Source organism: Streptomyces sp. NPDC101194 (assembly GCF_044767885.1).
In the GTDB taxonomy this organism is placed as follows: Bacteria; Actinomycetota; Actinomycetes; order Streptomycetales; family Streptomycetaceae; genus Streptomyces.
Genome location: NZ_JBIWOS010000004.1, coordinates 57,672 through 514,861, shown reverse-complemented (window position 1 = coordinate 514,861; position 457,190 = coordinate 57,672). Strand labels below are relative to the sequence as shown.

Genomic DNA, 457,190 nt, shown 5'->3' with positions numbered 1-457,190 from the left:
CGCCGGCGCGGCGGGGTGTTTCTGCGTGTTTTTCCTGAGCGTGGCGGCCGAAAAACCACCAACAACCCAACCCCCCCCCCCCCCCCCCGGGGGGGCCCCCCCCCCCCCCGCGCCCCCCCCCCCCCACGGCCGCGCTTCGTACCGGTGGCTACTTCAGCCGGGTGCCGGTGGACCGCAGGTTGGCGCAGGCCTCCGTGACGCGCTTGGCCATGCCCGCCTCGGCGGACTTGCCCCAGCTGCGCGGGTCGTAGACCTTCTTGTTGCCGACCTCGCCGTCGACCTTCAGCACACCGTCGTAGTTGCGGAACACGTGGTCCACGATCGGGCGGGTGAAGGCGTACTGGGTGTCGGTGTCGAGGTTCATCTTCACGACGCCGTTCTCCAGCGCGGTGACGATCTCCTGCTCGGTGGAGCCGGAGCCGCCGTGGAAGACGAAGTCGAAGGGCTGGCTGCCGGCCGCCTTGCCGTACTTGGCGGCGACGCCCTCCTGGAGGTCCTTCAGCAGCTCGGGACGGAGCACGACGTTGCCCGGCTTGTAGACGCCGTGGACGTTGCCGAAGGAGGCGGCCAGCAGGTAGCGGCCCTTCTCGCCCAGACCGAGCGCCTCGGCGGTGCGCAGCGCGTCGTCGACGGTCGTGTACAGCTCGTCGTTGATCTCGTGCGTGACGCCGTCCTCCTCACCGCCGGTCGGGGTGATCTCGACCTCAAGAATGATCTTGGCGGCGGCGGCCTTGGCGAGCAGCTCCTGGCCGATGGCCAGGTTGTCGGCGAGGGTCTCGGCCGAACCGTCCCACATGTGCGACTGGAACAGCGGGTTCTGGCCCTTGGCGACGCGCTCGGCGGAGATGTCGAGCAGCGGACGCACGTAACCGTCCAGCTTGTCCTTGGGGCAGTGGTCGGTGTGCAGCGCGACCGAGATGCCGTACTTGGCGGCGACGATGTGCGCGAACTCGGCGAGGGCGACGGCGCCCGTGACCATGTCCTTGCTGTACTGGCCGCCGAGGAACTCCGCCCCACCGGTGGAGATCTGGACGATGCCGTCGCTCTCCGCCTCCGCGAAGCCGCGCAGTGCAGCGTGCAGGGTCTGGGTCGACGTCACATTGATGGCCGGGTAGGCGAACTTGCCTGCCTTCGCCCGGTCGAGCATCTCGGCGTAGACCTCGGGGGTTGCGATGGGCATCTGACCGCTCCTTGGGATGTGCGGGTGTGCGTGCTGGTTCCCTGACCTGGGGGCGACGTCATCGTCGCCCCCATCTTCCCAGACTCTCGTTCCGGCTCCACCCTGCCCTTTCCCCCGGTACACGGACGAGCGATCGGCGGGCATGCGTCGAGGGCGGACCGTTTCACGTGAAACAGCGCGCCCTCGAAAGAAACCGCAGGTCAATCCCTACATCAGGCCAGATCGAGGTCCGCCACCGTGTATGCGTGCAGGTACGGGAGCCCGGCCTCGGCGATGGCCGGGGCCGCACCCCGCTCCACGATCGTGGCGACGGCGACGACCTCGCCACCGGCCTCGCGCACCGCCTCGACCGCCGTCAGCGGCGACCCCCCGGTCGTCGAGGTGTCCTCGACGACCAGGCAGCGGCGGCCCTTCACATCCGTGCCCTCGATGCGGCGCTGCATCCCGTGGGCCTTCTGCGCCTTGCGGACGACGAACGCGTCCAGCTCCTGCCCGCGCGCGGCGGAGGCGTGCAGCATCGAGGTGGCGACCGGGTCGGCACCCAGCGTCAGCCCGCCCACGCAGTCGTAGTCCAGTTCGGCGGTGATGTCGAGCATGACCTGACCGACCATCGGAGCGGCCTTGCCGTCCAGCGTGATGCGGCGCAGGTCGATGTACCAGTCGGCCTCAAGACCCGAGGAGAGGGTCACCTTGCCGTGTACCACGGCCTTGTCCTTGATCTGCTGGAGCAGCTCAGCACGTACGTCAGTCATGGCTACGAGCTTAAGGCGCGGGCCCCGGGGCCCGCGCCGGAGCCGGGGCCCGCGCCGGGTCAGAGCCTGCGCCAGCTCCAGGTCGACGCGATCTCCAGCGGTTCGATCGGGGTGACGTACCGGGGGTCGGTGTTCAGCCCGTTCGGCGGGCCGGACTGCGGCTCCACGCAGACCGCCTCGGCCTGCTCGTCGTAGATCACGACCCACTCGGCCCGGCTCTTCACGGTCAGCTCCAGCTGTTTTGGCCAGACGAGCGTCACGTCGACGCCGTCCGGCATCCCGAAGCAGTCGTCCCACGGACCGGGCAGCGGCGGGATGCGGCGGCCGGTCGGCAGATGGTTCTCGCCCCGCTCCTCCTGCCAGGCCGCGTCGAAGGCGATCTCCACGTTCTTCCCGCCGCCGATGTCCCGCAGGAACCAGGGGTGCCAGCCGGCCTGTGCCGGGAACGAGTCCCCGTACGTCTCGATGCCGAACGCGAGCGTCAGCGAGTCCTCCGCCAGCTCGAAGGTCTGGGTCACCCGGCCCGGATACGGCCACGGGTCGGCGAGATCGTAGTAGAAGGAGGCCTCCCGCTCGCCCACCCGGGCGGTGCTCCAGACGGTGTCCCTGCCGGTGCCGTGAATGGCGTGCGGCGGGGAGTTCAGCGGCAACCGGTGCTGGACGTCGCCGTTGTGGAAGAGCCCGTTCTCGGTGCGCCCGCACCACGGGACCATCGGGAAGCAGCCGTACCGCTCCCCCTGCCGCAGCAGTTCGGTACCACCGATGCGCAGACTGCTGATGCGACAGCCGTTGGCGGGGTTCACGGTCAACTCTGCGTCGCCGACGGACAGCCGGACGTCCTTCTCGCTGCTACTCACCGGAACGACATTACTGGCGACACTACCTGCGCCGCCGCAATGCGCGGCTCACCACGACGGCTGACGCGAGCGCGAGCGCGGCGGCGGGGGCGACCCAGCGCAGTGTGACGCCCGCGGTGGTCGAATCGGGTGACGGAACCGGCGCGTACCTGCCGCGCGGCGGCGCGTGGTCGACCTCCTCGGCGCTGCGGCCGATCATGGTGCGCCGGGCGTGCGCCGCCTCGGCCGGGGGGCCGTCGGGGACGCTGAACTCCGCGTCCGCCATGGGGTCGAGCGACGACGGAGGCACGGGGGCCTCGAAGACGGAGCCCGTGCCCGGGGGCTTCTCGGCGGAGGGTGACTCGTCCGCGGCGGCGTCGCGCTCGGGCGGGGTGTCGTCCGTGTCGTCGGCGGCCTCCGGCCCGGAGCTCCGGGCGGTGGCCGCGCCGGTCGCGTCGGCCTCCTCGGCCGCCTCCTCGATCGCCTGCTCCACCGCTTCCCCGACGGACCGCTCGGCGTCGCCGAGTGCCTTGTTGCCCGCGGCAGCGCCTTCCGCCAGCGTCTCCGTCACCAGTTGCTGCGCGAAGCGGTCCAGCAGTCGGTGGGCCGCCGCCAGCGCCGCCGCCGGGTCCAGCTCCAGGAGGCGGCCGTCACCGCTCGCCGTACCCGCGAAGCCGATCGCCGTGCCGCCGTCCTTCTCTGTCAGGGTGACCGTCAGCGTCAGTTTCGCCGAGCCGGTTCCCCTGGCCTCGACGCCCTCGCCCGCCACCAGGATCCCGCCCCCGTCCGGACCGTCCTGCGCGGAGGCGGTGAGCCGCAGCACGCCCCGGTACGTGATCGTGTGGCCGTCGACCCGGATCCTGAGCCGACCGGACAGCGGACCGGCGGACTCGTCGGCGTCCCGCTGAAGCCCCGGTACGCAGCGCGCGACGCGGGCGGGATCGCCCAGCGTCCGCCGCAGGGACGGGGCCGGAACCGGAACGAACACCTCATGCTCCATGGAAACCGAGCCTACTCAGCCCCGGCCGTCCCGTCAGCGGTTCCACGTCATGCCGGGGGTCCGAGGCCCCTCGGCGCTTTCGCCGGCCTTCGGTGGTTCCGCGTCACGGCCGCGCTTTCGCATGACATCGGCGTTTCCCGGGCCCGTCAGCCGTTCGGCTCCGCGGCGCCGCCGGGCGGCCGGCTCACCGGTCCTCCCAGTACCGCGGATGCACCAGCGTCGACGGCAGCAGCCCGCCCGGCCGGGCGCTCTCCGCCTCCCGGCCCGCGCGCACCAGCGAGGACCGCGTGAGCGACCGGAGCGTCGGCGCCCGCGGGGAGAGCCGGAGCGCGGGCTTCTGGGCCGTGCCGGCGAGGACGAAACCCCAGCCGTCCTCGGCCTGCGCCCGGTGCGTGGCCCGGTCGGGGCCGGCCGCGAAGTCGGAGAGCCGGCCGCTGATCCGGTACGGACGGGTGTGCAGGCCCGCCGCCCTCATCGACGCCTCCACCGTCCAGTACGTATGCGGCCGGGTGACCGGCGGACCCCCGTGCACGACCAGTCGGCCGCCCGGGGCGAGGGCCTCGGCCACCAGGCCGTAGAACTCCGCCGAATAGAGCTTCGTGCTGGTGGAGATACCGGGGTCGGGCAGATCGGAGATCACCACGTCGTAGCCGCCGTGCGCGGCCCGCAGCCAGTTGAAGGCGTCCGCGTTGACGACGGTCAGCCGGGGATCGCTGAACGCGTGGCCGTTCAGCGCCGAGAGCGCGCGGTCGGTACGGGCCAACCGGGTGACGCCGGGATCCAGCTCGACGAGGGTGACGCGGCGTACGTCCCGATAGCGCAGCACCTCCCGCGCGGCAAGGCCGTCGCCGCCGCCCAGGATCAGCACGCGGGCGCGCGGCCCGTTCATCGCCGGGTGCACCAGCGCCTCGTGGTAGCGGTACTCGTCGCGCGCGCTGACCCGCAGCCGCCCGTCCAGATACAGATCCAGCGAGCTGCGGCCCGCCCCCGTCAGCACGATCTCCTGGACCCCGGTCTGCAGCGCGACCCGCACCCCGTCCCCGTACACCGCGCGCCGTGCCGCCCGCTCGAAGTCGTCGACCAGCGCGGTGGCGACGGCGAGCACGGCGATCACGGCCACGTTGACGAGGACCAGCAGCCACCGGGAGCGCGGGGTGAGGTCCCGCCGGAACACCCACAGCACCAGCGCCCCGCCCGCCGCCGCGTTGACCGCGCCGGTGAACAGCGCCCCGGTGAGCTGTCCGAGCATCGGCAGCAGCAGGAAGGGGAATGCCAGTCCGCCGACCAGCGCACCCACGTAGTCGGCGGCGAAGAGGTCCGCGACGGCCCCGCCCGCGTCCTGCCGGTCGACACGCTGGATCAGCGTCATCAGCAACGGGATCTCCGCTCCGATCAGGACGCCGATCGCGAGCGAGAACCCCACCAGTGCGTACCGCGACTCCCCGATCCACGCGAACGTCGCGTACAGCACGAGCGCCGAGGAGCCGCCGACGAGCGCGAGCACCGCCTCGATCAGCCCGAACCCGACTGCGGCTCGGCTGCGTAAACGTTTCGCGAGGAGCGAGCCGACGCCCATCGCGAACACCATCACGGAGAGCACGACGGACGCCTGGGTGACGGAATCACCGATCAAGTAGGAAGCGAGCGCCACCAGTTCGAGCTCGTACACCAGACCGCAGGCGGCACAGACGAAGACAGCCGCCAGTACGAGACACCGGCCGGTCCTCGGTCGTACGGGAAGGCATGCCGCGCTCCCCCGCAGCGACACCTGCTGGTCGATCATGAGGCGAACGCTACGTCACGACGGAGTTGCCGCCTGTCACCCACAAGGGTGCAAGTGGCGTGCTCACACCGGAGTTGGTCCCGCGTCAGAGTGCTGCCGCCGGCATCCGCACGCCCACCCGGGTGCGCGTCACCACCAGCTGCCCCTCCTGCGGGTATGCGTGCCAGGTGCGCCACCGCACCTGCCCCTCCGTCCGCTGGGCGAGCATGGCGGTGAAGGCGTGCGGGCTGCCGGGAAACGTTCCGGCGAGGCCTTGGGGATGGTCGGTCACGAGCGCGAGGAGCTCCTGGGCGCGCCCCGCGAACGAGCCCGCCGAGAGTGTCTCGACGCGCGCCGCGAATTCGTACTCCCACTCGCCGAGCCGCTTGGCGACACCCAGCGGCAGCGGTGTGCTGCTGCCGGGGATGCACGCCACGGTTTCGGAACAGGTGCCGCGGTTCTCTTCGAGCAGCACCTGATGGGAGGCGCCGAGCAGACGCATCTGAAGTCGGGCACCGGCGAGATCGAGGTCGAGCACGGCCAGGGCGGGGAGGGGTTCGCGCCCCAGCGCCCAGGCCAAATCGGCAGCACGGGTGTCGGAATAGGCAGTCTGGAGGGTCGTGAGCATGAGTCGGCTCCGCAAACAAGCATGGACGCATGGACAGGGGACGCCTCCGACGTGCTGCACGTGGGAGGTGGTGAGGCGCCCGATCAGGTCCAACTCAGGTCCGAGGGCTGGAAGTTCTCTCCACCGAGGGAATCACGAAGTAAGCCGCGTCCACAGTGTTTTTACCCAACTTGACGTGGTTTCCATCCCCTCGGGGGCCCCTCGGTTCATCTGTTCACCGGACTCTCGCGGAAAGCCCCAACAAAAAGGTGCCCGGCGGGAGTTCACCCGCCGGGCACCTGTGGGGCACCGGACCGCCCGGGTCCGGCACCGGGCATGTGGCCCTGCCCGGTCACGGATCAGCTGCCCCGTGTCAGCTGCCTCCGCCGCATCCGCCCCCGCCGCACGAGGAACCGCCACCGCACGAGGAGTGTCCACCGCCGCACGAGTGCCCCCCGGAGTGACCGCCGCACGAGTGGCCTCCGGAGTGACCGCCCGAGCCACCGCCGGAGTGGCTGCCCGAGCTGCCGCCGGAGTGACTTCCGGAGTGGCTGCCCGAGCTGCCGCCGACGCTTCCGCAGGACGAGCCACCGCCGCCGTCACCGCCACCGGCCCACCAGCTGCCACCCGCGGCGCTGCCGCCGGCACCCCGCCGCGCACCGCGTGCGCGCGCCTTCTTCTTGTTCCCGGCCCTCGTCACGAGCGAGACGACCAGTCCGATCACGGCCACCGCGATCACCACTGCGACAAAAGTCCTCACGGCCTCAGGTCCTTCCGTTCCCCCGAAGCGGGATCCCCCCGCTTCCATGCGCTTCCCGCGTGAATGGGGGATGCCCCCGGCTCCGTTCGGCCAAAGCAGACTTGAGCAACTCCAGAGCTTCCGCGCAGGATGGCGGCCATGACCCAGGGACGACCGCTGCTCAACCCCCGCCTCGCCGAGTTCGGCACGACGATCTTCGCGGAGATGTCGGCGCTTGCCGTACGGACCGGCTCCATCAACCTCGGCCAGGGCTTCCCCGACACCGACGGCCCCGAAGAGATCCGCGAGGCCGCCGTACAGGCCCTGCGGGACGGGAAGGGCAACCAGTACCCGCCCGGCCCGGGGGTTCCGGAACTGCGCGCCGCGATCTCCGACCACCAGCGGCGCTTCTACGACCTCCTCTTCGACCCCGACACGGACGTCCTGGTCACCGCGGGGGCGACGGAAGCGATCGCCGCGACCATGCTCGCGTTGTTGGAGCCCGGCGACGAGGTGATCGCCTTCGAGCCCTTCTACGACTCCTACGCCGCCTGCGTCGCGATGGCCGGAGCGAAGCGGGTGCCCCTGACCCTGCGCGCCCCGTCCTTCCGCCCGGACCTGGACGAACTGCGGTCCAGGATCACGCCGCGCACCCGCCTCCTGCTCCTCAACACGCCGCACAACCCGACCGGCACGGTCCTCACCGCCGAAGAGCAGAGCGCCATCGCCGCACTCGCCGTCGAACACGACCTGCTCGTCGTCACCGACGAGGTGTACGAGCACCTGGTCTACGAGGGCGCGCACCGCCCCCTCGCGGCCCTGCCCGGCATGCGCGAGCGCACCGTCTCCATCTCGTCCGCCGGCAAGACCTTCTCGTACACCGGATGGAAGGTCGGCTGGGTCACGGCGGACGCCCCGCTCGTCGCCGCCGTCCGGACGGCCAAGCAGTACCTGACCTATGTCAGCGCGGGCCCCTTCCAGTACGCGATCGCCGAAGCGCTGCGCCTGCCGGACACATACTTCGACGGCTTCCGCGCCGACCTGCGGCGCAAGCGCGACCTGCTCGGCGACGGGCTGCGCGGGGCCGGGTTCGAGGTCTACGAACCCCAGGGCACGTACTTCATCACCACGGACATCTCCCCCTTCGGCGAGAAGGACGCCTACGTCTTCTGCCGCGCCCTCCCCGAACGCTGCGGCGTCGTCGCCGTCCCCAATTCCGTCTTCTACGACACCCCCGACGCGGGCCGCAGCCAGGTCCGCTTCACCTTCTGCAAGGGCGACGACGTCCTTCACGAGGCGGTCGGCCGCCTGCGGCGACTGGCGTCCTGAACCCGCGCGGCGATGCGCCCATGCCGCCCGAACCTCACAACTCACCACATTCCACTGCCCCGGAGGCATCGCCGCATCTCCCGACGCACGGGCGCGCATTCAGGGGCGGACAGGTCCGTGTCCCACAGGCCTGTCACAACTTGACGGTACTCAGAACCACTTCCGGATCCGACGCGTGATCACCAGTGACACACCTATGCCGCACCTCCTGAGGACATTCATGACGCGCAGATGGCTGCTCATCACCACGATCGCCGCATTGACCGTCGCGCTGGCCTTCGTCGTCGTCCAACTGGTGCGCGGCCAGGACTCCGGGAAGGAACAGGCCGAGGCGAAACCGGGCAAGGCGAAACCGGCCGCGTCGAGCCCGACCGACGAGAAGAGGAACAGCGACGGCCCCGTCCCGGCCGGCTACCTCGGCACCTGGTCCGGCTCCATCGACAACGCCGCGGGCCGCTCCACCCGGCAACTCGTCATCAAGCAGGGCACGGTCGGCCGGCCCGTACTCACCCTCACCGCGGACGGCCCGCTCGACAACGGCGGCTCCTACCACTGCGTCTTCACGGCGGGCCTGGCCTCGGAACCGACCCCGAACGGACCCGTCGAGATCGGACCCTCCGCCGTCGCCGTCGGCGAACCCATGTCGTCCTGCACCCCGGGAAAGGCCACCACACTGACCTTGCTCCCGAACGGAACCCTGAGCCGGGAAACACCGGAAACCGGCGAAAAGCTCACCTACACCAAGACCGACTGATCAACCCAGCAACACGAATACCGTACTCAGCAACAACAAAACATGGACGAACCCGCCGGACCCCGCCGGCGGAAAGCGCCACACCGGCCGCCAGGTCCGGCCCGTCAGGGCCGGGACCGGCATGTAACCGATCCGGTCCGCACGCGCGTTCAGCACGGCCACCTCACCGGGCCGGGACGTGCGGGCCGCGCTCCCGGCCGGGGAAGGACGCGGACGCCGGCGACCGCGTCGTGAACATTCGGGAACGGTTGGCGGACGATGCGCCCACATCGCCGGAACGTCAGAACTCCCCATGTTCCACTGCCCCCGGACAAGGCGTCACCGCACCTCCCGGCGCACGGGCGCACTTCCAGGGACCAACAGGTCCGCTGCCTCACAGACCTGTCACAACTTGACGGCACACCGAACCACTTCCGGATCCGACGCGTGATCACCAGTGACATATTTATGCCGCACCTCCTGAGGACATTCATGACGCGCAGATGGGCGCTTATCACCACGATCACCGCATTGACCGTCGCGCTGGCCTTCGTCGTCGTCCAACTGGTGCGCGGCCAGGACTCCGGGAAGGTACAAACCGAGGCGAAACCGGCCGCGCCGAGCCCATCCGCGTCGCAACCGGCCACGCCGAAACCGTCCGCGTCGAAACCGGCCACGCCGAAACCGTCCGCGTCGAGCCCGTCCGCGCCCAACCCGCCCGCGCCCAATCCGCCCGCACCCAACCCGCCCGCGGCGAAATCGGGTGGTGACGCCGAGTCGCTGCAGGGCCTCGGCTGGTGGCCCCTGCACCGGTCCGGCACCGCGAAGGCCGGCGAGCAGGACGCCGTGGTCAGCGGCGGCACGCAGTGGACCGACGGCCCCGAGGGCGGCGCCTTGCATCTGGACGGCACCAGCGGATACGCGGACTCCAACACCCGGCTCGACACCGTGGGCAAGGACTACTCGGTCGCCGCGCGGGTGCGCCTCACCCCCCAGGGCATGACCGGCATGCGCACCGCTGTGTCCCAGGACGGCGACGGGGTCAGCACCTTCTTCCTCCAGCACTCCGACCAGGACGGAAACTTCGCATTCAGTTTCTTCGGTACCCGTACGGTCGCGGAGACGCCCGAGAAGCCGCAGCCCGGCCGCTGGTACCACCTGACCGGCACGTACAGTCAGAAGGACCACCGGATGCAGCTCTACGTGGACGGCCGGCTCGCGGGAACCAGGGTGGCCTCCAACGGCGTGAAGCCCACTGGCACTGTGGTGATCGGACGAGCCAGGTTCAATGGGAAGGCGTCCGACTACTGGAACGGTGACATCGCCGACGTGCATCTCTACAACCGGGAGTTGACGTCCCGTGAGGTGGCGTCGCTTTCCTCTCGCGAACCGGGCTGACCGGCGTTGACGGGGGCAAGTTCACCGCCGCCGCAGGCTGACGGGCGCCGCACGGGCGCACGGCGGCTCGCGGCGGCGCCTGCCGGTTGTCCCGCAGCCGGCCGAACCCGCCTTCCCCACAGACGACCGGAGAGGAAAAGGCCCTTGTCGGCCAGTGCTTCGACCGAAGACCGAACACCCTTCCCCCGCACCACGGAACCCAGCCCCGACGAGTTCCTCAGAGCGCTCTACCACTTCCACGGCAGCGCCTTGCTGCAGTTCGCCGCACGGCGGCTGGAAGGCGACTGGCACCGCGCCGAGGACGTCCTCCAGGAAGTCGCGATACGCGCCTGGCGGCACGCCGGGGAACTCGACCCGACCGCGGATTCGGTGCGGCCCTGGCTGTTCACCGTGCTGCGCAATCTCGTCATCGACGGCCACCGGGCCCGCCAGGCCAGGCCACTGGAGACCGGTGACCCCGAACTCGCCCACCTGCCGATCTCCGACGGTGTGGACCACATACTCACCTCCGAGGTGCTCATCGACGCGTTGCGGGACCTGCGGCCGGCACAGCGCGAGGTCCTGCTGCACGTGCACTACCTGGGACGCAGCGTCAACCAGACGGCCGAGGTCCTCGGCGTGCCGCCGGGCACGGTCAAGTCGCGGACGTACTACGCCGCCCGCGCCCTGCGCGAGGCGCTGAACAGCCGCGGGCTGTACCCGGGCGGCCTGGACCGCGAGGCCGGATGAGACCTACGACCTCCCCCGCGATCGTTGTGCCAGACGTCCCGCGTGTCGGTTGATCTCCAAACCGAGCGGCCCCGTGTCGAGCGATCCGCCCGCATCGACACTCCAGCGCCACCCCGTGGGTGCCTCGCCGACCACCAGCAGCGCGTCCCCGCGCCGCAGACCGGCCAGTGCCCCCTCCCGTCGCGGGAGCTGCGAGGCGTCCACGACGAACAGGTGCGGCGCCTCGCCCTGGACGGCGATCCGGCTGCTGCCCTCGATCAGCCGGAAGATCTGGGTGACGTCGGGTGAGCCGGGCTCCGGCGCTCCCGTACCCGCCGACGCTGCCACCGTGGCGAACGCCTCCTCCAGGCTGGCCGCGCTGTGCAGACGCGAGGTCCGCGGCTCGTCGCCGGAAAGGAGCCGGCCGTCGGCCAGGGATCCCACCAGCGTGACCTCGGCGAGCGCCCCCACCGGGCCGGCGAGCGCCTCGGTGACGACGGCCCGCACCAGGCTGTGCACCTCCTTGTCCGGACCCGTCACCGAGACGGGCCCCGCCGCCCGGGAGAGGTCGACCAGCACGCGGTCGGGTCCGTCCACGCCCACCGTCACCGTCAGCGCGTACGGCAGGGCCGGTTCGCCCTCCGGGCCGGGGCGGTGCAGATCGTCGGGCGAGATCGTCCAGCGCTCGCCGTCCGCCTCGACGGTCCAGGGCGCGGGGGCGGCCTCCTCGGCCCCGGCCAGCAGCAGTGCGAGCCGCTTCTCGGAGTAGACGACGGCGTACAGGTCGGGCAGCGACCGGCCGGAGCGCAGGCATTCGCCCGTCAGCCGGCGCAGGCCCGCATTGACCACGTCCAGCGACTCCCGGCCCACGACGGCCGCCGAGGCGGCGACGGGCTTCGGCGGGCGGGGCCGGCGGGGCCGACGTCGCTCGGTGACGATCAGCGCGGCCACCGCCCCGATCAGCGCCAGCCCCAGCACCACGGCCAGGACGTACCAGATCATCTTCTGACTCCTTGTCGGGACGCCCCGGCGGCGGAGCCGGGACGGTCGAGAACGAGGGCGGCACAGTCGCTGCGCCGTGCACCCGATGGCCACTACGGCGCCCGTCGGCAGATGGTTCACCGGTGCGCCGGGTGAACCATCCGCGGACGGGGGCCGTAGGTCCCGTCAGTGGCACGGGAGTCGCCGAGTGCGGCTGCCGAGGCCCCCATTCACGTCGGCTGGAGGACGTTCTCGTGTCGTTGATGTTGACCGTGGTCGAGGAGGGCGGTGACGCGTTCGACGTCCACCTCGACGCCGACCCCGACACGCCCGTGCGCGCTGTCGCGGAGGCGCTGGCCGGGGCAGGAGGCGTCGAACAGCCCCCGGAGGGCCTCGGCCTGTACGCCGACGACCGGCTGCTGCCCGCCGATATGCGGCTGCGCGACGCGCCGCTGCACCACGCGGCCATCGTGGGCCTGGGCCGCCCGGCGGGCACCGCGTCGGCCGAACCGCACGGGCTGGTGGAGGTCCGTGCGGTCGGCGGGACCGGCGCGGGCGCCGTGCACCGGCTCGACATGGGCGAGTACCGGATCGGGCTGGCCCACGACGGGACCGCCCAGGTGCTGCGCGCCGTACCGGACCGTCCGTTCGCCGTCCTGGCGGTGGGCCCCCAAGGACGCTGCCGTATCACGCCCGACGCCTCCGCGAAGGACGGCGGCACCCTGCAGCTGGACCGCGAGGACCTCGCCGAGGCGACCGCCTGGCCGGCCGGCGCACAGCTCCTCGTCGGAGACAGCCTGCTCGAACTCGCCCTCCCGCAGAAGCCGGACGCGGCCGTGCAGCCCTCGGAGGACGGCACCGGCTGGGACTACAACCGGCCGCCGCGGCTGCGGCCGGCCGAGACCGCCACCCGCTTCACCCTGCCCTCCCCGCCCGCCCCGCCCGCCCCCCGGCCGCTCCCGTGGATCACCGCGGCGGCCCCGCTGGTGATGGCGGGGGCCGGGGCGCTGATTTTCGGCCGCATGTCGATGCTGCTGTTCGGGCTGCTCTCCCCGGTCGCGATCCTCGGCAACTACCTGATGAGCCGGCGCACCGGGCGCCAGTCCCACTCCGACAGCGTCGCCGCCTACGAGGAGAAGAAGGCACGCATCGAGGGCGACGCGGCGAAGGCCCTGGCGGACGAACGCACCGCCCGGCGCCGCGGCTTCCCGGACCCGGCCGAGGTCGTCCTGACCGCCGTCGGCCCCCGGCGCCGCCTGTGGGAACGCCGTACCTCGGACGCCGACTTCCTCGAACTGCGCATCGGAACCGCCGATCTGGCGTCCGACGTGGTGCTCCAGGACCCGACGAAGGACGAACACCGCCGCGAGGACCCGCGGATCGCGTACGACGTCCCGGTGACCGTTCCGCTGCGCGAGCACGACGTCCTGGGCATCGCCGGCGAGGGCCCGGCCGCGCGCGCCGTGGCGCGCTGGGCGGTCGCCCAGGCCGCCGTCCTGCACAGCCCCCGCGACCTCCAGATCCATCTGCTGACGACCGGCGAACGGGGCCGGGACGGCTGGTCCTGGCTGCGCTGGCTGCCGCACGTGCGCAAGAAGTCCGGCGACACGCCGGCCAACATCGGCTACGGCACGGAGACCTGCGCCCGACGGGTCGCCGAACTCACCGCACTGATCGTCGAGCGCGCCGGACGGGCGGACCGGCGGAACCGGCCCGCCGGGCCCGACGTGCTCGTCATCCTCGACGGAGCCCGCAGGCTGCGTTCGCTGCCCGGTGTGGCGCAGATCCTGCGCGACGGACCGGCCGTCGGCGTCCGCGCGGTCTGCCTGGACGCCGAGGAGCGGCTGCTGCCCGAGGAATGCCACGCCGTCGTCGCCGAGGAGCCCGGCGGAACCGTACGGGTGGGACGCTCCGGCAGGGGCACCGTCGGGGGCATCCGGCCCGACGCGGTGTCCCTGGACTGGTGCCGTTCGCTGGCCCGCGCGATGGGCCCGCTGCGGGACCCGGGCGGGGCCGACGAGGAGGCCGCGGTGCTTCCCGGCTCCGCGCGGCTGCTCGACGTCCTCGCGCTCGACCCGCCGCAGGCCGCCGGCATCCGGGCGCGCTGGACGGCCGGCGGCCGCTCGACCCGGGCGGCCGTCGGCGTCTCCCTGGACGGCCCGTTCCACCTGGACCTGCGGCGCGACGGCCCGCACGGGCTGGTCGCCGGCACCACCGGCTCCGGCAAGTCCGAACTCCTCCAGACACTGGTCGCCTCGCTGGCGGTGGCGAACCGTCCGGACGCGATGACGTTCGTCCTGGTCGACTACAAGGGCGGCTCCGCGTTCAAGGACTGCGTGGACCTGCCGCACACCGTCGGCATGGTCACCGACCTCGACGCCCACCTCGTCGAGCGGGCCCTGGTGTCGCTGACGGCGGAACTCACCCGGCGCGAGCACATCCTCGCCGCGGCCGGCGCCAAGGACATCGAGGACTACGTCGAGCTGCTGGAGCGCAACCCGGCGGGCCGCGCGCCGATGCCCCGGCTGCTCATCGTCATCGACGAGTTCGCCTCGATGGTGCGCGACCTGCCGGACTTCGTGAAGGGTCTGGTCAACATCGCCCAGCGGGGCCGCAGCCTCGGCATCCACCTGATCCTGGCGACGCAGCGTCCCAGCGGCGTCGTCTCCTCGGAGATCCGCGCCAACACCAACCTGCGCATCGCGCTCCGGGTGACGGACGCCGGCGAGAGCCAGGACGTCCTCAACTCCCCCGAGGCCGCCGGGATCTCGCAGGGCACCCCCGGTCGCGCCTATGTGCGCCTGGGCCAGAACTCCCTCGTGCCGTTCCAGTCCGGACGGGTCGGCGGCCGTCGGCCCGGTGCCGCGGCGACCTCGCTGCCGACCCCCTGGGTGGTGCCGGTCGGCTGGGAACGGCTCGGCGAGCCGCTCCCGGCGCGGCCCCGGGGCGCGGCCGTACCCGCCGAGGTGGAGACCGACCTCACCGGGCTCGTCGCGGCGATCCGCGAGGCGGACCGGGAGATGGGCATCCCCGCGCAGCACAGCCCCTGGCTCCCGCCGCTGCCCGAGGTGCTGGTCACCGGCGAACTGCCGGCGCCCCCGCCCTCGGACTACGACCTCGCGCCCGTCGCGTACGGCGTGGTGGACCTGCCCGCACAACAGGCCCGGCTGCCCCTGGTGATCGACCCGGCGACGCTCGGGCACCTGCACATCATCGGCTCGCCCCGGCAGGGCAGGTCGCAGACGCTGCGCACCATCGCCGGCACGCTGGCCTTCGCCCATTCGCCGGACCGGCTGCACATGTACGGCATCGACTGCGGCAACGGCGCGCTGCTGCCCATCGAGGGACTGCCGCACTGCGGAGCGATCACCCAGCGCACCCAGCCCGACCGGGTGGCCCGGCTGCTCGCCCGGCTGACCGGGGAGCTGAGCCGGCGCCAGGAGATGCTCGCCGCCCGCGGCAGCGCCGACCTGCCGGAGCTTCGCCGCGCCCTGCCGGAGGCCGAACGGCCGCCGCACATCCTGCTGTTCATCGACCGGTGGGAGGTCTTCGACAAGCAGCTCGGCGAGTACGACTCCGGGAACCTGCTGAACTCCGTGCTGACCCTGCTCCGGGACGGCGCGAGCGTCGGCATCCACCTGGTGATGACCGGGGACCGGGCGCTGTTCTCCAGCCGGGTCAACGGCTCCACCGAGGACAAGCTCGTGCTGAAGCTGAACGAGAAGTCCGAGTACGGGATGATCGGCATCACCCAGCGCAACGTGCCCGACGAGATCCCGCCGGGCCGCGCGTTCCGTGCCGCCGACAAGGCCGAGGTGCAGATCGCGCTCCTCACGGACAACCCGGAGGGCCAGGCGCAGGCCGCGGCGCTCCAGCAGATCGCCGAGTACTGCCGCGAGCGCGCGGCCCAACTGCCGGACTCCACCCGGCCGTTCCGCGTCGACACCCTGCCGGACCGGCTCACCTGGGAGGAGGCGACCCGGTACGTGCCGCAGCCGCTGCCGTCCGCGCGGTGGGCCCTGTCCGGTGTCGGCGGCGACGAACTCAGCGCGTTCGGACCGGACTTCGCCATCACGCCGACCTTCCTCGTCGCCGGACCCGCCCGCTCCGGCCGCAGCACCGTCCTGGCGACGCTGGCACTGTCGCTGCTGTCGAACGGGACGCCCGTCGTCGTCGGCGCGCCCGCCAGGTCACCGTTGCGCGAACTCGCCGGACGGGCCGGGGTTCTCGCGGTCTTCGACGAGGCCGACATCGACCCCACCGCGCTGGAGGAGGCGCTGGCGTCCTCGCAGCAGGGGGCCGTGGTGATCCTGGACGACGCCGACCTGCTGCTGAAGACGAAGGCCGAGCCCGTCCTCACCCAGATCGCCAAGTCCGGTGCCGAGAACGGCCGGGGCCTGGTGATCTCCGGGCAGACCGACCGGCTCTCCTCCGGCTTCTCCGGCTGGCACACCGAGGCCCGCCGCAACCGGTGCGGTCTGCTGCTGAAGCCGCAGAACATGAGCGACGGCGAACTGATCGGCGTCAAGGTGCCTCGCAGCCGCCTCGGCGCGACCCGCCCGGGGCGGGCGATCCTGCATCTGGGCGACGGCGTGCTGCGCACCGTCCAGGTCCCGGAGACGGTGCTTCCGCCGGCCGGGGGCTGAGCGCCTGTGCGGGGGTTCCCACACCTGCTCTGAGGTCCCACGGAAGAGGGCTCCCGCCCCGGCGACGGCCGGTGCGGGAGCCCTCACGCATGACGGGACGCGGCCCGGATCAGGTCGATCCCTCCACATAGCTGGGGTCGTGCACGATCGTGCTCTGCGTCCCGTTGGGGACGGCGCCGTTGATCGCCCAGGCGAGGCCGCCCAGCCCGATGAGGTTCGAGCTCTGGTCGATCCACCCCGCCGTCTTCGTCCAGATGTTGGTGAGGCCCGGCAGCTGCTTCAGGACGTCCGGTGTCTTCAACACCCCACCGGGGATGTTCTTCAGCAGGTTCGCGACCAGGTCGCCCGGGTTCTTGAACCCGGTGAACGCCTTGATGGTGGGGATCACGCTCTTGATGTTGATCTGGATCGCCTTGAGATCGCTCGTGACGGTCTTGAGGGTGTTCGCGATCCCGCCCAGATTGGCGATCTTGATCAGGCCGACACCGCCGAGCACCAGCCCCAGGCCGCTGAGGACCATGTCGAGCACGTCCCACTCGCCCGATTGAATACTGTCGACGATGTTCATGATGAAGGGGATGGCAGCGGTGACCAGACTGGCGATCGTCAGGATGAGTCCCAGGCCCTGCAATCCGGGGATGAGCATGGCGATGATGCCCAGGGCGGCGCTGATGAAGCCGAGCACCTTCTTGAAGATGTCCTTGATCTTCTCCCACAGGCTCTTGCCCGGGACCGCCTCGCTCGTCGCCTCGTCCAGGGCGCGGGCCGCCGTCGAGGCGTCCGTCTCGCGCAACTCCCGCGCGTCCTCGGCGAGCATGCGGGCGGCGTCGAGGTCCCGCTGGGCGGTGTCGACGTCCCCCTGCGCCACGGACTGGTCGTGCCGGGCATTCTCCATCGCCTGCCGCGCACTGCGCCGGGCCGCCTCGTCGTCCGGCGGGGGCGGGTCCGCCGTGTCCAGGCCGCTGATCACGGACCCCGCCGCGGCGGCGGCATCGGTGGCCCGCTGCAGCCGCTCCTTGGCGTCCCGCCCTTCGACCAGGGCGTTGTCGGCCTTGCGCTGATGGTCCCCCAGCTGGTCGGAGTACGTGTCCAGGGCGCGGGCCGCCTTGTCGTACGAACTCTGCAGCTTCTCCACCTGATTGGCCAGGTCCCCGAGTTTGTTCCGGAGTTTGTCCATGGCCTTGCCCTCGCCGAGCTGGCTGTTCTTCAGACCCCTGACGATGGGGAGCGCCTGGTCCGCGTCGTCGGCGACGGACCGGTACTGGCCCGCGAGCTTCGCGAGCATCTCCGCATCGCCCGGAGTCGGGTCGTCCGAGAACCCGAAGACCGTCTCCCAGTCGGACACCGCTGGCCGCGCCATTGCCGCGCCCTCACTTTCCGTTCTCGTCCGTGCCCTGCGGGCTCTGTGCGGCCGGCACAGCCGTGCCCTTGCTCTCGACTTCCACGAAGCGCAGCGTCCCCGCGATGGCGTCGAACACCTCGAAGAACTGGTCCTTGAGGTCCACATTGGGCGTGGAGCTGGAGACCAGCAGGTATTCCCGGCGGTTCGGGATCGGGAACAGCGTGTGCAGCAGCGCCGTACGGATCGGCGTTCCCTTGTAGTCGATGTCCTCGATCGAGGCGATCCGCCCGACCGGTCCGACGCCCGGAAGCTCCAGCAGATCCACCTCGCGCGGCGGGTACCCGCTGCTCTGCGGGTCCCCGGCCTGCATGCTCGCCCCGAACAGCACCTCGGCCAGATCCGCCGACTGGTCCTCCGGCACGGGCATCCGCAGCACGACGGAGGTGGCGCTGAGCATCGCGTCCCCGCCGGGGAACCTGACCATCCCCGCCGCCTCGAGCGCCCCCCGGGCGTAGGCCTCGCGGGCGGTCCGGCGGGTGTCGCGGATCAGGCCGTCGAGCCGCTCGCGGGAGAGCTGCGGAACTCCCTTCGCCTGGTGCTCGATACGGCGGCGGATGGACGCGTCCCGGGTGCTCGGGTCGAGGTCCAGATACCACCAGGAGCCGGGGTAGCGCAGCTTGTAGTGCGCGGGCGCCCCCGTGGCCCGGTCCGTGACCGGATGCGTCATGACGCATGTCCCTTCTGCCAGCAGGCTTTCGTCAGGTCTTCTTGGAGTCGTCCAGCGTCTTGACGGTCTCGTCGTCCGTCTGCGTGAAGGCATCGGAGATCTTCTTCGTGTTCTCGGAGAAGACCTTCACGTTGTCCTGCACCTTTTCGTGGCCCTTGCCCCATGCGTGGTCGAAGTCGGCGAGGGAGTCGGCGAGCCTCGAATCGCCCACATCGCTCTTCGATCCGACATCGCTGAGCCGCGCGGTGTTGTTGATCCGCTCCCCGATGTCCTCAAGTGACTTGACCGTCTCGTTCAGGTCCTCAAGGGGGACGTCGATGCGGGTCATCGGTTCCTCCTCTCTCCGGCCGCCGCCGCCCGGTCCCGCCGCAGAAGGGCGGGACCGGGCACGAGGGCACGTCAGCCGATGGCGCCGGACGTCTGGTCGTCGGTGTCGACGAACGCGTCGGCGACCTGCTTGATGAACTCGCTGACGCCCTGCAGGCCCTCGATCGCCTTCTCGGTGCCGTTCTTGTACTCCTCCCAGAACGGACGGAACTTGGTCTCGGAACCCGGCGTCGAGTAGGCCGCCTCGACCATCTCGTCCATCTTGGTGTTGGCCTCGTGGAGGCTCTGCTGCATCAGTTCCTTCTGGTGCTGCAGCCAGGTCGACGCCTCCCGCATCTCTTCCGGGCTGATCTTGATGTTGCCGCCGGCCATGTCGGTTCCTTCTCTCGTTTCGGGTCGCCGCGGTCGCTGAGCCGCGCACACCGGGCTGTACGGGGCACCCGGCGGAGCGGTTCATGCCTGTTGCTGAACGGTGACGAAAGTGGCGGGCCGACGCCCTGATCAGGCCTGCGACCGGCCCCCATGACATGCAACGGCGCACCTCCGGGGCCGGGGTGACGCTCCCTCACCGAACCGGACGGCAGCGCGACGGGGGGTGCGGCCCGCCGGACGCCGGACGCCGGACGCCGGACGCCGGACGCCGAAGAGGCTCACCCTCATGTCCCGTGGCAAGGTGCCGGAAGCCGCGATTCCGGACGTCCCCCGGCAGGCGGTCCCGGCCGGGCCGCTTCCGTGTGCGGCTCCACGGTTTCCGGCGGGCCCGCGACGCCGCGCCGGCCTTTCTCCTGTCGTGGTCGGCGGTCGGGCCGGGCCGTGGGCGGAACGCGGCCCGGCCCGGGGCGGCGGTCGTGGAGACCGTCGCCCCGGGCCGGGGTGTCGCTGCTGTGCCGGACTCAGGCGTCCGGAGCGGCCGGCTCGTCGCCGTCCGTCTTCTCCTCGGCGGGCGTCAGGCCCAGACGCTCCTGCAGCCACTTGTCGAACTCGATCGAGGCGCGGACCCAGCTGACCGTCGACGAGACGAAGTGCTCCAGGCTGACACCCGTACCGATGAGCATCTGCGCCTCACCGATCAGACGGACCGAGACCTCGGTCTCCTCCGAGCCCTCCTCGGGCTCGTGGGTGTGCGTGTAGACCTTCGGCCACAGGGTGCGGCGGTTCCAGTCGTCGATCGCGTCGAGGAGGACCGGACGCTGGTCCGCGGTGTGCGGGCGGTCGTAGAACGTACGGACCGAGAAGACCTGCTGCTCGTCCTCGCCGCGGAACATGAAGTACGTGCGGAAGTCCTCCCACGGCGCCGCGAGGTCGCCCTCGTCGTCGACGACGTACTTCAGCTCCATCTGTTCGAGGAGCTGCTTGACGAGGTCCTGGTCAGGGACAACGGGGCCCTCGGGTCCTGCCGCCTGCGGTTCGGGCTGGCCCCCGAAATTGGGAATCGAGGACGGATCGATAGACATCGCTGGGTACTCCTGTGGATCGCACGTGGTTTCCTGCCGACGACCCTAGCCGCGTTTCGCCGCCAGAGGGTCTACGCCCTCCGGGGAATCGTTCCCGCATCGGCTTCGCGCGCCCGTGACCAGGCGACGGCGACCGGGATCGCGCACAGCACTCCGAGGAGTCCGGACGCGCCGATGGTGTTCGCCGACGACCCGGACAGCTCCGCTGCCAGGCCCCCCAGGGCGACGCCGACCCCCTGCATGGCGATGAGTCCCGACCTCGCGAGCCCCAGCGCCTGACCACGCCGGTCGGCCGGGGTCAGGAGCACGAAGGTGGCCCCGGCGGTGATCTGATAGGCGGAGCACACCCCCGACACCAGCAGCAGGAGCACGGCCCCGCCTACGCCGGGACCGAGCCAGTAGACGAGCAGCGGCAGATTCGCGGCGATCGCCAACGGCCCGAGCAGGCGGCGGCGCCGCTCGTCCCCGACCTGGGCCCGCCCCAGCAGGGCTGCCCCCAACACCATTCCCGCCGGATGCGCGGCAAGCAGGAGTCCCACCGAGGAGGCGCCGCCGCCGGCCTCGTCCGCGAAGGGGGCGGCCAGCCCTTCCGGCAGGACGACGAACCCCGCCAGCCACCCCAGCGCGAGCAGCGACCGCAGCCTGCGGTCCGACCAGATCAGCACGGCCGCACCGCCGACCTGAGCGCCGAGCCGCGTCTTCTTGTCGTCGGCACTCGCCGCGGGGCGGGCCTGCACGCCGAACCTGACCAGGATCGCCGAGAGAAGGAACGTCACCGCGTTCACACCCAGCGAGAGATGGCTGCCCAGCCACGCGGCCAGCACCCCTCCACCGGCGAAGCCGACCAGCTGTCCGACCTGGTGAGTGATCTGCATGACCCGCTGGCCGCGCTCGTAGCGCTGCTCGCCGAGCACGGTCGGCAGCAGTGCGCCCTGTGCGGCGCCGAAGGGTGCCTCGGCCAGTTGCGCCAGCACCAGCAGCCCGGCCAGCAGCGGCAACGGCGTCCCGGGCAGGGCCATCAGCCCGACCAGCACCATCCGCACCAGGTCGCATCCGATCATGACCGTACGCCGGGGGAAACGGTCCGCCAGACCGGACAGAAGGACACCGGACAGCAGAGCGGGCAAGGTGGTCAGCGCGTACGTCGCCGCGGTCCATCCTGGCGAGTCGGTGCGTTCGAACACGAGCAACGACAGGGCCACGCGCGCCAACTGGTCGCCCAGGATCGACTGAGCGTAAGCAGCCCAAAGGGTACGGAATTCGCCAAGGTGAAAGAGATTGTCAGATCTGGGCTTTTTGGGCCCCGGTTTTATCTCATCGCCTATCTGCTCGTTCATGCCGGCACGCTACCGGCTGCCGAATTCGGCCTCTAATCCTCCTTGTAGGCAGGTCACGACCGGCACCCCGAGGTGTCCTGATTGTTCGCGTGCCCCTGGGCGGGCGCTTCGGGCGCCCGCGCGGATGCCCCTTGTCAGAGGCGGGCGGTACGGCCCGGGACGGAGCAGGACGACCCGATCCCGCACCCTGACGCGAAGCGATGCGTTTGGCTCGATATCGATGTTGAACAATGGATCACCGATGGCGGCGACCAATTTTCCGTTCTCCCGAAATCACCGCAATTCTTCGTCGATCGCACCGCGGCGCAGACGAAGAGTCCCCGGCCGGGACACGCGGTCCTCCGGCCGGGGACACGACATCGAACAGGCCGTGCGCCGTCTACAAGGTCTTCCCCGAGGTCGCGGGCCCGACGAGCAGGCCGTCGCCGACCCGGTCCACCCGAACGGTGTCCCCGTCCTTGACCTCGCCCGCGAGGATCTCCTTCGCGAGCCGGTCGCCGATCGACGTCTGGATGAGCCGGCGCAGCGGCCGGGCTCCGTACGCCGGGTCGTTGCCCTCCTCGGCCAGCCAGGCCAGGGCGGCCGGGGTGACGTCGAGGGTGAGCCGACGTTCGGCCAGGCGCCCGGCGAGCCGGTCGATCTGGAGCCTCGCGATGTGCGAGAGCTCGTCGCCGGACAGCGCGGAGAAGACCACCAGGTCGTCGAGCCGGTTGAGGAACTCCGGCTTGAACGAGGCCCGTACGACCTCCAGGACCTGCTGCTTCTTCACCTCGGGCTCGGCCAGGGGGTCCATCAGGAACTGGCTGCCGAGGTTGGAGGTCAGGATCAGGATGGTGTTGCGGAAGTCGACCGTCCGCCCCTGTCCGTCGGTGAGCCGGCCGTCGTCCAGGACCTGGAGCAGGATGTCGAAGACCTCGGGGTGGGCCTTCTCGACCTCGTCCAGCAGCACCACGCTGTACGGGCGGCGGCGGACCGCCTCCGTGAGCTGGCCGCCCTCCTCGTAGCCGACGTATCCGGGCGGAGCGCCGACGAGCCGCGCGACGCTGTGCTTCTCTCCGTACTCACTCATGTCGATGCGGACCATGGCCCGCTCGTCGTCGAACAGGAAGTCCGCGAGCGCCTTCGCGAGCTCCGTCTTGCCGACACCGGTCGGACCGAGGAAGAGGAACGATCCGGTGGGCCGGTCGGGGTCGGCGATTCCGGCGCGGGTTCGGCGCACCGCGTCCGACACCGCGCGCACGGCCTCGGTCTGCCCGATGAGGCGCTTGCCCAGCTCGCCCTCCATGCGGAGCAGCTTCTGGGTCTCGCCCTCCAGCAGGCGCCCGGCCGGGATGCCGGTCCAGGAGCCGACGACATCGGCGATGTCGTCCGGGCCGACCTCCTCCTTCACCATCGTGTCCTTGGCGGCCTCCTGCTCGGCCTCGGACGCCTCCGCCAGCTCCCGTTCCAGGCCGGGGATCTCCCCGTACAGCAGCTTGGAGGCGGTGTCGAAGTCGCCGTCGCGCTGGGCGCGTTCGGCCTGGCCGTGCAGTTCGTCGAGGCGTTCCTTCAGCTCACCGACGCGGTTGAGGCCCTGCTTCTCCTTCTCCCAGCGGGCGGTGAGACCGCGCAGCTCCTCCTCCTTGTCGGCGAGGTCGCGGCGGAGCTTCTCCAGGCGCTGCCTGGAGCCGGGGTCGGTCTCGTTCTTGAGGGCCAGCTCCTCCATGTGGAGGCGGTCGACGGCGCGCTGGAGCTCGTCGATCTCGACGGGCGAGGAGTCGATCTCCATGCGCAGCCTGGACGCCGCCTCGTCGACCAGGTCGATGGCCTTGTCGGGGAGGAAGCGGGAGGTGATGTAGCGGTCGGACAGGGTCGCGGCGGCCACCAGGGCGGAGTCCGCGATGGAGACCTTGTGGTGGGCCTCGTAACGGCCCTTGAGGCCGCGCAGGATCGCGATGGTGTCCTCGACGCTCGGCTCCGCCACCAGCACCTGCTGGAAGCGGCGCTCCAGGGCGGGGTCCTTCTCGATCCGCTCGCGGTACTCGTCGAGCGTCGTCGCGCCGACCATGCGGAGCTCGCCGCGGGCCAGCATCGGCTTGAGCATGTTGCCGGCGTCCATGGCGGAGTCGCCGCCGGCGCCCGCGCCGACGACGGTGTGCAGCTCGTCGATGAAGGTGATGATCTGCCCGTCGCTCTCCTTGATCTCGGAGAGGACGGTCTTCAGCCGTTCCTCGAACTCGCCGCGGTACTTCGCGCCCGCGACCATCGCGCCGAGGTCGAGCGAGACGAGCCGCTTGTTCCGCAGGGACTCGGGGACGTCGCCCTTGACGATGCGCTGGGCGAGCCCCTCCACGACGGCCGTCTTGCCGACGCCGGGCTCGCCGATGAGCACGGGGTTGTTCTTGGTCCGGCGGGACAGGACCTGGACGACGCGGCGGATCTCCTGGTCGCGTCCGATGACCGGGTCGAGCTTGCCCTCGCGCGCGGCCGCCGTGAAGTCCGTACCGAATTTCTCCAGGGCCTTGTACTGACCCTCCGGGTCGGGTGTGGTCACCCGGCGCCCTCCCCTGTTCTTCTCGAACGCGTCCAGCAGCCTCTTCGCACTGGCCCCCTGATCACTCAGGATCTCACCGGCCCGGCCGCCCACGGCGGCGATGCCGATCAGCAGGTGCTCGGTGGAGATGTAGTCGTCGCCGAGCTCCTTCGCGCGCTGCGCGGCGTCCGCGATGACGGCGAGCAGCTCGCGGTTGGGCTGCGGCGGGGCGACGGTCGACCCGGTGACGCTGGGCTGCGCGCCCAGGAGCCGCTCGGTCTCGCTGCGTACGACGAGCTGGTCGGCCTCGACGGAGGCGAGCAGGTCGATGATGTTCTCGTTGTCCTCGCCCGCGAGCAGCGCGAGGAGCAGATGCCCGGGGGTCAGGTCGGGGTGCCCGTCCTTCACGGCCCTGTTGGTGGCCGCGTTGATGGCGTCACGGCTCTTGTTGGTCAGCTCTGCGTCCACGTGCGCTCTCTCCTCCTTGCGATGACCGGTCTCTCCACAACAGTGACTAGGTCAACGTGCACAAAGTTGAGTCTATTCCACTCAACCTCACTTCACACCTGTCCGTCACCCCTGTCGCGGCCGCCCCCGCCCTGCCCGGGGCCCGTGCCCCGGGCCCTCGGCCCTCCGCGGCCCACCTCCGTCCCGAGTCAACCGGCCGGACCGGACCCACGCCACCGCAGGGGTCGGCGCGCTGCCTACGCTGCCTCCATGGCAGTCGACGTGACGAACCCCGATCCCGAGTACCTCGCGTTCTGGCGCGAGCACCACCTGTGCACCCTGACCACTCCCCGCCCCGACGGCACACCGCACGTGGTGCCGGTGGGCGTGACGTACGACCCCGACGCGGGGCTCGCCCGGATCATCGCCAACAAGAACAGCAACAAGGTCGCCAACATCCTGGCCGCGGGCCCGGACGGCGCCAGGGTCGCGGTCTGCCAGGTCGACCGGCGCCGCTGGGCGACGCTGGAGGGCCGGGCGACGGTGCGCACGGAGGCGGACGCGGTCGCCGACGCGGTACGCCGCTACGCGGAACGCTACAAGCGCACGCCGACGCCCAAGCCGGACCGCGTCGTCATAGAGATCGCCCTGGACCGGGCGCTCGGCAGGGCGTGAGGGGAACCGCCGGAACTCCGGGCAGCGCAGGACCCCGGGCGGCGCAGGACCCCGGGCAGCACAACGGCGCCACCGTGTTCAGGTCACGATGGCGCCGTTGTGTGGGGGAGTGACTGAGCGACGTGTAACGACGGGGGATCGCTCAGGCACTGCGGGGGGTGGCGGAGATAGTCTCTGGCTCGAACAGCTGGTGGTCCCGCCGGTCGAGGTTGACGAAGATCATGTCGTACCGGATCGCGCAGCGGACGGGCTGCGGGGCTCCCCGCGGCTTGCGGAGGCACCGGTAGGCACGTACTTCGTCGTCTTCTTCACGTGCGACAACGATGGGGTCGCCGAACAGAGTGACCATCAGCGAGTCGCCACAGCGGGGGAGGGCCGTGACGAGATCGATGAAATGCCAGCCTGATCGGTAGGCCGTGGCCATCTCGCGCCGGAAGGTTCGGTCGTCCGGCGGGATGGTCATGCGCCCGTTTGAGTCGGTACGGACCAGGCGATGTCACCGGGCACGGCCGCCGCCTCGACGTTCCACGCGATGTCGCCCGGGGCGATCCAGGCGATGTCGTCCGGCGCGGAGGCCGGTACGGACCAGGCGATGTCACCCGGCACGGAGGCCGGTGTGCCCCAGGCGATGTCACCCGGCGCGGGTGCCGCCTCGACGCTCCACGCGATGTCACCCGGCACGGATGCCGCCTCGACGCTCCACGCAATGTCGCCGGCACCCACCGCTCCAAGGCCCAAAGCCGCGACGAACGAGGCGGCAAGCACCGAGCGAAGCACTCGCTTATACATAGTCAGCTTCGTCCTCACTTGTGGATTCTTCTCCCCCGCACCTAAGACGATGTCTCACCTGGGCGCGCTAACACCACCGAGTCAATGCATCATGTTCTTGCATGTTCAGGAACCTGGGGGGTGAAGGTATGACCACAAGAGACACAAAACAGGCACATCCTCATGCGATCACCGAACTGTGCGACGCCGGAAAACACCTCTACGCCAGCGCACTTCGCTCCGGTCGCATCGCTCGCAGCGAAGTCGACTCCGCACCCTGCCTGATGGACTTCACTCTCCTGCACCCGGACCCCGACGACTCCGACTGGCTCCGTCCGGTCCCGCCGTCCGCCGCCCTGGCGCAGCGCCTTCACCCCATAGAGCGCGAGATCCAGGAACACCGCCGGCACTCCGTCGAACTGGCCGAGGCCTTCGAACCGTTCATGGACATCAGCGCCCAGGACCCGACGACGACCCACGCCATCACGGTCCTGGAAGGGGTCAACCGGATCAACGCGGCCCTGGATCTCGCCACTGCCGAGTGCCGCACCGAAGTCCTCACCGTCCAACCCGGGGGCGGGCGGAGCGAGGACCGCCTCAGCGAGGCCCTGGAACGCGGCCTCTCGGTGGTGGACCGCGGTGTCAGCATCCGCACGCTCTACCAGCACACGGCCCGGCACAGCCCCGGAACCCTTGCCTACGCGGAACGTCTGGCCGAAGGCAAGGTCGAGATCCGGACCCTCGAAGAACTCATAGAGCGTCTCATCATCTTCGACCGGACGGTCGCCTTCATCCCGGCTCAGGACGACCGCCAAGTCGCCCTGGAACTGCGCCACCCCGGGCTGGTCGAGTATCTGGTGAAGGTCTTCGAGCAGCTGTGGACCCGCGCGCAGCCACTCCTCGAGGAGATCAAGTACGAACAGGCGCCCAAGGGCATCAGCGGAGTCCAGCGCTCCATCGCCCAGCTCCTCGTCGAGGGGAACGTCGACGACTCCATCGCCCGTCGCCTCGGGATGAACGTACGCACCTGCCGCGCGCACATCGCCAAACTGAACGCCGCACTCGGCAGCGGCAGCCGCACCCAACTCGGTTACCTCATCGCGCAGTCCGGAATCCTGGACCAGGGCACCGATCGCGACGCGCTCTGACGCCTTCCGCGAGCCGGCGGCAGTCGTGAGAAGTGGGGGCCCGAAGGGGCGGGGACGAGGAGAGACCCGGGGGCCGGGCCGACCCCTGAAGCGCCTCGCTGCCTCCCGTGAGCGTCAGGGCGAGGCCGAAGACACCGACGGCACATGCGACGAGGGTGAGAGCCGGCCGCGCGTTTCGTCCCTGCGCCCCGCCCGGACCGCCCTGGCCGCCGAGGAAGCGGAAAGAACGAGGCCGGTCACCCGTGAAGCACACGGGTGACCGGCCTCGTCCGTCGTCCGGGCGCGCCCGGACCCGCTCAGTCCTTCGGCCGCTTCGGCCGCCAGACCACCAACGCGCCGGTCTGCTGCACGTCCTGATACGGCACCAGGTCGCGGCGGTACGAGGCGTGCACCTGGGCCTCGCGCTGCTGCATGGCCACCGCCGCTCCGTCCACGGCCGCCGAGAGTTCGGCGACGCGCTGCTGGAGGGCCGCGACCTGATTCTCCAGTTCGATGATGCGCTTGATGCCGGCGAGGTTGATGCCCTCGTCCTGCGACAGCTGCTGCACGGTGCGCAGCAGCTCGATGTCACGGGCCGAGTAGCGCCTGCCGCGCCCGGCCGTCCGGTCGGGCGAGACCAGGCCGAGGCGGTCGTACTGGCGCAGTGTCTGCGGATGGAGGCCCGAGAGCTGGGCCGCGATCGAGATCACGTACACCGGTGATTCATCGGTCAGTTCGTACGGATTGCGTCGTCGGCCGTCCACCTCAAGCTCCCTTCGCTGCCTGGAACAACTCCGCCCGCGGGTCGTGGCCCGCGGTCGCCTTGCGGTAGGCCTCCAGTGCGTCCCTGGCCTCGGTGTTGAGGTCCCTGGGCACCGTCACCTCGACGGTGACCAGCAGGTCGCCCCTGGTGCCGTCCTTGCGTACGGCGCCCTTGCCGCGGGCGCGCATGGTGCGCCCGTTGGGGGTGCCGGCCGGTAGTTTCAGAGTGACCGGCGGACCGCCGAGCGTGGGCACCTTCACCTCGCCGCCGAGCGCCGCCTCCGTGAAGTCGACGGGCACGGTGACCGTGAGGTTGTCGCCCTTGCGGCCGAAGACCGGGTGGGCGTCGACATGGACCACGACGTACAGGTCGCCGGCCGGTCCACCGCGCTCGCCCGGACCGCCCTTTCCGCGCAGCCGGATCCGCTGGCCGTCCGAGACGCCCGCCGGAATCCTGACCTGCATGGTCCGGGAGGACTTCGCCCGCCCGCTGCCCTTGCAGACGTCACAGGGGTCCTGGGCGATGAGGCCCCGGCCCTTGCAGTCCACACAGGGATCGGTGAGCGAGAAACCGCCGCCGGTGCCGCGCGACACCTGGCCGGTACCGAGACAGGTCGGGCAGACCCTGGGGGTGCCGTTCTTGTCGCCGGTGCCGGAGCACGCCTTGCAGGGCGCCTGGCTGGACATCCGCAACGGGACCGTGGCCCCGTCGACCGCCTCGGTGAAGCTGAGCGTCACCTCGGACTCGATGTCCTGGCCGCGGCGCGGCTGCACCCGCGTCCCCGTACCGCCCCGGTTGAACAGGCCGCCGAAGACATCGCCCAGACCGCCGCCGCCGAAGCCACCGGCGCCGCCACCCGAGCCCCCGCCCTGGGTTCCTCCGAAGAGGTCGCCCAGGTCGAAGTTGAAGTTGCCGCCGGCGCCTCCGGGTCCGGCCCTGAAGCCGCCGTTGCCGAAGAGGGCGCGCGCCTCGTCGTACTCCTTGCGCTTCTTGGTGTCGCCGAGGATGTCGTTCGCCTCGGAGATCTCCTTGAAGCGTTCCTCCGCCTTGTCGTCACCCTTGTTGGCGTCCGGGTGGAACTCGCGGGCGAGCTTCCGGTACGCCTTCTTGATCTCGGCGTCGGTGGCGTCCTTGGGGACGCCGAGGACCTTGTAGTAGTCCTTCTCGACGAAGTCCTTCGTGCTCATCGACGTCCCTCCTTCCGGACGATCGGCCATGCGACCGGCCCGGTGGGCGGTCGCATGGCCGGGCGGTGGGCAGCGAGGTGGTCAGACGGGATGTCAGACCTCCTCGGTGCCACCGCTCTCCTCGTCGGTTGCCTTCTCTTCCTTGGTGGCCGTGCCCGGCTGGGGTTCGGCCACCGCCACCCGCGCGGGGCGGATGGTGCGCTCGCCGATCCGATACCCCGGCTGCAGGATCGCCACGCAGGTCGTCTCGGTGACGTCCGGCGCGTACGAGTGCATCAGGGCCTCGTGGATCGTCGGGTCGAAGGGCTCGCCCTCCTTGCCGAACTGCTGCAGGCCCAGCTTGGCGACGACCGTCTCCAGCGATTCGGCCACCGACTTGAACCCGCCCACGAGCTCGCCGTGATCGCGGGCCCGGCCGACGTCGTCGAGCACGGGAAGGATCTCGGAAAGGAGACCCGCTACGGCGATCTCCTTGACCGTGGCCCGGTCCCGCTCGACGCGGCGGCGGTAGTTCTGGTACTCGGCCTGGAGCCGCTGGAGGTCGCCCGTGCGCTCGTTGAGCGCGGTGCGGACCTGGTCCAGCTGGGCCGTCAGGCCGACCGTCTGTGCTGCGTCCCCGGCCGGGGACACCTCCTCCTCCGGAGAGGAAGCGGCGTCCTTCGGCTCAGCTCCGCCGGGGGTGGCGCCGGAGGGGACGTCGGGCTTCTCCTCGAAACCCGGAGTCTCCTCGGTCACACCGCACCGCCCTTCGCGTCCTTCTCGTCGTCCACGATCTCGGCGTCGACGACATCGTCATCGGCCTTGGCCTGCTGGGCGCCCGGCTGCTGGTCGCCCTGCGGGCCGCCGTCGGCCTGGGCGTTGGCGTACATCGCCTGGCCCAGCTTCTGGGAGACGGCCGCGACCTTCTCGGTGGCGGTACGGATCTCGGCGGTGTCCTCGCCCTTGAGCTTCTCCTTCAGCTCGGTGAGCGCGGTCTCCACCTCCGTCTTCACGTCACCGGGGACCTTGTCCTCGTTGTCCTTGAGGAACTTCTCCGTCTGGTAGACGAGCTGCTCGCCCTGGTTGCGGGACTCGGCGGCCTCGCGACGGCGGTGGTCCTCCTCCGCGTACTGCTCGGCCTCTTCGCGCATCCGGTTGACCTCGTCCTTCGGCAGCGAGGAGCCACCGGTGACGGTCATCTTCTGCTCCTTGCCGGTGCCGAGGTCCTTGGCGGCGACGTGCATGATGCCGTTCGCGTCGATGTCGAACGCGACCTCGATCTGCGGGACGCCACGCGGGGCCGGCGGCAGGCCGGTCAGCTCGAACATCCCGAGCTTCTTGTTGTACGCCGCGATCTCGCGCTCGCCCTGGTACACCTGGATCTGCACGGACGGCTGGTTGTCCTCGGCCGTCGTGAAGATCTCGGAGCGCTTCGTCGGGATCGTGGTGTTGCGCTCGATGAGCTTCGTCATGATGCCGCCCTTGGTCTCGATACCGAGGGACAGCGGGGTGACGTCGAGCAGCAGGACGTCCTTGACCTCGCCCTTGAGAACACCGGCCTGGAGCGAGGCGCCGATGGCGACGACCTCGTCCGGGTTCACACCCTTGTTGGCCTCCTGGCCACCGGTCAGCTCCTTGACGAGCTCGGCGACGGCCGGCATACGGGTCGAGCCACCGACGAGAACGACGTGGTCGATCTCGGTGAGCTGGATGCCCGCGTCCTTGATGACGTTGTGGAACGGGGTCTTGCAGCGGTCCAGGAGGTCAGCGGTGAGCTGCTGGAACTGCGAGCGCGTGAGCTTCTCGTCCAGGTGCAGCGGGCCCTCGGCGGACGCCGTGATGTAGGGCAGGTTGATCGTGGTCTCGGTCGAGGACGAGAGCTCGATCTTCGCCTTCTCCGCGGCCTCGCGCAGACGCTGGAGAGCCATCTTGTCCTTGGACAGGTCCACGCCGTGGCCGTTGGCGAACTGCTTCACCAGGTAGTCGACGACGCGCTGGTCCCAGTCGTCACCACCGAGGTGGTTGTCACCGTTGGTGGCCTTCACCTCGACGACGCCGTCACCGATCTCCAGCAGCGACACGTCGAAGGTGCCGCCACCGAGGTCGAAGACGAGGATCGTCTGGTCGTCCTTGTCGAGCCCGTACGCCAGCGCGGCGGCGGTCGGCTCGTTGACGATGCGCAGGACGTTCAGGCCCGCGATCTCGCCGGCCTCCTTCGTCGCCTGACGCTCGGAGTCGTTGAAGTACGCGGGGACGGTGATGACCGCGTCGGTCACCTTCTCGCCCAGGTAGGACTCGGCGTCCCGCTTCAGCTTCTGCAGCACGAAGGCGCTCATCTGCTGCGGGTTGAAGCTCTTGCCGTCCAGGTCGATCTTCCAGTCAGTGCCCATGTGGCGCTTGACGGAGCGGATGGTCCTGTCGACGTTGGTCACTGCCTGGCGCTTGGCGACCTCGCCGACCAGCACCTCGCCGTTCTTCGCGAAGGCGACGACGGACGGCGTGGTCCTGGCGCCCTCTGCGTTGGTGATGACGGTGGGCTCGCCGCCTTCGAGAACGCTGACGACGGAGTTAGTCGTGCCCAGGTCGATGCCGACCGCACGTGCCATTTCAATTCCTCCAGCTTGACTACTTGAGTGGAACTGACTCAAGGATGCATGAGCCGCGTCCCGGTGTCAACAGACTTGAGTCGAGCAGACTCAACTATCGTGCACGCACCTCGCGCGCGGCGGACAACCCGGGGCGACACCGACTCCTTCGCGGGCCGGGCAACCCGCCCCCATCATCGCGTCATGGGATCGTTCTGTCACAAATTGCCGTGAGCCACACAAAACCGGCACTCGACCCACCCCACCCCGGGCAGGTGCGAACGATGCAGAGACAGAGACGGGGCCGGCCGACGGACCGGCCCATGGGCCGCGTCCCGGCGCGCGCCTCGGCACGCATGCCGGGCCGCCTGTCCGACCGTGTGCCGGGTCGCGCACCGACACACAGGTGGGTCCACGCGTCCGCCCGTACCCCGGCGGGCACACCGACCCTCCCGCCGGGCCTTCTGTCGGCCCTCTCCTCGGCCCGCATGCGCGTGCGACAGCAGGAGTGGCCGTCGGCCAAGCGCGTACTGGACCTGGTCCTCGGCTCGATCCTGCTGGCCCTCGCCGCCCCCCTGCTCGCCACGGCCGCCCTCGCCCTCGCCACACGACGCCCCTTCGGCGGGGTACTGACCCGCTCACCCCGGATCGGCCTGGGCGGCCACCTCTTCGTCCTGCGTTCGCTGCGCACCCGCCGGCTGCGACTGGACGTGCTCTCCCGGCTGCCGCACGTCGTACGGGGAGAGCTGTCCCTGGTCGGCCCGGAACCCCTGACACCAGACGAGGCCAGAGCCGCGGCAGCCGCCCCCTCCGGGCCCACCGGATGCACGGCCACCGCCACCACGGGACCCTCGGAATCCACCACCGCCCCCGCCGCGAGAGACTGGCGGCAGGAACTGAGACCGGGCCTCACCGGCCTGGCACAGGTACGCTCCCGCTCCGGCATGCCGTGGGACGAACCCGCCCTGCTCGACCAGCACTACGCCGAGCACCACTGGGTGGGACTCGACCTCGCCATCCTGGCGAGAGCCGTACACACTCCGCTGCACCGGGCGGTCCACGGGCTCGCCCGACGCGGCAAGGCGCACCTGAGCGACACAGATCACCGCCGGTCCGGCTACAGCGCGGCGGAATAAGTGGATAGTGTCAGCACAGACTGATTAAGTTACTGCTTAGTAGTCACAGTTTTCGTAGATGCCGGATCCCACCCTCGCAGGCCCGAGGAGCCCCCAAATGCAACTCGCCGCGATCATCGTGTCGCTGGTGCTGACTGTGGTCGGCGTTGCGCTCATCGCCCGAGCCGTCGCGCAGATCTACCGGTTCGTCACACTCGGACAGCCGGTCCCGGCAGGCAGCCGCACCGACAACCCGAAGCAGCGCACGATCACTCTGGTCAAGGAGTTCCTCGGCCACACCCGGATGAACCGGTGGGGGATCGTCGGCTTCGCGCACTGGTTCGTCGCCATCGGCTTCCTGACCCTGCCGCCGACGCTGCTCCAGGCGTACGGGCAGCTCTTCAAGGCCGACTGGGTCCTGCCGATCATCGGCAACTGGCTGCCGTTCGAGATGTACACCGAGTTCATCGGCCTGATGACGACGGTCGGCATCCTCGTGCTGATCGCCATCCGGCTGCTGAACCTGCCCTCCCGGGCCGGCCGCAAGTCCCGCTTCGCGGGTTCCAAGGCGTGGCAGGCGTACTTCGTCGAGTACGTCATCCTCATCATCGGCCTGGCGATCCTGACCCTGCGCGGCCTTGAGGGCGCGATCCACCACGTCGGGAGCTACGAGGCCGCGTACTTCATCTCGTACCCGCTGGTCCTCGCCTTCAAGGGCCTCGCGCTCGGCACGCTGCAGAACCTCATCTACTTCGTCGCGATGATCAAGATCGGCACTTCGCTGATCTGGATGATCACCGTCTCGCTCAACACCAACATGGGTGTCGCCTGGCACCGCTTCCTCGGCTTCCCGAACATCTGGTTCAAGCGGAACGCGGACGGCGCGGTCGCGCTCGGCGCGCTCCAGCCCATGACCTCCGGCGGCAAGGAGATCGACTTCGAGGACCCGGGCGAGGACGACGTCTTCGGTGTCTCCCAGGTCGAGCAGTTCTCCTGGAAGGGCATCCTCGACTTCTCCACGTGCACGGAGTGCGGTCGCTGCCAGTCGCAGTGCCCGGCCTGGAACACGGGCAAGCCGCTCTCCCCGAAGCTCCTGATCATGTCGCTGCGCGACCACGCGCACGCCAAGGCCCCGTATCTGCTGGCCGGCGGCGGCAAGGACATGGAGGGCAACGAGAAGGCCTCCGAGGAGCAGCTGAAGGACGTACCGGCCGCGGCCCTGGCGGAGGCCGAGCGCCCGCTGATCGGCACGGTCGAGGAGAACGGCGTCATCGACCCGGACGTGCTGTGGTCCTGCACCACCTGCGGTGCGTGTGTCGAGCAGTGCCCCGTCGACATCGAGCACATCGACCACATCGTCGACATGCGCCGCTACCAGGTGATGATCGAGTCCGCGTTCCCGTCCGAGGCGGGCACCATGCTCAAGAACCTGGAGAAGAAGGGCAACCCCTGGGGGCTGGCCAAGAAGCAGCGCGTCGAGTGGACCAAGGAGGTCGACTTCGAGGTCCCGATCGTCGGCAAGGACGTCGAGGACCTGTCCGAGATCGACTACCTGTACTGGGTCGGCTGCGCGGGCGCCCTCGAGGACCGGGCCAAGAAGACCACGAAGGCCTTCGCGGAGCTCCTCCACATCGCGGGCGTCAAGTTCGCGATCATGGGCGGTGACGAGAAGTGCACCGGTGACTCGGCCCGCCGCCTGGGCAACGAGCCGCTGTTCCAGCAGCTCGGCCAGGAGAACGTGGCCATGCTGAACATGGCGTTCGGCGAGGACGACGAGGACGACTCGACGAAGAAGGCGAAGGCCGCGAAGAAGATCGTCGCGACCTGCCCGCACTGCTTCAACACGATCGCCAACGAGTACCCGCAGCTCGGCGGCGAGTACGAGGTCATCCACCACACCCAGCTGCTCCAGCACCTCATCGACGAGGGCAGGCTGACCCCGGTGACCCCGGTCGAGGGCCTGATCACGTACCACGACCCCTGCTACCTGGGCCGCCACAACAAGATCTACACCCCGCCGCGCGAGATCATCGCGAAGGTCCCGGGCCTCAGGAACGAGGAGATGCACCGCCACAAGGAGCGCGGCTTCTGCTGCGGTGCCGGTGGTGCCCGGATGTGGATGGAGGAGCGGATCGGCAAGCGCATCAACAACGAGCGTGTCGACGAGGCTCTGTCTCTGAACCCCGACATCGTCTCCACCGCCTGCCCGTTCTGCCTGGTCATGCTGACCGACTCGGTCAACGGCAAGAAGAACGACGGCAAGGCGAAGGAGTCGGTCCAGGTGGTCGACGTGTCGCAGCTGCTGCTGGACTCCGTGAAGACTCCGGCCGACCCGGCCGGCGAGACGGAGTCGGCGGACGCACCGGAGCCGGAGCCGGTGAAGTAGCTCGGGCCGACGTGCGACAGAAGCGGCCGGACCTGCCTCGGGGGCAGGACCGGCCGCTTCTGCCTTGCGTACCGTCGCACGTGGGACAACCCCTGGGGACTACGGGACAGCCCTTAGGGGATGTCACAGCTCGGCCGCAATGGCGGGCAGGTTCCCCAGGCCCTCTCACCGCACCCACGCGGACCAGGTACGTTCGATGACGTGGCTGGATTCAGGATCGGACGCGGCCGGGACAACCGCACCCCGCAGCAAGGGCAACAGCAACCGCGGCAGCAGCCGTACGGCACACAGGCACCACCGCCGTACGGCCAGCAACCCTGGCCGCCGACGGGAGGCAGCGGCGCCCCGCCCCCGTACGACAACGGTGGGCGCCAAGGCGGCCACAACGGCGGCTACGGGCACGCCGACGGCTACAACGGTGGCGGCTACAACGGTGGCGGCCACGGGGAGCCGGAGTACTTCGGAGACCCGTACCAACAGCCCCACCACCCCCACGGGTCCCCCCAGCAGGGCGACCCGTACGCCAACTCTCCCGGCCACACCCAGGCGTTCAGCATCGGCGAGGACCCGTACGGCGACGCCAACACCTACCGCGCCGGCCAGGCCCCCGCCCAGCCCTCAGGTCCGCGGCTGCCGTGGAAGGAACTGCTCAGCGGCATCGTGCTGCGCCCGGGACCGACGTTCTGGCAGATGCGCGACTACCCGGTCTGGGGCCCGGCCCTCATCGTCACGTTCCTGTACGGCCTGCTCGCCCTCTTCGGCTTCGACCAGGCCCGGGACGACGCGATCAACGCGACGATCTCCACCGCGGTCCCCTACGTCGTCATCACGGGCATCGGCTTCGTCATCGGCGGCCTGGTCCTCGGCGCGGTCACGCACACCCTCGCCCGCCAGCTCGGGGGCGACGGCTCCTGGCAGCCGACCGTGGGCCTCTCCATGCTGATCATGTCGATCACGGACGCGCCCCGCCTGATATTCGCCCTCTTCCTCGGCGGCGAGAACTCCCTGGTCCAGATCCTCGGATGGATCACCTGGCTGGCCTCGGCCGCGCTCTTCACCTCGATGGTGAGCAAATCGCACGACCTGCCGTGGCCGAAGGCACTGGGCGCCTCGGCGATCCAGCTGATCGCACTGCTGTCGATCATCAAGCTCGGCACGATCTGACGGTCCCGCCCGCGGGAAAACGATCCCGGCTGCGGACGGACAGAACCCGGACAGGAAGAAAACCCCCGGCGCTCAAGCGCCGGGGGTTTTCAGTACGTCCGTCCGCCCTGACGACCGACACCGTCCCGCACCGGCCGGAGAGGCATCACGCACCCCGACCGTCGGGCCACGGTCCCTCGGCATCACGCACGCGCGGAGTTTCGCGCGTCAGGCGTCGAGAACCTGCCCGCTGCGTCGCACGACGGGCTTCTCCACGCTCCACGGAAAATTGATCCAGCGATCGGTCTTCTTCCACACGTACTCGCACTTCACGAGCGAATGCGACTTCTCGTAGATGACCGCGCTGCGCACCTCCGCAACATGATCGATGCAGAAATCACGCACCAGCTTCAGCGTCTTCCCGGTGTCGGCGACATCGTCGGCGATCAGGACCTTCTTGTCCGAGAAGTCGATGACGTTCGGCACGGGCGCCAGCATGACCGGCATTTCCAGGGTGGTGCCCACACCGGTGTAGAACTCCACATTCACCAGATGAATGTTCTTGCAGTCCAGGGCGTAGGCGAGCCCGCCCGCGACGAACACTCCGCCCCGCGCGATGCTCAGCACGACATCGGGCTCGAACCCGTCGTCGGCCACGGCCTGCGCCAGCTCACGCACGGCATGGCCGAAGCCGTCGTACGTCAGATTCTCCCGTACCTCATCACTCATCGGGCATCACACCTGCGTCCGGTGGAAATTCATGAACGACCGCGACGCGGTCGGCCCGCGCTGGCCCTGATAACGCGATCCGTACCGCTCGGAACCGTAAGGGAACTCCGAGGGCGAGCTCAGCCGGAACATGCACAGCTGCCCGATCTTCATCCCCGGCCACAGCTTGATGGGCAGCGTCGCGAGATTCGACAGCTCCAGGGTCACGTGACCGGAGAAACCGGGGTCGATGAACCCGGCGGTCGAATGCGTCACCAGACCGAGCCGGCCCAGCGAGCTCTTCCCCTCCAACCGCGACGCAAGATCGTCGGGAAGCGAAATGACCTCGTACGTCGAAGCGAGCACGAACTCACCGGGGTGCAGAATGAACGCCTCGTCCCCGTCCGGCTCGACCATGCGCGTCAGATCGGCCTGCTCGACGGCCGGGTCGATATGCGGATAGCGGTGGTTCTCGAACACCCGGAAGTAGCGGTCGAGCCGCACATCGATGCTCGAGGGCTGCACCATCGACGCGTCGAACGGATCAATGCGAACACGTCCGGCGTCGATCTCGGCCCGGATGTCCTTGTCTGAGAGAAGCACGCCCCGAGGATACGCAGAACGCGCGGGCCCGCCCCAATCCGGGACCGCCCCGCGCGCCCGACACCGCCGCTACCGCTCCTCGAACACCACGGGCACGGCATGCCGCAGCCGCGCACAACGAGGACAGCGAATGAGCCGCCCGGGACCGAGCCGCCCGGACCCGAGCTGCTGCATCGGGAACGAAGCGATAGCGAAAACGTGCCCTTCGGCACAGCGGACGACGGTGCGCTCCATGGAGTCCATCAAGTCCCTTCCCCAACAAGCCTTGGACGAGAACGCCACATTAGGGGATGAACAGGACGCCACTCCAGGCGGCACTCCGACCACCCACGCTACGCCCCCAACTCCCGCCCACAGCAACCGCATCCCTCCTCCCCGACAACAAAAAGGCCCCACGGCTCGAACGCCGGGGACCTGGCATGGGGTACAGTGTGTGACGATACGCAGCGGATCGATCGATGCGTTACGCGGGTGTAGTTTAATGGTAGAACATGAGCTTCCCAAGCTCAGAGCGCGAGTTCGATTCTCGTCACCCGCTCCATGAAAAAGCCCCAGGCCGTCGGCCGGGGGCTTCTTTGTTGTCCGGACCGGTTCAAGCATCCTTCGAGAGCGTCGTCCCGGGCTCGGAACGGCTCTCACCATGGATCGCGCAGGACCGTGAATTCCTTGCGATACTAAAGGCGCTTCATGGCACCGGAGCCGATCAGTCGAGGAGCGGAAGGGCTTCTGCCGCGGCCGCGAACTCGGGGTCGGGCACGCCTGAAGGCGCCGCGGTCCTTCTGCCCGCGTCCCGGAACGCCGAGGACGGGCCGCGCCGGCCCGCGGACACCGGCTCCCGGCCCCCATCGGTCCGCCGGGGGCGATACTGGAGTCATGGCCCCATGAACGGCGAACCGAGTTTTGAGGTGGCCCATGAGCACTCTCGAAGAACAGATCGACGTTGCTGTTCCGATCGCTGTGGCCTGGGAACACCTCCACGAGGTGGAGACCTATCCGCGATTCGTCGAAGGAGTACGCGAGGCTCGTTCGGAGGACGGGCACCGGGCGCGCCTGGACGTCGACGCAGGCGGCCGGTCTCAGGAGTTCGAAGCCGAGATCACCGACCGCGGCAAGGAACACATGCTGGAGTGGCAGACCACGAGCGGTCCGGACCTGGCGGGGACCTTCTCACTGCTGCCCATCGACCGGGAACACACCCGGGTCCAGGCCCGGATCGAGTACGACCCGGGCACCGTCAAGGAGGCGTTCGGCGGGCCGAAGGGATTCGCCCAGGCGACCGCGATCGAACGGCTTGTACGGGACGACCTCGAGCACTTCAAGAAGTTGGTGGAACGGGAACGGTGAGGCACCCCCACCGATCGGGGTCGGCCTCACGCTTCGCGAGGGCGTAGGACGGCCGTGCGGTCCACGGCCGTCGGGCCCGTCCGTGCCCTTCACCGCGGCACACAGCGGCCGGCCAGGAGTGCCGTGCACCCCCGCACGGGACTCCTGGCCGACGTCCGACCTGGTCAGCCTTCTCGCGGACGTCCCGCACGACGTCGGCCAGTCCCGCTCGCGTCCTCCTGCCGCGTCCTTCGTGGCGGGCGCCGGGGCCCCCGTCCCGCACACCATCGGCCCGGGGACAGCCGAGCGGGCGCGGAGCGGTGGTGGGCATGCCACCAGCCGCTGATCGGCTCTCGCCCCGGAACGGCGCACCAGGAGAGACTACGGATCTCACGCCGTACTCGAAGGAGTCGTGATGCAGGTAGCCGTGGTCACCTTCGACGGGTTCAACGAGCTCGACAGCTTCATCGCTTCCGCGCTGATCAACCGATGCCGTAAGAACGCCTTGGAGGCCTTCATCACGACGCCGACGCCGGTGGTCACGTCGATGAACGGCGTCGAGGTGACCGGACAACGCCCGATGGAGTTCGTGACCGAAGCCGACGTCGTGCTGATCGGTAGTGGCGTGAAGGCGCGCGAGGTGGTCGCCGACGACCGGCTGATCTCCAGGCTGCTGCTCGACCCTTCGCGACAGCTGATCGGTGCGCAGTGCTCCGGCGCGCTGGTGCTCGCCCGGCTGGGGTTGCTGGATGGCATGCCGGCGTGCACCGACGTGAAGAGCCGGCCCTTCGTCGAAGCCTGCGACGTCACCGTGCTGGACGCGCCGTTCCACGCCGAGGGGAACATCGCCACGGCGGGCGGTTGCCTCTCGTCGCAGTATCTCGCCACGTGGGTGATCACCCGCATGCTCGGGGAGGATGCCGCGCGCGACGTCATCGACTACGTGGCTCCGGTCGGCGAGAACCAGGAGACTGTCGAGCGCGCACTGCGTGCCGTGCACGCGGGCGAGGTCGCGTTGCGCTGACGCCTCGCGATCAGCCGCGACGCCGTTCGAGACCGTCCCGGGCCGAGGGCCGTGACGGCAGTCCGACGGCACGGCAACGAATGATCTCCCAAGGACTCGCGAGGGGCAGCGGCGCCACAGGCGCTCCGGCACGGGTCGGAGACTCGCCATGTCGGCCGCCGCTCCCCTCAGGCCGCCACCTCGGAGGAGAGCACCGCTTCCATGAATTCAGCCGGCGGCAGGTAGTCGTGCGCCTCGACATAATGGGCGATCAGTTCAGGGGCGGCGTACGCGACACCACGGCCGATCACTCGTATCTCGGCGCTCCCCTCAGGACGGCCGGGGCGCCTGGAGGACCGTCGCGAAGCGCACCAGGGGCAGAGGTGAAAGCCACGGGTCTGCTGCGCTCGGTGGGTGCGGGTCATACGCTTCAGCGTCTCCACCAGACCCGGCGGCGGCGAGCCCTGCGGGTAACTCCTGCCGCGGTCGAGCCAGCCCGCGTTCAGCACTGCGACGCCCCGCCGGGGGCCCGGTGCCCCCGGATCCCAGTTGTCGCTGTCGTACGTGTACGGAGTCAGATCTGCGTAGTACGTCATGACGGCTGTCTACCAGCCGCGGCAAGCGCCATGGAATGCCAGGCGCATCCGGTGAGCGCCGGGAGCAGCGGGGAACCACGGGCAACTCCGGCGTTCATCACGAGAGTCGGCGACCGGCGGATGCGATCGGCTCCACGGCGCGAGGCGAGCCTCACTCACCTCACGGGGAAGCCGAAGGAGTACCCCTGCTGCTTCAGCCAGGGCAGGACCTCGCGCAGAGCGGCCACGGTCTGGGAGCGGTCCCCTCCCGCGTCGTGGAAGAGGACGGTCGGCCCGTTGGAGATCTCCCTCTTGACGGTGGCGACCATGGTGTCCGCACCGGGACGCTCGAAGTCCTTGGAGTCGACGTTCCAGCCCAACGGTCGCATCCCGCGGGACGCGGCGAGCTGCCGGCTGTACGGGGTGAAGGCACCGCCCGGCGCACGGTAGTACTGCGGCCGTACGCCTCCGGACGCCTTGGTGATCATGCGCTCGGCATCCAGGATCTGCTGGGACTGGTACGCCTCGGACTTGGTGTCCATGGTGGTGTCGTGCGAGACCGTGTGGTTGCACAGCCGGTGCCCGGCCGCCACGACCTCCTTGACCAGGTCCGGGTGCGCCTGGGCCTGCGTGCCCACCATGCAGAACGTGGCCTTCACACCGTTGTCCTTCAGCAGCTGCAGCACCTGCGGCGTCCAGACCGGGTCCGGTCCGTCGTCGATGGTGATGTTGACGCCCCGGGCGCCGCGGTCCGAGGCGTGCGCGATGTCCGCCGCCACCTTGGCCCGGTCCTGAGACCGGGCGTCCGGCTCCGAGACACGCGCTTGCGGCTGCCGCCCTCCGGTGGTGTCGGCCTGCGCGGTCCACACCGAGGTGGCAGCGGCCACCGCCGTCACCCCGAGTGCCGCCGCGAAAAGCCGGCCGTGCCATCCCCTTCCCTTGTGCTTTGCCATGTCCGCCCGCCCCTTTGCTGTCTCCGCCGATGCCCTGCCCCCATGAAGACATACGAACGCCCCTGCACGACCTCTCTGTTACCGATCGCGGACGAACCCGCAGGGGACCGGCGACAAACGCAGGAGCCCCGCGACAGACGAGAGGGCGCGACGACCTCGAAGGGATGCCGACGAGGGCGGCGGCACGGCGCGGCACGGAACCGGACCTGACGGGAGACAGCCCTCAGCACTCGACCTGCCGGCCCGGAGGCCGATGCTCGTCCTGACCGCCCGGCTCCGGGCCCCGACAGAACGAAGAAGAGCCCGTCAGCAAGCTGACGGGCTCACGCGAAAGATCGAGGCTAACCTGCCATCAGGTCAGATCGTCGGCGTGTCATCGACGATCTCCTTATGCGGTTCGACAATGAACCTCCAGCCATCGCTGGGCTCCAGGAACCGCACTCGGGTCGGGTAGATGTCCAGGGCACGACGGTCGCGGTTCTGGCTGTTCGTGTTCTTCCGCCCCCGGGCCGGCTCCTCGTACAGGTCGACCTTGACGTCCGGCACCGCGACAGCTTCCTCGCTCCAGCGCTGAACGATCCCCGCGCCGAACGCGTCCCGTGCGGCGGAGTAGAGCGAATCCAGGGATTCCTTGTTCCCATCGGGCACGAAGAGGGCGAGGTTCAGAAGGACGCCGGCACTCTGGAGAACCTCGATTTCTTCCCCTGCCTTGTCGGCAATCCAGATCCCGCGCTCTTCGGCATTGTCCGGGAGGACGTGAATTTCCTCGCCGAAGATCGTCCTCGCAGCGAAGGACCCTCCCTCGAAATTCTTACCCGGCTTCATGAGGAAAGCCGGGGCGTAGCAGTCGAGAGGAAGGCCATCCATCTGCGCCGAGACGAAGATGCCGTCCTGGAGGCCCAATTCAGAAACCTCTTCGGCCGTAAGACGTCGAGCCGTAACCTTCTCGGTATTCACGCCATTCCCCTTTTTTCGTGGCGTCCTGTAAATCCATCAGAACTATATCATAAAGGCGAACAGCCAACCTCTTTACGCACCCCTTCGCGCTCACGACAGCACAGTCAATCCTCCAAGTAATTTCTTCCGACAGAACAGCAGGCAAATCCTCTCGAATCGCCCGGCGAAACGCGGCCTTACCAAGAAATACGGTGAGCCCAAGAGGTGACTCACCGCTTCGGCGGGGTTTTCGGAACCGAGTCGGCCGCCAAGTGAAAGGCGGGCGGCCTTGACCGAAGGGCGGCCACGGTTCGCTGCTCGGTCGGCGGGCCGAGGGATCGCGGCCCGGCACGAATCCCGCGCCGCCGCAGATGCGTGCGGATCACGCGGGGCGCCGCCCCGGTGAGGACGGCGGCCCTACCGGACATCCGCCGGGACTCGACCGCCGCGGTGTGACGGTCACCCGTGGTGGTCGAATCGGCGGTCTGCCGGGCGAGTTCTCAGAAACGCTCTCCGCGTGTGGTCATCGGACGTCGACGAAGTCGCCGGCCGCGTTGACCGCCGGAGTCGTCGCCGTGCCCGCGAAGCTGTAGCGGAAGTAGCCGTCGGTGGAGGCGGTGACGGTCGTCTTGAGGTTGCCCGTCGAGTTGGTCCTGATCGTCTTCACCGTGGTGTAGGTGCTGCTGCCCTTCTTGCGGAACTGCAGCTTCACCGACTGGTTCGCGTAGCCGTGGTACTTGTTGTCCTCCCAGTTGGCCCGGGAGAGCTTGCCGGTGACCGTGATGGTCTTGCCCTTCTTCACCGGCTCCGGCGAGGCGTCGACCGTCAGCTTCGAGTAGCGCTGCACCTTGAATGTGGTGGCCGCGTCCCGGTGGATGTAGTCGTAGTCATTGGCGGAGACCAGCGTGCCGAGTTTCCAGGTGGCCGCCGCGTTGTTGCCGACGAAGCCGGTCGACGCCTGCGGGTCGAACGTCAGCGTGCCCGTGCAGGTCGACGTGGTGGCGCTCGCCTTGACGCATGTGATCTCGTCGTCCCAGATCTGCGCGTAGTTCGGCTTCGGACCGAAGGCGCTGATGTAGGTGGTCTTGGCGATGCCCGAGTCGTCGGACGCGGTCACGGAGACCTTGGCGGACACCACCTTGGTGGTACCGACCACGACCGGCTTGCCGCCGTTGACGACGACCTTGTCGATCGTGATGTTGCCGCTGCCGCCGTCCTCCGCCTGGGCGGCGCCGGCACCGATCGCGGTGACGACCAGCGCGGCGCTGGAGCCGAGCAGGGTAAGTCGCGTGGTTGTGCGCATGAATGTCCCCCCACGAAGTCCTTGATTGACCAGAGGGAGCGTACGGCGCCGGCCAACGGTCCACCACGTTGTTGTTTCAACATCTCTGGGGCCCCAAGGACTGCCGTATCGGCAGCCTCGACGGCGACGGGAGTGTTGACCGCTGGAGCCGCCCGCACGGACTTCCACGAGGCCCTGCGAGGTCTGTGGCCCCGGAGACCGGCCGCTCGGCGCAGCGCCGTTTCCAACCTGCGCCGTCGGGTTGCCCATTGACCCGCCGCATCGCCGGGGCCGTCGGCCTGCCGGTCGCCCTCGCTCCCCTGGCCGAGACGGTTCTGATCGCCCCGGCGGGTACGGGGGTGGCGGGCACGGTCCGTATCCCCTGCTGGGGCCGGTGAAGACTCTCTCCACCGGCCTGCGGTCAGCCGGTCCCACGCGAGGATCCGGGCTCTCGTCGAACAGGCCGTCGTCGCTCAGAAGTCCTGGTGGATCGAGCCCGCGCGCCCGTACCGTCGGCCCGCCGCGGCCCGCGTGGGGCCGGTCAGTCCGTCCGTTCGATCCACTCGCCGCCGCCCAACGGGTAGTCGTAGCCGGGCCGGCCGGTGCCGGCGCTCGTGCGGAACGGGGTACCGCTGCTGTCGATGTGCATCGTGCCGCGGCGGCTGCCGCTGGACCAGTCCAGGGTGAGATCCCAGCGGACGTCGTGCGCCTTGGTGTGCGCGTTGATGTAGAAGACCTCCGGGTCCGACTCGCTGACCTTGTACGGGAAGTCGCGTTGGCCGTTCTTGACGGTGACCATGGGGCTGCCGTTGTCGAGATCGATGTCGAAGGACTTGGTGCCGACGCCACCCCCGCAGCCGACGCCCATCGAGTAGTCGTTCCAGGCGAGCGGCGCTCCCTTGCCGACGACGCGTACGTGCAGTGCCTCCAGGACGACCGTGTCCCGCCCGGTGCCCTGAACGGTCAGGGCGACCCGCTGCTCCCCCGAGGAGACAGCGCCGTAGGCGGCGGCCCAGCGCGGCGCGTCCTGTTCGCTCGCGGGCGGGCCGACCTGCTCGGGTTCGCTGTCGACCAGGAAGTGCTGGCTGCACGGGCTTTCGTAGACGTAGGGGCGGGTGGCGACGTTCAGCGGTACGGCGGTGCTGCCACCGGTGCGCCCGCCCGCGCCCTGCGCGCCACCGCGCTTCGAGGTGCCAGGGGTGGATCCGGCGCCGGAGGCGGAGGCGGACGGTGTGCGGCTCCCGCCGGTCGGGGAAGGCGTCGCGGCGTGCGTCGGCGATGGCTCCTTGCCGTCCGCCGGGTCGAGGGGCGCGACGGTGGTACCGGCGGCACGCCGGTCCCCCGCGTCGTCCCCGCCCCCGCCCCCGCCGAAGGGCACATTGACGGCGAGCACCACGGCTCCCAGCACGGCGGCCACCGCGGCGGAGGCGATCAGGGCGTTGCGGCGACGCCGTGGCGGCGTGGGATCGCGCGGCACGTCGACGACAACCGGCTCATCGTCTCCGCCCGGTCCGTGCGTCGACGCCGCGTCGGCCGGATCCGCAGGCGATCCGGTGGCCGCCGTCTCCGGCGAACCGGTTCCACCGGCCACCCCGGCCGGACCGGCCTCCTGGGCCGAGCCCGTCGCCGGAGTCGGGTCCGCGGCGGTGTCACCCGCGTTCCTCGCCCCGTCCTCCGTGATCTGGTCCGGCCTGGCCCTTCGTGCCGCGTCCGCCAGGATCCACTGCCGGTGCAGCTCCACCAGCTCCTGCGGCGTCGCCCGGCACACTCGCGCGAAGCGCTCCGCCGGTGCGTACTCCGTGGGCAGCGCGGTGCCGTTGCAGTAGCGGTGCAGCGTCGACGTGCTCATGTGGAGACGCTTGGCCAGCGCCCCGTAGCTCAGCCCCGAACGGTCCTTCAGCTCCCGCAGCAGCGCCGCGAACTCGCCCGTCCCCCCGGCCCCTTTCGTCTCCGACACTCGTTCCACGATCCCCCCATGTCCCGTTCACGCGTTCCAGGGGCACTGCGTCTTCCCTGCTCAGAGCCCATTCCAGTGTTCCAGCGTTCCTAACCCCCCGCTGCCCATGGCGGCCGGGACGGATCACCCCACAAGCTCCAGTCATCCAAGCACCACACCCACCCGAACACCGAAGGGGCACGTCCACATGTCGAGCATCCGGAACTCCCGCACCCGCCTTCTGACCGCCGCCGCGACCGTCGCGCTCGCCGCCCTCTCCCTGACCGCGTGCAGCGACGGAACGGGGGCGCGGGACGAGGGCGCCTCTACGGATTCCTCCACGAGCTCCTCGTCCTCCGCTTCCACGCCCGCGCCGTCGGCCCCCGCCTCCGCCTCCGGATCCTCCGACCGCGGCCCCTCCTCCGGCGACGCCAAGACGGCCACCCTCGCCTCGAAGCCGGCCGCGCACGCCCCCGCCGCGAAGGCCCCCACTTCCTCCGGCAAGATCGTCACCTGCGAGGGCTCCAACACCAAGACCGTCGCAGCCCCGCTGAACCGCCCCGTCAACCACATGCTCCTCACCGTCACCAACACCGGCAGCAACACCTGCTACCTGTACCGCTACCCGGCCGTACGCTTCGGCGAGGCCCAGTCGGTGCCGCCGGTCATCGAGGACTCCAAGCCGCAGGCCGTCGTCACGCTGCAGCCGGGCGAATCCGGCTATGCCTCCGTGAGTCTGTCCGCCACCGACGGCAGCGGCGCCCACGGCCACACGGAGAAGTCCCTGGTCGTCTACTTCCACGGCCGCTCCGGCAATGAGAGCGTCGGTGCGGGCGCCCACCCCTCGCTGCCCGCCAAGGGCGTCTACGTCGACGACTCGCTCAAGGTCACGTACTGGCAGCAGTCGATGGACGACGCCATCAACTGGTGACGTCCCGAACGCCCGTTGCTCCGGTCTCGCGGCCGGAGCCGCAGCCCCGGCCCCAGCCGCCACGAGCCCGGCGGCGCCGATCAGGCCGGGCGGGACAGCTCGGGAGTGAGCAGTTCCAGCGCCTCCTCCCAGCGGAAGCGGTCGGCCGCGCCGTCGGACTTGGCCTCGTGCGGTTCGTGCGAGCCGATCAGGACGCCCATCCCACGCAGCCGGTCCAGGCTCGCCCGGTACGCCGGATGGGCGGCCTGAGCCGAGTTCAGGTACGGGAGGACGGCGGTCGGGATGCCGAAGCCGTACGCCTCGCACAGGATGCCGAGGGCCAGGGTGTCGGAACTGCCCGCCGCCCACTTGTTGATCGTGTTGAAGGTGCCCGGGGCGACGGCGATCGCATCGGGGGGCGGCAGCGGGCGAGGGTCGCCCGGTGAGCGCCAGGCCGAGCGAATCGGGTAGCCGGTCCGGGCCTCGACGGCCTTCGCGTCGATGAAGCCGAGGCCCTGCGGGGTGGCGACGACACCGACGTCCCAGTTCGCCTCCTGGGCTGCCGTGATCAACCTTCCGACGTCCCCGGCGATTCCGGCCGCGCACACGACGACGTAGAGGAAGGGCTTCTCGGTCTGCTGGTCGGGCTGATCGCTCACGCGGGGCTCCCGGTCGACGGCTGAAGTGATGCGGTTCAGGCAGCGTACGGGGGCGGTCGCGGGCAGTCGTCTCAGAGCGTGCCGTCGGCCGGGGCGCGGCCGGACGCCGCGGTCGCCACCGCTGCGACCGCGAGCGCGGCGCCCAGCCACATGACCGCCGTGATGCCGATCCCGTCGGCCACCAGGCCGCCGAGCAGCGCACCCAGCGCGATGGCGCCGTTGAACACCCCCACGAACAGCGAGGAAGCGCCCTCACGTGCCTCGGGGGCCGAGGCCAGGATCCACGTCTGCGTGCTCACCGAGACACCGCCGTAGCCGAGGCCCCACACGGCCATCAGTACGCCCGCGACGAGCAACGACCCACCCACCACCGGAAGCAGCCCGACGGTGACCGCCATGACCGCGCTGATCACCACCAGCGTCCTGCGTGGCGAGCGGGCCGCCCCGGCGCCCGAGACGAAGTTCCCCGCGACGCCCGCGACTCCGTACACCAGGAGCAGGGTGCCGATCATTCCGGCACCGGCGCCGGAGACGTCCTCCAGCACCGGCCGGACGTAGGTGTACGCGGCGAAGTGGCCGGTGACCACGAATGCGACGACGAACAGGCCGGTGCGTACGCGGGCGTCGCCGAAGAGCCGCATCACACCGCCCAGCGAAACGGCCTGCTCCGCGGGGAGCCGCGGCAGGAGGACGGCGAGCGCGATCAGCACGACGAGCGCGAGGCCGGCGGCTCCCAGGAAGGCGGCGCGCCAGCCCGCCAGAGCGCCGGCGTACGTCCCGGCCGGGACGCCCAGCACGGAGGCCACGGCGACGCCGCTGAAGACCAGCGAGGTCGCGGTGCCGACCGACTTCGTCGGCACCAGACGTACCGCGAGACCTGCCGCCATGGCCCAGAACCCGCCCATCCCGATTCCGACCAGCACGCGTGCCCCGACCATGACGCCGATGCCCGGGGCCCAGGCCGCGGCGGCGTTCCCGATCGCCAGCACGATCACCAGCGCACAGAGCGCCACGCGCCGGTCGAACCGCCCCGCCACCGGGATCAGCAGGGGTGACGAGACCGCCGCGACCAGACCTGTGATGGTCAGCGTGAGACCGGCCACGCCCTCCGAGACGTCGAGGGAGTCGCCCATCGGCGTCAGCAGCCCCACGGGCAGCATCTCGGAAGTGACCACGGTGAACGTACCGAGCGCCAGCGCCACCACACCCGACCAGGCCCGTGCCGCGGACCGTTCCGGCATGAGCGGCGTACCCGCGGATTCCTCGACCTGTGTCATGCCGTCAGACAACAGCCCGCAGATCGCCCGAACAACAGCGAATCCCTCATCCGTCCATGAGCTGGGCTCATGGATAGATTGGCAGCCTGCGAGGCCCGGCTCGCACCTGTCGGGAGGAAGCCTGTGAGCAGTCTGGAGAGCCGCGAGCTGGAGGCCTTCCTCGCACTGGCCGAAGAGCTGCACTTCGGACGGGCCGGAGAGCGTCTCTACGTGTCGCAGAGCCGCGTGAGCCAGTTGCTGCGCGCCCTGGAGAGCAGGGTCGGTGCGCGGCTCGTCGAGCGCACGAGTCGCCGCGTACGGCTCACCCCCCTCGGCGAGCAGTTGTACGAGGGTCTGCGACCCGCCTTCGACGCGATACTGACCACTCTCGACGACGTCCGCGCTGTGGCCAGGGGCGTCGGAGGACTTCTGCGCATAGGCTTCCAGGGCACCGCCGACGATCACGTCATGAACGCGGTGGCGCTCTTCCAGAAGAGGCACCCCGACTGTTCCACCGAGATCGTGGAGATCCCTCTCTCCGACCCCTTCGGCCCGCTCCACCGTCACGAAGTCGACACGGCGGTGGTGCTCATGCCGGTCGAGGAGAGCGGACTCGTCGTCGGACAGGTCTTCTCCGAGCAGCCGCAGTCCCTCGCGGTCTCGACCCGGCACCCCTTCGCGGAACGCGAGAGTCTGAGCGTCGAGGATCTCGCCGCCTGCCCGCTCATCGGCGTCCGTGGACCGGCGCCGGAGTACTGGCGCCGGGCGCAGGCTCCGAGTACCGGCCCCGGGGGTCTCGCCATCCCCGCCGGGCCCGTGGTGACCACTCTTCAGGAGGGCCTCGCCCTCGTGCAGGCGGACCGTGGCGCCATGCTCCTGTGCCGCCCCACTGCCGACTACCACGGCCGTCGCGCGATCACCTTCGTGCCCGTCACCGGGCTCCCGGACTCCCGCCTCGCTCTCGTGTGGCACAGAAGTCACGAAACGGCGCGCGTCCGCGCCTTCTCACAGGCGCTCGCCACCGCCGCGAACGGCGTCGAAGGACGGCGCTGACAGCGGGCCGGCCTCGCGGGGATCGGCCTCGCCGGAGTGCGGGCCGCTTTCCGATCCGTCGACCGGACGCTCCGTTCCGCCGCCGGGCCGAACGGACGCTGCCACGATGTCGGGACCGCGCCGGTCAGGCCAGGACGACGGGCTTGCCGCTCAGCGCGACACCTGCCCGGCGCATCTCGGTGAGCGCGGTGCCGGTGGTGTCGGCCGCGACGCCTGCGGTGTAGTCGAGGAGCACCTGGACCTCGAAGCCCGCTCGCACACCGTCCAGCGCGGTGGCCTTCACACAGTGGTCGGTGGCGATGCCGACGACGTCGAGGGCGGTGACATCGCGGGCGCGCAGCCAGTCCGACAGTGACGTGCCGTCCTCGGTCGCCCCCTCGAAGCCGCTCTTCGAGGCGGAGTGCGCACCTTTGTAGAAGACCTCTTCCACGGCGCCGGAGGTGACGGCGGGCGCGAAGTTCGGATGGAACTCGCCTCCCTCGCCGCCGACGACGCAGTGCACGGGGAAGGAGTTCTGGAAGTCCGGGTGTTCGGAGAAGTGGGCGCCCGGGTCGATGTGGTGGTCGCGGGTGGCGACGACGTGCGCGTACTGCCCGTCGGCTCGTCGGATCAGGTCGGCGATGGCCACGGCCCGGTCCGCACCGCCTTTCACGGGGACACTGCCACCTTCACAGAAGTCCTTCTGCACATCGACGACGATCAGAGCACGGCGCACGGGAAAGTCCTTTCCTCGGAGGGGGAACCATCGCCTGCGTATGGTCGCGCCTCCGGCGGCCGATGGCCGTGGCACGCGCCGCCGTTCGCCCGATCGGTATCCCCTGGCCCGGCGGGCAGGACCGTGGGGCCGGGCGGCGTCGGAGAGCCACCGCGTCCCGGATCGGTGATCCCGCTCCGGGGCCCTGTCACCGGGCCCCGAGGGGAAGGGGCGCACCTCGTCCGTGATCTCCGGGTGGCCGGACGCGGCCGCGGTGGCCGGGGTGTCGTCGACGGCGCTAGCCTGGGGGGAGCAGCGGCCGGTGACGGCTGCTGTACGGCGGTGGGGCCCGCCGTACCCGAACCGCGGGGCGCGTGCGCGCGTGCCGCCAACGGTCCCTGCTTGCGATGGAGTGCGCCCGTACGCGGGCGCCCGGCAGGTGGGAGACGTATGCCCAGGCAGGCCCAGTCACGCCGCGTGCCCCCGGCAGCGGTGACGGAGCGCGGCGATCCGGACGCCGGGCGGAGTGCGCCCGGCTGGCGCGTCGGGCTCTCCCAACAACCGTGGTCGGTCCTCGCCGTGGTTTCCCTCGGCGGCACGATCGGGGCGTCGGCCCGGTACGGGGCGTCCCTCCTGTGGCCCACCGCGCCGGACGGTTTCCCGTGGACGACGCTGGTCGTGAACGTCGTCGGTTGCGCGGTGATCGGCGTGTTCATGGTGGTGATCAGCGACGTATGGGCGGCACACCGGCTGGTGAGACCGTTCTTCGGTACGGGGGTGCTGGGCGGATTCACCACGTTCTCCACCTACGCGGTGGACATCCAACGCCTCGTCGCCCACGGCCGGCCCGGCCCGGGCCTGGCGTATCTGGGACTGACCCTGTTCGCCGCCCTGACGGCGGTGTGGAGCGCGGTGTGGGCCACCCGCCGCGTACTGGCGTGGAGGCAACCATGACAGGACGGACGAACACGGTCCCGGCCCTGCGACTGACGGTGCTCGTCAGCGAGACCGACGGCTGGCACCACAGGCCCGTGTACACGGAGATCGTGCACCGGGCGCACCGGGCGGGGCTCTCCGGCGCGAGCGTGTTCCGTGGGATCGAGGGGTTCGGCACCTCGTCGATGATCCACACCCAACGGCTGCTCTCGCTCAGCGAGGACCTGCCGGTGGCGGTCGTGATCATCGATGCCGAGGAGAAGATCCGCGCGTTCCTGCCACGCGTCGAGGAACTGCTCACCGACGGTGGCCTGGCCGTCCTGGACCACTGCGAGACGGTCCACCACGACGACGAACGGGAGCGGAACCCGTGAACTGGCTCCTGGTGATCGTCGGGGCCTCGGTCGGCGCCCCGCTGCGCTATCTCACCGACCGCGCCGTCCAGTCCCGGCACGACACCGTCTTCCCCTGGGGCACCCTCGCCGTCAACGTGACCGGATCACTCGTCCTCGGGCTGCTGACCGGCGCCGCCACCGCCGGGGCCGCCACCTCCCACCTGCAGCTCCTGCTCGGCACCGGGCTGTGCGGAGCGCTCAGCACCTACTCCACCTTCAGCTACGAGACGCTGCGGCTGGCCGAGGACGGCGCCCGGTTCTACGCCGCCGCCAACATCCTGGCGAGCGTCGTGGCCGCACTCGGCGCCGCGTTCGCCGGAGTCGCCCTCGCCCAGGCCCTGTGGGCGTAGCGGAGCGGCGGCCGACGATGCGCCCCTGGCGATTCGTGGTCTGGTTCGGAACCGTCAGCCTGCTCGCCGACCTCGTCTACGAAGGGGCCCGTTCGATCACGGGTCCGCTGCTGGCCTCGCTGGGGGCCTCGGCCCTGGTGGTCGGTGTCGTCACGGGTGCGGGTGAGGCGGCGGCGCTGATCCTGCGACTGGTCTCGGGGCCGTTGGCGGACCGGACGGGCCGGTTCTGGGGCTGGACGATCGCCGGTTACGCGCTGACGGTGGTCAGCGTGCCGGTGCTGGGCCTGACGGGGGTGCTCTGGGCCGCCTGCTCCCTGGTCGTCGCCGAACGGGTCGGCAAGGCCGTCCGCTCCCCCGCCAAGGACACGCTCCTGTCGTACGCCACCGCGCTGACGGGCCGGGGACGGGGCTTCGCCGTGCACCAGGCGATGGACCAGATCGGCGCGCTGATCGGCCCGCTGACCGTCGCCGGTGTGCTGGCCCTGACGGGCGGCGACTACGCACCGGCGCTCGGCGTCCTGGCCCTGCCGGGCGTGGCGGTGCTGGCCCTGCTGGTCCGGCTCAGGCACCGCGTCCCGCAGCCCGCGGTGTACGAAGGCGCGGCAGGGGCGGCGGCGGCCGGCACGGAGACCGGCTCCGGGCGGTTGCCGGCCGCGTTCTGGCGGTACGCCGCGTTCACGGCCGTCACGACCTCGGGGTTCGCCACGTACGGCGTGCTGTCCTTCCACCTCGTCGCGCACGGGATGCTCGCCACGGCCTGGGTGCCGGTGCTGTACGCCGGTGCCATGGCCATGGACGCGCTGGCGGCACTGGCCACCGGATGGGCCTACGACCGGATCGGGCCCCGGGTGCTGGCCGTGCTGCCGCTGCTGGCGGCTTCGGTGCCCGTGCTGGCCTTCGGTGGCAGCCTCGCCGTCGCGGTGATCGGCTCACTGGTGTGGGGTGCTGCGACGGGCATCCAGGAGTCCACGCTGCAGGCCACCGTCGCCGACCTCGTCCCGCCGGGGCGGCGGGCGACCGCGTACGGGGTCTTCGCGGGGGTCGTCGGCGCCGCGACCCTGGCCGGTGGCGCACTCGTCGGCGGTCTCTACGGCTACTCGGTCCCGGTGCTCGTCGTGGTGGTCGCGGCGATCCAGGCCGTCGCCCTGGCCTTGCTGACCGGCACCCGTACGCACCGCGGCTGAACCCGCCCGGCCGCGGAACACGGCGAACATCCGGCTTTGTCACCGGCCGAGGCTCCGGTTGCCGACCACGGGTACGGGTGGTTGACCATGTGCACCACAGGCAGAGGCGCGACGGAGGCCTCGCCCGGGAACAACCCGCGAACCCTTCCCGCGGAAGCGGCAGATGCGCCGTCCACCGACGCGTATGCCGCGGCGGCGGTCAGGAGGGTCACACCTTCATATACGCACCGCGTACGCATTCTTGATCGTTCGTCACCTATGTCCACCGAAAAGACCCAGGTCAGCCCGGCGATGGACGGCCGACTCCGACCCCGGATGTGAACATTCCGAGTCAAGAGTGCAACTGGCGTGTCGGTCTTGACATTTACCCGCGAGGCCGATGCTAAGATCATCTTACTTCCAGTGGGCTGATGGCGTATGGGGGCATTCCGGGAGGGATGAATTCCTCGGCCCCGCTTTCGGAGGGGCCTTCCCTGCGCAGCACAAGTCGCGACTCGACCAGTCCGGCCGGTGCAGCTCATGAGGGAGCGTCAAGCCGTTTCCATAGCCATGGCACTTGAAGTGAGTCTCATGACATTTGCACAGGGCCCTCTCTTCTGGGCGCTGGTTGTCGTAGCACTGGTCGCTGTCGGTGCCGTCCTGCGGGCTCGCAAGACCAACATCGGGCTGCGCAGACAGAACACCGATCTCCGGGGCGAGCGTGACGCGCTGCAACGGCAGCGGGACGAACTCCACGTCGCCCACACCGGTCTGCTGCACCGTCAGGCCGCCGAGATGAACGAGGTCCGCAAGGACGCCGAGGAGGAGACCAAGGCCGTCCTCAAGGCGGCCGTGCGTACCCTCCAGGGGCTCGCGGACGAGCAGCAGGTGGTCGTCGAGAACGCCCAGAAGAAGTACGGCGACGACCCCAACATGCTCGCCGACCTGATGGCCATCGACCACGCCAACAGCCAGTTCGGCCGCCGCGCGCAGGGCATCGCGGTGCTGTGCGGCGGCTGGCTCGGGCGCAGGGAGACCGTCGCCTCGGTCTTCGACGTGGCCCGCAGCGCGCAGGGCCGTATCCGCCAGTTCGACCGGGTCCGGGTGAACGGACAGGTCAACTTCTCGGTCGTCAGCAAGGCCGTGGAGCCGGTCGCGGTGGTCCTCGCCGAGCTGCTGGCCAACGCCACCAACTACTCGGCCCCCGGCACGCCGGTGGAGATCAACATCCAGGCCGTCCCGAAGGGCGTCTGCCTCATCATCGACGACGCGGGCCTCGGCATGGGCCAGGAGGAGAAGGACCGCGCGGCGGCCCTCCTCGCGCCCCAGGCCGCGATCAGCGTGTCCAGCCTGGGCATTCCCCCGCAGTTCGGATTCGCCGTCTCCGGTGTGCTGGCCGCCCGCTACGGGTTCAAGGTCTCGGTGGACTCGGTATCCCCTTATGGAGGCGTACGCGCGGTGGTTCTCCTGCCCGACGAGCTTCTCACCGGCGATGCGCCCACGCCCCCGGTGGCCGCTGCGGCGCCCGTCGACCACGACGCGGAGGTGTCGGCGCTCCCCCGCCGCCAGGTGAGCGCGCCGCCTCCGACCCCGCTGTTCCCGCCGGCCGCACAGCCGGTTTCCGCCCCACAGCCCACGGGGTCCTTCACCACCGCCGGTGGCCTGCCCAAGCGTCGTCGCAAGAGCCCGGTGTCAGTGGTGCCGTCGACCGACCCCGGGCCGGTGCGCAGCAACGAGGAGACCGCCTCCCGCCTGGGCGCGTTCCAGCGCGGAACACGGTCCGGACGTGACATGACGACGATGGAAGGACCCGAGATCCAGTGAACCCCGATCTGACCTGGGTGCTCAACGATGTGCTCCAGGTACCCGGCGCGCGGCACGCGATCCTCGTCTCCGCCGACGGCCTGCTGCTGGCCAACTCCAGTGAGATCGGCCGGGACGACGCGGAGACCGTGGCGGCGGCGATGAGCTCCATGCAGTCGCTGAGCCGGGCCGTCGCGCCCTTCATCGGGGCCCAGGCCCCGGGTCGGTGGCGTCAGACGCTCCTTGAGTACGAGCACGGCTGGATCTTCCTGATCGCCGCGGGCACCGGCGCCTATCTGGCGGCGGCCGCCGCGGCCGACGTGGACATGGAGGCCATGTCCTTCCGTATGCAGCAGCAGGTCACCGCGCTGGGTAAGGCGATGACCACGCCTCCCCGCCTCGACGTCGGAAGCGACGCATGACGGCGCCGGGCGACGAGCAGTCCGTCAGCAGCGGGTTCGTCCGGTCGTACGTCATCACCGGCGGACGCGGGCTGCCCGACGCGGAGGGTCTGTCCCTCGTCACTCTGGTCACCATCGCACCCGGCCGGCAGCAGCCCCCGAACCCGAGCCCCGAGGTCCGGGCGATCTGGAAGCTGTGTTCCGGCGGCTATCTGTCGGTGGCCGAGGTCGCGGGCCATCTGGAACTGCCCGTCGGAGTGGCACGGCTGCTGCTGAACGATTTAGCGGAACAGGGTCATCTGATGCGCCGCAAGGCGCCACCGCCGGCTCAGCTCGTTGACAGGAAGATCCTCGAAGAGGTGTTGCATGGACTCCATGTCCGGTTCGGCTGAGAGCATCTATGTGCCGGACGCGGTACAGCGTGCGGCGAAGATCCTCGTCGTCGGACACTTCGCCGTGGGCAAGACGACGCTCATCGGCACTCTCTCCGAGATCACACCGCTGCGCACCGAGGAGAGGATGACGCAGGCCAGTGCCCACGTCGACGATCTGCGGGGCGCACCCGACAAGGTCACCACGACGGTCGCGCTGGACTTCGGCCGTCTGACGCTGAGCGACGAGCTGGTGCTGTACCTGTTCGGTACGCCGGGCCAGCAGCGGTTCGTCGAGCTGTGGGAGGACATGGCCCGCGGTTCGCTCGGCGCGCTGCTCCTCGTCGACCCGGCACGTCTCGCCGACACCTTCCCGGTGATCGACCTGGTCGAGACGTACGGGCTGGAGTACGCCGTCGCGGTCAACAGCTTCGACCCGTACTCCCAGCATGCCGAGGACGAGTTGCGAGAGGCCCTCGACCTGCTGCCGGACACCCCGGTCGTGTACTGCGACGCCCGGGACGAGAACTCGTCCGCGCAGGCCCTGATCACCCTGGTCCAGCACCTTCTCGCCCGGGTGGCCTGATCTCAGCTCAGTACGCCGTCCGTCGGAACGGGTGACCCGAGCCCCGTTTTCCGTCCACCGTCCGGGCCCACGAGGCCCGCGATCACACCTAGGAATCACACATGGACTCTCAGCCGGGAGCCACCCCGTACAGCGCCCCCTCCGGGTGCCCGATGCACGGCGAGCGGCAGAAGTCGCTCTACGGGCCGGAGTTCGCGTCCGATCCGCAGCGTGTGTACGACGAGTTCCGGGCGCACGGGCTCGCCGCTCCGATCGAGCTGGCCCCCGGGGTGGACGCCACTTTGATCGTGCAGCACGAGGCCGCGCTCCGGGTCCTGCAGAACCCCTCCTTCTTCGCCCGTGACTCCAGGCGGTGGGCGGCGCTGCGGGAGGGCCGCGTACCGCTCGACAGCCCGGTGCTGCCGATGATGGCGTACCGGCCCAACTGCCTGTTCACGGACGGCACCGAGCATCTGCGGCTGCGCAAGGCGGTCACCGAGAGCCTCGGCCGGCTCAACACCAACCGGCTCAGCCGGGACGTCGAGCGCATCGCCGACTACCTCATCGACCAGTTCATCGAGCGCGGCAGCGCCGACCTGCTGGGCGACTACGCCAAGCTCCTGCCGCTGCTGCTGTTCAACCAGCTCTTCGGTTGCCCCGGTGACATCGGTGACCGGCTGACGCGCTCGATGTCCGCGATCTTCGACGGCGAGGACGTGCTGCGGGCCAACGCCGAGCTGACGGAGTGCCTGATGGAGCTCGTCGCGCTCAAGCGGCGTCAGCCCGGTGAGGACATCACCTCCTGGCTCATCCAGCACCCGGCCGGGCTGCGGGACGAGGAGCTCAAGGACCAGCTCGTCATGCTGATGGGCGCGGGCATCGAGCCGGAACGCAACCTCATCGCCAACGCACTGCTCCTCCTGTTGTCCGACGACTCGGGGAACCCGCACCGGCGGGGTACGGGAATGCTGGTCGAGGACGCCCTCGACGACGTGCTGTGGAACAACCCGCCGATCGCCAACTACGCCACGCACTATCCGGTCCAGGACGTCGACCTGGGCGGTGTGACGCTGAAGGCGGAGACCCCCGTACTGATCAGCTTCGCCGCCGCGAACAGCGACCCCGCGCTCACCGACGCCCGCCAGACCCTGAGCAAGGGCGCCCACCTCGCCTGGGGCGCGGGCCCGCACGTCTGCCCGGCGAAGTCCCCCGCCCAGCTCATCGCGCTCACCGCGATCGAGAAGATCCTCAACTCGGTGCCGGACCTCACCCTCGCCATCCCGTCCTCGGCGGTCGAGTGGCGGCCGGGTCCGTTCCACCGGGCCATGGTGTCCCTGCCGGTCCGGTTCAGCCCGAGTGCGCCGCGCCATGCCGCGAAGGCTGCGACGCAGTCGCCCGTTCCGTCCCGGATCACCACCCCTGAAGAGGTTCCGCCGGCGCGCTACGACCACTTGGAGCCGCCGAAGAAGACGAAGGGCTGGTGGAGTTCCTTCCTGGACGTCTTCCGCGTATGACGTCTCCCCCACGCGAAGACGTCCGCTCACGACAGCCGTCACGCAGGGGCGCGGCCATGCGTGACGGCGTCCGCCGGCGTCGTCGCGCATGAGCGGCCAGGGGCATGGTTTCGGCCGTATTGACCGTCCGACAGGGCTGCCCCAGCAGGCCGTTCGGGCCGGGCAGGCACAGGGCAAGAGGCCGGTAGGACATTTCTCTGTGACACGGGCAACAGAGATGGACGCTTGGCGGATATATGCGGAGGGGTAGGTTCTGGCCGTAACCATGAGCCCAGGGCAAGGAACTCTGCGTGAGCGCTACATGTGGCACAGACCGGCCCGCCGTCGACCGTCGTGCCCTCATCTCCCTCCTACGACGCCTCAAATCGCCGGAGGGGCAGGCTGATCCCTACGGCCTCCTAGGTGAGATGAGAGCCATGGGGGACGTCGTGCGCGCTCCCTGGGACGCGTACTTCGTCACCGGGTTCGAGGCGTGCAGCGAAGTGCTCCGCGGTCGCAACTGGCTGGCGCCGGACTTCGCCTGGCAGGAGCGCCAGGAGGACGCCGAGCGCTGGGAAGCGGTCGCCACCCAGGAGATGACCAAGACGCTCTCCCGCCTCAACGCGCCCGAGCACACCTGCCAGCGCCGCAGCCTCGGCAACCTCTTCGACCGTTCGACCATCGAGCGGCTGACCCCGCAGGTCGAGGAGCACGTCACCCGCCTCCTCGACGATCTGGCCGGCAAACTGCGCGGGGGCGAGGCCGACTTCGTCGATACGGTCAGCGAACAGCTCCCGATCTGCACCATCGGCTCCTGGCTGGGGATCCCGCCCGAGGACTACGCACACATCCTGGAGATCACCCACAACCAGGTGCACGCCCAGGAGCTGCTGCCCACCAAGAGCCAGCTCGCCGTGTCCGCCGAGGCGACCGTGCATCTGCGCGCGTACTTCACCGAACTCGTGAAGCAGCGCCGCGCGAACCCCGGCAACGATGTCCTGACCGGCTGGATCCACACCTGGGACGCGAAGGAACCCGACCGCGAGGCGGCGGACGAGATCCTCTACCGTCTCACCATGTTCGTCACCATCGCCTCGCTGGAGACCACCGCGACGCTGCTGTCGACCATGGTGGATCTCCTGCAGAGGGAACCCGGCCGGTGGGCGTGGCTCGCGAAGAACCCGGGGTACATCGACGCCGCCGTCGACGAGGTCCTCCGGTACGACCCGCCCATCGGGATCAACACCCGGATCGCGGCCGACGACACGGTCCTGGCGGGCGTGCCGATCGCGAAGGACAGCATGGTCCACGTCATGTACGGAGCCGCCAACCACGACCCGCGGCGCAACGAGAACCCGGACGCCTTCGACATCGAGCGCACCGGCACCCACCTCACCTTCGGCGGCGGAGTGCACTACTGCCTGGGCGCGGCCCTCGCCCGCCTGGAGGCCCGTACGCTCCTCACCCAACTCCTGAAACGTTTCCCCACCCTGCGCACCGTCACACCGGCCGGCTACGCGTCCCGTCTGGTCTTCAGGCGCGTGACCTCGATGAACGTGGCGATATGAAGCTCTCCCTCCCCGACCTCCTCTCCCCCTACCGGCGACCGGGCACGGTGCGCACCGAACGCGAGGGCCCCGTCCTGCGGGTGGAACTGAACTGCCCCGCCACCGGCAACGCGGTCACCGAGGCGATGCTGGACGACCTGCTGGCGGTCCTGGCCGTCCCGGACCCCGATGTCCGGGTGCTGGTGCTCAGCGGTGCCGGCGACGACTTCTGCCTGGGCGGCGACCGCAACGAGTTCGCCGACTGGCTCGACGACGACCCCACCGGGCGGGGCATCCGGATCGCGGGCGACAAGGCCCGCCGCGTCTGTGAGGCCATCTCCACCAGCCACGCCGTCACCATCGCCAGGATCCAGGGCAAGGCGATCGGCGCGGGACTGGCGCTGGCACTCGCCTGCGATCTGCGCGTCGGCGCGGACACCGCCGGATTCCGGCTGCCGGAGCTGGCGCTCGGGCTGCCCACCGCATGGGGCGGTGTGCTCCCCCGTCTGATCCATGAGGTCGGTGCCGCCCGTGCGCGCGAGCTCATCCTGACCGGACGTGCCTTCGACGCCGCGGAGGCGTACGAACTGTCCATCCTCCAGCGCATCGTGCCCGAGGACTCCCTCGACGCGGCGGTCACGGCGTGGGCCAAGCCCGTCGTGCGCCGCCCGGAGGCCGCCCTGCGCGTCACGAAGGCGCTGCTCAACTCGTACGCCGCCCCGACCCGGCTGGCCGACCCGTCCGTCCTGGACGCGGAGCTGATGGCCACCGTCGCGGCCGCGACCCGCCGCGGCCGCGACGCCCGGGGCACCGGGGCAGTGCGTTAGCTCCTTCCGTTCCGATCAGGGCTCGATCCGGACGTACGGCTCCGGGACGGGTCCACGGAACCCGGGCGGGCGGGGCTCCACAAAGCCCCGCCGCTCACTGCGTTCACCAGCGCCGTCATGCAGCGGGCCGTCGTCGACGACATGAAGCAGCTGCCGTCCGAGGCCGGCTGACACCGATTCAGGAATCCGGCGCCTCGGCAACACGGTCGAGGCGCGTTGCTCCACTGGTGTCACGTTGTCGCACGGCGGGTGTGGACGAGCGGCTCGGCTTCCTCGGGCGAAATAGTCTGCCGGGCGGGGGGCCTCGGCGGTCGACCGTCCCGCGTGCGTTCGTCAACGGGATCCACTCGATCCGGTCGGACTCGTTCTCAAGTGCGGGACCGCCGGAGGCGGGAAGGGGTCCAAAGGCGGAGTGCGCGGGAGGCGTCGACGGGTCCGACGCTTCCCGCAGCACACTCCTGCAGCCGTTCGCAGGCGAACACCGACTGTCGGGTTCCGCATACCGAGTGAGGTCACACACATGAGGAAGCACCGCGGTAAGACGTCCCACCGACGGATGGCCGTTGCTGTCGTCGCTCTCGGAACCGTGGGAGCCGTGGGGACCACGGGACTCGCGGCGACCGCGGAAGCCGCAGATGTGCCGGCCGCCGCCACCACGACCCTCTTCGGCCCGCAACGCAAGGAGACCGCCCGCCTGCTGACGCTGGTCAACAGCGTGCGCCGCGCGGTCGGTTGCCCGTCCCTGACGACGAACACGAAACTCACGAAGTCCGCCCGGAAGCACAGCGCGGACATGGCTTCCCACCGGAACATGTCCCACACCGGCTCCGACGGCTCCGCCCCGAGCGACCGGATCGCGGACGCCGGATACGAGCGGAGCGCGTACGGCGAGAACGTCGCCCACGGCTACACCACCCCGGAGAGCGTCATGGCCGGCTGGATGAGCAGCCCCGGCCACCGGCGCAACATCCTCGACTGCTCGTTCAAGGAGATCGGCCTGGGGCTCGCACAGCCCGGCAACTACTGGACACAGGACTTCGGACGGCCCCGCACTCGAGCGGAGGACAGAAGGTAGGGCGCAGGGGCGGCAGTCGCGCGTGGGCGCGCACCGGAAGAGTGCCTGCGGCCGGGTGCCTGGCGGGGGCAGGACTCGGTCGGCAGCGCTGTCGGTCTGCTGTTGATTCGCGCGATGCGTTCGCGCCAGGGCAGGCGTTCGGGTTCGGCGGCGACACGGATGCACACGGAGGGCGATGCTTTCGTCACCGTGCCGCACCGCCGCCATGTCCCGCCGTGCGAAGGGAACTTCGCACGCCGTCCCGCGTCGCGCGGCTCCCGCGACGCGGGACGGCCGTCCTGTTCCAGAGGTACGGCGGAGAGCCTGCGTACGGCAGCGGTAGTACGTGCGACTCCATGCAGGCGGACGACGACGATGACGCCCCTGTTCACGAAGGATTGAGGCATTCCTCCGGCCCCGCCGTGCCCCGGCACGGCCGGAGCGCGGCATTCACGCCGCCGACCCGTTGCCCGATCCAGACAGACTGGAGCGCCTCTTCGTGGCTACCTTCCTCTACCGGCTGGGCCGCTTCTCCTTCCGGAGACGCCGGCTCGTCGCCCTGCTCTGGGTGGTGGTCCTGGCCGCCTGCGCGTTCGCGGCGGCCAAGGCGCCGACCGCCCCCGAGGACGGGTTCTCGATGCCCGGCACGGAGTCGCAGAAGGCGTTCGACCTGCTGGACCAGCGCTTCCCCGGCGGCAACTCCAACGCCGCCGACGCCCGTATCGTCTTCGTCGCGCCCGAGGGCCAGAGGATCACCGCGGGCCCGAACAAGGCCGCCGTCGAGAAGATCGTCGCGGACGTGGCGGCCGGCTCTCAGGTCAAGGGCGCGCTCAACCCGTTCGACATGGCCGGGGCCGTCAGCAAGGACGGCACGACCGCGTACTCCACCGTCTCGTACGACGTACGGAACACCGACCTCACCGACGCCACCACCAAGGCGCTGGAGGACGCCGCCGAGAACGGGCGGGACGCGGGCCTGACCGTGGAGCTCGGCGGTTCGGCCCTGGTGCCGGAGGGGGAACTCGGCGGCACGACCGAACTGGTCGGTGTCGCCGCCGCCGCGGTCGTCCTGCTCATCACCTTCGGATCGCTCGCCGCTGCGGGCCTCCCGCTGCTCACCGCGATCGTCGGCATCGGCGTGGGCGTGGCCTCGATCGTCGCCATCGGGATGTCCACGACCACGACCACGCTCGCCCTGATGCTGGGGCTCGCGGTCGGCATCGACTACGCCCTGTTCATCGTCTCGCGCTACCGGACCGAACGCGCGGAGGGCCACGGCGCCGAGGAGGCCGCGGCGCGAGCCGTGGGAACGGCGGGCTCCGCCGTCGTCTTCGCCGGGCTCACCGTCGTCATCGCCCTGGCCGGCCTGTCCGTGGTCGGCATTCCCGTCCTGACCAGGATGGGTCTCGCCGCGGCGAGCACCGTCGTGATCGCCGTCCTGGTCGCGATGACCCTGCTGCCCGCGCTGCTCGGCTTCTTCCGGAAGGCCGTCCTGCCGCGTGCCCAGCGGCGGGGCGGGCAGCGCGCCAAGGACGGCCGGCCCAACATGGGCACCCGCTGGGCCCGCTTCGTGATCCGTCGGCCGCTCGCGGTCCTGGTGCTCAGCGTCCTCGGCCTCGGCCTGATCTCCATACCGGCGCTCGATCTCCGGCTCGGCATGCCGGGCGACGAGTCGAAGTCCACCTCGACCACCCAGCGCCGCGCCTACGACGCCCTGGCCCACGGCTTCGGCCCCGGCTTCAACGGACCGCTCACCGTCGTCGTGGACGCCAAGGGCTCGGACGACCCGAAGGCCGCCGCGGCGCGGGCCGCCGAACAGCTCACCGCCACCGACGGCATCGTCGCCGCGACACCCCCCGCCTTCAACGAGGCCGGTGACACCGCGGTGCTCACCGCCGTACCCGCCGGCGGACCGAGCTCCACGGACACCACGGACCTCGTCCACACCATCCGCGACGAGGCTCGTGACCTGCGGACCGAGACCGGCGCGACCATGCTCGTCACCGGTACGACCGCGGTGAACATCGACGTGTCGCAGAAGGTCACCGACGCGCTGGTCCCCTATCTCACGCTCGTCGTCGGTCTGGCCTTCCTGCTCCTGATGGTCGTCTTCCGCTCGCTGCTGGTCCCGCTCAAGGCGGCCCTCGGCTTCCTGCTGTCCGTGACGGCGGCCTTCGGCACGATCGTCGCGGTCTTCCAGTGGGGCTGGCTCGCCGACACCCTCGGCATCGAGCAGACCGGACCCGTGATGAGCATGATGCCGATCTTCCTGATCGGGGTGGTCTTCGGTCTGGCGATGGACTACGAGGTCTTCCTCGTGACCCGGATGCGGGAGGCGTACGTCCACGGGGAGCGGCCCGGCGAGGCAATCGTCACCGGGTTCCGGCACAGTGCCCGGGTCGTCGGAGCCGCGGCCGTCATCATGATCGCGGTGTTCGCAGGGTTCATCGGGATGAGCGAGTCGATGATCAAGATGATGGGCGTCGGTCTCGCCTCGGCCGTCTTCTTCGACGCGTTCGTCGTCCGGATGACGGTCGTCCCGGCGGTGCTCGCCCTGCTCGGCGACCGGGCGTGGTGGCTGCCCCGGTGGCTGGGGAAGATCCTGCCCCAGGTGGACGTCGAGGGCGAGAAGCTGAACCGCGGCGGGCCCGCGGCGCCCGCGGCGCCCGCGCCGACGGCGGAACCCGGCCCCGATCCCGTACGCGTATGAGTCGCGGTGGAGTGACGTGAGGCGGCCGGAGGCCCGTCCGTCGTGCGCGGGACGGACGGGCCTTTGACCGCCCTGCGCGGGCGGACGGCCGAGTCGACGACCATGGATGGTCGGACAGACCCTGCGGAAGAGGAAGCGAGACTGCGTGTTCACCGACTGGTGGCAATGGGCCCGACGCCACCCCCGGGCCGTCGACGTGGCGGTGGCCGTGGTGCTGTGGGTCTTCGCGGTCTTCTCCAGCACCCTGACCGACGCCCGGATCGTCCGCGCCCCGACGCTCGCCTTCTCCCTCGCCGCCCTCGTGCCCTCCGCCGTTCTGCTGCTGGGGCAGCGCGGATTCCCGCGCACGGTGGTGGCGGTGACGACGGTGTGCGGTGGCGTCCTGGGCGTCATGGGAGGCCACATCGGGTTCGACCCCAGCCCCAGCGTCGCCGGCGCCGCCCTGGTCGCCCTCTATCTCCTGGCCGTGCGTACGGACCTCCGCACGACCACGGTGTACACGGCCGGGGTGGCCGTCGCCCTCGTCGTCGTCTCCGTCGGCTGGGGCAGGGGCGCGCTGCTGCGGCCCGACCAGATCGGCACCCTCTCGTGCGTCCTGCTGGCGGGCGCCGTCGGTGAGTCGGTACGGACCCGGCGCGACCATGTCGCCGCCGTGGAGGCACGGGCCGAACTGGCGGAACGCACCCGCGAGGAGGAGGCGCGCCGCCGGGTGAGCGAGGAGCGGACCCGGATCGCCCGCGAGCTCCACGACATCGTCGCGCATCACATCGCCCTCGCCCACGCACAGGCGGCCACCGCCGCCTACCTGCTGCGCAGCCGGCCCGAGCAGGCGCAGGACATGATGGACCAGCTCGCCGGAACCACCTCTTCCGCACTGCGCGAACTCAAGGCGACCGTGGGGCTGCTGCGCCGCGAGGGCGATCCGGAGACGCCGCTGGAACCCTCCCCCGGGCTGGCCCAGCTCCCGGAGCTGATCGCCTCGTTCGAGCGGACGGGCCTCGCCGTCTCGGTGTCGGTGGAGGGTGAGAAGCGGGCGCTGTCGTCGGGCACGGACCTGACCGCGTACCGGATCGTGCAGGAAGCTCTGACCAACGTCACCAAGCACGCGGGCTCCGCGACGGCCTCGGTCCGGCTCCGCTACACGCGTCGTCTGCTCACCCTCACCATCACCGACGACGGACACGAGCCGCAGACGGCGGGCGCGCCCGGGTACGGCCTCATCGGCATGCGGGAACGGGCCCTGTCCGTCGGCGGCCGCCTGGCCGCCGGGCACCGGGCGAGCGGCGGTTTCGAAGTGACCACGGAGCTTCCCCTGGAGACGGCGGAACCCGAACCCCACCAGGACGACGAGAGGACGGCGCGGTGACCATCCGGGTACTGCTGGCCGATGACCAGGCGCTGCTGGCCGGAACCTTCCGGCTGCTGATCGACTCGAACGACGACATGGAGGTCGTCGGCGTCGCGGCGGACGGCCGGGAGGCGGTGGATCAGGCCCGTGCCACCGCACCGGACGTGGTCGTGATGGACATCCGCATGCCGGGCCTCGACGGGCTGGCGGCGACCGAGGAGATCTGCCGCGACGAGGCGCTGCGGGAGACCCGCATCCTCATCCTCACCACCTTCGAGATCGACGAGTACGTGGCGCGGGCCCTGCGCGCGGGAGCCAGCGGTTTCCTCGGCAAGGACGTCGGCCCCGAGGAACTCCTGGACGCGATCCGCACGGTGGCCTCGGGCGACACGCTCCTGTCGCCCACCGCGACCCGGGCCCTCATCACCCGCTATCTCGCCCGCCCGGAGGGCGGCACCGCCGCGCCCGGGGCACTGGACGTACTGACCGCCCGCGAGCGCGAGGTGATGGCGCAGGCCGCCGAGGGGCTGTCGAACGACGAGATCGCCGAGCGGATGCATGTCAGCCCGCTGACCGTACGCACCCATGTCGGGCGGGCGATGAGCAAGCTGGGAGCCCGGCACCGGGCCCAACTGGTGGCCATGGCCTACCAGTCGGGCCTGGTGCGGGTGGACCCGCCGCAGCCGGACGACGGGCGCTGAGCGGGCGGGGCGCGGTGCCCGAGGGCTTGGTCGCGGTGGCCCGCCCCCCTTCGGCGAAGCGTGCGCCCGTCCCTGTCCGGCCCGTGCCAGGAACGTGTCAAGGCATCCGGCCGAGGGGGCCGTACGGGGTGGTCCGGGAGGCATGCTGGAGTGGCCGGCCGGACCGGCCGGCATTCCGGAGCACCTCTGGACCACAGCGAGGTGGATCATGGGACTCCCGCTTCGTGACCGCATCGCACTGGCCGCGGCCCTGGTCGGCCCCCTGCTCGCCGCGCTGGTGCTGACGCCCTTCCGTACCAGCCTGTCGGGCACCAATCTGGCCCTGATCCTGGTCGTCGTGGTGGTGGCCGTCTCGGCCATCGGGAACCGCTGGGCCGGGGCCGTCGCGGCACTGTCGTCCGCCGCGTGGTTCGACTTCTTCCTCACGCCGCCGTACGAGCGTTTCAGCATCGCGGGCACGGGCGACGTGGAGACGGCGGTCCTGCTCCTGGCCGTCGGTCTCGTGGTGTCGCAACTGGCCGCGCACGCCCGTCGTCTGCGGGTGATCGCCGTGACCGACGCCGACCATCTCGCCCGGATCCACGACATCGCCCTGCTCGTCCAGTCCGCCGCCTCTCCCGACCTGGTGGTGGAGCGGGTGCGTCAGCAGCTCGTGGGCATCCTGCGGCTGCGGGAATGCCGTTTCGAGTACGGAAGCCTTCTGGGGCATCCGCCACGGCTGGAGCAGGACGGCTCCGTGGTCGTGGGGCACCGGCGCCGCGACGTCGACCGCGACGGCTGGCCGGAGGGCGAGATCGAGCTCCGCGCCTCGGCGAGCGGCCACTACTCCGGCCGGTTCATGCTCCGGCCCATCCCCGGAACCGTCCCCTCGTTGCAGGCGCGTCTCGTGGCGGTGACGCTCGCCGATCACGCCGGTGCCGCGCTCGACACCGCCGGTCCGGTGCTGGACCGCTGACGGCCCGGCCGCCACCGCCGCACGGGCCGGGCCCGCCTTACGGAACGGGCTCCCCGGCCCCCACGAGTTCCCCCTCGGCCGCGCCCCGGCAGCCGCACGGTTGCCGGGGCGACGCGAGGTTGGCCTCGATGCCGTCCAGGGCCCGGCGGGCGGCGTCGAGCTGCGCCCGCAGGGACTCGGTGCCGTCATCGGCGGGCAACGGCCGTCCGGACGGCACCTCGCTCTCCTCCAGCTCCCGCTCCTTCTCCAACTCCCGTGCCTCCTCAAGGGAGTTGATGACGACACCGATGAGGAGATTGACGAGCAGGAAGGAACCGAGCAGGACGAACGAGGCGAAGTAGAGGATCGTCCAGCGCGAGATCTCCAACGCGGCGCGAACCGCGTCCCCGAGGCCGTCGAGGGTGATGAGGAGGAAGAGCGTGAGCGCCGCGCGACCGAGCGAGCCGAAGTGCTCGGGGTTGTCGTCGGAGAAGAAGACCCAGCCGACCATGGCGTACACGTAGAGCAGGAGCGCGCCGACGAGCAGAAAGCTCAGCGTGCCGGGCAGGCTCTTGCCGACCGCCACGATCACGATGCGCAGCTGGGGCAGGAACCGTGCCGCACGCAGCACCCGGGCCAGCCGCAGCAGTCGGAGCACCGTGGCGTTCTCGCGGGCGAACGGCAGGAAGGCCAGGGCGACGACGAGCACGTCGAACACGTTCCAGGGGTCGCGGAAGAAGTCCCTGGGACGGTCGGCGTGCGCTGCGGCCCGCAGCAGGATCTCGGCGGTGAACGCGGCGAGAAAGACATGTTCCGTCGCCTTGAGCGCACCGTGCCACTCCTGCACGACGCCGCTGTACGTCTCGATCCCCAGCAGGGCCGCATTGGCCACGATGACGCAGAACACGGTGCCGGCGAAGGCCGAGGAGTCCACCACACGGCGGCTGTGCACGGCGATGGCGCGCCGTAACTCCGCGGCGACCTGTTCGGACATGGTGTGATTCGTTTCCTCGAAGACTTCGTTTCGCCGCAGGCCGGCTCCCGCTCACCAACAGGAGTGGATCTTAGAGGGCGTTGCCCCGGGTCGGCATCCGGACTCGGGCCGTGGACCGCACCCCGGAATCCACGTACCGGGGGCCGTCAGCCGCGTGTCCGCCTCCGGTTCGTCCTCCCCGGGGCCGGACTCCGGCATGGCCACCCGGCGGTCGGCTCACGGCAGAGCGCCTCGTGAACCACGTGCACCGCACGGTCGCCGTACGGCGTACGCACCGTCGAGCGTCGTGCGGTCCCGGTTCACCGGCCCCGCTCCCGGCTCCCGGTCGGCCGACCGGGAGCCGTCCCGTGATCCCCGGTGGATCGGCGCGCGGCGTCGGATGCGGCGCATCGCAGGGCGGATGAATGTCCGCATACTGGATGTATGCGGATGTTCCGGCAACGCGGCGAGGTGCGGTAGCTGTCGTCACGCGCCCGCCAGGGATCACGGGACAGCCCTTGGCGTGAAAACACCGAGCAACCCGTCGAGCGCGAAGGAGTCGACGTCATGGCTGTACAACCGGAGGGCACGCCGTGCTGGGCCGACGCGATGTTCCCCGACCTCGACGGCGCGAAGCGCTTCTACGGTGATGTGCTGGGCTGGACGTTCGGCGAGTCCTCGTCCGAGTTCGGCGACTACACGCAGGCGTACGCCGACGGCAGGGCGGTCGCCGCCGTCGTACCTCCGATGCCCGGCCAGGAGGGCCCGTCGGCCTGGTGCCTGTACCTCGCCTCACCGGACGCCGCGGCCACCGCGGCGAAGATCCGCGAGAACGGTGGCGAGACGCTGATGGACCCCATGCAGGTGGGCGAGTTCGGCACGATGCTGCTGGCCCGCGACCCGAGCGGTGTCCTCTTCGGCGTGTGGCAGGCGGGCACGCATGAGGGCTTCGAGGCCCAGGACGTGCCCGGCGCGTTCTGCTGGGCCGAGGTGTTCACCCGGGAGCCGGAGAAGTCCGATGCCTTCTTCCCCGCCGTCTTCCCGTACAGCATGGTGAAGATCGCGGACGAGCAGATCGACTTCAGGATGTTCAACCTGGGCGACAGGACGGTCATGGGGCGGATGAGGATGGGCGACGAGTTCCCGCCCGAGGTACCGCCGCACATGAACGTGTACTTCACCGTCGCGGACTGCGACGCCGCCGTGGCGAGGGCGACCGAGCGCGGCGCGATCCTGCGGTTCGGCCCGATGACCATCCCGTTCGGCCGTTTCGCCGCGCTGACGGACCCGCAGGGCGCGGCGTTCTCCGTGATCGACGTCCACACGACCGAGGGCGAGGTGCCCAGTACCTCCCTGGTGTCCTGACGGTCCGCCGCCACGCCTGCCCGCCCCCGGCTTCCTCACGTCCCCGGTCGCTCCAGCAGGGCCGGGAGATCGGCGAAGGAGTCGATCACGTGGTCCGGAGTGCCGTCGGCCGCCCGGTGCGTCTCGGGGAGGTACTTGCCGGTCCTGACGAGTACACCGGTCAGCCCGGCACGCTGGGCCGCCAGGACGTCGGACTCGACGTCGTCGCCGATCATCAGGGCGTGGGACGCGGTGACGCCGAGGTGTGCCAGGGCCGCGGCGAAGAACGACCCGGCGGGCTTGCCGGTGATCTCCGCCTCGACGCGGGCGGCCCGCTCCAGCCCCAGGAGGAAGGCCCCGGTATCGAGGTCGAGCCCGGCGGCCGTGCGCCAGTACATGTTCCGGTGCATGGCGACGAGCCGGGCACCGCGCCGCACGTGGCGGAAGGCGCGGTTGAGTGCCGCGTAGCTGAAGGCGTCCCCGGCCCCGCCGAGGATCACCACATCCGGGGCCCCGCGATCAGTGGCGTCCTCCCCGTCCTCGTCCGTGTCCCCTTCCACGAGTGTCACGCCCGTCAGATCGTCCCGGACGTCACCGGTGTTGATCAGCAGGCAGCGGGCCCCGGGGTGGTGTTCTCGCAGATGGGCGGCGGTGACGGCGGGGGCGGTGAGGATGTCGTCGGCCGAGACGGGGAAGCCCTCGCTCACCAGCTTCCCGGCGATCGAGGCGCGGGTGCGGGAGGTGGTGTTGGTGACCAGCGCCAGCGGGATGCCCGCCTCACGCAGCCGTTCCATGGCCGCCACGGTGCCGGGCAGGGGCTTCCAGGACACCGTGAGCACACCGTCGATGTCGATCAGGACCGCTCCGATTCCTTCCATACGATCGACCCTGCCCGACTTGCGCAGCCACCGCACATGGGGTTGTTTCGAAGTAGGGAACAGGTGGGGCGTGAACCCGTGCGGCCCCGTCTCCCCCGGTTGGGGGTGAAACCGTCGTGCTGTTCGCCGACCGCGTGGACGCGGGAGCGCAACTGGCCGAGGCGCTACGGCATCTGGAGCGGGAGAACCCCGTCGTGCTGGGTCTGCCCCGCGGCGGCGTCCCGGTGGCGTTCCAGGTGGCGCAGGTGCTCGGCGCCCGACTCGATGTGATCGTGGTCCGCAAGCTCGGTGTGCCGCATCACGAGGAGGTGGCGTTCGGCGCCATCGGCGAGGGCGGGGTACGGGTCATCAACGAGGACGTCGTCGGTCATCTCCGGATCGGGAAGCAGGACCTCGCGGCGATCGAGCGGGTCGAGGCGGCGGAGCTCGCACGACGGGCGCAGGCCTACCGCGCGGGCCGGCCGCGGACTCCGCTCGAAGGCCGGACGGTGATCGTCGTGGACGACGGCGTCGCGACCGGTGCGACGGCCGCGGCGGCCTGTCGGGTCGTACGGGCCCAGCATCCGGCGCGCCTGCTGGCGGCGGTACCGGTGGCGCCGCCCGACGCGGTCGCCCGGCTGCGGGAGACCGCGGACGAGGTGGTGTGTCTGTCGACGCCGCCCCTGTTCTACGCCGTCGGCGAGTGGTACCGCGACTTCTCGCAGACCTCCGACGAGGAGGTCGTCTCCCTGCTGGCCCAGGCCGAGTACAGCGGACACGCGACGCCGGGCACCGACTGAGCGGCCGACGCACGGCATCGCTCCCGCTCCGTGCGCACGCGCGGCTCTCGGACCGCCGCGGACCGCCCCCGGGACCCGGCGTCGGAGATCGGCGTCGGGCGGATGTCACGCGCCCCGGCGGACCAGCTCCGGAGGCGTCCACGCCGCATGGCGCAGGATCGTGCGGACCGTCGCGCCGGACGGCGCCAGCCGGAGCGCGGTGTTGCGCACGGCGACCGCGACCGGATGGGTCAGCTGCTGGCCCATCCGTCCGGCCCGGCGCGCGGCGCGGGCGACCGACTGACTGCGGGGCCGGCGCTCGGCGTCGTAGCGCAGCAGCGCGGCCTCGACGGTGTCCTCCGCCGAGAGCGCGGCGGCCAGTGTCACCGCGTCCTCCAGCGCCTGGCAGGCCCCCTGGCCGAGATGGGGCGTCATGGCATGGGCCGCGTCGCCCAGGAGAACGACGCGGCCGGCGGTGTACGAGGGCAGCGGGGTCACCAGTTCGTTCACGTCGTGGTGCAGGACGGCGTCGGGCCGCGTCGCCTCCAGCAGGGCGGGGACGGGGGCGTGCCAGTCGCCGAACCGACGGCGCACCTCGGCGAGGGGATCCGGGTGGCGCACACCGGCGGGCGCGTTGAGCACCGCGTGCCACTCGGCCCGGCCGTCGGCGAAGGCGATGTGGCCGAACTCGGCGCCCCGGCCCCAGGTCAGTTCGAAGTCGCTCCGCAGATCGATGGGGCGCTCGGTGATGGCGCGCAGGACGGTCGCCCCGCTGTGGACGGGGCCGGGGTGGCCGGGGAAGAGCCGACCGCGCAGCCGGCTGGACACGCCGTCGGCGGCCACGACCAGATCCGCGTCGAGCGCGGCCTCTGCGAGGCACGCCCGCACCCGTTCGGGCCCGGTCCCCTCGACGCTCCCCACCTCGGCCCCGACGACCAGGGACCCGGGCGGCAGGGCCTCGCGCAACAGGCGGTGCAGTGTGGCGCGGGGGATGCCGACGATGGGGGTTCCCAGCGCGCGCTCCAGTGCGGCCCCGTCCATCCCCGCGAGCCGGCGGCCGTCCGGGGTGCGGGTGCCCCCGGTGTACTGGGGCCGCGCGGCCGCGCGCACCGCCTCGCCCACGCCGAGCACGTCCAGGGCCCGGATGCCGTTCGCGTGCAGGGAGATGCCCGCACCCGCGTCGTCGAGGACCCGGGACCGTTCGACGACCGTCACGTCCCAACCGATGAGGCGCAGCCCGATCGCGGCCGAGAGACCGCCGATTCCGCCGCCGACGACCACCGCGCTCCTGCCCATGTCAGGTCCCCCAGTCCGCACCACGTATTTCTACATCTGTAGAAGGAGGATACCGCCCGCTCTCTACAGGTGTAGAAAGGGGTGGTGACCACAGATCGACGAACCGTCCTCGCCGACGCGGCCATCGGCGTGCTGGCCGACTCCGGGATGCGGGGCCTGACCCATCGGGCCGTGGACCGGGCGGCGGGCCTGCCGCCCGGGACGACCTCGGCGTACTTCCGCACGCGCCAGGCGCTGCTCACCGCGCTCGTCCGCCGGCTCGTCGCCCGCGACCAGGCGGAGCTCCGCACGGCCGGGGAGGACGCACCGGTGCCGCGAGACGCCGACGAACTGACCGACGGGCTCGCCGCGTTCGTCGAGCGGCGGCTCTCGGGGGAGGGGCGGCGGCGGACGATCGCGCGCCACGCCTGCGCCGTCGAGAGCGTGCGCCATCCGGAGCTGCGCGAGATCCTCGTGCCACGTGAGAACGCGGCCCGGGACCGTGTGCGGGAGTTCCTGGCCGCACAGGGTGTCGCCGACGTCGAGGGCCGCAGCCTCACCCTGCTGGCATGTGTGGACGGACTGGTCTTCGACCGGTTGGTCGGCGGCGGGGGCGTGCCCCGCGAGGAGATCCGGGGGCTGGTCACGGCGGCCCTGAGGGAGTCCGCCGGGTGACAGCCGGCCGGGGAGCGGGCCACGGGGCAGCGGGCCGGGGCCGCGCCGCCCCGGCCCGCTCGGCCCCTCGGGGCCGCGCCTCCCGCTCAGCCCGCGCAGTACGTGTCCCGCTCCGGCCGCACCCCCGTCGTGAGGAACGTGGTGACCGCGCTGTCGCCACAGGCGTTGCCGTTGCCCAGGTAGACGGCGTGTCCTCCGTGGTCGACGGCGACGAGGCGGGCCCGGTCGCCGAAGGCCTCGCGCATCTTCAGGGCGCCGGAGTACGGGGTCGCCGGGTCGCGCAGGCCCTGGATCATCAGGATGTTGGACGGTCCCTCGTCCGTGATCCTGGTCGGCCGGCCCACGGGGGCGTCCTTCCAGAAGGCGCACGGTGTGATGTTCGCCGTCATTCCGGCGGTGAGCGGGTGCTTCAGGCGGTCGGCGGCGACGGCGCGCCGGTACGACGGGATGCTGCTCGGCCAGCGCACGTCGTTGCAGATCACGCCCACCGTGACCGCCGCGTCCGGGTCCGGCATCGGCCCGGCCAGCTCGGCGGGCAGGACGGGCTTCACCGACGCGTCCCGGGCATCCTGGACGAGCCCGGCCAACCCGGCGAAGGCACTGTCCCTGTACAGGGCGAGCTGGACCGCCTGCCGCAGCCGATTGCCGGTCAGCGGGACGCCCGCCGTGGTGGACTCCTTCGGCTCACGGTCCAGTCGCGCCGCCAGTTCCAGGACCAACGGCCGCACGTCCTCGGCGCGTTCGGCCAGCCGCAGCCCCTCCGCCTCCCGGGCCGGATCCGCGGCCCATCGCGCGAAATCGGGGAAGCGGTCGTCCGCGCCCACGGCCATGTTCGCCAGCCAGCCCACCTCGACGCGGGACGGGTCGGGGTCGCCGCTGCTGTCCAGCACCCACCGGTCCGTGTGCTGCCCGTACTTCTGGGCGTACACGGCACCCACATAGGTGCCGTACGAGGTCCCCCAGGCCGACAGCTTCTCCTCGCCCAGCGCCTGCCGGAAGCGTTCGATGTCCCGCACCTCGTTGGCCGAGGTCAAACTCCGCAGCACCGCTCCCCCGTTGCGGGCGCACGCCTCGGCGATCCGCCGCGACCGCTCCACGTTCTCGGTGATCGAACCGTCGGCGGCGGGCCAGGACCGCAGATTCACCATCTCCCGGTCCTCCGGGGCGAGCCCGCAGCTCGCCTTCGTGCTGCCGCCGACGCCGCGCGGGTCGAGGCTCACGATGTCGTACTGCCCGGCCGTCTCCCGCCGCAGTTCCTCCCCCTTCTGCGTCACCCGCTGCACCCCGGACGAGCCGGGGCCGCCGGGGATCACCAGCAGCGTGCCGCGCCGGGCCGAGGGGCGGTCGCTGCGCAGCCGGGTCACGGCGAGGGTGAGCTGCGGGCCGTCCGGGGTCCGGTAGTCGAGCGGTACGGGCAGCTCGGCGCACTCCTGCGCGGCGGGGCCGCCGGACTCGGCGCAGGGCCGCCAGTCGAGTGCGGGTAAGGCGCTGCCCGCGTGGGCCGTCGGGGCCGCGGCCCCGGTGAGAGCGGTGGCGGCAACGGTGACGGACAGGGCGATGAACGCGGCGGATCTGCGGTGAGTCGTCATGCCGCAAGCCTCGTCGAACCGAGGGCCCCGGCCCATCCGGGAGGCATGACGGCACGGGGTGGGGTTGTCCCCCGAACTCCCGTCCGGAAATCAGTGGTTGTCCCTGCCGAAAAGCAGCTTCCACGGCGCCAGCGCGGACTCGATCTGCACGCTCAGGCCGAGCTTCGATTCGCCCTCGACCCGCTCCTCGAATCGGATCGGCACCTCGACGATCCTCAAATGGCGCCGGACGGTGCGGTAGTTCATCTCCACCTGGAACGAATAGCCGTTGCTTCGGACCGAGGACACATCGATCGCCTTCAGCGTCGATGCCCGCCAGGCCTTGAAACCGGCGGTGGCGTCCTTCACCCGCAGCCGCAGGATCGCGTTCACATAGAAATTCGCCCATGCGGAGAGGGCCTTGCGGTGCCAGGGCCACTCCGTGGCGAGCGAACCGCCCGCCACATAACGGGAGCCGATCACCACGGCGGCGTCCTCGGCGAACAATTTCTCGATCATGACCGGGAGTCTCGACGCCGGATGGGAGAGGTCGGCGTCCATCTGCACCACCACGTCCGCGCCCTCGGCGAGCGCCCGTGTCATGCCCGCCACATAGGCGCGCCCCAGCCCGTCCTTCTCCTTGCGATGCAGCACACCGACCATTCCCGAGGTGTCGCCCGCGAGCTTGTCGGCCACCTCGCCGGTCCCGTCCGGCGAATTGTCGTCCACCACGAGAACATTCAGATCGGGCAGGCCCAGTTCCGCCAGCAGATTCACGAGGACGGGCAGGTTCGCCCGCTCGTTGTAGGTGGGCACGACCACCACGATCTTCGGCGAGGTCTTCTCCACGGCCATTTCCCTCGTGCCCCCTTGAGATTTTTTCGCGTCCCCCGGCGCGATCCCCCGGTCCTCCCCGCGCGGGATCGCGCGAGCCTAACATCCGGACATCCTGGCCCGACAAAAACGGAATGCCTCATTCTGTTCTGGATCCGCCGATCGAGGCCCTGTGAATTCACCGCGGAAACAGCGGGAACAGCGGGATGCACGGCACTCGGGGCCGCTCGTCGGATGCTTCGGCCACGGTCCTCCCGACCGGGCCGGCGGACCGACGGACCGACGGGCGGGGAGGGGCGGGCTCGCTCGGGAGCCCTACGGGACCGACGGCCGCGGCCCGGCGGCCCCGCGGCCGGACGCCGGCGAAGACCGTCGGCGTCCCCTGCCACCGCGATGCGAGGCGGTGGCAGGGGAACGCCGTTCGGGAGGAGCCGTCACCGGACGTCGGGCGATTCAACCCGGTCCACGTCGGCAGCGGCCCGTCAGCCGCCGACCCTAGGCACTCCGTCCGCCCCGTGCCGCACACCACGCCAACGGCCCGTCCGGCACCACTCCAACGGCGGACGCCGGGGTGCGCACGGGCCCGGCCGTCCCCGCCGGGGGCCCTCGCCGCAGAGGCTCCCCCGCAGGCGCTCTCCGTACAATCCGCCTACGGCGTGACAGGCACGACCCGAGCGAGAGGTTCCTCCAGTGGCAGTCGACAGCACCGCTCCGCCCTCGCGACCCGTCACCGTCGTCACCGGTGGCAGCCGCGGCATCGGCGCCGCGACCTGCGTCCGCCTCGCGTCCGAGGGGCACGACCTCGCCCTGGGCTTCGTGAGCGACGCCGAGGCCGCCGAGCGGACCGCGGCGGCGGTGCGGGCCGCGGGGGCACGCTGCGTCACGGTGCGGGTGGACACCTCCGTGGAGGCCGACGTGGAACGGCTCTTCGACACCGCCGCCGCGCAGCTCGGCCCCGTCACCGGACTGGTCAACAACGCGGGAGTGACGGGACCTCTGGGGCGGCTCGTCGACACCTCCACCCGGACGCTGCGTCAGGTCCTCGACGTGAACGTCCTCGGCTATCTGCTGTGCTGCCGCCGGGCGGCACAGGACATGGCGACCAACGGGTCCGGAGCGATCGTCAACGTCTCCTCGGCCGCCGCCACCCTCGGCAGCCCCGGGGACTTCGTCCACTACGCCGCCACGAAGGGGGCGACGGACACCCTGACGGTCGGGCTGTCCAAGGAACTGGGGGCCGACGGCATCCGGGTCAACGCGGTCGCCCCGGGAATGATCGACACCGACATGCACGCCACGGCGGGCGACCCCGGCCGTGCGCAGGCGGCCGTGCCCGGCATCCCGCTCGGCCGCCCCGGGGCCGCGCCGGAGATCGCGGCCGCCATCGCCTGGCTGCTGTCCGCCGAGGCGTCCTACGTGACCGGAGCGGTGCTCCGGGTCGCGGGCGGACGCTGACAGGAGGGTCATGGGCCGCCGTCGGGGCGGCACGCGCGACACACGTCACGCACACTGACCCATCGGTCAGTTGATGACGACCTGACCAGCGGTCATAATGCAGGTGTAGCCCTTCACGCATCCCCCGTCGTGAAGGGCTACACCACTATGCGCAGCATGCCCCTTTTACTCATGACGACTTCACGGGCAGGGGACTCCCCTCGTGGTTCCCTGCCCGTGTTTTTTCGAGTTAACAGTGACGTAGAGTGTTTGCGCAAGCCCGCTCCCGTACCGCCCACCGCGCTGAGGACGTCCCGTCAAGGTTCGTTACAGTACGAGCCCGTTGACCGAATCGGAGACCGTGCGGCGCCGGTCGGACGGGGCGGATACGTGGGAGACCGGATGAACGGCGGCAAGGAACGCGTGCCGGAGCTGCGGACGTTGCAGCAGAAGGTCGAGTACATGGTGGAGAAGACGTTCCCCGGCCAGAAGGTCTCGGGACGGGTCTTCGCCGACCTGGTCAAGGAACGCGGCGGCTCCCTCTCGCACAGTTATTTCTCCAACATCCTCGCCGGAAAGGTCACTCAGCCCTCCGAGGACATCCTCAAGGCACTCGGCCTGGGCTTCGGCGTGGACTGGCGGTTCTTCAAGGAGGAGTCCGAGGTCGTCGACGACGTCGTCGCCGGACTCCAGTTCCTCGCGAAGCGGCGTACGGGAGAGATCAGCGGACTGGCCGGACGCGGCCTCGACGAGGACGGACTCCCTCCGGAGCTGCTGCAGTTCGCGCTCTCCCTGCTGGAGGACGCCAAGGTGCGGCGGAACACCGTCGACGGTGACGGCGCCGTCCCCTTCGGCGAGCCGGAGAAGTAGGTCCTCATGTCGCTGCGCCAACTGCGCAAGGAGTGCGAGGCCGGGCTGGCCGACCTGCCCATCCCCGCCCCCTTCTCCATCGACGCACTGGTGGCGAACATGGAGACGGCCCGCGGCCGCGCCATCGTGCTGCACGAGATGCCCGACCGGCTGGCCCGCGTCAACGCCGCCTGCGGTCTGCGGCTGAAGACCGGCGGGACCAGCTTCGTGCTCTACCGGCGCCGCCCGACCGCGTACCAGACCCAGCACGTCATCCTGCACGAGCTGTGCCACGAGTGGTTCGACCACGGCACCTCCCTCGATCCGGAACAGCTCCGGCGGCTGCTGCCGGTCTTCGACACCTCGCTGATCACCCGGGTCCTCGGAACCGAGGCCCCGTCGCGGCCGCCCGCGGCCGCCGGTGGTCCGCAGCCGGTGGCCGCCACGATCGCCGACGCGCTCCGCTCGGGCGACGGCACCGTGCAGGCCCGCGCGCAGTACGACACCCACGACGAACGCATGGCCGAGTTCGGCGCCTCGCTCATTCCCCGCATGGCCAGGGACGTGACGAGCGACGACATGGTGGGACGCCTGGCGAACTCCCTCGCCCGGCCCGTCGCCAACCGTCGCCGCGGCCTGTTCCGCCGCACCTGACACCGAACGTTCCCCCATTCCCCCACTTCCGAGGAATCCGCCGTGACCCCGCTCGACCTCGCCGGCTATCTCGTAGCGGCCCTGATGACGGCCGTCGCCCTCTGGCGCATGCCGGCCGCCCTGTGGGGCGACGAAGAAGACAAGCGCCGCCGGGCCCTGTGGGGCTGCTACGCGGGGTTCGCCGTCGCGCTGTGGACCAAGACCCGGGCCGTACGCATCGCCCTCAACGACAGCGCCGTCACCGACCTCGCCGTCCTCATCAAGCACTACACGGCGACGATCGCGATCCTGGCGATCCTCAGCTACATCGTCGCGATATACGGCCATTACCCCGACGCCGGAACCGTTCCGCGCCATGTGCGCTTCGCCCGCGCCATCCAGCAGGTGGCGACCAAGGCGTCGATCGCCACGCTGATCCTGCTGACCGTGCTGTTCTTCACCGTCGTCGACCGTTCCGTGCCCTCGGACCGCTTCGTCGCCGATCACGCGGGGCAGTGGGGCGCCACCCTGTACATGAGCGTGTTCTACCTCTACCTGGGCACCGCGTCCGCCGTCTGCGCCTACCAGTGGGCGCTGGCCACCGCCGGTGCCGGACTGCGCCATCTGCGCGTGGGCCTCGGGATGATGACCTTCGCCATGTTCATCGGGGTCGGGTACACCGTCAGCCGGACCCTGTTCCTGTGGATCGGCGTCGTCGACACCCCGAGCGAGGACTTCGCCCTGAAGTTCGACGAGATCACCGAGGCGGCCCAGGTGGTGCTGTTCGCCTTCTTCGCGGTGGGCGCCTCCGTTCCCGCCCTCGGCAAGGGACAGCGGCGCGCCAGACTGTGGCGGGCCCAGGTCAAACTGCACGGCCTCTGGTACGAGTTGATGACGGCCTTCCCCGAGCAGCCCTTCGACCCCCCGGCCTCGCTGGCCCGCGAGCTGACCCGTTTCGACACCCCCGCCGACCTGCGTGTCGACCGTTGGGCCGCCGATATCGCGGACGCCGTCGAGAAGCTGCGCCACTACGTCCCGGACACCCTGCTCCCGGCCGCCAGGGCCGCCGCCGCGGACGACAGCGGCGACGCCCCGGACGGCGGGAAGGCCGGACCGCTCGCCGAGGCGTACTGGATCAAGGCGGCGCTGCGGGCCAGGAGCACCGGAGCGCCCGCCTCGGGCGCCGCGACGGTCGCGGCCCGGCACGCCACCGACCAGGACGGCGAGGTGGCCTGGCTGGTCCGGGTGGCCACCGCCTGTCGGACGGTCACTCAGGACCGGGCGGAGCAGGTGCTGGCCCGCGCCGTGTCCGCCGCGTCCGCAGAGTCCGCGCCGGCCACCGGAACCACCGCACCGGCCCGCACCCCGTCCCTGGAGGAGACAGCATGACGTCCACCGACACCACCGGAACGACCGGCCCCACCGGTGCGGCCGACGCCGCCGCATCGCCGCGCACCGACGCCGCGCGCACCGTCACCGACGTCTTCCAGCCGCGCAACCTGCTGCTGGTCGGCATGCTCGGCATCGGCCTGGCCGCCGCCGGTCACTGGACCGGACTCCTCTGGGGTCTCCTCGGCGCCCTGTGCGCCGGGATCGTTCCCGCCGGGTACATCGAATGGGAGCGGGGGCGCGGCACCTGGGGCGACCGCCATGTCGTCGACCGCACCAAACGGGCCCCGATCTTCTTCGTCATCCTCGGCTCCATAGGCGCCGGTTCACTGGTGATGGTCCTGGGCCACGCCCCCACCGGCATCCTCGTGGCGATGCTCGCCCTCTGGGCGATGACGGTGATCCTGCTGGCCGTCAACACCGTCTGGAAGATCTCGGTGGACGCCGCCGTCGCCTCGGCCGTCGTCGCGCTGCCCGCCGTGGTCCACTCCCCGTGGTGGCTGCTCGCGTACACGATGACCGTCGCCGTGTGCTGGTCGCGTGTCGCGCTCGGGTACCACTCGGTGGCGCAGACGGTCGCCGGGGCGTCGCTGGGGGCCGCGACCGCGGGCACGTTCCTGTTCGTCTGAGCGCTGTTCGACGGCACGGCCCGCCCGCCGGGTGATGACGCGAGGACCACCGTTGAACCGATCGCCCCCGGGGTACAGGTGCCCCGTGCCGAACTTCGAGATCACCACCGCAAGCGCCGACGACCTCACGATGCTGGCCGAATGGGCCCACGAGGAGAGCTGGAATCCCGGGCTGACCGACCGTCATGCCTTCTTCGCCGCGGACCCGCGCGGCTTCCTGATCGGCCGGCTCGACGGCGTGCCGGTCTCCTGCGTCTCCGTGGTCCGCTACGGCCGCGACTTCGGGTTCCTGGGCTTCTACCTCACCCGCCCCGAACTGCGCGGCCAGGGATACGGCATCCAGCTGTGGCAGGCCGGCATGGCCCGGCTGGACGGGCGCAACGTCGGGCTGGACGGTGTCGTGGCCCAGCAGCCCAACTACCGCAAATCGGGCTTCCGTTCCGTCTGGACGAACATGCGCTACGAGGGCCGGCCGCTCGCCGGTCCGCCCGTCCCGTCCGGCACCGCCCTGGTCGACGCCCGCTCCGTCCCGTTCGACCTGCTGGCCGCCTACGACCGCCGCTTCTTCCCCGCCGACCGCGACAGCTTCCTCGCCCCGTGGATCGCCGGTCCCGGGCGCACCTCGCTCGCCGCCGTCCGCGACGGGGAGCTGCGGGGCCTCGCCGTGACGCGCCCCTGCCGTACGTCGTCCCGCATCGGTCCCGTGTACGCGGAATCGCCCGAGGTGGCCGGCGCCCTCGTCGGCGCACTCGCGGCCACCGCCCCGGACACCCCGGTGGCGATCGACGTACCCGACGTCAATCCGGCGGCCGTGCGCCTCGCGGAACGGCTGGGGCTCACCCCCTCGTTCGAGACCGCCCGGATGTACACGGGCCCGTCACCGGATGTGGATCATTCCGGCCTGTTCGGCATCACCAGCCTGGAGCTGGGCTGACCGGCCCCGGGGTGCCGGACGGTTTCCCGGGTCAGGGGGCGGTGCGGGGCCGGGTGCGCGAGGCCAGTACGGCTATGTCGTCCTCCGCGCCCGGCCCGAACCGCCGCAGGACGTCGTCCAGCAGCTCGTCGAGGCTTCCGCCCGCGGGCAGCGTCAGTTCCCTGAGGCGGGCGACGGAGACGTCGATGTCCTCCCCGCGCCGCTCCACCAGGCCGTCGGTGTACAGGAACAGCACCGTGCCCGGCCCGAACTCCAGGGACGTCGTCCGGTACCCGCCGTACCCGGTGCCGAGCGGCGGTCCCACCGGCATCTCGTCGCACACCCTGGTTCCCGCCGTTCCCGGATCGATGAGCACCGGCGGCAGATGGCCGGCGCTCGCCACCTGGCACGTCCCGCCCTCCCGGTCGACGACGGCCAGCAGACAGGTCGCCGCCCGGTCCAGTCCGGACCGTTCGACCATCCGGTCCAGCTGTTCCAGGATGCGGTGCGGCGGCAGCTCGTCGTCGGCGAACATCCGCAGCAGCGAGCGGTAGTGGCTCATGGCCACCGCCGCCTCCACCCCGTGGCCCATCACGTCGCCCATCGCCTTCAGGTGTCTTCCGTCCCGCAGCGGTATCACGTCGAACCAGTCGCCGCCGACCATCACGCTCCGGTCGGCCGGGAGATAGCGGGTGGCGATCTCGATGTGCGGGTGCGGCGGGCGCGGCTCGGACAGCAGGGCGCGCTGCAGTTCCAGGGCGATGCTGTGCTCGTGGCCGTACCGGCGGGCGTGGTCGAGATCGACGGCGGCGCGGCCGGCGAGTTCCCGGGCGACCACCACGTCCTCGTCCGTGAAGTCCGGTGAGTCCCCCGCCCGGACCAGGCCGAGGATGCCGAGCGGACGGCTGCGGACGGTGAGGGGCACGATGACCGCCGAATGCATCCCGAGGGCGCGGTAGGCGGCGACCTGTTCCGGAGCAGGGGCGGAGCGCCTGAGCTGGTCGTCGGTGGTGTGGTTCTCCACGACCGGCTGGTTGGTCGCCAGACACCGCTGCACGGCCGCGCCTTCCTGGTAGTCGACGTACTCGCCGGTCAGTCCGAACTCCGCCAGTTCGGCGCGCAGCCCGGTCACCGCGGTCAGCGCCGCCCTGCGCAGCCGCAGCACACCGGCGGGCGCGGGGCGTACCGGAGCGGCGACGGGCGGGAACACCTCGACCGTGGCGAGGTCCGCCAGGCCCGGTACGACGAGGTCGACGAGTTCCGCGCAGGTGGTGTCCATGTCGAGCGTGGTGCCGATCCGGGTGGCCGCCATGTCGAGCAGGGTCAGGTGCCGCCGGGCCTGCGCCAGCTCCTGCCGTCCCCGGTCCGCGTTCATGATCTCCAGCACGATCCCGGCCAGACCCACGACCCGCCCGCCGACCTCCAGCCGGTGGTACACCCCGCGCCAGTACCGTCGGCCGGTGCCCGCCGCGGCGGTGAATCCGCTGGAGGTGATCTCACGGGGTTTCCCGTCGGCGAGCACGGCCCGCATCATGTCCTCGCCCGCGTCGACCCCGGGGAGGACCTCGGAGACGGTGCGTCCCAGGTGCTCGGCGGCCGGAACCCCGTTGAGCCGTTCGAGGGCCGGATTGACGTACAGATATCTCAGCCCCACGTCGAGGACGCCCACCCCGGCCGTGGTGCCCTCGATCAGGGCCACCAGGTTCGCGGGGTCGAACGGCACGGCGCCGTGGGCGTACGCATCGGCCTGCACGTCAACCTCCTGGGGCGGGGCACGGACCTCCCGCAGCCCGGCCCTCAATCGTCGGCCGCCCACCCGCGCGGCGCATCCGCAGCCGGGTCCCGCCGCCCCCTCGTCCGCCGGGCGGGTCCGGCCGCCCCTTTCGCGCGCACGCGGCGCCTCCCGCGGGGGAACGGCCCGCACATGGCCGCCGGGCCCCGGACGTGTGAACGCCCGGAACTCCGGCGGCGGGGATTCCGGCAGTCGCGGCTCAGGTGAGCGGGTGCGATGTCCGGCCGGACGCCTCGTCTATCTCGTCGTGCGCCTTCGTCAGCATCTTCATCGCCAGTTCATTGAGCGCTCTGGCTCCCGCGATCTCCTCACCGACCCGCGGCTGATCCTTGTCGGAGGGGTGACGGCTCGCATACCCGTGGGCCCGCACCTCGTTCCCGTCCGGAAGCCGGACCAGGGCGGCCGCGCGCGTGCGGTGGGTGTCCTCCTCGAATTCCAGATCCACATGCCACCCGACAGTTGTCTGCACCATGACGATCACCTCCCTACCAGGGTGCTCCCGTTCCCCCGCCCCTGCACCACGGCACCGGCCCCGGAGACGGGCGTGACCCCGGCACCGCGAGCCGTCACGTCCTCGCGCGACCTTTGGCCCCCGGCCGCCCGCGTCCGGACAGGGCGTGGTCCCGCCGGCCGAGACCGAGCCGGTCCAGGTCGAGGGTCCCGTCCGTCGCCGGGGCGGCCAGGGGCAGTCGGAGCGCCGCCGTGACCGCGTCGGGCAGCGGGCCCAGGCCCAGCAGGCCGGTGACGACACACGTCGTCAGCTCGTGCCAGGCTGCGGCGCGCCGCAGCATCGCGTGGTCGCTGCCCCGGATCGCGATCAGACAGGCGTGGGCACCGGCCCGGCGGGCGCGGACGGTGAAGGACTGGGACTCCCGGGGGCTCGTGACCCGGTCGCGGGTGCTGTGCAGCAGAACGACGTCGCGGCCGGCGAGCTGGGCGACCGGATCGTCGGCCGGGCACCACGGGGCGAGACCCACCACGCCGCGCACCAGCGGATGACCGGCGGCGCGCAGGGCGGCGCGGGCACCCATCGAGTGGCCGACCAGTACCACCGGAATCTCACCGGCCTCGCGGCGCAGGGCGTCGAGCGCGCGTACGGCGTCGTGGTACGGGTCCTCGCGGGGGCCGTTCCAGCCTCGGTGGGTGTAGCGGGCGGGGCGTACGAGGACGTCCGCCGCGCCGTCGCCCGTCGCCCCGGCGAGGGCCCGGGCGAAGGGGCGCATCCGCGCGGCCGGCAGGTTCATCGGGCCGGGCGGGGGCGGGCCCAGGCCCGTCTCACGGCCGCCGTGCAGCAGGAGCACGGCGGCGGAGGGTGGTCGTCGGTCTGGCATGGGTACCTCCTGGTGCGGGGGGCCGGTCCCGTGACGAGCATGCTGTACGGAGCACCACCCGGAAGACTTCCGCAGCACCGAACCTCGGAGGAACCGACATGGGATCGTCACCGCAAATCGGCCGGACCGCACCGGACTTCACGCTGCCGGGCGGTGTGCTCACCGGCGAGACGTTCGAACGCCGCGACCACACCCTCTCCGCCGCACGGGGGCGCGCCGTGGTCCTCGCGTTCTACCCGGGCGACAACACGGCCGTGTGCACCAAGCAGCTCTGCTCGTACTCCTCGGGCATGGAGACCTTCGACGGACTCGACGCGGAGGTGTGGGGAATCAGTCCACAGGGTGTGGACAGCCATGAGTCCTTCGCCCGCGCCCACGGACTGCGGATGCCGCTGCTCGCGGACGCCGGGCGGGAGACCGCCCGCGCGTACGGCGTCGCGGCGCCCGGGATCGGGGTGCGCCGCGCGGTCTTCCTCATCGGGCCGGACGGCGTGCTGCGCTGGAAGCACGTGGCGCTCCTCGGCGCCACGTTCCAGTCCCTGGACACGTTGGCCGAACAACTGTCCGGCATCAAATCTGCATAAAGATTGCCGGAACCCGGCAGTGTCCGTTGCCGGGCTCGTATGGGAGCATGCAGCCAGTTCGACGGAAACGCTCGGGGGAGACATGCGTCGGGGATTGCGAAGGTCGGGGAGGGTGTTCACGTGACGTTGTTTCTCGGTCTCGGAATCGCGGGAATCGTCCTGCTCGTCCTGTCGCTGATCTTCGACGGGATCCTCGAAGGCCTTTTCGGAGGCGTACTGGACGGCCTCTTCGACGGCCTCCTGTCCCTCCCCGTCATCGCCGGATTCCTCTCCATGCTCGGCTTCGGCGGCGCGATCGTGCTCGGCACCACCGGCGCCAGCACGGTCGTCGCCACCGCCGCCGGAGTTCTGGCGGGGGTCGTCGCGGCCTGGCTGACCTGGAAGTTCAGCAAGGCCCTGATGAGGGACCAGACCAGCACCACACCCCGCGGCGAGGATCTCGTCGGCACGTCCGGGTCGGTCGTCACGGCCATCCCGGCCGACGGCTACGGCGAGGTCCTGCTGCGGCTCGCGGGCCAGCCCGTGAAGCTGGCGGCGAAGAGCCCGGTGCCGGTCGCACGCGGCACCGAGATCTGGGTGGAGGCGGCGCTGTCGACCACCTCGGTCGCGGTGCGCCCCGTCGAGCGCTGAGCACCGTCAGCCGTTGCACCGTCCGAAAACAAGCTGCCGTCCCCACAGGGAGGCAGGGGGGACACCCTTATGAGCCCAGTCGTGACCGCAGTCGTCGGAGTCGTCGTACTCCTGATCCTGCTCGCCCTCGTCGTCATCACCCGCTACAAGGTCGCCGGGCCCAGCGAGGCGTTCATCATCACCGGACGCCGCGGCAAGAAGTCGACCGACCCGGTGACCGGCCGCACCAGCATCGACAACAGCGGCCAGAAGGTCGTCGTCGGCGGCGGCGTCTTCGTCGTCCCGTTCGTCCAGCAGAAGTTCACCCTGGACCTGTCCAGCCGGCACATTCCGATCGCGGTGCGCGGTGCCGTCACCCTGCGCGGTGTGAAGTCCAACCTCGAAGGCGTCGCGATCGTCAAGGTCGGCGGCAGCGAGGAAGCGATCCGGGCCGCCGCCCAGCGATTCCTCCAGCAGCAGGACGGCATCGTCGGCTTCACCCAGGAAGTGCTCTCCGGCGCCCTGCGCGCGATCGTCGGCCGGATGTCGGTCGAGGACATCATCCGCGACCGTGCCGCGTTCGCCGGTCAGGTCGCGGAGGAGGCCGAGGCCAGCCTCTCCGGCCAGGGCCTGATCCTGGACGCCTTCCAGATCCAGGACATCACCACCGAGGGCTCCTACCTCGAAGACCTCGGTCGCCCCGAGGCCGCCCGCGCCAAGCAGGAGGCGGACATCGCCGAGGCGATCGCCAAGCGCGCCTCCGAGCAGGCCCGGCTCAAGGCGGCCGAGGAGATCGCCATCGCCGAGCGGACCTTCTACCTCAAGCAGGCCGAGATCAAGGCCGAGACGGAAGCCGCCGCGGCCAAGGCCAACGCGGCGGGCCCGCTCGCCGAGGCCGCCCGTCGGCAGGAAGTCCTTCAGGAGCAGGAGAAGGTCGCCGAGCGCCAGGCCGCACTGACCGACCGCGAACTCGACACCAAGGTCCGCAAGCCCGCCGACGCCGCCCGCTACCAGGCCGAGCAGGAGGCCGAGGCCCGCCGGATCGCCCAGGTCAAGGAGGCCGAGGCGGACGCCGAGCGCTCCCGGCTGACCGGTCAGGGCGAGAAGCTGCACCGTTCGGCACTCGCCGACGCCGTACGCATCGAGGGCGAGGCGGAGGCCGCGGCCATCGCGGCCAAGGGTGCGGCCGAGGCCGAGGCCATGCAGAAGAAGGCGGACGCGTTCGACCGGTACGGCGACGCGGCCGTGCTCCAGATGCTGGTCGAGGTGCTGCCGCAGGTCGTCGCCAAGGCGTCCGAACCGCTGGGCGCCATCGACAAGATGACCGTGATCTCGACGGACGGCGCGAGCCGGGTGTCCCGTACCGTCACGGACAACGTCGCGCAGGGCATGGAACTCCTCAGCTCCGCCACGGGAGTCGACCTGGCCGCGCTGCTGAAGAACCTCAAGGGCGGCACCGGCGAAGCGACTTCGGCCGGCCTTCCCGGCCGGGACGCGGACGCGACCGCCGCGGCCGCCAACGGGAAGATCGAGATCACCGACTGACCCGGACCGCACCCCCGCCCGTGCCCGGCCGGCACCGCACCGGCCGGGCACGCGCACGTCCGGACCGGTGGGGGCCGGCCTCAGTCCGCCAGATCCACCCGCACCGTCAGCAGGTCCGTCCCCAGTGCCCGCACCGCGGCGCTGTTGTACCGCGGCAGCTTCTTGAGCCGTGCACGGGCGTCGTCCTCGGGCAGGAGGTGGGCGGTACCGGTGTGCCACCGTCCCCCGATCCTCACCCGGACCCGGGGGTCGGCCTGGATGTTGCGGATGTAGTGCGACTTCTCGCCGTACTCCGACACCAGCCAGAACTCCCGGCCCACCCGTCGGCCGCCCACCGGGGTGGGGCGCGGGAGGCCCGAGGTGCGACCCGTCGTCTCCAGGAGGGTCTGCGACCGCAACCGTCTGGTGAGCGGGTTGGCGACATGCCGCTGGAACGCCGTGACCGCCCGGAACTTCAGATCCCGAAAGTCCGCCATCGCGTGTCCCTTCCGCCCGTCGGCGCCCATGGGCGACCCGACCGGTCCCTGACGACTGTGCCCGCGAGCCTACGACCATGTCGCCGTATCACGGACGCTTCCGCAAGCCCGCGTGGCGGCGAGAACGCGGACGGACCCGCCTCCTGCCCTCGCTCCCGCCCCTGCTCGCCCTCGTTGACCGCCGCGATCCGCTCCTTCGGTCGTCAGGCTCCCTGCCGTACGGCCGGCACCCCGAACCAGGCAGGTGGATGCCGATCGGCGGGCACGGGCCGGCCGAGACCCCGCCGGTGCTGCGCGCGCCTGCCGAATCCCTCTCCGCAGAGGGAGGGAAACCCCTGAACAGGCCGATCTTGGCTGATATACGCTGCGCCTGATTTGATCGAACAGTTCGGCGAATCCGCGCCCGTCGGATACGCCCGCCCGGGGGGGCATTCCCATGACTTCGCAGTCCCGCGTGGTGCTCGGCATCGCGCTCACTCCCGTCCTCGCTCTGGCGGCCGCGGCCCCGGCCGCCGCCCGTCCCACCGCCACGATCGCGGCCCCGGCCGCCGGCACCACCGCCACGGCCGCCGTCGAGACGCGTGCGCCGGGCCCGTGGGGCACCCGCACCCTGCACGCCCCGAGCCCCGACCCCGCCTCCGCCTCCGGCGGGCTGAACGCCCTGGAGTCGGCCGGGAACGGCGCCCTCGTCTCCCTCACCGGCGACGGGCTCTCCCGTTCCACCCGGATCCGGCCCGCCGGCAGCACCCGTTGGCTCGCCCCGCAGACCTGGCCGGACGCCGGCGGGTACAACACCGAGCTCGTCTCGCTCGGCGACGGCTCGGTGCGCCTGGTCTGGCGGGCCGCGCGCGCCGACGACCACAACAACCACTGGCTGAAGGTGGCCACCCTCGCGCCCGGCGCGACCGCCTTCTCCGAGCCCGAGTACGTGGCCGCGGTCCCCGAGAAGGGCTACCACCACCTGGCGGCGGCCCCCGATGGCCGGCTGATCGCCGTGTGGTCGGTCTCCGGCGTGGTGAAGGCCGCCGAGAAGGCCGGCCCGCAGGCCGCGTGGACCGCTCCGGCCGACCTCAACGAGCAGCCGCCGTCCGGCAGCCGGGACATTTCCGCCATGGATCTGGCGGTGGCCCGGGACGGCACCGCCCTGCTGGTGTGGCAGTGGCAGGCGAGCAAGGCCGTCGTCGCCCTGGAGAAGGCCCCCGGCGCGTCCGCCTGGACCGCGGTCAAGGGCTTCCCGGTCCCGGGCGTGGACCTGGCGCGCCCGAAGGTGTTCGCCCATCCCCAGGGCGGCTTCGACGTGTTCTACGACGACACCGCGCACCTCATGCACACGCGCCGGACCGCCGGCGCCACACAGTGGAGCACCCCGCGGTCCGCCGCGGGCTCCGGCAGCACGTACGGGATGACGGCACCCGTCCACCTGCCCAACGGCGACCTCTTCGTCGCCGGCGCGCCCGGCTACTCGACCGGCCCCTGGTACGCGGTGCGCTCGGCGGCCACCGGCGCCTGGCAGCCGTACACGCAGCGCTTCTCCACGCACAAGAAGGTGCGCGCGGTCGGCGCGGCCGCCACCTCGGGCGGCACGGTCACGGTGACGTGGCGGGAGGGCTACTCGGGCGAGGAGTACGCGATGGCCGCCGTCTTCAAAGGCGGCACCTGGTCCGCCCCGCGGCGGCTGAGCGCGACGAGTGCCCGGTCCACCGGGGTGCCCCGGGTGGCCACCGATGCGCTCGGCCGACCCGTCGTGCTGTGGGACGAGTACAAGCCGACCGCGACGAACGGCATCGTCCTGGGCGGCGTCCACCAGGCCACCACCACCGCCCGCACGCTGCCCAAGTGGCGTGACCACACGGACGACGGCACGTCCGACCTGTTCGGCCGGAACAGCACCGGGCTGAGGGTGTACGCGGGCGACGCGACGAAACTGTCCGCGGGGCAGCGCGCGAGCAGCTGGCCGACGGGCACGCTCGTGCTGCCGTTCGGCGACCTCGACGGCGACCGCTGCAACGACGTGTTCGTCCGCTACCCGAAGGGCGAGGCCCGCGTCTACCCGACGATCTGCGGCGGGCTGCCCGACCAGCAGTCGTTCCACGTCAAGGTCTCCTCGGACTGGAGCGGGTACGACGCGGTCGTCTCGCCCGGCGACGTGACGGGCGACGGCCGGGCCGACCTGCTCACCCGGTCCGCCTCGACCGGGAAGCTGTACGTGTACGCGAGCAACGGCGCGGGCGGCTTCAAGGCCCGCTCGCTCGCCGGGTCCGGCTTCGGCGGCTACAAGAGGCTGATCGCCGCCGGGGACCTCGACGGCGACGGCAAGAACGACCTGCTGGCGCTCGACGCGTCGAACGAACTGTGGCGGTTCCGAGGGACCGGCGCCGGCACCTTCAAGCCCCGGTCGCTGGTCTTCAAGGACTGGGGCACCTCGTACAAGGACGTGGTCGGCGGGCTCGACCTGTCCGGGGACGGCCGGGCCGACCTGATCTCTCTCGACAAGAACGGTCGCGCCTGGCTGAACCGGGGCGACGGCCGCGGCGGCTTCGCCGGCCGGTCGCAGGTCGGCAAGGCCACGAACTGGTCGGGCATCCGCATCTCCTGACGGCGCGGATGCGCGGGCCGCTCGGGACCACGGGGTCCCGGGGGCCGGCTTCGCGTCGGGTTCCGACGGGCCCGGCCGGTCCACCTGCCCCTTCCCGGGCGAGGTGGGCCGGCCGGGCCCGTTCCACGTGCGCCGCCGCAGCCGCCGCGTCCACGACGGCCGGTCGGAGGACGTCGTGGAACAGGTGCGTCGGTGTCGATGTCGAGGCCATGACATGTGCCGCAGGCGAATCCGGCAGTCCCGCGCCCGGAAGGCGGCGGAACCCTCCGGATAAAGTAATGGGGACCTAAAGAGATCACCAAGTGCATCGCCGCACCGCCGCGCCCCTCGGGAGGACGTCATGGGAACCCACCGCACCACGCTGCCCGGAGTCGGTGTGCAGTACGACTACACGACCGAGTCGGGACAGCACATCTCCGTCGTCGTCCACCACGACGGGCGGCGGTTCATCGGCTTCTACGACCAGGACGACCCTGATTCGTGCCGCCTCTCGGTACCCCTGACACCGCAGGAGGCCACCGGCCTCGCCCACCTCATCGACTCCGCTCCCATCGACGCGGTGCGCACCGAGGGCATCGACCTCGTCACCGAGCACATACCGCTCGGATCCCGCTCCCCGTACGGCGGACGACTGCTCGGGGACACGAAGGCGCGGACGCGGACGGGGGCCTCGATCGTGGCCGTGCTGCGGACGCACAGCGCGCATCCGTCTCCCGGACCGGACTTCCGGCTGGCCATCGGGGACACGCTCGTCGTCGTGGGTACGAGGGAGGGCGTCGACACGCTCTCCGAGATCATTTCGGAGGGCTGACCGTGCACGACACGACCGCGCTGCTGGTGGAGCTCGGCTCCGTCATTCTGGGACTCGGCATCATCGGACGCTTCGCCGGGCGGATAGGGCTCTCGCCGATCCCGCTGTATCTGCTGGCGGGACTCGCCTTCGGGGACGGCGGGCTGCTGCCGCTGGGGGCCAGTGAGGAATTCACCGCCGTCGGCGCCGAGATCGGCGTCATCCTCCTGCTGCTCCTGCTCGGCCTCGAATACAGCGCCTCGGAGCTGGTGACCAGTCTCAAGACGCAATATCCGTCCGGAGCCGTGGACTTCGTGCTCAACGCGACCCCCGGGGCGGTGGCGGCGCTGCTGCTCGGCTGGGGGCCCGTGGGGGCCGTGGCGCTGGCCGGCGTCACCTGGATCTCGTCGTCCGGGGTGATCGCGAAGGTGCTCACCGATCTGGGGCGGCTGGGAAACCGGGAGACACCCGTCATCCTGGGCGTCCTGGTCATCGAGGACCTGTCGATGGCCGTGTATCTGCCGCTGCTCACCGCGATGCTCGCGGGAGTGGGACTCGCCGGGGGCAGCATCGCGCTGCTCATCGCGCTCGGCACCGTCGGGTTCGTGCTCTATCTGGCGCTGCGGCACGGACGGCTGATCAGCCGGGCCGTGTCCTCCGACAATCCGGAGATGCTGCTCCTGGTCGTGCTCGGCCTGACCGTCCTGGTGGCCGGTGTGGCGCAGGAGTTGCAGGTCTCCGCGGCCGTCGGGGCGTTCCTGGTCGGGATCGCGCTGTCGGGCGAGGTCGCCGAGGGGGCGCGCAAGCTGCTGACCCCGCTGCGGGATCTGTTCGCCGCCGTCTTCTTCGTTTTCTTCGGACTCTCCACCGACCCCTCCGCGATTCCTCCGGTGCTGCTTCCGGCGGCGCTGCTGGCCATCGTCACCGTCTTCACCAAGATCGGCACCGGCTGGTACGCGGCCCGGCGGGCCGGTATCGGTTCGCGCGGACGGTGGCGGGCCGGCGGAACGCTCGTCGCCCGCGGTGAGTTCTCCATCGTCATCGCCGGCCTGGCCGTGGCGACCGAGCCCCGTATCGGGCCCATCGCCACCGCGTACGTCCTCATCCTCGTCATCGTCGGACCGCTCACCGCCCGCTGGACCCAGCCGGTCGTGGCCCGGGTCCAGGCGTGGCGCGGCCGGGACGGCGGGGACACCACGGGCGGCGCCCGGATTCCCGCGGCCCGCCCGGCGCCCGCCGCGCAGGAGGAGTTCGCCTCGTCCGCCGACTGAGAGCCGGTCGAGCGACCTTCGACCGGACAGGCTCCGAGGCCGGACGAAGCGACCGGGACGACGTTCCGGCCCGGGTCCCCGGACAGCGCGCGGGCCCACCGCGCCCGCGGCATCGCACCACCACTGTTTCCGGACACAGCGGGCACCCGCCCTGCTAACTTCTACACGTCTGTAGAGTTGGATTCCGTTCCGGCAACACAACGCAACGCAACGTATGGAGACGACATGGCACTGTGGGATCGGATCAAGGAATCCGCTTCGTCGATGCAGTCGCAGCTGGAAGCGAAGAAGAACGACCTGAAGAGCGGTGCGTTCCGCGACGCGAGCATGGCGATGTGCGCCCTGGTCGCCGCCGCCGACGGTTCCATCGATCCGTCCGAACGCCAGCGTGTCGCCTCACTGATCGCCACCAACGAGGTTCTGCAGAACTTCCCGGCGGACGATCTGCAGCGCCGCTTCAACGAGTATGTGAACAAGCTCACCGCCGACTTCGCCTTCGGCAAGGTCAGCGTGCTGCAGGAGATCGGCAAGGCGAAGAAGAAGCCCGCCGAGGCGCGTGCCGTCATCCAGATCGGCATCGTCATCGGCGGCGCCGACGGCGACTTCGACAAGACGGAGCAGGCCGTCGTGCGGGAGGCGTGCTTCGCGCTCGACCTTCCGCCGCACGAGTTCGACCTGTAGGGCCTCCCGTTCGGATCACGCCGGGCCCGTGTGCCCCGGTGGCCGATCCGGACGAAGGACCCGAGGTACCCCGCGCGGACCGGTCTCCCGGCCCGCCCTCCGTACCGCCGGAACGACCGCGGACCGACCTACCACCGGTCCGCGCCCGGCAGGCCGGGGGTGCGCTACTCCCCCGATGCGCATCCCCGGCCACCTTCTTCCGAGACCCCGCCGCCGTTACGCGTCAGCATCGCGTAACGGCGGCGGGGTTTCGCGTCACGTGCGCGTCAAGGCCCTCCCGGCGTCCCTCCCCCGCAGGCATAACGTTGAGGACGCAGCAGCCCCGCTCAACCCGCCGCGTCGAGGAGGCACACCATGTCCGAGCGCAACGGAACGGACGATCCCGAACCTCTTGAACCCGGCCCGGCCGGACCGCTCTTCGTCCCCGCCCGGCCGGGACCGGTCGGCCTCGCCACCGGGTGGACGGCCCGCTTCTTCCGTACGCCGCTCGGCGACCGCACGGCCGTCGGCTTCACCTCCGCGCACCGGCTGGCCGCCACCCTGGGCGACGGTCAGCCCTGGATCAGGCTCTCCGAGCCGGCCCTGCGCGCGCTCGGCACACCGCTCGGGGTCACGGTGCTCACCGTCGATCCCCAACTGACCGCGCAGTCCCCCGGACGGGCCGTCCCCGCCGCCACGGCCAGGGTGCACCGGCCCGCCCCGTACCCGAGGTCGGGCCCCACCGCCGCCACCCGTTGCGGACGTTGACGACCGGTCGCGCAGAACCCGGCGCCCGCACGGGGGCGGCGCGGTCGGTGCGGGGCGGGTCACAGATCCTTGGCCGGCCAGTCCAGCAGCCGGGCGCCGATGACCGCCGTCTGGAGCGTGTAGCGGTGCATCGGGTCGGAAGGGTCGGCACCGGTCAGCTGATGGATCCGCTCCAGCCGGTAGGTCAGCGCCCGCACGCTCAGCGACAGCCGGCGCGCCGTCTCGGCGGCCACACAGCCCGAGTCGAAGTAGACGGTGAGCGTGCTCAGCAGGGGTTCGGCGCCGCCGCGCGCCTGCCGGAGCGGGCCCAATTGACTGCGCACCAGATCGGCCATCGCCTGCCGGTCACGGGTCAGCACCGGATAGACCAGCAGGTCGGCCGCGTACAGCACCGGATCGTCCAGATCCACCCGCTCCGCGAGATCGAGCGCGTCGAGCGCCTCGTCGTAGGACTGGACCACGCCGCCGGGGCCCCGGTGCGGGCGTCCGACGGCGACCCGGCCGCCGTCCGTCGCCGCGTGCGCCTGCTTGGCGAAGTACCGCAGGACATCGGGCTGGCTGCCGGGAGCGATGCAGACCAGCCGCCCGTCCTTCGTCGTGATCAGGATCTTCCGGCCGCTGAACCGCGTGAGCAGCGCCGCCTCCACGGTGCGCGGCACGGAGTCCGTCTCGGTGTACGCCTCCGGGCCCGTCGCCACCGCGACCGCGTGGGCGCGCGAGAGACGCAGCCCGAACCGGGTGGCGCGCTCGGCGAGCCGGCCCAAGTCGCTGCGCCCGTACAGCAGATCGTCGATGAATTCGCGGCGGGCCGCCTCCTCGCGCCGCACGGTGAGCCGCTGGGCCCGCTCGAAGCCCTCGGCGAAGGCGTCGACCGCCTGCTCGACCGCGGCCAGCACGGAGACGGTGGACGCGTCATCGGCCGACGCGGCGCGCGGCCAGTCGGTGCGGGTCGCCGCGAGATGGAGGCCGACCAGGGCTCGCAGCTGGCATCCGGCCTCGGCGGCCTCCCGGCCCAGGAGACGGCGGGTGTCCAGCTCGTCCCGGGTCAGTCGGCGCCCGGTGGCGGCGACATCGGCCAGGATGCTGACGTAGTCCCCCAGATACTCGTCGGAAACCTCCGGCACCGCCACGCGTACTCCTCCCGTCCTGAACCGACCTCGACACCTACTTCAACGCACACCGGCCGTTGCCGGTGCCCGGCATTGAGAGCGTACAAAGATTGCCGGACTCCGGCAGTGCCATGCCATGGCCCTGAATGACACGATCAGGTCAGCACCAACCGGGGGAACACGGGGGAACACGGGGGAACACGGGGGAAGATCCGGATGCTGCGGCGCCGCTGTCCGCGGGCCGCAGCACCGGAATCGCCCCCGAAGTCACCACCGGAACCACCACCGAAACCGCCCCCGACGACAGGGAGGGGGTGGACGATGCGGGAGTTCCTGAGCGCGGCAACCGCCTTCCCGGCCGTCCTGTTCGCCGCCGCGCTGGTCGTGGTCGTCTTCTTCTGGCTCCTCGTGCTGGCCGGTGCGGCCGATCACCATTCCTTCGACGGGGACCTCGACACCGGCATGGCCGGGATCGGCGGAGTGCCGGTCACCGTCTCGGTGTCCGTGATGGTCGTCGTCGGCTGGTTCACGAGCCTGGCCGGTACGGTCCTGCTGCACCGCAGCGGTGTCACCGGCCTCACCCGCGCCGGGCTGGCCTGTGCCGTGCTCGCCGGCGCGCTGCTGACCGCCTGGGCCGTGATGCGCATGCTGGTGCACTGGGTGCGCCGGCGGTTCCCGGACGAACCCCCTCCGTCGCGGCAGGACTTCCTCGGCCGGGTCTGCACGATCCGTACCGGTTCCGTCAGTGCCGACTTCGGCCAGGCCGAGGTCGCCGCGGCCGACGGCTCCACCGCGATCGTCCAGGTCAGGCTGTTGCGTCCGGCCGACGGCCCAAAGACCGTGGACGGAGCGCACGACACGTGTGCCACGGACGGCGCGGTTCTCGTCTCGGGCAGTGCGGGGCTTCTCTACGCGTACGACGCCGAGGGCGAGTTCTTCTGGGTCTCGCCCTACGACAAGGCGCTGGACCCGGGACCGCCGAAACCACGCACGGGCCCGCGCCCGGACACCGGTCCCGGTGCGCGCCGGACGCCGCGTCGCGCCGGCTGACCGTCCCGCCCGTACCCGCCGTCGGCCGCGGCCGACGACCGCCCGTCAGGGCCCCTCTCTCCTCACCACCTTCCTCACCAGCCGTCAAGGACTGTCATGGATGCCATCACCCTGGGCTTCGGTGTGCTCGTAGCCGTTGTCCTGCTCATCGCCGTCGCCCTGCTTCTCGTCATCAGCCGGCTCTTCCGCAAGGTGGAACAGGGCAAGGCGCTGATCATCTCCAAGACCAAGAAGGTCGATGTCACCTTCACCGGGGCCGTCGTCCTGCCGGTGCTGCACAAGGCCGAGTACATGGACATCTCGGTGAAGACCATCGAGATCCGCCGCACCGGGCGCGAGGGCCTGATCTGCCAGGACAACATCCGCGCCGACATCCACATCAACTTCTTCGTGCGCGTCAACAAGACCGTCGAGGACGTCATCAAGGTCGCCCAGTCCATCGGAACGGAGCGGGCCAGCGACAAGGTGGCGATCCAGGAGTTCTTCGCCGCGAAGTTCGCCGAGGCGCTCAAGACCGTCGGCAAGCAGCTGGACTTCGTCGATCTGTACACCAAGCGCGAGGAGTTCCGGGACCGGATCATCCGGGTCATCGGCACGGACCTGAACGGCTACCACCTCGACGACGCGGCGATCGACTTCCTGGAGCAGACGCCCATGGCGCAGCTCGACGGAGCCAACATCCTCGACGCCCAGGGCATCCGCAAGATCACCGAGCTGACGGCGATCGAGCACGTGCGCACCAACGAGTACCAGCGCACCGAGCAGAAGGAGATCACCCGGCAGAACGTCGACGCCCGCGAGACCATCCTGGAGCTGGAGCGCCGGCAGGCCGAGGCCGAGATCAAGCAGCGCCGCGAGGTCGAGACGCTGCGGGCCCGCGAGGAGGCCGCGACCGCCAAGGTCCAGGAGGAGGAACGGCTCGGCGCCCAGGGCGCGTTCATCCGTACCGAGGAGCAGCTCGGCATCCAGCGCGAGAACCAGGCGCGGGAGATCGCCGTCGCGCAGAAGAACCGCGAGCGGGTCATCGCCGTGGAGAACGAGCGCATCGAGAAGGACCGGCTGATCGAGGTCATCGGGCGCGAGCGGCAGACCGAACTCGACCGGATCGCCGCGACGAAGGAGGTCGAGGCGGAGCGCCGCGAGGTCGCCGATGTGATCCGGGAGCGGATCGCCGTGGACCGCACGGTCGCCGAGCAGGAGGAGTCCATCAAGACCCTGCGGGCCGTCGAGGAGTCGGAGCGCACCCGCAAGTCGGTCATCATCGCCGCCGAGGCGGAGGCCCAGGAGAAGCTGGTCAAGGACATCAAGGCCGCGGAGGCGGCGGAGGCGGCGGCCGGCCACCTGGCGGCCGAGCAGCTGACGCTCGCCGAGGCCCGGCTGAAGACCGCGGACCTGGACGCCCAGGCGAAGCTGCGGCTGGCCGAGGGCATCCAGGCGGAGTCCGCGGCGCCCGGCCTCGCGGAGGTCCAGGTGCGCGACGCGGAGGCCGACGTCATCGAGAAGACGGGGCTCGCCGAGGCCGAGGCCGCGTCCGCCCGGCTCAAGGCCGAGGCGGAGGGGGCCAGGCTCAAGGCGCTGGCCACCGCGGAGGGCACCCAGGCCCAGGCCACCGCCGACGCGGCGATGATCGGCGAGAAGCTGAAGGCCGAGGCCGCGGGCCTCACCGAGAAGGCGGCCGCGATGGCGGCGCTGGACGACGCCTCGCGCGGCCACGAGGAGTACCGGCTGCGGCTCGCCGCGGAGAAGGAGATCCGGCTGGCCGGGCTCGATGTGCAGCGGCAGGTCGCCGAGGCGCAGGCGACGGTGCTGGCCACGGGGCTGGAGAACGCCGACATCGACATCGTCGGCGGGGAGTCGGTCTTCTTCGACCGCCTCGTCTCGTCCATCTCGATGGGCAAGAGCTTCGACGGGTTCGTGGAGAACTCGGACACGGCGAAGGCGCTCGCGGGTCCGTGGCTGAACGGCACCTCGTCGTTCACGGACGATCTGACCCGGGTGCTGAGCTCGGTGTCGACGGGGGACGTGCAGAACCTCACGGTGTCGGCCCTGCTGATGCGGATGATGCGGACGCCGGGCGCGGGGCTCGCGCCGGGACAGGCGCAGAAGCTGCTGACGACGGTCCAGGAACTGGGCCTGGCCGATGTGCCGGTGTCCGCGGTGACCGGGGCGGCGGGCGGCGCCGCGGTGAGCGGTCCGGCCGCCACGGCGGGTGGCTCGGACGTACCCGCCGCACGGAACGGGTCGCCGGTCGCGTAGCGGCATCCGGGGCCGGGCGGCAGGGCCCGGCCCCGGGCGACCCCGGGCCCGTCCGGTGACCGCTCCCGTCCCCAGCACCGGGCGGGCCCGCACCACCCGCACCACAGACCTCGTAGGAAAGGCCGTACGTATGGAAACCGACACCACGACCGCACCGCCCGCCGGCGGCCCCGTGGACGCGGGGACGTACGACGTGCTGCGCCGCCGGCTGGCCGACCGGGCCGCCGAACTCGCGAGCCGCGCCGAGGCGCTCAACGCGCGGCGCACCGAGGAGTTCGGCTCGACCGAGCTGCGGCTCACCGGCTCCGAGCGGATCCGTACCGAGCAGGCGTCCGTACCCCGCGACCTGGTGGCCGTCGGCGGTCGGCTGCTGTTCGGCTTCGAGCGGGGTCCGGGGGCGGCACAGCCGCCCGAGGTCGCGGACGTACTCGCGCTGTACGACCCGGAGCTGACCGCCCCGGACCGGGGCGGCCTGCTCGGCGACGAGGCCTTCGTACGCGAGTTCACCGCACTGCACCGCTACTACCGCGACGCCCGCCTGCTGCGGCTGCGCCGCGTGGACGGCAGGCTGCTCGCCGTCTTCCGCACCGGCGAGAGCGCCGACGGCATCCGCGTGCTGCGCTGGGCGCTCGCCCCGGACGGTTCGCCCGGCGCCTTCCTCGACGCGCGCGGCGACCGGGACCACGTCTTCCCGCCGTCGCACGACTTCACCTGGACCGTCGCGGGCCGCGAGTCCCACGTCCTGGGCCGCCACCCGCACATCGCCGTGGGCGGGGACGCGGACGGCACGGGCGCCGCCCTGTTCGTCGACACGCTCGGCGGCACCCTCACCGTCAAGACGGTCGACGACACCGACACCCCGGACGGCATCTACGAGGAGCCGGTCACCGAACCCCTCCAGTCCCTCGCCGACGCGGATGTCGAACATGCCACGATCGGACCGCTGGTCCTGCTCCGCGTCCGCCCGTACAACGAGGAGTCGTGGCGGTACCTGGTCTTCAACACGCTGCTCGGCACGGTCCTGCGCCTGGACGGCATCGGGCCCGCATGCCACCGGCTGCCGGAGGACCAGGGGATCATCTTCCCCGGCGGGTACTACCTCACCACCGGCACCGTGAAGACCTTCGACATCGCCGAACCGCTCACCGACCCGGTCTTCGAGGGCGCGGTCCGCTCCCCGAACGGTGAGGACGTCCTGTACGTCTTCCGCTCCCCCGACGACGGCCGCGGCCTGCTCCTGCCCTACAACCTGATCCGGCAGGAGGTCGCCACTCCGCTCCAGGGCCGCGGCCACGCCCTGCTCGACGACGGCACGCTGGTCCTGCTGCGCTCCACCGCCACGGGTGACGAACCGGCCCGGGTCCACCCGGTGCAGCGCTGGCTGACCCCCTACGTCTCCGACACCCACGCCGCCTCCCGTCCCGCCGGGTCCGGTCCGCTCGCCCGGGTCGGCAACGCCGATCTGGTGCGCGGCATCTCCGACTGCCTGGCGCTCGCGCACAGCGCCGCCGAGACGACCCCGACCGCCGCCGTGTACGCCCAGCTGGTCGCGGACTGCACCCGCGCCACCGACCGCTACCACTGGCTCACCGACCCCGACCTCGGCGCCCTCGCCGCCCCGCTGGCGGAGCTGCGGGACACCGCCCAGCAGGTCCTCGCCGAGTTCGAGACGGTGCGGGAGCTGACCCGGCAGGCCGCCGACGCCCTCACCGAGACGGCGGACCGGCTCACCGCGCTCGTCCGCCGCATCCGCGGCGAGGCCCCGCGCACGGCCGCCGACTGGGTGGCCCAGCTCACCGAACTGCGCAGGGCACACGGCCGTTTGGCCACCCTCGCCGAGATGCGGTACGCGGACACCGAGCGGATCACCGAGCTGACCACCGCCACGGCCGCCGACATCGACGCGGCCGGCCGGCGCGCCGTGGAGTTCCTCGGCCGGGACGACGCGTTCGCCGGCCACCACGAGGACATCGCCCGCCTGACCGCCGAGGCCGCCGCGCTCGCCACCGTCGTGGACGCCTCGGCGCTCGGCGACCGGCTGACGGAGATGACGGAGGGCCTGGGCACCGTCACCGACGTGGTCGCCGGGCTCGACATCGGTGACGCGACGGTCCGTACGTCGATCCTGGAACGGATCGCCGAGGTCCTCGGCGGGGTCAACCGGGCCCGCGCCGTCCTCGACGCGCGACGCCGCGAACTCCTCGACCACGAGGGCCGCGCCGAGTTCGCCGCCGAGTTCGCGCTGCTCGGGCAGGCCGTCACCGGGGCACTGGCCGCCGCGGACACCCCGGATGCCTGTGACGACCAACTGGCCCGACTGCTGCTGCAGTTGGAGAACCTGGAGTCGCGGTTCGCGGAGTTCGACGACTTCCTCGCCGAGCTGGCCGAGCGGCGCACGGAGGTGTACGAGGCATTCTCGGCGCGCAAGCAGACCCTGCAGGACGCCCGTGCCCGGCGGGCCGAGCGGCTGGCGGACTCGGCGGCACGGGTACTGGAGACGGTCTCCCGGCGGCTGGCCGCGCTGCCCGACCTGGACGCCGTCCACACGTACTTCGGCTCCGACCCGATGGTCGCGAAGATCCGCCGCACCGCGGACGAACTGCGCGAGCTCGGCGACCCGGTGCGTGCCGAGGAACTCGACGGACAGCTGCTGGCCGCCCGGCAGGAGGCCGGGCGGGCCCTGCGCGACCGCGGGGAGCTGTACGCGGACGGCGGCGCCACGATCCGGCTCGGCCGGCACCGGTTCGCGGTGAACACCCAGCCCTTCGACCTGACGCTCGTCCCGCACGGGGACCGGCTCGCGTTCGCGCTCACCGGCACGGACTACCGGGCGCCGGTCACCGACCCGGAGTTCGAGGCCACCCGCCCGTACTGGGACCAGACGCTGCCCTCGGAGTCGCGCCACGTCTACCGCGCCGAGCACCTGGCGGCCCGGCTCCTGGACGAGCACGGCGCCGACGCCCTCTCCGCCCTGGACGCCGCGGAACTCGCCTCCCTGGTGAGGGAGTCGGCCGCCGCCGCGTACGACGAGGGCCACCAGCGCGGTGTCCACGACGAGGATGCCGCCGCGATCCTCACCGCCCTGCTCGGGCTGCACGCCGGGGCCGGACTGCTGCGGCGTCCGCCCGCCGTACGAGCGGCGGCGCAGCTGTTCTGGGCGTACGGGACGGACGAGGCCCGGCGCACCTCGTGGACCCGGCGGGCCCTCTCGCTGGCCCGCGCCCGTGAGACGTTCGGCCTCGCCCCGGCCGTCCAGGCGCTCCAGGAGGAGTGGGCGGACGCCGTCCGGGCCGGGGACTTCGGGGGCTCCGGCGTCCGGGGCGCGGACTCCGGGGCCGTCGCCGCGTACCTCTTCGAGGAGCTGACGAGCGGACCGGCCGGCTTCGTCACGAGCGCCACCGTGCGCACGTTCCTGGACAAGTTCCGTCGTGCGACCGGCTCTTCGGCGTACGACGAGGATCTCGCCGCCCTCCACGACGACCTCCGTGCCCGGCGTCAGCTGGTCGAGGGCTGGCTCGTCCCGTACGCCGCCGCGAGCGGCAACGAGATCGACGCGGGCGATCTGGCGGAGGCCGTCGCCGTCGAGCTGTGCCCGGAGCCGGTGCTCGACCGGTACGAGTGCGAGGCGCCGCTCACCGCGACCGTGGACGGCCTGCTCGGCACCCATCCACGTATCGACCGGGGCCGGCTGACCGTCCGCATCGACGAACTCCTCGCCCGTACCGCCGAGTTCCGCACCGCCACCGTTCCCGGGTTCCGGGCCTACCAGCGCCGGCGCACCGCGCTCGTGGCCGCCGAACGCGCCCGGCTGCGGCTGGACGACCACCGGCCGCGCGTCATGTCGGCGTTCGTCCGCAACCGCCTCCTGGACGAGGTGTATCTGCCGCTGATCGGCGACAGCCTCGCCAAGCAGCTCGGCACCGCCGACGCCGACCGGCGCACCGACTCGCAGGGTCTGCTGCTGCTGGTGTCGCCGCCCGGCTACGGCAAGACGACGCTCATGGAGTACGTGGCCGACCGGCTCGGACTGGTCCTCGTCAAGATCAGCGGGCCGAACCTCGGCCACGACGTGACCTCCCTCGACCCGGCGCAGGCGCGCACCGCGACCGCCCGCCAGGAGATCGAGAAGATCAACTTCGCCCTGGAGACGGGCAACAACACGCTGCTCTACCTCGACGACATCCAGCACACCTCGCCCGAACTGCTCCAGAAGTTCATTCCGCTCTGCGACGCCACCCGCCGGATCGAGGGCGTGCGGGACGGTGAACCGCGCAGCTACGACCTGCGGGGCAAGAGGTTCGCGGTGTGCATGGCGGGCAATCCGTACACCGAGTCGGGAGCGCGGTTCCGGATCCCCGACATGCTCGCCAACCGGGCCGACGTGTGGAATCTCGGCGAGGTGCTGAGCGGCCGGGAGGACGTCTTCGCGCTGAGCTTCGTCGAGAACGCGCTGACCGCCAACCCGGTGCTGGCGCCGCTCGCCGGGCGTTCCCGCGAGGATCTCGCCCGCTTCCTGCGGCTCGCCTCCGGCACGGCGCCCGCGGTCGGCGCGGACCGGTTCGACCATCCGTACGCGCCCGCCGAGGTGGAGCGGATCGTCTCGGTCCTGCGCCATCTGCTGACCGCGCGGGACACGGTGCTGGCCGTCAACGCCGCGTACATCGCCTCGGCCGCGCGGACGGACGCGACGCGCACCGAACCGCCGTTCCGGCTGCAGGGCTCGTACCGCAACATGAACAAGATCGCCGAACGGATCGTGCCGGTGATGAACGACGCCGAACTCCTCGCCGTCGTCGACGACCACTACGCGGGCGAGGCCCAGACGCTGACCACCGGCGCCGAGTCCAACCTGCTGAAGCTCGCGGCGCTGCGCGGCCGGCTCACCGCCGAACAGTCCGCGCGCTGGTCGGCGATCACCGCCTCCTACGTCCGCACGCAGACGCTCGGCGGCCCGGACGGCGACCCCGTGACCCGGGCGGTCGCCGCGCTGGGGCTGCTCGCGGACCGGATCGCGGCGGTGGAGTCGGCGATCGTGCGGGCCACCGACCCCCGCCATCTGCTCGCGGGCCCGCCGCCCCGGCACGCGGCGCCACCCCCAGATCTTCCACAGGAAGATCACTGACGGGCCGGGTACGACGGAGAGGAGCAAGGCATGCTGGGTCACGTGCCCCCATTCCCCCAGCAACCCCAACGCTCCCCGTTCAGCGGACACATGGTCGTCTGCGGTGACGACGCACTGGCCCAGCGGCTCGCCGTGGAGCTGCGCTATGTGTACGGGGAGCGAGTCACCCTCGTCCTGCCGCCCCGACACGACGCACGCCGGCCCGAACTGCCGCTGACCGGGCGGGGCCGGGCGGCGGCGCTGTTCGGCCGGATGTCGCAGGCGATGAACCGCAACGGCGGGAACGGAGCCGCGGGTGGTCCCGGGGACGGCGACACCAACGCCGGGGTCGAGGCGGTACGCATCCTGGAGGCGCCGGAGCCCTCCGACGAGATCTTCGAGGAGGCGGGCGTCGAATCGGCCGCCGCGCTGGCCCTGGTCTACGACGACGACGAGCGCAACATCCGCGCCGCGCTGACCGCCCGTCGCCTCAACCCCCGGGTCCGGCTGGTCATCCGGCTCTACAACCGGAAGCTGGGCCAGCATCTGGAGACGCTGCTCGACCAGGCCGCCGCCGTCTCCGCTCCCGGCCTCGACCCGGCCGCGCTGGACGCCTCGACCACCGTCCTGTCCGACGCGGACACCGCCGCGCCCGCCCTCGCGGCGACCGCCCTCACCGGCTCCAGCAAGGTCATCCAGGCGGAGGGCCTGCTGCTGCGCGCCGCCGAACGCACCCCGCCCGGGGACGGCCGGATCGCCGACCCGGGCCTGTGCACCCTCGCGCTGCTCTCCTCCACCACCCATGACCCGGCGGGCACCGAGGGATCCGACAGCAGCGGCGACGAGGGTCCTCAACTCCTGCCCGACGAGAGCCAGGTGGCCGCGGCGACAGGCCGCGGCACGGTCGTGCTGGAAGCGGTCAGCCAGTCGGGCCCGGCCGGTCCGCCACCCCGGATGGGCGGCCGGGGCGCACCGCTCGGCCAGGTCTTCTCCCGGCGGCTGCGCTGGTCGGCACTGGGGGTCGGGCTGGCCGTCGTGGGCCTCGCCGTCGCCTCCTGGCTCACCACCGGCGACCATCCGGCGCACGCCGCGTATCTGACGCTGCTGGACCTGTTCGCGATGGGCGACCCGGCGATCGGCGATCCGACCGCCCGTCAGATCCTGCAACTCCTGTCCGGCGTGGCCGGTCTGATGCTGCTCCCGCTGCTCGTGGCGGCCGTGCTGGAGGCCTTCGGCTCACTCCGTACGGCGTCTTCGCTGCGCCGCCCCCCGCGCGGCCTCTCCGGCCATGTGGTGCTGCTCGGTCTCGGCAAGATCGGCACACGGGTCCTGGTCCGGCTGCGCGAGCTCGGCATTCCCGTGGTGTGCGTGGAGGACGACCCGGACGCGCGCGGCATCGCCGTGGCCAGGCGGCTGCACGTTCCGGTGGTGCTCGGCGATGTCACCCAGGAGGGCGTGCTGGAGGCGGCGAAGATCCAACGCGCCCGCGCGCTCCTCGCCCTGACCAGCGTCGACACCACCAACCTGGAGGCCGCGCTGTACGCCCGCTCGGTCAAGCCGGACCTGCGCGTCTCCCTGCGCCTGTTCGACGACGAGTTCGCCACGGCCGTCTACCGCACCCTGCGCACCGCCCACCCGCAGGCCCTCACCCGCTCCCGGTCCGTCTCCCACCTGGCCGCCCCGTCCTTCGCGGTCGCCATGATGGGGCGGCAGATCCTGGGCGCGATCCCGGTCGAGCGGAAGGTGATGCTGTTCGCCGCGGTCGAGGTCGCGGGGCACCCGCAGTTGGAGGGCCGCACGGTGGAGCAGGCGTTCCGGGCGGGCGCCTGGCGGGTGCTGGCCCTGGACGCCACCCCGCCCGAGGACCGCCGCCCGGATCTGGCCGTGCCCGCACCCGCCTCCACGGACCGCCCGTCGGGCCTGGTCTGGGACCTGCACCCGGGATACGTACTGCGCCCCCAGGACCGGGTGGTGATCGCCGCGACCCGTCGCGGTCTGGCCGAACTGCTGCGCCGACGGAGCACGATGGTCCCGAGGCCGTAGGCCGTGTCCGGCGCGGGCCGGTGGGCGCCGAAATCCGGACGCCCGGCACGCGGCCGACGGGGTCTCCCCTGCTCGAACGGAGCCGAGAGCTCGGGGAGGCTCGCCCGCCACCGGATCCTGGTCCGGCCCGCCCGGTCCACGGTCAGCGCCCTCCGCGCTCCGCCCCGTACACCGTGTCCAGGAGGCCGTTGACGAACCCGTCGAGGTCGTCGAGCCCGGCCGCCGCCAGCGTTGCGGGGCCGTCGCCCACCAGTTGGGGGAGTGCGGCGTGCAGGGCCAGCGTGACGGCGGCGGCGCGCTGCGGGGTCACGGACAGGCCCGCGCTGCGCTGGACGTGCTCGAAGTACACGAAATCGGCGGCCGCGAAAGCGTCGAGCGGCGCCGCCAGCCACGGGGTCCGTGTCGCCTCGCGCTGCAGCTCCAGGAGAGCGAGCACCCGCACACGGCCGGGCCCCTCGACGTGCTCCAGGAGCGTGCGCAGCAGGACGGCCAGGCCCGCCCGGTCCACGGGCGCGGGTCTGGGGATCGCCGCGTACAGCTCGATGATGCGCTCCGTACTCGCCCGCAACAGCGCTTCCCTGGTGGGGAAGTAGTTCTTGGTCGTGCCCAGTGGCACATCCGCTGCGGCGTCGACGGCCCGGTGCGTCAGGCCCCGGCTGCCGGCTTCCGCCAGTACGACGATGGCCGCATCGCCCAGGCGATCCCGTCTTTCCTGATTCACGTACCCAAAGTACCCCATCTGTGGTACCACAGATGGGGTACTCGGGATCGAGAGTCGAACGGGAGTGATTCGGGTGGCTGTGGGCTATCTGGTGACCGTGCTGTTGGCCGCGCTGATCGTGGTGTTCTGCCTGGTTCGCATCCGCGGGCCGAAACCGCTCTTCTACGTCAGTTACCGGCTCGGCCTGGTCTTCAACGAGATACCGTTCCTCGCCCTCTACGCGCTGGTGGCATCGACGGCACTGGCCTTCGCGGAGGGCGACATCGCCACGGCCGCCGACCGGGTGTCCGTCGGCCTGGCCGCGGCCTCGGCCGCCGGGCTCGTGGTGGTCGCCCGGCGCGGGATGCGGGCGGCGCCCGCGGTCAGGCTCGCTCTGGACGAGGCGCTCGGCGCCGGTACGGGTACGCGCCGCCGGCCGCCACTGGCGCGCATTCTGCTCAGGCCCATCTTCCGCCGCCGCGGTGACGTCAAACGGGTGGCCAACCTCAGCTACGGGGACGCGGGCCGCCGCAACCTCCTCGACGTCTACCACCACCGCTCGCGTCCCGAGGGTGGCTCCGTGCTGATCCACTTCCACGGCGGCCACTACGACCAGGGCCGCAAGAACACCCAGTCGCTGCCCCTGCTCTACCGGCTCGCGAGCCAGGGCTGGGTCTGCATCAGCGCCAACTACCGGCTGCGGCCCGCCTTTTCACACCCCGACCATGTGATCGACGCGAAGAAGGTCATCGCCTGGGCGCGCGAACACGCCGAGGAGTACGGCGCGAGCCCCGAGGCGGCCGTGTTCGTGTCGGGAAGTTCCGCGGGCGGGCACATGGCGGCGCTCGCCGCCCTCACCCCCGACGAACCCTCCTATCAGCCCGGGTTCGAGGAGGCGGACACCTCCGTGACCGCCGCCATCGCGCTGAACGGCTATCTCGGGGAGTACTTCGACGGGGATCCGGCGACCTCGCCGGTGAACCTCGTCCGGTCGGACGCGCCACCGTTCCTCATCGCGCACGGCGACCTGGACGAGCTGGTGGAGACCGAGAACCCCAAGGCCCTCGTCACCGCCCTGCGCTCCGTCTCCACCTCGCCGGTCGTGTACGTCGAACTCCCGGGCGGGCACCACGCCTTCGACCTCTTCCACTCCTTCCGTTTCGAGGCGCTCATCGACGGCATCGAGGAGTTCGCCGCGTGGGTGGTGTCGGGGGCGTCGCGACCCCACGACGCCACCTGAAAAAGCGCTACCGGAGCCCGCCGCCCATCACCCCCCGCACCTCCTCCAGCGTCGCCGCCGCGATCTCGTTGGCGCGCTCGTTCCCGACCCGGAGCACCGACCGTACGTACCCCATGTCCCGCGCGTACTCCGCCCGCCGGGCCCGGATCGGCGCCATCCGGCTGTTGACGGCCTCGGTCACGGCCCGCTTGAGGGCGGCCGCACCGCCCCCGCCGATCTCCTCGGCCACGGCGTGCGGCTCCCGGTCCAGACAGAGCGCCGCCAGCAGCACCAGCGAGGACACCCCGGGCCGGTTCTCGGGGTCGTACGTGATGTGCCGCTCGGCATCCGTCTTCGCGCCCCTGATCAGGCGGGCGGTCTCGTCCGCGTCGGCGCCCAGCGCGATGGAGTTGCCCCGGCTCTTGCTCATCTTCGTGCCGTCCGTGCCGAGGAGGAGCGGCGCGGCGGAGAGCAGCGCGTCAGGCTCCGGAAAGACCGCCCCGTACCGCTCGTTGAAGCGGCGGGCGACGGTCCGCGTGACTTCGAGGTGCGGCAGCTGGTCCTGCCCGACGGGGACGAGGTTGCCCTTGCAGAACAGGATGTCGGCCGCCTGGTGCACGGGATAGGTGAACATCAGCCCGCTGACGGTGGACTGCCTGGAGTGCGCGATCTCGTCCTTGACGGTGGGGTTGCGGTTCAGCTCGGCGACGGTTACGAGGCTGAGGAAGGGCAGCATCAGCTGGTTGAGCGCGGGCACGGCGCTGTGGTTGAAGATCGTCGAGCGTTCCGGGTCGATCCCGATGGCCAGGTAGTCCAGCAGCAGCCCCTCCGTGATCTCGGTGAGCCGTTCGGCCACGTCCCGGTCGGTCAGCACCTGGTAGTCGGCGATGATCACGAAGACGTCCACCCCGAGCTCCTGGAGCCGGACACGGTTGTGGAGGGTGCCGAAGTAGTGCCCGAGGTGGAGCGCTCCGGTGGGCCGGTCCCCGGTCATCACCCGGAACCGTCCGGGTTCCTGCTGGATCAGCCGCTCCAGCTCGGCACTGCGGCGCCGGGCGGGCGCGGTGGCGATGGGTGCGACGGTGGCGGTGGCTGTGTTCATGGGGCTCTCTCCTCGCGAATGCTGGTTGCGTGGAGGACGGCCCGCCGTGATCACCGGCTTCCGTACCCGTACGAGGGCAGAGAAAAGGGCCGTCCATGTCGAACGGCCCTGGTTCCGTGCAGATGAGGCGGCCGCTCCTAGGAGGAGCGCCACCAGTTCCGGCACAGTACGGAGGTCATGGTGCGAGCTTAACGGAGCCGGACTCCGCCCGCGCGACCTTCCGGGCCCATCCATGCATCCGGGGCCCGGGCCAGGAGCAGGTCGAAGACACGTCGGTCGCGCCCCGTCCACGGGCGAGCCCTGGACGCAGGAGCCGCAGGCACCTCGACCGGTCGCGGACCCGTCAGGAGTTGGACCAGCCGCGTCGGCAGAGCACGAGGCGGTATCCGTCCGGGTCCTCGACGGTGACGCCCCACTCGTTCCAGTACGGATTCGGCGACGCGACCCGCCTGCCACCGTGTTCCTCCAGGCGGTCCACCGTCTCCTTCGGCACCGGACCGTCGAAGTAGAGGACGAGCAGGTCCTCGTCGGTGGGGCGGGGTTCGACGGGGTGGTCACCGCCGTGGACGAGTTCGAGGTGCCAGGAGGCGTCCGGACGGCCCACCATCAGCAGGTCGTGCGTGCCGGGCTCCCGGCCCGCTTCGGCGCGGAACAGGACGTCCAGCCCGAGGCCGTCCACCCAGAACCTCTCGGCTGCGGCGAGGTCCCGGGACGGGCGGGCGATGCGGACATGGGTCTGACCGGTGAACGGCACGGCGGGGCCCCTCCCTGACGTCGGCACGCTCGGCTGCGCGCCGGGGACCGCAGCGTAGGCGTCCGGCCCCCTCGTCCGCATCGGCGAATGGTCCTGGCCCCAAGGGCCCGGTTCCTACGGCCGCGGGTCTGCCCCCTGCAACTGCCCCAGCACCTCGGCGAACGCCGCGCTCCACCCCTCTTCCGGGCCCCGGTTGTCCTCCGCCCGCGCCAGCAGCACGACCCTCGCGGGTACGCCGGCCGTCGCGTAGGCGGCGAGTTTGTGGTGGCCGTCCAGGACCGCGGCCACCAGGAAGCGCTCGGGGTACTCGGCCTCTACGTAGCTGTCCTCGACCCAGGCGAGGGCCAGCGCCGCGGGGCGGCGGCCTGCCGCGACGGCCGAGGCGTACCGGGTCACCGTGTCCGCGTCGAGCGCGTCCAGGGGCTGGGACGGGAGCAGCACGCCGTACGTCGGGGTCTCACCGGGTATGCGGTCGCGCAGCTGGAAGTGGTCGGTGCCCGGCCAGTCGTCGAGGGGGTCTGCGGTGTACGGCTCGGCGTCCGCGCGCAGCGCGCGGCGCCGGAACCACCACGACGTCCCCGGGTCGGTCACCCGCTCCAGGTCGAGGTCGAGCAGGTGGGCGCGGTAGTGGCCGGCCGGGAACTCCTCGATGAGAGGGACGGCCGCGTCGAGTGCACCGGCGCCCAGGTCGTCGACATCGGCCAGTGCGGTGCGCAGGCGGTCCGCACCCTGTCGGGCCACCGCGGGAGGCCAGCCGAGGAGGTGCATCGTCGTCTCGCAGGTGCCGCAGTCCGAACCGACGTGGTAGACCGGCTCCCCGTCGATCCGCAGGGACTTGCCCCAGCGGGGCCAGGAGGAACCCGGTACGGGCGGGTCGTAGTCGATCCGGATGCGGCCCCGGCCGTCCTCGACGGTGAAACGCGCCCGGCGCGGGGAGTCGGGCACGAGGGCATCGACCGACGGGGTGCGCCGCCCTCCCGACCGGTGCCCCGACCAGACGCGGTGCAGGAACGCGCCGTAGTCGCCGTTCGGGGGCGTCAGCGGCAGCAGCGGATCCCGGCCCGTCAGCGTGACCAGTGCGTGGTGCACATCGCCCGCCGGCCCCCGCCCCTGCGCCAGCTCTCTCAGGAGGTGGGGTATCGCCGCGGGATCGCCCATCAGTTCCAGGGCCACGACGAGAGCGGCATGCTCCAGTCCGGTCGCGCCGCGCAGACGTTCGGCGACCGGGACCGTCCACTCCCGTGCGCCGAGCCGCCCCAGCGCCATGGCCGCCCGCCCGCGCAGGTGCTCGTGGTCCAGCAGCCCGCCGAGGAACGGCGCGAAGCCGGGGTCGTGCGACAGGCCCAGGGCGTCCACGAGCGGGCCGACCGGGCCGAGGTCCGCCGACAGCCTGCGCAGCTCGGCGGCGGGGAGCCGCAACCGCCGCTGCACGGCCCTGTCGAGCAGGTCCGCCGCGTCGTCGCCCCGGCTCGTGCCCAGCAGGCGCAGGAGCGCCGGATCGGCCTGTTCACCGAGCGCCCCGAGCAGCCGGGAGAGGTGACTGCGCTCACCCTTCGGCGCCCGTCCGTAGCGCTCCTCGACGGCGGCAGCCAGGCCGTCCGGCGCCTCCTCGGCCAGTGCGAACAGGGCGCTCCAGATGTCGTCCGCCGCGAGCGCCGCCTCCAGGCGCGCCGGTGTGGCGCCGTCCATGTCCCCCACCCCGCTCACTTCACTTCTTGGCGTGCTCGCCCACGTAGAACAGGATCCAGACGAAGCCCGCGAAGAGATGCGTGGCGAAGACGTAGACGAAGACGCGCAGGGCCACGCCGCGCTCCTTCCACCGCTCGCTCTCGCCGCCGCTCCCGCTCACTGCCCTGCCTCCGTCGAAGGTGCGGCCCATGGCCGGTCCGCGCATCCCGTCCAGGGTACGCACCGCCCCGGCCCGGCTCACCGGGGCGGAATAGGTGACGGGGGTGTTCCGTTGTAGGGTGTGTTCACATAGTTCAACATTCAACCAACTTGTTTCTGGAGGCGGGCGCCATGGAGTTCGGGATCTTCACCGTCGGAGACGTGACCACGGACCCGACGACCGGCAGGACACCGAGCGAGCACGAGCGGATCAAGGCCACCGTCGCCATCGCTCAGAAGGCGGAGGAGGTCGGTCTGGACGTCTTCGCGACCGGCGAGCACCACAACCCGCCGTTCGTCCCGTCCTCGCCGACGACCACGCTCGGCTACCTCGCCGCCCGCACCGACCGGATCACCCTGTCCACGTCCACGACGCTGATCACCACCAACGACCCGGTGAAGATCGCCGAGGACTACGCGACGCTCCAGCACCTCGCGGACGGCCGCGTCGACCTGATGATGGGGCGCGGCAACACCGGGCCGGTCTACCCCTGGTTCGGCAAGGACATCCGCCAGGGCATCCCGCTCGCCATCGAGAACTACGCCCTGCTGCACAAGCTGTGGCGCGAGGACGTCGTGGACTGGGAGGGCAAGTTCCGCACGCCGCTGCAGTCCTTCACCGCGACCCCCCGACCGCTCGACGGTGTCCCGCCGTTCGTGTGGCACGGCTCGATCCGCTCCCCGGAGATCGCCGAGCAGGCCGCGTACTACGGCGACGGCTTCTTCCACAACAACATCTTCTGGCCCATCGAGCACACCAAGAAGATGGTGAACCTCTACCGGCAGCGGTACGCGCACTACGGGCACGGCACCGCCGAGCAGGCCATCGTCGGACTCGGCGGCCAGGTGTTCATGCGGAGGAACTCGCAGGACGCGGTACGGGAGTTCCGCCCGTACTTCGACAACGCGCCGGTCTACGGGCACGGTCCTTCCCTGGAGGACTTCTCCCGGCAGACCCCGCTGACCGTCGGCTCCCCGCAGGAGGTCATCGAGCGGACCCTGTCCTTCCGGGACGCCGTCGGTGACTACCAGCGCCAGCTGTTCCTGATGGACCACGCGGGACTGCCGCTGAAGACGGTCCTGGAGCAGCTCGACATCCTCGGCGAGGAGGTCGTCCCGGTGCTGCGCAAGGAGTTCGCCAACCTGCGGCCGGCCGGAGTCCCGGACTCCGCCCCTGTCCACCCGGCCGTCGCCGCCCGCACCACCACGAAGGAGAGCTGACCACCGTGTCCACCACGCCCGGCGTGTTCGCCACCGAACCCCTGAGGATCGTCGCCGTCTCGGCCGGACTCAGCCAGCCGTCCTCGACCCGGCTGCTGGCCGAGCGACTGGCCGGCGCCGCGCGCGAGCGCCTGCTGGCCGTGCAGGACCGCACGGTCGAGGTGCGGGTGATCGATCTGCGTGACCTGGCCGTCGACATCGCCCATCACCTGGTGACCGGATTCCCGCCGAGCACGCTGGACGAGGCGATCAAGGAGGTGACGGAGGCGGACGGACTGATCGCCGTCTCGCCCGTCTTCACCGCCTCCTACAGCGGACTGTTCAAGTCGTTCTTCGACCTGATCGACAACACGGCACTGACCGGCAAGCCCGTCGTCATCGCGGCGACGGGCGGCACCGCCCGCCACTCGCTGGTCCTGGAACACGCGATGCGTCCGCTCTTCGCCTACCTGCGGGCCACGGTCGTACCGACCTCCGTGTACGCGGCGTCGGAGGACTGGGGCTCGTCCGGCGACGAGTACACCGAGGGCCTGCCGTCCCGGATCCGGCGCGCGGGCGGCGAGCTCGCGGCCATGGTCGCGGGCGGCCGGGCGGCCTCCGGGGCGCCGAGGACCCTCGGGCTCGACGACGAGGTCGTGCCGTTCGAGCAGCAGCTCGCCGACCTCCGACTGGACTGACCGCCGGGCGGACCCCGGGGCCCCACCGCTCGAAGGTCCGCCCGATTTGACTAGAGTTGGAGTGAAAGATGCGTCGTGCGAGGTTTCTCGTACGACGCCTCTGCACACTGAGCCGAACCGAGCTGGAGGCAGGGATGGGCAGGATCGTGGTGGGCGTTGACGGCTCCGATTCGTCGGTCAAGGCGCTGCACTGGGCCGTGCGCCAGGCGGAGCTGACCGGTGACACCGTGGAGGCCGTCAACAGCTGGGAGTACCCCGCGACCAGCTGGGCGTCCATGATGCCGGGCATGCCGGAGGACTTCGACCCGCAGGCGGTCGCGACCGTGGCCCTCACCGAGACGCTGGAGGAGGCCCTGGGAGCCGAGGGCGCGGCCGCGGTCAGCAAGATCGTGGTGATCGGCAACCCGGCCCAGTCCCTGCTGGAGCGTGCCAAGGGCGCGAACCTGCTGGTCGTCGGGGCACGCGGCTACAGCGGCTTCAAGGCGACCCTGCTCGGCTCGGTCAGCCTCCATGTCACCCAGCACGCACCGTGCCCGGTGACGGTCGTGCGCGACTGAACACGGCCGCGTGCAGCTCAGGACATGAGGACGGGCCCGCGTCGAGCGCGGGCCCGTCCCCCTGTCCGATGCGCCGGGGCTACGCCCTCTGCCGCTTCGGGGCGCCCACGTCTTCCCGTGTGTAGAAGATGTAGAACGTCGTGATGAACATCCCGAGGCCGACCGACAGTCCCAGTGCCGAGGACCGCAGCACACTGGAATCGGTCAGTCCGACCAGCAGGCCGATCGCCGCGGCCGTCAGCGCGCCGTACGCCACCGCCCGGACCAGGGGCAGCATGGTGTGCTGGATGCGGCCCAGCCCGAAGCACAGGGCGGCGAGCACCACCGCGCCGATCAGTCCGTACCAGAACTGCCGGCCGCCGCTCGCGCCGTTGTTGCGGAGGATGAACGAGGCGTAGAGGCCGTACGCCGCGCCGAGCGTGGCGGGAATGGCCCAGGCGCGCGCGCTGTGCCGACGCGACCGTGCCCCGGACCGGGTCCGTCGGTGGGTCCGCATCGCTGCATGAGTGGCCATGGCGGAGAACTCCTTCCGTCGCCCCTTTTCCCTCCAGAGCACACCCGGCCGTGCCGCCCGGCAACTCGGATGGCGTACGGCCCGGGGCGTGCCGCTTCCGTACGGGATTCCCTGGAGGGGTGCGGACGTATCTCTCGACGGCTCTGGCGGTGGTGGTGCTGGTGCTGCTCGCCGTGCTCGTCCCGCTGAGCGCCCTCGCCGCCTGGGTGGATCTGGAGATCGACAACACGGACCGTTACGTCGCCGCGGTGGCCCCGCTCGCCTCCGACCCCCAGGTGCGGAACACCGTCGCCGACCTCATCACCGACGCGACGATGAAGCAGATCGAGGCGGGGCCGCTCCAGAACACCGTGCGTGACTTCCTCCACCAGGCGGTCATGTCCTTCACCACCACCGACGCCTTCCAGAACGCGTGGAACGCCGCCAACCGCACCGCCCACCAGGCCGTCACCGCAGCGCTGAACGGGAACACCGGCGAGGCCGTGACCATCGATCTGGGCCCCGTGACCGAGCAGGTCAAACGGAACCTGGAGGAGAACGGGGTGCCGTTCGCCGACCGGATTCCGGTTCAGCACACCGACATCACGCTCATCTCCGCCGACCGCGCCGACCAACTGCGCCAGAGCTTCCGGTTGCTGCGGGCCGGCAGCGTCTGGCCCGCCGTGGGCACGGTCGTTCTCGCCGCCCTGGCCGTGGTGGTGGCCTGGCTGCGCGGCGGACCGGGGCGCGGGCGCTCCGGGCTCGCCGCGCTCTCGGCCACGGTGGTGACCGGGCTCGGCTTCGCGCTCGGGGCGCTCGTCCTGCGCGCGGTGGTCGCGATCGCCCGCGCCCGGGTGCTCGCCGAGGTGCCGGACAGCGAGACGGGCGGTGCGGCGGCGGTGTACGACGCGCTGACGAGCTCACTGCGCACGACCGCGTGGATCGTGTTCGGCACGGGGCTGGCGGTCGCGCTGGGCGCGCTGCTCGGGCGGTTGTGGGCGGTACGGCGGCGCACGGGCCCGTGACGGCACGGGCCGGGGCGGCACGGGCCGTACGGGCGGGCCGGGGTTCGACGTGCGGTGGGGGACCGGCCGGGGAAGAGTGGTTCTCGTGACCGCCGGACCGAGGACGACTGAGAGGTCTTCCGTATGCGAGCGATAGCCGTCGGCGCGTTCCAGGCCGACCCCGAACTGGTCGAGATGCCCAAGCCCGAGCCGGAAGCCGGTGAGGTGCGGGTCCGGATCGAGTACGCCGCACTCAACCCGTGCGACTGGCAGGCCGCCCGCGGCTCCCTGGACGACGAACTCGCCCCGCAGGCGTTCCCGCTGGTGGTCGGCGTGGACTTCGCGGGCCGGGTCGACATGATCGGCAGCGGCGGCAACCGGTTCCGGGTCGGTGACCAGGTCTTCGGCCGGGTCCCCGGGTCGGCGGCCGGCACCGGTACGTACTGCGACTACGTGTCCGTGCCGCAGGACTCCGCCATCACCCTCGTCCCGCCCGGCCTCTCCCTGCGCACCGCCGCGGCGCTGCCGTCCGCCGGGATGGCGGCCGCCCAGATCCTGGAGATCGCGGTGCTCCGCGGCCACGAGAGCCTGCTGGTCATCGGGGCCGCGGGCGGCGTCGGCAGCTGTCTGACCCAGCTCGCGGCGGCCCGCGACGTACGTGTCATCGCGGCCGTGCGCGGCGACGAGCACAGGCGGATGGAGGCCCTGGGCGCCACCGCCACGATCGACACCACGGACCACCCCCTCGGAGCGGCGGTACGGGAAAGCTGCCCGGACGGCGTCGACGCTCTGGTCGACCTGGTCTCCACCACCCCGGACGACTTCGCCGCCCACGCCGCGCTCGTACGGGACCGCGGGATCGCCCTCAGCACCCGGGGCGTCGCCGCCGGCGCCGCTCTCCCCCCGGGCGTGACCGGCATCGACTTCCGGCTCGACCCCTCCCCGGTACTGCTGGACGTCCTGGCCGCGGGCGCCGCCGAGGGCGTACTGCGCGTGCCCATCGACATCGAGGTCCCGCTGGAGAAGGCCCCCCAGGCCCTCGACCGCAACCGGACGGGCGGCGCACGCGGCAAGACCGTCATCGCGCTCTGAAGCCCACGCCGCGCGCACGACCGAAGGAGGCGTCATGGACGACCGGGAACGCGAGATCGAGCGCGAGATCGAGCGCGACATCATCGACAACATCGGCGGACTCATCTCCGAGGAACGGGACCTGCGCAACCGCTCCGACCGGGAATCGGGCCTCACCGCGGACGAACGGATCCGCCTGCGTACGGTGGAGGTGCGGCTCGACCAGTGCTGGGACCTGCTGCGACAGCGCCGCGCCCTCAGCGAGTTCGGCGAGGACCCGTCCGCGGCGAAGGTCCGGCCGGCCGCCGAGGTCGAGGGCTACCAGGGCTGACCGAACGACACAGGGGGACGCGTTGACCGACACGGAGGCCGGTTCCGGACGCAGGCGTACCGCCCCACCTCCCTGGCTCCTCAGCGGACTTCGCCCCCAGCCGTCCACCCCCATCGCCCGGGCCGCGGTCGTCCGCGCCTCCATCGCCCTGGCCGCACCGCTGGCCGTCGGCTTCGCGCTGGACCGGCCCGCGTACGGCGCGCTCGTCTCCATGGGCGCGCTCTCCGGCGTCATCGGCGACACCGCCGACGCGTACCGGATGCGCATCCTCAACATCGCCGTGCCGCAGCTCTTCGGCGCGCTCGGCATCATGCTCGGCACGCTGGTGTACGGGGCCGGCTGGGTGGCCGTCGCCGCGCTGTCCCTCGTCGGTCTGGTCTCCGGAATGATGTCGACGATCGGCGCCGTCGCCTCCGTGTCCGGGCTGCTGCTCCTGCTCAACGCGGTCGTCGGTGCCGGACTCCCGATGCCGAACCCCTGGTGGGTGGCACCGCTGCTGCTGACGGTCGGCGGACTGTTCGTCCTCACCATGACTCTGCTGGCGTGGCCGCTGCGGGGGAAACTGCCGGAACGGGTCGCGGTCGCGGGCACCTACCTCGCGGTCGCCGACATGCTCGCCGCCGCGGGCACCGACGCGTACGAGGAGCAGCGGCAGGCCGTCACCCAGTCCCTCAACACCTCGTACGACCTGATCCTGGCCCGCCGGGCCCGGTACCACGGCCGCAGCAACGCCGGGGTACGGCTGCTCGCGCAGCTCAATGCCGTCATCCCGCTCGTCGAGGCGGCGTCCGCGGTACATGTCCGGCGGCGCCCGCTCCCGGACGAGATCCCGGCGGCGGTACATGAACTGGCAGCCGCCGTCGAGGAGAGCCGCACCGGCGGTGCCGAACTCGCCCTGCCCGCCCCGGACTCGCCCGCGACCAGGGCGGTCGACGGCGCACTGCGGCACGCGGCGGTCGTCGTGCACAAGGCCGACCCCGATCCCTACAACGTCGACGACCGGCTCGGCCGCCCCGCCGCGCTCGGGGTGCGGATCCGGCGGACGACCCGCGACGTGCTGCTCTCCGGGGCCTCCTGGCGGTACGGGCTGCGCCTCGCCCTCTGCATCGGTCTGGCGCAGGCACTGACCTCGCTGATCCCGGTGCCGCGCTCCTACTGGGTGGCGCTGACCGTCACGTTCGTCCTCAAACCGGACTTCGGCTCGGTGTTCTCGCGCGCCGTGCTGCGCTCGGTGGGCACGGCGGCCGGTCTCGTGATCGCCGCACCGGTGCTCGCCGCGGTGCCGATCGGCTGGTGGGACGTGCCGGTGATGGTGGTGCTCGCGGCGCTGATCCCTACGCTCACGGCGAAGGGGTACGCCTTCCAGACTGCGGCCATCACCCCGGTCATCCTGCTCCTGTCCGACCTGCTGAACCACCAGGGCTTCCACCTGGTCTGGCCGCGCTTCCTGGACAGTCTGATCGGCTGCGCCATCGTGCTGGTGGCGGGATATCTGCTGTGGCCGGAGAGCTGGCACGTCCGGGTCGGGCACCGGCTGGCGGACGCGGTCACGGACATCGCCGACTACGTGGCGTGCGCGTTCGGACCCGGTGGCTCGGGCGACCGGGCGGAACGGGTGCGGGCCAGGCGTCGTATCTATCGCGATCTGTCGGTCGTGCGTTCCGAATTCCAACGTGCCCTGACGGAGCCGCCCCCGGTCGGCACCCGGGCCGCCGCGTGGTGGCCCCTGGTCGTCGCGGTCGAACGCATCGTGGACGCGACGACGGCCGCCCGGGTCCGCGTCGACCACGGAGCACCGGAGCCACCCGCCGCGGAGGTCGCCGAGGTCCAGCGGCAGTTGCGGGAGCTCGCGGACGGCATACGTGCGAGCGAGGTCCTGATCGGCGTGCGCGCCGAACTGCGCGGCGACGAGGAGGGGGTACTGGCTCCGCTGCGCCGGGAGGTCGCGGCGGCACGCGCCATCGCGTCACCGCAGCCGTAGCCGTAGCCGCGGTCGCCGACGTCGCGAGCCCCTCGTGCCCTCGCGGTGCCGGCCGTCAAGCCGTCGGGCCCGATCCCCGCAGCCGTTCCATCTCCCGTCGGTCCCGCTTCGTCGGCCGCCCCGCGCCCCGGTCCCGTACCGGAACCTGGATCGCCGCCTCGCGCGGCGGCGGGGGCGGGCTGTTGTCCACGAAGCACTCCGCCGCCACCGGAGGGCCGACCCTCTTCTTGACGAGCTTCGACACGACGACGATCCGGTCCCGGCCCGCGTGCCGGAGCCGCACCTCGTCGCCGACACGCAGTGTCTGGGCGGGCTTGGCGCGCTCGCCGCCGACCTTCACATGACCCGCACGGCAGGCGGCAGCGGCCTGCGAACGGGTCTTCGTCAGCCGGACCGACCAGATCCAGACGTCGACCCGAACGCTTCCCTCCGCCTGCGGCGCCTCACCGGAAACCATGCAACCGACTCTAGTGCGACGCACGCGTCGGGTCAGGCCGGACCGGGCCGGGTCGGGACCGGGCCGGGCCGGGTCGGGTCGGGATCAGGCCGGGTCGGGATCGGTCGAAGTCGCCGATGTCCTCACCCGAGTTACGGCTGCCCGTCTCACGCTCGCACGCCCCCGAGCACGTACGCGAGGCGGAACAACGATGTGACTGACCGCTTGTCAGACACATCGGCCACTCGCACCAACAAGGCGACCCTGGACCGAACAGGCCCATGCGATCGCAGTACGTCAGGTCTGCAAGGCATGCGCAGGACTTGGCCCGAGCTCGGTTGCGGCACAGTTGTCCCACGGGCGGGCCGCGCCACCGAACGGCCGGATCCGGCCGCTAACCTTACGTATCCGTCCTGGCCAGGGATGAATCCCGCAGGTCGGACATTCATCGCACCCAACTCACGCGAAAGGCCTCGCCCATGGGCATTCGGAGCTTGCTGCGCAAGGTGTTCGGCCGCGACCGCGCGGAGCAGGACGCGTCGGCGCCGGCGCCGACGGCCACGGTCCCGCCCCAGACCGAACGCACCGCGTCCGCGGAGTCGGAGCCGGTCGCGGCCACGGTGGACGAGCCGGCTGCGGAGACCGCCTCGGTGCGCGAAACCGCCCCGGTCACCAAGGCTTCGGTACCGGCCCCCGCTTCCCCCCGGTCCACCATCGGCGACAGCGGCCTGGCGTCGGACCTGGTGGCGGCGGCCTTCGACAAGGCGTCCCTCCCCACGGTCCCGGCACAGGGCTCCGCCCCGAAGTCGAAGCCGGTGGAGCCGGCGGAGACCACGGTCACCGAACCGGAGGTCGTCGAGGCCGAGGTCACGGCACCGGAGACCGCCGCGGAACCGGAGGCCGCCGCGGCCGAATCGGTGGACGCGAAGGCCGACGAGACCGAAGCCGCACAGCCGGTCACCGAGGAATCGGAGAAGCCGAAGACCGAGGTCACGGCACCGGAGGCCGCCGCCGAACCGGAGGCCGTCGAGGCCGGGGTCACGGAGCCGGAGACCGCCGCGGAACCGGAGCCCGCCGCGGCCGAATCGGCGGACGCGAAGGCCGACGAGACCGAAGCCGCACAGCCGGTCACCGAGGAATCGGAGAAGCCGAAGACCGAGGTCACGGCACCGGAGGCCGTCGAGGCCGAGGTCACGGCACCGGAGACCGCCGCGGCCGAGGTCACGGAACCGGAGGCCACGCCCTCCGTCGCGGAGGCCGAGACGACGCCCGGGCGCGAAGCCGAGCCGAAGCCTGAGCCCGTAGCCGCTGACGCCACGCCCGAGCCCGTCGCCGCCGGGGCCCCGGCCGAGTCCGCCCCGATCACCATCGAGATGGACCCGGAGCCCGAGGAGGAGCCGGAGCCCGCGCCCGCAGCCGACACCACGCCCGAACCGGAGCCCGAAACGGAACCGGAGCCCGCGCCCGCCCCCGCAGCCGACACAACCTCCGAAGCAGCACCGGAAGCGGCATCCGAGGCGGCCCCCGAATCGGCACCGGCACCGGCCACCGAAGCCGCACCGGCCACCGAGAGCGCACCGGACGCCGCCGGCAAGCCCGCCCTCCCGCTCGCGCGGGTCAAGTCCCGTGCCCCCGGGCTCGTCGACTCGTACAAGGCCGCCCAGGGCGGGCTGAAGGAGCACGGGCTGACCGGGCTGCGTGCCACCGTCTACCTGGTCCTCGACCGCTCCGGCTCCATGCGGCCGTTCTACAAGGACGGCAGCGCCCAGCACCTGGGCGACCGCACCGTGGCCCTGGCCGCGCACCTGGACGAGAGCGGCACCGTCCCCGTCGTCTTCTTCTCGACGGACATCGACGGCACCGGCACGGTCGACCTCGCCGCCCACGAGGGCCGGATCGACGAAATGAACGCGGGCCTGGGCCGCCTGGGCCGTACGAACTACCACCGCGCCGTCGAAGAGGTGGTCGCGCACTACGAGAAGTCGGAAGCGACCGGTCCGGCTCTGGTGATCTTCCAGACGGACGGCCCGCCGGACGCCAAGCAGGCCGCCAAGCAGGCGCTCGCCGATGCCGCGCGGCTGCCGCTGTTCTTCCAGTTCGTCGCGTTCGGCGAGGAGGACGCGAAGGGCTTCGACTTCCTGCGGAAGCTGGACGTCCCGAACGCCGGGTTCTTCCACGCGGGTCCCGCACCCCGCGAGATCGCGGACACCACGTTCTACCGCGAGGTCCTCGCCGCCCTCCCCGCCTGGATCGCGGACCGCGAAGCGGCCACCGAGAGCTGATCCGCCGGCAGGCGTACGGTCACGGCGAGCCCGCCCTCGGGGCCCGGCACCGCCGTGACCGTACCGCCGTGGGCCACCGCGATAGAACGTACGATCGAAAGACCGAGGCCCGAGCCCGGCCCCATCCGGTCCTTGCCCTCACCCCGCCGGAACGGCTCGAACAGCCCGGGGATGTCGGCCGCGTCCACCACCGGCCCGGTGTTGCGCACCTCCAGCAGCGCCCCGTCCCCGGCCGTCACCAGGGACACCTCCACCGCCCCGTCCGGCACGTTGTACGTGACGGCGTTGGCCAGCAGATTCGCCACCAGCTGGGCGAGCAGCATCCGGTTCCCCCGCACCGCGCAGGGCCCGGCGTCGGCCTTCACCCCCGGGTGCCGGGCCGTCTCCTCCACCACCACCTGAGCGAAATCCACCGCCTCCCGCTCGCCCGTCGCCAGCCCGCGCTCGCTGCGCGCCAGGACCAGCAGCCCCTCGATGAGCCGTTCGCTGCGCCGGTTGTTGTCCAGGAGCGTCTGCCGGGTCCGCACGAGATCGTCGGGGGACGGGTCGTCCAGGCCGATCTGGATCGCCGCCCTCTGGGTGGCGAGCGGTGTCCGCAGTTCGTGGGAGGCGTTGGCGATGAACCGGCGCTGGCTGTCGAACGCCTTCTCCAGCCGGGCCAGCAGCGCGTCGAGCGTGTCGCCGAGCTCCTTCAGCTCGTCGTCGGGGCCACTGGACGCGATCCGTTCGTGCAGGGTGTGCTCGGACAGCCGGCGCGCCTTGGCGGTCATGGCGTGGACGGGCCGCAGCACCCGGCCCGCCGTCCACCACCCCACGCCGACCGCGCAGGCCGTCATGACCAGCAGCGAGGCCGCGGACCAGATGAGCAGTTGGTGACCGGCCGCGTCGCTGACGTGGTCCGTGAGGTCGTAGACGGTGGGCGGTCCGAGTCTGCGCCGGGTGATGAGGGGGCCGTTCACCGCGTATCCGGGCTGGACGACCGCGGCCGTGCGGGCGATGGCGCGCGCCTGGGAGTCCGTGCCCGCGCGCGAGGCGAGGTTGACGGTGGCGAGCAGTGCCGTCCCGAGCACCAGGAACACCCCGCCGTACACGAGCGCGATCCGGGTCCGGATCGTCGAGTGCTGGACGTGCGGGACGCGAGCGGCGCGCAGGACGCGCGGGAGGCGTGACGGGCGCTTCACAGGGCGTACCCCACGCCCTGCACCGTACGGATCAGGGCCGGTTCCCCGAGCTTGCCGCGCAGCTTGCTCATGCAGACGCGGACGGCACCGGTGAACGGATCGGCGTTGGCGTCCCAGGCCCGCTCCAGCAACTCCTCCGCGCTGACGGTCCCGCCGTCGGCCTCCAGCAGCAGCTGGAGCACCGAGAACTCCTTCGGCGAGAGGTCCAGCTCCCGCCCCTCCCGGGAAGCGGTGCGCCGTACGGTGTCGAGCCGGATGCCGTGCCGCTCCAGCTGCGGCGGTACGGGGCGGGCGCTGCGCCGCCGCAGCGCCCGTACCCGCGACACCAGCTCGGGGAACTCGAACGGCTTGCCCAGATAGTCGTCCGCGCCGAGATCGAGCCCCGCGACCCGGTCCTCCATGGACACGGCGGCGGTGAGCATCAGAATCCTGGTCCGGGACCCGGAGGCGACCAGCCCACGTGCCACGTCGTCGCCGTGCACCCGTGGCAGGTCGCGGTCGAGAACGACGACATCGTAGTCGTGCAGTCCCAGGTAGGCGAGGGCGGCGTCACCGCTGTACACCGTGTCGACGGCGAACCCCGCCCGCCGCAGCCCGGTGGCGACCAGCTCCGCCAGGATCTCCTCGTCCTCGGCGACCAGTACCCGCATCGTGATGTCCCTTGCCTCGTGCATGCGTGTCCACTCCCTCCCAGGATGCGTCTTTGCTACGGGAAGGGATGTTTCGCAAAGGTCTCCGCACACCCCGTCACCGGGCTCCCGGAACCAACTCTGGCCTCAACCGCGTTACGTACTTAAGGTGTTGAACCCATGTATGAACGGGGGCGTACGGTGACCGGTTCCACAGACGGCGACGACTGGCTCGACCTGGCGGACGCCCTCGATCTGTTGCGCTCCCAGGTGGCCGAGTCGCAGCGCAGGGCCCGGCGTTCAGAGGTCCGTTTCGGTGTGGAGCAGATCACCGTCGACTTCGAACTGGAGCTGATGCGGACCCGGGAGGGCGGTGGCGGTCTCAGGTTCGGGATCGCCGACGCGAAGGCCCGTCAGGAGAGCGGCCGAAGGTCGGTGCAGCGGGTGAGCCTGACGCTGAAGCCGGAGCGGCCCGGCGGCGGGGACGTACAGATCGGCGACTGGGAGTAGGCGGCCCGGATTCCGGGCGGGCCGCGCCGGGCATGCCGGACGAGACGTACGGGGGGGTGCCGTGGACGAACACCGTGTGGTCCGCATCCATGTCCGCCATCGTGACGGACGTACCCGCACCGGCTCGGGCTATCTGGTGGCACCCCGGCTGGTGCTGACAGCCGCACACCTGCTGGCCGAGGACGCCGACCCCCTGGTCGCCGTCCCCTCGGCCCACGCCGCTCGGGCGGACACCCCCGGCCCGCCGCCCTTCACCGAGTGGCCCGCGCCACCCGTCTGGTCCCGGCTCGACGACACGGTCGACGCAGCGCTGCTCCACATCACCGCGGGCGACTGGCGGCCGCCCGCCTGCTCGCACGGGTCGGGGGACTTCCGCATCCAGCGCTGGGGACGGCTGGTCACCGACACCGCCGGCCACACCGTCTCCTGCGTCGGCTACCCCCGGATGCAGCGCGACGCCTCCGGCAGCGCCGTCGAGCAGCTGTCGGCCACCGTCAACCCGCTGACGGGCAGGGCCAAGGGTCGCTACGAGCTGCTGGGAACGGCCTCCGCGTTCGGCGGCCCCGGCGGCGGCCCGCCGCCCGACGGCCCGTCCCCGTGGTCCGGGATGTCGGGCGCCGCGGTGTTCAGCGGCCCGCTGCTGCTGGGAGTGGTACGGCACGACCGGGGAGCCCGCACCGGCGCCCGGCTGTCCGCCACCCGTAGCCATGAGCTGCTGCGGGACGGCGCCTTCGTCCGTACGCTCACCGCCCACACCGGCCTGCGCCCCGAGACCGAGGCCGCGGACCTGGCCGCCCTGCTCTCGCCCGCACCCCCGCAACGCGCCCTCGTCTCCCCCGCGACGCTGCTGCGCGCCGATGTCGAGGCCGTGTCGTTCCGCGGCCGGACGGACCAGCGCGAGGAGCTCCGTGCCTGGTGCGAGGCGCCGGGCCGGCAGCTCGCCGTGCAGGTCCTGGTGGCACCCGGCGGCCAGGGCAAGACCCGGCTCGCCCGGTGGCTGGTGACCACGATGCGCTCGCACGGCTGGGCCGCCGGTTTCGTCCGGAGCGAGCTGCCGGACACCGCCGCGGCACTGCTCCCGCACCTCGGCGGGTTCGCCCGGCTCCAGCACTCCGCCGTGCTCGTCGTCGACTATGCCGAGTCCCGGCCGAATCTCATACGGGAGCTGCTCCGCCAGTCGCTGGAGTGCGTCCATCCCGTGCGGATCCTGCTGCTGTCCCGTTCGATCGGTACCTGGAAGACGGAGGCGCGGGACGCCCCCGCCGCGGTGCACGAACTCCTGGACCTCGCCCCGTTCACCCTGCTGCCGGCCCTGGACGACTCGCTCGTCGACCGTGACTCCGCGTTCGTGCAGGCGGCGAAGGATCTGGCGGAACTGCTGGGGCAGGTACCGGACCACCACGGCGTGGACTGGCCGTCGGTGGCCCGATCGGTGATCCCGCCGCCCGCGACGGACCGGCCCGTCTTCGAGGCGGCGCTCACCATCCAGATGAGCGCCCTGCTGGCCCTGCTGCGGCACGACCACGCACGGTCCGCCCCCGTCACCGAGCCCCTGCCGATGGCGCTCCTGAGACACGAGAAGCGCTACTGGGTACGGTCCGCCGCCGCCGTGGGCATCCCGCTCGGCGAGGCGGAGCTGTCCCGGGCCGTCACCGCCGCGACCCTGTGCGGCGCGTCCGGCCCGGCGGAGGCGGCGGCCACGGTCGGCCGGATCCCGGGCATACCGCCCGCTCTGCACACGCGCGCCGCCGAGTGGCTGCGCTCCCTGTACCCGTCCCCGCAGAGCACCCTCTACTGGGGCCAGCTGCACCCGGACCGGATCGCCGAGTACCACGCGAGCCGCACCCTCGTCGAAACGGACGGCCTGCTGACCGCACTGTTCCGGGACGGTTCCCCGGAACAGCAGATCCGCACCCTGGACCTGCTCACCCGGGCGGTGGTCGGCCATGCCAACGCGGGCCGCTCCACCATGGCGGAGCAGCTCCTGGCCCAGCTCAACAGCACCCTGGACGAGGTACGGGTCGGCGCGCCGGTGCTCCGGGCGTGCGCCGCCGCGCTGCCCGACCGCTCCCAGGTGCTGGCCCCGCTGGCCCTGCGGATCGCGCGGACGCTCATGGACCGGTACGCCACCGAGCCCGGCACGCCCGCGACGGTGCTGGCGTGGGCGTACCGCAATCTGGCCACACGCAGCCTCGGCATGGCGGACGAGCGGACCGCTTTGGCGGCCGGCAGCAAGGCCGTGGAACTGTGCCTCGGCCCGGTCACCGCCGAGCCGGGCGACCACGAGGCCGAGCTGGCCCACGCGCTCTACCTGTACGCGACCGCCCTGACCGACGACGACCTGGAGGGCCAGTCCCGGGCCGCCCACCAGGCGCTCCACCTGCGGCAGCGGCTCACCGCCCAGGACCCGGCGCCGCATCGGCGCGACCTCATCCAGTCGGAACGCCAGGTGGCCTCCGTCCTGTGGCGCATGGACCGGCGGGAGGAGTCGGACGAGCACAGCCGCAGGGCGGGCGAGGAGAGCGAGCGGCTGAACGAGGAGCAGCCGGGAAGGCATCAGGACCTGCTGGCCTACAGCCTGGGCGATCTGGGCGTCGGGCACTGGCACGACAAGGAGTACGACCGGGCCATCGCCGCCGACGAACAGTCGGTGGCCCTGCTGCGGCAGCTGGCCGCGACCAACCATGACGGCTACGCGACACGCCTGGCGCACTCGCTGCACTCCCTCTTCGTCACCTACACCGCGGCGGGCCGGCCGGCCGAGGCCATGGCCATGGCGGACGAGGCCGTGGGCATCCTCGAACCGCTGGTGGCCGAGCGCCCCGCCGTCCACAAAGCAGGGTTCGCGGAGGTCCTGCACAATCTCAGCTTCCTGCACGAGGACCTGGGCGACCGGAGCGCGGCGCTGGAGACCGCCCGCAGGGCCGCCGCCCTGCGCGAGGAACTGCTCGCCGCGGCACCGCGGCGGAACCGGCGCTCCGCACTGGCCGACACCTTGGTCCGCATCTCGTACCTGCTGCGGGCCGAGGGGCGATGGACCGAAGCCCTGGACCACACGTCACGCGCCCTGGCCCTGCTCCGCCTCATCCCGAACCCCCTCGGCCCGGAACGGGTACGCACCGCGCACACCCTGTCCGATCTGGGCTGGACCCTGTCACGCCTCGGCAGATACCCGGAGGCGATCACGGCGCTGTGCGAATGCGTCGCCCTGCGGCGGGTGCTCGTCCGGGAGGCCACCGGTGTGCCGAAGAAGCACGACGCACGCGAACAGGAACTGATCCACGCCCTCACGGAACTCGCCCACACCTACGACCGGCACGGCGGGTGCAGGGCTCAGCGCATCCTGCTGCGGGAGACACTGCTCCTGCTGCGCCCCAGGTACCGGACGGACCCCGGCACCTGGGCCGAGCCGCTCGCCCGGTGCCTGAGCGACCTCGGTGAGGATCCGCCGGCCGTGCGTCGGGCGATCCCCCTCCTCGAAGAGGCCGTCGCGTTGTACGACGGCATCCTCCGCGACCGGGGCGACGAGACGGCGCGCGACGCGCTTCTCCTCGCGCTCGCCCGCCTCCGCAAAGCCCAGAGCGGCGCGGGCCGCCATCGGGCAGCGGTGCGCACCGGGCTGCGGCTCCTGGAAACGGCCGCGCGGGCCGACGCCCGACCGGCCGCCCACCGTGCCACCGACCACACCGCTCTCGCTTCGGCATACGCGCGGACGGGGGCGTACACCGAGGCGCTGGCCCACTCCCGACGCGCGGTCGCCCTCAGCCGGGCCGCCCTCGCGGAGGGTGCCGGCGAACTCGGCGATCTGGCCTGGCACCTCCTGGAACAGGCCCGGATCCTGGACCGCGGCACGCTCCGGGGCGGCTGGCACGCCACTACCGAGGTTCTCGCTCCGGCCCGCGAGTCGCTCGCGCTGTACCGGCACCTGGCCCGCGACGCCCCGGACCTTTACGTCACGTCGCAGCGGGAGGCGAGCAGTCTGGTGGCCGGGCTCCTGCTGCGACTGGGCCGCGTCGCGGAGTCCGAAGCCGTCCGCCGCCGCCACGCCGCATGAGCCACCCCCGCCGAGAAGCGCCGCGCAGGACGGGACGTGCCGCACAGAACAAGACATGCCGTTGAGAAACGGCCTCCGCGAACGGCCTCGGGAGACACCCTCGGGGGAACAACCGCCGAGCAGCGGCCGGCGAAGAAGTGACCGACGAGGAGCGAGCGACGATGACCACCGAGAACCCTTACGACTCCTTCGACGCCGACGACGTCACCCGTCAGGAACAGCAGGCCGCACTGGTCTTCCCGACCCTGGAGGCGTTCGTCGCCGAATACCTCGCGCCGGTCCTCCTGGACCGCGACGTCACCGCGGTGGGTGCCTGGTGCCCTTCCTGGTGGAAGCATCCGGAAGTCGTCGCCAGACTCAGCGTGCTGTGGCGCGCCTTCGAGTACCTACGGCACGACTCGGGGCTCGGCCTGTCGCACTGGTGGCTGCACCACCTGGACCCTCACATGGCCGTGCTGCTGCACCCGGTGACCGGCCCCTTCAGGAGCTGCCGCACCGGCCATGTCGACGGCACCGCCTTCCCGCTCGCCCCCGTCCCGGCCGGAGTGATGGATCTCCCCGCCTTCTCGGCCTTCGTCGAGGACCCCTTCCTTCCCTGGTCCGGGGGCGGCCGGCCGTAATCGGTGTGAGTCGATCTTCCGCTGGCCGTTAGGATTTCGACCATGGCGGCCACTGGATCCGAGAAGCAGGGGGCGACGGCGTACTACGTCTCGACCCCCATTTACTACGTCAACGACGCTCCTCACCTGGGCCACGCCTACACGACCGTCGCAGGCGACGTGCTCACGCGCTGGCACCGCCAGCGCGGCGAGAAGGTGTGGTACCTCACCGGCACGGACGAGCACGGTCAGAAGATCATGCGCACGGCCGAGGCGAACAACGTCACCCCGCAGGCCTGGTGCGACAAGCTCGTCGAGGAGGCGTGGAAGCCCCTCTGGGAGCACCTGAACATCGCGAACGACGACTTCATCCGTACGACGGAGAAGCGCCACACCGACCGGGTGCAGGAGTTCGTGCAGGACCTGTACGACAAGGGCGAGATCTACAAGGGCGGGTACGAGGGCCCGTACTGCGTGGGCTGCGAGGAGTACAAGCTCCCCGGCGACCTCATCGAGGACGAGAACGGCGTCAAGCTGTGCCCGATCCACAAGAAGCCGGTGGAGATCCTCAAGGAGGAGAACTACTTCTTCAAGCTGAGCGCCTACGGCCCGAAGCTGATGGAGTTCTACGCCGACAACCCCGGCTTCATCCAGCCCGAGTCGGCCCGCAACGAGGTCGTGAACTTCGTCAAGCAGGGCCTGCAGGACCTCTCCATCTCCCGCTCGACGTTCGACTGGGGCGTCCCGGTGCCGTGGGACGAGAAGCACGTCATCTACGTGTGGGTCGACGCCCTGCTGAACTACGCCACGGCGGTCGGCTACGGCGCCAACCAGGAGAAGTTCGACGGGACCTTCCCCGCCGACGTCCACCTGGTCGGCAAGGACATCCTCCGCTTCCACGCGGTGATCTGGCCCGCGATGCTGATGGCGCAGGGGCTGCCGCTCCCGGGCCGGGTCGCGGCCAACGGCTGGCTGATGGTCGGCGGCGAGAAGATGTCGAAGTCGAACCTGACCGGCATCAAGCCGCAGGACCTGACCTCGCACTTCGGCGTGGACGCGTACCGCTGGTACTTCCTGCGCGCCATCGCGTTCGGCAGCGACGGCTCGTTCTCCTGGGAGGACTTCTCCGCCCGCTACACCTCCGAGCTCGCCAACGACTACGGCAACCTCGCCTCGCGCGTCGCCGCCATGGTCGGCAAGTACTTCGGCGGGGCGCTCCCCGAAGCCACTGCCGCGGGTGATGCCGAGAAGGCTGTCCAGGAGGGGCTGGCGAAGGCCGTCGCCACGGCCGACGAGAAGATCGGCGAGGAGCTGGACTTCCAGGCCGGCATCCTGGCGATCTTCGACTTCGTGAAGCAGGTCAACGGCTACATCACGGAGCAGGAGCCCTGGAAGGTCGCCAAGGACACCTCCCCCGAGGGCCAGGCCCGCCTCGCGACGATCCTCTACACGGCCGCCGAGTCGCTGCGCGGTGTCGCGGTCCTGCTGAACGCCGTGATGCCGGAGACCTCGCAGAAGCTGTGGGACTCCCTCGGCGCCGAGGCGTCCCTGGGCGCGCTGTCCGACCAGCGCGTACAGGACGCGGGCAGCTGGGGCCGGCTCCCGGCGGGTTCGACGGTGACGAAGGGCGCGGTGCTGTTCCCCCGCCTGGAGGAGAAGCCGGCGTAACCGGACGTACGCACGGGGAAGGGCCGGAACCGCACGACTCGGGTTCCGGCCCTTTCCGCTGCTCCGCCGCTTCCGGGTCAGCGGACCCAGTTCTTCAGCGGCTCGGTGTCCAGTGCGATGCCCACGGGGTCCGGGAGTTCCACGGACTTCCCGTACGGCACCGTCACCACGTGCTCGTACCGCACGCCGTCGGGCTGCGAGTGCACCTTGACCTCGCAGGTGTCGCGGTCGATGAGCAGATAGACGGGAATGCCGGTCTCGGCGTACGCACGCGGCTTCTCGACACGGTCCCGGCGGTCGGTGTCCTCGTCGTACGAGGTGACCTCGACGACCATCAGCACGCCGTCGGGACTGGCCCACTCTCCCTGGCCGACGAACGCACCGCTGTGGGTGAGCACACCGTCCGGGCGTGCATTGCCCTTACGGTACGTCTCGATCCGGAGCCCCTGCTCGGCATAGAGCCAACGCCCCGGATCGGCCTGCATGCAGAGCCGCGTCAGCCACTCGATGATCCGCCCGTGGTCCCCGTCCGGCACCGCCTTGACCCCCAGTTTCCCGTTCACGAACTCCAGACGCAGCGCTTCGTCGGCACGTATGGCGTGACGGGCGAGGTCCTCGAAGACCTCCTGGGTCAGCACACTCTCCTCAACCACACTCATCACTGCCTCCTGAAGGAAACCCGGGCTGCGTCCAGCGTACGGGCGCCCCACCCGGCCCGTACCCGGTTCACTGCTCCAGCGCCTCCACGTCCCCCATCACGACGACCGGCTTCTTCTGGGGGTCGAGAAGGCGGAGCAGTTCCCTCATCCGGTTCTCGGGGAGGGAGACGCAGCCCTGGGTCGGGCCGCCGTGGTCCGCATGGATCCAGATGCCGCCGCCCCGTTCCTTGCCCAGCGGACGCTCCGGGTCCAGGGGGGAGGTGCCCGGGGTCCGGTTGTAGTCGACGGCGACGACATAGTTGAAGGAGCCTTCGAGGGACTCCCCGTCGAACCCCTCGCCGCTCACGGCGAACGACGGGCTCTGGTTGTACGGGAACATGGTGCCCGGGGGTTCGAGCAGGCCGCCCGCGGCCGTCAGCCCGTAGACCCCGACCGGGGTGCGGAGGTCGTCCTCCCAGTGCTCGTCCGTCCAGCCGTTCAGGGCGTTGCGGGCCGGCCAGCGGTCCGTGGCCGCGCGCCAGCCCCCGGCGGGATCGTCACGGGTGTAGAGGACCGCGGTGGACAGGCTGGAATTGTAGAAATCGCCGGTGACGACGAGCGCCTGCCGGGAGTCCTCCGGGATCTCGGCCCGCGTCTGCGGCCCCAGGGCGGGAATCTCCCGGGGACGGAGGCGCGGGGCCGCCGGAGCGGGGGCGGCCTTTCGCCGCGTCCCGTCGGCCTGCGGCCCTCCGACACCGGCGGAAGCCGTGGCGGACGCCCGGACCTTGCGGGTGGCGATGTCGGTCTCGGAGGTGTTGTCGCAGGCGGTGAGCAGCAGCAGGGTCGCGGCGACGCAGGTCCCGGCGCGGACGGCGTACGGGGGACGCCGGGCGGCCGACGGACGGTACACGGACACGGGTACTCCTCAGCGGTCGTGGGCGCAGGCTGTTCGGGCGGGCTCCCCGTCACGCTTCGTCCCGCCGCATCCAGTTAACGCCGCCACCCGCGAGCGCGAATCCGCACGAGGGCCATACGGCGGTACCGCTCGCAGGACGCGCCCCTGCGAAGGACCCGGAACCGCTGGTCGCCCGCGCGGGTTCCGGGCCCTTCGTCTCCGTGGGGGGAGAGCAGGCTGCTGAGGTCCCGTCAGAGGTCCGTGCCGTCGTGCGTCTCGTCCGGGTCGACGCCCATCGTGATCGAACCGACGACGCCGCGCGCCATGTGGCGCTTGCGGTAAGAGAGCTTCAGCAGCCCGCCGGTGACCCCGCTCCCGTCGTAGATGGTGTCCTCGGTGAGGGTGGTACGGGCGGTGGTGCTGGTCGAGTACGGCTCGATCTTCGCCGAGTCGAGGACCGCCGACTCCGCGAAGAAGAACTGCCCCGTGTGGCAGGTGTGCCCGCCCTCGTACCCGCCGTCGGTCATCTTCCCGCCGACGTGCACCTTGGTGTGGATGTGCACGCAGCGCCCCTGGTACCAGCCCGGGAAGATCGTCTTGAACTCCACGTACCCGTGCTTGTCGGTGAGCTGGGTGCCTCTCAGGTACCGCTCGTCGTCGGTGGGCTCACTGTGTCCGCCGCCCCCGCCGCCGGGGCCGCCGGACGGCGGCGGGCCGGTGGGGGCATCGGTCGGAGGGGTGCCCCCGTCGCCGGGACCGCCGGGTCCCCCCGGTCCGCCGGAGCTCATCGCCTCGTAGCCCGAGTAGATGCCGAGCGCGTCGCAGTGCCAGATGTCGACGGCCGCGTGCGCGACCGGCTTGCAGGTGTCGGAGTCGATGACCTTGAGCCGGAGGGTGAGCGGGATGCCCTCCTTGTCCTCGGTGATGTCCTTCCGGAACTTGTCGGCGTCGATGTAGTACGGCCCCTCGGTGGTCTCCGAAGTGAGCCGGTAACACGCCTCGCCGTGTCCGCCCCCGGACTTCGCGGCACCGGCCGTGTCCTCGTCGGCCGAGGCACTGGCAACGGCGCCCGCCCCGATCCCGGCGGCCACGATCACCGCACCTCCGGCGAGCACCACTCGACGGCGGGACATGTCCTTCTTGTGTGCGGGCCCTTGAGTCTCTGTCATGAACGCCGAGGCTAGGCAGGGAAGTTGGGAATCAGGTGGGTATGAGCTGTGTGTTGCTGTGAGGTCCGGACGTCACGCCCCGCCGAGCCGCCCGCCCTTCACACCCCTCAGGAACCGGCCCAGCTGGGCCGGGGTGACCGCCAGCTCCGTGCCGGGGTCGTCACTCTCACGGAGCCGTATGAGGCCGTCGGTGGCGGCGAGTTCGACGCAGCTGTTTCCGTCTCCGCCGCCGGAGAACGAGGACTTCTGCCAGGTCATCGAGTTGGACATGCTCCGCCTCACAGTTCCTTGGCCATCCGGTGAATGAAATCGCGCGACGTGCCGGGATCGAGTGACGCCGCTTCCACCTTGCGGAAGAGCGCACGAAACCGGTCGAGCTGAGACTCGCCGTCGAGGAACGCGGTGCCGTGAGGCGCGTCCCGCACCACCGTGTCCAATCGAGGCACCGGCCCACCGGCGTACACCATCGCGCTCCCGGCACCCGCGAAGCCATCAGTATCGAAGGGAACAACCCTCACCGTCACGCCCGTTCCTTCGGACAGGGCGAGGATCTGGTCGAGCTGGGCACGAGAGGCCCTGCGGTCACCGACCCGGATGCGCAGCGCCGCCTCATGGATCACCGCCTCGTACTTCACTGGAGCAGCCCTCTCGAAGATGGCCCTCCGCCCCATCCTGTGGGCCACCCTGGCTTCGAGCGCACCTTCGGGAAGCTCCGGGGACATGTACGAGAAGACCGCACGGGCGTAGTCCTCGGTCTGCAGCGGGCCCGGCACATGGATGATCTCCACATCGCGCCGGAACGAGGCATGGTGCTCCAGCTCCGACAGATCCAGGAACGTGGGCGGGAGCACGCCCTGGTACTCCTCCCACCAGCCACGAGTACGGTCGGTCACCATCATCGCGAGCGCGTCGATCAACTCTTCGTCGGCGCAGGCACAGTGGGCCGCGAGCCTTCTCAGTCGCTCCTCACTGACACCGGCGTTCCCAGCCTCGATCTGGCTCATCTGAGCAGAGTTCGTTCCGAGAAGCCCTGCCAATTCCCGAGCCGTCATGCCCGCCGCATCTCGCAGCTTGCGCAACTCCGCGCCCAGGCGCACCTGGCGTGCGGTCGGCTGACTCCTCGCCGGCATGCAAACCCCTCCCCAACCGCATTGCCTGTGGGCCTCGTTGGAGCAACCCGTTCGGGTGCCAGATTACGCAACGGCTTGCACGGGCGAAAACTTTCGCCCTACCTTCGGTGACGTGTCGCACACGCTGCGAAACGCCGGGACCCCGGAAGCGCACCGCCCCGCCCTGCCATGACGGGTACGACATGCCACCGCCCGCAGAACGCCGCGCCCCACAACCACTCACGCACCAAACGGAGTTCTCGTATGCCGAGCTCGCCTGTGCGCACCGACGCGCCCTGGGAGTACACCCTCCACATCCCCCACGACCCCCGCGCGGTCACGGTCTCCCGCCGCACTCTGCGCCTGATCCTCACCCTGCACGACCTGCTGCCCCTCTCCGAGACCGCCGAACTCGTCGCCGGCGAACTGGTCGGCAACGCGGTACGCCACACCAAGGGCCCGGCCGCCTTACGTCTGCGCTGGGCGCGCCGCGTACTGCGCATCGGGGTCTGGGACGCGGACCCGAACCCACCGATGCCGCCGCTCCACCCCTCCGCGGAAGCCGAAGGCGGACGCGGCCTCGACCTCATCCGCAATTGCACGGACGGGTGGGGCTGGTATCCACTCGGCAGCGGCGGCGACTCGGGCAAGTTCGTCTGGTGCGAACTACTCGCCGCCTAGAGCGTCCCTTTCGAATCGCGCTCGGCCGTCATCCCACTTTGCTTGCAGCCCGACGAGTCGGGCCTCGCCGAGCGGAGACTCGCATCCTGCCGGGCGCGGGCGCGCCCAGCGAACAGCCCCCGGCCGGGCGGCCAGGGGCTGTTTCACGTGGAACCGGGACAAGCGGCGCGTGGCTACTTCTCCGCCTTGTCCTTCGCCGTCGCGGCCGGCTTGCGGAGCTGGATGTTCAGCTCGCGCAGGCGGGACTCGTCCAGCTCGGTCGGGGCGCCCATCATCAGGTCCTGGGCGTTGCCGTTGAGCGGGAAGGCGATCGTCTCGCGGATGTTGGGCTCGTCGGCCAGCAGCATCACGATGCGGTCGACGCCCGGGGCGATACCGCCGTGCGGCGGGGCACCGAGGCGGAAGGCGCGGAGCATGCCCGCGAACTCGTGCTCGACGGTCTCGCGGTCGTAACCGGCGATCTCGAAGGCCTTGAGCATCACCTCGGGCTCGTGGTTACGGATGGCGCCGGAGGACAGCTCGATGCCGTTGCAGACGATGTCGTACTGCCAGGCGAGGATGTCGAGGGGGTCCTTCTCCTCCAGGTCCTTCATGCCGCCCTGGGGCATCGAGAAGGGGTTGTGGGAGAAGTCGATCTTTCCGGTGTCCTCGTCCTTCTCGTACATCGGGAAGTCGACGACCCAGCAGAACCGGAAGACACCCTCCTCGAAGTGGCCGGCGCGCTTGGCGGCCTCGACGCGGACGGCGGACATGATCTTGGAGACCTCGTCGAACTCGCCCGCGCCGAAGAAGACCGCGTGGCCGGGGACGAGGGACAGACGCTCGGTGAGGGTCTTGACGTCGGTCTCGGTGAGGAACTTGGCGATCGGGCCGGTCAGGCCGCCGTCCTCGCCGACACGGACCCAGGCCAGGCCCTTGGCGCCGTGCTGGACGGCGTAGTCGCCGAGACCGTCGAAGAACTTCCGGGACTGGCCCGCGGTGTCCGGGACCGGGAGGGCGCGGACGTGCTTGCCGGCGAACGCCTTGAACTCCGAGTCGGCGAAGATGTCGGAGATGTCGACCAGTTCCAGCTGGGCGCGCAGGTCCGGCTTGTCGTTGCCGTACTTCAGCATCGACTCGCGGAACGGGATGCGCGGGAACGGCGAGGTGACGTGGCGGCCGTTGCCGAACTCCTCGAAGAGCTCGGTCATCAGCTTCTCGATCGGCTGGAAGACGTCCTCCTGCTCGACGAACGACATCTCGACGTCGAGCTGGTAGAACTCGCCGGGCGAGCGGTCGGCGCGGGCGTCCTCGTCGCGGAAGCAGGGCGCGATCTGGAAGTAGCGGTCGAAGCCGGAGATCATCAGCAGCTGCTTGAACTGCTGCGGGGCCTGGGGCAGGGCGTAGAACTTGCCCGGGTTCAGGCGGGACGGGACGACGAAGTCACGGGCGCCCTCGGGAGAGGTCGCGGTGAGGATCGGGGTCGCCATCTCGTTGAAGCCGAGGGCCACCATCTTGGCGCGGATGGAGGCGATGACGGCCGAGCGCAGCATGATGTTGCGGTGCATGCGCTCACGACGCAGGTCGAGGAAGCGGTACTCCAGGCGCCGCTCCTCGTTGACCCCGTCCTCGGCGTTGATCGTGAAGGGCAGCGGGGCGGCCTCGCCCAGCACCTCGACCTCGGTGACCTCGATCTCGATCTCGCCGGTCGGCAGCTCCGGGTTCACGTTGTCGGCGCCGCGCGCGGAGACCTTGCCGTCGATCCGTACGACGGTCTCCTTGGTGAGCTTCGCCAGGGCCTCGTTGCCGGGGGTGCCGGGACGGGCGACGAGCTGCACCAGACCGTAGTGGTCGCGCAGATCGATGAAGAGGATGCCGCCCAGGTCTCGGCGATTGTGCAGCCAGCCGCTCAGCCGGACGTCGGTGCCGACGTCAGAGGCGCGGAGCTCGCCGCAGGTGTGTGACCTGTACCGATGCATTCTCGTTCATCCAGTCTTCGCGATTCGGGGTGGATTCAGCCTCCCCAGGCTACCGCTCGCACCCGCACCGATTCATTGACATTGACATTTCAAGATCATCGAGGGGTGCGGCAGGCGGCCGGGACCGTGCCCCGGCGGGCCCCGGCCGTCCGTCCTCGGTGGCGTTTGCCGAGCAGATCTTCTTAAAGTGGGGCAATGCGCACCGAGGACGTCCTGGCCGCGACCGCGACAGGCCTGTGGCGCTGGGACAACGCAGCCGGGACCGTCACGCTCGATGCCGAGGCGGCCCGGCTGCTCGAGCTGCCCGCCGCAGCCGGTGTCTTCCGCGAGTCCGCGGTGCGTTCCCGTTTCCATCCGGTCGACTGGAACGAGATCCACGGAGTGGTGAATCTCGCGGTCGCCGAGGGCACCCTCGCCGAGGCCCGGCTGCGGATCGTGGACGAGCACGGCCGGGTGCTGCGTACCGTGCGCAGCCGTTCCAAGCCGTTCCCGCCCGAGACCCCCGGCAGCACGTCCTATGTGCTGGTCGGCACGCTCCAGGAGGTCGCCGAGCCGCAGCCAGGCACCACCGGGGCGCACACCCCCATCACCGGGGACTGGCGACGCTCCCGCGAGGCGTTCCTGCTGGACGCGGGCCGGGCGCTGGCCGAGGCCCGGTCGACCGCGGAGGTGCTGCGGGTCGCCGCCTCACTGTCCATGCCCGGGTTCTCGCCGGACGGCCTGGCGGTCTTCGGCAGCTCGGGCGACCGGCTGACGATCATCGGGCACCACGGGCACAGCGTGGGCGACGAAGGCCCGTTCAACGAGATGCCGCTGGAGACGGACTATCCGGCCGCCGAGGTCGTACGGACGGGACGGGCGATCTACCTGCCCTCTCCCGAGGAGTACCGCCGCCGCTACCCGTCCACCTGGCCGCTCGCCGGCCGCTTCGGACGCCGCTCCTGGGCCTTTCTGCCGCTGATAGTGGCAGGGCGGACCATGGGCGCCTGGATGGCCGGCTTCCGGCACCCGGTGTCGTTCTCGCCGGACGAGCGCGCCGTACTGACGACCGTGGCCCGGATGCTCGCCCAGGCCCTGACCCGTGCCGGGGTCGCCGAGACGGAGCGCGAGCTGTCGCTGGGGCTGCAGCGCTCGATGATGCCGTCGCTCGGCCCCGAGATCCCGGGGATGACGGTCGCCGCCCGCTATGTGCCGACCGGTGGCGGGCTCCAGGTCGGCGGCGACTGGTACGACCTGATCCCCCTCCCCAACGGCCGCGTCGCACTCGTCATCGGTGACGTCCAGGGCCACGACGTGCGTGCCGCGGGCCTGATGGGTCAGTTGCGGATCGCCCTGCGCGCGTACGCCTCCGAGGGGCATCGCCCGGACGCGGTGCTCTCCCGCGCGTCCCGGTTCCTCTCCGGCCTCACCGACGCGTACGACGACGGGGCGGGGACGGGGCCGCGCTTCGCGACCTGTCTGTACGCGGAGGCCGACCCGGAGACCGGCGTTCTCGACATCGCGCGGGCCGGTCATCCCGATCCGGTGGTGATGACCGCCGACGGGACCGCGATGATCCGCCAGACCGAGGGCGGGCTGCCGCTCGGCATCGAGGCGGACACCGACTATCCGACGAACCGGATCACCCTGGAGGCCGGAGAAACGATCATGCTCTGCACCGACGGGCTGATCGAGACCGGCGGCCACGATCTGGCGACCGGCTGGATCCGGCTGCGGCCGATCCTGGAACAGCACACGGACGACCTGGAGAAGCTCGCCGACGCCCTCGTGCAGGCCGTGCACGGGCCGACATCGCACTACACGACGGGGCCGCTGGCGGACCGCCGGGAGGACGACGTCGCGGTGCTGCTGCTGCGACGCGACGGGGGATCGCCGAGGGAGACCGCGCGGCGCACGGCGCTGACCATCGCGCAGGCGGAGCCGCAGCGGATCGCGGCGGCCCGGCGTCATCTGCGGGAACTGCTCCGCGACTGGGCCGATCCGGAGCAGGTCGACGCGGCGGTGCTGATGATCTCCGAGATGGCCACCAATGTGCTCGTCCACACGGACGGGGACGCGCTGATGGTCGCCGAGGCGACGGGGGAGCCGGGGGAGCGGCGGCTGCGGGTGGAGGTGGCCGACGCCAGCGACGAGCTGCCGCACCGTCGGCGGCCCGGGGAGATGGCCTCCAGCGGGCGGGGGCTGGTGCTGATGGAGATGCTCGCCGACGCCTGGGGGGTGGATCCGCAGGGGGTGGGCAAGTCGATCTGGTTCGAGCTGTACGAGTCGGGGCCGGACGGGGAGGGCTGAGCCGGACCCGTCGCGTCCGGGCTCGCGCGAGGACGGACACGCCCCCGGTCACGCGTCGGGCGGGGGCGGGGAGGGGGCCGGGCCACCGGGCTCACCGCCCTCGCCCTCCGCTCCCCTCTCCCCCCGCAGTTCACCGACGATGCCGAAGGCGGCCGCGCAGACCGGCACCGCGAGCAACATGCCCAGCAGTCCCGCCACACTGGCGCCCGCGGTGATCGCGATCATGATGGTGGCGGGGTGCATCTGGACCGTACGGCTCTGGATCATCGGCTGCAGGACGTGGCCCTCCAGCACCTGCACGGCGAGCACCACCCCCAGCGCCCAGAGCGCGATCACGAACCCCCGGTCGGCGAGCGCGACCAGTACCGCGACCGTGCCGGAGATGAAGGCCCCCAGATAGGGGATGTAGGCACCGACGAAGACCAGTGCGCCGAGCCCCACCGCACCGGGGACGCTCAGGATCAGCAGGCCGACGGTGATGCAGATCGCGTCGATCAGCGCGATGAACGTGGTGCCGCGCATGAAGCCCTGGACGGCCTCGAAGGCCCGCCGTCCCATCGCCTCGACCAGTTCCCCGGTGCCGCGCGGGGCGACCGCGTGGGCGAGGTCCGCGGCCCGGTCGGAGTCGCGCAGGAAGAAGAAGGTCAGCAGGAGCGCGAGGACGCTGGTGGCGATCAGCGAGCCGACCAGACTGATCCCGGAGAGGAGTCCGCCCGCCGCGCTCGCGCCGAACCTCTGGAAGAGTTTCCCGGCGTTGGCGACGAGGTCGTCCACATTGGTGGTCCTGCCGATCCCGAAGTGGTCGACGACCCACTGCCCGGCGTCCTTCAGCGAGCGGACGATCTGTTCGCCGGAGTCGACGAGCGCGGTGACGACGATGTATCCGGCGCCGCCGACCACCGCGACGAGCAGGGCGCAGGTGAGCCCCGCGGCCAGTGAGCGGTTCAGCCCGCGGCCGGTCAGCCGGCGATGGACCGGCCCGAGCAGCGCCGTGCCGAGCAGCGCGAGCAGCACGGGGGTGACCGCCGTCTTGAAGATGACGCACAGCCAGACGGCGACCGCGGCGACCCCGGTGACGAGGAGGACGACACCGCACCAGGCGGCGGTACGCCGCGCGCCGTCGGGCAGGAGGGGCTTGGGGGTCTGCACCCTCCCACCCGATCACGGCGTGGGTGTGATGTCCCGCTTGCGAGGCCGTACGGGTGACGGACTGTCACACGTCGGACCCGCGGATCACATTCCGTGGACGGCGGGCACCGTGCCGAGGCGGCCGGCCTGGAAGTCCTCGAAGGCCTGCTTCAGTTCGGCCTGGCTGTTCATCACGAACGGCCCGTAGTGCGCCATGGGCTCGCGGATCGGACGACCGCCGAGCAGCACGACCTCCAGGTCGGGGGTGTTGCCGTCCTGCCGCTCGTCCGCACGGACGGTCAGCGAGGAGCCGGCGCCGAAGACCGCGGTCTGCCCCATCCGGACGGGGCGGCGCTCCGCACCGACGGTGCCGCGCCCTGCGAGCACGTACGCGAGTCCGTTGAAGTCCTCGCGCCACGGCAGGGTCACCTCGGCGCCGGGACGGACGGTGGCGTGGATCATCGTGATCGGGGTGTGGGTGACGCCGGGACCCTCGTGCCCGTCGAGCTCACCGGCGATGACGCGCAGGAGCGCGCCGCCGTCCGGGGAGGCGAGGAGCTGGACCTGGCCGCCGCGGATGTCCTGGTAGCGGGGGGCCATCATCTTGTCGGCCTTGGGCAGGTTCACCCAGAGCTGGAGGCCGTGGAAGAGGCCGCCCGACATCACCAGGGACTCCGGCGGGGCCTCGATGTGGAGGAGGCCGGACCCGGCGGTCATCCACTGGGTGTCGCCGTTCTGGATGGTGCCGCCGCCACCGTTGGAGTCCTGGTGGACGAAGGTTCCGTCGATCAGGTACGTGACGGTCTCGAAGCCGCGGTGCGGGTGCCAGGGAGTGCCCTTCGGCTCTCCGGCCGCGTACTCCACCTCGCCCATCTGGTCCATCATGATGAACGGGTCGAGGTGCTTGTAGTTGATCCCGGCGAACGCACGGCGAACCGGGAAGCCCTCCCCCTCGAATCCGCTCGGCGCCGTGGTGACGGCGAGCACGGGACGGGCCGTGGCGTCGCCCGAGGCGGCGACCTTGGGCAGGGTCAGCGGGTTTTCGACGGTCACTGCGGGCATGGGAGCCACCTCCGGGGTTGTCCTGGGTTCAATTTAGTTGAATGGTGAACATCCTGCAAGGCGTCATCCATTCCCGGAGCGTCGCGGCAGGGAGAAGGAGCCCGCACCGACAACACGAAGGGGCCCGTACCAGGCGGTACGGGCCCCTTCGTGAAGAGCGGATCTCAGCCGTACATACGGCGCATCGCGAAGTCGACCATCTGCTCCACGGCCTTGGCGTCGAAGACCATGCGGTGCTCACCCTCCATGTCGAGGACGAAGCCGTAGCCGGTCGGCAGCAGGTCGATCACCTCGGCCCCGGTGATCACGAAGTACTTGGACTCCTTGCCCGCGTACAGCCGGAGCTCCTTGAGCGTGGTGAACATCGGGATCACCGGCTGCTGGGTGTTGTGCAGCGCGAGGAAGCCGGGGTTGTCGCCGCGCGGGCAGTAGACCTTCGACGTCGCGAAGATCTGCTGGAAGTCCTCGGCGGACAGCGAGCCGGTGGTGAAGGCACGTACCGCGTCCCCCAGGGAGGGCGGCGAGGGCTCGGGATACAGCGGCTGCTCGCCGTAGCCGCCGCCCATCTGCTGCTGTGCACCCGGGTTCTGGTCGTAGCCGTACATGCCGCAAAGAGTAATCGGCCACATCGGGCCCTTGAGGGGTTGCGCCTTATTACTGGCGGGTAGCATCATCGTAGAGGTCAGCTGATATACCCACGCCAGCTCGTCGCCCGCCCGGCCCACACCCCCCTCCCGGGGCGCTGCGCGCCACTGCTATTGATTACGGAGCCTTCCATGGGGCACTACAAGTCGAATCTCCGCGACATCGAGTTCAACCTCTTCGAGGTCCTCGGGCGCGACAAGACGTACGGCACCGGCCCGTTCGCCGAGATGGACGTCGAGACGGCGAAGAGCATCCTCGACGAGGTCGCCCGTCTCGCGGAGAACGAGCTGGCCGAATCCTTCGCCGACGCCGACCGCAACCCGCCGGTCTTCGACCCGGAGACCAACACCGCACCGGTCCCGGAGACCTTCAAGAAGTCGTACCAGGCCTTCATGGACTCCGAGTACTGGCGTCTGGGCCTGCCCGAGGAGATCGGCGGCACCACCTCGCCGCGCTCCCTGATCTGGTCCTACGCGGAGCTGCTGCTCGGCTCGAACCCGGCCGTGTGGATGTACTCCTCCGGCCCGGCGTTCGCCGGCATCCTCTTCGAGGAGGGCAACGACGCGCAGAAGAAGATCGCCGAGATCGCCGTCGAGAAGCAGTGGGGCTCGACGATGGTGCTGACCGAGCCGGACGCCGGTTCGGACGTCGGCGCGGGCCGCACGAAGGCCGTCGAGCAGGAGGACGGCTCCTGGCACATCGAGGGCGTGAAGCGCTTCATCACCTCGGGCGAGCACGACATGTCCGAGAACATCATCCACTACGTGCTGGCCCGCCCCGAGGGCGCCGGTCCGGGCACGAAGGGCCTCTCCCTCTTCATGGTCCCGAAGTTCCACTTCGACTGGACCACCGGCGAGCTGGGCGAGCGCAACGGCGTGTACGCGACGAACGTCGAGCACAAGATGGGCCTCAAGGCGTCCAACACCTGCGAGATGACCTTCGGCGACCAGCACCCGGCCAAGGGCTGGCTGATCGGTGACAAGCACGACGGCATCCGCCAGATGTTCCGCATCATCGAGTTCGCCCGCATGATGGTCGGCACGAAGGCCATCGCGACCCTGTCCACCGGCTACCTGAACGCGCTGGAGTACGCCAAGGAGCGCGTCCAGGGCACCGACCTCTCGCAGTTCATGGACAAGGCCGCCCCGAAGGTCACCATCACGCACCACCCCGACGTACGCCGCGCGCTCATGACGCAGAAGGCGTACGCGGAGGGCATGCGCTCCCTCGTGCTGTACACCGCCACCGTCCAGGACGCGATCCAGGAGAAGGAGGCCGCGGGCGAGGACGCCAAGGCGCTGCACGGCCTCAACGACCTGCTGCTCCCGATCGTGAAGGGCTACGGCTCCGAGAAGTCGTACGAGCAGCTGGCGCAGTCGCTCCAGACGTTCGGCGGCTCCGGGTACCTCCAGGAGTACCCGATCGAGCAGTACATCCGTGACGCCAAGATCGACACGCTGTACGAGGGCACGACGGCGATCCAGGGCCAGGACTTCTTCTTCCGGAAGATCGTCCGCGACCAGGGTGCCTCGCTGAACGCTCTCTCCGAGGAGATCAAGAAGTTCCTCGCCGGCGCCCAGGGCAACGAGGAGCTGTCCGGCGCGCTGGACTCGCTCGCCAAGGCCGCCGTGGACCTGGAGGCGATCGTCGGCACGATGATCACCGACCTGACCGCGACCGGCGAGGACATCAAGAACATCTACAAGGTGGGCCTCAACACCACCCGCCTGCTGATGGCCTCCGGCGATGTCGTCGTCGGCTACCTGCTGCTCAAGGGCGCGGCCGTCGCGTCCGAGAAGCTGCCGACCGCCACGGCGAAGGACGTCGCCTTCTACCAGGGCAAGATCGCCGCCGCGAAGTTCTTCGCCGCGAACGTCCTGCCGGGCGTCTCCGCCGAGCGCGCGCTCGCGGAGTCCGTCGACAACTCGCTGATGGAGCTGGACGAGGCCGCGTTCTAGTGCCGTGACCGGCAGGACCCGCCCTGTGGGAAGCGTCGTCCGGTGCGTGCCGGGCGACGCGACGGGGCGGACCTCGCCCGGAGCGGCACCGGCCTCAGGCCCCGCTCGTGATCCTCGACACGCACCGTCACCCGGACACGCTTTCGGGTGGCGGTGCTGTCGTATCAGCTGGGTACGCTGAGCGCACGGCCGAGAATCGCGTCCATGGCAGGAACCATGACCGCTGAGGCCCTGCCCCAGGCGTCGCAGCCGCGGCGCTGACCCCGGGGCGACGGTGAATCCGGCAGGTCCGGCCTCGTTACAGTGAAGAACATGAGTTCCTCCCTCCGCTTCGACCGCGGCCACACCGACGATCTGATGGCCTTCCTGATGGCCTCCCCCTCCCCGTACCACGCCGTGGCCACTGCGGCCGAGCGGCTGGAGAAGGCCGGGTTCCGCCAGGTCGAGGAAACCGCGGCCTGGGACGGCACCACCGGGGGGAAGTACGTCCTGCGCGGCGGTGCGATCGTGGCCTGGTACGTGCCCGAGGGCGCTACGGCCCACACCCCGTACCGCATCGTCGGGGCGCACACCGACTCGCCGAACCTGCGGGTCAAGCCGCTGCCCGACACCGGCGCGTACGGCTGGCGCCAGGTCGCCGTGGAGATCTACGGCGGGACGCTCCTCAACACCTGGCTGGACCGGGACCTCGGCCTCGCCGGCCGGATCTCGCTGCGCGACGGCACGCACCGGCTGGTGAACATCGCCCGGCCGCTCCTGCGCGTACCGCAGCTGGCCGTGCATCTGGACCGGTCGGCCAACCCCGACGGCCTGAAGCTCGACCGGCAGAAGCACATGCAGCCGATCTGGGGTCTCGGGGAGGTCGAGGAGGGCGACCTGATCCGGTTCGTCGCCGAGGAGGCGGGCGTCGACGCCGAGGACGTGACCGGCTGGGACCTGATGCCGCACCCCGTCGAGCCGCCCGCCTACCTGGGCCGGGACCGCGAGCTGCTGGCCGGGCCCAGGATGGACAACCTGCTCTCCGTGCACGCGGCCACCGCCGCACTCGCCGCCGTCTCCGGACAGCCGGACGCCGAACTGCCGTACATCCCGGTCATGGCCGCCTTCGACCACGAGGAGAACGGCTCGCAGTCCGACACGGGCGCCGACGGACCGCTGCTCGGCACGGTCCTGGAGCGTTCCGTCTTCGCCCGCGGCGGTACGTACGAGGACCGCGCCCGCGCCTTCGCCGGGACCGTCTGTCTGTCCTCCGACACCGGCCACGCGATCCACCCCAACTACGCCGAGCGCCACGATCCGACCCACCACCCGGTGGTCAACGGCGGACCGATCCTGAAGGTCAACGTCAACATGCGGTACGCGACCGACGGCAGCGGCCGGGCCGTGTTCGCGGAGGCGTGCCGGAAGGCCGACGTGCCGTGGCAGACGTTCGTCTCCAACAACTCGATGCCGTGCGGCACCACGATCGGCCCGATCACCGCCGCCCGGCACGGCATCCAGACCGTGGACATCGGTGTCGCGATCCTCTCGATGCACAGCGCCCGTGAGCTGTGCGGCGCGGACGACCCGTATCTGCTGGCCGACGCGCTGGCGGCGTTCCTGGCGGGCTGAGTCCCCCACCGCCCCGACCACAGGCCGTCACCGGGCCGGGTACGCGATCCGTACACCGGCCCGGAGCCGCCGCCGCTGCCCCACGACGACTCCCGGACCGTGGCTCGCCGACCCGGCGGTGACCCCTCGCCGACTCCGCGGCACCCCCGATATCCTGGGACTTTGCCTGTGCCCCCACCACGGGTGCACCCGCCCGGAAGGGGAGCCGTACGTGGAGTTCCGGCTGCTCGGCACCGTCTCCGTCGACACGCGCACCGGGCCGCTGCCCCTCGGCCCCGCCAAACGCCGCAGCCTGCTGGCCGCGTTGCTGCTGTCCGCCAACACGCCTGTGTCCATCGCCCGGCTGACGGACTCCCTGTGGGACGACGAACCGCCGCTGCACGCCCGCAGTGTCATCCAGGGTCATGTCTCCCGGCTGCGCGCCCTCCTGGTGGGCGCGGACGCGGAGGCGTACGGGGTGGAACTGATCACGCTCGGCGACGCGTACGTGCTGCGGGTGCCGGAGACCCTGCTGGACTCGCAGCGGTTCGAGGAACTGCTGGTACTGGCGCGGGAGCAGCGCAGCCCCGCCGACTCCGTGCTGATGCTCAAGGAGGCCCTGTCCCTGTGGCAGGGCCCGGCGCTCACCGGCGCGTTCGCGGGCCCGCCGCTGCAGGCCGCCGCGCACTCGCTGGAGGAGTCGCGGCTGGCGGCGGTCGAGCAACTGGCGCACTCCTACACGGCGCTGGGGGAACACAGCCGTGCCGCGGCGGTGCTGCGGGCGGAAGCGGTCGCGCATCCGATGCGGGAGTCGCTGGCGGCGGCGCTCGTGACGGCGCTGTACCGGGCGGGGCGTCAGTCGGAGGCCCTGGACTGGTTCCACCGCACGAGGCGGCTGCTCGCCGACGAGCTCGGGATCGACCCGGGACACGAACTCGCCGACGCGTACGCGCTGATCCTGCGCGGCGACCCAGGACCGGATGCGCCGGCCGCCCCGACCGGTGGCACGGAGGCCGGGGCGGCCGGCACCCCCGGCCCGCCGCTTCCCCGCCCCCCGGTCCCGCAGCCGTTCGTCGCCGAAGCGCACCCCACCGACCTGCTGCCCCGCGCGCCCCGCGGCTTCCACGGCCGGGGCGCCGAACTGGCCGCGCTCAGCCGGGCCGCGGCGGGCGAGGCACCCGTCTGTCTGGTCACCGGACCGGCCGGCGTGGGAAAGACCGCGCTGGCCCTCCAGTGGGCGCACCGCAACTCCGCCGCCTTCCCGGACGGCCGGCTCTTCGCCGATCTGCGCGGGTTCGGCGACACCGGTGAGCCGACGCTCATCGAGGTCCTGCGCGAGTTCCTGCTGGCGCTCGGCGTCGCGCCGCGCCGCGTCCCGGAGTCCGCCTCCGCCGCGGCGGCGCTCTTCCGGTCCCTGACCGACCGGCGCCGACTGCTCGTCGTCCTCGACAACGCCCGTGACTCGGCCCTGGTCAGGCAGCTGCTCCCGGGCGGCACGGACTGCGTCACACTGGTCACCAGTCGGCACCGGCTGGAAGGCCTCATCGCCTCGGACGCGGCCCGTCCCGTTCCGCTCGACGTACTCGAACCGCAGGACAGCACGGCCCTGTTGGCCGGTGTGCTCGGCGAGGAACGGGTCCTCGCCGAACCCGTGGCCGCCCGCCGGCTCGCCGGACTCTGCGGAGGACTGCCGCTCGCCCTGCGCGTCACCGCGGCCCGGCTGGCCGGACGCCCGCAACGGACCCTGGCCGGTCTGGCCGACGAACTCGCCGACGAACGCAGCCGGCTGACGTACCTCGACGTGGACGACACCGGCGTCTCCGCCGCGCTCCGGCTGACCGTGCAGCAGCTGCCGCCGGACGCCGTCCACCAGTTCACCCGGCTCGGTCACCACCCCGGCAGCCACTTCGACCCGTACACGGCCGCCGCGCTCGCCGGTACGGACCCGGTCGTCGCGGCGGCCGCACTGGACCGGCTCTCCACCGCGCACCTCGTCACCGAGACGGCGCCGGGCCGCTGGGTCCTGCACGACCTGGTACGCCTCTACGCGCACGGCCTGGACCCCGCGTCGGGACCCGAAGCCCTCATCGGTGTCCTCGACCACTACATAGCGACGGCGCTCGCCGCCGCCGACACGGCCGAACCCGGCGGTGAGCCCTGTTTCGTCCTGCCGGACGACTTCCGCCGCCCCGCCGCCGTCAGGGACTTCAGCGACCGGGCGGCGGCGATGCGCTGGCTGGCCGGCGAGCGCGACGACCTGGCCCTGGCCGCCCTGGCGGCCCGCAACGCCGGGCTCGACGACCGGACCTGGCGGATCATCCTGCTCCAGTGGCCGCAGGTGGTGTGGCGGGTACGGGACAGCTGGGCCCCGCTGCTGGAGCTGGCGCTGGAATCGGCCCGTACCCAGCACGATCCCTACGCCGAGTCACGGGTGCTCAATCTGCTGGGCTGGGTGCTGACCGAGGAGGGCAGGACCTCCGAGGCCGTCACCCTGCTGGAGCGCTCGCCCGCCCTCGCCCGACAGGCCGGTGACCGGCTCGGCGAGGCGACCGCGCTGGTCAACCTGGCCCTCGTGCAGGCCGAACAGGGCGGGCTCGACGTGGCGCTGGAGGGCTGCGAACAGGCCGTCGGCCTGGCCCGCGAGGAGGCCGACGCACACACCGAGATGCTCGCCCTGCAGCACCTCGCCCGGATGCAGCTCACCGCCAATCGCCCCCAGGAGGCACTTCACTCCGCCCGCACGGCGCTCGACCTCGGCCCCGAGCACGAGGAGACCGCGCGCCGGGTGCTGCTGCTGACCGTCAGCGGCGAGGCCCGGCTGGCGCTCGGCGAGGAGGACGAGGCCATCCGGCTGCTGGACCTGGCGGCCCGAGAGGCGGAGGACGCGGGTTACGACACGGGCGCGGTCCGGGCCCTCGAAGCGCTGCTGCGGGTCACGGCACACACGGAGTACCGCAAACGGTACGAAGAGGCGGTCCGGCGGCTCGCCGACGACGGGTGAGCCACGCGCCCGCACGTTGATACGGGAGTGCGGGCAGCGAGCGTCAGCGGGACGTCAGCGGGACGGCAGCAGAACATGAGCGGGGCGCCCGAGACTCATACATGTCAGCAGGTCAGGGGCGCGTTCGCCACATGACCAGGCGTCCGCCGCACCGTCACACTCGGGGGAATTTCCATGAGTACGCTCCGCCACCGCACCACCGTCCTCGCCGCCGCGACCACCGCCGTGCTCGCCCTGGCCCTCACCGCCTGCGGTGGCAACGACGGCACCGGCACGAAGTCCGCCGGCCCGGCGAACGACGCCGCGGCGGCTGCCGCTTCGACGGACGCCACCCAGCCCACCACCGACGCGACGACCACGGGCGCCTCGAAGACCGGCGCCGGGCAGAACACCGGAGCCACGAAGACGGGCACCTCGAAGACCGGCGCGTCCAACGGTGGCACCAAGGCGGGCGGCAGCACCAGCGACAGCTACGCCTACACGCACCCGTGCAAGAGCGGGGACCTTTCGGTACGCGTGTACCCCCGCGAGGGCTCGGCCACCCAGCAGGTGATCGAGGTCAACAACGTCGGAGCGAACTCCTGCGGCCTGAGCTACTTCCCGCGGGTCAGCCTGGGTGCCGCGAAGGCCTCGGACCACAGCTCCGACATCAGGCCGACCGTTCCGGGCGGCCTGGGCGGCGCACCCGCGTACCCGGTCAAGCCCAAGACGGCCGCCATCGCGGTGATCGACCTCAACCCGAGCGGTGCGAACGGTCTGACCTGGATCAACGAGATGAACGTGCTCGCCGACGACGACCACATGCCCAACGCGGAGACGCAGAACTTCGAGCTCGGCCCCGATGTGAAGGTGCGCGACCCGAAGCTCGGCCTGTACCGGAGCACGGTCGCCGAGGCGGTCAGCTCCATGAAGCAGGCGGGCACCTCCTGACCCGCTGAGCCGGGCCGCACGACGAGCCCCGCGGAACGCGACCCCTGCCCCGCCGCGCACACCGCACCCGGCGCAGGGGCCCGCCGTGTCCGGGGCTCCTCGCGCCGTCAGGCCTGCTCGTCCATCCCTGCCAGCACCAGCGGCAGCCGGGGCGTTCCCTCCGCACTCACGCGGACGGGGACGCCCCAGTCCTGTTGGTGGACATGGCAGGCCGGGTACTCGTTCGCCGGGTCGTCGTCGCAGGACGCCGCCATGGCGGACACATGCAGGACGCCCTCGGTGACGCCGTCGGCCAGGACCAGGTCACGGAAGAGGTCGGTACCGGGACCGGAACCCTCCGCGAGCAGCTCGGGCGGGGTCGCCGAGACCAGCAGCCGGGTCGAGGGACCGTACCGGGTGTCCAGCTTCTGCCCGGCGGGCGCCTGGAAGACCACATCGAGCCGGAGCGTGCCCGGAGCGATCTCGGTGGCCGCGCGCTGTGTGTGATGTGCCTGACCGGCGACGCGTACAGCCTCCTCCGGGAGCCGCAGCCGGGTCAGCCGGTGCCGGGCGGACTCGACGACGACGAGATCGCCCTCGACCAGCACCGCGTCGCTGGGCTCACGCAGATCCGTGGCCAGGGTGGTGACCTCGCCGCTCACGGGGTCGTAGCGGCGCAGCGCGTGGTTGTACGTGTCGCAGACGGCGACGGACCCGTCGGGCAGCGCGGTCACGCCCAGCGGGTGCTGGAAGAGTGCCTGATCCGCTCGGCCGTCGCGGTGTCCGAAGTCGAAGAGGCCGGTGCCCACGGCCGTGCGGACGGCGAAGCCGGTGCCGTCGCGCTCGACGTACCGCAGGGCGGACGTCTCCGAGTCGGCGACCCACAGCCGCTCCCCGTCGGCCGACACGGCGAGCCCCGACGGCTGGGCGAACCATGCCTCGTCGGCCGGCCCGTCGACCAGGCCCTCGTTGGTCGTGCCCGCCGCGACGCCCACGGTCCCCGTCCCTGGGTCGTACGTCCACAGCTGGTGCACGCCCGCCATGGCGATCCACAACCGGTCCGCGAACCAGGCGACGTCCCAAGGTGAGGAGAGGTCGACCTCGCGGGCCGGTCCGGCCGTCGGCGAACCCTGCCACCACTGGCGGCCGGTGCCGGCAAGGGTCGTCGTGGTCCCGGTGGCGAGGTCGAGGGCGCGTACGGCGTGATTGACCGTGTCGGCGACCGCGATCCGGCCGTCGGGCAGCACGGCGAGTCCCTGGGGCTCGGAGAACCGGGCCTCGTCGGGCCCTCCGTCGGCGAATCCCCTCTCGCCCGTTCCGACGTGGCGGCGGACCGTTTCACCGTCGCCTTCGAGCTCGACCAGGCGGTGCCGGGTGGTGTCGGAGACCAGGAAACCGCCGTCGGGCAGGAGCAGGGCCTTGCCGGGGAAGCGCAGATGCGTGGCGACCGGCTCGGGCGCGACATAGGGGCCGTCGCCACGGCGCAGCGTGCCCTTCGCCTCGTGCTCGGCCTCCAGCTCCTCGACCAGCTTCTCGATGGCGTGCGCATGTCCCTCGCCCGCGTGCTGGGCGACGACATAGCCCTCGGGGTCGACGACGACGAGCGTGGGCCAGGCCCGTACGGCGTACTGCTTCCAGGTCGCCAGCTCCGGGTCGTCGAGGACCGGGTGGTGGACCTCGTACCGCTCGACGGCGTCGACGACCGCCTGGTGCTCGGCCTCGTGCACGAACTTCGGCGAGTGCACGCCGATGATCACGACGGTGTCGCGGTGCTTCTCCTCCAGCTCGCGCAGCTCATCGAGGACATGCAGACAGTTCACACAGCAGAAGGTCCAAAAATCCAGGATCACAATGCGTCCTCGCAGGTCAGCGAGGGTGTACTGCTGGTCGCCTGTATTGAGCCAGCCGCCCTTGCCGATCAGCTCGGGGGCCCTGACGCGCGCACGTGTTGCCATGTGAACAGTCAACATCACCGTGGCCCGCGCGCATTCCTGAGGGTCCACGCATTCCGGGGAGTCCTGGGGGAACCTGTCAGCCATGAGATTCCTGGTACGTGAACGGCTCTTCGCCGTCGGTGACGACTACTGGATCGAGGACGCGGACGGCCGGAAGGTCTTCCTCGTCGACGGCAAGGCCCTGCGGGTGCGTGACACCTTCGAGCTGAAGGACGCGCAGGGCCGGATCCTGGTCGAGATCCGGCAGAAGCTGCTCAGTCTGCGCGACACGATGCTCATCGAGCGCGATGGCGAGGAGCTCGCCAAGGTCAAGCGCAAACGGCTGTCGCTGCTGCGCAACCACTACCGGGTCACGCTGGTGGACGGCACCGAGCTCGATGTCAGCGGCAAGATCCTGGACCGCGAGTTCGCCATCGACTACGACGGGGAACTGCTGGCGCAGATCTCGCGACGGTGGCTGACCGTCCGGGACACGTACGGCATCGAGGTCGTACGGGAGGACGCCGACGTGGCGCTGCTGATCGCCGTGTCCGTGTGCGTCATCGTGCTCGCGGACAAGGAGCACGACAACGACTGACGGGCGCGGAGCCCGTCGGGCGGCCGTGGGCCCGCGGACGGAGGTCGGAACCGTCGAAGACCCGCGGGCCGTGGACAGAATCACCGGCGGGCGGGCCCGACGACGGCGTCGGGCCCGGTTTCACGTGAAACGGGACTACTTGACCGTCTCGGGCGGGGTCAGCCCCAGCCGCCGGTCCTTGAGCGCCGGGAACTGCTCGCGCGTGGCGGCGACCTTCGACGGGTCGAACTCCACGCTCAGCACCTCCTCGTCCGCGCCCGCCTCGGCGAGCACCTCGCCCCATGGGTCGACGACGATGCTGTGTCCGGCCTGCTGGATTCCGGCGTGGGTGCCCGCGGTGGCGACGGCCAGCACGTACGACTGGTTCTCGACGGCGCGGGCCCGGGCCAGCAGCGTCCAGTGGGAGCGGCGGCGCTCGGGCCAGCCCGCCGCGACGATCAGCGTCTCGGCGCCCGCGTCGACCAGGCCGCGGAACATCTCCGGGAAGCGCAGGTCGTAGCAGGTCGCAAGGCCCAGCGTGGTCTCCGGCAGAGCGACCGTGACCAGTTCCTCGCCGGCGCCCATCATGACCGCCTCGCCCTGGTCGAAGCCGAAGCGATGGATCTTGCGGTACGCGGCGGCCCGCTCGCCCTCGGGCGTGAAGACGAGCGCGGTGTTGTAGAGAGTGCCGTCGGTGGCGCGCTCGACGAAGGAGCCCGCGTGCAGCCAGACCCCGGCATCGGCCGCGGCCTTCGCCATGCTGTCGTGGGTGGGCCCCTGGAAGGGTTCGGCCTCGTCCTCGAAGGCCGTGTAGGCGAACGCGCCCACGGGCCAGAGCTCAGGAAGAATCACCAGATCCGCACCGCGCTGGGCCGCGATCAGCGAAGCCGCACGCTCCCTGCGGGAATCGGCGGATTCGTCCGGGTCTACCTCGATCTGGATGAGAGAGGCGCGCACACTACCACCGTCCTGGCATTCGAGCCGTCAACACGGGCCTACGATCGTCACACGAAAGCACTGCCGGGGTGCCTGCTCGCAGCGTAACTTAGAGCGTCCGGCGACTGGGGGGTGGAAGAAGGCGCGGGGCCGGGTGCGTGCAGCTGCGGGGCGGAGGAGGAAGTCGACGCGGAGCGTTGGTGACCGACGACAACGCCGCAGATGTGCGCACCCAGCCCCCGTGACGCCACCCCCCGGTCACCGGACGCCCTGAGCGACTGAACCTCCCACGCAGCCCGCCGCCCGCGCCCAGCAGTCCAGCCCATGCACCGCAGAACCGCACGAGGGGTCCCGTGACCGTCCATCCCAGCCTCCAGACCTACGCCGATGCCTGGACCCACTCCATCGAGTCGATTGCCGAGCTGGTGAAGCCGCTCGCCGAGGGAGAGTGGAACGCCCGTACGCCGTGCCCCAACTGGTCGGTGCGCGACATCGTCTCGCACATCATCGGCATGGAGAGCGAGCAGCTCGGCGATCCGCGTCCGATCCACACACTGCCGCGCGATCTCTTCCATGTGCAGAGCGACATCGCCCGCTACATGGAGATGCAGGTCGATGTGCGGCGTCACCACACCGCGCCGGAGATGACCTCCGAGCTGGAGTACACGATCATTCGCCGCGCACGTCAGCTGCGCAACGAGACGCGTGCCCCCGAGACCATGGTCCGGGCGCCGCTGGGTGCCGAGCAAACCCTCGAACTCGCGCTGCGGATGAGGGCCTTCGACGTCTGGGTGCATGAGCAGGACCTGCGGACGACGCTGGGGCGGCCCGGCAACCTGGACTCTCCCGGCGCCCCTGTCGTCCGGGACACCCTGCTCGCCGCGCTGCCGAAGGTGGTCGCCAAGGACGCGGGCGCGCCGAACAACTCGGCGGTCGTGATCGATGTGCACGGGCCGATGGAGTTCCTGCGCACGGTCAGGGTCGACGCGGAGGGACGCGGTTCGGTGGACGGCTCGCCGTCGCTGGGTCCCGCGGTGACGCTCGCGATGGACTGGGAGACGTACTTCCGCCTCGCCTGCGGGCGGGTGCGCGTCGGCGCGGTCGCGGACCGCGTCAAGATCGAGGGCGACCAGGAACTGGCGGCGGCGATCCTGCAGAACTTCGCCGTGACGCCGTAACGCTGCGAGGCCCTGAGGCCGTAGCGCCCCGGCGCCCTGCCACCGTGGGTCGGCGGCGCCCGTCGTGCGAGGACGGGCGCGCCGCCGATCCGGCGCGACAGGCGCGTCACGCGGGTACGTGCACGGCTTCCACGCGGCTGATCACATGGTGGTCCCGCTCGCGGTGCGTGGCCCGGGAGTGCAGCCGCAGGATCTGCACGACGCCGAGCGTCTCCAGCACGAAGACCGAGGCGAACGCGATCCGGTAGTTGTCGCCGGTCGCGTCCAGCAGCACACCGACGGCGAACAGTGTGGTCATCGAGGCGACGAAGCCGCCCATGTTGACGATGCCCGACGCGGTGCCCTGGCGCTCCGGCGGGTTGGCGGGCCGCGCGAAGTCGAAGCCGATCATCGAGGCGGGACCGCACGCGCCGAGCACCACGCACAGGACGATCAGCAGCCACACCGGCGCGTGGTCGCCCGGGTAGAAGATGGTCGACGCCCAGAGCAGGGCCGTCACCGTGACCGTCCCGAGGGCCAGCGGGGCGCGGGCCGCGTGGTGGCGGGCGATGATCTGCCCGTAGACCAGCCCGAACGCCATGTTGGAGAGCACCACCAGGGTGAGCAGCTCACCGGCCGCGGACCGGCTCAGCCCCTGTGCCTCCACCAGGAACGGCAGACCCCACAGCAGCAGGAAGACCATGGCCGGGAACTGCGTGGTGAAGTGCACCCACATGCCGAGCCGGGTGCCGGGCTCCCTCCAGGCGGCGGCGATCTGCTTGCGCACATAGGCGGCGCCCGCGTGCTCGACGGGCGGCGGCTCGTGGCCCTCGGGGTGATCCTTCAGGAACAGCAGAAGCAGGACGAGAACGAGAACCCCGGCGGCGGAGCTGCCGGCGAACGTGGTGGTCCAGCCGAATCCGTGCAGGGCCCGCGCGATGAAGAGCGTCGAGACGAGGTTGCCCGCCATCCCGAAGAGGGCGGCGACCTGACCGATCAGCGGACCGCGCCGCGCCGGGAACCAGCGCGCGCCGAGCCTCAGCACGCTGATGAACGTCATCGCGTCGCCGCAGCCGAGCAGCGCCCTGGACGCCAGCGCCATGCCGTACGAGGGGGAGAGCGCGAAACCGAGCTGCCCGAGTGTGAACAGCACGGCCCCGAGGGTGAGGACCTTCTTGGTGCCGAGCCGGTCGACCATCAGGCCGACGGGTATCTGCATGCCCGCGTAGACCAGCAGCTGAAGGATGGAGAACGTGGAGAGCGCCGAGGCGTTGACATGGAACCGGTCGGCGGCGTCGAGTCCGGCGACACCCAGGCTGGTACGGAAGATGATCGCGACGAAGTAGACGGCGACACCGATGCCCCACACCCACACGGCACGCCGGCCGCCGGGTGGATCACCGGGCAGGGAGAGGCTGGGAGCGGCGGCAGAACTCACCGGTCCTCACCCCTGACCAGCACCTTGACCCGGCTGACATGACGCCGCACGACCTGCGCGGCACCGTCGGCGTCACCGGACCGGATGGCCTCCAGCAGCTCGCCGTGCTCGGTGATGTTCGCGGCGATCCTCCCCGGGTGCGCCTCCATCACGGCGACCCCCATCCGCAACTGCCGGTCGCGCAGCTGGTCGTAGAGACGCGAGAGAATGTCGTTGCCCGCGTTGCGCACGATCTCGGCATGGAAGCAGCGGTCCTTCACGGACACCGCGGCCAGATCCCCGGCCTGAGCCAACTGGCGCTGCTCCTCCAAGAGTTCTTCGAGCCGTCCGATCAACTGCGCGGAGGCGGGCACGGCCTTGCGGGCCGCGAACTCCTCGACCAGCAGCCGGGTCTCCACCACGTCCGCGATCTCCTGCGCGGAGACGGCGAGCACGAGAGCGCCCTTCTTGGGATACAGCTTGATCAGCCCCTCGACCTCCAGCCGCAGCAGCGCCTCCCGCACGGGCGTACGGGAGACACCGACGGCCTCCGCGAGATCGCCTTCGGTGAGGAGCGTGCCGCCCTCGTAGCGACGGTCCAGAACCGCTTCCTTGATGTGGGCATAGACGCGCTCGGCGGCGGGGGGCTGCTTGACGGTCGGCTTCGTCGGCTTCACGGCGGACTTCACGGGGGGCTTCACGGCTGGGGGTGCGGCAGGCATGTACACAGCATAGATACAAGATGCGTGCATGACGGCATCCGTCCGGGATCCGGACAGGCCCCCGCCTGCTTTCCGGACAGACCCGCGACCCGCCGCGAAGAAGGATCCATGCCGCGCTTCGGGGGAGACCCGTGCCGCGGACCACAGGAGGCCCGCGCCGAACCTTCCGGGAACACCTGCCGGACCTCCACGGAGGAGCCCCTCGAACCGAACCCCGCGTTGCTCCGAAATTGCCCCAGGAATCAGCACATCCTTCCGCCCGTCTCATGAGTCTCACCACCGAGCGGCACCCTCTTGTGGCCGCATTCCAGGGGCATTTGGAGCGTTCAAGTTGAAAATCGGCATTAAGGGCATAAACCGCGTTTCCGCCACTGCCACCGTGGCTCTCACCGCGGGTGCCGTCATCGCGGGCAGCGTGTTCGCCTCCACGGCGCAGGCCGCCACGCCGCCCACCCCCTCGATCACCGCCAAGGGCGGGTTCGTGATGAACAACGGCACCGCGAAGACCCTGTTCAGCAAGGCCGCGGACACCCGTCGCTCCACCGGTTCCACCACCAAGATCATGACCGCCAAGGTCGTCCTGGAGCAGAAGAATCTGAACCTGGACTCCAAGGTCACGATCCAGAAGGCGTACAGCGACTACATCGTCTCCAAGGGCGCCTCCTCGGCCCACCTGATCGTGGGCGACAAGGTCACGGTCCGTCAGCTGCTGTACGGCCTGATGCTGCCGTCCGGCTGCGACGCCGCGTACGCGCTGGCCGACAAGTACGGCTCCGGCACCACCCGTGCGGCCCGCGTGAAGTCGTTCATCGGCAAGATGAACGCCTCCGCGAAGTCCCTCGGCCTGAAGAACACGCACTTCGACTCGTTCGACGGCATAGGGAACGGCTCGAACTACTCGACGCCGCGCGACCTGACGAAGATCGCCAGCAGCGCGATGAAGAACTCCACGTTCCGCACGGTCGTGAAGACCAAGTCGACGAAGCAGAAGGTCACCACGAAGTCCGGTGGCTACCGCTACATGTCGTGGTCCAACACCAACGCCATGCTCAGCAGCTACAGCGGGGCGATCGGTGTGAAGACCGGTTCCGGCCCGACGGCCAAGTACTGCCTGGTCTTCGCCGCGACCCGCAACGGCAAGACGGTCATCGGCACGGTGCTCGCCTCCACGAGCGCGACCACCCGCACCGCGGACATGAAGAAGATCATGGACTACAGCTTCAAGAAGTAGTCCCGGCCGGCGGTCGGCCCGGCCGAACCGGCCGGGCCACGGACAACGGCACGAAGGAGGGGCCCCGCGGTGCGCGGGGCCCCTCCTTCATTACGGTCGGGCCGTCAGGCCCAGGTGATCAGCCGCTTCGGCTGTTCCAGGATCGCGGCGACATCCGCCAGAACCTTGGAGCCGAGCTCGCCGTCGACCAGACGGTGGTCGAACGACAGGGCCAGCGTGGTGACCTGCCGCGGCTTCACCTTGCCCTTGTGCACCCACGGCTGGAGCTTGATCGCACCGACGGCGAGGATCGCCGACTCGCCCGGGTTCAGGATCGGCGTACCCGTGTCGACGCCGAAGACACCGACGTTGGTGATGGTCACCGTGCCACCCGCCATGGCCGCGGGGGACGTCCTGCCCTCACGTGCCGTGGAGACCAGCTCGCCCAGTGCCGCGGCGAGTTCCGGCAGGGTCTTGTCGTGCGCGTCCTTGATGTTCGGCACGATCAGACCGCGCGGGGTGGCGGCGGCGATGCCCAGGTTGACGTAGTGCTTGCGCACGATCTCCTGGTTCGCCTCGTCCCAGGCGGAGTTGACGTCCGGATTGCGCCTGATCGCGACCAGGAGCGCCTTGGCGATGATCAGGAGCGGGTTGACCCGGACCCCCGCCATCTCCTTGTCCTCCTTGAGCTCCGCCACCAGCTTCATCGTGCGCGTCACGTCGACGGTCACGAACTCCGTGACGTGCGGCGCGGTGAAGGCGCTGTCGACCATCGCCTGGGCGATGGCCTTCCGTACGCCCTTGACCGGGACACGGGTCTCCCGCGCACCCGCGACGACGGGAGCCGGCGCCTCGGGGGCCGAGGGCACGGTGGGCTCCGCCTCGACCGGGGCCACGGCCTGGGCCTGGGCCTGGGCCGGTACGGGCGTGGCCGCCGCGTGCACGTCCGCGCGGGTGATGATGCCGCCCTCACCGGTCGGCACGACCGTCGCCAGGTCGATGCCCAGGTCCTTGGCCAGCTTGCGCACCGGCGGCTTCGCCAGCGGCCGGCTCCTCTGAACGGCCACGGGTCCGTGCCCGTTCAGCTCTCCCTGGACGGCCGCCGCCGCGGCCGGAACCGCCGCCCCGGTGCCCTTGCGGGCGCGCCGCTTCGTGGAGGTCTCGGCCACGCCGTATCCCACCAGGACGGGCTGACGGCCCTTGGGAGCCTCCGGTTCCGGCTCCGCGGCCGGGGCGGGCACGGCGGCCGGAGCGGCGTCACCGCTGCCCGGTGCCACGTCCACCGCGATGATCACCTGGCCGACGTCCACGGTCGTGCCCTCGGGGAAGCGCAGCTCGTGCACCACCCCGTCGAACGGGATCGGCAGCTCCACGGCCGCCTTGGCCGTCTCGACCTCGCACACGACCTGGCCGTCGGTGACGGTGTCGCCGGGCTGGACGTACCACTTGAGGATCTCGGCCTCGGTCAGTCCCTCGCCCACGTCGGGCATCTTGAACTCACGGAAGCGAGCAGCGTTGGAAGTGTCGGTCATCGTTGTCACGCCCCAGTCCTCAGTACGCCAGCGCGCGGTCGACGGCGTCGAGCACACGGTCGAGACCCGGCAGGTACTCGTCCTCCAGCCGCGCCGGCGGGTACGGGGCGTGGTAGCCGCCGACCCTCAGCACCGGTGCTTCCAGGTGGTAGAAGCAGCGCTCGGTGATCCGGGCGGCGATCTCGGCCCCGGAGCCGTAGAACACCGGTGCCTCGTGGACCACCACGAGCCGGCCGGTCTTCTCGACCGAGGTCTGGATGGTGTCGAAGTCGATCGGGGACATGGACCGCAGGTCCAGCACCTCGATCGACTTGCCCTCCTCCTGGGCGGCCGCGGCCGCTTCCAGGCAGACCTTCACCATCGGGCCGTAGGCGACGAGCGTGAGGTCGGAGCCGGTACGCGCCACCGTGGCCCTGTGCAGCGGGCCGGGAATGGAGTCGGTCTCGACCTCTCCCTTGTCCCAGTAGCGGCGCTTCGGCTCGAAGAAGATGACCGGGTCGTCGCTCTGGACGGCCTGCTGCATCATCCAGTAGGCGTCGCTCGCGTTCGAGGGCGAGACCACCTTCAGGCCCGCGACGTGCGCGAACAGGGCTTCGGGGGACTCGCTGTGGTGCTCGACGGCGCCGATGCCGCCGCCGTACGGGATCCGCACGACGACCGGCAGCTTGATCTTGCCGAGCGCCCGCGCGTGCATCTTGGCGAGCTGCGTGACGATCTGGTCGTACGCGGGGAAGACGAAGCCGTCGAACTGGATCTCCACGACGGGCCGGTAGCCGCGCAGGGCCAGGCCGATCGCGGTGCCGACGATGCCGGACTCGGCGAGCGGGGTGTCGATCACCCGGTCCTCGCCGAAGTCCTTCTGGAGTCCGTCGGTGATCCGGAAGACACCGCCCAGCTTGCCGACGTCCTCACCCATGATGAGGACCTTGGGGTCGGTGTCGAGGGCCTTGCGCAACGACTCGTTGAGCGCCTTCGCAATGGACATCTTTTCCATGGCCATGGCTACTTGCCTTCCTCGGCGGAGTCCGCGAACGATGCCTGGTACGCGGCGAACTGGGCGCGCTCCTCGTCGACGAGCGGATTCCCGTCGGCGTAGACGTGGTCGAAGATCGCCATCCGGTCCGGATCGGGCATCGCCCGCACCGCCTCACGCACCCGCTTGCCGAGGGCCTCGCTCTCCTCCTCCAGCGCGGTGAAGAACGCCTCGTCGGCGGCGCCCTGCTTCTCCAGGTACGTACGCAGCCGCAGGATCGGGTCCTTGGCCTCCCATGCTGCGCGCTCCTCGTCCGCCCGGTACTTCGTGGGGTCGTCGGAGGTGGTGTGCGCGCCCATGCGGTAGGTGAAGGCCTCGACGAGCGTGGGCCCTTCCCCCCGGCGGGCCCGCTCCAGCGCCGACCTGGTGACGGCCAGGCAGGCGAGCACGTCGTTGCCGTCGACCCGTACACCGGGGAAGCCGAAGCCCTGCGCGCGCTGGTAGAGCGGGACGCGGGTCTGCTTCTCGGTCGGCTCGGAGATCGCCCACTGGTTGTTCTGGCAGAAGAAGACGACCGGGGCGTTGTAGACCGCGGAGAAGGTGAAGGACTCGGCGACGTCTCCCTGGCTGGAGGCACCGTCGCCGAAGTACGCGATCACGGCCGAGTCCGCGCCGTCCTTGGCGACGCCCATGGCGTAGCCGGTGGCGTGCAGGGTCTGCGAGCCGATGACGATCGTGTACAGGTGGAAGTTGTTGCTGTTGGGGTCCCATCCACCGTGGTTCACACCGCGGAACATTCCGAGCAGATTGGTCGGATCGACCCCGCGGCACCAGGCGACGCCGTGCTCGCGGTACGTCGGGAAGACGTAGTCGTCGTCACGCAGGGCCCGGCCGGAGCCGATCTGGGCGGCCTCCTGGCCGAGCAGCGAGGCCCACAGGCCCAGCTCGCCCTGGCGCTGCAGGGCGGTGGCCTCGGCGTCGAAGCGGCGGGTCAGGACCATGTCCCGGTACAGACCGCGCAGCTCCTCGTCGGTCAGGTCGATCCGGTAGTCCGGGTGCTCCACGCGCTCGCCCTCGGGCGTCAGCAGCTGTACGAGCTCGGGCTCGGAACTCTGTGGCGTCCTGGCGGACGTCTTCGCGGACGTCCTGGCCGGCGTCTTGGCGGACGTCTTAGCGGCTGTCTTAACGGCGCTGGTCCGCTTACTGCTGCGTCGCGGTTTGCTCGCGGCAGTGCTCTCCACGGTCACGTGCGTGCTCCTCCGTCGGTCCGGCCCCCGGGGTCTGCCGGGAAGCCAGTGCGGCTCGCCTGTGGCCGTACCCGTGCACGGGGTGGGTGCCGCTCGGTCCGGAAACAGGCGTGACAGGTGCCCCGGCGAGCGCCCTGCCAAAAGCACGTTACCCAGTACGCCGCTTAACTGCGAAACCCTATCTGACCTGCGATTTTGCTTGGATTTCCAAGTAAATCGAAAAAGTCGGGAACTCTCGCTGGTCACAGCACTGGGAACAGCCTCGCAGGCCGCCGGAACAACGGCACGTTATCCCGCCGTTCGGCGGCAGGGAAGAGGCGAGTGTGTGAGACTGCGTTTTGTGCGCGAACAAGGAAAAATCACTGTTTTTCTGCTGGACGACCACGAAGTCGTCCGACGCGGGGTCCATGAATTGCTCTCGGTGGAGCCCGACATCGAAGTCGTCGGCGAGGCCGGCACGGCGGCCGACGCGCTGGTCCGCATTCCCGCGACCCGGCCCGATGTGGCGGTGCTCGACGTACGGCTGCCGGACGGGAGCGGGGTGGAGGTCTGCCGGGAGATCCGTTCCCAGGACGACAGCATCAAATGCCTGATGCTGACCTCGTACGCCGATGACGAGGCGCTCTTCGACGCGATCATGGCGGGCGCCTCGGGGTATGTGCTGAAGGCGATCCGCGGCAACGAACTGCTGAACGCGGTACGGGACGTGGCGGCCGGGAAGTCCCTGCTGGACCCGGTCGCGACCGCCCGGGTGCTGGAACGGCTGCGCGACGGCAAGAAGGGCCGCGGCGACGACAAGCTCGCGAGCCTCACCGATCAGGAGCGCAAGATCCTCGATCTGATCGGCGAGGGGCTGACGAACCGGGTGATCGGCGAGCGGCTGCATCTCGCCGAGAAGACGATCAAGAATTATGTCTCCAGCCTGCTCTCCAAGCTGGGCATGGAACGGCGCTCGCAGGCCGCCGCGTACGTCGCCAGGCTGCAGGCGGAGAAGCGCTGAGCCGCGCACGACGGTCGGACCTGTCCGGCCCGGACGCCACCGGTGACCGGGCCGGAGACCGCGCACCCCGGCAAGTCGGGAAGGGCCCCGGCGGGGACCGGACGTCGCGAACCGGGCGGGCCCGGACGTGGGCGGGGCAGCCGCGCTCCGCGGTGAGTGACCTTCGGGACTTTGGTCCCGTACCGCCTGGGGCCGCGGCCTCTTTCTACAGCCCCTCCGGTGACGGAGAGTGGACGGCATGCCCTCTGAGCAACTCCACGCGCTCGAACTGCTCGGCCGTGTCCCCTACGGCCGGCTGGCGACGAGCATGCGGGCCCTCCCGATACTGGCGGTGGCCCGCCACATCGTGGTCGACGGCCGTGTCGTCCTGCGGATGCACGGCGGCCTCGGTTACCACGACGCCTGCGACGGCACGGTCGTGGCGTACGGGGCGGACAACTTCAACGCCGCACCCTCGGGGGACGACGGCGAACTGTGGTCCGTACAGTTCACCGGCCCCGCCGAGATCGTGCACCCGACCGCCGAACAGCAAGGCCGCTTCGGCATCGCCCCCACCAGGGTCAACGGGGAGCCCTTCACCCCCGCGTTCCTCGGGGTCGACCCGCACTTCGTCTCCGTGCACACTCTGGGCTTCCACGCAAGTCAGCCGATCGGCAACGCAGCGTGATCTAACATCTGGCGAGTGCCGCGCTCATCTGTAACCCTTCCGTCTGCTCCACCGGCCGGCGAGGTGCTGTGCCCGCCCGTGCCCCGCTCCTCCGTGCCCCGGCCGCCCGTTCCTCCGGTGGACGAGGTGCTGCGCCGCTATCCGGACGCCGGTACGCCCCTCACCTGCAAGCCCGTGACCCAGGGATTGCTCAACCACGGCTACCGCGTCTCCACCACCCGCGGCTCCTACTTCCTCAAGCACCACCTCGACGACTCCACCGGCGACCGCGCCACGATCGTCCGCCAGCACCGCGCCACCCAGCGGCTGCAGTCACTCGGCGTGCCCGTCGCCCCGCCGCTGGAGGACACCGAGGGCGGCACGGTCACGGAGATCGGTGGCCGGTGCTACGCCCTGCACCCCTGGGTGGACGGGCTGCACCGGGTCGGCGCCCAGCTCACCACCGCCCAGTCGCAGCGGCTCGGAGCACTGCTCGGCGCCGTGCACACCGGTCTCGAACAGGTCATGGAGACGGGCTCGGGGCCTGCCGGGCGGCCCGGCGGACACCGGAGCGCCGACCCCGTCGACACCTTCGCGCTGATCGAGGACCTGCTGGCGGCCGCGCGCGGGCGCCGCCCCCGGGACTCCTTCGACGAACTGGCCGAACACCGCCTCCTGGAACGGCGCACCCTGCTGGAACAGCACGCCGACCGCAGGCCTCCCACCCCCGACGTCCCGGCCACCGGCTGGGTGCACGGCGACTTCCACCCGCTGAACGTCCTCTACCGGGGCACGGACCCGGTCGCGATCCTCGACTGGGACCGGCTCGGCGTCCAACCGCGGGCGGAGGAGGCGGTGCGGGCAGCGGCGATCTTCTTCGTCCAGCCGGCCGGGAAGCTGGAGCTGGAGAAGGTACGGGCGTACGCGGGGGCCTACCGGCGGGTGGCCGGGGCGGGGGCGGCGGAACTCGCCGCGGCGGTGCACCGGGTGTGGTGGGAACGGCTCAACGACTTCTGGATACTGCGCTGGCGGTACTGCCTGGACGACCGAAGGGCCGACCCGCAGTTCCCTGCGGTGTCGGCCCTGGCGGTCTGGTGGACGCGCGAGTACCAGGCGGTGTGCGAGGCGTTCACGGGGTGAGCCCGCCCCGTGCGGTCCGCCGCACGGGGCACGGAACACCGGTTACGGGGTGGTGCCCATCACGGTGCCGGTCCCCGAGGACGTACCGGTGGTGGTCCCGGCGGCCTCGCCACCGGGGCTGCCCTCGGTCGTGCCCGTGCCGCCGGGGGTCCCGGTGCCGCCGTCGGTCGTACCGGTGCCTCCGTCGGTCGTGCCCGTCCCGCCGTCGGTCGTACCGGTACCTCCGTCGGTCGTGCCCGTACCCCCGTCGGACGTGCCGCCCGTGGCCGGTGTCGACGGCTCGGTCGGCGGCGGCTCGGCCGGCTGGCTCGGGGTGTGCGACGGGGAGTAGGAGTGCCGCGGCGGCGTGTTCTGCTGGTTGCCGGTGGAGTTCTCCGGCTGCTGGCTCTGCTCGGTCTCCTCGTCGCTCGGCGAGGGGGAACTCTCCGGCGACGACGAGCTGGACGTCTCCGCGGGCTTCTTCTCGTGCCGGTTGCTGTCGCTGCCCGCCGCGTTGACGGCGATGGCGACGCCGGCCCCGATCGCGATCAGCGCGAGCACGACGAAGAGCCACATCTTGCCCCGGCCGCCGCCCTGCTGTCCGCCCTCGTAACCACCGTCGTCCGGGTTCATCGGCGGCAGGATCGGGCCCTGCGAGGTGTCCCCGTGCGGCGGGTGCCCCATCGCCATCGTGGCTCCGCCGACGCCCATGGGCGGGGTGTGTCCGCCTTCGTGCATCGCCACCGGGCCGGTGTTCCACGTCCCGGTGTGGCCACCCTGCACCTGAAGCATCTGCAGGCTGTACTGGACGAGCCCGCGCATCTCCTCGGCACTCTGGAACCGGTCGTCCGCGTCCTTCGCGAGCGAGCGCATGACCAGCCCGTCCAGCTCCGGCGGAGCCGCCTCCAGCACGTCGGACGGCGGAACCGGAATGTCCTGTACGTGCTGGTACACGACGGAGAGCGGTGTCTCACCCGTGAACGGGGGCCGCAGCGCGAGAAGTTCGTACAGCAGACAGCCGGTGGCGTAGAGGTCGGAGCGATGGTCGACGGCCTTGCCCAGCGCCTGCTCCGGGGAGAGGTACTGCGGCGTGCCCATGACCATGCCGGTCTGCGTCATCGTCGACTGCGCGCCGTGCAGCGCACGGGCGATGCCGAAGTCCATCACCTTGACCGCACCCGAGTTCGTGATGATCACGTTGGCGGGCTTGATGTCACGGTGCACGATGCCGTGCTGGTGCGAGTACGCGAGGGCTTCCAGGACGCCCGAGACGATGATCAGCGCCTGCTCGGGCGGCGGGGCCTCGGCATTGAGGAGCAGATCGCGGATGGTATGGCCCTCGACGAGCTCCATCACGATGTAGGGGACGGTCTGGCCGCCCACGACGTCCTCGCCGGAGTCGTACACGGCGACGATCGCGTGGTGGTTGAGGCCGGCGACCGACTGTGCCTCGCGCGTGAACCGGGCCTTGGAGACCGGGTCCTCGGCGAGATCGGAACGCAGGAGCTTGACCGCGACCGTCCGTCCCAGCCTGACGTCCTCGGCCGCGAAGACCTCCGCCATGCCGCCCCGGCCGAGCCGGTGGGTCATCCGGTAGCGCCCGTCACCGACGACGCCGCCGATGCCCCAGGAGTCGGTGCCATCCGAAACTCCGCCGCCGTTTGCTTCGGAATCGGGTGCCATCAGTCCTCGCCGTCGTATCTGTCCGCGCGTCCGCGGGTTCTCACGGTGTCTAGCTGCATTGCCACGTCACGCTACAGCCTCCGCCGGACACACCGTTTCCGAGAGGGACGGGCCATCCAATCGGCCGGCGTGCCGCGCGCGCAAATTCCATGCGCTTCCTGTAACGCTTCCGAGACGCTTCTTGTGCGTAGGGTCACGGAACGGGCACCTGGCTTGACGTGTCGTACCCCTCGGGCAGACTTGGCGCGTAATAGGGATCACCGCGTCAGTCGCGCGCCGAGGGGGAAGCAAGTCATGAGCCAGGACGGCGCACACGGCGCTCAGGGGCGCTATGCCGGCGGTTCGGTCGCCGGCGGCCGGTACCAGCTGCGCGACCTGCTCGGCGAAGGCGGGATGGCATCCGTATACCTGGCATACGACTCCGCACTGGACCGCCAGGTCGCGATCAAGACACTGCACACGGAGCTGGGACGCGAGCAGTCCTTCCGCGAGCGGTTCCGGCGCGAGGCGCAGGCCGTCGCCAAGCTGCAGCACACCAACATCGTCTCGGTCTTCGACACCGGTGAGGACGAGCTCGGCGGCGCGCTGATGCCGTACATCGTCATGGAGTACGTGGAGGGGCAGCCGCTCGGCTCGGTGCTCCAGGCGGACATCCAGAGCTACGGCGCGATGCCGGCCGACAAGGCGCTCAAGGTGACGGCCGACGTGCTGGCCGCCCTGGACACCAGCCACGAGATGGGGCTGGTCCACCGCGACATCAAGCCCGGCAACGTGATGGTGACCAAGCGCGGCGTCGTGAAGGTCATGGACTTCGGCATCGCCCGTGCCATGCAGTCGGGCGTCACGTCGATGACGCAGACCGGCATGGTCGTCGGCACCCCGCAGTACCTCTCCCCCGAGCAGGCCCTGGGCCGCGGGGTGGACGCGCGCTCCGACCTGTACTCGGTCGGCATCATGCTGTTCCAGCTGCTGACCGGGCGCATCCCGTTCGACGCGGACTCGCCGCTCGCCATCGCGTACGCGCATGTCCAGGAGGAGCCGGTCGCGCCCTCCACCATCAACCGGTCGATCACCCCGGCGATGGACGCGCTCGTGGCCCGCGCGCTGAGGAAGAACCCGAACGAGCGCTTCCCCAGCGCCGCGGCGATGCAGGACGAGATCGCGCGCGTGCTGGGCGCGGGCGGCCAGACCGGTGCCCCGGTGATCGTCGCCGGTGGCGGCGCGCCGTCGAACAGCGGTTCGGGCGTCGGCTCGGCGGTCTTCCCGCCGGTCGACCAGTCCGCCCCGGCGCCGCAGAACGTCCAGACGCCGTACCAGCCGGGCCCGTACCAGTCGGGACCGTACGGTGCGCCGACCCCGGCCCCCGCACCGGCTCCGTCGTACGGATATCCGCAGTCGGCTCCGGCGTACCAGGGCCAGACCCCGATGTCGCCGATGCAGCACCAGACCCCACCGCCGTACACGGTCGCGCCCGGAACACAGACCCATGGCGGCTCGGGCGGTGGCGACTCCAAGCGGAACATGCCGGTGATCGTCGGCTCGATCGTGGTCGCGCTGATCGCGATCGGGGGCCTGATCACGGTCCTCTCGCTGAAGGAGGACTCGCCCTCGGGCGGCTCCTCCGCGAACGAGTCGCCGGCCGCGAGCGAGCACAAGGATCCTGAGCGGAACCGGACGATGAGGACCGAGGACTGCACGGACCCGTTGGAGGACGCGAGCGACCCGGAGAAGGTGGACGCGCCGAAGTTCCTGTACAAGGACTTCCTCTCCGCGAAGGCCTGCGCGGATGCGGCGGGCTGGAGTGTCAAGAAGATCAAGGTGCCGGGGAACGCGTACGCGGAGGACCAGGTCATCGACCAGTTCCCGACCTCCGGAACGGCCGTCGACAAGACGGGCGCCCATTTCGAGCTGCGTGTGGCGACGGGCGACCCCGCCTGAGCGGGCGCACGCACGGAGGTACGGGCACGCGGGCGGCGGCCCTGCGGGATCGACGCGAGCCGTGATCGGGGCGAGCCCAAGGAATGCGCCGCGAGCCCAGGAGGGCGCCTTACACCCGAGATGCCGGACATATCGTCACATGTGACGCTGCCGTCATGGCTCCAGGACTTCTCCCTTCTCGGCCCACGAGGTGCGTGGTCGGTCTCATATTCTCGGCGGGCGCCGCACTGGGGGCCGCCCCGGGTGAGGCGCACGCCCAACAGCGCTCGCCCGGCAGGGCACCGGGACCGGTCAGCGCCTCGATGACGCCGCCGCCCCCGGCCGCGCCGGACATATCTTCCGCCCGCCCCACACCCTCCGGTGTCGAGCCGTCAGCCGATGCTCCGGCCGCCCCCTCCGCCACTCCCTCCGCCACCCCTTCGGCCGAACCCTCGGCGATATCCACGGGCGGCATTTCGGCCGCCCCCGCACCCCCGGCGCCCTCCCCGTCCGCTTCTCGGCCCCCTTCTCCTTCCCCGTCCGCCTCCGCCGATCCGTCCACCCCTGCCTCCTCCGCCTCCTCCGCCCCCTCCGCCTCCTCCGCCCCCTCCGGCGCGTCCGCCTCCCCCGGTGCCTCGGCTGCCGAAGGGTCGGCGCCCCCCGACGCCCAGCCTCCGCTCGCCGGGCGCGAGGCCGCCGAAGGAAGACCGCGCCCCGGACGGCCGCTCGCGCCGCAGGACCTCGCACACGTGGACAGTTCCACCGACGAGCCCGACGCACGGCCCGCGGCGAGCGATCCCGGGCCGGAGCCCGCCGTGACACCGGCGGCGAACACATCCCCCGCAGCCGGCCGGCTCGCACCCCAGGCCCTCGACCGCCCCGTCGCACGACAGGTCCAGCACGTATCGCTGGGCGCCGGAATCGCACTGATAGGACTGGGGCTCGGCTTCCTGGCGCTCCGCCTGCGTCGCACGAACTGAGACCCCTCACCCCCTCCCCAGCAGCGCGCACACGCTCCGGAAGGAACTTGCGTCCACCAACATACTCGGTATACATACTCAGTATGTCGATCCGCCACGGGCTGCTGGCCCTGATGGAGCGGGGACCCAGATACGGCTCCCAGCTCCGTACCGAATTCGAGTCGCGCACCGGCTCCACCTGGCCGCTCAACGTCGGCCAGGTGTACACGACACTGAGTCGGCTGGAGCGCGACGGCCTGGTCGTCCAGGACGACGAGGACGACCAGGGGCACGCCCTCTACGCCATCACCGAGGACGGCCGTACCGAACTGCGGAGCTGGTTCGAGACGCCCGTCGACCGCAACAGTCCGCCGCGCGACGAGCTGGCCATCAAGCTCGCCATGGCGGTCGGCGCCCCCGGCGTGGACATCCGCGCCGTCATCCAGTCCCAGCGCCGCCACACCGTGAAGGCGATGCAGGACTACACACGCCTGAAGGCACAGGCGCTCACCGATGCGCCCGCCAACCGCGACGAGGTCGCCTGGCTGCTCGTGCTCGAACAGCTGATCTTCCAGGCGGAGGCCGAGGCCCGCTGGCTGGACCACTGCGAGTCCCGGCTGATCCGCCTCGCCGAGGCCGCCGCCACGGAGCCGGAGCCCGAGGTACGCGCGACCGGGCGCACCCCGGGCGCCCGCACTCCTGCCCGCGCCGCCCGCCCGCGCGGCCGACGCTGACCACACACCACCGCGCGTACGCACCCCGGCTTCCGCCACCACGACGGACCACTGCGTACGTGCCCCGTCCGACGTCGGACCGCCCCGGTGCCCCGGCGTCGGCCCCACAACCCGTTCCAAGGGGGGAACCACCACCATGTCCTCGCGCGCCCCGTCCCGATCCGCGTCCGGCCCACCGCCGGCCGCGGGCACACCGGTGCTCGAACTCCGGGCACTCACCCGCACCCACGGCACCGGCATCGCCGAGGTGCACGCCCTGCGCGGCATCGACCTCTCCGTGCACACCGGTGAGCTGGTCGCCGTGATGGGCCCTTCCGGCTCCGGCAAGTCCACCCTGCTGACCATCGCGGGCGGTCTCGACACCGCGACCAGCGGCCAGGTCGTCATCGAGGGCCAGGACATCTCCGGCCTCGGCCGCAAGGGCGTCGCCGCCCTGCGCCGCCGCAGCATCGGCTACGTCTTCCAGGACTACAACCTGATCCCGGCACTCACCGCCGCCGAGAACATCGCCCTGCCGCGCGAACTCGACGGCGTCTCCGTGCGCACGGCCCGCAAGGAGGCGCGGGCGGCGCTGGAGGAGATGAGGCTCCTGGAGATCGCCGACCGGTTCCCGGACGAGATGTCCGGCGGCCAGCAGCAACGCGTCGCCATCGCCCGCGCGCTGGTGGGGGACCGGCGCCTCGTGCTCGCCGACGAGCCGACCGGGGCGCTCGACTCGGAGACCGGCGAGGCCGTGCTCGCGCTGCTGCGCAAGCGCTGCGACCAGGGTGCGGCCGGTGTCATGGTGACGCACGAGCCGCGGTACGCGGCCTGGGCGGACCGGGTCGTCTTCCTCCGGGACGGATCACTCGTCGACCAGACTCTCCTCGCCGACGCCGACTCGTTGCTGGCCGCCGAGGGCGCCGAGTGAGCGTCTTCACGGGCTGGCGCGCCTCCCTCCGCATGGCCAGGCGCGACGCGATGCGCGCCAAGGGCCGCAGCGCACTGGTGGTCGCGATGATCGCGATACCGGTACTCGGCGTCACAGCCCTCGATGTGACGTACCGCAGCGAGAATCCGTCCGTCGCCGAGAAGCTGACCAGCGAAATGGGATCCGCCGACGCGCTGTTCAGCGACGAGACGATGGGGCCCATCGAGCAACTCCCCGATGGGGCGGTGAGCAACATCTACATGGGCGTGGACGACGCACCGTCCGTGGAGAACCGCGAACCGCTCGACATCAGCACGACATTCCCCAAGGGTTCGCGGGCGATCAGCATCCAGTCCGTCCCGGCGAGTGTCACCACCCGGTACGGCGTCACGAACACCGACATCGTCGAGTTCCGGACGTCGGACGCGATGGCGCGCGGCAAGATCGACCTCGTGCGCGGCGCCTACCCGCACGGCAAGGGCGAGATGGCCGCCACCGAGCCGTTCCTGGAGGCGACCGGGCTGCACGTCGGCTCGACCACCACCGTGCGCAACTCCGGCCGGACGTACACCATCACCGGCGCTGTCGAGCTGCCCGGCGAGCTGAAGACCGAGGCGCTCTACGCGGACCCCGGTGCGGTCATAGCTCCGTGGAAGGCGAGGGCCGAGCACGACAAGAAGGCGCTTCCGCCGAACGCCGGGTCCACGGACTGGCTGGTCAAAGGCCCCGCAGGGGTGGGTGTGACCTGGCCGCACGTCATGGAGGCCAACAAGTCGGGCGTGCTCGTCACGTCCCGGCAGGTCGCCCTCGACCCGCCGCCGGACTCCGAGGTCCCGCTGATGTCCAGGAACCCGCAGATCGCCGACGGGGGCTCCGGAGAGCTCAGCACGGCACTCATCACCGTGATCGCCATGGCGGTCCTGGAGATCGTGCTGCTCGCCGGGCCGGCCTTCGCCGTCGGTGCGCGCCGTTCCCGCCGCCAGCTCGGTCTCCTCGGCACCTGCGGCGGAGACCGGCGCCATGTCAGGGCCGTGGTGCTCGGTGGCGGTCTGGTGCTCGGCGGCATCGGAGCGGTGACGGGTGTCGTGCTCGGCCTCGGGCTCACCGCGGCTTTCCAGCCCGTGATCGAGAACTGGGCCGGACACCGGTTCGGCTCCCTGACGATTGCGCCGCTGGAGTTGCTGGTCATCGCCGCGATCGGCCTGATCACCGGCTTGTTGGCGGCGTTCGCCCCGGCGATCGTGGCGAGTCGGCAGTCGGTACTGGAATCGCTGACCGGCCGCAGAGGTGTCCGCCGTTCCTCGCGCGTGCTGCCCGTCCTGGGCGCCTGCGTGCTGGCGCTCGGTGCCGCGATCGCCCTCTACGGCGGCACCAGCGGGAACTCGACACTGGTCGCCGGGGGCTCGATGGTCGCCGAACTCGGACTGCTCGGCTGCATCCCGGTGATCGTCGGCCTCCTCGGGAGGCTCGGCAGGAGGCTGCCCCTCACGCCCCGGATGGCGCTGCGCGACGCGGCCCGCAACCGCGGCCGCACCGCTCCCGCCGTCGCCGCGGTCATGGCGGCCGTCGCGGGTTCGGTGGGCATCGCCACGTACATGGCCAGCTCCACGGCCGAGCACGCGTTCAACTACACCCCCTCCCTGAACGAGGGAACCGTCCTCCTCTCCTCGTCCTCCGCCGAGTCCTCCGCCCGGCTCCCCCAGGCACGGGCCGCCGTCGAACAGAACATGGCCGTCACCGGCGGGCGCGCCGACTTCCGACGGGTCTGGGCGGGCAGCGACTGCAGCCTCTACAGCGAGGAGGAGAACAACTGCGGCTCGCTCGAAATGGTCAGGCCCACCGGCAAGGCCCACGTCTGCCCACTCACCGGTGAGGGCGCCAAGGCGCTCGCCGCGCGACTCACCGCCGACGAGCACAAGAAACTGATGCGTTCCCCCGCCTGCCTCACCGAGCACATGTCCTCGGGCATCTTCAACACCGACATGAGCAGCATCGTCGTGGCGGACGAGGCCATGCTCGGCACCTATGTGAAGCTCCACGACCCTGCGGCCGCCAAGGCACTGGCGGCGGGCACACCGGTACTGCTCAACAAGGTGTTCGCGAAGAACGGCGAGGTCACCATCAAGGCGGTCCACCGCTACAGCAAGGAGGACAAGCAGAACGGGAAGCCGCACCCGGAGAGGGCACGGACCACCACGGACAGGCTGAAGGTGTACGTGGCACCCGCGAAGTACGCCGCCACCCCCGGGATCAACATGATCCTGCCGCGACAGACCGCGGAACGGCTCGGCCTGCACACCGAGGCGGGCGGAAGCGTGTACGCCGTCGCCCACACGCCGACGAATGCCGAGGCACAGCGGACCGACGGAGCGATCGAGCAGGCAGGTGGCGGCCTCTGGGTGAAGTCCGAGAACGGCTTCGGTCGCCAGGACAACACCGCACTGCTGATCCTGACCCTGTTCGCCGGCGTGGTGACGCTCGGCGCGGCCGCGATCACGACGGGCCTCGCCAAGGCGGACGCGGAGGCCGATCTGAACACCCTCAGCGCGGTGGGCGCGCCTGCGGGCGTGCGACGGAAGCTGTCCGGCTTCCAGTGCCTGGTGGTGGCGCTCACAGGTGTGGTGCTCGGCACACTGGCCGGCCTGGTGCCGGCGGTGGCGCTGCGCCTCGTCGACCTGCGGGAAGCCCTGAAGGCGATGCGGATAGATCCCACACAGTCGGCGTACACGCCGATCGTGCTGCCCTGGGCGACCATCGGTCTGCTCGTTCTGGGCATTCCGCTGCTGGCCGGGGTGCTCGCGGCGGCGTTCACACGGTCACGCCTGGTGCTCGCGCGGCGGGCCGGATGAGCGCGAGGGCGGTGCGGTGAACGGCCTGATCGGCTGATTCGGTGCCCCTGCGAACGGTGGATCAACCGTTTGCGGGGGCACCACCGTGTCGTACAGCAGGTGTGCGAGACAATGACGCCATGGAGATGCCGAGGAATGAACGGTCGCAGGAGCACCCCCAAGTCCTCGTGGTGGGGCAGGACGGCATGGCGATCGGCGGCGGTGGCACTGACGACGAATCGCGTGAGGTCCCGGTGACGGAGATGGTCGAACAGCCCGCGAAGGTCATGCGCATCGGCAGCATGATCAAGCAGCTCCTGGAGGAGGTCAGGGCGGCTCCTCTCGACGAGGCGAGCCGGGTCAGGCTCAAGGAGATCCACGCGAGTTCCGTGAAGGAGCTGGAGGACGGCCTCGCGCCGGAGCTGGTGGAGGAGTTGGAGCGGCTCTCCCTGCCGTTCACCGAGGAGTCGGTGCCGTCCGAGGCGGAACTCAGGATCGCGCAGGCCCAGTTGGTGGGCTGGCTGGAGGGCCTCTTCCACGGCATCCAGACGGCGTTGTTCGCCCAGCAGATGGCGGCGCGGGCACAGCTGGAGCAGATGCGGCGCGCCCTTCCGCCGGGGAGCGGCCACGAGGACGAGGACGGCAGCGGGGACCAGCACGGGGCCATCAGGACCGGCCCGTATCTCTAGTCCGTACGTCGCCATCGGTACGTACATCTCGATCACATGGCGACACCGAGGGCCTTTCGTTCGGCACGCGAGCCCGGCGTGACCCGAACGAGAGGCTCCAGGGCCCGGCACACATGGTCGACGACCTGTGTGCCGGGCCCGTTACGTGTGTTCGGCGAGGCGCGCGTCAGCCCGCGGGCCTGCGCAGCAGCACCTTTCCGACGTGCGCGCTGGACTCCAGCACCCGGTGGGCCTCGGCGGCGTCGGCCATCGGCAGCGTACGGTCCACGATCGGCCGGACCACGCCGTCGGCGATCAATGGCCAGACGTGCTCGCGTACGGCGGCCACGATGGCGGCCTTCTCGACGAGCGGGCGCCCCCGCAGCGAGGTCGCGGTGATGGCGGCCCGCTTGTTCAGCAGAGCACTCAGGTTCAGCTCGCCCTTGACTCCGCCCTGGAGGCCGATGATGGCCAGCCGGCCATTGACGGCGAGCGACTTCACATTCCGGTCCAGGTACTTCGCGCCGACGATGTCGAGGATGACATCCGCACCGGCCCCGTCCGTCGCCTTGCGCACCTCCTCGACGAAGTCCTGTTCCCGGTAGTCGATCAGGACGTCGGCCCCGAGTTCCGCACAGCGCGCGAGCTTCTCCGGCCCACCTGCGGTCACCGCGACGGTTGCGCCCACAGCCTTGGCGAGCTGGATCGCCATGGTGCCGATGCCGCTGGACCCCCCGTGCACCAACAGCGTCTCGCCGGGCCGGAGATGAGCCACCATGAACACGTTCGACCAGACGGTGGCCGTCACCTCGGGCAGCGCGGCGGCCGAGGTCAGGTCGACACCGGCAGGTACGGGCAACAGCTGTCCGGCGGGTACGGCGACCTTCTCCGCGTAACCGCCGCCGGCGAGCAGCGCACACACCTCGTCGCCGACCGACCAGCCGGTGACACCGGGCCCGACCGCGGAGATGTGGCCCGCGCACTCCAGGCCCGGGTACGGGGACGCGCCGGGCGGCGGGTTGTAGAACCCCTGCCGCTGCAGCACGTCGGCGCGGTTGACCGCGCTGGACACGACATCGATGAGGACCTCGCCCTCGCCGGCTACCGGATCGGGCACCTCGGCCCATACGAGCGCCTCGGGGCCGCCGGGTTCGGGGATCGTGATCGCATACATGGCGGCGAGGCTACTCCGTGACGCGGGCCGGACGACGGTGTCACGGCGGTCGGCCGGAGGTCCGTGGGGGCCGGCGGCAGGCCGGGAGGCCGCGGCGCCGGAACGCCATGCCCGGGACGCCGGAACGCCGTGAGTCCACTCCAAGGAGCGAAGGGTCGTGCCGACGGAGGCGAACCGAGCCGGAGCGACACCGCTACGGGAGCGGGCCCCCCATAACCGGGTTGCTCGGCGGTGACTCGTTCGAGGCGCGCACGATGGTGATCAAACGGTCCGTCAACTGCAGTGGGCTGGCAGCCGGGTCGTCGTAGCCGAGCAGCCGATGTCCGCGCAGCACGCTGACCACGAGATCGTCGGTCTCCCGGACGCTCTTGCCCACCTCGGCCTTTATCACCGGCCGTTCGACGAGATCGAGACCGCTGCCCTGCTGAATCAGGTCCTCCATCACCGTCCCCGCGCTGGGGCTGAGAACGGAGAGGCCGAGCAGTCGGCCCGCCGCGCTGGCGCTGGTGATCACGGCGTCGGCTCCGGACTGCCGCAGCAACGGAGCGTTCTCCTCCTCGCGCACCGCGGCGACGATCTTCGCGCCGCGGTTGAGCTGTCGCGCTGTCAGAGCCACCAGCACCGCCGTGTCATCGCGCTGAGTGGCGATGATGATCTGCCGTGCCTTCTGGAGCTCGGCCCGCAGCAGCACCTCGCTGCGGGTCGCGTCGCCGACCACTCCCACGAACCCCTCGGCATTGGCGATCTCGATCACCTTGGTCGCCGGGTCGACGATGACGATCTGTTCCTTCCTCAGGCCGGTGGCGCGCAGAGTCTGGATCGCCGAACGTCCCTTCGTGCCGAAGCCGACGACAACGGTGTGGTCACGCAAGTTGGTTCTCCAACGCTTCAGCCGAAAGTCCTCGCGGGTCCGCTCCGTAAGGACCTCAAGAGTGGTGCCGACGAGGATGATCAGGAAGAGCACCCGCAGCGGTGTAATGAGCACCACATTGGTGAGCCTGGCGACGTCCCCGTACGGAGTGATGTCGCCGTAGCCGGTGGTGGAGAGGGTGACCGTCGCGTAGTACACCGCGTCCAGCAGATCGACGTTGCCGTCTGCGGCGTCGTGATATCCGCCACGGTCGAGCCAGACGATCAGCACGGTGACGGCAAGCACCATCAGGGCCATCAACAGTCGCTTGGCCACCTGCCGCGCCGGTCCCTGGACGACCCTGCGCGGGAGCTGCACCCGCGTGGGCGCGACATACTCGTCGGCACGCCTGGCCATCGCGTCGTGACCGGGAAGTTTCACGTGAAACACCCTTCCGTCCACGGCGTCGCCGAGGCCCACGGTAGGTCGAGGATCTCCACCTCGGTGCCGGACCGTACCCCGCCAGGTGGTACGACGGCCAGCCCGTCCGCCGCCGCGACCCCTCGGAGCATCGCCGGACCGTTGTAATGCAGCGGTACGACATGCTCGGCGCCGCTGTCGGTTCCCGTGCTGCCGAAGCCATCGGCGCCGGCAGTCGCCCTGCCCGCTCGGTGGACGACGGGCACCAGACGGGTGTCGTGCGGGTGTCCGTGCACCTCGTCGCGCACGACGACCCGGTGCGACGTCTCCAGTGCCCGTCCGGTCAGCCCGCGGAGTAGCGGTTCGGCAAGTGTGAGGAGCCCGGACACGGCGGCCAGGGGGTTGCCGGGCAGCCCGACGAGATACGGGCCCGCGTCGGAGTCCTTCGTCTTGAGCCGGGCCAGCAGCATCGGATGGCCGGGGCGGACCGCAACTCCGTCGACCAGCAACTCGGCTCCGATCTCGGCAAGGACCGGGTGGACGTGGTCGACAGGTCCCGATGCCGTGCCGCCGGTGGTGACGACCAGATCGGCGCCGGACGTGGTGAGAGCCCGCCGGAGGGCGTTCACGTCGTCACCGAGGCGCTGCGGCGCGGAGACCTCGGCGCCCAGCGCACACAGCCAGGGACCGATCATCGGGCCGAGCGCGTCACGGATCAGCCCTTCGTGCGGCAGACCGCTGGTCAGCAGTTCGTCACCGAGTACGAGGACCTCGACGCGAGGGCGGGGGACAGCGAGCAACTCGTCGTACCCGGCAGCGGCGGCCAGACCGAGGACAGCGGGCGTCACCAGGGTTCCGGCGGGCAGAAGTTGATCTCCGGAACGGCATTCCTGACCACGCGGCCTGATGTCCTGCCCGGGGAGCACCTGATGTTTCGCGTGGAGCAGCCCTTTGGCCCCGTCCACGTGAGCGTGTTCGCTGCGGATCACGGCATTGGCGTCCGCCGGGATGCGCGCGCCGGTGGCGATCCGTACGGCATCCCCGTCGGGGAGCACGGCGGGGGCACCATGTCCGGCGAGGATGCCGAGACCTTGACCGGGGCGCGAACCGGCCCCCGCATCGCGGACTCCCTCCTTGCCCCGGACTTCCGCCCCGTCACCGGCTCCCTCGCTGTTCCCGGCTCCCTCTTCACCCCTGGGCTCGTCGAACTCGCGGATGGTCCACGGCCCCGGCCCGGTGACGACCCAGCCGTCCATGGCGGAGGTGTCGAAGGACGGCAGGTCGGTGAGTGCCATGAGCGGCTCGGCCAGTACGCGTCCGATTGCCTGATCGAGGGGGATCCGCCGGGCGCGGACGGGGACGTCGCGGCCCGAACGTGCGGCCAGGACGCGGGCCGCTTGCCAGGGCGTCGCCCGGCTGTGCCGCTCACGTCCGCGGGGCCGGTCGGCCCCCTGGTTCGGAGGCGGGACCGCGGCTGCGCCCGCACCCTCCTCCGCGGGCCGGGTCGGGTCCATGGAATGCGGCCGCCCCGGTGCGCGGGATCGCCCCGAAGAACACGGCTGCTCCGACGACCGGGAGTCCGCGCAGTGGGACTCGTCCGCCGGCCGAGGCCGGCCGGCGAGGTGGGACTGATCCGCAGGGTGAGATCGCCCTGTGGAACAGGAATCGCCCGGCGCCCGGCGCCCGACCAGGGCGAGCGCCTGTTCGACGGCCCGTTCCTCCTCGGCAGCCCGCAGTTCCTCCGGGGTCGGTCCCCGATCCGCCGACGGAGAGCGCCCGCCTCCTGAGGGCGAGCCGCCCGCCGAGGACGAACCGCCCGCCGAAGACGTAGCTGCGGCCGGAAACCGGTCGCTCCCCGAAGACACCCCACCCTCCGAAGGCACCCCACCCGCCGAAAAGAGAGCGGCCTGCGCGAACGGACCGCCCGTCGAGAAGGGATCGGCCGCCAAGGAACTGTCGCCGGGCTCCGACTCGCGATCGGCCGAAGCCGCACGGTCACGGGCAGAGGGCCCGACCCCCGCCGAGGGAGCGGAGCCCGTCGAGGGACCGGCACCCTCTGAGGGACTGGCGCTCACCGAGGGGCCGACGCCCATCGATGCGACGTCGGCGGCAGGAGGCGGGTCGGATCTGCTGTCGTGGGCCGTCATTGCGTCTCGTTCTCGTCCGCCCACCGGAGGGCGAGCGCGGCGGCCTTGCGAGCGGCCTCGGCAACCGCCGCCGGGCCGTCGCCTTCCCTGCTCGCCTTCGCCGCCGCGTAGCCGACCAGGAAGGTCGTCAGGGGCGCGGCGGGCCGGGCGACGCCGTGAGCGGCGTCACGGGCCAGATCGAGCAGGACGTCGGTGTCGACGTCGAGTTCGATGCCCAGCTCGTTCTTGACTGCAGTGATCCATTCGTCCAGCACCGCCCCATGCTCTCTGATACGGGCACGGGCCGACGCAATGTCCTCCCAGGTGTCGCAGTCGAAGGAGGCGAGCGGACCGGCCTCCACCCGGGCGAGGTCGAGTTCATTCGTCAGCAACCGCAGGGGAAGCCCGGACAGACTGCCGTGCTCGGTGGCGAGCAGGGCGAGCTCGCGGCGCAGCGGTTCGGCACCGTAGACGGCGACGAGCGGCTGATCACGACCGTCCTGATCGATGCACAGGGCCCCGTCGCGCTGTCCTTCACCGGCGGCGGCCAGCAGAGCTCCGACGGTGCCCTTCCCCAGGAACGGCAGATCGGCCGAGAGGACGAGGACCCACTCCGCGGAGGTCCGCCGAACCCCGGCGTCGAGCGCGGCCAATGGGCCGGCGCCCTGCGGTTCCTCGCGCGTCCAGGTCACTGTGCGCACGGTGGGCCGCCGCCCGCCCACCACCACGGTGGCCGAGGCATCGGCGCAGGCCGCGAGGACCCGGTCGAGCAGCGCACGGCCACCGACCAGGATCCCCGGCTTGTCGGCGCCGCCGAGCCGCTTGGCGGCTCCTCCGGCCAGAACGATGGCGTCATACGCGGTCATGCATCCGAGTATGCGGGCCGCGGCCTCCCGTCGATCCGCCCCGTCCGCGATCCGGCGGATCGACGAGGGGGAGAACGAGAGCCCGCGGCCGATTTCGCCTACAACGTGCGCAGCAGCAAGGCCGGTTGCTCCACGCAGTCGGCCACATAGCGCAGGAAACCGCCCGCCGTCCCGCCGTCGCACACCCGATGGTCGAAGGTCAGCGAGAGCTGGACGACCTGGCGTACGGCCAGCTCGCCCCCGTGCACCCACGGCTTGGGAACGATCCGGCCGACGCCCAGCATGGCCGCCTCCGGGTGGTTGATGATCGGGGTCGAACCGTCGACCCCGAACACCCCGTAGTTGTTCAGCGTGAACGTGCCGCCGGTCAGCTCCGCCGGGGTCAGCCTGCCGTTCCGGGCCGCCTCGGTGAGCCGGGCGATCTCGGAACCGATCGAGTCGACGTTCCCGGTGTGCGCGTCCCGGACGACCGGGACGACCAGGCCCCTCTCGGTCTGGGCCGCGAACCCGAGATGGACCTCCGGCAGCCGCACGATCTCCCGCGCCTCCGCGTCCACCATGGAGTTGAGCTCGGGAAAGCGGGCCAGCGCGGCGACGCAGATACGCGCCAGCAGGGCAAGCACCGACACCTTGGGGCCGGCGGCCGGACCACCGGCGCTGTTCATCGCGGACCTGGCGGCCATCAGCTCGGTGGCGTCGGCGTCGACCCAGCACGTGGCATCGGGAATCTCCCGCCGACTGCGCGCCAACTTGTCGGCCACCGCGCCGCGCACCCCACGCAACGGGATCCGCTCCACGGCCGGGCTCCCCGCCCCCCGCGCCACCGGGGGCCGCGACGACGGTTCAGAAACCTCTCCCGGCATCGTTCCCGGCTCCGGCACCGGAACCGAGACCGGGACCGCGGTCGGCAGAGGAGCCGCCTTCTGTTCGGCCTTTGCCCTGATCGCGGACTCGACATCGGCTCGCAGGATCAGCCCGTCGGGCCCGGACCCCGCCAGTTGCCGCAGGTCGAGGTCGTGCTGCCGCGCCAGCTTCCGTACCAGCGGGGAGACCACGGCCACCGGCCCCCGCACCGGGTCCGGCACAGATGCGGTACTCGCTGCCACAGCCGTCGCATGTGGGGCAGCGGGCGCCCCCATCGCCTCGGGACGAACCCGCCGACGGCGCGCCAACGGTGCGCCCGTCCCGTACCCGACCAGCACATTTCCTGACGACTCGGCCCCAGCCGACGCCACCACCGCAGCCCCGGCCTCCGCGACCGAGCCCGAGCCCTCGTCCGTCCCCGCGCCCGCCGATCTCCGAGGCCCCGAGGCTTCCTCGGCCCCCAAAACTCCCTCGGTCCCCACCGCCACCGTCAGCAGCGGCGCCCCGACCGGAAGCTCCGCGCCCTCCTCGCCGAACCGGGCGGTCACCACGCCCCCGTACGGGCACGGCACTTCCACCATCGCCTTGGCCGTCTCCACCTCGACGACCGGCTGGTCGATGGCGACGACATCGCCGACCTCCACCAGCCAGCGCACGATCTCCGCCTCGGTCAGCCCCTCGCCGAGGTCCGGCAGCTTGAATTCGAGAACCTGAGGCATCAGCTCTCCGCCTCCCACTGCAAGCGGGCAACCGCGTCGAGCACCCGGTCCACGCCCGGCAGATGGTGCCGCTCCTGCATCGGCGGCGGATACGGAATGTCGAACCCGGTGACCCGTAGCACCGGCGCCTCCAGATGGTGGAAGCAACGCTCGGTGATCCGGGCCGCGATCTCGCCGCCCGGACCGCCGAAACCGGAGGACTCATGGACGACCACCGCGCGCCCCGTACGCCGCACGGAAGCGGCGACGGTCTCGTCGTCGAACGGCACCAGTGAGCGCAGATCGACCACTTCGAGATCCCAGCCCTCTTCGACGGCTGCTTCCGCGGCCTCCATACAGACCGGCAGCGACGGCCCGTACGTGATCAGCGTCGCGCTGCGCCCGGACCGACGGACGACGGCGCGTCCGATCGGTTCCACCGTCACCGGAGCATCGGGCGACCAGTCGGCCTTCGACCAGTAGAGCCGTTTCGGCTCCAGGAAGACCACCGGGTCGTCGGAGGCGATCGAGGCCCTCAGCAGCCCGTACGCGTCCTCGACGGTGGCGGGCGCGACGACCTGGAGGCCGGGCGTCGCCATGTAGTACGCCTCCGAGGAGTCGCTGTGGTGCTCGACCCCGCCGATCCCGCCGCCGTACGGCACCCGCACCGTGATCGGCAACGGCATGGCACCGGCCGTCCGGTTCCGCATCTTGGCCACATGACTCATGAGCTGCTCGAACGCGGGATAGGCGAAGGCGTCGAACTGCATCTCCACCACGGGCCTCAGCCCGTACATCGCCATGCCGACAGCCGTACCGAGAATGCCCGCCTCGGCAAGCGGGGTGTCCGTGCAACGGTCCTCGCCGAATTCCTTCGCCAGGCCGTCGGTGATCCGGAAGACGCCACCGAGTGTGCCCACATCCTCGCCGAGGACGTGCACCGTCGGGTCCTCGGCCATCGCGTCGCGCAGCGCTCGCCCGAGCGCCTGCGCCATGGTGGCGGGTTTGGCCTTCGCCGTACGCTCTCCGGTCGGCGCCGCTGCGGTGGTCATCGCCCTTCCTCCACGTCGTTGTGGCCGTGCTGGTCCTGCTCGGCGTCCAGCTCCACACGCAACCGCGCTGCCTGCTCCCGGAGTTGTGTGGTCTGTTCCGCGTAGACATGGGCGAAGAGATCCATCGGGTCGAGCACCGGATCGGCGTTCATCCGCTCGCGCAGAGCCGCCGCCATCCGCTCCGCGGCCGCGCGCGCCTCCTCGATCCCTTCGTCGCCGAGCAGCCCCCGCCCGGTCAGCTCCCGCTCCAGGAGCTGGATCGGATCGTGCGCACGCCATGCCTCCACTTCGCTCTCGACGCGGTATCGAGTGGCGTCGTCGGCGTTCGTATGGGCGTCCATGCGGTACGTCACCGCCTCGACGAGCGTCGGACCGCCACCGCTCCGGGCCCGCGCGACCGCCTCGCCGAGGACCTGGTGCACGGCGGCCGCGTCGTTGCCGTCCACCAGCCGGCCCGGCATCCCGTACCCCACGGCCTTGTGCGCGAGGGAGGGCGCGGCGGTCTGCTTCGCCAGCGGTACGGAGATCGCGAAGCCGTTGTTCTGTACGAGGAAGACGACCGGGGCCCGCCAGACGGCCGCGAAATTCAGCGCCTCGTGGAAGTCGCCCTCACTGGTTCCGCCGTCCCCGACCATGGCCAGCGCCACCACGTCGTCGCCCTTCAGACGCGCCGCGTGTGCCAGGCCCACGGCGTGCGGCAGCTGGGTGGCGAGGGGCGTGCACAGTGGTGCGATGCGGTGCTCGCGCGGGTCGTAGCCGGTGTGCCGGTCTCCGCGCAGCAAGGTCAGTGCCTCGACCGGGTCCAGGCCTCGCGCCACGGCCGCGAGCGTGTCGCGATAGCTGGGAAAGAGCCAGTCCCGCTCCTCCAGCACCAGGGCGGCAGCTATCTCGCAGGCCTCCTGCCCCGTGCTCGACGGGTAGACGGCGAGTCGGCCCTGCTTGGTGAGAGCGGTCGCCTGCGCGTTGTACCGCCGGCCGCGGACCAGCTCCGCGTAGAGCCGCAGCAGCAGCTCGGGGTCGGCATCGGCAGCGGCGTCGGTGCCGAGCACGCGGTACGGCTCGGGGTCCGGGAGCAGCGGCGCGGGATCCGTGAGCGGCTTCCAGGCCGGGGGCGGCGTGGGCCGGTAAGCAGCCGCGCCGGGCAGCTCTTGGACCGTCATGACAAGCACCTCCTGGCATCGAGGGTTTCGAGCGGCGTCTGGCGGCATCGGGGATCGTCCGATGCCGAGGGTGTCGAAAAGCATCGAAATGTCGAGCGCTGTCCGAGGCACGGGTGTGGTGCGCCTCACCTACCGATTGTTCGGTCGCGAGCGCATTTTGGCTACAGGCGCCTTCAGCCTGTGGACAAACGGTTCTCCACAGCCTGGGATAGGGGCAGGTCGTCCAGGACAGGGAGGCGCGGGCACATGTCAGCTGAACAAATGGCCGTCGGGGGCGACGGCTCCGGCCAGGTTCCGCCCGCGCGCCCGCTCGACGCCATCGACCGCGACATCCTGCGACTGCTCCAGACGGACGGCCGCGCCTCGATACGCTCGGTGGCCGATCGCGTCCACGTGTCCCGGGCCAACGCGTACGCCCGGATCAACCGGCTCGTCGAGGACGGCGTGATCCGCGGCTTCAGCGCGCGGGTGAACCATGAACGGGCGGGGCAGGGCGCCTCCGCGTACATCACGCTCAAGATCGTCCAGAATTCCTGGCGCACTGTTCGCGAGCAGCTCCAAGCGCTGCCGGGGGCCACTCACATCGCACTCGTCAGCGGCGACTTCGACGTCCTGCTGCTGGTGCACACCCCGGACAACCGGTCACTGCGCGAGCTGGTCCTGACCAGGATCCAGGCCATCCCGGAGGTGCTCTCCACCCGCACACTTCTGGTGTTCGAGGAGACGGACCTCGCACCGGGCCCGGACCGGCCCACCGAGCTCACGTGACGGAGACCGGAATCCGAACCGGGAACACGACTCGCTCCGCCACGGGACCCGCGCACGCGCGCGACCCGCGCACGCACGCAATCCCTTCAGAAGCCGTGCGGGCGGACAGGAACCCGGGCGAACGCAAGGCATCCGTCGCACCGCAGGACGGTGCTCCGGTCCTCTCCCGGCCTGACCGGTTCAGCGGTCGGACCGCATCCCGTCGAAGGCGACCCGGACGAGCGTGTCGGCCAGCCGCTCCCCGTCGACACCACCGTCCGGTTGCGGGCGGTACCACTCCACCAGCGAGTTGACCATTCCGAAGAGCAGTCGTGTCACCAGCCGTATGTCCACGTCGGAGCGGAGATCGCCGTCCGCGACCGCCGCTCTCAGCAGATCGGTCACCCGATGGTCGAACTCGCGGCGGCGCTCCATGGCCCAGCGCTCGGTCTTCGTGTTTCCCCGTACGCGCAGCAGCAGCGTGACGTAGGGCAGTTCGGCTATGAGCACATCGACGGTACGCCGGGTGACGTACTCGACCTGCTCGATCGCACGTCCCCGCGTCGCCCCCGGCTCGTCGAGAATCCCGAAGAGCCCGTCCAGCGCCCGGCTCACCGCCCGGCGGAGCAGCTCCTCCTTGCCCGCGACGTGGTGGTAGATGGACGACTTGGAGATGCCCGCCGCCTTGGAGAGATGCTCCATGGACGTGCCGTCGTAGCCGCGCTCGTTGAAGACACGGACGGCGACGGTGAGCAGAGTCTCCGGGGTGTACGTGTCCCGCTTGGCCGTGGTCATGTCCGCGATCCTCCCCTACGAGTTGTCCACAGGTTTGGCGGGCCCCCTTGTCCCGACCGATCGTTCGGTTACTCTAACTCTGTCCGCCCGTCCCTGCCCAGCTCGATGAGGAGTTGGTCCGTCATGGCCGCCGAGCTCTCCCCGCACCTGCTGTCCGAGAAGCACCGCCCCACGCTCGACCAGGCCCTCGACGCGATCCGTACGCGCGCCTACTGGTCCCCGCACCCCGAGCATCCGAAGGCGTACGGCGAGGGTGGTGCCGCCGGCAGCCTGAGCGCCGCCGAGGGCAAGGCCGCCTTCGACGCCGTGCTGCGCACCCGGCTCGACCTCGGCCAGCCGGGCACCGACGGCTGGACGGGCGGAGAGATCTCTCCCTACGGGCCCGAGCTGGGCGTCGAGTACCCGCACGCCGACCTGGACGTCCTGCTTCCCGCGATGCGTACGGGCATGGCCGCCTGGCGCGCGGCGGGCCCCGAGACCAGGGCCCTGGTCTGCCTGGAGATCCTCGCGCGCATCAGCGCCCGGACCCATGAGTTCGGCCACGCGGTGATGCACACCAGCGGCCAGGCCTTCATGATGGCGTTCCAGGCGGGCGGCCCGCACGCCCAGGACCGCGGCCTGGAAGCGGTGGCGTACGCGTACGAGGAGCAGATCCGCACCCCGCGGAGCGCCGACTGGTCCAAGCCCCAGGGCAAGCGCGATCCGCTCCGACTGCACAAGTCGTTCGTCGCGGCACCCCGTGGCATCTCGCTCCTGATCGGCTGCAACACGTTCCCCACGTGGAACGGCTATCCCGGGCTCTTCGCCTCCCTGGCCACCGGCAATCCCGTCCTGGTCAAGCCGCATCCGCGCGCCGTGCTCCCGCTGGCGCTCACGGTGCAGCTGGCACGCGAGGTGCTCGCCGAGGCGGGCTTCGACGCCAACCTGGTCGCTCTGGCCACCGAACGACCGGGTGAGGGCATCGCGAAGACCCTGGCGGTCCGCCCCGAGATCAAGATCATCGACTACACCGGATCCACCGCCTTCGGCGACTGGCTGGAGGCCAACGCCCGCCAGGCCCAGGTCTACACGGAGAAGGCCGGAGTCAACACGATCGTCCTCGACTCCACCGACAACTACCAGGGGATGCTCGCCAACCTGGCGTTCTCCCTCTCTCTGTACAGCGGGCAGATGTGTACGACCCCACAGAATCTGCTGATCCCCCGGGACGGCATCACCACCGATGCCGGCGACAAGACGTACGACGAGGTCGTCGACGACATCGCGGCCGCTGTCGGCGGACTGCTGGGCGACGACTCCCGGGCGAACGCGCTGCTCGGCGCCCTGGTCAACCCCGATGTGAAGGCCCGTCTGGACGCGGCCGCGGAGGTGGGAGAGGTGGCCCTGCCCTCCCGGGAGGTGGCCAACCCGGAATTCCCCGACGCCGTGGTCCGCACCCCTGTCCTCGTCAAACTGGACGGCACCAAGCCGGACGACGAGGAGCACTACCTGTCGGAGTGCTTCGGGCCGGTCTCCTTCGCGGTGGCGGTCGACTCGACCGCCGACGCCGTGGAACTGCTCCGCCGCACGATTCGTGACAAGGGCGCGATGACGGTGGGCGCGTACACCACCTCACCGGAGGTGGAGCGCGCGGTGGAGGACGTCTGCCTGGACGAGTCGGCCCAGCTCTCGCTGAATCTGACCGGTGGGGTGTACGTCAACCAGACTGCGGCGTTCTCCGACTTCCACGGCTCGGGGGGCAACCCGGCTGCGAACGCGGCCCTGTGCGACGGGGCCTTCGTATCAAACCGCTTCCGCATGGTGGAAGTCCGTCGCCAGGCGTAACCCGCGTTCCGAGCCGTCGGCCCGCCCCTCCCCGTCCGCCCGGACTTCCGCGCCCCCCGGACCTCTCCCGGGCCTCCGGAGGTTCGCCCGCACCGCCCCTCCTTGTCCCTCCCCGCCGGCGATGCCCGTGGGCCGTCCGATCTCTCCGGAGTTCGAGGAGAGGGGACCGGTGGGGACGGGGCCGGGACGGGGCCCCGGCCGGAGGAGGGCCCTCCGCCCCTGTGAAGAGGCGGGTGGAGGGGCCGCGGCCCGCAACCACGCGTCCTGTCCGTGCACGTACCTGTACCTCGCCCTCGTACCTCGCCACGTCCCCTGCGTCAGACCCCGGGTTTCCGTACGTCCCCCGGAATCTCCGCATACCTCTGCACCCACGCGTGCATGGCGATCGCGGCCGCCGCGCCCGCGTTGATCGACCGCGTCGACCCGAACTGAGCGATGGAGCACACCATGGCCGCGTGCTTGCGGGCCTCGTCGGTCAGTCCGGGCCCTTCCTGCCCGAAGAGCAGCACGCACCGCTGCGGCAACTCGGTCCGCTCCAGCGGCACCGACCCCGGCAGATTGTCGATCCCGATGATCGGCAGCCCCTCCGCCGCCGCCCACGTCGTCAGCGACTCCGTGTCGGGGTGGTGCCGCACATGCTGGTACCGGTCGGTGACCATCGCACCGCGCCGGTTCCAGCGCCGCCGCCCCACGATGTGGATCTCCTTGGCGAGGAAGGCGTTCGCGGTGCGCACGACGGAGCCGATATTGAAGTCATGGCCCCAGTTCTCGACCGCCACGTGGAAGTCATGCCGCCGTAGGTCCAGATCGGCGACGATCGCCTCCCGCGTCCAGTACCGGTAGGCGTCACCCACATTGCGCCGGTCGCCGTGGGCAAGCAGCTCGGGGTCGTACCGCTCGTCCACGGGCCAGGGAAGCGGGTGCGGCCCGACGCCGATCTCCGTCCCGAACCCGTCGTCGTACTGCATCGGTTCCGCGGCCTGACCAGGATCTGCCGTCGGAACGGACTCGCCGGACGGTTCCGACCCCGCGGACTCCCCGGTCGGGGATTTCCCGCCGGGGCCGACGGTGCCACCAGTGCTGCTGCCGCTCTCACTACTCACCCGACGAGCGTATGGCCCCCGTCGCCGCTGTGCTGCGGCGCCTCCTCGTCATCGACGGCCCGCCGCGGCCCGGGAACCTTGTCCTGGCGCGAGAACAGCAGCTCCCGCCCGAGCGTCACCCGGCCGCCGAGCCACACGAGGAAGACGGTCGGCAGGAAGACGGAGTCGGCGGCGATCATCGCCATCGAGAAGAAGGGCAGCCCGAGCAGCAGGGCGATTCCGGCGTGCTCGCACATCATGACGACGAGCAGGACGTTCTTGACCCGCCGGTTGAACAGCGTGAAGGGGAAGGCGACCTGCACGACGACCGTGCCGTACGTCAGCAGCATCACCATCACACCGTTGGAAGCGAGGATGTCCGACAGCGCGGGCCAGGGCGTGAAGTAGTCGAGCTTGAGCGGGTAGTACAGCGCCGTGCCGTCCTGCCACCGCGACCCCTGGATCTTGTACCAACCCGCCGTCGCATAGATCACACAGACCTCGGCCATGATCACGACGAGGGTCGCGTTGTGGGCGAGGTTGGCGATGACGTCGAGCAGAGTGCGCGCCTCGCTGTGCGGCGCGCGGCGATTCAGGGCCCACCAGACGCCCTGGCCGACCCAGAGGACCCAGAGGAGAACCGGAAGCCACCAGGTACCGCCGAGGCCGTCCGTCAGGGTGGCCACGATCAGGACCAGGCCCAGCAGTCCCCAGAGAACCGGACCGGCCACGTCACCCCGCACCGGGCGCCGAGGATCACCGGCATCCGCCGCCGCTTCCGCGCCCTCACCCGCTTCTGCTCCGCCATCCGTCTCCGCCGCACGGGCTGCACGAGCCACGCGCCGGGCGTCCAACGACCAGACCTGTGCGCAGCGCGTCAGCACGAGGTAGATCGCCATCAGATGGATGACGTTGTCGCCGCCGTCACCCATGAAGATGCTGCGGTTCTGAAGGGAGAGCACACCGACCATGAACAGGACCGACGTGGCACGGGTGTGCCAGCCGACCATCAGCAGCGCGGCGGAGAGCAGCGCCACCGCGTACACGATCTCGAACCAGACCGCACTGTCCGACCACATGAGCACGGTGAAAGCTTGATTGCCCGATATGAGCTGCTTCGCCATGTCCCAGCCCCATGGGCTGTCGGGGCCGTACATCGCGTGGCGATGCGGCAGTTCGCGCAGCAGGAACAGCAGATAGGTGGCGGAGAATCCGATCCGGATGACGGCGCTCTGGTACGGGCCGAGAGCCGAGGAGGTGATGCGCTGGATGCCGCGGGCGAGCTTGCGGTCGAAGGTGAACGTACTCACTTGTCCGCCCCCTCGGTGTTCTCGGGAAGGTCGGCGGGGGTCACGGTCCACCAGGGCAGCACTCGGTAGGACGGCTTCGTACTGATCTTCTCCTCGCTCCAGTCGGGCGCCCCGACCGACCGCGTCTCGGAACGGATCTGGATGCGCTCGATGGTGCCGCCGTAGTCGTGCTCGCTCAGGCGTGCCATCGCTATTCGGCGGAGGTAGCGCTCGGACAGCTCACCGCGCAGGCCGTTCGCCCGGTCCTCGTTGTCGTGGGAGCCGATGTAGAAGTCCCAGCCGCGACGCAGTTCGTTCTGGTGGATGTGGCTGGGGAGCAGATTGCCGCGTATCGCGCGGCCGTCCTCGGCGGAAAGGCTCATCCAGGGTGTGGTGCGGCGGCTGTCGGCGCCGACTATCTCGGCCCGCACATGAACGGCCACGTTCTGCTGAAGCGGATTCGGGGCGAAGAGCTTCCAGTTCTGTTCGAACTCGGGGTAGATCCACTCGTCGACCGCTTTCCCATGCTGTTTCGTCAGCGTGTTGGGGGGTGCGACATGGAGGAACACCATGGCCAGCTGGGCGCAGGCGACCAGCCCGATGACGGACAGCGCGATCGCGGCGACGATCTGGTACGGAAGCGACAGGGCGGCCATGCCGGCACGGGCTCCCGGCCCCGGCCGCTGAACGACGTCGGACACCGTGCTCTCGGCCCGCCCCGCCCCCGGCCCGGTGCTCCCGTTCCCGCCTTCGGCGCCCCTGTCGTCGTACGAATCCATCCCGCCCCGATCCCCGTCGATCCCCGGTCCGTCATCCACAGGGTTGACACCCTACGGGCCGCCGACTCACCATTGAAGACATTGAACCGAACGATCGGTCGGTCGGTAGGGAGCCCGGGATGACGGCAGTGACTGCGAGCCAGGCGGCGCAGGCGGGAGCAGGCGGACCCGAAGGGACGGTCGAGGCTCTGGAGGCGGGCTTCGACGCCGCGGTCGCGGCGGAAGAGCGCATCGAGCCCCGTGACTGGATGCCGGATGCCTACCGCGCCTCGCTGGTCAGGCAAATGGCCCAGCACGCCCACTCCGAAATCATCGGAATGCAGCCGGAGGCCAACTGGATCTCGCGGGCGCCCTCGCTGCGCCGCAAGGCGATCCTCATGGCCAAGGTCCAGGACGAGGCCGGGCACGGGCTCTATCTGTACAGCGCCGCGGAAACGCTCGGCACCAGCCGTGAGGAACTGCTCGACAAACTCCACGCGGGCCGTCAGAGATATTCGTCGATCTTCAATTACCCCACGCTGACCTGGGCGGACGTCGGAGCGATCGGCTGGCTGGTGGACGGCGCCGCGATCACCAATCAGGTACCGCTCTGCCGTTGCTCCTACGGCCCGTACGCCCGGGCGATGGTGCGCATCTGCAAGGAGGAGTCCTTTCACCAGCGCCAGGGGTACGAGCTGCTGCTCACCCTCAGCCGCGGCACCCCGGCCCAGCACGAAATGGCGCAGGACGCGGTGAACCGCTGGTGGTGGCCGTCCCTGATGATGTTCGGCCCACCGGACGACGCATCGGCGCACTCGGCGCAGTCGATGACCTGGAAGATCAAGCGGCACTCCAACGACGAGCTGCGGCAGCGCTTCGTGGACATCTGTGTCCCACAGGCCGAGGCACTGGGGCTCACCCTTCCGGACCCGGATCTCCGGTGGAACGAGGAGCGCGCACAGCACGACTTCGGAGCCATCGACTGGACGGAGTTCCAGGAAGTCCTCAAGGGCAACGGCCCGTGCAACGAGCAGCGCCTCACCCAGCGCCGCCGGGCGCACGAGGAGGGGGCCTGGGTACGGGACGCGGCGATCGCGTACGCCGAGAAGCACACAGCACCGAGGAACGGGGAGGCGACGGCATGAACAGCTCGACCGAATGGCCGCTGTGGGAGGTGTTCGTGCGTTCGCGCCGCGGGCTGTCCCACACCCACGCGGGCAGCCTGCACGCCCCGGACGCGGAAATGGCCCTGCGCAACGCGCGCGATCTCTACACGCGCCGCTCCGAGGGCGTCTCCATCTGGGTGGTCCCGTCCGCACAGGTCACGGCCTCCTCGCCGGACGAGAAGGATTCCTTCTTCGAGCCGGCCGGCGACAAGCCCTACCGGCACCCGACGTTCTACGAGATCCCGGAAGGGGTGAAGCACCTGTGACCGCGGCTCTCGCCCTGGGCGACGACGCGCTGGTGCTCTCGCACCGGCTGGGGGAGTGGGCGGGCCACGCCCCGGTGCTGGAAGAGGAAGTGGCCCTCGCCAACATCGCCCTGGACCTGCTGGGGCAGGCCCGATTGCTGCTCTCCCTCGTCGGGGACGAGGACGAACTGGCGTATCTGCGAGAGGAACGCGCCTTTCGCAACGTCCAGCTGGTCGAGCAGCCGAACGGCGACTTCGCCCACACCATCGCCCGCCAGCTCTACTTCTCCGGCTACCAGCGACTGCTGTACGAGCAGTTGTCGGCCGGTGACGGCCCGTTCGCCGCGCTGGCGGCGAAGGCGGTCAAGGAGGTCGCGTACCACCAGGACCATGCGGAGCACTGGACACTGCGGCTCGGCGACGGCACGACCGAGAGCCACGAGCGGATGCAGCGCGCGGTGGACGCGCTGTGGCGGTTCACCGGCGAATTGTTCCAGCCCGTCGAGGGCCTGGAGATCGACTGGCAGTCGCTGCGCAGCGACTGGCTGGAGTCCGTCACCACGGTGCTGGAGCAGGCCACGCTGACCGTGCCGGACGGTCCGCAGTCCGGAGCGTGGACGGCGGGCGCGGGCCGTCAGGGCATCCACACCGAACCCTTCGGCCGGATGATCGCCGAGATGCAGCATCTGCATCGCAGCCACCCGGGGGCGTCATGGTGACCGAGACACTCCTGGAGGAGGAGCTGCACCGGATCGCGGGCTCCGTGCCCGATCCGGAACTGCCGGTGCTGACTCTGGACGAGCTGGGCGTGCTCCGCGGCGTGGACGTGCTCGCACCCGGCAGGGTGACCGTGCGTCTCACCCCGACCTACACCGGCTGTCCGGCGATCGAGGCCATGTCCGCCGACATCGAGCGGGTGCTGCATGACCACGGCATACCGGAGGTCTCCGTGGTCACGGTGCTCTCGCCGGCCTGGTCCACGGACGACATCAGCGCGGAGGGGCGGCGCAAGCTCGCCGAATTCGGCATCGCACCCCCGCGCCCTCGCGGCGTCGAAGTCCCCGCGGGCGGCCCGGTGCCGCTCACGCTCTCGGTGCGTTGCCCGCACTGCGGCTCGACCGATACGGAGCTGCTGAGCCGGTTCTCCTCCACCGCCTGCAAGGCACTGCGCCGGTGCGTGACGTGCCGCGAACCGTTCGACCATTTCAAGGAGTTGTAGATGTTCCATCCGCTCCGGGTCCGCGCTGTCGAACGGCTCACGGACGATTCGGTGGCCGTCACCCTCGCCGTGCCGCCCGAGCTTCGCGAGACCTTCCGGCACAAGCCGGGACAGCACCTCAATGTGCGCTACTCCGTCGACGGCGAGGAGATCCGCCGCTCGTACTCGATCTGTTCCCCGGCCGTCGAGCAACCGGCCGATCCGGTACTACGTGTCGGGATTCGGCTCGTCGACGGCGGCGTGTTCTCCACCTACGCACTGAAGGAACTCGCTGTCGGTGACCTGGTGGAGGCAATGCCTCCGATGGGCCGCTTCGTGCTCGCACCGCGCGCCGGATATTTCGCGGCGATCGTCGGAGGCAGCGGGATCACACCGGTGCTGTCGATCGCGGCGACACTGCTGGCACGGGAGCCCGACGCCGGTTTCTGTCTGATCCGCAGCGACCGGACCGCGGTCTCGACGATGTTCCTGGACGAGGTCGCCGACCTCAAGGACCGCTACCCCGACCGGTTCCAGCTGGTGACGGCGCTCTCCCGGGAGGAGCAGCAGGCAGGTCTTCCGTCCGGCCGACTGGACCGGGACCGGCTCACCGGGCTGCTGCCCTCGCTGCTTCCGGTGACAGAGGTGGACGGCTGGTATCTGTGCGGGCCGTTCGGGCTGGTCCAGGCGGCCGAAAGCGCACTGCACGGCCTGGGCGTGGACCGGACCCGTATCCACCAGGAGATCTTCCATGTGGACGACGGCGCGAACGCGCCTGCCCGCACCCGGGCCGAGACACCGGCTCACAGCAGACTCACCGCGACCCTGGACGGCCGCTCCGGCACATGGCCGGTGCAGGACGGCGAATCACTGCTGGAAACCGTGTTGCGCAGCCGCTCCGACGCACCGTACGCCTGCAAGGGTGGTGTGTGCGGGACCTGCCGGGCGTTCCTGGTCTCGGGCGAAGTGCGGATGGACCGCAACTTCGCGCTGGAACCCGAGGAGACAGGTGCCGGCTATGTGCTGGCGTGCCAGTCCCATCCGGTCACTCCGGAGGTGGAGCTCGACTTCGACCGCTGACAGCACCCCCGGCGCTCCTTCCCCTCCCTGCCCACGGCCCGTGCCCCTGTCTGTTCCCTTCTCATAGAACCTGTTCTATCTTGACGAACCGTCAGATCGGTTCACGAGGGCAGCGGTTGGCGGGAGGCCAGGGCAGTGGACTTCACCTTCACCGAGGAACAGCAGGCAGCCACGGAGGCGGCGAGAGCGGTCTTCTCGGGCGTTGCGCCGGACGGGGTGCCCAGCCCCGCTCTCGTACCGGGCGCGGTGTCCGAGGACATCGACCGGCCTCTGTGGGCCGGGCTCGCGGCGGGCGACCTGCTGAGCCTGACACTGTCGCCACAACACGGCGGGGCCGGACTCGATCTCGTCGCGCTCTGTCTGGTGCTGCGCGAATCCGCCAGGGTGCTCGCACGGGTGCCGCTGCTGGAGACGTGTGCGGTCGCCATGGCGCTCCAACGCTACGGCGACCGCGGGCTGGCCGCCGAGCTGCTTCCACGGGTCGGCCGGGGCGAATTGATCCTCACCGTCGGGGCCAACGGCCGCTCCGGTCACGATCCGGCCGAACTCGCGGTCACCGCCGGCCGCGTCGCTCCCGCGACGAACGATCCGTCCGGCGAGGCCCCCACGGATGCCGCCGATGGCGCTGCGGACTGGGTGCTCGACGGCCTGCAGTCAGGGGTGCCCTGGGCACAGGCCGCGGACTGGATCGCGGTTCCCGCCCACACGGACGAGGGCCGAGCCGTTGTCGCCCTGGTCCGGCCCACCCACGAAGGCGTCACCCTGGCCGAGCAGGTCTCCACGAATGGAGAGCTGTTCGCCGAGGTCCGGCTGGACTCGGTGCGGATCGACAACCGTGCGCTGATGGACGCCGCCGGGGCCTGGGACTGGCTGCGCGCCCTGCTCACCACGGGGACCTGCGCGCTGGCTCTCGGGCTGGGTGAGGCCGTACTCGCCATGACGAGCGATTACACCGGCAAGCGCGAACAGTTCGGCTTTCCGGTCGCGACCTTCCAGTCCGTCGCCGTACAAGCCGCGGACCGTTACATCGACCTGCGTGCCATGGAAGTGACGCTGTGGCAGGCGGCCTGGCGCATCTCCACCCGCGCCGACGGCGCGCTTCCCGCCGAGGGCGACATCGCCGTGGCGAAGATCTGGGCCTCGGACGGTGTCCGCCGGGTCGTACAGACCGCGCAGCACCTGCACGGGGGCTTCGGTGCGGACACGGACTGTCCGCTGCACCGCTTCCATGCCTGGGCGAAGCAGATCGAGCTCTCCCTCGGTCCGGCAGCGGCGCACGAGGAAGCGCTGGGCGACCTGCTGGCCGCGCACCTCCTCGGCTGAACCCGACCAGGACCTCGAACGTCCGCCACGACCTCGGCACCGGCCGTGAGCACCCGGTGCCCCGGCGGCCGGGCAGCCACCCGGGCTCAGAGGACGAAGGCAGCGGAGCCGTTGTCGGTGACCATCGGCCGTCCGGCGCCGTCCCAGGCGAGCATCCCTCCGTCGATGTTCACGGCGTCGATGCCCTGCTGCACCAGGTACTGGGTGACCTGGGCGGACCGGCCACCGACCCGGCACATCACATGTACGCGCCGACCGTCCTCGGCGGCCTCGGTCAGCTCACCGAAGCGCCCCACGAAGTCGCTCATCGGGATGTGCAGGGCGCCCTCGACGTGCCCGGCCGCCCATTCGTCGTCCTCCCGGACGTCCAGCACGAAGCCGTCCGACGGAACCGCCGCGACGTCCAGCGAGGGCAGCGGGGCGAAATTCATGGGTCATGCCTTCTCTCGTACGTACGCTCCAAAGTCACCAGGAACGCTACTGCACCAGACCTGCCAGCTCCGCCTCTCGCTGAGCGACCTCGCCCAGCAGCTGATCGGCGATCTCGTCGAGCAGCCGGTCCGGATCATCGGGTGCCATCCGCAGCATGGACCCGATGGCACTCTCCTCGAGCTCCTGGGCGAGCACCGTGAGGAGTTCCTTGCGCTGGGTCAGCCAGTTCAGCCGGGCGTAGAGCTCCTCGCTCTCGCTCAGCTCGGTCTCCGGCACCACCGGCCCTGCCGCCCACTCCTGCGCCAGCTCCGTCAGAAGCGCCTCGTCCCCGCGCCCATAGGCGGCGTTGACGCGGGTGATGAACTCCTCCCGGCGCGCCCGCTCCGTCTCGTCCTGTGCCAGGTCCGGGTGGGCCTTGCGCGCCAGCTCGCGGTAGAGCTTGCGCGCCTCTTCGGTCGGCCGGACCCGCTTGGGCGGCCGGACCGGCTGCTCGGTCAGCATCGCCGCCGCCTCGGGGGACAGCCCGTCCGAGTCGATCCAGTCGTGGAACAGCTCGTCGACGCCCGGCATCGGCATCACGATCGCCCGGGCCTCCTGTGCCTTGCGGAGGTCCTCGGGGTCACCGGTCCGGGCGGCGCGGGCCTCCGCGATCTGGGCATCGAGCTCATCGAGGCGGGCGTACATCGGCCCGAGCTTCTGATGGTGCAGCCGGGAGAAATTCTCGACCTCGACCCGGAAGGTCTCCACCGCGATCTCGAATTCGATCAGCGCCTGCTCCGCCGCCCGCACGGCCTTGGCGAGTCGAGCCTCGGGCCGGGCCCCCTCGGCGGTCCCGCCGGTCTCCTCGGGGGTCCCGCCGACAGCCCCGCCCGTCTCCTCGGCAGTTCCAGCGGAAGCGTCCGCTTCGGAACCGGCACCAGCACCGCCCGGCCGGACATGACGCGCGTCCTGCTCATGATGCTCGTGCTGCCGGTCGTTGTCCTGCCGGTCTTCGTCGTTCCGGGTGGTCGGCACCCCGGCGGCTTCGTGGGTCACCCGTCCAGCGTATGGCCACCACCCGCGCCCCGAGGACGCACGGTCGGCCCGATGTCCCTCACACGCCCCGTTCAGCGGCTATTCGCCCTGCTCCGACGGCCCGCACCAACTCCGCGTGGTCCGCCTCGGTACGGTCCGCGTACATCACCGCGAACGCCGCCACCGCTTCGTCCAGCTCCTCGTTCCTGCCGCAGTAGCCCGCTATCAGGCGTGGATCCGCGCTGTGCGCATGGGCCCGCGCGAGCAGCGCGCCGGTCATCCGGCCGTAGTCGTCGACCTGGTCGGCCGCCAGAGCCGCCGGATCCACACTGCCCTTCCGGTTCCTGAACTGCCGCACCTGGAAGTGCCGTCCGCCGACGGTGGCCCACCCCAGCAGGATGTCGCTGACGACCTGCATCCGCTTCTGCCCGAGCACCACCCGGCGTCCCTCGTGCGCCACCTCCGGCACATCGAACCCGACAGCCGGCAGGTGAGGAGCCAGCACGGAGGGCCGTGCCTCCTTCACCTGCAGGACCAAGGGCTCACCCCGGTGATCGAGCAGGAGCACCACGTACGACCGGGTGCCGACGCTCCCCGTGCCGACCACCCGGAACGCCACATCGTGGATCGCGTACCTGGCGAGGAGCGGCACCCGGTCCTCGGAGATCGTGCCCAGGTAGTCGCCGAGCCCCGCCGCCACCGCCGCGGCCTCCTCGTCCGGCACGCGCCGCAGCACCGGCGGCGCATCGACGAAGCGGCGTCCGCCGTCCCCGGAGTTCTCGGTGGACTTGGCCGCGAAACGGGCGCTGGTGTTCTTGCGCGCCTTCTCCGAGACCCGCTCCAGGGTGCCGAGCAGATCCCGCGCGTCCGTGTGTGAGACCAACTCCTCGTCCGCGATGGCGTTCCAGGCGTCGAGCGTGGGCAGTCCGGCCAGCAGTCGCATCGTCCGTCGATACGCGCCCACCGTGTCGTACGCGCCCCGGCGGCAGGTGTCCTCGTCCGCCCCGGCCTCCCGGCCGGCAAGCACCAGCGAGACCGCGAGCCGCTTGAGGTCCCATTCCCAGGGGCCGAAGACGGTCTCGTCGAAGTCGTTCAGATCGATGACCAGGCTGCCCCGCGCATCGCCGTACAGCCCGAAATTCGCCGCGTGCGCATCGCCGCAGAGCTGCGCACCCACCCCGCTGACCGGTGTGCCCGTCAGGTCATGGGCCATCAGCCCGGCCGAGCCGCGCAGAAAGGCGAACGGTGTGGCCGCCATCCGCCCCACTCGGATCGGGGCGAGTGCGGGCACCCTGCCCCGGCTCGACTCCTCGACCGCCCGCACGGCATCGGGCCGGCCTGCCGGAAGGACCAGGGAGGAGTGAGAGGCCCGTGGCACCCTCTCCCGCAGCGCCTTGCCCGCCTTCTTGGGCGACTGCGAGGCGCTTCCGCCCGCCACAGCCGCTTGCGGCGCGAATCCGGGCACGACCGGAATGCGCGGACCACCTGTGACACCCCGCTGAACAGGCACTGTCGCTTCGATTTCGCCCATGGCGCGGCCTCCCCCGTCCTCGTCCTGCGCTCCTGGCCCGACGCCCTGTCGCAGATCAATTGCGACGAAGCTACCGCCGTCCACCGAAAGCCGTCCGCCCCTGTGGAGAACTCACCGACCGACCTGTGGACAACATGGTTCGGACGACTCTCTGCCCTGGTCAGACGGCAACGGCTTCTTCCAGCTCTTCCTCCAGCTCTTCCGAGCCGTCCGCCCCGGTCGGGACTTCGGCCCTGACGTGCCGCCCCCGTCCCTGTGCTCCCCCGCCCTCGACGGATCCGGCGACGGCCGGAGCCGTCTTTGTCGCGACCTTCCGCCGCTTCGCCTCGGCCGCCCCCGCCAGGCCCATCACTGCCAGACCCACCACGAACCAGAGCGCCAGCACCAGCACCTGCCGGCCGAGCGCGTGTCCGCCGAAGTACACATGGCTGCGTACCCCCTCGACGAAGCCCGCGCCGTTCCAGAACGAGTGCAGCGCACCGAAGAACCCGGGCTGCAGCTCGGGCCGGAAGATGCCGCCCGAGCTCGTGAAGTTGAGCATCACGAAGAGCACCATCACGCCGAGCGTCGTCCATCGCTTGAGGAAGGTGTGCAGCCCGACGCCTATCAGCAGAATGCCCGCCGAGTAGAGCCAGGCCATCGCCCACAGACCGCCGAGCCCGTGATCCACGAGGCCGAACATCGGGCCGGCGAACACCGCCCCGATCACGCTCACCACCAGGGATGCGGCGACCGCCAGTGCGGCCCTGATCCGCAGCCCCAGCACCGCGCCCGCGCCGCCGATCACCGCGACCGACGCGTAGGAGCCGATGCTCACCGCGACCAACAGGAAGAAGATGCCCTGACCTGTCGGATCGCCCGCGGCCGTCGGTGCGGTGTCGGTCACCTTCAGCGGGTGCCCCTGTTCGGCCGCGACCTTGGTGAAGACCTTCTCGACGACCGTGGCGCTGGTGTCGGAGGATGCGCTCGCCACCAGCAGCTCGGGGTGTTTCCCCGGCAGATAGGCGCCGTAACTCGCCTGGTCCCTCAGGTTGTTCTCGGCGGCCGCGCGATCGGGGACCGTGCGCACGCTCAGCGCCCCGTCGCCCTTGTCCTGCAGTGTCTGCGCGAGCACCCGTGCGCTCGGCCCGGATCCGACCACGTCCACCCGCAGATCATGCGGCTCGGGGGCGTGGAACGCCCCGAGGTAGGCGAGCCCCATGCCGATGCACATCAGCAGTGGTGTGACGAGATGGCTCAGCACATGACGCAGGGCGGCGGCGGTGGAGCCGGCGGCGGCACTCGGGCCTGAGGACATGCGGAACACTCCATTAGTTGGCTTTTACAACTCCTAATCCGTTGTACTATACAACTGAAATCCCGAGGAAGGCGAAGGAAGGCGGATCGGTGCCAGGCACTCCCGGAGAACGCGAAGAGTCGCTGGACGTCATCCAGCGCGAACTCACCGCCTTCGCACGCCGCGCGCGGGCCGCGGCGGCACGCCTCCACCCGGAGCTGCCCCTGGTCTCCTACACGCTGCTGGCCCACATCGACGACCGGCAAGGCTGCCGCGCAACGGATCTGGCCGCGCACTACATGCTGGACAAATCAACAGTCAGCCGACAGATCGGCGCCCTGGAGAAATGGGGGCTGGTCGAGCGCCACCCCGACCCGGACGACCACCGCATCCAGGTACTGCACCCCACCGAGGCCGGAACCCAGGCGCTCGCCTCGACACAGGCCAGCCGCCGGGCCGCCTACCAGGAGCGCCTCGCGGACTGGACGGCGGACGATCTCGCCAGGTTCGCGGAGTATCTGCTCCGCTACAACTCGGCAGGCGACACGAGCACAACCACCCCGCAGGCACCGAGGACCTGATCCGCCGGAGCAGCGCACGAACCACTCGGCCCGGGCACACGCGCACCCTCGAAGCCGCCCCACGACCCTTCATTCGGATCAGGCCGGATCGCCGGGGCACGCGGGCCCGGCAAGACTTGAAGAAGAGGGCCTTGCCGTCCAGGTGCGCCTCAACAGAGGCCGTCGGAGGACAGAGCCTCAACAGGGGCCATCGGAGGACAGATATGTCCTGGACCAGTGAGCAAGCTCCTTGAGCGCCGGTTCCATCGCGGCACCCGCCCGGGTCAGGCGGTACGAGACCCGCAGCGGTGGCCCCTCGTCGACCTCTCGGACCACGAGTCCGGCCGCGCCCAGCTCCGAAAGCCGGTCCGAGAGCATGCGCTCGCTGATGCCCGGAATCGCTCGCCGCAGGTCCGCGAAGTGCACCGGCTGCTGCATCAGCACGGAGACGATCGGCCCCGTCCAACGCTTGCCGAACAGCTCGAACACGCGGGTGATGCCCACATCGACCCGCCGACACGCCTGCTCGCTGTGCTCCGCCATACACCCAGGGTACTGCGCCGCCGTGAGCGGCTTACAAATAGTAAGTCCCTGTGTTATTACTAGGTACGCACAAAAGAGAGGCACACCTCATCGGTGCGCCGCCATTCCCAGAAATCCGTGGAGACTCCCCGTGGCCACACTCCTGCATCTCGATTCCGCCGTCTTCCCCGAGGGCTCCGCGTCACGCGACGTCAGCGCCGCCTTCGTGCAGGCCTGGCGCGAGCAGCACCCCGACGGGCAGGTCGTCTACCGCGATCTCGCCGCCGCCCCGCTGCCTCATCTGGACGCCGCGGCCGTCGCCGCCGGCGCCGAGGACCCGTTGCGCCGCGAGCTCGCAGACGAGCTCGCGGCGGCGGACGCCGTCCTGATCGGCGCCCCGATGTACAACTTCAGCATTCCGTCCACGCTGAAGGCCTGGCTCGACCAGGTGATCATCGTCGGCCACAACGCGGGCCCGGACGGCCCCGTGGCGGGCACCCCGATCACCGTTGTCGCCAGCCGTGGCGGCTCGTACGCCGTCGGCACCCCGCGCGAGGATGCCGAGTTCGTCCAGAACTACCTGGAGAAGCTGCTGACGAGCATGTTCGGTGCCGAGGTCGACTTCATCGTTCCGGAACTGACGCTGGCCCGGTCCAAGCCCGAGATGGCCGACCTCATTCCGCTCGCCGACGCCTCCCGCGACAAGGCGTTCGCCGCCGCTGCGGAGAAGGCCAAGGCTCTTGCCACCCGCCTCGTTGCCTGAACCGTGCGAGGCGGGCCGGGGCCCGGCAGCCAACCACTCCGTCCGCCCCGGCCCTCCTCGCGCATATGGGAACGCTTCCAATCGGGCGTTTCACGTGAAACACGACCCGACCCCCCGAGCCCGCCCCGCAGCCTTCTAGAGCCCCGCATCCCTCGCCAGCAACGCGGCCTGCACCCGGTTCTCGCACCTCAGCTTCGCCAGGATCCGGCTCACATAGGTCTTCACCGTCGCCTCGCTCATGTGCAGCCGCCGTCCCGCATCCGCATTGGAGAGCCCCTCCCCGAGCAGCGCCAGCACCTCGCACTCGCGGCCGCTCAGCGCCGCCACCCGCTGCCGCGCCTCTTCACCCCGGACCGCCGCCCGTCCCAGGGTCAGCTGATCCACCACATGCCGGGTGGCACCGGGCGAAAGATAGGCGTCTCCGGCAGCCGCCGCCCGCACCGCCTGGATCAGCTCGGTCGGGGCGGTGTCCTTGAGCAGGAATCCGGCACCTCCCTGTTCCAGGGTCCGCAGCACGTTCTCCCGCTCGCCGAACGTTGTGAGCACGATCACTCGCGCTGTCGGCGCCGCCGTTCGCAGTTCCGCCAGCGCCGTGAGCCCGTCCATCACCGGCATCTGGATGTCGAGCAGCACCACGTCCGCCGCATGGGCACGGACCAGCTCGATGGCTTCCCGCCCGTTCGTCGCTTCCGCGACGACCTCGATGGAACGGTCCGAGGTGAGGATCATGCGTATCCCGGCCCTGATGAGAGGCTCGTCGTCCGCGATGACGACTCTGATCGGCCGACCCGTCACTCGTACCCCCACGCTCCTCCCGGACGCCTCACCTACTGGCGATCTCGTAGGACCTCTTCTCGATCAACTTGCCGTCCCGGAAACAGAACCGGAACACCGGCTCGGTGTTGATGTTCCTGCCCGTCTCCGAGGACATGAGAACCAGGCACCGTGACCCGGCCGGCTTCTCCGGCCCCTCACCGTCCAACCCGGACGCGATGAATGTATCCCCGGTGGGCAACTCTTCCCGCACCTCGTCCTCCGCCGTGCCGATCCTGATCGACCGGTACCGACTCGGGTCGATCATCGCCTTGTCCATCTCCTTCACCAAGAAGTACAGGCCGAAGCCACCGGCCAGCACCAGGAGCACCAGGGCTCCCACCCCTATCCCGCAGCCCAGCGCGACCCCGCCGCCCGTCTTCCTTCCGCTGCCGCTCATCGCCAACTCCCGTTCGGAAACCGTCCCGTCCATGACCGGACCACCGTTCCCCCACAGGACCCTCTGGGACTGCTGCCGGAAGTCGTCCTCCGCGTCAACCATCGGCGTGACCGGCATCCCGCCGGGCATGCCCTCGGCGCCGTACGGAAGCACACCGGCCACCCGAAAGCCGCCGCCCTCGATCCGGCCGGTGTGCACCATGCCGCCGACCAGCCGGGCCCGCTCGTGCAGGCCGGGCAACCCCTGGCCGCCACTGACCACCTCGCCCATCGGCCGCTCCTGCCGCTGTGGACCGTTGACGATCTCGACGACGAAGGAATCGGGCTCGTAGCGCAGCTCGACCTTGATCTCCGCACCCGGCGCGTGCTTGTACGCGTTGGTCAAGGCCTCCTGGACGATCCGGTACGCCGCATGGTCCGAGGCCGCCGCAAGCGTCCGGACCGTTCCTGTACGGCGAAGCTCCACATGGCTGCCGGCGGCCCGCGCCGTCGCTGTCAGCTCCTCGATGCCCGCCGTGCCCCGCGCCGCAGGCTGCCCGCCCTCGTCGCCCTGCGGCCCCTCGACACCGTCGCGGAGAATGCCGACGACCTCGCGCAGCTCGTGCATCGCGTGGACCGAGGCGTCCCGCAGCACTCCGACCACTTCCCGCTGCCGTTCCGTCAGCTCGCGGTCGACCTCCAGCGCCCCCGTATGGACAGAGATGAGGGCCAGCCGGTGGCCGAGGCTGTCGTGCATGTCCTGAGCGATCCGCTGGCGCTCCATGAGCCGCGCCTGCCCGACGATCATGACCCGCTCCCGGACCAGCTGGGCATTGCGTTCCTGCAGGGCGTGCAGCAGGGTCCGGCGCTGCGTCCAGTAGCGGCTGGCGAGGCCGGGCACGAGTGTCGTGGCCAGGAAGTAGAGGGTGGTGAACAGCACGTAGGTCAGCGGCCGCAATCCGGCCCAGTTCACCACCACGGTCAGACCGACGTACACCGTGTAGGCAGCGGTGAAGGCCCCCAGAGCCCGCCCGGCTCCGGCGATCCGGCGCCCGGAACTCCACGCCACCACCATCAGCAGCGGAGCGAAGCCGTCGGAGAGCCCGGCCAGGGCTGCCGTGGCCACCAGCACGGTCACCGGCAGCCGTCGCCTCATCAAGGACAGCACCGCGACCAGGGTCGAGACCGTCCACAGTCTCAGCTCACCGCTGCGCAGCAGCTCTTCCGTCCCGGCGGCGAGCAACCCCAGCACCACGGCCAGCACGGCCTCTCCGGCCGTCCTGCGCCGGGACCACAGTTCGGGTGCCGCACACCACTGCCACCCGGCCCGGAGCTTCGATATCGCGTACACGCCCCGCACCCTAGACAGCCCCGCAGGCTCACGACGCCCCCCTTTCGTCGCGTCCGCCCACGACGAAAGTAGCCGCATCCCGCTGAGCCCCTACCCGCCGCACAGAAGCCCCGGAACATCCAGGAGCACTGCCGAGCACCACCAAGCATCGACGAACGCCCCGGCACCGACGGACGTGGCCGACCACCGACGAAATATCGGCACCCACCGGGGAACGAAGAAGCCCCACAGGCCGTTGGGCCTGTGGGGCTTCTCTCTTGTGCGCGAGGGGGGATTTGAACCCCCACGTCCCTAAGGACACTGGCACCTGAAGCCAGCGCGTCTGCCGTTCCGCCACTCGCGCAAGAGTGGTGTTTCCAGACTCTCTCACCGTTTGGTGCGAGCGCCTGGCGACATCCGGAAGATTAGCACGCTGGACAGGGTGGATTCACATCCGTTGTTTCACCGAACGCCTGGCGGGAACCGGGAACGCCGTACGGCCGCCCCCACTCCTCCTCAGTGCACCCCTGGTGCGGGACACTGTCAGGAGGCCGCCTCTACGATCCGTGTGAGAGGTGACACTCATCCACAGGGCAGACAAGGGGAACCAGCCGATTTCCCGACGCGTGGATACGATCAGTAAGCAGTACAGGGACGACTACAACGGAGGAGGTGCCCCATGGGAGTCATGAAGCGTTTCGAGCAGCGTCTCGAAGGTCTGGTCAACGGCACCTTCGCCAAGGTCTTCAAGTCCGAGGTCCAGCCGGTCGAGATCGCGGGAGCCCTCCAGCGCGAGTGCGACAACAACGCAACGATCTGGAACCGCGAGCGGACCGTCGTCCCCAACGACTTCATCGTCGAGCTCAGCACCCCCGACTACGAGCGACTCAGCCCGTACTCCGGCCAGTTGGGCGACGAACTCTCCGGCCTGGTCCGCGACTACGCCAAGCAGCAGCGGTACACCTTCATGGGCCCCATCAAGGTCCATCTGGAAAAGGCCGACGACCTCGACACCGGGCTCTACCGGGTGCGCAGCCGCACCCTGGCGTCGAGTTCGTCACAGCAGCAGGAGCCCCAGGGCCGGCCGGGACAGCAGGGCCAGCCCCCTCACCCGGGCCCGGGACGGACCCCGCAGCCCACCGGCGGCTACGGCTACCCGCCCAGCTCGGCCCCGCCCATGCCCGCGGCCCCGCCGCCGGGCGCAGGCAGGCCCGGAGCGCCCGGCTCCGACCGGCACCCGCCGGCCGGACCCAGCCCCCTGCCGAACGCGCAGGTGCGGCGCTGGATCGAGATCAACGGCACCCGCCATCAGATCTCCCGCCCGACGCTGGTGCTGGGACGCAGCACCGAAGCCGACGTGCGGATCGACGACCCCGGCGTATCGCGTCGGCACTGTGAGATCCGGACCGGAACGCCCTCGACGATCCAGGATCTCGGGTCCACCAACGGCATCGTGGTGGACGGGCAGCACACCACCCGCGCTACGCTCCGCGACGGCTCGCGGATCGTCGTGGGCAGCACCACCATCGTTTACCGGCAAGCCGAAGGGTGAAGCGGGGGCAATGTCAGAGCTGACCCTGACGGTCATGCGGCTAGGTTTCCTGGCTGTTCTGTGGCTGTTCGTGATCGTGGCCGTCCAGGTCATTCGCAGCGACCTGTTCGGAACGCGCGTCACGCAGCGCGGCTCACGCCGCAACGCGACCGACGCGCGACCGCCACAGGCGCGCCAGAATGCCGCGGCACCGCCGCAGCAGCGCCAACAGCCCGGCCGCCAGCGCCGGGGGGCACCCACAAAGCTGGTCGTCTCCGAGGGCACCCTCACCGGCACCACGGTGGCGCTCCAGGGGCAGACCATCACGCTGGGCCGGGCCCACGACTCAACGATCGTCCTGGACGACGACTACGCGTCCAGCAGGCATGCCAGGATCTACCCCGACCGTGACGGCCAGTGGATCGTCGAGGATCTCGGGTCCACCAACGGCACGTATCTCGACCGGACCCGACTCACCACCCCGACACCTGTTCCGCTGGGCGCGCCGATCCGGATCGGCAAGACCGTCATCGAGCTGCGGAAGTAGTACGACAATGAGCGAGCGGAGCGAGCGAGTCGCGGCGGCCCGGGCAACGGACCCGGCCCGGCTCCCGACCGGAGGGTGGGCAGTGTGGCTCGAGACCGGCTGTACCCCGAGCCGACGGGTGAGGTGCGCATGAGTCTTTCCCTGCGCTTCGCCGCCGGATCGCACAAGGGCATGATCCGGGAAGGCAACGAGGACTCCGGCTACGCCGGTCCGCGCCTTCTCGCCATCGCCGACGGCATGGGCGGCCAGGCAGCCGGCGAGGTCGCCAGCTCCGAGGTGATCTCCACGCTCGTCCAGCTCGACGACGACGTCCCGGGCTCGGACATCCTCACCTCCCTCGGTACGGCGGTCCAGCGTGCCAACGACCAGCTGCGCATGATGGTCGAGGAGGACCCCCAGCTCGAAGGCATGGGCACCACGCTCACCGCCCTGCTCTGGACCGGCCAGCGCCTGGGCCTCGTCCATGTCGGCGACTCCCGCGCGTACTTGCTGCGCGACGGCGTACTCACCCAGATCACGCAGGACCACACCTGGGTGCAGCGGTTGGTGGACGAGGGCCGGATCACCGAGGAAGAGGCGACCACGCACCCGCAGCGCGCCCTGCTGATGCGTGCGCTGGGCAGTGGCGACCATGTCGAACCCGATCTCTCCATCCGTGAGGTCCGGGTCGGCGACCGCTACCTGATCTGCTCCGACGGGCTCTCCGGCGTCGTCTCCCACCAGACGATGGAAGAGACCCTCGCCAGCTACCAGGGCCCCCAGGAGACCATCCAGGAGCTGATCCAGCTCGCCCTGCGCGGCGGCGGCCCGGACAACATCACCTGCATCGTCGCCGACGTCCTCGACGTCGACAGCAACGACGCCCTGGCCGGACAGCTCAACGACACCCCGGTCATCGTCGGCGCGGTCGCCGAGAACCAGGCCGCCCAGCTGAACGACGGCGGCGCCATGCAGACCCCCGCCGGACGGGCGGCCGGTCTCGGCCGCCCCGTCCAGCCGCCCGCGGGTGGCTTCGGCCCGCCCGGAAGCGGCGACGGCGTCGGCTACGACGGGATGCCGGACGGCTCCTTCGACGCCTACACCGACGACGACTTCGTCAAGCCCGGCGGCGGCCGCAAGTGGCTCAAGAGGTCCTTCTACACCGTGCTCGCGCTCGCCGTCGTCGGCGGTGGTCTCTACGGCGGGTACCGCTGGACGCAGAATCAGTTCTACGTCGGCGCGAAGAACGAACACGTGGCGCTGTTCCGCGGCATCAGCCAGGACCTGGCGTGGGTCTCGCTCTCGGAGGTCGAGAAGGACCACCCCGAGATCGAACTCAAGTACCTCCCGCCCTACCAGCGCAAGCAGGTCAAGGCGACCATCGCCGAGGGCGACATCGCCTCCGCGCGCGAGAAGATCAGCGAACTCGCCGTCCAGGCATCCGCCTGCAAGAAGGACGCCGAGCGACGCGCGGCCGAGAAGGCCGGCCCCGACGAGACCCAAGCCCGGGGCACCGGCTCGGACGTCACCAGGACGTCCGGTGCCACCAAGACCAAGCCGACCGCAACTCCCACTCCTGGTCCCAGCCTCTCGGAGGAAGAGAAAAAGCTGGTCCCGCAGTGCGGTAAGCAGTAAAGCCGTAGGGGGCCTTCAGCACCATGAGCGTTGTCACCAACACGACCACGATCGGCGCGATCGACGCACCGAGCCGCCGCAACACCGAACTGGGACTGATGGTCTTCGCCATCGCCATCTCGGTGTTCGCGTACGCCAATGTCGGACTCGCCATGGACGGCAAGCTCCCGTCCGGCATGTTCGGCTACGGAGGCGGGCTCATCCTGCTCGGCGGCGTCAGCCACCTGGTGGTACGCAAGTTCGCGCCGTACGCCGATCCGCTGCTGCTGCCGTTGGCGACCCTGCTCAACGGCCTGGGCCTGGTGCTGATCTGGCGGCTGGACCAGTCGGATCGACTGATCTCGCTGGCCAAGTACCAGTACGGCGTCTTCACCCCTTCCGCGCCCAGGCAGCTGATGTACTCCGCAATCGGTGTCGCGCTGTTCGTCGCCGTGTTGCTCATGCTCAAGGACCACCGCATCCTGCAGCGCTACACGTACATCTCCATGGTCGTGGCACTGATCCTGTTGATCCTGCCGATGTTCTTCCCCGGCAAGTTCGGCGCCAAGATCTGGATCACGATCGCCGGTTTCTCGATCCAGCCGGGAGAGTTCGCCAAGATCATCATTGCGATCTTCTTCGCCGGATATCTCATGGTGAAACGCGATGCGCTGGCTCTCGCCAGTCGTCGCTTCATGGGCATGTACCTGCCGCGTGGCCGTGACCTCGGACCGATTCTGGTCATCTGGGCACTGTCGATCCTGATCCTGGTCTTCGAGACCGACCTCGGCACGTCGCTGCTGTTCTTCGGCCTTTTCGTCATCATGCTGTACGTCGCGACGGAACGGACCAGCTGGATCGTCTTCGGTCTGCTGATGTCCGCGGCCGGAGCGGTCGGTGTCGCCACGTTCGAGCATCACGTCCAGTCCCGGGTGAACGCCTGGAAGGACCCGTTCGGTTGCTTCAAGACCGACGGCGCCTGTGAACAGATCTCCAACGCGATCATGTCCTTCGGTTCCGGAGGCACTCTCGGCACCGGCTGGGGCCAGGGCCACTCGGACCTGATCGGCTTCGCCGCCAACGCCGACTTCATCCTCGCCACCGTCGGTGAGGAAATCGGGCTCGCCGGAATGATGGCCGTCCTTCTGATCTACGGTCTCATCATCGAACGCGGCGTACGCACCGCTCTGGCCGCCCGGGACCCGTTCGGCAAGCTCCTCGCGATCGGCCTCTCCGGCGCCTTTGCCATCCAGGTCTTCGTCGTCGCCGGCGGTGTCATGGGACTCATCCCGCTGACCGGTATGACCATGCCGTTCCTCGCGGCCGGCGGCTCGTCCGTGCTGGCCAACTGGGCGCTGATCGCCATTCTGATCCGGATCAGCGACACCGCCCGTCGACCGGCCCCGGCCCCCGCCCCGTCCTCCGATGCCGAGATGACCCAGGTGGTCCGACCTTGAACAAGCCCCTCCGCCGGATCGCGATCTTCTGCGGCGTCCTCATCCTCGCCCTGCTCGTGCGGACCAACTACCTGCAGTACGTCCGCGCCGACGAACTGAACAGCCGCGACGAGAACCGCCGCGTGCGCATCGAGCGTTACGCACACGAGCGCGGCAACATCATCGTCGACGGCAACCCCGTCACGGGTTCCGTCGCGACCGAGGGCAGCGACTTCAAGTACAAGCGGGTCTGGAAGAACGGCCCCATGTGGGCCCCTGTCACCGGTTACTCCTCGCAGGCCTTCGACGCGACACAGCTCGAGAGCATTGAGGACGGCATCCTCACCGGCAACGACGACCAGCTCTTCTTCGACCGCACGCTGTCGATGTTCACCGGCGAGAAGAAGCAGGGCGGCAACGTCGTCACCACTCTCAACGGCGACGCCCAGAAAGCCGCCTTCAAGGGGCTCGGCAACAAGAAGGGAGCGGTGGTCGCCCTCGATCCGCGGACCGGCGCGATCCTCGCCCTCGCCAGCACCCCCTCGTACGACCCCTCGGTCTTCGCGGGCAACTCCAACAAGGACAGCAAGGCGCGGCAGGAGCTCCTGAACGACAAGGACAAGCCGATGCTCAACCGGGCATTGCGCGAGACCTACCCGCCCGGTTCGACCTTCAAGGTCGTGACGGCCGCCGCAGCCCTGGAGAACGGCCTCCACTCCGACATCGACGCCAAGACGGACTCCCCGCTGCCCTGGCGGCTGCCGCTGTCCACCGACAACCTCGCCAACGAGGGCAACATCCCGTGCGAGAACGCTTCGCTCCGCGAGGCGCTTCGGATCTCCTGCAACACCGTCTTCGGCAAGATGAGCGACGACCTCGGCAACGAGAAGATGATCGAGGAAGCGAACAAGTTCGGCTTCAACAAGGAGATCTTCACTCCGGTCCGCGCCGAGGCAAGCATCTACCCGAAGGACAACCGGCCGCAGAACGCCATGGCGGGCATCGGCCAGGCCTCCAACCGTGCCACCCCGCTCCAGATGGCCATGGTCGCCGCCGCGGTCGCCAATGACGGCAAGCTGATGCAGCCGTACATGGTCGCCCAGCGCCAGGCACCCAATCTGGACGTGATCTACACCCACGAGAAGGAGCAGTTCAGCCAGCCGCTCTCGGCCGAGAATGCTCAGAAGCTCCAGCAGATGATGGAGACCGTGGTCCAGAACGGCACCGGCCGCAACGCTCAGATTCCCAACGTCACGGTCGGCGGCAAGACCGGTACCGCCCAGCACGGCCTCAACAACAGCGAGAAGCCGTACGCCTGGTTCATCAGCTACGCCAAGACCAAGGCGGGATCTCCTGTCGCCGTGGCCGTCGTGGTGGAGGACGGTGCCGCGGTCAGCGACGACATCTCGGGTGGCGGCCTGGCCGCGCCGATCGCCCGGGACGTGATGAAGGCGGTCCTGGCACGCAGCAGGTAGGCCTTCCGCACCCCGCCAACTCGCACCCGGTCGTCGTACGCGTACGGCCGGGTGCGAGTGCGTTCACGCATGATCTCCGTCACACCGAGTGCGGACTCCTTACCCTGCGAGGTCGGCGCTGGCTACGCTCCCAAGATCAACCAGTTGAGATGGACACAGCAAAGAATTCCGTTCACAAAACGGTCGGCGCTTTCCATCGACACTGGCCGATCCAGGGAGGGGTACCCACATGAAGAAGGCATTTTCCCTGCTCATAGCAGGCGTTTCCGCGGCTGCGGCCGTCACCATCACGACGGCCACTCCGGCCGCTGCCGACACCTGCATGTCCGGAGCGGACAAGGGCGGCTACGAGCTCTACTTCAACTCGAACCAGAGCAGCGCATGGCAGGGGTGGGCCTGGAACGACCCCAGCTTCGGTGACGACTACTTCATGTGCCGGGGCAACGGCAGTGGCTACACCCAGATCGTGAAGAACAACGCGGCGTACGTCGTGAACTGGAACAACTCCAGCAGCGTCCGCATTTACTACAACTCGAACTACCAGGGTGCTTACCAGACGTTCGGCAAGGTGTTCAGCAGCTCCTACGCCGGCCCGCTCAACAGCACGCTGAAGAACAACAACGCGTCCGCACAGTACGTTTCGTAATGCCCGTCGGCGAGTTGCCGCCGACCTCGGCGGCAACTCGTCGTTCCCACCCAGCGACCGGGACACGAATCAGAAATGCCACGCTCAGCTCCAGCAGGATGGTCCACCGCGCGTCCGGCCGTCACCCGGCGGATCGCCACGGCCCTCGTTCTCATGGCCGGTGCGGCGGCCTGCGGCAGCGGCGGCGACGCCGAAGGCCCTGCCCAGCCCACGCGAAGGGCCTCATCGGTCGTCGAAGAGGCGGATCCCGCGCCGGTACGGACCATCCCCAAGAATCCTGTGGCACGGGACCTGAAACTTCCTCTCGACGCCTACATGATCGACGCTGCCCGGTCCCGGCAGATCTTCCTGGCAACCGAAGAGCTGAAGCAGAAATGCATGCGGGAGCAGGGGTTCGACTACGTTCCCGAAAAGCCCATCCCCGCAGCCGGGCCACTCGGAAACGAGCTCCGCTACGGGAGCGCCGACGTGGAGATCGCCGCCACGTACGGGTACCGGTTGCCTCCGGAACGCGATCCCAGCGCCCAGAAGAAGCCACCGACCCAGAACGAGGGGCTCTCGGACAAGGCATTCAAGGCACTCACCGGACTCAAGCCGGGAGAACGTCCGAAGGCGACCAATCTCGGAAACTCCGACCGCGGTTGTGTGGGCACGGCGGAACGAGAGCTGGCGGAGGGTGCCCCGGACATCGGCGATGGAATGGCCGCGCAGATCCTCTCCCAGGAAAGCTTCATACGGTCCATGGACGACCGGCGTGCCAAAAAGGTCTTCGCTTCGTGGTCCGGGTGCATGAAGGAAAAGGGCTTCGACTTCAAGACGCCCATGGACCCCGCGAAGGAATTCACTGCCGCGGGACCGCCGACCGCTGCCGAGAAGTCCACCGCGACGGCGGATGTGGCGTGCAAGCAGAAGTTCAATGTCGTGGGTGTCTGGTACGCAACGGAGACGGCATACCAGAACGGCGCAATCCGTGAGAATGCCGACCAATTGAACAAACTGCACACATACAACGAGACCGTAGTGAAAGCCGCATCATCTCTGCACTGACGTGATCAACGGCGCTGCACGGCCCGTGCGGATGTCACACGACCCGCACCGGCCATCACCCGCCGAGACCGTTTGTACCGGTCGCGTATCGGCTCCGGGCAGCGCCGGGTTTGATTTGCCTCGACGGGTACCGTATTCCAGGCACCCGTACGTGGACGGTTCAGGGAGAGGTCTACCGCTATGGAAGAGCCGCGTCGCCTCGGCGGCCGGTACGAGCTGGGCTCGGTGCTCGGTCGTGGTGGCATGGCCGAGGTCTACCTCGCACACGACACCCGGCTCGGCCGCACCGTAGCCGTGAAGACGCTGCGGGCCGATCTGGCCCGCGATCCGTCCTTCCAGGCCCGGTTCCGCCGTGAGGCCCAGTCCGCCGCTTCGCTCAACCACCCGGCGATCGTCGCGGTCTACGACACCGGCGAGGACTACGTCGACGGGGTCTCCATCCCGTACATCGTGATGGAGTACGTCGACGGGTCGACGCTCAGGGAACTTCTGCACTCCGGCCGCAAGCTGCTGCCCGAGCGCACCCTGGAGATGACCGTCGGCATCCTCCAGGCGCTGGAGTACTCGCACCGCGCGGGCATCGTCCACCGTGACATCAAGCCGGCGAACGTCATGCTGACGCGCACCGGCCAGGTCAAGGTCATGGACTTCGGTATCGCCCGCGCCATGGGCGACTCCGGTATGACGATGACCCAGACCGCGGCAGTCATCGGCACCGCCCAGTACCTCTCCCCGGAGCAGGCCAAGGGCGAGCAGGTCGACGCGCGCTCGGACCTGTACTCCACCGGCTGTCTGCTCTACGAGCTGTTGGCGGTCCGGCCGCCGTTCGTCGGTGATTCACCGGTCGCGGTGGCCTACCAGCACGTACGGGAGGAGCCTCAGCCGCCGAGCAACTTCGACCCCGAGATCACGCCCGAGATGGACGCGATCGTGCTGAAGGCCCTCACCAAGGACCCCGACTACCGCTACCAGTCGGCCGACGAGATGCGCGCCGACATCGAGGCGTACCTCGACGGCCGGCCGGTCGCCGCCACCGCGGCGATGGGCACGCCCGGTTACGGCGGCTACGAGGGGTACGGCAACGACCAGCCCACCACCGCGCTGCACGCTGCGGACCAGAACGGCGCGCCCACGTCCATGCTGCCCCCGGTCAACCCGGACGACGGCGGCTACGGCTACGACGACCGCCCGGACCGGCGCCGCCAGAAGAAGAACAACACCTCGACGATCCTGCTGATCGTCGCCGGCGTCCTGGTGCTGATCGGCGCGATCCTGATCGGCCGGGCGGTGTTCAGTGGCAACAATGGCGACAGCGGCAAGGTCGATGTGCCGAACGTGGTCGGTTCGACCCTGAAGGAGGCACAGAAGCTCGCGGACACCTCCGACGTCGTCCTCGAAGTCAGCTCGCGCGAGCCCTGCGAGGATCAGCCCAAGGGCAGGATCTGCAGCCAGACACCGACCCCGAACAACAAGATGGCGGAGAAGGGCACCGTCAGGGTCGTCGTCTCCACCGGTGCCCCCAAGGTCGAGGTCCCGGACGTCGTGGAGAAGACGGAGGACACCGCCCGCAAGGACCTTGAGGCCAAGGGCTTCACTGTGAACGTCGCCACGGTCGAGTCCGACAAGACCGCGGGTACGGTTGTCAAGCAGGACCCCGGCGGTGGCACGAAGGCCGAGAAGAACTCCGAGGTCACGATCACGGTCGCCAAGCAGGCCACCCAGAAGATGCCGAACGTGGCCGACCGGGACTACGACGCCGCGGTGGCTCAGCTCAACGGCGTGGGCTTCAAGAACGTCTCCAGGACCGACGTCGATTCGGATAAGCCGGCAGGCCAGGTGATCAGCCAGAACCCGCCCGCGGACTCGATGCAGCCGCTGACCGCCCAGATCGTGTTGACGGTCTCGAAGGGCCCGCAGCAGCCGGAGAAGGCCACCGTTCCCGACCTGCAGGGCAAGACCCTCGGGGAGGCGAAGGCCCTGCTTGCTCAGGCAGGTCTGCAGCTCGGTCAGGTACAGGGACCGGGCGACGACAATGCCAGGGTCATCGCCTTCCAGCCCAACGCGAACGAACAGGTCGACAAGAACAGCGCCGTCAACGTCCAGACCATGCCGGGTGGTGGAGACGGCAACATCTTCGGCGGCCCGTCCGGCCGACGGCACTGACCCCGAACCGCACCGACCGCCATCGGGCCCCGGCACCTCAACGGTGACCGGGGCCCTTTGCCGTGCACACAGGCCACGACAGCCCGGAGCGCCCGAAGGATCGATGCTTCGACTTCCCGGTCGGCGAGCCGGACTCCGCTGTCACCGAGGCGGTCGCCCTGGGAGCCACCGTGGCGGAGTTCCAGCCGCAGAAGAACGTCCGGGTGATGTCCGCCTACGCCGGACACCCCTTCTGCCTGTGCTTCGACCAAGCATGACCGGCCGGGTCGGGTCGCAACGGAACCCGGCCCGACTCGTCCCGGAACATGCGAACGGTCCTGCGATCCAAAGCTCTTGACGCTCATTCATCTCGAAGTCACAAGTAATGATCGCGACTTCGGGCTCGATTCGTCGTGCCGTCTCGTTCGGATCGAGCGGGGCGTGATCCGGACGAGAGGTCCTAACGCAGCTCCGCCGGCTTCGTGCGGTCCTTGTCCACCTTCTCCGTACGCACCAGCTCGCCCCACACGATGTAGCGGTACTTCGACGTGTAGACCGGCGTACAGGTCGTCAACGTGATGTAGCGGCCGGGCTTCTTCGCTCCCGAGCCCTTCGGCACCGCCTGCAACACGTCGACGTTGTACTTCGACGTCTCGGGAAGTTCCTTGAAGACCTTGTAGACGTACCAGGTGTCCCGGGTCTCGAAGACGACGGCGTCCCCCGTCTTCACCTTGTCGATGTTGTGGAACTTGGCACCGTGCCCGTCGCGGTGTGCCGCGAGGGTGAAGTTGCCCTTCTTGTCCCAGGGGAGAGCCGACTTCACCGGGTTCGTGTAGTAGCCCGCGATGCCGTCGTTGAGGTTCTCCGTGTCGGTGCCCTTCTTGACCAGCACCTCGCCGTTCCGCATCGACGGGACATGCAGGAAGCCGATGCCGTCCTTGGTGTCCAGCGCGCCCGGTCCACCGGCCCAGCGGTCACGGACCGTGTGCCCCTGTTTGGTGGCCTCGCGGTCGGCGAGCACGTTCGTCCACCAGAGGGAGTAGACGACGAAGAGACCCAGCACCAGGCCCGCGGTGATCAGCAGTTCGCCGAAAAAGCTGACCGCGGTCGCGAGGGGATGGCGGTCGCTGCGCCGTGGTGGGGGCCCGGATTCACCGATTCGCTCTTCGTGCTCGGTCCTCGCTGTCACCGCACCCGTCCCTGTCGTGATGATGTTTCAGCCGACGAGCGCGTCGGGCTTTCCCTTGCTGCGCGGTCGTTCGTCGACCATCTTGCCCCAGACGATCAATCGGTACGTACTCGTGAATTCCGGCGTACAGGTCGTCAGCGTGATGTACCGGCCCGGCCCGGTGAACCCCGAACCGGGCGGGACCGGTCCGATCACCGAGACATTGGAAGGAGATGTCTGCGGAAGGGTCCTCGTCGCCTCGTACGTGTAGTACGCGTCCTGCGTCTCGACCACGATCAGGTCACCGGGGCGCAGCCTGTTGATGTAGCGGAACGGCTCGCCGTGCGTGTTGCGGTGGCCCGCCAGCGCGAAGTTGCCCTGCTTGGCCGACGGCATCGCGGTGCGCAGCGTGCCCTCGCTGTAGTGGCCGACCATGCCACGGTCGAGGACCTTCTCCTTGCTGATGCCCTCGGCGATCGGAGCGACCACGTCCAGTTTGGGGATGTGGATGATGGCGAATCCCTGTCCCGGTTCGAACACACCGGGATTGCGGTCGCCCTTCGCCCAGTCGTCCTGAATCTTGTGCGTCTCCTTGCCGGCGTACTGGTCGGCACGCACATTCGTCCACCACAGCTGGTACGTGACGAACAGCAGCATCAGTACACCGAGAGTGATGAACAGCTCCCCGGTGACCCGGCTGGCGACCACGGCCGGGCTGTCCTTGGCGGCGCGCGCCGCCCGCCGCGCCTCGACGCGCGACATCGGCCTTCCGGTCGGCGCGGTGGTCGGCCCCGTGGTCCCCGGGCGCGGTTCGGCACGCTGGCGACCGCGCCCCTTCGCGGCACGTCGGCGCTCGGCGCGGCCTCCGGTACCTGGTTCCGGATCGGTCCCCCCGCGCCCGGCACCCGGCTCCGGGAAGCTCTCCGCGCCGCTCGCCGCCCCCGGCTCCGGCTCCGGCTCCGGCTCGGGTCCGAACCCGGAATCCGGCCCGGTGACCGACCGCTGGGGCGCCACCGGCCGACGGGCCGGGCTCCGGGGGGCCGCCGCCCGCGGACCGACCGTCGCGTCGTGCATCGGGAGCGGCGGAGAGACGGGCTCCGCCACGGGTTCGGGAGAGGCTGCCGGGGAGGGCGTCCGCTGCCCGTACCAGTCCCGTTCGAACCCCTCGGGGTCGTACCACTCCCGCGGGGTCTGCTCGGGGCTCCGCGCGCCCTGAGGAGCCGCTGCCGGTGCCGGTCTCTGTGCCTGCGTCTGCGCCGGTGGCTGCCGATCCGGGGCCCGGTGCTGCCCTCGGCCCCGTCCCGCGCCCTGCCCCGCCCCCTCCGGCGGGATGTTGCCCGACCGGAACCACGGCGAGGCATGCTGCCCCGGCAGCGGATCGTTCAGCGGATCCGCCAGCCGGTCGACCGCCGCCTCGAACGCGCCTGCGGCCTCGTACGCTCCTTGCTCGTACGGGCCGTCCTGTCCGGCGTCGTGCTCGGGGCGGAGTGCGGTCACGCGGCGGCCTTGCCCACCACCGGCGCGAGCCCCGTCGATCTCGCCACGGCCTCTGTGTCGCCGCACCGCGCCAGCCAGTTGGCCAGCATCAGATGGCCGTGCTCGGTCAACACCGACTCCGGGTGGAACTGCACGCCCTCCACAGCCAGTTCACGGTGGCGCAGCCCCATGATGATGCCGTCGGCTGTGCGCGCCGTCACCTCCAGCTCCGGCGGAACCGTGTCGGGTTCGGCTGCGAGCGAGTGATAGCGGGTCGCGGTGAAGGGGGACGGCAGGCCGGTGAAGACCCCGGTGCCCTCGTGGGTCACCAGCGAGGTCTTGCCGTGCAGCAGCTCGGGGGCCCGGTCGACCACCCCGCCGTACGCCACCGCCATCGACTGCATCCCGAGGCAGACCCCGAAGACCGGGACGCCCGTGGCCGCGCAGTGGCGGACCATCTCGACGCAGACACCCGCCTGCTCGGGGGTCCCCGGGCCGGGCGACAGCAGGACACCGTCGAAGCCGTCCTGGGCGTGTGCCGTGGTCACCTCGTCGTTGCGCAGCACTTCGCACTCGGCGCCGAGCTGGTAGAGGTACTGGACGAGGTTGAAGACAAAGCTGTCGTAGTTGTCCACGACAAGGATGCGGGCACTCACTGGCCGGCCCCCGTCCCGGTCGAGCCGTCGACCGTCACATCTCCGAACGGGAGCAGCGGCTCCGCCCACGGGAAGACGTACTGGAAAAGCGCGTAGACGACAGCCAGCACCAGCACGAGCGAGATGAGCGCACGCACCCATGCGTTGCCCGGCAGATGCCGCCAGATCCAGCCGTACATGCTGTCCCCTCCATTCGGTACGGGAACCAGACTAAAGGGCCGGGGCGCAGGCGTGGGTCAGCTGTGGAAAGCCGCCGGCTTGCCGTCGGTCACAGGCTGGGTCGCGTCGAGGTGCGCCCAGGCGATCAGCCGGTGGCTGCTGCCCCATTCGGGGTCGCAGGTGGTCAGCGTCAGATAGCGGCCGGGCCCGTCGAAGCCGGACCTGCGGGGTACGGGATCGATGACCCCGATGTCGCTCGGCACCGTCCGGTAGGGCTTCTTGTCGATGCGGTACGTGAACCACGTCGTCCCGTCCGTCAGCACCACCGGGTCGCCCGGTCGCAGCTTCGGGAAGTCCTTGAACGGGTCCCCGTACGTACGGCGGTGCCCGGCCACCGCGAAATTGCCCTGCGCGCCGAGACGGGCGGTCCCGGTGTAGTGGCCGAGCCCCTTCTGCAGGGTCCGGACCTCGGTGTTCTCCAGAACGGGCCACTCCCATCCCTTGCCGAAGCGCGGAATGTAGAGCATCGCGAACGGCTTGCCGTCCCGGTACGCCGCCGGGGCGGGCGGCGCCGTCGGCTTCGGAGATCTGTCCGGCGCGGGAGCGGTCACCGGCCCCTGGGACCACTGGCTGCGCAGGGTGTCGATCTGTCCCTCGGTCGCGTCGGCGGCCTTCACCCCGGTCCAGAACAGCACGTACACCACGAAGAGCACGATCAGGGCACCGACGGTGATACAGAGTTCACTGAACGTCCTCACGACCAGTCGCACCGACACCCCGTCGGCCTCCCCACTGCTGCTCGCTACCGCACCGGCTCCGCATGGTGGAGATCCACTGTGCCCGAGTAGCCGGGAAGAGTCACCGCCTCGTTCTCGTCGACTTTCCAGCCGAGCCCGTACGCCTTCACATAGAGCAGGTAGTTGCTGATCGCCGGGGAGTCGTTGAGCGCCTGCTTGAGCTTGCCCGGGTCGCCGACCGCGGTGATCTTGTACGGCGGGGAGTACACCCGGCCCTGGAGGATCAGCGTGTTGCCGACGCAACGGACCGCGCTGGTGGAGATCAGCCGCTGATCCATGACCTGGATGCCCTGTGCGCCGCCCTGCCAGAGGGCGTTGACGACCGCCTGAAGGTCCTGCTGGTGGATGACCAGGTCATTGGGCTGCGGGTCGGGGTAGCCGGGGTTGGCGGTGGCGTTGGGCGGGGCGTCGTCGAGGGTGACGGACACGGACCGCCCGGAGAGCTTCGCCGTGCCCGTGGCGCGCTCCAGCGCCTTGAGCCGCGCGTCCTCGGCCTCGGTGCTGCCGTCGTCGCGCCGGACGAGGGAGTCGATGTCCTCGCGGACGGACGCGGTGGTCTCGTCGAGCTCCGCGTTCTTGCCGCTGCGCTGCTGGATGAGGTCGGAGAGCTTCAGCAGCGAGGAGTCGGTGCGGATGTTGGTGCCCTTGGCCGTGTTGGCGCTGGTGACGAAGATCAGTCCGGCCAGGGCGAAGACGGCAGCCGTGAGCACCCGGGCCGGGTGCCGGAAGGTGCGCCGGACCGGTCCTTCGGGAGAGTCGGCAGAATTGCTCAACGTACCCTTATCTCCTTCGGAGCCACAGAAGCACTACGCTAACGGACGCCCGGGGGAGGCAGCATTCCCCCTCGCGTCCCCTGCCCCGGCGCCAGCCACAGTTCCCTGCGCGGTCACGCAGCGCATCGACAGGAGAGTTCCTCGTGCCGAAGTCACGTATCCGCAAGAAGGCCGACTTCACGCCTCCTCCGGCGAAGCAGGCAACCAACATAAAGCTGACCAGCCGCAGCTGGGTGGCGCCGGTGATGCTGGCGCTCTTCCTGATCGGTCTGGCCTGGATCGTCGTCTTCTATGTGACCGACGGCGATCTGCCGGTCAAGTCGCTGGGCAACTGGAACATCGTCGTCGGCTTCGGCTTCATCGCCGGCGGCTTCGGAGTCTCCACGCAGTGGAAGTAGTGCCGCGGAGCGGGTGACCTCGCGGCGGGCCCGGTCCGGCAAGCCTTGCCCCGAGTTACCCACAGCGTTATCCACAGGCAGGGGAAAAGGTCAGACGATCTGTGGATAACTCCCTGGCTGTTGACGCCGATGTGACTGCAGCCCGCCTCGTCCAGAGGCGGAACGCCCCTTGTCCCTGCTGGAAAAAACCCAGCTCAGCGACAAGGGGCACAGTTGTTCCCACAGAATGCACAAGATCCGGTACACGCTGTGGACAACTGGTGCTGTGGACAACTGACCGAGGGAACAACCGGGCATCGGCACCCCCGGCCATGTCCGTACCGGCTTCCGCAGCCATGCCCGCACCGGCGCCCGCAGCCGTGACCGGTCCGGTGTCCACAGCCGCCGCGTCCCGCAGGATCGGGGCCTGCGGCCCCGTTCGCTCAGGTCAGGTCAGCGCTGCTGTTCTGGCGAGGACGATGACGACCACGGCCGCCAGGACCAAGGCGCAGGTGCCGTACTGCACCAGTGCGCGCCGCTCTCGGGGTGCGTGCACCATGCCGATCGCGATCAGCGTGCCCGCGATCAGCCCGCCCACATGCGCCTGCCAGGCGATTCCGCCCCAGGGGTTGAAGGTGATGACCAGGTTCACCGCGAGAAGCACGAAGACCGGGCGCATGTCGTAGTTGAGCCGGCGCATCAGCACGGCGGTGGCACCCAGCAGACCGAAGATCGCCCCGGAGGCACCGAGCGAGCCCTGTACGGGTGCGGAGAGCCAGTAGGTGAGGGCGCCGCCCGCCAGGCCGGAGAGCATGTAGAGCGCGAGGTAGCGGGCGCGGCCGAGCGCCGCCTCCAGCGGGCCGCCGAGCCACCACAGCCCCAGCATGTTGAAGACGATGTGCCACATCTCCTGATGCAGGAACATCGACGTCACCAGCCGGTACCACTGGCCCTCGGCGACGCCCTCCAGTGGGCCGCCGAAGTGGGTCGTGGCACGGCCGAGCAGCACCAGCTCGTTGACCAGCGCGTCGCCCTTCGCCAGCACGGCGATGTACACGGCGACATTGATACCGAGAAGGATCTTGGTGATGAGCCGGGGGTCGGCCGTGATGCTGCCGCCCGCGACGGTGCGCGGCACGTTCGCGGCCGGGCCGTGTCCCGTACCGGACCCCTGACGGACGCAGTCCGGGCACTGGAAGCCGACCGAGGCGTTGACCATGCACTCGGGGCAGATCGGCCGGTCGCAGCGGGTGCAACGGATGTGTGTCCCGCGGCCGGGGTGGCGGTAGCAGCTGAGCGAGCCGTCCGTGGCGGCGGTCCGGTCCCGGTCTCCCGGCGGCTGCTGGTCCATCGGTCCCCTCACTTCCCGGCCCCTTCGGTCCTCGTCGTGGCGGCAGCACGCACAACGCAGCCCTGCTCGTCCGCTATGTAACAAGTACGGACGAGCAGGGCTGTTGGTTCCCCGAAAGGACAATCAGGGAGTGATCATGTGACGACCACCGGTGATCAACGGTTCTCGATCACGACCGACTCGATCACGACGTCCTGCAGCGGGCGGTCGGTGCGGGCATTGGTCTGGGTGGCGGCGATGGCGTCCACGACCTTCTGGCTGGCGGGGTCGACGACCTCACCGAAGATCGTGTGCTTGCCGGTCAGCCAGGCGGTCGGGGAAACGGTCACGAAGAACTGCGAGCCGTTGGTGCCCGGGCCGGCGTTGGCCATGGCCAGCAGGTACGGCTTGTTGAAGCTGAGGTCGGGGTGGAACTCGTCACCGAACTCGTACCCCGGGCCGCCGGTGCCGTTGCCCAGCGGGTCGCCGCCCTGGATCATGAAGCCGCTGATGACGCGGTGGAAGACGGTGCCGTCGTACAGCGGTTCCGTGGACTTCTTGCCGGTCTCGGGATGCGTCCACTCGCGCTCGCCCTTGGCGAGCTCGACGAAGTTCTTGACCGTCTTGGGCGCGTGGTTCGGCAGAAGCCGGATCTCGATGTCGCCCTGGTTGGTCTTCAAGGTGGCGTAAAGCTGCTCAGCCACGATCTGCCTTCCGTAAGTCTTCGGTGACGTTAAGTCTTCGATGCCGTCCACCGATACTCGCACGGCCCGTCCGCTCCGGCGCCCGGCCGCCACCCCGAACGCGCCGCGCTCACCTTCTTGCCCGATACCGCGCCCCCTGCGCCGAGGCCAGCTCCGCCCCGCTCGCCTGCGACGTGACCGAAACCCTTCTGTCCGCTTGCTGCAGGAACAAATGCGGCCAAGCGCGTGACGCCCCGGCGCGGGCTGAGCCGAACCGTGGCATTGTCATCGACAAGCTCCCCTTGCACCGCATTGCCCCAAGGCATCACTCATGGGCTGAATGACCCGGATGCCCGCCCCGCATGCCGTACGGGTCTCCGGCGGGCATGATCTCGAAATGGGTGGAAAGGCGGAGTGCCAACCCGCCACCAAGGAGGAGGATCCCGTGACCCGCATCGACAGCGTGCGCGCCGCAACCGACTCGGCCAAGGACAGCGTGCAGCACGCCGCGGAAGTGGTGGCGCCCTACGCCGACACGGCCAAGGACCAGGCCGCGCATCTCGCGTGCGAGGCCCGCGCGCGGCTCGCGCCGAAGATGTCGAAGGCAGCCCGGCAGGCCCGCGTCCGATACGACGCGCATCTCGCGCCACGTCTCGAACTGGCCCGTGCCCATGTGCCCCCCAAGGTCGACGAGGCGGCCCAGCGTGCCGCGGTCCGTACCCGCCGGGCCGCCCGTACCGCCGCCGACTACACCGTCCCGCGCGTCGAGCACGCGATGTCCGTCGCCCAGCCCATGGCCGAGGAGGCCTCGGCGCGCAGCGCAGCCGCGCTGGCCGCGCTGCGCAGTCAAGTGACTGCGAAGGAGATCAGGCAGCTGGCCAGAAAGCACGAGCGGCGGGCGAAGGCCGGTCGGCTGTTCAAGGGCCTCCTCGTGGTCGGCGTCGTGGCGGGCGGCGCCTACGCCGCGTGGCGGTGGTGGGACAGGCAGGCCAACCCGGACTGGCTGGTCGAGCCCCCCGCTCCCACGGAGGTGTCCGACCGCGCGCCGCTGTCCTCGGTGGACGGCAGCGGTCCGGCCTCGCTCGACCCCGACGCCCAGGCCGGGCAGACCGACAGGGAAGCCAGGGGGACGGACGGTCCGGGAGGTGTGGACGGCACCGATCTCGACGACGGCCGCTGAACCGACCCGTACGAGAAAGCGGGCGCCGGAAGACCTCGAGTCCTCCGGCGCCCGCTTCTTGTTCTGTGGAGCCTAGGAGATTCGAACTCCTGACATCTGCCTTGCAAAGGCAGCGCTCTACCAACTGAGCTAAGGCCCCGAAAAGGGGACAGCACCGGACGCTTCGACGTCTCGGCAACCGTCGCAGACCAGAGTACCGGGTACCCCCCGGAATCCTGCAAAAAGATAGGGGCTCCCGGTGGACGACCACTCTCCGTAAGATGCTCGTCGAGGTTCGCAGCAGCGAAGCCGCAGCGAAGGGGAGACGCCATGGACGCAGCTCAGCAAGAGGCAACGGCAAGAGCCAGGGAGCTTCAGCGCAGTTGGTACGGAGAACCTCTCGGGGCGCTCTTCCGCCGGCTGATCGATGATCTCGGCCTGAACCAGGCTCGGCTCGCCGCGGTCCTCGGGCTGTCCGCCCCCATGCTCTCCCAGCTGATGAGCGGCCAGCGGGCGAAGATCGGCAATCCCGCGGTCGTCCAGCGTGTCCAGGCGCTCCAGGAACTGGCCGGTCAGGTCGCCGACGGCAGCGTCAGCGCGGGGGAGGCCACCGATCGCATGGAAGAGATCAAGAAGTCTCAGGGCGGCTCCGTCCTGACCGGCACCAGCCAGACCTCCACCACCGGTGGCGCCCCCACCGTCCGGCGCGTGGTGCGTGAGATCCAGTCGCTGCTGCGGTCGGTCGCGGCCGCCGGCGACATCATCGATGCCGCCGACTCCCTCGCCCCGACCCACCCGGAACTGGCAGAGTTCCTCAAGGTGTACGGCGCGGGGCGCACCGCGGACGCGGTCGCGCACTACGAAGGACACCAGAGCTAGGCCCTCTCGTTCGGATCAGGCCGGATCGGCGAGCGGGCCCGGTGCCGTGGATCGCGCGGCGGAGGAGGGGGGCATGGCGGAGTCATGGCAACCCGACGACGACGCGGCGAGGCGCGCTGCCGGAACACGCGAGCCCGGCATGATCCGAACGAGAGGCCCTGGGGCACTACCTCCGAGAGCCGGGCACGAGCCGAAACAGGAACTGGAGCGGGCGCAGCGCAATGGGTGAGGTCTTCGCCGGTCGGTACGAACTGATCGATCCGATCGGACGTGGTGGAGTCGGCGCCGTCTGGCGCGCCTGGGACCACCGACGCCGCCGTTATGTGGCGGCCAAGGTCCTCCAGCAGAGCGACGCGCACACGCTGCTGCGCTTCGTCCGCGAACAGGCGCTGCGGATCGAGCATCCGCATGTGCTCGCCCCGGCCAGCTGGGCCGCGGACGACGACAAGGTCCTGTTCACCATGGATCTGGTGAGCGGAGGCTCCCTGGCCCATGTCATCGGCGACTACGGGCCGCTGCCGCCCCGGTTCGTCTGCACCCTGCTCGACCAGCTGCTGTCCGGGCTGTCGACGGTGCACGCGGAGGGCGTCGTGCACCGGGACATCAAACCCGCGAACATCCTGATGGAGGCCACCGGCACCGGGCGGCCGCATCTGCGCCTGTCCGACTTCGGTATCTCCATGCGCAAGGGGGAGCCGCGTCTCACCGAGACCAACTACGTGGTGGGGACGCCGGGTTACTTCGCGCCCGAGCAGATGATGGGCGCGGAACCGGATTTCCCCGCGGACCTGTTCGCGGTCGGTCTCGTCGCGCTCTATCTGCTGCAGGGGAGGAAGCCGGACGCGCAGGCCCTCGTCGAGCACTTCGCCTCGTACGGAACTCCCGGCGCCCCTGAGGGGATTCCCGAACCGCTGTGGCAGGTCCTCGCGGGGCTGCTGCAGCCGGATCCCCAGGCCCGGTTCCGTACGGCGACGGGCGCGCGCAAGGCGCTGACCGCCGCGGTCGACATGCTGCCCGAGCCCGGTATCGACGACGAGCCGGTGGAGGTCTTCGACCAACTCGGCCCGCTGCCCGACGGCTTCGGCCCCGCCGGGCCGCTCACGGCCCCCCGGACGGCCGTGCAGGACTCACGCTCGGCTCACACGGACCAGGCGGCCCAGCAGCCCGTGGAGCAGCCGCACGCCCAGCCGCCGATGCCGATGTCGGAGACGGGCAGTTTCCATCTCCCGCCGCCTCCGCAGCAGCCCACACCGCTGCCCCGGCCGACGCAGCCGTCCACACCTGCCACTCCCCTCCCTACGACCACCCCCTTCCACGCGCCCGCGCCGGACCTCTCGCAGGCCCCCACGGCCGCGGTGCGGCACGAATCGGCCCTCACCCGGGCCTACACCGCCGGGCAGCCGCAGATCCCCGCCCCCGGACCAGGGGGTTCCGCGCATCTCTCGGCCGCTGTCCCGGCACAGGCGCAGGCGCACGCTCCGGCTCCGGCTCCGCAGAGGCGTCCGGGACCGTCCATGAAGGTGGCGGTCCCGGTCCTGCTGCTGGCGCTGATCTGTTTCGCCGTGGGCATCTGGGCACTGACCCAGAGCTGAGCCGGCGGGCGGCAGCCCGCGTCGTTGCCCTGGGCCGAGCGTGGTGGGCCGGAGCCGCCGCCGTGTGCGGCAACGGCTCCGGCCCGTTCACCAGGTCCGTGTCCCGCCTCCGTACGGCGGTTGCCCGCCCCCGGCCGGGCCTCCCGCGACGGGGTCGTTGGAACCGACCGGACCCGCCGTACCCACCGGGCCGTTCGAACCGGCCGGAACCGCCGGCGCGGTCAGGGCGCGGCGCCGCGCCAGCAGCGTCCACACGCCCAGCCCGAGCACCAGCACCGCTCCCGCACCGATCCCGGCCACACCGACCATCCTCATGGTGTCGCTCCTGGCCGCCTCGGGGTCGCTCTTTCCGCTCCTCGCCATGTCCTTGTCGTTCTGCGTGACCGAGAAGATGCCGGTGTCGCCCGTGTACGGCGACTTCGCCGCCGTACCGTCCACCTTGACCTTGAGGATCAGCGGAATCCCCTTGTCGCCGTACGACTTCGCGACTTCCGGGCTGAGCGCGACCGACAGGTAGTACCAGCCGGCGAATCGCATGGCGCTGACGCTGCCGGTGGAGTCGTACCGGTTCTCGTACGCCACCGGCGGCAGCGGGTCCAGCGATACGGACGCGGGCTTTCCGGAGTACGACAGCGGCGTCGCGCTGTCGACATGACCGTGTGCCGGATTGTCGAGGGAGAGCGCGAGCGCGCTTCCGATGAACTTGTCCGAGGCGTTGTTGTTGCCCAGGTCGGCGGTGGCGAAGATCTGCTGACCCCAGTCCACCGGCACCCGGTAGAAGCGGGTCTGCCCCGGTGCGATGGTGTCGTGCCACTCGCCGGTCTGCAGGCTGGTCGCGTCGTAGTAGCTGGTGCCGCCCGACCGCTTCTGCGGGGCGTCGGTGGGCGGCGCGGGCACCACCGACGGCCAGTTGTCCGGCGCCTCGGTCGGCGTCGAACCGCCCTGCTTCAGCTGCGGCTCCGACTCGTAGCGCAGTTCCAGATCCCACGCGTCGGGCGTCGAGGTGGCCTTGTCCTCCCGCTCGATCAGGACGTTGTACGTACCGGCTTCCTGGCAGGTACTGCTGTCCTTGTCCGCGATCCGGTAGGCGTACGCCGCGATCGGACGCGGGAACTCCGCCGACTCGAACCGCGCGTACTCCGAACTGCACTGCAGGTCGGTGCTGTCCCTGATGCTGACCTTGATGCCGTCCCCGTAGGCGACCTGTCCGCCGCCCCTGGGCACGACCACCGCCGAGACGTACGCGTTGGTCTTCGCGTCCAGGTTCAGGCGGTAGTAGAGCTTGCCGCCCGGCTCGATCGAGCTCTTGTAGACCGATCCGGGCGTGAGCGCCGTCGCCTCGGTGCTGACCTCCGCGCCGTCGACCGGCTTCGCCCCGGGGTCGAAGGTGTACACGGTGGGCTCCCCGGCCGCGTACGCCTGCCCCGGCAGCGCCGCCGCCACGCAGATCACCGCGGCCGCGGCCAGCGCCACCCGGCCCCTGTTGCGCTGCCTCATCACGCGCTTCCCCTCGTCGTCTGTGCGGCCCGCCCGCGACGCCCGCGTAGGAACACGAGTCCCGCGATCACCACCACCACGGCGCCCGCCCCGGCAGCGGCCGCGATGCCGGTCCATCCTGCCCCGCCCGTACCGCCGCTGTCTGCGGAGCTGGTCGAATTGCCTTCCTTGTCCACCTTCTTGGCTGCGACAGGAGCGTTGTGCTCGGGTCCGGCCAGTTCGTCGCCGAGCACCGACACCCGCAGCACCACGCCGATCTGCGGGTTCTCCGCGATGTCGGCGGCGCCCGCCCCCAGCGTCACCGAGACGTAGAAGTCGCCCGCGGAGTGCACGGGCCGGACGTGGGAGCGGTACTCGTAGCGATTGGTCCAGGCGACCGGCACGCCACCCATCCTGATCGCCGACGGGCGGCCGCTGTACACCGTCGTCGGGGTGAACTCGCCGCCACCGGTGAGCGGGGAACGAGCCGGGGTGAACAGCTGGGTCGCGCCGTACGAGTACGTGGAGCCGACGCGTTCCACCGTGGGCTCGTTCGCGAACTCCACGTCGTAGCGCACCTGCTGGCCCCATCCGGCCGGAACCTTGTACCAGAGGGTCTGCCCCGGAAGGATCCGGTCGCGCCACACGCCCGGTCCGATGCCCTCGGCGTCGTTGAAGCCGGTGCCGCCCCGCACGTCCCGGGGGTCGCCGGCGGGCGGCACCGCGTCCTTGCCGCCGTCGCCGTACCGCGGCCGCGACCCGGCGGGCGTGACACCCCCGTCCAGCGGCGCCTCCACCCCGTAAAGAAGTTCCAGCGGCCAACGCGCGGCGTCGGAGCCCTTCTTGCTCTCCCGCTCCACCACCAGCAGATACCGGCCCGCCCGGTCGCAGAGGCGGGTGCCGCGCTCACTGGGGATACGGGCCAGGGCCGAAGTCAAGGGCGTCGCGCCCTCCCTCTGGAGGAAGTGCGCGGTGTCCGTCCCGCAGGAGCTGCCGGAGCCGTACGTGATGCTGGTGCGCAGCGCGTCGAACGTGTCGACGGCCGCCCCCGGCTGCGGCACCGCCGTCGCGGAGAAGTCCACCGTCGAAACGGCGTCCAGGTCGACGGCGTAGTACCGCTTCTCACCGGGCCCGATGGTGTCCAGGTACTGCCCGGGTGCGAGCACCGGCGCGCCCGCGTCCGTCGCCGCGCCCTCGACCGGCTCGCCCCGGAACCGGTAGCCGTCCGCGGAGAGCCGCGACGCCCGTTGCAGCTGCCGGACCAGCGACCTGGCGTCCGGCGCGTCGTAGTAGCGGCCGTTGCCCGCCGCGGCCACGCATTCGAGCTGCCGGCGCGCCTCGCCCCGCACCTGGAAGCCGACGGTGTCGATCCGCAGCCCGACCCCCTTCCGGCCGAGCTCCGCGGCTACCTCGCAGGGCCGCGGCGTACCGCAGTTGTCCTCGCCGTCGGAGATCAGCAGGATCGTGCGCGTGCCGATGGCACCGCCCGCGGGCCGGGGAAGGTCCTCGGCGGCCTTGCGCAGCGACAACCCGATGGGAGTGTCGCCCCTGGGTTCCGCGGCCGCCACGGCCCGCTTCACGGCCGCCCGGTCGAGCCTGTGCACCGGCTGTACGAGCCTGGTGTCCGCGCAGCCCCGGGGACGATCGGCGCCGTACACCCGCAGCCCGGTCGGATACCCGTCGGGAAGACCGTCGACGACGGTGCCGACGGCCGTACGGGCGCTCTCCATCCGGGTACGTCCCGTGCCGTCGTCGTCCGCCATGGAGCCGGACGAGTCGAGCACCATGACCAGGCTGCCGCCCGGCGTGCGGCCGGGCGCCTCCGAAGCGGCGGGCGCACCGCCCGGTGCCACCGCCGCGGCCGGCATCGCGCCCGCCACCAGGGCGAGCAGCGCCCCGCCGATCCATGCCCCCGCAGCAGCGGTGCGCCGATGGTGGTCCCGTGCCTTCACTCGTGCCCCCTCGACCGAATAACCCGGTGTTTTGCTCCCGCAACCTATTGATTTGCTTAGGTGAACTCAAGAGCACAGGTGTCACGGTCCCGCAACAGCACGAAGCCCCGGCCGCTCAGCGACCGGGGCCCGCAATCAGGCTGTTCTGTCTCACACACCCGAACCTGCGGGCACGGAGTCGGTCGCCTCCGTCCACAGATCCTGCTCGGCGCGATCCGCCTGGATCTGGCGGTACACGAGGAGCCCGCCGATGGCGGCCAGTGCGACCAGGAGAAGCTTCTTCACCGCGCGACCTCGTCTTTCCTTGACGTAGGGGACTTCTGCCGCCCGACTATACACACCGACCGATATCGATCGGTGACCTGCCCGCGACCCAACTGGCGCCCGGAGAAGAGCGATCTCCCGGATTCGTCACGAGCGTCGCTCCGGCCGGCGGACACGCTCACGCCGTTGGCCCCGGGCAGGACAAGTCCGTCAAGCCCGGTTGAACCATACGAGTGGTGTTCATCTGAAGATCGACCGATCTACGGCGTCGGTCCATGACATCGCGAGCGACATCCACATCATCGGAAAGGTAAGCAAACCGGACCACCCGAAAGCGAAAATCCATGAGCACCTTCAAGCCCAAGAGCATCTGGACCGCCTTCGTCACCGCCTTCTTCGCCCTCCTCGCCGCACTGGGGCTCATGAGCAGCCCGGCGACGGCCACGGAGCAGAGCGCCCCGGAGCCGACGACCACGAACCGGAAGCACACGGGTGCGACCGCGGCAACCGCGACCGCTCCGTCGGTGCGATGGACCCTTCCGCGTGACCGGGCGCTGCCACCCACGACGAAGCAGCGCATCCGGGCCGAGGCACACGGCTCCTCGCCCGCCGCCGCCCGGCAACCGTCCACGGACACGACGAACGCCATGGGCGCCAGAAGCGCCGCCCGCGCCACCCACGGGGCCCCGGCGGGGGACGTGTCCCTCCTGCCACCGTGAGAGCGGCGCAATCGGCGCACAGAGCCCCCGCTGGCCGGTTCACACCGGACGGGGGCTTCTTCGTGCGCTCCGGCCCCGCCCTGCCCCCGCTCGTCCCGGCACGGGAGCCGGGCGCACTCGCGCTCCGGTTCCCCACGGAGATCTCCCGCACGCGCACCCCGGCCCGGCCACCGATGCGCTGCCGTTGCCCGAACTCTGCGCCCGCGCCCCGGAGGAGCGCCGGTAGCTGCCGGACCCGGAACGGAGGATGGCCACCGCGCTCCGACGATGGAAGCCGGCGCCCACGTGGTGCGTGACGGGGAGCGGGGAGCGGGGAGCCGCGACGATGCTGGTGAAGCTTCCGGAAGATCCGCGCTCCGGCCGATGTCAGCCGGGCACGTCAGAGGCCCCCGACCGTTTCCGGTCGGGGGCCTCTGCACTGGTGGGGCTAACAGGATTTGAACCTGTGGCCTCATCCTTATCAGGGATGCGCTCTAACCAACTGAGCTATAGCCCCGCCGCGCTGCGCGCTGACTTCTGAAGATTAGCGCACGTCGGGGCCAGTCCCAAAATCGATACTCCGAGCCCTACTCGTCCTCGGCCAGGGTGAGCTCGACGCCACCCACGAAACCCGCCGACAAGTTGTAGATGAAGGAGCCCAGCGTCGCCAGCGCGGTCGCCAGCACCACGTCGATCACCGCAATGACCGAGGTGAAGATGAGGACCCGCGGAAGCGACAGGAACGACTGAAGGTCGAAGCCGTTGTTCTCGTTCGAGCCGGTGGCCTCGCTGATCGTGCCGCCCACGGTGGTGAAGACGCCCATCGCGTCCATCACCATCCACAGCACGGCGGCCGCCACCACCGTGCAGATGCCGAGCGCGATGGAGAGCAGGAAGCTCACCTTCATCACCGACCACGGATCGGCCTTGGCCACCCGCAGACGCGCCTTGCGGGTACGCGGAGTCGTCCGCGCACCCGTCCTGGGCCGCCGGGCCGCCTGCGCGGCGCCGGCGCCCTGCGCGGCGTCCGGCCGGCCGCCCTGGGTCCCGCCCGTGGGCGAGGGATACGCCTGCGGCGGGTGGTACGGCCCGCTCGCCTGCCCCGGTGCGGGCTCGCGCTCACCGGGCAACGGCCCGGTCGCGTAACCCTCGTACTGGGGCTGAGGCCCCCGGGTGTCCGTCACAGTGCCCCCTTGGGAGTCCGTGGCAGGGCCACGGGCACCGTTCGCTCCAGCTCCGGAAGCGGCCGAACCGGCGCCCGTGGCTCCACTCACGCTCTACTCCTCGTGCTCCCCGGCCGAAGGCGACGTGCCTTCGACATTGCCCTCGACCGTGCTCTCGGCAGCCTCCGCCGTCGCGGCCTCGGCGTCCTCGGACCCCTCGACCTCTTCGGCCTCACGGCCGGCTTCGGCGTTGCGGGCGATGCCGACGACGGCATCGCGCTTGCCCAGATTGATCAGTTGGACGCCCATGGTGTCACGGCCCGTCTCCCTGACTTCATTGACTCGCGTACGAATCACACCGCCGCCGAGCGTGATGGCGAGGATCTCGTCCGACTCCTCGACCACCAGCGCGCCGACCAGCGAGCCCCGGTCCTCCACGATCTTGGCGGCCTTGATGCCCAGGCCGCCGCGACCCTGAACGCGGTACTCGTCGACGGCGGTCCGCTTCGCGTAACCACCGTCGGTGGCAGTGAACACGAACGTACCCGGCCGGACAACATTCATCGAGAGCAGTTCGTCGCCTTCGCGGAAACTCATGCCCTTCACGCCCGAAGTGGCACGGCCCATCGGACGCAGCGCATCGTCCGTCGCAGTGAACCTGATCGACTGGGCCTTCTTGCTGATGAGCAGCAGATCGTCCTCGGCCGACACCAGCTCCGCACCGATCAGCTCGTCGGCCGTGCCCTCGGCGCCGTGGTCCATCTCCCGGAGGTTGATGGCGATGACGCCACCGGACCGAGGCGAGTCGTAGTCCTTCAGCGCGGTCTTCTTCACCAGACCGCCCTTCGTGGCCAGGATCAGATACGGCGCTGCCTCGTAGTCACGGATCGCCAGGATCTGCGCGATCCGCTCGTCCGGCTGGAAGGCCAGCAGGTTGGCGACGTGCTGGCCGCGGGCGTCACGGCCGGCATCCGGGAGCTCGTAGGCCTTCGCCCGGTACACCCGGCCCTTGTTCGTGAAGAACAGCAGCCAGTGGTGCGTCGTCGACACGAAGAAGTGGTCGACGATGTCGTCTTCCTTGAGCTTCGTGCCCCGCACGCCCTTGCCGCCGCGCTTCTGCGAGCGGTAGTCGTCCGTCTTCGTACGCTTCACATAGCCGCCGCGCGAGATCGTGACGACGATGTCCTCCTCGGCGATCAGGTCCTCGATGGACATGTCACCGTCGAAGGGCACCAGCTTGGAACGCCGGTCGTCGCCGAACTTCTCGACGATCGCACCCAGTTCCTCGCTGACGATCTGCCGCTGGCGCTCCGGAGACACCAGGATCGCGTTGTACTCGTTGATCTTCGCCTGGAGCTCGTCGTGCTCGGCCGTGATCTTCTGGTGCTCCAGCGCGGCCAGTCGGCGCAGCTGCATCTCCAGGATCGCGTTCGCCTGGATCTCGTCGATCTCCAGCAGGCCCATCAGGCCCTCACGCGCCACCTCGACCGTCTGGCTGCGCCGGATGAGGGCGATGACCTCGTCGATCGCGTCCAGCGCCTTGAGCAGACCACGCAGGATGTGGGCCCGCTCCTCCGCCTTGCGCAGACGGAACCTCGTACGGCGGACGATGACCTCGATCTGGTGCGTCACCCAGTGGCGGATGAACGCGTCGATCGAGAGGGTGCGCGGCACACCGTCGACCAGCGCCAGCATGTTGGCGCCGAAGTTGGTCTGCAGGTCGGTGTGCTTGTACAGGTTGTTCAGCACGACCTTGGCGACCGCGTCCCGCTTCAGCACGACGACCAGACGCTGCCCCGTCCGCGACGAGGTCTCGTCACGGACGTCCGCGATCCCGCCGATCTTGCCGTCCTTCACCAGGTCGGCGATCTTCTGCGCGAGGTTGTCCGGGTTGGTCTGGTACGGAAGTTCCGTCACGACCAGGCACTGCCGGTTCTGGATCTCCTCGACCGCGACGACCGCGCGCATCGTGATCGAGCCGCGGCCGGTGCGGTACGCCTCCTCGATGCCCTTGCGGCCCACGACGAGCGCGCCCGTCGGGAAGTCCGGCCCCTTGATCCGCTCGATCAGCGCGTCCAGGAGCTCCTCCTGCGAGGCCTCCGGGTGCTCCAGGTACCACTGGGCACCGGCCGCGACCTCACGCAGATTGTGCGGCGGGATGTTGGTCGCCATGCCGACCGCGATCCCCGCGGAACCGTTGACCAGCAGGTTCGGGAAGCGCGCCGGCAGAACCGTCGGCTCCTGGTTGCGGCCGTCGTAGTTGTCCTGGAAGTCGACGGTCTCCTCGTCGATGTCCCGGACCATCTCCATGGACAGCGGCATCATCTTGCACTCGGTGTACCGCATGGCCGCGGCCGGGTCGTTGCCCGGAGAACCGAAGTTGCCGTTGGAGTCCACCAGCGGCATGCGCATCGACCACGGCTGCGCCAGTCGCACCAGTGCGTCGTAGATCGACGAGTCGCCGTGCGGGTGGTACGTACCCATGACGTCCCCGACGACACGGGCGCACTTGTAGAAGCCCTTCTCGGGCCGGTAGCCGCCGTCGTACATCGCGTACAGCACCCGGCGGTGCACGGGCTTGAGACCGTCCCGTACGTCCGGCAGGGCACGCGAGACGATCACGGACATCGCGTAGTCGAGGTAGGAGCGCTGCATCTCCGTCTCGAGCCCCACGGGCTCGACACGCATGCCCACACCGGCGGTGGTGGGCTCCTCTTCAGGTGTCACAGGGGTGTTCTCGTCGGCCATTGCTGGTCAAAGTCCTTTCGAGCTGCGGCTTGCTGGTGCGGCCGACTCAGATGTCGAGGAAGCGGACGTCCTTGGCGTTGCGCTGGATGAACGAGCGCCGCGCCTCGACGTCCTCGCCCATCAGCACCGAGAAGAGGTCGTCGGCCTGCGCCGCGTCGTCCAGCGTGACCTGGCCGAGGACCCGGTGGTCGACGTCCATCGTGGTGACGCGCAGCTCCTCGGCGTTCATCTCGCCGAGGCCCTTGAAGCGCTGGATCGAGTCTTCCTTGATGCGCTTGCCGTTCTGCTTGCCCAGCTCGACCAGAGCGTCGCGCTCACGGTCCGAGTACGCGTACTCGAAGTCGTCCCGGCCCCACTTGATCTTGTAGAGCGGCGGGCGGGAGAGGTAGACGTGCCCGGCCTCGACCAGCGGACGCATGAAGCGGAAGAGGAACGTCAGCAGCAGGGTGTTGATGTGCTGACCGTCGACATCGGCGTCCGCCATCAGAATGATCTTGTGATAGCGGAGCTTCTCGATGTCGAAGTCCTCGTGGACCCCGGTGCCGAAGGCCGAGATCAGCGCCTGGACCTCGGTGTTCTGCAGGATCTTGTCGACCCGGGCCTTCTCGACGTTCAGGATCTTGCCGCGGATCGGCAGGATCGCCTGGTACATCGGGTTGCGGCCGGACTTCGCCGAACCACCGGCGGAGTCACCCTCGACGATGAAGATCTCGCACTTCGTCGGGTCGTTGGACTGGCAGTCGCTCAGCTTGCCCGGCAGCGAGGCGCTCTCCAGGAGCCCCTTGCGACGGGTCAGATCGCGCGCCTTGCGGGCCGCGACACGGGCCGTGGCCGCCGCGATCCCCTTGCGGATGATGTCGGCCGCTTCATTGGGATTGCGGTCGAACCAGTCCGTGAGCTGCTCGTGGACGACCTTCTGGACGAAGGTCTTCGCCTCCGTGTTGCCCAGCTTGGTCTTCGTCTGACCCTCGAACTGCGGCTCGCCCAGCTTCACCGAGATGATCGCCGTCAGACCCTCACGGATGTCGTCACCCGTGAGGTTGTCGTCCTTCTCGCGCAGCAGCTTCTTCTCACGGGCGTACTTGTTGACCAGCGTGGTCAGCGCCGCGCGGAAGCCTTCCTCGTGCGTACCGCCCTCGTGCGTGTGGATCGTGTTCGCGAAGGAGTACACACCCTCGCTGTACTGCGTGTTCCACTGCATCGCGATCTCGGCCGAGAGGAGGCGCTCCTTGTCCTCGGCCTCGATGTCGATCACCGACTGGTGGATGACATCGCCCTTGCGGGAGTTCAGGTACTTCACGAAGTCGACGATGCCGCCCTCGTAGTGGTACGTGACCGTACGGGCCTGCTGCTCCTCGGCGACCTCGGCCACCTCGGCGACATCCGCGCCCGCGGTCGCCTTCGCCGACTCGCGCTCGTCGGTGAGCTTGATCGTCAGGCCCTTGTTGAGGAACGCCATCTCCTGGAAGCGGCGCGACAGGGTCTCGAAGGAGTACTCGGTGGTCTCGAAGATGTCCCCGTCGGCCCAGAAGGTGACGGACGTCCCCGTCTCGTCGGTGGCCTCGTTGCGGGCCAGCGGAGCGGTGGGCACACCGAGCTTGTAGTCCTGGGTCCAGCGGTAACCGTCCGTCCGGACCTCGACAGAGAGCCGCGACGACAGCGCGTTGACCACGGAGACACCGACGCCGTGCAGACCGCCGGAGACGGCGTAGCCGCCGCCGCCGAACTTGCCGCCGGCGTGCAGCACCGTCAGCACCACCTCGACCGCGGGCTTCTTCTCCGACGGCACGATGCCGACCGGGATGCCTCGGCCGTTGTCGATCACACGGACCCCGCCGTCGGCGAGGATCGTGACGTCGATCGTGTCCGCGTGCCCTGCCATCGCCTCGTCGACCGAGTTGTCGACAACCTCTTGTACGAGGTGGTGGAGGCCGCGCTCACCGGTCGAGCCGATGTACATGCCAGGTCGCTTACGGACCGCGTCCAGGCCCTCAAGGACGGTGATCGCGCTGGCGTCGTACGAGGCGGATGCCTCGCCCGAGGCGATGACCTCGCCGCTCTCACCGGGGGTGGACGGAATGTTCTCGTTGGGGTTGCCGGAATCGGCCACGAAGCGCCCTTTCTGGCACAGCACAGGCCGTTCTCCGGGCAAACGGGAGCGGCTGCGTCGTTCGGCTTGTATCGACGACTCCCGCAGGTATGCGGGATTGTCCACCAGTCTACCGGTAGCACTGACACGAATGGGGGTTTGCGGGTACCTGAGTACGCATGTGCCGCCCTGAACCAGCGCCTGACGACTCCCCATATTCAGGAAGGGCCCCCAAGACGTTCAAGCGGGCATTGAGCGCTTCGGCCTGTCAACCTCCCGCTACCGTGAGGGACACCCCACTCTTCCCGCCCGGCTGCAACCACCACATACCGTCACGACTCGGATGCGACGGACAGCACCGCCGGGAACCCCGGACAGGGCCGGCGCCCCACCCGGAACACCGCCCCACCACGCTCAGAAACGGGAAGAAGCCCAGCTCACACGCTCAGCCGTAGGTATCGCCGGGCCCCGTGCTCCCCGGCGCCCGCAAGGGACCGAACCGACGCTGCGGGCCCCCCGGCCCCAACACCTTGATCAACCTGACCGTGCCCTGCCCCAGATCCGCGTTCAGCCGGGCCACCAGCTGAGGCGCCAGCAACCGCAGCTGCGTCGCCCACGCCGTCGAATCGCACTGCACCGTCAGTACCCGCTCGTCCGGATCCTCGTCGTACCGCAACGGCACACAGTGATTGGCCAGATCCGCACCGACGATCTGTGGCCAGCGCCCCATCACCCCACCCACCGCCGCAGGCGTCTCCCAGCCACGCTCGGTGATCAGACGATTGATCGCCGCACCCAGCGGCAGCGGATCACGCCCATCCGCCCGCGCCCCCGAACGCAGCCCACCGCCCCGTCTGGCCTGCTTCTTCTGCTGCGCAGCGGCTCCACGCGCCCGTGCCTGCTCCTTCGCCGCCCGCAGTGCCACCCGCGCCAGATCGACACCCGACGGCTCCGGCTGCCTGACTTCCTCCGGCCGAGCCTGAGCCGGCTCCCCGGACGCCTCACCACGACCGCTCACAGCCGCTCCACCTCACCTGCGGACACCGCATACCGCGCCCCCGCCAGAACCCCCGGAACGTCGTCGTCCACCGCTGCGGTCACCAGCACCTGCTCACCCGGAGCCACCAACTCCGCCAACCGCTCACGACGACGCGCGTCCAGCTCGGCGAAGACATCGTCCAGCACCAGCACCGGCTCGTTTCCCTCGCCGCGCAACAGCTCGTACGAGGCCAGCCGCAGCGCCAGCGCGTACGACCAGGACTCACCATGGCTCGCGTAACCCTTGGCGGGCATGCCGCGCAGCCCCAGCAACAGATCGTCGCGGTGCGGGCCGACCAGCGTCACACCCCGCTCGATCTCCTGCTTCCGGACCTCCGCCAGGGCCGCGATCAGCTGCTCGAACAGTTCCTCACGGGTACGCGCCGAATCCACCCCCGTGCCGACCGAACTCCGGTACTCCAAGGCCACCGGACCACCGCCCGGCGCCACATCCGCGTACGCCTTGTCGGCCAGCGGCTGCAGGGTCGCGATCAGATCCAGGCGCTGCGCCAGCAGCTCCGCACCGACCCGGCCCAGATGTTGATCCCACACGTCGAGCGTGGACAGATCCATCGACCGGCCGCCGTGCCTGCGCGCCATCGCCGCCGACTTCAGCAAGGTGTTGCGCTGCTTCAGCACCCGCTCGTAGTCCGAACGCACACCCGCCATCCGCGGCGAACGCGCCGTGATCAGCTCGTCGAGAAAGCGCCGACGCTCCCCGGGGTCCCCCTTGACGAGCGCCAGGTCCTCCGGAGCGAACAGCACCGTACGCACGATCCCCAGCACGTCACGCGGCCTGACCTGCGACGATCTATTGATCCGGGCTCGATTGGCCTTGCCCGGGTTGAGCTCCAGCTCGACCAGTTGCGAACGCTCGCCCTGGGTGACAGCGGCTCGTACGACCGCCCGGTCCGCGCCCATCCGCACCAGCGGCGCGTCGGAGGAAACCCGATGGCTGCCGAGCGTCGCGAGATAACCGACGGCCTCCACCAGATTCGTCTTGCCCTGGCCGTTGGCCCCCACGAAAGCGGTGACGCCCGGGTCGAGAGGTACCTCGACCCGGGCGTACGAGCGGAAGTCGGCCAGCGAGAGATGCGTGACATGCATGGGGTGTACGCCGACCTTCCCGGCTTCCTGCTCCGTGCTCCGTAGTACGGGTCGGACACCTCGGCCCGGCCCGCTCCTCGTTGCGGCTACTTCTTGTTCTCGACCGCGTGGCCACCGAACTGGTTGCGCAGCGCGGCGATCATCTTCATCTGCGGGGAGTCGTCCTGGCGCGAGGCGAAACGCGCGAAGAGCGACGCCGTGATCGCGGGCAGCGGCACCGCGTTGTCGATCGCGGCCTCCACCGTCCAGCGGCCCTCACCGGAGTCGGCGGCGAAACCACGGAGCTTGTCCAGGTGCTCGTCGTCGTCCAGCGCGTTGACCGCCAGGTCGAGCAGCCAGGAACGGATGACCGTGCCCTCCTGCCAGGAGCGGAAGACCTCGCGCACATCGGTGACGGAGTCGACCTTCTCCAGGAGCTCCCAGCCCTCGGCGTAGGCCTGCATCATGGCGTACTCGATGCCGTTGTGGACCATCTTCGCGAAGTGACCGGCGCCGACCTTGCCCGCGTGGACGGAACCGAAGTCGCCCTCGGGCTTCAGCGCGTCGAAGATCGGCTGGACCTTCGCCACGTTCTCGGCGTCGCCGCCGTACATCAGCGCGTAGCCGTTCTCCAGACCCCACACACCCCCGGAGACTCCGCAGTCCACGAAGCCGATGCCCTTGATGCCGAGCTCGACCGCGTGCTTCTCGTCGTCCGTCCAGCGGGAGTTCCCACCGTCCACGACGATGTCACCGGGCGAGAGGAGCCCGGCCAGCTCGTCGATGGTCGCCTGGGTCGGGGCACCGGCCGGAACCATCACCCAGACGACCCGGGGGCCCTTCAGCTTGCCCACGAGCTCTTCGAGGCTCTGGACATCCGAGACGTCCGGGTTGCGGTCGTAACCGATGACGGTGTGGCCTGCGCGGCGGATGCGCTCGCGCATGTTGCCGCCCATCTTGCCGAGGCCGACGAGACCGAGCTCCATCAGAGATTCCTTAAGCGTTGTGCCGATTCGTACCCAAGGTCGAGCCTACGCCCGGCCGGGGACAGACCGACGGGCATGCTCGACGCCGAGCGTGCCCGTCGGGACCTGCCGTTGCGGGACCGGTGGCCGGATCAGCCGGAGAGACGCACCGGCATGATCAGGTACTTGTACGTCTCGTCCGCCTCGGCATCCACGGCCGGACGGCCGCTGAGCAGCGCGGGCTTGGTGGATGTCGTGAACGAGAGCTGGGCGACCGGGGAGTCGATCGCGCTCAGCCCGTCCAGCAGGAAGGTCGGGTTGAAGGCGATCGAGATGTCGTCGCCCTCCAGCACCGCGTCGACCCGCTCCACAGCCTGTGCGTCGTCGCTGGAACCCGCCTCCAGGATCAGCACGCCCTGCTCGAAGCTGAGCCGCACCGGGGTGTTCCGCTCGGCCACGAGGGCCACACGCTTGACGGCCTCGACGAAGGGAGCGGTCTCGATGACCGCGACCGAGTTGAACTCGGTGGGGAACAGCGTGCGGTACTTCGGCAGATCGCCTTCCAGCAGTCGCGTGGTCGTACGCCGACCCGCACCCTCGAAACCGATCAGCCCCTCACCGGCGCCCGAGCCGGAAAGCGCCAGAGTCACCGTGTCACCGCTGGTCAGCGCCTTGGCGGTGTCCAGCAGCGTCTTGGCGGGCACCAGGGCGACGGCCGAGGCATCCGGGTTCTCCGGCTTCCAGAGGAACTCGCGGACCGCGAAGCGGTAGCGGTCGGTGGAGGCCAGGGTGACGGTCTCGCCCTCGATCTCGATCCGCACACCGGTCAGGACCGGCAGGGTGTCGTCACGGCCCGCGGCGATGGCGACCTGGGCGGCGGCCGAGGCGAAGACCTCACCGGGGACCGTGCCGGTCGCGGTCGGCATCTCCGGCAGCGCCGGGTACTCCTCCACAGGAAGGGTGTGGAGTGTGAATCGCGAGGAGCCGCAGACCACGGTCGCCCGTACACCGTCTGTGGAAATCTCCACCGGGCGGTTGGGAAGGGCGCGGCAGATGTCGGCGAGCAGCCGGCCGGAGACCAGCACCGTGCCGTCCTCCTCGACCTCGGCGTCCACCGAGACCCGGGCCGAGACCTCGTAGTCGAAGCTGGAGAAGCTGAGGGCGCCGTCCTCAGCCTTCAGCAGAAGGCCCGCGAGAACGGGCGCCGGCGGACGGGCCGGGAGGCTACGGGCCACCCAGGCCACAGCCTCCGCGAGTACATCGCGCTCCACCCGGATCTTCACCGGAACCGCCTCCTGCTGTTGCTCGCTCGCCCTGCTGGCCTTCGTCGTCTGATCGGGTCGTCCCGCCGATGAGAGCGGGAGGACGCCGGGGACCAGTCTGACGTACGGCACCGACACTCGGTGCTGCTCGGGGTCAAGTCGCGACAAGAGCTTCGGAGCGCTCCGGCGCCGAGTTGTGCACAGGCCCCACTTCGAAGCGGATTCCGGGCTAACTCTAGGTGGCAGTAGTAGTAGGGCCTGTGGAAACCGTGGATAACGTCGTTTTCCCAGGTCACACCCAGTTTTTTGTCCACCGACCCTGTGGGTGGCACCGGTGGACAACCCGGCGCTTCTGTGGACGCGCGAAAGTTCTGCACACCCGGTGCACAGGGCAGGGGGGTTTCTCCCCAGGGCTGTCCCCAGCTTTACCCAGGTTCCCCACAGCCCAACCGACCTTCTCGGTGTGACGCCTTTCACTCTGCGCGGTGAAAGGCGGCGTTGCGTTGCCGAACAGTGGACAGAGGTGTGGAGAAGCTCAAACGAGCTGGGGACAACAGGGGCCGGGCTGTGGGCAGCCGGTGGACAACATCATCGGCGCCCTGTGGACGAAGATGTTGTCCACAGCCTGTGGATCGTTGTTGGCCACAAATCCCCAAGCCCTTGACCTGGCCTGATGGAGTATCGACAGTCGCCCCTGTGGAAGCAATATGGACAACTTACGAATCCCCAGGCTGTGGAGAGGGGATTCTCCCCAGATCTGTGGAGAACGGACGGTCGGCGGCAGGTATTCGAACACCGCGGCCGCGACGGAGGCCCGGGAACAGGCTTCGGAGGGGTTCAGGGGGCGAGGTTCGGGGCTCGGGAGGGGGTTTCCGGGGCTCGGGGAAGCATCAGGAAGCGGCCCGAGGTGCCGAGGAGGCCTTCACGCGGGTTCCGCGGAGGTGTCCGATGGTCCCCGGGCGGACTCGGGCGGCTCGGGGAAAGCCCGGGGAGGCCCCGGAGCCGCCTCGGGGAGTTCCAGGAAGGTTCCGGGCAGGAGCCGGACAACGCGGAAGGGCGCCCGGAAAGCCCTGTGAGGGATCTCCGGGCGCCCCTGTGGCGCGTACAGAGCGTGTACCGCCGGCCGTCAGCCGTTCTTGATGCGGTTGGTGAGCTCGGTGACCTGGTTGTAGATGGAGCGTCGCTCCGCCATCAGCGCACGGATCTTCCGGTCCGCGTGCATCACCGTCGTATGGTCACGACCGCCGAACTGCGCCCCGATCTTGGGCAGTGAGAGATCGGTCAGCTCCCGGCAGAGGTACATGGCGATCTGGCGGGCCGTCACCAGCACGCGACTGCGCGAGGTTCCGCAGAGGTCGTCCACCGTCAGACCGAAGTAGTCCGCGGTCGCCGCCATGATGGCCGTCGCCGTGATTTCCGGAGCCGAGTCCTCGCCCCCCGGAATCAGATCTTTCAGCACATGCTCCGTCAGCCCGAGGTCCACCGGCTGACGGTTGAGGCTGGCGAAGGCCGTGACCCGGATCAGCGCCCCCTCCAACTCCCTGATGTTCCGGGAGATTCGGGACGCGATGAACTCCAGGACCTCCGGCGGGGCATTGAGCTGCTCCTGTACCGCCTTCTTGCGGAGGATCGCGATCCGCGTCTCCAGCTCCGGCGGCTGCACATCGGTGGTCAGACCCCACTCGAAACGGTTCCGCAACCGGTCCTCCAGGGTCACCAGTTGCTTGGGCGGCCGGTCGGAGGACAGCACGATCTGCTTGTTCGCGTTGTGGAGCGTATTGAAGGTGTGGAAGAACTCCTCCTGCGTCGACTCCTTGCTCGCCAGGAACTGGATGTCGTCGACGAGCAGGATGTCCACGTCGCGGTAGCGCTTGCGGAAGGTGTCGCCCTTGCCGTCGCGGATCGAGTTGATGAACTCGTTGGTGAACTCCTCGGAGCTCACGTACCGCACCCGGGTGCCCGGGTAGAGGCTGCGTGCGTAGTGCCCGATGGCGTGCAGCAGATGGGTCTTGCCGAGCCCGGACTCCCCGTAGATGAAGAGCGGGTTGTACGCCTTGGCGGGTGCCTCGGCCACCGCGACCGCCGCGGCGTGCGCGAACCGGTTGGACGCACCGATGACGAAGGTGTCGAAGAGGTACTTCGGATTCAGCCGTGCCGCCGGCTCACCGGGGCCGGGTGCGGGGGCGGGCTGTGCTCCCATCGGCCCGGTGCCGCCGCCGGGCCGGCCGGTGCCCGCGCCGCCCTGCCGGTGCTGGGGCTCCTGCAGATCGTGGTGCTCGGGGCGCTGCTGTTCGTAGCCCTGGCGCTCGGGCGGCTGCGGCCGGTAGTCGTGCTGCGGCTGCTGGGGGCGGCCGCCGGCGTACGGCTCGCGCCACTGTTCCGCGGAGGTGTCGCGGTCCTGGAATCCACCGAGCCGCGGCTGCTGCCAGGAGAGGTCCTCCTGGGTGCGCGGCCACGCACCGGGGTCGGGACGCTGCTGCTGGTAGTCGGGGTAGGCGGGACGCACGGTCGGCATGCCGTCGTCCGAGGGCCGGTGCCCGTATCCGTCGTACGCGTCGTTGTGCTGACGTTCGTCGTGCTGCGGACCCGGATAGCGGTGCTGCTGGGGCTGCTGGGGCTGGTGCATCGGAGGCGCGGGCGGGCTCGGAGGCTCGCCCGCGGAGTCGTCGACGGTGATCGCGATGCGGATCGGGCGGCCGCACTCCCGGCTCAGCGTCTCGCTGATGAGCGGCGCGAGCCGGCCCTCCAGGACGCGCTTGCCCCATTCATTGGGTACGGCGAGCAGCGCCGTGTCGGCGACCAGTGCGAGCGGCTGGCAGCGCTCGATCCACTGTTTGTCCTTCGGCTCGATGCCCTGCTGGCCCTCTCCGAGGAGTTGCTCCAGCACTCGTGGCCACACTGCGGCAAGATCGGCAGGTACATCAGCCACAAGGCACGCTCTCTCGCTGGTCCCACGAATGTGTGGTTCTCGGGACGGGATGGGTCGGGATGGGTGAGGACCGGCAGGCAGGAAGAAAAAGAACCGGAGTTCAGCCACGGTAGTCAGGCCGACCCGCGTGGTTCAAGTCGTTGTCCACAGGCTGTGCACAGTGCGGGGTGTCGCGGAGCCGGTTTGACCGGATGGCGTAGCCGCGCGTACCGTGACCAGGTCGAGTTGTCGATGGCTGCTGCCGCCTGCCTCCGATGGGCAAAGATCACGATCTGTGATTGTGAAGCGGTGCACTAGAGCGTTTACGCGAGTTCCTCGTGGGCGCACGGTGACAGCCAGGCGATGTCCCGCCAACACACGAGTCATTTCTGGAGCCCCCGAGTGAGCAAGCGCACCTTCCAGCCGAACAACCGTCGTCGCGCGAAGACCCACGGCTTCCGGCTGCGTATGCGTACCCGAGCCGGCCGCGCGATCCTTGCGTCCCGCCGTGGCAAGGGTCGCGCCAACCTGTCCGCCTGATCGCTTACAGGTCATGACGTGCTGCCTACCGAGAATCGGCTGAGGCGGCGCGAGGACTTCGCGACCGCAGTACGTCGAGGACGCCGGGCCGGCCGCCCGCTACTCGTCGTTCATCTACGCAGCGGTGCAACGGACCCGCACGTGACTGGGGAGAACGCTCCCCCGCCGCGTGCGGGTTTCGTTGTCAGCAAATCCGTGGGTGGAGCGGTTGTGCGCACAGCGGTGAAGCGAAGGCTTCGCCATCTGGTCCGCGAACGGCTGGCCCTGCTGCCCCCCGGTAGCCTGGTTGTCGTACGAGCGTTGCCCGGAGCGGGTGACGCCGACCATGAACAGCTGGCCCGAGACCTGGACGCCGCTCTGCAGCGGCTACTGGGAGGTGGCGCGCGATGAAGTACCCGCTGCTGGCTCTTATCAAGCTGTACCAGTGGACGATCAGCCCACTCCTCGGGCCTGTCTGCCGTTATTACCCGTCGTGTTCCCACTATGGATATACGGCGATCGACCGGCACGGAGCGATCAAGGGAACCGCGCTGACGGCTTGGCGCATCCTTCGGTGCAATCCGTGGTCACCCGGTGGCGTGGACCACGTTCCACCGCGCAAACGTCCGCGTTGGCACGAACTGCTGCGTAATGCCATGCGCGGTGGCAAGGGCGGGGACTCCGCCGCTGATGTGCCTCCCCGGGGGGCGGATTCCGACCCCCCGAGCCCGGCCGCAGAGACTTCGCCCAATGCTCAAGGAGCTTGATTAGTGGACACGATTGCCAGTCTGTTCAGCTTTATCACCTGGCCCGTTTCATGGGTCATCGTCCAGTTCCACAAGTTGTACGGAGCGATCTTCGGCGATGACACGGGTTGGGCCTGGGGCCTGTCCATCGTGTCCCTGGTGGTGCTGATCCGGATCTGCCTGATCCCGCTTTTCGTGAAGCAGATCAAGTCGACCCGGAACATGCAGGTGCTCCAGCCGAAGATGAAGGCGATCCAGGAGCGCTACAAGAACGACAAGCAGCGACAGTCCGAAGAGATGATGAAGCTGTACAAGGAGACGGGTACCAACCCGCTCTCCTCGTGCCTTCCCATCCTGGCGCAGTCGCCGTTCTTCTTCGCCCTGTATCACGTGCTGTCGGCCATCGCCTCGGGCAAGACGATCGGTGTCATCGACCAGCCGCTGCTCGACAGCGCCCGTAAGGCACACATCTTCGGTGCTCCGCTCGCTGCCAAGTTCATGGACAGCACGGCGGACGTCACCGCTCTCGGTGCCTCTCTGACCGATGTCCGGGTCGTCACCGCGATCATGATCGTGATGATGTCGGCGTCGCAGTTCTTCACCCAGCGCCAGCTGATGACGAAGAACGTCGACCTGACGGTCAAGACGCCGTACATGCAGCAGCAGAAGATGCTGATGTACATCTTCCCCGTGATCTTCGCCGTCATGGGCATCAACTTCCCCGTCGGTGTCCTCGTCTACTGGCTGACCACCAACGTCTGGACCATGGGTCAGCAGATGTACGTGATCAACCAGAACCCGACGCCGGGCAGCAAGGCGCAGGACCAGTACCTGGGACGCCTACTGAAGAGCGTCACCGCTCACGGTGAGGTCCGTGGCAGGACGAAGCGCAATACGGTCAAGCGGATCGTTTCCAAGGGCCCGGACCGCAACGACATCGAGCGGAAGTTCATCACGGGGCTGGCCAAGCTGGGCCTCGCCGCCCAGGAGGACGGCACGGTGATCAAGAGCGACACGGCTCTTGCCGACGCCGAGGGCGGAGCCGCGCAGCGGCGTCAGCAGCCCAAGCGCCAGACCAAGGCCCAGCGTCAGACCGGTGGCGCCAAGGACGCCGGCTCCACCGAGTCGGGATCCAAGACCTCCCTGCAGAAGCAGGACGGATCGCAGGACGACAAGTCGAAGCCGGAGGGCAAGTCCGCGTCCGGCTCCTCACGCCAAGCCAAGTCCGGGCAGCGCAAGGGTCCGCAGCGGCCCAAGCACCCGTCCAAGAAGTAAGAAGGAGTCCATCCGTGACGGAAGGCACCACCTCCACGGCCGCTGAGGGCAGCGACACCTTGACCCGCCTTGAGCAGGAGGGCGAGATCGCGGCGGACTATCTCGAGGGCCTGCTCGACATCGCCGATCTCGACGGCGACATCGACATGGACGTCGAGGCGGACCGGGCCGCGGTTTCGATCATCAGCGATTCGGCACGTGATCTGCAGAAGCTCGTGGGCCGCGACGGTGAGGTGCTGGAGGCGCTCCAGGAGCTGACGCGGCTTGCTGTGCACCGGGAGACCGGTGACCGCAGTCGGCTGATGCTGGACATCGCGGGCTTCCGGGCCAAGAAGCGGGCCGAGCTTGCCGAGCTGGGCGCCAAGGCCGCCGACGAGGTCAAGAGCACCGGTGAGCCGGTGAAGCTGGACCCGATGACGCCGTTCGAGCGCAAGGTCGTGCACGATGCAGTCGCGGCCGCCGGTCTGCGCAGTGAGTCCGAGGGCGAGGAGCCGCAGCGCTTCGTCGTCGTTCTCCCGGCCTGACCGGACCCTTGTTCTGTCGGCCCCGTCTGTTCGCAGGCGGGGCCGATCTTTGTCAGCCTGATAGTCAGCCACCCACAGTGCGGTAGTGCGGTATGGAAGGACGGATCCCGTGACGGCGGAAGTAGAGCTTCCCCAGGCGCCCGAAGGGGCACGGGCGGTTTTCGGCGAGTTCTTCCCGGAGGCCGTCCGGTACGCGGAACTGCTGGCGGATGCCGGGGTGAAGCGCGGGCTGATCGGCCCACGTGAGGTGCCGCGCCTGTGGGAGCGGCACCTGCTGAACTGCGCGGTGCTTTCCGAGGTCGTGCCCGAAGGGGTCACGGTCTGCGATGTGGGCTCGGGGGCGGGTCTGCCGGGTATCCCCTTGGCGCTGGTGCGTCCGGATCTCAAGATCACTTTGTTGGAACCCCTGCTCCGCCGGACGAACTTCCTCCAGGAAGTCGTCGAACTGTTGGGGCTGGACCATGTGACGGTCGTGCGCGGCCGGGCCGAGGAGGTCCTGGGAACGCTGCAGCCGGTTCACGTGGTGACTGCTCGCGCCGTGGCGCCCCTCGACCGACTGGCCGGCTGGGGTGTTCCGCTGCTGCGTCCGTACGGAGAGATGCTGGCGCTCAAAGGGGATACCGCCGAGGAGGAGATCGCCGGTGCGCGTGCGGCCCTGAGTAAGCTCGGTGTGGTGGAGACCGAGGTGCTGCATGTCGGAGAGGGCATTGTCGATCCGATGTCCACAGTGGTGCGCGTGGTGGTCGGGGAGAGCCCGGGCGGTGTGAGGTTCGCCGCAAAGAGGGCCAAGGCCGCGAGGACGAGCCGTACGAGACGCCGCCGCTGACCCGCTGGTCACGCTGTGGACTCAGCCACTACGTACGGTTTGTGTCGCCTGTTGGCAATGATCCCGGCAAGCGGCCATACATACCCCCTGCGGAGTGTCGTGCCCCTGTAGCTACGCTGCAGGGGCATCGTGTTTCACGTGAAACGTCGCTCTCTGCTGCATGGGATCATCAGCCGCGGTCGTGCGGCCGCCGCGCCGCGGCATCGCGGGCCCGATAGGGCTACGGAGTTGTCCACAGAAGTGGATTCATCCACAGAAGAGCGGGCCTCGCTGGTTCACGACCCCGAAAGCATGGCAGGCTCTGTTCATTGCGAGCCTGAAGTCGAGGAGAGTGAATCCTTGCGGTCCGACGCCAACATCGCGGGACCGATGACCGATCCGGTCCCCGGTCCCCGAACCGAATCGGCGGGGGAGGGTGTTTCACGTGAAACACCGCCGCCGATGGACGACACACCCATCGGTCGCGCGGCCCAGCTGGCGGTTGAGGCCCTTGGCCGCGCCGGCGAGGGCCTGCCTCGTCCTGACCGGACGCGCGTCATGGTGGTGGCCAATCAGAAGGGTGGGGTGGGCAAGACGACCACGACGGTCAACCTTGCCGCCTCGCTCGCGCTCCACGGTGCACGCGTTCTGGTGGTCGATCTTGACCCGCAGGGCAATGCCTCTACGGCTCTGGGTATCGATCACCATGCCGAAGTTCCCTCCATCTATGACGTCCTGGTGGAGAGCAGGCCGCTCTCCGAGGTGGTCCAGCCCGTCCCGGACGTCGAAGGCCTCTTCTGTGCCCCCGCCACCATCGATCTCGCCGGTGCGGAGATCGAGCTGGTGTCGCTGGTGGCGCGGGAGAGTCGACTGCAGCGGGCGATCCAGGCGTACGAGCAGCCGCTGGACTACATCCTGATCGACTGCCCGCCCTCGCTCGGTCTGCTGACGGTCAATGCCCTGGTCGCCGGTGCCGAGGTGCTGATTCCCATCCAGTGCGAGTACTACGCCCTGGAAGGGCTGGGGCAGCTACTGCGCAATGTGGACCTGGTGCGGGGCCATCTCAACCCCGCTCTGCATGTGTCGACGATTCTGCTCACCATGTATGACGGCCGGACCAGGCTCGCCTCGCAGGTCGCGGAGGAGGTGCGCAGCCACTTCGGCAAGGAGGTGCTGCGGACGAACATTCCGCGGTCGGTGCGGATCTCGGAGGCACCGAGCTATGGGCAGACCGTGCTGACCTATGACCCGGGTTCGAGCGGGTCGCTCTCGTACCTCGAAGCGGCGCGTGAGATCGCCCTGCGGGGTGTCGGAGTGCAGTACGAGGCCCAGCATGCCCACACGGGCACTGGGAACAGCCAGCAGCAGAGCATTTCGGAGGGGATTCAGTGAGCGAGCGTCGAAGAGGGTTGGGGCGTGGGCTGGGTGCCCTGATCCCCGCCGCTCCCCAGGAGAAGCAGGTGCCGTCCACGGGGGCGGGTGCAGCGTCTCCTGGGGCGGGTCCTGTCTTGACGGCAGAGCGCGGGGTGGCCGCTGCGAAGGTGACCACTCTCGCGCCCGCGCCGGTTGTTCCGGAGCCGAGTGCGTCGGTTACGGCACCCGAAGCCGGCATGGAGTCGTCAGGAGCTGCCGGTGCGTACTTTGCCGAGGTTCCGCTCGGCTCCATCACTCCGAACCCGCGTCAGCCCCGTGAGGTGTTCGACGAGGACGCACTTGCCGAGTTGGTGACCTCCATCAAGGAGGTGGGCCTTCTCCAGCCGGTCGTTGTGCGGAAGACGGGTCCGGATCGCTATGAGCTCATCATGGGTGAGCGTCGCTGGAGGGCCTGCCGTGAGGCGGGTCTGGAGCGGATCCCGGCCATTGTCCGGGACACGGAGGACGAGAAGCTTCTCCTGGACGCGCTCCTGGAGAATCTTCACCGGGCTCAGTTGAACCCCTTGGAGGAAGCGGCCGCGTACGACCAGCTCCTCAAGGACTTCAAGTGCACGCATGACCAGCTGGCCGACCGGATCGGGCGTTCGCGCCCTCAGGTGTCCAACACGCTGCGTCTGCTGAGGCTGTCGCCTCCGGTTCAGCGCAGGGTTGCGGCCGGGGTTCTGTCGGCCGGTCATGCACGGGCGCTGCTGTCCGTGGACGACTCGGAGGAGCAGGACAGGCTGGCGCATCGCATCGTGGCCGAAGGGCTGTCGGTGCGGGCGGTCGAAGAGATCGTGACCCTCATGGGGTCCACGTCCACGGGTCCCGCCAAGTCCAAGGGGCCGCGAGCGGGTGGCCGGGTGTCGCCCGCTCTGACTGACCTTGCCTCCCGGCTGTCGGATCGCTTCGAGACCCGGGTGAAGGTCGACCTCGGACAGAAGAAGGGAAAGATCGTCGTCGAGTTCGCGTCGATGGAGGATCTGGACCGCATCCTCGGCAGCCTGGCACCGGGTGAGGGTCGGGTGCTGGAGCAGGGACCGTCCGACGATCCTGCTGACGGCGACAAGGGCTGACCTCTGCCGGATGGGCTGAGGGGCGGGCTGTGTCCGGGTGCATACCGGAACACGGCCCGCCCTTTGCTTTCTCTCGGTGTCCGCTTCATCTCTGGGTGGATACGATGCGTTCTGGTATGGCACATCCGGCTTGAGTCACCTCGGCGGAGGGAGGGCCATGCGATCAGTGAGCCGCAGTCGACTGGTGACAGTGGGGCTGGGCCTGGGGGCTGTCGGAGGGTTCTTCGGCAGCCTGCTCCTCGAACGGAGTGCACTGACTGCCGTACGCGATACGGCGGGCGAAGGAAGCGAGGAACAGCCTTCATGGGGCGTCGGCTCGTACCGCTCACACTGGACAACCTTTCCGATCTCCCCAGGCGCTGCCGCTCGTGTGTCTTCTGGGAGCTTGATCCGGTCAGCGGGGACGCTGCGGTAAAGGCGGGAAGGCCCGAGCTGGAGAAAGAGGCCTGGATCTCGGCCGTTCTGCTGGAGTGGGGTTCCTGCGGCCGCGTCGTCTATGTCGACGATGTGCCGGTGGGGTTCGTGCTCTATGCACCACCGGCCTATGTACCGCGCTCGACGGCTTTTCCGACGAGTCCCGTCTCCTCAGATGCCGCGCAGCTGATGACTGCCTGGATCGTGCCGGGCTACCAGGGGCAGGGTCTGGGGCGGGTCATGGTGCAGACCGTCGCCAAGGATCTCCTGCGTCGGGGATTCAAGGCGATCGAGGCCTTCGGGGATGCCCGGTGGAAGGAACCCGCGTGTGTGCTGCCTGCGGATCATCTGCTGGCGGTGGGCTTCAAGACCGTAAGGCCGCATCCCGCCTATCCACGGCTGAGACTGGAGCTGCGTACGACGCTTTCCTGGAAGGAAGACGTCGAGTTGGCGCTGGACCGGTTGCTGGGTGCAGTCCAGAAGGAACCGGCGCTGCGACCGCTGTGACCGAAGGGCCACAACGAACGTGAAACGGGTCCATCCCCCCGAGGGATGGACCCGTTTCACGTGAAACAACGGTCGGCGGTCCTACTCGCCGATGAAGCCTTCGAGGTCGCGAAGGATCGCAGCCTTCGGCTTGGCGCCGACGATGGTCTTGGCGACCTCGCCGCCCTGGTAGACGTTCAGGGTCGGGATGGACATGACGCCGTACTTGGCGGCCGTGGCCGGGTTCTCGTCGATGTTGAGCTTGACGATCTCGATCTGGTCGCCGTGCTCGGCAGCGATGGCCTCCAGCGACGGCGCGATCTGGCGGCAGGGACCGCACCAAGCGGCCCAGAAGTCCACCAGTACGGGCTTCTCGCTCTTCAGGACGACCTCGTCGAAGGAGTCGTCGGTCACGTTCTTCAGGGCGCCGGCCACGGCGGCCTCCTTAACTACTTTGGGGTGTGGGGTGAGAAAGTCGTGGATCAGACGGTGGCCGCAGCGGCCTTCTCGTCATCGGCGAGCGCAGCGAGGAAGCGTTCGGCGTCGAGAGCGGCCGAGCAGCCCGTGCCGGCAGCGGTGATGGCCTGCCGGTAGGTGTGGTCGACTACGTCACCGGCGCCGAAGACACCGGTCAGGTTGGTGCGTGTCGAGGGGGCGTCGACCTTGAGGTAGCCCTCGTCGTCGAGGTCGAGCTGGCCCTTGAAGAGCTCGGTGCGCGGGTCGTGGCCCACAGCGATGAACAGGCCGGTCACCGGGAGCTCCGACGTCTCGCCGGTCTTGGTGTTCCGCAGGGTCAGACCGGACAGCTTCTGCTCGCCCTCGACTCCGGCAACCTCGCTGTCCCAGGCGAACTTGATCTTCGGGTCGGCGAAGGCGCGGTCCTGCATGGCCTTGGAGGCCCGCAGCGAGTCACGGCGGTGAACGATGGTGACCGACTTGGCGAAGCGGGAGAGGAAGGTCGCCTCCTCCATCGCGGTGTCACCACCGCCGACCACGGCGATGTCCTGGTCCTTGAAGAAGAAGCCGTCACAGGTGGCGCACCAGGAGACGCCTCGACCGGAGAGGGCGTCCTCATTGGGCAGGCCGAGCTTGCGGTGCTGGGAGCCGGTCGTCACGATCACGGCCTTGGCGCGGTGCACCGTCCCGGCCGTGTCGGTCACCGTCTTGATGTCTCCGGTGAGGTCCACGGAAACGACATCGTCGGGGACGAGCTCGGCGCCGAAGCGCTCTGCCTGGGCGCGCATGTTGTCCATGAGCTCGGGGCCCATGATCCCGTCCTGGAAGCCCGGGAAGTTCTCCACGTCGGTGGTGTTCATCAGCGCGCCACCGGCGGTGACGGCGCCCTCGAACACCAGCGGCTTCAGCGAGGCGCGTGCGGTGTAAAGGGCGGCCGTGTAGCCCGCGGGGCCGGAGCCGATGATGATCACGTTACGGACGTCGCTCACGGGTTTCTTCCTCGTCTCTGCAGACTGCCTACTGTCCACGCCTACTGGGGCCGGTTCAACGACTCTCACCCCACCCAACGGATCCTACGGGGGATGCATTCCCGACGTGCCGGGGCGGCGTACGGCGCGATTCTCAGGGGCGCGTGTAGGCGCGAGTCAGCAGCAGCTTCCCCTTGGCGGTGGGCTTCTCCCCGACGCAGGCCGCGTCGACGACATACGCCTGAACACGTGTCGCGTCGGACGGGTGCGGCAGCACGACCAGGAAAGCATGCGTTCCTTCGTAGCTGCCTTCCTCCATGGCGAGGGCCGCGGCCTTACGCCCGATGCCCTGCTCCACACAGGGCGGGACGGACACGGTGGGCGCGCGCAACGGTGTGCGAGGCGATTCGGACTCCGGGGAGTCGCTCTTCGGCGTCGATTGCTCCTCGACGGACGGCGCCTTCTTCTCCGTATCAGCACTGTCCGAAGTCGAAGGCCTCGTGGTGGTACTCGCAAGCAGCGTGTGTACCTCGTCTTCGAGCGTGGATTCCGAGAAGCCCCCCGCGCTCTTTGCCGTGGAGTCGGAGCTTCGGTCCGCCGCCTTGAGGCCGGCAGCCTCCTGTGACGGCTGAAGGCTCTGCAGCATGAGGACGCTCACGCCGACCACGGCTGCACCGAGAGCGGTGCCGAGGACGGCTGCGCGGCGGCGACGTCCGGCAGATCGGCGTCCGGGGCCGGTCGCTGCCCTCGAATGCCCCGCAGGACGGCTCGAGGGGCCGGTGGGTTCCGTGCTCGACTTCTGTGCCACGGAACGTTCTGTTTCACGTGAAACATGTGCCGCGTCGGCGGGTGCCGTGGTGCGGAGGGCCTCGGCGGCGAGCGCGGCGTCGATGCGCTCGGCGACATCGTCGGGCATGGGGTGTGGTTCTGGCACAGCGCCGAGCAGCCCTCGGATCTCAACGAGGGACGCATGGACATCACCGCAGAGTGCGCAGCCGTCCACATGACTGCGCACCTCTGCCGCACGTGACGGTGGGAGCAGCCCTTCCATGAGATCGGAGATCTCCGAGACATCCGGGTGCTGGGTCGTGTCGGTCGTTGATGTCATGCGCGCCCACCTCCGCCCTTCACTGCAGCAGGATCGCTTGTCCCGGTGTCTCTCGGCCCCGATGCCGGTGGGACGGATGCGCGTGGCGTCCGGTTCCTTTCCGTGGCGGTTTCATCGGTCTTCGCACTCTCACTGCGGAGGTGGGCGAGCAGAGGGGCCAGCCGGGCCCGGCCCCTGGCACAGCGGCTCTTCACGGTGCCGGTCGGTACGTCGAGGATGCGTGCTGCCTCGGCCACGGGGTATCCCTGCATGTCCACGAGGACGAGCGCGGCACGTTGTTCGCCGGGGAGAGTGGCGAGTGCGGCCAGGAGTTCGCGGTGCAGATCCTGACGCTCCGCCGGCGCCTCGGCAGACTCGTGCGGGTCGAGGAGCTGCTCGAACCGTTCGGCGTCATTGACCGGTGAAGTCTTGCGGGTGGCTGCCTTGCGGACCCGGTCGAGGCAGGCGTTGACGGTGATGCGGTGCAGCCAGGTGGTGACGGCGGACTGGCCGCGGAAGGTGTGGGCGGCCCGGAAGGCGGAGACCAAGGCGTCCTGGACGGCGTCGGCGGCTTCCTCGCGGTCACCCAGGGTCCGGAGTGCCACGGCCCACAGCCGGTCGCGGTGGCGTCGTACGAGCTCGCCGAAGGCGTCGGGTTCACCGGCCACATGGCGAGCGAGGAGGTCTGAGTCGCTGAGTGGTTCTGACGGCTCGCCGGCCACTTCCCCTCCCTCCCTTTTGCTGCGTCAAGGTGGGTCTGTCTATCACGATTCGAGCGGACGGGGCAGGGGCGCAAAAGGCCCGTGGGTCCGACCCACCTGCCTCGCGGTCACTTGAGTACGGAGATCTCCGAGATCCCGCCCCGGTAGCGTGTGCTGTCAGGCGGCTGCCGGGATGAGGGTGACGCCGTGGCAGAGGGCCTTGGGCCGACGGGCGAGGCCGGAGCTGGTGGACCGGGTGGTCGCTGAGTGTGGCCTTTCTGGCCTGTGCACTCGGCTGCTGGCGCCGCGGGTGGTGGTCTATTTCGTGCTGGCGATGTGCCTGTTCTCAAGGCAGGACCATGCGGAGGTCGCGCGGCTGTTCATGTAGGGCCTGACCTGGGCGAAGCGCTGGTCGGGCTCGTGGCAGGTGCCGAGTACGGCGGCGATCTCGCGGGCGCAGGTGAAGCTGGGACCGGAGCCTTTGAAGGCGCTGTTCGCCGAGGTTGCCCGGCCGTTGGCGACCGAGGAGACCCGAGGTGCGAGGTATGGGCGGTGGTGGCTGGTGGTGATCGACGGCACGGTCTTCGATGTGCCGTGCAGCGAGTAGAACGCCGCGCACTTCGGGCGGCCGAAGACCGTCGCACCGAGCGGTGCGCGTATCCGCAGGTGCGGATGGTGGCGCTGGCCCGAGTGTGGCACCCGCGCCATCACCGCCGCCCTGGGGCCGCTGTCGTCCTCCGAACCGGCCCTGGCTCGTGGGCTGTTCGGCCATCTCGGCGAGAGGGATCTGTTGCTGGCCGACCGTGGGTTCACCGGGGTGGAGCTGCGGCGGGCGGGCTCGGCCGGCGGCGTGGACCTGCTGTGGCGGATTCGCTGCATCAGATCCTGCCGACGCGCGAGGAACTTCCCGACAGTTCCTCCCTGTCGGAGATCGTCGTCGCGAAGGACCGTAAGCGCGCCGACCCCACGCCCGTGCGGGTCGTCGGGTACGTACTTCACGGCACAAACTCTCCCGAACAGGATGTCCCCTACCAGCTGATCACCACGAACCTCGACCCCGCGGCCGCCCTCTACCACGAGCGGTGGGAGATCGAGACCACGCTGAACGAGCTGAAGACCCACCAGCGCGGTCCCGCCCAGGTCCTGCGTTCCCGTACGGCCGACGGCGTCGAACAGGGAGTCTGGGGCCACCTGCTGTTCCGCTACACCATTCGCAGCCTGATGTACGACACCGCGGACGCCGCCCAACTCGACGCCGACCGGATCTTTTTCACTCGCAGCCTCCGCCTCGCCCGCCGCCAGGTCACCGTGCAGGCGGCCTTTTCCTCCGGCCGCCTGGCCACAGCCCTCGCCGGAGGCCTGCAGGAGATATCCCGACACCTGCTGCCTGCCTGCCGCAGATGCTTCAACCCCCGCGCCAGCAATCGCAAGATGTCCGGCTTCGGCGTCAAACGCGACGAACACCGACACTCTCCTCAACCCGCCCGGAGCCCGGCCAGGGTCGTCGCCATCGCCCCGTACTGGCGTAAAGCCTTAGCAACCCACCAACGAAGGTCGCACGAAGCTGGGGCTCGATCCCTTAAGCCACTGGTATTGAGGTTAATCAGTGACGCCGCCGCAACGACGGTTTCAAGACCGCTCCCTTCGGCCGTTCTGACACACCTCTCGGCGTTCGCCCACCCGGGGCGGACGCGTGTACGAGCATGGAAGCGGGATGGCGTCATGGGGCCTGTCCACACTCGGGGTAAGCTGACGAGCGCCGAAAACGATCTTGAAATGGGGAGTCAATGCTTTTTGTCCGTAAGGCACTTGTTACTGCTTCAGTAGCGATATCGGCCATTGCGAGCGCCCTTGTCGCGGCTTCCCCGGCGAGCGCATCGGTCTGGACCGACTCATCCAGCAGCACCAGCTGTGATTCCCAGTGCCTGGTTTTCTTCTACAACACCGGCTATGCGGGCTCGTACACGAGGTTCAGCTCCACCGGTACTGGCAGCGAGGGAATCCGCGACTTGGCTGCGTACACCTTTCTGAGCTCCGGTGCCGGGCAGGGAATGAGCCTGAAGAACCACGCGGCCTCGGCGAAGGCGCGTATCTGGAGTGTCGACTCCAGCGTGACGATCTACTACAACAGCGGCTACGCAGGCCCTTGCGACAAGCTCCACACGAACGAACGGCCGGCTGCCTACCAGCTCTCGAATACGTACAACAACAATGCGTCGGTGCTCTTCCGGAGCGCGAAGGTCAGCCAGGGCTGCGTCAACTTCAGCTGACCAGGGTCATGGATTTGCGGCGGACGCGTTCCAAGCGGCCGCCCCATTCTTGTGGAGGAGTGTGCAGTGTCCGCGGCGAGACAGGACTTGCCAGGTATGACGTCACGTGCTCTTGCGCTCGTGGCGACCGTGCTCATGGCGACGACCTCCTGCTCGGCCCCTCAAGTAGGCACCGGTGGCAAGTCCGGTGGTCAAGGCATGGACGCTCGCTCCTCGGCAGCACCCTCTGCCAGTGCTTCCCTGCCGATTGAAAAGTTCGCTCTCACTGCCCAGGAGTCCCACACGGTCGAGCGTGCCAAGGTACTCCTGGCCAATGAGTGTCTGCGAGGGTTCGGTCTCGACTACCGGATACCGGACCCTTCACCGTTGGTTCTCGAATCCGCCAGGCGCTACGGGATAACGGACCGCGAGGTCGCCCGCGAGCACGGATACCACCTGCCCCCACAGGCCGGACAGGCAGACGTTGCCAAGCAGCCCACCGAGGCACAGAAGGCGATCCTGTTCGGAACGAATCGCAAGGGAGAGCAACAGACGAAAAGTCCCGACGGCCGCACGATTCCACCCGGCGGCTGTTACGGGGATGCTGAGGTCCAGCTGAACGGCGGACCGCTCCCCGAGTCGGACATCGCCGTCGCAGCGACCATCGACAAGGAGAGCTTCAGGCACTCCCTGGCCGACAAGAGAGTCGTACAGGCTTTCCGTGAGTGGTCGACGTGCGTGGAACGCCACGGCTACTCGTACCAGGACCCCATGGCGTCCGTGGGCGATCGGGCTTTCGACACCGAGGAACCGACCCAGCGGGAGAGGGCTGTGGCCCTGGCGGACATGGACTGCAAGACCGAGGTGGGTCTGCTGAAGACCTGGGGTGCGGTCGAGACCGAGATTCAGGCACGCATGGTCAAGAACAAATCCTCGACGCTGAACAGGCTGCGCTCCTTCCAGAAGCGCAAGGTGAGCAATGCCAGCGAGGTCATCAAGCGCCTCAGCAACTGAGCAGTGCTTTGGTCAGGGCGGGTTGGCATGGTTTCAGGTTCGCTGGCTGCCTGGTTGGCGTAGTGCTTCTCTTCGTACTCGATCGGGCTGAGGTAGCCGAGCCGTTTCTGGATGCGGCGGGGGTTGTAGAAGCCGTCGATGTATTCGAAGACCGCGAGGCTCGCCTTGACGCGGGTGCATCCAGAGGTTCTCCGCCAGGGCATTCTCGTACGAGTCGCCGACCGAGCCCATGGACGCTTGGATCCCAGCTCTGACCAGGCGTGTTGTGAGCTTCACGGACGTGTATTGGCAGCCGTGGTCCGCATGGTGAATGAACTCGCCGGCAACGGGCTCGCGGCTGGCCAGGGCGTATTCCAGCGAGGCCAGGATCAGGTCGGTGACTCACAGCCGGTTTGTCCCATTCGCGGTGAAGTCGCGCCTGACCAGGGCAGGAGCTGGATCCGCGTCCGGGTCATGTCGGGCGAAGCTCTTGTCACGGCGTGGGCTGATCCCTGCGAGTCCGGCCTGGCGCATGAGTCGTTGGACATGCTTGCGGCCGACGTTGACGCTTTCGCGCCGGACTCGTCGTGAGGAGTTCGGCGAACTCCTGGTTGAGGTGGGCGAGTTCCGCCATCTCGGGGCAGGCGTCGGTGAGGTGCCGCCAGAGCTTGTCCCGCAGGTTGTCGGGGCGGGGCAGCAGAAGGCGGGCAAAGTGCGCGGGGTGATGACGGGCCGGTTACTCTCGGCCCGGCCTTGGGCGATGTAGCGGTAGAGGAGGCTGAGGCTGCCGGTGTAGCCCAGCTCCGTGATCTCGCGGAAGGGCTGGAGCACTGGAACGGCGGGGTCGGCGGCCCGACGGGTGCGGAGGTGGTCGCGGTAGAGTTCGACGAGGGTGGGCTGGTAGCGCAGGGCCTCCGATTCCCGGGTACGCGCGTAATGCTTGACGGTGTTGAGAGCGAGGTTGAGGCGTCGGGCGCACTCCAGTAGTCCCACGCTTTTACCGAGCAGGTCGTGGACCTGGTGCCATCGTTTGCGGGTGGTCAGCTCATGTACTGCTCCGGGCGGTTTTACGGTTGCCCAGCAGGAACTGTGGGAGCGGATCTCAGCCGGAGTCTTGTCGCAGAGGTTCTCCCAGAAGTGCCAGCAGTCGCTGACCTGCACCGCGTCAGGCAAGGCCCGGCGGACTGCCTCGCCGTAGGCCCCCGAGCCGTCGCGGCAGACGACCTCGACGCCGGGATGTTCGCGCAGCCACCGCTCGCGTGTGGTCGCGCTGCGCTTCGCCAGCACGTCGATCCGCTCGCCGGTCTCGGCGTCGATCAGGATGCTGGCACAGCGGTCGTGCAGCTTCAGCGCAAAGTCGTCGACGCCGAGCACCCGCGGCACGCGCAGCGTGGGCAGTGGCAGCCGCATCAGCATCCGCAGCGCGCTCGAGCGTGAGATCACAACGATGAGGTAGCGGAGAGTCGGGCGCTTGCCCGGCCCGCTGTCCGTCACGTTCTCAATGACCAGTGCCGACAACTCGGAAAACAATTTCCTGATAAGGGAGTTGACGTCGCGCATGCGACGCCAACGATCCCGGTCACATTTCGTCACCACCGACCATAAGACAGAGTCGAACGATTTACAGTCCCCCGCACGACTTCCCGAACCGTTGCACGGTCTAGTCCTACTCCTACTGCGCTGCCTGGCGGTGCGGATGAGTTATGGCGACACCGTGTGTTTCTGACGGCTGGTGGGATTGCGGCGTTGCCCGCGGCATCGGTGAACAGAGGGGCGAGTGTGGTGACCCGCGAGTAGATAGTCAGCCCATGAATTTAACATCGATGATGGCTTGTTTGTAGCCTGCGCTACTGTAGCGATCGGCGGGTGACTTCGGCATGTCGGTAAGCCATACGAGAACGAACCGGGTCTTTACCGGGTTCTTCGTTTGCAGTTTCGCTTCTGTGCCGATCGTCTCGGTCGTTGCAATTTTCTTCATCGATGTTAGCGGCGTTGATGAGCTGAGAGAGTCGGCCGCGTAGAGCGAGGCGGTGGTGTGATCGCCACCGAATTGAAGTTTTACGGAGGCTGACGAAATGAACTGGGCGGAATCGAGTTCATACATGATGCCGACGCCCTGTTTGAAGGGAGCCAATTTGGGGCCGTCTATGAAGCTCTTGGACCGCCAGTACGTCGTGCTGTCGCCGTCATACGTCAGGTGAACGTCGTCGGGGTGCTGTGCCTTTCCATCCGGAAAGTACTCGACCGCGTCCTTGACCGTGAGCAGTTGGCCCGTGGGCTCCTTCTTGCCGTCGTCACCGTTTTTCGGGTTGATCTGTGTACTGCCGGGGTCACTCGGGTCGCTGTTGAGCAGCGCCTCGGCGAGTTGCCAGCTGCCGAGGCCCAGGGCGGCAATGAGCAGTGCGGACACCGCCCACTTGAGGACCTTGCCGGTGCGGCTCTGGAGCGGGGCCGGTGGCACAGCCACGGGCTGCGTGGCGCCAAGGCTTGCAGTCGGGCGTCCGTAGGTGCCCTGCTGGTAGGTCGTGCGCTGATACTCCGGAGGGGCCGTGAAGGTGGGCTCCGGAGGACGGATGCGGGGCATCGCGGCAACGGCCTTGGCCAGCTCGTCCGGGGTGGTGCACGGTTGTTCCTGCCGGGAGGCAGTGGCGCCGTCGTTGGCGAGTGCGCGCATGGAGAGCTCGGACAGGCCCCGATGCACGCCGGCCCGCACCTGGTCGGGGGCGATCAACCCCATTCCCTTGGGCAGCCCGGACAGGCCGTAGGCGTCGGTCTCGTACGGCCAGCGCTGGGTCAGCGCGGCATAGAGCAGGGCACCGATCGCCTCGGTGTCCGCACGCTGGGGGCCTTCGGAGGTGATGCCCCGCAGGGCGGCGTTCACCGCGAGGCCACGGATGCGGTACTGGCCGGTCGAGCTGCGCAGCACCGCCCCGGGCGTCAGCCTCAGATGCGCGAGCCCTTCTCGGTGCGCGGCTGCCATGGCCTGGGAGACCTGGCTGACGAGCTGGTACGCGTCGTGCGCCTCCATCGGCCCCGAGGCCAGCAGAGAGGTGAGCTCGGTGGCGTCGGGGAGCCACTCATGGACGACATAGACGAGGTCGTCCTCCTCCACCGCGTCGAGCACCTGCACGAAGCGCGGGTCGCCGAGCAGGGCGGAGGATCTGGCGGCGGCCAGCACGGAGCGGGCGCGGGGGTGATCGGCCGGGAGCAGATGAACGCCCACGGCGCGGCGCAGCTTCTCGTCGACAGCGCGCCAGCTGCTGAATCCGTCCAGACGGGTGACGCACTCCTCGAGCCGGTACCGTCTGGCAAGTTTGTGCCCGCTGTGCAGATCAGGGGTTGGCAGGGCGGTTTCGGAGCTGATCCGCTCTCCGTCCGTGTCCTGCGGCTCGGTGCCCGTCGTGTCCTGAGCTTCTGCCGTCCCGTCGGTCGTGGCCTCGTCCGCCTTGGCGGTCAGCGGCTCATCACCGCTGTTGTCGGCCACGTCGACGGCAGCCGTGCTACGTTCCGCCACCGTCGTTCCTGCCTCCCCATCCGTTGCGCGATGCCAGCCAGCTCTGCACAGTCACGCCAATTGTGCCCACACTCCGGCGCTATGCACGACACGCCAGAGGCGGTGATGGTTGTGCGGCCGGTGATCCTCAGCGCCCGAGACGTCCTCGGACCATGCCGACCATGCCGTTGATCTCTTCGATCCGCATCCGCTTGGCGGCCACGAAGAAGACGCCCAGCAGAACGGCTCCACCACAGATCAGCGCGACGAGTGACCCGAAGGCTCCTTCGCCGAGGCCCAGAAGCACCGCGAAGCCCACGCCACCACCGAGCACGGCCGCCGGGACGGCGGCCAGGCACAGGCGGGCGTAGGTGCGTACGACATGGGCGCCGTCCAGGTCGCCGCCCAGCCGGTTGCGCAGCCGTCGCCAGGCGATGCCCACGCCGACGGCGTAGGCGAGTCCGTACGAGGCGGCCATGCCGACCACGGCCCACTGGGCCGGCAGAACCACGTAGCAGAGGGCCGAGGCGGCCGCGTTGACCGCGGCGACGATGACGGTGTTGTAGAAGGGCGTCCGGGTGTCCTCGTAGGCGTAGAAGCCACGCAGCACCACGTACTGCACCGAGTACGGGATCAGGCCGAGACCGAAGGCCATGAGGATGTAGCCCATGGAGCGGGCGGCTTCGGTGCCCGCGGAGGCGTACAGGAGGGTGCACATCGGCAGGCCGAGGGCGAGGAACGTGAAGGCCACCGGCACGATCGCCACGGCGGAGTTCCGCAGCCCCTGGGAGATGTCGTCGCGGACGGCACCCGGGTCGTCGTCATGGGCGGCGCGCGAGATGCGGGGCAGCAGGGCCGCCATGACCGACACGGTGATGATCGCCTGCGGCATGCCCCAGATGAGCTGGGCGTTGGAGTACGCCAGGAAGCCGGTGCCGTCCTTGCCGGACAGCTTGCCCGCCGACGTCGCGAGCTGGGTGACGACGATCACCCCGGCCTGGTTGGCCAGGACGAACAGGACGGTCCACTTGGCCAGCTTGACCGTCTTGCCGAGCCCGTGTCCCTTCCAGTCGAAGCGCGGGCGGAAGCGGAAGCCGGCCTCGCGCAGATACGGGATCATGGCCAGGGCCTGGACGATCAGGCCGAGCAGGGTGCCGATGCCCAGGAGCCGGACGCCCTCCGGCGGGATCGTCTGCACGCCCATCTGGGATTCGGCGGAGGTGCCGTAGACCCAGATGAACATGCCGAACGTGAAGATCATGACGATGTTGTTGAGGACCGGGGTCCACATCATCGCGCCGAACCTGCCGCGGGCGTTGAGGATCTGGCCCATCACGACGTGCACGCCCATGAAGAAGATGGTCGGCAGACAGTACCGGGCGAACGTCACGGCGACGCTGTTGGCCGCCGCGTCCCCGGCGATCGTCGGCGACATCATGTGGATCAGCCACGGAGCGGCGAAGACGGCGATCGCGACGATGACACCGAGCGCGACCATGACCAGGGTCAGCAGCCGGTTGGCGTAGGCCTCGCCGCCGTCCTCGTCGTCCTTCATGGAACGGACGAGCTGGGGAACGAAGACCGAGTTCAGCCCGCCACCGACGGTGAGGATGTAGATCATCGTCGGCAGCGTGTAGGCGATGGTGAAGCTGTCGCCGAGCAGGGCAGCACCGAGTGCGGCGGTGATCACCAGGCTGCGGACGAAGCCGGTGAGCCGGGAGACGAGCGTGCCTGCCGCCATCACGGCACTGGACTTCAGCAGGCCGGACGCCCGGCCGCCGGACTTGGGCGGTGCGGGTGCCGGAGCCGGCTCGGGCTCGGCCGGAACGGACGGGGGTCCGGCCGGACCCTCCTGGTCCCGGAACAGGTGCGCGAAGGCGTCCTGCTCCCGGTCGTCGGACGCCCGGCTGACGAGGTCGTCGACCCCGACGAACTGGGTGGTCGCCGGGTTGTCGCCGTACGGCAGGTGCCGCGACGGCCCATCGGGCTCGGGCGGTGGGGTCTGTGCCCAGATGCGCGGGTCGGGTGCGTACTGCGCCGCGGGTGGCTGCTGGTACAGCGGCTGGGGCTGCTGGTAGGTGCCAGGAGGTGGCGGCGGGTGCGCGGCGCGGTCGTACAGCGCTTCGTTCACCGGGTCCTGGGCGGACAGATCCTGGGCCCTGTAGGGGTCGTAGTCGTACGCGGCCTGCAGGTACGGATCGGGCGCCGGCGGAACCTGGCCCTGTCCGGGATGCGGGGCAGGCCCATCGGCAGACCCGGCTCCGCCCGCACCCTGACCGCGGTCACCGTCGTACGGCGCGTTCATCGAAACCCCACCTCATCGTCCCCGGCCGACCGGCCACGACAGACATCGCTCAACGTTCCACTTTCTCACCCGAGCCCGACGGCGCCCCGTTTTCCGGACCGGTGTCCGGCGTCGGGTCACTCGGCTGCTCGGGTTCGCTGCCGTTGTCCCCGGCCGCGCCGCCCGCGTTGGCACGCTTGCGGTGGGTGTACATCCTGATGCCCGCCAGGACCAGGAGCAGCAGCCCGCCGGCGATCACCAGCAGCACGGTCGGGGTGAGCTCGGAGACCTTCACGGTGAAGGTCATCTCTTCGCCGTACGGCGTGCCGTCCTCGGTGTAGAGCTGTGCGGTCATCTGCACCTGGCCGTTGACGTTGGCCGCGGCGTCGAACTTCACGGACTGGCTGTGACCGCCGGCGATCCGGATCGGCTGCTCCGCCACGGCTCCGCCGTTGTTCAGCTTGAGCCGGGTGGCGTTCTCCGACTTCAGCCGGAGGACCAGATGATCCACACCTTGCAACAACCGGTTCTGCACCGTCACCGGGATCGTGGCGCTGCGGCCGGACAGGGTGACGTCCGACTTCGAGATGAGCTGGACCTCGTTGACGAGGCCCTGCAGATAGGTGCGCACCGAGTCCCGGTACTGCTGGGCCTTCAGCGGACTGCCGCGCCACGACGTCGACATGGACCGGTTGATCGCATTGCCGAAGGGGGTCACCACCCGCTCGGGGTGGGTGAGGATGACCTGGAAGTCGTTGAGCGAGACCTGGGTGGACTTGATGTCCTGGAACGCCTGGGTGGGCAGTTCCTGGCTGCGGAGCTTCTTCGGGTACTGGGACGACCTGGGAACGCTGGTCGTCGCGTCCGCGTCGGGCTTCGCCTCGGCCGCGTCGACGAGCCCGAGGGGCTGCGTCCACCGCTCGTCGTCGAGGGCGTGCAGGGCGCCGGCCATCGACTGGGCCTGGGCGATTGTCGGCATCCGCTGCGGTGCGACGACGATGCTCCGCTCCGTGTCGGTGTCCTGTTCCGCCAGGGCGAGGGTCAGAGCGAGGAACTTCTGCACGGCGAGGGTGGAGTTCCCCGCCGTTGACATGTTGCCCTGGAAGGCCGTGGAGAGCCGGGCGTCGGAGACCACCGCGGTGGTGCCGCCACCGATCGGGCGGGCCGCGGTCGGCGTGTACGGCAGATCGCCGGTCTCCTGGAGGCTGTCGCTGCGGGCGATCACATTGTGGGCGCCGGCCGAGGTGGCGACATCGACGATCGACGGGTCGATCGCCCCGTCGACGGGCCAGGCGAAGTCCGTCGACGGTTTCACGTGCAGGATGGTCTCCACCGTCGTTCCAGCCACCTCGGTGGCGGTCTGGAGGTGGCTGAGGGTCCCCGACACGTTCTTGCCGCGGTGCGCGATGGAGGCGAGATCGGGGTCGCCGAACGGCAGCGCGACGACCTTGCCGTCCGACACCGCGGCCTCCAGCGAGGCGAGCCATTTCTTGGCGACGGCCTGGTTCTTCCCGGCGACAGTGGTGTCGCCGGACTTGACGCGGTAGTTCCGTGCCATCGCGTCGACACTGGCCAGCAGATCCGGGTCGATGACCCACGTCACGGGCAGCTGGCTGCCCAGCGAGACCATCTGTTCGAGACGGCCGCCCGGAGCGAGTTCGGCGGCCAGTTCGTCGTCCGCGAACACCGGTGTCTGCTGATCGTCGGAACCGGTCTCTGCGGTGACATGGGCCGATGCGATCAGAGGCCAGAGATAGGTGATCTTCGTCCTGGAATCACGCTGCTCCTCCTGCCAGGGCAGGAAGGTGCGCTGGATCCCCAGCACCTGGTCGTACCGGGCCCGGGAGGTCTGTCCCGACAACGAGACACCGAGCTGGTAGACGCCGTCGTCGCCGAGCCCCAACTTGTCGACCGGGACGGACAGTGTGAAGTCCTGACTGATTCCGGCAGGGAGCTTGGCGAACTTCACCGTGTACTTGCCGCCGAGCGGAGCGGGGTCGGTGCCGGGGACATACCCGGTGCGCTTGGCGGCGGCGTCGATCGACGCCCTGCCGAAGAGCTTCGGGCCCACCCGCAGGTCGACCTCCGCCTGCGTGATCGTCTCCTTGCCACGATTGGTCACGGTGCCGGAGACACTCAGGGTGTCCCCCTTCACCGGTGCGCTCGGAGCGAGGGTGTCCAGGGAGACCTTGACCGTCTCCGAGCCGGTGGGGACCCGGTTCGTCCCGCTCGCCAGCGCGGCGGGAGCCGCCGTACCGGCCAGCAGTGCGGCGACGAGCGGCGCCCCGATGATCAAGGAGGCTGTGCGCCGCAGCCATCGACGGGCAGGAGACGGACCGATCTCCTGGATGTCTGCCGCCTCGGCCACGCGCCTACCCGTCCCTCGTCGTCGTCGGTTGGTGTCGATGGTTGTCGGTTGCTGCGTCCCCGCATGGTAACGATGTGCGCGGGCGCCAAGTGCTGCGGAGTCCGCTACATGATCGGAAGAGTCTCGCAGGGCGGGACGAAACCAGGACGACCGGGCCGGTCTGGGCACGTACCCTTTTCTGTTGTGTCGAACGCCAATGAAGACAGCCCCAGTGCCCTGACCCAGGTGCAGCACCGCGCAGTCAGCGAACTGCTGCGGGTGTCACCGGTCGCCGACGACCTCGCCCGCCGTTTCCAGGATGCAGGATTCAGTCTCGCCCTGGTCGGCGGCTCGGTCCGGGATGCACTCCTGGGCAGGCTCGGGAACGACCTGGACTTCACGACCGACGCCCGCCCCGAGGCGGTGCTGAAGATCGTCCGTCCGTGGGCAGACTCGGTATGGGAGGTCGGGATCGCCTTCGGCACGGTGGGCGCCCAGAAGGACGGCTACCAGATCGAGGTGACGACATACAGGTCGGAGGCGTACGACAGGACCTCGCGCAAGCCCGAGGTGTCCTACGGCGACTCCATCGAGGAAGATCTCGTCCGTCGTGACTTCACGGTCAACGCGATGGCCGTCGCACTTCCGCAGAAGGACTTCATCGACCCTCATGGCGGTCTTGAGGATCTGGCCGAGCGTGTACTGCGTACTCCCGGCACACCCGAGGAGTCCTTCTCGGACGATCCGCTGCGCATGCTGCGCGCTGCTCGCTTCGCGGCGCAGCTGGACTTCGACGTCGCCCCCGATGTGGTCACGGCGATGACGGAAATGGCAGAGCGTATCGAGATCGTCTCCGCCGAGCGGGTCCGGGAGGAGTTCAACAAGCTGCTTCTCTCCGCCCACCCCCGCAAGGGGCTGGCGCTGCTGGTCGGCACGGGACTGGCACAGCAGGTGCTGCCCGAGCTCCCCGCCCTTCGCCTGGAGAGTGATGAGCATCACCGTCACAAGGACGTCTACGAGCACTCGCTGACCGTCCTGGAACAGGCGATCGACCTGGAGGAGAACGGTCCCGATCTGGTTCTGCGTCTGGCCGCCCTCCTCCATGACATCGGTAAGCCGAGGACACGGCGCTTCGAGAAGGACGGGCGCGTCTCCTTCCATCACCACGAAGTGGTGGGCGCCAAGATGGTCAAGAAGCGGATGACCGAGCTCAAGTACTCCAACGACATGGTCAAGGACGTCTCGAAGCTCGTGGAACTTCATCTGCGTTTCCACGGCTACGGCGACGGAGAGTGGACCGACTCCGCGGTGCGCCGGTACGTACGTGACGCGGGCCCCCTGCTGGAGCGGCTGCACAAGCTGACCCGATCGGACTGCACCACGCGCAACAAGCGCAAGGCCGCTGCCCTCTCGCGGACCTATGACGGGCTCGAGGAGCGCATCGCTCAGCTCCAGGAGAAGGAGGCGTTGGACGCCATCCGCCCCGACCTGGACGGCAACGAGATCATGAAGACCTTGGGGATCGGGCCTGGTCCGGTGATCGGCAAGGCGTACGCCTTCCTGCTGGAGCTGCGACTGGAGCATGGGCCCATGGAGCATGACGTGGCGGTCGGGAAGCTCAAGCAATGGTGGGCCGGGCAGAGCTGAGACCAGTGGCGGTGCAGCCAGTGGTCGTGCGGCGGCTGTGCTCATGTTTCACGTGAAACATGAGCACGAACACGACCGGGGGCCCGGCATGACGAGGGGCGCTGTTTCACGTGAAACAGCGCCCCTCGTCATGCCGGGAACGCCGGTGCTGTGACGAGAAGGGTTCACCGGCTCGCGATGCCCGGCATGGCGCCTGTCCACGTTGTGGCCTCACCTGAGTGCGTCCGGCACGAGGACGATCCTCCGTCGTGCGGCGTACGGCACCGGCCCCGCGAGCATCCCCGTAAGCCTTCCGTGGCCGTAGGGCTAGAGCGGCCTCTCGGCTCGGCTCCAGCGGAAGAGCATCACGGCGGCGAACGCATAGAGAACGGCCACGCCGGTCACCAGTACGACCGACCGCCCATCAGGAGGCAGCATCAGGGCGGAGACTGCGGCGGCGCCCACGAAAGCCACATTGAACAGCACGTCGTAGAGGGAGAAGACCCGGCCGCGGAAGGTGTCGTCCACCGAGGTCTGCACCACCGTGTCCGTCGCGATCTTCGCCCCCTGCGTGACGAGTCCGAGCACGAACGCCGCCGCGAATATCGGTGCGGGAACGAACCACAGCCCCAGTGCGGGTTCGAGGACGGCCGCCGTCGCCGCGCATACGGCCATCCAACGGAACCGGCCGAGCCGCCCCACCGTCCAAGGCGTCACCACGGCCGCCGCGAAGAATCCCGCTCCGGAGATCCCCACTGCCAGCCCGAGGAGGGCCAGGCCCTCGGATTCGCTGTCGGACCAGGCGTACCGGCTCAACATCAGCACCATCACGGTGAGCGCCCCGTAGCAGAAGCGGAGCACGGTCATGGCGGCCAGCGCCCGGGTGGCTTGCCTCCGCTCCGCCAGATGGCGCAGCCCGTCCGCAAGACCCCGGGCGGTGATGGCCAGCGCCTTCCCCAGCCGGATGCGGCGCCCGTCCTGGTCCGGGCCCAGGAGCCCGGTGGCAAGGCTCAACGAGACCAGTGCCGAAGCGAGATAGAGCACGGCGCCCAGCAACACCACCGCCGCATCGGAATCGGCGAGCACCAGCCGCACGATGAAGGCGAGCCCGCCGCCGGCTGTGGCGGCGAGCGTGCCCGCGGTCGGTGAGAGTGAATTCGCGAGCACCAGCCGGTCCCTGTCGACGACTCGCGGCAGTGCGGCCGAGAGTCCGGCCAGCACGAAACGGTTGACCGCGGTGACACACAGCGCCGAGGTGTAGAAGAGCCAGTCGGGTGCGGAGCCGAGGATCAGGAGTGCCGTGCAGCAGGCGAGTGCGGCGCGCAGCAGATTGCCGTACAGGAAGACCTGGCGTCGTGGCCAGCGATCCAGCAGGACGCCGGCGAACGGGCCGATGAGCGAGTAGGGCAGCAGCAGCACGGCCATCGCGGAGGCGATGGCCCCCGCCGATGCCTGTTTCTCCGGGGAGAAGACGACATGCGCCGCCAGCGCCACCTGGTAGACGCCGTCGGCCGACTGGGAAAGAAGTCGTACGGCGAGCAGACGACGGAAGTTCCGAAGGCGCAGAAGTACGCGCAGATCACCTACGACGGGCATGTGATCAAGGGTCACATACGTTGAGGGTCCCCGGGCGGATTACCCGGGGACCCTCAACGATGCGGAAAGGGACGAGCGTTGCCGCTCATCAGCGATCCGCGCCGACGCACCGTGTCCGGTCGCGTCAGTTGGAGACCTCGCCCCTGATGAACTTCTCGACGTTCTCGCGGGCCTCGTCGTCGAAGTACTGGACCGGCGGGGACTTCATGAAGTACGAGGATGCGGAGAGGATCGGGCCACCGATGCCGCGGTCCTTGGCGATCTTCGCGGCGCGGACGGCGTCGATGATGACACCTGCGGAGTTCGGGGAGTCCCAGACCTCCAGCTTGTACTCCAGGTTCAGCGGAACGTCACCGAAGGCGCGGCCCTCAAGGCGCACATACGCCCACTTGCGGTCGTCCAGCCAGGCCACGTAGTCCGACGGGCCGATGTGGACGTTGTCCGCACCGAGCTCGCGGTCGCGGATCTGGGAGGTGACGGCCTGCGTCTTGGAAATCTTCTTCGACTCCAGGCGCTCACGCTCGAGCATGTTCTTGAAGTCCATGTTGCCGCCGACGTTCAGCTGCATCGTGCGGTCCAGGATGACGCCCCGGTCCTCGAAGAGCTTCGCCATCACGCGGTGCGTGATGGTGGCACCGACCTGCGACTTGATGTCGTCGCCGACGATCGGGACACCGGCCTCGGTGAACTTGTCCGCCCACTCCTTGGTACCGGCGATGAAGACCGGGAGAGCGTTGACGAACGCGACCTTGGCGTCGATGGCGCACTGGGCGTAGAACTTCGCGGCGACCTCGGACCCGACCGGCAGGTAGCAGACGAGAACGTCGACCTTGCGGTCCTTGAGGACCTGGACGACGTCGACCGGGGCCTCGGCCGACTCCTCGATGGTCTGGCGGTAGTACTTGCCCAGGCCGTCGTGGGTGTGGCCACGCTGGACGGTGACGCCGGCGTTCGGCACGTCGCAGAGCTTGATGGTGTTGTTCTCGCTGGCGCCGATGGCGTCCGCGAGGTCGAGTCCGACCTTCTTCGCGTCGACGTCGAAGGCGGCGACGAACTCGACGTCCCGCACGTGGTAGTCGCCGAACTGGACGTGCATCAGACCGGGCACCTTGCCGGCCGGATCGGCGTCCTTGTAGTACTCGACGCCCTGGACCAGCGAGGCGGCGCAGTTGCCCACGCCGACGATGGCTACGCGAACCGAACCCATTCCGGTTGCTCCCTGTGTGTAATGGATGTTCCCGATGAGGCCCCGCGATTCAGCGGGGACCTCACTTTGAGGTGTCGTCGGACGGATCCGGCGGGGTGTCACCCCGGTGCCGGGGCAGGCCGTCCGTCTCTCCTGCTGTGTTCTGCTGAGCTTCGCTCCCGGGCGAGGATCGTCGCTGATCCCGTCCCGACCGCTCGCTCTCGATGAGCTCGTTCAGCCAGCGCACTTCGCGCTCCACGGATTCCATGCCGTGTCGCTGCAGCTCAAGCGTGTAGTCGTCGAGGCGCTCGCGCGTGCGGGCCAGAGAGGCCCGCATCTTCTCCAGGCGCTCCTCCAGTCGGCTGCGCCGGCCTTCCAGCACCCGCATCCGCACCTCGTGCTCCGTCTGACCGAAGAAGGCGAAACGAGCCGCGAAGTGCTCGTCCTCCCAGGAATCGGGGCCAGTGTGCGAGAGCAGCTCCTCGAAGTGCTCCTTACCTTCTGCCGTCAGCCGGTAGACGATCTTGGCGCGGCGCCCGGCCAGTGAGGAGGCGGGGGCGACCGAGCGGCCGGCGGCGGGCGGAAGATCGGCCGGGGCGCTGCCCGGCTCCTCGATCAACCAGCCGTTGGCGACCAGCGTCTTGAGGCAGGGGTAGAGGGTGCCGTAGCTGAAGGCGCGAAAGATCCCCAACGAAGTGTTGAGGCGTTTGCGCAGCTCGTACCCGTGCATCGGAGATTCGCGGAGCAGACCGAGAACGGCGAATTCGAGGATGCCGGAGCGTCTGCTCAAGTTCGCCTCCTCCTTCTCCGCGCTTCACCGAGTGCTCCTGCGGAGCCCTGTGCCGAGTCGATGTACCGAGCTGATGTATCGACTCGATACATCACGACGATAGATCGGTCGTCGCTCTGCGACAAGAGCGGTCATCGTGAACGGCGTCACATCGTGAATTCGTAGGCACCGACTTGCGCTGTTTGAGGTGAAGTTCGGCCCTAGGGGGGTTTTGGCCGTGCGTAGTCTGTCCGGCATGCAGACCACCGGGAACCGCGAGACGCGCATACGCGTCGGTTTTCGCGGACTAGCCGGATGCACTGTGGACGAGCCCGTCGCAGGGCTGGTCCGTAATTCGGGGGACCGGATCTCAACTGCCGCTTCCAGGCGCTCTCGCCTGCCCGAGGAGTAGTCGTTCCATGAGCGAGCACCGTCGCAAAACGCCGCAACCGCAAGGTGGGGGGCGTGCAGCGGCCAGACGAGCCGCCCAGCAGTCCTCAGGACGCCGCGCCGCTCCGTCACGCGGAGTAACATCAGGATCACCTTCCGGTGCGGATGGCGGTGACAGTCCGTACGGCGGGCGCGCGGCGGCCAGACGGGCCGCCCAGCGCGGCGGCGGGAGCCGTGGCGGCGGCGGTGGCCGTCGTCGTGGTGGCGGCGACGGTGGACACGAGGGCCCGGGCAGGGGACGTGGCCGGGGTGGCCAGGGTCCTGTCAAGAAGCGCTTCATCGACTACCCGCGCGCCGGGAAGTACGGCTTTTGGCGCTGGGTCCCGTCGTGGAAGCTGGTCTCCGGTCTCTGTGTCGGCTTCCTCGGCCTGATCATGGGCCTTGCCGGTCTCGCGTACGCGATGGTGACCACGCCCGACGTGAAGGCCACCGCGAAGGCGCAGAACAACGTCTACTTCTGGGACGACGGCTCGCAGATGGTCGCCACGGGCGGTGAGGTCAACCGTCAGATCATCGGCTACGACCAGATCCCCGAAGCCATGCGGAACGCGGTCATCTCGGCGGAGAACAAGTCCTTCGACCATGACAGCGGCATCGACCCGATGGGCATCGCCCGCGCCCTGTACAACATGGCCAGTGGTGGCGAGACCCAGGGCGGCTCCACGATCACCCAGCAGTACGTGAAGAACTCGTACCTGTCTCAGGAGCAGACCCTGAGCCGGAAGTTCCAGGAACTCTTCATCACGCTCAAAGTCACCAACACGATGGACAAGAAGGACATCATCCGTGACTACCTCAACATCTCGTACTACGGGCGAGGCGCGTCCGGTCTCCAGGCCGCGGCCCGCACGTACTACGGCAAGGACGCCAAGGATCTGAACCCGAGCGAGTGCGCCTTCCTGGCCACGCTGCTCAAGGGAGCCAGCTACTACGACCCGGCGGGCGCCCCCGAGGTCGATGAAGTGCAGGCCACCAAGGCGAAGAACACCGAACGGGCCAAGAAGCGCTGGAAGTGGATCCTCGACGAAGAGGTGAAGGACAACCGCCTCTCGGCGACGGAGCGCGCCAAGTACACCGAGTTCCCGATGCCCAGGTCGCCGAAGAAGAACGCCCAGCTGGGCGGTCAGACCGGCTACCTGGTCGACCTCGCCAAGAAGTACTTCCTCAACAACAACGACCAGGGCGTCACGGCGATAAAGCTCGCCCAGGGCGGCTACGAGATCCACACCACCTTCAACAAGAAGAAGGTCAAGGAGCTCGACGCCGCGGTCCAGAAGGTCTACGACAACAAGATCAAACCGAAGCAGCGCCCCGAGACGGACACCCACGTCCAGTTCGGCGGGGGTTCGGTGGATCCCAAGACCGGTGCCATCGTGGCGATCTACGGTGGTCAGGACGCGACCAAGCACTACACCAACAACGCCGACCCCACCGGTGCGCAGGTCGGCTCGACCTTCAAGCCGTTCGTGCTGGCGGCGGCGATGGAGTACGGCAGGCTCGACCCTTCGCTCCCTGCGGACCAGGCCGACTCCCAGCGTGAGAAGGTCTCGCCGCTGAGCATCTACAACGGCGACGACAAGCTGAAGATCAAGAGATACAACGGCGAGATCTGGACGGACGAGAACGGCAAGGAGTGGCTGCAGACCAACGACGGCGGGAAGTCGGAGGGCAACATCACCCTCCGTGAGGCGATGCAGGTGTCCGCCAACTCCCCCTACGTACAGCTCGGCATGGACGTCGGCACCGACAAGGTGAAGGACGTCGCCATGGCCGCGGGGCTCAAGGACGACACCAACATGGCGAATTCGAATGTGCCGTCGTTCTCCATCGGTACGTCCTCGCCCAGTGCGATCCGCATGGCCGGTGCGTACGCGACCTTCGCCGACAGCGGTATGCAGCGCGAGCCCTACTCGGTCTCCGAGGTGAAGCACGAGGGCGAGGTCATCTATCGGCACAAGGGCGTTCCCAAGCGCGCCTTCGAACCGAACATCGCCGACAACGTCACCGACGTCCTGAAGAACGTCGTCGAGCACGGAACCGGCACCCCCGCGCAGCTCCCCGGCCGCGACGTGGCCGGCAAGACGGGTACGACGGACGGCAACAGGTCCGCCTGGTTCGTCGGCTACACCCCGCAGCTGTCGACGGCCATCAGCATGTACCGGCTGGACGACGACGAGAAGAACACCCACCGCGAGTTCGAGAAGATGTTCGGTACGGGTGGTGAGGCGAAGATCCACGGTGCCTCGTTCCCGGCCCAGATCTGGCACGACTACATGGCGGGCGCGCTGCAGGGTCAGCCGGTCCTGACCTTCCCGGAGCCGACGCCGATCGGTGAGACGGTCTACGGCGGCGGCGCGCAGAGCCCCGAGCCGACGCCCACGATGGAGACCTCGCCGACGCCGACCGCGCCGGTGTCCGAGTCGCCCTCGACGCCCCCGCCCACGCCCGACCCCGACCCCAGCGAGACCTGCAGCGTATGGGACCGGAGCTGCCAGAACAGCAACGGCGGAGCCAACGCCGGTGCGGGGAACGGAGGAGACGGCGGCGGCCCCATTCCCGACCCGTCGACATCCGCCACGTCACCGGGCGGCGGTAACGGGAACGGCAATGGGAACGGCAATGGGAACGGGAACGGTGGAATCTTCGGAGGTCCGGCCGGTTAGCGGCCCCCCGGCCGGTTAGACAGGCGATCCGGCCGACCGGATTCCGGTCGAGGGCCGTCGCACCACACGGTGCGGCGGCCCTCGACGTTTCCACAGCCCCGTACGGCAGGATGAGCGGCATGCCAAGCCCAGAAGACACGAGTGTGGACCGGACACGGCCCGTTGTGCGGCCCACGCACCAGGACGAGATCGCCGAGGCCGGCAGCGAGCTGATCGGCGGGCGGTCGGGGCGCTGGACACGGCTCGGTACCACGGCACTCACGCCCGTGGGCGTCATCGCGCTGGTGGCTGTCGGGATGTTCGCGCTCGGCATGGTGCAGAAGCTGCCCTGCTACAACTGGGCCTGGTTCAGGGGCGCAGGTTCGCAGTACACGCACGCCTGTTACTCGGACATTCCGCATCTCTACGTCGCACGCGGCTTCTCCGACGGCCTCGTCCCGTACTTCGACCGGCTGGCCGGCGACATGCAGTACCTGGAGTACCCCGTTCTGACGGGCCTGTTCATGCAGATCGCGTCCTGGCTGACGCCGGGCGGAGACGTGCAGCACCGTGAGCAGATGTACTGGATGGTCAACGCCGGCATGCTGATGATCTGCGCTGTGATCATCGCCGTCTGTGTCGCCCGTACCCATCGCCGCCGCCCCTGGGACGGGCTGCTGGTGGCCCTCGCGCCCGCCTTCGCACTCACTGCGACGATCAACTGGGATCTGCTGGCCGTCGCGCTGACGGCCGCGGCGATGCTCATGTGGTCCCGGGGACGGGCGCTGGCGTTCGGCATCCTCGTCGGGCTGGCCACGGCCGCCAAGCTCTATCCCTTGTTCCTGCTGGGGCCCCTCCTCGTCCTGTGCTGGCGGGCGGGCAAGTGGCGGGAGTTCGGCCTGGCGACGCTCGGGGCGGCAGGCTCCTGGCTGGTGGTGAACCTGCCGGTGATGATCTTCGCGCCCGAGGGCTGGAGCAAGTTCTACACGTTCAGCGAAAAACGGGGCATCGACTTCGGCTCCTTCTGGCTGATCATCACCCAGCGCACCGGCATGTCCATCGAGACATCGACGGTCAACCACGTCTCCGAGCTGCTGATGGTCCTGCTGTGCGCGGGCATCGCCGCACTGACGCTGACGGCTCCGCGCAGGCCGCGCTTCGCGCAGCTCGTCTTTCTCGTCGTCGCCGCGTTCATCCTCGTCAACAAGGTCTATTCGCCGCAGTACGTGCTGTGGCTGATTCCCCTGGCCGTCCTGGCCAGGCCGCGCTGGCGCGACTTCCTGATCTGGCAGGCGTGCGAGGTCATGTACTTCCTGGGCATCTGGATGTACCTCGCGTACACGACGAGCGGGGACAAGCACCAGGGGCTGCCCACGGAGGGGTATCAGCTGGCGATCGCCCTGCACCTGCTGGGCACGCTGTACCTCTGCGCCGTGGTCGTACGGGACATCCTGGTGCCCGAGCGGGACGTCGTACGGCGCGACGGGTCGGACGATCCGTCCGGCGGGGTGCTCGACGGATCCGCGGACGTATTCGTGCTGAGGCGGGCGGCGCGTCCGCCGCTGCACGACCAGCCCGCCGTCGAAGGGCCGCGGGTGGACTGGGGTACGGGGCACGGCCCCACCGCCGACTGATCCGGATCTCTCCGGGGACGGAGCCCCCGGAGAGATTCCTGGGAGCCCTCCTAGCGGTCGACCAGGCGGTCGAACTGGGTGGTCGTGTGGCGCAGATGGGCCACCAGCTCGTCACCGACCTTCGGCTCCTGAGCGTCCGAGGGAACGAACAGGATCGACACCTGCATGTGCGGCGGTTCGGCGAACCAGCGCTGCTTGCCCGCCCAGACGAACGGGGACAGGTTGCGGTTGACCGTGGCCAGACCCGCGCGGGCGACGCCCTTGGCGCGCGGCATCACCCCGTGCAGGGCCTTCGGGGCCTCCAGGCCCACACCGTGCGACGTACCGCCCGCGACGACCACCAGCCAGCCGTCCGAGGCGGCCTTCTGCTGGCGATAGCCGAAGCGGTCCCCCTTGACGACAGGTGTGACGTCCAGAACGGCGCCCCGGTACTCCGTCGCCTCGTGGTCGCCGAGCCACAGCCGGGTACCGATGCGGGCGCGGAAGCGGGTCTGCGGGAACTGCTGCTGCAGCCGGCCCAGCTCCTCGGCGCGCAGATGGCTGACGAACATGGTGTGCAGGGGCAGCCTGGCGGCGCGGAGCCGGTCCATCCAGGCGATCACTTCCTCGACCGCGTCCGAGCCGTCCGTGCGGTCCAGCGGCAGGTGCAGGGCGAAACCTTCGAGGCGTACGTCCTCGATGGCGGCGTGCAGCAGCCCGAGCTCCTCCTCCTTGACGCCGTGGCGCTTCATCGAGCTCATGCACTCGATGACGACCCGCGCGCCCACCAGCGCGTGCACTCCGTCCACGGAGGAGACAGACCGGATGACACGGTCGGGCAGCGGCACCGGCTCCTCGCCCCGGCGGAACGGGGTGAGGACCAGCAGATCGCCGCTGAACCAGTCCTTGATGCGGGCCGCCTCGTAGGTGGTGCCGACGGCGAGCATGTCGGAGCCGAAGCGGATGGCCTCGTCGGCGAGCCGCTCGTGACCGAAACCGTATCCGTTGCCCTTGCAGACCGGGACGAGGCCGGGGAACTGGTCGAGGACGGATTTCTGGTGCGCCCGCCAGCGCGCGGTGTCGACGTAGAGGGAGAGCGCCATGGCCGGTCCGGAACCCTTCTGGTGGCTGCGGTGGATCAGAGGTGTACGGGGCTTTGAGGGGTGTCTGTCGGGTCGAAGTCCCCATTGAAACGAATGAAGCCGGTTTCGTCAGCGGGACGACGCGTATCAGCGACGCGACATGTAGATGTCGAGCGCCTTGTGCAGCAGCTTGTTGAGCGGGAAGTCCCACTCGCCGAGGTACTCGGCGGCCTGACCACCGGTGCCCACCTTGAACTGGATCAGACCGAAGAGGTGGTCGGTCTCGTCCAGCGAGTCGGAGATGCCGCGCAGGTCGTAGACGGTGGCTCCCATGGCGTACGCGTCGCGCAGCATCCGCCACTGCATCGCGTTCGAGGGCCGGACCTCGCGCTTGTGGTTGGCGGACGCGCCGTACGAGTACCAGACGTGGCCGCCGACGATCAGCATGGTCGCGGCCGCGACGTTCTCGCCCTCGTGCCGGGCGAAGTACAGCCGCATCCGGTTGGGGTCCTCGTTGTTGAGGGCGGTCCACATGCGCTGGAAGTAGCCCAGCGGCCGCGGCCGGAAGTGGTCGCGCTCCGCCGTGATCTCGTACAGCCGCTGCCACTCGGCGAGTTCCTCGTAGCCGCCCTGCACGACCTCGACGCCGGCCTTCTCGGCCTTCTTGATGTTGCGCCGCCACAGCTGGTTGAAGCCCTTGTGGACATCTTCGAGCGACCGGTTCGCCAGCGGTACCTGGAAGATGTAGCGCGGCTGCACGTCACCGAACCCGGCGCCGCCGTCCTCGCCCTGCTGCCAGCCCATCTTCCTCAGCCGGTCCGCGACCTCGAAGGCACGCGGTTCGATGTGGGTGGCCTCTACATCGCGCAGCCGCTTCACGTCCGGGTCCTGGATACCCGACTTGATGGCGGCCGCGTCCCAGCGGCGGATGATGACCGGCGGGCCCATCTTCACGGAGAAGGCGCCCTGCTGCTTGAGGTGCGTCAGCATCGGCTGCAGCCAGTCGTCCAGGTTCGGGGCGTACCAGTTGATGACCGGGCCCTCGGGCAGGTAGGCGAGATACCGTTTGATCTTGGGCAGCTGCCGGTAGAGCACCAGGCCGACTCCGACGAGTTGTCCGTTCTTGTCGAACCAGCCCAGGCTCTCAGAGCGCCACTCGGCTTTCACATCTGCCCATGCCGGGACCTGCATGTGACTCGCCGCGGGCAGATTCTGGATGTAAGCCAGATGCTGCTCTCGGCTGATGGTCCTCAGGGTCAGGCTCATGCGGGGCGCTCCTCGGCAGGTGTGTCCCCATCGGTCAGGGGCTCCGGCTCTCGCGCCGAAGCCTACTGCGACCGGGGAGCGCCCCGTCTGGCCCTGTGCGACCTTGCCGGTTCGTCCCGTCGGGACCCGGGTGGCGGGGCCCCCGCACGAGGAACGGCGCCAGGTCCCCACGAGGGCCCTGGCACCGACTTGCGTGTCCAGATATGTCCGACTGTGTGTGGTTGTGTCTTTCTTGAATCAGCCCACTATGCCGCCGAAGAGGCCACCGTGAGCCATGCCCAGGAAGAACCCGATGGCGGAGGCACCCATGCCGATGATCAGCGGGAACCTCTCGCGCGTGGTCGCCGACACGTACTGCCCGTACGCGGCGGTGAGGATTCCGATCAGCCCGGCCCACGAACTGATCAGGTGCAGGTTGTGGAACATCGCCGTCACGAAGGCGAGCGCACCGAGCACCAGGGTCACCGCGACCAGGGTCTCCTGGAGCGGATGCTTCCTGCCGTCCGTGGCAAGAAGAGAGACGCGGGGACGGGGTCGAACTGCCTGTGCCATGGAGTACCTCCTGGCCGAAAGGCGGCGTCTTGTGGCACCGCTCACATCCGATGTGTCCAGATTGCGTCTCCTGGGCACCGGATTTCAACCGGAAGCGGGTGTGCGGGTAGTCTGTAACGTCTGCACCGGTGTCTGCCCAGGCCAGCACTGCGGCCCCCTCCAGGAGGAGGGCGTTGTCAGTGGTGGCTGTTCTACTCGGAGACACTGTTGCTCACGCATCACGACCCTCCTGCCACGGAACGACCGTGGCCGCTGAGTCCAAAGGAGGTGGGTTCCACATGCGTCACTACGAGGTGATGGTCATCCTCGACCCCGATCTCGAGGAGCGCGCTGTCTCCCCGCTGATCGAGAACTTCCTCTCCGTCGTCCGTGAGGGCAACGGAAAGGTCGAGAAGGTCGACACCTGGGGCCGTCGTCGTCTCGCTTACGAGATCAAGAAGAAGCCCGAGGGCATCTACTCGGTCATCGACCTGCAGGCCGAGCCTGCGGTCGTCAAGGAGCTCGACCGCCAGATGAACCTGAACGAGTCGGTCCTCCGGACCAAGGTCCTCCGTCCCGAGATCCACTGAGCATCTAGCTCAGTGGTCATCGGGTTCGAGTAGCAGCAAGCAGCCAGAAGCAATCCCCGCCGAGAGGTTCACCCATGGCAGGCGAGACCGTCATCACGGTCGTCGGCAATCTCGTCGACGACCCCGAGCTGCGCTTCACCCCGTCCGGTGCGGCGGTCGCGAAGTTCCGTGTCGCGTCCACTCCCCGCATCTTCGACCGGCAGACCAATGAGTGGAAGGACGGCGAAGGCCTGTTCCTCACCTGCTCGGTCTGGCGGCAGGCGGCGGAGAACGTCGCCGAGTCGCTCCAGCGAGGCATGCGCGTTGTCGTGCAGGGCCGGCTGAAGCAGCGGTCGTACGAAGACCGCGAGGGCGTCAAGCGCACGGTCTACGAGCTGGACGTCGAGGAAGTCGGCCCCAGCCTCAAGAACGCCACGGCCAAGGTCACCAAGACCACCGGTCGCGGTGGTCAGGGCGGCCAGGGTGGATACGGCGGTGGCCAGCAGGGCGGAGGCGGCTGGGGCGGCGGTCCCAGCGGCGGTGGCCAGCAGGGTGGTGGCGGCGCTCCCGCCGACGACCCGTGGGCCACGAGCGCGCCGGCCGGCGGCCAGCAGGGCGGGGGCCAGCAAGGAGGCGGTTGGGGCGGAAGCTCCGGCGGCTCCGGCGGCGGCTACTCGGACGAGCCTCCCTTCTAGGGCAGCTCGTACCCCCACTTCTTGATCACACAGGAGAAACACCATGGCGAAGCCGCCTGTGCGCAAGCCTAAGAAGAAGGTCTGCGCGTTCTGCAAGGACAAGACCCAGTACGTGGACTACAAGGACACGAACATGCTGCGGAAGTTCATTTCCGACCGCGGCAAGATTCGTGCCCGCCGCGTGACCGGCAACTGCACGCAGCACCAGCGTGACGTCGCCACGGCAGTCAAGAACAGCCGTGAGATGGCGCTGCTGCCCTACACGTCCACCGCGCGATAAGGGAAGGGTGACCGAAACATGAAGATCATCCTCACCCACGAGGTCTCCGGCCTCGGCGCTGCGGGCGACGTCGTCGACGTCAAGGACGGGTACGCCCGTAACTACCTGGTTCCGCGTGGCTTTGCCATCCGCTGGACCAAGGGTGGAGAGAAGGACGTGGCGCAGATCCGCCGCGCCCGCAAGATCCACGAGATCGCCACGATCGAGCAGGCCAACGAGGTCAAGACGAAGCTTGAGGCCGTCAAGGTCCGCCTGGCCGTTCGCTCCGGCGAAGCCGGCCGTCTCTTCGGCTCCGTGACCCCGGCCGACATCGCCTCGGCGATCAAGGCTGCCGGTGGCCCCGACGTCGACAAGCGTCGCGTCGAGCTCGGCTCGCCGATCAAGACGCTCGGCGGACACCAGGTGTCCGTGCGTCTGCACCCCGAGGTCGCTGCGAACCTCGGCATCGAGGTTGTTGCTGCCTAAGGGCACAGCTCACCAGAGCAGGTGAAGGGCCGTACCCCTCGGGGTACGGCCCTTCACTGTTCGGCTTCGTTGATCCGTCTCTCCGCTCTTTCACGGTTCTGTAGTCCGGTCTTCCCCGGCTCTGCAGTTCGGCGGTTCGGCGGTTTCACGTGAAACGGGGGTGCCGCTCGGCGGTGCTCAACGGGAGGCGCCGGTGACGATCCACTTGCCCGACCGAGTGCGCAGCCAGAGCGTCGCCATGCGGACGGCCATCATCAGCGCCATCGCCCACCACAAGGCAGTCAGGCCGCCGAAGGTGGGCACCATCAGGGCGACCGGGGCGAAGACGGCCAGAGTCACGAGCATGGCCCAGGCCAGATACCGACCGTCTCCGGCGCCCATCAGCACACCGTCCAGGACGAAGACCACGCCGGCGATCGGCTGGGACAGCGCCACCACCAGCAGCGCCGGGAACAGGGTGTCCTGAACGGACTGGTCATCCGTGAACAGGGGCACGAACAGCGGTCGGGCAAGGACGATCAGCGCCCCGAGCACCACTCCGGAAACGATGCCCCACTGCACCATGCGGCGGCATGCCTCACGTGCGCCCTCGGCGTCGTCGGCTCCCAGATATCGACCGATGATGGCTTGCCCTGCGATGGCGATGGCGTCGAGCGCGAAGGCCATCAGGCTCCAGAGCGAGAGAATGATCTGGTGCGCGGCGATCTCGGTGTCGCCGAGGCGGGCAGCCACCGCCGTGGCGATCATCAGGACGGCACGGAGCGACAGCGTACGGACGAGCAGTGGAACGCCGGCCTGGGCGCTGGCCCTGATGCCCGCGGCATCAGGACGCAGTGAGGCCCCATGCCGGCGTGCCCCCCGGACCACCACGACCAGATAGGCGGCGGCCATGGAAACCTGGGCGATCACTGTTCCCCAGGCCGATCCTGCGATGCCGAGCCCGGCACCGTAGACGAGTCCCGCGTTGAGGGCTCCGTTGGCCGCGAAGCCTCCGATGGCGACATAGAGCGGGGTTCTGGTGTCCTGCAGGCCACGGAGTACGCCGGTCGCGGCCATCACCACGAGCATGGCGGGGATACCGAGGCTGGAGATCCTTAGATACGTGATCGCGTAAGGGGCGGCGGTGTCGGAGGCGCCGAAGGCGTCCACGAGCCACGGGGCCGTGGGAAGCGCGACGGCGATGACACCGGTGCCGAGCAGAAGAGCCAGCCAGACTCCGTCCATGCCCTGTCGGATCGCGGAAGCCGGATCGCCTGCTCCGACCCGACGCGCCACCGCCGCGGTGGTGGCATACGCGAGAAAGACAAAGACGCTGACGGCGGTCGTCAGCAGTGCCGCGGCGACGGCCAGACCGGCCAGCTGCGGTGTGCCCAGATGACCGACGATGGCGCTGTCGACCATCACGAAGAGGGGCTCGGCGACGAGTGCACCGAAGGCAGGGACGGCGAGCGAGATGATCTCGCGGTCGTGCCGTCGACGACTGGGCGGCGAGGTTGCCGGGGCCTGGGTCATAGGGGCCAATCTAATCTTCCACAGGTAATGGATGCAATGCGCTAGCAATCCTTACATTTGCTGGCGGGCGAGGTTCTGCTGCGTGCTGTTTGTCGTGATCTTGGGTTGAGTTGAAAAGTTTTTCTCCCCCACAGCCCGTGGATGGAGAAAGGCCAGGTCAGGGGGTTGGTCGGGAGGGTGCTATGAGTTTGTCCACAGTGCTGTCCCCCGCTCCGTGCACAGGTTCTGCGGAGTTCTCCACAGCATCTGGTCCGTCGTCCACATGCCCTGTGGATAACCAGATTGGCTGACGGTGCATGGCGGCCTACCGTGGTCCGGCGCCCGCAGCCCGTTCCGGCCCTGGAACCCCGCAGAACTCGATGCGCCGGAACCGGAGTCGGGCGTCTTGTTTGTCGGTGCTGTGCCGTAAGAAAGAGTGGCACGGCGAGGTCCGCGGAGCGGACGGGAGGAGGTGGCCCGGTGAGCATTCCCGAGCCTTTGGACGACCCCTGGGCCGAGACCGGTCCCAGTGATCGTCTGCCCGTCACCCGCCAGCGCCGAGGTGAAGGCCGGGACCGCGGCGAGCAGCACGAACGCGGCAGGGAACGCGGTGGGTGGGAGGACGGCCCCCCCGGCTTCGAGCGGGTCCCGCCCCAGGACCTCGATGCCGAGCAGTCGGTCCTCGGCGGCATGCTCCTGTCCAAGGACGCCATCGCCGACGTCGTGGAGATCATCAAGGGGCACGACTTCTACCGCCCCGCGCACGAGACCGTCTACCAGGCGATCCTCGATCTCTATGCCAAGGGCGAGCCGGCCGACCCGATCACGGTGGCGGCCGAGCTGGTCAAGCGCGGTGAGATCACCAAGGTGGGCGGGGCCCCGTATCTGCACACCCTCGTCCAGTCGGTGCCGACCGCCGCCAACGCCTCGTACTACGCGGAGATCGTTCACGAACGGGCGGTCCTGAGGCGGCTCGTCGAGGCCGGGACGAAGATCACGCAGATGGGATACGCGGCCGACGGCGATGTCGACGACATCGTGAACTCCGCGCAGGCCGAGATCTACGCCGTCACCGAGCAGCGCACGAGCGAGGACTATCTTCCGCTCGGCGACATCATGGAAGGCGCTCTCGACGAGATCGAGGCGATCGGTTCGCGCAGCGGCGAGATGACCGGGGTTCCGACCGGCTTCACCGACCTCGATGCCCTGACGAACGGACTGCACCCGGGCCAGATGGTCGTCATCGCGGCTCGTCCGGCCATGGGTAAGTCCACGCTGGCGCTGGACTTCGCTCGGGCCTGTTCGATCAAGAGCAACCTGCCCAGCGTGATCTTCTCCCTTGAGATGGGGCGCAACGAGATCGCCATGCGACTGCTCTCGGCCGAGGCCCGGGTGGCGCTCCATCACATGCGGTCCGGCACCATGACCGACGAGGACTGGACCCGGCTGGCCCGCCGAATGCCGGACGTCTCGGCCGCTCCCCTGTACATCGACGACTCCCCGAACCTCTCCATGATGGAGATCCGGGCGAAGTGCCGTCGTCTCAAACAGCGCAACGACCTCAAGCTCGTGGTGATCGACTATCTCCAGCTGATGCAGTCCGGTGGGTCGAAGCGCGCAGAGAGCCGTCAACAGGAGGTCTCGGACATGTCCCGAAACCTCAAGCTGCTCGCGAAGGAGTTGCAGCTCCCGGTGATCGCGCTCTCCCAGCTGAACCGTGGTCCCGAGCAGCGCACGGACAAGAAGCCCATGGTCTCCGACCTGCGTGAATCCGGATCCATCGAGCAGGACGCCGACATGGTGATCCTGCTGCACCGCGAGGACGCGTACGAGAAGGAGTCCCCCCGGGCAGGCGAGGCGGACCTGATCGTGGCCAAGCACCGTAACGGCCCGACGGCGACGATCACCGTGGCCTTCCAGGGCCACTACTCGCGCTTCGTGGACATGGCACAGACCTGAGCGGTCTCGTCGGGTCTCGGATTTCGCGGCACAATCTCATCTCCGATGGCCCATCGATGGCACTTGTGCCGTCGATGTGAGACTCGTCGGTCGGGGCGTTCGCCCTTTCGGGTGGGTGGTTCCAGCTCGTACCGCGCGTTGAAGTTCCGCTGACACCCTTGGCCGCACGGGCCATCGCCCGTGGGACTGGGGGACGTGATGGACGGTGTCGCCGCAACGGTGAGTGTCCGTCGGGGGCGTGGTCCTCTGGTGGAGGACCGAGACTGGGGCACGGCGTCTTTAGAGCTTCTGCAGTCGGCACATCCATGGCGGACGTTCCGCTGGTACGGGGGCTATGCCCCTGCCGCGCGGCCGCCCCGGACCGGGACCGTACGGGCCGGCGGGTCACCCGGCTGCACGCGGAACCGGGAGGTCAGTTCCCGACCCGTGCCGGCCAGCACCCACTGCCGGTTCACGACCCGGCCACCGACCTCGAACTCGTTCCGCAGGACGGGAAGTTCGAGCATGCGGGTAAACCACTCCGCCGCACGCTCCGCGAGGAATTCGGGCGTTCCAGAACTCTTGATCACCGTTTCCGGGTTCTGCTCCAGCGTGTACAGCTGATCACGGAATTCGCCTCCGACGAGACGGGAGCCGGTGAAGAACGCGCCCACGGTGAGCATGTGTGTTTCCGGATCGGAATCGGGATCGCAGAGCTCCAGGGTGACCAGGAGTTCGGTGCGGTTCTCGAAGACCGCGAAGCTCGCGAAAGTGTCGTCGGGATCGCAGGACCACGCGCCGGATTCCGCCCGCTCACGGAGAGCGGCGAGAAAGCGAAGCCCCACCTCGGTGGCCTCCAGCTCCGCGTCGGGCTCGAACCAGACGGGGCCGGGGGTGTCGTGCTCGTTCATCACGCTGCTGCCTCGCACGGCCCCGGAACGGGGCCGTGAATGAAGTGACCTGACAAGGGCCCGGCCTCCGCGGTCCAAGAGAACCGCGGAGGCCAGGTTATCGGCTGGTGCGTTACCGGGAACTACCGGTGTGCGTCACCACAGGCTGTTGAAGAAATCGCCTGCGTTACTGCCGAGAGGGCTCCCGGCGATGCCGCCGACCACGCCTCCGCCCGCGGTTCCGGCGCCCGGGTGATCGATCCGATCGCCGCACCGGCCGCCGCGCCCACCTCCGCTCCCACCCAGGCCGCCGGCCAGGGTGGAGCCGACCGGGACGGCCGCCTCGCCCTTCTGGCCGTCCGGCGCGCTCCGGACCTCGTGAACGGCGACGCCGACGCCGAGTGCGAGGAGCCCGCGGCCGCCCCACGACCAGCCGACGATCCGGCGGGAGAAGGTGTCCATGACGCATGCGACGTAGACGGTGGCCGACCAGGTCTTCAGGTGGGTGAAGCTCGCGACCCCGCACCGGTTGGGGGCGTCGGCAACAAAGTCGCGGTCGAGACGGTCGGGGCCCGCTCCATCTGCCCGCCGGGAAGCGTGGTGATCACGCGCTTGCCGCGTACCGCGCCCTGGATGCCCATCTCGCGCATCGGGCGTGCGACGGTGCAGCGGGCCGCGACGTGGCCTTGCCGGTTCAGTTCGCGCCAGATCTTCCGGACCCCGTGGACACGGTAGTCGGCAGTGAGTTCGAGGAAGTCTGGGAGCCTGCCCGTCGGCAGATCACATCCAGGCCCCGCTGAGGCTTCCTGGCATCATCTCGACATGACCCCGCCGCTTCCCCACACCGTCCGAGCCGTCGACACCGCTCAGCTCCTGGACCTGGCTCGTGAGGCCGCCCTGCACGGCTTCAGCCAGCGCCTCCCGGTCGACTGGCTCCAAGAGCACCTCGCTGCGGAGGCGACGCACTACTTGTTCCCTACGCTCGTGCAGCGGCTCACGCACCGTGTTGAGGTGCCGCTGCAGTGGAGGTGCCAGCAGTTGCTGACCGTCAGGACCGGCGAACAGATCCGGGGTCTGCTCGACGTCCTTCCCGACACCTTCGACAAACTTCCGGAGACCTTGGACACGGCGTTCAAGAAGGACATCGTCAGCCGTATAGGGCATGCCGTGACCGTGCGCGAGTGGTCGGAGCGGACGGCTCCTGACACCGGTCCTGAAGGAATGCCACGGACCTGAGACACGGGCCCTCTGACACGGGCTGAGACAGCTCAGAGACTCGTTGGGCAGGGCCGTGCTCTATGACACGAGCCGCGAGATCCCACATCTGTGTGGGGTCTCGAAACCCGCTTCACGATCTCAGGCCCGGCTGCACATCGGCTGCATATGTGACGTGTTGATGAGGCTCACTGGTCAGCCTGCTCAACCCTTGGATGACAGCGGCCGATACCTTTTCCGCGGCGTGGGCGGGAGTCGTGTCGATGTGGCCATGACGTGGGGCGAGGAGGTTCGCGTGGTCGACTCCACCGTGGCTGTCAGTCTCCGTTCAGGCGGAGGCGAAGCCGCCACGCGTCGCCATCACCAGCGGGCGGGGCGAATTCTCTGTAGCCGGAGAGGAACATGATGCGTATTGACGCATACGCGCCGTTGTGCGAATCGGCATTTCATGGCCTCTTCCGGAGGCCAGTACGGTCGGATTCATGGAGTGGAATTTCCAGACGGCCGAGAAACTCGCGGCTGCGTTGCGTGCCGGTGAAGTGTCCTCGGCGGAACTGACCGATGAGGCGATCGCCCGAATCGAGCGGGACGACAAGGCGATCAATGCGATCTGTGTGCCGGACTTCGATCGTGCACGGGCCGCCGCGCGCGGTGCCGACGAGGCGCGCGCCCGCGGTGAGGACCGGCCGTTGCTCGGCATTCCGGTGACGGTCAAAGAGTCCTACAACATCGCCGGGTTGCCCACGACTTGGGGCATGCCGCTGCACCGGAACCACATGCCGGCCGAGGACGCGGTGCAGGTGTCGCGCCTCAAGGCCGCAGGCGCGGTGGTGCTCGGTAAGACCAATGTGCCCTTGGGTTTGCAAGATGTGCAGAGTTTCAACGAGATCTACGGCACCACCAATAACCCGTGGGATCACGGTCGCACGCCGGGCGGATCATCCGGCGGATCAGCGGCGGCCCTGGCGTCGGGATTCGGCTCACTGTCCATAGGCTCCGACATTGCCGGTTCGTTGCGCACCCCTGCACATTTCTGCGGTGTCTACGCACACAAGCCGACGCTCGGGCTGGCGGCGAGCCGGGGTATGGTCCCGCCGCCCGCGCCGGCATTGCCGGCCGACCTCGACCTCGCCGTCGTCGGTCCGATGGCGCGCAGTGCCCGCGACCTGACGCTCCTGCTCGACGTCATGGCCGGTCCGGACCCGCTGACGCTCGGTGTGGCGCACGACCTGACGCTGCCGCTCGCGCGTCACGAGCGGCTCTGCGACTTCCGGGTCTTGGTCCTCGACGAGCATCCGCTCATTCCCACCGGGTCTGCTGTGCGGGCGGGTGTGAACCGGGTGGCCGACGCGCTTGTCGACGGCGGCGCTCGCGTCGAACGGCACAGTCCGCTGCTGCCCGATCTGACCGAAGCGGCGACGCTCTACACGCAGTTGCTGTTCTCGAGCTCCGTTGCACGTTTTCCCGTCGAAGCGTACGAGCAGCTGCGGACCCGCGCCGCCGGACTGAGCGCAGACGACCAGAGCCTCGACGCCGCGCGGCTGCGCGGGATGGTGTTCAGCCACCGCGACTGGATCGAGGCGAACAACCATCGCGAGCTCCACCGCCACGGCTGGCGGCAGCTCTTCGCCGAGTTCGACGCCGTGGTGTGTCCCATCACGCCGACTCCCGCGTTCCCGCACGACCACAACCCCAATCTGTTGGAACGCCGGATCGACATCGACGGCGTCGAGTACCCGTATCTCGACCCGCTCGTCTGGGCCGGTGTGGCCACCATGCCCGGTCTACCCGCCACAGCCATACCAGCGGGCCGGTCCCCCGAGGGTCTGCCGGTGGGAGTGCAGCTCATCGGTCCGATGTTCGAGGACCGTACCCCGCTGCGGCTGGCCGAACTGCTCGAGCAGAAGATCGGCGGCTTCCAAGCACCGACGTAGCGCGTACTACCCGGATGGCTGTCGAGGGCGAGGTGCGGATCACGACGAGATCCTCCGAATGCGCGCAGTCTCTGCCTGGAACACACAGGTCAGCGGTGTGTACCTCGCCGGTTCCGCGAGTTCGGGAACCCGGTGCAGGTCGTGAAGTGCAGCGACCAGTGGCCGGTGAACGGATACAACTGCCGCAGCTTCGGTTCGGCGGACGCAGCCTCGGCGAGCGCCAGTGTCCGGCGGGCGAGGTCGAGTCGATCGGCCTCCTGGCGCAAGTCCTCCAAGAGAAGCCGCCACTGCACGGTGACGGCTTCCGCCGGACCGCGTTCATGGGCTTCGGCCGGTTCGGTCACCTTGAGGAACGGGGCAGCTTCCTGAATCTCGCGGAGGCGGGCCCCGTTTCGCCGACTCGCTGCGGCTCGGGCCGGCTCTTCCAAATCGGAGGTCGAGCCCGAGAGCAATCGAACGCCTCGATGGAGGCCGTTGATGTTGAACCAACGGCTCTTTGACCCGATGAAGATGAAGCAGGGTGCCCGGCCGGAGACCACGCTGACCACCTCGGCTGTCCGCAGCGGGTCCGAATCGTTGCTCAGCGCCGCACCCAGGTCGAGTCCTTGTTCGACAGCAGCCAGGGTCAGGGCCGCGGCCAGACTGCCGGCAGCCGCAAGATCCGGATAGAGATCAGGGTCGGCGGCAGTTGGTTCGTGCCGAGCGGGGTGTGGGGAGTTCGAGGTCACCGCTGAACTTCGCCGTCTGCACTGAGGACGTAGCCACCCTTGTGAGACGGATCTTCTGTGTCACACGGGGAGACTGATCGCAGAGCACCAGGTCAGCGGGCTGCCTCATGCCATGAGCCGAGAGACCCTGGATCTGGCTCGGCCGCCGCTGGGTCTCGTGCTCACGTCCAGATCGCAGGCGCCGAGCGGCCCGGGGATGTGAAATGAGTTCGCCACGGCTCGGGTTCTCCGGGTAGTTGTTGAGGATGACCTCCCCATCTGAACAGTTGCTCCCCGGTACGCGGCGTGCCCTGCTGCACCGTATTGCCACCGCGCAGTCGGAAGGCCGGGCGCCTTCACTCGTCGCTGCGGTACAGAGGCAGGGGCAGATCGTCTGGAGCGGCTCCCGCAGCTGCGTGGATGGTCACGCACCTGACGCCGAAACGCAGTTCAGGATCGGCTCGATCACCAAGACGTTCACGGCGGTGCTGGTCCTGCGACTGCGGGACGAGGGTCTTCTGGACTTGGACGACCCGCTGGAGAAGCATCTGCCCGGTACGGGCATCGGTGGAGTGACCGTCCACCAACTCCTCGGTCACAGCGCGGGACTGGCTGCCGAGTCACCTGCGCCCTGGTGGGAGAGGACTCCGGGCACCTTGCGGCCCGAGCTTGCCGATGTACTCGGTGAGCAGCCGAGCATGCACATTCCGGGCCGCCTCCATCACTACTCGAACCCTGGCTACACAGTGCTGGGCGCGCTGATCGAGAAGGTGCGCGGGGAGAGCTGGGCGGAGGTGCTGCGGCGCGAGATCCTCGAACCGCTGGGCATGCACCGTACGAGCCCCCAGCCGCAAGCACCGCATGCAGGCGGCTGGGCCGTGCATCCCTGGGCCGATGCCATGCTTCCCGAACCGGCGGAGGATCTCGGGCTGATGGCTCCGGCCGGCCAACTCTGGTCCACCACGGGCGACCTCCTCCGCTTCGCGGCCTTTCTGGCGGAGGGGGATGACCGAGTGCTCTGCGACGCCTCCGTGGAGCAGATGCGTGAACCGTCCGCGCCGACCGAGTCCGGTGCCTGGGATTCCGCGTACGGCCTGGGCCTGCAGTGCGCACGGAACGATGGCCGCGCTCTCTTCGGACACACAGGTTCGCTGCCCGGCTTCCTGGCCGCCCTGTGGTTCAGCGTCGAGGACGATGTGGCGGCCGTTGTCCTCACCAACACCACGTCGGGGGTGATGATCGGTGACGTGGCCGCCGACCTCGTGAAGATCGTCGCCGAGGCCGAGCCCCGTATTCCGGAGCCCTGGCGCCCGCTGCCCGAGGTGGACGCCGAGCTGCTCGCGTTGACCGGTCCCTGGTACTGGGGCACGCGCGCGAACATCCTGACACTGACTGCGGATGGTGGGCTGGAGCTTCAGCCCCTTCGGGGCAGTGGCCGCGGTGCCCGGTTCACGGCACAGCCCGACGGCACCTGGACCGGTTTCGATGGTTATTACGCAGGGGAGACGTTGCGCATCGTCCGAAACGGCGACGGCAGCGTGAACCATCTCGATCTGGGGTCGTTCGTCTTCACGCGCGAGCCGTACGACCCCGCCGCGGCCGTTCCCGGCGGTGTGGACGAGGGTGGTTGGAGGGGCCTTCGGGCCTGAGTGCCGCGTTTCACGTGAAACGGCAGAGGGCGGCCGACTCAGGCCGTCAGCTCCCGTTCCAGTGGGGTTCGGAAGCGCGGGGTGATCCGCGCTCGACCCACCCATTGCGACAGTCGGGACGCTTCCGCCTCGATCGCGGTGGTGGCGTCCCGACCGACGTCGGACAGCAGCCGCCAGACCGGCTCGCCATCGGCGCGCTGTGCCCAGCCGCCCACGATCTCGCCGTTCCACCACACGGTCGGGCCGATATTGCCGGACCGGTCGAAAAGCGCATTCCGGTGTTCGGCCGGGAGATGGAAGTCGCGGTCGGCCCAGCCCATCGCGCTGGGGTCCAGAGCCGGAAGCAGCGCGGCCCAGGGCTCAGGGGTCGGTTCAGGTTCCAGGTCCTCCGGCAGGACCCGTCCCACGGAACCGTTGTCGAGCCGGACCTCCTCCGCTCCGACGACTGCCAGGGCCTTGCGGGCCTGGCCCAGCCCCCAGCCCGTCCACCACTTGAGGTCGGCCTCGGTCGCCGGCCCGTACGACCGGAGCCAGCGCCGGGCCAGCTCGGCCTGCGCCTGCGCCGGGTCCTCGAAGTGCCAGGGCTCGGACGCGGTCCAGCGGAACTGGCTGGACGTCCAGGAACCGCGTGGCCGGTCCCGCCGGATGCGGCCCTCGGCTGCCAGGACCCGGAGGACACGGGAGGCGACGCCCTGTACCGTCTCTTGCTTCTTGCCGGGAAAGATCGTGATCTTGGTCCGCAGAGCGGCCACGGAGGCGGAGAGTTCGCTGCCGGTGGCAGGGCCATGGGCCATCAGGGCGGCCAGCACCTTCAGTTCGGTGTCGGCGAGCCAGCACTCGTCCAGTCCATTGCCGTCATCTGCCAGGTGCTTGAGAAAGGTGCGGCGTTCCTTGGCGGCCACGGCCCGGGCGTTCGAGGCGTCGACGCAGGGGGCGAGTTCCTGCGGCACGACGAAGAGGGTGTTGCGCATGGAGAGTTGCCGGACCAGGGAGACGTCCTCGTAGAGAGCCCGCTCGACCGAGGCGACGCTTGCCTCGGACATCCGGGCACACACGGAGAGGAAGACCGTGGCGGCGTCCGTGGCATGCAGAGCGACGATCGCGTCGGCCACGGACACCGGGGACAAGGCTCGTACCGACGGGGCCAGGAGGTGTCGCCGCCCGAGCCTGATCCTGCGCTGTTCGTCGCTGATGTGATGCACAGACATCCCTTCCGGTTCCGGGCCTCGGTCAGAGCGCGAGCTTGAAGCCCACATGGCTGGCGGTGAACCCCAGCCGCTCGTAGAAGCGATGGGCATCGACCCGGGTCGCATCGGACGTCAACTGGACCAACTGGCAGTCCCGGCGCCGGGATTCGTCCACGGCCCATTCGATCAGCAAGGTGCCGAGGCCGCTGCCGCGCTCGTCGGTGTGGACGCGGACGCCCTCGATGACCGAGCGGGTCGCGCCGCGCCGCGAGAGCCCGGGAATCACTGTCAACTGCAGGGTCCCGACGACGCGGCCCTCACGCACGGCCACGACCAGGTGCTGGTTCGGGTCATCCGCCAGGCGCTGGAACGCGACGCGATACGGGGTGAGGTCGTCCGGCGACTCACGCTGCGCCCCCAGCGGATCGTCGGCGAGCATGGCTACGATCGCGGCGATGTCGGTGAGTGTCGCAGGGCGTATTTCCAGATCGCTCATGATCGGCAGAGTACGCAGTTCATGACGGTGGCGCGGGAGATCGCCGAGACCGTGCGCGCCGGTCACGGCGCGCGGCGATTCACGCGGCCTTGACGGGGACCTTCAGCTCTTCGACCGCTCTGATGAGCGGGGCAAGCTCGGGGTTCTTGGCGGCTTCGTCGAGTGCGGCGCGCAGCGCTGTGTCATTGGTCGGCCTGGCCTCGGAGAGCAGCGTGAGTCCGGCCTCGGTGACATCGGTGTAGATGCCGCGGCGATCGGTGTCACAGAGATAGCGGGTCAGCAGTCCGCGGTCCTCAAGGCGGGTGACCAGGCGGGTGGTGGCGCTCTGGCTGAGGACGACGGCGTCGGCGACCTGCTTCATCTGGAGATGGCCACCCGGACCGCTGTGCTGCCTGCTGAGGACATCGAGCAGGGAGTACTCCCGCACACTGAGTCCGTGCCCGCTCTGCAACGCCCGCTCGATACGGGCCTCGATCTTCCCGTGGAGCAAGGAGAGGGCGCACCAGCCCTGGGAAAGGGCGGTCAGTGCGGGGTCCGTCGCTGTCATGGTCTCTCCTCCGTTGTGGAGCCGCTTGCGTCCAGGGTAGGCGACTACCGCAATAGACAGTCAATGCAGTTAACCCGCGTATGCAATTATTTATTCCTCTCGCCCGCGCCCTCGCCGTCCGCGGTGTGACGGCCGGGCGAGTCAGCCCGTCGCCACGGTCAGCGGAGCGTAGCGACGGGTCCAGTCGCCCGGCAGGTCCGGCGTCCCGTACGTCATCACCGTGGTTTCGGAACCGTTCCGTAGACCGCATTGCCGGAACCAATCGAGCAGCTGCGCATGGCGCGCGTCGATATCAGCGCGCAAGGGCAGATCGGTCGCTTCCGCGAGCGAGGTGATGAGTGCCTGAGCCGTGGCGGTGTCGGACGCGATCAGCGGGCCCACCACATGCGTACGGTCGCTCGGCCAGGCCGCCGCGTAACCGATGAGTCTTCCTTCGTCCTCCGCGACCCGGATGTGGTCGGCGTACGCGGGCAGCCGGGCAAGGACGTGCGTCCGGTCGGAGCCGAAGACGTCCGAGTCCAGCCGGACGATGGATCGCAGGTCCTCTGCCGCAGCCGGACGAACGGTCACGGCGGACGCTCTCTCACCGGTCGGCCGGAAGAACCCGGTGACCCGCTCCACGCGGCCCACGGCCGCGAAACCGAGCTGTTCATAGAGTGGTCGCCCTGGGGAGGTCGCGTACAGGCTGAGGGGCATCCCGTCGGCCTCGTCCATGACATGGCGCATCAGACGCCGGGCGACCCCCTGTCGCGCATGCCGTTCGGCGACGAGCAGCATGCCGATGGCAGCCAGGCTCGGACCGTAGGAGGTCACCACACAGGCTGCCATCAGCCCCTTGCCCCCGGGGTCGTCCACGCCGTAGCCCGTTCCCGCAGCAAGGAGCAGCCCCCATCTGTGCTCATCGCGTGGCCAGCCGCGGTCCTCGCAGAGGTCGGCGCAGGCGACCAGGTCGCCCAGGGTGAGGTGCCGGACAGGCAGATCGCTGAGTGGACGGGGCAGCGGGGAGGACATGAGGGTCAGGCTGTCCGACGTGGCGATCGCTCGTCCACCCCTTTACCGGACGGGACGCGCAGCCGTCGGCCGCGCCGGGTCGGCCCCCAGGGCTTCAGTACCGATACCGCGGTGATGAACAGATACGTCGTCGTCGCCACCGATGGAGCGACCACCAGATCGATGTCGACGGAGCCGCGCAGCGCCGCCTCGTTGATGCCGGGGCGCAACGAGAAGATCGACAGCGCCGTGGTGATCAGGGTGAGCCAGAACTTCGTCCAGACCCACCGGTGTCTTGCCAGCCCCCAAGGCGTGCCGAGCGCCAGCACGAGTCCGCTGGACAGGGAGAGAAGGGCGACGGGTACGAGCAGCCAGTCTCCGAAAACCTTCATGGCACGGGTGGTGGCCTGTGCGGTGGCGGGGTCGTCGGTGAGGAAGGCGGTGATTCCGAGCGCCAGCAGTCCGACGGTCAGTCCCAGCCAGCTCACGGATATCGAAACATGCGCGACGAGGAGGCCGCGGCGGGCGGAGCGCTTGAGTGGTTTCACGTGAAACACGGTGCCGGGAACGAGGAAGCCGAGCGTCCGACAGCGGGAGTAATCGCACGTACTAGCCTCGGCGTACGACGGGCGCCCCCCAGCCGCTTTGTGGGCCGGGAGCAGAGGGGAAGCACTCCTCGGTGGCTCTCTCGGTGGGCCGGCCGGTACGCGCGGTCCCGCACTGGTGCGAAAGGCGGGCGACTGTCGTGGATTCACGGCTCGGCCATGGGTAATGGTGCGTCATGGGAAAGCCGGTTCGGGTACTCGGATATCCCGCTGTCCGTCCGGTCTGCGTTCACGGCAGGGCATGCTGGGGCAGGGGACCGCGGGCAGGACCCGGTCGGCGACCGCAACCGGAACCCGACTGCGTCCGTGGGCGGGGGGCCGCAGCCGTGCGGGTGCACAAGGCGACCAGAAGACGTTCTAGGCGAGGCACAGTATGGATGCTCCGGCCACCGGGTGGACCGAAGACGGAACGGGAAGATCTCCCGACGCGATCCTGATCCACCGCACTCTGGCCGAGATCTCGCCGGTCGCAGACCAAGCGACCTCGTACTTCTACGCCCTGCTCTTCATCCGGCACCCCGACCTGCGTGACATGTTCCCGGTCGCCATGGATGTTCAGCGCGACCGTCTCCTCCGGGCGATCCTCACCGCGGCCGACCGGCTGGACGACCCTCGTGCGCTGGCCGAGTACCTCGGCGGGCTGGGACGGGGACACCGCAAGTACGGCACGCTGCCCACGCACTATCCCGCCGTGGGGGAGGCGCTCCTCGGTGCGCTGAGCCGTTACGCGAGTAGCACCTGGGACGCCGGGACCGAAGCGGCCTGGGTCCGTGCCTACACCGCGATATCGCAGATCATGATCGATGCTGCCGCCGAGGACGAGATGCTGACTCCCGCCCTTTGGCATGCGGAGGTCGTCTCCCACGACCTCAGGACCCGCGACATAGCGGTCCTCACAGTCCGTCCCGACCAGGCCTATCCCTTCCGCGCAGGCCAGTATGCGGCGATGGAGACCCCGTGGTGGCCCCGGAACTGGCGTCACTACTCCTTCGCCTCGGCGCCCCGTCCAAACGGTCTGCTCACCTTCCACATCAGGGCCGTCCCGGCGGGCTGGGTCTCCAACGCCCTGGTGCACCGGGCGCGGCCCGGTGACATGCTGCGCCTCGGTCCGCCCACCGGCTCGATGACGGTCGACCACTCCACCCACAGCGGTCTGCTCTGCCTGGGCGGCGGCACGGGCATCGCGCCGATCAAGGCGCTCGTCGAGGACGTCGCCGAGTACGGCGACCGGCGTCCGGTGGAGGTCTTCTACGGGGCACGCAGCGGTCACGACCTGTACGACATCGATACGATGCTGCGGCTCCAGCGGACCTATCCCTGGCTCGCGGTGCGGCCGGTGGTCTCCGCCGGCCCGGGAATGGAGGGCGGCCTGAAGGGGCTGCTGCCCGAGGTTGTGCGCGCGTGCGGCCCGTGGCACGAGTACGACGCCTATCTCTCGGGCCCGCCCGGCATGATCCGTAGCGGCGTGGACGTACTCAGAGGTATCGGCATGCCTGCCGAGCGCATCCGACACGATGCCGTGGAGGAACTGGCGGCCACCGGCCCCGCCTGACCGTGGGCGAGAGGCCTGCAGGCCCTGCCCGCGGGGGCGGTGACGGCTGAACCCTGCGCCCCGGAAGCGGCGGGGTCAACCCAGGTCGGGTGCGTGCATCGCCCGGACGCCCTCGATGTTGCCGTCCAGGTAGTGCCGCAGCGACAGCGGGACGAGATGGACCGCAGCGATCCCCATCCGGCTGAACGGCACCCGAACGACGTCGTACTCGCCACAGGGATCGTCGATCTCGGGCCCGTGGCGCCGGGACAGATCCATCGACTCCAGCCGGCAGACGAAGAAGTGCTGGACTTTGACGCCTTTTACTCCGCCGCCCTCGATGTGCTCCACGGTGTCGACGAAGCAGGGCACCACATCGGTGATCTTGGCGCCCAGCTCCTCGTCCAGCTCGCGATGCAGGGCGTCGACGACGGTCGCGTCCTCGGGCTCGACCCCGCCGCCCGGCGTGAGCCAGTACGGATCCACTCCGGGCTTGGTGCGCTTGATGAGGACGAGGTCGTCGCCGTCGAGCAGGATGGCGCGTGCGGTGCGCTTGACCACAGGACGTTCGGTCATGGCAAGAGAGTGGCCCACCAAACCGGTTCTGAAACACCGGAGCGGCGCCGGGCCGTCCTGCGCTCACCAGTCGGCGGCGGCGCGCAGCAGCCACTCGTGCGCCCGCGCGATGTGCGGCAGCGCGAGGGTGCCGGTCCGCACGGCCAGGAAGTAGGTGCGCAGCGGAGGTACGGGAGGGTCGAGAAGTGCCACGACCTCGCCCCTCTCCAACGCCACCTCGCACAGATAGCGCGGCAGCACGGCGAGCCCGGCGCCCGCCACGGCGCACTCCAGGACCGCCCGGAGATCCGGGGCGATGACCGTTCCCGCGATGGCGGGCCGGCAGTCGAAGACGGCGGCCCAGTAGCGCGAGACGAGCGGCAGGCTCTCGTGGACCTCCACGACCGGAAGCTCGTCCAGCACCACGGGCCCTTTGTGCCGCAGGGCCCCGGGCCCCAGGCGCCCGGCCCAGCGCGGTGCGGCGACCAGGACGTGCTCTTCGTCACAGAGCGGAGTCGCGGTGAGCAGCCCACCGCGCGGACGGACCGTCGCAAGGGCCAGATCGTGATGTCCGGCGGCCAGTCCTTCCAGCGTTTCCTCGGCGCCTGCGAAGAACGAACTGCGCACAGCCAGGCCCTGGACGATGAGAGGGGTCAGCGCGGGCAGGGCTCGCATCGAGGTGAACTCGGGAGGCCCGGCCAGATGCAGCGTCCGGACGCCCGACTCCTCGTCGAGCTCGGTCTCGGCGATCTCGACCAGTGCGTCCAGATGGGGCGCCGCCCGATGCGCGAGCTCGTCGCCGATGGTCGTCGGGGTCACACCACGGGCCCTGCGCAGGAAGAGCGGACGGCCCAGCTGCCGTTCCAGTGTGCGGATCTGCGAGGTCACCGCGGGCTGGGAGAGGCCGAGCAGGGCAGCAGCCCGGGTGAAGGAGCCGGCCCGGTGCACCGTGACGAATGTGCGCAGCAGGGCCAGGTCCATGTCCTGCCGCCTCCCACGCTCGCGATGCTTCGACCCGTACAACTATAAATATGTCGATAGGTCGCTGTCGCTAGCGTGATTGGACTCTGACAGAGAGTCAATTAGCCTTGTTCAGGCGGTTCTTCACACCCGGAACCGGGACGGTCCGAGCCACGAGGGGGGAGGCTCGGACCGTCCGCACCACTGGCTCAGCTCGTGCGCAGCGCGGCGTCCAGTGCCCGTTCGACATCGGCCATCAGGTCGTCAGGGCTCTCGGCGCCGACAGAGAAGCGGATGAAGCCTTCCGGTACGGCGTCACCGCCCCAGCGTGCCCGCCGTTCGGCGGTGGAGCGCACGCCACCGAAGCTTGTCGCGTCGTCGACCAGCCGCAGCTCGGTGAGGAAGCGCTCGGCCCGCTCGCGGTCGGGCAGTACGAACGACACCACGGAGCCGAAACGTCGCATCTGCCGTACGGCGTTCGGATACGAAGGATCGGTGGGCAGACCGGGATACCGGACCCCGGTCACCTCCTCGCGCCTGCCCAGCGCCTCGGCCAGGGCCAGGGCGGTGGCGCACTGCCGGTCGAGCCGCAGTTCCAGAGTGGCCAGCGAACGGTGTGCGAGCCAGGCCTCCATCGGCCCGGGAATCGCCCCGACAACCTTGCGCCAACGCCGTACGCCCGCTGCCAGCTCGGGATCGCGGCAGGTCACATGGCCGAGCAGGATGTCGCCGTGCCCGGTCATGCCCTTCGTGTCACTGGCCACCGAGAAATCGGCCCCCAGTTCCAGCGGGCGCTGGCCGAGAGGCGTGGCGAGAGTGTTGTCGACGGCCACCAGGGTGCCGGCCGCGTGAGCGGCCCCGACGAGCCGACGCACGTCGCAGACATCGAGCCCCGGGTTGGACGGGGTCTCGATCCACAGCAGCCTGGCACCCTCCAGGACCGCCAGCTGGGCATCGCCGCCGGTCGGCGCGGTCCGCACCTCGACGCCGTACGCCTCCAACTGCTCACGCACCAGCGGCAGCGCCTGGTATCCGTCGTCGGGGAGCACGACCACATCGCCCGTGCGCGCCTGGGACAGCAGAACCGCCGAGATCGCCGCCATTCCGGATGCGAAGACGGTGGTCTCGACCTGCTCCCCCGGCGCCTCCAGCTCGCCGATGGCGCGTTCCAGGTGGGTCCAGGTCGGATTGGTGTCCCGGCCGTAGGTGTACGGGCCGGTCGGTTCGCCGGTGAGGTGGAAATGTGCGGCGAAGACCGGCCCCGGCAGGGTGGGCTCGAACTGCTCCGGCTCGGGCAGCCCGGCCCGTACCGCCCGGGTCCCGTCACCCATGGTGCTCATACCGTTCCTCGCTTCTCTCCCGGTGTGCCACCGGTCCGACCTGCACTGTCTCAGTAGGTGTCGGGTCAGTCCTCGTCGGGCAGGACCACGTTCAGCGCCCACGACACGATCGAGATGATCAGGCCGCCGAGTACGGCGGTCCAGAAGCCGTGGACGTGGAAGCTGAGATGGAACAGACCGGCCAGCCAGGAGGTCAGCAGCAGCATGAGGGCGTTGACCACCAGGGTGATCAGCCCCAGAGTGAGGATGAAGAGCGGGAAGGTGAGCAGTTTCACTATCGGCTTGACCACGAAGTTCACCAGGCCGAAGAGCAGGGCGACCAGGATCAGCGTGAGCGCCTTGCGCCCCGTGCCGCCGCCGTCCAGCGTGATGTCCTGGAGCAACCAGATGGCCACGGCCAGCGCACCTGCGTTGGCGATCGTCTTGACTACGAAATTCTTCATGTGTCTGATCGTGGCAGACACGATCGGTGGCTGACACCGGCAGAGCAGAGGCAAGGGGCGGACGGGCCATGAAGGCATTCAGACTGGACGAACTGGAAGCGGAGCGGGCTGCCAACGACGGTGCGTACCTGCAGTTCGTGAAGGAACGGAACATGTCCGTCGGCCTGTACGCGCTGGACGCCGGTGACCTCGACCCGCAGCAGCCGCACAAGGAGGACGAGGTCTACTTCGTCGTCAGCGGCCGCGCCTCGATCACGGTCGGCATGGAAACCACGCAGGTGGGCAGAGGAAGCGTGGTGTACGTGCCCGCCGGCGTGGCCCACAAGTTCCACCACATCACCGAGGACCTGCGGGTCATGGTGGTCTTCTCCCCGCCGGAGAGCTGAGCCCGCTCCTACGGAGGGCCGGGCTCCGGTCTCAGGGATCCCTAGGGGGTCGATCAGGGGACTTCAAGGGCTGTGGAACCACCGCCGGCCCCCTCCGCGCCTCTAGCATCGAAAGCAGGAACTCACAGAGACGAGGTAAGGACGATGGCCGTGCGGGAGATATTCGCTGGGATGCCCTGGTGGGTGAAGTGGGTCGCGGTGCCGGTCATCGCGATCGTCGTGTTCGGCGGTCTGATCGCCAGCGTGGTCGGGTTCGTGATCGGTCTGCTCTTCAAGGTGCTGGTCTTCGTGATCCTGGTCGGGGGACTCGTCTTCGTCGTACGCAAGTTCATGTCGTCCTCCTCGCGCAGCGACTGGTAGGAAGATCGGAAACCGGGCGCAGGATTAGCCCAGCTGAGCTAAGTACAAGACGAAACGACACTCCTGGCGGATGTGGCCGATATGGTGGAAAACCGCTGCCGCCACCTGGGAATTAACTGTCTGTCGCCACTTTGACCAGTGGTTTGTACGGCGTTCGGCCTCCGGACCCCAGACACGCGGCGGTCCGTGGGGGCGGCCCCCACAGGCGGGCTGACTGTCCGTCACCATGCCTGGGGGTGACCGTTGACCACGGCATCGAGCACTGCTGTCCCGACGCTGATCGGTTCGGTACAGCGAGCGCTGAGGCTGCTGGAAGCTGTGGGCGCCCATCGGGACGGGGCGCCCGCGAAGCAGTTGGCCAGGGAAGCGGGCCTTCCCCTTCCCACCGCCTACCACCTGCTGCGCACCCTGACCCATGAGGGCTATCTACGCCGGGAGAACGGCGTCTTTCTTTTCGGCGCCGTCGCGGAGCGCCTGGTCGGCGAGGGAACGCTGCGGAATCGTCGCAGCCGGATGACGGAGTCGCTGAGCCGCTGGCGCGACACCATTGGCGCGCCGGTGTACTGCGCCGTCTACCGCGAGGGCGAGATCGAACTCGTCGCGGTCGCCGACGACCCCGCCGCACCCGCGGTGGACGAGTGGGCATCCTTCCGGGAGACCGGCCACGCCCATGCGATCGGCCAGTGTCTGCTGAGTCGGCTCGACGAGAAGGCCCGCGAGGATCATCTGGACCGGCACCCGGTACGTCCGCTGACCCGCTATTCGGTGCGGGACCGCGCGTCGCTTCTCGAGCGATTGCGGTCGTTGGAACGAATGGAACCCGTCATCGAACGACAGGAGTACGCCCTGGGGACGGTCTGTGCGGCCATCCCGATCGCTGCCGGTTTCACTGCCGCAGCGATGGCGATTTCCGTACCCTTGGAGCAGGAAGACCGGTTGCTCCCCGCAGTCGAACAACTACGTTGCGAAGTTGCCAACCTCTTGCGCTCGTTCATGTTCTCTATCAGTATCTGAAAAATCACTCCTTGTGATCTGCTATCGCGTGCACCACGATGGCGTCAATAGGGCCACGGGGGATCATTCCTGGCCAGATTCATCTACTGCGGGGTTGAACGATGCGCGAGTCGGTTCAAGCTGAGGTCATGATGAGCTTCCTCGTTTCCGAGGAGCTCTCTTTTCGGATCCCGGTGGAGCTCCGGTACGAAGTGTGCGATCCGTATGCGATCCGGATGACCTTCCATCTGCCCGGCGACGCCCCCGTCACCTGGGCATTCGGCCGTGAGCTGCTGCTCGACGGCCTCAACAGCCCCAGTGGCGACGGCGATGTGCACATCGGGCCCACGGAGCCCGAGGGGTTGTCCGATGTACACATCCGTCTTCAGGTGGGCGCGGATCGCGCCCTCTTCAGGGCCGGTACGGCGCCGCTCGTGGCATTCCTCGACCGCACCGACAAACTCGTGCCGCTCGGGCAGGAGTGCACGCTGGGTGACTTCGAGGGCAATCTGGAAGAGGCCCTGGGCCGGATCCTCGCGGAGGAACAGAACGCCGGCTGAAGAGCGCGGCGCCGCAGGTCGGCCCGCCGGTCGAACACGACACCCGCCGAATGGGTGAATCACTCTCCGTGTTGAGGCGTTCAAGCCCTCGCCCTGCGACGGCGACCTTTCCCGGTCCGTACGGGTGCTGGAGCTCCGGCTTCCGCGCCGAGCCCCGTGCGGTCCGCGGAGACGACCAGCGCGGCGAGCACGGTCGTCACCGGTACCGAGGCGACCAGTCCGATCGAGCCGACCAGCGTACGTACGATCTCCTCCGCCACCAGCTCGCTGTTGGCCACCGTTCCCACGCTGCTCTGGGCGATCGAGAACAGCAGCAGCAGCGGCAGCGCGGCGCCCGCGTAAGCCAGTACCAGCGTATTGACGACCGACGCGATGTGATCGCGCCCGATCCTGATCCCTGCCCGGTAGAGACCCCGCGCACCCATCATCGGGTTCGCCTGGTGCAACTCCCAGACCGCAGATGTCTGGGTGACCGTCACATCGTCGAGCACCCCGAGCGAGCCGATGATCACACCGGCCAGCAGCAGACCGCTCATGTCGATGTGCGGGTACAGGCCGTGGATGAGGCCGGTGCTGTCATCGGTGTTGCCGGTCAGGCCGGCCCAGCCGATGAAGAGTGATCCGAGCAGCCCGATCAGCAGCAGGGAGATCAGGGTGCCGATGACGGCGACCGAGGTGCGGGCGGTCAGGCCATGGCACATGTAGAGCGCGATCAGCATGATCGCGCTGGCCCCGACCACTGCGACGAGCAGTGGATTCGAGCCCTGGAGGACGGCCGGGAGGATGAACAGCGTCAGCACGGCGAACGACACGGCGAGCGCGACCAGCGCCATCACGCCGCGCATCCTGCCCACCGCGACCACGACCAGGGCGAAGATCCCCGCCAGCAGCGTCATCGGGAACTTCCGGTTCACATCCGTCACCGAGTACTGCAGGTCATGGGGGGCGTCGGGGGCGTACGCCACGACCACTCCCTGCCCCTCGCGCAACTGACGCGGTGCGTCGGGGTGGACGATCTCGACGAAGGTGCGGCCCTTGTCGTGACCGGTCGTCACTTCGACGATGGCTTTCTCGCACAGCCCCGCCCCGCTCGCCGGCGGCGTCGTGGTGTCGCCACTGGTGGGGATCTGGGCGGCGTTCACTTCCTTGCAGTCCACTTTGTCGATCTTCACCACCTTGGCCTGCTGGGTCTGCCGGTCGAAACCGACACCGGTCCGCTCGTGCGGGGGCGCACCCCCCGGCCAGAGCGCCACCAGGCCGACGACGACCGCGGTGGCGAACGGGATCAGTACGGCGGCGATGACCTTGCGCAGATGCTTGGAGACGGGCGCGGCGGGGCCGTGTCCGTGTGAATGGCCGTGCTGATGGCCCTGCGGGTCGGGGTCGTTCTGGGGGGACGTCACCGGCCGATCATTGCAAGAAGAGAAGGGCCCTCTGTTCATTCCGCCGGACAGGGCGCTAGCGTGGGGGGACCTTTGCACACGCGGGAGCTCGGAGCACCGGGCTGAGAGGGCGCTGATATCCGTACATCTGTACGGGACAGGCTGCGCCGACCGCCGAACCTGTTACCGGGTAATGCCGGCGTAGGGAGTAGGTCTCATGACCACATCGGACGCACGCACGCCTGCCTCGAACCAGAGCGACGAGGCCGGGAAGTCCATCGGCTGGCACAAGGGGTACGTCCAGGGCTCACGCCCGGACCTCCGGGTGCCGGTCCGTCAGGTGCACCTCACCAACGGCAAGGACGTGACGCTGTACGACACGTCGGGGCCGTACACCGATCCCACCACCGAGACCGATGTCCGTCGCGGTCTCGCACCGCTGCGGGAGAACTGGATCACCGCGCGCGGTGACACCGAGGAGTACCCGGGCCGCCCGGGCCGCCCCGAGGACGACGGGCTCAAGCACACCTCGCCGCGTGGCGGACTGCGCAACCTCGACGCCGTCTTCCCCGGCCGCCCGCGGCTGCCCCGCCGCAGCCGGGACGGGCAGCCGGTCACCCAGCTCGCGTACGCCCGCCGGGGCGAGATCACTCCGGAGATGGAGTACGTGGCGCTCCGGGAGGACGTCGAACCCGAGGCGGTGCGCGAGGAGATCGCCGCGGGGCGGGCCGTGCTGCCGGCCAATGTCAACCATCCGGAGATCGAGCCGATGATCATCGGCAAGCGGTTCCTGGTGAAGGTCAATGCCAACATCGGCAACTCCGCGGTGACGTCCTCCATCGAGGAGGAGGTGGAGAAGATGACATGGGCGACGCGCTGGGGCGCCGACACGGTCATGGACCTTTCCACCGGACGCAACATTCACACCACCCGTGAGTGGGTTCTGCGCAACTCCCCCGTGCCGATCGGCACCGTTCCCCTCTACCAGGCCCTCGAAAAGGTCGACGGCAAGGCCGAGGAGCTGACCTGGGAGATCTACAAGGACACCGTCATCGAGCAGGCCGAGCAGGGCGTCGACTACATGACGGTCCACGCCGGCGTGCGTCTGCCGTACGTTCCGCTGACCGCTCGCCGCAAGACCGGCATCGTCTCCCGCGGCGGCTCGATCATGGCGGCGTGGTGCCTCGCGCACCACAAGGAGTCCTTCCTGTACGAACACTTCGAGGAGCTCTGCGAGATCCTCGCCACCTACGACGTGACGTACTCGCTGGGCGACGGGCTGCGCCCCGGGTCGATCGCCGATGCCAACGACGAGGCCCAGTTCGCCGAACTGCGTACGCTCGGTGAGCTGAACACGATTGCCAAGCGGTTCGGCGTGCAGACCATGATCGAGGGGCCGGGGCATGTCCCGATGCACAAGATCAAGGAGAACATCGACCTGCAGCAGGAGATCTGCGAGGAGGCGCCGTTCTACACGCTCGGCCCCCTGACCACCGATGTCGCTCCGGCGTACGACCACATCACCTCGGGCATCGGCGCGGCGATGATCGCCTGGTGGGGCACCGCGATGCTCTGTTACGTCACGCCCAAGGAGCACCTGGGCCTGCCCGACCGGGACGATGTGAAGACCGGCGTCATCACGTACAAGATCGCGGCCCATGCGGCGGACCTCGCCAAGGGGCATCCGGGGGCGCAGGACTGGGACGACGCACTCTCCGACGCCCGCTTCGAATTCCGCTGGGAGGACCAGTTCAACCTGGCTCTCGACCCGGTCACGGCAAGGGAGTTCCACGACGAGACGCTGCCGGCCGAACCCGCGAAGACGGCGCACTTCTGCTCGATGTGCGGCCCGAAGTTCTGCTCGATGAAGATCTCCCAGGACATCCGTCGTGAACACGGTGGTTCCCAGGCGGAGATCGACGCGGGCATGGCGGAGAAGTCCAGGGAGTTCGCCGCGGCGGGCAACCGCGTCTATCTGCCGATCGCTGACTGAGCCTGTCGCGCGGCGCCGGGGTGGCGAAGGTCTTTTCGCGGACTTTCGCCACCCGTCCGTCGCTCTCCGGGCGCGCAGTGTGACCGGGACGCGAGGGTTCCCAAGAGCCGGCGAACGAGAGCGTTCAGCAGACGGCCCCTCAAGATGGTTCTGCGGCGGGGAACTTACCGGTTGTCGTCGAGGCGACCGGACCTGGTCAGTCCGGTTCGTGCTCGGGCCCGCCGAAGTCGGGGCTGGTGAAGTCCGGGCTGGTGAACGTCGGGCGCGGGCCTGCCGCCGGGCCCTCGTCCGGGCTGGTGAAGTCCGGTCGGCTGTAGCCGACCTTCGGGATGCGGTTCGCCGATCGATGCGGTGTGCGCGACGCGCGGCCGGCCTCGGGGTCGGCGAGCGCGTCCCTGAGGAACGGCAGGATGCCGCGCTCCAGCAGTGCGTGGCGCCATGCCTCCCGGGCGCGCGCCACATCCTCCGGCAGTTCGTCCTCGGCGTCCTCGGAGGGCTGCGACGCCGACCCGTTGCGCAGCGCGGTGATGAGCAGTCCGATGGCGGCGGCGAGGATCGCGGCGGCCGTCACCGCCGCGAAGAACCAGCCCGCGGTGACCATGGTGGAGGCGAAGGACGGCGGCTGGCTGAGCAGTTTCAGCAGATAGCCGGCCAGCAGGAATATGAACGCGGCGGTGCCGGCGAGTACGGGCGCCAGGACCGTGACGACAGCCCCTATGCCGGCGCCCGACCGGTTCTGACGGCCGGTGCCGGGACCGACGTCCGAATCCTCGCCCGCTCCTTCGACCGGTCCACGCAGCTCTTGCCGGGCTTTCACATAGTGCTCGTACTCGGTGGCGGCCGTGGCGGTGATCAGCGCCGTGGCGTCCAGCGCCATGGTGCGCAGCTGGACGGCATTGAGCCGCTCGCCGACCGCGGCCAGATCCGGTCGTTCATGTGCGTGGCGCAGTGCGTCGTCGAGGATCCGCTCGTACTCGGGGCGGTCCTCGGTCAGCAGGTGCGGAGCGCTTTTCATGTGCATCCCCCGATGCTCCGTTGGGCCTGATTACCCGCTCGGACCGGGCAGTTGGGCGGAAACGGAGGAGAGCCTGCTACTGATACGCCGATGGTAGAGCGCCCACGGCACGGGGTGACAGGGGGTTTCCGGAAATAGGCCCAGTGATCGGCGTGGTCAGGTCGTGGAAGCGTCTTCCCGGAAGAACGTCAGTCATGCAGGGGCAGTTGGACGACCAGCAGCTTTCCGGCCATGGTCACTCCGCCGTCCATGGCGATGGCGAGGCCGTCCGCGTAGACGTGCGGTCCTTCGACCACGGGGCCGGAACTGTCCTCTCCGTCCTCCGAGCCGACCTCGCCGAGAAGGTACGGAATGGGGCTGTGACCATGGACGATGCGCTGTCCGCCATAGGCCGACATCAGCTCCCGGACGGCCTGCGGACCCGCCTCGTCGCGGAAGGCGAACCGCTTGGTGAGCTTCCGGAACAGGTCCCAGCACTCGTCGGCGTCGTTACGCGTGAGAATGGCGTGCACGGTGTCGTTGACGTCCTCGATGTTGGTGCCGTAGTCGAGGTACGCCGTCGTGTCGGAGTGCATCAGCAGATGCCCGTCCTCCTCGACGATCGCGTCGAGCCGGGACATCCACTGGAGGTGGACGTCCTGAAGCCGCTCCATGTCGTTCTTCTGGCCGCCGTTGAGCAGCCAGGCGGCCTGGAAGGTGGCGGTGCCCGCGCCGGAGTTCACCGGGGTGTCGCCGAACCGCTTGGCGCCGATGAGCAGCAGTTCGTGATTGCCCATCAGGGCCTTGCAGTAGCCGCCGGCGGCCGCTGCCTCGGCGGAGAGACGCATCACCAGGTCGATGACGCCGATGCCGTCGGGGCCGCGGTCGGTGAAGTCGCCGAGGAACCAGAGCCGGGCATTGCCCGCGGACCAGTTGCCCTCGGCGTCGATGAGGCCCTGTTCGGCGAGTGCGGTGTGGAGCTCGTCCAGATAGCCGTGGACATCGCCGACGACGTACAGCGGTCCGAGCCCCGGCTCCGGGACGGGCCGGGGGTCGGGGACGGCCCGCACCTGGACGGTGTCACCGCGGTTGATCACGGGGAGATCGCGCTCGGTGGGGGTGTACCCCTCCGGCAGTTGGTCTTCCGGGACTGCGTGGCCCGGGTGCGGCGGTGAAGGCGGCACCGGGGTCTGCGCATAGGGCGGTACGCGGAAGTCACGCAACGTCGCAGTCCGCACCACGGGTTCCTGACCGGCCCCCTGTGTCATCGACCCCTCCACCACCGTCGCGCCGCCGTACACCTGACGGGCCCTGCTGGTCGGGGCGGTCCGCGGTGTCGTGCGCCCATCATAGGAATGCGAATCGTGCTCTGTGACGCACCAGGGGTGGTGAATCCGGGCGCACGTCAGGTTCACCGGCCGATTGGTCCGAAATTGCCTGATCAGTCCCCTGCGGGGGAGCGAGGCGCACTGACCGTGGTGCGGGGGGGACGGCGTTGCGAGGACGTCCGGACGATGAGTTCCGTCGGTATCACCTGCTCCACCGTTCCGTCGTGATCGACGCCTTCGATGGCGTCGATCAGGAGCTGGACGACTGCTGTGCCGATCCTGCGCGGTTTGAGCGACAGGGTGGTGATGGGGGGCTCGGTCGTCGCGTACACGGTGGACTCGCTGCAGCAGACCAGCAGGAGGTCCTCGGGGACGCGCAGGCCGTATCTCCGGGCGGCCGCCAGGAGGTCGGTGCCATTGGGGTCGAAGAGCCCGTAGACGGCGTCGGGCCGGTCGGGGCGGGCCAGCAGCCGGTCGGCGGCGACCGCGCCCGCGCACGGGTCGTGGGCGGGATAGGACTCGTACACCGGATCCTGGCCCACGCGCTCGCACCAGTGGAGGTAGGCGGTGGTGGAGAGCCGGGTGTACGTGTCGGTGGTGGTGCCGGTGAGCAGTCCGATGCGGCGGGCCCCGGCGGCGGCGAGATGGTCGAGAAGGTCGAGCACGGCGGCCCGGTGGTCGTTGTCGACCCACGCGGTCACCGGGAGCGTTCCGGCCGGCCGTCCGTCCGAGACGACGGGCAGGCCCTGGCGTACGAGCTCCGTGACGACCGGGTCCTGGTCGGAGGGGTCGATCACGACGGTGCCGTCGAGAGCGACGTTCGACCAGACGTCGTGGCGTGAGGTGGCGGGCAGGATGACGAGGGCGTAGCCGCGGGCGAGCGCGGCCGAGGTGGCCGCTCTGGCCATCTCGGCGAAGTAGGCGAACTCCGTGAAGGTGAAGGGTTCGTCCCCGTACGTCGTCACGGTCAGGCCGATGAGGCCGGACTTGCCGGTGCGGAGGGTTCGGGCCGCGGCGGAAGGGCGGTAGCCCAGGCGCTCAGCGACCTCACGGACATGGCGGCGGGTGGCGTCCGGGAGCCTGCCCTTGCCGTTGAGTGCGTCGGAGACGGTCGTGATGGAGACGCCGGCGGCGGCGGCCACGTCCCGGATTCCCGCTCGTCCCTGCCGACCGCCGCGCCGGGGTGTCTCCGTCCGGCTCACCTGGTGCTTCCCTGCTGCTGTCATGGCGAGCCGATAGTAGGGCTCGGACAGGGGGTTGGCCCGGCTGCATATTCACTCACTGGCAGGCACGTTTTTGCATGATCATCATGCGCCAAGTGCCTTGTAAAGAAAGGGCGTTGGCTGGATCCATCGTTATGTGTCATGCATCGAACCCTTTGGGCCTACTAAACGGCCGATGTCTCGAAGAGGTCTCATCTCACCTCTTCGAGGGACGCGCGCCACGGCGTGAGCCACCGGCGCACGTCAAGGAGAGAAGCGCTCCCCCCGATTTCCGGGCGCACCGGACGATTGGTCGCTTCCACCATTCGCAGCAGCGCCCAATCCTCATAAGGTGAGCAGTATTGATGTGTACAGACGGTCGAGGAGGACCTGCGGTGAGCGAGACGAGCCCCAAGCTGCGCGCCGAGCTGGACGGCGTCCCCGCCTATGTGCCGGGCAAGCCGGCTGCTGCCGACGGACCGGTTGCGTTCAAGCTGTCCTCCAACGAGAACCCGTATCCTCCGCTGCCCGGTGTGATGGAGTCCGCCCTCGCCGCAGCCGCGAACTTCAACCGCTACCCGGACATGGCCTGCACCGGTCTGATGAACGAGCTGGCCGACCGTTTCGGTGTGCCCGTCTCCCATCTCGCCACCGGAACCGGCTCGGTCGGTGTGGCGCAGCAGCTGCTCCAGGCCACCTCGGGGCCGGGCGACGAGGTCATCTACGCCTGGCGCTCCTTCGAGGCGTACCCGATCATCACGCAGGTCAGCGGTGCGACCTCGGTGAAGGTCCCGCTGACCGACGGTGAGGTGCACGATCTCGACGCGATGGCGGACGCGATCACGGACCGCACCCGACTGATCTTCGTCTGCAATCCGAACAACCCGACCGGCACGGTGGTGCGCCGGGCCGAGCTGGAGCGGTTCCTCGACCGGGTGCCGAGCGATGTCCTGGTGGTGCTCGACGAGGCGTACAAGGAGTTCATCCGCGACGTCGAGGTGCCGGACGGCATCGAGATCTACCGGGACCGGCCCAATGTGGCGGTGCTGCGGACGTTCTCCAAGGCCTACGGCCTGGCAGGACTGAGGGTCGGCTTCGCCGTTGCCCATGAGCCGGTGGCGGCGGCGCTGCGCAAGACGGCGGTGCCCTTCGGGGTCAGCCAGCTCGCGCAGGACGCGGCGGTGGCCTCGCTGCGCGCCGAGGACGAACTCCTGGGGCGGGTCGGCTCCCTGGTGTGCGAGCGCGACCGGGTGCAGCGGACGCTGGCGGAGCAGGGCTGGACGGTGCCGGAGTCCCAGGCGAACTTCGTCTGGCTGCGGCTCGGGGACCGTACCGCCGACTTCGCCGCGGTCTGCGAGCGGGCCGGTGTGGTGGTCAGGCCGTTCGTGGGCGAGGGCGTGCGGGTCACGATCGGGGAGGACGAGGCGAACGATCTGTTCCTGAAGGTGACGGAGTCGTACCGCAAGGACCTGTAGAGCGGCGCGCGGCCACCTGCGCGTACCTGAGGCCCCGGGCCCCGCACCTCGTCCGTCGAGGTGCGGGGCCTTCGCGTTCGAGGCGGCGGGCGCAGCCCGGGCCGCGGCGGTTCGGGGGTGTCTGCTTCGGGGGGATTGATCGGAACATCCGAAGAGGGGTACCCCGCCCGAACGTCCCGAAAGTCCGTGCGCCATAATTGCTTGTGAATGTGAACGCGTTCACAAGCGTGTCCTGTTTCATCCCGTGATTAGTCGGATTTAATGGGCAAATTGCCGGTGCGACTACGGTGACGTAAGGAGAAGACGACGTGGAGCTAGCTCTGGCGCCGGAAACCCTGGCGCGATGGCAGTTCGGTATCACCACCGTCTACCACTTCCTGTTCGTCCCCCTGACGATCTCTCTCGCCGCGCTCACCGCCGGCCTGCAGACCGCCTGGGTGCGTACGAACAAGGAGAAGTACCTCAGGGCGACGAAGTTCTGGGGCAAGCTTTTCCTGATCAACATCGCCATGGGCGTCGTCACCGGCATCGTCCAGGAGTTCCAGTTCGGTATGAACTGGTCCGACTACTCGCGGTTCGTCGGTGACATCTTCGGTGCCCCGCTCGCGTTCGAGGCTCTGATCGCCTTCTTCTTCGAGTCCACCTTCATCGGCCTGTGGATCTTCGGCTGGGACAAGCTCCCGAAGAAGATCCATCTCGCCTGCATCTGGATGGTCTCCATCGGAACCATCCTGTCCGCGTACTTCATCCTGGCGGCCAACTCCTGGATGCAGCACCCGGTGGGTTACCGCATCAACAAGGAACGCGGCCGGGCCGAGCTCACCGACTTCTGGCATGTGCTCACCCAGAACACCGCGCTCGCCCAGTTCTTCCACACCATCACCGCCGCCTTCCTCGTCGGAGGCGCGTTCATGGTCGGTATCGCCGCCTTCCACCTGGCGCGCAAGAAGCACATCCCGGTGATGCGGACCTCGCTGCGGCTCGGTCTGATCACCGTGGTGATCGCCGGGCTCCTCACCGCCATCAGCGGTGACCAGCTGGGCAAGGTCATGTTCAAGCAGCAGCCGATGAAGATGGCCGCCGCCGAGGCGCTCTGGGAGGGTCAGGACGCGGCGCCCTTCTCGATCTTCGCGGTCGGCGACGTGGCCAAGGGCCACAACACCGTGGAGATCTCCATCCCGGGGATACTGTCCTTCCTCGCGGACGACAACTTCACCTCGTACGTCCCCGGCATCAACGACATCAACAAGGCCGAGCAGGAGAAGTTCGGCCCCGGCGACTACCGGCCCAACATTCCGGTCGCCTTCTGGAGCTTCCGCTGGATGATCGGTTTCGGGATGGCGTCCTTCGCTCTCGGCCTCCTCGGACTGTGGCTGACGCGGAAGAAGTTCATGCTGCCGCCGGGGATGCGGACCGGCGAGGACGAAGTGCCCCATCTGGTCCTCTTCAAGAACAAGGCCCTCAGCCCCAAGCTCGCCAAGTGCTACTGGATCGTCGCGATCTGGACGCTGCTCTTCCCGCTGATCGCCAACTCCTGGGGCTGGATCTTCACCGAGATGGGCCGTCAGCCCTGGGTCGTCTACGGCGTGTTCCAGACCCGCGACGCGGTCTCCCCCGGCGTCTCGCAGGGCGAGGTGCTCACCTCGATGATCGGCTTCACCCTGCTCTACGCCGCACTTGCGGTGATCGAGGTCAAGCTGCTCGTGAAGTACATCAAGGCCGGACCGCCGGAACTCACGGAGGCCGACCTCAACCCGCCCACCAAGATCGGCGGCGACGACCATGACGACGCCGACCGGCCGATGGCCTTCTCCTACTGAGAGCAGAGGAGCTGAGAGATGGAACTCCACGACGTCTGGTTCGTACTCATCGCCGTCCTCTGGACCGGCTACTTCTTCCTGGAGGGATTCGACTTCGGAATCGGTGTCCTCACCAAGCTGCTGGCCCGTGACCGCAAGGAGCGCCGGGTTCTGATCAATACGATCGGCCCGGTCTGGGACGGCAACGAAGTGTGGCTGCTCAGCGCGGGCGGTGCGACCTTCGCCGCATTCCCCGAGTGGTACGCCACCCTGTTCTCCGGTTTCTACCTGCCGCTGCTGATCATCCTGGTCTGCCTGATCGTGCGGGGCGTCGCCTTCGAGTACCGGTCGAAGCGGCCCGAGGAGAAGTGGCAGGCCAACTGGGAACACGCGATCTTCTGGACCTCGCTGATCCCGGCGCTCCTCTGGGGCGTGGCCTTCGGGAACATCGTGCGCGGCGTGAAGATCAACGCCGACATGGAGTACGTGGGCAACTTCTGGGACTTGCTCAACCCGTACGCCATCCTCGGTGGACTGGTCACGCTCACCCTCTTCACCTTCCACGGTGCCGTGTTCGCGGGACTCAAGACCGTCGGAGACATCCGGGAGCGGTCGCGCAAGCTGGCGCTGAAGCTGGGGCCCGTCACCGCGGTGCTCGCCCTCGGCTTCATGATCTGGACTCAGCGCGACAACGGCGACGGCTGGAGCCTGCTGGCGATGGGCATCGCCGTGGTGGCACTGGTCGCCGCGATCGGTGCGATCGCCGCAGGACGCGAGGGCTGGGCGTTCGCGTTCTCCGGCGTGACCGTCGCGGCCGCGGTCGCCATGCTCTTCCTGACGCTCTTCCCGAACGTCATGCCGTCCTCGCTGAACGACGCCTGGAATCTCACGGTCACCAACGCCTCGTCCACCCCGTACACGCTGAAGATCATGACCTGGTGTGCCGGGATCGCCACCCCGGTCGTCCTGCTCTACCAGGGCTGGACGTACTGGGTGTTCCGCAAGCGCATCGGTACGCAGCACATCGCCGAAGCGCACTGAGCGCATCTGGCCCGCCGACCGAGCCCACTGGGAGCTGTTTCACGTGAAACCGATCGACCCGCGCCTGCTCCACCACGCCCGAGCAACCCGCCTCTTTCTGGCAGCCCTGGTGGCACTCGGAGTTGTCGGTGCGGCGCTGGTCATCGCCCAGGCCATGCTCGTCGCCGAAGTGGTGGTGGGCGGGTTCGAGGACGGGCTGACCGTGGCGGGGCTGCGGACCCCGCTGATTCTGCTCGCCGCGGTGGCACTCGGCCGGGGGCTGGTCTCCTGGCTGACGGAACTGGCCGCGTACCGGGCAGGCGCCGCGGTCAAGTCCGAACTCCGCGGCCGGCTGCTGGAGCGGGCGGCCGCGCTCGGTCCCGGCTGGCTGAGCGGGCAGCGCACGGGCTCCCTGGTGGCACTCGCCACCAGGGGGGTCGACGCGCTCGACGACTACTTCGCGCGCTATCTTCCCCAGCTCGGTCTCGCGGTGGTCGTGCCGGTGGCGGTCCTGGCCAGGATCGTCACCGAGGACTGGGTCTCGGCGGCGATCATCGTGGTCACGCTGCCACTCATCCCGCTCTTCATGGTCCTGATCGGCTGGGCCACCCAGTCACGGATGGACCGCCAGTGGCGGCTGCTGTCCCGGCTCTCCGGACACTTCCTCGACGTGGTCGCGGGACTCCCGACGCTGAAGGTCTTCGGCCGTGCCAAGGCACAGGCCGAATCCATCCGCACCATCACCTCTCAGTACCGCCGGGCCACCCTGCGTACCCTGCGGATCGCGTTCCTGTCGTCCTTCGCCCTGGAGCTGCTGGCGACCCTGTCGGTGGCTCTTGTCGCCGTCACCATCGGCATGCGGCTCGTGCACGGTGAACTCGACCTCTACACCGGCCTGGTGGTGCTGATCCTGGCGCCCGAGGCCTATCTGCCGATCCGCCAGGTCGGAGCGCAGTACCACGCGGCCGCAGAGGGTCTCTCGGCCGCGGAGGAGATCTTCTCGGTCCTGGAGACCGAACCCCGGCCCGGCGGCACCGAGGGCATCCCGACGTCGCTGCGCCTGGAGCTGGAGGGAGTGACCGTACGGCACGAGGGCCGTACCGAACCTTCCCTGGACGGGGCCTCATTGGTGGTGGACGAGGGGGAGACCGTCGCCCTGGTCGGCCCGAGCGGCGTCGGGAAGTCCACCCTGCTCGATGTCGTCCTGGGATTCACGGCGCCCGACGAGGGGCGGGTGCGGGTCGGTGGCATCGATCTGGCGACGCTGGCGCCCGAGCGCTGGCGGGAGCGGATCGCCTGGGTGCCGCAGCGTCCCTATCTGTTCGCGGGCACGATCGCGGAGAACGTACGGCTGGCGCGGCCGGACGCGGACGACGACGCGGTGACCGCCGCGCTGCGGGACGCGGGCGCGTACGACTTCGTCGCGGAACTGCCGGACGGTGCCCGGACACTCCTCGGTGAGGACGGTGCGGGTCTCTCCGCCGGTCAGCGTCAGCGGCTCGCGCTCGCGCGGGCCTTCCTCGCCGACCGGCCGCTGCTGCTGCTCGACGAGCCGACCGCGAGCCTGGACGGCGAGACGGAAGCGGGAATCGTCGAGGCGGTACGGAGACTGGCGGCGGGGCGGACCGTGCTGCTGGTGGTGCACCGCCCGGCGCTGCTCTCGGTGGCCGACCGGGTGGTGGCGCTGGAACCGGGCGTGGCCCTTCGCCCGGGGAAGCCCGAGCCGTCCGCCGCGATGCCACGGCCCACGAGCGCAGCCGCCGACGGAAGCGACGCGCCGTCGGACCGCGAGGCGCTGCGGGACACCGCGGCCCGCTCCGGGCAGGTCCTCGCCCGGGTCAGGGAGGCCGCCGGGGCGCAGCGCGGGCGGCTGGCACTCGCGCTGTTGCTGGGAAGCCTCGCCCTGGGTTCGGCCGTCGGGCTCATGGCCGTCTCCGGCTGGCTGATCTCCCGCGCCTCCGAACAGCCCCCCGTGCTCTATCTGATGGTCGCCGTCACCGCGACCCGTGCCTTCGGCCTCGGACGGGCCGTCTTCCGCTATGCCGAGCGTCTGGTGTCGCACGACGCGGTGCTCACGATGCTCGCCGAGCTGCGCGTCGCGGTCTACCGGGGCCTGGAGCGCGTCGCCCCGGCCGGTCTGCGCCGGACCCGGCGCGGCGACCTGCTCTCCCGGCTCGTCGCCGATGTCGACGCCCTCCAGGACTACTGGCTGCGCTGGCTGCTGCCCGCCGGGACCGCCGTCGTGGTGGGAGCGGCGACCGCCGGATTCATCGGCTGGATGCTGCCCGCGGCGGGCGTGGTGCTGGCCGCCGGACTGCTGCTGGCCGGAGTGGGAGTGCCGTTGGTCGGTGTGGCCTGCTCCCGCCGTGCGGAACGCCGACTGGCCCCGGCACGCGCCGACCTGGCTGTCCGGATCACCGATCTGCTCGGCGGGACCGCCGAACTGACCGTTGCGGGGGCCCTGTCCGACCGCCGGGCGCGTGCCCGGGAGGCCGACGGGGTCCTGACCCGCATCGCCGCCCGCGCGGCGACCTCCACCGCCCTCGGTGGTGGTCTCATCGCTCTGATCGGCGGCCTCACCGTCGTCGTCACCGCACTCGTCGCCCTCCCGGCCGTGCACGACGGGCGGCTCGCCGGTGTGGAGCTCGCGGTGGTCGTGCTCACGCCGCTGGCCGCCTTCGAGGCCGTGACCGGTCTGCCCCTCGCAGTCCAGTACCGGCAGCGGGTCAAGCGCAGTGCGGAGCGGGTGTACGAGGTGCTGGACACTCCGCTGCCGGTGAGCGAACCGGACAGCCCGGCAGCGGCACCCGGATCGCCCTTCCCGCTGGAGGTGCGAGGGCTGTCGGCCCGGTACGCGGGCACGGAACGGGATGCCCTGGAGTCCGTCGACCTGAGGCTGACCGTCGGCCGCCGGATCGCCGTCGTCGGCCCGTCCGGCTCCGGGAAGACGACCCTCGCGCAGGTTCTTCTCCGGTTCCTGGACGCGCGAGCGGGCACGTACCGGATCGGCGGGGTCGAGGCCGCCTCGCTGGGGGGAGATACGGTCCGGCGGTTCGTCGGGCTGTGTGCCCAGGACGCCCACATCTTCGACAGTTCCATCCGGGAGAACCTGCGGCTGGCCCGTACCGATGCCACGGACGAGGAACTGCGGGCCGCTCTCGACCGGGCGCGGCTGCTCGACTGGGCCGAGGCGCTGCCGGACGGGCTCGACACGCTCGTCGGTGAACACGGAGCACGCCTCTCCGGTGGCCAGCGACAGCGCCTCGCGCTGGCACGGGCGATCCTCGCCGACTTCCCCGTACTGGTTCTGGACGAGCCCGCGGAGCATCTCGACCTGGCGACGGCGGACGCCCTGACGGCGGACCTGCTGGCCGCCACCCAGGGACGTACGACGGTGCTGATCACCCACCGTCTGCAAGGACTCGAAGCCGTCGACGAGGTGGTGGTGCTGGATGCCGGCCGGATCGTGCAGCGGGGCCCGTACGCCGATCTCGCCGCCGGGGAAGGCCCGTTGCGCCGGATGCTGGATCGCGAGCGGGAGACCGTGCAGGAGGCCGGCACAGCTGTGGGCGTACCGGCGTGAGCCGGACGGCACATTAGCCAACTTTCGCCACCAATAGGGACTAACTAGTCTCGGGGTATGCCAGAGCAGGACCCCAAGGACTCACTCGAAGCCGCGACGCGGGCGACCCGCAGCCTGCAGGGCCTGTCCACCGAACTCACCGCTCGGGTGCCGCAGCTGCTGGAGGCCATGCGTTCCGTCGGTACGGGCCTTGAACTGCACTCCACCCTCGACCGGATCTGCGAGACCGCGGCCGAACTCGCCCATTGCCGCTATGCCGCCATCGGCGTCGTCGACGAGGAGGGTGAGGGGCTCTCCGATTTCGTCACGTACGGAGTGCCGGACGAAGTGGCGCGCGAGATCGGGCGCCGCCCCGACGGACACCGGGGACTGCTCGGAGCGCTGATCCACGATCCGGTTCCGGTGAGGCTCGCCGATCTCACGGCCGATCCGAGGTTCGCCGGGTTCCCGCCCGGCCACCCCCCGATGCGGACCTTCCTCGGCGTTCCGATCCGCGTACAGGGAGAGATCTTCGGAAATCTCTATCTGGCCGAGAAGGACGACGGAGGCGAGTTCAACGACTACGACCTGCACATGGTGCGGGTGCTCGCCACGGAGGCCGGGATCGCCATCGGCAACGCCCGGCTGTACGAGGCGGCGCGCCAGCGCGAGCGCTGGATCGACGGTTCGGTGGCCGTGACCACCGCCCTGCTCTCCGGCGGTGACGCCGATGACGCGCTCTCCGTCGTCGCCGAACAGGCCCGCCATCTCGCCGCGTCCGCCGCCGGGATCGTGCTGCTGCCGGCGGAGGGTGGCGGCCTGGAGATCGTCGCGGTCTCCGCGGACGACAACGCATCCGCCCCGCTGGGGGTGATCATCGGGCCGGAGAGCCCGGTGGCGGCGAAGCTGCTGGACGGCGAGGCGGTCTTCGTGGAGGACTCGGCCACCGATTCCCGCATGGTCACCAAGCTGGCCCACCACTTCGGCCCCAGCATGCTGCTGCCGCTGCACAGCGGTGGACGGGTGCTGGGCGCGCTCGCCACCCCTCGCGGCCGGGGCGGCAGGCCGTTCACCGAGACGGAACGGGCCCTCGCCACCCAGTTCGCCTCGCAGGCCGCACTCGCGCTGATGATGGCGGAGGCCCAGCGGGACCGGGAACGGCTCGCGGTCTACGAGGACCGTGACCGGATCGCCCGCGATCTGCACGACCTGGTCATCCAGCGGCTGTTCGCCACCGGAATGATGCTGGAGAGCGCCCAGCGCAGGTCGGACGTGCCCGAGGTGCAGACCGGTGTCGGCCGGGCGGTCGACGAACTGGACGTGACCATCCAGGAGATCCGTACCGCGATCTTCGCGCTGCAGCAGGAGCCCGCGGAGGCGCCGTCCGGGCTGCGCACCCGTGTCCTGCGCGAGATCAACATGGCGGCGGTCCCGCTGGGTTTCAAGCCCTCGCACCGCTTCCTCGGCCCGGTCGACTCGCTGGTGGGGGAACTGACCGGGAAGAACCTTATTGCTGCGCTGCGGGAGGCGCTGTCCAATGCCTTCCGGCATGCCGAGGCCTCGTCGATCGACGTGGTCGTCGACGCGACCGTTGCGCTGCCCGACGGGAGGGACGCGGTGCGGCTGTCGGTCGCCGACGACGGGGTGGGCATACCGGACAGCGGCCGACGCAGCGGACTGCGGAACCTGGCACGGCGGGCGGAGTCGCTGGGTGGTGCGAGCTGGTTCGGGCCCGGCATCGGGGAGGACGGGGGCGGCACGACGGTGGTGTGGGAGGCGCCGATCTGAGTCGGTGGCGGGGTGCTCAGGGTCCGGCTTCGCGGCGGGCGCTGCCGCACGGCATCACCCGGCCGCGAGGCGGCCGAGCACGTCGTACGGGGTGAAGGCCCAGGCCTCGCGCCGGGCGCGGGCCTCCGCCTGCCGCACAGCGGGCAGGCGCAGGCATCGGCCCGCCGTGTCGGGCATCAGGCGTCGGGCGCGGGCCTTCAGCCTGCCGTGTCGGGCATCCGGCGTTCGGCGAGGATCCGTTCGATGACGACCGCGACGCCGTCGTCGCCGTTGGTGGTGGTCCGGCCCGAGGCGGCGGCGAGTGCGGCCGGGTGGGCGTTGCCCATCGCGTACGAGGTGCCCGCCCAGCTGAGCATCTCCACGTCGTTGGGCATGTCACCGAAGGCGACGACCTCGGCGGGCGAGATGCCGCGCTCGGCGCAGCAGAGCGCCAGGGTGCTGGCCTTGGAGACTCCGGGGCCGCTGATCTCCAGCAGGGCCGTGGGACTGGACCGGGTGAAGGAGGCGCGGTCGCCGGCCGTTGCGCGGGCCAGGGAGAGGAAGTCGTCGGGGGGCAGCTCGTCGTGGTGGGCGAGGAGCTTCAGCACGGGGGCGCCGCTGCCGGGCGTCTCCTCGTGCAGCAGCTTCTCGGCGACGGCGACGGTGGCGCCGGGGTCCAGGTGGAAGGGCGGGTAGGCCGGTTCGTAGTGGATGCCCGTGCTCAGTTCGACAGCGAAGGAGGTACCGGGTGCGGCGGCGCGCAGGGTGTGCACGACGTCCAGGGCGATGTCGCGCGGCAGCGGTCGGACCTTGACCAGCTTGCCGTCCGCGTGCAGATCGGCGACCGCGGCGCCGTTCGCGCAGATCGCCAGGCCGTGGCCGTGGACGTGGTCGCTGACGACATCCATCCAGCGGGCCGGGCGTCCGGTGACGAAGAAGACCTCGATACCGGCCTCCTCGGCGGCGGCGAGCGCGGCGACCGTACGGGCCGAGACGGTCTTGTCGTCGCGCAGAAGGGTGCCGTCCAGGTCGGTGGCGATCAGCCGGGGAGCGGCAGGCGAAGGCGAGTCGGTAGCTGAGGTCACACGCTCATTCTCGCGTACGAAGCCGCACGGGCGTGCGGAGGGGCGCACATATGAGGATGCGCACCGCTGACCGGGGAACATGCCATGTGAATATGCCAGTGGTTTGGGTCCGCGGTGCCGGGCCGATCGGCTGTGACGTGGGCCGATCGGCCGCGGCGACGGGCCGGTGGAAGGTTGTGCCGGGTCCGCCGGGGGGAGGTCCCGGCGGACAGGTCGGCGGTCGCGCCGGGTTCGTCAGGGGGCGAGCTGGGCCAGGCCCTCGGTGGCGATGCGCTCGAAGATCTTCTCGTCCGCCGCGAAGTCGGAGTCCTGGATCGGCCAGTGGACGACGATCTCCGTGAAGCCGAGGGCGAAGTGGGTGCCCGCGAAGTCGACGAAGGCGTCGACGGACCGCAGCGGTCGGTCCGGGGTGAAACCGGTGAGCAGGATCTTGTCGACCCCGTCGACGTTCCGGCCGATGGACTCGCAGGCCGCGCCCAGCTTGGTGATCTGTCCCCGGATGGCCTCCACGGACTGTTCCGGGGTCCCCGTCTCGTAGAGCTTGGGGTCTCCCGTGGTGACCCAGGCCTGGCCGTATCGCGCGGCCAGCTTCATCCCGCGCGGCCCGGTGGCGGCCACCGCGAACGGCAGCCGGGGCCGCTGGACACAGCCGGGGATGTTCCGCGCCTCGTTCGCTGCGTAGAACCGGCCCTCGTACGTCACCGAGGGCTCGCGGAGCAGCTGGTCGAGCAGCGGCACGAACTCGTCGAAGTGGTCTGCACGCTCGCGCGGCGTCCACGGCTCCTCGTCGCCCCGGCGCAGCGTCGTGGCGTCGAAGCCGTTGCCGCCTGCGCCGATACCGAGCGTGATCCGTCCGCCGGAGACGTCGTCCAGCGTGATGAGGTCCTTGGCCAGCGTGACGGGGTGCCGGAAGTTGGGGGAGGTGACGAGGGTGCCCAGGCGCATCCGCTGGGTGACGGCGGCCGCGGCGGTGAGAGTCGGCACCGCGCCGAACCAGGGTCCGTCGCGGAACGTCCGCCAGGACAGGTGATCGTAGGTGTAGGCGGCGTGGAACCCCATGTCCTCGGCGCGCTGCCAGAACTTCTGGCCCTCGTTCCAGCGGTGGATCGGAAGAATCACAGTGCTCAGACGCATGCCTACGACGATACGGCTCCCGAAGCGGGCTCCGTTTCCGTGGCGGCGCGGGGGCCTGGCCGGGACCGGCCGTGGGGTCAGCCGCGCAGACGCAGGAACGCGGGCGGCACGGCATCCGTGAGCCAGACGCCGTTGGCGCTGACGTAGAAGGTGTGGCCCGCGCGGTGCATCGCGCCCGCGTCCACGGACAGGACGACGGGACGGCCGCGCCGGGCGCCGACCCGGGTCGCCGTCTCGCGGTCGGGCGAGAGATGGACATGCGTACGGTTCATGGGACGCAGGCCCTCGCTACGGATCGCATCCAGTGCGTGTCCCACCGTGCCGTGGTAGAGGTATGCGGGCGGCTCGGCCGCCGGGAGAGCGAGGTCCACCGGGACGGTGTGCCCCTGGCTGGCGCGGATACGGCCGTCCTCGACCGCGAAACGCCGCTTGTCGTTGACGGCGACCACGTGGTCGAGCTCGGTCCGGCTGATGGGGAAGTTGTTGCGGGCCATCGCGCGCAACAGTTCATCGATCGCCACCCAGCCGTTGGCGTCGAGAGTGATCCCGATCCGTTCCGGTTGGTGCCGCAGATGTTTCGAGAGGTACTTGGACACCTTGACGGTGCGTCTTTCGTCCATCCCGCCAGAGTGCCCGCAGCGGTCTTTCGTGTGCATCCGGATTTCACCTGCCGATTCACTTCAGCAATTTTATTCGCCGAAGCAATTTTCGTCCACAGGTTTGATCCACAGCCAACTCGACTTATCCACAGAGTAATTGGCGATTCTGTGGACAAGTCAGTTTGATATCAGTCGGCTTGGTCAATATGCCTTGTTTCAGAGTGATATGAGGTGAGTGCGTTCAATGTCCTTGCCTGTACCTCGCGTTCGGCGGCGGCGGAGATGAAGGCGGGCACGTTGTCCGGGCCAACCAGATCCTGCACGGCATCAAGTGTCCGCGCCGCAAGGGCGATCTGTCGTGTCGTCGATGCCGCGGACCTGGAAGGGAACGGAGTGTCCGCGTCGAGGTGGTGCCGCAGGTGGCGGGTGGCGAACATGCGCATGGCGCGGGCCAGTTCCGCGTCCACCGTCTGCTGGGCCAGCGGACGCAGCCTGCGCACCATGGCGGCCGCTTCCGTCGCGTCCGTGTCGGTGGGCGGGCGATGACCGAGATAGCGCGCGAAAACATGCTCGGTGGTGAACTCCAGGAAACGAGAGGCGATCTGCTCGACCCGACCGCGAAGTTCCCTCAGATGCCCGGAGATTGCGCTGAGCGGTACCCCGGCCGCGTACAACTCGACTGCCACGGCCAGCTCTTGCGGGCTGGGAACCAGGAACTCGTCGTCCTTCCCCGGCACGGGTTCGAGCACGCCGAGATCCACCGCCTCGGCGACCGCGTCGTCGTCGGGGCTTCCGCCGAACCTGCTGTTCAGCTCGGCCCGGGTGATCCGGTCGGCCTGCTCGTCCGTCCAGGGGCCGTGCACCTCCGCGACGAGCCCCAGCACCCCGCCCAGACCGCGGCCCGTGTCCCAGGCGTCCAGGAGTTCCTTGATGCTGGCCAGGGTGTAACCGCGGTCCAGCAGATCGGCGATCTGCCGGAGCCGGGCCAGGTGGGTGTCCCGGTACACATTGGCCCGGCCGCGCCGTTCCGGCGTCGGCAGCAGGCCGCGGTCCTGGTAGGCGCGGATCGTACGGACCGTGGTGCCGCTCGCATGCGCCAGGTCCTCGATCCGGTACTCGGCGGCCCGGTGCTCCCCCGCCGACGACTGCCCGAAGCCGCTCACAGCGGCGGCTTCAGCCGGGCGATGGCGCGCAGCGCGCCGGGGCTGAGTCGGGACAGGAACCGGGCCCCGCGGGCCTCCGGCGTCACCGGTACGACGGCCTGGTCGCGCACCACCGCCTTGAGGATCGCATCGGCGACCCTCTCCGGCGGATAGTTGCGGAGCCCGTACAAGCGGCTGGTCCGCTTGCGCAGACGCTTCTCCTCCGCCGCGTCGGCACCGGCGAAGTGTGCCGTCGCGGTGATGTTCGTGTTGACGATGCCGGGACAGATGGCGCTGACCCCGATCGACCGGTCGGCGAGCTCGGCCCGCAGACACTCGCTGAGCATCAGCACGGCCGCCTTGGACGTGCTGTACGCGGGCAGCGCCCGGGACGGCTGGTAGGCGGCGGCGGAGGCCGTGTTGACGATGTGGCCACCCTGGCCGCGTTCGGCCATCTGCCGGCCGAAGATCCGGCAGCCGTGGATGACGCCCCACAGATTGACGTCGAGGACGTTCCTCCAGTCCTCGCTGGTGGTCTCCAGGAAGGAGCCGGACAGCCCGATCCCGGCGTTGTTGACCAGGACGTCGACGATGCCGTACTCGGCGGCGACCTTCTCGGCGAGCTTCTCCATCGCCTGTTCGTCGCTGACGTCGACCGCTTCCCCCCAGGCGGCCGGGGAGCCGATCAACCGGGCCATCTCCGCCGTCCTGGCCGCCCCCTCCGCGTCCCGGTCCACGGCCACCACCCGGGCACCCGCCTCGGCGAAGGCGAAGGCCGTGGCCCGGCCGATGCCGCCGGCCGCGCCCGTCACCAGGACCAGCTGTCCACCGAACCGGTCCGCGTACGCCCCCGACGGCGCGGTGCCCTGTACCGGCCGGCCATCCGCCCGTGCCGCCTCGTTGGCGGCGACGAACTCGCTGATCCAGGCGGCGAGCCGGTCCGGCCTGGTGCGGGGCACCCAGTGCTTGCCCGGCAGGGAGCGGCGCACCAACTGCGGCGCCCACAGCTCCAGTCGGTCGTACAGCTTCTCCGAAAGGAAGATGTCGCCGGTCGGTGTGATGAGCTGGACCGGGACATGCGCATAGGCATCGGTGCGTGGCCGGCGTAGCCGGGCCCGGACGTTGTCCCGGTAGAGCCAGGCGCCGTGCGCCGCGTCGCTGGGCAGCGAGGACGTCGGATAGTCGCCCGCGGGCACCTTCTCCATCCGTTCGAGAATCCGCGGCCACTGCCTGCCGAGCGGGCCGCGCCAGGCGAGCTCGGGCAGGACCGGTGTATGCAGCATGTAGACGTACCAGGACTTGGCACCCTGGCCGAGCAGCTGGCCGACCCGGCGCGGAGTGGGCCGGGTCATCCGCTGCTTGATCCAGTGCCCGAAGTGATCCAGGGAGGGCCCGGACATCGAGGTGAACGAGGCGATCCGGCCCTCGGTCCGCTTGACCGTCACGAACTCCCAGGACTGGACCGACCCCCAGTCGTGCCCGACCAAATGCACCGGACGGTCCGGGCTCACCGCGTCGGCGACGGCCAGGAAGTCATCGGTGAGCTTCTCCAGGGTGAACCCGCCGCGCAGTGGTTTCGGAGCAGTGGACCGGCCGTGGCCGCGCACGTCGTACAGCACGACGTGCCACTGGTCGGCGAGCTGCCTCGCCACGTCCGTCCAGACCTCCTTGCTGTCCGGGTAGCCGTGCACGAGAACGACCGTGGGTCGTGACTCGTCCCCCAACTCGACCACGCACAGCTCGATTCCGCCCGTACGCACCCGGCGCTCGCGCGCCCCCGGCAGATTCCGCGGACTCATGCCGCCACCCTCTCCTCGGCCCAGCGCCGCACATGCGGCAGATCGTCGTCCAGCCAGAAGGCGCTCTGTTCGGGGTCCTTGGAGTCCGTGACCACCAGGATCTCCTCGAACTTGGCGCCGGTGCCCCGGAATCCGAGGTGCGGTTCCACCGCCCACAGCCCGGGCCGCGGGGGATGGTCGGAGAAGCGGTACGGGCTCCACAGCGGCGACCAGCCGTCCCGGTGCCCGTGCAGCGCGTCGCTCAGCAGCCCCTTGAGCGACTGGGTGCCGAAGCCGAACACATGCGGGGACCACCGACGCTCGGTGACACGGTCGATCTTGTGGGCGATCACCCCGAAGGGATAGGCGCGATGCCTGTTGGCGTATCCCTGCCTGATCATCAGGCGTTCGACGTCCTCGTAGATCTCGCGCAGCGAACGCCGCTCACGCACCTCGCGCAGAATGAGCTCGCGGTGGACCTCCAGGTCGGCCAGGAGCCTGTCGTGCAGGGGATTGAGCCCGAGACAGCCGGAGTAGCCGATGTCCGCCGTGAAGCCCTTGTACACCGGTGCCATGTCGAGGATGAACGGCATCCCCGGCTCCAGCTCGCGGTTGGTCGGGAAGAACTGCAGGGGCACCTTGAACCCGGCGAAGGCGGTGCGGTCACCGAACCAGGCGAAGGGGAGGTGGAACCAGTCCCGCACGCCGCGCGCGCGCAGCCAGTCGCGCTGCATCCGGGCCGCCTCGCGCTCGGTCACACCCGGAGCGAGCCGGCCGGCGACCGCCTGGGCGCAGTCGTAGGCGAGACGCTGTACTTCCCTGAAGCCCCTCAGTTCCGGGGCCCGTTCGTCCTTCACTGCCGAGGTCATGCCACCGTCCGTTCCCTGCCGTGTGCGGTACGTGCCCGTAACGTGACACTGATGAATGTGACAATGTCCGGCGGTCACGTCAAGAGGGGCGGGGAGACCTGTGGACAACTCGGGGGACGCCCTCCCCCGACGGGGTAGCTCCTCCCTTGTGGTGGTCCCCCTACGGGTCCGTACATCTGGAGTCTGATGCGCATCCAGCCGCCAGGGCTGACGTCGGCTGTGGCGCACGCCACTATCTTCGAAGACGTGACTGTGATCGCGACCGAAAGCCTGAGCAAGCGGTTCCCCCGGGTGACCGCGCTTGACCGGCTCTCCTTGGACATCGGGCCCGGTGTGACCGGCCTGGTGGGTTCCAACGGAGCCGGCAAGTCCACATTGATCAAGATTCTGCTGGGTCTGTCCCCCGCCACCGAAGGCCGGGCCGCGGTACTCGGGCTCGATGTCGCCACCGACGGCGCCGCCATCCGGGAGCGGGTGGGCTACATGCCCGAGCACGACTGTCTGCCCCCGGACGTCTCGGCCACCGAGTTCGTCGTCCACATGGCGCGGATGTCCGGACTCCCGCCGACGGCAGCGCGCGAGCGCACCGCCGACACGCTGCGCCACGTCGGTCTGTACGAGGAGCGTTACCGCCCCATCGGCGGCTACTCGACCGGCATGAAGCAGCGCGTGAAGCTGGCCCAAGCGCTCGTCCACGACCCGCAGTTGGTCCTGCTCGACGAGCCGACCAACGGTCTGGACCCGGTCGGTCGTGACGAGATGCTCGGGCTGATCCGTCGCGTGTACACGGACTTCGGCATCTCGGTCCTGGTCACCTCGCATCTCCTGGGCGAGCTGGAACGCACCTGCGACCACGTCGTCGTCATCGACGGCGGCACACTCCTGCGTTCCAGTTCCACCAGCGACTTCACCCAGACCACGACGACCCTGGCGGTCGAGGTCACCGACAGCGACGCCCATCCGGACGGTACCGACGCGCTGCGGCAGGTCCTCATCAGGGCCGGCGTCGGACTCGTGGGTCACGACGGTCTCGACGGGCAGGGGCTGCCCGGAGCGGGTCACATCCTGCTGGTCGAGGCGGCCGGTGAGGAGACTTACGACATCGTGCGCGACGCCGTTGCCGGACTCGGACTCGGTCTCGTACGGATGGAGCAGCGGCGCCACCACATCGCCGAGGTCTTCCGCACCGAAGCGGAACCGCGGGCCGCTGCCGCCGCGCAGACCGTGCCCGCGGCCGTCGGGGCCGTACAGGAGAAGGGCCTTACAGCAGAAGGGGAGCGGCCGTGATGAGCACCGAGACCGGGACCGTGAGCGACACCTCCCGGATCCACAACATCGGGTACCGCTCCTACGACGGCAAGCGACTGGGCCGCGGGTACGCCCGGCGTTCGCTCTACTCCCAGTCGCTGCGGGGATCCTTCGGACTGGGGCGTTCCGCCAAGTCCAAGGTGCTGCCGATGCTGCTCTTCGGCGTGATGTGCATGATCTCGGCCATCATCGTCGCCGTCGCCATCGCCACCCCGGGGACCACGGCTCTCCCGATCAAGTACACGGCGTTCGCGATCTATATGCAGGCCCTCATCGGTCTCTTCCTCGCCGCGCAGGCACCGCAGTCGGTCTCCCGGGACCTGCGATTCAAGAGTGTGCCGCTGTACTTCTCCCGGCCGATCGAACGGGTCGACTACGTGGTCGCGAAGCTTGCGGCCATGGCGTCCGCGCTCTTCATTCTCACCGGGGCGCCACTCGTCATCCTCTATGTGGGGGCGCTGCTCGGGAAGTTCGACTTCGTCGAGCAGACCAAGGGGTTCGGACAGGGACTGGTGTCGGTGGCGCTGCTTTCCGTGCTCTTCGCCGGACTGGGACTGGTGATGGCCGCACTGACACCGCGCCGCGGTTTCGGTGTCGCCGCGGTGATCGCCGTACTGACCATCTCCTACGGCGCGGTCTCCACGGTCCAGGCCATCGCCTGGCAGACGGGTTCCGAGGGGGCCGTCCAGTGGCTGGGGCTGTTCTCCCCCATCACACTGATCGGCGGTGTGCAGACCGCGTTCCTCGGAGCGAACTCGGCCTTCCCCGGAGGGGAAGGCCCGGGGGCGGGGGCCGGTGTGGTCTATCTGATCGTTGTTCTCGCGCTCGTCGCCGGCTCGTACGCCGTGCTGATGCGCCGCTACCGGAAGGTCGGGCTGTGACCACCATCGAGATCGATCACACCTCGCGCTGGTTCGGCAATGTGGTCGCCGTCAACGACGTGAGCATGACGGTGGGACCGGGCGTCACCGGGCTGCTCGGCCCCAACGGCGCGGGGAAGTCCACGCTGATCAACATGATGGCCGGGTTCCTGGCCCCGTCGACGGGCACGGTCACGCTCGACGGTCGGCCGATCTGGCGCAATGAAGCGGTGTACAAGGACATCGGGATCGTGCCGGAGCGGGAAGCGATGTACGACTTCCTGACCGGCCGCGAATTCGTCGTCGCCAACGCGGAGCTGCAGGGACTCGATGACGCGGCGGCGCGGAAGGCGCTGGCGACGGTCGAGATGGAGTACGCGCAGGACCGCAAGATCTCGACGTACAGCAAGGGCATGCGCCAGCGCGTGAAGATGGCGTCCGCGCTGGTCCACGAACCGTCGGTGCTGCTGCTCGACGAGCCGTTCAACGGAATGGACCCGCGTCAGCGGATGCAGCTGATGGAGCTGCTGAGGCAGATGGGTGCCCAGGGCCGGACCGTGCTCTTCTCCTCCCACATCCTCGAAGAGGTCGAGCAACTCGCCTCGCACATCGAGGTGATCGTGGCGGGACGGCACGCGGCGTCCGGCGACTTCCGGAAGATCCGCCGACTGATGACGGACCGCCCGCACCGATATCTCGTGCGCTCCAGCGACGACCGTGCCCTCGCCGCCGCGCTCATCGCCGACCCGTCGACGGCCGGCATCGAGGTGGACCTGGGCGAACCGGCCCTGCGCATCCAGGCGGTCGACTTCGGACGCTTCACCGAACTGCTGCCGAAGGTCGCACGGGACCACGGAATTCGTCTTCTGACCGTTTCGCCGTCCGACGAGTCCCTCGAATCGGTCTTTTCCTATCTCGTAGCGGCCTGAGTAGTGGCCTGAAAGGAGCTGTGAAGCGTCATGTACGACCCCACAGTCGCCCGGCTCACCTACCGGGCCCTGCTCGGCCGACGCCGGGCCGCCATCCTCTTCGTCCTGCCGGCACTGCTGGTGGTCATCGCCGTGGCCGTGCGGATGTTCGCCGGAGTCGACGACCAGGTCGCCGCGGACGTGCTGGGCGGCTTCGCCATCGCCACGATGGTGCCGCTGATCGGCGTGATCGCCGGAACCGGAGCCATCGGCCCCGAGATCGACGACGGTTCGATCGTCTATCTGCTGGCCAAGCCGGTGAAGCGGCCGACGATCATCTTCACCAAGCTGATCGTGGCCATCGCCGTCACGATGGTCTTCTCAGCGTTGCCCACACTGATCGCGGGGCTGATCCTCAACGGTAACGGCCAGCAGATCGCGGTGGCCTACACCGTCGCGGCACTGGTCGCGTCGATCGCGTACAGCTCGCTGTTCCTGCTGCTGGGCACCGTCAGCCGGCACGCGGTCGTCTTCGGGCTCGTCTACGCGCTGGTGTGGGAGGCCCTGTTCGGCACCCTCGTGCCGGGGGCGCGCACGCTCAGCGTTCAGCAGTGGTCCCTCGCGGTCGCCGAGAAGGTGGGCGGGTCCGGAGCGATCACCTCGGATGTCGGACTGCCGGTCGCGACGGTCCTGCTGGCGGCGGTCACGGTGGTGGCGACCTGGTACGCGGGACAGAAGCTGCGCACGCTGAAGCTGGCCGGGGAGGAATGACCGGGAGGTTCCCGCCGGACACCTCTGCCGCGCTCCGTCCGTGAACGCGCCGAAATGCCGCAACCCTCGTCCTTCGGGCGGGGGTTGCGGTATTTCGGACAGTAGTACGCGTAACTGTACGGTTATCGGTTCGTTGGGCAGGGTGCGTAATAGGGATCTGTGACGTCGTAGCTTTCGTGAAACAGGGATTGCCGATGCCTGCGAGGCAGTGCCCGCCGGGTCGGTCATTGAGTGAGTGGCAACCGTGAGCGTCCTCCGCCCCTCAAGCCCGGGACAGGGCTGTCCATCGTCGGTTTCATGATCGGAAGACATGCCCATGCCCACGGAAATCGCCCTGCTCGAATCGCGTGCGCTGCGCGTCGAGCAGATGGGGCGCGTCGATGTCCTCGACAAGGTCAAGGGCCTTGTCATGCTCCCGGACGGAATTCACCTTCGCACAGAGGACGTGGCTCGGTACTTCGAAGTATCCACAGAGGTCATCAAGAAGGTGACCCAGCGGCATCGAGCCGAGGTCACAGAGAACGGGCTCGTGCTTCTGCGTGGCTCTGAGCTGCGGGAATTCCATAGGGACATGTTGTCCCTATGGAGCGGCGAGGGGGCTGACAGTTATCCACAGGCCGCCACTCGGCTCACTCTCTACACCCGCAGAACCGTCCTCAACGTAGCGATGCTTCTTCGCGACAGCGACATCGCGCGATGCGTCCGTACCTATCTGCTCGACGCCGAGCAGGACCTGCGTGCGGGCTATGCCTCGCTCGAACACCGCGTGACCCGGGTCGAGAGCTGCCTCGCCGGAGTGGGCAGCGCCCTTCAGGAACTCGGGCCCGTGCTCAACCGGATGTCGCACCGGCTCGACAGCCTCGACCGGAGGCTTGACGCCACCCATCAGGTCGTCGGCGCCATGAGCGTGCGGCTGGGCCGTCTGTCCGAGGACATCATCCGAATCGACGGCAGGATGGATGATCTGGCCCGCCACCTGAAGGATCTGAACCGCCGCAACAAGCAGCGCTGATCCGGGATCGCGGCCTCTCGGTGCTGCCTGGAAAATGGGTGGCACCGAAAGACCGTCCCGGGCAGAGTGGTGGGCGCAGTGCATACCGACGACAACCGCCGCATGCCGCAGACCGGGAGAGGAGCGCGACGATGACCGAGAGTCCGAGTCCGTCGAGTTCCCAGCAGGGCGGGCCCGAGCCGGCGCCGGAGTAGTCACCGAGAACTCCGCCGTGCCGATCGGCGCAGGACGCCCGGGGCGGCTTTCTCGCGCATCGCGCGGCCGCCCTCCCGGAGGATTGGCCGAGTGGTAAGGCAGCGGCTTGCTAAGCCGTCGTCGGGGCTGTAGACCCCGCGCGCGTTCGATCCGCGCATCCTCCGCAGCGAAAGTGCCGGGTGCACGTACGGCCGGCCGCTCCTTCCGCAGCCGGTCCGTACGCGTACCTGCACGGACGTCCGCTGGAGGCGCGCCTGCGAGGGCGCCCGGCAGAGACGTTTCCGTCAAGCCGTGGGGGTACGGCTGAGCAACCGCTCCAGCACCACGGCGATGCCGTCGTCCTCGTTGGACGCGGTGATCTCCTGCGCCACGGCCTTCAGGTCCGCGTGCGCGTTGGCCATCGCCACACCCCGCCGAGCCCAGGCGAACATCGGGATGTCGTTCGGCATGTCACCGAAGGCCAGCGTGTCCGCGGCCTTCACCCCCAGTCGGCGCGCGGCCAGCGAGAGTCCGGTCGCCTTGCTCAGCCCCAGCGGCAGGATCTCCACCACGCCGGGACCGGCCATGACCACGTCCACCAGATTGCCGACCGCCGCTCGCGCGGCTTTGGCCAGTGTGTCGTCGTCGAGATCGGGGTGCTGGATGTAGACCTTGTTCAGGGGGGCGGACCACAATTCGGCCGGGTCCTCGACGAAGAGGGCCGGAAGCGGCCCCTCCTGCACGCGGTAGCCGGGGCCGACCAGCACTTCGCCGTCGAGCCCGTCGCGGCTCGCCGCCAGCGCCAGCGGACCGACCTCGGCCTCGATCTTGGACAGCGCGAGACCGGCGAGCTGCCGGTCCAGCGTCAGTGAGGTCAGCAGTTTGCGTTCGCCCGCGTGGTAGACCTGCGCGCCCTGACCGCAGACCGCCAGGCCCTCGTAGCCCAGGTCGTCCAGGATGTGCCGGGTCCACGGGACCGCGCGGCCGGTGACGATGATGTGTGCGGCGCCGGCCTCGGTGACCGCGGCCAGCGCCGCACGGGTGCGCTCGGAGACCGTGTCGTCGTTACGCAGCAGCGTGCCGTCGAGATCGGTCGCGACGAGCTTGTACGGAAAGGTCACTTGGCGACCGGCTCCAGCACCTCGCGCCCACCCAGGTACGGACGGAGCACCTCGGGCACCCGTACCGAACCGTCGGCCAGCTGGTGGTTCTCCAGGATCGCCACGATCGTGCGCGGTACGGCGCAGAGCGTGCCGTTCAGCGTGGCCAGCGGCTGGACCTTCTTGCCGTCGCGCATCCGGACGGACAGCCGCCGCGCCTGGAAGCCGTCGCAGTTCGACGCGGACGTCAGTTCGCGGTACTTGCCCTGCGTCGGGATCCACGCCTCGCAGTCGAACTTCCGCGAGGCCGAGGCACCCAGGTCGCCGGTGGCGACATCGATCACCTGGAACGGCAGCTCAAGAGCGGTGAGCCACTGCTTCTCCCAGTCCAGCAGCCTGCGGTGCTCCGCCTCGGCGTCCGCCGGGTCGACGTACGAGAACATCTCGACCTTGTCGAACTGATGGACGCGGAAGATGCCCCGGGTGTCCTTGCCGTACGTGCCGGCCTCGCGGCGGAAGCACGGCGAGAAGCCCGCGTACCGCAGCGGCAGCTTGTCGGCCTCGATGATCTCGTCCATGTGGTAGGCGGCGAGTGGGACCTCGGAGGTGCCGACCAGGTAGTAGTCGTCCTTCTCCAGGTGGTACACGTTCTCCGCGGCCTGGCCGAGGAAGCCGGTGCCCTCCATGGCGCGCGGGCGGACCAGCGCCGGCGTCAGCATCGGGACGAAGCCCGCCTCGGTGGCCTGCGCGATCGCCGCGTTGACGAGGGCGAGCTCCAGCAGTGCGCCGACACCCGTCAGGTAGTAGAAGCGCGAACCGGAAACCTTGGCGCCGCGCTCCATGTCGATGGCGCCGAGCTTCTCGCCGAGTTCCAGGTGGTCCCTGGGCTCGAAGCCCTCAGCGCCGAAGTCACGGATCGTGCCGTGCGTCTCGAGGACGACGAAGTCCTCCTCGCCGCCGACCGGCACGTCCTCGTGGACGATGTTGCCGAGCTGGAGCATCAGCCTCTTGGCCTCGGCGTCGGCCTCGTCCTGCGCCGTGTCGGCAGCCTTGACGTCGGCCTTCAGCTGCTCTGCCTTCTTGAGGAGCTCGGCGCGCTCCTCGGGCGAAGCCTTGGGGATCAGCTTGCCGAGCGACTTCTGCTCGGAGCGGAGTTCGTCGAAGCGGACGCCGGACGTCCTGCGCCGTTCGTCGGCGGAGAGCAGGGCGTCGACGAGCGCGACGTCCTCTCCACGGGCGCGCTGGGAGGCGCGAACACGGTCGGGGTCCTCACGGAGCAGGCGAAGGTCAATCACCTCTCCAGGCTACCGGTGAGCGCTTCTCCTGCTCGAACCGATATCGCCAAGCGTGTCAGTTTGCCCGAATTGCCTGAATTGATAATGCTGAAGAGCATTACGGGTCTGGGTCGATCTCGACCGTCAATAAAAAGAGTTTACTCCCCTAAATGGGGCAGAAGGTGTCGACCGTCTTGACGTATCAGCCTTGCCCGGAAGGGGAGTTGACCGTCACTTGTCCACAGGCGTAGTCGTTCCGCAAGGTTATCCACAGGCTGTGAAGAAGATCTGTGGATGCCGGAAGTGATCATTCCGAAAAGTGTGTGAGGGCTCCTGGATTGTCGTCTCAAACCCGCTTCAGACGCTCGTTCGGGTGGGAATTCGCCCTACTGAAGAGTTGATCAACGGAATTGAGGTGACACGGCGCGACCGGGGTGGACTGTTGCCCTGTGGATGCATCTGGGTCGCCTGGGGTGATTTGTCGACGATGTCCCCTCGGGGTGTCGACTTGTCCCCAGGCCGTGAACCATGCCTGTGGATAACTCTGTGGATGACGAAAATCGGCCGATAGCAACAGCGGTGCGGGTGCGACGGACCCCGAGCGGCCCGGTCGCAAGCCGGGGAGAACCCTGGGCCGTCGCCTCCGTACCGTCGTCAGCCCCGGCCGTCCAGGTTGCGGGCCAGCCAGTCGGAGGCCTCTGTGAACTCCGCGTCCGACGTGCCCGCCCGCAGCGGCCGTACGTCCTGCGGTGCCACTCCGGCCCGCGGATACGAACCGAGGAAACGCACCTTCGGGCAGATCCGCTTCAGCCCCATCAACGCCTCGCCGACCCGACGGTCCGAGATGTGCCCCTCGGCGTCCACCGCGAAGCAGTAGTTCCCGATGCCCGCCCCCGTCGGTCGCGACTGGATCAGCATCAGGTTCACTCCGCGCACAGCGAACTCCTGGAGCAGTTCGAGCAGCGCTCCGGGGTGGTCCTCGCCCAGCCAGATGACCACCGAGGTCTTGTCCGCACCCGTCGGCGCGGCCGGCCGGGCCGGACGGCCGACCAGGACGAAGCGGGTCTGCGCGTTCGCCGCGTCATGGATCTCGGTCACCAGCGGTTCGAGACCGTAGGTCGCCGCCGCGAACTCACCCGCGAAGGCGGCGTCGTACCTTCCCTCCTGCACCAGCCGGGCACCGTCGGCGTTGGAGGCCGCGGATTCCCACACGACGTCCGGGAGGTGGGCGGCCATCCAGTTGCGCACCTGCGGCTGCGCGGCCGGATGCGCGGTGACCGACTTGATGTCGGACAGCTTGGTGCCCGGCCGCACCAGCAGTGCGAAGGTGATGGAGAGCAGCACCTCGCGATAGATCATCAGCGGTTCGCCGGCGGTCAGCTCGTCGAGCGTCGCGGTGATGCCGCCCTCGACGGAGTTCTCGATCGGTACGAGCGCCGCCGCGGCGGTCCCGTTGCGCACCGCGTCCAGAGCCACCGGTACGGAGACCATCGGCACGAGTTCGCGAGTGGCGGCTTCCGGGAGCGTACGGAGGGCGACCTCGGTGAAGGTGCCTTCAGGGCCGAGATATGCGTAGCGCGTGGCGGACATACCGTCACCCTAATCTGCCCCGGACGCTCAGGACTCCAGTAGCCGCTGACCCACGTACTCGCCGTCCGTCGCGCCGCCCGGCACCGCGAACAGACCACTGGCCTCGTGCCGGATGAACGAGGACAGGGCATCTCCCCGGTCCAGCTTTCGCTGCACCGGTACGAATCCACGCAGTGGATCCGCCTGCCAGCAGATGAACAGCAGCCCGGCGTCCAAAGACCCGTCCGCCGCGATGCCGTCGTGGTACGAGAAGGGGCGCCGCAGCATGGCCGCACCGCTGTTCTTCTCCGGGGAGGAGATCCGGGCGTGGGCATTGTCCGGGATCAGGAGCTTGCCGTCGGAGCCCGCCCGGTCGAGGTCCATCGCGGTGGTCTCGGTGCCGCCGCTCAGCGGAGCGCCGTCCTTCTTGCGGCGCCCTATGACCTGCTCCTGTCGCTGCACCGGGAGCTTCTCCCAGTCGTCGAGCAACATCCTGATCCGGCGGACGACCGCATACGAGCCGCCGGCCAGCCAGTCGTACTTCGTGTCGGTTCCGGCCGGGACGAAGACACGCCGGCCGAAGTCGCTGTCGGCGGGCTTCGGGTTGTTCGTGCCGTCCACCTGCCCCATCAGATTGCGAGCGGTCATCGGTTGCGCGGTGGCGCCGGGAGAGCGATTGAAGCCGTTCATCTGCCAGCGGACCCGGGCGGCCGGGGCTGCCTCCTTCTGTACGGCACGCAGCGCGTGGAAGGCGACGAGTGCGTCGTCGGCGCCGATCTGCACCCAGAGATCGCCGTTGGAGCGCTTGGCGTCGATGTGGTCGGCGGAGAACGGCGGCAGCGGGTCGAGCCCCGGTGGCCGGTGGTCGACCAGACCGGTGCGCTCGAAGAAGGTGCTGCCGAAGCCGAAGGTGATGGTCAGCGAAGAAGGTCCGGCATCCATCGCGATGCCGGTGTCATGGGCTGTGCCGTCCGCCGAACCGCTGTCGGCCGGTTCGCCGGCCATCAGGCGCCGGGCCATGTCCGACCACCGGCGCATCAGGGCGGCCGCCTCCTTCCGTCCCGCGCCGGGCGCCAGGTCGAAGGCGACCAGATGACCGCGTGCCTGAAGCGGAGTGGTGATCCCCGGTTGATGTTTCCCGTGAAACATCACCTGGGTGGCGCCGACCGTGGTCAGAGCGGTGCGCTCATCGGGCCGGGTCGCGGCATAGCCGGTCGCACCGCCCGCCGCACCCAGTACGAGCCCGGTCGCACCGGCCGCGCCTGCGGTGCCGAGCAACCGCCGCCGGGAGAGGGAACCGCTGCCGGGAGTCCCGTCGCCCTTGCTGGGCCCTTTGCCCCTGCCGTGGCCGGCTCCGCCGTTTGCGTTCCCGTCTCCGACGGAGGTCCTGCCGTTCCCCGCAGTGGTCCTGTTGCTGCGGGGGGAGCTCTTCTTGTTGCTGTTTCCGCTCACGATCCTGCTCAGCCGATCTTCACGTTCTTGTCGATGGTCGTCTGATCGATGTCCGACGTACGCACGGTCACGGCGACCTTCCATGTGCCCGCCATCGGGATCTGGACGCCGCTCGCGGTCCAGTGGCCCTCGGTGAGCCGGACGGGGAGTACGGGAAGCGGGCCGATGTCCTTGGACTCCAGGGTGAAGGCGAGCTTCAGCTCGGGGACGTCCATGGCCTTGCCGGCGGGGCTGTCGATCCAGATGTGGAGTTCGTTGGCGCCGGTACGGGCGGGGTCGATGTCCATCCGTACCGTGCCCTTGCCGTTCCGGCCGCCCGTGTCGAAGGGCAGCGTCAGATTGACCGGGCCTTCGGCCACGGGGGCGGTGGCCGTCGTGGAGCCACGGGCCGCCTCTTCCTCGGTACGTCCCGGCTCGGTCGAGGTCAGCACGGTCGTCACGGCCAACAGCGCCACGGCGACCGCGACTTCCACCAGCACCGAGCGGCGCAGTCCGGACCGCTCGGGGTCGGCGTCGCGGATCCGCTTCTTCTCGGCGGTGGCCACGGCGGCCCGCTGCCGTGCGAGCTGCGCCGCCCGAGCGGGGTCCTCGGCCAGGGACGCCGGTGCGCTTTCGGCCTGGGGCTTCTCGGCCCCGGTCCCGTCCTCCGTCCCGGCCACGGGCCCCTCGATCGCCGCTCCGGTCCCGGATCCGGCCTCGGTCGCATCGGTCCCCGCCCCGGCCCCTTCCGCGCTCTTCTTCGCGGCCGTTCCGTTCGAGACCGGTCGCTCGGCTCCGTTCGGGACCAGGCGTGCGGTCCAGCGGCGCGAGAACCAGGCGGTCCCGACCAGGACGGCGACGAGTCCCACCTTCACGAGCAGGAGTCGCCCGTACTCGGTGCCGGTGAGCGCGGACCAGGTGCCGACCTGGCGCCAGGACTGATAGATCCCGGTGGCGGTGAGTACGAGCACGCTGCCGAAAGCGATGCGGGAGAAGCGCCGTACGGCCTCGGCTCCGATGTCCGGCGTCCGGTGGAGCGCGACCAGCAGGGCCACCAGCCCGCCCAGCCACGCCGCGACGGCCAGCAGATGGAGTATGTCGACCGGCATGGCGATGCCCGGCTGGATCCCTGCCGAAGCGTGTTCGGCGAGTGCCCAGGTCCCGGCGATCCCGGCGGCGATCACCGTGCCGCCGATGGCCAGTCCGAAGGTGAGGTCCTTTTTCTCGCGCTCGTCCTCGCGCTTGGCGTACGCACCGAACAGCACGGCGATGAAGAGGGCGGAAGCGCCGAGCAGCAGCAGCCTGGATACGAGCGCCGCCCCGGGCCTGGTGTCGAGAACGGCCTTCAGACCGTCGAGGTCGAAGGCGTCCCCGAGTTTCCCGGAGCCGGTGTACGGATTGCGCAGGAGCAGCATGGCCAGGGTGGCCGCGGTGAGGGTCGTCCAGCCACGCACGACCAGACGCTGCAGGGGGCGTGCACCGGCCCCGCGCTGCCAGCAGGCCAGCACGAAGGCGGCGCCGCCGGCCAGCAGGATGAAACCGGCGTAGGCGGCGTAGCGCGCGATGTCGTAGAGGGTCCCGACGAGTCCGCCGCCGGCCTGTTCCGTCGGAAGGGCGACCGTGGTCTCGGAGGGCGCGCCGACGGAGAAGGTGAAGGCGCCCGAGACGGGGTGGCTGTCCGCGGAGACGGCCTGCCAGGCGACGGTGTACGTGCCGTCGGGCAGCCCGGAGTGCAGCGAGACGCCGTACTTCACGGTGGAGCCGCTGCGCAGGTCACGGGGGGCGACGGCGGTGTCGGCGCGTTTGCCGTGGGGGTCGAGGACCCTGACGGAGTCGCTGCCCATGGCGACCTGTTCGGAGAAGGTGAGCGTGACCTCCTTGGGAGCGGTGTCGACCACCGCCCCGTCCTGCGGATCGCTCCCGGTGAGCGCGGCATGTGCGGACGCGGGGCCCGCACCGCCCAGCAGCAGGCCGAACACCATGCCGACAAGCGCGGCGAGGAGCACGGCCGCGGCGAGCGGCCGTCGTGGCACGGGAGTGGACGGGGACGGTCCGAAGTGCGGGGCGGTGGCTGTCATGGCGAGTCAGTCCCTCACTGCTTCTTCGGGTTGTAGGTGGTCTCCTTCACGGGAAGGTCGACCTTTATCGGGTCGGCCTTCTCGAAGTGCAGCTCCACGGACACCTTCTCGCCCTGCTTGGGCTGCTGCTTGAGCTTCATGAACATGATGTGGTTCCCCCCGCGTTCCAGATCCAGTTCGCCGCCCGCGGGGACCTCGAAGGACGACACCATGCGCATCGTCTGGTTCTTCGACTCGTGGATCGTGACGTTGTCGGAGAGGGGACTGGTGACCGAGGTGAGCCGGTCGGACGTGCCGCCGCTGTTCCGTATGACGAGGAAGCCGGCCGCCATGTCACTGACGGGCTGCGGCATGAACGCGCCCGTCACCTTCAGCTCGGGCCTGCTGCCCGAGGAGGAGCACCCCGCCAGCGTCAGCCCCATGGTGAGGGCGACGACGCCGGCGAGGGCGGTGCGGCGGTTCACGGAGTCTCTCCCTTGATGATCTTGGGGAGGTCCTTGGTGTAGTCGTCGGGCGAGGTGTCCTCGCTGTACACGAGGTACCCCTTGTCGGTCTTCGGGGAGAACGCGACGGCCTGGGATCCGTGCATCGAGCTGACCGTGCCGTCCTTCTCCTTCTTCGGCGCGTCTATGCCGATGCCGATCTGGCGCGCGCCCGCCTGGATGGTGGGAAAGTCGCCGGTGAGGCCGATGAAGGAGGGGTCCTGGGACTTGAGCCAGGTGCCCAGCGACGACGGGGTGTCCCGCTCGGGGTCGGTGGTCACGAAGACGACCTGGAGCTTGTCCTGGTCGGCCTTGGGGAGGGACTTCCTGGCAATGGCGATGTTGCTCATGATGAGCGGGCAGACGTCGGGGCAGTTGGTGTAGCCGAAGTAGATCAGCGTCGGCTTGCCCTTGGTCCGCTCACGGAGGTCGTACTTCTTGCCGTGAGTGTCGGTGAGGACGAGAGCGGGCTTGGTGAACGGTTGGTCGAGTACCGTCGCGGCCTTGGTCTTGGCCTCGACGGACACATCGGCGATCGGCTTCTTCGCGCTGTCGTCGCTGCTGCCGCAGGCGGACAGCGAGAGCGCGGCCGCGGCGACGAGCGCCGCGGCCAGCACGGTTTTCTTACGCATGGAGCACTGATTCCTGGTGGGTCGGTGGGACGGGTGGGGCTGTGGTTCAGGCAGTGCGACGGCGGCCGGCGAGGATGCCGAAGGCCACTCCCGCGATGCCGACGACGATGCCGACGATGCCGAGAACGCGGGCCGTGGTGTCACTGTCGGACGTGTCCGAAGCGGCCGTCGTCTGCTTGTCCGCTGCCTGTTCGGTGGCGTCGGCACCGGCCTTGTCGGTGGTACCCGCGCCCTGCTCGCCGTCGGTGGCCGCGGTCAGCTTGAGGACCGGTGCCGGGTTCTCGGGCTCGGCGGCGCCGTCCTTCGGCTCCTCGATCCAGCGGACGACCTCCTTGTTGTCGTACGTCTGGAGGGCCTTGAAGACCAGCTGATCGGCGTTCTCGGGGAGCTGTCCGATGGAGAGCGGGAACTGCTGGAAGTTGCCCGGACGGATGCCGAGGTCGTTCTTGTCACCCTTGGCGGTCCAGGTGACCTTGGAGACGGCCTCGTCGATCTTCTCGCCGTGCATCTCGAGCGGCTTGGCCAGCTTGCTCTTGGTGACCTCGACGTCCCAGCCGGGCACGGCCTGAGGCATGACGGAGGCCAGCGGGTGGTCGGTCGGGAAGTTGACCTCGACCTTGGTCGTCGAGGCATCGGCGCGCTCGTTGGGGACCTTGAAGTTGACGGTGGCATAACCGCCCTTGGCGGCCTCGCCCTGGGGCTGCACGCTGACGTGCGCGGAGGCGGTACCGGCGAGGATCAGCACGGTGGACGCGGCGATGCCACCGACGAGGGCGATGCGGGAAACGTTCATGACAGGGATCACTCCACGGAAGCACGAAGGAGGGTGGCCGGCGCGCGGGTGCGCGGCGGCATCACGACACCTATGCCTCACGTGCGGCGTGCGTACGCCGACTCGCGGGGCACCGGTCGGTTCCGGGCGTCGAGTCGGGTGTGCATCGTGTGGTGGGTGTCGCGTCAGGCTGCGAGCGCGTACGCCGGGGGAGGCCCTCGCCTGATCACCATGTGCTGCAACGGGTCCCCGTCGGCGGGGACCGGGGCGTCGGCCCCGGTACGCGGGATGCGCGGCCCGGTCGTCGGAGCCCCGGGCAGGCCGGCCCGCAAGGCGTTCACCAGTGAGAGTGCGGCGCGCAGCGCGCGCAGCCGGGCCCCGGCCGCGAGCTGCTGGACGCCGTGTGCGGAGAGCCGGGCGAGCCGGAACAGCGCGATCTCGCCGCGCCGCAGCAGCCAGCCGGTGGCCGCGGCGGCCAGCAGGTGGCCGAGCAGCATGGGCAGGCCGGGCAGCAGACCGGCGAGGCCGACGGGATCCGAGCCGGCCGCGGATGCCATGTGCTGATGGCCGACGGCCGACACCGATGCCGGGTCGATGCCTGCCGTGGTGACGATGCGACGAGCTTCGGCGGCGTTCAACTGGGCGGGTCCCATGCCGCACACAAGGCTCGCCGCGAACCGGATCAGCGGGTCGTCGCCCGTCGTCGTCCCGGTCGGCGTGGCGTGCGCACCCACGCCGAAGAGTGTGTGCAGGGCGATCTGTCCGCCGGCCAGCGCGGCCGCGATGGACGGCAGCGAGCGTTCACGGCCGGCGAGCGGTGCCGCCACCGCGAAGACCCCCAGGAATCCGGCGAGCAGGGTCCACCAGGGGACGGCCGCGCAGGACGCCAGGGAGTGGCCTGCCGCGGACAGCGCTACACAGACCGCGGTGAACACCGCGGCCCTCAGGAGCCGCAGACCGGCTCCGGCGCGTGCGACAGGCATAGACATGGCGGGGCCATCATCGCACCGCACCCCGGGCTTGGGTACGGCAGGTCCGGAAGGTCGGCTTCCGTCCGATGGGGCGCGGGCCGTCGCCGGTGTGGCCGGGGCCGGGCGCCGGGTGGGGAGATCGCCGGGCCACGGGCGGGCGCGTCGGCCGGGTCCGGCATACACGGGATGTACGGCGTGCGGGTATCCGCCGAATGAGCGGTCTCACATCCGGTCCGTGCTTACGAATGGTCCAGTGCGGCAATAGGTATCGGTATGTCGAGCCGCAGCCAGGAGGCTGGAGCATGAGCATCTGGTGGTCCCTCCACTTGCGGCGCGAGGCTGCGAGCGTGCCGCTCGCCCGGCGTTTCCTGCTGGGTGCCATGGAGACCGCGGGTGTGGACCCGGACATCTCCTTCGACCTGTCGGTCGCGCTCAGCGAGGCCTGTGCGAACGCCGTCGAGCACGGCGGTGACCACAGGGGCCGGGACGAACGGAGCGTCGGCCGCGATCCGTGGGACGTATGGGACGAGTTCCCCGGGACGACCTCCGGGGAGTACCGGGTCACCGCCTATCTGGAAGGCGAGAAGTGCCGTATCGAAGTCGCCGATTCGGGGCCCGGTTTTCCCGCCCGGCGCACGCTGCGCGCTTCGGCGCCCCAGCAGTACCCGCCGCTCGGCGCGGAGGACGGCAGGGGGCTCTGCATCATCGAGCAGCTCGCCGATCACGTCCATTTCGCCAACCGCCCCGGCCGCGGCGCCGTGGTGAGCTTCGACAAGATCCTGAAATGGCGGAAGGGCGCCCTGCTCATGGCTTCCTGAGCGGGGCGCCCTTCGGCGTGCGGGAGGCCCGTCGCCGGATCGGCCGGACCTTCCGGATCAGCCCTTGAGCCGAGCCATCCACGCCTCGACCTCGTCGGCCCGGCGCGGCAGCTTGTCGGAGAGGTTCCGGTTGCCGTCCTCGGTGACCAGGATGTCGTCCTCGATCCGGACGCCGATGCCCCGGTACTCCTCGGGGACGGTCAGGTCGTCGGTCTGGAAGTACAGACCCGGCTCGACCGTGAGGCAGACGCCGGGCTCCAGCGTCCCGTCGACGTACGTCTCGGTGCGCGCGGCGGCGCAGTCGTGGACGTCCATGCCGAGCATGTGGCCGGTGCCGTGCAGCGTCCAGCGGCGCTGGAGTCCCAGCTCCAGGACCTTGTCCACGGACAGGTCGCCGAGCAGGCCCCACTCGACGAGCTTCTCGGCGAGCACGCGCTGCGCCGCGTCGTGGAAGTCGCGGTAGCCGGCGCCGGGCTTGACGGCCGCGATGCCCGCCTCCTGGGCCTCGTACACCGCGTCGTAGATCTTCCGCTGCAACGGCGTGAACGTGCCGTTGATCGGAAGGGTGCGTGTCACGTCGGCGGTGTAGAGGTCATTGGTCTCCACACCGGCGTCGAGGAGCAGCAGCTCGCCGGAGCGCACCGGCCCGTCGTTGCGCACCCAGTGCAGGGTGGTGGCGTGCGGACCGGCCGCGCAGATCGAGCCGTAGCCGATGTCGTTGCCCTCGATGCGGGCGCGGAGGAAGAAGGTGCCCTCGATGTAGCGCTCGCTGGTCGCCTCGGCCCTGTCGAGGACCTTCACGACGTCCTCGAAGCCGCGCGCGGTGGCATCGCAGGCCTTCTCCAGCTCGGCGATCTCGAAGGCGTCCTTGACCAAGCGGGCCTCGGAGAGGTGGACGCGCAGCTCCTCGTCGCGCTCCGCGGTGACCTTGTCGGTCAGCGCGGCCTCGATGCCGGAGTCGTGGCCGCGGACGTTGCGCACCGGGCCGGTGGCCTCGGCCAGCGCGGCAGGGAGCTCGCGCACGTCCTGCGCCGGGATGCCCAGCAGCTGCTCGGCCTCGGCGAGGGAGTGACGGCGGCCGACCCACAGCTCGCCCTGGCCGTCGAGCCAGAACTCGCCGTTCTCACGGTTGGAGCGCGGCAGCAGATGGATGGTCGCCTCGTGCCCGTCCCGCGTCGGCTCCAGGACGAGGACGCCGTCCTGGGTCTGGTCGCCGGTGAGGTACGCGTACTCGGTGGAGGCGCGGAAGGCGTACTCGGTGTCATTGGAGCGGGTCTTCAGGTTGCCCGCGGGGATGACCAGGCGCTCGCCGGGGAAGCGCGCGGAGAGCGCGGCGCGGCGGGCGGCGGTGTGTGCGGCCTGGGCGATCGGTTCGAGGCCGTGCAGCTCGGTATCGGCCCAACCGGACTTCATGTTCGCGGCGAGTTCATCGGAGACGGCCGGGTACAGGCCGTTCTTCCGCTGCTTGACCGTTTCTTCTGCTTCGGTCTCCGGGTTCTCCGGGGTGAGCTCCTCAGCCACGACTTGTCTCTCCTTGATACGACACTGGACCTCATCCATCGTACGGGCGTACGGAAGGGGGCACAGGGCCGGAAGACCTGTTACATGACCGGGCCGGGGCGGGCGGCGCGGCTCAGTCGAAGCGCGCGGCCAGGACGACGACGTCCTCCGTCTCGCCGTCCTGGTCCAGCCCGTCCGGCAGCACGGTGCGCAGCACGTGATCGGCGACGGCCCCGGCGTCGTCGCGCAGCGCCTTCGGTACGCAGGCCGCCGCGGAGTGGAGCCGTGCGAACGCCCGGTCCGTCGAGTCGCCGGTGCGGCGCAGCAGCCCGTCGGTGTAGAGGAGCACGGTCTCGCCGGGCGCCGGGGAGATCTCCACGCTGGGCGCTTCCCAGCAGGCGAGCATGCCCAGCGGCGCGGAGACCGAGGTCTCGACGAACTGGGTGCGCCGGTCGCCGATCACGAGCGGCGGGCTGTGGCCGGCGCCGGCCAGCAGGACCTTGTGGCGGGCGGGTTCGCAGTAGGCGAAGAGGGCGGTCGCGGAACGGGCGGGCTCGGTCAGCCGCAGCAGCAGTTCCAGATCCGAGAGCACGGCGACCGGATCCTCGCCCTCCATCACCGCGTACGCCCGCAGACCGGCACGCAGTCGGCCCATGGCGGCCAGCGCGCTCGGTCCGGAGCCGTTCACCGAGCCGACGGCAAGACCGAGCGCCCCTTCCGGCAGGGCCAGCGCGTCGTACCAGTCGCCGCCGCCCTGGGGCGCCGTGCGGTGGCGTGCGGCCAACTGGACCCCGGCGACACGGGGGAGCCGGCTGGGCAGCAGCTCCTCGGTGACCATGGCGACATCCGCCCTGGCCCGTTCCAGTTCCAGCAGTCTGGCGAGGTGCTCGCCGGCGAATCCGGTGTAGAGGCCGACGAGATGGCGTCGGCGTTCCAGCGGTTCGGCGGGCTCGTCGTACAGCCAGACGGCGGCGCCGAGCCTGCCGGTCGCCTCGGCGCTGATCGGCAGGGTGTAGCTGGCGGCGTATCCGAGCCGGGCGGCGACCTCGCGGCGGCGGGGGTCCAGGGAGGTGTCGCCGAGCAGATCGGGGGTGGTCCGGGCTTCTTCGGCGTCCGGGAGACCTTCCAGGATCCGCCCGTAGGAGGTGGCCCGGCGCGGAATCGTTTCGATGTGCCCGAGCTCGGCGTGGGCGAGCCCGAGGCCGATGGTGCTGACGGGGCCGCGGCGGTCGGACGGTTCGAAGACGACCAGACCGCGACGGGCACCGACCAGGGCCGCTCCGGCGCTCAGCAGTTCGTGCAGCGCGTCGTCGAGCGCGCTGGTCCTGGCGAGCCGTTCGGTGAGTTCGTGCAGGGTGGTGAGGTCGGAGACCCAGCCGGCCAGCCGGTCCTGGATGAACGCTCCGGGCGCGGCCGGTACTTCGGACAGAGATCCGGCAGTGTGAGCTGAAACAGGAACCATGGGATCGATTCCGGCCACTTTCGGCAAGTGCGGGGCGCTCATGACAGTCGGCTTCCCCACCGGTGCGATTCGTCGAATAGCATCGCAAACCCCCATGTCGTTCTGCGCCGCTATCAGTGCATCCACATGTACACGTAGCATCCACATGTACACGCACAAGTAAGGCGATGTCCAGCATTGTCCCTGCGGGAATTGTGGTGTCCAAGTGACTGCAAAGTTGGCTAAAAAATGCACCTGGTGGCGGTGATTTGCGGTCGACTGGGCGTGCTCGACAGGGGGTGTTCTCGGGGTGAAGTTCCAGAGGGAGCGTCATTTCGGGCATGCTGGGTACGTAATCGATGATGACCAGGGGCAGTTCTGATCGCCCCGGAACCTGGCAGCGGGCCCAGGCGTCCTCTCCTGTGACGGCTACGCCCCCACCCCCGAGTGGCGGGGCTTGCACCTTGAGACGGCAGGCGCGATATGTGCGCTGCTCCTCGCCATGCTTGTGTCCGGACCCGCCTCGCCCTTGCTCGACCCGGCTCAGCTCATGCTCGGTACCGACGACCCGCCCGTACCGCGACCCTGAAGAGCATGTACGCACAGTGAAGAGATATGCACGCGGTGTGACACACCCGTGGTGTGATGTGGTCCCTCGGCGTTCAACGGAAAGGAACGAGCGCTCATGCGCGAGATCCTCGGAAGGCGACGCAGGCTCCGGCTCCGACGCAGGACAAGGCCCGCCCAGCTCGACGCGGTCCTGACCTGTGCCACCGCATGGCAGTGGCCCGTGCTCCCCGGAGTAGGACTTGAGGCGGCCGGTGGTCGCGGTGACCGTGGCCGTGGCTGTGCCTGCCCCGATCCCGAGTGCGCCGTTCCCGGCGCACACCCCTTCGATCCCGGTCTCCTCGCGGCGACCACCGACGAGCGCATGGTGCGCTGGTGGTGGACCAATCGGCCCACCGCGCCGATCGTGCTGGCCACCGGCGGGCGCGCCCCGTGCGCGCTGAGCCTGCCGGCCGTGGCGGGTGCCCGTGCGCTCGCCGAGCTGGACCGGATGGGAACGCGGCTCGGCCCCGTCGTGGCGACGCCGACCCGGTGGTCGCTGCTGGTGTCCCCGTACACCCTCGAACGGCTCGGTGAGCTGCTGCACGCCCAGGACAGGGTGCCCAGTTCGCTGCGTTTTCACGGCGAGGGCGGCTATCTCGTCCTTCCGCCGTCCGAGGTGGGGGCGGGGCAGGTGCGCTGGGAACGGGCTCCCGCACCGGTCCCCGGTCGGGGCTCGAACAAGGGAGTCCCTGTCCCCGGACCGGCTGCGCCGTGGCTGCCGGATGTGGGAGCGGTGCTCGACGCGCTGGTCGAGGCGAGCAACGGCGCGCCGGGCGGCGGCAGTCGGCTCGCCTACTGACAGGCGGTCGGCTCACCCGTCCGGGCGTGGGCCGACCAGGGTTCCCGGAGCGGAGACGCGCGGCACCGGGGCGTTTGTGTTCCGTCGATATCCCCGGCGGGGCATTCGGCGGAGCATCAGGAATACGGGCGAGGCCGTCGGGCTCCGAAGGTGTAGGCGGATGGTGCCGTGCGATTCTTCGTGCGATCGGTGTCGGGGGCGCGCGGGCATGACGGCGCGTCGGCGTGCATCGGCTCCGGTTTCCGTTCGCGCTCTTCTCTTGCCCGTTCTCGCGGTACCTCTTCCGGTCCCGCGCTCTACCGGTCGATGCAAAGTCTGCCGCTGCAAAGTCCCTCCGCGGCGGTCTTTCTGATGGATCTTCCGGAAGTCCCTCGAATGGTTTTTCGAAGATCTATTCGAATGGCTTCGCGGGGCGATATTCGTGCGGGAGTTCCGGCGCCGGGGCCTGTCCGGGACGGGTCGTTCCGGTGGAGCCTGCGGAGCGTCGGGCGGAAGCGGTCTCGTCGCCGATGAGGGCACGTCGTCAATCCGGGCCCTGTCGTGCCGTGTTGGCAGTGGCGCGCGGGTTCTGAGAAGCCGGGGCGGCCGGAGCGGGAAGGGGTCGGCGGCGGGGAGTGTGCCGTCGAGTGGTCCGTACGCCGGGTCGCGCGCCGGGTCGCGCGCCGGGTCGCGCGCTGTGCGCCGTACCCGGAAATGAGGATGCCCGATCGCTGGCGACGGGGGATGCACCAGCGACCGGGCTTCTAGAACGGTAACAAGAGATCTGCCGTTCGCAAATTCGATCTCGCGTATTCGGACAGCGATTTACCTGTTGGTACGGCGAGTTGTGACGCGAGTCACGGAATGCCCCCGGGAATCGTCACTGTCAGCTGAGCGTCACTTGGCGGTTGGTGAGCCCGCCGCGGGCCCGCCGCTCCTCCGCGGTGAGCGGCGCGTCCGAGGCGAGCGCCGCGGTCAGTCGCTCCGCGAGCTCGGCCGCGGGCTTCTCGCACTCCGCCGCCCCCATCGCGCTCGGCAGGTCCCAGACGGGGACCATGAGCCCGTGCGCCCGGAAGGAGCCGACGAGCCGTGTTCCCTCGCCCAGCGAGGAGGTGCCGGCGGCGTGCAGCCGGGCGAGTGCGTCCAGGAGCTGCTCCTCCGGGTGCGGCATGACCCACCGCAGGTGGTTCTTCTCCGGGGTCTCGCACCAGTAGGCGGCGTCCACACCGACGAGCCGCGTCGTCGGGAGCGCCGCCTCGTTCGCGCGCTCCAGGGAGGCGGACACCTCGGGCGTGGCGTTCTCCGCGTCCGGAACCCAGAACTCGAACCCGGAGTGGACGACGGGCTCGAACGCGGCGTCGGGATCGAGCACGTCCTGCAGCCGCGGACCGTCGGCCGGTACGCGTCGGGCGGCCACGGGCGAGCCGGGCTCGGCGACCAGCGCCCGCTGCAGGATGTCCGCGAGGTCACGGCTGAGGTCGCCGGACGGGGTGTCGTTCTGCAGGGCGATCAGCACCGAGCCGTCGTCCCGGCGGAGAGCCGGCCAGGCCATCGGCAGGACGGTCGCGAGGGTCACGGAGGGGACGCCCTCGGGCAGCCCGCCCTTGAGTGTCAGCCCGACCGTGGCGGCGGGCACCAGTTCGCGCAGCGCGACCCAGTCGCACTCGCCGGCCAGCCCCTCGAAGGGGCGGTTGACGAGCTCGGTCACGGCCTGGGCGGCGGCGCGGCCGTGACACGCCTTGTAGCGGCGGCCCGAACCGCACGGGCAGGGCTCACGAGCCCCGACCACCGGGATCTCGCCATCCTTGAGCTGCTGCTTCCCGGCCTTGGTCTGAGGGCGCTTCTTGGCCATGGTGGGCTTTCTCCCGATTGCGACAGTGCGGTCTGGCCCGCGAGCCTAGCGGCCCCCGTCGCGTCCGGGGCACACACGCCCGCGCGCCTGGCGGAACGGGGGTGCGGAACCCCGGTGCGCGCGTCTCGTTCACGGCGCGTACGCCTCGTCCACCGGCACAGGTGCATCCGTCCGGCGGTACACATCCGTGCGTCGGCATGTGTGCCGGTACGGGTGCTCGCACCGCCCGGATCTCGTACCGCCCGGGTGCTCGTGCCTGCCGTGACGGCGCAGATCCGTGCCCTGCGCGCGGGCACGTCAGCCCACGTCGTCGAAGGCGTCCGCGAAACCCAGACCGTCGAGTCCCGGGGCGCTCGGCATGCCCGACACACTCGGCACGCCCGACACGCCCGGCCCACCTGACGAGCCCGACATGCCCGGCATTCCGGAGGCCCGGCCGTGTCCCTCGCCGACGAGGACCCAGACGGTGACCTCGCCGGACGAACTGTCGCGCACACCCCACTCCTCGGCGAGCGCGCTGATGATGTTGAGCCCGCGGCCGCCGCGCGCCGTCACCGAGGGTGTGGCCGGAACGGGGCGGGTGGGACCACCACCGTCCGTCACTTCCACGGTCAGCCCGCCGGTTCTGTCCACGCGCCACGCGGCGCGGATGTCGCCGTCACCCACATTCGTGTGTCGCCCCAGCGGCCTGCCGTGCCGACAGGCGTTGCTGAGCAGTTCGGAAAGGATCAATACAGCATCGTCGACGACCGAATCCGGCACCCCGTGGCTGCGCAACTGCTCGCGCATCCGGTGCCGCGCCTGCCCCACGCCCGCAGGGCCATGGGGTACGGCCATGCTCGACGACGTGGGCACTTCCTGTGCCACCACCAACGCCACCCCCGAGACCTCCTTTGCCCCACGCCACGGAGTGGATGCCCTCCCGGACTGGACCGGAAACCGGCCAATCGCCCGCCGGTGACGCACTCGTAACGATCGAATACGGTTCGAATGCGCCGGTGTACTCCGTGTCACTGATGTGAAGAGCGTCCCAGTTGTGACAGAACCCGCTTCGGGCGGTTCGTGATGATGGCCTCGACGCCGAGGTCGATGCAGAGCGCGACGTCCTCCGGTTCGTCGACCGTCCAGACGTGCGCGCGGTGTCCCGCACGGTGCAGGCGCTCGATGTAGCCGGGGTGACTGCGTACGATCCGCATCCCCGGACCGGCGATGCGCGCCCCGGCCGGCAGCCGCCCGTCACGCAGGCGCGGCGAGACGAACTGCATCAGGTAGACGGTGGGAAGGGTGGGGGACGCGGCCTGGACACGGTGCAGGGAGCGCGCCGAGAAGCTCATGATCCGTACCGGTGAGGGGCCGTCGGCCGGCGGGGCGTCGAGCTCGAAACGCTTCAGCAGTTCGAGCAGCCGTTCCTCGACCTGGCCCGCCCAGCGTGTGGGGTGCTTGGTCTCGATCGCCAGCTGGATCGGGCGCCCGGCGGCCCGCGTCTCGGTGACCAGTTCGAGCAGCCGTTCCAGGGTGAGTACGGAGGTGAGCTCCCCCGGCACCGGATCCCAGTCCGGGGACTCCTCACGGTCCTTCCAGGAGCCGAAGTCGAGCGCGGCGAGCTCGGAGAGCTCCAGCGCGGAGACGGCGCCCCGCCCATTGGAGGTGCGATTCACCCGGCGGTCGTGCACGCAGACGAGGTGGCCGTCGGCGGTGAGGCGTACGTCGCACTCCAGGGCGTCGGCGCCGTCCTCGATCGCCTTCCGGTATGCGGCCAGGGTGTGTTCGGGAGCGTCGTCGGAGGCGCCCCGGTGGGCAACGACCTGGATGGGATGGTGCATGGATTGCTGCCGTGCATGGGTCACTGCGTCATGGTGACATCGAGAGGCGACAGCCGCGTACAGCTTGCGCCGCGGGCAGCCGCGCCTCGCTCCGTACGGTGCGCGGAGGCCGCGTGCATCCCACGCCACGGCTTGCGCGGCAGCTCGCACCACGGCTCGCACCACGCCTTGGGCCGCCGCCGTGCGCGCCTCGCGCCGGGAGACCGTTTTGCCGGATGTAAAGATTGATGTGCGGATGCACAGGTCCTGCTTACAGTGGCCTGACGTGCCTTGGGAAAAGCTGTCCCATGACACGTACACAGCGGATCTCTTGCCGAAGATGATGTGGAACCGAGGAGTAAAGAGCTGTGAGCACAGAGAACGAGGGCAACGAGGGCACTGCGGCCGAGGCCGTTCCGTCCGTTCCGTCCGCACCTCCAGTGCCGGCCGATGCTCCTCGAGGGCCGACCGGGAGCACACCCGCGCCCCCGCCCTCCCCGGCGTACTCGCAGGGGCCGGATTCGGAAGCCGCGCAGCAGCCGTTCCCTCCGACGGAGGAACCGGCCCCCACCACTTCCATGCCTTCCGCTCCGGGCACGCCTCCCCCCGGGGTCCGTTCGGCCGCCGAGGCCAACTGGCCCCCGCCCCCTCCCACCGTCCCCGCGTACGCGCACCACGGCGCGGGCGGCGGCCCGGTCTGGGGCGCCCCGGACCAGCTCCACTCCCCGGCGGGCCCGCGCAAGCGCGGCATGGGCGGACTGGTGGCCGCGGTGGCGGCGGCGGCGCTGATCGCGGGCGGTATCGGCGGTGCCCTCGGGTACTGGGCGGCCGACCGGAACGGCACCACCTCCTCCCGCGGCTCGACCACGGTGGCGGCGTCGGCCAACCCGCATGACCTGAAGCGCGACCCCGGCACGGTCGCGGGCGTGGCCGCCAAGGCGCTGCCCAGCGTGGTCACCATCGACGCGCAGGCCGGTGACGGCGAGGGCGGTACCGGCACCGGCTTCGTGTACGACAAGGAAGGCCACATCCTCACCAACAACCACGTGGTGGCTTCCGCGGCGGACAACGGGCAGCTCACGGCGACGTTCTCCGACGGCAAGAAGTACGACGCCGAGGTGGTCGGCCGGGCGCAGGGCTACGACGTCGCCGTTCTGAAGCTGAAGAACCCGCCCCCGGGGCTCGCCCCGCTGGCCCTCGGCAACTCGGAACAGGTCGCGGTCGGCGATTCGACGATCGCGATCGGTGCCCCGTTCGGTCTTTCCAACACGGTGACCACGGGCATCATCAGCGCCAAGAACCGACCGGTCGCCTCCGGCGACGGCTCCGGCGGCAGCAACTCGTACATGAGCGCCCTGCAGACCGACGCCTCGATCAACCCGGGCAACTCCGGTGGCCCGCTGCTCGATTCGCGCGGCGCGGTCATCGGGATCAACTCGGCCATCCAGTCGACCGGCAGCAGTGTCGGCCAGACGCAGGCGGGCTCCATCGGCCTCGGCTTCGCCATCCCGATCAACCAGGCGACGAACGTCGCCCAGCAGCTGATCAAGACCGGTCAGCCGGTCTACCCGGTGATCGGCGCGACGGTCACGATGGACGAGAAGACCGGCGGTGCGGTCATCTCCGACCAGGGCACGGGCGGTGTGGCGGCCGTGGCGAAGGGCGGCCCGGCGGCCAGGGCGGGCCTCCGGGCGGGCGATGTCATCACGAAGTTCGACGACACCGTGATCGACAGCGGCCCGACCCTGATCGGTGAGATCTGGACCCACCAGCCCGGTGATCAGGTGACGCTGACCTACAAGCGCAACGGCCGGACGGCGACGGCCGAAGTCACCCTGGGGGAGCGCAAGGGCGACAGCTGACCGGCTAGGCTGTCCTCTCGTCAACCTCGGTCCGTGGGCCGAGGGGGCGGGGTGGGTTGCCCGAGCGGCCTAAGGGAACGGTCTTGAAAACCGTCGTGGCGCGAGTCACCGTGGGTTCAAATCCCACACCCACCGCTTGCAGGTCGAAGGCCCCTGATCAGGTCGAACAATCAGGGGCCTTCGTCGTGTCCGTCGTCCGCGGGCGACGTGATCATTCATGGGTCCGCGGTCTCTCGGGCACGGATCGGGCACGGCACCGGTGCTAGATCCAGTCCGCCCAGCCGAAGGCGAACTTGTATGCGGCGCGTACGGCGTCCAGGCCTCGGCCACCTGCCATGAGGGCTACGGCCAGCGCGACGGCGAACAGTGCGGCAAAAACTCCAGCGATGATCAGGCCTGTCCTCGGTGACCAGACCATCCCCACGAACACGCTCGCGGTGATCGTGATCACCAAACCGATGTGAGCCATGGGCAGTTCCCCACGAAACAGATTTCGCATCGCACCCCGAGACGCCTGCAGGGCCGCGTTGTAGCGCTCTCTCGCCGCATCAGGGTCGGCGTTCGGCCCCTCCGGCCACTGCTGCTCCACGGTCGTCCTCCCCTTCGTCCCTGGTCGGGACCGCCCCTGTTCCGCGTCCGTGTACGGGCCAATTGTCATGTGTACCCCGGGTTCTTCGACGGGAGACCGGATGAGGCCGTGCTCAGCGTGCGGTCCCGTCGGCCGGCCGGCCGGTCGTGAGGCGGGCCGCCGAGGCGATGGTGGCTCGGGCTTCGTGTTCGGTGAGGCCGGTGCGGACGGCGGCGCGGGCGAGGGCGTCCGTGAGGGCTTCGCCGAAGCCGTGTTCGTAGGCGCGGCAGGCTGCCCAGAAGAGCCGCGTGTTGCGCTGGCCCTCGCGTGCCGCGAGGACGAACCGGACCAGCCCCCGGCCCCGGTCGGGGAGGGCCGTGGGGTGGTGAGGGCGTGCGGGGGGCCTGAGCAGGCGCAGGAGTGCGCGGGGGCAGGGGGCCGGCGGGAGGTCGGCGGTGCCCGGGGCGAGCCGGTACGTGCCGCGGGCGGTGACCGAGCCGGGTCCCACCAGGTAGCCGCCGGCGCCGCGGACGTCGATGCCGGGGGCGAGACGGCTCGCGGAGTTCGGTACCGGGACGCCGGGCGGGCCGGTCAGCCAGATGTGGCGGCCGCCGCTGGGCGTGAGGACCGTGACGGTCGGCGGAATGGTGAACAGATGGTGCAGGGCGATCTGCTGGAGGGACACGGCGGAGTCGTGGCGGCCGGTGGTGTCGACGTCCAGATCGATGCCGATGAGGTGGTGCGGGGGCCGGCCGCAGGCGATGCCGTAGCCGGTGGCCCACGGGGCGGCGGCGAAGAGGGCGCGTACGGCGGCAGGGTCGGTGGTGGCGTCGTGGACCCCGTGTCCGGGTCGGCCGCAGGCGCCCCGGCAGGCGACCGGCCGGTCCTCGTTCCGGTGCGGGGAGGGCAGGGCGGGGAGCTTGCCGGCGGTGAGCGGGATGACGGGGAGACCGCGCTCGGCAGCGGAGAGCGCGTGGGCGAGGGCCAGGGTGGCGGTCTGCCGGTCGGTGGTGGCCATGACTTTATTTTCGTACGAATGTTCGAAGATGGGAAGGGGTGCGGACCGGGGGTGAGTGGGGTGCCGGAGCGTTTCTCCTCCCAGGTGGTGCGGATCGGGCGGGCCGGAGGCCGTGAGGGTGGGGCGGGAGGGGTGAGCTGGAGCTTTGGGGGCGCGAAGGGGTTTATCGGCCGCCCCTCATGCTTGCGGGGGAATCGGTTCGCCCGGGTGGTTCACCGGGGATTCGGTGGGCAACTCTGGTGTCGCGACGTCGTGACCAACCGGGACGGTCGGCCAACTGGCCCGGAACAAGCCGTACTTTCGGTTCCTGGAGGAATTGACATGGCAAGCATCCGTACCGCTCGTGCCCTCGCCGCTGTTGCAGCCCTGCCCCTTGCCGCCGCGCTCTTCGGCGGCGTGGCCCAGGCCGACAACGGCTCGTTCGCGAACGACGGATCGAACGCGGCCGTCGCGACGGTCGCCGGCAGCGGCGTCGGTGGCAACAACTCCGGTATCTCGTCCACATCGCAGCAGCAGGCCGTCGGTTCCCGAGCGTCGAACAAGAGCACCTCGGCGCAGGTGAACGGATCGGTGTTCACCGCGATCGATCAGCACAGCGACAACGTCGTGGTGAACTTCACCAAGCTCTGGTGATCCGGGCCGGTCGTGGGCCGGTCGGGGGGCCGGGTCACGGCTGAGTGACAGCGGCCTGCGTGAAGGTGCTCCGGTGCCTTTGCGCAGGCCGCTTCGCATTGCCCCGGCGGTCGCGGTCGGGGCCTGGTGGTGGCCGTCCCGGAAATCGCGTCCCGGGTGTCGTCGACCTTGACAGCACGCACGTATCTGACGGACAGTCAGAAACCCTGATCCGTACGCCCGTGTCCGGGAGGCAGCCGCCGTGCACCTCGCCCAGACGGAGCGTCAGCGACAGCTGCGCGCCGAACTCCGCACGTACTTCGGCAAGGTGATGCCCGGGAGGGACGCGGGGCCGGGGCCCGGATCCGAGGACCGGGCCGAGCAGCGCCGACTGCTGCGCCGGATCGGCGCCGACGGGATGCTCGGACTCGGCTGGCCCGTCGAGTACGGCGGTCAGGGCCGCGGATCCGACGAACAGTTCGTCTTCTTCGACGAGGCATACCGGGCGGGGGCACCCGTCTCGATGGTCACCCTCAACACCGTCGGGCCGACCCTGATGAAGTACGGGACCGATGAGCAGAAGGCGTACTTCCTGCCCCGGATCCTCAGCGGCGACCTCGTCTTCGCCATCGGCTACAGCGAGCCGGAGGCCGGCACCGATCTCGCGGCGCTGCGCACCCGGGCGGTGCGGGACGGCGACTCCTGGCTGATCGACGGGCAGAAGATCTTCACCAGCAACGCGCAGAACGCGGACTGGATCTGGCTCGCCTGCCGCACGGACCCGGACGCGCCGAAGCACCGGGGCATCTCGATCATTCTGGTCCCGACGGATGCCCCCGGGTTCGCCTGGACGCCGATCGAGACCGTGGGCGGGCTGACCACGACGTCGACCTACTACGACGGGATACGGGTGCCTCTCACCCATCTGGTCGGTGCGGAGAACGGCGGCTGGGGTCTGATCACCAACCAGCTGAACCATGAACGGGTGGCCCTCGCCGCGATCGGGATGCAGGCCGAGGACTTCTACCAGGCGGCACTCGACTTCGCCCGCACCCCCGACCCGGCGACGGGCCGGCGTCCCGCCGACGAGCCGTGGGTGCGGGCCCGGTTGGCCGAGGCGTACGCCCGGCTGGCGGCGACGCGCCTGCTCAACTGGCGTCTGGTGGGGGAGGTCGGCGCGGGCTCGCTGGCCCCCGGTGAGGCGAGCGGGGTGAAGTTCGCGGGGACCGAGAGCGCCGTCGAGGTCTACCGGATCTGCCAGGAAATCGTGGGAGACGCCGGCACGGTCCGGGGCGGTTCGCCTGGTTGCTTCGGGGACGGGGAGCTGGAACGGATGAACAGGGCGGCGCAGATCAACACTTTTGGGGGCGGAGTGAGCGAGGTGCAGAGGGAGATCGTCGCGACGATGCGGCTCGGCATGAAGGGGGGCGCACGATGACAAGTGCGCGGGACGGGCGGGAGGAACCGGGCGAGCCGGACCGGTTGTACGAGCGGCTCAAGGAGTTCGAGGGGCGGGCCGCCGCGACCGCCGGCGTCGGCAAGGATCCGGTCAACGAGCCGATGATCAGGCACTGGTGCGAGGCGATGGGGGACACCGATCCCGCCTACACGGGGCCGGAGGCGATCGCTCCGCCGACGATGCTGCAGGCGTGGACGATGGGCGGACTGTCGGGCCACACCGACCGCTCCCAGGCGTACGAGGAGCTGTTCGGCCTGCTCGACGGCGCCGGATACACCTCGGTGGTGGCGACCGACTGCGAGCAGGAGTATCTGCGGCCGTTGCGGCCCGGCGACCGGATCACGTTCGACGCGGTGATCGAGTCGGTCTCGCAGCGCAAGACGACCAAGCTGGGGACGGGCTACTTCGTGACGACGCGCATGGACGTGCGCGCGGCCGGGGAGCCCGCCGGGACGCACCGCTTCCGGATCCTCAAGTACGCCCCCGCCGGGGCGAAGCGCGCGGCGCCTCGCGGCGGCCGGAGCCTGCGCCCGAGGCCGGTGATCAACCGGGACAACGCCGGTTTCTGGCAGGGCGTCGCCGAGCACCGGCTGCTGATCCAGCGGTGCGTCGCGTGCGCGACGCTGCGCTTTCCCTGGCTGCCCGGCTGCAACGCGTGCGGCTGCCAGGAATGGGACACGGTCGAGGCGAGCGGCGAGGGGACCGTCTTCAGCCATGTCGTGATGCATCACCCGCCGTTCCCCGCCTTCGGCGCCCATGAGGAGGGCGGGCCGTACGCGGTGGCGCTGATCGAGCTGGCCGAGGGCGTGCGGATGGTCAGCAATGTGATCGGTGTGCCGTACGACAAGGTGCGGACGGGGATGCCGGTGCGGCTGGAATTCCTCCGCACGGACCCGGAGTTGGAACTTCCGGTCTTCCGGGGAGACGAGGGCTGACATGGACTTCGCACCCACCGAGGAGCAGACGGCGGCACAGGGGCTGGCGGCACGGATCTTCGGGGATCTGTCGACGCACGAGCGCCTGGCCGGGGCGGGCACGGGGACGGACGCCGAGCTGTGGAAGGAGCTCTGCGCGGCCGGACTGACCGCCGCCGTCGAAGAGATCGGGCTCCTGGGCCTGGTACTCCTGCTGGAGGAGCAGGGCCGGACGACGGCGCAGGTGCCGTTCGCGGCGAGCTGTGTCCACGGGCTGCTCGCCGTCGCCGGGCACGGCACGGACGAGCAGCGGGAGCGGCTGCTGCCCCCACTGCGGGACGGAACGGCCGTCGCCACCGGGGCGTTCCCGGCGCGTGGCGGGTTCTGGACGGACGGCGAGGAGCGGCTGAGCGGCAGCGTGCCGTACGTGCCGTGGCTGCGGGACGCGGACCTCGTCCTCGTCGCGGACGCGGACCGGGCGCTGTGGATGGTACGGACCGACTCACGGGGGGTGGCGACCGAACCGGTGGAGACCACGGCTCCGTGGTCGGCGGCGCGGCTCGTGCTGGACCGGGCGTCCGGCGAGCGGCTCGGCGGCGCCGGGGCGTACGAGGCGATGATGGCGGCGGGCCGGACCGCGTTCGCCGGGCTGCAGGCCGGTGTGTGCGCCGGATCGCTGTCCCGTGCCGTCGCCCACACGAACACCCGCGAGCAGTTCGGGCGCCCGCTCTCCACCAAGCAGGCGGTGCTGCTGCGCGCCGCCGACGCCCATATGGACACCGAGGCGATCCGGGTCACCGCGTACGAGGCCGCCTGGCGCCATGACGCGGGACTGCCGTACGGGCAGCAGGCGCTGACCGCAGCCTGGTGGGCGTCGGAGGCGGGAAAGCGGGTGGTGCACGCCGGACAGCATCTGCACGGCGGAACGGGCGCGGACCTCGACCACCCCGTGCACCGCCACTTCCTCTGGGGCCGCCAGCTCGACGCCCATCTGGGATGCGGCAGCGAAGTGCTTCAGGAACTCGGCCGGTCACTGGTGAAGGAGGGATCGGAGTGAAGGTCGGTGAGGAGCTGGCGCCGCTGGAGATCGCGGTGACCCGCACCCTGATCGTGGCGGGCGCCATCGCCTCCCGCGACTACCAGGACGTGCACCATGACGCGGAGCTCGCCCGGGAGAAGGGGTCCCCGGACATCTTCATGAACATTCTGACGACCAACGGCCTGGTCGGCAGGTACGTGACCGACCGCCTCGGCCCGTCGGCCGTGCTCCGCCGGGTCGCCATCAGGCTGGGCGCGCCCAATTATCCCGGGGACACCATGGTCCTGAGCGGCACGGTCACCGCCCTCGGGGACGACGGGACGGCCGAGGTGGAGGTCGTCGGGACCAACGGTCTGGGCAGGCATGTCACCGGCACCGTGACCGTCGGTGTTCCGGAGGGGGCGGCATGAGCCTGCGCAGGGCCGACTCGCTCGGCGGCAGGGCGGCGGTCGTGGGGATCGGGGCGACCGATTTCTCCAAGGACTCCGGGCGCAGCGAACTCGAACTGGCCGTGGAGGCGGTACGCGCCGCCCTGGACGACGCGGGGCTGACCCCTTCCGATGTCGACGGCCTGGTCACGTTCACCATGGACACCAGCCCCGAGATCACCGTCGCCCAGGCGGCCGGCATCGGTGAGCTGACGTTCTTCTCCCGCGTCCACTACGGAGGCGGCGCGGCCTGCGCCACCGTCCAGCAGGCGGCACTGGCCGTGGCGGCCGGGGTGGCCGACGTCGTGGTCTGCTACCGGGCGTTCAACGAGCGCTCCGGGCGCAGGTTCGGCTCCGGGGTCCAGCAGCGCGAGCCCACGGCGGAGGGCGCGGCGCTCGGCTGGAACCTCCCCTTCGGGTTGCTCACGCCGGCCTCCTGGGTCGCCATGGCCGCCCAGCGCTACCTGCACACCCATGGGCTGACGCCGGACGCCTTCGGTCATGTCGCGGTCACGGGCCGCCGCCATGCCGCCCGTAACCCCGCGGCGTACTTCCACGGGAAGCCGATCACCCTGGCCGACCACGCCGCGTCGCGGTGGATCGTCGAACCCCTGCGGCTGCTCGACTGCTGTCAGGAGACCGACGGCGGACAGGCGATCGTCGTCACCAGTGCGGAGCGGGCCCGGGATCTGCCGCAGCCGCCCGCCGTGATCGTGGCCGCCGCCCAGGGGGCCGGACGGGCGCAGGAACAGATGACCAGCTTCTACCGGGACGATCTGACCGGGCTGCCGGAGATGGGGGTGGTCGCCCGGCAGCTCTGGCGGAATTCCGGCCTCTCCCCCACCGACATCGATGTGGGCATCCTCTACGACCACTTCACGCCGTTCGTCCTGATGCAGCTGGAGGAGTTCGGCTTCTGCGGGCCGGGGGAGGCCGCCGACTTCGTCGCGTCCGGCGCGCTGCCCCTGAACACGCACGGCGGCCAGCTGGGGGAGGCGTATCTGCACGGGATGAACGGCATCGCGGAGGGGGTCCGGCAGATCCGGGGCACGTCGGTGAACCAGCTGTCCGGGGCGGCCAGAACGCTGGTCACGGCAGGCACCGGCGTACCCACCTCGGGTCTGATACTGGGCGTGGACGACTGAGTGCGGGCGACCGGCTGCGCGGTCGCCGCCCGGGCGCGGGCGGCGACGCCGGCCCGACGGGGCATCGGGGGCGACCCTGAGCCCTGATGACGAGGACTCCACCTACAGGAGGTGGAGCAGGCCCCACCCCTACACCCTGAGTCGGACGCCGTTTCGGGACCTGGGGCCGATCCACGCGGCGGCACCCGCTCCTAGCGTGGAAGCCATGACCACGCCAGTCTGCACGGGCACCTCCGGGGGAGCTGCCGCCATCGGACACGTCCAGCACGGCTCGTACGCCGCACACAGCCCGTACGCCTCGCTGGCCCAGCACGCCCGGTATCCGTCGTTCTCCTCGTACGTACGGGCGCGGGGGCCCGTACTGCTGCGTGCCGCCCGCTCGCTCACCGCGAACCCCAGCGATGCCGAGGACCTGCTGCAGACAGCGCTCACCAAGACGTACGTCGCCTGGGAACGGATCGAGGACCACCGCGCGCTCGACGGCTATGTCCGCCGCGCGCTGCTGAACACCCGGACCTCGCAGTGGCGCAAGCGCAAGGTCGACGAGTTCGCCTGCGACGAGCTGCCCGAGCAGGAGGCCGCGCCGACCCCCGACCCGGCCGAGCACCAGACGCTGCACGACGCGATGTGGCGGGCCGTCCTGAAGCTCCCGGACCGGCAGCGGGCGATGGTGGTCCTGCGGTACTACGAGGATCTCAGCGAGGCCCAGACGGCCGAGGTGCTCGGGGTGTCCGTCGGCACCGTGAAGAGCGCGGTGTCGCGGGCGCTCGGCAAGCTCAGGGAGGATCCGGAGCTGGCTCCGGTGCGGTGATCCCGGACGGACGGCGGGGTGCCCGCGGGGGACCGTCCCGGGCGAACGACACCGATTCGTACCCCGAGACCTAGTGACATACCACCCGGTATGTGCGCAGAATCAGCGGAACCCCTACTGCCGCGTAGCGCCCACCGGGAGGACGCCGTGCTGAGCACCATGCAGGACGTACCGCTGACTGTCACCCGCATCCTCGAACACGGGATGACCATCCACGGGAAGTCGCAGGTCACGACCTGGACAGGCGAGCCCGAGCCGCAGCGGCGCAGCTTCGCCGAGATCGGCCGTCGAGCCGCGCAGCTCGCGCACGCGCTGCGCGACGAACTCGGAGTCGACGGCGACCAGCGCATAAGCACCCTCATGTGGAACAACGCCGAGCACGTCGAGGCGTATCTCGCGATCCCCTCGATGGGCGCGGTGCTCCACACGCTCAACCTCCGGCTCCCCGCCGAGCAGCTGATCTGGATCGTCGAGCACGCCGACGACAAGGCCGTCATCGTCAACGGCTCCCTGCTGCCGCTGCTCGCGCCCGTCCTCCCCCATCTGACGTCGATCGAGCACGTGATCGTCACCGGGCCGGGCGACCGTTCGGTCCTGGACGGCGCGACGGCACGGGTGCACGAGTACGAGGAACTCATAGCCGGCCGCCCGACCGGCTACGACTGGCCCGAGCTGGACGAACGCCAGGCCGCCGCCATGTGCTACACCTCCGGCACCACCGGTGACCCCAAGGGCGTCGTCTACTCCCACCGCTCCGTCTACCTGCACTCCATGCAGGTCAACATGTCCGAGTCGATGGGCCTGACCGACAAGGACACCACGCTGGTGGTCGTCCCCCAGTTCCATGTGAACGCCTGGGGACTGCCGCACGCGACGTTCATGTCCGGCGTCAACATGCTCATGCCCGACCGGTTCCTGCAGCCCGCCCCGCTCGCCGACATGATCGAGCGCGAGAGGCCGACCCACGCCGCCGCCGTCCCCACCATCTGGCAGGGGCTGCTCGCCGAGGTCACCGCCAACCCGCGCGACCTCACGTCCATGGCCCGCGTCACCATCGGCGGCGCCGCCTGTCCGCCCTCCCTCATGGAGGCGTACGACAAGCTCGGTGTCCGCCTCTGCCACGCCTGGGGCATGACGGAGACCTCTCCGCTCGGCACCATGGCCAACCCGCCCGCCGGGCTCACCGAGGAGCAGGAGTGGCCCTACCGCGTCACCCAGGGCCGCTTCCCGGCCGGTGTCGAGGCGCGCCTGGTCGGCCCCGGCGGCGAGCATCTGCCGTGGGACAACGAGTCGGCCGGTGAGCTGGAGGTACGCGGTCCCTGGATCGCCGGGGCCTACTACGGGGGATCGGACGGCGAGCCCCTGCGCCCCGAGGACAAGTTCAGCGAGGACGGCTGGCTGAAGACCGGCGACGTCGGTGTGATCAGCGAGGACGGCTTCCTCACCCTCACCGACCGGGCCAAGGACGTGATCAAGTCCGGTGGCGAATGGATCTCCAGCGTCGAGCTGGAGAACGCCCTCATGGCGCACCCGGACGTGGCGGAGGCGGCGGTCGTCGCCGTCCCGGACGAGAAGTGGGGCGAGCGCCCGCTCGCCACCGTGGTGCTCAAGGACGGCGCCACCGCGGGCTACGAGGCGCTGAAGGGCTTCCTCGCCGAGTCGGGCATCGCCAAGTGGCAGCTGCCGGAGCGCTGGACGATCATTCCGGCGGTGCCGAAGACCAGCGTCGGCAAGTTCGACAAGAAGGTCATCCGCAAGCAGTACGCGGAGGGCGAGCTGGACGTCACCCGGCTCTGACCCACCCCGGCCGGGACGTGACGAGGGCGGTACGGGACTTCCCCGTACCGCCCTCGTCGTGCTCCCGGCCGTCCGCCGGTCAGTTCGTGCCGATCTTCGCGAGCAGGTCGACGATGCGCGACTGCACCTCGTCGCTCGTGGAGCGCTCGGCCAGGAAGAGGACGGTCTCGCCCGAGCTGAGCTTCGGCAGCTCCGACCCGGTCATGTCGGCGGAGGTGTAGACGACCAGCGGGGTCCGGTTCAACTGCCCGTTGGCGCGCAGCCAGTCGACGATCCCGGCTCGGCGGCGGCGCACCTGCAGCAGATCCATCACCACCAGATTGGGCCGCATCCGGGTGGCGAGCGTCACCGCCTCGTTGTCGGTGGCGGCCCTGGCCACCTGCATGCCGCGGCGTTCCAGAGTCTCCGTCAGCGCCAGCGCGATCTCCTCGTGCTCCTCGATCAACAGCACCCGGGGCGGATGCTGTTCGCTGTCGCGCGGGGCGAGCGCCTTGAGCAGCACGGCCGGGTCGGCACCGTACGCGGCCTCCCGCGACGCCTGCCCCAGACCGGCCGTCACCAGCACCGGGACCTCGGCCGCGACCGCCGCCTGACGCAGCGACTGCAGCGCCTTGCGGGTGATGGGACCGGTGAGCGGGTCGACGAAGAGCGCGGCGGGGAACGCCGCTATCTGGGCGTCGACCTCCTCGCGCGAGTGCACGATCACCGGCCGGTAGCCGCGGTCGCTCAGCGCCTGCTGGGTGGAGACGTCGGGGGCGGGCCAGACGAGCAGTCGCCGCGGGTTGTCCAGCGGCTCCGGGGGCAGCTCGTCGTCGACCGGCCGCGGCGACGGACGGTTGGCGACCTCGACCGCGCCACCCGGACCGTCCAGCGGCTCCGGCCCCTCGGCGCCCTCGTCGGGCGCCCCTATGGCGTACGCGCGCCCTTCGGCCTCCGGGGCGGAGAGCAGCTGCCCCGGCCCCGCGGCGGAGCCCGCCGGTGCGGCCGGCGCGGGGCCGGACGCGGGCGGGACGGCCTGGGAAGGCGCGGGCTGCGGCACTGCCGCCTGCGGGGCGCGCTCGCTCTCCGGCGGAGCGGCGAGCTTGCGCCGCCGCCCGGCGCCGCCGCCGAGCGTCTGGTTCTGCTGGTGCGCGATGTGCTGGGCGAACGGGACACCTTGGCCGAGCGTCCGGACGCTGAACGCGCGCCCCTGCGTCGAGTCCGACGAACCGCCGGGCATCGGCGCCTCCGCGGGCAGCGGCTGCCTGCGCGGGTCCTGTCCGGGCACGTCGTTCCGCGGGCCGCTCTCCGCGACGCCGGTGCTCCCGGCGGACTCGGGCGTGCCCGTGAGGGCCGTGGTGCCGGTGGTGTGCGTGGTCCGGCCGGCCGTGGCCGGGTCCGGGCCGTCGTCGACCCGGCCGCCGGGCAGTTCGACGCCCTGCTCATCGGGGTGTCCGCCGGGCCGTTCGTCGGCCGCCACGGCCGGCCCGGGCTGCTGGGACCCGTCGGCATGACGCGCCCGGCGCCGCCCGGTCGGTACGGGGTGCGCCTGGGGCGGTGTGTGGTCGTCGTGCGGAGCGATGCCCACGGCGTCGTGGCGTCCGGGCAGCGAGGCGTCCGCGTCGGCGGCCGTGGCCGGGGTCCGGTCGGCCTCCGCGGGCGGGAGGGCGAACGCGGTACGGGGTCCGGCCTGCTCGGCCTGAGCGGACCGCTCCTGCGCGGCCGCCAGCGCCCGCCGCGCCCGCCTTCCGCCCGGCTGCGGCACCGGAGCCGGGCCGTCACCGGCCGACGAGAGGCCCTCGGGAGCGGGTGCCGAAGCGGACGGGGGAACGGGAGCGGAAGGGGAACCGGAAGTCGGCAGGGCCAGCTGGTTCTCGCCGCCCTGACGCGCCCGGTGCCCGCCCGTCGGCACCGGCGACGGCGCCTCGGCCGGCACGCCCCGGGGTGGCACGGCCTGCCCGCGCTGCGGACGGCCACCACCTCCCTGCGCGCCCTCCGCCGCGGTCACCACCGCACCCTCGGACGGCACCGGGGCCGAAGGGAGCGCCAACGCCTGTCCCGGCCCCTGCTGCTCGACGGCGCCCTCCCCCGACCGCTGCCCCTGCCCCTGTTCGGGCGACTGGGACGGCTGAGCCGGGAGGGCGTGCCGGTCACCGGTCTCGGCCGGACTCGGCCGTCCCCGCCTGCGCCCCGACCCCTCGCCCTGCTGGGCGGGCATGATGTCGTTCGCGCTCTGCGTCTCCTGCGAATCCGGTGCCGAGGGTTCGCGGCGTGCCCGTCGCCGCCCCGTCGGCTCGGCCGCCCCGGTGTCGCCTTCCCCGGAGGCCCCGGCCGCCCCGGAACCACCCACGGGGCTCTCCAGGAACGCGTCCGTGGACGCCCGCCGCGCGCGTCGCCGCCCGCCCCCGGGCGCGCCCTGACCGGCCATCGGTTCCGGCTCGGGTGCGGGCTCCGGCTCGGGCGCCGGTGGCATCACCGTGCCCGAACCCGCGCCCAACGGCACTTCGAGGACGTACGCGCTGCCGCTCATCCCCGGCACCTCGTGCGTCTGGAGCACACCGCCGTGCGCCCGGACGATCCCGCGCACGATCGGCTCGTGCACCGGGTCTCCCCCGCCGAACGGACCGCGCACCTCGATCCGTACGACCTCACCGCGCTGCGCCGCCGCGACGACGACCGTCGAGTCGACGTAGCCACCGCCCGGCACCAAGCGGGTCTTGCCGGTCGAGTCGACGCCGGCGACGTCGGCGACCAGATGGGCGAGCGCGGTCACCAGCCGGGGCGCGTCCACCTCGGCCTCGATCGGCGGCGCGTGCACCGCGAACTGGGCACGTCCGGGCCCGATCAGCTCGACGGCCGCGTCGATTCCGGCCGTCACGACCGAGTCGAGCAGCACGTTCGTCTTGACCAGCTCCTCCGCACCGGCGTCCAGGCGCTGGTAGCCGAGCACGTTGTCGACGAGCGTGGTCATCCGGGCGTAGCCCGCGGCCAGATGATGCAGGATCTGGTTGGCCTCCGGCCACAGCTGGCCGGCCGGGTCGGCGGCGAGCGTGGAGAGTTCGCCGCGCAGCTCCTCCAGCGGCCCGCGAAGTGACTCGCCGAGCACGGCGGTGAGCTGGGTGTGCCGGGCCGTCAGCGCCGCCAGCCGTTCGGCCTGCTCCTCCAGTTCGGCCGAGTACCGCTCGGCCCGGTCGGCCAGCTCCGTGCCGTGCCGTTCCGTCAGCCCGGCGATCTCGTCGGCGTGGCTCGCGGTCAGCCCGGCGACCTCGGCCCCGTGCTCCTCGCGAAGCTCCTCGTACGGCCTGCGGTCGGTGAACGTCATGACCGCGCCGACCAGCTGGTCCCCGTCCCGGACCGGCGCGGTGGTCAGGTCGACCGGCACCTGCGCACCGCTCTTGGACCACAGGACCTGCCCGCGCACCCGGTGCTTGCGGCCGGACCGGAGGGTGTCGGCGAGCGGCGACTCCTCGTACGGGAACGGCTCGCCCTCCGCCCGCGAGTGCAGGATCAGCGGATGCAGCTCCTGGCCGCCCAGGTCGCTGGCGCGGAAGCCGAGGATCTGTGCGGCGGCGGGGTTGACCAGGACGACCCGGCCGTCCGTGTCCGTACCGACGACGCCCTCGGCCGCGGCCCGCAGGATCATCTCGGTCTGCCGCTGCGAACGGGCCAGTTCGGCTTCCGTGTCGACGGTGCCCGACAGGTCCCGCACGACGAGCATCAGCAGCTCGTCCCCCGTGTAGCTGCCGCCGTAGCCGTTCTGGAAGTCGTTGTACGCGGCCTGACCGTCCTCCAGGCTGGCGCTGGTGACCTCGACCGGGTACTCGTTGCCGTCGGTCCGCCGTGCGGTCATCCGCGTCGGCTTCGTACGGCCGCGGTCGTCGTCGGAATCGGGTCGGCGCATCGACCCGGGGATCAGCTTGGAGTCGAACTCCGGAAGCAGGTCGAGGAGTCCGCGTCCGACCAGCGCCGTGCCCGGCGTCTCGAACATCTCCAGGGCGATGGTGTTGGCGTTGACGACCGTGCCGTTGCAGTTGACGAGCAGTAGCCCGTCGGGGAGTGCATCGAGTATGGCTGCGAGGCGAGCAGTGCCTCGGGATGGCCTGCTGCTCACGACGACGCTTCCTCCCTGGTTACCGCACCTTGCCGACAGCGGGCCCCATCTTGCCCCTCGGGCCGCAGGCTGTCACGGAAGGAGTCTAAAGGCAGGGAAGGAACGTGGGGCGGCGGATGCGGGGGAGCTCTCACCAAGGTTCTGTGCATACGGCGTACGACTCCAGCCCGTCACGTGCCGTTCGGGATCGCCGGGGAAGGGAAGCGGCCCTGCTCATCGGACGTCGGGGAGCACCGGCCGCAGCCCGTTCCAGCGCCCGATCGCACAGCCGTCGGTCCGGTCGAAGACCGTGTCGATGTTCCTCCCCCGCCAGCTCCCGGTGATCCGGGCGGTCGCGGGCCCACCGGACTGCTGGGTGCACATCGCGTCCCCGGGGACCGGGGCGAACGGGTCCGCGCCCTCGGCCGCCAGCTCGTCCAGCCGGTCGCAGGCCTGCCGCGCCGCCGGGTGACTGCCGCCCGCAGGTCCGCACTCCAGCTCGAAGACCCCCTCGGACGTGGGGTCCCCCGTGTTCGAGACCGTCACCGTCAGCCGGGTGCGGCCGTCGTCCCCGTGCAGCAGCGGCAGCGGCAGCGGCAGAGGCAGCGGAAGAGGGGCGGCGGCCGCGGCCGGCACGGCGGCGGACAGTGCGGCAAGGGACACGACGGCGGTGAGGGCGAGGCGGCGCAGCATGCGGGCTCCTGTGCTCGTGCACTTCGACGGGAGGGACGGGGCAGCCGGTGGAACGGAGGAACGGCGGAGGACGGCGCCTCCGTCATCACTAACGCTCCGCACGCCACGGCGTTGCGCAACCGCGGATGCTTTGCCCTCGCGCCCGACTGCCTAGTACCGTAGGTCGCGATTGGTGGCACGACACTCAACTGTGTCATCATCTGCACGCACCACTCGCGCTCGCGCGGGGTGTGCTGGAGGCGTCGCCTAGTCCGGTCTATGGCGCCGCACTGCTAATGCGGTTTGGGTCTTAAAGCCCATCGAGGGTTCAAATCCCTCCGCCTCCGCTTTCTCACCGAAGCCCCGTGCCACCGGCACGGGGCTTCGGCCGTATCCGGACCCGATCGGTCCGGATGTGGCCCCGAGGTGACGTCCGGGCCGTTCGGGCGCCCGGTCCTGCCGTCGTCCGCGATGGACTCTCGATGGAGTCAGAACATCGTTTTCGCAGGTCAGAGGTGGTGTGGCTAAAGGATTTCGCACTACGGCGCAGGTCATGTAATGTTGTTCCCGCAACGCCGACCAGGCAGAAAAGCCCGGAACGCACAAGCACTCGTAGCTTAACGGATAGAGCATCTGACTACGGATCAGAAGGTTGCAGGTTCGAATCCTGCCGAGTGCACACAGATCAAAGGCCCCGCCGGTTCGCCCGGCGGGGCCTTTGACATCAGCCGGTGACATCAACGCCTGGATCGGCCGGGCAGACGACGTCATCAAGGCGTCGGATTACAAGACCTCGCCGTTGGCGTCAGGCCTGAGTGCGTCGTCCATCCGATCAGCAGCCGCCCGCAGCGTCGTCTGCATGACGTGTGCGTAGGTGTCGAGCGTCATCGTGATCGTGCTGTGCCCGAGCGTCTCCATGATGACCCGGGCGTCCACCCCCTGAGCGAGCAGAAGCGACGCGCACGTGTGCCGGAGATCGTGCACGCGGACGCGGCGCGCCTTGGCCTTCGTGCACAGAATCGTGAGCATGCGGTTCAGGCTGCGCGGGTCGATGGCCCGCCCCGTGGACGTCGTGAGGATGAGCCCGGTCGGCTGGTGGTCCAGCGGCCTCCACTTCGCACCGTCCACCTTCCGCTCCTCCTCCCGCTCGGCCCGGTGAGCGTGGAGCGCGTCCACGCAGCGCTTCGGGAGCGAGACCGTGCGGATGGACCGGGCGGTCTCAGGCGTACCGAAGAGGAGCTCCCTCTTGATCCGCTGGAGGTTCCGGCGAACCCGGAGCTGTCCTGCCGGCAGGTCCACGTCCGACCACGTGAGGCCGAGAACTTCCCCACGCCGGAGCCCGGGTCTGTGGACGGAGCCGGAATCGAGGGAGCCGTCCACCTTCGTCACCAAGCTGACCGTGGCGCGCACTCATGCTGGACAGAACCTTGGTGGTCGGCTTCTCGATCGGGCGGGCGACAGGGCGTACCGCGCAGGTGCCAAGTGGCTGCGCCTTGACGCCTGGACGACGAATGAGGCGCTACAGCGGTACTACCTCCGGCAGGGGTCCGCGTACGTGCGCACTGTCCGGGAGGGCGGTGCGGTGAACGGGGGTCCGCGCGTTTCCGGATGGCTCGCGCAGCGCCCAACGGCACCTGCTGACCACGGCTTCGAAGACAACACCTGACATCAATGACGGGATCCCGCTGAGTTACTCCTTCCAGGCTGTCGTCATCGTCCTCAATTGGCGTGTCGGGAAACACCGCATGGTCGCCCCGTTACCGTGCGGGGGTCGACCACAAAGGACTGCCCGGCGGCTGACGGGTAAGGGCTCCCTCAGCCGCGTAGCGGCGTGGCCCGATCGAGAGGATCTGGACCTTGAGCGATTTTTCCCGCCGATCCCTGCTCAGGGCGTCAGCGGCCGCCGGCGTCGGGGCGGTCGTCGTCCCGGGCCTTGCGGCCGCAGGCGCGCCGGACATTGCGGCCGCGAGCACCTCGGGCCTTCTGGCCGCGAGCGACCCGACCGGAGGGTCGTCGGGGTGTCGGCCGGCGAAGCTGACCGGCCACATCGTCCGCCCCGGTGACGCCTCGTACACGGATGATCGTATCGACTACGACCAGCTGTTCTCTCACTACCCGCTGGTCATCGTCTTCGCCCAGAAGACCCAGGACGTGGTGAACGCCCTCACCTGGGCGCGGCAGCACAACGTCGCACTGCGGGTACGCAGCGGCCGCCACGCCCTGGAGGGCTGGTCGAACATCGACAACGGCATCGTGATCGACGTCAGCCAGCTCAAGTCGGTCCACATCGACGCCGACGCTCGTATCGCGACGGTCGGCGCCGGCCTGACCCAGCAGGAAGCGGTGACGGCGCTCGCCAAGCAGGACCTCGCGGTCACGACCGGAAGCGAGGGCAGTGTCGGCTTGGTCGGCGCGACGATCGGCGGCGGCCTTGGCCCCCTCAACCGCTATCTCGGCATGGCCTGCGACAGCCTGATCGGGACCGAGGTCGTCGTCCCGTCGGGTCGCGACTGCGCCAAGGTGATCCATGCCGACCTGAAGGACCACTCGGACCTCCTCTGGGCGCTCCGTGGGGCGGGAAACGGCAACTTCGGAATCGTCACGCAACTCACCTACAAGGTGCACCCGCTCAAGCGCATCGCCTACGTGACGGCGACCTGGGACGGCCTTACGGACCTGCATGGGATCTTCGATGCCTGGCAGCGCACGGTACCGTTCGCCGACAACCGCCTCGGATCCGAAGTCGAGATCCACAAGTCCCAGATCCTGCTGTTCGCGTGGCTCGCGGAGGGCACGGCGGCAGAGGCCAGAAAGATGCTGGCCCCGATCCTGTCGATCGGCTCGCCCGATGTGAAGGTGCAGGTCGGCAACTGGGGCCCCATCTTTGCCGGAGCCCAGGTCCCGCGCTCGCAGGAGCCCGCCAACGTCAAGTTCTTCTCGCAGTTCGCCAAGAAGCTGTTCTCGAAGAAGGCGATCGACGTCATCGGCTACTACATGCGAAACGCTCCCACGGAGGACAGCAACTACTTCGTCGATGCCTTCCGCGGGGCGATCAAGAAGGAGCCCCGCGGCGGCACCGCGTTCGTGCATCGCGACGCGATCTTCTACGGCGAGATCGGCGCAGCCTGGGGGACTCCTTCGACGACACCAGGCGTCTGCGACCCGCTCACCTCGACGTGCCAGGCCTGGACCGCCGAATTCAGCCAGGCGATGCGCGGCTTCGTGGACGGCGCCTATGTCAACGTGCCGAACGTCGGCATGCAGGAGTGGGAGACCGCCTACTGGGGGAGGCGCCACTTCGAGCGGCTGCGCCAGATCAAGGCGAAGTACGACCCCTGCAACGTCTTCCAGTACGAGCAGAGCATCCCGCCCGCGTCACGCTGATCGACAGTTCGCCGTCGGGGCCCCGCCCCGGTCGGGCTCGGCCTTTCACGCAGAAGGGCCCGACGCAGTCGAAGGGGTGTCGTCAGCCTCGATCTTGCATGAGGGATCGTCAGCTTGCTGACGATCCCTTTGCTCGTTCAGAGTGAAGATTTCTGCTTGCGGGCAGGGCTGATGGTCCGGCTGTCGTGCCGGGTGGGCGCCGGGTTCCACGGCTCTGGTTGTGATGGTGCTGGTAGCTGGGATGGGATGCTGCTGGTCAGCCAGGGTCGGGCAGAGCTTCGAGCCGGTCGAGGGCGATCTGGATGATCTCCAGTCAGATCTGGCTCCGGGGAGTGTCGTGCAGGGCAGGTTGCCGCAGGCCGGTGGAACGGGCGGCGCGGATGCGGTCCTCGGCGCGGACGCGCGGTGCTGACGTCAGCAGCTGACATCAACAAGCACGGACAGCGGTGCATAGTCACGGACGGTTACCTGAAGCAAGGTGCGACGTTGGTGCAGTGGATGGCTTCTGCGACCTGATCGACTGCGACCTGCACGCGCCTACGGATCAGAAGGGTGCAGGTTCGAATCCTGCCGAGTGCACAACCGCCAGAGGCCCCCGGAAGAATCCGGGGGCCTCTGGCTTCTGCTGTGGCAGCACCCGCCTGCGGGGGCGGGGGCGGGTGCCGGTCGGACCGCCGCAAGGACGCCCGCCGCGCCGCCGACGTCATCGGGATCGTTGATCGGGCGAGTGCCGACGTCCTGCCCGGAGCATGGACGCGCGCATGGGGCGCAGGTCACGGAAGCAAACCCCATGGCCTCCCGCGCCGGCACGCAGCCCCCGGGAGCCGAACGAAGTCTTCAACCTGCATCGGACGCGGCTGCTAATCTCCACCTTTGCTTGATCGTTCGAAGACCATCCACCGGGGGGAGATGGCACTTCGCCTCATCGCCCCATGAATCCAGAGGGACTGAGGATGAGGATCGGCAAGGCAGCGATGCCGGTGCTGCTGGCGGGTGCGCTCCTGGGCACCCTGTCGGGCTGCGGATCTGACGGCGGTGCCACCGGCGGCGACAGCGCGCACGGGGGCGGCACCGGGGGCACGAGCGGCGGCCCGTTGAAGAGCAGGATCACTGCCCCGGCCGCCTTCGACAGCGCCAAGGGCTGGGAGGTCGAGGCCGACTGGCTTCCCCAGGGGCAGCCCTTGCCCTATGCGGTTTCGGGGAAGGGCGACTCGGTCGCGTACCTCGACAAGACGGAGCAGGGCTATGTCCTGAACGTCCGAGGGGCGTCGTCCGGCAAGGTGCTGTCCACGAGCAAGCCGTGGAAAGGCCCGAAGCTCACCGAGGAGCAGAGCGACGAGCAGTCCGGCGAACTGGCGGTCCCGCAGATCGCTCTGATCCCCGGCACGGAGCGCGACTACTTCGCGGTGTGGGCGCGTGGGCAGGAGCGCAAGGACGCGCTCCACGAGTACAAGGAGGTCATCTCCGCGGCCTTCTACCCGGCCGACGCCTCCGGGAAGGATCTGTCCCCGGCCGGCGCGGGGAACGCCGAGGCGCCGGACGGCGAGTTCGACCGGCCCAGTGTCTTCCCCGGACCCGGAGGCCTGGTCGTCACCTCGTACCGCGGCGACAGCATCCTGCTGTCTCCCGACGGCAAGGTCACCGACACCAGCGACGCGAAGGTCACGCTCAACGGGAAGGCGGTCGACCCCGACTATCTGATGTCGTTCCAGGGCCCGGAGGGGCTCGTGACCAACGGCGACGAAGGCGCCAGGGGCGACGGCGGCTTCGGTGCCGACGGTGGCTGGCAGAGCACGAAGGCGGCTCCGCCCGGCGTCGAAGCCGTCCGCAAGGAGGAGAACGTGGGCTTCGGCATGGAGGAGACACCGAACGGCCGCATCGTCGGTGCCGCCGGCAACTACGTGATGGCCAACTGGATCAAGGGTTCGGACGACATCTCCGCCGTCCACGACATCGGGACCGGCGCCGTCAAGGCCACCGCCCCGTGCCGGACCCGCGAGACCGAGTACGACGTGGATGTTCCGGGCCCGCAGAACCTCGCGGAGGTGCAGCCGGCCCTGTCACCCAACGGCCGCTACCTGGTCAAGGGCGGTAACGTCTTCGACCTGGGGACGGGCAGGGGCTCGTGCGCGGACAGCGGTGAGGGCGCCAAGAAGATCACCCTCGCGGCCGTCGGCGACGACGGCACCGCCTACGGCCAGGCCGGCGAGGACTCCGGTCTCCCTATCCGTGACAACGGGCGCCGCCAAGCCCCTGCCGGAAGCGACCAGCACCCCGAACGCGATGACCAAGGGCGCGGGCGTGTTCGTCTCGTACGCCGGCACGGACAGCATGCGCCTGATCGTCCTCGATCTGAAGAACTGAAGAACTGAAGAGGCCGGCCGGCCTGGTGCGCGAGCGGCCCCGTGCGGACCCCGGCCACCGGCCCCGTCCGGTAGCGTCCTTCCGGGGCCTCGGAGCTGCCGGTACGGCCGTTGCCGACCGATCCGGCCGGAGCTACGGATCGGAAGGTCGCAGCTCGGAATCCTGCCGAGTGCACAGCAGCCAAGAGGTCCCCGGAAGGATCCGGGGGCCTCTCGGCATTCCTCCACCGAATCGGAATCCGGGAGTTCGCGCATGGGCTGGCAGTGCACCGGGCTTCGATGGCCGGACGCGCGGGGGCTGCCCGTGCTGGGGTGGCGGCGGGGCGGGGCCGTACGGGTGAGCGCGCCGGCCTTTGGGACGGAGCTCGGGTTCCGGGCCGTGGGGCGGCGGGGCTGTGTCGGGGCGCGCGGGAACGCGTGTCCGATGGGCGCCGTGGTGTCGGGGCGGAGCACCGGGGCCCGGTGTCCGGAGTGTGCGCGGCTGGACCGGGCGCACTCGGTGGCCGCCGACACGATCGCGGACGACCCCCGGACGTACCGCGTGTATCTCGCCTGGTTCGGGCCGGGGATGGTGAAGGTCGGGATCACCGCGGAGGAGCGGGAGGCGGCGCGGCTGCGGGAGCAGGGGGCCGTGGTGTTCAGCTGGCTGGGTCGCGGGCCGTTGATGGCGGCGCGGCGGACCGAGGAGCTGCTGCGGTCGGCGCTCGGGGTGCCGGACCGGATTCCGTACGCCCGGAAGCGGGCCGTGCGCGCGGTGCTGCCGGGGGCGGCGGAGCGGCGTGCCGAGGTGGCGGAGCTCTACGGGCGGGCTGTGGCGCTGGAGGGGGCGGGGTGGCCGGAGTCGCTGGAGCGGTTGCCGTTCGAAGCGGTCGATCACACCGGGGTCTTCGGCCTGGACGGCGCGGTCGAGGTGGCGTGGGCGGTCACCGAGTTGGTGGACGGCGGTGTGGTCGGGGGACGGCTGATGGCGGCGGCCGGGCCCGATCTGCATCTGGAGACGGCGACGCACGGGGCCGTGGTGCTGGACACCCGGCTGATGACCGGGTGGGAGCTGGCGGGCGCCGATCCGGGGGCCGGGGTGGACGTGCCGGTGGCCGACATCGGGGGTGGTGGAGTGCAGGGCGGGCTGTTCTGAGATCGTCGGGGGGCGAACGGTGAAAGGGGTGCGGAGTGAGTGGTGACACCGAGGACGTCGCGCGGTTTCGGGAACGGCTGGGGCTGCCCGGGATCATCGATGTCCATACGCACTTCATGCCGGAGCGGGTGCTGCGCAAGGTCTGGGCGTACTTCGACTCCGCCGGCCCGCTGACCGGGATGGAATGGCCGATCGAGTACCGGCACGACGAGGACGAACGCCTCGCGCTGCTGCGGTCGTTCGGCGTGCTCCGGTTCACCTCGATGCTCTACCCGCACAAGGCCGGGATGGCGGCCTGGCTGAACGGTTGGGCGGCCGATTTCGCACGCCGGGTGCCGGACTGTCTGCACACCGCGACCTTCTTCCCCGAGGACGGCGTGGAGCGGTACGTGCGCGAGGCCGTGGAGGCCGGGGCGCGGGTCTTCAAGTCGCATGTGCAGGTCGGCGCGTACGACCCCAACGACCCGCTGCTGGACCCGGTGTGGGGGCTGCTCGCCGAGGCCGGGATCCCGGTGGTGACGCATTGCGGATCCGGGCCCGCGCCCGGCAAGCACACGGGGCCCGAACCCGTCGGCCGGCTGCTCGCGCGGCACCTGCGGCTGAGACTGGTCGTGGCGCACATGGGGATGCCGGAGTACGTGGAGTTCCTGGCGCTGGCGGAGACGTACCGGGAGGTGCGGCTCGACACCACGATGGCGTTCACGGACTTCACGGAGGACCACGCCCCGTTCCCGCCGGCCGAACGGGGACGGCTCGCCGCGCTCGGGGACCGGATCCTGCTGGGGACGGACTTCCCGAACATCCCGTATCCGTACGCGCATCAACTGCACGCGCTGGAAAGGCTGGAGCTGGGGGACGACTGGCTGCGCGCGGTCTGTCACGGGAACGCGAGCGCGTTGTTCGCCGTGGACTGACCGCGCGCGAAGGGGTGCTCGTGAGGGGCGCTCGCGAAGAGGCCGGTCCCGAGAGGGCGCTCCTGACGGGCCGCCTTTTCTCAGGGAATTCACAGAAACGGAAAAGGACCCTCTCAGAGGCGCCTCACAGGGTTGAGGCATGACGACGACCTCGCCCCTGGGGCGTACCGAACTGCTGAGGGCGGACCGCAGCCCCGTCCGTGTGCTGGTGGTGGACGACGAAGCTCCGCTCGCCGAGCTGCTCTCCATGGCCCTGCGTTACGAGGGCTGGGAGGTGCGCAGCGCCGGGGACGGTGCCGGTGCCGTCCGGATGGCGCGCGATTTCCGGCCCGACGTGGTGATCCTCGACGTGATGCTGCCCGACACGGACGGGTTCGCCGTACTCGGCAGACTGCGGCGGGAGCTGTCCGAGGTCCCGGTGCTCTTCCTGACCGCGCGTGACGCGGTGGAGGACCGGATCGCCGGTCTCACCGCGGGCGGCGACGACTACGTCACCAAGCCGTTCAGCCTGGAGGAGGTCGTGGCGCGGCTGCGCGGCCTGATCCGGCGCTCCGGTACGGCGGCCGTGCGCAGCGAGTCGACGCTCGTCGTCGGCGATCTGGCCCTCGACGAGGACAGCCACGAGGTGAGCCGGGGCGGGACGTCCATCCACCTCACCGCGACCGAGTTCGAGCTGCTGCGCTTCCTGATGCGCAATCCGCGGCGGGTGCTGAGCAAGGCGCAGATCCTCGACCGGGTGTGGAACTACGACTTCGGCGGACAGGCGAACGTCGTCGAGCTGTACATCTCGTATCTGCGCAAGAAGATCGACGCGGGACGGTCGCCGATGATCCACACCCGGCGCGGGGCGGGTTATCTCATCAAGCCCGGTGAGTAGCCCGGTGAGCGGACCGGTGAGCGGCCCCGTGCGCAGGCGCGTGGGCCGGCGGAGGGGGCCGTGGACGCTGCGGACCCGGCTCGTCGTCTCGGCGGTGACGCTGATCGCCGTGGTGGCCGCGGTCATCGGTTCGGTCACCACCATCGCCTACCGCAGCTACATGTACGGCAAGCTCGACGACCAGCTGAACGCCATCGCCATGCGGGCCGGGAAACCGCCCGGCGGCGGGGCGGGACCGATGCCGGGCGGCGTGCCGAAGAGCGACGACCCGCTGGCCTTCGTCGACGCGCGCGGGCTGCCCGTCGGAGCCTTCGGGGCCGTCGTGGCGGACGGCTCGGTCACCGAGTCGAGGGTGGTCGTGGAGACCGCCCTCACGCCGGGGCAGGGGACCGAGGACGGCGGACAGCCGATGACCGGTGCCCAGGAGAACGCCCTGGTGGCGGCGCAGACCCCTGCCGGGGACGGGGCGCGGAGCATCGATCTGCCCGGTCTCGGCTCCAACCGGGTGCAGGCCGTCGCGGGTCCGCACGGGACGACGATCCTCGTCGGCATGCCCGCCGCCGAGGTGCGCTCCGCCCTCACCACGTTGATCCTCGTCGAGGTCTGTGTCACCGGCGCCGGTCTGATCGCGGCCGGAATCGCGGGCGTCGCCATGGTCGGCGTCGCGCTGCGGCCGCTGCGCCGGATCGCCGCGACCGCGACCCGGGTCTCCGAACTCCCCCTGCACAGCGGCGAGGTGGCGCCACTGGAACGGGTTCCGGAGGCCGAGGCCGACCCCCGTACCGAGGTCGGGCAGGTGGGCGCGGCGCTCAACCGGATGCTGGGCCACGTCGGTTCGGCGCTGGAGGCACGGCAGGAGAGCGAGACGCGGGTACGTCAGTTCGTCGCGGACGCCAGCCACGAGCTGCGCACCCCGCTGGCCTCGATCCGGGGATACGCCGAACTGACCCGCCGCGGCCGTGAGGAGACCGGCCCCGACACCCGTCACGCCCTGGGCCGGATCGAGTCCGAGGCGGAGCGCATGACGGGCATGGTGGAGGATCTGCTGCTGCTCGCCCGCCTGGACGCCGGGCGCCCGCTCAGCCGCGAGAGCACCGACCTCTCCCCGGTCGTCGTCGACGCGGTGAGCGACGCCCGCGCCGCCGGGCAGCGCGGGCACCACTGGCGCCTCGACCTGCCGGACGAGCCGGTGACCGTGCACGGCGATCCGACCCGGCTCCACCAGGTGCTGGTCAATCTGCTGGCGAACGCCCGTACCCACACCCCGCCCGGCACGACCGTCACCGTACGGGTGCGTGCCGCGGCCGGCCGGTCCCCGGTGACGCTGGAGGTCCAGGACGACGGGCCCGGCATTCCGCCCCAGTTGCTGCCGCACGTCTTCGAACGGTTCGCGCGCGGCGACGCCTCGCGCTCCCGCCACGCCGGTTCCACCGGGCTCGGGCTCGCCATCGTGCAGGCCGTCGTCACCGCGCACGGCGGCCGGGTGGAGGTGTCCTCGGTCCCGGGGCGCACGGTGTTCGCGGTCCATCTGCCCGCGGAGCCCGGGGCCTGGTCCCCGGCCGCGCCGCACTCACAGCGGGGGGACAGGCTCAGCACACCGGTGTGACAGCGGGGTTGACGAATGTCGACGGCATGCGAACCGACACTCCCTGGAGCGCCCTGCCGGCCCGGGACCACCTCCTGGCCGGAGCGGTCGATGCGGCGGGTGACCCCGTACTCGATGTGGTGGTACCCGTCTACAACGAGGAGAAGGACCTCGAACCGTGTGTGCTGCGCCTGCACGACCATCTGGCGCGCACCTTCCCGTACGCCTTCCGGATCACCGTCGCGGACAACGCGAGCACGGACCGCACGCCGCAGGTGGCGGCCGGACTCGCGGCTGCGCTGCCCCGGGTGCGGTCGTACCGGCTGGAGGAGAAGGGCCGGGGACGGGCGCTGCGCACGGTCTGGTCGCACTCGGACGCCCCGGTCCTGGCGTACATGGACGTCGATCTCTCCACCGACCTCAACGCGCTGCTGCCGCTGGTCGCACCGCTGATCTCGGGTCACTCCGATCTGGCGATCGGCTCGCGGCTGGCCCGTAGCTCGCGGGTGGTGCGCGGGTCGAAGCGGGAGTTCATCTCGCGGGCCTACAACCTCATCCTCCGCTCGTCGCTGGCCGCCCGGTTCAGCGACGCGCAGTGCGGGTTCAAGGCCATCCGGCGGGAGGTCGCGCAGCGGCTGCTGCCGATGGTGGAGGACACGGGCTGGTTCTTCGACACCGAGATGCTGGTGCTCGCGGAGCGGGCCGGGCTGCGCATCCACGAGGTGCCGGTCGACTGGGTCGACGATCCCGACTCCACCGTCCACATCGTGCGGACGGCGACGGAGGACCTGCGGGGCGTGTGGCGGGTGGGCCGGGCGCTGGCGGTCGGCGCACTGCCACTGGACCGGCTGGCCAGGCCCTTCGGGGACGATCCGCGCGACCGCGCGCTGAACGGGGTGCCGGGCGGGCTGGCCCGGCAGCTGGTCGGGTTCTGTGTCGTCGGCGCGCTCTCCACGCTCTTCTACCTCGTCCTGTACTCGCTCTTCCGGCTGGGTACCGGCCCGCAGATCGCCAACGGCGGCGCGCTGCTGGTGTCGGCCGTCGCCAATACGGCGGCCAACCGGCGGCTCACCTTCGGCGTACGCGGCCGGGGCGGAGCCGTACGCCACCAGGCGCAGGGCCTGGTCGTCTTCGCCATCGGTCTCGCTCTGACCAGCGGCTCGCTGGCCGCGCTGGGAGCGGCGTCCGGCTCGCCGTCGCACGGCACGGAACTCGCCGTGCTGATCGCGGCGAACCTCGCGGCGACGGTGCTGCGGTTCCTGCTCTTCCGCGCCTGGGTCTTCCCGGAGCGCGCCGCCGCCGGAAGCTCTGCGGCCCCCCTGGCCCCCGGGGCCTCCGTGGGACCTGCCGGGCACACCGACGACACCCACCACGAACGGGGGAACGCCCGATGACCGCACTGCGTCCCGACCACCTTCCGGCCCCGCCGGACGCGCCGACGCTCCCGCCCGCGGCACGGGCCGCAGGCCACGCCCGACCGAACAGGCCCCTGGCGCACCGCGTGTGGCGGGGCAGACCCGAGGACCCGCGCTGGGCGCGGCCCGCCTTCCTGGCGATGCTGCTGGTCATCGCGCTCGTGTATCTGTGGAATCTCAGCGCCTCCGGGTACGCCAACTCCTTCTACTCCGCGGCCGTCCAGGCGGGCAGCCGGAGCTGGAAGGCCTTCTTCTTCGGTTCGTTGGACGCCGCGAACGCGATCACGGTCGACAAGCCCCCGGCCGCGCTCTGGCCGATGGCTCTGTCGGTGCGCCTCTTCGGCCTGAACTCGTGGGCGATCCTGGCCCCGCAGGTGCTGATGGGGGTGGCCACGGCCGGGGTGCTGTACGCGGCCGTACGCCGCCGTTTCAGCGCCGCCGCCGGGCTGATCGCGATGGCGGTGTTCGCCCTCACGCCCGTCGCCGCGCTGATGTTCCGTTTCAACAACCCGGACGCGCTGCTGGCGTTGCTGATGACCGTCACCGTCTACTGCGTGCTGCACGCGATGGAGCACGGCCGGACCCGGTGGCTGGTGTGGGCGGGTGTCGCAGTCGGCTTCGCGTTCCTGTCGAAGACCCTGCAGGCGTTCCTGATCCTGCCGCCGCTGGCCGTGCTGTACGCGGTGTCCGCACCGGTACCGGTGCGCAGACGGCTCGGTCAACTCGGCCTCTCGGCACTGGCGACGGTCGTCGCGGGCGGCTGGTGGGTGGCGATCGTCGAACTCTGGCCGGCGTCGTCCCGTCCGTACATCGGCGGCTCGCAGAACAACTCCTTCCTGGAGCTGACCTTCGGCTACAACGGCCTCGGCCGGATCAGCGGCGACGAGACGGGCAGCGTCGGAGGAGGCGGCGGCCGGTCCGGCGGCCAGTGGGGGGAGACCGGCATCGGCCGGATGTTCAACTCCGAGATCGGCGGCCAGATCTCCTGGCTGCTGCCCGCCGCGCTGATCCTGCTCGTCGCGGGGGTCTGGCTGACCTGGCGGGCAGGGAGGCGTCTCCCGGGCACCGAGCGCGGGGGGAGCACCGACACCGCCCGTGCGGCGTTCCTCGCCTGGGGCGGTTCGCTGCTGATGACGGCGCTCGTCTTCAGCTTCATGGCCGGCATCTTCCATCAGTACTACACGGTGGCGCTGGCGCCGTATCTCGCGGCGCTCGTCGGCATGGGCACCACGGTCCTGTGGGAGGAACGGTCGAGGTGGTGGGCGCGCGGCGTGCTCGGCCTCACGGTCGTGGTGACCGCGCTCTGGTCGTACGTCCTGCTGGGACGGACGCCGGACCACCTCCCGTGGCTGCGCTGGGCCGTCCTCGTCGGAGGTCTGGCCGGAGCGGCGGGCCTGCTGATCGCCCCGCGCATCGGACGCCGACCGGTGCTCGTGGCGGTCGGGGTGAGCCTTGTCGCGTCGCTGGCCGGCCCGACGGCGTACACCGTCTCCACGCTGAACACCGGGCATCAGGGCTCGATCGTCACGGCCGGTCCGTCCGGAGCCAGTTCCATGGGCGGCCCCGGGGGCGGTGGCCGCGGTGGCCCCGGGGGCACGGGCGACGGGATGCCGGGCGGAATGCGGCCTCCGGGCCAGGCCGGTCAGCAGGGCGGCGGCATGGGGCAGCCCCCGACGGGAGGTCAGGGCCGCAACCAGCAGAACGGCGGACGACCGGGAGCCATGCCCGGCACCGGCACCGCACCCGGCGTCCCACCCGGCGGCATGGGTGAGGGCGGTGCTCCGGGAGGCGGCGGCATGGGTGGTCTGCTCAACGGCTCGACCGTCGGCGCCGCGGCCGAGAAGCTCCTGGAGAAGGACGCCGGCGACTACACCTGGGTCGCCGCGGCCATCGGCTCGCAGAACGCCGCGAGCTACCAACTCGCCACCGGTGAACCGGTGATGGCCATCGGCGGCTTCAACGGCAGTGACCCGTCCCCGACGCTCTCCCAGTTCGAGAAGTACGTCGAGGACGGCAGGATCCACTACTTCGTCGCGGGCGGAATGGGCGGGGGCGGCGGCAACGGCGGCACCTCGTCCGAGATCTCCTCCTGGGTGGAGGAGAACTACCAGCAGGTCACGGTCGGCAGTGCCACCTTCTACGACCTGACCCGGCCGAAGAGCGCCGAGTAGGACAGCCGGTCCGACGGCTCAACGGCGCAGCAGCAGATCCGCGACGACCGGGCGGTGGTCCGAGGCGAGTGTCTCGGCCACCGCCGCGTCGCGCACCCGTACGGAATCCTTCGAGACCGCCACGTAGTCGATCCGCTGCACCGGGTCCTGCGCCGGGTACGTCGGCCCGCCGGGCTCGACATCCGTCAGTTCGTTCCACAACGGGGCGAGTTCGGGTGCGGTCGGGGCGGCGTTGAAGTCACCGAGCAGGATCTGCCGCACCCGCTGCCGGCCGGGGGCCTTGTCCTCGGCCATGATCCGGCGGGTGTCGGCGACCTGTGCGGTCCGTACGGAAGGGTCGCCGCGGTAGTCGAGGTGCGTCACGTACACGTGCACGGGCAGCCCCTGCACCCGCAGGACCACCTCGCCGAAGCCGGGCGCCGTGGCCGGTACGGGGTTCGGGTCCTGGGTGGAGAGCCGGGTGATCTCATGGTTCTCGGCGCTCACGATCCGGTGTCGGGACAGCACCGCGACCCCGAACTCTCGGCGGGGCGCGCCGGGGGTCACCGGATCGAGGCTGTAGATCGGGGCGAACGAGACCCGCATGTGCAGCCGCTCCGCCAGCTCTCCCGCCAGATCGCGCCATTCGCTGCGGGTGCCCCAGTGGGCGTCGACCTCCTGCAGCCCGATCACATCGGCGTCCAGCGAACGCAGTTCGGCGGTCTGCCGGTCGAGGTCGAAGACGTTGTCCATGCCGGCGCCCGCATGGATGTTGTACGTGGCCACGCGCAGCGGCACCGTGTGCTCCTGCCCGGCGGCCGACGCGGGAGGCGCGAGAGCGGTCCCCAACAGGCCCGCTGCGATGAGTACTTCCACCGTACGACGACGCAGTGACATACCACTCCAGTCCTTGTCGGATCAGCGGCGAGCACGGTACCGCGCGGAAATGAGCTGTACACCGTACAAGGCTAGCTATACGGTGTACGTCTATTGCTCGTACACCGTATAAGGCATCAGGAGTCCGCATGACGGCGACCGCCGCCGAGCAGAAACACCTCTCGCCGCCGAGCCACCCGCAGCGCTGGCTGATCCTCGGAGTGATCTGCCTCGCCCAGCTCACCGTGCTGCTCGACAACACCGTGCTCAATGTCGCGATCCCCTCCCTCACCCGGGAGCTGGACGCCTCCACCGCCGATGTGCAGTGGATGATCAACGCCTATTCGCTGGTCCAGTCGGGTCTGCTGCTCACGGCGGGCAGTTCCGCCGACCGCTACGGCCGCAAGAAGATGCTCGTCGCGGGGCTCGCCCTGTTCGGTATCGGCTCGTTGGTGGCCGGACTGGCCCAGTCGTCCGCGCAGCTGATCGCCGCCCGTGCGGGCATGGGCATCGGCGGTGCGTTGCTGATGACGACGACCCTGGCCGTCGTCGTGCAGATCTTCGACGACACGGAGCGGGTCAAGGCGATCGGCATCTGGTCGACCGTCAGCTCGCTCGGCTTCGCCGTCGGACCTCTGATCGGCGGAGTGATGCTCGACCACTTCTGGTGGGGCGCGATCTTCCTGATCAACATTCCCGTCGCGGTCATCGGTCTGGCCGCCGTCGTCCGGCTCGTCCCGGAGTCCAAGAACCCCAGTGGCGACCGTCCCGACCTGTTCGGAGCGCTGCTCTCCACCATCGGCATGGCGTCCGTCGTGTACGCGATCATCTCCGGCCCGGAGCACGGCTGGACGTCGGGCCGGGTGCTGCTGACCGCCTTCACCGGGGTCGTCGTCCTCACCGGATTCGTGCTGTGGGAGCTGCACATCCCGTACCCGATGCTGGACATGCACTTCTTCCGGAACCAGAAGTTCATCGGGGCGGTCGCGGGCGCGATCCTGGTCGCCTTCGGGATGGGCGGTTCGCTGTTCCTGCTCACCCAGCAGCTCCAGTTCGTCCTCGGATACGGACCGCTGGAGGCCGGCCTGCGGACGGCTCCGCTGGCGCTGAGCGTCGTCGCGCTCAATCTCATCGGGCTGGGCGCCAGGCTGGTGCCCAAGCTGGGGACGCCGGTCACCATCGCGGCCGGGATGAGCCTGTTGGCCGCCGGTCTCGCGGCGATCGCGCTGCTCGGCGGCAACGGCTACGGCGGCATGCTGCTCGGCCTGGTCGTGATGGGTGCGGGCATCGCACTCGCCATGCCCGCCATGGCCAACGCGATCATGAGCGCCATTCCGCCGGAGAAGGCGGGCGTGGGCGCCGGGGTCAACGGCACGCTCGCCGAATTCGGCAACGGGCTGGGGGTCGCCGTGCTCGGCGCGGTGCTCAACTCCCGGTTCGCGGCGCTCGTGCCGGCGGCCGTCGGGGCGGCCTCGCTGCCCGCCGCACTGGCTTCGGCCACCGATGCCGGGGAGCGGGTACGGATCACGGACGCCTTCGCCTCGGGACTGGAGACCAGCCAGCTCGTCGGGGCGGTGGCGGTGCTGGCCGGAGGTCTGCTGGCCGCGGCGCTTCTGCGCCGTGCCGAGCGGGCAGAATCCGCCCGGGCGGCCTCGGCCGGGGCCGGGGCAGCGGCATAGCATCGAGGCGGGGCGTATCGGATCGTATAAATCCGCTTCATGCGCACGTGTACGCGTCCGATCCGTCCCTCCGGCAAGACGAGGAGAGTGCCATGGTGTCCGCGGCCGATCGTGTGAAGAACCCCGCCAGGACCAGTGTGTGGCTGGAACAGCGGGCACCGTCGCGCGCCCGCAGATCGGACCAGCCGGCCGGTCTGGACCGGGAGAAGATCACCGCGGCATCGGTCCGGCTGCTGGACGCCGAGGGCCTCGCCAAGTTCTCCATGCGCCGGCTCGCCGCCGAGCTGGATGTCACCGCGATGTCCCTCTACTGGTACGTGGACACCAAGGACGACCTGCTGGAGCTGGCCCTCGACTCGGTCTACAGCGAGATCGCGCCCCCTCGGGAGGACGCGCACTGGCACGACCGGCTGCGCGAACTGGCGACCGCCTACCGGCACCTGTTGATCCGGCACGTCTGGGTGTCGCCGCTCGCCGGGCACTTCCTCAACATGGGTCCGCACTCGATGCTGTTCTCGTACGCCATCCAGGACGTGATCCGGGCGACGGGCCTGCCGCTGCACCAGCAGACGGGGGCGCTCTCCGCGGTCTTCCAGTTCGTGTACGGATTCGGCACCATCGAGGGCCACTTCGTGCAGCGCAGTGTCGATTCGGGGATCAGCCAGGACGAGTTCTTCCGGCAGGCGCTGGGCGCCATCCGGAGCCAGCCGCAGCTCAGCCGGATCGTGGAGTCCTCGCAGGACCTGATGGACGCCCGCGGCGGTGACACGGTCGAGGAGATGCGCGAGCGGGACTTCACCTTCGCCCTGGACCTCCTGATCGCGGGCATCGAGGCGATGCGGGACCGCTGAGACCTCGCTCGTCCCTCAGTACCCGCGTCCCACATCCACGGCGGTGTCCGGCACCCGCCCCTCCACCACCGCGTCCCAGCACGCCGCGAAGTCCGTGACGATGTCCTCGTTCGCGGTGATGCCCGCGGAGTGGGAGGTGATCACCGTGCGGGGCAGCCGCCAGCAGGGATCGCCGGGTGCGGCGGGCTCCTCGGGCAGCACGTCGAGTACCGCGCGCCCGACCGCACCGGAGCGCAGCGCGGCCTCCAGCGCCCGGATGTCCACCGTTCCGCCCCGGCCGACATTGATGAACGTGGCGCCGCCCATGCCCGCGAAACGGTCCGGGCCGAAGAACCCGTCCGTCCCGGTGGTCAGCGGCAGTGTGGAGACCACCCACCGTGCGGAGGCGAGCGGCCCCGCGTCCTCGCCCGCCCCGACGACCCGGTCGAAGCCCGCCGCTGCCGTGCGCGTCCCGCGTGCCACGCCCACGGTCCGGATGCCGCACCCCCGCAGCAGAGCGGCGACGGACGAGCCGATGCGGCCGGTGCCGTAGATCAGGGCCGTCCGGCCGGCCGCGAGTTCGGAGGGGATGCGGCGCCACTCGGCCCGTGCGTGCTGGGCGGCGAACTCGGGGACGGACTGACAGTCGGCGAGCACCCAGGCCAGCACGTACTGCGCGATGCGTTCGCCCATGCGCCCCACCGTCCGGGTGAGCAGCGCGCCGGACGGCCACGGTCCGGCGGCCAGCAGGGCGTCCGTACCGGCGTTCACGCTGTGGAACCACAGCAGCGACCCGCTCCGCAGAGCCTTTGGCAGCGTGGCGCCGACATAGACGAAGGGCTCCCGCGGCGCCGTGCCGGGAGAACCCCGGTGCACGGGGCGGCCGGTGATCCGCTCCAGTTCACGGACGACGGAGGCGTCCACCGTCGGCGCGGCCAGCAGCCGGGCCCGAGCGAGGGCGCCCGGCGCCGGAACGTGCTCATGTGTTCGGGAGGGCACGGCGGGAAGTCGTCCGGCCAGCCGTCAGCTGCCGGACGCCAGGCGGGCGGGGAAGCCGCCGGTGGCGATCGGACCCCATCGCTCGGGAGTGATCCGGATGATCGACTTGCCCTGCTTCACCATCGCCGCCCGGTACTCGTCCCAGTCCGGGTGCTCGCCGGAGATGTTCCGGAAGTACTCGACGAGCGGCTCGACCGAATCCGGCGAGTCGATCACCTCGGCCGAACCGTCGATCTGCACCCACGGTCCGTTCCACTCGTCCGACAGGACGATCACGCTGACCCGCTCGTCCCGTTTGGCGTTGCGGGTCTTGGCCCGTTCGGGGTAGGTCGAGACGACGATCCGGCCGGAGTCGTCGACACCACAGGTCAGCGGGGAGCCCTGGGGACGGCCGTCGGACCGGGTGGTCAGCAGGATCGCCCGGTGCCTGGGCCGTACGAAGGACAGCAACTCGTCGAGTTCCACAGCGGTGTTCGTCGCGATGTTCGGTGCCATGTCCGCAGACTACGACGGCAGGGACTCACCCTGCACGGCCTGGATGTCGAGCTCCACCCGAAGCGTCGTGCCGATCGCCGAGATTCCGGCCTGCACCACCTGGTTGTAGTTCATGGCGAAGTCCTCGCGGCGCAGCTCCGCCGTGGCGCTGAACGCCGCACGCACCCCGCCCCACGGGTCCGGGCCCGTCCCGAGGTAGCTCAGGTCCAGGTCGACCGGGCGCACGACACCGTGCATCGTCAGCTCGCCGTGGACCAGCCAGCGGTCCGGGCCCGCCGGGGTCAGCCCGTTCGAGCGGTACGTGATCTCCGGGAACCGGTCCGAGTCCAGGAAGTCCGGCGAGCGCAGGTGCTTGTCCCGCATGCCGTTGCCGGTGTCGATGCTGGCCGCGCCGATGACGGCGTCGACCCGGGAGCGGTGGACCTCCTCCGCGATCTCGATCCGGCCGCTGAACTCGGTGAACCGGCCGCGCACGCTGGAGATCCCCAGGTGCTGCGCGACCGCGGCCACCGAGGAGTGCGCCGGGTCCAGCGACCAGGCGCCCGGCGGCGGCAGCTCCACACCGCCCTGGCGTGCCAGCACCACCGTGCCGGCCTCGACCCGCCCGCTCGCCGTGACGAGGGCGGTGGAGGCGGCGGGGGCGTACCCGACCGCCGTGACGATCACCGTGTACGCGCCGGCCTGCAGGGGAGCGTCGGTCCGCACCGCCCCGTCCTCGTCGGCGGTGGCCCGCAGCACCTGCGTGCCGGTCATGTCGGTGACCGTCACGACCGCGTGCTGAACCGCCCAGCCGTCCCGCGTCCGTACCTGTGCGCGAAGTCCCATCCCGTTTTCTCTCCTTGCTCAATGACTCAATGAGTCGGGCCCCGGGGCGGGGACGGCAGGCCGTCCCCTGCCTGCCGTCCCCGCCACCGGGGCCCATTTCCACCGGCCGGTACAGCGTCTCCGCTCGGAACGCCGACCCGCCAGGGGTCTGTGATCACGACCTCGATCGAGGTCGTTACTCGCCGGGGTGGGCGAGCTCGATGTCGTGGCCGTCGACCCCGCGACCGGCCACGGTCAGTGCGCCGGCCACCGGCGGGTAGCCGGTCGCGATGACCGAGTACTCGCCCGCGTCCAGGTCGGCGAAGGCGTACGCCCCGTCCTCCCCGGTCGTCGAGGTGGCGACCACGTTGCCCGCCGCGTCGACCAGCGTGACCCGGGCGTCCGGCAGCGGCCGACGGCCGGCTCCGGCCCGTACGACACCCTGGACCAGCGCGCCGGACTGCAGCGCGGCCTCGATCCGGGTCACGCCCTGGCCGCCGATCTCCACCGGCAGTGCCAGCGGGCGGTAGCCGGCGGCGTTCACCGCGACGGTCACTGAACCGGGGACCAGCTCACCGAAGGTGAACTCGCCCGCCTCGCCGGACTTGCCGGTGGCCAGCACATCGCCGCGCACATCGGTCACGACGACCATGGCGCCCTCGACCGGGGCGGCGGTCTCGGCGGTCCGCACGGTCCCGGCCAGGCCGCTCGTACCGGAGAGCAGGATGTCGTAGGCGAGCGGCTCGTCACCGACGACCACCGTGGACGCCTGCGGCTGGAAGCCGTCGGCGGACGCGATCAGGACGTAGCTGCCGGAGCCCGGCGCGTCCAGGCCGTAGCTGCCGTCGGCCTGGGCGACGGAGCGCCCCAGCTGGCGGCCGGCCAGCGAGATCAGCGTGACGGCGGCGCGGGCGACGGGTGCGCCCTCGGCGCCCCGCACCACACCGTGCACGGCCGTGCCCTGCAGGGTGGCGACCGGGGCCTGAAGGGTGTCGACCGCGGTGCCCCCGGACGTCGCCCCGGCGACGTGCGCCACAGCGGCGGCCGGAGCCTCGACCGGTTCCTCGACGGGGACCTCTGCGGGGACCTCGGCAGTGGCCGCGGCGGCGTTCGCGGAGTTCGTCCTCAGCGCGACCTCCTTGATGAAGATCGTGACCAGGAAGGCGATCAGCGCGGCCGGGGCGGCGAACAGGAAGACGTCGCCGACACCGTGCCCGTAGGCGCTCTCCACGACGGTACGGAACGGGGCGGGCAGCGCGTCCAGGTTCGGGATGCCCCCGCCGCCGGTGCCGCCGTGGCCCATGGCCTGGCCCTTGGGGCCGAGCTCCGCGAGACCGTCCTTGACGTAGTGGGTGACGCGGTTCGCCATGACGGCGCCCAGCGCCGAGACGCCGATCGCGCCACCGAGGGAACGGAAGAAGGTGACGACGGAGCTGGCCGAGCCGAGGTCGGACGGGTCGACCTGGTTCTGCGTGGCGAGCACCAGGTTCTGCATCATCATGCCGATGCCGAGACCCATCACGGCCATGAAGACCGCGATGTGCCAGTAGGCCGTGTCGTACCGGATGGTACCCAGCAACCCGAGCCCGGCGGTGACCAGGAAGCCACCGCTGACCAGCCAGGCCTTCCAGCGGCCGGTCTTGGTGATGATCTGGCCGGAGACCGTCGAGGAGATGAACAGACCCGCGATCATCGGGATCGTCAGGACACCGGACATCGTCGGCGTCTCGCCCCGCGCCAGCTGGAAGTACTGGCTGAAGAAGACGGTGCCCGCGAACATCGCGATACCGACGAACAGCGAGGCCAGCGAGGCCAGTGTGATGGTGCGGTTACGGAAGAGGCGCAGCGGGATGATCGGCTCGCTGGCCCGGGACTCGATGAAGACGAAGATCAGCGCGAGGACCAGGGAGCCCGCGAGCATCACGCCGGTCTGCCAGGACAGCCAGTCGTACTTGTCACCCGCGAAGGTCACCCAGAGGAGCAGCAGCGAGACGGCGGCGCTGATGAAGAACGCGCCGGCCCAGTCGACCTTGACCTCACGCTTGACGACCGGGAGCTTCAGGGTCTTCTGGAGCACGATCAGCGCGATGACCGCGAACGGCACACCGACGTAGAAGCACCAGCGCCAGCCCATCCAGCTGGTGTCCGTGATGACACCGCCGAGCAGCGGACCACCGACGGTGGCGACGGCGAACACCGCACCGATGTATCCGCTGTAGCGACCGCGCTCACGCGGGGCGATCATCGCCGCCATCACGATCTGCGCCAGGGCGGAGAGACCGCCGACACCGATGCCCTGGACGACGCGGCAGGCGATCAGCATGCCGCTGCTGGTCGACATACCGGCGACGACCGAGCCCGCGACGTAGATGACGAGGGCTATCTGGACCAGCAGCTTCTTGCTGAACAGGTCGGAGAGCTTGCCCCACAGGGGGGTCGTCGCGGTCATCGCCAGCAGCGAGGCCGTGACGACCCAGGTGTAGGCGCTCTGGCCGCCGCCGAGGTCGGAGATGATCTCCGGCAGGGCGTTGGAGACGACCGTCGAGGACAGGATCGCGACGAACATGCCGAGCATCAGCCCGGCCAGTGCTTCCATGATCTGCCGGTGTGTCATCGGCGCGCCGGACGAGGAATCGGCTGATCCCCCGTGCTTGGCGTGGCCGCCCCGCACACCGGTCGGTGTGGTCGTAGCCATTGAGTTCCTTGTCTTTGCTTCTGTTACACGGGTGTACGGGTGTGCGAGTCGTTGTCGCTGTCGGCGTGCCGGGGGCGGCAGTCGCCACTGTGCTTTCCGGGGGCGCATCCCCCGGGGCCGCGACAGGCGAAGCTGTCGCGCAGCCGGGCCAACAGCGTGTTGAGCTGTCCGACCTCGTCGTCGGACCAGTCGGAGAGGTTGTGGGCGAACATTTCGGTGGTCCGACGGTTCAGATCACTGAGCACGTCGTTCCCGGCGGGGGTCAGCCGCAGGATGCGGGACCGCTTGTCGGCCGGGTCCGAGGACCGCTCGATCCAGCCGTGTTCCGCCACATGGGCCACATGACGGCTGGTCACCGACATGTCGACGTCCAATAGTTCGGCCAGTCTGCTGATTCGCATCTCGCCGTGCTGATGGAGAAGAGCCAGCACGGCGGCGGATCCGGCAGGGCATTCGGCGGGCAGGATGCGGGCGAGACCTCGCTTGACGGCCCCGACGGCGCTGAGCTGCCGGGCCAGTTCTTCGTACTGACTCCGTGCGGCCACGGGACCCCCAGACATCTCACCGGTGCATCTTGTTGCTTAGGGCAACCATAGAGTCGTTGGTTGCTGCAGGCAAACGAAAAAGCCCTTGCATAAGTAAAGGAACGCAAAAGGGCGCGTAGGGCCCGAGTCAAAGGCCCAGCGTGTGGGATGCGCGTCGGGGCAGGTGTGGTTCGCGCCACAGGTGGGGCGATCGGATGTCCGATTCGAGCGGTGCGCGGGGTGGCCTGTCCGCCGCTTCGGGGTGCCCGTTCCCCGCGACCGCGCGCCGGCCGTTCCGTATATAGGGGTGCGGGGCTTCCGTCCGTGCGGGTACGGGTGCGGGCGCCCACCCCCTCGTTCGCGGGCCGCCGGCTTCGGTCCGGACCCTTCGGCGACCCGGGGGTTGGGCCCCAACTCCGAGTTCGCTAGGGTCCTGGCCCATGGCACACAACCCCCATGCCCCGCAGGGCCCCGAGGGCAACCACGACCCGGCCGGCAGCACCCAGATGTTCCGCGCCTTCGTCGACGAGGGCGAGCCGCAGCGTCGGCAGCAGCCGGCCGCCTCGTCCGGACCGAGGACCGGGGTGATCGTCACCGTCGTCGCGGTGATCGTCGTCCTCGCGGCGGTCGCCTGGCTCGCGCTCGGCTGACCCGGCGCACCGGCTTCTCCTCCACCTTCCGTCTCCACCCGTCACTTCAATACGGCGGTGACGTCCCTGGTCTCGACATGCATGCCCAGGGGCACCCGCCAGGCGTCCACACAGACGGTGTACGTCTTCGTCCGTGCCGCCCCCGCGCCGATCGGCGCGGGCAGCGGCGCCGACGACTCGACGGCCGCCCAGTCGATTCCCAGCCCGCCGATGATGTGCGTGGCGAAGGTGACGGTCCCCGCGTCCGCCGGTGATCCTCCGGTGTTGCGGAACGTGACGGTCACCTTCTCGCACCAGCGCTCGGACGCGGCCGCCCGCTCGGGGGCGCCCACCGCCAGCACGGCAGGTCCCGCAGGTGCGGTGGGGCCGGGCGCCGACGGGGTCGCGGGACCCGTGGGGCCGCCGCCCGGCCCACCCGGTCCGGACGCACCGCCGCTGCCGTCACCGCCGCCCGGACCGCCCGGGCCGCCCGTGCCGGGAGTGCCGGACGGCCGGGCGGACCCGCCGTCGGCCCGTCCTGAGCCGTCACGCCCGGTCGTGCCGCCGGAGCCGTTCCTGCCCGGCGTACCTCCGGAGCCGTCGCCGCCGGGTGCGGCCTCCGGCGCGGGCCCACCGGCCCGGCCTCCGGCGCCATCGCCGCCCCCGGTGCTTCCGCCGTTCCGGTCCAGCGGTACCAGGGTCACCTTCCCCGACGGTGCCACCGCACCTGTCGGCGCCCTGCGAGGGTCCGAGTCCGCCGCGCCGACCGCCACATAGCCGTCGTCGTCGGCCGTCCCGCCACAGGCGGCCAGCGTGCCGCCCAGACACAGCACGGCCGCCGAGGCGGCGATCAGGGTGCCCCGGCGGCCGGTCGAGTCGCGCATCTGACGTCGCATCGCGCCAGTGTGGCTGACGGTCCGTCAAATCGGAACCCGTGTGTCGGCGTCACAGTGCGGCGGTCCATGGCGGTCAGTCGGCGATGAGCCCCTCCCTGAGCTGGGCGAGCGTGCGGGTCAGCAGGCGCGAGACGTGCATCTGCGAGATGCCGACCTCCTCGCCGATCTGCGACTGGGTCATGTTGGCGAAGAACCGCAGCATGATGATCTGGCGCTCGCGCGGCGGAAGCTTGGCCAGCAGCGGCTTGAGCGACTCGCGGTACTCCACACCCTCCAGCGCCGAGTCCTCGTACCCCAGCCGGTCCGCGAGGGAGCCCTCGCCGCCGTCGTCCTCGGGCGAGGGGGAGTCCAGCGAGGAGGCGGTGTAGGCGTTGCCGACGGCCAGACCGTCGACCACGTCCTCCTCGGAGACGCCGAGTGCCTTGGCCAGCTCGGGCACGGTCGGCGAGCGGTCGAGCTTCTGGGCGAGCTCGTCGCTGGTCTTGGTCAGCGCGAGCCGCAGCTCCTGGAGGCGGCGCGGAACACGCACCGACCACGAGGTGTCGCGGAAGAAGCGCTTGATCTCCCCGACGACGGTCGGCATCGCGAACGTGGGGAACTCGACGCCGCGTTCGCAGTCGAACCGGTCGATCGCCTTGATCAGGCCGATCGTGCCGACCTGGACGATGTCCTCCATCGGCTCGTTGCGGCTGCGGAAGCGCGCCGCGGCGTAGCGCACCAGCGGGAGGTTGAGCTCGATGAGCGTGTCCCGTACGTAGGCACGCTCCGGGCTGTCCGTTCCGTCGGGACCCGGTGCGGGGCCCAGTGCGGCGAGCCGCAGGAACAGGGAGCGGGACAGAGTGCGGGTGTCGATGGCTTCCGGCGAGCTGGTGAGCGCAACGGGTGCGGGCGCGCTCTTCGTGAGCGTGAGCACCTTCGAGCTGCCCTGTTCTGCGGACATGCCACCCCCTTGAGGTCGCGGACGGTCGCGTCGAGCCGCGACCATCGGAGGAACGCAGCCTCCACCTGAATACCGGAGGCGAGGCCACGGCAAACGCGGTTCCCGCAGAATGTCACATGTCGGCAACACGCTGTAGTGACATGTCGACAAGTCTTTGTGGCGTCTGTGCAGTTAACGGGGGGTGTGGGGCAATTCTGTTCGCTCGGAACGAACTTCGGGCGTTGCGCTCGATCCGGTTAGGCCTCGATCCTGTTTGCGGATCGAAGTCGGGCGAAGCTACGGGCCAGCAGCCTTGACACATGCATCTGGGAGACACCCAGTTCCGCGCTGATCTGTGACTGCGTCAGGTTGCTGTAGTAGCGCAGCAGCAGGATGCGCTGCTCTCGCTCGGGCAGCTGTACGAGCAGATGCCGGACCAGATCGCGGTGCTCGACCCCGGCGAGGGCCGGGTCCTCGTAGCCGAGGCGGTCCAGCAGTCCGGGCAGCCCGTCGCCCTCCTGGGCGGCCTCCAGCGAGGTCGCGTGGTAGGAACGGCCGGCCTCGATGCAGGCCAGCACCTCGTCCTCGGAGATCTTCAGTCGTTCGGCGATCTCCGCGGTGGTGGGCGAGCGGCCGTGAGCGGTCGTCAGGTCCTCGGTGGCGCCGGTGACCTGGACCCAGAGCTCGTGCAGCCGGCGCGGGACGTGGACGGTCCGTACGTTGTCCCGGAAGTACCGCTTGATCTCGCCGACGACGGTGGGCATCGCGAAGGTCGGGAACTGGACACCGCGTTCCGGGTCGAACCGGTCGATGGCGTTGATCAGGCCGATCGTGCCGACCTGGACGACGTCCTCCATCGGCTCGTTGCGGCTGCGGAAGCGCGCCGCGGCGTAGCGCACCAGCGGGAGGTTCGCCTCGATCAGCGCCGCCCGCACCCGGCCGTGCTCCGGGGTTCCCGGCTCCAGGTTCTTGAGCTGTCCGAACAGGACCTGGGTGAGCGCCCTGGTGTCCGCGCCCCTGGTCCTGGCGGGTGCGTCGGTGCCGTCGGGCGTCTCGGCCGGGACCGTCTCCGCGTCTTCGGCGGCCGGGACGACCGGGGTGGACTGGGGAGGCACTTGAGGCGCTGTACTGGCCGGCACGATGACGCCACCCCTCTGCGGTCAACTTCGGTCAACTCATCCGTCAAAAGCGGTCATAGCATCACAAGACATGTCCACTGTGTGCAAGCACCGTATAGCGTCGTGTTGGGGTCAACTTGGTTTAAACACTAAAAAAAGCCCCTCACCGCAATGGTGAGGGGCTCGGGTGACCGGTCGGATCAGGCCGGACGGGTGGTTCAGAACGGATAGTCGGCGATCACCCAGGTGGCGAACTCGCGCCACTGACCGGCGGCGGCCTGATGGGCCGGATGCTCGATGTAGCGCTTCAGGGCGTCCTCGTCGGAGACTGCGGAGTTGATGGCGAAGTCGTATGCGATCGGCCGGTCGGTGATGTTCCAGGCGCACTCCCAGAACTCCAGCTCGGGGACCTGCCCCTCCAGCTCCTGGAAGGCCCTCGCCCCGGCGACGACCCGCGGGTCGTCCCGCTCGACGCCGTCGTTCAGCTTGAACAGGACCAGATGGCGGATCATGGGGTAACTCCTACTTCACGAGCTCGGACATGAAGTCGCCGACGCCCTGCGCGGCACTCGAAACGCCCTCGAACCCTATCTGGACAAGATCTGCCGCCCGTTCCGGGGACGTGATGATCGTGTACAGCACGAAGACGACTATCACGTAGAGAGCTATCTTCTTCGCTTGCACCATCAGCCCCTGCCTCCCCTTGGATCCCCGTGCAGTCGGGCGATTCTATCCGCACGCATGGCCGTATCCCTCTGGTGCATTCGACCACTCACGCCGCCTTTAGGGACCAACGACCCGTTGATCAGGGCCCTTCGCCCGTCCACAGGGCTTCCGCGAGGCCGCAGGATGGCTGGCGAGCCCCGCGGACCAGGCAGGAACCGACGGGGCGAGGAACAGGACCTCACTGTGGGGTCCTCGCCGCGAGCTTCCCCGCTGACCGCGGCGAGGGCTTGAGCGGCCTGTTCCCATCGGGGGAAGCGGCTTCTCCCCCCGATGCCGCTTCCCCCGAGCAACGCTTCGGGCCGTGGCCCCGGGTACGACGGACGTCGCGCCCAGGGCCACGGCCGTGTCCGCGGGAGCGCCGTCGGGGCCATGGGCCCGCGCCCGTACCCGAGGAGGCCGCAGTTGGGCCCGGAGGCTCGGCCGGTGTCTGCGGACACGGAAAACTCGAAGGGCCCGACGCGATGCGCCGGGCCCTTCACAAGAGCGGTAGCGGAGGGATTTGAACCCTCGGTGAGTTTCCCCACACTCGCTTTCGAGGCGAGCTCCTTCGGCCGCTCGGACACGCTACCGAGAGAGAGCTTAGACCATCCCGGGGCGTGGACAGAAATCCAATGTCAGAGCTTGCGGAAGAACGCCGTCAGCCGGGCGGCGCAGACGTCCTCCAGCACTCCGTGGATCACCTCGGGACGGTGGTTGAGTCGACGGTCGCGCACGACGTCCCAGAGCGAGCCCGCCGCGCCCGCCTTCTCGTCGAGCGCCCCGTAGACCACCCGGTCCACGCGGGACTGCACCAGTGCGCCCGCGCACATCGTGCAGGGCTCCAGGGTGACCACCAGGGTGCAGCCGGACAGCCGCCACCGGCCGAGCGCCGCTGCGGCCCGGCGGAGGGCGAGGATCTCGGCGTGCGCGGTCGGGTCGCCGGTCGCCTCGCGTTCGTTGTGGCCCGTGGCGAGCAGGGCGCCGTCCGGGCCGAGGACGACGGCGCCGACCGGCACATCGCCGGCCTGCGCCGCCACGTCGGCCTCGGCCAGGGCGCGGCGCATGTGCGCCCGCCAGGGATCTCTTACAGGATCGTGCGGTTCCGGTGGTCCTTGCGGGTGCGGTGGTTCGCTCACCCGCGGACCCTAACGGACGGTCTCCAGGACCTCGGCCGCGCCCAGCGCGTCCGCGATCTCCACCAGTGCGTCCGTGCGCAGCATCAGCAGTTCGGCCTCGGGGAGCCCGAGGTCGGCCAGGATCCCGGTGTCACCGATCGGGCCCGCCGGCACGGCGTCGGCGTCGAGTTCGTCGTCATCGTCATCGTCGTTGTCGTTGTCGGGGGTGATGTCCGGTTCGCCGTCCTCCGTACCGTCGAGGCCGACGAGCTCTTCGAGGGCGGCAATGGTGTCGTCGGCCCCGGGTTCGCGGCCGAGCAGTTCATCGGTGAGCAGGATCTCCCCGTACGAGGAGCGGGCGGCGGCGGTGGCGTCCGAGACGAAAATTCGGGGGTCCTCCTCACCGTCCACCCGGACGACGCCGAACCAGGCGTCCTCCTGCTCGATGAAGACGAGCACCGTGTCCTCGTCCACCGAGGCCTCGCGGGCCAGATCCGTCAGGTCGGACAGGGTCTCCACATCGTCGAGTTCCGTGTCGCTCGCTTCCCACCCGTCTTCGGTGCGCGCGAGCAGTGCGGCGAAGTACACCGTGACTCTCCCACTGGTCATAGGGGTGTCGGTCCGGCGGGAGGGCAGTCGGTGGTCCGGCTGCCCTGCGTCCCGCCCATCGGAATCGTGGCAGAAACAAGGGCTTTGCGAGAGGAGTTCGGCCGTTGCGTCGGCCACCAGTTCTCCCGGACGCCGCCACCAGGGGGACACGGGACCGCCGTCCGACCTACCAGCGGAAGGTCCTCATCCGCATGGCCTGGCGCATCCGGGCCGCCCTGGCCCGGCGCGGCTGGACCCGGTCGCGGAGCGCCTTCGCCTCATGAAGCTCGCGCAGGAACTGGGCGCGCCGCCTGCGGCGCGCCGTCTCGGTCTCCTGCGGGTCCTGCGGGCCCCCCGCGTCCGGCGTGTCCGGCTGGTCCCGCTTGCGCTCTTCCCCGTCCGGCATCGGCTCATCACCCCAAGGCTGGGTCCGTATGCCACCACCTTCCCTCCGAACGAGTGGTTGATGCCAGCGCAGAGGTGCGAGCGGCCCGGTTACTGTTGAACCCATGCGGATCCACGTCGTCGACCACCCACTGGTCGCGCACAAGCTCACCACCCTGCGCGACAGGCGCACCGACTCCCCGACCTTCCGGCGGCTCGCCGACGAGCTGGTCACCCTGCTCGCCTACGAGGCCACCCGGGATGTGCGCACCGAACAGGTCGACATCGAGACCCCGGTCACACCGACGACCGGGGTGAAGCTGTCGCACCCCCGGCCCCTGGTCGTGCCGATCCTCCGGGCCGGTCTCGGCATGCTCGACGGCATGGTGCGGCTGCTGCCGACCGCCGAGGTGGGCTTCCTGGGCATGATCCGCGACGAGGAGACGCTCCAGGCGTCCACGTACGCGACGCGGATGCCGGAGGACCTCTCGGGCCGCCAGGTGTACGTCCTGGACCCGATGCTGGCCACCGGCGGCACGCTGGTGGCGGCCATTCAGGAACTGATCGAGCGCGGTGCGGACGACGTCACCGCGGTCGTGCTGCTCGCGGCGCCCGAAGGTGTCGAGGTGATGGAGCGCGAGCTGGCGGGTACTCCGGTGACCGTCGTGACCGCCTCGGTCGACGAGCGGCTCAACGAGAACGGCTACATCGTCCCGGGCCTCGGTGACGCGGGCGACCGGATGTACGGCACGGTCGACTAGGGCCTCTCGTCCGGATCGGGCCGGCGCGGTCCGGACGAAGGACCGCAGGTCCTGCCCGCCGCACGGGCTCCGGGGGACGCGTGGGCCGTGCCGACGGCCGCCGGTCCGTTCCGGCAGCCGTCAGCAGGACGGCGCGGGGGCCGGCTTCGTCAGGGCGGCGAGGGCCGCGGCCGCGGACTGCGGCGTGTCGAGCGCCTTGAACTTCGTCCCCAGAATCAGATCGACGTCCGCGGTCCTGCGGGCGTCGGTCTTCGAAACGGCCCCCTGCAACTGCGTACCGAGGACCGGGAACGAGCCGTTCACGGCCGACGGAGCGCCCAGCAGCACCCCCGGACCGGGGACCTTCTTGTCGTACGCGGCCGGGGCGTTCCCCACCTCGCCGATGGTGAAGCCGCGCTTCTTGAGCTCGTCCGCGGCCTTCTTGGCGAGTCCGCTGCGCGGGGTCGCGTTGTAGACGTTGACGGTGATCTTCGCGGGCTTCGGCAGCGCCTTCGCCGGCGCCGACGGCTTGGCCGACGGGCAGTCCGTCTCGTGGTCGGCGGCGCTGGCCTGCCGGTCGCCGCCCGTGAAGACGTCGATGAGCTGCAACGTGCCCCACCCGGCCAGCCCGAGGGCAACCACGGAAGCGGTGGCAGCGAGGATCAGTTTGCCGCGACGCCGGGGGCGGCGCATGCGCGGGTACTTGTCGCCCGTGATGCGGTACTTTCCGCCCATGCCGGGGGGAGTGAGCATGCTCATGGGCGCAGCGTAGTGCGGCCCGGTGATGATGCCTACTAAATGATCAATGGATCGCACCCGTCCGAGTGCGAAAGCACCCGAACGAACCCGGAGAGGGCCCGCAGGGCTTGCCGATCGTGCGACGAGCCTGCCACGACGCCCCGTCAGCCGAGTTCGAGCACCCGGGCGTGCAGTACCTGGCGCTGCTGAAGCGCGGCGCGGACCGCGCGGTGCAGTCCGTCCTCCAGATAGAGGTCGCCCTGCCACTTCACGACGTGCGCGAACAGGTCCCCGTAGAACGTCGAATCCTCGGCGAGGAGGGTTTCGAGGTCCAGGTTGCCCTTGGTGGTCACCAGCTGATCGAGGCGGACCGGGCGCGGCGCGACATCCGCCCACTGCCGGGTGCTTTCCCGGCCGTGGTCGGGATAAGGCCGCCCATTTCCGATGCGCTTGAAGATCACACGGAAAGCCTACCGGGCAAGAGCCTCCGGGCGCAGCCATGGGGCGGGACTGCGATGCTGTAAGAACGCCATAAAAGTGAGCAATTCGGAACAGCGGCCTGGGTGAGGGACCGCGACGGCACGGGCGGAGGCGTGGGTTCGCACACCGGCGACGGTGCGGGCACGGGTACGGGCATGGCGTCCCGTGGAGGTGTGGCGTCGGGCGCGTAGGTGGCCTCCGATGAAGGTGTGATGTCGGGTGCGGGTGTGGCGTCGGGTACCGGTGAGGCTTCCGGCGGCGGGGCCGGAAGCCTGCCGCCGCAAGCAAGGGAGATCGCCGACGGGCACGCCGTGTCCGGAGCCGCACTCGATCCGGGCGCATTGCTCCGGGACGGTGCGTGCCTGACGGATGCGCAGGTCCTGGCCCCGTCGGCGATGGCTCAACCGGCGCGGACTCGTCGCGGGACCACCGGTGCCGACCGGACCGGGATGCGTCGGCGGCGCGACGGTACCCCTGCAGTGGATGCATTGGGGTGCGTCGGAGCGCGCAGGGGGTGCGAAGGGGCGCGTGACGAGTGCGCCGGAGGGGAGGAAGCGGAGGGACGGGGGTGCTGCGGGCACGCGACGGGGGCGTGTGGTGCGGGCGCTGCCGCTACGTGTCTGCGCGCTTGGCCGCCCTGGCCGCCTGCTTGGCCTGCTGCTTGTACGCACGGACCTCGGCGAGTGATTCCGGGCCGGTGATGTCGGCGACCGACCGGTGCGAGCCCGCCTCGCCGTACGGCCCGGCCGCCTCCCGCCAGCCCGTCGGCCGGACCCCGAACTGCTTGCCCAGCAGTGCCAGGAAGATCTGCGCCTTCTGCATGCCGAACCCGGGCAGCGCGTTCAGCCGCTTGCGCAGCTCGGCCCCGGTGGAGACGTCGCTCCACACAGCGCTCGCGTCGCCGTCGTACGCCGCCACCAGGTACTGGCACAACTGCTGGACGCGCTTGGCCATGGAGCCCGGGTAGCGGTGCAGCGCGGGTTTGGCGGTGAAGAGATCGGTGAAGGCCTCCGGGTCGTACGCCGCGATCTCATGGGCGTCCAGATCGTCTCCGCCCATCCGTACGGCCAGGGTGTACGGGCCGGAGAAGGCCCATTCCATCGGTACCTGCTGGTCCAGCAGCATGCCGACCAGAGCGGCGAGCGGGCTGCGTGCGAGGAGTTCGTCCGCCGCGGGGTCCTGAGCGATCCGCAGGGTGATGTCCTGGTCCTTGTTGCTCTTGGTCATGCCGTCGATCATCCCGACGGCGGCGGGGCCCGGCCACTCCACTGCCCGTCGATGCGGCCGTTTGCTGCCGATTTCGTTCGCGGAGGCGACATGGGGGAGACGACGCGAGAGGCAGCGGCGTGAGGGCCGACGGCCGACGGGGGTGACTGTCAGTGGCGGCTGGCAGCCTGGAGGATGTGGACATCGACAACTGGAAGTTCCTTCTGGAGAGTTGGAGCAGGCACTGGATCGCCGCCCGGGACCTGCTCGATCCCGAGGAGGCCGAGGAGGAGGCCGACGACGATGCGGTGGTCGCCGGATCGCTGGGGTTTCCGGCGGCGACGGAGGAGCAGACAGCCGCGCTGGAGCAGCGGCTGGGGCTGGTGCTGCCGCCCTCGTACCGGACGTTCCTCCAGGTCTCCAACGGATGGCGTCACGCCGGTGGTTCGGTCTATCTGATGGGTGTGGCGGAGCGTGTCGCGGTGCACGGCGACCCGCTGGACCTGCAGAGGCTGTACGAGGAGAACCTGGACGAGAACTCCGGGCGGGCCGAGCGGCTGATGGCCGGCATGTGGGCCAGGTCGTTGCAGCTGTCGCACGACTCGGACATGACCGATGTCCTGCTCGACCCGGGGGATGTGGGCGAGGACGGCGAATGGGCCGTGTACGTCTACCGCGGCTGGTCCGGTGACTTCCCGGACCGCTTCCCGTCGTTCGCGGAGTTCATGCGGGCCATGTACCGGGAATTCCACCACCGGCACGGTGACGATCCCGGGTTCGAGAACGAAGTGACGCGCGAGCTCGACGCCTCGGTGGAGCGGGCCAGACTGGCCTGTCTGGCCGGGGGCGACATCGACGAGCAGTTGGCGGTGCTGGACGAGGCCGAGGCGTACGGGAGGGGGCGGGCCCGGCGGCTGCGGGACCAGATCCACGCCATGTTCAGGCCGGTCGCCCATGTCGCGGCGGTCATGGACATGGACGACCCGCTGTACGTACGGGAGATCCTGCCGCTCGCGGCGTGGGAGCACCGCAGGATCGGCCGGGACGACGACTGGTTCCTCGGACCGCACGGCGAGGAGGGCCGGGCCGGGGCGGCGGCCGCGCTGCGGGAGGCCGGCGAGCGGTCGTTCCGGTACGAGCCGCCCGGCCCGTTCGGCCATGCCGTCGCCGAGGCCCGCGAACTGGCGCGCTGGGGAGACACGGAGGGTGCCTGGCGGGTGCTGGCCGCCGCCGTGCACGAGTGGGAGCCCTACGGCACCGAGCATGTCGCGCCGATCGGCCTGCTTGCCGATCCACTGCTGGGACCGGTCGTCACACCGGAGCGCGGGCGCCGGATCCTGACCACGCCGCGTGCGGGCCGGGGCTCCGCTCGACGGCCGGCGACGGCCGGCGGCAGCACCGGTGCCGCTGCGGGCGTCCTGGACGCCGACGGGCCGGACGGACTGGGCTGGCTCGCCGAAACCGGCTCCGGTACACGACTGGACAGCTTCCGTTTCGTTCTGGTCCACGGCATACCACCGCGGGAACTCGCGCGGCGGCTCGGCGAGGGGGCGCTGCTGGCCCCGAGCTCCGAGAGCGAGTCGGGTGCGTGGGGCCGGCGGAAGCTGCCGTCGGGGGCCGACGCGCAGGCACGGATCGGCTCGTGCGGCGGAGGCTGGAGCTTCGCGTTCGAGACCGATCCCGAACCCTTCGTGGAGGACCGGCTGACCGGCCTGGACGCGCGGGCGTCGCTCGGCACCAGGGCGATATCGGTCTGGTGCCCGGGGACCCGTATCCCCGCCGGCCCCGGTACCGCTGCCCCCGCGCAGACCTTCCGCTTCTCGTACGCCGAGGACGGTCAGGAGGTGTACGGCTACACGACCGGGGGTGATGCGCGTGCGACGAGAGGAACGCTGCCCGCACCGCTCGGTGCGCTTGCGTCCGGGGGAACCGCGCTCGATGCCATCGCTGCGGTGTACGGCGTCTCCCTGCCCCGATTCGCCCTGCGGAGCGGCCGGTTGCACGCAGTGGCGGCGAAGTCGTGGATCGGGCTGCCGACGGGGGAGGGACACACCACCATCAAGGCCATCGCGGTCCTGCGCACACGAAGCAGCGTTGATGTCTCCCGGGCGGAAGAGAGGCGTCGTCGACTCCGCTGATCTGTTCGCGGACCCGCGTCGGATCAAAGGCCCGTCGCGGCGACGGGGTTGTCATCGCTGACGAGGACAGTCGCCGGATCCCGCGGACCTCCGTCGGACCCCCGCCGAACACCGCGTCGAGGAAGCCTTCGTCGACGCGGTCGGGCGACGGTCGTGGCGGCGGCCTTCGCGAGGCCGGGCGAAGCGGTGCGGATGCCCGAAGGGGCAGCGGCGGCTGCCCCTGGCCGGCGGGGTCCGGGCTGGACGAGGCGGTGAGACGTCGTGAAGGTGGAGTGGTGGGGCCATCACGACGCGCCTTCGACCCGGGGCGCGGTCAGGGGAGATGACGATGCACGCACAGGAATGGGACCAGGAACACGACCACGAACGGGATCACGGGCACGGGCAGGAGCACGACGAAGTCGCGCACGCGTCGAGGACGGCCGAGGGCCGGGAGGCCGCGGGCATCCCGCACCTCTACCGCGCGGCGGCGGCCGGACGGGCCGATGTGGTCGGCGCCGGCGGCATGAGCGCGCTCCAGCGGGCGGTGGGCAACAGCGCCGTGGGCTCGATGCTCCAGCGGCAGGAGGAGGGGGAACGCTCTCCCGTGCACGATGTGGTCTCGTCCGGCGGTGGGCAGCCCCTGGACACCGATACCCGCACCGATCTGGAGGGGCGGATGGGCGCGGACTTCTCCGACGTCCGCATCCACACCGGCTCCGCCGCGCACGAGTCGGCGAAGGGCGTGGGCGCCCACGCGTACACGGTCGGCAACAACGTCGTCTTCCAGCGGGACGCGTACGATCCGTCCACGCCGCAGGGCCGCACCACGCTGGCCCATGAGCTCACCCATGTGATCCAGCAGCGCAACGGACCGGTGGAGGGTACGGAGGCGCCGGGCGGCATCCGGGTGAGCGATCCGTCCGACCGGTTCGAGCGGGAGGCCGTCGCGAACGCCGACCGGGTGCTGTCGGAACCGGCGCCCGCCCCGGCTTCGGACTCGGCTCCGGGGATCGGGACCGGCCCGGTCGGTCCTGGCTCCGCCTCCGCCTCGGCGCCCGCTGTGCAGAGGGCGGCGACGGAGGACGAGGACGAGCAACCTGCCGATGTGCAGGGTTCCTTCGTACAGCGGGCGGAGGAGGGAGCCGAGGAGGAGGAAGAGGCTCCGCCCGCCTGAGCGCGGCGGATTCCTCGTCGGTCCGCGCCGTCAGTCCGTGGCGTCGATCCGGCCGTCGGGCCGGGTCGACGGTGCGCGCCGTCAGTCCGTGGCGTCCGTCCGCATCGTGCCGCCCAGGAACAGCGACTCCGCACACCGGGAGGGCGCCGGCGCGTTCACCGGCTTGCCCACCTTCCGGCAGTCGACGGTCATCGTGACCTTGCCGCCCGCGGGCACCAGGATCGGTGTGACGAAGTGGTAGTCGGAGTCCCGGAAGTTCTCCAGCGCCAGCCGGAGCACCGGTGTGTCCCGACCGGTGGAGACGACGAGCGTTCCCGCGTCCCCCTGCGGGTTCTGGACCACGATGTCCGTCAGCTGGAAGGTGTGCCCGCTGGGTACCTGCAGGGCCGTCGAGGTGTTCGACCCACCGCCCACCGAGTCCCTGACCTGTACCTGTGCACTGGTCGGAGCGGCTGCGGACGCACCACCGGAGCCGCTGCCGGTCCCGCCGTCGGACGTGCCGGAACTCGATGAGGGACCGGGGCTCGGCGAACCACCGTTCGCTCCGGAGGAGTCGCCTCCGCCCGATCCCGTTCCGGCCGTCGAACCCTGCTCCGGGGCCTTGCTCTTGTCGGCCGCGGCGGCCGACCGTACCGCGTCCGGCGTGATCGCCTCCCGTGCCGCCGATTTCACGGCCGGCCGCAGCAACGCGTACCAGAGCCCGACCAGCGCGATCAGCAGCACCGCCGCGGTGATCAGCGCCCGCGGAAGCCAGCGCGGCAGGATCGGCTCCTGCTGGTACGAGCCGTCCAGGGCCACCGGTGCTGCCGGTTCGGCCGGTGCCTGCCCCTCCACCGCATCCGTGGTGACGACGACCTGGAAGGCGTGCGTGACCGGCGTTCCGCGCCACACGCGCTTCGCCGGCCGGATCCTCAGCTTCCCGAACTCCGCCCGCCCGGGAGCGATCTCCAGCGCGTCCGTCGCGAACGTGACCCGGGCCCGCTCCGTACCGGACCGGGCGCCCAGCCGTACGGTGGCCGGGGTGTTCCCCCGGTTGTCGACGGCGAGCTGGTGCCTCCCGCGCCAGGCGCCGTGCGAACTGCGCGGCACCAGCTCGGCGGTCGTCTCGGTGAAGGGAAGTACGGTCACCCGCCCTTCGGGCACCACCGTGTCGTCCTGTTCGCTGGTGGGCACCACCCGTATCCCGAAGGGTGTCTCCCCCGCGGGAACGGACGAGTCGCGGGGCGGACGCAGTACGAGGGAGACCGTTCGGGAGTCACCCGGGTACAGGGACAGTGTCGCCGGCTCCACCGTCGACCAGGCGGCACACGCACCGATCACCTCGAACCGGTATTCCTCGACAGTGCTGCCGGAATTGAGGATCCGCAGAGGGAGGGCCGTCTCCTCGCCCGGTGCGGCAGTGACGGACGAATCGTCGAGGCTTGCCGTGAGACTCATAGGGCGCACCGTAGGGTCGGCGTCCCGCGCCGACATGGGCCGTGAAGGAACACTTCCGTGCAGAATCCGTGCCCGGATCGGCTTTTTTGTTTCCCTTCGGATGAACGAGGGAATCTTTTGACCGCCTCAGACGAATGAGGCATACGAAACAGCCGTGATGGTTGTGTTCGCTGCGAGGCCATCGGCTGTTGCTCAGGGGGAGCTGCCATGGAGCGCACGACTGTCGCCTTACGGGCCCAGGATCCGATCTCTCAAGCGGGTGTGGCCAGTCAGTTACGGGCCCGGCCCGAGGTCAGCGTCACGGAGTGGGGGGAGGGCGACGCCTCACCCCAGATCGTGGTCGTCGTCGTGGACACGGTCGACGAGGAGGTGCTGACGATGCTGCGCCACATACAGCGCACCAGCACCTCGCGTGTCGTTCTCGTCACCACCGACATCGACGAGCAGAAGCTGGTGAGCGCGGCGGAGTGCGGTGTCGCCGGCGTGGTCAGGCGTTCCGAGTCGACGCCGGAACATCTGGTGCAGGTCATCAGGACGGTCGCGCGGGGCGAAGGTCATCTGCCATCCGACCTGTTGGGCAGGCTGCTGGAAGAGGTGGGCCGCCTCCAGGGACAGGTACTCGGCCCGCGTGGGCTGCACTTCACCGGTCTCGCGGCGCGCGAAGTGGATGTGCTGCGTCTGGTCGCCGAGGGGTACGACACCGCGGACATCGCGACGAAGCTGGCCTATTCCGAGCGCACGATCAAGAACGTGCTGCACTCGGTGATGACTCGGCTGCAGCTGCGGAACCGGTCGCACGCGGTGGCGTACGCGATGCGGCAAGGGCTGATATGAGCCTCCCTGTGTGCGCGTGGGCGGTGGAGCCGATGGACGCGACGGATGCCCGAAAGGGCAGTGGAGGCTTCCCGGGGGTGTGACTTCGGCACCGCTGCGAGTCGGCCGAGCGTACGGGACCGTGTGGTCCGGTATGCCGACGGGCCGAGGGTGGGGAGGATTTCCGTGCGCTGGTTCCAGCCGCTTCGGCGGGCGTCGCGGTCGCGTGCGGACCTGTCGTGGGCGGATGGGGGAGCTCGGGGGGCCCGGCCACGGCCCCTGCCTTCCGCCCCGCGCCGGGCCCTCGTCGCGTTCCGTGTTCCGGCGCTGGCCCTTCTCCTCGTGGTCACCGGCATCGCCCCGGGCTCGGCCGTCACTGCCGAGACGCCGGCGGCGGCCGTGCCCGAGCCCTGGGTCACCCCCGCCGAGTTCACCGACGCGGTCGATCCCGGCGGCTCCACGGGCGTGGCCAAGCAGGTGCGTACGCCCGCGATTCCACCGAAGCCGGATGTGGTGCTGCTGGTGGACGGCACGGGAAGCATGGGCAAGCCGGTCGACGACGTGAAGTCCGGTTTGCGCTCCATCACCGACAAGATCGTCGAGCAGCAGCCGGACTCGCGCTTCGCCGTGGCCACGTACGGGGACGAGAAGGACGACCCGACCGCGGAGTTCGAGGTCCTCCAAGGGCTGACGACCGACCTGGACGCGGTGCAGCGCAACGGCGTCAACAGGCTGGGCACCTCCCGTGGCTACAGGAGCACAGGCCCGTCCGAAGACTGGATCTACGCACTGTGGAAGGTGGCCAACGGTGCGGACGGCGGGACGGTCTTCCGTGAGGGCGCCAGCCCGGTCGTGGTCCTGGTGGGCGACGCGTCGAGCCACAACCCCAGCAACAAGATCCCTTTCGAAGAGGCCGTCTTCGCGCTCCAGGACAAGGGCGTGCGCGTCATCGCCGTCGACGTGAGCACCGAGGACGGCGACGGTCTCAATGGCGACGGATACAGCAGCCCCACCTATCAGGACCCGTACCACGAACCCGACCAGGCCAAGCGGATCGCCGAGGCCACCAACGGCCGCATGCTGGAAGGAATTCCCGGCGACGGCGTCACCGAAGCCATCATCGAGGGCTTCAACAACCTTCCCACCAACGTGAGCTACCGCCTGGACAACTGCGATCCGCATCTGTCCGTCGGCCTCGACCCGCCCACCCAGCAGGTCACCAGCGGGGACACCGCGCACTTCGCGGAGAACATCGATGTCTCCGCGGACGCCCCCCAGGGCACCCGGCTGAGCTGCACCGTCCAGTTCCTGATGGGCACCCAGGTCCCCGGTGCGGACACGATCGGGCCGGCCGCGGCGGCCGACCCGGACTTCCAGGAGCGGATCGACATCGATGTGAACGACATCGATGCCCCCGTCGTCACCGTGGACGATCTGACCGTCCGGGCCAAGGACAAGAAGGGCGCCCGGGTGACCTATGACGCCACCGCCCAGGACGCCACCGACGGCACGCTTCCGGTGACCTGCACGCCCGCTTCCGGTTCGCTCTTCCCGGTCGGCCGCACCACGGTGACGTGCTCGGCGACCGACTCGGCGGGCAATACGGGGACGGACACGGCGGAGATCGAGGTTCTGGAGGCCCCCGTGCCGCCCTCGGCGGACGTGGCGATGAAGGTCGACGTCAGCCCCGACCGTACGTACACCGGCCGCCCGGCCCGGGCCCGCTTCGTCGTCACCAATGCGGGCCCGGACGCGGCGACGGGCGTGGTCATCGGCTCGGCCTGGCCGAAACCGCCCAGGGCGAAGGACCGCAGCCTGCCCGCCCTCACCCGCTGCACGCCGGCCAAGCCGTGCACCATCCCGGCCGGTGGCCGCATCGAGGTGGCCCAGACGGCGACGTACCGCGCGGCGGTCACCGGAGACGTACGGGCCACCGTGCGCGGCACGCTGCCGGACCGGCGAACGGCCAACAACGAGGACACCGACCGGCTGCGCGTCCTGAAGCCCTCGCTGACCGTCACACCGCAGGTCGCCAAGCCGGGGCAGCCGGTACTGGCCCGGGGCAAGGACTATCCGCCGGGCGCGACCGTACGTTTCACGTGGAACAACGGCATCACCCCCGAGGGCGCCGTTGCCACGGTGGGCCGTGACGGCACCTTCGAGGTGCAGGTCCTGGTCCTGCGCAAGGACAAGCTCGGTCCGCGCAGGCTGCGGGCGGACTCGCGGGACCTCGACCGACTGCAGAAACCGGTCCTGGTGGTCCAGCGAAATCTTCAGCCACCGGACTTCGCGGGCCGCGCATGAGCACCGACGACCGTACGGGAGTGATCGGGTGATCCACGAGGTCGACGACGTACTCCGTGGGCTGATCAGGGCGGAGGTGCTCGAAGGCGGCCAGATCGCGGTGGTCTTCGACGCCCCGACCCGGGAGTGGGCGGCGAAGGTCAACGCACCCATGGTCAACCTCTACCTCTACGACATCCGCGAGGACATGCGCAGGCGTGAGCGAGGTCTGCACAACGACTACGACGAGCGCGGCACGATCGTCGCGCGCCGCCGTCCGCCCCGCTTCTTCAAGCTGTCGTACCTGATCACGGCATGGACGAAGCGCCCGGAGGACGAGCACCGGCTGCTCTCCTCGCTGCTCGGCTGCCTGCTGCGTTATGAGGCGCTGCCTCCGGAGCGGCTGTCGGGCACCCTGGCCGAGATCGGGGCGCCCGTACCGATGTCGATCGCATTGCCGCCCCCGGAGGACCGCTCGTTCGCCGACGTGTGGAGCGCGCTGGGCGGTGAGTTGAAGCCCTCGCTGGACCTGGTGATCAGCGTGCCGGTGACGGCGTCGCCGAGCTATGTGGTCGGCCCGCCGGTCGGGGACGAGGGGCTGCAGGCCCGCTTCGGGGACGTACCGAAGGGGGCCGAGCCGTTGTCGGAGCCGATGCCGGGGCGCGGGGATCTCCCGGTGTACGGAGGTCGGCCCGGCCGGCCGGGTGGGGGCGGCACCGTCTCGCGTGCCCCCGATGCGGAACGACGACGTGGCCTGTCCCTCCGCATCACGGAGACCCGGAATGCCCGTACGGAGAGTTCGAAGGCCCGCACGGAGGACAGTGTCGAATGACCACCGCGGGTGATCCGAACCTGCGCCATCTCCTCGCCCGCGCGGTGGCGGTGGAGCAGCGCATCCGGCGGGCGGTCGAGGCCCGGCAGCTCACCGATCCGGACCCGGACGACGCCTTCCGCGGCCTCTATCTCTCGGACGAGAACATCGCCCGCCTGCTGAACGAGAACGAGGCCCGCGCCTTCCCGCACCCCGTGCCGCCATCCGCTCCCGACTCCGGTGAGGTGTCGGCGGAGCAGTCCAGACTGACGTCCCTGGCGGGCGAGTTCGGGCTCACCGACCTCGACGTCGAGATCCTCCTCATCACGCTCGTACCGGATCTCGACGACCGTTTCGAGGCGTTCTACGGCTACCTGAACGACGATGTCACCCGCCGCCGCCCGTCCATCGGTCTGGCCCTGGGTCTCTGCGGCCTGTCCCCCGCCGACCAGGTGGCGCGCGGCCGGCTGTCGGCCCTTGCCCCACTGCGTGAGGGCCGCCTCCTCCTGGTCGAGGACCTGGACCGCCCGTTCCTGAGCCGGGCGCTCCGTGTCCCCGACCGGGTCACCGCGCACCTGTTGGGCGACGACACCCCCGATCCGCGTCTGGCAGATCTCCTCGCTCCCTGGCACGCCGTACCGGGCGTCGGTGACCCGGTCCCGCTGGCTTCTGCCCTTGCCCGAGGCGCCTCGCTCGCCTACCTCCGTGAGGACCAGGGCGGGGCGGGCACGGCCCTCGCGGCCTCCGCGCTGACACGTGCGGGCCACCGGGTCCTGGGCCTGGACCTGGCGCGACTGGCCGAGGACCCGGCCCCCGCCGAGGCCGCCCGTTCCCTGGTCCGCGAGGCCCGGCTGACCGGCGCCGGCCTGGTCTGCGCACCGCTCGACGCGGTCTGCCGCGAACACCCGGAGCTCCTCCGGCTCCTCACCGGCACCCCGGTCCCCACGATCCTGGTGGGCCGGGCTCCCTGGGACGCGGCCTGGTCCGCCGCCCCGCCCCTGCTCCTGCATGCCCCGCGCGTGGAACCCTCGACCAGGGCGGCCCTCTGGACCGACGCGTACGACGCCCCCGTTCCCGCGACCATCGACGTGGACCGCCTGCTCTCGCCGTTCCTCCTCACTCCGGAACAGATCACCCGTGCGGCCCGGGGCGCCGCCCAGACCACCCACCTGGACGGCGGCACCCTCACCCCCGACCACGTCCGCCAGGGCGCCCGCGCCCAGAACGCGGCCGGACTGGACCGTCTCGCCCGCCGCATCGAACCCACCGTCACCTGGAACGACCTGGTCCTCCCCCCGGACACCCACGCCCAGCTCCGCGAACTCACGGCCCGCGCGAGACACCGCGACCGGGTCCTGGGGGCGTGGGGCATGCGCCCCGGCGGCGGCAGGGGACGGGGCGTGTCCGCCCTCTTCGCCGGCGACTCAGGAACCGGCAAGACGATGTCGGCGGAGGTCATCGCCGCAGACTTGGGTCTGGACCTCTACACGGTCGACCTGGCGACGGTGATCGACAAGTACGTGGGGGAGACGGAGAAGAATCTGGAACGGATCTTCTCCGAGGCGGCAGGCGTGAACGGAGTGCTGCTCTTCGACGAGGCGGACGCGATCTTCGGTAAACGCTCGGACGTGAAGGACGCCCACGACCGCTACGCGAACGTCGAGAGCGCGTACCTCCTCCAGCGCATGGAGTCCTTCGACGGCCTGGCCATCCTCGCCACCAACCTCCGGGCCAACCTGGACGACGCGTTCACCCGCCGCCTGGACCTCGTCATCGACTTCCCGGTCCCGGACCCCGAACAGCGCCTCGTCCTCTGGGAACGCTGCCTGGGCCCCGTACTCCCCCGGGGCAAGGACCTGGACATCGCCTTCTGCGCGGAGAACTTCGAGCTGGCGGGCGGCAACATCCGCTCGATCGCGGTGACGGCCGCGTACCTGGCGGCGGACACGGGCGAGCCGGTCACGATGCCGACGCTGATCCATGCGATCCAGCGCGAGTACCAGAAGCTGGGCCGACTGACGCTGGCGTCGGAGTTCGGGCCGTATCTGAAGCTGCTGGCGTGAGCGCCCGGCATCTGTCGATCACCTGGAAGATCGGCTTGCTGTGACTGGACGAGCCGGCCGGGCACAACGTCAGGCGATCACGACGCGGGAGCCGTTGAAGTTGGCAACGATCTCCAGCTGCCCACCGAGCGCGGCAATGTACGCAGCGATGGTTCCGACCTCCGTGGCTGTCGTCCTCCCACGTTCAATGGCCGACACCCGCTCCTGCCGCACGTGCATACGTTCAGCGATCTCGCTCTGGGTCAGCCCCAGTTGTTTCCGCATCTCGACCAGTCGATGCGCTCGCGCCTCGGCCACCATGCGATGGGCTCCACGCTCGATCTCCTCAAGATCCTCGGCATCGAAGACCTCGTTCTTCACTTCGTCCCAGGAGTGGAAAGTAGTCATTTCGATGTGCCCTTCTGCCGCTGAGCCAAGTGTGCCAACCAGTCGTCGTACCGCCCCTCGGCTACGGGGATCGACTGGCTGTACCACTCATGCCACCTTCCCGACTTGTTGCCGGCTACCAAGAGAACCGCATTGCGGTCCGGGTCGAAGACGAACAGGACGCGGATTTCACTCTTCCCACCAGAGCCGGGCCGCAGCTCTTTGAGGTTGTGCATCGACGACCCTTTGATCCTGTCCACCAGGGGGCGTCCAAGGTTGGGCCCTTCCTCGACAAGCGCTTGGAGCGCCTGCCCCACAAGCCGAGCCGTGTCCCGATCGTCCTTTCGCAAGCCGAGCAGCCACTCGCGAACCTCGCCCACCATTTCAAGGCTCCAGGACATATGTCCTCGCTGTGTAGTACGTACGCATACTAGTACGCTGGCATGCTGCGGGCGAGGCAGGACCGAAACGTGTCAGCTGTCCCTCAAACGGGTGGCGCGCCGAGCCCCGCAGAGACCGGCACGGTCTCTGTGCCCTCGTGTCGCGCCTGCTCGTCGGGGGCCTTGCACGAAATCTGGGTTGCCGCCACCGTGGTCAGGGCCGGTCGGTGATCGCCCGGTTCCTCTCCGTACGACGACGGGAGTCAGCGTGACCGCATTGCCTGTTCTGCCCCACGAACTGCACGGCGACGGCCCGCACAAGGTGATAGCGGTGCACGGCTGGCTGGCCGACCGGTCCGCGTACGCCCCTGTCCTGCCGGACCTCGACCTCGGTGCGTTCCAGTACGCGGTGGTGGATCTACGGGGATACGGCGAGGCCAGGGACGCGGACGGCACGTACACGACGGCAGAGGGCGCCGCGGACGTGCTCGCGTTGGCCGACCGGCTCGGCTGGGAGCGGTTCTCGCTGATCGGGCACTCGATGGGCGGCTCCGTCGTCCAGCGGACGCTGGCCGCCGCGCCGGAGCGGGTGCGCAGGATCGTCGGGGTCTCGCCCGTCCCCGCGTCCGGCCTGCCCCTCCCGCCCGAGCAGTGGGAACTCTTCGCCGGGGCGGCGCACACCCCGCAGAACCGGCGGATCATCCTCGACACCACCACCGGGGGCCGACGCCCCGCGGGCTGGCTGGACCGCATGGTGCGCCGCTCGGTCGAACGCAGCGACGCCAAGGCGTTCCGGGCCTGGCTGGATTCCTGGGCGGGCGAGGACTTCCACGACCGGATCGAGGGTTCGCCCGTACCCGCACTCGCCGTCGTGGGCGCGCTGGACCCGGCCCTCTCCGCCGAACTGCAGCGGGCCACCTGGATGCGCTGGTTCCGCCGGGCCGAACTGGTGGAGCTTCCCTCGTGCGGCCATTACGCGATGGACGAGGCCCCGCTCGACCTGATCCGTGTGGTGGAGGACTTCCTGCGGGCGGATGCGGAGGCATGAGCGGTCCCGGCCGCGCCGAAATGCCCGTACCGGATGTCTTCGACCCCAGGCAGTACGGGCAGGGCATCCCCCACGACAGCTACCGCCACCTGCGCGACCACCACCCCGTCTCCTGGCAGGAGGAGCCGGAGGTGCTCGGCTGGCCGGCGGGCCCCGGCTTCTGGGCGGTCACCCGGCACGAGGACGTGGTCCGGGTCCTGAAGGACTCCTCGACGTACTCCTCATACCTGGGAGCCACTCAGATCCGCGACCCGGACCCGGCCGACCTGCCGTTCATCCGGCGCATGATGCTCAACCAGGACCCGCCGCACCACCGACGCCTGCGCGTACTGGTCAGCCGCGCCTTCACCCCGAGGCGCGTGGACCGCTTCGAGACCGTTGTCCGTGAACGCGCCCGTTCCTTGTTCACCACAGCGATGGCCGAGGCACGGGCCGGCGACGGCACCTGCGACCTCGTCGCCCAGGTCACCGACGACTACGCCCTGCTCAACCTCACCGACTTGCTGGGCGTACCGGAGACAGACCGCGCGCTCCTCCTCCACTGGACGCAACGCGTCATCGGCTATCAGGACCCGGACGAGGCCGGCACGCCACCACTCGGTCCGGACGGCAAACCGGTCAACCCCCGTTCCCCTTCGTCCCTGAGCGACATGTTCGACTACGCGCACGCCCTGGCGGCCCACAAGCGCCGGCACCCCGCCGACGACGTCATGACGGCGCTCGCCACCGACCCCGAACTGACCGTGCCCGACCTGGAGATGTTCTTCTTCCTGCTGGTGGTGGCAGGCAACGACACCGTACGCAGCGCGGCTCCCGGCGGCATGCACCTCTTGGCGGAGAACCCCGACGCGTACCGCCGCCTGCGCGACGGCGAGGTCGGGTTCACGACGGCCGTGAACGAACTCCTCCGCCGCCACCCCCCGGTCCTGACGTTCCGCCGCACCGCCACCGGGGATACGGACCTGGCGGGCACCCACATCCGCGCCGGTGACAAGGTGGTCGTCTTCCACGCATCGGCCAACCACGACGAACGCGTCTTCCCCGACCCGTTCGTCCTGGACCTCACCCGCACCCCCAACCCCCACGTCTCCTTCGGCGACGGCCCGCACGTCTGCCTGGGCGCGCACTTCGCGCGGCTGCAGCTGGGAGCGTTGTACGAGGAGGCGCGCCGCTTTCTCCCTGCATCCCTCGAACTTGTAAGCCCGCCGCGTCGTCTGGTGTCGAACTTCATCAACGGGGTGAAGTCGCTGCCTGTGCGGTTGGCCGATGGCTGACAACTGCTTGGCTCTCAGGTGAAGATGACAGAGATGTCGGCGGGCCCCGGCACCCTTGCCCACCGGCGACTTCGTGGGCACCGGTAGAACTCAGAGTTCGGTGGCGGCGTTCCGGAGTGCGTCCCAGTCCTGCCGATGCGCAGCTCGCCCTGTTGGTGCTTCGAGGGCGCGGAGGGACACCGGAGTGTTTGGAGAGCTGATTTCCGCGCCTTGTGAGTGACGCCAGTGCGTGGGCGGAGGCAGCTTGTCGATGTCTTCCCGGTATGACGCGATGATCTTGAGTTGGCCCTCGATCTCGGCCGCATACAGCAGTCCGCCGTACGACTGAGCTGTTCTTGCCCTGTCGCCGCCGATGTATCCGGCGTAGAGAGTTCCCCAAGTGGTGTCGCTGTATTCAGCGACCAGGAACAATGTGCGGCGTACCAGATGTACGTTCGCGGCCAGCTGAGCCAATTGTTCGGATGGCATTCCCATCGGCCTGCCGAATCCAGGTGACAGCTGGGCACCCGGGACTTCATGCCAAAATTTCATGCTTGCGTCCCGGCGCTCATTCACCACCTCGTCCGATTCCGAATAGACAGCTACATTTCCAGCGTAATCGATATCTAGGTAGGAATTGAAGAATTTCACGACATCTTCCATGCTGGTCACTGACTTGCACTCCTTCTTATGAAGAGGTGATCATCGGACTGAATCAGGCGTGAATCTTTCTCGGCCGGGACATCGGAAACTGTAGACGTAAGCGTGAACGAGTACAAGACGCCCATGACGCGTCTCACCGGGGGGGTCAATAGTATGCTCGTAAGCTTCTTCAGCTGGGCTTCTGATTCCGAGTCGCCGGCCGTGTACCACTCCTGATTCTGAATGTTCCTCATGAAGGTGTCTTTCAGTAGTTCTCCGAATGTCACGGTCACTTTGAGGTTCATGGACACTTGCCCTCGTGCCAGATTGTGCTTCTCGGCAAATGCCAGGATCTCAGTCGCTATTTCCGACTCTGCGTCGCCCATGACCGTTTTGTTGTAGTGATCGCTGGCAGTCACCAAGTTGAGCGCGTCTCGATAGCCCGAGCCGCCGAACCAGTCGGCAATCACATGAGAGCGGTTGAGGTTCTGGTTGGCTATGAACCCTGGAGAGTCCTGTGTCACGCCTCGCGGGTCGCCGGGCTCTTTGAGCCGCAGGTCCACTCCCTCCACCTGAAGTTCCATACCGTTCTTCAAGTCCTGGGTGATCGTGAACGTCTTTCCTGCGGCCGTCCGCACTATGGTCACCCCCTTGTCGGGGGTGCTTCTCGCCCGGTCCAGAACGATGGAAACAGGACGGAATTCGTTATGCTCGCGTTCATCCGGAGATGGCGGGAAAGGTTCATAAAGCCCGTAAGTTTCCCGATTTGGAAGGAACTTCATCGATCTGAGGATCGTGCGGGTGTCGGGGATGTCGCGAGCGGCTTGTCGGCCTTGTTTCTTCAGCTCTTTCAGGGCTGCATCTCCAAGCAGCTTAACGACGTTCCTTCGTATGCCGCTTTTCACCCCGAAGACGTGACCTTCGAATGCGGCCGCGTTTATGTCGCGATTGTTACCTTCGTAGAATTTCTTTTTCACATCATGTGCCGTGCTGTCTTGTTTCAGATAGTCCGTCGCTCTGGTTTCGGTCTGATCGAGGACGCTCCTTCCCCATAGCTGACCCGACTCGATTTTTGGCTTCTTGATTTGGTGGTCCCACCAATGGGTGTGGACTTTTTTGATGAAACCGGGGCCGAATTTGTCAAGCTGATCCTTTATGTTCTCGATATCGCTGTATGATCCCAGTGGGTGATTGCTCGCCTTCATTGCCAGGGAGAATCCGACGCCCTTCTTTGTTGCGTCGAATCCTTTTATCCAAGAGAACTTTCCCCGCAGTGTGAGCAATTCTGTGGTTACCGCGTTCACCGGTGAGTCATTTTTTTCGTGCTTGGATATTATGGCTCTTGCCTGACGCATGGCCGCAGGAAGCTCTTGTTTTTTCTTTTTTTGTGCCTCCTTTTCGTCGTCGGCCTCCTTCGCGTTCTTGCCCTTGCCTTTGAGCTTTGCCCAGAGTTTCTTTCCTGCTTTGGTGATGAACCCCACGATCTTGTCGATGGCCCTGTTCACCGGCCTGGCCACCGCGTGGAACACGCTCTTGACCTTGTTGGCCAGGCCGCCGATGCCCAGCAGGGAGGCGAGGAAGCCGATCAACAACGGGACGCTGGCGGCCAAGGCGGCCTCGACCATCTTCGGGACGCCTGCCGAGCCGCCGTTGGCTATGGCGATGACGGCGTCCAGGACCGCGTTGACGAACTCCACTATCTGGGCGCCCTGGTTCACGATGAACGTGACGATGTCGATGATTCCCTTGACCGCGCGGACGAACGCGGAGGCGGGGTTGAGGAGGGAGATGATCCAGGTGATGCCGGCGATGATGACGGTGGGGATCAGGTAGCTGGTGAGCTTTTCGAGGATGGTGGCCTTGAGGTCGCCGGCCTCCGATTCGATTTCCTTGACGGCGCCCGCGGGGCCCTCGGTGGCGAGTTTCTTCGCGACGGGGACGGAGGTTTCGACCGCGCTCATGGCCTGGTCGGGGATCCCCTTGCGGGCGATGCGGGCGCGGATGTTCGCCCAGGTCAGGCCCAGGAGGGAGGCGATGAGCTGGATGATGCCCTTGAGGTCGAACTTCTGGGGGAGTTCGAGGCCGGCCTTGACCGCGGTGCCCAGGAGCCAGGAGACGACGCCTGTTTTGAGGTGTTCGGCGACGTTGGTGATGAAGAGGTTGAGGCCCGCGCCGACGGCTCGTACGAGGTTGCCCAGAAAACCGATCGGGTCCTTGATGATCTTCGTGATGGCCGAGGCGGCCTTGGCGAGGATGCCGAGGAGGAGGTTCGTCAGCTCCTTGATCGTTTTGACGGCGCCGACGATCGCGTCCTTCGCCTTCTGGACGAGGCCCTTGTTGGCTTCCTGGAGTTTCTTGATCTCCTCGTCGACCTTGTTCAGGGCGGCGGTGTATTTGTTGGCGAGGTCCTGGACCAGCTGTTCGGACTTCTCGTTGACCGTGGCTTCGAGGTCCTCGAACTTCCCCGCGAAGTCCTTCGCCGCGTCCTCACCGAACTGACGCAGGTCGGCTGGGAGTTTGTCGACCTCGGCCTTCAACTCCGTTCGGCCCTTGGCGATGCGTACCTTGGCCCTGCCCAGCTCGGCGCCGATGATGTCGGCCACCGACGAGATGACCGTCTGCATCTTCGCCACGTAGAGCTTGCGGGCTTCCTGGAAGAGGTCGTTGGCCTCCTTCGGCATGCCCATGATCTTGTCCTTGGCCCATTTCGCCGGGCCGAACATGCCTGAGTAGCGCTTGTCCTTGTAGGCCTTCATCCGGCGCTTGTGGTCGGCGGTGAACGCGTCCCGGGCCGCCTTCTCACCCGTCGTGAATGCGGTGTCGACCTTCTTGTCCAGTCCGGACAGGGTCTCCTCGACGTCCTTCTTCGTGCCGTCGTAGACCTTCTGCAGCTTCGCGGTGACCTCGGCGCGTCTCTTCTCGTCCTTCGACTTCGTCTCGCCCTTGCCGCCGTCTACCTGCTTGCCGGCCGAGGCACGGGTCGCGGTCAGGGCGTTCATGGCCTGGGCACCGGAGGCCGCCGCGCCCGCCTTCGCGGTCGAGAGTTGTTGGGCTTCGGCCGTCCTGCCCTTGGCCGGGGCCTTCGCGGAGTCGGCCTCGGCCGTCTTCTTCGCGGACAGGGCCTGGTCGAACTCCGGCTCGTTGCCCTTGGCGAGCTGGTCCTCGGTGACCTCGGCGTCCGCCAGGGCCTTGTCGTTCTCGGCGGGGCCCTGGGAGAAGTCCGTGACCGAGGCCGGCTGCTTCTCGGGGATCGCGTCGGTCGCGGACGGGGCGCCGGGGTTGGGCGGGGGCTGGTCGGGGGACAGGGGCGTGACGGGTTTGTCCTTGGCCGCCGAGGTGTCCGGCGGGGCCTTCGTCGCCGTGTCGATGTCCTTGGCGGAGGAATTCTTGCCGTCGGTGACCTTGCCGTCGACCTCGTCCTTGATCTTGTCGGCCTTGCCGGACTTGGAGAACTTGTCGGCCTGGTCGAGGTTCTTGGGGGCCTGCGCGTCGATCGCCTTGTTCACCGCGTCGATGAACGCCTGCTTGTTGAACTCGCCCGGCTTGGCCGCGTTCATCTTCTCCGCGTTCGCCGCCTTGCCCTGGGCCTCCTTGTCGTCGGGAGGCGCGACCGCCGCGTCCTGCGCCGATTTCGACTCGGTGGCTGCGGGGGCGTGGACGGCGATCCTGGTCCGCTTCGCCGCGACGTCGGCCTTGACCCTGCGGAAGCCGGGGGCCTGGGCGGGGGACGGTTTCACGGGCGCGGTGTAGCGCTGGGCCACCAGGCGGGAGACCGCGCTGTTGCCCGCCGCGCGTTGCAGTCGCTGCAGGCTGCGGGGGTCGGGGGCGGGGCGGTCCCCGGGCGGGCGGCTGTCGACGGGGTGGTGGGACGGGGGCGTCTGCGAACGCGACACCTCGGGCGTCAGTGGCACGTCGTCGCGCCGGGGGGTACCGCCACGGCCGGACACGGAGGCGGGATCCTTCTCCGGAACCTCCTTCATCCGCCCTCCCGGCCCACCACGTCCCCGGACAGTCGGCACTCGGCGCCACCAGGCCCGACAGCCGTCCCAGGGTGCCGGGGCGGTGGATCGGGTACGCAGTGCGCGGGGACGCGGCCGGGGGCAGCGCCCGCTGGGCCGTACAGCGCGTGCGCGTTGCCTGATCGGGCAGCGGCCCGTGCACGGGCGGGCGGCCGTGCGTCCGTTCCCGGTGATCGCGGCTGTCGCAAGAATTGCGGGCGTTCCCCGGCCAAGGAGAGACTCACATGCCGTCGTACCTGTCCCCGGGCGTCTACGTCGAAGAGATCGAGTCCGGATCCCGGCCGATCGAAGGGGTGGGCACCTCGGTCGCCGCCTTCGTCGGCTTCGCGCAGAAGGGCCCGTTCGACGAGCCGACGCTGATCACGAACTGGAGCCAGTTCGCCGGCACGTTCGGTGACTTCGTCGACGGTACGTATCTCGCCGCCGCCGTCCACGGCTTCTTCACCAACGGTGGCGGTGTCTGTTACGTGGTGCGCATCGGTGACGGTACGGAGCCCCCGGCCGAGGACGGGAACGACGCCACGGCCGGACAGCTGCCCCCCGGATCGGAGACGCAGCTCGGACCGTACGCGGTGAAGCCCCGACCCGGCGCGGCCGGTGAGATCACCGTCGAAGTGGCCGCGGCGGAGGGAGACGATCCGCCCTCCGACGTCTTCCAGTTGGTCGTGAAGCGGGACGGGCAGGTTGCGGAGACGTACCCGGGCGTCACGACCAAGCGCAGCAAGGAGAACGTCGCCACCCGGGTCAACGCGAAGTCGGAGCTCATCGAGATACGCGAGACGGCCCGCGGTGCCGCCCCGGCCAGGCCCGAGCCGCAGAGCGTGACCCTGGCCCCGGCGGCGCCCGCGTCACCCGGTGCCGGGGCGCTGACCCCGGAGGTGTACGTCGGCGATCCCGACCGCCGGACCGGTCTCGGCGGGCTCGAAGCGGTCGAAGAGGTCACGACCATCGCCGTGCCGGACCTGATGAGCGCGTACGAGCGCGGGCTGCTGGACCTGGAGTCGGTCATCGCCGTGCAGCAGGGACTGATCAGTCACTGCGAGCTGATGGGCGACCGCGTCGCCGTACTCGACCCGCCGCCGGGTCTCAGCCCGCAGCAGATCCGCGCCTGGCGCACCGACCGCGCCAACTTCGACTCGAAGTACGCCACGCTCTACTACCCCTGGATCCGGGTGGCCGACCCCTCGTCGGGGCGCGCGCGACTGGTCCCGCCGAGCGGCCACATCGCCGGGGTCTGGGCCCGCAACGACGAGTCGCGCGGTGTGCACAAGGCCCCGGCCAACGAGGTCGTACGGGGGGCGGTCGCCCTGCAGACCCAGCTGACCAAGGGCGAGCACGATCTGCTCAACCCGATCGGACTGAACTGCATCCGGTCCTTCCCCGGACGCGGCATCCGGGTCTGGGGCGCGCGCACGCTGGCGTCGGATCCGGCCTGGCGCTATCTGAATGTCCGGCGCCTCTTCAATTACCTGGAGGAGTCGATCCTGGCGGGCACGCAGTGGGTGGTCTTCGAACCCAATGACGACGCCCTGTGGGCCCGTATCCGGCGCACGGTCTCGGCGTTCCTGGTCAACGAATGGCGTAAGGGCGCTCTGTTCGGGCTCACGCCGGAAGAGGCGTTCTACGTCAAGTGCGACCGCGAGACCAACCCGCCCGAAAGTATCGACGCAGGTCAGGTCATATGCGAGATCGGGGTGGCGCCGGTCCGGCCGGCCGAGTTCGTCGTCTTCCGGCTCTCCCAGCTGACCGGGGGCACCGGCGGCGTCGACGAGTAGCGCGGCCGGGCGCCGGGCCGTAGCAGCGCGGCCGTCCTGAGGTCCACCAAGCGGCAAGAGCGGTAAAGGAGCCTGTTGTGCCACTTCCCGATCTCGACAGCACCGTCGGGGCCTCCTTCGGCCTCGAATTCGACAGCGTCGTCATCAAGCAGATCACCGAGGTCAGTGGTCTGAAGATGGAGCAGGACGTCATCGAGCTGAAGCAGAACACCGCCGACGGCCGCTACGCCATCAAGAAGCTGCCGGGCCGGCCGAAGGCGGGCGAGGTGACCGTGACCCGGGGGCTCACCGAGGACAACAGCTTCGAACGGTGGATCAAGGATTCCCGGTTCGGCCGGATGACCGCGGCCCGCCGCAACGGTGCGGTGATCGTGTACGACCACGAGGGCATCGCCATCAAGCGCTACAAGCTCATCAACGCCTGGCCGAAGTCGCTGGAGATCGGCACCCTCAAGGCCGGTGACACCTCGGTCCTGACGGAGAAGCTCGCGATCACCTACGAGAGCATGGAACTCGACTGATGCGGCGTACGGCTCCGGCACAGGCCCCCGAACGGCCGGACGCGCATCTCCCGGCGGGCGGGAGCGGGCGGTCCGGCCAACGGGAGCCACTGCGCACCGAGTTCACCTTCGAGCTGCCGCGCGGGTACGTCGACGACGCGGGTGTCGTGCACCATACGGGCGTCATGCGGCTCGCCACCGCACGTGACGAACTCGTTCCGCTGCGGGACGACCGGGTGCGGGAGAACTCCGCGTACCTCTCGGTCGTGCTCATCGCCCGGGTCGTCACCCGGATCGGCACGATCGACGACATCCACCCCGGCATCATCGAGGACCTCTTCGCCTCCGACCTGGCTTTCCTCCAGGACTTCTACCGGCGGATCAACGCCGAGGGACACACGCGCGCCGCCGTCACCTGTCCTTCCTGCGACGAGGAGTTCGCGGTGAATCTCGCCGGTGGCCGCCTGGGGGAATCGTGACGTACGCGGCCGACCTGCTCTACGAGGAGGTCGCGTACCTCGCCTATCACTTCCACTGGCCGCTCGATGAGCTGCTGGACCTGGAGCACCCGGAACGACTGAGGTTCGTCGCGCAGATCGCTCGCCTCAACGGGCAGTAGCGGAAAGCGCAGGGAGGGCGGGAGAACCCATGGGCCTGATGTCCTGGCTGCGCGGTGGCGGGCGCACGGGTACGGATACGGCTGCGGAGACCGCAAGCGCGGGCGCCGCTTTGCCGGCCGTGCCGCGCGAACGGGTCGATCTGTCCGAACTGCCTCCCATGCAGCGGACGCTGGGAGCTCAGGATCTGGTCATCGACCCTTCCGGGTTCCAGGGGTCGCTCTCCACCCGGCAGGACGCCTCGCTCGGGACGCCCCTCGGCCATCTGGTCAGCCCGGACGCGCCCACGGGGCTGGTGCACGGGATCACTGCCCCGGCCACCGTGGACCGTTCGTCGCCGGTGCAGCGGTCCGTGGGGCGTTCGGTGGAGCTGCCGGTCGGGGCCGGGTCCGTTCCCCGGTCCGTTCCTCCGTCCGTGCCCCTGCAGCGTGCTGTTCCGGGTGCTGCGTCCGCGATGACGTCGGCCGGGGAGTCGGCCGTGGCGGAGTTGCCGGTGCGCCGACTGGTGGGTGAGCAGCCTCTTGTGGCTGCATCCGGATCGACAGTATCCGGATCGGTTGCGCCCGCGCCCGCGAGCCCGGCCCCGTCCCCGCCCGTTCAACGCTCCGTGATGCCGCCCGCCCCCGGCTCGCCCCGGCGTGCACCGGGGCTCGGTGCTCCCCTGTCCGCACTGCCACCAACGGCGCAGCGACAGGCGGCCGTTGACGCTCCGGGTCCGGATTCCGGGGCGATTCCGGCTGCCCGGAGCACGGCGGACGGCGGGAGCGGTGGGGCCGGTGAGGTCCCCGAGGCGGCTCAGGTGCCCGCGGTGCCGGAGCCGGACCCCGACTCCGGTGAGCCCACCGCGCCGCTGCTCGGCGACTCCCCCTTGCTTCCCGCCGCGTCGGGCGCCACCTTGCTGCCCTCCGCACCGCCGGCCCGCACACCGGCAGTGCAGCGGACTCCCGCGGTGCCGTCGCAGTCCCCCCTGGCGCCGCCCCCGAGCACCGCTCCGGTCGCCCCGCTGCTCGCCGACCGGCCCGTGGCGCTCCAGAACGGGCGAAGCGGTGGGCCGGGCGCCGTACAGCGTTCAGCGGTGGGCGGGGTGGCGCCGTCTCCGCCGGCCGGTGCGCGGACGGTGCCGGGGCCCGGACCGGGGGTCGACCCCGGGCCCGCGTCCCCGGCCGATGCCGTTCCGGTGCGCTGGACGCCCGGCGGGGCGGGGGCGCCGCCGATGGCGGAGGCGACGCCGTCGGTGCCGACGGCACTGCAACGTACCGTCACGGCGCCGGGGCCGGGGACGGGTGCGCCTTCCCCGCCGCTTCCCGCCCTGCAGCGCCAGGCAGCAGGGGGGCCACCGGTGCCCCGTTCCTTGCCGGGTTCCGGTGGCCGTGCCGAGCCGTCCGCCACCCACACGCCCTCCGTGTCCTCCGCGTCGTCCTTCACCTCGGCCGGTGCGGTCGCCGTGGCGGCCGGGGTGGCGCAGCGGATGGCCGACGGCAGTGTCGTCTTCGGGTCGCCGCCCCCGCCGTACGCACCGCCCGTCGTCCAGCGCGAGACGGAGACCGAGGAACCACCGCCACCGGATCCGCCCCGGGAAGCCGTGCCCGAACCCGAGCCGGAGGCCGGACCGGCGGCCGAGGACCACGGAGCGCCCGGCACGCCCGGAGCACCCGGAGCGCCCGTCCACGGCAGCGCCCCAGGAGGTGCCCCCGTCGTCACCGACGAGCTGGTACGCGCCCTGTACACACCGCTCAGCCGGCTCTTCAAGGCGGACCTGCGGCTGGAGCGCGAACGAGCGGGATTTCTCATCGACACCCGGCACTGACGAACGGCAGCGACAACACAGGGAATTGAGAGGTACGCGCCATGGCCACCGCCCAGGACGAGGATCCCGCCGTCAGCGTCTGCTTCGTCGTCACGATCGACGACATCGAGCTCGGGTCGTTCAACACATGTGACGGGCTGGGGTGCGAGGTGGTGCTCGAAACACGGGAGGAGGGCGGCAACAACGGGCATCTGTGGCAGCTGCCGACCCGGCTGAAGTACTCGAACGTGAAGCTGTCCAGGCCGCTGACCAAGGAGACCGAGAAGGTCGCCCGCTGGTTCGCCACCATGACGACCGGGTTCAGCCGCAAGACGGCGCACATCGAGGCGAGGACCGGGGACGGGCGGAAGGTGGCCCAGTGGGGGCTGCTGGAGGTCGTGCCCGTCCGGTGGACCGGCCCGTCCTTCACCCCGGAATCACCCAAGGTCGCGATGGAGACGATCGAGATCGCCCATCACGGCTATGTGATGGAGGGCTGAGCGTCGTGAGTGGTGCGGGTCCCATCGCGTTCAGTGCCGCCGGTACGTCCGGGGCCGGTGCGGCGGCGAAGGCGGGCAGGGGAGGTTCGGCCCGGCCCAAGCTGGAGCACGCCTATCTGGAGCTGCGGACGCCGCCGACCGGGGGTGGTCTCACGCCCGGTGGCCCGTGCGGACGGATCGACTTCCAGTTCAACCCCAAGGAGCTGAGCCTCACCAAGGCCGCCTCCTGGAAGCGGAGCCCGGCCAAGGGTGCCAAGAGTTCGGGTCCGCCGGAGTACCAGGGTTCGCAGCCCAGCAAGCTCACCGTGGAGATGTTCTTCGACGCCAGCGACACCCAGGACACCCGTGTGGTGACCTCGGTCGAGCAGCTCTTCGCGTGCTGTGTGCCGACGAACGAGACGCGTCAGCAGCAGCGCTCGTCGCCGCCGTGGGTGGTCTTCCACTGGGGCGGGCTGACCGGGTTCCCGGGCTATGTGAGCCAGGTGCAGGCGAAGTACACCCTGTTCACCACGTCGGGTGTGCCGATCCGGGCCGTCTGCCAGGTGACCATGGAGGAGATCAGCGGGGACACTCCGGGGCAGAACCCGACCTCGGGTGCCCTCGCGGCCCGACGGGTCCACCGGCTGGACGCCGGGGACTCGCTGCCGTCGCTCGCCCAGCGCGAGTACGGCGATCCGGCCGCCTGGCGGGTGATCGCGGAGGCGAACGGGATCGACGACCCGATGCGGCTGGCCCCCGGACGGCAGCTGCTCCTTCCCGCGCTGGACGAGCTGAACCGGCTCGAAGAGGCCCGGGACAGGGGGCGGTCCTGATGGCGCAGCCGGGCGTCGCGTCGGCGCTGGTGGTGGAGTTCGGCGGCCGGCCGTTGCCGTCCAGGTTCGTGAACACCCTGGTCGAGGGGTACGTCGACGACAGCCGCACGCTCCCCGACCTGTTTCTTCTGCGCTTCCGTGACCCCGACCGGGTCCTGCTGGAGCAGACCGGGCTGAAGATCGGCAGCGAGGCCCGGCTGCTGGCCCGCGCCGGCGGCGACACGGCACCGAAGCCGCTGCTGAAAGGGGTGGTCACCGCCCTGGAGGTGGAGCTCGACGAGACCGGCACGTTCACCGTCGTACGCGGGCTCGACGAGTCGCACCGGCTGTTCCGGGGACGCCGGGTGGCCAGCTACCAGAACATGACGCTGGCCGATGTGTGCGCCCAGGTGGCTCAGCGTGCCGGGCTGAAGCCGGGAACGGTGGACGTCGCCGGGCCCGTACTCGAACACATCGCCCAGCCCAACGTCACCGACTGGGAGTTCGTGCGCGGTCTCGCGGAGGAGGCCGGCGCCCAGGCGTACGTGCTCGACGGGCAGCTGCACATCACCCGGCCCGCGGAGGCGAGCGGAGCCCCCGACGGCTCGGCGCGCGCCGACCGCGACCCGCTGGTCCTGGAGATGGGCAGCAATCTGCTGCGCTGCCGGGCCGGGGTGTCCTCCGCCGAGCAGGTCTCCGAGGTCGAGGTGCGCGGCTGGGACGTCAGGACGAAGCAGCCACTGGTCGGGCGCGCGCCCGCCGGCAGGTCGGCGACGCTGGAGCTGGGGGTGAGCGCGGCCGAGGTGTCCGCGCCGTTCGGCGAGGCGCGTTTCGTGGTCACGGACGCGGCGTACGGGGCACAGGCGCAGGTGGACCAGGCGGCGAAGGCCCTGGCGGAACGGATCGCCGGATCGTTCGCGGAGCTGGAGGCGGTGATCCGGGGCAATCCGGAGGTGCGGGCGGGCAGCGCGGTGGCACTCAACGCGGTGGGTGCGCCCTTCGAGGGGCGGTACACGGTCACGTCCTCGCGGCACGTCTTCGACCCGGTGCGCGGATACGAGACCTGGCTCACGGTCTCCGGGCAGCAGGAGCGTTCGCTGTTCGGGCTGACCGGCGGAGGGCCGGGCTCCGGCGGGTCCGGAGCGGGGCCCGGTGGCGGGTCGCGATGTGCGGGTCTGGTCAACGGGACGGTCACGGACACCCACGACCCGGAAGGATCCGGCCGGGTCAAGGTGCGGTTTCCCTGGCTGTCGGACGAGTACGCGAGCGACTGGGCGCGTACGGCGCAGTCGGGCGGGACGAGCGGCGGCGAGGCGTTCATCCCCGAGGTGGGGGACGAGGTGCTGGTGGGATTCGAGCACGGGCACCTGGACCGTCCGTTCGTTCTCGCCGGTCTGTACAACGGGAAGGACCGGCCGTCGGGAGGCAGCGGTGGCGGCGGTGGTGGCGCAGGCGCGGGACCGAGCGGTGGTGGGGCGACGGGCGCGGCGGGTGCGGTGGCCGACGCGGTGACCGGCGCCCCGTCCACATCCGGCTCCGCGGGGGGTGCGCCGCTGGTGGACCCGACCAGCGGGGCCGTCAACCGCCGTTCGGTCGCATCCAAGAGCGGGAACCAGCTGGAACTCCTGGACGGCGCGGACGGACCGCAGGGCGTACGCCTGCTGACCGGTGACGGAAAGCTGAAGATCGATCTCGACCGCAGGGGCACCGTGATCGTGATCAACAGCGACGGCAGCGTGAACATCGAGGCCAAGCAGCAGGTGTCCATCAAGGCGGCGCGCGGGGTCGCGCTGGACGGCGGCCAGGGAACCCTCGAACTGAGCGGTGAAAGCGTCACGTTGAAGTCCCGCAGCGGAGTGGACGTCGACGGCGGGAACGGCGAGGTCAAGCTCTCCACCGGCGGCACGGTCGATGTCCGGGGTGCCCGGGTGGCGGTCGACGGAACGCAGCGTACGGACATCAAGGGCGGCGGCTCCCTGGCCATCAACGCGCCGCTGGTGAAGATCAATTGACCGCGCGGACGCGCCGATCGAGAGGACCGGACTTCCATGTCAGCAGCCGCGGCGGCAGCCGCACGGGTCGGCGACCCCACCGGACACCCCGGCACCGTCGGGCCGCCCGGCGTCCCGTCCGTGCTCATCGGTGGCCTCCCCGCCGCCACGGTCGGCACCCCGCACCTGTGCGCCTCGCCGCCGCCCGCGGTGCATCCGCCGTCCGCGCTGGCGCCGCCCGGCAGCGCCACGGTGCTGATCGGCGGGCAGCCCGCCGCACGTGTCGGGGACCTCGCCGCCTGCGGCTCACCCGTCGTGTCCGGGTGCCCGACGGTGCTGATCGGAGGCTGAGCGTCCATGGGACAGCAGTTCATCGGCGCGGGCTGGGCGTTTCCGCCGCACACCGACGCCACCGGCTCCATCGCCCTCGTGCGCGGGGAGCACGAGCTGGAGGAGTCGATCCGGCTGATCCTCGCGACGTCGCCGGGCGAGCGGCCGATGCGGCCGGAGTTCGGCTGCGCGATCAACGACTACGTCTTCGCCCCGGCGGACGCGGGCACCGCCGGACAGCTCGCGTACGAGGTACGTCTGGCACTGGACCGGTGGGAGCCCCGCATCGAGGTCGCCGAGGTCGTCGTCCGCTTCGACGAGGTGGACAACGGGGTCCTGTACATCGACATCGGCTACACCGTCCGGGGCGCCAACGACCCCCGGAACCTGGTCTTTCCGTTCTATGTGATTCCGCAGCACGAGGAGGTGGACGGCGCGTGACGCTGCCCAGTCCGCATCTGGACGACCGCCGCTTCCAGGGCCTGGTCGACGAGGCGAAACGGCTCGTCCAGCAGCGCTGCCCCGAGTGGACCGACCACAATGTGTCCGACCCCGGTGTGACCCTCATCGAGGCCTTCGCGACCATGGTCGACCAGCTCGTCTACCGCGTGAACCGGGTTCCGGAGAAGAGCTATCTGACCTTCCTCGACCTGATCGGGGTCCGGCTCCACCCGCCCACGGCCGCCCACACCGATGTGACGTTCCGGCTCTCCGCGCCGCAGTCCGAACCGGTGCGGGTGAGGGCCGGTACGGAGGTGGCGACCGTCCGTACGGAGACGGAGGAGGCGGTCGTGTTCACGACGGTCCGCGAACTGTCCGTCGTGCCGTGCGAGTTCGCCCACTTCGCGACCTGGCCGACGTCCGGCGACGCCGTCGACCGGACCGAGGAACTCGCCCTGGGCCGGGCCGTCCCCTGCTTCGACACCACGCCCACGCCCGGCGACGCGCTCTATGTGGGGCTGTCGGCCGCCGTTCCGGCGGGGGTCGTCGTGCTGCGGCTGGACTGCGCGGTCGAGGGGGTCGGTGTGGACCCGTTGAGGCCGCCGCTGCTCTGGGAGGCCTGGGACGGCAGCGCCTGGACGGCCTGCGAGGTCGAGAAGGACGACACCGGCGGTTTCAACCGGTCCGGGGAACTGATCCTGCACCTGCCGCAGGGGCACACTCCTGCCGTCGTCGTGCGCCGGACCGGCGGCTGGCTGCGTTGCCGGCTGGTGGAGGCCGAACCCGGGCAGCCCACGTACATGGCCCCTCCGGTGGTGCGCCGGATCACGGCGTTCACGATCGGCGCGACCGTCGGGGCCGTACACGCCGAGACCGTGGCCGACGAGGTGCTCGGCCCGGCCGAGGGGGTACCCGGACAGACCTTCACGGTGAGCCGCCCGCCCGTGGTCCCCGGCGACTTCGTCGTCGAGGTCGCGGACCCGGCCGGCGGTCCGCAGGGCACGGAGTGGACCCGCGTCGACGACTTCGCGCACTCCGGACCCGACGACCGGCACATCACGCTCGACCCCAACTCGGGGCGGGTCGAATTCGGCCCGGCGGTACGGGAGCGGGACGGGTCCATCCGCTACTACGGCGCGGTACCGCCGAAGGGCGCCACCGTCCGGGTGCGCGCGTACCGTACCGGCGGTGGTCTGCGCGGCAATGTCGCGCGCTCCACGCTCCGGGTGCTGCGCAGCGCCATCCCCTACGTGGCCCGGGTGGAGAACCGGCGGCCCGCGCTCGGCGGCGTCGACGGCGAGACGGTGGACAGCGCGCGGGTGCGCGGGCCGATGACGCTGCGGACGCTGCACCGGGCGGTCGTCCCGCACGACTACGAGCTGCTGGCCCGCGAGGTGGCCCCCGACGCGTCCAGGGTGCAGTGCATCCCGGCCGGCGGGGACTCGGACGTGGAGGCGGGCGGGGTGCGGCTGCTCGTGGTGCCGGCCGGGCGCAGCGACGAGCAGGGCCGGATCCGGTTCGACGAGCTCGTCCCGCCGCAGCACACGCTCGCCCTGATCGCGGGCCACCTGGACGAACGGCGCCCGATCGGTGCCCGGTTGGTGGTCGAACCGCCCTTCTACCAGGGGGTGACGGTGGTCGCCTCGGTGCAGGCACGCAGGGGCGTCGTGCCGGAACGGGTACGGGAGGAGGCGCTGGCGGCCCTGTACGGCTACTTCAACCCGCTGAGCGGCGGGCCGGGCGGCGAGGGCTGGCCGTTCGGGCGGCCGGTCCAGTCGGGCGAGGCGTTCGCCGTACTGCAACAGGTGCCGGGCGTGGACCTCGTGGAGGACGTCCGCCTCTTCCCCGCGGACCCCGTGACCGGGGAGCGCGGCGAACCCACCGCCAAGATCGCGCTGGACCGGCACGCGCTGGTCTTCAGCTATGAGCACCAGCTCCGGGTACGGGAGGCCTGACCGTCATGCGTACAGCCGTGACCGGCCTGCCGACACCGCACCCGCTGATCGAACAGCTCCCGGCGGTCTACCTGGAGCAGGACTTCCTCCGCCGGTTCCTCGCCGCGCTCGACGACGTACTCGCCCCGGTCCTGCTCTCCATCGACAATCTGCCCGCCCACCTCGACCCGCGCAGCGCGCCGGAGGACTTCCTGGCCTGGTTGGCCCGGTGGGTGGCCGTCGAGCCGCACGAGGACCACCCGGTCGAGCAGCGGCGCGCGACGGTGCGCGGCGCGGTCGAACGGCACAGCAGGCGCGGCACCCGGCGCGGCCTCTCGGAGGCCGTGTTCCTGGAGACCGGGATCGAGCCGGACATCGTCGAGAGCGGCGGAACGGCGTGGTCGTCGACACCGCACACGCAGTTCCCGGGTGGCCCGCGGCCGTGGGTGACGGTCCGGGTCCGGGCCTCGCAGCCGTACCAGGTCGACCGGGTGCGGCTGGAGGAGCTGATCCGTACGGAGATACCGGCGCATGTGGGCTTCGACCTGGAGGTCTCGTGATCTGTGAGACGTGCGGGCAGAGCAATGCGCCGGGGACGCAGTTCTGCAGCTCGTGCCGGGCGTTCCTGGAGTGGGAGGGGTCCGCCGACGGCTCCTCGGCTTCCCCGGCCCCGGCACCCCAGCCGCCGCCCGAGCCCCAGCCGTCGCCCCAGCCTCAACCATCACTCCAACCTCAACCCGAACCCCAGCCGCAGCCGCGACCTCAACCAGAGCCCCGACCTCACAGCGAGCCCCGACCGCTCCCCGCGCCGCCCGGTGCCGCCGCGGCGGCCGCCCCCCGTCGCCCGGGTGACGAGCCGGACGTGTCGGTGCCGGGGCCCGAGGCGTTGCCCGACGTGCCGCCGAGCCCCCCGCACGCACCGCCGGGTCCGCCCCCCGCCGCCTTGGTCCGCTGCCCCAACTGCCGTACGGAGAACGCCCCGGACCGCACCCTGTGCATCCGTTGCGCACTGCTTCTGGACCCGGGTCCGCCGCCCGACGTCCGGCCTCCGTGGTGGCGCCGGATCCTCCGGCGCCGACCGCGTCAGGCGCCCACCGCCGGTACCCGGCCGCGGCGTCGGCTGTGGCGCCGCCCCGGCCTGGCGCTTCCGATCGCGCTGATCGTGGTGGCGTGCGGTGTGTGGTTCGCGCTTCCGCACGTGTCCGGCTGGTTCGGCTTCGCCAAGGACGAGACCGGGACGCCGGAGGCGGTGCCGCCGACCCGGTTCCGGGCCTCCAGCACGGCACCGGGCCACCCGGCCGGCGCGGCGTTCGACGGCTACACCAACCATTACTGGGCGCCCGCGGCCGCAGGTCCCGACACCGGGGTGAGCCAGTACCTGGAGTGCGACTTCGAGCAGCCGGTACGGGTGCTCAAGCTCGTCGTCTTCTCCGGCAGGTCGGCCAAGTTGGACGAGTTCCTCACCCAGGCCCGCCCGGCCAGGGTCACCGTCCTGCTGACCTCCGCGGACGGAAGCCGGGTCAGCAAGGAGATCAGGGTCAAGGACCAGCCCGGTCAGCAGACCTTCGACCTGCGCGGCTCGGAGATCGTCCGGGCCCGTCTCACGACGGACAGCACCTACGGGGCGGGGCCCGGCCGCCGACTGGCCGTCGCGGAGGTCGAGTTCTTCGGCCGGAGGTCCTGAGCGCGCCACAGCGGGTGGAGCGGCCCGCACCGACGCAACAGCGCCGCACGCAGGCTCCGTGGAACGAGGACGGTGGCGGCGCGCCCTTCTCTCCTCGGCGCCCTTCCCGTCCTTCGCGCAGTTGGGGCCGCGCTGTCGGCACACCGTACGGCCGTGCGTACGGTGTGCCGCCGAGCCGTCCCGCCGAGCCGTCCCGCCGAGCCGTCCCGCCGAGCCGGATCCGCGGGGCGCCCCGGGAGCCGGTTTCAGCTCGCGCGCAGAGCCACCAGCGCGTCCGCCTGCGCGAGGCCGCTCTCCTCGACGACCTCGCGCACGCTCTGCGCCTCGCGTACGAGCGCGAAGCGCACCCGCCCGTCCGCTCCCGTCCGGTAGCCGTACACGGCGGGCCGGGGCAGCGAGTTGTACGAGAAGTGCGACGAGAAGTAGTACGCGCCGGTGTCGTGGAGCGCCACCACGTCGCCGGGTTCGACGACCGGGAGCTCGCGCCCGGTCGCGGTCAGGTCCCCGGCGAAACAGCACGGTCCCGCGATGTCGACGGTCTCGGTCGGGCCCTCCTTGGGGCGGCCCGAGGCGTCGAACACCTCGACGCGCAGCGGCCAGGCGTCGGGCATGAAGACCGTACGGGTGGCCACCTGGGCACCCGCGTGCGTGACCGCGATCCGCCGCCCACCGGCCGACTTGGTGTACTCGACGACCGTCGCGATCGTTCCGCTCTTGGCCAGCAGGGAGCGGCCGAACTCCGTGATCAGGGTGTAGCGCCCGTCGAAGAGGCCGGGCACGGCGTCACGGAGTTCGGCGACGTGGTCGGCGTACGTCGGCCGGTCGTCCTCGTCGTCGAAGTTGACGGGCAGCCCGCCGCCGATGTCGATCCCGGTGATCCGGGGGTGGCCGAGCCGCTCGTTGATGCGCTCGGCCAGTTCGTACGCGGCGCGGATGCCCTGGGCGATGAGCGGCAGCGGGCAGCCCTGGGAACCCACGTGCGCGTGCAGCCGGTTGAGCCACGGCCGGCGCGCGAAGGCGTCGATCACCGCGTCGACGGCTCCCGGATCGCGCAGCGCGACGCCGAACTTCGAGGTCGCGGTCGCGGTGCTCATCGCGCCGATGGCGCCCGCACCCACCTGGGGGTTGACGCGCAGCCCGATCGGCCCGGCGGCGGACCGCCCGGCCAGCAGGCGGTCGACGCGGGCCATCTCCTGGAAGTTGTCCAGGTTGAACGCGATGCCATGGGCGAGGGCGAACTCCAGCTCCCCGACGGTCTTCGCGGGGCTGTCGAAGACCAGCCGGTCGTAGGTGAACCCGGCCGCCAGTGCCTGTTCCAGTTCACCGGGCGAGGCCACCTCGCAGCCCATGCCCGCCTCGGCGAGCAGCCGCAGCACGGGCACCAGGCCGCATGCCTTGGCCGCGAACGTGTGCCGTACCGGGGCGGGCCCCCGGAACGCCTCGTCGAGCGCGTCGACGGCGGCGAGCACACCGTCCACGTCGAGGAGCCCGACCACGGGCGAGGACGGACCGATCAGTCCCTCCTCGACGGCACGCGCCAGCGCCGCCGTCCGTCGGGCGCTGCGCCGTCGGGCTGCCGAGCCGGAAGTCATGGGAACCACAACAACAACCCTCCATCTGTCACGTCGGCCGGACGGCCGTCGGCCGTGGCGGTGTACGGCTGTCGGCCGTACGGACAGCTTCGGCGCGCGGGGGGAGGCGCGTCTTCGACCGACACGACGACGCCCGTCCCAATTCCTTGTGGCACCGGACAGCCGGACGATCAGCCGGACGATCGGCCGCGTGACCGACCCGACGGCCGACGGACGCTCGGTCAAGGACTGTTCGGGGCACCCGTGCCGCGCGCCGCGAGCCGTAGCCCGAGGTCCGCCAGGAGCCGCACGGAGGGGTCGGCCAGATCGACGCCGAACAGCTCCCGGGCCCGGCGCAGCCGGTAGCGCAGGGTGTTGGGGTGCACGTTCAGGTGCCGCGCGGCCGTACCCGTGTCGCCGAACGCGTCGAGGTACGCGGCGACCGACGCGCCGTACGTCGAACCGTGGGCGCGGTCGTGCTCCGCCATCGCGTGCACGGGCCCCGACAGGGAGCCCCACATCGGCTCGACCCGGTCGAGCACCCGGAGCACCGACGCGTCGGTCTCCACCTCGCCGAACACCGCCACCGCCGACACCGCCTCCGCGAGCGGCAGCGCCGCGGCCCGCTCCCGCAGCACCCGCACCACCAGCTCGGCGGCCTCCCGCGACGCGGGTAGCCCCGACAGGTCCGCCGCCACCGGCCCGACGCCGGCGAACACCGCGGTGTGCGGCACCGAGCGTGCCGTCGCCAGCAGGGTGCGGCCCGGATCGGGCTCACCGTCGCGCGCCGGGACCAGGACGTACAGCCGTCGTCCGGACCGCGCCGTCACGCACCCGGGCCGGTAGGCGGAGGCCTGCAGCGCGAGCACGTCCAGCACCCGGTGCTCGGCGTCGCCCCCGGCGCCCGGCCCGGCAGCGGCGCCGAGGGCCCGGCTGTCGTACGCCTCCGCGACCAGCACCGTGTACGGCCGGTGCGGCGCGATCCCGGCGTCGTGCGCGGCCCGCACCGGATGCGCGGCCCCGTCCAGCAGCGCGTGGACCGCCTCCTCCCGAGCCATCGCCGCCGCCCGGCCCCACGTCCGATGGTGGGACAGATGCGGCACGGCGGCCCGCGCCGCCGTGCGCAGCGCCGCCGCCGCGCCTTCCGCGAGCGGCCGGCCGTCGGCGGCGGCCCAGATCGACCCGAGGACCTCGGACCCGTGGCGCACCGCGATGGCCAGACGCTCGGCGAACCGGTCGTCGGCGGGCCGGCGCACCACGTCGTCGGTGCTCCACAGTGCCTGGAAGAAGCCGCTCTCGCGGAGTTCGACGACCCGCCAGCGGGGGACCTCCTGCCCGAGGATCGTCAGCCGGCGCATCGGATCGGGTTCATGGTCCATCCGCGAGTACGCGAGCACCCGCGACTGCGGATCCTCGATCGTGATGGCACCGCCGACCAGGTCGGCCACCGTGTTGGCGAGCCCCGGCAGATCGCCGAGCCGCAGCCCGTCCACCCCGTCGGCGCCGCCCGACAGGGCGGCGTACCGGGCCGGGGCGCTGTGCACCAGAGCGGTCCGCAACCGGCCGAGCACCTCGGTCCACCCCTGCCCCGGCCGCCGGGTCAGCAGCGCCGTCCGCCCCCGGCCGGCCGCCTCCAGCAGCGCCGCTCGCGGGCCGCGGGAGCCGCTCCGCATCACCACGGCCGCGGCCCCGGCCCGGTCGGCCTCGCGCAGCACGTCGACCGCCTCGGACGAGGCGACCTCCATGCCGACCGCGAGCAGGATCAGCCCGGACGCCGACCAGGTGTCGTCCCGCTCCTCACCGGGGTCGTGCAGCACCACATCGGTCACCGGAACGCCGGTGCCGAGCGGTGCCACGACGACATCGAGCATCCCGGGGGCCGTCAGCCCGAGGATCTGCTCCAGCGAGGGTCCGGTGTCGCGCGGGTCCGGTTCATGCGTCGGCATCAGCCCATGATGGTCGGCCGCCCCCGCAGAGGGCCACGGGCGGGTCAGGACGTCCGGTCCGGACTCCTGACCTCCGTCGTCCCGGCCTTCTCGCCCGCCGCGGGCCGGGGCGCGGGAAGGGCGAGCCTTCCCGTAAGGGCGAGGAAGGCCACCAGGGCGCCCATGGCGATCCAGCCCGGCCACCCCGCGAGACTCATCTGCAGCGGGTTCAACGGGGCGTCCGGCTCCGCGAAGTGCTTGACCATGCTCACACTGGCCGTGCTGACGAAGGCGTGGCCGATGACCGCCGGGATCACCGATCCCGAGGCCAGCCGCAGCCAGCTGAAGACCGGCAGGGCGAGGCTGCAGCTGATCACCATGGCGGGCACGGAGACGTACCAGGGCCGCCCCGGATACTGCCCGCCCATCAGCAGGGTCGGCAGGTGCCACAGCGCGAAGGCGGCTCCCGTGCCCAGGTAGGCCCGCACCGGACGCGCGCGGCCCTTTCCGTACGCGAGCCGCGGGAGCAGATAGCCCTGCCAGCCCAGTTCCTCGCCGAAGAACAGCGGGAGGGACACCAGCATCTGCACCAGCGCCGTCCCCGCCCAGGCGATCGTGTCGGCCCAGCCCACGCGGCCGAAGGGATAGACACCCGCTGCCGTGCCGATGGCGAGCGCGACGGCGGTGAGGCCCGCAGGGACCGCCACGCCCGCCAGCATCCAGCGCACCGCGTGGGACCACGGCCTCGGCATGCGCAGGGCGAGCGCGTCGCGCAGCCGGCCGTCACGACGCTCCACCCAGCGCACCACCACGATCGCGGCGAGGGCCGGAGCCATCATGGCCCCCGCTATGCACAGCTGTTCCTGAATGCCGGGCTCGGCCCTGCCGTCGGTACGTCGGAACCCACTGAGCAGCAAGGGGGACATCGCCACCCACATGCCCAGGCAGGCGACAGCCAAATAAGTGAACAGTCCACGGAATCGAGCCTCTTGCGGTATGGCCCGCAGTGCTGCAGTCGTCATGGCAACGACGCTAGAAGCGCCCGGAGAGGGAGAGAAGGAAGCCCGCTCCCCTCTTCGCGGTGGAGTCGTCCGTACCCCCACAGGGGTACCGCAGGCGTCCTCGGCCCCGTGCCCGCGCGGACCACGGGGGTTGTCGGAAGCCCTGTGTGGTCACGCGTACGCGTATCGCGTTCGACCGCCGAATTGGTCAGGAAGAACTCCGGAAACCCCTTGACTCGGGGCAAATCGGGAGGAAAATCGCTATTACACCAGAAAACCAGAGCGAGCCGCACCATCGGTGAAGACGTTCACCGACGAGAGTGACGAACTCGTCGGCTCTGGCCAGGCCCCCGGCGGATCCGCTCGATCTCCGAGTGTTCAGCGACGGTTGGAACTCGAGAAACCGAGACGGACTACCGGGGACTGCATGTGCGGCCCCCGGTGCTTCCCCCCGGGGGCCCCTGACGTCTCCCGGGCCTGACGTCCGACGGAACCGTCCGGCGGCGCGGCCCGGTCACATCTGCGACCGGACCGCCACCACCTCGCGGCCTACTTGGAGAAGTACAGGTACTTCCAGGGTCCGTACGTCGTCGAGTTGACGGTGTCGCCGGACGACCCGTTCACGTACGTCGACCGCATGCGTGCCTTGATCCCGGACTGTCCCGGCGCCTCCAGGCGTACCGCGCACTTCCCGTCCGTGCCCAGCGGGAAGTACTCGGAGTCGGCCGAGTACCACTTTCCGCCCGAGTAGACCTGCAGGTCGAAGCGCTGCTTACGGCCCTTGTAGTAGGTCATGGTCGTCGTGAGGACCGGGTCGGTGCTCTTGTGGAACCAGTAGTACGACGTCGAGCCGATCTTGCCCGTCTTGTAGTGCTTGGAGACGGCGGTGGAGATCTTGACCCTGGCGTACGCCGTGGACTTCACCGTCCTCGGAGCGGTGCGGGCATCCCCCTTGAAGACCGCGGTGACGTCCGTGTCCCGCGTCATGTTCACGGTCGCGGAGATGTTGCCGCTGGAGTTGACCTTCCCGGTCTTCAGCAGCTTGTTGGGCTTGTCGCTGCCGAAGGGGTTCGCCCATATCTCGACCGTGCGGTTCTTGTAGGTCGAGCCGAGGTGCGCGGTGAAGGAGACGCCGGCGCCGTAGTTGTAGACGTTGCCGTTCTTGTTCAGGGTCAGCGTCGGCTTCGTCCGGGGGACCGACACCTTGTCGGACGCGCTGACCGCCGTGTGCTGGGCGTCGCCCGCGTAGGCGACCTTGTACGTGACCGTGCCGCCGGCCGGCGGGGTGTCGGTGAAGGAGTACGAGCCGTCCGCCTTCGCCTTGACGGAGGGCAGCGCCTTGCCGTTGGGGCTCTCCACGTCGGTACGGGTGACCTGGAGCGAGACGCCGCTCGGCAGGGGCACCGTCGCCGACAGCTTCCCCGTCACGGTGAGCTGCTTGCCGCGGGTGGCGGTCGACGGGGCGTTCACCGTCAGGCTCGGGACGTTCAGCGTCGGGTCGGTGAGCGCCTTGAGGGTGTAGCCGCCGCTCGTTCCCACGAGTGCGAAGACCCGCGAGGAGTCCGGGGCCCAGGCCAGGTCGGCGGTTCCGGACGTGCCGATGGTGTACGTACGGAGCGGCTTGGTGGCGTCGGGCCGGTAGACGGCCACCTTGGTGCCGTCGATCTGGGCGACCAGCCCGTTCGGCGCGATGTCGGCGCGCTGACCGGAGGGGTAGGCGCCGGCGGCGGTGAACTTCCCGTCCGCGTAGGCGTTCCGCTGAGCGCCGTCGACCAGCACCCGCGAGGTGCCGGGCACGAGGTCGATGTCCCCGATGCCGCTGTTCAGCGTGTAGTCGCCGTGGTGCCAGGCGAGTTGCTGCGGTGTGTCACCGGAGACGTCGAGGACGGCCATCGAGTCCGTGGACAGGCCGGTCTCGCCGACGGCCAGCAGACCGGGCGAGGACGGGTCGGTGTCCAGGAGCGCCGGCCCCCAGACCTTGGACGAGAACCGACCGAGCGTCACCGCGTCGGCTCCGCTCGCCGGATCGACCGAGGGGTCGACCGAACCCAGGTCGCCGTCCCACTGGTCGCCGTACGTGAACCAGACCTTGCCGCCCGCGAAGGCGATGTGACGCGGTCCCGTGTCGGTGGCGACGGCGTAGCGGGTCTTGACGCCGAGGGTGGCCGCGTCGAGCGCCACGATCTCGTGGGTGTTCCCCACGGCCGCGTACAGGGTGGCGCCGTCCTCGGACACCGCCAGGTCGGAGACCGCGCCGACGCCGCTCACCGAGCCGACGAGAGCGCCGCTGTAGTCGGCGGCCAGGATCTTTCCGGCCGACTGGTCGCCGACGAAGACCCGCTTGAGGGCTCCGTCCACGACGATGCCGCCGGGCGAGGCGACGGCGGCGGAGGCGGCCGAGGCGGATCCGGCGGCGGTGACGCTCAGTACCGCCGAGCTGAAGAGGACCGCGAGCGCTGTCGCGGTCGAAATGCTGCGCGTGCGCACAGTGTTCTTACCCCCACGAGGAAACCCGGTGGAAGACCGGGAGTTGAGAGCGCCGCGCAGCGTCCGGGCGTGACCGCGGATGTGCGGTGACGTGCGGGGCGCGGCTGCTGTCGGGCAGCGTATGGCATGGCAGTGACATACGAGGAGTGTGATTCTCGGACCCTCCGGCGGCGCTTCAGCCCCGGGCCGTCGGCAGCGGGAGCGTCCTGGACCTCTCGATCAGTCCGTTGACCGTCTGGTCGCCGTTCTTGTCCATGGGCGTGGAGTAGTCGCCGACGGCCCAGAAGGCGCCGGAGCTGCCGACCGGTGCCAGGTCGTAGAAGGAGTAGGACGGCCACCGGGTGTCGCCGTCGGGCGCGTCGGCTCCGGATTCCTTGGTCCAGGTGGTGCCGTCGTAGTGCCAGAAGACCGGCTCGGCGGAGGCCGGTTCGGTCTGGTCGTTGCCGGTGACCCACAGACCGCCGCGGCCGTCGGAGGCGATCGCGTGGACGTAGAGGTCGGCGAGCGATCCGGTGACGTCCTTCCAGGTCGTGCCGTCCCAGTGCGTGACGCTCGGGACGGGCGGGCCGGCGTCGATGCCGTCGGCCCAGCCGGCCACGTAGACGCTGTCCGGGGCGTCGGCGGTGATCTTGGCGGTGTCCGTACCGGTAGGCACGGGAGGCTCGTCCATCAGGGTCCAGGTCGTCCCGTCCCAGTGGTAGGTCACCGGGTGGCCGCCGTCGACCGGGTATCGCATTCCGGTCGCGTAGGCGTCGTCCGCCGACAGGGCGTCGATGTCCCGGATGTCGACGAGGCTCGGCAGCGTGAAGGTCTGCCATGCGCCGTCGGCGTACGTGTACAGGGCGTTGCCGCCCTTGAAGAGCCGTCCGGGGACGGCATCGATCGGGACCTCGGGCCAGGAGTCGTCGGCGGGACCGGCGGTGGGAACGCTGGTCCAGCGTTCGCCGTCGTAGTGCACCAGTGCCTGATCCCTGTTGATCGTGCCGTAGGCCCAGACGTCGTCGGCGGACACGGCGCTGACCGACGACCACTGCCAGACGTCGGGAAGCCCCGGGGCGGTGTCCTCGCTCCACTTCTGCCCGTCCCAGCGCATGATGACTCCGTGCTGTTCCTTCCTGCCGACGGCCCAGGCCAGATCGTCGTCGACGGAGGAGACCGACATCAGCGACCCGGCGGGGCTGTCCCCGGAGAGGGAGACCTCCCAGCCGGACGGGGTGCCGTCCGCGCCGATCGCTTCGGCGCCGGCGGCGGTGAGCATGGTGGCTGTGAGAGTCAGTGAGACGGCCGCGGTGCGCAGGAGGTGCCGTGCATGCATGGGTGAGCGTTCCTTTGCAGTCGGGGGAGTTCTGCCCGGTCGACGTTCGGGCAGGTCGTTCGTGCAGGCCAGAGGGCTGAACCGGATGACCGGACAGACTCCTGACGGCATCGGAAGGTTGTAGCGGGGAGTGGGGAGGGCCCCGGTCCCCCGCCGTTGCCCCGCGATCAGGCGCGAGCGCCGGAACGCGGGCCGCGGCCGGGCAGTTCCAGCGTGGCCACGGCCCCGCCGGCCGCGGTGTTGGCCAGAGTGAGGCGGGCGCCGATGACGTGGGCCTGGCCGAGGGCGATGGTGAGGCCGAGGCCGTGGCCGTGGCCCCGCTCGGCGGCTCCGGTGCGGAAGCGCTGGGGTCCGTGGGCGATGACCTCCGGGGGGAAGCCGGGACCGTGGTCGCGTACGACGACGGTCCTTTCGCCGACGGTCACCTCGACCGGCGCCGCGCCGTGACGGTGGGCGTTGAGGACGAGGTTGGTGACGATGCGGTCGAGGCGGCGCGGATCGGTCTCGGCGACCGGGCTGCCGCTCACCGTGACCCGGGTCTCCAGCCCTGTGCGTCGTACGGATTCCGCCACCAGCTCACCGAGCGGCACCGGTTGGGCATCGGCCTCTTCCGCCCCCGCGTCCAGGCGGGAGATCTCCAGGAGGTCGTCCACGAGGGCGCGCAGCACCTGGACGCGGTCGCGGACCAGGCCGGTGGCCTCGCTCTCCGGGAGGAGGGAGGCGGAGGTGACCAGGCCGGCCAGCGGGGTGCGCAGTTCGTGGGCGACATCCGCGGTGAAGCGCTGTTCGTCGCGCAGCCGGTCCTGCAGGGCGTCCGCCATGAGGTCGACGGCGGCGGAGATCTCGCTGATCTCGTCATGGCCGCGGCTGCGGGTCCTGGCGTCCAGATCACCGCGTTTGATGCGGCGGGCGGTCCCGACGACGCGGCGCAGGCGGCGGAGCACCAGTTCGACGGCGAGGAGGGTGAGCGGGACGACGACGGCGAGCGTGGCGAGGGCCGCATACCTCATGTGTCGGTCCAGGGCCTGGAGACTGCGCAGCTCGGCGCCCATGTCGACCCAGACGGCCAGCACGGTGCCGTCGACGCGGTCCGCCGCCCACATCCGCGGCCCCTGAGCCGGCCTCCGCTCGTCGTACCAGGTCACGGGCGCGGGCTCGGAGCCGAGCCGGTGCAGCAATTCATCCGGTACGTCGTCGCCGAGCAGATAGCCGGGAACCCCCGACGGGGACGGCTGTGCGGGCTGCGCGCCCCGGAACTCGGCCTCGGCCGACGCCAGCGCGCGCATCGCCTCGCCCCGGCCGACGTTCATGTCGCGGGCTTCGGTGGTCCGGTGAACGAGAATCCCGATGCCCAGTGCCGTCGCGCAGGCCACCGCCGCGACCCCGGCAGCGATCTTCCAGCGCAGGGACCGCGGGTCGACCAGGCGCCTCAGCACGTGGCCGGGACCGTCCTCGGACGCGGTGCGGTCGGTCCGGGCGCCGGGGGCGAGGGCGGGGCCGGTCGTCTGTCGCATCCCAGCGCCTCTCAGCGCCGGAACCGGTAGCCGAAACCGCGGACGGTCTCGATGTGACCGGCGCCGATCTTCTTGCGCAGCCGCTGCACGGCCAGGTCCACCACCCGGCTGTCACCGTCCCAGCCGTAGTCCCACACCTTGCGCAGCAACGTCTGCCGTTGCAGGGCGATGCCCGGCGCGGCCACGAACTCCAGGAGGAGTCGCAGTTCGGTCGGGGTGAGCGCGAGCGGACGGCCGTCGACGCGCACCTCCAGGCCACGGGTGTCGACGCTGAGGTCGCGGAAGGTGAGCAGGCCGTCGTCGGCAGGGCGGCTGCCCTCCGTGGGGGGCCGGGTGAAGGTGGCCCGGCGCAGCAGGGTGCGGATCCGCGCCAGCAGGACGGTGGTGTCGACCGGTTTGACGATGTAGTCGTCGGCGCCCGCCTCCAGACCCGCCACCACGTCGAGCGAGGCGCCGCGGGCGGACATCATCAGGATCGGTGCCTGACTCGTCTCACGGATCCGGCGGCACAGTCCGATGCCGTCGAGGTGCGGCAGCATGATGTCGAGGAGCAGCAGGTCCTGCTGTCCCTCCCGGAACATCTCGAGGCCCGTCAGGCCGTCGGACGCCACCGAGACCCGATAGCCGTAGCGTTCCAGCACCATCCCGACGGACCTGCGGATCGCTTCGTCGTCCTCGACCAGCAGTACGTGGACGGGGGCCGGGGCGGAGGCAGGGACGGGGTCGGGCACGGAGGCCGGGGCGGGACCGGTGGGCCCGCCGTCGTACTGTCCTGCCGCGTCACGGTCGTGCTGTTGCATCACGTCACCTGAAGGTCGATCGGTACCGGACTGCCGGGGAGTGTCCCGCCGGGCAAGGAGGCGGCTGTCGCTCGCGCGTCTCACAGGCGCAGACCGGCCGTGACCGGCAGATGGTCGCTCCCGGTGGCCGGCAGCGTCCCGGACGAGACCGGGGTGACACCCCTCACCAGTATCTGGTCGATCCGGGCCACCGGGAACGAAGCGGGCCAGCTGAAGCCGAAGCCGTCGCCGGCCTCCTCCTGGGCCGACCGTAGCCGAGAGGCCACCGGCCGCAGCGCGCGGTCGTCGGTCGTGCCGTTGAAGTCGCCCACGACCACCACCCGGGGCAGCCGTTCGGCACGTAGGGCGTCGGCGAGCTGCACGGCCGCCTCGTTGCGTCGCGCCGTGGTGAAGCCCGCGCCCGGGAGCACCCGTACCGACGCGAGGTGGGCGGCGTAGACGGCGACGGGCCCTTCGGGGGTCTCGGCCGTCGCCCGCAGGGCACGGGTCCACGGCATGATCGCGACCGGTCGCACATCCCGCAGCGGATAGGTGCTCCACAGCCCGACCGTGCCCTGCACCGAGTGGTACGGGTACGCGTCGGCCAGGGCGCGCTCGTACACGGGTGCCGTGCGCGAGCTCAGCTCCTCCAGGGCGAGCAACTCGGCACCGGAGGCGGCCAGTGCGCGCGCGGTTCGGACCGGGTCGGGGTTCTCGTCGTTGACGTTGTGGCTGACCACGGTCAGATCCTGGTCGGCGGACCGCTTGTCGATGAGCAGGCCGCCGAACAGGAAGCACCAGACGACGGCCGGCAGCAGCGCCGCGACACCGGCGGTCGCCGACCGCCGCACCGCCGCCGACGCCAGCAGCACGGGCACGCTCACCCCGAGCCAGGGCAGGAACGTCTCGAGGAGGCTGCCGAGGTTGCCGAACCCGTTCGGCAACCAGGTGTGCCCGGCCATGACCAGCGTGGGCGGTACGGCGGCTGCGGCGATCAGCCGCCCGCGCCGCCAGGGGCCTTCGCCGCCCGGAGCGGTTCCCGGTCCGGTGCCGGTCTCGCGAGCCGTGCGCTCGACCAGCGCGGTCATGCCTGCACCGGCTTGCCGTCGCGACCGGCGAGGGCGGCCGGGAGGTCCTTCTGCAGGACGTCGATCAGCCGGCCGCTGTTCTCGAGCGCGGCCCGGAGGCCCTCGGCGGGCGTGGTACCGGCGCGCTGCCCCAGCACGACACCGAGCACGAGACGCCGTGTCGTGCCGGACCGCACCTCGGCGGCCCACATGAGATTGCCGCCCGCGGCGGTGCCCGACCCGGTCTTGAGTCCGATCACTCCGGGTTTGTCCAGCAGTCGGTTGGAGTTCGTGATCGTGCCGGGCACCCCGGGAACGGTCGTGTCGCGCATCGCGACGATCGCGCGCAGCACCGGTTCCGCCATGGCCCGGCGGGCGAGCTTGAGCTGGTCGTCGGCGGTGCTCCTGGTGGTGGTCTCAAGACCGCTGGCCCCGGTGTAGGTGGTCCGGGTCATCCCCAGTCCGGCGGCGGCGCGGTTCATCTTCACGACGAAGGCGTCCTGGCTTCCCGCGTCCCAACGGGCCAGCAGCCGGGCCACGTTGTTGCCGGACGGAAGCAGCAGAAGCTCCAGGAGCTCGCGCTGGGTGAGCCGCTGCCCCTCGCGGACCGGGGCGCTGGACTCGCTGAGCGAGTGGGCCTCCTGCGCGGCGGCCGCGTCCACCGTGATCCCCGGCCCCTTCGCCCCGCCCCGGAGCGGATGCTCCTTGAGGATCACGTACGCGGTCATCACCTTGGTGACGCTCGCGATCGGCACCGGTTCCCGCCCGCCCCTGCTGCCCAGGCTGCCGACGCCCTCCACCTCGATGCTCGTCTGGCCCTCCCGCGGCCACGGCAGATCCATCCGCTCCGCCACGGCCGCGGCCTGCGGGGCCGGAGCGGAGCCGCTGCCTCGGTCACCGCCGGTGAACCCCAGCCAGCCGCCGGCACCGACCACCCCGAGCACCGCGGCCGAGGCCCACACCGCGCCCCGGCGGCCCCGACCGGCGCGCTCCTCCCCGACCGGCGCAGCAGCACGTGTCCAACGAGCCTTCACCGACGACCACCTCTCACAACCCGGCACACACGAGGAACCGTGTACCTGGCCCAGCCTGGGAGAGGACCGCATCCGGCCGATCAGGGCCGTGCATCCGGCACCGCGCGGAATTGTGTCGGCCGGGTATCGGGCCCCGAGCCGAGGCGGCCGGAGCCGGGGCCGTCCCGCCGGTCGGCTGCTCGGGCCAGGCCATGAGGTCGTCGAAGCGGACTGACGTACTACAGGTGAATATGCGGAGATTGCGAGGTGTCCGGGCCCGGACACCGGCACTCTGCTGATAGGCGCGCGGCGGACACATGCGGCAGGGTGCGCGGCACCCGCGCACGGGGGCGGAGGGGGACTGCGGTGCGGCAGCCGGGGGCGTACGTATGACAGTCGAAGGAATCGGCGGCACTCCTGCCTCCTCGTCGGCCCGTGCCGATCCGCGTCGCCCGGCCGGTGAGGACCGGCACAGGGGCGTTCCGCGCCACGTCGCGTGCGTGATGGACGGGAACGGCCGGTGGGCGGCACGGCGGTCCCTGCCGCGTACGTCGGGTCACCGGGCAGCGGAGACGACGGTGATCGACACCATCGAGACGGCGCGGGCGGCGGGGGTGGAGTGGCTGAGCCTGTACGCGTTCTCCACCGAGAACTGGCGGCGCCCGAGCAGCGAGGTCGACTTCCTCATGCGACTGGTGCGCCGCGTGGTGCGCAAACACGCCCCACTGCTGCACGCACGCGGCATCCGCTGCCGGTTCCTCGGGGTGGCGGACCCGAGGATCCCCGCCCCCCTCGCCCGGGACTTCGACGACCTCATGACCCTGACCGCCCCGAACCGAGGCATGACGCTGACCGTGGCGTTCGATCACGGCGGACGCAGGGACATCGTCGAAGCGGCGCGTTCCCTCATCCGCAGCGGAGTGCCGGCCGATGCCGTCGACGAGCGGCACTTCGCCGCTCACCTGCCCTTTTCCGACACACCCGATGTGGACCTCGTCATCCGGACGTCCGGTGAACAGCGGATCTCCAACTTCATGCTCTGGCAGGTCGCCTATGCGGAGTGGACCTTCCCACCGGTGCTCTGGCCCGACTTCCGCGCATCGCACTTCCTGGAGTGTCTGCACGCCTACCAGCAACGCAATCGCCGCTTCGGCGGCGTGACGCCGCACGCGAACGGAGAACCCCACCCGTGAAGGACACCGGCAGCGGCCACCCCGGCCACCCTCGTCCAGGAGCCACCGACCACCACGGCGATCCCGCACCGCCGGCCCCCGAAGCGCAGCCCGGATCCATGTTCGGGCCCCACTCGCAGTTCCACCGATTCTTCGACGACCCGCGCTGGGCACTGGCCGTGGTCAGGGCCACGGTGCTGGAGGCCGCCCACCCGCAGATCGGCGCGGCCCTGATCGACAACTCGACGTTCGTGGCACACCCGTGGCGACGGCTGAGCAACACCCTCGTCAGCCTGCAGCGCATGTTCGGCGCCGACGATCACCGGCGGCAGAGGGAGGCGGCACGGCTCAACCGCATGCACGCGCGGCTGAGCGGCACCGACGCGCAGGACCGGCCCTACGACGCGATGGACCCGCAGGTCCGCGCCTGGGTGGTCGCGACGCTCTTCGAGAGCTCCGTCACCATGTGCCGACTGAGCGGGCAACCGCTCGACCGGACCACCATGGAGCGGCTCTACGCCGAGTACCAGGCGTTCCTCGCGGCCCTGGGGGACGCGGCCGGCCACCTGCCGCCCACGTTGCAGGAGTTCTGGCCGTACTACGACCACATGGTCGAGGAGGAACTGGAGAACACGGAGGCGCTGCGCATCATCCTCTACAAGCTCTTCGACCATCTCCCCGCGCCGCCCCTGCTGGACGGCCTGCCCACCCTGTGGGCGGCGGGCCGCGCGATCGCGGGCCCGGTCCTGGGAACGATCACCGTGGCGTCCCTCCCCGAGCCCTTCCGCCGACGGGCGGGACTGCCGGAGGTTCCCGGCGCCCGAACGCTGATGCAGAGCGTCTACCTGGCCGCCGGCCTGGCCCGCCTGCTGCCCGCCGACTGGCGCCGGACCGAGACGCTCACCGGCCTGCTCCACTCGTCCCCGGACAGCGACACCCCCCAAGCCGCGACACTGAACGCGCTGCGTGGCCGGATGAAGCAGGCCGGCGCCCTGTTCCGGCTGGTCACGCCCTTTCCCGCGCAGCACGGACCCGACGAGGGGACCGGGGCGCAGTGGAGCGCCGGCGAATTCTTCACCGCCGTGCTGGACCAGACCGGCGACGGCTACCTGGACTGGCCCGATCTCGCCGCCATGGCACGGGAGTTGTCCTCCCGCCTCGATCTGGACGAACCGGAGGAGACCAGGCTCTACCACGCGTACGCCGAGTGGTGGCGGGAACTCCAGGCGGCCCTCGACATCGACGGCGACGGCCGCATCAGCAAGGAGGAGTACGCCGCCGCCGTCCCCTCACTCGCCGGGCCCGCGCTGATCAGGGTCGCCGAAGTGCTCTTCGAAGTCACCGACGCGGACGGCAATCAGTTCATCGACGCGGACGAGTACCGGGCCCTGTTCCGGACCGGATTCGGACGCACGGTGGCCGACGCCGAGGCGGGGTACTCCCGCAGCGCGTTCGTGAACGACTTCCTCTCCTTCATGTCGGGCCGACGACGCTCGACCCCTTACGACCCGCTGCTCTCCGACGCGTAGGACACCCGGACAAGACGGGCGTCACCACGAGAGCAGATCGACGGAACCCCGAAGGTCGTGTCCGCGTGGAGCGGCGTTCCGCGCTGCCGGTGGAGCGAAACACCCGAAGGCAGCGCGTGTCCGCGCGCAGCAAATCCCACCATCACTTTTAACGTACCGCTTATGAAAAATAACTTTCTGTCACCGTTGGCGCGAGGGTTGTCGGCGTTGACAGCCGCCGTGGTGATCTCAGTGACGTCCGTGGTGGGCGTGGCCTCGGCGGGTGGGACGTTCCTCGGCCGTCTGCACAAGGTTCGTGAGGTTGCCTCCACGGTCCCCGCGAACGGTGACGTGAACCCCTACGGCACGGCCGTGGTCGTGCGCGACGCCGGGAAGCTGCGCAGAGGCAACGTACTGGTCAGCAACTTCAACAACAGCCAGAACCAGCAGGGCACGGGCACCACCCTGGTTCAGGTCGGCCCGCGCGGCAGGGCCAAGCTGTTCGCCCGGATCGACCCGGCCCGTCTGCCCGGCCCCTGCCCCGGCGGCGTGGGTCTCACGACCGCCCTGAGCATCCTGCCCGGCGGGTGGGTGGTGGTCGGCAGCCTGCCGACCGCCGACGGCACCTCCGACACCGCCCGGGCGGGCTGTCTGCTGGTGCTGGACAGCCACGGCAGGGTCCGCGAGACGCTCTCCGGGGGCGGCATCAACGGACCGTGGGACATGACCGCCACGAGTCACGGCGACCGTACGGACCTGTTCGTCACCAACGTGCTCAACGGCACCGTGGCGGGCGGCGGCGACGAAGTCGACCGGGGCACCGTCCTGCGCATCACCCTCAAGCGTCATGGCCACCGGCCGCCGCGGTGGGTGCGGACCACCATGATCGGCTCGGGCTTCGCCCAGAAGACCGACCCCGCCGCCCTGGTGATCGGTCCGACCGGCGTCGGCCTCGGCAAAGACGGCTCGCTCTACGTCGCCGACACGGTCAACAACCGGATCACCGTCATTCCGCGCGCGCTGTCCCGGGACAGGAGCGCCGGCACCGGCAGGGTCGTCAGCAGCGGCGGCAGGCTCAACGGCCCCCTCGGCCTGGCCATCGCGCCCAACGGTCACATCCTCACCGTCAACAGCGGTGACGGCAACATCGTCGAGACCACGCGGGCAGGCCGTCAGGTGGCCTTCCGCCGGCTCGACAAGAGCGGCTCCCCGCCCGGCGCGGGCGCGCTCTTCGGCCTGGCGGTGGACCTGGACCGTGACGCCGTGTACTTCGTCGACGACGCCACCAACTTCCTGAACGTCCTGCGGTGATCCACGACAAACGCCGGAGACCCCGGCTCGCCCCGTAGGCGGGCCGCCCGAACAGGTCGGCCACCTCCTGACGACCGGGAGGTGGCCGACCGGTACGCAGGAGTCGCCGCGCAGGCCGGCGTCGGGCACCGAGAGGCGGCCGCGCGAGGTGCCCCGCACGCGTCGCCGGCCGAGCAGCGGAAAGCGCTCCGGAAGTCAGGTGACGAAGTGGCCTGACGGCACAACTGGCCCCATAGTCTGCTTATATGAACCATTCCGGTCAATTGTGGCGTCGTGCGGACAGCCTCCGGGAGGAGCTGGTGCTCCTGGCGCCTCTGGTGCTGATCGTCGTCATCACCGTGCTGTCCTTTGTCACTCCGAGAAACCTCCACTTCAGCCGCTTCCTCTCGGTCGCCCCCGCTCTCGCGGCCTCGGTGTGGCCAGTGGCCGGAACGGTCGCCATCGGCGCGCTCGCCGCGGCCGTCGACGTAGCGATCGCCGTGGCCATCGGCGAACCGGGTGGGTCATACATATATTTGTTCACCCTCGTGGTGATCGTCGGCGTCACCGCCGCGGCCGCCTACGCCAGTCATGTGCGCCAGCAGCGGGAGCAGATCCTCGCCGACGTCCGCTCCGTCGCCGAGACGACCCAGAGAGTCCTGCTGCGCCCCATGCCGCACCGCCTCGGCCGATTGGACATCGAGGTCCTGTACCGGGCCGCCGCGGCCCAGGCGCGCGTCGGCGGCGACTTCTACGAAGCGCTGGAGACGGCCCACGGCGTCCGCCTGATCATCGGAGACGTGCGCGGCAAGGGCCTCCCCGCCGTCGGTACGGCTTCAGCGATCATCAGCTGCTTCCGGGAAGCCGCGTACGACGAGCCGGACCTGGCACGGCTGGCCCGCCGACTGGACGTGAGCACGAGTCGCTACACCATGCTGATGCACGGCGACCAGATGGAGTACTTCGCCACGGCCCTGCTCGCCGAGATCCCGGACGACGGATCGGCCGTCGAGATCGTCAACTGCGGACACCCCCCTCCGCTGCTGTTCAGTGTGGGAGCGGTCCGCGAGGTCATTCCCACGGCGCCGTCACCACCCATCAACATGGGCGCGCTGATCGAGGAGGGCTACCGCATCGACACCGTCTCCTTCGCCGACAAGGACCAGCTGCTGCTCTACACCGACGGCGTCTCCGAGACCCGTGACCACACCGGTGCGTTCTTCCCCCTGGTGCAGCGTGCGGGCCAGTGGGACGCGGACTCGCCGTCCCGGCTGCTCGAGCAGTTGCACAGCGACCTGGTCCACTACAGCCGCGGCCGTCTCGACGACGACATCGCGGCCATCGTCATCCGTGCGGCGGCGGTGAACGAGACGGAGATCGAGACGGCGACCCGAGCCGCGTAGCGGGGCGTGGCCGACCGCCCCTGTGGACAAGGGCCGGAACGACGCGGGTTGAGGCAACGTCGAAGGGCCCCACCGCGAACGGTGGGGCCCTTCGACAACGTGCCCGGTGAGGCACTGGCGGAGGATACGAGATTCGAACTCGTGAGGGGTTGCCCCCAACACGCTTTCCAAGCGTGCGCCCTAGGCCACTAGGCGAATCCTCCGCGGCAAACAATACAAGACGTTGAGGAGTGCTCGCGAACCCGTTCCCCTCAAGATCCGCTCGGGCTCGTCCGGGGCGGTTCGGGAGGGTGGGGCAGTGGACCGACGGGGGTGGGGATCGGCTAAGGTGGGCGTCAGCCCCTCACGTGGCGCTATCTGACTGAACTCCCCCAGGGCCGGAAGGCAGCAAGGGTAGGTCGGCTCTGGCGGGTGCGTGGGGGGCCCTTGCGTTTCCGGGGAGGGTGCGGGGGCGGGGCTTCGTCCCGTCCGGGGCCGCTTGTCGGTCGGCCCGGATAACCTCGTATGTGTGTCGTCCCTTGCGCTGTACCGCCGCTATCGCCCCGAGTCGTTCGCCGAGGTCATCGGGCAGGAGCATGTCACTGACCCGCTGCAGCAGGCCCTGCGGAACAACCGGGTCAATCACGCGTACCTGTTCAGCGGTCCGCGCGGTTGTGGCAAGACGACCAGCGCGCGCATCCTCGCCCGTTGCCTGAACTGCGAGCAGGGCCCGACACCCACGCCGTGCGGGGAGTGCCAGTCCTGCCGGGATCTCGCGCGCAACGGGCCGGGATCGATCGATGTGATCGAGATCGACGCCGCATCGCACGGTGGCGTGGACGACGCCCGTGATCTGCGGGAGAAGGCGTTCTTCGGTCCCGCGTCGAGTCGTTACAAGATCTACATCATCGACGAGGCGCACATGGTCACGTCAGCGGGGTTCAACGCCCTGCTGAAGGTGGTCGAGGAGCCGCCCGAGCACCTCAAGTTCATCTTCGCGACCACCGAGCCCGAGAAGGTCATCGGCACCATTCGGTCGCGTACGCACCACTACCCCTTCCGTCTCGTCCCGCCGGGCACGCTGCGCGAGTACCTCGCGGAGGTCTGCGGCAAGGAGAACAGCCCGGTCGAGGACGGTGTGCTGCCGCTCGTCGTGCGCGCCGGGGCCGGTTCCGTGCGTGACTCGATGTCGGTGATGGACCAGCTGCTGGCCGGCGCGGGCGACGACGGTGTGACATATGCCATGGCGACCGCGCTGCTCGGTTATACGGACGGCTCGCTGCTGGACTCGATCGTGGACGCCTTCGCGGCGGGCGACGGGGCCGCGGCGTTCGAGGTCGTGGACCGGGTGATCGAGGGCGGCAACGATCCGCGCCGCTTCGTGGCCGACCTCCTGGAGCGCCTGCGCGACCTGGTGATCCTGGCCGCCGTGCCGGACGCCGGGGAGAAGGGGCTGATCGACGCACCCGCCGATGTCGTCGAGCGGATGCAGGCCCAGGCGTCCGTCTTCGGCGCTGCCGAGCTGAGCCGCGCCGCCGACCTGGTCAACGAGGGACTGACGGAGATGCGCGGGGCGACCTCGCCGCGCCTCCAGGTCGAGCTGATCTGTGCTCGGGTGCTGCTGCCCGCGGCCTTCGACGACGAGCGTTCGCTGCAGGCGCGGCTGGACCGGCTGGAGCGCGGCGCGTCCTTCGCGACCGCCGGTACGGGCCCCGCCATGGGTTATGCGCCGGGTCCGGAGGCACCGGCCCATGCCCCCGCCCCCGTCGCGCCGGTTGTGCAGCCCGGCGCCGGACCCGCCGCCGCGCGTGCCGCGGTACGGGGCGAGGCACCCGCCCCCGTGGCGCCGCCCGCACCTGCCGCACCTGCCGCAGCGCCCCCGGCACCCACGCAGCCCGCGGCCCCCGCCGCGGCCGCCGCGCCCCAGCCACCGGCCGGGGCCCCGGCACCCGCGGGCGGTCAGCGTCCCGGTGCCTGGCCCACCGCGGCCGCGCCGGAGTCCGGCCGCCGCCCCGGTGGCTGGCCCACCGCTTCCGCCCCCGGCCGGTCCCCGGCCCCGCAGGCCGCCCCCGCCCCGGCCCAGCAGCCGAGCGCCGCTCCGGCGCCCGCCGCCGAGCCGGGCCCGGGAATGGCACAGGGCGCCGGCCAGGTACGGAACATGTGGCCGGACATCCTGGAGGCCGTGAAGAACCGCCGCCGGTTCACCTGGATCCTGCTCAGCCAGAACGCCCAGGTCACCGGCTTCGACGGCACCACCCTGCAGATCGGCTTCCTGAACGCGGGTGCCCGCGACAACTTCGCGAGCAGTGGCAGCGAGGACGTGCTGAAGCAGGCCCTCGCCGAGCGGTTCAACGCGCAGTGGAAGATCGAGGCGATCGTCGACCCGTCGGGGGGCGCCGGAGCGCCCCCGCAGACCGGTGGAGGTCGCCCCGCCGCCGCGCCGCCCGTCGCGCAGCGCCCGGCTCCCGCGCCTCAGCAGCAGTACGAACCCCGGACCGCCCCCGCCCCGGCCCAGCAGCCGAGCTCCGCTCCTTCCGCGGAGCCCGCCCCGCCGTCGTACTCCGCGCCCGAGCCCCCGCGCCCGGTCGCTCCCGAGGACGACATCCCCGAGGCGGACGACCCGGACCTCGTCGACTCGGCACTCTCCGGGCACGACCTGATCGTCCGAGAGCTGGGCGCCACGGTCGTGGAGGAGTTCACCAACGAATAGCCGGGGCGGCCGGACACCGCCGGCGCACCCCGGGTGTCCACAGAGCGGCGTCCGTCGAGGCCGCCGTGCCCCGGCGGTTAGGCTGCACTCCGTGAAGGTCCTCGTCATCGGCGGCGGCGCCCGCGAACACGCCCTGTGCCGCTCTCTCTCCCTCGACCCCGACGTCACCGCTCTGTACTGCGCTCCCGGCAACGCCGGCATCGCGGAGGTGGCCGAACTGCACCCGGTCGACGCTCTCGACGGTGACGCCGTCGCGCGTCTCGCCGCCGACCTGGGCGCCGGACTGGTGGTCGTCGGCCCGGAGGCGCCGCTCGTCGCCAGGGTCGCCGACGCCGTGCGTGCCGCGGGCATTCCCTGCTTCGGCCCCTCGGGCGAGGCGGCTCGGCTGGAGGGTTCCAAGGCGTTCGCCAAGGACGTGATGGCCGGGGCGGGCGTCCCGACCGCCCGCAGCTACGTCTGCACCACTCCCGCCGAGATCGATGCGGCCCTCGATGCCTTCGGCGCCCCGTACGTCGTCAAGGACGACGGGCTCGCCGCCGGAAAGGGCGTCGTCGTCACCGACGACGTCGAGACGGCCCGCGCCCACGCCCTGGGCTGCGACCGGGTGGTCATCGAGGAGTTCCTCGACGGCCCCGAGGTCAGCCTCTTCGCGATCACGGACGGCACCACCGTGCTGCCTCTCCAGCCCGCGCAGGACTTCAAGCGCGCCCTGGACGGCGACGAGGGACCGAACACCGGCGGCATGGGCGCGTACTCCCCGCTCCCGTGGGCCGACCCGAAGCTGGTCGACGAGGTCATGCAGTCGGTGCTCCAGCCGACCGTCGACGAGCTCCGTCGCCGGGGCACCCCGTTCTCCGGGCTGCTGTACGCGGGCCTCGCGATCACCTCGCGCGGCGTGCGGGTGATCGAGTTCAACGCCCGTTTCGGTGACCCCGAGACCCAGGTGGTCCTGGCCCGTCTGAAGACTCCACTGGCAGGTGTCCTGCTGGGCTCCGCCAACGGCACCCTCGACGAGCTGCCCCCGCTCAAGTGGCGTGACGAGGCCGCTGTCACGGTGGTCATCGCCTCGCACAACTACCCGGCCACGCCGCGGACGGGTGACCCGATCGAAGGGCTCGACGACGTGGCGGCGCAGGATGCCCCGGACGCGTACGTCCTGCACGCCGGGACCAGGCGGGACGGCGACGCGATCGTCAGCGCGGGCGGCCGCGTGCTGTCCGTGACCGCGACCGGAAAGGACCTCGCGGCCGCCCGTGGGCGTGCCTACACGGCGGTCGGCCGGATCCGGCTCGACGGCTCGCAGTTCCGCACGGACATTGCCAGGAAGGCCGCGGAGGCCTGAGACCGGGACCGGGCCCGTGGACCGCTCGTCGGACCCCGTGGACACCCGCCGACGTGCCGCTGCCCCAAGGGCGGCGGCACGTCAGCACCTTTGCCCAAAGCCATTCCATCGAGTGACGACTGAGCCATCCGGATGACGCCCGCCGAGGCCCCAACTAGGGTGCGGCGCAAGCATTCCGGCACATGGCTCACTGGCATTGCGATGTCGGTGACGGGTGCCACAGTGGGGGAGTGAACAACACCGCCGCGGGGGCAGAGGGGGTGACATCCGGCCGTGTCCGGTACCGGTACAACTGAGGAGCTCGGTGCGCAGAGTGCGCGCGCCCGAGCCCTCGCCCTGCTGCGCATCCGCAGCAGGGCGACAGCCGCGGCCATCGTGCCGGCGGCGGTCGCCGTCGTGCTGCTCGTCGCGGGCGCCCAGGGCCATGCCGTCGGCACCGGCTGGGACGCGGCGCGCTGGGCCGTGACGGCCTGCGCGGTCGTCGTGCTCCTGCTCGCCACGGCGGTCGCTGTCGCGATCGTACGAGCGAGGCCGGCGGTCAGTCCGACCGTCCCGCTCGCGGAGGAGGCCGCCCCGGACCTCTACCGCCTGGTCAGGGACCTCGCGGAACGGCTCGGGGTTCCCGCGCCCTCGGCCATGGCGCTCACGCCCGACTGCGACAGCTGGCTGGAGGACCGCACCCATCCCGCCGTGCAGCAGCTCACGACAGGCCTCGGAGCCGATCGCGCGGCGCGTTCCGCGGGCCGGGTCCGCCGCCGGGTGAAGGCGGCTCCCGTGCTGGTCATCGGTTCGCCGTTCCTGTGGTGGATGCGGGTCGCGGAGCTACGGGCGGTGCTCGCCCCGGTCGTGGCGGGCACGGGGCCCTCCGCGCATCCCGACATAGCGGCGGCGCGTCGTTTCGTGCGAGGGCTGGACGGAGCGGTCGCCGACGCGGCCGTGCCCGTTCCGGGGCCGCTGTCCGGGGTGCGCAGACTGCCACGCCTCTTCGTCGGCTGGATCGCCCGGCTGCTGCTGCGCAGCTGTCGCAGCCATGCCGCGGAGATGGAGCGGGGCGTCGCCGCCGCCGCGTCGGTCCGTGCACAGGGTGTGGACTACGGTCTCCGGATCGTCGCGCAGGAGCAGGTGGGTCTCGCCTACGCGGGCTGGGACCGGCTGCTCACCCGGGTCGCGCTGCCCGCCTGGCAGATGGGCCGCTGGCCGTCCCGGCTGGACGCGGGTGTCGTGTCCGCGCTCACCGAGCTCTCCCGGCGCGACCGGCTCGCCGACGGATTCACCTCCCGGCTCGGCGAGCGCCCCGCCTGCGACCTCCTGGAGGAACCGGGCGCGGCCGACGAGGCGGCATCGCTGCTGGCGGCCCGGCTCTTCCACGGCGGTCCCGCGCAGTCCGGTCCCGACTGGTCGCCGGTCGACTGGCAGCAGTATCCGGATGAGGTGGTCGACCGGAAGTGGCGTACCGAGGCCGCCCGTCTGCACCGTGTCCTGGACTCGATGGGGGTGGCGCCCGCACCGGCCGCCGACGCCTCTGGACCGGGCCGTCCCGCATTCTCCGTCGATGCCGGGGTGCCCACGCTGGCCCGTGTCGTCGAGCATCTGGCCGACGGGGGCGGAAGCTGCGAGGAGCTCGCGGCCGGGATCAGCGCCGCGGTGGCCCGCGAGGAGGCGGCGGCCCGGCGGCGGTCACCGGCCGGCGGCGCGTCGAGCCCGGTGGGCACCCCGGGTGCCGTCGGCGCGGGCGGGAACATCCTGGACCTCTGGGGCCCCGGCCCCCTCCCGCTCTTCCCGCTCCAGCCGCCCCGTACGGGTACGGAGCTGCTCGCCGACCATGTCGTGGCGATGGTCTGCTGTGCCGCCGTCGACACGGCGGGCGCGGCCCCCGGCCTCGATTGGCTCGACGGCCCCGCGCTGCTGGTCGACGGCGAGCGCCGGGCGGATCTGGGCAGTCCGGTCCTCAGCCTCGTCGAGGACGGGGACGCGGCACCGCTGCGGTCATGGCTCGCCTCGGTCGGCGTACGCGCCGACAAGCCCGTCCGTCTCGTCTGAACCACCGGCCCCCGGCGACGGCGCGCATCACGGCAGACCCATCTGTCTCAAGCTCCTCACCGGCCGCGTTGCCGGGGGCGACGGCCCCCAATACCCGGAAGAAAACGTTCCGTTCACATCAATTAGCGACGATGGGTGACGGGCCGCATGCGTTATGTGATGTGCTGGGGATCGACGCTGACAGTCGGAGCACCACTGTCGGCGCACCGATGACGCATGGCCGGATGCGGTCAGCGGCAACGGTCGACGGTCGAGACCACCGTCGGCGATCGGCGTCCATGATCGGCGTCGACGTTCGGTGTCGGCGTTCGGTGTCGGCGTTCGGCACCCGCGTCCGGCGTCCGTGACGTCGATCAGCTGTTCTCGGGGGCCCGTGGGAGGGAAGCGGTATGGGGGCGGAGCAGATTCGTCGATGGGAGTCGGGTGCCCTCGCGCACGCCGTCTCCGACCCCTTCGGCCAGGGCCCCCTTCCCTGGCTGCGTGGCAGTGAGAACTACTTCGACGACACCGGGCACGTCGTGCCCTGGTACGCCGACCCCACCCTGGCCCGGGGCGCCGACGGCGGCACCCGTACGGCCGACGACGTGCACCGCCAGATCAAGGGCTTCATCTCCACCGGTGCCGCCGCCCCGGGCGAGGCGATCGACTTCCACATCACCGTGGACCCGCCCCAGCAGTTCTCCGTGGACATCTACCGCATCGGTCACTACGGGGGCGACGGGGCCGCCAAGATCACCACGAGCCCCCGGCTCTCCGGCATCGTCCAGCCCGCCCCGCTCACCGCCGACCGCACGGTCTCCTGCCACCACTGGTGGCAGTCCTGGCGGCTGCAGATCCCCTCCTACTGGTCGATCGGCGCGTACGTCGCCGTGCTGACCACGGTCGACGGGTACCGCTCCCACATCCCGTTCACGGTCCGCGACGAGCACCCGGCCGATCTGCTGCTGGTCCTGCCGGACATCACCTGGCAGGCGTACAACCTCTACCCGGAGGACGGCCACACAGGTGCCAGCCTCTATCACGCGTGGGACGAGCGGGGCCGCCTCCTGGGCGAGGAGGACGCCGCCGTCACCGTCTCCTTCGACCGTCCGTACGCGGGCGCCGGGCTGCCGCTCCATGTCGGCCATGCCTACGACTTCATCCGCTGGGCCGAGCGGTACGGCTACGACATCGCGTACGCCGACACCCGTGATCTGCACGCGGGCCGGTTCGATCCGGGCCGCTACCGGGGACTGGTCTTCCCCGGCCACGACGAGTACTGGTCGGTGCCCATGCGCCGTGCCGTCGAACGCGCCCGTGACGGCGGGACCTCGCTCGTCTTCCTCTCCGCCAACACCATGTACTGGCAGGTCAGCCTCTCCCCGTCGCCCTCCGGCGTCCCGGACCGCCTGCTCACCTGCCGCAAACGCCGAGGCCCGGGAAGGCCCGCGCTCTGGCGCGAGATCGACCGCCCGGAGCAGCAGCTCCTCGGTATCCAGTACGCGGGCCGGGTCCCCGATCCGCACCCCCTGGTCGTGCGGAACGCCGAGCACTGGCTGTGGGACGCGACGGGCGCCGGCGAGGGCGACGAGATCAACGGCCTGGTCGCGGGCGAGGCCGACCGCTACTTCCCGCGCACCGCGCTTCCCGAGCACGAGAACCGCATCCTGCTCGCCCACTCCCCCTACCGGGACAACGAGGGGGTCAAGCGCCACCAGGAGACCTCCCTGTACCGGGCCCCGTCCGGCGCGCTCGTCTTCGCCTCCGGCACCTTCGCCTGGTCCCCGGCGCTGGACCGCCCCGGCCATGTGGACCCACGCATCCAGCGCGCCACCGCCAATCTCCTCGACCGCATCTGCAAACGCGACTGAGGGCACCGCGCCCGGCGCCACGGGCGCCCCCGCTCCGCCCCACCGCACCCCGATACGGGAGAATCGGAACGACTCCTGGATCAACCTACGCGGAGGCAGCGTGTCCGGATTTGTAGAAAAGCCCGAGCCAGTGCAGGTCCCGGGGCTCACCCACCTTCACACCGGCAAGGTGCGTGACCTGTACCGGAACGAGGCGGGCGACCTCGTCATGGTCGCCAGCGACCGGATGTCCGCGTACGACTGGGTCCTGCCGACCGAGATCCCGGACAAGGGCCGGGTGCTCACCCGGCTCTCGCTGTGGTGGTTCGACCGGCTCGGCGATCTCGTGCCGAACCACGTGCTGTCCACGGAGCTCCCCGCCGGAGCCCCGGCGGACTGGGCCGGCCGCACGCTGATCTGCAGGTCGCTGCGGATGGTCCCGGTCGAGTGCGTCGCCCGCGGCTACCTCACCGGCTCCGGGCTCGCCGAGTACGACGAGTCCCGCACGGTCTGCGGCCTCGCGCTGCCCGAGGGCCTCGTCGACGGCTCCGAGCTCCCGGCACCGATCTTCACCCCCGCCACCAAGGCGGCCGTCGGAGACCACGACGAGAACGTGAGCTACGAGGAGGTGGCCCGCCAGGTCGGCGCGGAGACCGCCGCCCAGCTGCGCCGCACCACGCTCGACGTGTACGGCAGGGCACGTGACATCGCGCGCGAGCGCGGGATCATCCTCGCCGACACGAAGTTCGAGTTCGGTTTCGCTCCCACGGACGGCGGCGGCGAGGAACTGATCATCGCCGACGAGGTGCTGACCCCGGATTCCTCGCGCTTCTGGCCCGCGGCCGAGTGGGAGCCGGGCAGGGCCCAGCCCTCGTACGACAAGCAGTTCGTGCGCGACTGGCTGACCTCGCCGGCCTCGGGCTGGGACCGCAGGAGCGAGCAGCCGCCGCCGGCGCTGCCCCAGGAGATCGTGGACGCGACCCGGGCGAAGTACCTGGAGGCGTACGAACTCCTCACCGGCACGCCCTGGCAGTAGACGGTTCCCCGGAACACGAAGAAGCCCCCGGCCGAAAGGCCGGGGGCTTCTTGCCGAACCGAGCGGACGACCAGGTTCGAACTGGCGACCTCAACCTTGGCAAGGTTGCGCTCTACCAACTGAGCTACGTCCGCAAGCGCCGAAGCGCGAGAACCACTATACCCATCCGCGCTGCCGGGCGAGACGCACTGCCGCATGACGGTTCTCCGCCCCGAGCTTCGATACGGCCGCGGACAGGTAGTTCCGCACGGTTCCCTGCGACAGCGAAGCGCGTTCCGCGATCTCCGCGACGGGGGCCCCGTCCGCCGCCAGTTCCAGCACCTCGGCCTCGCGCGCGGTCAGCGGCGAGTCCCCGGCGGAGATCGCGTCGGCCGCCAACTCCGGGTCCACGTAACGGTTTCCGGCGTGCACGGTACGGATGATCCCGGCCAGCTGCCGGGCGCTGACGGTCTTCGGCACGAAGGCCCGCACGCCCGCCGCCAGTGCCCGCTTCAGATGTCCCGGCCGGCCGTGACTCGTCACGATCATCGTCCGGCAGCCGGGAAGTTCGGCCCGCAGGGATGTGGCCACACTCACACCGTCGGCACCCGGCATCTCCAGATCGAGGACCGCCACATCGGGCCGGTGGGCCCGTGCCATGGCCAGTGCCTCCGGGCCGGTCGCCGCCTCCGCGACCACCACGAGATCGTCCTCCAGGGCGAGCAACGCGGCCAGCGCGCCCCGGATCAGGTGCTCGTCGTCGGCGAGCAGCACCCGTACAGCCGTCATCGTGGTCCTTCCGAAAGAGCCGCACCCGTGCGCGGCAGCGGGATCTCGGCCGTCAGCCGGAACAGTCCGTTCCCCGCCGGGCCCGCGTCCAGCGAACCTTCCAGTGCCCGGAGCCGCTCGCGCAGTCCGGCCAGCCCGGAGCCGCCCGGTTCCGAGCCGGCCCGCGGCGCCCCGTCGTTCTCCACCTCCAGCACCACCGCGTGCGCCGAGGCGCGGAGCCGGATCGTGCAGCGCCGCGGATCGCCGTGCCGCAGCACATTGGTCGCCGCCTCCCGCACCACCCAGCCGAGCGCCGACTGCACCGGCGCGGGCAGCGGACGGCTCTCGTCGCCCTCCACCGCGCACTCGATCCCGGCCGCCCGCAACACCCCCTGGGCGCCGACGAGTTCCGTGCTCAGATCGGCCTCCCGGTATCCGCGTACGACGTCGCGCACCTCCTGCTGCGAGGCGCGGGCGATGCGCATCACCTCGACCATCTGGTCCACGGCCGCCGGATTCCCGCGCTGGGCCAGCTCCACCGCCAGTTCGCCCTTCAGCGCGATCACGGCGAGATTCCGGCCCAGGACGTCGTGCATGTCCCGGCCGAACCGCAGCCGCTCCTCGGCGACGGCCAGCCGCGCCTCCATGTCCTTCGCTTCACGGAGCTTCCACATCACCCCCAGCGTCCAGGCCGACGTGCGCGTGGCGACCGCCATCATCCCGCCGCCGAACGCCGTCGTGAGGAACGCGGTGGCCACCAGCGCACTGCCGCCGCCGAGCAGTCCCACCGCGGTGGACATCGCGGCCGAGACTGCGGCCTGCTGCAGCGTCGACACCCAGCCCGGCACGATGAGCACGAACGCGCAGGAGAACGGCACCACACAGGCACTGAACACATATCCCGGGTCGGGGAACTCGCGCATGCCCGTGCGGTAGGCGACGGCCAGCACCGCGGCCGTGTTCACCACCAGCGACACGGCCGCGACGGCGACCAGCCGCCGGTCCGTGGCCCCCCGGCCCAGATACGTCGCCAGCCCCCTGGCGGTCAGTGCCGTCCCGCAGATCCCGTGGGCGACCGCGAGCAGGATCGTCAGGACGATCAACGCGGTGGGTGCCGCGGCGCGCACGGGCCGGGTCACGGACATCAGGACCTGGATCAGTACCGCGATCCACACCAGGCTGTACAGCATGCCGCGCGTGTACAGGTCGACCTTGTCGAACCCGGTGCGGCCGCGCCAGCCCCACGTTCGCCACCGCACCCGCACGGCGCACCCCTCCTCAGCGTCGGGGTTCCCAGCGGAACCACCGCTGTACAGCAAACACGGCGAGCACCGTCCAGGCCAGCGCGGTCAGTCCGGCCCCGAGCAGGTCGTGCCCGTCGGCCCCGCCGAGCCAGCCGGCCCGTACGAGCGTCATCGCCCCGGTCACCGGCAGCAGCTCGCACACGGATGCCACCCGGTCCGGCAGGACCTCCAGCGGCACGAAGAGCCCTGAGCCGATCATCGAGACGAGGAACAGCGGCAGCGTGGTGATCTGCGCCGTCTGTACGGTCCTGGTCACCGCGGAGGTGGCGGCGGCCAGTGCCGACAGCAGCACCACACCCGACAGCAGGCCCGCGACGAGCAGTTCGGGACGCTCCGGCGCGCCGAGTCCGAAGAAGGCCGCACCGGCCAGGACCACCAGCACCGTCTGCCCCAGCGCCAGCGCGACCGACGGCAGCGCGGTCCCGACGAGGATCTCCCGGTCGGTGACCTCACCCGTGCGCAGCCGTTTCAGGACCAGTTCCTCGCGCCGTGCCACATACGCGGCGACCAGGTTCATGTACACGACCTGCATCAGCACCATGCCGATGCCACCGCTGAGCGCCGCCCCTGCCACGGTCAGCCCGGTTCCGCCCAGATCGATCTGATCCAGTGTCGACTTCATCGCCACGACCATCGCCACGGGCACCAGCAGCGCGACGAAGACCGCCGTCCTGTTGCGGGCGAGCAGGGTCAGCTCGGCGCGTCCCAGGGCGTTCAGCCGCCCGGACATCGTGGTGCTGGTCATACGGCGGCCGCCTTCTGCGTCTGCGAATCCGACGCACGCTGCGCGATGTCGAGAAATGCCTCTTCGAGCGAGGCCGACCGGGCATCGAGCCCGAGCAGCCGTACGTCCGACTGCTCCGCCCAGAGCAGCAGTTCACCCAGCGACTCCTGCAGCCTGTGGGTACGGATCTCGACCTTGCGCCCCTCGGCGGCGGCCCTCAGCGGCAGCGGAAGCCGTGCCGCCGGCACTCCTTCGGGCAGCTCGAACCGGATGCGGGCGGGGCGGGCCGCCGTCACCTCGGCGGGAGTGCCCGACGTCACGATCCGCCCCCGGTGCATGATCGCCAGCCGGTCGGCGAGCATCTCGGCCTCCTCCAGGTAGTGCGTGGTGAGCAGGACGGTGGTGCCGCCGTCGCGCAATATCCGGACCAACTCCCAGGTGTCGCGCCGTCCCTCGGCGTCGAGCCCGGTGGTCGGCTCGTCCAGGAACAGCACCTCGGGCCGGCCGAGCAGGGCCAGCGCCAGGTCGAGCCGGCGCCGCTCACCGCCGGAGAGCTGCTTGACGCGCACCCGCGAACGATGGGCGAGGCCGACCAGGTCCAGCACCTCCCCCGTCGGGCGGGCGCCGCTGGTGCAGCCCGCCCACATCCGTACGGTCTCGGTGACCGTCAGCTCGGACGGGAAGCCGCCCTCCTGGAGCATCACCCCGATCCGCGGCCGGACGGCGGCGCGTTCGCGGTACGGGTCGTGGCCGAGCACCCGCACGGATCCGCCGTCGGGCCGGGCGAGGCCCTCCAGCAGTTCGACGGTGGAGGTCTTGCCGGCACCGTTCGTACCGAGCAGGGCGAAGAGCTCACCGCGCGCCACCGTGAAGGAGACGCCGGCCACCGCCTCGAAGCCGCCGTCATAGCGGCGCCGCACACCGCTCGCCTCGATCACCGGGTCGGCGACGGAGCCGGACGCGGAGGCGGCTGTGGCGCATGCCACAGCGCTGTTCGCGTGGTCCTTGGGGATGTCGTCGCTGGTCATGCCTACAGATTTCCGCCGGATCGGCGGCGCGAGCAGTGCGAGCTGTCACCACTGCTCATGACAAACGTCATGGACCAAGGAGCCCCGGGGGCGGAAACGGACGGGAATACGACGAAGGCCCTGGTCGATATCGACCAGGGCCTTGCGTTCGATCAAGAGCGGACGACGAGATTCGAACTCGCGACCCTCACCTTGGCAAGGTGATGCTCTACCAACTGAGCCACGTCCGCATTGCTGCCGCTCATTGTACCCCTCGTGAGGAGTTCCATCGGGCGGTGCGAGCACTACTCTACCCGATCCAATGGAGTGGACGGTAAGAGCGATGCAGAGCGGGTGACAGGAATTGCACACTGCGCCTTCCCCCTGGAAGGGGGATGTTCTGCTACTGAACTACACCCGCACGCTGCGTGAGGTTCGGCTTTGCGGCCTTGCCCCTCGGCGTGCTCCAGACTTTAGCCGACCGGCGGGGGTGTAGCGCAAGTCGGTGGCCGCGGGGTGTCGCCGGAGCGTTCACGGTGCGTCCCGGTGAGGGTCTCCGGGGGTCCTCCGGCGGACCGGAATCTCAACTGGCTTCGCGGAACGCCTCGTAGACCTTCTTGGGGATCCGGCCGCGGGCCGGCACCTCCATCCGGTGGGAGCGGGCCCAGGCGCGCACGGCCGCCGGGTCGGGTGCCAGCGAGGTGTGCCGGTACGGCGCCGAGGTCTTGCCGCGCTTGCCGGTATTTGTCTGCTTTCGGCCGGCCGCCATGTACGGCGCCAGGGCCTTGCGCAGTTTCTTTGCATTGGACGGATTGAGGTCGATCTCGTACGACTTCCCGTCCAGGGCGAAGGTGACCGTTTCCGCCGCTGCTCCCCCGTCGATGTCGTCGAAGAGCGTGACCACTACGCGCTGAGCCACGGATATCGGTCCTTTCCTACGGCGTCGGCGCGTCTGACATGCGTCGATGCCGGCCTTCCGGCTGTTAGGCGGATGCGGGTCGACCGTTGTCGACCGTTTAGGGGCAATGCTGCATTCCCCGGTAATCATTTGTACAGCGATGGGTGCCGCATTGTGAAGCCCGCCCAATTACCTCCGCGTGTCAGCCTTCTTGTGTGTTGCCGGTGAGGATTTTTTTCGCAGGACTTTCCCCATGTGTTGTCACGGCCGATATCTGGGCGTGATCGGGGGCGTCCGATATCTAC

General features: G+C 70.1%; 395 protein-coding genes, 13 tRNA genes, 1 other RNA gene, 6 pseudogenes and 1 riboswitch. Of the genes and pseudogenes, 208 read left to right on the top strand and 207 right to left on the bottom strand.

The features are described 5' to 3' along the window. Positions 1 to 148: 148 nt before the first annotated feature. The 6 genes from fbaA to ACIRP2_RS18930 all read right to left on the bottom strand — a co-directional run bounded on the left by fbaA (position 149) and on the right by ACIRP2_RS18930 (position 6,158). Positions 149 to 1,180 (bottom strand): class II fructose-bisphosphate aldolase, encoded by a 1,032-nt coding sequence (fbaA, locus tag ACIRP2_RS18955; protein ID WP_404251618.1) that lies wholly within the window; start codon positions 1,178 to 1,180, stop codon positions 149 to 151. Positions 1,181 to 1,392: 212 nt separating this feature from the next. Beyond that, positions 1,393 to 1,932 (bottom strand): orotate phosphoribosyltransferase, encoded by a 540-nt coding sequence (gene pyrE / locus ACIRP2_RS18950; protein ID WP_351084159.1) that lies wholly within the window; start codon positions 1,930 to 1,932, stop codon positions 1,393 to 1,395. Between the two features lie 59 nt (positions 1,933 to 1,991). After that, positions 1,992 to 2,789, bottom strand: a complete 798-nt coding sequence (locus ACIRP2_RS18945) for an aldose 1-epimerase (RefSeq protein WP_404251616.1) — start codon at positions 2,787 to 2,789, stop codon at positions 1,992 to 1,994. A 22-nt stretch (positions 2,790 to 2,811) separates the two neighbouring features. After that, a complete protein-coding gene (locus ACIRP2_RS18940; RefSeq protein ID WP_404251614.1) occupies positions 2,812 to 3,768 on the bottom strand; it encodes a carbon monoxide dehydrogenase in 957 nt (318 codons plus the stop codon). Positions 3,769 to 3,952: 184 nt separating this feature from the next. After that, complete coding sequence (locus tag ACIRP2_RS18935) at positions 3,953 to 5,551, bottom strand: polyamine aminopropyltransferase (RefSeq protein WP_404251612.1); 1,599 nt, start codon at positions 5,549 to 5,551, stop codon at positions 3,953 to 3,955. Positions 5,552 to 5,636: 85 nt separating this feature from the next. Next, positions 5,637 to 6,158 (bottom strand): DUF2617 family protein, encoded by a 522-nt coding sequence (locus tag ACIRP2_RS18930; protein ID WP_404251610.1) that lies wholly within the window; start codon positions 6,156 to 6,158, stop codon positions 5,637 to 5,639. An 877-nt stretch (positions 6,159 to 7,035) separates the two neighbouring features. On the opposite strand from ACIRP2_RS18930, the gene ACIRP2_RS18925 reads away from it, so the two are divergent. From ACIRP2_RS18925 to ACIRP2_RS18910, 4 genes are all read left to right on the top strand, one after another. Then, positions 7,036 to 8,205, top strand: a complete 1,170-nt coding sequence (locus ACIRP2_RS18925) for a pyridoxal phosphate-dependent aminotransferase (protein WP_404251608.1) — start codon at positions 7,036 to 7,038, stop codon at positions 8,203 to 8,205. Positions 8,206 to 8,425: 220 nt separating this feature from the next. After that, on the top strand, positions 8,426 to 8,959 hold the full coding sequence (locus ACIRP2_RS18920) for a hypothetical protein (RefSeq protein WP_404251606.1): 534 nt from the start codon (positions 8,426 to 8,428) through the stop codon (positions 8,957 to 8,959). Positions 8,960 to 9,385: 426 nt separating this feature from the next. Then, complete coding sequence (locus tag ACIRP2_RS18915) at positions 9,386 to 10,336, top strand: LamG domain-containing protein (RefSeq protein WP_404251604.1); 951 nt, start codon at positions 9,386 to 9,388, stop codon at positions 10,334 to 10,336. A 144-nt stretch (positions 10,337 to 10,480) separates the two neighbouring features. Continuing rightward, the gene (locus tag ACIRP2_RS18910; protein ID WP_404251602.1) at positions 10,481 to 11,065 is read left to right on the top strand and encodes a sigma-70 family RNA polymerase sigma factor; all 585 of its coding nucleotides are present in this window, start codon (positions 10,481 to 10,483) and stop codon (positions 11,063 to 11,065) included. Between the two features lie 3 nt (positions 11,066 to 11,068). Here the strand turns inward: ACIRP2_RS18910 and ACIRP2_RS18905 are convergent, their stop codons facing one another. Continuing rightward, positions 11,069 to 12,046 (bottom strand): hypothetical protein, encoded by a 978-nt coding sequence (locus ACIRP2_RS18905; RefSeq protein WP_404251600.1) that lies wholly within the window; start codon positions 12,044 to 12,046, stop codon positions 11,069 to 11,071. 242 nt (positions 12,047 to 12,288) lie between these two features. On the opposite strand from ACIRP2_RS18905, the pseudogene ACIRP2_RS18900 reads away from it, so the two are divergent. Together ACIRP2_RS18900 and ACIRP2_RS18895 are read left to right on the top strand one after the other, a co-directional pair. Then, positions 12,289 to 14,670, top strand: a pseudogene (locus ACIRP2_RS18900) (FtsK/SpoIIIE domain-containing protein); the annotation flags it as partial. A gap of 375 nt (positions 14,671 to 15,045) precedes the next feature. Continuing rightward, positions 15,046 to 16,671, top strand: a complete 1,626-nt coding sequence (locus tag ACIRP2_RS18895) for an FtsK/SpoIIIE domain-containing protein (protein ID WP_404251945.1) — start codon at positions 15,046 to 15,048, stop codon at positions 16,669 to 16,671. 109 nt (positions 16,672 to 16,780) lie between these two features. Here the strand turns inward: ACIRP2_RS18895 and ACIRP2_RS18890 are convergent, their stop codons facing one another. The 7 genes from ACIRP2_RS18890 to clpB all read right to left on the bottom strand — a co-directional run bounded on the left by ACIRP2_RS18890 (position 16,781) and on the right by clpB (position 24,838). Next, positions 16,781 to 18,031: a hypothetical protein gene (locus tag ACIRP2_RS18890; RefSeq protein ID WP_404251598.1), complete on the bottom strand. Its 1,251-nt coding sequence runs from the start codon at positions 18,029 to 18,031 to the stop codon at positions 16,781 to 16,783. Positions 18,032 to 18,041: 10 nt separating this feature from the next. Continuing rightward, positions 18,042 to 18,740 (bottom strand): hypothetical protein, encoded by a 699-nt coding sequence (locus ACIRP2_RS18885; RefSeq protein ID WP_404251596.1) that lies wholly within the window; start codon positions 18,738 to 18,740, stop codon positions 18,042 to 18,044. 31 nt (positions 18,741 to 18,771) lie between these two features. Continuing rightward, positions 18,772 to 19,068 carry a hypothetical protein gene (locus tag ACIRP2_RS18880; RefSeq protein ID WP_404251594.1) on the bottom strand — a complete coding sequence of 99 codons (297 nt, stop codon included), beginning with the start codon at positions 19,066 to 19,068 and terminating at the stop codon, positions 18,772 to 18,774. Positions 19,069 to 19,139: 71 nt separating this feature from the next. After that, on the bottom strand, positions 19,140 to 19,439 hold the full coding sequence (locus ACIRP2_RS18875; RefSeq protein WP_404251592.1) for a WXG100 family type VII secretion target: 300 nt from the start codon (positions 19,437 to 19,439) through the stop codon (positions 19,140 to 19,142). Between the two features lie 521 nt (positions 19,440 to 19,960). Further along, positions 19,961 to 20,521 (bottom strand): YbjN domain-containing protein, encoded by a 561-nt coding sequence (locus ACIRP2_RS18870; RefSeq protein ID WP_404251590.1) that lies wholly within the window; start codon positions 20,519 to 20,521, stop codon positions 19,961 to 19,963. Between the two features lie 71 nt (positions 20,522 to 20,592). Beyond that, entirely contained in the window at positions 20,593 to 21,858 is a 1,266-nt protein-coding gene (locus ACIRP2_RS18865) for an MFS transporter (protein WP_404251588.1), read from the bottom strand. Positions 21,859 to 22,237: 379 nt separating this feature from the next. Beyond that, on the bottom strand, positions 22,238 to 24,838 hold the full coding sequence (clpB, locus tag ACIRP2_RS18860; RefSeq protein ID WP_404251586.1) for an ATP-dependent chaperone ClpB: 2,601 nt from the start codon (positions 24,836 to 24,838) through the stop codon (positions 22,238 to 22,240). 249 nt (positions 24,839 to 25,087) lie between these two features. Here clpB and ACIRP2_RS18855 point away from each other — a divergent pair, with 249 nt between their 5' ends. Beyond that, a complete protein-coding gene (locus ACIRP2_RS18855; RefSeq protein ID WP_404251584.1) occupies positions 25,088 to 25,492 on the top strand; it encodes a pyridoxamine 5'-phosphate oxidase family protein in 405 nt (134 codons plus the stop codon). A 142-nt stretch (positions 25,493 to 25,634) separates the two neighbouring features. Here the strand turns inward: ACIRP2_RS18855 and ACIRP2_RS18850 are convergent, their stop codons facing one another. Both ACIRP2_RS18850 and ACIRP2_RS18845 read right to left on the bottom strand, forming a co-directional pair. Next, positions 25,635 to 25,955 carry a (2Fe-2S)-binding protein gene (locus tag ACIRP2_RS18850; RefSeq protein WP_361449686.1) on the bottom strand — a complete coding sequence of 107 codons (321 nt, stop codon included), beginning with the start codon at positions 25,953 to 25,955 and terminating at the stop codon, positions 25,635 to 25,637. Further along, positions 25,952 to 26,281: a 5'-nucleotidase gene (locus tag ACIRP2_RS18845; RefSeq protein WP_404251582.1), complete on the bottom strand. Its 330-nt coding sequence runs from the start codon at positions 26,279 to 26,281 to the stop codon at positions 25,952 to 25,954. The genes ACIRP2_RS18850 and ACIRP2_RS18845 overlap by 4 nt, the downstream gene beginning before the upstream one ends. 101 nt (positions 26,282 to 26,382) lie before the next feature. Here ACIRP2_RS18845 and ACIRP2_RS18840 point away from each other — a divergent pair, with 101 nt between their 5' ends. Further along, complete coding sequence (locus ACIRP2_RS18840; protein ID WP_404251580.1) at positions 26,383 to 27,408, top strand: helix-turn-helix transcriptional regulator; 1,026 nt, start codon at positions 26,383 to 26,385, stop codon at positions 27,406 to 27,408. 296 nt (positions 27,409 to 27,704) lie between these two features. Here ACIRP2_RS18840 and ACIRP2_RS18835 read toward each other — a convergent pair whose 3' ends face one another. From ACIRP2_RS18835 to dnaK, 4 genes are all read right to left on the bottom strand, one after another. Continuing rightward, positions 27,705 to 28,151 carry a heat shock protein transcriptional repressor HspR gene (locus ACIRP2_RS18835; protein WP_404251578.1) on the bottom strand — a complete coding sequence of 149 codons (447 nt, stop codon included), beginning with the start codon at positions 28,149 to 28,151 and terminating at the stop codon, positions 27,705 to 27,707. A 1-nt stretch (position 28,152) separates the two neighbouring features. Beyond that, positions 28,153 to 29,337 carry a molecular chaperone DnaJ gene (dnaJ, locus tag ACIRP2_RS18830; RefSeq protein WP_391746723.1) on the bottom strand — a complete coding sequence of 395 codons (1,185 nt, stop codon included), beginning with the start codon at positions 29,335 to 29,337 and terminating at the stop codon, positions 28,153 to 28,155. Between the two features lie 93 nt (positions 29,338 to 29,430). Next, positions 29,431 to 30,072, bottom strand: coding sequence for a nucleotide exchange factor GrpE (gene grpE / locus ACIRP2_RS18825; protein WP_404251576.1), 642 nt, complete (start codon positions 30,070 to 30,072; stop codon positions 29,431 to 29,433). Next, positions 30,069 to 31,922, bottom strand: a complete 1,854-nt coding sequence (gene dnaK, locus ACIRP2_RS18820) for a molecular chaperone DnaK (RefSeq protein ID WP_404251574.1) — start codon at positions 31,920 to 31,922, stop codon at positions 30,069 to 30,071. Before dnaK ends, grpE begins: the two co-directional genes overlap by 4 nt. A gap of 467 nt (positions 31,923 to 32,389) precedes the next feature. Here dnaK and ACIRP2_RS18815 point away from each other — a divergent pair, with 467 nt between their 5' ends. From ACIRP2_RS18815 to ACIRP2_RS18805, 3 genes are all read left to right on the top strand, one after another. Further along, a complete protein-coding gene (locus ACIRP2_RS18815; protein ID WP_404251572.1) occupies positions 32,390 to 33,037 on the top strand; it encodes a sugar transferase in 648 nt (215 codons plus the stop codon). Between the two features lie 97 nt (positions 33,038 to 33,134). After that, positions 33,135 to 35,402, top strand: coding sequence for a (Fe-S)-binding protein (locus ACIRP2_RS18810; RefSeq protein WP_404251570.1), 2,268 nt, complete (start codon positions 33,135 to 33,137; stop codon positions 35,400 to 35,402). Positions 35,403 to 35,603: 201 nt separating this feature from the next. After that, positions 35,604 to 36,566: a Yip1 family protein gene (locus ACIRP2_RS18805; RefSeq protein WP_404251568.1), complete on the top strand. Its 963-nt coding sequence runs from the start codon at positions 35,604 to 35,606 to the stop codon at positions 36,564 to 36,566. 207 nt (positions 36,567 to 36,773) lie between these two features. Here the strand turns inward: ACIRP2_RS18805 and ACIRP2_RS18800 are convergent, their stop codons facing one another. Both ACIRP2_RS18800 and dcd read right to left on the bottom strand, forming a co-directional pair. After that, positions 36,774 to 37,274 (bottom strand): phosphoribosyltransferase, encoded by a 501-nt coding sequence (locus ACIRP2_RS18800; protein ID WP_404251566.1) that lies wholly within the window; start codon positions 37,272 to 37,274, stop codon positions 36,774 to 36,776. A gap of 6 nt (positions 37,275 to 37,280) precedes the next feature. Next, a complete protein-coding gene (dcd, locus tag ACIRP2_RS18795; RefSeq protein WP_072487843.1) occupies positions 37,281 to 37,856 on the bottom strand; it encodes a dCTP deaminase in 576 nt (191 codons plus the stop codon). A gap of 467 nt (positions 37,857 to 38,323) precedes the next feature. Here dcd and ACIRP2_RS18790 point away from each other — a divergent pair. From ACIRP2_RS18790 to ACIRP2_RS18780, 3 genes are all read left to right on the top strand, one after another. Then, a tRNA-Gly gene (locus tag ACIRP2_RS18790) sits at positions 38,324 to 38,397 on the top strand. Positions 38,398 to 38,768: 371 nt separating this feature from the next. Then, positions 38,769 to 39,200: an SRPBCC family protein gene (locus ACIRP2_RS18785; RefSeq protein ID WP_404251564.1), complete on the top strand. Its 432-nt coding sequence runs from the start codon at positions 38,769 to 38,771 to the stop codon at positions 39,198 to 39,200. 394 nt (positions 39,201 to 39,594) lie between these two features. After that, the gene (locus ACIRP2_RS18780) at positions 39,595 to 40,203 is read left to right on the top strand and encodes a DJ-1/PfpI family protein (protein ID WP_404251562.1); all 609 of its coding nucleotides are present in this window, start codon (positions 39,595 to 39,597) and stop codon (positions 40,201 to 40,203) included. 167 nt (positions 40,204 to 40,370) lie between these two features. Here ACIRP2_RS18780 and ACIRP2_RS18775 read toward each other — a convergent pair whose 3' ends face one another. The 4 genes from ACIRP2_RS18775 to ACIRP2_RS18760 form a co-directional block, all read right to left on the bottom strand. Then, entirely contained in the window at positions 40,371 to 40,778 is a 408-nt protein-coding gene (locus ACIRP2_RS18775; RefSeq protein WP_404251560.1) for a hypothetical protein, read from the bottom strand. A 155-nt stretch (positions 40,779 to 40,933) separates the two neighbouring features. Then, positions 40,934 to 41,710 (bottom strand): polysaccharide deacetylase family protein, encoded by a 777-nt coding sequence (locus tag ACIRP2_RS18770; RefSeq protein WP_404251558.1) that lies wholly within the window; start codon positions 41,708 to 41,710, stop codon positions 40,934 to 40,936. Between the two features lie 357 nt (positions 41,711 to 42,067). After that, a complete protein-coding gene (locus ACIRP2_RS18765; RefSeq protein ID WP_404251556.1) occupies positions 42,068 to 42,667 on the bottom strand; it encodes a hypothetical protein in 600 nt (199 codons plus the stop codon). 502 nt (positions 42,668 to 43,169) lie between these two features. Then, on the bottom strand, positions 43,170 to 43,949 hold the full coding sequence (locus ACIRP2_RS18760) for a calcium-binding protein (protein WP_404251554.1): 780 nt from the start codon (positions 43,947 to 43,949) through the stop codon (positions 43,170 to 43,172). A gap of 335 nt (positions 43,950 to 44,284) precedes the next feature. Between ACIRP2_RS18760 and ACIRP2_RS18755 the strand changes: the two are divergent. Continuing rightward, positions 44,285 to 44,414: pseudogene (locus tag ACIRP2_RS18755) on the top strand (IS5/IS1182 family transposase); the annotation flags it as partial. 55 nt (positions 44,415 to 44,469) lie between these two features. On the opposite strand, the gene ACIRP2_RS18750 reads toward ACIRP2_RS18755, so the two are convergent. Beyond that, entirely contained in the window at positions 44,470 to 45,885 is a 1,416-nt protein-coding gene (locus ACIRP2_RS18750) for a helix-turn-helix domain-containing protein (RefSeq protein ID WP_404251552.1), read from the bottom strand. Between the two features lie 187 nt (positions 45,886 to 46,072). Here ACIRP2_RS18750 and ACIRP2_RS18745 point away from each other — a divergent pair, with 187 nt between their 5' ends. Further along, on the top strand, positions 46,073 to 46,795 hold the full coding sequence (locus ACIRP2_RS18745) for a DUF4232 domain-containing protein (protein ID WP_404251550.1): 723 nt from the start codon (positions 46,073 to 46,075) through the stop codon (positions 46,793 to 46,795). Between the two features lie 80 nt (positions 46,796 to 46,875). Here the strand turns inward: ACIRP2_RS18745 and ACIRP2_RS18740 are convergent, their stop codons facing one another. Both ACIRP2_RS18740 and ACIRP2_RS18735 read right to left on the bottom strand, forming a co-directional pair. After that, on the bottom strand, positions 46,876 to 47,433 hold the full coding sequence (locus ACIRP2_RS18740; RefSeq protein WP_404251548.1) for a flavoprotein: 558 nt from the start codon (positions 47,431 to 47,433) through the stop codon (positions 46,876 to 46,878). Positions 47,434 to 47,504: 71 nt separating this feature from the next. Continuing rightward, a complete protein-coding gene (locus ACIRP2_RS18735) occupies positions 47,505 to 48,710 on the bottom strand; it encodes an MFS transporter (RefSeq protein ID WP_404251546.1) in 1,206 nt (401 codons plus the stop codon). 123 nt (positions 48,711 to 48,833) lie between these two features. Between ACIRP2_RS18735 and ACIRP2_RS18730 the strand changes: the two genes are divergently transcribed. Further along, positions 48,834 to 49,742 carry a LysR family transcriptional regulator gene (locus tag ACIRP2_RS18730; RefSeq protein ID WP_404251544.1) on the top strand — a complete coding sequence of 303 codons (909 nt, stop codon included), beginning with the start codon at positions 48,834 to 48,836 and terminating at the stop codon, positions 49,740 to 49,742. A gap of 124 nt (positions 49,743 to 49,866) precedes the next feature. Here ACIRP2_RS18730 and ACIRP2_RS18725 read toward each other — a convergent pair whose 3' ends face one another. Then, positions 49,867 to 50,457 carry an isochorismatase family protein gene (locus tag ACIRP2_RS18725; RefSeq protein WP_404251542.1) on the bottom strand — a complete coding sequence of 197 codons (591 nt, stop codon included), beginning with the start codon at positions 50,455 to 50,457 and terminating at the stop codon, positions 49,867 to 49,869. A gap of 429 nt (positions 50,458 to 50,886) precedes the next feature. On the opposite strand from ACIRP2_RS18725, the gene crcB (ACIRP2_RS18720) reads away from it, so the two are divergent. The 16 genes from crcB (ACIRP2_RS18720) (at position 50,887) to ACIRP2_RS18645 (ending at position 67,055) form a co-directional block, all read left to right on the top strand. Continuing rightward, complete coding sequence (gene crcB / locus ACIRP2_RS18720; protein ID WP_404251540.1) at positions 50,887 to 51,390, top strand: fluoride efflux transporter CrcB; 504 nt, start codon at positions 50,887 to 50,889, stop codon at positions 51,388 to 51,390. Then, positions 51,387 to 51,746 (top strand): DUF190 domain-containing protein, encoded by a 360-nt coding sequence (locus ACIRP2_RS18715; RefSeq protein ID WP_404251538.1) that lies wholly within the window; start codon positions 51,387 to 51,389, stop codon positions 51,744 to 51,746. Before crcB (ACIRP2_RS18720) ends, ACIRP2_RS18715 begins: the two co-directional genes overlap by 4 nt. After that, a complete protein-coding gene (gene crcB, locus ACIRP2_RS18710; RefSeq protein WP_404251536.1) occupies positions 51,743 to 52,117 on the top strand; it encodes a fluoride efflux transporter CrcB in 375 nt (124 codons plus the stop codon). Before ACIRP2_RS18715 ends, crcB (ACIRP2_RS18710) begins: the two co-directional genes overlap by 4 nt. A 17-nt stretch (positions 52,118 to 52,134) precedes the next feature. Continuing rightward, positions 52,135 to 53,301 carry an MFS transporter gene (locus tag ACIRP2_RS18705; protein WP_404251534.1) on the top strand — a complete coding sequence of 389 codons (1,167 nt, stop codon included), beginning with the start codon at positions 52,135 to 52,137 and terminating at the stop codon, positions 53,299 to 53,301. Between the two features lie 570 nt (positions 53,302 to 53,871). Beyond that, complete coding sequence (locus ACIRP2_RS18700) at positions 53,872 to 55,104, top strand: ATP-binding protein (protein ID WP_404251532.1); 1,233 nt, start codon at positions 53,872 to 53,874, stop codon at positions 55,102 to 55,104. Then, on the top strand, positions 55,101 to 55,505 hold the full coding sequence (locus tag ACIRP2_RS18695; protein ID WP_404251530.1) for a roadblock/LC7 domain-containing protein: 405 nt from the start codon (positions 55,101 to 55,103) through the stop codon (positions 55,503 to 55,505). The genes ACIRP2_RS18700 and ACIRP2_RS18695 overlap by 4 nt, the downstream gene beginning before the upstream one ends. After that, positions 55,502 to 55,876, top strand: a complete 375-nt coding sequence (locus tag ACIRP2_RS18690; RefSeq protein WP_404251528.1) for a DUF742 domain-containing protein — start codon at positions 55,502 to 55,504, stop codon at positions 55,874 to 55,876. The genes ACIRP2_RS18695 and ACIRP2_RS18690 overlap by 4 nt, the downstream gene beginning before the upstream one ends. Then, the gene (locus ACIRP2_RS18685; protein ID WP_404251526.1) at positions 55,851 to 56,441 is read left to right on the top strand and encodes a GTP-binding protein; all 591 of its coding nucleotides are present in this window, start codon (positions 55,851 to 55,853) and stop codon (positions 56,439 to 56,441) included. The genes ACIRP2_RS18690 and ACIRP2_RS18685 overlap by 26 nt, the downstream gene beginning before the upstream one ends. A gap of 101 nt (positions 56,442 to 56,542) precedes the next feature. Then, on the top strand, positions 56,543 to 57,934 hold the full coding sequence (locus tag ACIRP2_RS18680) for a cytochrome P450 (RefSeq protein ID WP_404251524.1): 1,392 nt from the start codon (positions 56,543 to 56,545) through the stop codon (positions 57,932 to 57,934). A 416-nt stretch (positions 57,935 to 58,350) separates the two neighbouring features. Beyond that, a complete protein-coding gene (locus tag ACIRP2_RS18675; protein ID WP_404251522.1) occupies positions 58,351 to 59,481 on the top strand; it encodes a cytochrome P450 in 1,131 nt (376 codons plus the stop codon). After that, entirely contained in the window at positions 59,478 to 60,287 is an 810-nt protein-coding gene (locus ACIRP2_RS18670; RefSeq protein ID WP_404251520.1) for an enoyl-CoA hydratase/isomerase family protein, read from the top strand. Before ACIRP2_RS18675 ends, ACIRP2_RS18670 begins: the two co-directional genes overlap by 4 nt. Positions 60,288 to 60,882: 595 nt before the next feature. Continuing rightward, entirely contained in the window at positions 60,883 to 61,362 is a 480-nt protein-coding gene (locus ACIRP2_RS18665; RefSeq protein WP_404251518.1) for a CAP domain-containing protein, read from the top strand. A 478-nt stretch (positions 61,363 to 61,840) separates the two neighbouring features. Then, positions 61,841 to 64,051 (top strand): MMPL family transporter, encoded by a 2,211-nt coding sequence (locus ACIRP2_RS18660; RefSeq protein ID WP_404251516.1) that lies wholly within the window; start codon positions 61,841 to 61,843, stop codon positions 64,049 to 64,051. Positions 64,052 to 64,196: 145 nt separating this feature from the next. After that, entirely contained in the window at positions 64,197 to 65,417 is a 1,221-nt protein-coding gene (locus tag ACIRP2_RS18655; RefSeq protein ID WP_404251514.1) for a sensor histidine kinase, read from the top strand. Beyond that, entirely contained in the window at positions 65,414 to 66,100 is a 687-nt protein-coding gene (locus tag ACIRP2_RS18650) for a response regulator (RefSeq protein WP_404251512.1), read from the top strand. Before ACIRP2_RS18655 ends, ACIRP2_RS18650 begins: the two co-directional genes overlap by 4 nt. A gap of 208 nt (positions 66,101 to 66,308) precedes the next feature. After that, the gene (locus ACIRP2_RS18645; RefSeq protein ID WP_404251510.1) at positions 66,309 to 67,055 is read left to right on the top strand and encodes a DUF4118 domain-containing protein; all 747 of its coding nucleotides are present in this window, start codon (positions 66,309 to 66,311) and stop codon (positions 67,053 to 67,055) included. Positions 67,056 to 67,092: 37 nt separating this feature from the next. On the opposite strand, the gene ACIRP2_RS18640 is transcribed toward ACIRP2_RS18645, so the two are convergent. Then, positions 67,093 to 68,028 carry an ion transporter gene (locus ACIRP2_RS18640; RefSeq protein ID WP_404251508.1) on the bottom strand — a complete coding sequence of 312 codons (936 nt, stop codon included), beginning with the start codon at positions 68,026 to 68,028 and terminating at the stop codon, positions 67,093 to 67,095. Between the two features lie 546 nt (positions 68,029 to 68,574). On the opposite strand from ACIRP2_RS18640, the gene ACIRP2_RS18635 reads away from it, so the two are divergent. After that, positions 68,575 to 69,372, top strand: a complete 798-nt coding sequence (locus ACIRP2_RS18635; protein WP_404251506.1) for a VOC family protein — start codon at positions 68,575 to 68,577, stop codon at positions 69,370 to 69,372. Between the two features lie 35 nt (positions 69,373 to 69,407). Here the strand turns inward: ACIRP2_RS18635 and ACIRP2_RS18630 are convergent, their stop codons facing one another. Further along, the gene (locus ACIRP2_RS18630) at positions 69,408 to 70,229 is read right to left on the bottom strand and encodes an HAD-IIA family hydrolase (RefSeq protein WP_404251504.1); all 822 of its coding nucleotides are present in this window, start codon (positions 70,227 to 70,229) and stop codon (positions 69,408 to 69,410) included. A 116-nt stretch (positions 70,230 to 70,345) separates the two neighbouring features. Here ACIRP2_RS18630 and ACIRP2_RS18625 point away from each other — a divergent pair. After that, positions 70,346 to 70,972, top strand: a pseudogene (locus tag ACIRP2_RS18625) (phosphoribosyltransferase); the annotation flags it as partial. A 141-nt stretch (positions 70,973 to 71,113) separates the two neighbouring features. On the opposite strand, the gene ACIRP2_RS18620 reads toward ACIRP2_RS18625, so the two are convergent. Then, complete coding sequence (locus ACIRP2_RS18620) at positions 71,114 to 72,283, bottom strand: FAD-dependent monooxygenase (protein ID WP_404251502.1); 1,170 nt, start codon at positions 72,281 to 72,283, stop codon at positions 71,114 to 71,116. Between the two features lie 84 nt (positions 72,284 to 72,367). Here ACIRP2_RS18620 and ACIRP2_RS18615 point away from each other — a divergent pair, with 84 nt between their 5' ends. Then, positions 72,368 to 72,937 carry a TetR/AcrR family transcriptional regulator gene (locus ACIRP2_RS18615; RefSeq protein WP_404251500.1) on the top strand — a complete coding sequence of 190 codons (570 nt, stop codon included), beginning with the start codon at positions 72,368 to 72,370 and terminating at the stop codon, positions 72,935 to 72,937. A gap of 86 nt (positions 72,938 to 73,023) precedes the next feature. Here the strand turns inward: ACIRP2_RS18615 and ACIRP2_RS18610 are convergent, their stop codons facing one another. Continuing rightward, entirely contained in the window at positions 73,024 to 74,526 is a 1,503-nt protein-coding gene (locus ACIRP2_RS18610; protein ID WP_404251498.1) for an alpha/beta hydrolase, read from the bottom strand. Positions 74,527 to 74,616: 90 nt separating this feature from the next. Further along, a complete protein-coding gene (locus ACIRP2_RS18605; protein ID WP_404251496.1) occupies positions 74,617 to 75,360 on the bottom strand; it encodes a polyprenol monophosphomannose synthase in 744 nt (247 codons plus the stop codon). Positions 75,361 to 76,029: 669 nt separating this feature from the next. Here ACIRP2_RS18605 and ACIRP2_RS18600 point away from each other — a divergent pair. The 6 genes from ACIRP2_RS18600 (at position 76,030) to ACIRP2_RS18575 (ending at position 81,207) form a co-directional block, all read left to right on the top strand. Further along, entirely contained in the window at positions 76,030 to 76,794 is a 765-nt protein-coding gene (locus tag ACIRP2_RS18600) for an SDR family oxidoreductase (RefSeq protein ID WP_404251494.1), read from the top strand. Between the two features lie 381 nt (positions 76,795 to 77,175). After that, positions 77,176 to 77,643, top strand: coding sequence for a hypothetical protein (locus ACIRP2_RS18595; protein ID WP_404251492.1), 468 nt, complete (start codon positions 77,176 to 77,178; stop codon positions 77,641 to 77,643). Between the two features lie 6 nt (positions 77,644 to 77,649). Beyond that, positions 77,650 to 78,276: a toxin gene (locus tag ACIRP2_RS18590; protein WP_404251490.1), complete on the top strand. Its 627-nt coding sequence runs from the start codon at positions 77,650 to 77,652 to the stop codon at positions 78,274 to 78,276. 42 nt (positions 78,277 to 78,318) lie between these two features. Then, a complete protein-coding gene (locus ACIRP2_RS18585; protein ID WP_404251488.1) occupies positions 78,319 to 79,644 on the top strand; it encodes an MAB_1171c family putative transporter in 1,326 nt (441 codons plus the stop codon). After that, positions 79,641 to 80,273, top strand: coding sequence for a hypothetical protein (locus ACIRP2_RS18580; RefSeq protein ID WP_404251486.1), 633 nt, complete (start codon positions 79,641 to 79,643; stop codon positions 80,271 to 80,273). The genes ACIRP2_RS18585 and ACIRP2_RS18580 overlap by 4 nt, the downstream gene beginning before the upstream one ends. 85 nt (positions 80,274 to 80,358) lie before the next feature. After that, positions 80,359 to 81,207, top strand: a complete 849-nt coding sequence (locus ACIRP2_RS18575) for a GNAT family N-acetyltransferase (RefSeq protein ID WP_404251484.1) — start codon at positions 80,359 to 80,361, stop codon at positions 81,205 to 81,207. A 31-nt stretch (positions 81,208 to 81,238) separates the two neighbouring features. Here ACIRP2_RS18575 and ACIRP2_RS18570 read toward each other — a convergent pair whose 3' ends face one another. The 3 genes from ACIRP2_RS18570 to ACIRP2_RS18560 all read right to left on the bottom strand — a co-directional run bounded on the left by ACIRP2_RS18570 (position 81,239) and on the right by ACIRP2_RS18560 (position 84,309). After that, on the bottom strand, positions 81,239 to 82,939 hold the full coding sequence (locus tag ACIRP2_RS18570) for a SpoIIE family protein phosphatase (protein ID WP_404251482.1): 1,701 nt from the start codon (positions 82,937 to 82,939) through the stop codon (positions 81,239 to 81,241). Positions 82,940 to 83,177: 238 nt separating this feature from the next. Next, positions 83,178 to 83,450, bottom strand: coding sequence for a DUF1876 domain-containing protein (locus tag ACIRP2_RS18565; RefSeq protein ID WP_351071777.1), 273 nt, complete (start codon positions 83,448 to 83,450; stop codon positions 83,178 to 83,180). Between the two features lie 94 nt (positions 83,451 to 83,544). Further along, entirely contained in the window at positions 83,545 to 84,309 is a 765-nt protein-coding gene (locus ACIRP2_RS18560; protein WP_404251480.1) for an alpha/beta fold hydrolase, read from the bottom strand. 98 nt (positions 84,310 to 84,407) lie between these two features. Here ACIRP2_RS18560 and ACIRP2_RS18555 point away from each other — a divergent pair, with 98 nt between their 5' ends. From ACIRP2_RS18555 to ACIRP2_RS18545, 3 genes are all read left to right on the top strand, one after another. Next, positions 84,408 to 84,893, top strand: coding sequence for a peroxiredoxin (locus ACIRP2_RS18555; protein ID WP_404251478.1), 486 nt, complete (start codon positions 84,408 to 84,410; stop codon positions 84,891 to 84,893). 120 nt (positions 84,894 to 85,013) lie between these two features. Beyond that, positions 85,014 to 85,523, top strand: coding sequence for a hypothetical protein (locus tag ACIRP2_RS18550; RefSeq protein ID WP_404251476.1), 510 nt, complete (start codon positions 85,014 to 85,016; stop codon positions 85,521 to 85,523). A gap of 69 nt (positions 85,524 to 85,592) precedes the next feature. Then, entirely contained in the window at positions 85,593 to 87,047 is a 1,455-nt protein-coding gene (locus ACIRP2_RS18545; RefSeq protein WP_404251474.1) for a flotillin family protein, read from the top strand. 80 nt (positions 87,048 to 87,127) lie between these two features. Here the strand turns inward: ACIRP2_RS18545 and ACIRP2_RS18540 are convergent, their stop codons facing one another. Further along, the gene (locus ACIRP2_RS18540) at positions 87,128 to 87,523 is read right to left on the bottom strand and encodes a nitroreductase/quinone reductase family protein (RefSeq protein ID WP_404251472.1); all 396 of its coding nucleotides are present in this window, start codon (positions 87,521 to 87,523) and stop codon (positions 87,128 to 87,130) included. A 436-nt stretch (positions 87,524 to 87,959) separates the two neighbouring features. Between ACIRP2_RS18540 and ACIRP2_RS18535 the strand changes: the two genes are divergently transcribed. The 5 genes from ACIRP2_RS18535 (at position 87,960) to ACIRP2_RS18515 (ending at position 93,608) form a co-directional block, all read left to right on the top strand. Further along, positions 87,960 to 90,119 (top strand): FG-GAP repeat domain-containing protein, encoded by a 2,160-nt coding sequence (locus tag ACIRP2_RS18535; protein ID WP_404251470.1) that lies wholly within the window; start codon positions 87,960 to 87,962, stop codon positions 90,117 to 90,119. 340 nt (positions 90,120 to 90,459) lie between these two features. Further along, positions 90,460 to 90,930 (top strand): cation:proton antiporter regulatory subunit, encoded by a 471-nt coding sequence (locus tag ACIRP2_RS18530; RefSeq protein WP_404251468.1) that lies wholly within the window; start codon positions 90,460 to 90,462, stop codon positions 90,928 to 90,930. A 2-nt stretch (positions 90,931 to 90,932) separates the two neighbouring features. After that, positions 90,933 to 92,180, top strand: coding sequence for a cation:proton antiporter (locus ACIRP2_RS18525; protein WP_404251466.1), 1,248 nt, complete (start codon positions 90,933 to 90,935; stop codon positions 92,178 to 92,180). A 225-nt stretch (positions 92,181 to 92,405) separates the two neighbouring features. Further along, positions 92,406 to 92,861, top strand: a complete 456-nt coding sequence (locus ACIRP2_RS18520; protein ID WP_351071801.1) for a TerB family tellurite resistance protein — start codon at positions 92,406 to 92,408, stop codon at positions 92,859 to 92,861. A 354-nt stretch (positions 92,862 to 93,215) separates the two neighbouring features. Further along, complete coding sequence (locus ACIRP2_RS18515) at positions 93,216 to 93,608, top strand: SAV_915 family protein (protein ID WP_404251464.1); 393 nt, start codon at positions 93,216 to 93,218, stop codon at positions 93,606 to 93,608. Positions 93,609 to 93,667: 59 nt separating this feature from the next. Here ACIRP2_RS18515 and ACIRP2_RS18510 read toward each other — a convergent pair whose 3' ends face one another. Further along, positions 93,668 to 94,738, bottom strand: a complete 1,071-nt coding sequence (locus tag ACIRP2_RS18510; RefSeq protein ID WP_404251462.1) for a PucR family transcriptional regulator — start codon at positions 94,736 to 94,738, stop codon at positions 93,668 to 93,670. 300 nt (positions 94,739 to 95,038) lie between these two features. Here ACIRP2_RS18510 and ACIRP2_RS18505 point away from each other — a divergent pair, with 300 nt between their 5' ends. From ACIRP2_RS18505 to ACIRP2_RS18490, 4 genes are all read left to right on the top strand, one after another. Then, complete coding sequence (locus ACIRP2_RS18505) at positions 95,039 to 95,767, top strand: hypothetical protein (RefSeq protein WP_404251460.1); 729 nt, start codon at positions 95,039 to 95,041, stop codon at positions 95,765 to 95,767. 96 nt (positions 95,768 to 95,863) lie between these two features. Next, positions 95,864 to 98,023, top strand: a complete 2,160-nt coding sequence (locus ACIRP2_RS18500) for a flotillin family protein (RefSeq protein WP_404251458.1) — start codon at positions 95,864 to 95,866, stop codon at positions 98,021 to 98,023. A 130-nt stretch (positions 98,024 to 98,153) separates the two neighbouring features. Further along, on the top strand, positions 98,154 to 103,145 hold the full coding sequence (locus tag ACIRP2_RS18495; protein ID WP_404251456.1) for a DNA repair ATPase: 4,992 nt from the start codon (positions 98,154 to 98,156) through the stop codon (positions 103,143 to 103,145). A 30-nt stretch (positions 103,146 to 103,175) separates the two neighbouring features. Further along, complete coding sequence (locus tag ACIRP2_RS18490) at positions 103,176 to 105,167, top strand: NAD-binding protein (protein ID WP_404251454.1); 1,992 nt, start codon at positions 103,176 to 103,178, stop codon at positions 105,165 to 105,167. A gap of 142 nt (positions 105,168 to 105,309) precedes the next feature. Here ACIRP2_RS18490 and ACIRP2_RS18485 read toward each other — a convergent pair whose 3' ends face one another. Then, positions 105,310 to 105,888 (bottom strand): TetR/AcrR family transcriptional regulator, encoded by a 579-nt coding sequence (locus tag ACIRP2_RS18485; RefSeq protein ID WP_404251452.1) that lies wholly within the window; start codon positions 105,886 to 105,888, stop codon positions 105,310 to 105,312. 73 nt (positions 105,889 to 105,961) lie between these two features. On the opposite strand from ACIRP2_RS18485, the gene ACIRP2_RS18480 reads away from it, so the two are divergent. Further along, positions 105,962 to 107,107, top strand: coding sequence for an alpha/beta hydrolase (locus tag ACIRP2_RS18480; protein WP_404251450.1), 1,146 nt, complete (start codon positions 105,962 to 105,964; stop codon positions 107,105 to 107,107). 7 nt (positions 107,108 to 107,114) lie between these two features. Here the strand turns inward: ACIRP2_RS18480 and trpS are convergent, their stop codons facing one another. From trpS to ACIRP2_RS18460, 4 genes are all read right to left on the bottom strand, one after another. After that, positions 107,115 to 108,188: a tryptophan--tRNA ligase gene (trpS, locus tag ACIRP2_RS18475; RefSeq protein WP_404251448.1), complete on the bottom strand. Its 1,074-nt coding sequence runs from the start codon at positions 108,186 to 108,188 to the stop codon at positions 107,115 to 107,117. A 343-nt stretch (positions 108,189 to 108,531) separates the two neighbouring features. Further along, entirely contained in the window at positions 108,532 to 108,942 is a 411-nt protein-coding gene (locus tag ACIRP2_RS18470) for a VOC family protein (RefSeq protein WP_404251446.1), read from the bottom strand. 114 nt (positions 108,943 to 109,056) lie between these two features. Further along, positions 109,057 to 110,631 (bottom strand): hypothetical protein, encoded by a 1,575-nt coding sequence (locus ACIRP2_RS18465; protein WP_404251444.1) that lies wholly within the window; start codon positions 110,629 to 110,631, stop codon positions 109,057 to 109,059. A 19-nt stretch (positions 110,632 to 110,650) separates the two neighbouring features. After that, positions 110,651 to 110,791 (bottom strand): DUF6126 family protein, encoded by a 141-nt coding sequence (locus ACIRP2_RS18460; protein WP_404251943.1) that lies wholly within the window; start codon positions 110,789 to 110,791, stop codon positions 110,651 to 110,653. Positions 110,792 to 110,961: 170 nt separating this feature from the next. Between ACIRP2_RS18460 and ACIRP2_RS18455 the strand changes: the two genes are divergently transcribed. The 3 genes from ACIRP2_RS18455 (at position 110,962) to ACIRP2_RS18445 (ending at position 113,284) form a co-directional block, all read left to right on the top strand. After that, a complete protein-coding gene (locus ACIRP2_RS18455) occupies positions 110,962 to 112,050 on the top strand; it encodes an LLM class flavin-dependent oxidoreductase (protein ID WP_404251442.1) in 1,089 nt (362 codons plus the stop codon). A 23-nt stretch (positions 112,051 to 112,073) separates the two neighbouring features. After that, positions 112,074 to 112,727: an FMN reductase gene (locus ACIRP2_RS18450; protein ID WP_404251941.1), complete on the top strand. Its 654-nt coding sequence runs from the start codon at positions 112,074 to 112,076 to the stop codon at positions 112,725 to 112,727. Between the two features lie 134 nt (positions 112,728 to 112,861). Continuing rightward, complete coding sequence (locus ACIRP2_RS18445) at positions 112,862 to 113,284, top strand: universal stress protein (protein WP_365689484.1); 423 nt, start codon at positions 112,862 to 112,864, stop codon at positions 113,282 to 113,284. A gap of 79 nt (positions 113,285 to 113,363) precedes the next feature. On the opposite strand, the gene ACIRP2_RS18440 is transcribed toward ACIRP2_RS18445, so the two are convergent. After that, positions 113,364 to 113,798, bottom strand: coding sequence for a hypothetical protein (locus ACIRP2_RS18440; protein WP_404251440.1), 435 nt, complete (start codon positions 113,796 to 113,798; stop codon positions 113,364 to 113,366). Positions 113,799 to 113,917: 119 nt separating this feature from the next. On the opposite strand from ACIRP2_RS18440, the gene ACIRP2_RS18435 reads away from it, so the two are divergent. The 4 genes from ACIRP2_RS18435 to ACIRP2_RS18420 all read left to right on the top strand — a co-directional run bounded on the left by ACIRP2_RS18435 (position 113,918) and on the right by ACIRP2_RS18420 (position 118,164). Continuing rightward, positions 113,918 to 114,802, top strand: coding sequence for a hypothetical protein (locus tag ACIRP2_RS18435; protein ID WP_404251438.1), 885 nt, complete (start codon positions 113,918 to 113,920; stop codon positions 114,800 to 114,802). Positions 114,803 to 114,925: 123 nt separating this feature from the next. Next, on the top strand, positions 114,926 to 115,873 hold the full coding sequence (locus tag ACIRP2_RS18430) for an NADP-dependent oxidoreductase (RefSeq protein ID WP_404251436.1): 948 nt from the start codon (positions 114,926 to 114,928) through the stop codon (positions 115,871 to 115,873). 34 nt (positions 115,874 to 115,907) lie between these two features. After that, the gene (locus tag ACIRP2_RS18425; protein WP_404251434.1) at positions 115,908 to 116,183 is read left to right on the top strand and encodes a DUF2630 family protein; all 276 of its coding nucleotides are present in this window, start codon (positions 115,908 to 115,910) and stop codon (positions 116,181 to 116,183) included. A 22-nt stretch (positions 116,184 to 116,205) separates the two neighbouring features. Beyond that, positions 116,206 to 118,164 (top strand): FUSC family protein, encoded by a 1,959-nt coding sequence (locus tag ACIRP2_RS18420; protein WP_404251432.1) that lies wholly within the window; start codon positions 116,206 to 116,208, stop codon positions 118,162 to 118,164. A 55-nt stretch (positions 118,165 to 118,219) separates the two neighbouring features. Here the strand turns inward: ACIRP2_RS18420 and ACIRP2_RS18415 are convergent, their stop codons facing one another. Beyond that, positions 118,220 to 118,621, bottom strand: coding sequence for an RNA-binding S4 domain-containing protein (locus ACIRP2_RS18415; RefSeq protein ID WP_404251430.1), 402 nt, complete (start codon positions 118,619 to 118,621; stop codon positions 118,220 to 118,222). 458 nt (positions 118,622 to 119,079) lie between these two features. Between ACIRP2_RS18415 and ACIRP2_RS18410 the strand changes: the two genes are divergently transcribed. Further along, positions 119,080 to 120,882 (top strand): VWA domain-containing protein, encoded by a 1,803-nt coding sequence (locus ACIRP2_RS18410; protein WP_404251428.1) that lies wholly within the window; start codon positions 119,080 to 119,082, stop codon positions 120,880 to 120,882. On the opposite strand, the gene ACIRP2_RS18405 is transcribed toward ACIRP2_RS18410, so the two are convergent. Together ACIRP2_RS18405 and ACIRP2_RS18400 are read right to left on the bottom strand one after the other, a co-directional pair. After that, positions 120,816 to 122,063, bottom strand: coding sequence for a sensor histidine kinase (locus ACIRP2_RS18405; RefSeq protein WP_404251426.1), 1,248 nt, complete (start codon positions 122,061 to 122,063; stop codon positions 120,816 to 120,818). The two genes, ACIRP2_RS18410 and ACIRP2_RS18405, sit on opposite strands and share 67 nt — an antisense overlap. Beyond that, entirely contained in the window at positions 122,060 to 122,713 is a 654-nt protein-coding gene (locus tag ACIRP2_RS18400; RefSeq protein ID WP_376209250.1) for a response regulator transcription factor, read from the bottom strand. The genes ACIRP2_RS18405 and ACIRP2_RS18400 overlap by 4 nt, the downstream gene beginning before the upstream one ends. Positions 122,714 to 122,872: 159 nt before the next feature. Between ACIRP2_RS18400 and ACIRP2_RS18395 the strand changes: the two genes are divergently transcribed. The 4 genes from ACIRP2_RS18395 (at position 122,873) to metG (ending at position 129,523) form a co-directional block, all read left to right on the top strand. Next, positions 122,873 to 123,202: a trypco2 family protein gene (locus ACIRP2_RS18395; protein WP_404251424.1), complete on the top strand. Its 330-nt coding sequence runs from the start codon at positions 122,873 to 122,875 to the stop codon at positions 123,200 to 123,202. Between the two features lie 61 nt (positions 123,203 to 123,263). Continuing rightward, positions 123,264 to 127,256: a tetratricopeptide repeat protein gene (locus tag ACIRP2_RS18390; RefSeq protein ID WP_404251422.1), complete on the top strand. Its 3,993-nt coding sequence runs from the start codon at positions 123,264 to 123,266 to the stop codon at positions 127,254 to 127,256. Between the two features lie 161 nt (positions 127,257 to 127,417). Beyond that, positions 127,418 to 127,876: a DUF4913 domain-containing protein gene (locus ACIRP2_RS18385; protein WP_404251420.1), complete on the top strand. Its 459-nt coding sequence runs from the start codon at positions 127,418 to 127,420 to the stop codon at positions 127,874 to 127,876. A gap of 42 nt (positions 127,877 to 127,918) precedes the next feature. Continuing rightward, a complete protein-coding gene (metG, locus tag ACIRP2_RS18380; RefSeq protein ID WP_404251418.1) occupies positions 127,919 to 129,523 on the top strand; it encodes a methionine--tRNA ligase in 1,605 nt (534 codons plus the stop codon). A 77-nt stretch (positions 129,524 to 129,600) separates the two neighbouring features. Here metG and ACIRP2_RS18375 read toward each other — a convergent pair whose 3' ends face one another. From ACIRP2_RS18375 to ACIRP2_RS18355, 5 genes are all read right to left on the bottom strand, one after another. Continuing rightward, positions 129,601 to 130,182, bottom strand: a complete 582-nt coding sequence (locus ACIRP2_RS18375) for a Uma2 family endonuclease (protein WP_404251416.1) — start codon at positions 130,180 to 130,182, stop codon at positions 129,601 to 129,603. Positions 130,183 to 130,249: 67 nt separating this feature from the next. Beyond that, entirely contained in the window at positions 130,250 to 131,077 is an 828-nt protein-coding gene (locus ACIRP2_RS18370) for a L,D-transpeptidase family protein (RefSeq protein ID WP_404251414.1), read from the bottom strand. 230 nt (positions 131,078 to 131,307) lie between these two features. Continuing rightward, positions 131,308 to 132,225 (bottom strand): intradiol ring-cleavage dioxygenase, encoded by a 918-nt coding sequence (locus ACIRP2_RS18365; protein ID WP_404251412.1) that lies wholly within the window; start codon positions 132,223 to 132,225, stop codon positions 131,308 to 131,310. A 72-nt stretch (positions 132,226 to 132,297) separates the two neighbouring features. Then, on the bottom strand, positions 132,298 to 132,495 hold the full coding sequence (locus ACIRP2_RS18360) for a DUF397 domain-containing protein (RefSeq protein WP_404251410.1): 198 nt from the start codon (positions 132,493 to 132,495) through the stop codon (positions 132,298 to 132,300). 8 nt (positions 132,496 to 132,503) lie between these two features. Next, entirely contained in the window at positions 132,504 to 133,355 is an 852-nt protein-coding gene (locus ACIRP2_RS18355) for a helix-turn-helix domain-containing protein (RefSeq protein ID WP_404251408.1), read from the bottom strand. Positions 133,356 to 133,598: 243 nt separating this feature from the next. Here ACIRP2_RS18355 and ACIRP2_RS18350 point away from each other — a divergent pair, with 243 nt between their 5' ends. After that, positions 133,599 to 134,015 carry an ATP-binding protein gene (locus ACIRP2_RS18350; protein ID WP_404251406.1) on the top strand — a complete coding sequence of 139 codons (417 nt, stop codon included), beginning with the start codon at positions 133,599 to 133,601 and terminating at the stop codon, positions 134,013 to 134,015. Between the two features lie 173 nt (positions 134,016 to 134,188). Here the strand turns inward: ACIRP2_RS18350 and aspS are convergent, their stop codons facing one another. Beyond that, entirely contained in the window at positions 134,189 to 135,973 is a 1,785-nt protein-coding gene (aspS, locus tag ACIRP2_RS18345; protein WP_404251404.1) for an aspartate--tRNA ligase, read from the bottom strand. A 195-nt stretch (positions 135,974 to 136,168) separates the two neighbouring features. Here aspS and ACIRP2_RS18340 point away from each other — a divergent pair, with 195 nt between their 5' ends. Then, positions 136,169 to 138,262, top strand: a complete 2,094-nt coding sequence (locus tag ACIRP2_RS18340) for a SpoIIE family protein phosphatase (RefSeq protein ID WP_404251402.1) — start codon at positions 136,169 to 136,171, stop codon at positions 138,260 to 138,262. 48 nt (positions 138,263 to 138,310) lie between these two features. Here ACIRP2_RS18340 and ACIRP2_RS18335 read toward each other — a convergent pair whose 3' ends face one another. From ACIRP2_RS18335 to ACIRP2_RS18325, 3 genes are all read right to left on the bottom strand, one after another. Beyond that, on the bottom strand, positions 138,311 to 139,411 hold the full coding sequence (locus tag ACIRP2_RS18335) for an AI-2E family transporter (protein ID WP_404251400.1): 1,101 nt from the start codon (positions 139,409 to 139,411) through the stop codon (positions 138,311 to 138,313). Positions 139,412 to 139,495: 84 nt separating this feature from the next. Continuing rightward, positions 139,496 to 140,452: a pirin family protein gene (locus ACIRP2_RS18330; RefSeq protein ID WP_404251398.1), complete on the bottom strand. Its 957-nt coding sequence runs from the start codon at positions 140,450 to 140,452 to the stop codon at positions 139,496 to 139,498. Positions 140,453 to 140,616: 164 nt separating this feature from the next. Next, positions 140,617 to 141,057 carry an SseB family protein gene (locus tag ACIRP2_RS18325; RefSeq protein ID WP_072487501.1) on the bottom strand — a complete coding sequence of 147 codons (441 nt, stop codon included), beginning with the start codon at positions 141,055 to 141,057 and terminating at the stop codon, positions 140,617 to 140,619. Between the two features lie 171 nt (positions 141,058 to 141,228). Here ACIRP2_RS18325 and ACIRP2_RS18320 point away from each other — a divergent pair, with 171 nt between their 5' ends. The 4 genes from ACIRP2_RS18320 to ACIRP2_RS18305 all read left to right on the top strand — a co-directional run bounded on the left by ACIRP2_RS18320 (position 141,229) and on the right by ACIRP2_RS18305 (position 148,576). Continuing rightward, positions 141,229 to 143,055, top strand: coding sequence for an acyl-CoA dehydrogenase (locus ACIRP2_RS18320; RefSeq protein WP_404251395.1), 1,827 nt, complete (start codon positions 141,229 to 141,231; stop codon positions 143,053 to 143,055). 312 nt (positions 143,056 to 143,367) lie between these two features. After that, a complete protein-coding gene (locus ACIRP2_RS18315) occupies positions 143,368 to 144,666 on the top strand; it encodes a M18 family aminopeptidase (protein ID WP_404251393.1) in 1,299 nt (432 codons plus the stop codon). A 211-nt stretch (positions 144,667 to 144,877) separates the two neighbouring features. Beyond that, positions 144,878 to 147,646 (top strand): AfsR/SARP family transcriptional regulator, encoded by a 2,769-nt coding sequence (locus ACIRP2_RS18310; protein WP_404251391.1) that lies wholly within the window; start codon positions 144,878 to 144,880, stop codon positions 147,644 to 147,646. Positions 147,647 to 147,820: 174 nt separating this feature from the next. Then, positions 147,821 to 148,576 carry a hypothetical protein gene (locus ACIRP2_RS18305; protein ID WP_404251389.1) on the top strand — a complete coding sequence of 252 codons (756 nt, stop codon included), beginning with the start codon at positions 147,821 to 147,823 and terminating at the stop codon, positions 148,574 to 148,576. Between the two features lie 107 nt (positions 148,577 to 148,683). Here the strand turns inward: ACIRP2_RS18305 and ACIRP2_RS18300 are convergent, their stop codons facing one another. Continuing rightward, complete coding sequence (locus ACIRP2_RS18300; protein ID WP_404251387.1) at positions 148,684 to 150,510, bottom strand: NHL domain-containing thioredoxin family protein; 1,827 nt, start codon at positions 150,508 to 150,510, stop codon at positions 148,684 to 148,686. A gap of 82 nt (positions 150,511 to 150,592) precedes the next feature. Between ACIRP2_RS18300 and ACIRP2_RS18295 the strand changes: the two genes are divergently transcribed. Beyond that, positions 150,593 to 151,087, top strand: a complete 495-nt coding sequence (locus tag ACIRP2_RS18295) for an LURP-one-related/scramblase family protein (RefSeq protein ID WP_404251385.1) — start codon at positions 150,593 to 150,595, stop codon at positions 151,085 to 151,087. Between the two features lie 135 nt (positions 151,088 to 151,222). On the opposite strand, the gene ACIRP2_RS18290 is transcribed toward ACIRP2_RS18295, so the two are convergent. Continuing rightward, on the bottom strand, positions 151,223 to 152,023 hold the full coding sequence (locus tag ACIRP2_RS18290; RefSeq protein WP_404251383.1) for a carbon-nitrogen family hydrolase: 801 nt from the start codon (positions 152,021 to 152,023) through the stop codon (positions 151,223 to 151,225). A gap of 332 nt (positions 152,024 to 152,355) precedes the next feature. On the opposite strand from ACIRP2_RS18290, the gene ACIRP2_RS18285 reads away from it, so the two are divergent. Continuing rightward, positions 152,356 to 153,180 carry a maleylpyruvate isomerase family mycothiol-dependent enzyme gene (locus ACIRP2_RS18285; RefSeq protein ID WP_404251381.1) on the top strand — a complete coding sequence of 275 codons (825 nt, stop codon included), beginning with the start codon at positions 152,356 to 152,358 and terminating at the stop codon, positions 153,178 to 153,180. Positions 153,181 to 153,286: 106 nt separating this feature from the next. On the opposite strand, the gene ACIRP2_RS18280 is transcribed toward ACIRP2_RS18285, so the two are convergent. Then, positions 153,287 to 154,597: a nitrate/nitrite transporter gene (locus tag ACIRP2_RS18280; protein WP_404251379.1), complete on the bottom strand. Its 1,311-nt coding sequence runs from the start codon at positions 154,595 to 154,597 to the stop codon at positions 153,287 to 153,289. Further along, positions 154,594 to 155,298 (bottom strand): GntR family transcriptional regulator, encoded by a 705-nt coding sequence (locus ACIRP2_RS18275; RefSeq protein WP_404251377.1) that lies wholly within the window; start codon positions 155,296 to 155,298, stop codon positions 154,594 to 154,596. Before ACIRP2_RS18275 ends, ACIRP2_RS18280 begins: the two co-directional genes overlap by 4 nt. 331 nt (positions 155,299 to 155,629) lie before the next feature. Between ACIRP2_RS18275 and ACIRP2_RS18270 the strand changes: the two genes are divergently transcribed. Continuing rightward, positions 155,630 to 156,529, top strand: a complete 900-nt coding sequence (locus ACIRP2_RS18270; RefSeq protein WP_404251375.1) for a D-alanyl-D-alanine carboxypeptidase family protein — start codon at positions 155,630 to 155,632, stop codon at positions 156,527 to 156,529. 104 nt (positions 156,530 to 156,633) lie between these two features. Here ACIRP2_RS18270 and ACIRP2_RS18265 read toward each other — a convergent pair whose 3' ends face one another. From ACIRP2_RS18265 to pdhA (ACIRP2_RS18255), 3 genes are read right to left on the bottom strand one after another with little or no spacing between them, the layout of a single operon-like run. Then, on the bottom strand, positions 156,634 to 158,049 hold the full coding sequence (locus tag ACIRP2_RS18265) for a dihydrolipoamide acetyltransferase family protein (protein ID WP_404251373.1): 1,416 nt from the start codon (positions 158,047 to 158,049) through the stop codon (positions 156,634 to 156,636). Between the two features lie 10 nt (positions 158,050 to 158,059). Continuing rightward, the gene (locus ACIRP2_RS18260; protein WP_376209159.1) at positions 158,060 to 159,040 is read right to left on the bottom strand and encodes an alpha-ketoacid dehydrogenase subunit beta; all 981 of its coding nucleotides are present in this window, start codon (positions 159,038 to 159,040) and stop codon (positions 158,060 to 158,062) included. Positions 159,041 to 159,042: 2 nt separating this feature from the next. Then, positions 159,043 to 160,260, bottom strand: coding sequence for a pyruvate dehydrogenase (acetyl-transferring) E1 component subunit alpha (gene pdhA / locus ACIRP2_RS18255; RefSeq protein ID WP_404251370.1), 1,218 nt, complete (start codon positions 160,258 to 160,260; stop codon positions 159,043 to 159,045). A gap of 340 nt (positions 160,261 to 160,600) precedes the next feature. Here pdhA (ACIRP2_RS18255) and ACIRP2_RS18250 point away from each other — a divergent pair, with 340 nt between their 5' ends. The 3 genes from ACIRP2_RS18250 to ACIRP2_RS18240 all read left to right on the top strand — a co-directional run bounded on the left by ACIRP2_RS18250 (position 160,601) and on the right by ACIRP2_RS18240 (position 163,046). Further along, positions 160,601 to 161,260, top strand: a complete 660-nt coding sequence (locus ACIRP2_RS18250; protein ID WP_376276609.1) for a response regulator — start codon at positions 160,601 to 160,603, stop codon at positions 161,258 to 161,260. A gap of 238 nt (positions 161,261 to 161,498) precedes the next feature. Further along, entirely contained in the window at positions 161,499 to 161,927 is a 429-nt protein-coding gene (locus ACIRP2_RS18245; protein ID WP_404251368.1) for a pyridoxamine 5'-phosphate oxidase family protein, read from the top strand. A 126-nt stretch (positions 161,928 to 162,053) separates the two neighbouring features. After that, a complete protein-coding gene (locus ACIRP2_RS18240; protein WP_404251938.1) occupies positions 162,054 to 163,046 on the top strand; it encodes a phosphotransferase in 993 nt (330 codons plus the stop codon). Between the two features lie 42 nt (positions 163,047 to 163,088). Here the strand turns inward: ACIRP2_RS18240 and ACIRP2_RS18235 are convergent, their stop codons facing one another. Continuing rightward, the gene (locus ACIRP2_RS18235) at positions 163,089 to 164,708 is read right to left on the bottom strand and encodes a protein kinase (RefSeq protein ID WP_404251366.1); all 1,620 of its coding nucleotides are present in this window, start codon (positions 164,706 to 164,708) and stop codon (positions 163,089 to 163,091) included. A gap of 294 nt (positions 164,709 to 165,002) precedes the next feature. On the opposite strand from ACIRP2_RS18235, the gene ACIRP2_RS18230 reads away from it, so the two are divergent. From ACIRP2_RS18230 to ACIRP2_RS18205, 6 genes are all read left to right on the top strand, one after another. After that, positions 165,003 to 166,646 carry a protein kinase gene (locus tag ACIRP2_RS18230; protein WP_404251364.1) on the top strand — a complete coding sequence of 548 codons (1,644 nt, stop codon included), beginning with the start codon at positions 165,003 to 165,005 and terminating at the stop codon, positions 166,644 to 166,646. Between the two features lie 728 nt (positions 166,647 to 167,374). Continuing rightward, positions 167,375 to 167,605, top strand: a complete 231-nt coding sequence (locus ACIRP2_RS18225; RefSeq protein WP_404251362.1) for a hypothetical protein — start codon at positions 167,375 to 167,377, stop codon at positions 167,603 to 167,605. Between the two features lie 83 nt (positions 167,606 to 167,688). Then, on the top strand, positions 167,689 to 168,318 hold the full coding sequence (locus ACIRP2_RS18220) for a PadR family transcriptional regulator (protein ID WP_404251360.1): 630 nt from the start codon (positions 167,689 to 167,691) through the stop codon (positions 168,316 to 168,318). Positions 168,319 to 168,454: 136 nt separating this feature from the next. Beyond that, positions 168,455 to 169,228 (top strand): ABC transporter ATP-binding protein, encoded by a 774-nt coding sequence (locus ACIRP2_RS18215; RefSeq protein ID WP_404251358.1) that lies wholly within the window; start codon positions 168,455 to 168,457, stop codon positions 169,226 to 169,228. After that, positions 169,225 to 172,077, top strand: a complete 2,853-nt coding sequence (locus ACIRP2_RS18210) for an FtsX-like permease family protein (RefSeq protein WP_404251356.1) — start codon at positions 169,225 to 169,227, stop codon at positions 172,075 to 172,077. The genes ACIRP2_RS18215 and ACIRP2_RS18210 overlap by 4 nt, the downstream gene beginning before the upstream one ends. Before the next feature lie 119 nt (positions 172,078 to 172,196). Then, positions 172,197 to 172,745, top strand: a complete 549-nt coding sequence (locus ACIRP2_RS18205) for a bacterial proteasome activator family protein (RefSeq protein ID WP_351071932.1) — start codon at positions 172,197 to 172,199, stop codon at positions 172,743 to 172,745. A 166-nt stretch (positions 172,746 to 172,911) separates the two neighbouring features. Here ACIRP2_RS18205 and ACIRP2_RS18200 read toward each other — a convergent pair whose 3' ends face one another. The 7 genes from ACIRP2_RS18200 to pdhA (ACIRP2_RS18170) form a co-directional block, all read right to left on the bottom strand. Further along, entirely contained in the window at positions 172,912 to 173,898 is a 987-nt protein-coding gene (locus tag ACIRP2_RS18200) for an NAD(P)H-quinone oxidoreductase (protein WP_404251353.1), read from the bottom strand. A 193-nt stretch (positions 173,899 to 174,091) separates the two neighbouring features. After that, a complete protein-coding gene (locus tag ACIRP2_RS18195; protein WP_404251351.1) occupies positions 174,092 to 175,228 on the bottom strand; it encodes a potassium channel family protein in 1,137 nt (378 codons plus the stop codon). Continuing rightward, positions 175,186 to 176,682, bottom strand: a complete 1,497-nt coding sequence (locus ACIRP2_RS18190) for a molybdopterin molybdotransferase MoeA (RefSeq protein WP_404251349.1) — start codon at positions 176,680 to 176,682, stop codon at positions 175,186 to 175,188. The genes ACIRP2_RS18195 and ACIRP2_RS18190 overlap by 43 nt, the downstream gene beginning before the upstream one ends. Before the next feature lie 629 nt (positions 176,683 to 177,311). Next, positions 177,312 to 178,160 (bottom strand): NTP transferase domain-containing protein, encoded by an 849-nt coding sequence (locus ACIRP2_RS18185; RefSeq protein ID WP_404251347.1) that lies wholly within the window; start codon positions 178,158 to 178,160, stop codon positions 177,312 to 177,314. A gap of 98 nt (positions 178,161 to 178,258) precedes the next feature. After that, complete coding sequence (locus ACIRP2_RS18180) at positions 178,259 to 179,743, bottom strand: dihydrolipoamide acetyltransferase family protein (protein ID WP_404251345.1); 1,485 nt, start codon at positions 179,741 to 179,743, stop codon at positions 178,259 to 178,261. Further along, the gene (locus tag ACIRP2_RS18175) at positions 179,743 to 180,774 is read right to left on the bottom strand and encodes an alpha-ketoacid dehydrogenase subunit beta (protein WP_404251343.1); all 1,032 of its coding nucleotides are present in this window, start codon (positions 180,772 to 180,774) and stop codon (positions 179,743 to 179,745) included. The genes ACIRP2_RS18180 and ACIRP2_RS18175 overlap by 1 nt, the downstream gene beginning before the upstream one ends. After that, positions 180,771 to 181,934, bottom strand: a complete 1,164-nt coding sequence (gene pdhA, locus ACIRP2_RS18170) for a pyruvate dehydrogenase (acetyl-transferring) E1 component subunit alpha (RefSeq protein WP_404251341.1) — start codon at positions 181,932 to 181,934, stop codon at positions 180,771 to 180,773. The genes ACIRP2_RS18175 and pdhA (ACIRP2_RS18170) overlap by 4 nt, the downstream gene beginning before the upstream one ends. Positions 181,935 to 182,180: 246 nt before the next feature. Between pdhA (ACIRP2_RS18170) and ACIRP2_RS18165 the strand changes: the two genes are divergently transcribed. After that, positions 182,181 to 182,702 (top strand): Lrp/AsnC family transcriptional regulator, encoded by a 522-nt coding sequence (locus ACIRP2_RS18165; RefSeq protein ID WP_404251339.1) that lies wholly within the window; start codon positions 182,181 to 182,183, stop codon positions 182,700 to 182,702. A 180-nt stretch (positions 182,703 to 182,882) separates the two neighbouring features. On the opposite strand, the gene ACIRP2_RS18160 is transcribed toward ACIRP2_RS18165, so the two are convergent. Next, the gene (locus ACIRP2_RS18160) at positions 182,883 to 183,476 is read right to left on the bottom strand and encodes a TetR/AcrR family transcriptional regulator (RefSeq protein ID WP_404251337.1); all 594 of its coding nucleotides are present in this window, start codon (positions 183,474 to 183,476) and stop codon (positions 182,883 to 182,885) included. Positions 183,477 to 183,599: 123 nt separating this feature from the next. Between ACIRP2_RS18160 and paaN the strand changes: the two genes are divergently transcribed. Further along, positions 183,600 to 185,300, top strand: coding sequence for a phenylacetic acid degradation protein PaaN (gene paaN / locus ACIRP2_RS18155; protein ID WP_404251335.1), 1,701 nt, complete (start codon positions 183,600 to 183,602; stop codon positions 185,298 to 185,300). Between the two features lie 317 nt (positions 185,301 to 185,617). Here paaN and ACIRP2_RS18150 read toward each other — a convergent pair whose 3' ends face one another. The 3 genes from ACIRP2_RS18150 to ACIRP2_RS18140 form a co-directional block, all read right to left on the bottom strand. Further along, positions 185,618 to 186,268, bottom strand: a complete 651-nt coding sequence (locus ACIRP2_RS18150) for a TrmH family RNA methyltransferase (RefSeq protein WP_404251936.1) — start codon at positions 186,266 to 186,268, stop codon at positions 185,618 to 185,620. Between the two features lie 131 nt (positions 186,269 to 186,399). Then, a complete protein-coding gene (locus ACIRP2_RS18145; protein WP_404251333.1) occupies positions 186,400 to 187,692 on the bottom strand; it encodes an HTTM domain-containing protein in 1,293 nt (430 codons plus the stop codon). After that, positions 187,689 to 188,450: a DUF5819 family protein gene (locus ACIRP2_RS18140; protein WP_404251331.1), complete on the bottom strand. Its 762-nt coding sequence runs from the start codon at positions 188,448 to 188,450 to the stop codon at positions 187,689 to 187,691. Before ACIRP2_RS18140 ends, ACIRP2_RS18145 begins: the two co-directional genes overlap by 4 nt. 119 nt (positions 188,451 to 188,569) lie before the next feature. Between ACIRP2_RS18140 and paaA the strand changes: the two genes are divergently transcribed. The 6 genes from paaA to ACIRP2_RS18110 all read left to right on the top strand — a co-directional run bounded on the left by paaA (position 188,570) and on the right by ACIRP2_RS18110 (position 193,441). Beyond that, positions 188,570 to 189,574, top strand: a complete 1,005-nt coding sequence (paaA, locus tag ACIRP2_RS18135; protein WP_404251329.1) for a 1,2-phenylacetyl-CoA epoxidase subunit PaaA — start codon at positions 188,570 to 188,572, stop codon at positions 189,572 to 189,574. Next, a complete protein-coding gene (paaB, locus tag ACIRP2_RS18130; RefSeq protein ID WP_327368469.1) occupies positions 189,571 to 189,861 on the top strand; it encodes a 1,2-phenylacetyl-CoA epoxidase subunit PaaB in 291 nt (96 codons plus the stop codon). Before paaA ends, paaB begins: the two co-directional genes overlap by 4 nt. After that, positions 189,858 to 190,559 carry a 1,2-phenylacetyl-CoA epoxidase subunit PaaC gene (paaC, locus tag ACIRP2_RS18125; protein ID WP_404251326.1) on the top strand — a complete coding sequence of 234 codons (702 nt, stop codon included), beginning with the start codon at positions 189,858 to 189,860 and terminating at the stop codon, positions 190,557 to 190,559. Before paaB ends, paaC begins: the two co-directional genes overlap by 4 nt. Next, positions 190,553 to 191,059 carry a 1,2-phenylacetyl-CoA epoxidase subunit PaaD gene (gene paaD / locus ACIRP2_RS18120; protein ID WP_404251324.1) on the top strand — a complete coding sequence of 169 codons (507 nt, stop codon included), beginning with the start codon at positions 190,553 to 190,555 and terminating at the stop codon, positions 191,057 to 191,059. The genes paaC and paaD overlap by 7 nt, the downstream gene beginning before the upstream one ends. Continuing rightward, positions 191,060 to 192,118: a 2Fe-2S iron-sulfur cluster-binding protein gene (locus ACIRP2_RS18115; RefSeq protein WP_404251322.1), complete on the top strand. Its 1,059-nt coding sequence runs from the start codon at positions 191,060 to 191,062 to the stop codon at positions 192,116 to 192,118. Positions 192,119 to 192,253: 135 nt separating this feature from the next. Further along, positions 192,254 to 193,441, top strand: coding sequence for an acyl-CoA dehydrogenase family protein (locus ACIRP2_RS18110; RefSeq protein WP_404251320.1), 1,188 nt, complete (start codon positions 192,254 to 192,256; stop codon positions 193,439 to 193,441). Between the two features lie 86 nt (positions 193,442 to 193,527). Here ACIRP2_RS18110 and ACIRP2_RS18105 read toward each other — a convergent pair whose 3' ends face one another. The 4 genes from ACIRP2_RS18105 to ACIRP2_RS18090 all read right to left on the bottom strand — a co-directional run bounded on the left by ACIRP2_RS18105 (position 193,528) and on the right by ACIRP2_RS18090 (position 197,715). Beyond that, positions 193,528 to 193,872 carry a rhodanese-like domain-containing protein gene (locus ACIRP2_RS18105; protein ID WP_404251318.1) on the bottom strand — a complete coding sequence of 115 codons (345 nt, stop codon included), beginning with the start codon at positions 193,870 to 193,872 and terminating at the stop codon, positions 193,528 to 193,530. Positions 193,873 to 193,918: 46 nt separating this feature from the next. Beyond that, positions 193,919 to 194,908, bottom strand: coding sequence for a hypothetical protein (locus ACIRP2_RS18100; RefSeq protein ID WP_404251316.1), 990 nt, complete (start codon positions 194,906 to 194,908; stop codon positions 193,919 to 193,921). Positions 194,909 to 194,966: 58 nt separating this feature from the next. Next, entirely contained in the window at positions 194,967 to 196,418 is a 1,452-nt protein-coding gene (locus ACIRP2_RS18095; RefSeq protein ID WP_404251314.1) for a DUF2252 domain-containing protein, read from the bottom strand. A 160-nt stretch (positions 196,419 to 196,578) separates the two neighbouring features. Next, on the bottom strand, positions 196,579 to 197,715 hold the full coding sequence (locus ACIRP2_RS18090; RefSeq protein WP_404251312.1) for a hypothetical protein: 1,137 nt from the start codon (positions 197,713 to 197,715) through the stop codon (positions 196,579 to 196,581). Positions 197,716 to 197,804: 89 nt separating this feature from the next. Here ACIRP2_RS18090 and ACIRP2_RS18085 point away from each other — a divergent pair, with 89 nt between their 5' ends. After that, the gene (locus tag ACIRP2_RS18085; RefSeq protein WP_404251310.1) at positions 197,805 to 198,275 is read left to right on the top strand and encodes a MarR family winged helix-turn-helix transcriptional regulator; all 471 of its coding nucleotides are present in this window, start codon (positions 197,805 to 197,807) and stop codon (positions 198,273 to 198,275) included. A gap of 177 nt (positions 198,276 to 198,452) precedes the next feature. On the opposite strand, the gene ACIRP2_RS18080 is transcribed toward ACIRP2_RS18085, so the two are convergent. Further along, a complete protein-coding gene (locus tag ACIRP2_RS18080) occupies positions 198,453 to 198,797 on the bottom strand; it encodes a winged helix-turn-helix transcriptional regulator (protein WP_404251308.1) in 345 nt (114 codons plus the stop codon). Between the two features lie 130 nt (positions 198,798 to 198,927). Between ACIRP2_RS18080 and ACIRP2_RS18075 the strand changes: the two genes are divergently transcribed. Further along, complete coding sequence (locus tag ACIRP2_RS18075; protein WP_404251306.1) at positions 198,928 to 199,539, top strand: FMN-dependent NADH-azoreductase; 612 nt, start codon at positions 198,928 to 198,930, stop codon at positions 199,537 to 199,539. 135 nt (positions 199,540 to 199,674) lie between these two features. Here the strand turns inward: ACIRP2_RS18075 and ACIRP2_RS18070 are convergent, their stop codons facing one another. From ACIRP2_RS18070 to ACIRP2_RS18060, 3 genes are all read right to left on the bottom strand, one after another. Beyond that, a complete protein-coding gene (locus ACIRP2_RS18070; RefSeq protein ID WP_404251304.1) occupies positions 199,675 to 200,334 on the bottom strand; it encodes a response regulator in 660 nt (219 codons plus the stop codon). Between the two features lie 28 nt (positions 200,335 to 200,362). Beyond that, on the bottom strand, positions 200,363 to 202,081 hold the full coding sequence (locus ACIRP2_RS18065; protein WP_404251302.1) for a sensor histidine kinase: 1,719 nt from the start codon (positions 202,079 to 202,081) through the stop codon (positions 200,363 to 200,365). Between the two features lie 260 nt (positions 202,082 to 202,341). Continuing rightward, positions 202,342 to 202,424: transfer RNA gene (locus tag ACIRP2_RS18060), tRNA-Leu, on the bottom strand. A 315-nt stretch (positions 202,425 to 202,739) separates the two neighbouring features. Here ACIRP2_RS18060 and ACIRP2_RS18055 point away from each other — a divergent pair. The 9 genes from ACIRP2_RS18055 to ACIRP2_RS18015 all read left to right on the top strand — a co-directional run bounded on the left by ACIRP2_RS18055 (position 202,740) and on the right by ACIRP2_RS18015 (position 212,755). Beyond that, a complete protein-coding gene (locus ACIRP2_RS18055) occupies positions 202,740 to 203,612 on the top strand; it encodes an FhaA domain-containing protein (RefSeq protein WP_404251300.1) in 873 nt (290 codons plus the stop codon). Between the two features lie 10 nt (positions 203,613 to 203,622). Then, positions 203,623 to 204,138, top strand: coding sequence for an FHA domain-containing protein (locus ACIRP2_RS18050; protein ID WP_404251298.1), 516 nt, complete (start codon positions 203,623 to 203,625; stop codon positions 204,136 to 204,138). 129 nt (positions 204,139 to 204,267) lie between these two features. Continuing rightward, positions 204,268 to 205,752, top strand: coding sequence for a Stp1/IreP family PP2C-type Ser/Thr phosphatase (locus ACIRP2_RS18045; protein WP_404251296.1), 1,485 nt, complete (start codon positions 204,268 to 204,270; stop codon positions 205,750 to 205,752). Positions 205,753 to 205,775: 23 nt separating this feature from the next. Continuing rightward, positions 205,776 to 207,188 carry an FtsW/RodA/SpoVE family cell cycle protein gene (locus tag ACIRP2_RS18040; RefSeq protein WP_404251294.1) on the top strand — a complete coding sequence of 471 codons (1,413 nt, stop codon included), beginning with the start codon at positions 205,776 to 205,778 and terminating at the stop codon, positions 207,186 to 207,188. Then, positions 207,185 to 208,642: a peptidoglycan D,D-transpeptidase FtsI family protein gene (locus ACIRP2_RS18035; protein ID WP_404251292.1), complete on the top strand. Its 1,458-nt coding sequence runs from the start codon at positions 207,185 to 207,187 to the stop codon at positions 208,640 to 208,642. Before ACIRP2_RS18040 ends, ACIRP2_RS18035 begins: the two co-directional genes overlap by 4 nt. A gap of 229 nt (positions 208,643 to 208,871) precedes the next feature. Continuing rightward, a complete protein-coding gene (locus ACIRP2_RS18030) occupies positions 208,872 to 209,288 on the top strand; it encodes a hypothetical protein (RefSeq protein WP_376274357.1) in 417 nt (138 codons plus the stop codon). A 153-nt stretch (positions 209,289 to 209,441) separates the two neighbouring features. Further along, positions 209,442 to 210,335 carry a hypothetical protein gene (locus ACIRP2_RS18025; RefSeq protein ID WP_404251290.1) on the top strand — a complete coding sequence of 298 codons (894 nt, stop codon included), beginning with the start codon at positions 209,442 to 209,444 and terminating at the stop codon, positions 210,333 to 210,335. A gap of 180 nt (positions 210,336 to 210,515) precedes the next feature. Next, positions 210,516 to 212,498 carry a Stk1 family PASTA domain-containing Ser/Thr kinase gene (pknB, locus tag ACIRP2_RS18020; protein WP_404251288.1) on the top strand — a complete coding sequence of 661 codons (1,983 nt, stop codon included), beginning with the start codon at positions 210,516 to 210,518 and terminating at the stop codon, positions 212,496 to 212,498. A 62-nt stretch (positions 212,499 to 212,560) separates the two neighbouring features. Beyond that, positions 212,561 to 212,755 (top strand): VOC family protein, encoded by a 195-nt coding sequence (locus ACIRP2_RS18015; RefSeq protein WP_404251286.1) that lies wholly within the window; start codon positions 212,561 to 212,563, stop codon positions 212,753 to 212,755. Between the two features lie 182 nt (positions 212,756 to 212,937). On the opposite strand, the gene ACIRP2_RS18010 is transcribed toward ACIRP2_RS18015, so the two are convergent. From ACIRP2_RS18010 to ACIRP2_RS17985, 6 genes are read right to left on the bottom strand one after another with little or no spacing between them, the layout of a single operon-like run. Beyond that, positions 212,938 to 213,666, bottom strand: coding sequence for a class E sortase (locus tag ACIRP2_RS18010; RefSeq protein WP_404251284.1), 729 nt, complete (start codon positions 213,664 to 213,666; stop codon positions 212,938 to 212,940). Positions 213,667 to 213,693: 27 nt separating this feature from the next. Further along, positions 213,694 to 215,142 carry a class E sortase gene (locus tag ACIRP2_RS18005; RefSeq protein ID WP_404251282.1) on the bottom strand — a complete coding sequence of 483 codons (1,449 nt, stop codon included), beginning with the start codon at positions 215,140 to 215,142 and terminating at the stop codon, positions 213,694 to 213,696. Then, positions 215,139 to 215,777 (bottom strand): aminodeoxychorismate/anthranilate synthase component II, encoded by a 639-nt coding sequence (locus tag ACIRP2_RS18000; protein WP_404251280.1) that lies wholly within the window; start codon positions 215,775 to 215,777, stop codon positions 215,139 to 215,141. The genes ACIRP2_RS18005 and ACIRP2_RS18000 overlap by 4 nt, the downstream gene beginning before the upstream one ends. After that, the gene (locus ACIRP2_RS17995) at positions 215,774 to 215,956 is read right to left on the bottom strand and encodes a hypothetical protein (RefSeq protein ID WP_351072028.1); all 183 of its coding nucleotides are present in this window, start codon (positions 215,954 to 215,956) and stop codon (positions 215,774 to 215,776) included. Before ACIRP2_RS17995 ends, ACIRP2_RS18000 begins: the two co-directional genes overlap by 4 nt. Before the next feature lie 57 nt (positions 215,957 to 216,013). Then, entirely contained in the window at positions 216,014 to 216,712 is a 699-nt protein-coding gene (locus tag ACIRP2_RS17990) for a class E sortase (protein WP_404251278.1), read from the bottom strand. Positions 216,713 to 216,738: 26 nt separating this feature from the next. After that, on the bottom strand, positions 216,739 to 217,506 hold the full coding sequence (locus ACIRP2_RS17985) for a DUF881 domain-containing protein (RefSeq protein WP_404251276.1): 768 nt from the start codon (positions 217,504 to 217,506) through the stop codon (positions 216,739 to 216,741). 143 nt (positions 217,507 to 217,649) lie between these two features. Here ACIRP2_RS17985 and crgA point away from each other — a divergent pair, with 143 nt between their 5' ends. After that, positions 217,650 to 217,904: a cell division protein CrgA gene (gene crgA, locus ACIRP2_RS17980; RefSeq protein WP_018101913.1), complete on the top strand. Its 255-nt coding sequence runs from the start codon at positions 217,650 to 217,652 to the stop codon at positions 217,902 to 217,904. A 427-nt stretch (positions 217,905 to 218,331) separates the two neighbouring features. On the opposite strand, the gene ACIRP2_RS17975 is transcribed toward crgA, so the two are convergent. Next, entirely contained in the window at positions 218,332 to 219,234 is a 903-nt protein-coding gene (locus ACIRP2_RS17975) for a rhomboid family intramembrane serine protease (protein ID WP_404251273.1), read from the bottom strand. A 155-nt stretch (positions 219,235 to 219,389) separates the two neighbouring features. Further along, positions 219,390 to 219,917 carry a peptidylprolyl isomerase gene (locus ACIRP2_RS17970; RefSeq protein ID WP_402283287.1) on the bottom strand — a complete coding sequence of 176 codons (528 nt, stop codon included), beginning with the start codon at positions 219,915 to 219,917 and terminating at the stop codon, positions 219,390 to 219,392. A 424-nt stretch (positions 219,918 to 220,341) separates the two neighbouring features. On the opposite strand from ACIRP2_RS17970, the gene ACIRP2_RS17965 reads away from it, so the two are divergent. After that, positions 220,342 to 221,076: a DUF5324 family protein gene (locus ACIRP2_RS17965; protein ID WP_404251271.1), complete on the top strand. Its 735-nt coding sequence runs from the start codon at positions 220,342 to 220,344 to the stop codon at positions 221,074 to 221,076. A gap of 66 nt (positions 221,077 to 221,142) precedes the next feature. Here the strand turns inward: ACIRP2_RS17965 and ACIRP2_RS17960 are convergent. Next, positions 221,143 to 221,215 (bottom strand) — tRNA-Ala (locus ACIRP2_RS17960). 170 nt (positions 221,216 to 221,385) lie between these two features. Here ACIRP2_RS17960 and ACIRP2_RS17955 point away from each other — a divergent pair. Together ACIRP2_RS17955 and ACIRP2_RS17950 are read left to right on the top strand one after the other, a co-directional pair. After that, positions 221,386 to 221,934 carry a helix-turn-helix domain-containing protein gene (locus ACIRP2_RS17955; protein ID WP_404251269.1) on the top strand — a complete coding sequence of 183 codons (549 nt, stop codon included), beginning with the start codon at positions 221,386 to 221,388 and terminating at the stop codon, positions 221,932 to 221,934. 221 nt (positions 221,935 to 222,155) lie between these two features. Next, positions 222,156 to 223,526 carry a serine/threonine protein kinase gene (locus ACIRP2_RS17950; RefSeq protein WP_404251267.1) on the top strand — a complete coding sequence of 457 codons (1,371 nt, stop codon included), beginning with the start codon at positions 222,156 to 222,158 and terminating at the stop codon, positions 223,524 to 223,526. Between the two features lie 87 nt (positions 223,527 to 223,613). On the opposite strand, the gene ACIRP2_RS17945 is transcribed toward ACIRP2_RS17950, so the two are convergent. From ACIRP2_RS17945 to ACIRP2_RS17935, 3 genes are all read right to left on the bottom strand, one after another. Continuing rightward, the gene (locus ACIRP2_RS17945) at positions 223,614 to 225,023 is read right to left on the bottom strand and encodes a hypothetical protein (RefSeq protein ID WP_404251265.1); all 1,410 of its coding nucleotides are present in this window, start codon (positions 225,021 to 225,023) and stop codon (positions 223,614 to 223,616) included. Continuing rightward, the gene (locus ACIRP2_RS17940) at positions 225,023 to 226,870 is read right to left on the bottom strand and encodes a VWA domain-containing protein (protein ID WP_404251934.1); all 1,848 of its coding nucleotides are present in this window, start codon (positions 226,868 to 226,870) and stop codon (positions 225,023 to 225,025) included. The genes ACIRP2_RS17945 and ACIRP2_RS17940 overlap by 1 nt, the downstream gene beginning before the upstream one ends. Positions 226,871 to 227,104: 234 nt before the next feature. Beyond that, a complete protein-coding gene (locus ACIRP2_RS17935) occupies positions 227,105 to 227,239 on the bottom strand; it encodes a DLW-39 family protein (protein WP_003958712.1) in 135 nt (44 codons plus the stop codon). 323 nt (positions 227,240 to 227,562) lie between these two features. Here ACIRP2_RS17935 and ACIRP2_RS17930 point away from each other — a divergent pair, with 323 nt between their 5' ends. After that, positions 227,563 to 227,937 (top strand): DUF6344 domain-containing protein, encoded by a 375-nt coding sequence (locus ACIRP2_RS17930; protein WP_404251263.1) that lies wholly within the window; start codon positions 227,563 to 227,565, stop codon positions 227,935 to 227,937. A gap of 419 nt (positions 227,938 to 228,356) precedes the next feature. Here ACIRP2_RS17930 and ACIRP2_RS17925 read toward each other — a convergent pair. The 9 genes from ACIRP2_RS17925 to dnaA all read right to left on the bottom strand — a co-directional run bounded on the left by ACIRP2_RS17925 (position 228,357) and on the right by dnaA (position 241,196). Next, positions 228,357 to 228,433, bottom strand: a tRNA-Ile gene (locus ACIRP2_RS17925). A 70-nt stretch (positions 228,434 to 228,503) separates the two neighbouring features. After that, positions 228,504 to 229,100: a DUF3566 domain-containing protein gene (locus ACIRP2_RS17920; protein WP_404251261.1), complete on the bottom strand. Its 597-nt coding sequence runs from the start codon at positions 229,098 to 229,100 to the stop codon at positions 228,504 to 228,506. 93 nt (positions 229,101 to 229,193) lie between these two features. Further along, the gene (gene gyrA, locus ACIRP2_RS17915; protein ID WP_404251259.1) at positions 229,194 to 231,827 is read right to left on the bottom strand and encodes a DNA gyrase subunit A; all 2,634 of its coding nucleotides are present in this window, start codon (positions 231,825 to 231,827) and stop codon (positions 229,194 to 229,196) included. Positions 231,828 to 231,873: 46 nt separating this feature from the next. After that, the gene (gene gyrB / locus ACIRP2_RS17910) at positions 231,874 to 233,961 is read right to left on the bottom strand and encodes a DNA topoisomerase (ATP-hydrolyzing) subunit B (protein WP_404251257.1); all 2,088 of its coding nucleotides are present in this window, start codon (positions 233,959 to 233,961) and stop codon (positions 231,874 to 231,876) included. Between the two features lie 400 nt (positions 233,962 to 234,361). Beyond that, entirely contained in the window at positions 234,362 to 234,934 is a 573-nt protein-coding gene (locus tag ACIRP2_RS17905) for a DUF721 domain-containing protein (protein ID WP_404251255.1), read from the bottom strand. Then, entirely contained in the window at positions 234,931 to 236,061 is a 1,131-nt protein-coding gene (gene recF / locus ACIRP2_RS17900; RefSeq protein WP_404251253.1) for a DNA replication/repair protein RecF, read from the bottom strand. The genes ACIRP2_RS17905 and recF overlap by 4 nt, the downstream gene beginning before the upstream one ends. 86 nt (positions 236,062 to 236,147) lie before the next feature. Beyond that, on the bottom strand, positions 236,148 to 237,026 hold the full coding sequence (gnd, locus tag ACIRP2_RS17895; protein WP_404251251.1) for a phosphogluconate dehydrogenase (NAD(+)-dependent, decarboxylating): 879 nt from the start codon (positions 237,024 to 237,026) through the stop codon (positions 236,148 to 236,150). Between the two features lie 131 nt (positions 237,027 to 237,157). Beyond that, positions 237,158 to 238,288 carry a DNA polymerase III subunit beta gene (dnaN, locus tag ACIRP2_RS17890; RefSeq protein ID WP_404251932.1) on the bottom strand — a complete coding sequence of 377 codons (1,131 nt, stop codon included), beginning with the start codon at positions 238,286 to 238,288 and terminating at the stop codon, positions 237,158 to 237,160. A gap of 1,105 nt (positions 238,289 to 239,393) precedes the next feature. Further along, complete coding sequence (gene dnaA, locus ACIRP2_RS17885) at positions 239,394 to 241,196, bottom strand: chromosomal replication initiator protein DnaA (protein WP_404251249.1); 1,803 nt, start codon at positions 241,194 to 241,196, stop codon at positions 239,394 to 239,396. Positions 241,197 to 241,577: 381 nt separating this feature from the next. On the opposite strand from dnaA, the gene rpmH reads away from it, so the two are divergent. The 9 genes from rpmH (at position 241,578) to ACIRP2_RS17840 (ending at position 248,454) form a co-directional block, all read left to right on the top strand. Then, complete coding sequence (gene rpmH, locus ACIRP2_RS17880) at positions 241,578 to 241,715, top strand: 50S ribosomal protein L34 (RefSeq protein ID WP_030930485.1); 138 nt, start codon at positions 241,578 to 241,580, stop codon at positions 241,713 to 241,715. Between the two features lie 18 nt (positions 241,716 to 241,733). Next, positions 241,734 to 242,105 carry a ribonuclease P protein component gene (gene rnpA / locus ACIRP2_RS17875; protein WP_351072269.1) on the top strand — a complete coding sequence of 124 codons (372 nt, stop codon included), beginning with the start codon at positions 241,734 to 241,736 and terminating at the stop codon, positions 242,103 to 242,105. Continuing rightward, positions 242,102 to 242,461, top strand: a complete 360-nt coding sequence (gene yidD / locus ACIRP2_RS17870) for a membrane protein insertion efficiency factor YidD (RefSeq protein ID WP_404251246.1) — start codon at positions 242,102 to 242,104, stop codon at positions 242,459 to 242,461. The genes rnpA and yidD overlap by 4 nt, the downstream gene beginning before the upstream one ends. Before the next feature lie 3 nt (positions 242,462 to 242,464). Beyond that, positions 242,465 to 243,715, top strand: coding sequence for a membrane protein insertase YidC (yidC, locus tag ACIRP2_RS17865; RefSeq protein ID WP_404251244.1), 1,251 nt, complete (start codon positions 242,465 to 242,467; stop codon positions 243,713 to 243,715). Between the two features lie 14 nt (positions 243,716 to 243,729). Continuing rightward, positions 243,730 to 244,239, top strand: coding sequence for a R3H domain-containing nucleic acid-binding protein (locus ACIRP2_RS17860; protein ID WP_114245516.1), 510 nt, complete (start codon positions 243,730 to 243,732; stop codon positions 244,237 to 244,239). Positions 244,240 to 244,348: 109 nt separating this feature from the next. Next, positions 244,349 to 245,065, top strand: a complete 717-nt coding sequence (rsmG, locus tag ACIRP2_RS17855) for a 16S rRNA (guanine(527)-N(7))-methyltransferase RsmG (RefSeq protein WP_361449628.1) — start codon at positions 244,349 to 244,351, stop codon at positions 245,063 to 245,065. Positions 245,066 to 245,356: 291 nt separating this feature from the next. After that, positions 245,357 to 246,436 (top strand): ParA family protein, encoded by a 1,080-nt coding sequence (locus tag ACIRP2_RS17850; RefSeq protein ID WP_404251930.1) that lies wholly within the window; start codon positions 245,357 to 245,359, stop codon positions 246,434 to 246,436. After that, positions 246,433 to 247,533, top strand: coding sequence for a ParB/RepB/Spo0J family partition protein (locus ACIRP2_RS17845; protein ID WP_404251241.1), 1,101 nt, complete (start codon positions 246,433 to 246,435; stop codon positions 247,531 to 247,533). The genes ACIRP2_RS17850 and ACIRP2_RS17845 overlap by 4 nt, the downstream gene beginning before the upstream one ends. Positions 247,534 to 247,836: 303 nt before the next feature. After that, entirely contained in the window at positions 247,837 to 248,454 is a 618-nt protein-coding gene (locus ACIRP2_RS17840; protein ID WP_404251239.1) for a GNAT family N-acetyltransferase, read from the top strand. An 81-nt stretch (positions 248,455 to 248,535) separates the two neighbouring features. Here the strand turns inward: ACIRP2_RS17840 and trxA are convergent, their stop codons facing one another. The 4 genes from trxA to sigM all read right to left on the bottom strand — a co-directional run bounded on the left by trxA (position 248,536) and on the right by sigM (position 251,666). Further along, positions 248,536 to 248,868 (bottom strand): thioredoxin, encoded by a 333-nt coding sequence (trxA, locus tag ACIRP2_RS17835; RefSeq protein WP_351072285.1) that lies wholly within the window; start codon positions 248,866 to 248,868, stop codon positions 248,536 to 248,538. A 47-nt stretch (positions 248,869 to 248,915) separates the two neighbouring features. Then, positions 248,916 to 249,878: a thioredoxin-disulfide reductase gene (gene trxB / locus ACIRP2_RS17830; RefSeq protein WP_404251236.1), complete on the bottom strand. Its 963-nt coding sequence runs from the start codon at positions 249,876 to 249,878 to the stop codon at positions 248,916 to 248,918. Positions 249,879 to 250,011: 133 nt separating this feature from the next. Further along, positions 250,012 to 250,503 (bottom strand): hypothetical protein, encoded by a 492-nt coding sequence (locus tag ACIRP2_RS17825; protein ID WP_404251234.1) that lies wholly within the window; start codon positions 250,501 to 250,503, stop codon positions 250,012 to 250,014. Between the two features lie 458 nt (positions 250,504 to 250,961). Next, positions 250,962 to 251,666 (bottom strand): RNA polymerase sigma factor SigM, encoded by a 705-nt coding sequence (gene sigM, locus ACIRP2_RS17820; protein ID WP_404251232.1) that lies wholly within the window; start codon positions 251,664 to 251,666, stop codon positions 250,962 to 250,964. A gap of 172 nt (positions 251,667 to 251,838) precedes the next feature. Here sigM and ACIRP2_RS17815 point away from each other — a divergent pair. From ACIRP2_RS17815 to ACIRP2_RS17800, 4 genes and pseudogenes are all read left to right on the top strand, one after another. Further along, a pseudogene (locus ACIRP2_RS17815) lies at positions 251,839 to 252,252 on the top strand (transposase domain-containing protein). Between the two features lie 254 nt (positions 252,253 to 252,506). Next, positions 252,507 to 253,472, top strand: coding sequence for a hypothetical protein (locus tag ACIRP2_RS17810; RefSeq protein WP_404251230.1), 966 nt, complete (start codon positions 252,507 to 252,509; stop codon positions 253,470 to 253,472). A 182-nt stretch (positions 253,473 to 253,654) separates the two neighbouring features. Continuing rightward, positions 253,655 to 253,915, top strand: a complete 261-nt coding sequence (locus ACIRP2_RS17805) for a hypothetical protein (RefSeq protein ID WP_404251228.1) — start codon at positions 253,655 to 253,657, stop codon at positions 253,913 to 253,915. A gap of 96 nt (positions 253,916 to 254,011) precedes the next feature. Further along, positions 254,012 to 254,908 carry a hypothetical protein gene (locus ACIRP2_RS17800; protein ID WP_404251226.1) on the top strand — a complete coding sequence of 299 codons (897 nt, stop codon included), beginning with the start codon at positions 254,012 to 254,014 and terminating at the stop codon, positions 254,906 to 254,908. On the opposite strand, the gene ACIRP2_RS17795 is transcribed toward ACIRP2_RS17800, so the two are convergent. The 5 genes and pseudogenes from ACIRP2_RS17795 to ACIRP2_RS17775 form a co-directional block, all read right to left on the bottom strand. Beyond that, on the bottom strand, positions 254,800 to 255,111 hold the full coding sequence (locus ACIRP2_RS17795) for an IS3 family transposase (RefSeq protein ID WP_404251224.1): 312 nt from the start codon (positions 255,109 to 255,111) through the stop codon (positions 254,800 to 254,802). The two genes, ACIRP2_RS17800 and ACIRP2_RS17795, sit on opposite strands and share 109 nt — an antisense overlap. Positions 255,112 to 255,473: 362 nt before the next feature. Continuing rightward, a pseudogene (locus ACIRP2_RS17790) lies at positions 255,474 to 256,480 on the bottom strand (transposase); the annotation flags it as partial. Positions 256,481 to 256,688: 208 nt separating this feature from the next. Continuing rightward, the gene (locus tag ACIRP2_RS17785; protein ID WP_404251222.1) at positions 256,689 to 258,401 is read right to left on the bottom strand and encodes a serine/threonine protein kinase; all 1,713 of its coding nucleotides are present in this window, start codon (positions 258,399 to 258,401) and stop codon (positions 256,689 to 256,691) included. A 127-nt stretch (positions 258,402 to 258,528) separates the two neighbouring features. Beyond that, positions 258,529 to 260,685, bottom strand: a complete 2,157-nt coding sequence (murJ, locus tag ACIRP2_RS17780) for a murein biosynthesis integral membrane protein MurJ (protein ID WP_404251220.1) — start codon at positions 260,683 to 260,685, stop codon at positions 258,529 to 258,531. Positions 260,686 to 260,734: 49 nt separating this feature from the next. Further along, entirely contained in the window at positions 260,735 to 263,032 is a 2,298-nt protein-coding gene (locus ACIRP2_RS17775) for a DUF6049 family protein (RefSeq protein ID WP_404251218.1), read from the bottom strand. A gap of 183 nt (positions 263,033 to 263,215) precedes the next feature. On the opposite strand from ACIRP2_RS17775, the gene ACIRP2_RS17770 reads away from it, so the two are divergent. Then, positions 263,216 to 264,658: a CCA tRNA nucleotidyltransferase gene (locus tag ACIRP2_RS17770; RefSeq protein ID WP_404251216.1), complete on the top strand. Its 1,443-nt coding sequence runs from the start codon at positions 263,216 to 263,218 to the stop codon at positions 264,656 to 264,658. A gap of 306 nt (positions 264,659 to 264,964) precedes the next feature. Here the strand turns inward: ACIRP2_RS17770 and ACIRP2_RS17765 are convergent, their stop codons facing one another. From ACIRP2_RS17765 to ACIRP2_RS17755, 3 genes are all read right to left on the bottom strand, one after another. Next, positions 264,965 to 266,233 (bottom strand): MFS transporter, encoded by a 1,269-nt coding sequence (locus ACIRP2_RS17765; protein ID WP_404251214.1) that lies wholly within the window; start codon positions 266,231 to 266,233, stop codon positions 264,965 to 264,967. Positions 266,234 to 266,357: 124 nt separating this feature from the next. After that, positions 266,358 to 267,440: an inositol-3-phosphate synthase gene (locus ACIRP2_RS17760; protein ID WP_351072308.1), complete on the bottom strand. Its 1,083-nt coding sequence runs from the start codon at positions 267,438 to 267,440 to the stop codon at positions 266,358 to 266,360. A gap of 61 nt (positions 267,441 to 267,501) precedes the next feature. Next, positions 267,502 to 268,209 (bottom strand): helix-turn-helix transcriptional regulator, encoded by a 708-nt coding sequence (locus tag ACIRP2_RS17755; RefSeq protein ID WP_376286810.1) that lies wholly within the window; start codon positions 268,207 to 268,209, stop codon positions 267,502 to 267,504. A 398-nt stretch (positions 268,210 to 268,607) separates the two neighbouring features. On the opposite strand from ACIRP2_RS17755, the gene ACIRP2_RS17750 reads away from it, so the two are divergent. After that, entirely contained in the window at positions 268,608 to 271,301 is a 2,694-nt protein-coding gene (locus ACIRP2_RS17750) for a transglycosylase domain-containing protein (protein WP_404251211.1), read from the top strand. Positions 271,302 to 271,420: 119 nt separating this feature from the next. Then, positions 271,421 to 272,914, top strand: a complete 1,494-nt coding sequence (locus ACIRP2_RS17745; RefSeq protein ID WP_404251209.1) for a glycosyltransferase family 87 protein — start codon at positions 271,421 to 271,423, stop codon at positions 272,912 to 272,914. Positions 272,915 to 272,964: 50 nt separating this feature from the next. On the opposite strand, the gene ACIRP2_RS17740 is transcribed toward ACIRP2_RS17745, so the two are convergent. The 3 genes from ACIRP2_RS17740 to ACIRP2_RS17730 all read right to left on the bottom strand — a co-directional run bounded on the left by ACIRP2_RS17740 (position 272,965) and on the right by ACIRP2_RS17730 (position 275,793). Next, positions 272,965 to 273,996: an alanine racemase gene (locus ACIRP2_RS17740; protein ID WP_404251207.1), complete on the bottom strand. Its 1,032-nt coding sequence runs from the start codon at positions 273,994 to 273,996 to the stop codon at positions 272,965 to 272,967. 126 nt (positions 273,997 to 274,122) lie between these two features. Beyond that, complete coding sequence (locus ACIRP2_RS17735; protein ID WP_404251205.1) at positions 274,123 to 275,241, bottom strand: lipid II:glycine glycyltransferase FemX; 1,119 nt, start codon at positions 275,239 to 275,241, stop codon at positions 274,123 to 274,125. A gap of 237 nt (positions 275,242 to 275,478) precedes the next feature. Next, complete coding sequence (locus ACIRP2_RS17730) at positions 275,479 to 275,793, bottom strand: hypothetical protein (RefSeq protein WP_404251203.1); 315 nt, start codon at positions 275,791 to 275,793, stop codon at positions 275,479 to 275,481. 278 nt (positions 275,794 to 276,071) lie between these two features. Between ACIRP2_RS17730 and rpsF the strand changes: the two genes are divergently transcribed. The 4 genes from rpsF (at position 276,072) to rplI (ending at position 277,781) form a co-directional block, all read left to right on the top strand. Continuing rightward, positions 276,072 to 276,362, top strand: a complete 291-nt coding sequence (gene rpsF, locus ACIRP2_RS17725; RefSeq protein ID WP_015609864.1) for a 30S ribosomal protein S6 — start codon at positions 276,072 to 276,074, stop codon at positions 276,360 to 276,362. 74 nt (positions 276,363 to 276,436) lie between these two features. After that, positions 276,437 to 277,036 carry a single-stranded DNA-binding protein gene (locus ACIRP2_RS17720; protein ID WP_404251201.1) on the top strand — a complete coding sequence of 200 codons (600 nt, stop codon included), beginning with the start codon at positions 276,437 to 276,439 and terminating at the stop codon, positions 277,034 to 277,036. A 43-nt stretch (positions 277,037 to 277,079) separates the two neighbouring features. Beyond that, positions 277,080 to 277,316 (top strand): 30S ribosomal protein S18, encoded by a 237-nt coding sequence (gene rpsR, locus ACIRP2_RS17715; protein ID WP_003967857.1) that lies wholly within the window; start codon positions 277,080 to 277,082, stop codon positions 277,314 to 277,316. 18 nt (positions 277,317 to 277,334) lie between these two features. Then, a complete protein-coding gene (gene rplI / locus ACIRP2_RS17710) occupies positions 277,335 to 277,781 on the top strand; it encodes a 50S ribosomal protein L9 (protein ID WP_351076346.1) in 447 nt (148 codons plus the stop codon). 177 nt (positions 277,782 to 277,958) lie between these two features. Here the strand turns inward: rplI and ACIRP2_RS17705 are convergent, their stop codons facing one another. Further along, positions 277,959 to 279,293, bottom strand: coding sequence for an MATE family efflux transporter (locus tag ACIRP2_RS17705; protein WP_404251199.1), 1,335 nt, complete (start codon positions 279,291 to 279,293; stop codon positions 277,959 to 277,961). 477 nt (positions 279,294 to 279,770) lie between these two features. Here ACIRP2_RS17705 and dnaB point away from each other — a divergent pair, with 477 nt between their 5' ends. Further along, a complete protein-coding gene (gene dnaB / locus ACIRP2_RS17700) occupies positions 279,771 to 281,231 on the top strand; it encodes a replicative DNA helicase (protein WP_404251928.1) in 1,461 nt (486 codons plus the stop codon). A gap of 332 nt (positions 281,232 to 281,563) precedes the next feature. On the opposite strand, the gene ACIRP2_RS17695 is transcribed toward dnaB, so the two are convergent. From ACIRP2_RS17695 to ACIRP2_RS17685, 3 genes are all read right to left on the bottom strand, one after another. Continuing rightward, positions 281,564 to 282,121 carry a hypothetical protein gene (locus ACIRP2_RS17695; protein WP_404251197.1) on the bottom strand — a complete coding sequence of 186 codons (558 nt, stop codon included), beginning with the start codon at positions 282,119 to 282,121 and terminating at the stop codon, positions 281,564 to 281,566. A 135-nt stretch (positions 282,122 to 282,256) separates the two neighbouring features. Beyond that, positions 282,257 to 282,562 carry a hypothetical protein gene (locus ACIRP2_RS17690; protein WP_404251195.1) on the bottom strand — a complete coding sequence of 102 codons (306 nt, stop codon included), beginning with the start codon at positions 282,560 to 282,562 and terminating at the stop codon, positions 282,257 to 282,259. Positions 282,563 to 282,597: 35 nt separating this feature from the next. Then, entirely contained in the window at positions 282,598 to 282,879 is a 282-nt protein-coding gene (locus tag ACIRP2_RS17685; protein ID WP_404251926.1) for an IS3 family transposase, read from the bottom strand. A gap of 43 nt (positions 282,880 to 282,922) precedes the next feature. Here ACIRP2_RS17685 and ACIRP2_RS17680 point away from each other — a divergent pair, with 43 nt between their 5' ends. Together ACIRP2_RS17680 and ACIRP2_RS17675 are read left to right on the top strand one after the other, a co-directional pair. Further along, positions 282,923 to 283,336, top strand: coding sequence for a hypothetical protein (locus ACIRP2_RS17680; RefSeq protein WP_404251193.1), 414 nt, complete (start codon positions 282,923 to 282,925; stop codon positions 283,334 to 283,336). A 461-nt stretch (positions 283,337 to 283,797) separates the two neighbouring features. Next, entirely contained in the window at positions 283,798 to 285,249 is a 1,452-nt protein-coding gene (locus ACIRP2_RS17675) for an amidase (protein ID WP_404251191.1), read from the top strand. An 89-nt stretch (positions 285,250 to 285,338) separates the two neighbouring features. On the opposite strand, the gene ACIRP2_RS17670 is transcribed toward ACIRP2_RS17675, so the two are convergent. Then, positions 285,339 to 285,977 carry a DUF6193 family natural product biosynthesis protein gene (locus tag ACIRP2_RS17670; protein ID WP_404251189.1) on the bottom strand — a complete coding sequence of 213 codons (639 nt, stop codon included), beginning with the start codon at positions 285,975 to 285,977 and terminating at the stop codon, positions 285,339 to 285,341. A gap of 245 nt (positions 285,978 to 286,222) precedes the next feature. On the opposite strand from ACIRP2_RS17670, the gene ACIRP2_RS17665 reads away from it, so the two are divergent. Beyond that, positions 286,223 to 287,605 (top strand): serine hydrolase domain-containing protein, encoded by a 1,383-nt coding sequence (locus tag ACIRP2_RS17665; protein WP_404251187.1) that lies wholly within the window; start codon positions 286,223 to 286,225, stop codon positions 287,603 to 287,605. 38 nt (positions 287,606 to 287,643) lie between these two features. On the opposite strand, the gene ACIRP2_RS17660 is transcribed toward ACIRP2_RS17665, so the two are convergent. The 5 genes from ACIRP2_RS17660 to ACIRP2_RS17640 form a co-directional block, all read right to left on the bottom strand. Next, complete coding sequence (locus ACIRP2_RS17660) at positions 287,644 to 288,807, bottom strand: winged helix DNA-binding domain-containing protein (RefSeq protein ID WP_404251924.1); 1,164 nt, start codon at positions 288,805 to 288,807, stop codon at positions 287,644 to 287,646. 28 nt (positions 288,808 to 288,835) lie between these two features. Then, positions 288,836 to 289,288: a GNAT family N-acetyltransferase gene (locus tag ACIRP2_RS17655; RefSeq protein ID WP_404251185.1), complete on the bottom strand. Its 453-nt coding sequence runs from the start codon at positions 289,286 to 289,288 to the stop codon at positions 288,836 to 288,838. A gap of 79 nt (positions 289,289 to 289,367) precedes the next feature. Then, a complete protein-coding gene (locus ACIRP2_RS17650; RefSeq protein ID WP_376208315.1) occupies positions 289,368 to 289,835 on the bottom strand; it encodes a MarR family winged helix-turn-helix transcriptional regulator in 468 nt (155 codons plus the stop codon). A gap of 141 nt (positions 289,836 to 289,976) precedes the next feature. Continuing rightward, a complete protein-coding gene (locus tag ACIRP2_RS17645; RefSeq protein ID WP_404251183.1) occupies positions 289,977 to 290,846 on the bottom strand; it encodes a GNAT family N-acetyltransferase in 870 nt (289 codons plus the stop codon). A 5-nt stretch (positions 290,847 to 290,851) separates the two neighbouring features. Beyond that, positions 290,852 to 291,373, bottom strand: coding sequence for a DUF2269 domain-containing protein (locus ACIRP2_RS17640; protein ID WP_404251181.1), 522 nt, complete (start codon positions 291,371 to 291,373; stop codon positions 290,852 to 290,854). Between the two features lie 430 nt (positions 291,374 to 291,803). Here ACIRP2_RS17640 and ACIRP2_RS17635 point away from each other — a divergent pair, with 430 nt between their 5' ends. Further along, entirely contained in the window at positions 291,804 to 292,982 is a 1,179-nt protein-coding gene (locus tag ACIRP2_RS17635) for a globin domain-containing protein (RefSeq protein WP_404251179.1), read from the top strand. A 75-nt stretch (positions 292,983 to 293,057) separates the two neighbouring features. Here the strand turns inward: ACIRP2_RS17635 and ACIRP2_RS17630 are convergent, their stop codons facing one another. The 4 genes from ACIRP2_RS17630 to ACIRP2_RS17615 form a co-directional block, all read right to left on the bottom strand. Beyond that, entirely contained in the window at positions 293,058 to 293,537 is a 480-nt protein-coding gene (locus ACIRP2_RS17630; RefSeq protein WP_351076314.1) for an NUDIX hydrolase, read from the bottom strand. Between the two features lie 63 nt (positions 293,538 to 293,600). Then, positions 293,601 to 294,497 carry a LysR family transcriptional regulator gene (locus ACIRP2_RS17625; RefSeq protein ID WP_404251177.1) on the bottom strand — a complete coding sequence of 299 codons (897 nt, stop codon included), beginning with the start codon at positions 294,495 to 294,497 and terminating at the stop codon, positions 293,601 to 293,603. Positions 294,498 to 294,685: 188 nt separating this feature from the next. Further along, a complete protein-coding gene (locus tag ACIRP2_RS17620) occupies positions 294,686 to 295,816 on the bottom strand; it encodes a cystathionine gamma-lyase (RefSeq protein ID WP_404251175.1) in 1,131 nt (376 codons plus the stop codon). Between the two features lie 65 nt (positions 295,817 to 295,881). Beyond that, the gene (locus tag ACIRP2_RS17615; protein WP_404251173.1) at positions 295,882 to 296,259 is read right to left on the bottom strand and encodes a phage holin family protein; all 378 of its coding nucleotides are present in this window, start codon (positions 296,257 to 296,259) and stop codon (positions 295,882 to 295,884) included. 68 nt (positions 296,260 to 296,327) lie between these two features. Between ACIRP2_RS17615 and ACIRP2_RS17610 the strand changes: the two genes are divergently transcribed. The 4 genes from ACIRP2_RS17610 to ACIRP2_RS17595 all read left to right on the top strand — a co-directional run bounded on the left by ACIRP2_RS17610 (position 296,328) and on the right by ACIRP2_RS17595 (position 298,558). Next, positions 296,328 to 296,645 carry a cupin domain-containing protein gene (locus ACIRP2_RS17610; RefSeq protein ID WP_404251171.1) on the top strand — a complete coding sequence of 106 codons (318 nt, stop codon included), beginning with the start codon at positions 296,328 to 296,330 and terminating at the stop codon, positions 296,643 to 296,645. Positions 296,646 to 296,795: 150 nt separating this feature from the next. Next, a complete protein-coding gene (locus ACIRP2_RS17605) occupies positions 296,796 to 297,005 on the top strand; it encodes a DUF5326 family protein (protein WP_404251169.1) in 210 nt (69 codons plus the stop codon). Between the two features lie 243 nt (positions 297,006 to 297,248). After that, on the top strand, positions 297,249 to 298,019 hold the full coding sequence (locus tag ACIRP2_RS17600; RefSeq protein WP_404251167.1) for an IclR family transcriptional regulator: 771 nt from the start codon (positions 297,249 to 297,251) through the stop codon (positions 298,017 to 298,019). Positions 298,020 to 298,120: 101 nt separating this feature from the next. Further along, entirely contained in the window at positions 298,121 to 298,558 is a 438-nt protein-coding gene (locus tag ACIRP2_RS17595) for an SsgA family sporulation/cell division regulator (RefSeq protein ID WP_114245561.1), read from the top strand. An 80-nt stretch (positions 298,559 to 298,638) separates the two neighbouring features. Here the strand turns inward: ACIRP2_RS17595 and ACIRP2_RS17590 are convergent, their stop codons facing one another. Next, entirely contained in the window at positions 298,639 to 299,961 is a 1,323-nt protein-coding gene (locus ACIRP2_RS17590; protein WP_404251165.1) for a YibE/F family protein, read from the bottom strand. A 70-nt stretch (positions 299,962 to 300,031) separates the two neighbouring features. Beyond that, positions 300,032 to 300,165, top strand: a riboswitch (TPP riboswitch). On the opposite strand from ACIRP2_RS17590, the gene thiC reads away from it, so the two are divergent. Then, the gene (gene thiC / locus ACIRP2_RS17585; RefSeq protein ID WP_404251163.1) at positions 300,158 to 301,933 is read left to right on the top strand and encodes a phosphomethylpyrimidine synthase ThiC; all 1,776 of its coding nucleotides are present in this window, start codon (positions 300,158 to 300,160) and stop codon (positions 301,931 to 301,933) included. Its footprint overlaps the riboswitch before it by 8 nt. Before the next feature lie 196 nt (positions 301,934 to 302,129). Here the strand turns inward: thiC and ACIRP2_RS17580 are convergent, their stop codons facing one another. The 3 genes from ACIRP2_RS17580 to ACIRP2_RS17570 all read right to left on the bottom strand — a co-directional run bounded on the left by ACIRP2_RS17580 (position 302,130) and on the right by ACIRP2_RS17570 (position 305,481). After that, positions 302,130 to 302,954 carry a hypothetical protein gene (locus ACIRP2_RS17580; protein ID WP_404251161.1) on the bottom strand — a complete coding sequence of 275 codons (825 nt, stop codon included), beginning with the start codon at positions 302,952 to 302,954 and terminating at the stop codon, positions 302,130 to 302,132. A gap of 182 nt (positions 302,955 to 303,136) precedes the next feature. After that, positions 303,137 to 304,195 carry a metallophosphoesterase gene (locus ACIRP2_RS17575; protein ID WP_404251159.1) on the bottom strand — a complete coding sequence of 353 codons (1,059 nt, stop codon included), beginning with the start codon at positions 304,193 to 304,195 and terminating at the stop codon, positions 303,137 to 303,139. A 173-nt stretch (positions 304,196 to 304,368) separates the two neighbouring features. Continuing rightward, positions 304,369 to 305,481: a LacI family DNA-binding transcriptional regulator gene (locus ACIRP2_RS17570; protein WP_404251157.1), complete on the bottom strand. Its 1,113-nt coding sequence runs from the start codon at positions 305,479 to 305,481 to the stop codon at positions 304,369 to 304,371. Positions 305,482 to 305,852: 371 nt separating this feature from the next. Here ACIRP2_RS17570 and hisC point away from each other — a divergent pair, with 371 nt between their 5' ends. The 5 genes from hisC (at position 305,853) to ACIRP2_RS17545 (ending at position 315,101) form a co-directional block, all read left to right on the top strand. Beyond that, on the top strand, positions 305,853 to 306,932 hold the full coding sequence (hisC, locus tag ACIRP2_RS17565) for a histidinol-phosphate transaminase (RefSeq protein ID WP_404251155.1): 1,080 nt from the start codon (positions 305,853 to 305,855) through the stop codon (positions 306,930 to 306,932). Positions 306,933 to 307,240: 308 nt separating this feature from the next. Beyond that, positions 307,241 to 308,752, top strand: coding sequence for a cytochrome ubiquinol oxidase subunit I (locus tag ACIRP2_RS17560; protein WP_404251153.1), 1,512 nt, complete (start codon positions 307,241 to 307,243; stop codon positions 308,750 to 308,752). Positions 308,753 to 308,770: 18 nt separating this feature from the next. After that, on the top strand, positions 308,771 to 309,772 hold the full coding sequence (cydB, locus tag ACIRP2_RS17555) for a cytochrome d ubiquinol oxidase subunit II (RefSeq protein WP_404251151.1): 1,002 nt from the start codon (positions 308,771 to 308,773) through the stop codon (positions 309,770 to 309,772). A 43-nt stretch (positions 309,773 to 309,815) separates the two neighbouring features. Next, complete coding sequence (gene cydD / locus ACIRP2_RS17550; protein ID WP_404251149.1) at positions 309,816 to 313,334, top strand: thiol reductant ABC exporter subunit CydD; 3,519 nt, start codon at positions 309,816 to 309,818, stop codon at positions 313,332 to 313,334. Between the two features lie 57 nt (positions 313,335 to 313,391). Continuing rightward, on the top strand, positions 313,392 to 315,101 hold the full coding sequence (locus tag ACIRP2_RS17545; protein WP_404251147.1) for a GAF domain-containing sensor histidine kinase: 1,710 nt from the start codon (positions 313,392 to 313,394) through the stop codon (positions 315,099 to 315,101). A gap of 54 nt (positions 315,102 to 315,155) precedes the next feature. Here ACIRP2_RS17545 and ACIRP2_RS17540 read toward each other — a convergent pair whose 3' ends face one another. The 7 genes from ACIRP2_RS17540 to ACIRP2_RS17510 form a co-directional block, all read right to left on the bottom strand. After that, complete coding sequence (locus ACIRP2_RS17540; RefSeq protein ID WP_404251145.1) at positions 315,156 to 315,278, bottom strand: hypothetical protein; 123 nt, start codon at positions 315,276 to 315,278, stop codon at positions 315,156 to 315,158. Between the two features lie 20 nt (positions 315,279 to 315,298). Further along, positions 315,299 to 316,165: a Cof-type HAD-IIB family hydrolase gene (locus tag ACIRP2_RS17535; protein WP_404251143.1), complete on the bottom strand. Its 867-nt coding sequence runs from the start codon at positions 316,163 to 316,165 to the stop codon at positions 315,299 to 315,301. A 234-nt stretch (positions 316,166 to 316,399) separates the two neighbouring features. Continuing rightward, positions 316,400 to 317,299, bottom strand: coding sequence for an LLM class flavin-dependent oxidoreductase (locus ACIRP2_RS17530; protein ID WP_404251141.1), 900 nt, complete (start codon positions 317,297 to 317,299; stop codon positions 316,400 to 316,402). Between the two features lie 77 nt (positions 317,300 to 317,376). After that, positions 317,377 to 317,919 (bottom strand): RNA 2'-phosphotransferase, encoded by a 543-nt coding sequence (locus ACIRP2_RS17525; RefSeq protein ID WP_404251139.1) that lies wholly within the window; start codon positions 317,917 to 317,919, stop codon positions 317,377 to 317,379. Between the two features lie 167 nt (positions 317,920 to 318,086). Further along, positions 318,087 to 319,061 (bottom strand): MerR family transcriptional regulator, encoded by a 975-nt coding sequence (locus ACIRP2_RS17520; RefSeq protein WP_404251137.1) that lies wholly within the window; start codon positions 319,059 to 319,061, stop codon positions 318,087 to 318,089. Beyond that, complete coding sequence (locus ACIRP2_RS17515) at positions 319,058 to 320,839, bottom strand: SDR family oxidoreductase (RefSeq protein WP_404251135.1); 1,782 nt, start codon at positions 320,837 to 320,839, stop codon at positions 319,058 to 319,060. The genes ACIRP2_RS17520 and ACIRP2_RS17515 overlap by 4 nt, the downstream gene beginning before the upstream one ends. After that, positions 320,836 to 321,687, bottom strand: a complete 852-nt coding sequence (locus ACIRP2_RS17510; RefSeq protein ID WP_404251133.1) for a M24 family metallopeptidase — start codon at positions 321,685 to 321,687, stop codon at positions 320,836 to 320,838. The genes ACIRP2_RS17515 and ACIRP2_RS17510 overlap by 4 nt, the downstream gene beginning before the upstream one ends. Before the next feature lie 252 nt (positions 321,688 to 321,939). On the opposite strand from ACIRP2_RS17510, the gene ACIRP2_RS17505 reads away from it, so the two are divergent. From ACIRP2_RS17505 to ACIRP2_RS17480, 6 genes are all read left to right on the top strand, one after another. Beyond that, positions 321,940 to 322,974: an ABC transporter ATP-binding protein gene (locus ACIRP2_RS17505; RefSeq protein WP_404251922.1), complete on the top strand. Its 1,035-nt coding sequence runs from the start codon at positions 321,940 to 321,942 to the stop codon at positions 322,972 to 322,974. Then, positions 322,974 to 323,876 carry an ABC transporter permease gene (locus ACIRP2_RS17500; protein ID WP_404251131.1) on the top strand — a complete coding sequence of 301 codons (903 nt, stop codon included), beginning with the start codon at positions 322,974 to 322,976 and terminating at the stop codon, positions 323,874 to 323,876. Before ACIRP2_RS17505 ends, ACIRP2_RS17500 begins: the two co-directional genes overlap by 1 nt. Next, positions 323,873 to 324,784, top strand: coding sequence for an ABC transporter ATP-binding protein (locus ACIRP2_RS17495; RefSeq protein WP_404251129.1), 912 nt, complete (start codon positions 323,873 to 323,875; stop codon positions 324,782 to 324,784). Before ACIRP2_RS17500 ends, ACIRP2_RS17495 begins: the two co-directional genes overlap by 4 nt. A gap of 30 nt (positions 324,785 to 324,814) precedes the next feature. Beyond that, complete coding sequence (locus ACIRP2_RS17490) at positions 324,815 to 325,534, top strand: ABC transporter permease (protein WP_404251127.1); 720 nt, start codon at positions 324,815 to 324,817, stop codon at positions 325,532 to 325,534. Between the two features lie 316 nt (positions 325,535 to 325,850). Beyond that, complete coding sequence (locus ACIRP2_RS17485) at positions 325,851 to 326,546, top strand: hypothetical protein (protein WP_404251920.1); 696 nt, start codon at positions 325,851 to 325,853, stop codon at positions 326,544 to 326,546. 271 nt (positions 326,547 to 326,817) lie between these two features. Then, positions 326,818 to 326,905, top strand: a tRNA-Ser gene (locus ACIRP2_RS17480). 120 nt (positions 326,906 to 327,025) lie between these two features. Here the strand turns inward: ACIRP2_RS17480 and ACIRP2_RS17475 are convergent. The 9 genes from ACIRP2_RS17475 to ACIRP2_RS17435 form a co-directional block, all read right to left on the bottom strand. Further along, a complete protein-coding gene (locus tag ACIRP2_RS17475) occupies positions 327,026 to 327,841 on the bottom strand; it encodes an HAD family hydrolase (RefSeq protein WP_404251125.1) in 816 nt (271 codons plus the stop codon). After that, positions 327,838 to 329,115 (bottom strand): serine--tRNA ligase, encoded by a 1,278-nt coding sequence (gene serS, locus ACIRP2_RS17470; RefSeq protein ID WP_376275112.1) that lies wholly within the window; start codon positions 329,113 to 329,115, stop codon positions 327,838 to 327,840. Before serS ends, ACIRP2_RS17475 begins: the two co-directional genes overlap by 4 nt. 633 nt (positions 329,116 to 329,748) lie before the next feature. Then, positions 329,749 to 330,684, bottom strand: a complete 936-nt coding sequence (gene pheA, locus ACIRP2_RS17465; RefSeq protein ID WP_404251122.1) for a prephenate dehydratase — start codon at positions 330,682 to 330,684, stop codon at positions 329,749 to 329,751. A gap of 27 nt (positions 330,685 to 330,711) precedes the next feature. Continuing rightward, on the bottom strand, positions 330,712 to 332,115 hold the full coding sequence (efeB, locus tag ACIRP2_RS17460) for an iron uptake transporter deferrochelatase/peroxidase subunit (protein ID WP_404251120.1): 1,404 nt from the start codon (positions 332,113 to 332,115) through the stop codon (positions 330,712 to 330,714). Positions 332,116 to 332,123: 8 nt separating this feature from the next. After that, positions 332,124 to 334,172, bottom strand: coding sequence for a copper resistance CopC/CopD family protein (locus ACIRP2_RS17455; RefSeq protein ID WP_404251118.1), 2,049 nt, complete (start codon positions 334,170 to 334,172; stop codon positions 332,124 to 332,126). Between the two features lie 14 nt (positions 334,173 to 334,186). Further along, entirely contained in the window at positions 334,187 to 334,636 is a 450-nt protein-coding gene (locus ACIRP2_RS17450) for a copper chaperone PCu(A)C (RefSeq protein ID WP_404251116.1), read from the bottom strand. Further along, entirely contained in the window at positions 334,633 to 335,286 is a 654-nt protein-coding gene (locus ACIRP2_RS17445; RefSeq protein ID WP_404251114.1) for an SCO family protein, read from the bottom strand. Before ACIRP2_RS17445 ends, ACIRP2_RS17450 begins: the two co-directional genes overlap by 4 nt. Positions 335,287 to 335,332: 46 nt before the next feature. After that, positions 335,333 to 336,079 carry a YcnI family protein gene (locus ACIRP2_RS17440; RefSeq protein WP_404251112.1) on the bottom strand — a complete coding sequence of 249 codons (747 nt, stop codon included), beginning with the start codon at positions 336,077 to 336,079 and terminating at the stop codon, positions 335,333 to 335,335. Positions 336,080 to 336,243: 164 nt separating this feature from the next. Next, complete coding sequence (locus ACIRP2_RS17435) at positions 336,244 to 337,047, bottom strand: hypothetical protein (RefSeq protein ID WP_404251110.1); 804 nt, start codon at positions 337,045 to 337,047, stop codon at positions 336,244 to 336,246. Between the two features lie 284 nt (positions 337,048 to 337,331). Here ACIRP2_RS17435 and ACIRP2_RS17430 point away from each other — a divergent pair, with 284 nt between their 5' ends. Further along, positions 337,332 to 337,847, top strand: coding sequence for an ATP-binding protein (locus ACIRP2_RS17430; RefSeq protein ID WP_404251108.1), 516 nt, complete (start codon positions 337,332 to 337,334; stop codon positions 337,845 to 337,847). A gap of 57 nt (positions 337,848 to 337,904) precedes the next feature. Here the strand turns inward: ACIRP2_RS17430 and ACIRP2_RS17425 are convergent, their stop codons facing one another. Then, positions 337,905 to 339,368: an aminopeptidase P family protein gene (locus ACIRP2_RS17425; RefSeq protein WP_404251106.1), complete on the bottom strand. Its 1,464-nt coding sequence runs from the start codon at positions 339,366 to 339,368 to the stop codon at positions 337,905 to 337,907. Between the two features lie 112 nt (positions 339,369 to 339,480). Beyond that, positions 339,481 to 340,851: a PP2C family protein-serine/threonine phosphatase gene (locus tag ACIRP2_RS17420; RefSeq protein WP_404251104.1), complete on the bottom strand. Its 1,371-nt coding sequence runs from the start codon at positions 340,849 to 340,851 to the stop codon at positions 339,481 to 339,483. A 622-nt stretch (positions 340,852 to 341,473) separates the two neighbouring features. Here ACIRP2_RS17420 and ACIRP2_RS17415 point away from each other — a divergent pair. After that, a complete protein-coding gene (locus tag ACIRP2_RS17415; protein WP_404251102.1) occupies positions 341,474 to 342,196 on the top strand; it encodes a bifunctional DNA primase/polymerase in 723 nt (240 codons plus the stop codon). An 865-nt stretch (positions 342,197 to 343,061) separates the two neighbouring features. Here the strand turns inward: ACIRP2_RS17415 and ACIRP2_RS17410 are convergent. The 3 genes from ACIRP2_RS17410 to ACIRP2_RS17400 all read right to left on the bottom strand — a co-directional run bounded on the left by ACIRP2_RS17410 (position 343,062) and on the right by ACIRP2_RS17400 (position 345,850). Then, positions 343,062 to 344,027 carry a DUF5926 family protein gene (locus tag ACIRP2_RS17410; RefSeq protein WP_404251100.1) on the bottom strand — a complete coding sequence of 322 codons (966 nt, stop codon included), beginning with the start codon at positions 344,025 to 344,027 and terminating at the stop codon, positions 343,062 to 343,064. A gap of 297 nt (positions 344,028 to 344,324) precedes the next feature. Further along, the gene (locus tag ACIRP2_RS17405; RefSeq protein ID WP_404251098.1) at positions 344,325 to 344,993 is read right to left on the bottom strand and encodes an ATP-binding protein; all 669 of its coding nucleotides are present in this window, start codon (positions 344,991 to 344,993) and stop codon (positions 344,325 to 344,327) included. Between the two features lie 44 nt (positions 344,994 to 345,037). After that, positions 345,038 to 345,850, bottom strand: a complete 813-nt coding sequence (locus ACIRP2_RS17400; RefSeq protein WP_404251918.1) for a glycerophosphodiester phosphodiesterase — start codon at positions 345,848 to 345,850, stop codon at positions 345,038 to 345,040. Positions 345,851 to 346,197: 347 nt separating this feature from the next. Here ACIRP2_RS17400 and ACIRP2_RS17395 point away from each other — a divergent pair, with 347 nt between their 5' ends. Continuing rightward, positions 346,198 to 347,691, top strand: a complete 1,494-nt coding sequence (locus ACIRP2_RS17395) for a S1C family serine protease (RefSeq protein WP_404251096.1) — start codon at positions 346,198 to 346,200, stop codon at positions 347,689 to 347,691. A gap of 50 nt (positions 347,692 to 347,741) precedes the next feature. Next, positions 347,742 to 347,826, top strand: a tRNA-Ser gene (locus ACIRP2_RS17390). Between the two features lie 127 nt (positions 347,827 to 347,953). Here ACIRP2_RS17390 and ACIRP2_RS17385 read toward each other — a convergent pair. Together ACIRP2_RS17385 and ACIRP2_RS17380 are read right to left on the bottom strand one after the other, a co-directional pair. Beyond that, on the bottom strand, positions 347,954 to 348,160 hold the full coding sequence (locus tag ACIRP2_RS17385) for a hypothetical protein (protein ID WP_404251094.1): 207 nt from the start codon (positions 348,158 to 348,160) through the stop codon (positions 347,954 to 347,956). Between the two features lie 232 nt (positions 348,161 to 348,392). Next, positions 348,393 to 349,277: a bifunctional DNA primase/polymerase gene (locus ACIRP2_RS17380; protein WP_404251092.1), complete on the bottom strand. Its 885-nt coding sequence runs from the start codon at positions 349,275 to 349,277 to the stop codon at positions 348,393 to 348,395. A 321-nt stretch (positions 349,278 to 349,598) separates the two neighbouring features. Here ACIRP2_RS17380 and ACIRP2_RS17375 point away from each other — a divergent pair, with 321 nt between their 5' ends. The 8 genes from ACIRP2_RS17375 (at position 349,599) to ACIRP2_RS17340 (ending at position 357,482) form a co-directional block, all read left to right on the top strand. Continuing rightward, positions 349,599 to 349,910: a hypothetical protein gene (locus ACIRP2_RS17375; protein WP_404251090.1), complete on the top strand. Its 312-nt coding sequence runs from the start codon at positions 349,599 to 349,601 to the stop codon at positions 349,908 to 349,910. A gap of 241 nt (positions 349,911 to 350,151) precedes the next feature. Beyond that, positions 350,152 to 351,327 (top strand): acyl-CoA dehydrogenase family protein, encoded by a 1,176-nt coding sequence (locus ACIRP2_RS17370; RefSeq protein ID WP_404251088.1) that lies wholly within the window; start codon positions 350,152 to 350,154, stop codon positions 351,325 to 351,327. Further along, positions 351,324 to 352,283 carry a bifunctional MaoC family dehydratase N-terminal/OB-fold nucleic acid binding domain-containing protein gene (locus tag ACIRP2_RS17365; RefSeq protein WP_404251086.1) on the top strand — a complete coding sequence of 320 codons (960 nt, stop codon included), beginning with the start codon at positions 351,324 to 351,326 and terminating at the stop codon, positions 352,281 to 352,283. Before ACIRP2_RS17370 ends, ACIRP2_RS17365 begins: the two co-directional genes overlap by 4 nt. Before the next feature lies 1 nt (position 352,284). Beyond that, a complete protein-coding gene (locus tag ACIRP2_RS17360) occupies positions 352,285 to 353,319 on the top strand; it encodes an acyl-CoA dehydrogenase family protein (protein ID WP_404251084.1) in 1,035 nt (344 codons plus the stop codon). Then, entirely contained in the window at positions 353,316 to 353,711 is a 396-nt protein-coding gene (locus ACIRP2_RS17355; protein WP_351076186.1) for a MaoC family dehydratase, read from the top strand. The genes ACIRP2_RS17360 and ACIRP2_RS17355 overlap by 4 nt, the downstream gene beginning before the upstream one ends. Further along, positions 353,708 to 354,874 (top strand): lipid-transfer protein, encoded by a 1,167-nt coding sequence (locus ACIRP2_RS17350; RefSeq protein WP_404251081.1) that lies wholly within the window; start codon positions 353,708 to 353,710, stop codon positions 354,872 to 354,874. Before ACIRP2_RS17355 ends, ACIRP2_RS17350 begins: the two co-directional genes overlap by 4 nt. A gap of 205 nt (positions 354,875 to 355,079) precedes the next feature. Next, the gene (locus ACIRP2_RS17345) at positions 355,080 to 355,685 is read left to right on the top strand and encodes a SigE family RNA polymerase sigma factor (RefSeq protein ID WP_404251079.1); all 606 of its coding nucleotides are present in this window, start codon (positions 355,080 to 355,082) and stop codon (positions 355,683 to 355,685) included. Between the two features lie 147 nt (positions 355,686 to 355,832). Beyond that, positions 355,833 to 357,482 (top strand): long-chain fatty acid--CoA ligase, encoded by a 1,650-nt coding sequence (locus ACIRP2_RS17340; protein WP_404251077.1) that lies wholly within the window; start codon positions 355,833 to 355,835, stop codon positions 357,480 to 357,482. A gap of 79 nt (positions 357,483 to 357,561) precedes the next feature. On the opposite strand, the gene ACIRP2_RS17335 is transcribed toward ACIRP2_RS17340, so the two are convergent. Next, positions 357,562 to 361,572: a PAS domain-containing protein gene (locus ACIRP2_RS17335; protein WP_404251075.1), complete on the bottom strand. Its 4,011-nt coding sequence runs from the start codon at positions 361,570 to 361,572 to the stop codon at positions 357,562 to 357,564. A 213-nt stretch (positions 361,573 to 361,785) separates the two neighbouring features. Continuing rightward, positions 361,786 to 362,244, bottom strand: a complete 459-nt coding sequence (locus ACIRP2_RS17330) for an SSI family serine proteinase inhibitor (protein ID WP_404251073.1) — start codon at positions 362,242 to 362,244, stop codon at positions 361,786 to 361,788. Between the two features lie 235 nt (positions 362,245 to 362,479). Here ACIRP2_RS17330 and ACIRP2_RS17325 point away from each other — a divergent pair. After that, positions 362,480 to 362,570 (top strand) — tRNA-Ser (locus ACIRP2_RS17325). Positions 362,571 to 362,829: 259 nt separating this feature from the next. Beyond that, a tRNA-Arg gene (locus ACIRP2_RS17320) sits at positions 362,830 to 362,902 on the top strand. Positions 362,903 to 363,006: 104 nt separating this feature from the next. Here the strand turns inward: ACIRP2_RS17320 and ACIRP2_RS17315 are convergent. Beyond that, entirely contained in the window at positions 363,007 to 363,522 is a 516-nt protein-coding gene (locus ACIRP2_RS17315) for a site-specific integrase (RefSeq protein ID WP_404251071.1), read from the bottom strand. 37 nt (positions 363,523 to 363,559) lie between these two features. Between ACIRP2_RS17315 and ACIRP2_RS17310 the strand changes: the two are divergent. From ACIRP2_RS17310 to ACIRP2_RS17270, 9 genes and pseudogenes are all read left to right on the top strand, one after another. After that, positions 363,560 to 363,889: pseudogene (locus tag ACIRP2_RS17310) on the top strand (GNAT family N-acetyltransferase); the annotation flags it as partial. A 191-nt stretch (positions 363,890 to 364,080) separates the two neighbouring features. Beyond that, the gene (locus ACIRP2_RS17305; RefSeq protein WP_404251069.1) at positions 364,081 to 365,607 is read left to right on the top strand and encodes an FAD-binding oxidoreductase; all 1,527 of its coding nucleotides are present in this window, start codon (positions 364,081 to 364,083) and stop codon (positions 365,605 to 365,607) included. A gap of 953 nt (positions 365,608 to 366,560) precedes the next feature. Continuing rightward, positions 366,561 to 367,979, top strand: a complete 1,419-nt coding sequence (locus tag ACIRP2_RS17300) for a hypothetical protein (RefSeq protein WP_404251067.1) — start codon at positions 366,561 to 366,563, stop codon at positions 367,977 to 367,979. Positions 367,980 to 368,223: 244 nt separating this feature from the next. After that, positions 368,224 to 369,105 (top strand): DUF2797 domain-containing protein, encoded by an 882-nt coding sequence (locus ACIRP2_RS17295; RefSeq protein WP_404251065.1) that lies wholly within the window; start codon positions 368,224 to 368,226, stop codon positions 369,103 to 369,105. Between the two features lie 35 nt (positions 369,106 to 369,140). Continuing rightward, positions 369,141 to 370,019, top strand: coding sequence for an amidohydrolase family protein (locus tag ACIRP2_RS17290; RefSeq protein WP_404251063.1), 879 nt, complete (start codon positions 369,141 to 369,143; stop codon positions 370,017 to 370,019). A 139-nt stretch (positions 370,020 to 370,158) separates the two neighbouring features. Beyond that, entirely contained in the window at positions 370,159 to 370,896 is a 738-nt protein-coding gene (locus tag ACIRP2_RS17285) for a response regulator transcription factor (RefSeq protein WP_404251061.1), read from the top strand. Beyond that, complete coding sequence (locus ACIRP2_RS17280; RefSeq protein ID WP_404251059.1) at positions 370,889 to 372,502, top strand: ATP-binding protein; 1,614 nt, start codon at positions 370,889 to 370,891, stop codon at positions 372,500 to 372,502. Before ACIRP2_RS17285 ends, ACIRP2_RS17280 begins: the two co-directional genes overlap by 8 nt. Positions 372,503 to 372,528: 26 nt before the next feature. Then, positions 372,529 to 373,875 (top strand): glycosyltransferase, encoded by a 1,347-nt coding sequence (locus tag ACIRP2_RS17275; protein ID WP_404251057.1) that lies wholly within the window; start codon positions 372,529 to 372,531, stop codon positions 373,873 to 373,875. Further along, positions 373,872 to 376,067, top strand: coding sequence for an ArnT family glycosyltransferase (locus ACIRP2_RS17270; protein ID WP_404251055.1), 2,196 nt, complete (start codon positions 373,872 to 373,874; stop codon positions 376,065 to 376,067). Before ACIRP2_RS17275 ends, ACIRP2_RS17270 begins: the two co-directional genes overlap by 4 nt. An 18-nt stretch (positions 376,068 to 376,085) precedes the next feature. Here ACIRP2_RS17270 and ACIRP2_RS17265 read toward each other — a convergent pair whose 3' ends face one another. Then, positions 376,086 to 376,943, bottom strand: a complete 858-nt coding sequence (locus tag ACIRP2_RS17265; RefSeq protein WP_404251053.1) for an endonuclease/exonuclease/phosphatase family protein — start codon at positions 376,941 to 376,943, stop codon at positions 376,086 to 376,088. Positions 376,944 to 377,071: 128 nt separating this feature from the next. Between ACIRP2_RS17265 and ACIRP2_RS17260 the strand changes: the two genes are divergently transcribed. Next, positions 377,072 to 378,601 carry an MFS transporter gene (locus tag ACIRP2_RS17260; protein WP_404251051.1) on the top strand — a complete coding sequence of 510 codons (1,530 nt, stop codon included), beginning with the start codon at positions 377,072 to 377,074 and terminating at the stop codon, positions 378,599 to 378,601. A gap of 92 nt (positions 378,602 to 378,693) precedes the next feature. Next, on the top strand, positions 378,694 to 379,452 hold the full coding sequence (locus ACIRP2_RS17255) for a TetR/AcrR family transcriptional regulator (RefSeq protein WP_404251049.1): 759 nt from the start codon (positions 378,694 to 378,696) through the stop codon (positions 379,450 to 379,452). A 15-nt stretch (positions 379,453 to 379,467) separates the two neighbouring features. Here ACIRP2_RS17255 and ACIRP2_RS17250 read toward each other — a convergent pair whose 3' ends face one another. From ACIRP2_RS17250 to ACIRP2_RS17230, 5 genes are all read right to left on the bottom strand, one after another. Continuing rightward, positions 379,468 to 380,430, bottom strand: a complete 963-nt coding sequence (locus ACIRP2_RS17250) for an NAD(P)-dependent oxidoreductase (RefSeq protein ID WP_404251047.1) — start codon at positions 380,428 to 380,430, stop codon at positions 379,468 to 379,470. A gap of 24 nt (positions 380,431 to 380,454) precedes the next feature. Then, positions 380,455 to 380,925 carry a PPOX class F420-dependent oxidoreductase gene (locus ACIRP2_RS17245; protein WP_404251045.1) on the bottom strand — a complete coding sequence of 157 codons (471 nt, stop codon included), beginning with the start codon at positions 380,923 to 380,925 and terminating at the stop codon, positions 380,455 to 380,457. Positions 380,926 to 380,934: 9 nt separating this feature from the next. Further along, positions 380,935 to 381,750: a YceI family protein gene (locus tag ACIRP2_RS17240; RefSeq protein ID WP_404251043.1), complete on the bottom strand. Its 816-nt coding sequence runs from the start codon at positions 381,748 to 381,750 to the stop codon at positions 380,935 to 380,937. Positions 381,751 to 381,925: 175 nt separating this feature from the next. Then, positions 381,926 to 384,424 carry an MFS transporter gene (locus tag ACIRP2_RS17235; RefSeq protein WP_404251041.1) on the bottom strand — a complete coding sequence of 833 codons (2,499 nt, stop codon included), beginning with the start codon at positions 384,422 to 384,424 and terminating at the stop codon, positions 381,926 to 381,928. 23 nt (positions 384,425 to 384,447) lie between these two features. After that, complete coding sequence (locus ACIRP2_RS17230) at positions 384,448 to 384,969, bottom strand: MarR family winged helix-turn-helix transcriptional regulator (protein ID WP_404251039.1); 522 nt, start codon at positions 384,967 to 384,969, stop codon at positions 384,448 to 384,450. A gap of 419 nt (positions 384,970 to 385,388) precedes the next feature. Between ACIRP2_RS17230 and ACIRP2_RS17225 the strand changes: the two genes are divergently transcribed. Beyond that, positions 385,389 to 385,598, top strand: coding sequence for a hypothetical protein (locus ACIRP2_RS17225; protein WP_351081702.1), 210 nt, complete (start codon positions 385,389 to 385,391; stop codon positions 385,596 to 385,598). Positions 385,599 to 385,639: 41 nt separating this feature from the next. Here ACIRP2_RS17225 and ACIRP2_RS17220 read toward each other — a convergent pair whose 3' ends face one another. The 9 genes from ACIRP2_RS17220 to ACIRP2_RS17180 form a co-directional block, all read right to left on the bottom strand. After that, the gene (locus ACIRP2_RS17220; RefSeq protein WP_404251037.1) at positions 385,640 to 386,473 is read right to left on the bottom strand and encodes a hypothetical protein; all 834 of its coding nucleotides are present in this window, start codon (positions 386,471 to 386,473) and stop codon (positions 385,640 to 385,642) included. 73 nt (positions 386,474 to 386,546) lie between these two features. Next, a complete protein-coding gene (locus tag ACIRP2_RS17215) occupies positions 386,547 to 387,413 on the bottom strand; it encodes an RNA polymerase sigma factor SigF (RefSeq protein ID WP_351081700.1) in 867 nt (288 codons plus the stop codon). Positions 387,414 to 387,649: 236 nt separating this feature from the next. Continuing rightward, positions 387,650 to 388,531: an RNA polymerase sigma factor SigF gene (locus ACIRP2_RS17210; protein ID WP_404251035.1), complete on the bottom strand. Its 882-nt coding sequence runs from the start codon at positions 388,529 to 388,531 to the stop codon at positions 387,650 to 387,652. A 197-nt stretch (positions 388,532 to 388,728) separates the two neighbouring features. Beyond that, complete coding sequence (locus ACIRP2_RS17205; protein WP_389638024.1) at positions 388,729 to 389,022, bottom strand: Dabb family protein; 294 nt, start codon at positions 389,020 to 389,022, stop codon at positions 388,729 to 388,731. Between the two features lie 10 nt (positions 389,023 to 389,032). After that, on the bottom strand, positions 389,033 to 389,197 hold the full coding sequence (locus tag ACIRP2_RS17200; RefSeq protein WP_351081694.1) for a hypothetical protein: 165 nt from the start codon (positions 389,195 to 389,197) through the stop codon (positions 389,033 to 389,035). Between the two features lie 523 nt (positions 389,198 to 389,720). Next, positions 389,721 to 389,805: transfer RNA gene (locus tag ACIRP2_RS17195), tRNA-Ser, on the bottom strand. 45 nt (positions 389,806 to 389,850) lie between these two features. Next, on the bottom strand, positions 389,851 to 390,279 hold the full coding sequence (gene tadA / locus ACIRP2_RS17190; protein ID WP_404251033.1) for a tRNA adenosine(34) deaminase TadA: 429 nt from the start codon (positions 390,277 to 390,279) through the stop codon (positions 389,851 to 389,853). A gap of 81 nt (positions 390,280 to 390,360) precedes the next feature. Further along, positions 390,361 to 390,918 (bottom strand): hypothetical protein, encoded by a 558-nt coding sequence (locus tag ACIRP2_RS17185; RefSeq protein WP_404251916.1) that lies wholly within the window; start codon positions 390,916 to 390,918, stop codon positions 390,361 to 390,363. A gap of 187 nt (positions 390,919 to 391,105) precedes the next feature. Continuing rightward, a complete protein-coding gene (locus ACIRP2_RS17180; RefSeq protein ID WP_404251031.1) occupies positions 391,106 to 391,324 on the bottom strand; it encodes a hypothetical protein in 219 nt (72 codons plus the stop codon). Positions 391,325 to 391,427: 103 nt separating this feature from the next. Here ACIRP2_RS17180 and upp point away from each other — a divergent pair, with 103 nt between their 5' ends. Next, a complete protein-coding gene (upp, locus tag ACIRP2_RS17175; protein WP_351081690.1) occupies positions 391,428 to 392,063 on the top strand; it encodes a uracil phosphoribosyltransferase in 636 nt (211 codons plus the stop codon). Positions 392,064 to 392,183: 120 nt separating this feature from the next. On the opposite strand, the gene ACIRP2_RS17170 is transcribed toward upp, so the two are convergent. The 3 genes from ACIRP2_RS17170 to ACIRP2_RS17160 form a co-directional block, all read right to left on the bottom strand. Next, entirely contained in the window at positions 392,184 to 392,777 is a 594-nt protein-coding gene (locus ACIRP2_RS17170) for a LytR C-terminal domain-containing protein (protein WP_404251914.1), read from the bottom strand. Between the two features lie 167 nt (positions 392,778 to 392,944). Then, positions 392,945 to 393,241 (bottom strand): type II toxin-antitoxin system VapB family antitoxin, encoded by a 297-nt coding sequence (locus ACIRP2_RS17165; RefSeq protein WP_072488263.1) that lies wholly within the window; start codon positions 393,239 to 393,241, stop codon positions 392,945 to 392,947. Between the two features lie 631 nt (positions 393,242 to 393,872). After that, positions 393,873 to 394,487, bottom strand: coding sequence for an HhH-GPD-type base excision DNA repair protein (locus ACIRP2_RS17160; protein WP_404251028.1), 615 nt, complete (start codon positions 394,485 to 394,487; stop codon positions 393,873 to 393,875). 152 nt (positions 394,488 to 394,639) lie between these two features. Between ACIRP2_RS17160 and ACIRP2_RS17155 the strand changes: the two genes are divergently transcribed. Both ACIRP2_RS17155 and ACIRP2_RS17150 read left to right on the top strand, forming a co-directional pair. Continuing rightward, complete coding sequence (locus ACIRP2_RS17155; RefSeq protein WP_404251026.1) at positions 394,640 to 396,604, top strand: SMI1/KNR4 family protein; 1,965 nt, start codon at positions 394,640 to 394,642, stop codon at positions 396,602 to 396,604. A gap of 322 nt (positions 396,605 to 396,926) precedes the next feature. Beyond that, positions 396,927 to 397,760: a DUF4157 domain-containing protein gene (locus tag ACIRP2_RS17150; protein WP_404251024.1), complete on the top strand. Its 834-nt coding sequence runs from the start codon at positions 396,927 to 396,929 to the stop codon at positions 397,758 to 397,760. Positions 397,761 to 397,841: 81 nt separating this feature from the next. Here ACIRP2_RS17150 and ACIRP2_RS17145 read toward each other — a convergent pair whose 3' ends face one another. Continuing rightward, positions 397,842 to 399,197: a hypothetical protein gene (locus ACIRP2_RS17145; RefSeq protein WP_404251022.1), complete on the bottom strand. Its 1,356-nt coding sequence runs from the start codon at positions 399,195 to 399,197 to the stop codon at positions 397,842 to 397,844. A gap of 207 nt (positions 399,198 to 399,404) precedes the next feature. Here ACIRP2_RS17145 and ACIRP2_RS17140 point away from each other — a divergent pair, with 207 nt between their 5' ends. The 4 genes from ACIRP2_RS17140 (at position 399,405) to ACIRP2_RS17125 (ending at position 405,167) form a co-directional block, all read left to right on the top strand. After that, complete coding sequence (locus ACIRP2_RS17140) at positions 399,405 to 400,031, top strand: response regulator transcription factor (RefSeq protein ID WP_404251020.1); 627 nt, start codon at positions 399,405 to 399,407, stop codon at positions 400,029 to 400,031. Between the two features lie 321 nt (positions 400,032 to 400,352). Then, positions 400,353 to 402,314: a VWA domain-containing protein gene (locus ACIRP2_RS17135; RefSeq protein ID WP_404251018.1), complete on the top strand. Its 1,962-nt coding sequence runs from the start codon at positions 400,353 to 400,355 to the stop codon at positions 402,312 to 402,314. 28 nt (positions 402,315 to 402,342) lie between these two features. Continuing rightward, the gene (locus ACIRP2_RS17130; RefSeq protein ID WP_404251016.1) at positions 402,343 to 403,125 is read left to right on the top strand and encodes a DUF4255 domain-containing protein; all 783 of its coding nucleotides are present in this window, start codon (positions 402,343 to 402,345) and stop codon (positions 403,123 to 403,125) included. Beyond that, on the top strand, positions 403,122 to 405,167 hold the full coding sequence (locus tag ACIRP2_RS17125) for an ATP-binding protein (RefSeq protein ID WP_404251014.1): 2,046 nt from the start codon (positions 403,122 to 403,124) through the stop codon (positions 405,165 to 405,167). Before ACIRP2_RS17130 ends, ACIRP2_RS17125 begins: the two co-directional genes overlap by 4 nt. A 69-nt stretch (positions 405,168 to 405,236) precedes the next feature. Here the strand turns inward: ACIRP2_RS17125 and ACIRP2_RS17120 are convergent, their stop codons facing one another. Next, on the bottom strand, positions 405,237 to 405,554 hold the full coding sequence (locus ACIRP2_RS17120) for a helix-turn-helix domain-containing protein (protein WP_404251012.1): 318 nt from the start codon (positions 405,552 to 405,554) through the stop codon (positions 405,237 to 405,239). After that, a complete protein-coding gene (locus tag ACIRP2_RS17115; RefSeq protein WP_404251010.1) occupies positions 405,551 to 405,934 on the bottom strand; it encodes a type II toxin-antitoxin system RelE/ParE family toxin in 384 nt (127 codons plus the stop codon). Before ACIRP2_RS17115 ends, ACIRP2_RS17120 begins: the two co-directional genes overlap by 4 nt. 247 nt (positions 405,935 to 406,181) lie before the next feature. Between ACIRP2_RS17115 and ACIRP2_RS17110 the strand changes: the two genes are divergently transcribed. Then, a complete protein-coding gene (locus ACIRP2_RS17110; RefSeq protein WP_404251008.1) occupies positions 406,182 to 406,961 on the top strand; it encodes an alpha/beta fold hydrolase in 780 nt (259 codons plus the stop codon). Next, the gene (locus ACIRP2_RS17105; protein WP_404251006.1) at positions 406,958 to 408,235 is read left to right on the top strand and encodes a cytochrome P450; all 1,278 of its coding nucleotides are present in this window, start codon (positions 406,958 to 406,960) and stop codon (positions 408,233 to 408,235) included. Before ACIRP2_RS17110 ends, ACIRP2_RS17105 begins: the two co-directional genes overlap by 4 nt. A gap of 90 nt (positions 408,236 to 408,325) precedes the next feature. On the opposite strand, the gene ACIRP2_RS17100 is transcribed toward ACIRP2_RS17105, so the two are convergent. Beyond that, positions 408,326 to 408,886 (bottom strand): hypothetical protein, encoded by a 561-nt coding sequence (locus tag ACIRP2_RS17100; RefSeq protein WP_404251004.1) that lies wholly within the window; start codon positions 408,884 to 408,886, stop codon positions 408,326 to 408,328. Next, entirely contained in the window at positions 408,883 to 412,836 is a 3,954-nt protein-coding gene (locus ACIRP2_RS17095) for a hypothetical protein (RefSeq protein WP_404251002.1), read from the bottom strand. Before ACIRP2_RS17095 ends, ACIRP2_RS17100 begins: the two co-directional genes overlap by 4 nt. 263 nt (positions 412,837 to 413,099) lie before the next feature. Here ACIRP2_RS17095 and ACIRP2_RS17090 point away from each other — a divergent pair, with 263 nt between their 5' ends. The 4 genes from ACIRP2_RS17090 to ACIRP2_RS17075 all read left to right on the top strand — a co-directional run bounded on the left by ACIRP2_RS17090 (position 413,100) and on the right by ACIRP2_RS17075 (position 415,769). After that, positions 413,100 to 414,650 (top strand): phage tail sheath family protein, encoded by a 1,551-nt coding sequence (locus ACIRP2_RS17090; protein WP_404251000.1) that lies wholly within the window; start codon positions 413,100 to 413,102, stop codon positions 414,648 to 414,650. A 77-nt stretch (positions 414,651 to 414,727) separates the two neighbouring features. Beyond that, a complete protein-coding gene (locus tag ACIRP2_RS17085) occupies positions 414,728 to 415,171 on the top strand; it encodes a phage tail protein (RefSeq protein WP_072488539.1) in 444 nt (147 codons plus the stop codon). Further along, positions 415,171 to 415,629, top strand: a complete 459-nt coding sequence (locus ACIRP2_RS17080) for a hypothetical protein (protein ID WP_404250998.1) — start codon at positions 415,171 to 415,173, stop codon at positions 415,627 to 415,629. The genes ACIRP2_RS17085 and ACIRP2_RS17080 overlap by 1 nt, the downstream gene beginning before the upstream one ends. Further along, entirely contained in the window at positions 415,626 to 415,769 is a 144-nt protein-coding gene (locus ACIRP2_RS17075) for a DUF6760 family protein (protein WP_093896703.1), read from the top strand. Before ACIRP2_RS17080 ends, ACIRP2_RS17075 begins: the two co-directional genes overlap by 4 nt. Before the next feature lie 793 nt (positions 415,770 to 416,562). On the opposite strand, the gene ACIRP2_RS17070 is transcribed toward ACIRP2_RS17075, so the two are convergent. After that, the gene (locus ACIRP2_RS17070) at positions 416,563 to 417,030 is read right to left on the bottom strand and encodes a hypothetical protein (protein ID WP_404250996.1); all 468 of its coding nucleotides are present in this window, start codon (positions 417,028 to 417,030) and stop codon (positions 416,563 to 416,565) included. 76 nt (positions 417,031 to 417,106) lie between these two features. Here ACIRP2_RS17070 and ACIRP2_RS17065 point away from each other — a divergent pair, with 76 nt between their 5' ends. From ACIRP2_RS17065 to ACIRP2_RS17025, 9 genes are all read left to right on the top strand, one after another. Continuing rightward, the gene (locus ACIRP2_RS17065) at positions 417,107 to 417,574 is read left to right on the top strand and encodes a hypothetical protein (RefSeq protein ID WP_404250994.1); all 468 of its coding nucleotides are present in this window, start codon (positions 417,107 to 417,109) and stop codon (positions 417,572 to 417,574) included. A 41-nt stretch (positions 417,575 to 417,615) separates the two neighbouring features. Beyond that, the gene (locus ACIRP2_RS17060; protein WP_351081658.1) at positions 417,616 to 418,053 is read left to right on the top strand and encodes a phage tail protein; all 438 of its coding nucleotides are present in this window, start codon (positions 417,616 to 417,618) and stop codon (positions 418,051 to 418,053) included. 5 nt (positions 418,054 to 418,058) lie between these two features. Next, positions 418,059 to 418,865, top strand: a complete 807-nt coding sequence (locus ACIRP2_RS17055; RefSeq protein ID WP_404250992.1) for a peptidase M23 — start codon at positions 418,059 to 418,061, stop codon at positions 418,863 to 418,865. Next, entirely contained in the window at positions 418,865 to 420,856 is a 1,992-nt protein-coding gene (locus tag ACIRP2_RS17050; protein ID WP_404250990.1) for a VgrG-related protein, read from the top strand. The genes ACIRP2_RS17055 and ACIRP2_RS17050 overlap by 1 nt, the downstream gene beginning before the upstream one ends. A 36-nt stretch (positions 420,857 to 420,892) precedes the next feature. Continuing rightward, a complete protein-coding gene (locus ACIRP2_RS17045) occupies positions 420,893 to 421,186 on the top strand; it encodes a PAAR domain-containing protein (protein ID WP_351081652.1) in 294 nt (97 codons plus the stop codon). Positions 421,187 to 421,192: 6 nt separating this feature from the next. Then, complete coding sequence (locus tag ACIRP2_RS17040; RefSeq protein WP_404250987.1) at positions 421,193 to 421,606, top strand: GPW/gp25 family protein; 414 nt, start codon at positions 421,193 to 421,195, stop codon at positions 421,604 to 421,606. Continuing rightward, positions 421,603 to 423,561 carry a putative baseplate assembly protein gene (locus ACIRP2_RS17035; protein ID WP_404250985.1) on the top strand — a complete coding sequence of 653 codons (1,959 nt, stop codon included), beginning with the start codon at positions 421,603 to 421,605 and terminating at the stop codon, positions 423,559 to 423,561. The genes ACIRP2_RS17040 and ACIRP2_RS17035 overlap by 4 nt, the downstream gene beginning before the upstream one ends. 5 nt (positions 423,562 to 423,566) lie before the next feature. Then, positions 423,567 to 424,100, top strand: coding sequence for a phage tail protein (locus ACIRP2_RS17030; protein ID WP_351081646.1), 534 nt, complete (start codon positions 423,567 to 423,569; stop codon positions 424,098 to 424,100). A 302-nt stretch (positions 424,101 to 424,402) separates the two neighbouring features. Then, the gene (locus ACIRP2_RS17025; protein WP_404250983.1) at positions 424,403 to 425,224 is read left to right on the top strand and encodes a discoidin domain-containing protein; all 822 of its coding nucleotides are present in this window, start codon (positions 424,403 to 424,405) and stop codon (positions 425,222 to 425,224) included. Between the two features lie 245 nt (positions 425,225 to 425,469). Here ACIRP2_RS17025 and ACIRP2_RS17020 read toward each other — a convergent pair whose 3' ends face one another. The 9 genes from ACIRP2_RS17020 to ACIRP2_RS16980 all read right to left on the bottom strand — a co-directional run bounded on the left by ACIRP2_RS17020 (position 425,470) and on the right by ACIRP2_RS16980 (position 437,917). Next, positions 425,470 to 426,816 (bottom strand): diaminopimelate decarboxylase, encoded by a 1,347-nt coding sequence (locus ACIRP2_RS17020; RefSeq protein ID WP_404250981.1) that lies wholly within the window; start codon positions 426,814 to 426,816, stop codon positions 425,470 to 425,472. A 221-nt stretch (positions 426,817 to 427,037) separates the two neighbouring features. Then, a complete protein-coding gene (locus ACIRP2_RS17015) occupies positions 427,038 to 428,741 on the bottom strand; it encodes a PucR family transcriptional regulator (RefSeq protein ID WP_404250979.1) in 1,704 nt (567 codons plus the stop codon). Positions 428,742 to 428,785: 44 nt separating this feature from the next. Then, positions 428,786 to 429,742, bottom strand: coding sequence for a type II CAAX prenyl endopeptidase Rce1 family protein (locus ACIRP2_RS17010; protein ID WP_404250977.1), 957 nt, complete (start codon positions 429,740 to 429,742; stop codon positions 428,786 to 428,788). Between the two features lie 528 nt (positions 429,743 to 430,270). Next, on the bottom strand, positions 430,271 to 432,208 hold the full coding sequence (locus tag ACIRP2_RS17005; protein WP_404250975.1) for an Ig-like domain repeat protein: 1,938 nt from the start codon (positions 432,206 to 432,208) through the stop codon (positions 430,271 to 430,273). A gap of 175 nt (positions 432,209 to 432,383) precedes the next feature. Further along, entirely contained in the window at positions 432,384 to 433,523 is a 1,140-nt protein-coding gene (locus ACIRP2_RS17000) for a hypothetical protein (RefSeq protein WP_404250973.1), read from the bottom strand. Positions 433,524 to 433,690: 167 nt separating this feature from the next. Next, positions 433,691 to 435,037 (bottom strand): sensor histidine kinase, encoded by a 1,347-nt coding sequence (locus tag ACIRP2_RS16995; protein ID WP_404250971.1) that lies wholly within the window; start codon positions 435,035 to 435,037, stop codon positions 433,691 to 433,693. Positions 435,038 to 435,048: 11 nt separating this feature from the next. Further along, a complete protein-coding gene (gene cseB, locus ACIRP2_RS16990) occupies positions 435,049 to 435,837 on the bottom strand; it encodes a two-component system response regulator CseB (protein WP_404250969.1) in 789 nt (262 codons plus the stop codon). Between the two features lie 80 nt (positions 435,838 to 435,917). Next, positions 435,918 to 436,904 carry an endonuclease/exonuclease/phosphatase family protein gene (locus ACIRP2_RS16985; RefSeq protein WP_404250967.1) on the bottom strand — a complete coding sequence of 329 codons (987 nt, stop codon included), beginning with the start codon at positions 436,902 to 436,904 and terminating at the stop codon, positions 435,918 to 435,920. Further along, a complete protein-coding gene (locus ACIRP2_RS16980; protein ID WP_404250965.1) occupies positions 436,901 to 437,917 on the bottom strand; it encodes a D-alanyl-D-alanine carboxypeptidase family protein in 1,017 nt (338 codons plus the stop codon). Before ACIRP2_RS16980 ends, ACIRP2_RS16985 begins: the two co-directional genes overlap by 4 nt. A gap of 368 nt (positions 437,918 to 438,285) precedes the next feature. Here ACIRP2_RS16980 and uppS point away from each other — a divergent pair, with 368 nt between their 5' ends. The 4 genes from uppS to ACIRP2_RS16960 all read left to right on the top strand — a co-directional run bounded on the left by uppS (position 438,286) and on the right by ACIRP2_RS16960 (position 443,269). Beyond that, positions 438,286 to 439,089, top strand: a complete 804-nt coding sequence (uppS, locus tag ACIRP2_RS16975) for a polyprenyl diphosphate synthase (protein WP_404250963.1) — start codon at positions 438,286 to 438,288, stop codon at positions 439,087 to 439,089. Positions 439,090 to 439,187: 98 nt separating this feature from the next. Continuing rightward, entirely contained in the window at positions 439,188 to 440,597 is a 1,410-nt protein-coding gene (locus ACIRP2_RS16970) for an oxygenase MpaB family protein (protein WP_404251912.1), read from the top strand. Between the two features lie 222 nt (positions 440,598 to 440,819). Then, positions 440,820 to 441,887, top strand: coding sequence for a hypothetical protein (locus ACIRP2_RS16965; RefSeq protein WP_404250961.1), 1,068 nt, complete (start codon positions 440,820 to 440,822; stop codon positions 441,885 to 441,887). Positions 441,888 to 442,132: 245 nt separating this feature from the next. Continuing rightward, positions 442,133 to 443,269 carry a PP2C family protein-serine/threonine phosphatase gene (locus tag ACIRP2_RS16960; protein ID WP_404250959.1) on the top strand — a complete coding sequence of 379 codons (1,137 nt, stop codon included), beginning with the start codon at positions 442,133 to 442,135 and terminating at the stop codon, positions 443,267 to 443,269. A 115-nt stretch (positions 443,270 to 443,384) separates the two neighbouring features. On the opposite strand, the gene ACIRP2_RS16955 is transcribed toward ACIRP2_RS16960, so the two are convergent. Continuing rightward, positions 443,385 to 443,472, bottom strand: a tRNA-Ser gene (locus ACIRP2_RS16955). A gap of 131 nt (positions 443,473 to 443,603) precedes the next feature. Between ACIRP2_RS16955 and ffs the strand changes: the two genes are divergently transcribed. The 6 genes from ffs (at position 443,604) to ACIRP2_RS16925 (ending at position 452,205) form a co-directional block, all read left to right on the top strand. Further along, an RNA gene (gene ffs, locus ACIRP2_RS16950) (signal recognition particle sRNA small type) lies at positions 443,604 to 443,700 on the top strand. A 77-nt stretch (positions 443,701 to 443,777) separates the two neighbouring features. Next, positions 443,778 to 445,958, top strand: a complete 2,181-nt coding sequence (locus tag ACIRP2_RS16945; protein WP_404250957.1) for a DNA polymerase III subunit gamma and tau — start codon at positions 443,778 to 443,780, stop codon at positions 445,956 to 445,958. Between the two features lie 91 nt (positions 445,959 to 446,049). Beyond that, on the top strand, positions 446,050 to 447,300 hold the full coding sequence (gene purD, locus ACIRP2_RS16940; RefSeq protein WP_404250955.1) for a phosphoribosylamine--glycine ligase: 1,251 nt from the start codon (positions 446,050 to 446,052) through the stop codon (positions 447,298 to 447,300). 273 nt (positions 447,301 to 447,573) lie between these two features. Continuing rightward, complete coding sequence (locus tag ACIRP2_RS16935; RefSeq protein ID WP_404250953.1) at positions 447,574 to 449,340, top strand: hypothetical protein; 1,767 nt, start codon at positions 447,574 to 447,576, stop codon at positions 449,338 to 449,340. A 389-nt stretch (positions 449,341 to 449,729) separates the two neighbouring features. Then, positions 449,730 to 451,190 carry a N,N-dimethylformamidase beta subunit family domain-containing protein gene (locus ACIRP2_RS16930; RefSeq protein WP_404250951.1) on the top strand — a complete coding sequence of 487 codons (1,461 nt, stop codon included), beginning with the start codon at positions 449,730 to 449,732 and terminating at the stop codon, positions 451,188 to 451,190. Between the two features lie 100 nt (positions 451,191 to 451,290). After that, on the top strand, positions 451,291 to 452,205 hold the full coding sequence (locus ACIRP2_RS16925) for a phosphoribosylaminoimidazolesuccinocarboxamide synthase (RefSeq protein WP_404250949.1): 915 nt from the start codon (positions 451,291 to 451,293) through the stop codon (positions 452,203 to 452,205). 61 nt (positions 452,206 to 452,266) lie between these two features. Here the strand turns inward: ACIRP2_RS16925 and ACIRP2_RS16920 are convergent. The 8 genes from ACIRP2_RS16920 to ACIRP2_RS16885 all read right to left on the bottom strand — a co-directional run bounded on the left by ACIRP2_RS16920 (position 452,267) and on the right by ACIRP2_RS16885 (position 456,906). After that, positions 452,267 to 452,339 (bottom strand) — tRNA-Gly (locus ACIRP2_RS16920). Positions 452,340 to 452,361: 22 nt separating this feature from the next. Beyond that, entirely contained in the window at positions 452,362 to 452,973 is a 612-nt protein-coding gene (locus ACIRP2_RS16915; RefSeq protein ID WP_404250947.1) for a response regulator, read from the bottom strand. After that, entirely contained in the window at positions 452,970 to 454,211 is a 1,242-nt protein-coding gene (locus ACIRP2_RS16910; protein ID WP_404250945.1) for a sensor histidine kinase, read from the bottom strand. Before ACIRP2_RS16910 ends, ACIRP2_RS16915 begins: the two co-directional genes overlap by 4 nt. A 19-nt stretch (positions 454,212 to 454,230) precedes the next feature. After that, a complete protein-coding gene (locus ACIRP2_RS16905) occupies positions 454,231 to 455,001 on the bottom strand; it encodes an ABC transporter permease (protein ID WP_404250943.1) in 771 nt (256 codons plus the stop codon). Next, a complete protein-coding gene (locus ACIRP2_RS16900; RefSeq protein ID WP_404250941.1) occupies positions 454,998 to 456,008 on the bottom strand; it encodes an ABC transporter ATP-binding protein in 1,011 nt (336 codons plus the stop codon). The genes ACIRP2_RS16905 and ACIRP2_RS16900 overlap by 4 nt, the downstream gene beginning before the upstream one ends. A 157-nt stretch (positions 456,009 to 456,165) precedes the next feature. After that, positions 456,166 to 456,238: transfer RNA gene (locus ACIRP2_RS16895), tRNA-Gly, on the bottom strand. Between the two features lie 98 nt (positions 456,239 to 456,336). Next, positions 456,337 to 456,408: transfer RNA gene (locus tag ACIRP2_RS16890), tRNA-Gly, on the bottom strand. Between the two features lie 162 nt (positions 456,409 to 456,570). Beyond that, positions 456,571 to 456,906, bottom strand: a complete 336-nt coding sequence (locus ACIRP2_RS16885) for an Lsr2 family protein (protein ID WP_404250939.1) — start codon at positions 456,904 to 456,906, stop codon at positions 456,571 to 456,573. Positions 456,907 to 457,190: the final 284 nt, after the last annotated feature.

What these genes read in the sequence shown, in the direction of transcription:
- ACIRP2_RS17510 (WP_404251133.1), bottom strand. Translation starts at nt 321,687, where the DNA reads ATGACCTCGGCAGTGAAGGACGAACGGGCCCCGGAACTGAGGGGCTTC.
- ACIRP2_RS18690 (WP_404251528.1), top strand. Translation starts at nt 55,502, where the DNA reads ATGACGGCGCCGGGCGACGAGCAGTCCGTCAGCAGCGGGTTCGTCCGG.
- ACIRP2_RS17040 (WP_404250987.1), top strand. Translation starts at nt 421,193, where the DNA reads ATGGGACAGCAGTTCATCGGCGCGGGCTGGGCGTTTCCGCCGCACACC.
- ACIRP2_RS17665 (WP_404251187.1), top strand. Translation starts at nt 286,223, where the DNA reads ATGACCTCCCCATCTGAACAGTTGCTCCCCGGTACGCGGCGTGCCCTG.
- ACIRP2_RS18235 (WP_404251366.1), bottom strand. Translation starts at nt 164,708, where the DNA reads ATGGCACCCGATTCCGAAGCAAACGGCGGCGGAGTTTCGGATGGCACC.
- ACIRP2_RS18325 (WP_072487501.1), bottom strand. Translation starts at nt 141,057, where the DNA reads ATGTACGGCTACGACCAGAACCCGGGTGCACAGCAGCAGATGGGCGGC.
- ACIRP2_RS17610 (WP_404251171.1), top strand. Translation starts at nt 296,328, where the DNA reads ATGAAGGCATTCAGACTGGACGAACTGGAAGCGGAGCGGGCTGCCAAC.
- ACIRP2_RS18905 (WP_404251600.1), bottom strand. Translation starts at nt 12,046, where the DNA reads ATGATCTGGTACGTCCTGGCCGTGGTGCTGGGGCTGGCGCTGATCGGG.
- paaD (WP_404251324.1), top strand. Translation starts at nt 190,553, where the DNA reads ATGGTGACCGAGACACTCCTGGAGGAGGAGCTGCACCGGATCGCGGGC.
- trpS (WP_404251448.1), bottom strand. Translation starts at nt 108,188, where the DNA reads ATGAACACAGCCACCGCCACCGTCGCACCCATCGCCACCGCGCCCGCC.
- ACIRP2_RS17800 (WP_404251226.1), top strand. Translation starts at nt 254,012, where the DNA reads ATGACGTCACGTGCTCTTGCGCTCGTGGCGACCGTGCTCATGGCGACG.
- ACIRP2_RS18355 (WP_404251408.1), bottom strand. Translation starts at nt 133,355, where the DNA reads ATGCCGGCGAGGAGTCAGCCGACCGCACGCCAGGTGCGCCTGGGCGCG.
- ACIRP2_RS18385 (WP_404251420.1), top strand. Translation starts at nt 127,418, where the DNA reads ATGACCACCGAGAACCCTTACGACTCCTTCGACGCCGACGACGTCACC.
- ACIRP2_RS17260 (WP_404251051.1), top strand. Translation starts at nt 377,072, where the DNA reads ATGACGGCGACCGCCGCCGAGCAGAAACACCTCTCGCCGCCGAGCCAC.
- ACIRP2_RS17045 (WP_351081652.1), top strand. Translation starts at nt 420,893, where the DNA reads ATGTCAGCAGCCGCGGCGGCAGCCGCACGGGTCGGCGACCCCACCGGA.
- ACIRP2_RS18190 (WP_404251349.1), bottom strand. Translation starts at nt 176,682, where the DNA reads ATGGACCCGACCCGGCCCGCGGAGGAGGGTGCGGGCGCAGCCGCGGTC.
- recF (WP_404251253.1), bottom strand. Translation starts at nt 236,061, where the DNA reads ATGCATGTCACGCATCTCTCGCTGGCCGACTTCCGCTCGTACGCCCGG.
- ACIRP2_RS17950 (WP_404251267.1), top strand. Translation starts at nt 222,156, where the DNA reads ATGGGTGAGGTCTTCGCCGGTCGGTACGAACTGATCGATCCGATCGGA.
- ACIRP2_RS18800 (WP_404251566.1), bottom strand. Translation starts at nt 37,274, where the DNA reads ATGAGTGATGAGGTACGGGAGAATCTGACGTACGACGGCTTCGGCCAT.
- rplI (WP_351076346.1), top strand. Translation starts at nt 277,335, where the DNA reads ATGAAGATCATCCTCACCCACGAGGTCTCCGGCCTCGGCGCTGCGGGC.
- ACIRP2_RS18445 (WP_365689484.1), top strand. Translation starts at nt 112,862, where the DNA reads ATGGGCAGGATCGTGGTGGGCGTTGACGGCTCCGATTCGTCGGTCAAG.
- ACIRP2_RS18490 (WP_404251454.1), top strand. Translation starts at nt 103,176, where the DNA reads ATGCTGGGTCACGTGCCCCCATTCCCCCAGCAACCCCAACGCTCCCCG.
- ACIRP2_RS17105 (WP_404251006.1), top strand. Translation starts at nt 406,958, where the DNA reads ATGAGCGGTCCCGGCCGCGCCGAAATGCCCGTACCGGATGTCTTCGAC.
- ACIRP2_RS16915 (WP_404250947.1), bottom strand. Translation starts at nt 452,973, where the DNA reads ATGACGGCTGTACGGGTGCTGCTCGCCGACGACGAGCACCTGATCCGG.
- metG (WP_404251418.1), top strand. Translation starts at nt 127,919, where the DNA reads ATGGCGGCCACTGGATCCGAGAAGCAGGGGGCGACGGCGTACTACGTC.
- ACIRP2_RS18315 (WP_404251393.1), top strand. Translation starts at nt 143,368, where the DNA reads ATGAGTTCCTCCCTCCGCTTCGACCGCGGCCACACCGACGATCTGATG.
- ACIRP2_RS18855 (WP_404251584.1), top strand. Translation starts at nt 25,088, where the DNA reads ATGGCAGTCGACGTGACGAACCCCGATCCCGAGTACCTCGCGTTCTGG.
- ACIRP2_RS17995 (WP_351072028.1), bottom strand. Translation starts at nt 215,956, where the DNA reads ATGTACGGCTGGATCTGGCGGCATCTGCCGGGCAACGCATGGGTGCGT.
- ACIRP2_RS18675 (WP_404251522.1), top strand. Translation starts at nt 58,351, where the DNA reads ATGGGGGACGTCGTGCGCGCTCCCTGGGACGCGTACTTCGTCACCGGG.
- ACIRP2_RS17265 (WP_404251053.1), bottom strand. Translation starts at nt 376,943, where the DNA reads ATGTCACTGCGTCGTCGTACGGTGGAAGTACTCATCGCAGCGGGCCTG.
- thiC (WP_404251163.1), top strand. Translation starts at nt 300,158, where the DNA reads ATGACCACATCGGACGCACGCACGCCTGCCTCGAACCAGAGCGACGAG.
- ACIRP2_RS17695 (WP_404251197.1), bottom strand. Translation starts at nt 282,121, where the DNA reads ATGAACGAGCACGACACCCCCGGCCCCGTCTGGTTCGAGCCCGACGCG.
- ACIRP2_RS18165 (WP_404251339.1), top strand. Translation starts at nt 182,181, where the DNA reads ATGTCAGCTGAACAAATGGCCGTCGGGGGCGACGGCTCCGGCCAGGTT.
- ACIRP2_RS17170 (WP_404251914.1), bottom strand. Translation starts at nt 392,777, where the DNA reads ATGGGCGGAAAGTACCGCATCACGGGCGACAAGTACCCGCGCATGCGC.
- ACIRP2_RS18630 (WP_404251504.1), bottom strand. Translation starts at nt 70,229, where the DNA reads ATGGAAGGAATCGGAGCGGTCCTGATCGACATCGACGGTGTGCTCACG.
- ACIRP2_RS17795 (WP_404251224.1), bottom strand. Translation starts at nt 255,111, where the DNA reads ATGCCCTGGCGGAGAACCTCTGGATGCACCCGCGTCAAGGCGAGCCTC.
- ACIRP2_RS18150 (WP_404251936.1), bottom strand. Translation starts at nt 186,268, where the DNA reads ATGCAGTACGACGACGGGTTCGGGACGGAGATCGGCGTCGGGCCGCAC.
- ACIRP2_RS17570 (WP_404251157.1), bottom strand. Translation starts at nt 305,481, where the DNA reads ATGACAGCAGCAGGGAAGCACCAGGTGAGCCGGACGGAGACACCCCGG.
- ACIRP2_RS18080 (WP_404251308.1), bottom strand. Translation starts at nt 198,797, where the DNA reads ATGGCGGAGCACAGCGAGCAGGCGTGTCGGCGGGTCGATGTGGGCATC.
- ACIRP2_RS18160 (WP_404251337.1), bottom strand. Translation starts at nt 183,476, where the DNA reads ATGACCACGGCCAAGCGGGACACGTACACCCCGGAGACTCTGCTCACC.
- ACIRP2_RS17095 (WP_404251002.1), bottom strand. Translation starts at nt 412,836, where the DNA reads ATGAAGGAGGTTCCGGAGAAGGATCCCGCCTCCGTGTCCGGCCGTGGC.
- ACIRP2_RS18705 (WP_404251534.1), top strand. Translation starts at nt 52,135, where the DNA reads ATGCGCCCCTGGCGATTCGTGGTCTGGTTCGGAACCGTCAGCCTGCTC.
- pheA (WP_404251122.1), bottom strand. Translation starts at nt 330,684, where the DNA reads ATGTCCGCCACGCGCTACGCATATCTCGGCCCTGAAGGCACCTTCACC.
- ACIRP2_RS16930 (WP_404250951.1), top strand. Translation starts at nt 449,730, where the DNA reads ATGGGGGCGGAGCAGATTCGTCGATGGGAGTCGGGTGCCCTCGCGCAC.
- ACIRP2_RS18935 (WP_404251612.1), bottom strand. Translation starts at nt 5,551, where the DNA reads ATGATCGACCAGCAGGTGTCGCTGCGGGGGAGCGCGGCATGCCTTCCC.
- ACIRP2_RS17575 (WP_404251159.1), bottom strand. Translation starts at nt 304,195, where the DNA reads ATGACACAGGGGGCCGGTCAGGAACCCGTGGTGCGGACTGCGACGTTG.
- ACIRP2_RS17145 (WP_404251022.1), bottom strand. Translation starts at nt 399,197, where the DNA reads ATGAGTCTCACGGCAAGCCTCGACGATTCGTCCGTCACTGCCGCACCG.
- ACIRP2_RS17330 (WP_404251073.1), bottom strand. Translation starts at nt 362,244, where the DNA reads ATGCTGCGCCGCCTCGCCCTCACCGCCGTCGTGTCCCTTGCCGCACTG.
- ACIRP2_RS18760 (WP_404251554.1), bottom strand. Translation starts at nt 43,949, where the DNA reads ATGCGCACAACCACGCGACTTACCCTGCTCGGCTCCAGCGCCGCGCTG.
- ACIRP2_RS17680 (WP_404251193.1), top strand. Translation starts at nt 282,923, where the DNA reads ATGACCCCGCCGCTTCCCCACACCGTCCGAGCCGTCGACACCGCTCAG.
- ACIRP2_RS17435 (WP_404251110.1), bottom strand. Translation starts at nt 337,047, where the DNA reads ATGTCTATGCCTGTCGCACGCGCCGGAGCCGGTCTGCGGCTCCTGAGG.
- paaN (WP_404251335.1), top strand. Translation starts at nt 183,600, where the DNA reads ATGGCCGCCGAGCTCTCCCCGCACCTGCTGTCCGAGAAGCACCGCCCC.
- ACIRP2_RS18095 (WP_404251314.1), bottom strand. Translation starts at nt 196,418, where the DNA reads ATGGGCGAAATCGAAGCGACAGTGCCTGTTCAGCGGGGTGTCACAGGT.
- ACIRP2_RS17350 (WP_404251081.1), top strand. Translation starts at nt 353,708, where the DNA reads ATGAGCCTGCGCAGGGCCGACTCGCTCGGCGGCAGGGCGGCGGTCGTG.
- ACIRP2_RS17200 (WP_351081694.1), bottom strand. Translation starts at nt 389,197, where the DNA reads ATGGTGCAAGCGAAGAAGATAGCTCTCTACGTGATAGTCGTCTTCGTG.
- ACIRP2_RS17255 (WP_404251049.1), top strand. Translation starts at nt 378,694, where the DNA reads ATGGTGTCCGCGGCCGATCGTGTGAAGAACCCCGCCAGGACCAGTGTG.
- ACIRP2_RS18215 (WP_404251358.1), top strand. Translation starts at nt 168,455, where the DNA reads ATGTCCTCGCGCGCCCCGTCCCGATCCGCGTCCGGCCCACCGCCGGCC.
- ACIRP2_RS18670 (WP_404251520.1), top strand. Translation starts at nt 59,478, where the DNA reads ATGAAGCTCTCCCTCCCCGACCTCCTCTCCCCCTACCGGCGACCGGGC.
- ACIRP2_RS18515 (WP_404251464.1), top strand. Translation starts at nt 93,216, where the DNA reads ATGTCCGAGCGCAACGGAACGGACGATCCCGAACCTCTTGAACCCGGC.
- ACIRP2_RS18635 (WP_404251506.1), top strand. Translation starts at nt 68,575, where the DNA reads ATGGCTGTACAACCGGAGGGCACGCCGTGCTGGGCCGACGCGATGTTC.
- ACIRP2_RS17620 (WP_404251175.1), bottom strand. Translation starts at nt 295,816, where the DNA reads ATGAGCACCATGGGTGACGGGACCCGGGCGGTACGGGCCGGGCTGCCC.
- ACIRP2_RS17365 (WP_404251086.1), top strand. Translation starts at nt 351,324, where the DNA reads ATGACAAGTGCGCGGGACGGGCGGGAGGAACCGGGCGAGCCGGACCGG.
- ACIRP2_RS18365 (WP_404251412.1), bottom strand. Translation starts at nt 132,225, where the DNA reads ATGACAGAGACTCAAGGGCCCGCACACAAGAAGGACATGTCCCGCCGT.
- pknB (WP_404251288.1), top strand. Translation starts at nt 210,516, where the DNA reads ATGGAAGAGCCGCGTCGCCTCGGCGGCCGGTACGAGCTGGGCTCGGTG.
- ACIRP2_RS17740 (WP_404251207.1), bottom strand. Translation starts at nt 273,996, where the DNA reads ATGGCGCTCTCCCTCTACGTCGACACCGCGCGCTGGCGGGCGCACCAG.
- ACIRP2_RS18500 (WP_404251458.1), top strand. Translation starts at nt 95,864, where the DNA reads ATGGATGCCATCACCCTGGGCTTCGGTGTGCTCGTAGCCGTTGTCCTG.
- ACIRP2_RS16970 (WP_404251912.1), top strand. Translation starts at nt 439,188, where the DNA reads ATGTTCGGGCCCCACTCGCAGTTCCACCGATTCTTCGACGACCCGCGC.
- ACIRP2_RS18735 (WP_404251546.1), bottom strand. Translation starts at nt 48,710, where the DNA reads ATGACACAGGTCGAGGAATCCGCGGGTACGCCGCTCATGCCGGAACGG.
- ACIRP2_RS18840 (WP_404251580.1), top strand. Translation starts at nt 26,383, where the DNA reads ATGTTCAGGAACCTGGGGGGTGAAGGTATGACCACAAGAGACACAAAA.
- ACIRP2_RS18330 (WP_404251398.1), bottom strand. Translation starts at nt 140,452, where the DNA reads ATGCCCGCAGTGACCGTCGAAAACCCGCTGACCCTGCCCAAGGTCGCC.
- ACIRP2_RS18780 (WP_404251562.1), top strand. Translation starts at nt 39,595, where the DNA reads ATGCAGGTAGCCGTGGTCACCTTCGACGGGTTCAACGAGCTCGACAGC.
- ACIRP2_RS18175 (WP_404251343.1), bottom strand. Translation starts at nt 180,774, where the DNA reads ATGACCACCGCAGCGGCGCCGACCGGAGAGCGTACGGCGAAGGCCAAA.
- ACIRP2_RS17945 (WP_404251265.1), bottom strand. Translation starts at nt 225,023, where the DNA reads ATGAGGCAGCGCAACAGGGGCCGGGTGGCGCTGGCCGCGGCCGCGGTG.
- rpsR (WP_003967857.1), top strand. Translation starts at nt 277,080, where the DNA reads ATGGCGAAGCCGCCTGTGCGCAAGCCTAAGAAGAAGGTCTGCGCGTTC.
- ACIRP2_RS17150 (WP_404251024.1), top strand. Translation starts at nt 396,927, where the DNA reads ATGACGATGCACGCACAGGAATGGGACCAGGAACACGACCACGAACGG.
- ACIRP2_RS17225 (WP_351081702.1), top strand. Translation starts at nt 385,389, where the DNA reads ATGGCACACAACCCCCATGCCCCGCAGGGCCCCGAGGGCAACCACGAC.
- ACIRP2_RS18640 (WP_404251508.1), bottom strand. Translation starts at nt 68,028, where the DNA reads ATGTCCGAACAGGTCGCCGCGGAGTTACGGCGCGCCATCGCCGTGCAC.
- ACIRP2_RS18295 (WP_404251385.1), top strand. Translation starts at nt 150,593, where the DNA reads ATGAGATTCCTGGTACGTGAACGGCTCTTCGCCGTCGGTGACGACTAC.
- ACIRP2_RS18305 (WP_404251389.1), top strand. Translation starts at nt 147,821, where the DNA reads ATGAGTACGCTCCGCCACCGCACCACCGTCCTCGCCGCCGCGACCACC.
- ACIRP2_RS18360 (WP_404251410.1), bottom strand. Translation starts at nt 132,495, where the DNA reads ATGTCCAACTCGATGACCTGGCAGAAGTCCTCGTTCTCCGGCGGCGGA.
- ACIRP2_RS18105 (WP_404251318.1), bottom strand. Translation starts at nt 193,872, where the DNA reads ATGAATTTCGCCCCGCTGCCCTCGCTGGACGTCGCGGCGGTTCCGTCG.
- ACIRP2_RS18925 (WP_404251608.1), top strand. Translation starts at nt 7,036, where the DNA reads ATGACCCAGGGACGACCGCTGCTCAACCCCCGCCTCGCCGAGTTCGGC.
- ACIRP2_RS17385 (WP_404251094.1), bottom strand. Translation starts at nt 348,160, where the DNA reads ATGGCTCACATCGGTTTGGTGATCACGATCACCGCGAGCGTGTTCGTG.
- ACIRP2_RS18890 (WP_404251598.1), bottom strand. Translation starts at nt 18,031, where the DNA reads ATGGCGCGGCCAGCGGTGTCCGACTGGGAGACGGTCTTCGGGTTCTCG.
- tadA (WP_404251033.1), bottom strand. Translation starts at nt 390,279, where the DNA reads ATGCGCCGCGCCCTGGCCGAGGCCGACGTGGCGGCGCAGGCCGGCGAT.
- ACIRP2_RS17625 (WP_404251177.1), bottom strand. Translation starts at nt 294,497, where the DNA reads ATGGACCTGGCCCTGCTGCGCACATTCGTCACGGTGCACCGGGCCGGC.
- ACIRP2_RS18875 (WP_404251592.1), bottom strand. Translation starts at nt 19,439, where the DNA reads ATGGCCGGCGGCAACATCAAGATCAGCCCGGAAGAGATGCGGGAGGCG.
- ACIRP2_RS18610 (WP_404251498.1), bottom strand. Translation starts at nt 74,526, where the DNA reads ATGACGACTCACCGCAGATCCGCCGCGTTCATCGCCCTGTCCGTCACC.
- ACIRP2_RS17720 (WP_404251201.1), top strand. Translation starts at nt 276,437, where the DNA reads ATGGCAGGCGAGACCGTCATCACGGTCGTCGGCAATCTCGTCGACGAC.
- ACIRP2_RS17825 (WP_404251234.1), bottom strand. Translation starts at nt 250,503, where the DNA reads ATGCTGCAGAGCCTTCAGCCGTCACAGGAGGCTGCCGGCCTCAAGGCG.
- gnd (WP_404251251.1), bottom strand. Translation starts at nt 237,026, where the DNA reads ATGGAGCTCGGTCTCGTCGGCCTCGGCAAGATGGGCGGCAACATGCGC.
- ACIRP2_RS17270 (WP_404251055.1), top strand. Translation starts at nt 373,872, where the DNA reads ATGACCGCACTGCGTCCCGACCACCTTCCGGCCCCGCCGGACGCGCCG.
- ACIRP2_RS18715 (WP_404251538.1), top strand. Translation starts at nt 51,387, where the DNA reads ATGACAGGACGGACGAACACGGTCCCGGCCCTGCGACTGACGGTGCTC.
- ACIRP2_RS17455 (WP_404251118.1), bottom strand. Translation starts at nt 334,172, where the DNA reads ATGACAGCCACCGCCCCGCACTTCGGACCGTCCCCGTCCACTCCCGTG.
- ACIRP2_RS18040 (WP_404251294.1), top strand. Translation starts at nt 205,776, where the DNA reads ATGAGCGTTGTCACCAACACGACCACGATCGGCGCGATCGACGCACCG.
- ACIRP2_RS17650 (WP_376208315.1), bottom strand. Translation starts at nt 289,835, where the DNA reads ATGACAGCGACGGACCCCGCACTGACCGCCCTTTCCCAGGGCTGGTGC.
- ACIRP2_RS18115 (WP_404251322.1), top strand. Translation starts at nt 191,060, where the DNA reads ATGTTCCATCCGCTCCGGGTCCGCGCTGTCGAACGGCTCACGGACGAT.
- ACIRP2_RS17430 (WP_404251108.1), top strand. Translation starts at nt 337,332, where the DNA reads ATGAGCATCTGGTGGTCCCTCCACTTGCGGCGCGAGGCTGCGAGCGTG.
- ACIRP2_RS17020 (WP_404250981.1), bottom strand. Translation starts at nt 426,816, where the DNA reads ATGACTTCCGGCTCGGCAGCCCGACGGCGCAGCGCCCGACGGACGGCG.
- ACIRP2_RS18775 (WP_404251560.1), bottom strand. Translation starts at nt 40,778, where the DNA reads ATGACGTACTACGCAGATCTGACTCCGTACACGTACGACAGCGACAAC.
- ACIRP2_RS18400 (WP_376209250.1), bottom strand. Translation starts at nt 122,713, where the DNA reads ATGCGGGTACTGGTCGCCGAGGACGAGGAGATCCTGGCGGAGCTGGTC.
- ACIRP2_RS17750 (WP_404251211.1), top strand. Translation starts at nt 268,608, where the DNA reads ATGAGCGAGCACCGTCGCAAAACGCCGCAACCGCAAGGTGGGGGGCGT.
- ACIRP2_RS18520 (WP_351071801.1), top strand. Translation starts at nt 92,406, where the DNA reads ATGGCACTGTGGGATCGGATCAAGGAATCCGCTTCGTCGATGCAGTCG.
- ACIRP2_RS18560 (WP_404251480.1), bottom strand. Translation starts at nt 84,309, where the DNA reads ATGCCAGACCGACGACCACCCTCCGCCGCCGTGCTCCTGCTGCACGGC.
- ACIRP2_RS18140 (WP_404251331.1), bottom strand. Translation starts at nt 188,450, where the DNA reads ATGGATTCGTACGACGACAGGGGCGCCGAAGGCGGGAACGGGAGCACC.
- ACIRP2_RS18895 (WP_404251945.1), top strand. Translation starts at nt 15,046, where the DNA reads ATGGGCATCCCCGCGCAGCACAGCCCCTGGCTCCCGCCGCTGCCCGAG.
- paaA (WP_404251329.1), top strand. Translation starts at nt 188,570, where the DNA reads ATGACGGCAGTGACTGCGAGCCAGGCGGCGCAGGCGGGAGCAGGCGGA.
- ACIRP2_RS17030 (WP_351081646.1), top strand. Translation starts at nt 423,567, where the DNA reads ATGCGTACAGCCGTGACCGGCCTGCCGACACCGCACCCGCTGATCGAA.
- ACIRP2_RS18455 (WP_404251442.1), top strand. Translation starts at nt 110,962, where the DNA reads ATGGAGTTCGGGATCTTCACCGTCGGAGACGTGACCACGGACCCGACG.
- ACIRP2_RS18045 (WP_404251296.1), top strand. Translation starts at nt 204,268, where the DNA reads ATGAGTCTTTCCCTGCGCTTCGCCGCCGGATCGCACAAGGGCATGATC.
- ACIRP2_RS17745 (WP_404251209.1), top strand. Translation starts at nt 271,421, where the DNA reads ATGCCAAGCCCAGAAGACACGAGTGTGGACCGGACACGGCCCGTTGTG.
- ACIRP2_RS17525 (WP_404251139.1), bottom strand. Translation starts at nt 317,919, where the DNA reads ATGGACGAAAGACGCACCGTCAAGGTGTCCAAGTACCTCTCGAAACAT.
- ACIRP2_RS18850 (WP_361449686.1), bottom strand. Translation starts at nt 25,955, where the DNA reads ATGACCATCCCGCCGGACGACCGAACCTTCCGGCGCGAGATGGCCACG.
- ACIRP2_RS17215 (WP_351081700.1), bottom strand. Translation starts at nt 387,413, where the DNA reads ATGTCCGCAGAACAGGGCAGCTCGAAGGTGCTCACGCTCACGAAGAGC.
- ACIRP2_RS18025 (WP_404251290.1), top strand. Translation starts at nt 209,442, where the DNA reads ATGGCCGGTGCGGCGGCCTGCGGCAGCGGCGGCGACGCCGAAGGCCCT.
- ACIRP2_RS18495 (WP_404251456.1), top strand. Translation starts at nt 98,154, where the DNA reads ATGGAAACCGACACCACGACCGCACCGCCCGCCGGCGGCCCCGTGGAC.
- ACIRP2_RS17090 (WP_404251000.1), top strand. Translation starts at nt 413,100, where the DNA reads ATGCCGTCGTACCTGTCCCCGGGCGTCTACGTCGAAGAGATCGAGTCC.
- ACIRP2_RS17630 (WP_351076314.1), bottom strand. Translation starts at nt 293,537, where the DNA reads ATGACCGAACGTCCTGTGGTCAAGCGCACCGCACGCGCCATCCTGCTC.
- ACIRP2_RS17220 (WP_404251037.1), bottom strand. Translation starts at nt 386,473, where the DNA reads ATGCGACGTCAGATGCGCGACTCGACCGGCCGCCGGGGCACCCTGATC.
- ACIRP2_RS17655 (WP_404251185.1), bottom strand. Translation starts at nt 289,288, where the DNA reads ATGAGCGATCTGGAAATACGCCCTGCGACACTCACCGACATCGCCGCG.
- uppS (WP_404250963.1), top strand. Translation starts at nt 438,286, where the DNA reads ATGACAGTCGAAGGAATCGGCGGCACTCCTGCCTCCTCGTCGGCCCGT.
- ACIRP2_RS17360 (WP_404251084.1), top strand. Translation starts at nt 352,285, where the DNA reads ATGGACTTCGCACCCACCGAGGAGCAGACGGCGGCACAGGGGCTGGCG.
- ACIRP2_RS17415 (WP_404251102.1), top strand. Translation starts at nt 341,474, where the DNA reads ATGCGCGAGATCCTCGGAAGGCGACGCAGGCTCCGGCTCCGACGCAGG.
- ACIRP2_RS17140 (WP_404251020.1), top strand. Translation starts at nt 399,405, where the DNA reads ATGGAGCGCACGACTGTCGCCTTACGGGCCCAGGATCCGATCTCTCAA.
- ACIRP2_RS17180 (WP_404251031.1), bottom strand. Translation starts at nt 391,324, where the DNA reads ATGCCGGACGGGGAAGAGCGCAAGCGGGACCAGCCGGACACGCCGGAC.
- ACIRP2_RS18320 (WP_404251395.1), top strand. Translation starts at nt 141,229, where the DNA reads ATGGGGCACTACAAGTCGAATCTCCGCGACATCGAGTTCAACCTCTTC.
- ACIRP2_RS17690 (WP_404251195.1), bottom strand. Translation starts at nt 282,562, where the DNA reads ATGGACACCTTCTCCCGCCGGATCGTCGGCTGGTCGTGGGGCGGCCGC.
- ACIRP2_RS17375 (WP_404251090.1), top strand. Translation starts at nt 349,599, where the DNA reads ATGGCAAGCATCCGTACCGCTCGTGCCCTCGCCGCTGTTGCAGCCCTG.
- ACIRP2_RS18050 (WP_404251298.1), top strand. Translation starts at nt 203,623, where the DNA reads ATGTCAGAGCTGACCCTGACGGTCATGCGGCTAGGTTTCCTGGCTGTT.
- ACIRP2_RS17345 (WP_404251079.1), top strand. Translation starts at nt 355,080, where the DNA reads ATGACCACGCCAGTCTGCACGGGCACCTCCGGGGGAGCTGCCGCCATC.
- ACIRP2_RS17735 (WP_404251205.1), bottom strand. Translation starts at nt 275,241, where the DNA reads ATGAGCCTGACCCTGAGGACCATCAGCCGAGAGCAGCATCTGGCTTAC.
- ACIRP2_RS17675 (WP_404251191.1), top strand. Translation starts at nt 283,798, where the DNA reads ATGGAGTGGAATTTCCAGACGGCCGAGAAACTCGCGGCTGCGTTGCGT.
- ACIRP2_RS17275 (WP_404251057.1), top strand. Translation starts at nt 372,529, where the DNA reads ATGCGAACCGACACTCCCTGGAGCGCCCTGCCGGCCCGGGACCACCTC.
- ACIRP2_RS18425 (WP_404251434.1), top strand. Translation starts at nt 115,908, where the DNA reads ATGGACGACCGGGAACGCGAGATCGAGCGCGAGATCGAGCGCGACATC.
- ACIRP2_RS17705 (WP_404251199.1), bottom strand. Translation starts at nt 279,293, where the DNA reads ATGACCCAGGCCCCGGCAACCTCGCCGCCCAGTCGTCGACGGCACGAC.
- ACIRP2_RS18940 (WP_404251614.1), bottom strand. Translation starts at nt 3,768, where the DNA reads ATGGAGCATGAGGTGTTCGTTCCGGTTCCGGCCCCGTCCCTGCGGCGG.
- ACIRP2_RS17295 (WP_404251065.1), top strand. Translation starts at nt 368,224, where the DNA reads ATGGGCTGGCAGTGCACCGGGCTTCGATGGCCGGACGCGCGGGGGCTG.
- ACIRP2_RS17160 (WP_404251028.1), bottom strand. Translation starts at nt 394,487, where the DNA reads ATGACCAAGAGCAACAAGGACCAGGACATCACCCTGCGGATCGCTCAG.
- ACIRP2_RS17380 (WP_404251092.1), bottom strand. Translation starts at nt 349,277, where the DNA reads ATGGCCACCACCGACCGGCAGACCGCCACCCTGGCCCTCGCCCACGCG.
- ACIRP2_RS18595 (WP_404251492.1), top strand. Translation starts at nt 77,176, where the DNA reads ATGAACGGCGGCAAGGAACGCGTGCCGGAGCTGCGGACGTTGCAGCAG.
- ACIRP2_RS17930 (WP_404251263.1), top strand. Translation starts at nt 227,563, where the DNA reads ATGAGCACCTTCAAGCCCAAGAGCATCTGGACCGCCTTCGTCACCGCC.
- ACIRP2_RS17125 (WP_404251014.1), top strand. Translation starts at nt 403,122, where the DNA reads ATGACCACCGCGGGTGATCCGAACCTGCGCCATCTCCTCGCCCGCGCG.
- ACIRP2_RS16905 (WP_404250943.1), bottom strand. Translation starts at nt 455,001, where the DNA reads ATGACCAGCACCACGATGTCCGGGCGGCTGAACGCCCTGGGACGCGCC.
- ACIRP2_RS18410 (WP_404251428.1), top strand. Translation starts at nt 119,080, where the DNA reads ATGGGCATTCGGAGCTTGCTGCGCAAGGTGTTCGGCCGCGACCGCGCG.
- aspS (WP_404251404.1), bottom strand. Translation starts at nt 135,973, where the DNA reads ATGCATCGGTACAGGTCACACACCTGCGGCGAGCTCCGCGCCTCTGAC.
- ACIRP2_RS17010 (WP_404250977.1), bottom strand. Translation starts at nt 429,742, where the DNA reads ATGACGACTGCAGCACTGCGGGCCATACCGCAAGAGGCTCGATTCCGT.
- ACIRP2_RS18845 (WP_404251582.1), bottom strand. Translation starts at nt 26,281, where the DNA reads ATGTATAAGCGAGTGCTTCGCTCGGTGCTTGCCGCCTCGTTCGTCGCG.
- ACIRP2_RS17940 (WP_404251934.1), bottom strand. Translation starts at nt 226,870, where the DNA reads ATGCCGGCCGCGGCGGTGGCACCGGGCGGTGCGCCCGCCGCTTCGGAG.
- cydB (WP_404251151.1), top strand. Translation starts at nt 308,771, where the DNA reads ATGGAACTCCACGACGTCTGGTTCGTACTCATCGCCGTCCTCTGGACC.
- ACIRP2_RS16960 (WP_404250959.1), top strand. Translation starts at nt 442,133, where the DNA reads ATGAACCATTCCGGTCAATTGTGGCGTCGTGCGGACAGCCTCCGGGAG.
- ACIRP2_RS18685 (WP_404251526.1), top strand. Translation starts at nt 55,851, where the DNA reads ATGGACTCCATGTCCGGTTCGGCTGAGAGCATCTATGTGCCGGACGCG.
- pyrE (WP_351084159.1), bottom strand. Translation starts at nt 1,932, where the DNA reads ATGACTGACGTACGTGCTGAGCTGCTCCAGCAGATCAAGGACAAGGCC.
- ACIRP2_RS18930 (WP_404251610.1), bottom strand. Translation starts at nt 6,158, where the DNA reads ATGCTCACGACCCTCCAGACTGCCTATTCCGACACCCGTGCTGCCGAT.
- ACIRP2_RS17840 (WP_404251239.1), top strand. Translation starts at nt 247,837, where the DNA reads ATGGGGCGTCGGCTCGTACCGCTCACACTGGACAACCTTTCCGATCTC.
- ACIRP2_RS18620 (WP_404251502.1), bottom strand. Translation starts at nt 72,283, where the DNA reads ATGGGCAGGAGCGCGGTGGTCGTCGGCGGCGGAATCGGCGGTCTCTCG.
- ACIRP2_RS18880 (WP_404251594.1), bottom strand. Translation starts at nt 19,068, where the DNA reads ATGACCCGCATCGACGTCCCCCTTGAGGACCTGAACGAGACGGTCAAG.
- ACIRP2_RS17120 (WP_404251012.1), bottom strand. Translation starts at nt 405,554, where the DNA reads ATGACTACTTTCCACTCCTGGGACGAAGTGAAGAACGAGGTCTTCGAT.
- ACIRP2_RS17050 (WP_404250990.1), top strand. Translation starts at nt 418,865, where the DNA reads ATGGCGCAGCCGGGCGTCGCGTCGGCGCTGGTGGTGGAGTTCGGCGGC.
- ACIRP2_RS18680 (WP_404251524.1), top strand. Translation starts at nt 56,543, where the DNA reads ATGGACTCTCAGCCGGGAGCCACCCCGTACAGCGCCCCCTCCGGGTGC.
- crcB (WP_404251540.1), top strand. Translation starts at nt 50,887, where the DNA reads ATGCCCAGGCAGGCCCAGTCACGCCGCGTGCCCCCGGCAGCGGTGACG.
- ACIRP2_RS18200 (WP_404251353.1), bottom strand. Translation starts at nt 173,898, where the DNA reads ATGTATGCGATCACGATCCCCGAACCCGGCGGCCCCGAGGCGCTCGTA.
- yidD (WP_404251246.1), top strand. Translation starts at nt 242,102, where the DNA reads ATGAAGTACCCGCTGCTGGCTCTTATCAAGCTGTACCAGTGGACGATC.
- pdhA (WP_404251341.1), bottom strand. Translation starts at nt 181,934, where the DNA reads ATGACGGTCCAAGAGCTGCCCGGCGCGGCTGCTTACCGGCCCACGCCG.
- ACIRP2_RS18645 (WP_404251510.1), top strand. Translation starts at nt 66,309, where the DNA reads ATGGGACTCCCGCTTCGTGACCGCATCGCACTGGCCGCGGCCCTGGTC.
- ACIRP2_RS18180 (WP_404251345.1), bottom strand. Translation starts at nt 179,743, where the DNA reads ATGCCTCAGGTTCTCGAATTCAAGCTGCCGGACCTCGGCGAGGGGCTG.
- ACIRP2_RS17500 (WP_404251131.1), top strand. Translation starts at nt 322,974, where the DNA reads ATGAGCACCGAGACCGGGACCGTGAGCGACACCTCCCGGATCCACAAC.
- ACIRP2_RS16900 (WP_404250941.1), bottom strand. Translation starts at nt 456,008, where the DNA reads ATGACCAGCGACGACATCCCCAAGGACCACGCGAACAGCGCTGTGGCA.
- ACIRP2_RS17080 (WP_404250998.1), top strand. Translation starts at nt 415,171, where the DNA reads ATGCGGCGTACGGCTCCGGCACAGGCCCCCGAACGGCCGGACGCGCAT.
- ACIRP2_RS18415 (WP_404251430.1), bottom strand. Translation starts at nt 118,621, where the DNA reads ATGGTTTCCGGTGAGGCGCCGCAGGCGGAGGGAAGCGTTCGGGTCGAC.
- upp (WP_351081690.1), top strand. Translation starts at nt 391,428, where the DNA reads ATGCGGATCCACGTCGTCGACCACCCACTGGTCGCGCACAAGCTCACC.
- ACIRP2_RS18870 (WP_404251590.1), bottom strand. Translation starts at nt 20,521, where the DNA reads ATGTCTATCGATCCGTCCTCGATTCCCAATTTCGGGGGCCAGCCCGAA.
- ACIRP2_RS18565 (WP_351071777.1), bottom strand. Translation starts at nt 83,450, where the DNA reads ATGGTGCAGACAACTGTCGGGTGGCATGTGGATCTGGAATTCGAGGAG.
- ACIRP2_RS18590 (WP_404251490.1), top strand. Translation starts at nt 77,650, where the DNA reads ATGTCGCTGCGCCAACTGCGCAAGGAGTGCGAGGCCGGGCTGGCCGAC.
- ACIRP2_RS18275 (WP_404251377.1), bottom strand. Translation starts at nt 155,298, where the DNA reads ATGCCTGCCGCACCCCCAGCCGTGAAGCCCCCCGTGAAGTCCGCCGTG.
- ACIRP2_RS17400 (WP_404251918.1), bottom strand. Translation starts at nt 345,850, where the DNA reads ATGCACCATCCCATCCAGGTCGTTGCCCACCGGGGCGCCTCCGACGAC.
- ACIRP2_RS17490 (WP_404251127.1), top strand. Translation starts at nt 324,815, where the DNA reads ATGTACGACCCCACAGTCGCCCGGCTCACCTACCGGGCCCTGCTCGGC.
- ACIRP2_RS18920 (WP_404251606.1), top strand. Translation starts at nt 8,426, where the DNA reads ATGACGCGCAGATGGCTGCTCATCACCACGATCGCCGCATTGACCGTC.
- ACIRP2_RS18505 (WP_404251460.1), top strand. Translation starts at nt 95,039, where the DNA reads ATGCGGGAGTTCCTGAGCGCGGCAACCGCCTTCCCGGCCGTCCTGTTC.
- ACIRP2_RS18230 (WP_404251364.1), top strand. Translation starts at nt 165,003, where the DNA reads ATGAGCCAGGACGGCGCACACGGCGCTCAGGGGCGCTATGCCGGCGGT.
- ACIRP2_RS18205 (WP_351071932.1), top strand. Translation starts at nt 172,197, where the DNA reads ATGGAGATGCCGAGGAATGAACGGTCGCAGGAGCACCCCCAAGTCCTC.
- ACIRP2_RS16985 (WP_404250967.1), bottom strand. Translation starts at nt 436,904, where the DNA reads ATGACCGCGCTGGTCGAGCGCACGGCTCGCGAGACCGGCACCGGACCG.
- ACIRP2_RS17580 (WP_404251161.1), bottom strand. Translation starts at nt 302,954, where the DNA reads ATGCACATGAAAAGCGCTCCGCACCTGCTGACCGAGGACCGCCCCGAG.
- dnaK (WP_404251574.1), bottom strand. Translation starts at nt 31,922, where the DNA reads ATGGCACGTGCGGTCGGCATCGACCTGGGCACGACTAACTCCGTCGTC.
- ACIRP2_RS17530 (WP_404251141.1), bottom strand. Translation starts at nt 317,299, where the DNA reads ATGCGTCTGAGCACTGTGATTCTTCCGATCCACCGCTGGAACGAGGGC.
- ACIRP2_RS17060 (WP_351081658.1), top strand. Translation starts at nt 417,616, where the DNA reads ATGGCCACCGCCCAGGACGAGGATCCCGCCGTCAGCGTCTGCTTCGTC.
- ACIRP2_RS17440 (WP_404251112.1), bottom strand. Translation starts at nt 336,079, where the DNA reads ATGAACGTTTCCCGCATCGCCCTCGTCGGTGGCATCGCCGCGTCCACC.
- ACIRP2_RS18300 (WP_404251387.1), bottom strand. Translation starts at nt 150,510, where the DNA reads ATGGCAACACGTGCGCGCGTCAGGGCCCCCGAGCTGATCGGCAAGGGC.
- ACIRP2_RS18555 (WP_404251478.1), top strand. Translation starts at nt 84,408, where the DNA reads ATGGGATCGTCACCGCAAATCGGCCGGACCGCACCGGACTTCACGCTG.
- ACIRP2_RS18340 (WP_404251402.1), top strand. Translation starts at nt 136,169, where the DNA reads ATGCGCACCGAGGACGTCCTGGCCGCGACCGCGACAGGCCTGTGGCGC.
- ACIRP2_RS17540 (WP_404251145.1), bottom strand. Translation starts at nt 315,278, where the DNA reads ATGCCCGACACGGCGGGCCGATGCCTGCGCCTGCCCGCTGTGCGGCAG.
- ACIRP2_RS17645 (WP_404251183.1), bottom strand. Translation starts at nt 290,846, where the DNA reads ATGTCCTCCCCGCTGCCCCGTCCACTCAGCGATCTGCCTGTCCGGCAC.
- dnaJ (WP_391746723.1), bottom strand. Translation starts at nt 29,337, where the DNA reads ATGAGCACGAAGGACTTCGTCGAGAAGGACTACTACAAGGTCCTCGGC.
- ACIRP2_RS18885 (WP_404251596.1), bottom strand. Translation starts at nt 18,740, where the DNA reads ATGACGCATCCGGTCACGGACCGGGCCACGGGGGCGCCCGCGCACTAC.
- ACIRP2_RS17015 (WP_404250979.1), bottom strand. Translation starts at nt 428,741, where the DNA reads ATGCCGACGCATGAACCGGACCCGCGCGACACCGGACCCTCGCTGGAG.
- murJ (WP_404251220.1), bottom strand. Translation starts at nt 260,685, where the DNA reads ATGAACGCGCCGTACGACGGTGACCGCGGTCAGGGTGCGGGCGGAGCC.
- rpsF (WP_015609864.1), top strand. Translation starts at nt 276,072, where the DNA reads ATGCGTCACTACGAGGTGATGGTCATCCTCGACCCCGATCTCGAGGAG.
- ACIRP2_RS18350 (WP_404251406.1), top strand. Translation starts at nt 133,599, where the DNA reads ATGCCGAGCTCGCCTGTGCGCACCGACGCGCCCTGGGAGTACACCCTC.
- ACIRP2_RS18535 (WP_404251470.1), top strand. Translation starts at nt 87,960, where the DNA reads ATGACTTCGCAGTCCCGCGTGGTGCTCGGCATCGCGCTCACTCCCGTC.
- ACIRP2_RS17635 (WP_404251179.1), top strand. Translation starts at nt 291,804, where the DNA reads ATGGATGCTCCGGCCACCGGGTGGACCGAAGACGGAACGGGAAGATCT.
- ACIRP2_RS18545 (WP_404251474.1), top strand. Translation starts at nt 85,593, where the DNA reads ATGAGCCCAGTCGTGACCGCAGTCGTCGGAGTCGTCGTACTCCTGATC.
- ACIRP2_RS17410 (WP_404251100.1), bottom strand. Translation starts at nt 344,027, where the DNA reads ATGGCCAAGAAGCGCCCTCAGACCAAGGCCGGGAAGCAGCAGCTCAAG.
- ACIRP2_RS18395 (WP_404251424.1), top strand. Translation starts at nt 122,873, where the DNA reads ATGTATGAACGGGGGCGTACGGTGACCGGTTCCACAGACGGCGACGAC.
- fbaA (WP_404251618.1), bottom strand. Translation starts at nt 1,180, where the DNA reads ATGCCCATCGCAACCCCCGAGGTCTACGCCGAGATGCTCGACCGGGCG.
- ACIRP2_RS17615 (WP_404251173.1), bottom strand. Translation starts at nt 296,259, where the DNA reads ATGAAGAATTTCGTAGTCAAGACGATCGCCAACGCAGGTGCGCTGGCC.
- ACIRP2_RS17730 (WP_404251203.1), bottom strand. Translation starts at nt 275,793, where the DNA reads ATGGCACAGGCAGTTCGACCCCGTCCCCGCGTCTCTCTTCTTGCCACG.
- ACIRP2_RS17545 (WP_404251147.1), top strand. Translation starts at nt 313,392, where the DNA reads ATGCCAGAGCAGGACCCCAAGGACTCACTCGAAGCCGCGACGCGGGCG.
- ACIRP2_RS18530 (WP_404251468.1), top strand. Translation starts at nt 90,460, where the DNA reads ATGGGAACCCACCGCACCACGCTGCCCGGAGTCGGTGTGCAGTACGAC.
- ACIRP2_RS17235 (WP_404251041.1), bottom strand. Translation starts at nt 384,424, where the DNA reads ATGGCTACGACCACACCGACCGGTGTGCGGGGCGGCCACGCCAAGCAC.
- ACIRP2_RS18220 (WP_404251360.1), top strand. Translation starts at nt 167,689, where the DNA reads ATGTCGATCCGCCACGGGCTGCTGGCCCTGATGGAGCGGGGACCCAGA.
- ACIRP2_RS18430 (WP_404251436.1), top strand. Translation starts at nt 114,926, where the DNA reads ATGCGAGCGATAGCCGTCGGCGCGTTCCAGGCCGACCCCGAACTGGTC.
- ACIRP2_RS17240 (WP_404251043.1), bottom strand. Translation starts at nt 381,750, where the DNA reads ATGGGACTTCGCGCACAGGTACGGACGCGGGACGGCTGGGCGGTTCAG.
- ACIRP2_RS16995 (WP_404250971.1), bottom strand. Translation starts at nt 435,037, where the DNA reads ATGCGACAGACGACCGGCCCCGCCCTCGCCCCCGGCGCCCGGACCGAC.
- ACIRP2_RS18815 (WP_404251572.1), top strand. Translation starts at nt 32,390, where the DNA reads ATGCGCGTGCGACAGCAGGAGTGGCCGTCGGCCAAGCGCGTACTGGAC.
- ACIRP2_RS17515 (WP_404251135.1), bottom strand. Translation starts at nt 320,839, where the DNA reads ATGAGTCCGCGGAATCTGCCGGGGGCGCGCGAGCGCCGGGTGCGTACG.
- ACIRP2_RS17000 (WP_404250973.1), bottom strand. Translation starts at nt 433,523, where the DNA reads ATGCATGCACGGCACCTCCTGCGCACCGCGGCCGTCTCACTGACTCTC.
- ACIRP2_RS17285 (WP_404251061.1), top strand. Translation starts at nt 370,159, where the DNA reads ATGACGACGACCTCGCCCCTGGGGCGTACCGAACTGCTGAGGGCGGAC.
- ACIRP2_RS17595 (WP_114245561.1), top strand. Translation starts at nt 298,121, where the DNA reads ATGCGCGAGTCGGTTCAAGCTGAGGTCATGATGAGCTTCCTCGTTTCC.
- ACIRP2_RS18090 (WP_404251312.1), bottom strand. Translation starts at nt 197,715, where the DNA reads ATGTCCTCAGGCCCGAGTGCCGCCGCCGGCTCCACCGCCGCCGCCCTG.
- ACIRP2_RS18810 (WP_404251570.1), top strand. Translation starts at nt 33,135, where the DNA reads ATGCAACTCGCCGCGATCATCGTGTCGCTGGTGCTGACTGTGGTCGGC.
- ACIRP2_RS18375 (WP_404251416.1), bottom strand. Translation starts at nt 130,182, where the DNA reads ATGAGTGTGGTTGAGGAGAGTGTGCTGACCCAGGAGGTCTTCGAGGAC.
- ACIRP2_RS18185 (WP_404251347.1), bottom strand. Translation starts at nt 178,160, where the DNA reads ATGACCGCGTATGACGCCATCGTTCTGGCCGGAGGAGCCGCCAAGCGG.
- ACIRP2_RS17850 (WP_404251930.1), top strand. Translation starts at nt 245,357, where the DNA reads ATGGCAGGCTCTGTTCATTGCGAGCCTGAAGTCGAGGAGAGTGAATCC.
- ACIRP2_RS17300 (WP_404251067.1), top strand. Translation starts at nt 366,561, where the DNA reads ATGAGGATCGGCAAGGCAGCGATGCCGGTGCTGCTGGCGGGTGCGCTC.
- gyrA (WP_404251259.1), bottom strand. Translation starts at nt 231,827, where the DNA reads ATGGCCGACGAGAACACCCCTGTGACACCTGAAGAGGAGCCCACCACC.
- ACIRP2_RS18030 (WP_376274357.1), top strand. Translation starts at nt 208,872, where the DNA reads ATGAAGAAGGCATTTTCCCTGCTCATAGCAGGCGTTTCCGCGGCTGCG.
- ACIRP2_RS18745 (WP_404251550.1), top strand. Translation starts at nt 46,073, where the DNA reads ATGTCGAGCATCCGGAACTCCCGCACCCGCCTTCTGACCGCCGCCGCG.
- ACIRP2_RS18245 (WP_404251368.1), top strand. Translation starts at nt 161,499, where the DNA reads ATGCCCTCTGAGCAACTCCACGCGCTCGAACTGCTCGGCCGTGTCCCC.
- ACIRP2_RS18770 (WP_404251558.1), bottom strand. Translation starts at nt 41,710, where the DNA reads ATGGCAAAGCACAAGGGAAGGGGATGGCACGGCCGGCTTTTCGCGGCG.
- ACIRP2_RS17765 (WP_404251214.1), bottom strand. Translation starts at nt 266,233, where the DNA reads ATGCCCGTCGTAGGTGATCTGCGCGTACTTCTGCGCCTTCGGAACTTC.
- ACIRP2_RS18700 (WP_404251532.1), top strand. Translation starts at nt 53,872, where the DNA reads ATGACATTTGCACAGGGCCCTCTCTTCTGGGCGCTGGTTGTCGTAGCA.
- ACIRP2_RS17485 (WP_404251920.1), top strand. Translation starts at nt 325,851, where the DNA reads ATGCCCACGGAAATCGCCCTGCTCGAATCGCGTGCGCTGCGCGTCGAG.
- ACIRP2_RS17760 (WP_351072308.1), bottom strand. Translation starts at nt 267,440, where the DNA reads ATGGGTTCGGTTCGCGTAGCCATCGTCGGCGTGGGCAACTGCGCCGCC.
- ACIRP2_RS18440 (WP_404251440.1), bottom strand. Translation starts at nt 113,798, where the DNA reads ATGGCCACTCATGCAGCGATGCGGACCCACCGACGGACCCGGTCCGGG.
- ACIRP2_RS18785 (WP_404251564.1), top strand. Translation starts at nt 38,769, where the DNA reads ATGAGCACTCTCGAAGAACAGATCGACGTTGCTGTTCCGATCGCTGTG.
- ACIRP2_RS18580 (WP_404251486.1), top strand. Translation starts at nt 79,641, where the DNA reads ATGACGTCCACCGACACCACCGGAACGACCGGCCCCACCGGTGCGGCC.
- ACIRP2_RS18865 (WP_404251588.1), bottom strand. Translation starts at nt 21,858, where the DNA reads ATGAACGAGCAGATAGGCGATGAGATAAAACCGGGGCCCAAAAAGCCC.
- ACIRP2_RS18055 (WP_404251300.1), top strand. Translation starts at nt 202,740, where the DNA reads ATGGGAGTCATGAAGCGTTTCGAGCAGCGTCTCGAAGGTCTGGTCAAC.
- cseB (WP_404250969.1), bottom strand. Translation starts at nt 435,837, where the DNA reads ATGCAACAGCACGACCGTGACGCGGCAGGACAGTACGACGGCGGGCCC.
- ACIRP2_RS17975 (WP_404251273.1), bottom strand. Translation starts at nt 219,234, where the DNA reads ATGGACCAGCAGCCGCCGGGAGACCGGGACCGGACCGCCGCCACGGAC.
- ACIRP2_RS17955 (WP_404251269.1), top strand. Translation starts at nt 221,386, where the DNA reads ATGGACGCAGCTCAGCAAGAGGCAACGGCAAGAGCCAGGGAGCTTCAG.
- ACIRP2_RS17420 (WP_404251104.1), bottom strand. Translation starts at nt 340,851, where the DNA reads ATGAGCGCCCCGCACTTGCCGAAAGTGGCCGGAATCGATCCCATGGTT.
- paaB (WP_327368469.1), top strand. Translation starts at nt 189,571, where the DNA reads ATGAACAGCTCGACCGAATGGCCGCTGTGGGAGGTGTTCGTGCGTTCG.
- ACIRP2_RS17445 (WP_404251114.1), bottom strand. Translation starts at nt 335,286, where the DNA reads ATGCGTAAGAAAACCGTGCTGGCCGCGGCGCTCGTCGCCGCGGCCGCG.
- ACIRP2_RS17205 (WP_389638024.1), bottom strand. Translation starts at nt 389,022, where the DNA reads ATGATCCGCCATCTGGTCCTGTTCAAGCTGAACGACGGCGTCGAGCGG.
- ACIRP2_RS17115 (WP_404251010.1), bottom strand. Translation starts at nt 405,934, where the DNA reads ATGTCCTGGAGCCTTGAAATGGTGGGCGAGGTTCGCGAGTGGCTGCTC.
- ACIRP2_RS17245 (WP_404251045.1), bottom strand. Translation starts at nt 380,925, where the DNA reads ATGGCACCGAACATCGCGACGAACACCGCTGTGGAACTCGACGAGTTG.
- ACIRP2_RS18605 (WP_404251496.1), bottom strand. Translation starts at nt 75,360, where the DNA reads ATGGCCGTGGAGAAGACCTCGCCGAAGATCGTGGTGGTCGTGCCCACC.
- ACIRP2_RS18465 (WP_404251444.1), bottom strand. Translation starts at nt 110,631, where the DNA reads ATGGACGGCGCCACACCGGCGCGCCTGGAGGCGGCGCTCGCGGCGGAC.
- ACIRP2_RS18540 (WP_404251472.1), bottom strand. Translation starts at nt 87,523, where the DNA reads ATGGCGGACTTTCGGGATCTGAAGTTCCGGGCGGTCACGGCGTTCCAG.
- ACIRP2_RS18260 (WP_376209159.1), bottom strand. Translation starts at nt 159,040, where the DNA reads ATGGCCATGGAAAAGATGTCCATTGCGAAGGCGCTCAACGAGTCGTTG.